General features: G+C 44.6%; 403 protein-coding genes, 6 tRNA genes, 3 rRNA genes and 1 pseudogene (1 of these 413 only partly in view). 188 read left to right on the top strand and 225 right to left on the bottom strand.

Annotation, left to right across the window (positions count from 1 at the left end; all coding sequences use genetic code 11):
* Positions 1-1,630, top strand: the 3' portion of a protein-coding gene (gene rnr, locus AC0VYA_RS19155; RefSeq protein ID WP_475489325.1) for a ribonuclease R. Its footprint begins 617 nt before the window's first position; the window shows 1,630 of its 2,247 coding nt (coding positions 618-2,247); its start codon lies off the left edge, out of view; the stop codon is at positions 1,628-1,630.
* A gap of 117 nt (positions 1,631-1,747) precedes the next feature.
* Here rnr and AC0VYA_RS19160 read toward each other — a convergent pair whose 3' ends face one another.
* The 3 genes from AC0VYA_RS19160 to AC0VYA_RS19170 all read right to left on the bottom strand — a co-directional run bounded on the left by AC0VYA_RS19160 (position 1,748) and on the right by AC0VYA_RS19170 (position 3,226).
* On the bottom strand, positions 1,748-2,383 hold the full coding sequence (locus AC0VYA_RS19160; protein ID WP_475489326.1) for a DUF2238 domain-containing protein: 636 nt from the start codon (positions 2,381-2,383) through the stop codon (positions 1,748-1,750).
* A gap of 69 nt (positions 2,384-2,452) precedes the next feature.
* Positions 2,453-2,920 (bottom strand): hypothetical protein, encoded by a 468-nt coding sequence (locus tag AC0VYA_RS19165; RefSeq protein WP_475489327.1) that lies wholly within the window; start codon positions 2,918-2,920, stop codon positions 2,453-2,455.
* Between the two features lie 51 nt (positions 2,921-2,971).
* Positions 2,972-3,226: an HP1242/YdcH family protein gene (locus AC0VYA_RS19170; protein WP_011576498.1), complete on the bottom strand. Its 255-nt coding sequence runs from the start codon at positions 3,224-3,226 to the stop codon at positions 2,972-2,974.
* A gap of 370 nt (positions 3,227-3,596) precedes the next feature.
* On the opposite strand from AC0VYA_RS19170, the gene AC0VYA_RS19175 reads away from it, so the two are divergent.
* From AC0VYA_RS19175 to AC0VYA_RS19190, 4 genes are all read left to right on the top strand, one after another.
* Positions 3,597-4,100 carry an LEA/WHy family protein gene (locus tag AC0VYA_RS19175; RefSeq protein WP_475489328.1) on the top strand — a complete coding sequence of 168 codons (504 nt, stop codon included), beginning with the start codon at positions 3,597-3,599 and terminating at the stop codon, positions 4,098-4,100.
* A gap of 118 nt (positions 4,101-4,218) precedes the next feature.
* Positions 4,219-4,656, top strand: coding sequence for a cytochrome b562 (locus tag AC0VYA_RS19180; protein ID WP_475489329.1), 438 nt, complete (start codon positions 4,219-4,221; stop codon positions 4,654-4,656).
* Between the two features lie 206 nt (positions 4,657-4,862).
* Positions 4,863-6,374, top strand: a complete 1,512-nt coding sequence (locus AC0VYA_RS19185; protein WP_475489330.1) for an acetyl-CoA hydrolase/transferase family protein — start codon at positions 4,863-4,865, stop codon at positions 6,372-6,374.
* A gap of 167 nt (positions 6,375-6,541) precedes the next feature.
* Entirely contained in the window at positions 6,542-6,793 is a 252-nt protein-coding gene (locus AC0VYA_RS19190) for a hypothetical protein (RefSeq protein WP_475491097.1), read from the top strand.
* Positions 6,794-6,896: 103 nt separating this feature from the next.
* Here AC0VYA_RS19190 and dgt read toward each other — a convergent pair whose 3' ends face one another.
* Positions 6,897-8,345, bottom strand: a complete 1,449-nt coding sequence (dgt, locus tag AC0VYA_RS19195; RefSeq protein ID WP_011576503.1) for a dGTPase — start codon at positions 8,343-8,345, stop codon at positions 6,897-6,899.
* A gap of 156 nt (positions 8,346-8,501) precedes the next feature.
* Positions 8,502-9,314, bottom strand: coding sequence for a hypothetical protein (locus tag AC0VYA_RS19200; protein WP_011576504.1), 813 nt, complete (start codon positions 9,312-9,314; stop codon positions 8,502-8,504).
* A 557-nt stretch (positions 9,315-9,871) separates the two neighbouring features.
* On the opposite strand from AC0VYA_RS19200, the gene AC0VYA_RS19205 reads away from it, so the two are divergent.
* Positions 9,872-12,514, top strand: a complete 2,643-nt coding sequence (locus AC0VYA_RS19205) for a TonB-dependent receptor (RefSeq protein WP_475489331.1) — start codon at positions 9,872-9,874, stop codon at positions 12,512-12,514.
* Between the two features lie 66 nt (positions 12,515-12,580).
* Here AC0VYA_RS19205 and AC0VYA_RS19210 read toward each other — a convergent pair whose 3' ends face one another.
* From AC0VYA_RS19210 to AC0VYA_RS19300, 19 genes are all read right to left on the bottom strand, one after another.
* A complete protein-coding gene (locus AC0VYA_RS19210) occupies positions 12,581-15,580 on the bottom strand; it encodes a tetratricopeptide repeat protein (protein ID WP_475489332.1) in 3,000 nt (999 codons plus the stop codon).
* Positions 15,581-16,102: 522 nt separating this feature from the next.
* Positions 16,103-17,725 carry a putative bifunctional diguanylate cyclase/phosphodiesterase gene (locus AC0VYA_RS19215; protein WP_475489333.1) on the bottom strand — a complete coding sequence of 541 codons (1,623 nt, stop codon included), beginning with the start codon at positions 17,723-17,725 and terminating at the stop codon, positions 16,103-16,105.
* A gap of 255 nt (positions 17,726-17,980) precedes the next feature.
* Entirely contained in the window at positions 17,981-19,369 is a 1,389-nt protein-coding gene (locus AC0VYA_RS19220; RefSeq protein WP_475491098.1) for an efflux transporter outer membrane subunit, read from the bottom strand.
* Between the two features lie 73 nt (positions 19,370-19,442).
* Positions 19,443-22,604 (bottom strand): efflux RND transporter permease subunit, encoded by a 3,162-nt coding sequence (locus tag AC0VYA_RS19225; RefSeq protein WP_475489334.1) that lies wholly within the window; start codon positions 22,602-22,604, stop codon positions 19,443-19,445.
* A 3-nt stretch (positions 22,605-22,607) separates the two neighbouring features.
* Positions 22,608-23,828 carry an efflux RND transporter periplasmic adaptor subunit gene (locus AC0VYA_RS19230; protein WP_475489335.1) on the bottom strand — a complete coding sequence of 407 codons (1,221 nt, stop codon included), beginning with the start codon at positions 23,826-23,828 and terminating at the stop codon, positions 22,608-22,610.
* Between the two features lie 212 nt (positions 23,829-24,040).
* A complete protein-coding gene (locus AC0VYA_RS19235) occupies positions 24,041-24,319 on the bottom strand; it encodes a DUF3325 domain-containing protein (RefSeq protein ID WP_475489336.1) in 279 nt (92 codons plus the stop codon).
* Positions 24,310-25,899, bottom strand: coding sequence for a PepSY-associated TM helix domain-containing protein (locus tag AC0VYA_RS19240; RefSeq protein ID WP_475489337.1), 1,590 nt, complete (start codon positions 25,897-25,899; stop codon positions 24,310-24,312). Before AC0VYA_RS19240 ends, AC0VYA_RS19235 begins: the two co-directional genes overlap by 10 nt.
* Positions 25,896-26,177, bottom strand: a complete 282-nt coding sequence (locus AC0VYA_RS19245) for a hypothetical protein (protein ID WP_473476348.1) — start codon at positions 26,175-26,177, stop codon at positions 25,896-25,898. Before AC0VYA_RS19245 ends, AC0VYA_RS19240 begins: the two co-directional genes overlap by 4 nt.
* Before the next feature lie 22 nt (positions 26,178-26,199).
* The gene (locus AC0VYA_RS19250) at positions 26,200-28,623 is read right to left on the bottom strand and encodes a TonB-dependent receptor (protein WP_475489338.1); all 2,424 of its coding nucleotides are present in this window, start codon (positions 28,621-28,623) and stop codon (positions 26,200-26,202) included.
* Between the two features lie 141 nt (positions 28,624-28,764).
* Complete coding sequence (locus AC0VYA_RS19255; protein WP_475489339.1) at positions 28,765-29,391, bottom strand: methyltransferase family protein; 627 nt, start codon at positions 29,389-29,391, stop codon at positions 28,765-28,767.
* Positions 29,392-29,476: 85 nt separating this feature from the next.
* Positions 29,477-31,303, bottom strand: a complete 1,827-nt coding sequence (locus tag AC0VYA_RS19260) for an Lnb N-terminal periplasmic domain-containing protein (RefSeq protein WP_475489340.1) — start codon at positions 31,301-31,303, stop codon at positions 29,477-29,479.
* Between the two features lie 53 nt (positions 31,304-31,356).
* A complete protein-coding gene (locus AC0VYA_RS19265; protein ID WP_041714108.1) occupies positions 31,357-31,806 on the bottom strand; it encodes a DUF3015 family protein in 450 nt (149 codons plus the stop codon).
* 257 nt (positions 31,807-32,063) lie between these two features.
* The gene (locus tag AC0VYA_RS19270; RefSeq protein WP_475489341.1) at positions 32,064-34,064 is read right to left on the bottom strand and encodes a tyrosine-type recombinase/integrase; all 2,001 of its coding nucleotides are present in this window, start codon (positions 34,062-34,064) and stop codon (positions 32,064-32,066) included.
* 405 nt (positions 34,065-34,469) lie between these two features.
* A complete protein-coding gene (locus tag AC0VYA_RS19275) occupies positions 34,470-35,624 on the bottom strand; it encodes an FAD-dependent oxidoreductase (protein ID WP_475489342.1) in 1,155 nt (384 codons plus the stop codon).
* Positions 35,625-35,907: 283 nt separating this feature from the next.
* Positions 35,908-36,888 carry a lysophospholipase gene (locus AC0VYA_RS19280; protein ID WP_475489343.1) on the bottom strand — a complete coding sequence of 327 codons (981 nt, stop codon included), beginning with the start codon at positions 36,886-36,888 and terminating at the stop codon, positions 35,908-35,910.
* A gap of 110 nt (positions 36,889-36,998) precedes the next feature.
* On the bottom strand, positions 36,999-38,642 hold the full coding sequence (locus tag AC0VYA_RS19285) for an AMP-binding protein (RefSeq protein ID WP_475489344.1): 1,644 nt from the start codon (positions 38,640-38,642) through the stop codon (positions 36,999-37,001).
* A 78-nt stretch (positions 38,643-38,720) separates the two neighbouring features.
* Positions 38,721-39,503 (bottom strand): enoyl-CoA hydratase/isomerase family protein, encoded by a 783-nt coding sequence (locus AC0VYA_RS19290; RefSeq protein ID WP_475489345.1) that lies wholly within the window; start codon positions 39,501-39,503, stop codon positions 38,721-38,723.
* Between the two features lie 258 nt (positions 39,504-39,761).
* On the bottom strand, positions 39,762-40,358 hold the full coding sequence (locus AC0VYA_RS19295; RefSeq protein WP_475489346.1) for a winged helix DNA-binding protein: 597 nt from the start codon (positions 40,356-40,358) through the stop codon (positions 39,762-39,764).
* Positions 40,359-40,360: 2 nt separating this feature from the next.
* Entirely contained in the window at positions 40,361-44,245 is a 3,885-nt protein-coding gene (locus AC0VYA_RS19300) for a hydantoinase B/oxoprolinase family protein (protein ID WP_475489347.1), read from the bottom strand.
* A gap of 217 nt (positions 44,246-44,462) precedes the next feature.
* On the opposite strand from AC0VYA_RS19300, the gene AC0VYA_RS19305 reads away from it, so the two are divergent.
* Entirely contained in the window at positions 44,463-45,689 is a 1,227-nt protein-coding gene (locus AC0VYA_RS19305) for an Nramp family divalent metal transporter (RefSeq protein WP_475489348.1), read from the top strand.
* A gap of 87 nt (positions 45,690-45,776) precedes the next feature.
* Here AC0VYA_RS19305 and AC0VYA_RS19310 read toward each other — a convergent pair whose 3' ends face one another.
* The 4 genes from AC0VYA_RS19310 to AC0VYA_RS19325 form a co-directional block, all read right to left on the bottom strand.
* On the bottom strand, positions 45,777-46,223 hold the full coding sequence (locus tag AC0VYA_RS19310) for a DUF3010 family protein (protein ID WP_475489349.1): 447 nt from the start codon (positions 46,221-46,223) through the stop codon (positions 45,777-45,779).
* Positions 46,224-46,275: 52 nt separating this feature from the next.
* Positions 46,276-47,769 carry a tryptophan halogenase family protein gene (locus AC0VYA_RS19315; RefSeq protein WP_475489350.1) on the bottom strand — a complete coding sequence of 498 codons (1,494 nt, stop codon included), beginning with the start codon at positions 47,767-47,769 and terminating at the stop codon, positions 46,276-46,278.
* 180 nt (positions 47,770-47,949) lie between these two features.
* On the bottom strand, positions 47,950-50,874 hold the full coding sequence (locus AC0VYA_RS19320) for a TonB-dependent receptor (protein WP_011576528.1): 2,925 nt from the start codon (positions 50,872-50,874) through the stop codon (positions 47,950-47,952).
* Between the two features lie 205 nt (positions 50,875-51,079).
* Positions 51,080-52,300: an MFS transporter gene (locus AC0VYA_RS19325; RefSeq protein ID WP_475491099.1), complete on the bottom strand. Its 1,221-nt coding sequence runs from the start codon at positions 52,298-52,300 to the stop codon at positions 51,080-51,082.
* Positions 52,301-52,643: 343 nt separating this feature from the next.
* Here AC0VYA_RS19325 and AC0VYA_RS19330 point away from each other — a divergent pair, with 343 nt between their 5' ends.
* Positions 52,644-54,581: an amylosucrase gene (locus tag AC0VYA_RS19330; protein ID WP_475489351.1), complete on the top strand. Its 1,938-nt coding sequence runs from the start codon at positions 52,644-52,646 to the stop codon at positions 54,579-54,581.
* Between the two features lie 25 nt (positions 54,582-54,606).
* Here the strand turns inward: AC0VYA_RS19330 and AC0VYA_RS19335 are convergent, their stop codons facing one another.
* Positions 54,607-55,581: a LacI family DNA-binding transcriptional regulator gene (locus AC0VYA_RS19335; RefSeq protein WP_011576531.1), complete on the bottom strand. Its 975-nt coding sequence runs from the start codon at positions 55,579-55,581 to the stop codon at positions 54,607-54,609.
* A gap of 512 nt (positions 55,582-56,093) precedes the next feature.
* Here AC0VYA_RS19335 and AC0VYA_RS19340 point away from each other — a divergent pair.
* The 7 genes from AC0VYA_RS19340 (at position 56,094) to AC0VYA_RS19370 (ending at position 62,348) form a co-directional block, all read left to right on the top strand.
* Complete coding sequence (locus AC0VYA_RS19340; RefSeq protein ID WP_475489352.1) at positions 56,094-57,425, top strand: sugar porter family MFS transporter; 1,332 nt, start codon at positions 56,094-56,096, stop codon at positions 57,423-57,425.
* Positions 57,422-59,017 (top strand): glycoside hydrolase family 32 protein, encoded by a 1,596-nt coding sequence (locus AC0VYA_RS19345; protein ID WP_475489353.1) that lies wholly within the window; start codon positions 57,422-57,424, stop codon positions 59,015-59,017. The genes AC0VYA_RS19340 and AC0VYA_RS19345 overlap by 4 nt, the downstream gene beginning before the upstream one ends.
* A gap of 205 nt (positions 59,018-59,222) precedes the next feature.
* Positions 59,223-59,885, top strand: a complete 663-nt coding sequence (locus tag AC0VYA_RS19350) for a glutathione S-transferase family protein (protein WP_041714621.1) — start codon at positions 59,223-59,225, stop codon at positions 59,883-59,885.
* Positions 59,886-59,954: 69 nt separating this feature from the next.
* Positions 59,955-60,149: a zinc ribbon domain-containing protein gene (locus tag AC0VYA_RS19355; protein ID WP_007985042.1), complete on the top strand. Its 195-nt coding sequence runs from the start codon at positions 59,955-59,957 to the stop codon at positions 60,147-60,149.
* A 26-nt stretch (positions 60,150-60,175) separates the two neighbouring features.
* Complete coding sequence (locus AC0VYA_RS19360; protein ID WP_011576535.1) at positions 60,176-60,532, top strand: hypothetical protein; 357 nt, start codon at positions 60,176-60,178, stop codon at positions 60,530-60,532.
* 82 nt (positions 60,533-60,614) lie between these two features.
* Positions 60,615-61,544: a hypothetical protein gene (locus tag AC0VYA_RS19365; protein WP_475489354.1), complete on the top strand. Its 930-nt coding sequence runs from the start codon at positions 60,615-60,617 to the stop codon at positions 61,542-61,544.
* Positions 61,545-61,679: 135 nt separating this feature from the next.
* Positions 61,680-62,348 (top strand): hypothetical protein, encoded by a 669-nt coding sequence (locus AC0VYA_RS19370; RefSeq protein ID WP_475489355.1) that lies wholly within the window; start codon positions 61,680-61,682, stop codon positions 62,346-62,348.
* Between the two features lie 238 nt (positions 62,349-62,586).
* On the opposite strand, the gene AC0VYA_RS19375 is transcribed toward AC0VYA_RS19370, so the two are convergent.
* From AC0VYA_RS19375 to AC0VYA_RS19430, 12 genes are all read right to left on the bottom strand, one after another.
* Positions 62,587-64,761 (bottom strand): AAA family ATPase, encoded by a 2,175-nt coding sequence (locus AC0VYA_RS19375; protein ID WP_475489356.1) that lies wholly within the window; start codon positions 64,759-64,761, stop codon positions 62,587-62,589.
* Positions 64,758-65,198, bottom strand: a complete 441-nt coding sequence (locus AC0VYA_RS19380; RefSeq protein ID WP_475489357.1) for a hypothetical protein — start codon at positions 65,196-65,198, stop codon at positions 64,758-64,760. Before AC0VYA_RS19380 ends, AC0VYA_RS19375 begins: the two co-directional genes overlap by 4 nt.
* A gap of 1 nt (position 65,199) precedes the next feature.
* Positions 65,200-65,763, bottom strand: coding sequence for a recombinase family protein (locus tag AC0VYA_RS19385; protein WP_475489358.1), 564 nt, complete (start codon positions 65,761-65,763; stop codon positions 65,200-65,202).
* A gap of 244 nt (positions 65,764-66,007) precedes the next feature.
* Entirely contained in the window at positions 66,008-66,790 is a 783-nt protein-coding gene (locus AC0VYA_RS19390; protein WP_475489359.1) for a M48 family metallopeptidase, read from the bottom strand.
* Positions 66,791-66,810: 20 nt separating this feature from the next.
* A complete protein-coding gene (locus tag AC0VYA_RS19395) occupies positions 66,811-70,119 on the bottom strand; it encodes a type I restriction endonuclease subunit R (protein ID WP_475489360.1) in 3,309 nt (1,102 codons plus the stop codon).
* Positions 70,119-70,739, bottom strand: a complete 621-nt coding sequence (locus AC0VYA_RS19400; RefSeq protein ID WP_475489361.1) for an SLATT domain-containing protein — start codon at positions 70,737-70,739, stop codon at positions 70,119-70,121. Before AC0VYA_RS19400 ends, AC0VYA_RS19395 begins: the two co-directional genes overlap by 1 nt.
* A 7-nt stretch (positions 70,740-70,746) precedes the next feature.
* Complete coding sequence (locus AC0VYA_RS19405; protein ID WP_475489362.1) at positions 70,747-72,024, bottom strand: SMODS domain-containing nucleotidyltransferase; 1,278 nt, start codon at positions 72,022-72,024, stop codon at positions 70,747-70,749.
* Between the two features lie 89 nt (positions 72,025-72,113).
* Positions 72,114-72,278 (bottom strand): DUF2188 domain-containing protein, encoded by a 165-nt coding sequence (locus tag AC0VYA_RS19410; protein ID WP_475489363.1) that lies wholly within the window; start codon positions 72,276-72,278, stop codon positions 72,114-72,116.
* A complete protein-coding gene (locus AC0VYA_RS19415) occupies positions 72,278-73,537 on the bottom strand; it encodes a restriction endonuclease subunit S (RefSeq protein WP_475489364.1) in 1,260 nt (419 codons plus the stop codon). Before AC0VYA_RS19415 ends, AC0VYA_RS19410 begins: the two co-directional genes overlap by 1 nt.
* Positions 73,527-75,044 carry a type I restriction-modification system subunit M gene (locus AC0VYA_RS19420; RefSeq protein WP_475489365.1) on the bottom strand — a complete coding sequence of 506 codons (1,518 nt, stop codon included), beginning with the start codon at positions 75,042-75,044 and terminating at the stop codon, positions 73,527-73,529. Before AC0VYA_RS19420 ends, AC0VYA_RS19415 begins: the two co-directional genes overlap by 11 nt.
* Positions 75,045-75,071: 27 nt before the next feature.
* On the bottom strand, positions 75,072-75,656 hold the full coding sequence (locus tag AC0VYA_RS19425) for a restriction endonuclease subunit S (protein WP_475489366.1): 585 nt from the start codon (positions 75,654-75,656) through the stop codon (positions 75,072-75,074).
* 179 nt (positions 75,657-75,835) lie between these two features.
* Positions 75,836-76,066, bottom strand: a complete 231-nt coding sequence (locus tag AC0VYA_RS19430; protein ID WP_475489367.1) for a helix-turn-helix domain-containing protein — start codon at positions 76,064-76,066, stop codon at positions 75,836-75,838.
* A 126-nt stretch (positions 76,067-76,192) separates the two neighbouring features.
* Here AC0VYA_RS19430 and AC0VYA_RS19435 point away from each other — a divergent pair, with 126 nt between their 5' ends.
* Genes AC0VYA_RS19435 through AC0VYA_RS19445 form a run of 3 tightly spaced genes read left to right on the top strand, consistent with a single transcriptional unit; the run spans position 76,193 to position 78,726 of the window.
* Positions 76,193-76,723: a hypothetical protein gene (locus AC0VYA_RS19435; protein WP_475489368.1), complete on the top strand. Its 531-nt coding sequence runs from the start codon at positions 76,193-76,195 to the stop codon at positions 76,721-76,723.
* 3 nt (positions 76,724-76,726) lie between these two features.
* A complete protein-coding gene (locus AC0VYA_RS19440; RefSeq protein ID WP_475489369.1) occupies positions 76,727-78,217 on the top strand; it encodes a DEAD/DEAH box helicase in 1,491 nt (496 codons plus the stop codon).
* 14 nt (positions 78,218-78,231) lie between these two features.
* On the top strand, positions 78,232-78,726 hold the full coding sequence (locus AC0VYA_RS19445) for a hypothetical protein (protein WP_475489370.1): 495 nt from the start codon (positions 78,232-78,234) through the stop codon (positions 78,724-78,726).
* 29 nt (positions 78,727-78,755) lie between these two features.
* Here the strand turns inward: AC0VYA_RS19445 and AC0VYA_RS19450 are convergent, their stop codons facing one another.
* The 5 genes from AC0VYA_RS19450 to AC0VYA_RS19470 all read right to left on the bottom strand — a co-directional run bounded on the left by AC0VYA_RS19450 (position 78,756) and on the right by AC0VYA_RS19470 (position 85,937).
* The gene (locus AC0VYA_RS19450; protein ID WP_475489371.1) at positions 78,756-79,253 is read right to left on the bottom strand and encodes a hypothetical protein; all 498 of its coding nucleotides are present in this window, start codon (positions 79,251-79,253) and stop codon (positions 78,756-78,758) included.
* A gap of 2 nt (positions 79,254-79,255) precedes the next feature.
* Positions 79,256-81,472, bottom strand: coding sequence for a hypothetical protein (locus AC0VYA_RS19455; RefSeq protein ID WP_475489372.1), 2,217 nt, complete (start codon positions 81,470-81,472; stop codon positions 79,256-79,258).
* Positions 81,465-83,060 carry a site-specific integrase gene (locus AC0VYA_RS19460; RefSeq protein ID WP_475489373.1) on the bottom strand — a complete coding sequence of 532 codons (1,596 nt, stop codon included), beginning with the start codon at positions 83,058-83,060 and terminating at the stop codon, positions 81,465-81,467. The genes AC0VYA_RS19455 and AC0VYA_RS19460 overlap by 8 nt, the downstream gene beginning before the upstream one ends.
* On the bottom strand, positions 83,047-84,390 hold the full coding sequence (locus AC0VYA_RS19465) for a tyrosine-type recombinase/integrase (RefSeq protein ID WP_475489374.1): 1,344 nt from the start codon (positions 84,388-84,390) through the stop codon (positions 83,047-83,049). The genes AC0VYA_RS19460 and AC0VYA_RS19465 overlap by 14 nt, the downstream gene beginning before the upstream one ends.
* Before the next feature lie 149 nt (positions 84,391-84,539).
* Positions 84,540-85,937 carry a PhoH family protein gene (locus AC0VYA_RS19470; protein ID WP_011576538.1) on the bottom strand — a complete coding sequence of 466 codons (1,398 nt, stop codon included), beginning with the start codon at positions 85,935-85,937 and terminating at the stop codon, positions 84,540-84,542.
* 350 nt (positions 85,938-86,287) lie between these two features.
* Between AC0VYA_RS19470 and rapA the strand changes: the two genes are divergently transcribed.
* The 4 genes from rapA (at position 86,288) to AC0VYA_RS19490 (ending at position 91,327) form a co-directional block, all read left to right on the top strand.
* The gene (rapA, locus tag AC0VYA_RS19475; protein ID WP_475489375.1) at positions 86,288-89,119 is read left to right on the top strand and encodes an RNA polymerase-associated protein RapA; all 2,832 of its coding nucleotides are present in this window, start codon (positions 86,288-86,290) and stop codon (positions 89,117-89,119) included.
* Between the two features lie 14 nt (positions 89,120-89,133).
* Complete coding sequence (gene rluA / locus AC0VYA_RS19480; RefSeq protein ID WP_475489376.1) at positions 89,134-89,790, top strand: bifunctional tRNA pseudouridine(32) synthase/23S rRNA pseudouridine(746) synthase RluA; 657 nt, start codon at positions 89,134-89,136, stop codon at positions 89,788-89,790.
* 69 nt (positions 89,791-89,859) lie between these two features.
* On the top strand, positions 89,860-90,840 hold the full coding sequence (locus AC0VYA_RS19485) for a DUF3530 family protein (protein ID WP_475489377.1): 981 nt from the start codon (positions 89,860-89,862) through the stop codon (positions 90,838-90,840).
* A gap of 154 nt (positions 90,841-90,994) precedes the next feature.
* Positions 90,995-91,327, top strand: a complete 333-nt coding sequence (locus AC0VYA_RS19490; RefSeq protein WP_011576542.1) for a hypothetical protein — start codon at positions 90,995-90,997, stop codon at positions 91,325-91,327.
* A gap of 10 nt (positions 91,328-91,337) precedes the next feature.
* Here AC0VYA_RS19490 and AC0VYA_RS19495 read toward each other — a convergent pair whose 3' ends face one another.
* From AC0VYA_RS19495 to AC0VYA_RS19505, 3 genes are read right to left on the bottom strand one after another with little or no spacing between them, the layout of a single operon-like run.
* A complete protein-coding gene (locus tag AC0VYA_RS19495) occupies positions 91,338-92,591 on the bottom strand; it encodes an AmpG family muropeptide MFS transporter (RefSeq protein WP_011576543.1) in 1,254 nt (417 codons plus the stop codon).
* Positions 92,592-92,637: 46 nt separating this feature from the next.
* Positions 92,638-93,588 carry a GGDEF domain-containing protein gene (locus AC0VYA_RS19500; RefSeq protein ID WP_475489378.1) on the bottom strand — a complete coding sequence of 317 codons (951 nt, stop codon included), beginning with the start codon at positions 93,586-93,588 and terminating at the stop codon, positions 92,638-92,640.
* 11 nt (positions 93,589-93,599) lie between these two features.
* Entirely contained in the window at positions 93,600-94,616 is a 1,017-nt protein-coding gene (locus AC0VYA_RS19505; RefSeq protein WP_475489379.1) for a response regulator, read from the bottom strand.
* 243 nt (positions 94,617-94,859) lie between these two features.
* Between AC0VYA_RS19505 and AC0VYA_RS19510 the strand changes: the two genes are divergently transcribed.
* Complete coding sequence (locus AC0VYA_RS19510; RefSeq protein WP_475489380.1) at positions 94,860-95,711, top strand: thymidylate synthase; 852 nt, start codon at positions 94,860-94,862, stop codon at positions 95,709-95,711.
* 127 nt (positions 95,712-95,838) lie between these two features.
* A complete protein-coding gene (locus AC0VYA_RS19515; RefSeq protein WP_475489381.1) occupies positions 95,839-96,717 on the top strand; it encodes an EamA family transporter in 879 nt (292 codons plus the stop codon).
* Between the two features lie 69 nt (positions 96,718-96,786).
* Here the strand turns inward: AC0VYA_RS19515 and AC0VYA_RS19520 are convergent, their stop codons facing one another.
* On the bottom strand, positions 96,787-98,079 hold the full coding sequence (locus AC0VYA_RS19520) for an outer membrane protein transport protein (RefSeq protein ID WP_475489382.1): 1,293 nt from the start codon (positions 98,077-98,079) through the stop codon (positions 96,787-96,789).
* Between the two features lie 275 nt (positions 98,080-98,354).
* Complete coding sequence (locus AC0VYA_RS19525) at positions 98,355-98,987, bottom strand: CPBP family intramembrane glutamic endopeptidase (RefSeq protein ID WP_041714112.1); 633 nt, start codon at positions 98,985-98,987, stop codon at positions 98,355-98,357.
* 288 nt (positions 98,988-99,275) lie between these two features.
* Here AC0VYA_RS19525 and AC0VYA_RS19530 point away from each other — a divergent pair, with 288 nt between their 5' ends.
* Positions 99,276-99,746 (top strand): Dps family protein, encoded by a 471-nt coding sequence (locus tag AC0VYA_RS19530; protein WP_006994717.1) that lies wholly within the window; start codon positions 99,276-99,278, stop codon positions 99,744-99,746.
* An 89-nt stretch (positions 99,747-99,835) separates the two neighbouring features.
* Here the strand turns inward: AC0VYA_RS19530 and AC0VYA_RS19535 are convergent, their stop codons facing one another.
* From AC0VYA_RS19535 to rppH, 5 genes are all read right to left on the bottom strand, one after another.
* The gene (locus tag AC0VYA_RS19535) at positions 99,836-100,618 is read right to left on the bottom strand and encodes a RhlG family 3-oxoacyl-ACP reductase (protein ID WP_475491100.1); all 783 of its coding nucleotides are present in this window, start codon (positions 100,616-100,618) and stop codon (positions 99,836-99,838) included.
* Between the two features lie 160 nt (positions 100,619-100,778).
* Complete coding sequence (gene lgt / locus AC0VYA_RS19540) at positions 100,779-101,621, bottom strand: prolipoprotein diacylglyceryl transferase (RefSeq protein WP_475489383.1); 843 nt, start codon at positions 101,619-101,621, stop codon at positions 100,779-100,781.
* Between the two features lie 9 nt (positions 101,622-101,630).
* Positions 101,631-102,431, bottom strand: a complete 801-nt coding sequence (locus tag AC0VYA_RS19545; RefSeq protein ID WP_011576553.1) for a sulfite exporter TauE/SafE family protein — start codon at positions 102,429-102,431, stop codon at positions 101,631-101,633.
* A 14-nt stretch (positions 102,432-102,445) separates the two neighbouring features.
* Positions 102,446-104,734 carry a phosphoenolpyruvate--protein phosphotransferase gene (gene ptsP, locus AC0VYA_RS19550; protein WP_475489384.1) on the bottom strand — a complete coding sequence of 763 codons (2,289 nt, stop codon included), beginning with the start codon at positions 104,732-104,734 and terminating at the stop codon, positions 102,446-102,448.
* 9 nt (positions 104,735-104,743) lie between these two features.
* Positions 104,744-105,268, bottom strand: coding sequence for an RNA pyrophosphohydrolase (gene rppH / locus AC0VYA_RS19555; RefSeq protein WP_006994712.1), 525 nt, complete (start codon positions 105,266-105,268; stop codon positions 104,744-104,746).
* Between the two features lie 59 nt (positions 105,269-105,327).
* On the opposite strand from rppH, the gene AC0VYA_RS19560 reads away from it, so the two are divergent.
* Positions 105,328-105,978, top strand: coding sequence for a lysoplasmalogenase (locus tag AC0VYA_RS19560; protein WP_475489385.1), 651 nt, complete (start codon positions 105,328-105,330; stop codon positions 105,976-105,978).
* A complete protein-coding gene (mutH, locus tag AC0VYA_RS19565) occupies positions 105,971-106,657 on the top strand; it encodes a DNA mismatch repair endonuclease MutH (RefSeq protein WP_475489386.1) in 687 nt (228 codons plus the stop codon). Before AC0VYA_RS19560 ends, mutH begins: the two co-directional genes overlap by 8 nt.
* 72 nt (positions 106,658-106,729) lie before the next feature.
* Here the strand turns inward: mutH and AC0VYA_RS19570 are convergent, their stop codons facing one another.
* From AC0VYA_RS19570 to AC0VYA_RS19580, 3 genes are all read right to left on the bottom strand, one after another.
* Complete coding sequence (locus AC0VYA_RS19570) at positions 106,730-108,160, bottom strand: aldehyde dehydrogenase family protein (RefSeq protein ID WP_475489387.1); 1,431 nt, start codon at positions 108,158-108,160, stop codon at positions 106,730-106,732.
* 10 nt (positions 108,161-108,170) lie between these two features.
* Complete coding sequence (locus AC0VYA_RS19575; RefSeq protein ID WP_011576558.1) at positions 108,171-109,811, bottom strand: acetolactate synthase large subunit; 1,641 nt, start codon at positions 109,809-109,811, stop codon at positions 108,171-108,173.
* 160 nt (positions 109,812-109,971) lie between these two features.
* Positions 109,972-111,447, bottom strand: a complete 1,476-nt coding sequence (locus AC0VYA_RS19580; RefSeq protein ID WP_475489388.1) for a CYTH domain-containing protein — start codon at positions 111,445-111,447, stop codon at positions 109,972-109,974.
* A gap of 156 nt (positions 111,448-111,603) precedes the next feature.
* On the opposite strand from AC0VYA_RS19580, the gene AC0VYA_RS19585 reads away from it, so the two are divergent.
* From AC0VYA_RS19585 to rpoS, 13 genes are all read left to right on the top strand, one after another.
* Complete coding sequence (locus AC0VYA_RS19585) at positions 111,604-112,203, top strand: TIGR04211 family SH3 domain-containing protein (RefSeq protein WP_011576560.1); 600 nt, start codon at positions 111,604-111,606, stop codon at positions 112,201-112,203.
* Positions 112,204-112,284: 81 nt separating this feature from the next.
* Positions 112,285-112,926, top strand: a complete 642-nt coding sequence (locus AC0VYA_RS19590) for a LysE family translocator (protein ID WP_011576561.1) — start codon at positions 112,285-112,287, stop codon at positions 112,924-112,926.
* Positions 112,927-112,966: 40 nt separating this feature from the next.
* Positions 112,967-113,470 (top strand): DUF2062 domain-containing protein, encoded by a 504-nt coding sequence (locus AC0VYA_RS19595; protein WP_011576562.1) that lies wholly within the window; start codon positions 112,967-112,969, stop codon positions 113,468-113,470.
* A gap of 1 nt (position 113,471) precedes the next feature.
* Positions 113,472-115,235, top strand: a complete 1,764-nt coding sequence (locus tag AC0VYA_RS19600; RefSeq protein WP_475489389.1) for a TIGR03545 family protein — start codon at positions 113,472-113,474, stop codon at positions 115,233-115,235.
* Between the two features lie 148 nt (positions 115,236-115,383).
* Positions 115,384-115,662, top strand: a complete 279-nt coding sequence (ftsB, locus tag AC0VYA_RS19605) for a cell division protein FtsB (protein WP_011576564.1) — start codon at positions 115,384-115,386, stop codon at positions 115,660-115,662.
* A 6-nt stretch (positions 115,663-115,668) separates the two neighbouring features.
* Positions 115,669-116,364, top strand: a complete 696-nt coding sequence (gene ispD, locus AC0VYA_RS19610) for a 2-C-methyl-D-erythritol 4-phosphate cytidylyltransferase (RefSeq protein ID WP_475489390.1) — start codon at positions 115,669-115,671, stop codon at positions 116,362-116,364.
* Positions 116,361-116,849 (top strand): 2-C-methyl-D-erythritol 2,4-cyclodiphosphate synthase, encoded by a 489-nt coding sequence (ispF, locus tag AC0VYA_RS19615; RefSeq protein WP_475489391.1) that lies wholly within the window; start codon positions 116,361-116,363, stop codon positions 116,847-116,849. The genes ispD and ispF overlap by 4 nt, the downstream gene beginning before the upstream one ends.
* A 4-nt stretch (positions 116,850-116,853) precedes the next feature.
* Complete coding sequence (truD, locus tag AC0VYA_RS19620) at positions 116,854-117,906, top strand: tRNA pseudouridine(13) synthase TruD (RefSeq protein WP_475489392.1); 1,053 nt, start codon at positions 116,854-116,856, stop codon at positions 117,904-117,906.
* Positions 117,903-118,649 (top strand): 5'/3'-nucleotidase SurE, encoded by a 747-nt coding sequence (gene surE / locus AC0VYA_RS19625; RefSeq protein WP_011576568.1) that lies wholly within the window; start codon positions 117,903-117,905, stop codon positions 118,647-118,649. Before truD ends, surE begins: the two co-directional genes overlap by 4 nt.
* 88 nt (positions 118,650-118,737) lie before the next feature.
* Complete coding sequence (locus AC0VYA_RS19630) at positions 118,738-119,376, top strand: protein-L-isoaspartate(D-aspartate) O-methyltransferase (protein WP_011576569.1); 639 nt, start codon at positions 118,738-118,740, stop codon at positions 119,374-119,376.
* A gap of 109 nt (positions 119,377-119,485) precedes the next feature.
* Positions 119,486-120,427, top strand: a complete 942-nt coding sequence (locus AC0VYA_RS19635; RefSeq protein WP_475489393.1) for a polyprenyl-phosphate transporter — start codon at positions 119,486-119,488, stop codon at positions 120,425-120,427.
* A gap of 40 nt (positions 120,428-120,467) precedes the next feature.
* Positions 120,468-121,286 carry a peptidoglycan DD-metalloendopeptidase family protein gene (locus tag AC0VYA_RS19640; RefSeq protein ID WP_011576571.1) on the top strand — a complete coding sequence of 273 codons (819 nt, stop codon included), beginning with the start codon at positions 120,468-120,470 and terminating at the stop codon, positions 121,284-121,286.
* Positions 121,287-121,351: 65 nt separating this feature from the next.
* Entirely contained in the window at positions 121,352-122,335 is a 984-nt protein-coding gene (rpoS, locus tag AC0VYA_RS19645; protein WP_006994694.1) for an RNA polymerase sigma factor RpoS, read from the top strand.
* An 88-nt stretch (positions 122,336-122,423) separates the two neighbouring features.
* Here rpoS and AC0VYA_RS19650 read toward each other — a convergent pair whose 3' ends face one another.
* Positions 122,424-122,834, bottom strand: a complete 411-nt coding sequence (locus AC0VYA_RS19650) for a hypothetical protein (protein WP_475489394.1) — start codon at positions 122,832-122,834, stop codon at positions 122,424-122,426.
* Positions 122,835-123,341: 507 nt separating this feature from the next.
* Between AC0VYA_RS19650 and AC0VYA_RS19655 the strand changes: the two genes are divergently transcribed.
* The gene (locus AC0VYA_RS19655; protein WP_475489395.1) at positions 123,342-124,106 is read left to right on the top strand and encodes a BPSS1780 family membrane protein; all 765 of its coding nucleotides are present in this window, start codon (positions 123,342-123,344) and stop codon (positions 124,104-124,106) included.
* A 169-nt stretch (positions 124,107-124,275) separates the two neighbouring features.
* On the top strand, positions 124,276-124,608 hold the full coding sequence (locus tag AC0VYA_RS19660) for a PBPRA1643 family SWIM/SEC-C metal-binding motif protein (RefSeq protein WP_475489396.1): 333 nt from the start codon (positions 124,276-124,278) through the stop codon (positions 124,606-124,608).
* Between the two features lie 50 nt (positions 124,609-124,658).
* On the opposite strand, the gene AC0VYA_RS19665 is transcribed toward AC0VYA_RS19660, so the two are convergent.
* Entirely contained in the window at positions 124,659-125,411 is a 753-nt protein-coding gene (locus AC0VYA_RS19665) for a PHP domain-containing protein (RefSeq protein WP_473476453.1), read from the bottom strand.
* A gap of 373 nt (positions 125,412-125,784) precedes the next feature.
* Here AC0VYA_RS19665 and AC0VYA_RS19670 point away from each other — a divergent pair, with 373 nt between their 5' ends.
* The 3 genes from AC0VYA_RS19670 (at position 125,785) to AC0VYA_RS19680 (ending at position 127,015) form a co-directional block, all read left to right on the top strand.
* Entirely contained in the window at positions 125,785-126,222 is a 438-nt protein-coding gene (locus AC0VYA_RS19670; RefSeq protein ID WP_011576577.1) for a nucleoside deaminase, read from the top strand.
* A gap of 114 nt (positions 126,223-126,336) precedes the next feature.
* Positions 126,337-126,801 carry a hypothetical protein gene (locus AC0VYA_RS19675; protein WP_475489397.1) on the top strand — a complete coding sequence of 155 codons (465 nt, stop codon included), beginning with the start codon at positions 126,337-126,339 and terminating at the stop codon, positions 126,799-126,801.
* 1 nt (position 126,802) lies between these two features.
* Entirely contained in the window at positions 126,803-127,015 is a 213-nt protein-coding gene (locus tag AC0VYA_RS19680) for a helix-turn-helix transcriptional regulator (RefSeq protein WP_006992993.1), read from the top strand.
* A 149-nt stretch (positions 127,016-127,164) separates the two neighbouring features.
* On the opposite strand, the gene AC0VYA_RS19685 is transcribed toward AC0VYA_RS19680, so the two are convergent.
* Positions 127,165-128,727 (bottom strand): bifunctional GNAT family N-acetyltransferase/carbon-nitrogen hydrolase family protein, encoded by a 1,563-nt coding sequence (locus AC0VYA_RS19685; RefSeq protein WP_011576579.1) that lies wholly within the window; start codon positions 128,725-128,727, stop codon positions 127,165-127,167.
* 538 nt (positions 128,728-129,265) lie between these two features.
* Here AC0VYA_RS19685 and speA point away from each other — a divergent pair.
* Positions 129,266-131,188 carry a biosynthetic arginine decarboxylase gene (speA, locus tag AC0VYA_RS19690; protein WP_041714115.1) on the top strand — a complete coding sequence of 641 codons (1,923 nt, stop codon included), beginning with the start codon at positions 129,266-129,268 and terminating at the stop codon, positions 131,186-131,188.
* A 74-nt stretch (positions 131,189-131,262) separates the two neighbouring features.
* Here the strand turns inward: speA and AC0VYA_RS19695 are convergent, their stop codons facing one another.
* Entirely contained in the window at positions 131,263-132,402 is a 1,140-nt protein-coding gene (locus AC0VYA_RS19695) for a serine hydrolase domain-containing protein (RefSeq protein WP_041714116.1), read from the bottom strand.
* Positions 132,403-132,704: 302 nt separating this feature from the next.
* Here AC0VYA_RS19695 and AC0VYA_RS19700 point away from each other — a divergent pair, with 302 nt between their 5' ends.
* From AC0VYA_RS19700 to AC0VYA_RS19710, 3 genes are read left to right on the top strand one after another with little or no spacing between them, the layout of a single operon-like run.
* Entirely contained in the window at positions 132,705-134,078 is a 1,374-nt protein-coding gene (locus AC0VYA_RS19700; RefSeq protein WP_475489398.1) for a DNA-3-methyladenine glycosylase 2 family protein, read from the top strand.
* Complete coding sequence (locus AC0VYA_RS19705) at positions 134,078-134,581, top strand: methylated-DNA--[protein]-cysteine S-methyltransferase (RefSeq protein WP_475489399.1); 504 nt, start codon at positions 134,078-134,080, stop codon at positions 134,579-134,581. Before AC0VYA_RS19700 ends, AC0VYA_RS19705 begins: the two co-directional genes overlap by 1 nt.
* Positions 134,582-134,599: 18 nt before the next feature.
* Entirely contained in the window at positions 134,600-135,502 is a 903-nt protein-coding gene (locus tag AC0VYA_RS19710; protein WP_475489400.1) for a DMT family transporter, read from the top strand.
* A gap of 88 nt (positions 135,503-135,590) precedes the next feature.
* Here the strand turns inward: AC0VYA_RS19710 and AC0VYA_RS19715 are convergent, their stop codons facing one another.
* The gene (locus AC0VYA_RS19715) at positions 135,591-137,015 is read right to left on the bottom strand and encodes a sensor domain-containing diguanylate cyclase (RefSeq protein WP_475489401.1); all 1,425 of its coding nucleotides are present in this window, start codon (positions 137,013-137,015) and stop codon (positions 135,591-135,593) included.
* 389 nt (positions 137,016-137,404) lie between these two features.
* Between AC0VYA_RS19715 and glmU the strand changes: the two genes are divergently transcribed.
* From glmU to glmS, 3 genes are all read left to right on the top strand, one after another.
* Positions 137,405-138,766, top strand: a complete 1,362-nt coding sequence (gene glmU / locus AC0VYA_RS19720) for a bifunctional UDP-N-acetylglucosamine diphosphorylase/glucosamine-1-phosphate N-acetyltransferase GlmU (RefSeq protein WP_475489402.1) — start codon at positions 137,405-137,407, stop codon at positions 138,764-138,766.
* Between the two features lie 123 nt (positions 138,767-138,889).
* Positions 138,890-139,669, top strand: a complete 780-nt coding sequence (locus AC0VYA_RS19725; RefSeq protein WP_041714623.1) for a DeoR/GlpR family DNA-binding transcription regulator — start codon at positions 138,890-138,892, stop codon at positions 139,667-139,669.
* A gap of 3 nt (positions 139,670-139,672) precedes the next feature.
* On the top strand, positions 139,673-141,505 hold the full coding sequence (glmS, locus tag AC0VYA_RS19730) for a glutamine--fructose-6-phosphate transaminase (isomerizing) (protein ID WP_475489403.1): 1,833 nt from the start codon (positions 139,673-139,675) through the stop codon (positions 141,503-141,505).
* Between the two features lie 324 nt (positions 141,506-141,829).
* Here the strand turns inward: glmS and AC0VYA_RS19735 are convergent, their stop codons facing one another.
* The 10 genes from AC0VYA_RS19735 to AC0VYA_RS19780 all read right to left on the bottom strand — a co-directional run bounded on the left by AC0VYA_RS19735 (position 141,830) and on the right by AC0VYA_RS19780 (position 149,898).
* On the bottom strand, positions 141,830-142,201 hold the full coding sequence (locus AC0VYA_RS19735; protein WP_475489404.1) for a porin: 372 nt from the start codon (positions 142,199-142,201) through the stop codon (positions 141,830-141,832).
* Positions 142,150-142,902, bottom strand: a complete 753-nt coding sequence (locus AC0VYA_RS19740) for a porin (protein WP_475489405.1) — start codon at positions 142,900-142,902, stop codon at positions 142,150-142,152. Before AC0VYA_RS19740 ends, AC0VYA_RS19735 begins: the two co-directional genes overlap by 52 nt.
* A gap of 19 nt (positions 142,903-142,921) precedes the next feature.
* Positions 142,922-143,908, bottom strand: coding sequence for an aldo/keto reductase (locus tag AC0VYA_RS19745; protein ID WP_011576590.1), 987 nt, complete (start codon positions 143,906-143,908; stop codon positions 142,922-142,924).
* Between the two features lie 28 nt (positions 143,909-143,936).
* A complete protein-coding gene (locus AC0VYA_RS19750) occupies positions 143,937-144,875 on the bottom strand; it encodes a Gfo/Idh/MocA family oxidoreductase (protein WP_011576591.1) in 939 nt (312 codons plus the stop codon).
* 9 nt (positions 144,876-144,884) lie between these two features.
* Positions 144,885-145,724 (bottom strand): class III extradiol dioxygenase subunit beta, encoded by an 840-nt coding sequence (locus AC0VYA_RS19755; protein WP_011576592.1) that lies wholly within the window; start codon positions 145,722-145,724, stop codon positions 144,885-144,887.
* On the bottom strand, positions 145,724-146,110 hold the full coding sequence (ligA, locus tag AC0VYA_RS19760; protein ID WP_011576593.1) for a protocatechuate 4,5-dioxygenase subunit alpha: 387 nt from the start codon (positions 146,108-146,110) through the stop codon (positions 145,724-145,726). Before ligA ends, AC0VYA_RS19755 begins: the two co-directional genes overlap by 1 nt.
* A 9-nt stretch (positions 146,111-146,119) precedes the next feature.
* Entirely contained in the window at positions 146,120-147,028 is a 909-nt protein-coding gene (locus AC0VYA_RS19765) for an amidohydrolase family protein (RefSeq protein WP_011576594.1), read from the bottom strand.
* Positions 147,025-148,044: an amidohydrolase family protein gene (locus AC0VYA_RS19770; protein ID WP_475489406.1), complete on the bottom strand. Its 1,020-nt coding sequence runs from the start codon at positions 148,042-148,044 to the stop codon at positions 147,025-147,027. The genes AC0VYA_RS19765 and AC0VYA_RS19770 overlap by 4 nt, the downstream gene beginning before the upstream one ends.
* A gap of 67 nt (positions 148,045-148,111) precedes the next feature.
* Positions 148,112-149,209 (bottom strand): 4-oxalomesaconate tautomerase, encoded by a 1,098-nt coding sequence (locus AC0VYA_RS19775; protein WP_475489407.1) that lies wholly within the window; start codon positions 149,207-149,209, stop codon positions 148,112-148,114.
* Positions 149,210-149,211: 2 nt separating this feature from the next.
* On the bottom strand, positions 149,212-149,898 hold the full coding sequence (locus AC0VYA_RS19780; protein ID WP_011576597.1) for a 4-carboxy-4-hydroxy-2-oxoadipate aldolase/oxaloacetate decarboxylase: 687 nt from the start codon (positions 149,896-149,898) through the stop codon (positions 149,212-149,214).
* Positions 149,899-150,026: 128 nt separating this feature from the next.
* Between AC0VYA_RS19780 and AC0VYA_RS19785 the strand changes: the two genes are divergently transcribed.
* On the top strand, positions 150,027-151,229 hold the full coding sequence (locus AC0VYA_RS19785) for a LysR family transcriptional regulator (protein ID WP_475489408.1): 1,203 nt from the start codon (positions 150,027-150,029) through the stop codon (positions 151,227-151,229).
* A gap of 13 nt (positions 151,230-151,242) precedes the next feature.
* Here AC0VYA_RS19785 and AC0VYA_RS19790 read toward each other — a convergent pair whose 3' ends face one another.
* Positions 151,243-152,124, bottom strand: coding sequence for a helix-turn-helix domain-containing protein (locus tag AC0VYA_RS19790; RefSeq protein ID WP_272995845.1), 882 nt, complete (start codon positions 152,122-152,124; stop codon positions 151,243-151,245).
* A 140-nt stretch (positions 152,125-152,264) separates the two neighbouring features.
* On the opposite strand from AC0VYA_RS19790, the gene pobA reads away from it, so the two are divergent.
* Positions 152,265-153,479: a 4-hydroxybenzoate 3-monooxygenase gene (pobA, locus tag AC0VYA_RS19795; protein ID WP_475489409.1), complete on the top strand. Its 1,215-nt coding sequence runs from the start codon at positions 152,265-152,267 to the stop codon at positions 153,477-153,479.
* 660 nt (positions 153,480-154,139) lie between these two features.
* On the opposite strand, the gene AC0VYA_RS19800 is transcribed toward pobA, so the two are convergent.
* Together AC0VYA_RS19800 and AC0VYA_RS19805 are read right to left on the bottom strand one after the other, a co-directional pair.
* Positions 154,140-154,742 carry a Tll0287-like domain-containing protein gene (locus tag AC0VYA_RS19800; protein WP_475489410.1) on the bottom strand — a complete coding sequence of 201 codons (603 nt, stop codon included), beginning with the start codon at positions 154,740-154,742 and terminating at the stop codon, positions 154,140-154,142.
* 265 nt (positions 154,743-155,007) lie between these two features.
* Entirely contained in the window at positions 155,008-155,727 is a 720-nt protein-coding gene (locus tag AC0VYA_RS19805; protein WP_475489411.1) for a PaaX family transcriptional regulator C-terminal domain-containing protein, read from the bottom strand.
* 425 nt (positions 155,728-156,152) lie between these two features.
* On the opposite strand from AC0VYA_RS19805, the gene AC0VYA_RS19810 reads away from it, so the two are divergent.
* From AC0VYA_RS19810 to AC0VYA_RS19820, 3 genes are all read left to right on the top strand, one after another.
* The gene (locus AC0VYA_RS19810) at positions 156,153-157,799 is read left to right on the top strand and encodes an isovaleryl-CoA dehydrogenase (RefSeq protein WP_475489412.1); all 1,647 of its coding nucleotides are present in this window, start codon (positions 156,153-156,155) and stop codon (positions 157,797-157,799) included.
* A 269-nt stretch (positions 157,800-158,068) separates the two neighbouring features.
* Entirely contained in the window at positions 158,069-158,782 is a 714-nt protein-coding gene (locus AC0VYA_RS19815) for a DUF445 family protein (RefSeq protein WP_475489413.1), read from the top strand.
* 611 nt (positions 158,783-159,393) lie between these two features.
* Positions 159,394-161,913, top strand: coding sequence for a response regulator (locus tag AC0VYA_RS19820; RefSeq protein WP_475489414.1), 2,520 nt, complete (start codon positions 159,394-159,396; stop codon positions 161,911-161,913).
* 69 nt (positions 161,914-161,982) lie between these two features.
* On the opposite strand, the gene AC0VYA_RS19825 is transcribed toward AC0VYA_RS19820, so the two are convergent.
* Positions 161,983-162,876 carry a LysR family transcriptional regulator gene (locus AC0VYA_RS19825; protein ID WP_011576623.1) on the bottom strand — a complete coding sequence of 298 codons (894 nt, stop codon included), beginning with the start codon at positions 162,874-162,876 and terminating at the stop codon, positions 161,983-161,985.
* Positions 162,877-163,003: 127 nt separating this feature from the next.
* Positions 163,004-163,768, bottom strand: a complete 765-nt coding sequence (locus AC0VYA_RS19830; protein WP_475489415.1) for an MBL fold metallo-hydrolase — start codon at positions 163,766-163,768, stop codon at positions 163,004-163,006.
* A gap of 249 nt (positions 163,769-164,017) precedes the next feature.
* On the opposite strand from AC0VYA_RS19830, the gene yjjX reads away from it, so the two are divergent.
* Positions 164,018-164,614 (top strand): inosine/xanthosine triphosphatase, encoded by a 597-nt coding sequence (gene yjjX / locus AC0VYA_RS19835; RefSeq protein WP_475489416.1) that lies wholly within the window; start codon positions 164,018-164,020, stop codon positions 164,612-164,614.
* A 52-nt stretch (positions 164,615-164,666) separates the two neighbouring features.
* Here yjjX and pdsS read toward each other — a convergent pair whose 3' ends face one another.
* Together pdsS and pdsR are read right to left on the bottom strand one after the other, a co-directional pair.
* Positions 164,667-166,904: a proteobacterial dedicated sortase system histidine kinase gene (gene pdsS, locus AC0VYA_RS19840; RefSeq protein WP_475489417.1), complete on the bottom strand. Its 2,238-nt coding sequence runs from the start codon at positions 166,902-166,904 to the stop codon at positions 164,667-164,669.
* 5 nt (positions 166,905-166,909) lie between these two features.
* Positions 166,910-167,611, bottom strand: coding sequence for a proteobacterial dedicated sortase system response regulator (gene pdsR / locus AC0VYA_RS19845; RefSeq protein ID WP_473476539.1), 702 nt, complete (start codon positions 167,609-167,611; stop codon positions 166,910-166,912).
* 243 nt (positions 167,612-167,854) lie between these two features.
* Between pdsR and pdsO the strand changes: the two genes are divergently transcribed.
* The 5 genes from pdsO to AC0VYA_RS19870 all read left to right on the top strand — a co-directional run bounded on the left by pdsO (position 167,855) and on the right by AC0VYA_RS19870 (position 174,044).
* Complete coding sequence (gene pdsO / locus AC0VYA_RS19850) at positions 167,855-168,679, top strand: sortase-associated OmpA-like protein PdsO (RefSeq protein ID WP_475489418.1); 825 nt, start codon at positions 167,855-167,857, stop codon at positions 168,677-168,679.
* A 20-nt stretch (positions 168,680-168,699) separates the two neighbouring features.
* The gene (locus AC0VYA_RS19855) at positions 168,700-171,093 is read left to right on the top strand and encodes a marine proteobacterial sortase target protein (RefSeq protein ID WP_475489419.1); all 2,394 of its coding nucleotides are present in this window, start codon (positions 168,700-168,702) and stop codon (positions 171,091-171,093) included.
* Positions 171,090-171,806: a class GN sortase gene (locus AC0VYA_RS19860; RefSeq protein ID WP_475491101.1), complete on the top strand. Its 717-nt coding sequence runs from the start codon at positions 171,090-171,092 to the stop codon at positions 171,804-171,806. Before AC0VYA_RS19855 ends, AC0VYA_RS19860 begins: the two co-directional genes overlap by 4 nt.
* 211 nt (positions 171,807-172,017) lie before the next feature.
* Positions 172,018-172,479, top strand: coding sequence for a hypothetical protein (locus tag AC0VYA_RS19865; RefSeq protein WP_475489420.1), 462 nt, complete (start codon positions 172,018-172,020; stop codon positions 172,477-172,479).
* A gap of 131 nt (positions 172,480-172,610) precedes the next feature.
* Positions 172,611-174,044 carry an alpha/beta hydrolase gene (locus AC0VYA_RS19870; RefSeq protein ID WP_475489421.1) on the top strand — a complete coding sequence of 478 codons (1,434 nt, stop codon included), beginning with the start codon at positions 172,611-172,613 and terminating at the stop codon, positions 174,042-174,044.
* Positions 174,045-174,074: 30 nt separating this feature from the next.
* On the opposite strand, the gene AC0VYA_RS19875 is transcribed toward AC0VYA_RS19870, so the two are convergent.
* On the bottom strand, positions 174,075-174,665 hold the full coding sequence (locus tag AC0VYA_RS19875; protein ID WP_011576633.1) for a carboxymuconolactone decarboxylase family protein: 591 nt from the start codon (positions 174,663-174,665) through the stop codon (positions 174,075-174,077).
* 276 nt (positions 174,666-174,941) lie between these two features.
* Between AC0VYA_RS19875 and AC0VYA_RS19880 the strand changes: the two genes are divergently transcribed.
* The 3 genes from AC0VYA_RS19880 to trmB are packed head-to-tail and all read left to right on the top strand — an operon-like array spanning position 174,942 to position 177,356.
* Positions 174,942-175,901, top strand: a complete 960-nt coding sequence (locus AC0VYA_RS19880; RefSeq protein ID WP_475489422.1) for an ABC transporter ATP-binding protein — start codon at positions 174,942-174,944, stop codon at positions 175,899-175,901.
* Entirely contained in the window at positions 175,894-176,664 is a 771-nt protein-coding gene (locus tag AC0VYA_RS19885) for an ABC transporter permease (RefSeq protein ID WP_475489423.1), read from the top strand. The genes AC0VYA_RS19880 and AC0VYA_RS19885 overlap by 8 nt, the downstream gene beginning before the upstream one ends.
* 14 nt (positions 176,665-176,678) lie before the next feature.
* Positions 176,679-177,356 (top strand): tRNA (guanine(46)-N(7))-methyltransferase TrmB, encoded by a 678-nt coding sequence (gene trmB, locus AC0VYA_RS19890; RefSeq protein ID WP_475489424.1) that lies wholly within the window; start codon positions 176,679-176,681, stop codon positions 177,354-177,356.
* 45 nt (positions 177,357-177,401) lie between these two features.
* Here trmB and AC0VYA_RS19895 read toward each other — a convergent pair whose 3' ends face one another.
* The gene (locus AC0VYA_RS19895; protein ID WP_232283264.1) at positions 177,402-178,115 is read right to left on the bottom strand and encodes an EAL domain-containing protein; all 714 of its coding nucleotides are present in this window, start codon (positions 178,113-178,115) and stop codon (positions 177,402-177,404) included.
* Positions 178,116-178,347: 232 nt separating this feature from the next.
* Between AC0VYA_RS19895 and panP the strand changes: the two genes are divergently transcribed.
* Positions 178,348-179,958: a pyridoxal-dependent aspartate 1-decarboxylase PanP gene (gene panP, locus AC0VYA_RS19900; protein WP_475489425.1), complete on the top strand. Its 1,611-nt coding sequence runs from the start codon at positions 178,348-178,350 to the stop codon at positions 179,956-179,958.
* An 81-nt stretch (positions 179,959-180,039) separates the two neighbouring features.
* Here the strand turns inward: panP and panC are convergent, their stop codons facing one another.
* The 7 genes from panC to sfsA form a co-directional block, all read right to left on the bottom strand.
* Positions 180,040-180,891: a pantoate--beta-alanine ligase gene (panC, locus tag AC0VYA_RS19905; RefSeq protein WP_473476557.1), complete on the bottom strand. Its 852-nt coding sequence runs from the start codon at positions 180,889-180,891 to the stop codon at positions 180,040-180,042.
* A gap of 7 nt (positions 180,892-180,898) precedes the next feature.
* Positions 180,899-181,696, bottom strand: a complete 798-nt coding sequence (gene panB / locus AC0VYA_RS19910; RefSeq protein WP_011576639.1) for a 3-methyl-2-oxobutanoate hydroxymethyltransferase — start codon at positions 181,694-181,696, stop codon at positions 180,899-180,901.
* Between the two features lie 86 nt (positions 181,697-181,782).
* On the bottom strand, positions 181,783-182,271 hold the full coding sequence (gene folK, locus AC0VYA_RS19915) for a 2-amino-4-hydroxy-6-hydroxymethyldihydropteridine diphosphokinase (RefSeq protein WP_475489426.1): 489 nt from the start codon (positions 182,269-182,271) through the stop codon (positions 181,783-181,785).
* On the bottom strand, positions 182,268-183,572 hold the full coding sequence (gene pcnB / locus AC0VYA_RS19920; protein WP_475491102.1) for a polynucleotide adenylyltransferase PcnB: 1,305 nt from the start codon (positions 183,570-183,572) through the stop codon (positions 182,268-182,270). Before pcnB ends, folK begins: the two co-directional genes overlap by 4 nt.
* A 150-nt stretch (positions 183,573-183,722) precedes the next feature.
* Positions 183,723-184,640 (bottom strand): tRNA glutamyl-Q(34) synthetase GluQRS, encoded by a 918-nt coding sequence (gene gluQRS / locus AC0VYA_RS19925; protein ID WP_475489427.1) that lies wholly within the window; start codon positions 184,638-184,640, stop codon positions 183,723-183,725.
* 64 nt (positions 184,641-184,704) lie between these two features.
* Positions 184,705-185,154: an RNA polymerase-binding protein DksA gene (gene dksA / locus AC0VYA_RS19930; RefSeq protein ID WP_011576643.1), complete on the bottom strand. Its 450-nt coding sequence runs from the start codon at positions 185,152-185,154 to the stop codon at positions 184,705-184,707.
* A gap of 166 nt (positions 185,155-185,320) precedes the next feature.
* Complete coding sequence (sfsA, locus tag AC0VYA_RS19935; protein ID WP_473476564.1) at positions 185,321-186,025, bottom strand: DNA/RNA nuclease SfsA; 705 nt, start codon at positions 186,023-186,025, stop codon at positions 185,321-185,323.
* 67 nt (positions 186,026-186,092) lie between these two features.
* On the opposite strand from sfsA, the gene pepB reads away from it, so the two are divergent.
* A complete protein-coding gene (gene pepB, locus AC0VYA_RS19940; RefSeq protein WP_475489428.1) occupies positions 186,093-187,376 on the top strand; it encodes an aminopeptidase PepB in 1,284 nt (427 codons plus the stop codon).
* A 99-nt stretch (positions 187,377-187,475) separates the two neighbouring features.
* On the opposite strand, the gene AC0VYA_RS19945 is transcribed toward pepB, so the two are convergent.
* Positions 187,476-187,658, bottom strand: a complete 183-nt coding sequence (locus AC0VYA_RS19945) for a hypothetical protein (RefSeq protein WP_011576646.1) — start codon at positions 187,656-187,658, stop codon at positions 187,476-187,478.
* A gap of 229 nt (positions 187,659-187,887) precedes the next feature.
* Between AC0VYA_RS19945 and AC0VYA_RS19950 the strand changes: the two genes are divergently transcribed.
* Positions 187,888-188,478 carry a YhgN family NAAT transporter gene (locus AC0VYA_RS19950; RefSeq protein ID WP_006992952.1) on the top strand — a complete coding sequence of 197 codons (591 nt, stop codon included), beginning with the start codon at positions 187,888-187,890 and terminating at the stop codon, positions 188,476-188,478.
* Positions 188,479-188,500: 22 nt separating this feature from the next.
* Positions 188,501-189,091, top strand: a complete 591-nt coding sequence (locus AC0VYA_RS19955; protein ID WP_475489429.1) for a YjaG family protein — start codon at positions 188,501-188,503, stop codon at positions 189,089-189,091.
* A 46-nt stretch (positions 189,092-189,137) separates the two neighbouring features.
* Here the strand turns inward: AC0VYA_RS19955 and rsmD are convergent, their stop codons facing one another.
* Entirely contained in the window at positions 189,138-189,722 is a 585-nt protein-coding gene (gene rsmD / locus AC0VYA_RS19960) for a 16S rRNA (guanine(966)-N(2))-methyltransferase RsmD (protein WP_475489430.1), read from the bottom strand.
* Positions 189,723-189,806: 84 nt separating this feature from the next.
* Here rsmD and ftsY point away from each other — a divergent pair, with 84 nt between their 5' ends.
* The 3 genes from ftsY to ftsX all read left to right on the top strand — a co-directional run bounded on the left by ftsY (position 189,807) and on the right by ftsX (position 193,061).
* Entirely contained in the window at positions 189,807-191,264 is a 1,458-nt protein-coding gene (ftsY, locus tag AC0VYA_RS19965) for a signal recognition particle-docking protein FtsY (protein WP_475489431.1), read from the top strand.
* Between the two features lie 71 nt (positions 191,265-191,335).
* Positions 191,336-192,010, top strand: a complete 675-nt coding sequence (ftsE, locus tag AC0VYA_RS19970) for a cell division ATP-binding protein FtsE (RefSeq protein WP_475489432.1) — start codon at positions 191,336-191,338, stop codon at positions 192,008-192,010.
* Between the two features lie 70 nt (positions 192,011-192,080).
* Positions 192,081-193,061, top strand: a complete 981-nt coding sequence (gene ftsX / locus AC0VYA_RS19975; RefSeq protein ID WP_011576651.1) for a permease-like cell division protein FtsX — start codon at positions 192,081-192,083, stop codon at positions 193,059-193,061.
* Between the two features lie 70 nt (positions 193,062-193,131).
* On the opposite strand, the gene AC0VYA_RS19980 is transcribed toward ftsX, so the two are convergent.
* The gene (locus tag AC0VYA_RS19980; protein WP_473476578.1) at positions 193,132-194,373 is read right to left on the bottom strand and encodes an EAL domain-containing protein; all 1,242 of its coding nucleotides are present in this window, start codon (positions 194,371-194,373) and stop codon (positions 193,132-193,134) included.
* Positions 194,374-194,904: 531 nt separating this feature from the next.
* Here AC0VYA_RS19980 and rpoH point away from each other — a divergent pair.
* Positions 194,905-195,756, top strand: coding sequence for an RNA polymerase sigma factor RpoH (gene rpoH, locus AC0VYA_RS19985; protein WP_041714636.1), 852 nt, complete (start codon positions 194,905-194,907; stop codon positions 195,754-195,756).
* 83 nt (positions 195,757-195,839) lie between these two features.
* Here rpoH and AC0VYA_RS19990 read toward each other — a convergent pair whose 3' ends face one another.
* From AC0VYA_RS19990 to pip, 3 genes are all read right to left on the bottom strand, one after another.
* Positions 195,840-196,766: a bifunctional GNAT family N-acetyltransferase/hotdog fold thioesterase gene (locus AC0VYA_RS19990; protein ID WP_475489433.1), complete on the bottom strand. Its 927-nt coding sequence runs from the start codon at positions 196,764-196,766 to the stop codon at positions 195,840-195,842.
* A 95-nt stretch (positions 196,767-196,861) separates the two neighbouring features.
* Positions 196,862-197,299: a D-aminoacyl-tRNA deacylase gene (gene dtd / locus AC0VYA_RS19995; protein ID WP_475489434.1), complete on the bottom strand. Its 438-nt coding sequence runs from the start codon at positions 197,297-197,299 to the stop codon at positions 196,862-196,864.
* On the bottom strand, positions 197,296-198,264 hold the full coding sequence (pip, locus tag AC0VYA_RS20000) for a prolyl aminopeptidase (protein ID WP_475489435.1): 969 nt from the start codon (positions 198,262-198,264) through the stop codon (positions 197,296-197,298). Before pip ends, dtd begins: the two co-directional genes overlap by 4 nt.
* Before the next feature lie 94 nt (positions 198,265-198,358).
* On the opposite strand from pip, the gene AC0VYA_RS20005 reads away from it, so the two are divergent.
* Complete coding sequence (locus AC0VYA_RS20005) at positions 198,359-198,586, top strand: hypothetical protein (RefSeq protein WP_006992940.1); 228 nt, start codon at positions 198,359-198,361, stop codon at positions 198,584-198,586.
* A 20-nt stretch (positions 198,587-198,606) separates the two neighbouring features.
* Positions 198,607-199,245 carry a DUF2959 family protein gene (locus tag AC0VYA_RS20010; protein WP_033185494.1) on the top strand — a complete coding sequence of 213 codons (639 nt, stop codon included), beginning with the start codon at positions 198,607-198,609 and terminating at the stop codon, positions 199,243-199,245.
* A gap of 13 nt (positions 199,246-199,258) precedes the next feature.
* Here the strand turns inward: AC0VYA_RS20010 and AC0VYA_RS20015 are convergent, their stop codons facing one another.
* Both AC0VYA_RS20015 and metF read right to left on the bottom strand, forming a co-directional pair.
* Positions 199,259-200,161: a virulence factor BrkB family protein gene (locus tag AC0VYA_RS20015; protein WP_475489436.1), complete on the bottom strand. Its 903-nt coding sequence runs from the start codon at positions 200,159-200,161 to the stop codon at positions 199,259-199,261.
* A gap of 36 nt (positions 200,162-200,197) precedes the next feature.
* The gene (gene metF / locus AC0VYA_RS20020) at positions 200,198-201,082 is read right to left on the bottom strand and encodes a methylenetetrahydrofolate reductase (protein WP_011576659.1); all 885 of its coding nucleotides are present in this window, start codon (positions 201,080-201,082) and stop codon (positions 200,198-200,200) included.
* A 147-nt stretch (positions 201,083-201,229) separates the two neighbouring features.
* On the opposite strand from metF, the gene metJ reads away from it, so the two are divergent.
* The gene (gene metJ / locus AC0VYA_RS20025) at positions 201,230-201,553 is read left to right on the top strand and encodes a met regulon transcriptional regulator MetJ (protein WP_006992936.1); all 324 of its coding nucleotides are present in this window, start codon (positions 201,230-201,232) and stop codon (positions 201,551-201,553) included.
* Between the two features lie 104 nt (positions 201,554-201,657).
* On the opposite strand, the gene AC0VYA_RS20030 is transcribed toward metJ, so the two are convergent.
* Together AC0VYA_RS20030 and AC0VYA_RS20035 are read right to left on the bottom strand one after the other, a co-directional pair.
* Positions 201,658-202,323, bottom strand: coding sequence for a glutathione S-transferase N-terminal domain-containing protein (locus tag AC0VYA_RS20030; protein ID WP_473476589.1), 666 nt, complete (start codon positions 202,321-202,323; stop codon positions 201,658-201,660).
* A gap of 157 nt (positions 202,324-202,480) precedes the next feature.
* A complete protein-coding gene (locus AC0VYA_RS20035) occupies positions 202,481-202,807 on the bottom strand; it encodes a c-type cytochrome (protein WP_011576661.1) in 327 nt (108 codons plus the stop codon).
* A gap of 66 nt (positions 202,808-202,873) precedes the next feature.
* On the opposite strand from AC0VYA_RS20035, the gene AC0VYA_RS20040 reads away from it, so the two are divergent.
* From AC0VYA_RS20040 to AC0VYA_RS20055, 4 genes are all read left to right on the top strand, one after another.
* On the top strand, positions 202,874-204,316 hold the full coding sequence (locus tag AC0VYA_RS20040) for a protein adenylyltransferase SelO (protein WP_475489437.1): 1,443 nt from the start codon (positions 202,874-202,876) through the stop codon (positions 204,314-204,316).
* Between the two features lie 167 nt (positions 204,317-204,483).
* Entirely contained in the window at positions 204,484-207,342 is a 2,859-nt protein-coding gene (locus AC0VYA_RS20045) for an EAL domain-containing protein (RefSeq protein WP_475489438.1), read from the top strand.
* Positions 207,343-207,430: 88 nt separating this feature from the next.
* Positions 207,431-208,045, top strand: a complete 615-nt coding sequence (ribA, locus tag AC0VYA_RS20050) for a GTP cyclohydrolase II (protein ID WP_011576664.1) — start codon at positions 207,431-207,433, stop codon at positions 208,043-208,045.
* A gap of 172 nt (positions 208,046-208,217) precedes the next feature.
* Positions 208,218-209,546: a DUF3300 domain-containing protein gene (locus AC0VYA_RS20055; protein WP_475489439.1), complete on the top strand. Its 1,329-nt coding sequence runs from the start codon at positions 208,218-208,220 to the stop codon at positions 209,544-209,546.
* A gap of 102 nt (positions 209,547-209,648) precedes the next feature.
* Here the strand turns inward: AC0VYA_RS20055 and AC0VYA_RS20060 are convergent, their stop codons facing one another.
* Entirely contained in the window at positions 209,649-209,969 is a 321-nt protein-coding gene (locus AC0VYA_RS20060) for a DUF3718 domain-containing protein (RefSeq protein ID WP_006992928.1), read from the bottom strand.
* Positions 209,970-210,486: 517 nt separating this feature from the next.
* Between AC0VYA_RS20060 and AC0VYA_RS20065 the strand changes: the two genes are divergently transcribed.
* Together AC0VYA_RS20065 and AC0VYA_RS20070 are read left to right on the top strand one after the other, a co-directional pair.
* Positions 210,487-211,539 (top strand): agmatine deiminase family protein, encoded by a 1,053-nt coding sequence (locus tag AC0VYA_RS20065; protein WP_475489440.1) that lies wholly within the window; start codon positions 210,487-210,489, stop codon positions 211,537-211,539.
* Complete coding sequence (locus tag AC0VYA_RS20070; RefSeq protein WP_475489441.1) at positions 211,536-212,444, top strand: carbon-nitrogen hydrolase; 909 nt, start codon at positions 211,536-211,538, stop codon at positions 212,442-212,444. Before AC0VYA_RS20065 ends, AC0VYA_RS20070 begins: the two co-directional genes overlap by 4 nt.
* A gap of 125 nt (positions 212,445-212,569) precedes the next feature.
* Here the strand turns inward: AC0VYA_RS20070 and AC0VYA_RS20075 are convergent, their stop codons facing one another.
* Positions 212,570-213,586 carry a serine/threonine dehydratase gene (locus AC0VYA_RS20075; RefSeq protein ID WP_475489442.1) on the bottom strand — a complete coding sequence of 339 codons (1,017 nt, stop codon included), beginning with the start codon at positions 213,584-213,586 and terminating at the stop codon, positions 212,570-212,572.
* 121 nt (positions 213,587-213,707) lie between these two features.
* Between AC0VYA_RS20075 and AC0VYA_RS20080 the strand changes: the two genes are divergently transcribed.
* Entirely contained in the window at positions 213,708-214,082 is a 375-nt protein-coding gene (locus AC0VYA_RS20080) for a PH domain-containing protein (RefSeq protein WP_473476605.1), read from the top strand.
* 91 nt (positions 214,083-214,173) lie between these two features.
* On the opposite strand, the gene AC0VYA_RS20085 is transcribed toward AC0VYA_RS20080, so the two are convergent.
* Positions 214,174-216,381, bottom strand: a complete 2,208-nt coding sequence (locus AC0VYA_RS20085; RefSeq protein ID WP_475489443.1) for a S9 family peptidase — start codon at positions 216,379-216,381, stop codon at positions 214,174-214,176.
* Between the two features lie 63 nt (positions 216,382-216,444).
* Here AC0VYA_RS20085 and AC0VYA_RS20090 point away from each other — a divergent pair, with 63 nt between their 5' ends.
* The 3 genes from AC0VYA_RS20090 to AC0VYA_RS20100 all read left to right on the top strand — a co-directional run bounded on the left by AC0VYA_RS20090 (position 216,445) and on the right by AC0VYA_RS20100 (position 218,421).
* Complete coding sequence (locus AC0VYA_RS20090) at positions 216,445-217,095, top strand: NAD(P)H-binding protein (protein WP_475489444.1); 651 nt, start codon at positions 216,445-216,447, stop codon at positions 217,093-217,095.
* A 43-nt stretch (positions 217,096-217,138) separates the two neighbouring features.
* Positions 217,139-217,930: a tRNA1(Val) (adenine(37)-N6)-methyltransferase gene (locus tag AC0VYA_RS20095; protein ID WP_475489445.1), complete on the top strand. Its 792-nt coding sequence runs from the start codon at positions 217,139-217,141 to the stop codon at positions 217,928-217,930.
* 113 nt (positions 217,931-218,043) lie between these two features.
* The gene (locus AC0VYA_RS20100; protein WP_475489446.1) at positions 218,044-218,421 is read left to right on the top strand and encodes a hypothetical protein; all 378 of its coding nucleotides are present in this window, start codon (positions 218,044-218,046) and stop codon (positions 218,419-218,421) included.
* Positions 218,422-218,497: 76 nt separating this feature from the next.
* Here the strand turns inward: AC0VYA_RS20100 and queG are convergent, their stop codons facing one another.
* Complete coding sequence (gene queG, locus AC0VYA_RS20105) at positions 218,498-219,691, bottom strand: tRNA epoxyqueuosine(34) reductase QueG (protein WP_475489447.1); 1,194 nt, start codon at positions 219,689-219,691, stop codon at positions 218,498-218,500.
* On the opposite strand from queG, the gene AC0VYA_RS20110 reads away from it, so the two are divergent.
* From AC0VYA_RS20110 to hflC, 9 genes are all read left to right on the top strand, one after another.
* A complete protein-coding gene (locus AC0VYA_RS20110; protein ID WP_475489448.1) occupies positions 219,679-221,214 on the top strand; it encodes an NAD(P)H-hydrate dehydratase in 1,536 nt (511 codons plus the stop codon). The genes queG and AC0VYA_RS20110 overlap by 13 nt on opposite strands.
* Complete coding sequence (gene tsaE / locus AC0VYA_RS20115) at positions 221,211-221,672, top strand: tRNA (adenosine(37)-N6)-threonylcarbamoyltransferase complex ATPase subunit type 1 TsaE (RefSeq protein ID WP_006994039.1); 462 nt, start codon at positions 221,211-221,213, stop codon at positions 221,670-221,672. The genes AC0VYA_RS20110 and tsaE overlap by 4 nt, the downstream gene beginning before the upstream one ends.
* Positions 221,669-223,006: an N-acetylmuramoyl-L-alanine amidase gene (locus AC0VYA_RS20120; RefSeq protein WP_475489449.1), complete on the top strand. Its 1,338-nt coding sequence runs from the start codon at positions 221,669-221,671 to the stop codon at positions 223,004-223,006. Before tsaE ends, AC0VYA_RS20120 begins: the two co-directional genes overlap by 4 nt.
* Positions 223,007-223,055: 49 nt before the next feature.
* Positions 223,056-224,969, top strand: coding sequence for a DNA mismatch repair endonuclease MutL (mutL, locus tag AC0VYA_RS20125; protein WP_475489450.1), 1,914 nt, complete (start codon positions 223,056-223,058; stop codon positions 224,967-224,969).
* On the top strand, positions 224,953-225,900 hold the full coding sequence (gene miaA, locus AC0VYA_RS20130) for a tRNA (adenosine(37)-N6)-dimethylallyltransferase MiaA (RefSeq protein ID WP_475489451.1): 948 nt from the start codon (positions 224,953-224,955) through the stop codon (positions 225,898-225,900). The genes mutL and miaA overlap by 17 nt, the downstream gene beginning before the upstream one ends.
* A 79-nt stretch (positions 225,901-225,979) precedes the next feature.
* The gene (hfq, locus tag AC0VYA_RS20135; protein ID WP_006994043.1) at positions 225,980-226,231 is read left to right on the top strand and encodes an RNA chaperone Hfq; all 252 of its coding nucleotides are present in this window, start codon (positions 225,980-225,982) and stop codon (positions 226,229-226,231) included.
* A gap of 25 nt (positions 226,232-226,256) precedes the next feature.
* Complete coding sequence (hflX, locus tag AC0VYA_RS20140) at positions 226,257-227,555, top strand: ribosome rescue GTPase HflX (protein WP_475489452.1); 1,299 nt, start codon at positions 226,257-226,259, stop codon at positions 227,553-227,555.
* A 63-nt stretch (positions 227,556-227,618) separates the two neighbouring features.
* Positions 227,619-228,767: an FtsH protease activity modulator HflK gene (gene hflK / locus AC0VYA_RS20145; RefSeq protein WP_475489453.1), complete on the top strand. Its 1,149-nt coding sequence runs from the start codon at positions 227,619-227,621 to the stop codon at positions 228,765-228,767.
* 3 nt (positions 228,768-228,770) lie between these two features.
* A complete protein-coding gene (gene hflC, locus AC0VYA_RS20150; RefSeq protein WP_033185239.1) occupies positions 228,771-229,655 on the top strand; it encodes a protease modulator HflC in 885 nt (294 codons plus the stop codon).
* A gap of 357 nt (positions 229,656-230,012) precedes the next feature.
* Here the strand turns inward: hflC and AC0VYA_RS20155 are convergent, their stop codons facing one another.
* The 7 genes from AC0VYA_RS20155 to AC0VYA_RS20185 all read right to left on the bottom strand — a co-directional run bounded on the left by AC0VYA_RS20155 (position 230,013) and on the right by AC0VYA_RS20185 (position 237,118).
* Complete coding sequence (locus tag AC0VYA_RS20155) at positions 230,013-230,444, bottom strand: DUF3859 domain-containing protein (protein ID WP_475489454.1); 432 nt, start codon at positions 230,442-230,444, stop codon at positions 230,013-230,015.
* 53 nt (positions 230,445-230,497) lie between these two features.
* A complete protein-coding gene (locus AC0VYA_RS20160; RefSeq protein ID WP_473476630.1) occupies positions 230,498-231,157 on the bottom strand; it encodes a glutathione S-transferase N-terminal domain-containing protein in 660 nt (219 codons plus the stop codon).
* Between the two features lie 12 nt (positions 231,158-231,169).
* Positions 231,170-231,778 (bottom strand): glutathione S-transferase family protein, encoded by a 609-nt coding sequence (locus tag AC0VYA_RS20165; RefSeq protein WP_475489455.1) that lies wholly within the window; start codon positions 231,776-231,778, stop codon positions 231,170-231,172.
* A gap of 48 nt (positions 231,779-231,826) precedes the next feature.
* Positions 231,827-233,722, bottom strand: a complete 1,896-nt coding sequence (locus AC0VYA_RS20170; protein WP_475489456.1) for an ABC transporter substrate-binding protein — start codon at positions 233,720-233,722, stop codon at positions 231,827-231,829.
* 193 nt (positions 233,723-233,915) lie between these two features.
* On the bottom strand, positions 233,916-234,335 hold the full coding sequence (locus AC0VYA_RS20175) for a DUF4112 domain-containing protein (protein WP_473476639.1): 420 nt from the start codon (positions 234,333-234,335) through the stop codon (positions 233,916-233,918).
* Positions 234,335-235,417 carry a ferrochelatase gene (gene hemH / locus AC0VYA_RS20180; protein WP_473476641.1) on the bottom strand — a complete coding sequence of 361 codons (1,083 nt, stop codon included), beginning with the start codon at positions 235,415-235,417 and terminating at the stop codon, positions 234,335-234,337. Before hemH ends, AC0VYA_RS20175 begins: the two co-directional genes overlap by 1 nt.
* A 102-nt stretch (positions 235,418-235,519) precedes the next feature.
* Positions 235,520-237,118, bottom strand: coding sequence for an AbgT family transporter (locus AC0VYA_RS20185; RefSeq protein WP_011576689.1), 1,599 nt, complete (start codon positions 237,116-237,118; stop codon positions 235,520-235,522).
* Between the two features lie 221 nt (positions 237,119-237,339).
* Between AC0VYA_RS20185 and AC0VYA_RS20190 the strand changes: the two genes are divergently transcribed.
* Genes AC0VYA_RS20190 through AC0VYA_RS20205 form a run of 4 tightly spaced genes read left to right on the top strand, consistent with a single transcriptional unit; the run spans position 237,340 to position 242,313 of the window.
* Complete coding sequence (locus tag AC0VYA_RS20190) at positions 237,340-237,873, top strand: hypothetical protein (protein ID WP_475489457.1); 534 nt, start codon at positions 237,340-237,342, stop codon at positions 237,871-237,873.
* A gap of 8 nt (positions 237,874-237,881) precedes the next feature.
* Positions 237,882-239,639 carry an OmpA family protein gene (locus AC0VYA_RS20195; protein ID WP_475489458.1) on the top strand — a complete coding sequence of 586 codons (1,758 nt, stop codon included), beginning with the start codon at positions 237,882-237,884 and terminating at the stop codon, positions 239,637-239,639.
* Between the two features lie 17 nt (positions 239,640-239,656).
* Entirely contained in the window at positions 239,657-240,160 is a 504-nt protein-coding gene (locus AC0VYA_RS20200) for a Rab family GTPase (protein ID WP_011576692.1), read from the top strand.
* Positions 240,157-242,313, top strand: coding sequence for a putative bifunctional diguanylate cyclase/phosphodiesterase (locus AC0VYA_RS20205; protein ID WP_475489459.1), 2,157 nt, complete (start codon positions 240,157-240,159; stop codon positions 242,311-242,313). The genes AC0VYA_RS20200 and AC0VYA_RS20205 overlap by 4 nt, the downstream gene beginning before the upstream one ends.
* On the opposite strand, the gene AC0VYA_RS20210 is transcribed toward AC0VYA_RS20205, so the two are convergent.
* The 25 genes from AC0VYA_RS20210 to AC0VYA_RS20330 all read right to left on the bottom strand — a co-directional run bounded on the left by AC0VYA_RS20210 (position 242,270) and on the right by AC0VYA_RS20330 (position 267,362).
* On the bottom strand, positions 242,270-243,454 hold the full coding sequence (locus AC0VYA_RS20210) for an acyl-CoA dehydrogenase (protein ID WP_475489460.1): 1,185 nt from the start codon (positions 243,452-243,454) through the stop codon (positions 242,270-242,272). The genes AC0VYA_RS20205 and AC0VYA_RS20210 overlap by 44 nt on opposite strands.
* 64 nt (positions 243,455-243,518) lie before the next feature.
* On the bottom strand, positions 243,519-244,571 hold the full coding sequence (locus AC0VYA_RS20215) for an aldo/keto reductase (RefSeq protein WP_475489461.1): 1,053 nt from the start codon (positions 244,569-244,571) through the stop codon (positions 243,519-243,521).
* Positions 244,572-244,624: 53 nt separating this feature from the next.
* A complete protein-coding gene (locus tag AC0VYA_RS20220) occupies positions 244,625-245,050 on the bottom strand; it encodes a hypothetical protein (RefSeq protein WP_475489462.1) in 426 nt (141 codons plus the stop codon).
* A gap of 1,022 nt (positions 245,051-246,072) precedes the next feature.
* Entirely contained in the window at positions 246,073-247,257 is a 1,185-nt protein-coding gene (gene tuf / locus AC0VYA_RS20225) for an elongation factor Tu (RefSeq protein WP_011573501.1), read from the bottom strand.
* Between the two features lie 63 nt (positions 247,258-247,320).
* Positions 247,321-247,396, bottom strand: a tRNA-Thr gene (locus AC0VYA_RS20230).
* 6 nt (positions 247,397-247,402) lie between these two features.
* A tRNA-Gly gene (locus tag AC0VYA_RS20235) sits at positions 247,403-247,477 on the bottom strand.
* 38 nt (positions 247,478-247,515) lie between these two features.
* A tRNA-Tyr gene (locus AC0VYA_RS20240) sits at positions 247,516-247,600 on the bottom strand.
* A gap of 7 nt (positions 247,601-247,607) precedes the next feature.
* Positions 247,608-247,683: transfer RNA gene (locus AC0VYA_RS20245), tRNA-Thr, on the bottom strand.
* Between the two features lie 159 nt (positions 247,684-247,842).
* Positions 247,843-248,583, bottom strand: coding sequence for a type III pantothenate kinase (locus tag AC0VYA_RS20250; RefSeq protein WP_475489463.1), 741 nt, complete (start codon positions 248,581-248,583; stop codon positions 247,843-247,845).
* On the bottom strand, positions 248,567-249,553 hold the full coding sequence (gene birA, locus AC0VYA_RS20255) for a bifunctional biotin--[acetyl-CoA-carboxylase] ligase/biotin operon repressor BirA (RefSeq protein ID WP_475489464.1): 987 nt from the start codon (positions 249,551-249,553) through the stop codon (positions 248,567-248,569). The genes AC0VYA_RS20250 and birA overlap by 17 nt, the downstream gene beginning before the upstream one ends.
* Complete coding sequence (murB, locus tag AC0VYA_RS20260; protein WP_475489465.1) at positions 249,550-250,548, bottom strand: UDP-N-acetylmuramate dehydrogenase; 999 nt, start codon at positions 250,546-250,548, stop codon at positions 249,550-249,552. The genes birA and murB overlap by 4 nt, the downstream gene beginning before the upstream one ends.
* 86 nt (positions 250,549-250,634) lie before the next feature.
* Positions 250,635-252,761, bottom strand: coding sequence for a GumC family protein (locus AC0VYA_RS20265; RefSeq protein WP_475489466.1), 2,127 nt, complete (start codon positions 252,759-252,761; stop codon positions 250,635-250,637).
* Positions 252,762-252,763: 2 nt separating this feature from the next.
* Complete coding sequence (locus tag AC0VYA_RS20270; RefSeq protein ID WP_475489467.1) at positions 252,764-253,279, bottom strand: polysaccharide biosynthesis/export family protein; 516 nt, start codon at positions 253,277-253,279, stop codon at positions 252,764-252,766.
* 72 nt (positions 253,280-253,351) lie between these two features.
* Entirely contained in the window at positions 253,352-255,199 is a 1,848-nt protein-coding gene (locus tag AC0VYA_RS20275; RefSeq protein ID WP_475489468.1) for a polysaccharide biosynthesis protein, read from the bottom strand.
* Positions 255,196-256,374 (bottom strand): DegT/DnrJ/EryC1/StrS family aminotransferase, encoded by a 1,179-nt coding sequence (locus AC0VYA_RS20280; RefSeq protein ID WP_475489469.1) that lies wholly within the window; start codon positions 256,372-256,374, stop codon positions 255,196-255,198. Before AC0VYA_RS20280 ends, AC0VYA_RS20275 begins: the two co-directional genes overlap by 4 nt.
* Positions 256,375-256,401: 27 nt before the next feature.
* Entirely contained in the window at positions 256,402-257,037 is a 636-nt protein-coding gene (locus AC0VYA_RS20285) for a NeuD/PglB/VioB family sugar acetyltransferase (RefSeq protein ID WP_473476670.1), read from the bottom strand.
* The gene (locus AC0VYA_RS20290) at positions 257,027-257,647 is read right to left on the bottom strand and encodes a sugar transferase (RefSeq protein WP_475489470.1); all 621 of its coding nucleotides are present in this window, start codon (positions 257,645-257,647) and stop codon (positions 257,027-257,029) included. Before AC0VYA_RS20290 ends, AC0VYA_RS20285 begins: the two co-directional genes overlap by 11 nt.
* A complete protein-coding gene (locus tag AC0VYA_RS20295; protein WP_475489471.1) occupies positions 257,640-258,824 on the bottom strand; it encodes a glycosyltransferase in 1,185 nt (394 codons plus the stop codon). The genes AC0VYA_RS20290 and AC0VYA_RS20295 overlap by 8 nt, the downstream gene beginning before the upstream one ends.
* Complete coding sequence (locus AC0VYA_RS20300) at positions 258,821-259,993, bottom strand: glycosyltransferase (RefSeq protein WP_475489472.1); 1,173 nt, start codon at positions 259,991-259,993, stop codon at positions 258,821-258,823. The genes AC0VYA_RS20295 and AC0VYA_RS20300 overlap by 4 nt, the downstream gene beginning before the upstream one ends.
* A gap of 5 nt (positions 259,994-259,998) precedes the next feature.
* A complete protein-coding gene (wzy, locus tag AC0VYA_RS20305) occupies positions 259,999-261,357 on the bottom strand; it encodes an O-antigen polysaccharide polymerase Wzy (protein ID WP_475489473.1) in 1,359 nt (452 codons plus the stop codon).
* Positions 261,341-262,438 (bottom strand): glycosyltransferase, encoded by a 1,098-nt coding sequence (locus tag AC0VYA_RS20310; RefSeq protein WP_475489474.1) that lies wholly within the window; start codon positions 262,436-262,438, stop codon positions 261,341-261,343. Before AC0VYA_RS20310 ends, wzy begins: the two co-directional genes overlap by 17 nt.
* Complete coding sequence (locus AC0VYA_RS20315; protein WP_475489475.1) at positions 262,431-263,693, bottom strand: lipopolysaccharide biosynthesis protein; 1,263 nt, start codon at positions 263,691-263,693, stop codon at positions 262,431-262,433. Before AC0VYA_RS20315 ends, AC0VYA_RS20310 begins: the two co-directional genes overlap by 8 nt.
* Before the next feature lie 419 nt (positions 263,694-264,112).
* The gene (locus AC0VYA_RS20320) at positions 264,113-264,847 is read right to left on the bottom strand and encodes a hypothetical protein (RefSeq protein WP_475489476.1); all 735 of its coding nucleotides are present in this window, start codon (positions 264,845-264,847) and stop codon (positions 264,113-264,115) included.
* Positions 264,848-265,086: 239 nt separating this feature from the next.
* Positions 265,087-266,682 (bottom strand): SulP family inorganic anion transporter, encoded by a 1,596-nt coding sequence (locus tag AC0VYA_RS20325; protein WP_473476686.1) that lies wholly within the window; start codon positions 266,680-266,682, stop codon positions 265,087-265,089.
* A gap of 23 nt (positions 266,683-266,705) precedes the next feature.
* Entirely contained in the window at positions 266,706-267,362 is a 657-nt protein-coding gene (locus AC0VYA_RS20330) for a carbonic anhydrase (RefSeq protein ID WP_011576712.1), read from the bottom strand.
* 138 nt (positions 267,363-267,500) lie between these two features.
* On the opposite strand from AC0VYA_RS20330, the gene AC0VYA_RS20335 reads away from it, so the two are divergent.
* Positions 267,501-268,445 carry a hydrogen peroxide-inducible genes activator gene (locus tag AC0VYA_RS20335; protein WP_475489477.1) on the top strand — a complete coding sequence of 315 codons (945 nt, stop codon included), beginning with the start codon at positions 267,501-267,503 and terminating at the stop codon, positions 268,443-268,445.
* Between the two features lie 122 nt (positions 268,446-268,567).
* Positions 268,568-268,762, top strand: a complete 195-nt coding sequence (locus tag AC0VYA_RS20340; protein ID WP_475489478.1) for a hypothetical protein — start codon at positions 268,568-268,570, stop codon at positions 268,760-268,762.
* Positions 268,763-269,661: 899 nt separating this feature from the next.
* Here AC0VYA_RS20340 and rrf read toward each other — a convergent pair.
* The 5 genes from rrf to AC0VYA_RS20365 all read right to left on the bottom strand — a co-directional run bounded on the left by rrf (position 269,662) and on the right by AC0VYA_RS20365 (position 275,008).
* Positions 269,662-269,777 (bottom strand): 5S ribosomal RNA (rrf, locus tag AC0VYA_RS20345).
* Between the two features lie 161 nt (positions 269,778-269,938).
* Positions 269,939-272,823 (bottom strand): 23S ribosomal RNA (locus AC0VYA_RS20350).
* Positions 272,824-273,202: 379 nt separating this feature from the next.
* A tRNA-Ile gene (locus tag AC0VYA_RS20355) sits at positions 273,203-273,279 on the bottom strand.
* Positions 273,280-273,297: 18 nt separating this feature from the next.
* Positions 273,298-273,373: transfer RNA gene (locus AC0VYA_RS20360), tRNA-Ala, on the bottom strand.
* Between the two features lie 102 nt (positions 273,374-273,475).
* Positions 273,476-275,008 (bottom strand): 16S ribosomal RNA (locus AC0VYA_RS20365).
* The 16S, 23S and 5S rRNA genes sit together here with 2 tRNA genes alongside, the layout of an rRNA operon.
* A 136-nt stretch (positions 275,009-275,144) precedes the next feature.
* On the opposite strand from AC0VYA_RS20365, the gene AC0VYA_RS20370 reads away from it, so the two are divergent.
* Complete coding sequence (locus AC0VYA_RS20370; protein WP_475489479.1) at positions 275,145-275,435, top strand: hypothetical protein; 291 nt, start codon at positions 275,145-275,147, stop codon at positions 275,433-275,435.
* 149 nt (positions 275,436-275,584) lie between these two features.
* Entirely contained in the window at positions 275,585-276,040 is a 456-nt protein-coding gene (locus AC0VYA_RS20375; RefSeq protein ID WP_475489480.1) for an RNA recognition motif domain-containing protein, read from the top strand.
* Positions 276,041-276,123: 83 nt separating this feature from the next.
* On the opposite strand, the gene AC0VYA_RS20380 is transcribed toward AC0VYA_RS20375, so the two are convergent.
* From AC0VYA_RS20380 to AC0VYA_RS20395, 4 genes are all read right to left on the bottom strand, one after another.
* The gene (locus tag AC0VYA_RS20380) at positions 276,124-277,314 is read right to left on the bottom strand and encodes an amino acid aminotransferase (RefSeq protein WP_475489481.1); all 1,191 of its coding nucleotides are present in this window, start codon (positions 277,312-277,314) and stop codon (positions 276,124-276,126) included.
* An 83-nt stretch (positions 277,315-277,397) separates the two neighbouring features.
* Positions 277,398-278,165, bottom strand: coding sequence for an NRDE family protein (locus AC0VYA_RS20385; protein WP_475489482.1), 768 nt, complete (start codon positions 278,163-278,165; stop codon positions 277,398-277,400).
* Positions 278,166-278,190: 25 nt separating this feature from the next.
* Entirely contained in the window at positions 278,191-279,177 is a 987-nt protein-coding gene (locus AC0VYA_RS20390) for an FHA domain-containing protein (protein ID WP_475489483.1), read from the bottom strand.
* Positions 279,168-280,424 (bottom strand): S1 family peptidase, encoded by a 1,257-nt coding sequence (locus AC0VYA_RS20395; protein WP_041714128.1) that lies wholly within the window; start codon positions 280,422-280,424, stop codon positions 279,168-279,170. The genes AC0VYA_RS20390 and AC0VYA_RS20395 overlap by 10 nt, the downstream gene beginning before the upstream one ends.
* A gap of 125 nt (positions 280,425-280,549) precedes the next feature.
* On the opposite strand from AC0VYA_RS20395, the gene AC0VYA_RS20400 reads away from it, so the two are divergent.
* Positions 280,550-281,182 (top strand): lysophospholipid acyltransferase family protein, encoded by a 633-nt coding sequence (locus AC0VYA_RS20400; protein WP_475489484.1) that lies wholly within the window; start codon positions 280,550-280,552, stop codon positions 281,180-281,182.
* Positions 281,179-282,420 carry a cystathionine gamma-synthase family protein gene (locus AC0VYA_RS20405; RefSeq protein ID WP_475489485.1) on the top strand — a complete coding sequence of 414 codons (1,242 nt, stop codon included), beginning with the start codon at positions 281,179-281,181 and terminating at the stop codon, positions 282,418-282,420. Before AC0VYA_RS20400 ends, AC0VYA_RS20405 begins: the two co-directional genes overlap by 4 nt.
* A 92-nt stretch (positions 282,421-282,512) precedes the next feature.
* On the opposite strand, the gene AC0VYA_RS20410 is transcribed toward AC0VYA_RS20405, so the two are convergent.
* Together AC0VYA_RS20410 and AC0VYA_RS20415 are read right to left on the bottom strand one after the other, a co-directional pair.
* On the bottom strand, positions 282,513-282,908 hold the full coding sequence (locus tag AC0VYA_RS20410; RefSeq protein ID WP_011576720.1) for an OsmC family protein: 396 nt from the start codon (positions 282,906-282,908) through the stop codon (positions 282,513-282,515).
* A 35-nt stretch (positions 282,909-282,943) separates the two neighbouring features.
* On the bottom strand, positions 282,944-283,777 hold the full coding sequence (locus tag AC0VYA_RS20415; RefSeq protein ID WP_475489486.1) for a CvfB family protein: 834 nt from the start codon (positions 283,775-283,777) through the stop codon (positions 282,944-282,946).
* 172 nt (positions 283,778-283,949) lie between these two features.
* Here AC0VYA_RS20415 and AC0VYA_RS20420 point away from each other — a divergent pair, with 172 nt between their 5' ends.
* Together AC0VYA_RS20420 and alr are read left to right on the top strand one after the other, a co-directional pair.
* Positions 283,950-284,807 (top strand): D-amino acid aminotransferase, encoded by an 858-nt coding sequence (locus AC0VYA_RS20420; protein WP_011576722.1) that lies wholly within the window; start codon positions 283,950-283,952, stop codon positions 284,805-284,807.
* Positions 284,808-284,816: 9 nt separating this feature from the next.
* Positions 284,817-285,944: an alanine racemase gene (gene alr / locus AC0VYA_RS20425; RefSeq protein WP_475489487.1), complete on the top strand. Its 1,128-nt coding sequence runs from the start codon at positions 284,817-284,819 to the stop codon at positions 285,942-285,944.
* Between the two features lie 14 nt (positions 285,945-285,958).
* Here alr and cmoB read toward each other — a convergent pair whose 3' ends face one another.
* Together cmoB and cmoA are read right to left on the bottom strand one after the other, a co-directional pair.
* Positions 285,959-286,930 carry a tRNA 5-methoxyuridine(34)/uridine 5-oxyacetic acid(34) synthase CmoB gene (gene cmoB / locus AC0VYA_RS20430; RefSeq protein WP_475489488.1) on the bottom strand — a complete coding sequence of 324 codons (972 nt, stop codon included), beginning with the start codon at positions 286,928-286,930 and terminating at the stop codon, positions 285,959-285,961.
* A 35-nt stretch (positions 286,931-286,965) separates the two neighbouring features.
* Positions 286,966-287,697, bottom strand: coding sequence for a carboxy-S-adenosyl-L-methionine synthase CmoA (gene cmoA, locus AC0VYA_RS20435; RefSeq protein ID WP_475489489.1), 732 nt, complete (start codon positions 287,695-287,697; stop codon positions 286,966-286,968).
* Between the two features lie 271 nt (positions 287,698-287,968).
* Here cmoA and AC0VYA_RS20440 point away from each other — a divergent pair, with 271 nt between their 5' ends.
* Positions 287,969-288,607, top strand: a complete 639-nt coding sequence (locus AC0VYA_RS20440) for a LuxR C-terminal-related transcriptional regulator (RefSeq protein WP_006991697.1) — start codon at positions 287,969-287,971, stop codon at positions 288,605-288,607.
* A gap of 76 nt (positions 288,608-288,683) precedes the next feature.
* On the opposite strand, the gene AC0VYA_RS20445 is transcribed toward AC0VYA_RS20440, so the two are convergent.
* Complete coding sequence (locus tag AC0VYA_RS20445) at positions 288,684-290,117, bottom strand: DUF5610 domain-containing protein (RefSeq protein ID WP_475489490.1); 1,434 nt, start codon at positions 290,115-290,117, stop codon at positions 288,684-288,686.
* Positions 290,118-290,265: 148 nt separating this feature from the next.
* Between AC0VYA_RS20445 and trmA the strand changes: the two genes are divergently transcribed.
* Entirely contained in the window at positions 290,266-291,363 is a 1,098-nt protein-coding gene (gene trmA / locus AC0VYA_RS20450) for a tRNA (uridine(54)-C5)-methyltransferase TrmA (protein WP_475489491.1), read from the top strand.
* Here trmA and fabR read toward each other — a convergent pair.
* Positions 291,360-291,959, bottom strand: coding sequence for an HTH-type transcriptional repressor FabR (fabR, locus tag AC0VYA_RS20455; RefSeq protein WP_006991694.1), 600 nt, complete (start codon positions 291,957-291,959; stop codon positions 291,360-291,362). The two genes, trmA and fabR, sit on opposite strands and share 4 nt — an antisense overlap.
* 159 nt (positions 291,960-292,118) lie before the next feature.
* Here fabR and AC0VYA_RS20460 point away from each other — a divergent pair, with 159 nt between their 5' ends.
* A complete protein-coding gene (locus AC0VYA_RS20460; protein WP_475489492.1) occupies positions 292,119-293,246 on the top strand; it encodes an acyl-CoA desaturase in 1,128 nt (375 codons plus the stop codon).
* 188 nt (positions 293,247-293,434) lie between these two features.
* Here the strand turns inward: AC0VYA_RS20460 and AC0VYA_RS20465 are convergent, their stop codons facing one another.
* A complete protein-coding gene (locus AC0VYA_RS20465; protein ID WP_033184843.1) occupies positions 293,435-293,761 on the bottom strand; it encodes a hypothetical protein in 327 nt (108 codons plus the stop codon).
* 178 nt (positions 293,762-293,939) lie between these two features.
* Between AC0VYA_RS20465 and AC0VYA_RS20470 the strand changes: the two genes are divergently transcribed.
* On the top strand, positions 293,940-294,449 hold the full coding sequence (locus AC0VYA_RS20470; protein WP_475489493.1) for a uracil-DNA glycosylase family protein: 510 nt from the start codon (positions 293,940-293,942) through the stop codon (positions 294,447-294,449).
* A 3-nt stretch (positions 294,450-294,452) separates the two neighbouring features.
* On the opposite strand, the gene AC0VYA_RS20475 is transcribed toward AC0VYA_RS20470, so the two are convergent.
* Complete coding sequence (locus AC0VYA_RS20475; protein WP_475489494.1) at positions 294,453-296,693, bottom strand: bifunctional diguanylate cyclase/phosphodiesterase; 2,241 nt, start codon at positions 296,691-296,693, stop codon at positions 294,453-294,455.
* A 177-nt stretch (positions 296,694-296,870) separates the two neighbouring features.
* Between AC0VYA_RS20475 and AC0VYA_RS20480 the strand changes: the two genes are divergently transcribed.
* Positions 296,871-297,770 (top strand): TIGR03899 family protein, encoded by a 900-nt coding sequence (locus AC0VYA_RS20480; RefSeq protein WP_475489495.1) that lies wholly within the window; start codon positions 296,871-296,873, stop codon positions 297,768-297,770.
* Here AC0VYA_RS20480 and AC0VYA_RS20485 read toward each other — a convergent pair.
* From AC0VYA_RS20485 to pspA, 9 genes and pseudogenes are all read right to left on the bottom strand, one after another.
* Positions 297,767-298,537 carry a phosphoadenylyl-sulfate reductase gene (locus AC0VYA_RS20485; protein WP_011576733.1) on the bottom strand — a complete coding sequence of 257 codons (771 nt, stop codon included), beginning with the start codon at positions 298,535-298,537 and terminating at the stop codon, positions 297,767-297,769. The genes AC0VYA_RS20480 and AC0VYA_RS20485 overlap by 4 nt on opposite strands.
* Positions 298,530-300,239: an assimilatory sulfite reductase (NADPH) hemoprotein subunit gene (gene cysI / locus AC0VYA_RS20490; RefSeq protein WP_475489496.1), complete on the bottom strand. Its 1,710-nt coding sequence runs from the start codon at positions 300,237-300,239 to the stop codon at positions 298,530-298,532. Before cysI ends, AC0VYA_RS20485 begins: the two co-directional genes overlap by 8 nt.
* Positions 300,239-302,071, bottom strand: coding sequence for an assimilatory sulfite reductase (NADPH) flavoprotein subunit (locus AC0VYA_RS20495; RefSeq protein ID WP_475489497.1), 1,833 nt, complete (start codon positions 302,069-302,071; stop codon positions 300,239-300,241). Before AC0VYA_RS20495 ends, cysI begins: the two co-directional genes overlap by 1 nt.
* 131 nt (positions 302,072-302,202) lie before the next feature.
* The gene (locus tag AC0VYA_RS20500; RefSeq protein ID WP_475489498.1) at positions 302,203-302,961 is read right to left on the bottom strand and encodes a TIGR04219 family outer membrane beta-barrel protein; all 759 of its coding nucleotides are present in this window, start codon (positions 302,959-302,961) and stop codon (positions 302,203-302,205) included.
* 3 nt (positions 302,962-302,964) lie between these two features.
* On the bottom strand, positions 302,965-303,954 hold the full coding sequence (locus tag AC0VYA_RS20505; protein WP_475489499.1) for a DUF2333 family protein: 990 nt from the start codon (positions 303,952-303,954) through the stop codon (positions 302,965-302,967).
* Between the two features lie 9 nt (positions 303,955-303,963).
* The gene (locus tag AC0VYA_RS20510) at positions 303,964-304,407 is read right to left on the bottom strand and encodes a copper chaperone PCu(A)C (protein ID WP_475489500.1); all 444 of its coding nucleotides are present in this window, start codon (positions 304,405-304,407) and stop codon (positions 303,964-303,966) included.
* A 115-nt stretch (positions 304,408-304,522) separates the two neighbouring features.
* Positions 304,523-304,981, bottom strand: a complete 459-nt coding sequence (locus tag AC0VYA_RS20515) for a hypothetical protein (protein ID WP_232283266.1) — start codon at positions 304,979-304,981, stop codon at positions 304,523-304,525.
* Positions 304,933-305,067, bottom strand: a pseudogene (locus AC0VYA_RS20520) (PspC domain-containing protein); the annotation flags it as partial. The gene AC0VYA_RS20515 and the pseudogene AC0VYA_RS20520, both read right to left, overlap by 49 nt.
* Positions 305,068-305,142: 75 nt before the next feature.
* Positions 305,143-305,802: a phage shock protein PspA gene (gene pspA, locus AC0VYA_RS20525; RefSeq protein WP_475489501.1), complete on the bottom strand. Its 660-nt coding sequence runs from the start codon at positions 305,800-305,802 to the stop codon at positions 305,143-305,145.
* Positions 305,803-306,153: 351 nt separating this feature from the next.
* Between pspA and AC0VYA_RS20530 the strand changes: the two genes are divergently transcribed.
* The 5 genes from AC0VYA_RS20530 to AC0VYA_RS20550 are packed head-to-tail and all read left to right on the top strand — an operon-like array spanning position 306,154 to position 310,249.
* Complete coding sequence (locus AC0VYA_RS20530) at positions 306,154-306,447, top strand: hypothetical protein (RefSeq protein ID WP_011576741.1); 294 nt, start codon at positions 306,154-306,156, stop codon at positions 306,445-306,447.
* A gap of 4 nt (positions 306,448-306,451) precedes the next feature.
* Positions 306,452-307,147 carry an SDR family NAD(P)-dependent oxidoreductase gene (locus AC0VYA_RS20535; protein WP_475489502.1) on the top strand — a complete coding sequence of 232 codons (696 nt, stop codon included), beginning with the start codon at positions 306,452-306,454 and terminating at the stop codon, positions 307,145-307,147.
* A complete protein-coding gene (locus AC0VYA_RS20540; RefSeq protein ID WP_475489503.1) occupies positions 307,144-308,487 on the top strand; it encodes an ANL family adenylate-forming protein in 1,344 nt (447 codons plus the stop codon). The genes AC0VYA_RS20535 and AC0VYA_RS20540 overlap by 4 nt, the downstream gene beginning before the upstream one ends.
* A gap of 47 nt (positions 308,488-308,534) precedes the next feature.
* Entirely contained in the window at positions 308,535-309,179 is a 645-nt protein-coding gene (locus AC0VYA_RS20545; RefSeq protein WP_475489504.1) for an acyltransferase, read from the top strand.
* Between the two features lie 17 nt (positions 309,180-309,196).
* Positions 309,197-310,249, top strand: coding sequence for an acyltransferase family protein (locus AC0VYA_RS20550; protein WP_011576745.1), 1,053 nt, complete (start codon positions 309,197-309,199; stop codon positions 310,247-310,249).
* A 20-nt stretch (positions 310,250-310,269) separates the two neighbouring features.
* Here the strand turns inward: AC0VYA_RS20550 and AC0VYA_RS20555 are convergent, their stop codons facing one another.
* The 4 genes from AC0VYA_RS20555 to AC0VYA_RS20570 all read right to left on the bottom strand — a co-directional run bounded on the left by AC0VYA_RS20555 (position 310,270) and on the right by AC0VYA_RS20570 (position 312,719).
* Positions 310,270-310,428, bottom strand: coding sequence for a hypothetical protein (locus tag AC0VYA_RS20555; RefSeq protein WP_475489505.1), 159 nt, complete (start codon positions 310,426-310,428; stop codon positions 310,270-310,272).
* Between the two features lie 10 nt (positions 310,429-310,438).
* Positions 310,439-310,717, bottom strand: coding sequence for a hypothetical protein (locus AC0VYA_RS20560; RefSeq protein ID WP_475489506.1), 279 nt, complete (start codon positions 310,715-310,717; stop codon positions 310,439-310,441).
* A gap of 214 nt (positions 310,718-310,931) precedes the next feature.
* Positions 310,932-311,969, bottom strand: a complete 1,038-nt coding sequence (gene dusA, locus AC0VYA_RS20565; RefSeq protein ID WP_473476750.1) for a tRNA dihydrouridine(20/20a) synthase DusA — start codon at positions 311,967-311,969, stop codon at positions 310,932-310,934.
* A gap of 204 nt (positions 311,970-312,173) precedes the next feature.
* Positions 312,174-312,719 (bottom strand): carboxymuconolactone decarboxylase family protein, encoded by a 546-nt coding sequence (locus AC0VYA_RS20570; protein ID WP_475489507.1) that lies wholly within the window; start codon positions 312,717-312,719, stop codon positions 312,174-312,176.
* A 300-nt stretch (positions 312,720-313,019) separates the two neighbouring features.
* Here AC0VYA_RS20570 and AC0VYA_RS20575 point away from each other — a divergent pair, with 300 nt between their 5' ends.
* The 5 genes from AC0VYA_RS20575 to AC0VYA_RS20595 all read left to right on the top strand — a co-directional run bounded on the left by AC0VYA_RS20575 (position 313,020) and on the right by AC0VYA_RS20595 (position 317,492).
* Positions 313,020-313,574, top strand: coding sequence for a pyridoxamine 5'-phosphate oxidase family protein (locus AC0VYA_RS20575; RefSeq protein ID WP_475489508.1), 555 nt, complete (start codon positions 313,020-313,022; stop codon positions 313,572-313,574).
* A gap of 182 nt (positions 313,575-313,756) precedes the next feature.
* A complete protein-coding gene (locus AC0VYA_RS20580) occupies positions 313,757-314,332 on the top strand; it encodes an HNH endonuclease (protein ID WP_011576750.1) in 576 nt (191 codons plus the stop codon).
* Between the two features lie 112 nt (positions 314,333-314,444).
* Positions 314,445-315,347, top strand: coding sequence for an acyltransferase (locus tag AC0VYA_RS20585; RefSeq protein ID WP_011576751.1), 903 nt, complete (start codon positions 314,445-314,447; stop codon positions 315,345-315,347).
* 3 nt (positions 315,348-315,350) lie between these two features.
* Positions 315,351-316,247 carry an acyltransferase gene (locus AC0VYA_RS20590; protein WP_475489509.1) on the top strand — a complete coding sequence of 299 codons (897 nt, stop codon included), beginning with the start codon at positions 315,351-315,353 and terminating at the stop codon, positions 316,245-316,247.
* On the top strand, positions 316,248-317,492 hold the full coding sequence (locus tag AC0VYA_RS20595; protein WP_011576753.1) for a mechanosensitive ion channel family protein: 1,245 nt from the start codon (positions 316,248-316,250) through the stop codon (positions 317,490-317,492).
* A gap of 56 nt (positions 317,493-317,548) precedes the next feature.
* Here AC0VYA_RS20595 and AC0VYA_RS20600 read toward each other — a convergent pair whose 3' ends face one another.
* A complete protein-coding gene (locus AC0VYA_RS20600) occupies positions 317,549-317,749 on the bottom strand; it encodes a hypothetical protein (RefSeq protein WP_041714132.1) in 201 nt (66 codons plus the stop codon).
* 284 nt (positions 317,750-318,033) lie between these two features.
* Here AC0VYA_RS20600 and AC0VYA_RS20605 point away from each other — a divergent pair, with 284 nt between their 5' ends.
* The gene (locus AC0VYA_RS20605) at positions 318,034-318,813 is read left to right on the top strand and encodes a DUF2884 family protein (RefSeq protein ID WP_475489510.1); all 780 of its coding nucleotides are present in this window, start codon (positions 318,034-318,036) and stop codon (positions 318,811-318,813) included.
* 86 nt (positions 318,814-318,899) lie between these two features.
* The gene (locus AC0VYA_RS20610; RefSeq protein ID WP_475489511.1) at positions 318,900-319,751 is read left to right on the top strand and encodes a sugar nucleotide-binding protein; all 852 of its coding nucleotides are present in this window, start codon (positions 318,900-318,902) and stop codon (positions 319,749-319,751) included.
* Between the two features lie 68 nt (positions 319,752-319,819).
* On the opposite strand, the gene AC0VYA_RS20615 is transcribed toward AC0VYA_RS20610, so the two are convergent.
* The 3 genes from AC0VYA_RS20615 to AC0VYA_RS20625 all read right to left on the bottom strand — a co-directional run bounded on the left by AC0VYA_RS20615 (position 319,820) and on the right by AC0VYA_RS20625 (position 322,565).
* Positions 319,820-321,241, bottom strand: a complete 1,422-nt coding sequence (locus tag AC0VYA_RS20615; RefSeq protein ID WP_475489512.1) for a sodium-dependent transporter — start codon at positions 321,239-321,241, stop codon at positions 319,820-319,822.
* Between the two features lie 140 nt (positions 321,242-321,381).
* The gene (locus AC0VYA_RS20620) at positions 321,382-322,143 is read right to left on the bottom strand and encodes an SDR family NAD(P)-dependent oxidoreductase (RefSeq protein WP_475489513.1); all 762 of its coding nucleotides are present in this window, start codon (positions 322,141-322,143) and stop codon (positions 321,382-321,384) included.
* On the bottom strand, positions 322,140-322,565 hold the full coding sequence (locus tag AC0VYA_RS20625; protein WP_475489514.1) for a thiol-disulfide oxidoreductase DCC family protein: 426 nt from the start codon (positions 322,563-322,565) through the stop codon (positions 322,140-322,142). The genes AC0VYA_RS20620 and AC0VYA_RS20625 overlap by 4 nt, the downstream gene beginning before the upstream one ends.
* 168 nt (positions 322,566-322,733) lie before the next feature.
* Between AC0VYA_RS20625 and msrA the strand changes: the two genes are divergently transcribed.
* Positions 322,734-323,276 carry a peptide-methionine (S)-S-oxide reductase MsrA gene (gene msrA / locus AC0VYA_RS20630; protein WP_011576759.1) on the top strand — a complete coding sequence of 181 codons (543 nt, stop codon included), beginning with the start codon at positions 322,734-322,736 and terminating at the stop codon, positions 323,274-323,276.
* Here the strand turns inward: msrA and AC0VYA_RS20635 are convergent.
* Together AC0VYA_RS20635 and lacZ are read right to left on the bottom strand one after the other, a co-directional pair.
* Positions 323,273-324,442, bottom strand: a complete 1,170-nt coding sequence (locus tag AC0VYA_RS20635) for a hypothetical protein (protein WP_475489515.1) — start codon at positions 324,440-324,442, stop codon at positions 323,273-323,275. The two genes, msrA and AC0VYA_RS20635, sit on opposite strands and share 4 nt — an antisense overlap.
* Before the next feature lie 143 nt (positions 324,443-324,585).
* Positions 324,586-327,723, bottom strand: coding sequence for a beta-galactosidase, LacZ type (gene lacZ / locus AC0VYA_RS20640; protein WP_475489516.1), 3,138 nt, complete (start codon positions 327,721-327,723; stop codon positions 324,586-324,588).
* A 291-nt stretch (positions 327,724-328,014) separates the two neighbouring features.
* Between lacZ and AC0VYA_RS20645 the strand changes: the two genes are divergently transcribed.
* The 4 genes from AC0VYA_RS20645 to AC0VYA_RS20660 all read left to right on the top strand — a co-directional run bounded on the left by AC0VYA_RS20645 (position 328,015) and on the right by AC0VYA_RS20660 (position 330,738).
* Positions 328,015-328,476, top strand: a complete 462-nt coding sequence (locus tag AC0VYA_RS20645; protein ID WP_011576762.1) for a nuclear transport factor 2 family protein — start codon at positions 328,015-328,017, stop codon at positions 328,474-328,476.
* A 112-nt stretch (positions 328,477-328,588) separates the two neighbouring features.
* Positions 328,589-329,137: a flavodoxin FldB gene (gene fldB, locus AC0VYA_RS20650; protein WP_473476777.1), complete on the top strand. Its 549-nt coding sequence runs from the start codon at positions 328,589-328,591 to the stop codon at positions 329,135-329,137.
* Complete coding sequence (locus AC0VYA_RS20655) at positions 329,134-329,934, top strand: CLCA_X family protein (protein WP_011576764.1); 801 nt, start codon at positions 329,134-329,136, stop codon at positions 329,932-329,934. Before fldB ends, AC0VYA_RS20655 begins: the two co-directional genes overlap by 4 nt.
* A 396-nt stretch (positions 329,935-330,330) precedes the next feature.
* Entirely contained in the window at positions 330,331-330,738 is a 408-nt protein-coding gene (locus AC0VYA_RS20660) for an ExbD/TolR family protein (RefSeq protein WP_011576765.1), read from the top strand.
* 160 nt (positions 330,739-330,898) lie between these two features.
* Here AC0VYA_RS20660 and rraA read toward each other — a convergent pair whose 3' ends face one another.
* Positions 330,899-331,384, bottom strand: coding sequence for a ribonuclease E activity regulator RraA (gene rraA / locus AC0VYA_RS20665; RefSeq protein ID WP_006991623.1), 486 nt, complete (start codon positions 331,382-331,384; stop codon positions 330,899-330,901).
* Between the two features lie 206 nt (positions 331,385-331,590).
* On the opposite strand from rraA, the gene AC0VYA_RS20670 reads away from it, so the two are divergent.
* From AC0VYA_RS20670 to AC0VYA_RS20705, 8 genes are all read left to right on the top strand, one after another.
* Positions 331,591-332,100 (top strand): phosphatase PAP2 family protein, encoded by a 510-nt coding sequence (locus AC0VYA_RS20670; RefSeq protein ID WP_011576766.1) that lies wholly within the window; start codon positions 331,591-331,593, stop codon positions 332,098-332,100.
* Positions 332,101-332,183: 83 nt separating this feature from the next.
* Entirely contained in the window at positions 332,184-333,260 is a 1,077-nt protein-coding gene (locus AC0VYA_RS20675) for an MJ1255/VC2487 family glycosyltransferase (RefSeq protein WP_475489517.1), read from the top strand.
* A gap of 162 nt (positions 333,261-333,422) precedes the next feature.
* A complete protein-coding gene (gene lptM, locus AC0VYA_RS20680) occupies positions 333,423-333,593 on the top strand; it encodes an LPS translocon maturation chaperone LptM (RefSeq protein WP_475489518.1) in 171 nt (56 codons plus the stop codon).
* Position 333,594: 1 nt separating this feature from the next.
* Positions 333,595-334,842, top strand: coding sequence for a diaminopimelate decarboxylase (gene lysA, locus AC0VYA_RS20685; protein ID WP_011576768.1), 1,248 nt, complete (start codon positions 333,595-333,597; stop codon positions 334,840-334,842).
* Positions 334,843-335,028: 186 nt separating this feature from the next.
* Entirely contained in the window at positions 335,029-335,859 is an 831-nt protein-coding gene (dapF, locus tag AC0VYA_RS20690) for a diaminopimelate epimerase (protein ID WP_006991618.1), read from the top strand.
* The gene (locus tag AC0VYA_RS20695; protein WP_475489519.1) at positions 335,856-336,554 is read left to right on the top strand and encodes a DUF484 family protein; all 699 of its coding nucleotides are present in this window, start codon (positions 335,856-335,858) and stop codon (positions 336,552-336,554) included. The genes dapF and AC0VYA_RS20695 overlap by 4 nt, the downstream gene beginning before the upstream one ends.
* A gap of 15 nt (positions 336,555-336,569) precedes the next feature.
* Entirely contained in the window at positions 336,570-337,466 is an 897-nt protein-coding gene (locus AC0VYA_RS20700; protein WP_475489520.1) for a tyrosine recombinase XerC, read from the top strand.
* 47 nt (positions 337,467-337,513) lie between these two features.
* Complete coding sequence (locus AC0VYA_RS20705; protein WP_475489521.1) at positions 337,514-338,230, top strand: HAD-IA family hydrolase; 717 nt, start codon at positions 337,514-337,516, stop codon at positions 338,228-338,230.
* Positions 338,231-338,307: 77 nt separating this feature from the next.
* Here the strand turns inward: AC0VYA_RS20705 and cysE are convergent, their stop codons facing one another.
* The gene (gene cysE / locus AC0VYA_RS20710; RefSeq protein ID WP_011576772.1) at positions 338,308-339,087 is read right to left on the bottom strand and encodes a serine O-acetyltransferase; all 780 of its coding nucleotides are present in this window, start codon (positions 339,085-339,087) and stop codon (positions 338,308-338,310) included.
* Positions 339,088-339,235: 148 nt separating this feature from the next.
* On the opposite strand from cysE, the gene uvrD reads away from it, so the two are divergent.
* Positions 339,236-341,410, top strand: a complete 2,175-nt coding sequence (uvrD, locus tag AC0VYA_RS20715; RefSeq protein ID WP_475489522.1) for a DNA helicase II — start codon at positions 339,236-339,238, stop codon at positions 341,408-341,410.
* 89 nt (positions 341,411-341,499) lie between these two features.
* Positions 341,500-342,756: a GGDEF domain-containing response regulator gene (locus AC0VYA_RS20720; RefSeq protein ID WP_475489523.1), complete on the top strand. Its 1,257-nt coding sequence runs from the start codon at positions 341,500-341,502 to the stop codon at positions 342,754-342,756.
* A 19-nt stretch (positions 342,757-342,775) separates the two neighbouring features.
* Here the strand turns inward: AC0VYA_RS20720 and rarD are convergent, their stop codons facing one another.
* Complete coding sequence (gene rarD / locus AC0VYA_RS20725; RefSeq protein ID WP_475489524.1) at positions 342,776-343,696, bottom strand: EamA family transporter RarD; 921 nt, start codon at positions 343,694-343,696, stop codon at positions 342,776-342,778.
* A 157-nt stretch (positions 343,697-343,853) separates the two neighbouring features.
* On the opposite strand from rarD, the gene AC0VYA_RS20730 reads away from it, so the two are divergent.
* The 3 genes from AC0VYA_RS20730 (at position 343,854) to AC0VYA_RS20740 (ending at position 346,008) form a co-directional block, all read left to right on the top strand.
* On the top strand, positions 343,854-344,111 hold the full coding sequence (locus tag AC0VYA_RS20730) for a hypothetical protein (protein WP_475489525.1): 258 nt from the start codon (positions 343,854-343,856) through the stop codon (positions 344,109-344,111).
* A 387-nt stretch (positions 344,112-344,498) separates the two neighbouring features.
* Positions 344,499-345,071 (top strand): YqaA family protein, encoded by a 573-nt coding sequence (locus AC0VYA_RS20735; protein ID WP_011576777.1) that lies wholly within the window; start codon positions 344,499-344,501, stop codon positions 345,069-345,071.
* A gap of 13 nt (positions 345,072-345,084) precedes the next feature.
* Positions 345,085-346,008, top strand: a complete 924-nt coding sequence (locus AC0VYA_RS20740) for a formate/nitrite transporter family protein (RefSeq protein WP_473476805.1) — start codon at positions 345,085-345,087, stop codon at positions 346,006-346,008.
* An 87-nt stretch (positions 346,009-346,095) separates the two neighbouring features.
* On the opposite strand, the gene AC0VYA_RS20745 is transcribed toward AC0VYA_RS20740, so the two are convergent.
* A complete protein-coding gene (locus tag AC0VYA_RS20745) occupies positions 346,096-346,491 on the bottom strand; it encodes a DUF2177 family protein (RefSeq protein ID WP_475489526.1) in 396 nt (131 codons plus the stop codon).
* Between the two features lie 382 nt (positions 346,492-346,873).
* On the opposite strand from AC0VYA_RS20745, the gene AC0VYA_RS20750 reads away from it, so the two are divergent.
* From AC0VYA_RS20750 to AC0VYA_RS20775, 6 genes are all read left to right on the top strand, one after another.
* Positions 346,874-347,314: a hemerythrin domain-containing protein gene (locus tag AC0VYA_RS20750; protein ID WP_475489527.1), complete on the top strand. Its 441-nt coding sequence runs from the start codon at positions 346,874-346,876 to the stop codon at positions 347,312-347,314.
* Between the two features lie 79 nt (positions 347,315-347,393).
* Positions 347,394-347,924: a peroxiredoxin-like family protein gene (locus tag AC0VYA_RS20755; protein WP_475489528.1), complete on the top strand. Its 531-nt coding sequence runs from the start codon at positions 347,394-347,396 to the stop codon at positions 347,922-347,924.
* Between the two features lie 243 nt (positions 347,925-348,167).
* Complete coding sequence (locus tag AC0VYA_RS20760; RefSeq protein WP_475489529.1) at positions 348,168-349,790, top strand: diacylglycerol kinase family protein; 1,623 nt, start codon at positions 348,168-348,170, stop codon at positions 349,788-349,790.
* 404 nt (positions 349,791-350,194) lie between these two features.
* The gene (locus tag AC0VYA_RS20765; RefSeq protein WP_475489530.1) at positions 350,195-350,740 is read left to right on the top strand and encodes a CC0125/CC1285 family lipoprotein; all 546 of its coding nucleotides are present in this window, start codon (positions 350,195-350,197) and stop codon (positions 350,738-350,740) included.
* A gap of 99 nt (positions 350,741-350,839) precedes the next feature.
* Positions 350,840-351,889 (top strand): mechanosensitive ion channel family protein, encoded by a 1,050-nt coding sequence (locus AC0VYA_RS20770; RefSeq protein ID WP_475489531.1) that lies wholly within the window; start codon positions 350,840-350,842, stop codon positions 351,887-351,889.
* A 433-nt stretch (positions 351,890-352,322) separates the two neighbouring features.
* Positions 352,323-352,766 (top strand): ferritin-like domain-containing protein, encoded by a 444-nt coding sequence (locus AC0VYA_RS20775; protein WP_011576785.1) that lies wholly within the window; start codon positions 352,323-352,325, stop codon positions 352,764-352,766.
* Positions 352,767-353,002: 236 nt separating this feature from the next.
* Here the strand turns inward: AC0VYA_RS20775 and AC0VYA_RS20780 are convergent, their stop codons facing one another.
* The 7 genes from AC0VYA_RS20780 to AC0VYA_RS20810 form a co-directional block, all read right to left on the bottom strand.
* Positions 353,003-353,302, bottom strand: coding sequence for a hypothetical protein (locus AC0VYA_RS20780; protein WP_011576786.1), 300 nt, complete (start codon positions 353,300-353,302; stop codon positions 353,003-353,005).
* Positions 353,299-353,490 (bottom strand): hypothetical protein, encoded by a 192-nt coding sequence (locus AC0VYA_RS20785; RefSeq protein ID WP_475489532.1) that lies wholly within the window; start codon positions 353,488-353,490, stop codon positions 353,299-353,301. Before AC0VYA_RS20785 ends, AC0VYA_RS20780 begins: the two co-directional genes overlap by 4 nt.
* The gene (locus tag AC0VYA_RS20790; protein ID WP_475489533.1) at positions 353,487-356,057 is read right to left on the bottom strand and encodes a hypothetical protein; all 2,571 of its coding nucleotides are present in this window, start codon (positions 356,055-356,057) and stop codon (positions 353,487-353,489) included. The genes AC0VYA_RS20785 and AC0VYA_RS20790 overlap by 4 nt, the downstream gene beginning before the upstream one ends.
* Positions 356,058-356,059: 2 nt before the next feature.
* Positions 356,060-357,139, bottom strand: coding sequence for a hypothetical protein (locus AC0VYA_RS20795; protein WP_475489534.1), 1,080 nt, complete (start codon positions 357,137-357,139; stop codon positions 356,060-356,062).
* Positions 357,140-357,475: 336 nt separating this feature from the next.
* Positions 357,476-357,892 (bottom strand): MAPEG family protein, encoded by a 417-nt coding sequence (locus tag AC0VYA_RS20800; RefSeq protein WP_475489535.1) that lies wholly within the window; start codon positions 357,890-357,892, stop codon positions 357,476-357,478.
* Between the two features lie 321 nt (positions 357,893-358,213).
* Positions 358,214-359,581 (bottom strand): TrkH family potassium uptake protein, encoded by a 1,368-nt coding sequence (locus AC0VYA_RS20805; protein ID WP_475489536.1) that lies wholly within the window; start codon positions 359,579-359,581, stop codon positions 358,214-358,216.
* A complete protein-coding gene (locus AC0VYA_RS20810) occupies positions 359,578-360,237 on the bottom strand; it encodes a potassium channel family protein (RefSeq protein WP_475489537.1) in 660 nt (219 codons plus the stop codon). Before AC0VYA_RS20810 ends, AC0VYA_RS20805 begins: the two co-directional genes overlap by 4 nt.
* Before the next feature lie 471 nt (positions 360,238-360,708).
* Between AC0VYA_RS20810 and AC0VYA_RS20815 the strand changes: the two genes are divergently transcribed.
* The gene (locus AC0VYA_RS20815) at positions 360,709-362,658 is read left to right on the top strand and encodes an adenine deaminase (RefSeq protein ID WP_475489538.1); all 1,950 of its coding nucleotides are present in this window, start codon (positions 360,709-360,711) and stop codon (positions 362,656-362,658) included.
* Here AC0VYA_RS20815 and AC0VYA_RS20820 read toward each other — a convergent pair.
* Complete coding sequence (locus AC0VYA_RS20820) at positions 362,648-362,791, bottom strand: hypothetical protein (protein WP_475489539.1); 144 nt, start codon at positions 362,789-362,791, stop codon at positions 362,648-362,650. The genes AC0VYA_RS20815 and AC0VYA_RS20820 overlap by 11 nt on opposite strands.
* Between AC0VYA_RS20820 and AC0VYA_RS20825 the strand changes: the two genes are divergently transcribed.
* Positions 362,790-363,857, top strand: coding sequence for a HupE/UreJ family protein (locus tag AC0VYA_RS20825; protein WP_475489540.1), 1,068 nt, complete (start codon positions 362,790-362,792; stop codon positions 363,855-363,857). The two genes, AC0VYA_RS20820 and AC0VYA_RS20825, sit on opposite strands and share 2 nt — an antisense overlap.
* Before the next feature lie 30 nt (positions 363,858-363,887).
* Here AC0VYA_RS20825 and AC0VYA_RS20830 read toward each other — a convergent pair whose 3' ends face one another.
* On the bottom strand, positions 363,888-364,142 hold the full coding sequence (locus tag AC0VYA_RS20830; protein WP_475489541.1) for a hypothetical protein: 255 nt from the start codon (positions 364,140-364,142) through the stop codon (positions 363,888-363,890).
* Between the two features lie 540 nt (positions 364,143-364,682).
* On the opposite strand from AC0VYA_RS20830, the gene AC0VYA_RS20835 reads away from it, so the two are divergent.
* Genes AC0VYA_RS20835 through AC0VYA_RS20845 form a run of 3 tightly spaced genes read left to right on the top strand, consistent with a single transcriptional unit; the run spans position 364,683 to position 369,951 of the window.
* On the top strand, positions 364,683-365,660 hold the full coding sequence (locus AC0VYA_RS20835; protein WP_475489542.1) for an NUDIX domain-containing protein: 978 nt from the start codon (positions 364,683-364,685) through the stop codon (positions 365,658-365,660).
* Position 365,661: 1 nt separating this feature from the next.
* Complete coding sequence (locus AC0VYA_RS20840; protein ID WP_475489543.1) at positions 365,662-368,979, top strand: DUF3427 domain-containing protein; 3,318 nt, start codon at positions 365,662-365,664, stop codon at positions 368,977-368,979.
* Positions 368,980-369,039: 60 nt separating this feature from the next.
* Positions 369,040-369,951: a hypothetical protein gene (locus AC0VYA_RS20845; protein WP_475489544.1), complete on the top strand. Its 912-nt coding sequence runs from the start codon at positions 369,040-369,042 to the stop codon at positions 369,949-369,951.
* Between the two features lie 49 nt (positions 369,952-370,000).
* On the opposite strand, the gene AC0VYA_RS20850 is transcribed toward AC0VYA_RS20845, so the two are convergent.
* Positions 370,001-370,762: a sulfite exporter TauE/SafE family protein gene (locus tag AC0VYA_RS20850; protein WP_475489545.1), complete on the bottom strand. Its 762-nt coding sequence runs from the start codon at positions 370,760-370,762 to the stop codon at positions 370,001-370,003.
* 444 nt (positions 370,763-371,206) lie between these two features.
* Between AC0VYA_RS20850 and AC0VYA_RS20855 the strand changes: the two genes are divergently transcribed.
* The 8 genes from AC0VYA_RS20855 to AC0VYA_RS20890 all read left to right on the top strand — a co-directional run bounded on the left by AC0VYA_RS20855 (position 371,207) and on the right by AC0VYA_RS20890 (position 378,298).
* On the top strand, positions 371,207-372,403 hold the full coding sequence (locus AC0VYA_RS20855; protein ID WP_475489546.1) for a hypothetical protein: 1,197 nt from the start codon (positions 371,207-371,209) through the stop codon (positions 372,401-372,403).
* The gene (locus AC0VYA_RS20860; protein WP_475489547.1) at positions 372,403-372,822 is read left to right on the top strand and encodes a hypothetical protein; all 420 of its coding nucleotides are present in this window, start codon (positions 372,403-372,405) and stop codon (positions 372,820-372,822) included. The genes AC0VYA_RS20855 and AC0VYA_RS20860 overlap by 1 nt, the downstream gene beginning before the upstream one ends.
* A 206-nt stretch (positions 372,823-373,028) precedes the next feature.
* The gene (locus tag AC0VYA_RS20865) at positions 373,029-374,228 is read left to right on the top strand and encodes a porin (protein WP_473476853.1); all 1,200 of its coding nucleotides are present in this window, start codon (positions 373,029-373,031) and stop codon (positions 374,226-374,228) included.
* Positions 374,228-374,647, top strand: coding sequence for a hypothetical protein (locus AC0VYA_RS20870; protein ID WP_475489548.1), 420 nt, complete (start codon positions 374,228-374,230; stop codon positions 374,645-374,647). Before AC0VYA_RS20865 ends, AC0VYA_RS20870 begins: the two co-directional genes overlap by 1 nt.
* 265 nt (positions 374,648-374,912) lie before the next feature.
* Positions 374,913-376,112, top strand: coding sequence for a hypothetical protein (locus AC0VYA_RS20875; protein WP_475489549.1), 1,200 nt, complete (start codon positions 374,913-374,915; stop codon positions 376,110-376,112).
* Entirely contained in the window at positions 376,109-376,537 is a 429-nt protein-coding gene (locus AC0VYA_RS20880; protein ID WP_475489550.1) for a hypothetical protein, read from the top strand. The genes AC0VYA_RS20875 and AC0VYA_RS20880 overlap by 4 nt, the downstream gene beginning before the upstream one ends.
* A 145-nt stretch (positions 376,538-376,682) precedes the next feature.
* Complete coding sequence (locus AC0VYA_RS20885; protein WP_475489551.1) at positions 376,683-377,882, top strand: hypothetical protein; 1,200 nt, start codon at positions 376,683-376,685, stop codon at positions 377,880-377,882.
* On the top strand, positions 377,882-378,298 hold the full coding sequence (locus tag AC0VYA_RS20890; protein WP_475489552.1) for a hypothetical protein: 417 nt from the start codon (positions 377,882-377,884) through the stop codon (positions 378,296-378,298). Before AC0VYA_RS20885 ends, AC0VYA_RS20890 begins: the two co-directional genes overlap by 1 nt.
* Before the next feature lie 25 nt (positions 378,299-378,323).
* Here the strand turns inward: AC0VYA_RS20890 and AC0VYA_RS20895 are convergent, their stop codons facing one another.
* Positions 378,324-380,369: a putative bifunctional diguanylate cyclase/phosphodiesterase gene (locus AC0VYA_RS20895; RefSeq protein ID WP_475489553.1), complete on the bottom strand. Its 2,046-nt coding sequence runs from the start codon at positions 380,367-380,369 to the stop codon at positions 378,324-378,326.
* A gap of 644 nt (positions 380,370-381,013) precedes the next feature.
* Here AC0VYA_RS20895 and AC0VYA_RS20900 point away from each other — a divergent pair.
* The 7 genes from AC0VYA_RS20900 to AC0VYA_RS20930 all read left to right on the top strand — a co-directional run bounded on the left by AC0VYA_RS20900 (position 381,014) and on the right by AC0VYA_RS20930 (position 388,609).
* Positions 381,014-382,429, top strand: a complete 1,416-nt coding sequence (locus AC0VYA_RS20900; RefSeq protein ID WP_475491103.1) for a hypothetical protein — start codon at positions 381,014-381,016, stop codon at positions 382,427-382,429.
* 98 nt (positions 382,430-382,527) lie between these two features.
* Complete coding sequence (locus AC0VYA_RS20905) at positions 382,528-383,853, top strand: ABC transporter substrate-binding protein (RefSeq protein WP_475489554.1); 1,326 nt, start codon at positions 382,528-382,530, stop codon at positions 383,851-383,853.
* A gap of 68 nt (positions 383,854-383,921) precedes the next feature.
* Complete coding sequence (locus AC0VYA_RS20910) at positions 383,922-384,794, top strand: carbohydrate ABC transporter permease (RefSeq protein ID WP_011576811.1); 873 nt, start codon at positions 383,922-383,924, stop codon at positions 384,792-384,794.
* A 2-nt stretch (positions 384,795-384,796) separates the two neighbouring features.
* The gene (locus AC0VYA_RS20915) at positions 384,797-385,627 is read left to right on the top strand and encodes a carbohydrate ABC transporter permease (RefSeq protein WP_011576812.1); all 831 of its coding nucleotides are present in this window, start codon (positions 384,797-384,799) and stop codon (positions 385,625-385,627) included.
* Between the two features lie 10 nt (positions 385,628-385,637).
* Positions 385,638-386,654 carry an ABC transporter ATP-binding protein gene (locus tag AC0VYA_RS20920; RefSeq protein WP_475489555.1) on the top strand — a complete coding sequence of 339 codons (1,017 nt, stop codon included), beginning with the start codon at positions 385,638-385,640 and terminating at the stop codon, positions 386,652-386,654.
* Between the two features lie 279 nt (positions 386,655-386,933).
* Positions 386,934-387,647: an HAD family hydrolase gene (locus AC0VYA_RS20925; RefSeq protein ID WP_475489556.1), complete on the top strand. Its 714-nt coding sequence runs from the start codon at positions 386,934-386,936 to the stop codon at positions 387,645-387,647.
* Positions 387,648-387,649: 2 nt separating this feature from the next.
* Positions 387,650-388,609: a sugar-binding transcriptional regulator gene (locus AC0VYA_RS20930; RefSeq protein ID WP_475489557.1), complete on the top strand. Its 960-nt coding sequence runs from the start codon at positions 387,650-387,652 to the stop codon at positions 388,607-388,609.
* Between the two features lie 100 nt (positions 388,610-388,709).
* On the opposite strand, the gene AC0VYA_RS20935 is transcribed toward AC0VYA_RS20930, so the two are convergent.
* On the bottom strand, positions 388,710-389,672 hold the full coding sequence (locus AC0VYA_RS20935; RefSeq protein WP_475489558.1) for a carbohydrate kinase family protein: 963 nt from the start codon (positions 389,670-389,672) through the stop codon (positions 388,710-388,712).
* A 598-nt stretch (positions 389,673-390,270) separates the two neighbouring features.
* Positions 390,271-390,885, bottom strand: coding sequence for a TetR/AcrR family transcriptional regulator (locus AC0VYA_RS20940; protein ID WP_011576817.1), 615 nt, complete (start codon positions 390,883-390,885; stop codon positions 390,271-390,273).
* Positions 390,886-391,303: 418 nt separating this feature from the next.
* Here AC0VYA_RS20940 and AC0VYA_RS20945 point away from each other — a divergent pair, with 418 nt between their 5' ends.
* Genes AC0VYA_RS20945 through AC0VYA_RS20955 form a run of 3 tightly spaced genes read left to right on the top strand, consistent with a single transcriptional unit; the run spans position 391,304 to position 397,114 of the window.
* Entirely contained in the window at positions 391,304-392,551 is a 1,248-nt protein-coding gene (locus AC0VYA_RS20945; RefSeq protein ID WP_475489559.1) for an efflux RND transporter periplasmic adaptor subunit, read from the top strand.
* An 8-nt stretch (positions 392,552-392,559) separates the two neighbouring features.
* Entirely contained in the window at positions 392,560-395,739 is a 3,180-nt protein-coding gene (locus AC0VYA_RS20950) for an efflux RND transporter permease subunit (RefSeq protein ID WP_475491104.1), read from the top strand.
* Positions 395,732-397,114 (top strand): efflux transporter outer membrane subunit, encoded by a 1,383-nt coding sequence (locus AC0VYA_RS20955; protein WP_475489560.1) that lies wholly within the window; start codon positions 395,732-395,734, stop codon positions 397,112-397,114. Before AC0VYA_RS20950 ends, AC0VYA_RS20955 begins: the two co-directional genes overlap by 8 nt.
* A 258-nt stretch (positions 397,115-397,372) precedes the next feature.
* On the opposite strand, the gene AC0VYA_RS20960 is transcribed toward AC0VYA_RS20955, so the two are convergent.
* A complete protein-coding gene (locus tag AC0VYA_RS20960) occupies positions 397,373-397,918 on the bottom strand; it encodes a TetR/AcrR family transcriptional regulator (RefSeq protein WP_475489561.1) in 546 nt (181 codons plus the stop codon).
* Positions 397,919-398,319: 401 nt separating this feature from the next.
* Between AC0VYA_RS20960 and AC0VYA_RS20965 the strand changes: the two genes are divergently transcribed.
* Together AC0VYA_RS20965 and AC0VYA_RS20970 are read left to right on the top strand one after the other, a co-directional pair.
* Positions 398,320-398,940, top strand: coding sequence for a glutathione S-transferase family protein (locus AC0VYA_RS20965; RefSeq protein WP_475489562.1), 621 nt, complete (start codon positions 398,320-398,322; stop codon positions 398,938-398,940).
* A gap of 44 nt (positions 398,941-398,984) precedes the next feature.
* Positions 398,985-399,692, top strand: a complete 708-nt coding sequence (locus AC0VYA_RS20970; RefSeq protein WP_475489563.1) for a cupin domain-containing protein — start codon at positions 398,985-398,987, stop codon at positions 399,690-399,692.
* Between the two features lie 164 nt (positions 399,693-399,856).
* Here AC0VYA_RS20970 and AC0VYA_RS20975 read toward each other — a convergent pair whose 3' ends face one another.
* Positions 399,857-400,102 (bottom strand): hypothetical protein, encoded by a 246-nt coding sequence (locus AC0VYA_RS20975; RefSeq protein ID WP_475489564.1) that lies wholly within the window; start codon positions 400,100-400,102, stop codon positions 399,857-399,859.
* Between the two features lie 473 nt (positions 400,103-400,575).
* The gene (locus AC0VYA_RS20980) at positions 400,576-401,076 is read right to left on the bottom strand and encodes a hypothetical protein (RefSeq protein WP_475489565.1); all 501 of its coding nucleotides are present in this window, start codon (positions 401,074-401,076) and stop codon (positions 400,576-400,578) included.
* Positions 401,077-401,244: 168 nt separating this feature from the next.
* On the opposite strand from AC0VYA_RS20980, the gene AC0VYA_RS20985 reads away from it, so the two are divergent.
* Positions 401,245-401,436 carry a hypothetical protein gene (locus AC0VYA_RS20985; protein WP_475489566.1) on the top strand — a complete coding sequence of 64 codons (192 nt, stop codon included), beginning with the start codon at positions 401,245-401,247 and terminating at the stop codon, positions 401,434-401,436.
* Between the two features lie 42 nt (positions 401,437-401,478).
* Positions 401,479-402,462, top strand: a complete 984-nt coding sequence (locus AC0VYA_RS20990; RefSeq protein WP_475489567.1) for a transposase — start codon at positions 401,479-401,481, stop codon at positions 402,460-402,462.
* Between the two features lie 425 nt (positions 402,463-402,887).
* Here the strand turns inward: AC0VYA_RS20990 and AC0VYA_RS20995 are convergent, their stop codons facing one another.
* The 10 genes from AC0VYA_RS20995 to AC0VYA_RS21040 form a co-directional block, all read right to left on the bottom strand.
* Positions 402,888-403,454: a BON domain-containing protein gene (locus AC0VYA_RS20995; protein ID WP_011576827.1), complete on the bottom strand. Its 567-nt coding sequence runs from the start codon at positions 403,452-403,454 to the stop codon at positions 402,888-402,890.
* Positions 403,455-403,824: 370 nt separating this feature from the next.
* Positions 403,825-404,646 (bottom strand): 2,5-didehydrogluconate reductase DkgB, encoded by an 822-nt coding sequence (gene dkgB / locus AC0VYA_RS21000; protein WP_475489568.1) that lies wholly within the window; start codon positions 404,644-404,646, stop codon positions 403,825-403,827.
* Between the two features lie 222 nt (positions 404,647-404,868).
* Entirely contained in the window at positions 404,869-406,224 is a 1,356-nt protein-coding gene (locus AC0VYA_RS21005; RefSeq protein ID WP_475489569.1) for a DUF2254 domain-containing protein, read from the bottom strand.
* 105 nt (positions 406,225-406,329) lie between these two features.
* Positions 406,330-406,509 (bottom strand): hypothetical protein, encoded by a 180-nt coding sequence (locus tag AC0VYA_RS21010; RefSeq protein ID WP_041714140.1) that lies wholly within the window; start codon positions 406,507-406,509, stop codon positions 406,330-406,332.
* Positions 406,510-406,686: 177 nt separating this feature from the next.
* Complete coding sequence (locus tag AC0VYA_RS21015) at positions 406,687-406,881, bottom strand: hypothetical protein (RefSeq protein WP_006991545.1); 195 nt, start codon at positions 406,879-406,881, stop codon at positions 406,687-406,689.
* A 46-nt stretch (positions 406,882-406,927) separates the two neighbouring features.
* Positions 406,928-407,104: a DUF1328 domain-containing protein gene (locus AC0VYA_RS21020; RefSeq protein WP_006991544.1), complete on the bottom strand. Its 177-nt coding sequence runs from the start codon at positions 407,102-407,104 to the stop codon at positions 406,928-406,930.
* Between the two features lie 217 nt (positions 407,105-407,321).
* Positions 407,322-408,299, bottom strand: coding sequence for an endonuclease/exonuclease/phosphatase family protein (locus tag AC0VYA_RS21025; protein ID WP_475489570.1), 978 nt, complete (start codon positions 408,297-408,299; stop codon positions 407,322-407,324).
* A gap of 61 nt (positions 408,300-408,360) precedes the next feature.
* The gene (locus tag AC0VYA_RS21030) at positions 408,361-409,491 is read right to left on the bottom strand and encodes a DUF748 domain-containing protein (protein ID WP_475489571.1); all 1,131 of its coding nucleotides are present in this window, start codon (positions 409,489-409,491) and stop codon (positions 408,361-408,363) included.
* A gap of 121 nt (positions 409,492-409,612) precedes the next feature.
* Entirely contained in the window at positions 409,613-409,771 is a 159-nt protein-coding gene (locus AC0VYA_RS21035; protein WP_011576832.1) for a YqaE/Pmp3 family membrane protein, read from the bottom strand.
* A 121-nt stretch (positions 409,772-409,892) separates the two neighbouring features.
* Positions 409,893-410,855: a YihY/virulence factor BrkB family protein gene (locus AC0VYA_RS21040; protein ID WP_475489572.1), complete on the bottom strand. Its 963-nt coding sequence runs from the start codon at positions 410,853-410,855 to the stop codon at positions 409,893-409,895.
* A gap of 110 nt (positions 410,856-410,965) precedes the next feature.
* Here AC0VYA_RS21040 and AC0VYA_RS21045 point away from each other — a divergent pair, with 110 nt between their 5' ends.
* Positions 410,966-412,120, top strand: a complete 1,155-nt coding sequence (locus AC0VYA_RS21045) for a mechanosensitive ion channel family protein (RefSeq protein WP_475489573.1) — start codon at positions 410,966-410,968, stop codon at positions 412,118-412,120.
* 22 nt (positions 412,121-412,142) lie between these two features.
* Here the strand turns inward: AC0VYA_RS21045 and AC0VYA_RS21050 are convergent, their stop codons facing one another.
* The 5 genes from AC0VYA_RS21050 to putP form a co-directional block, all read right to left on the bottom strand.
* Complete coding sequence (locus tag AC0VYA_RS21050; RefSeq protein WP_475491105.1) at positions 412,143-413,276, bottom strand: MFS transporter; 1,134 nt, start codon at positions 413,274-413,276, stop codon at positions 412,143-412,145.
* Between the two features lie 118 nt (positions 413,277-413,394).
* Positions 413,395-414,813 (bottom strand): Na+/H+ antiporter NhaA, encoded by a 1,419-nt coding sequence (nhaA, locus tag AC0VYA_RS21055; protein WP_473476924.1) that lies wholly within the window; start codon positions 414,811-414,813, stop codon positions 413,395-413,397.
* Positions 414,814-415,080: 267 nt separating this feature from the next.
* The gene (locus tag AC0VYA_RS21060) at positions 415,081-416,322 is read right to left on the bottom strand and encodes a glutamate-5-semialdehyde dehydrogenase (protein WP_011576837.1); all 1,242 of its coding nucleotides are present in this window, start codon (positions 416,320-416,322) and stop codon (positions 415,081-415,083) included.
* A gap of 2 nt (positions 416,323-416,324) precedes the next feature.
* Complete coding sequence (proB, locus tag AC0VYA_RS21065; protein WP_006991535.1) at positions 416,325-417,431, bottom strand: glutamate 5-kinase; 1,107 nt, start codon at positions 417,429-417,431, stop codon at positions 416,325-416,327.
* 11 nt (positions 417,432-417,442) lie between these two features.
* Complete coding sequence (putP, locus tag AC0VYA_RS21070) at positions 417,443-418,936, bottom strand: sodium/proline symporter PutP (RefSeq protein ID WP_011576838.1); 1,494 nt, start codon at positions 418,934-418,936, stop codon at positions 417,443-417,445.
* A 491-nt stretch (positions 418,937-419,427) separates the two neighbouring features.
* On the opposite strand from putP, the gene AC0VYA_RS21075 reads away from it, so the two are divergent.
* Positions 419,428-419,952 carry a MarR family winged helix-turn-helix transcriptional regulator gene (locus AC0VYA_RS21075; protein ID WP_475489574.1) on the top strand — a complete coding sequence of 175 codons (525 nt, stop codon included), beginning with the start codon at positions 419,428-419,430 and terminating at the stop codon, positions 419,950-419,952.
* Positions 419,953-419,974: 22 nt separating this feature from the next.
* On the opposite strand, the gene AC0VYA_RS21080 is transcribed toward AC0VYA_RS21075, so the two are convergent.
* Positions 419,975-420,547: a YSC84-related protein gene (locus tag AC0VYA_RS21080; RefSeq protein WP_473476935.1), complete on the bottom strand. Its 573-nt coding sequence runs from the start codon at positions 420,545-420,547 to the stop codon at positions 419,975-419,977.
* 386 nt (positions 420,548-420,933) lie between these two features.
* Here AC0VYA_RS21080 and AC0VYA_RS21085 point away from each other — a divergent pair, with 386 nt between their 5' ends.
* Positions 420,934-421,824: an MlaA family lipoprotein gene (locus AC0VYA_RS21085; RefSeq protein ID WP_473481385.1), complete on the top strand. Its 891-nt coding sequence runs from the start codon at positions 420,934-420,936 to the stop codon at positions 421,822-421,824.
* A gap of 7 nt (positions 421,825-421,831) precedes the next feature.
* Positions 421,832-424,255: an efflux RND transporter permease subunit gene (locus AC0VYA_RS21090; protein WP_475489575.1), complete on the top strand. Its 2,424-nt coding sequence runs from the start codon at positions 421,832-421,834 to the stop codon at positions 424,253-424,255.
* Between the two features lie 646 nt (positions 424,256-424,901).
* On the opposite strand, the gene AC0VYA_RS21095 is transcribed toward AC0VYA_RS21090, so the two are convergent.
* From AC0VYA_RS21095 to pbp4b, 9 genes are all read right to left on the bottom strand, one after another.
* Positions 424,902-426,890 (bottom strand): response regulator, encoded by a 1,989-nt coding sequence (locus AC0VYA_RS21095; protein WP_475489576.1) that lies wholly within the window; start codon positions 426,888-426,890, stop codon positions 424,902-424,904.
* A 15-nt stretch (positions 426,891-426,905) separates the two neighbouring features.
* The gene (locus tag AC0VYA_RS21100; protein WP_011576844.1) at positions 426,906-427,364 is read right to left on the bottom strand and encodes a response regulator; all 459 of its coding nucleotides are present in this window, start codon (positions 427,362-427,364) and stop codon (positions 426,906-426,908) included.
* Position 427,365: 1 nt separating this feature from the next.
* The gene (locus AC0VYA_RS21105; RefSeq protein ID WP_475489577.1) at positions 427,366-428,847 is read right to left on the bottom strand and encodes a sensor histidine kinase; all 1,482 of its coding nucleotides are present in this window, start codon (positions 428,845-428,847) and stop codon (positions 427,366-427,368) included.
* Between the two features lie 52 nt (positions 428,848-428,899).
* Entirely contained in the window at positions 428,900-429,133 is a 234-nt protein-coding gene (locus AC0VYA_RS21110) for a histidine kinase (RefSeq protein ID WP_475489578.1), read from the bottom strand.
* A 3-nt stretch (positions 429,134-429,136) separates the two neighbouring features.
* Positions 429,137-430,468, bottom strand: a complete 1,332-nt coding sequence (locus tag AC0VYA_RS21115; RefSeq protein ID WP_475489579.1) for a sigma-54-dependent transcriptional regulator — start codon at positions 430,466-430,468, stop codon at positions 429,137-429,139.
* Between the two features lie 402 nt (positions 430,469-430,870).
* The gene (locus AC0VYA_RS21120) at positions 430,871-432,061 is read right to left on the bottom strand and encodes a peptidase C39 family protein (RefSeq protein WP_475489580.1); all 1,191 of its coding nucleotides are present in this window, start codon (positions 432,059-432,061) and stop codon (positions 430,871-430,873) included.
* Position 432,062: 1 nt separating this feature from the next.
* Positions 432,063-433,529, bottom strand: coding sequence for a RimK family protein (locus AC0VYA_RS21125; RefSeq protein WP_475489581.1), 1,467 nt, complete (start codon positions 433,527-433,529; stop codon positions 432,063-432,065).
* 263 nt (positions 433,530-433,792) lie between these two features.
* Positions 433,793-435,427 (bottom strand): serine hydrolase domain-containing protein, encoded by a 1,635-nt coding sequence (locus AC0VYA_RS21130; protein WP_475489582.1) that lies wholly within the window; start codon positions 435,425-435,427, stop codon positions 433,793-433,795.
* A 100-nt stretch (positions 435,428-435,527) separates the two neighbouring features.
* A complete protein-coding gene (gene pbp4b / locus AC0VYA_RS21135) occupies positions 435,528-437,984 on the bottom strand; it encodes a penicillin binding protein PBP4B (protein WP_475489583.1) in 2,457 nt (818 codons plus the stop codon).
* Positions 437,985-438,473: 489 nt separating this feature from the next.
* Between pbp4b and AC0VYA_RS21140 the strand changes: the two genes are divergently transcribed.
* The 5 genes from AC0VYA_RS21140 to AC0VYA_RS21160 all read left to right on the top strand — a co-directional run bounded on the left by AC0VYA_RS21140 (position 438,474) and on the right by AC0VYA_RS21160 (position 448,367).
* Entirely contained in the window at positions 438,474-441,500 is a 3,027-nt protein-coding gene (locus AC0VYA_RS21140) for a TonB-dependent receptor (RefSeq protein ID WP_475489584.1), read from the top strand.
* 145 nt (positions 441,501-441,645) lie between these two features.
* Positions 441,646-443,547, top strand: coding sequence for a glycoside hydrolase family 3 protein (locus tag AC0VYA_RS21145; protein WP_475489585.1), 1,902 nt, complete (start codon positions 441,646-441,648; stop codon positions 443,545-443,547).
* 123 nt (positions 443,548-443,670) lie between these two features.
* Positions 443,671-444,072 carry an NUDIX hydrolase gene (locus AC0VYA_RS21150; protein ID WP_475489586.1) on the top strand — a complete coding sequence of 134 codons (402 nt, stop codon included), beginning with the start codon at positions 443,671-443,673 and terminating at the stop codon, positions 444,070-444,072.
* Between the two features lie 244 nt (positions 444,073-444,316).
* On the top strand, positions 444,317-445,165 hold the full coding sequence (locus AC0VYA_RS21155) for a MurR/RpiR family transcriptional regulator (protein ID WP_006991515.1): 849 nt from the start codon (positions 444,317-444,319) through the stop codon (positions 445,163-445,165).
* A 358-nt stretch (positions 445,166-445,523) separates the two neighbouring features.
* Positions 445,524-448,367, top strand: coding sequence for a TonB-dependent receptor domain-containing protein (locus AC0VYA_RS21160; RefSeq protein ID WP_475489587.1), 2,844 nt, complete (start codon positions 445,524-445,526; stop codon positions 448,365-448,367).
* 172 nt (positions 448,368-448,539) lie between these two features.
* On the opposite strand, the gene AC0VYA_RS21165 is transcribed toward AC0VYA_RS21160, so the two are convergent.
* The 7 genes from AC0VYA_RS21165 to AC0VYA_RS21195 all read right to left on the bottom strand — a co-directional run bounded on the left by AC0VYA_RS21165 (position 448,540) and on the right by AC0VYA_RS21195 (position 456,396).
* Positions 448,540-449,058 carry a PepSY domain-containing protein gene (locus AC0VYA_RS21165; RefSeq protein WP_475489588.1) on the bottom strand — a complete coding sequence of 173 codons (519 nt, stop codon included), beginning with the start codon at positions 449,056-449,058 and terminating at the stop codon, positions 448,540-448,542.
* Between the two features lie 162 nt (positions 449,059-449,220).
* On the bottom strand, positions 449,221-450,396 hold the full coding sequence (locus AC0VYA_RS21170; protein ID WP_475489589.1) for an exo-beta-N-acetylmuramidase NamZ family protein: 1,176 nt from the start codon (positions 450,394-450,396) through the stop codon (positions 449,221-449,223).
* Positions 450,393-451,316 (bottom strand): N-acetylmuramic acid 6-phosphate etherase, encoded by a 924-nt coding sequence (gene murQ, locus AC0VYA_RS21175; protein WP_011576858.1) that lies wholly within the window; start codon positions 451,314-451,316, stop codon positions 450,393-450,395. Before murQ ends, AC0VYA_RS21170 begins: the two co-directional genes overlap by 4 nt.
* A 17-nt stretch (positions 451,317-451,333) precedes the next feature.
* Positions 451,334-452,221, bottom strand: a complete 888-nt coding sequence (locus AC0VYA_RS21180; RefSeq protein WP_011576859.1) for a glucosamine kinase nucleotide-binding domain-containing protein — start codon at positions 452,219-452,221, stop codon at positions 451,334-451,336.
* Positions 452,218-453,798, bottom strand: coding sequence for a sodium:solute symporter (locus AC0VYA_RS21185; RefSeq protein WP_475489590.1), 1,581 nt, complete (start codon positions 453,796-453,798; stop codon positions 452,218-452,220). The genes AC0VYA_RS21180 and AC0VYA_RS21185 overlap by 4 nt, the downstream gene beginning before the upstream one ends.
* 6 nt (positions 453,799-453,804) lie before the next feature.
* Positions 453,805-455,217 carry an SH3 domain-containing protein gene (locus AC0VYA_RS21190; RefSeq protein WP_475489591.1) on the bottom strand — a complete coding sequence of 471 codons (1,413 nt, stop codon included), beginning with the start codon at positions 455,215-455,217 and terminating at the stop codon, positions 453,805-453,807.
* A gap of 12 nt (positions 455,218-455,229) precedes the next feature.
* A complete protein-coding gene (locus AC0VYA_RS21195; RefSeq protein WP_475489592.1) occupies positions 455,230-456,396 on the bottom strand; it encodes a DUF819 family protein in 1,167 nt (388 codons plus the stop codon).
* Positions 456,397-456,551: 155 nt separating this feature from the next.
* Here AC0VYA_RS21195 and nagB-II point away from each other — a divergent pair, with 155 nt between their 5' ends.
* The 3 genes from nagB-II to AC0VYA_RS21210 are packed head-to-tail and all read left to right on the top strand — an operon-like array spanning position 456,552 to position 460,024.
* Positions 456,552-457,535, top strand: a complete 984-nt coding sequence (nagB-II, locus tag AC0VYA_RS21200) for a glucosamine-6-phosphate deaminase NagB-II (protein WP_475491106.1) — start codon at positions 456,552-456,554, stop codon at positions 457,533-457,535.
* A gap of 1 nt (position 457,536) precedes the next feature.
* Complete coding sequence (gene nagA, locus AC0VYA_RS21205; protein WP_475489593.1) at positions 457,537-458,667, top strand: N-acetylglucosamine-6-phosphate deacetylase; 1,131 nt, start codon at positions 457,537-457,539, stop codon at positions 458,665-458,667.
* Positions 458,668-458,683: 16 nt separating this feature from the next.
* Positions 458,684-460,024, top strand: coding sequence for a sugar MFS transporter (locus tag AC0VYA_RS21210; RefSeq protein WP_475489594.1), 1,341 nt, complete (start codon positions 458,684-458,686; stop codon positions 460,022-460,024).
* A gap of 52 nt (positions 460,025-460,076) precedes the next feature.
* Here the strand turns inward: AC0VYA_RS21210 and AC0VYA_RS21215 are convergent, their stop codons facing one another.
* The gene (locus tag AC0VYA_RS21215) at positions 460,077-461,150 is read right to left on the bottom strand and encodes a S66 peptidase family protein (RefSeq protein ID WP_475489595.1); all 1,074 of its coding nucleotides are present in this window, start codon (positions 461,148-461,150) and stop codon (positions 460,077-460,079) included.
* Between the last annotated feature and the right edge of the window lie 223 nt (positions 461,151-461,373).

Raw genomic sequence — 461,373 nt, forward strand, 5'->3', positions numbered from 1 at the left:
TGAAATTACTGAAGTATTAGGCAATGCAACCGATGCTGGCATAGAAAGCACATTGGCGCTTTATCGCCACGGTATTTCTGACCAGTGGGATAAAACATTGCTCGACAAGGCAAATACACATGGCACGCGAGTATCACAAGCGGACAAAGCACAGCGCACAGATTATCGCAGTTTGCCGTTTGTCACTATCGATGGGGCTGATGCGAAGGACTTTGATGACGCCGTTTTTTGTGAGAAAACTCAAGCAGGAAATTGGCGCTTATTGGTAGCAATAGCTGATGTGTCGCATTATGTATTACCCAATGACGCGTTGGATATTGAAGCGCAAGCGCGCGCCACATCGATTTATCTGCCAGATCAAGTTGTCCCTATGCTGCCCGAGGCATTGTCTAACGGCTTGTGCTCGTTGAATCCGCATGAAGACCGCTTGGTGATGATGTGTGAGATGACTATCAACGCAACAGGGCTCGTTACTCAAGCAGCTTTTAGCGAAGGCGTGATTCAATCTCATGCACGACTAACCTACAATCAAGCGAATGCGCTCGTCACTCAGCCAAACACTAAGCTTGGCAAAACCACCGCCGCTTCTAGCCCAGCCATCGTTCCCCATGTTAAGGATTTACATGCTCTTTTTCAGGTGCTAATTAAGCAGCGTAAGCAACGCGGTGCGATTGATTTTGAAACGCGAGAACTTGCACTCAAGCTGAACAAACACAAAAATATTGCGAGTATTTCTCCCGTAAAGCGAAATGACGCTCACCGCATGATTGAAGAATTTATGTTATGCGCGAATGTCGCTACGGCACAATTTTTACAACGTCATAAAATTCCTAGTTTATTTAGAGTGCACTTAGGTCCACAGCAAAAGAAACTCACGGCATTACGTGCATTTTTGTCTGAGAAAGGCTTAACCCTTGGCGGCGGAGATAGCCCAAGCCCGCATCATTACAATGATTTGTTGAAAAAAGTGAACCACAGGGCTGATGCCAAACTTATTCAAATGTTGTTATTACGCACGCAAAGCCAAGCGGAATACTCCCCCGAGAATCAAGGGCACTTTGGTTTAGCCTATGAGGCGTATGCACATTTCACCTCGCCCATAAGACGCTACCCAGATTTGTTAACCCATCGCGCGATAAGAGCAACGCTACGAAGCAATAAATTCGCTAATGACGCCAGCAAGTCTGAATCCGGTTTCAAACGGTTATTGCGTCAATTAAAGCTCAACGTATCAATCGGTAAGGCTGTGCCGAATAATGCATACCCCTACACGGCTGAAGAGGTAGCGCTTTTAAGTCACCATTGTTCTGGGCAATCGCGTTTAGCTGATACGGTTAGCCGAGAAGTCGAAAGTGCACTTATGTGTAAATACATGCAACCTTTCATCGGTGACACTTTTGGTGCCTCTATATCAGGAATGAATAATGCTGGTTTGTTTGTGACGCTTGAAAATACAGGAGCAGAAGGTTTAGTCAGTATGATGAGTCTACCAGGCGAGACATATACGTTTGATGCCCAAAAACAGCAAGTCACCAACGGACAGAACACTCACCGCATAGGCGATCATTTAACGGTCGTGTTAAAAAGTGTTGATATACGCGCTCGAAAAATGAGCTTTGAACTGGCATAAAGCAGGTGGTTATCCCTTAACTACAGTAAAGCCTAAGGTCGATAAATACTAACTCCAGTAAATAATTAACCACTCAGCGACAGCTTATTGGAGTTGGTATTAACTGTTTTTTACTCGCTATGGCGCTTTGACGTTCGGCTGGCGGAATAACCTAAATAGATAGAAAAACAAAGCGGCTATGCACGACCCAACAAACGCAATACCCATATCTTTTTGCGCATCCCATATGTCTCCCTGCGTGCCCAAATAGGAATCTCCCTCTGCAGGGAAGAAAATGTCGGCAACCAGCCACTCTAAAATTTCATAAAGGGCACTGACTGAAAGTATAAGAGTGATGGGCAAAAAGAAGGCAATTCGCGGTGGGTATTTTATCCATACTGAAAAGCACTCTTTCATGGGATAGTAGAGCAAAAGGCCGAAGCTAAAATGAACGAGACGATCATATTGGTTTCTAGGCGAATGAAAAATATCTTGAAAATAAAACCCTAAAGGGTTCTCGGCATAAGTATATTTTGAACCATATACATGCAAGCATAAAAACACACAGAGTAAAAAATAACTCACAATACTGAACTTGTATTTTCTGTAGGTAATGATTAAGAATAGCAGCGAAATAACCGTCAGCGTATTTTCAATAAGCCAATTTGCAACGTCGGTGGTACCAATGATTGAATTAGTCCATACGGCGATAAACACCAATATGAGCAGCAGCAACCAACCCAAATCTGTTGTTTTATTGCCGCCGTTTACCATTTATCTTCCACACCCTTATCCACTTGAGCTCAGTGCTTAACCCAACCCGTTAGTTGACAAAAAAACCTGTTATCTGTTGATCTTGTGGCAGTTCGTGCACCCGCCTGACACTTTCCCTGCGGCAAAATAACGAGGTTGCTCTAACGATGCGGCAATTCTGGCTTCGTCTATTTGGCTGACGAAACCTTGCATATAGTCTTGCATAAACGGGTGATTGGCACCCATGTCACCTGCTTTTAAATTCGACGCTATTTTGCTCATATTGCCTAGCGCCTTGAGCACCTTTTCCCGTTGCAATTCAGGCGCACTTTCAGCCCCTGCACTCGGCATATCGAGAGCGACTTCGAGCAAAGCCATCTGCGCTGCGAGACGATGCATATCAGAACTCAAATCCGCTTTCTCAGTATATTTGAATTCTGGCGGGTAGGTCACTTTGCGCAGGTTCGAGTTGAATTGACTACTACACCCTACCAACGCAATAGTACATATCATAAAGACGCTGACTAGTTTACTTAATGTCACTGATAATCGTTTCATTGGCATAGCTTCTTCATAGGGGTAGCTTCCTTATTCAACTCGACGTTTCAACTACAGCGCTTGCTCTGTTTTTTGGATGATATTCAGCAATTCATCTTTGAGATGAACACGTTTTACTTTGAGTGACTCAATATAGTCATCTTTCACTGGGGTATTTCGACTTTCCAGATCATGTACTTCGCTTTCCAGTGCATGATATGCAGTGAATAACTTAGCAAAATGACTGTCATTCATTTTAAGGTGACGAATGGTGTGATGATGCTCAGGAAGATCTTTTACCAATGAGTGTTTCTCAAGTTCTTGCATAAATATCCTAGGTTGTTAAAGCTTAATCCCATATTAGCCAGATGCTTGTTAAACATATTGATCCTCATCATTTTTCAGCCTGATATACATTAAGAGCAACAGGCTTATCATGTCATTTCTAAACACTGAACCTTAATGTATCTTTTGTTAGAAGTGACCGCCTGACGTGAATGGTCAGCTATATAAGCGGGGATACTGGTAAGCGAATCGCCCACCCTATGCACAATGAGTTCAACTAAGCTGTGTTTAATTAAGCTGTGCATAACTGAGCGACGCATTAGTAAGCGGCGCATAATATTTGACTCCCCTACCCACTGCGGCGATGATGTGCCTTCTTCTAAAAATGGGGTTTAAAAGGAGCTTCTAGAATATGCAGCCAAACCTTCAAGGACGTGCAGTGGTACTTACACGGCATATCGTCAAGCTAATATTCATCACCATGATGCTGTCATCTTGCGCCACCCTTACCCCTGATTTTGAGAAGCCTGAATTGCAGTTAACCAACTTGAGTATGCTGCCGGCTCAGGGGCTAGAGCAGCGATTTCGTCTGACGTTTCGAGTGACCAATCCGAATAATATCTCTTTCCCGGTAGACGGCATGAACTTTAAACTGAGTTTGCGTGGTTTGCAGGTTGCTACAGGTGTGAGTGATAAAAAGTTTGTACTTGAGCCTTTAAGCGACAATACCTTTGATGTTGACGTAAGCGCTAGCCTATTCAATTCCGGTCGGGTAATACTTGATATTATGAATTCTAAGCCTCAAGCATTGGCCTACGAGATCAACGCTAAAATATTCACTAGCAAGGGATTATGGGGAAACATTCCTGTTACCCGCAGCGGAGTTATTCCTTTTGGCTTAACCCAGCCCCAGTAAATCAATCTGGTACCTGATAGGTTTACACTTACCGCTCACTTTCAATTCCTTTTAAGTCAAAACTAAAGCCCTGCCCATCTGTGCTAGACTGCGCTCGATTTTATTTTATTGAGTAGAAATGATGATGTTAAAGCACCTAAGCCTAACGCTATTCGTTTTGTGTGGCCCTTTGTTGCTGGCCAAACAAGCGGTTGCCCAAGAGCCCATAAAAGCAGTTACGCAGAGCAAAGATGTAGAAGCAACAATGAAGTCGATGTCTTTGAACTACAAGCAAGCTATGCGCGCAACTGAGTCAGACTCCATGCTCGGCAACGTGAGTGAACTACAACGCTTAGTGGCATCAGTACAATTAGTTGAATTTGATAAAAAACGCCAAGCCATTTTGCAGCAAGGCTTGAGTGAGGTGCAGTCACAGCTGAGCCTGGTTCATAACAGTTTGACACACAACGATATCACGGCTGCCAAAGCTCAATTGGAAAAAGTGGCAGAACTGAGAAAGCGTTATCATAAAGAGCGAAGCCCCAATATCTGGCAACTCATTTTCGGCAGTGAATAACGATTTACATTGGCTAGCATTCATCAACTTAACTCAATAAGAATTAAAATTTAACCTTAATTAAACACATGGAAAACATAGTGTTATCAAAAATTACCAACCGTTACATTTTACAGCTCATCTAAGACCCAGGTCTTATATCCACTTCTTTTTACGTCAGTAAAGTACGAATTAACTATCGTTTTATGCTGTTTTTAGGAGTGCGCATGTTGCCTTTATCACGTGTTGAGTGTCCCATTTTACGCAAAAAAATCATGTCGGCTGAAGAAGCTGTTTCTTTTATCGAAGACCAGCAAACCATCGGCATGAGTGGTTTTACCGGCGCTGGCTACCCCAAGTCGATCCCCGCTTCGTTGGCAGAAAAAGCCAAAGCATTGCACAGCAACGGCCAGCCCTTCAAAATTAACTTGTGGACGGGTGCATCTACTGCGCCTGAACTTGACGGTGTACTCGCAGCCGTAGACGGCATCAATATGCGGCTACCCTATCAATCTGATCCTATTTGCCGTCAACAAATTAACGACGGCATAATGGATTACGTTGATATTCATTTATCTGAAGTATCTCAGTACGCTTGGTCAGGCTTTTTAGGCAAGATGGATGTCGCCGTTATTGAAGTTGCCGGCATATTAGCAGATGGGCGGATTGTTCCTTCATCTTCGGTTGGCAATAATAAAACCTGGGTCGAGCAAGCAGATAAGGTGATTTTAGAGGTCAACACTCAGCAAAACATGAAGTTAGAAGGAATGCACGATATATACTATGGCACAGCGTTACCACCACACCGCAAGCCTATTGATTTGAATTCTCCGTCTGACCGCATTGGCGAAAAGTACTTGTCGATCCCTGTGGAAAAAATTGTCGCCATCGTTGAAACTTCAGCACCAGATCGTAATAGTCCTTTTACCCCGCCGGATAAGGTCTCGAACCAAATCGCTGAACACATTCTTGATTTCTTCTCCCATGAGATTAAAAAAGGTCGCCTACCCAAGGAGTTACTTCCTATTCAATCGGGTGTGGGCAATATCCCAAATGCGGTGTTGAGTGGACTAGAGCAAGGCGGTTATCGCAATTTAACCGCCTACACTGAAGTTATTCAAGATGGCATGCTAGGAATGCTGAAATCTGGTTCATTGTCTGTGGTGTCCGCCACGGCATTTTCACTTAGCCCCCAGGCACTGGATGAATTTAATGACAATATCGACTTCTATCGCGACAAAATTATCCTAAGGCAACAAGACATTAGTAACCACCCTGAAATCGCTAGGCGACTCGGTATTATCGCCATGAATGGTTTAATCGAAGCAGACATATATGGCAATGTGAATTCGACGCATGTAATGGGTTCACGCATTATGAACGGTATTGGCGGGTCGGGGGATTTTGCGCGTAATGGTTACTTATCGATATTTATGACGCCCTCTACCGCCAAAGGCGGGGCAATTTCTGCCATTGTGCCTATGGTATCCCATGTTGATCATACTGAGCATGATGTGAAAGTCATTGTGACCGAGCAAGGCCTTGCCGATTTGAGGGGCTTGTCGCCAAGACAACGGGCGAAAGTCGTCATTGAAAAATGTGCTCACCCGCAGTTTAAAGACCGACTGAATGATTATTATGAGCGGGCCTGTGCGACAAAACGCGGTATGCACACTCCGCATAATTTAGATGAGGCATTAAGCTGGCATCATAACTTTGAAACGAAAGGCCAAATGTAACGAATACACCAGGCATTTGATTTTAGTATTTCAAATTTTTGCGAAGTGGTTAATTTATTTATTGGCATTGATTTTATTCATTAGGTACTAGCGTGTTTGTTTATCTTATTGCTGGCAATATACTGTCGGCAATAGGCTTAACCATATTCACAAAACGTAAGATATTAATGGCAAAACCAAATTCAAAAGCCCCCAGTAAAAGCGTCGATATTTTTTGTGCTGGCTGTCAGCAGCAACTTTTTCGCTATAAAAAGGGCGGTAAAGGGGCCTTAGTAAAATGCTTTAAAGAGAGAATAAGCAAAGATTTCACCAGCGTTGAAGGGACATGCCCCAAGTGTGAAACCATTTTTGCCAGAGATACGTTAGTACGTGGCACACCCGCACTGAAAATAATCGGCGGTAAGGTGCGCTTCAAATAAACTGCGCGTTACTTAGACTTCGCTCCAAAAGATTGTGTTTTACCTAAGCTTGGTTATATCCTAGCTATAAAACAGATAGCAAGGATACAACCCGCCGCGGTGCTCAATCCACCACCATGAGTGCGCGGTACTCATCATACGCATATTGGTCTGTCATGCCGCTAATATAGTCTTGTAACAATCGGCAACGGTAGTAAAACTCTAGCTCCTCACTGGCATCATGATGGATGGCGTGCAAATAGGCTCGCAAATGCTTACCTGGCAGCTTTTTCACTAACCTTTTCGCTAACAGTGGTGCGTCTTTTTCTTGCTGATATACCCTAGAAAATTGTGCTTTCGTCAGCCTCAATAGTGGCTGATAGCAATCAAGCAAACCACTAATGATTTTGTAACCTTGCAACTCCCTTGCTTCAACCTCTTTGTTGCAAAACGCGTACTTCAGAGCGACTTTTTTAAATGCTTCAGATAGCGCATGGGCTGTACTTCTATCTTCTAACAGCGCTTGATTAAACGACCCATGAAATATGCCGTCGATATTATTGATAAAGCGTTCAACAGCATGAGTCACTAAGGGGTGAAGTACGCCCACTCTTAAAGAAATAAAGAACTGACTGTCTTTTGATATATCATCCGCCTGCGCGGCTTTATAGGCTTTTGAGGTTAAACTTTGCATGGTATTTTTGCTGGTATCCAAGCCGAATTCAGTCAGCAGTAACAGAAATTCTTCACACAAAGACGCTTGCAACTGTTCAATACCCAAGATGCCTTTTTCAACGGCATCTTCAAGGTCAGCGATACAGTAGGAGATATCATCGGCAGCTTCCATGATGTATGACGCAGGGTGACGATGCCCAACCTTTATGCCTAAGGTGTCACACAGGGTTTCGACATACTCTTTTTCACTGAAATAAAAGCCGACCTTTTTTTGTAAATAGCCAAGCTTATCGCTTTTATCAGGTTTTACATCAGTACCGCAGCGGGTGTATTTGAGTATGCCTGCCACTTGACTAAAAGTGAGATTCAATTGTAATAGCGAGTGTATAAGCCTTATCGCTTGAGCGTTACCTTCAAAGTTGCAAATGTCTCGTTGTAAGGCCGGATTGAACGTGAATTCACCGTCGCTGTTTGTGGGAAATGAATCTTTCAGCTTGAGAGCAAACCAGTCATTAATTGCCTGCTCACCGAAATGGCCGAACGGCGGGTTGCCTATGTCGTGCATGAGACACGCCATTTCCACCACGCTTTCTAAATGTCGTTCGAATTCAGATAGGTTGTATTCCGCCTGCTTAGCGCTATCTAATTTATTGAATATGCTCTGAACAATAAATCGCCCAACTTGCTGCACTTCTAATGAATGAGTCAGCCGGCTTCTCACCGCGGCGTTTCGTTCTAGGGGGAATACTTGGGTCTTCTGCTGCAACCTGCGCACCGCTGCCGAATTGATAATACGCCCGCGATCACTTTCAAAATCGAACAGAATCGATTTGATGGACTCTCTGTTTCTCGTATTGTGAAGTCGATGACTCGTTAGCTTTTTAGAAAAATCAATCATGGATACGTCTTGCAGTATTAATGTTCATCGACAATACAACAGTGGTTCACTACATGACACTTTTTTACACGAAATAAAACAACGGCTTAGGCCCAACTTAATTCAAACTAATGCTTTGCAGGTACCCTAAAAAATACGCCCCGTGAACTAACTACCTTACGCCTTACTGGACTGAAGATATCGCAAGCGAAATTTCTGCACCCGTTTATCAAATTTGTGCACTATCCGACCAATGCGCCCGCTGTACACGTGAATAAGCTCAACATTTCTAGCCATTAACACCGCACTTAAATATTTCTCATGCAAAATGGCGACACTTTTATTTCGAATAACGTCGTTATCACTTGAATGAGCACGATACCAGCCTTTTCCTGTTGGCCTGAGCCAACTATTGATATGTTCTTGCATGGGAGTATCGACAACGGTTTGATCAAAATAAATCGATTCGTCAGTGACTTCTTTCACTGCGGTGCACAGCCGTGTATTGAGAAAAACCAGCGCTTGGAACGCAGTATAATCCAACACGAAAAAGTAAGATGAAATCCATTTAGATAAGGGTAACTTATCCACTTTATATTCTATATTACGGCTATCAACCCGCCCTAAAATGAATCCCTTTTGGCGCTTTGCAGCCTGTTTCGATTTTAAATTATACAGCCATGCTGTTAAGGGAGAAAAATAGTGGTTTTTGTCGAAGGTGTCATTTGCGAAGCAAAATAGATCGCCATCTTGCAAGGTATAATTCTCTTCTAAATATTGCTTACCAGCTTGCCAGCCAGAGAACTCAAAATAGCGGTTATCCCCAGGAATAAATTCAATATTATTTAACGATGAGCTATGTATCTGCTCGCCATTATTGATGACCAGAATTTTGGCTTTTGTTCCGCTTGAGGTGAGAAACCGATGGAGACGTAATAGCGATTTTTCTAAATTAACGGGGTCATATATCAAGAAAAGGCAATATATCATGTGTCACTAACTTCGTTAATGGGTTTGAGGTAGTGCTGCTCTACTGTACATCTAATGGCTAAGTAAGGTTATTTGCTTTGCTGATCATTAATCAGAAAAGAAATAACAACAGCTTGCTGTGATGCCTAAATAATTCACAATGTCTGTTCAAATGTCGCCTGAACATCCGTGTTTGGCATATTTATAGCGCCATAATGACACATTAATCTGCGCCTGTTGAGAGGCAGAGCAACCAGATGATTGATTGAAGAGCAAAGACCCTCACACACAAACGTCACGCAGCCCAATAAAATTGGAACGTTAACTATATCAATGGGTAAGTTAAACACTCATAAAAAATATTCATGTTTAATGTGTCAAATCATGACAGGTAAAAATCGATTGGCGATGCTATTTTTCGACAACTATAGTTGCTCTATCCCCATGATTATAAAGCGGGGTTTCCAATAAAAACGATAACGAAATACTGGTCAGCAAATCTCTAGTTGTGCACCTGTTAACCAGAAAAAATGTTCACCAAACATGGATAAAATCGACGAACAAAAGGACACGCACATATGGATAAAACTAACACCTGCCAGTTTAAAAAGAACCCCATCGCACTCTTAATTTCGCTCACCTTGGGTTTTCCCATTCCCATCGTTAGCGCACAAGAAATCGAAGAAGAAGTAGAAACACTTCGCCTAGAAACCATAACTGTTGAAGCGCAAAAGCGTCGTCAAAGTATGCAGACGGTGCCTGTTTCAGTTAGCGCCTTTTCCGGTAAGCAACTTAACCAAGCTGTGCTCAAAGATATTTTTGATGTCGCTAGTATGGTGCCTGCCTCCTCTGCGTTTCAAACCCAGAATGTGACCAACACCAGCTTCTCGATACGCGGTATAGGCACCTCGTCACAAAATTTTGGTTTGGACCCATCGGTGGGGCTTTACGTTGATGGTATTTATCGCGCGCGCCAAAGCTCTATGGTCAACAATTTAGTGGATATTGAAGCTGTGGAAGTTCTTCGCGGCCCTCAAGGGACACTGTTTGGAAAAAATACGCCTTCAGGCGCAATACTGATCCGTTCTGTTGCACCAAGCCACGATGGCGCGAATAATTTTATCGAAGGTACAGTCGGAAATTACGGTTTAATTAATTATTCCGCTGCGGCGTCCCTGTCTGCGATTGACAATGTACTGGCATTGCGCGTGACAGGTTTTGGTAGTCAACGTGATGGTTTCGTTAGCGAAGTCAACTCAGGAAGTGACGTCCTAAATGATCGAGACCGCTGGGGTGCGAGACTTCAAGCCTTATATACCCCAAGTGACGATGTCACTCTGCGCATTATTGCTGATTATGCAAAAATTGATGAAATTTGCTGCGCCGCCCCAGTACAAGTCAGTAATGCTCAAGCCACTGGTATAGAGGGTAAATTTGGCACTGACAGTCTCCTATCTCAAGCGCCGTTTAATGCCACTATATTTGATGGCAGTGACTTTTTTGATCACAAAGTCGCGCTGTCATTCTTACCTGAGTCACAGGTAGAAGATAGCGGGTTGTCAGCTGAGTTAAATTGGAATATCAATGAGCAATTTACCTTGGTGTCTATTTCCGCTTATCGTAATTTCGACTCCTATGACAACATAGACAGTGACTTTACGGATGCTCATTTGTTTGGTACCCGAAATGACTCACAGCAAAATTCGTTCTCCCAAGAATTACGAATTGATTACACTAGTGACCACGTCACAGGGATACTCGGTGCTTACTATTTTAGGCAAGACTTGGATCTCGATTACAGCTTGTACACGGGCGAACAATTCAATGACTTTTTTCTGGCAGGCTTCGCACAAGGAGCATTTAATGATCTGCTCGCTGGCATTGATGCCTTGAGCATTGCAACCAATGGCCTTGTTGCAGCGTCGGCATCACCCGCCCCTGCATCGACCAGCTTTGATCACCGCGCAGATCAAAAACATGAAAGCTACGCTATTTTTGGTCAAATCGACTACCAACTTTCCGAAACGCTCACCCTAACCACAGGTTTACGTTATACCGATGAAAGTAAAGATCTCTCGACTATTTTTAGTGAAGTGTTACCCGCAGACTCGGTTTTTCCAACCTTCTTTACCTCGGTTGGTGATCCAGCAGCCCCTGAGTCAATTGTGCCTGGGTCACTACTTTACGGTGCAGGTTTAGCCGGTAACGTCTTGGCGGGCATTCAAGCCAATACGATTGATATTACAACGGCTAACGGCCAGGCAGCACTGGCTGCTCTGGCCCCGTTTCAAACGCTGGGTTGGGGGTTCAATCCTCTTGGCGCCATTACCGCTGCTCGCTCAGATATTTCTGATACCTTAGATGATGACCAAATAACCGGCACGCTGAAACTCAGCTACACCCCAAATAGAGACACGCTCATATATGTTTCATACGGTACTGGTTATAAGTCTGGGGGGACCAACACTGATCGAATTACAGAAGGTTTCGACCCTATATTCGCTGCTGAAAAATCCAGATCGCTGGAAATTGGTATTAAGAAAGACTTTCCGGAACAAGATCTTAGGGTTAACGCCGCAGTACACTCAACCAACGTTGATGACATTCAAGCGAATACATTTACCGGCACAGGTTTTAATCTACAAAATGCAGGGGATTACAAAACCTCTGGTTTAGAAGTAGAGCTAACGTGGCTGCCAACAGATACCATTGAAGTCGGTTTTGTGTATGCCAGAGTCAACGCGGAGTATGACAACTTTATGCGCGGCAATTGTTGGATAGCCTACACGTGGCACACAGGTATTACCGATCCTGGGCAGGAAATTTCGGAATCGGGTGCGCCAAATCCTTATTGCGATCGCTCTGGTGACCGCCCAACTGGCGAGCCAGAAGACTATGCCATGTTAAGAGTGAAAAAAGATTTCACCATTAGTGATGGCGTCGATGCCCATATCGTAGCTGAATACTCTTACACGGGGGATGTCGTTTTAGATGGCAGTAATGACCCGTTCGCCGTGCAAGACTCATACAACTTGCTTAACTTGCGTTTCTTTATGAATTTCGCGAAATACGATATGGATTTGGTTTTCTGGGGTCGCAATGTGTTGGATGAAGAATATATTAACCATGTGAATTTTAATACGCCTCTGCAAGAGGGTAAATTTAACGCTTATATTTCTGATCCTGCTACATTTGGCATCACACTGAGAAAGCGCTTTTAAGGACAATATCTAATACCGTTCCATGGTAATTGGTATGAGCAAAGAAACCGGTAAATGCCGGTTTTTTTATTGCCAACGGGCATCCCTAGCATTGTCTATATTACTGCGCATGGCGCTAACGAATGGGTGGTCTTTGTTATAAATTGCTAATCCCGTGGCTAACGCCAATTCATAATATTCAATCGCCTTTTTAAACTCTGCTTTCGCGTACCATGCGCTACCAAGGTTGCTTCGCGTCGCGGCCACATTCGGATGATTTTCGCCCAGGGTTTGTACGTAGATCGACAGCGCCTTCTCATAATACGCGATAGCTTTTTCGTACTGCCCTTTTGCTTGCCAGCAACTGGCTAAACTGTTCTGGCGGATCGCGACTGACGGATGGTTTTCCCCCAACACGCGGATCCCGCTTTTCAGTGCTAATTCATAGTAGCTAATCGCTTTGTCATATTGCTTAAGTGCTTTAAAAACGCTCCCTAGATTACTGCGCCTTTTGGCCACTGCTGGGTGATCTTCACCAAAGTGTTTAATCCCCCCTTGTAGTGCTAACTCATAATATTGTATCGCTTTGTCGTAGTCTCCCAACGATTCCCAAGCACTGCCTAGATTACTTTGTCTGATGGCCACCGCAGGGTGGTCTTGACCAAAGGTGTTGATCCCACTGTTAAGTGCCAATTGATAGTATTTAATCGCCTTTTCATGTTGTCCCTTCGCTGACCACAAACTGCCTAAATTACTCCACCTTATAGCTACCGACGGATGGTCTTCTTTGAAGGTTGCAATACCGCTACTAAGGGCCAATTCGTAATATTCTATTGCTCGGTCGTATTGGCCTTTTCCCTTAAATATTCTGCCCAAACTACTGCGTATCTCGGCAACATCTGGGTGCTCTTCCCCCAAGCTTTTAATCGTGCTAGCCAAGGCCAGCTCATATAAGCCTAAGGCTTTGTCGTACTGGCCCTTAGCCAGCCAGAGACTGCCCATATGGCTTTGCGTTGTAGCCACGACAGGATGCTGTTTACCGAGCGATTGCTGCCCCCCTATTAAGGCCAGTTGATAGTATTCATTGGCCTTATCAAACTGCCCTTGTGCTTGCCATGCACTGCCTAATTGATTGTATGTTTTAGCGACTTCTGGGTGTGCGTTGCCGTATTTTTTAAGCGTGTGTTGCAGGGCCAATTCGTAATATTCAATTGCCTTGTCATAATCACCTTGAATTTGCCACAGGCTTCCTAAAAGCCTGCGCGTAACGGCGACGTTAGGGTGGTTATCTCCAAAGGTTTTTGTATCACTGGCAAGCGCCGAGGCATAAAACTCCATTGCTTTGTCGTACTGACCTTTCTCCTGCCACACACTGCCAAGCTGCCTGCGCGTATCAGCCACTTCGGGATGACCCTCAGTAAAAGTTAACAAGCTACTGCTAAGAGCAAGTTGATAGTACTTGATAGCCTTATCGTATCGACCTTTAGCTTGCCAAAGACCGCCTAACAGGCGATGTGTAACGGCCACATCTGGGTGCCCGTCACCAAAGGTTTTTATATCACTGGTTAACGCCAACTCGAAAAACCCTAAGGCTTTGTCGTATTGCCCTTTCTCCTGCCAAACCCGGCCGAGCTGACGCCGAGTTTTGGCCACGCTTGGGTGACTCTCACCAAATTTGAGCAGATGGCTCTGATAGGCTAAATCATAAAAGCCGATTGCCTTGTCATATTGCCCCTTTGCCTCCCATAGGCTGCCAAGTAGTGCATGGGTTAACGCCACATTTGGGTGATCTTCACCAAATGTATTTATCTCGCTTTCTAACGCTTGCTCATAGTAATTTTGCGACTTCGTGTATTGGCCTTTGGCTTGCCATACGCTCCCTAGTTGACGATAAATACTGGCAACTTCTGGATGGCTGGTGCTAAAAATCGCCAAACTACTGGTAAGCGCGAGCTCATACAGTTTTGTTGCTTCATCAAACTGACCTCTGGCTTGTAAAAGACTGCCCAAACGCTTGCGCGTGTCCGCAACACTAGGATGGTCACCTCCGAACGTCTTAATGTCACTCGCCAACGCTTGTTTGTAATACACCAACGATTTGTCGTATTGACCCTTTTTATGCCACGCGCTGCCCAATTGCCTGCGCGTGCTAGCAACGTCAGGGTGGCTTTCACCAAAGATTAGTATGTTGATTTGCAGCGCTTTTTCATATTGCTCGATCGCTTTGGTATATTGACCTTTGGCTTCCCAAGCGCTACCTAAACTGTTCAGCATCACCGCTACAAAAGGGTGGTCTTTTCCAACTGAATTTAAACTGCTTGTTAAGGCAAGCGTGTAGTATTCAATCGCTTTACCGTACTGCCCTTGAATTTGCCAAACATTACCCAGCTTATTGCGTCTAGTAGCCACAGTAGGATGATTTTCACCCAGTTGACGTATGCCACTTTCTAAGGCTAATTCGTAAAGCGCTACCGCCTTTTTATACTGTCCTTTTGCTTCCCATGCACTGCCTAGATTACTGCGCCGAATTGCCACCGAGAGGTGGTCGTCTCCCAAAGTGGCAATGCCGTTTTCCAGTGCCTGCGTGTAATATCGAATAGCCTCGTCGTAGGCGCCTTTAGCTTGAAATACTAACCCGATATTGCTTCTTAACGTTGCAATAAAAGCGGAGTCCTTGTGCAAGTTTTTAACGCTACTGGCCAGCGCTAATTCATAGTACTCGAGGGCTTTATCGTATTGCCCTTTGGCATACCAAACTAATCCCAAATTGCTACGCACAGAAGCGATTTCCTGATGCCCATCACCGTAGTTTTCTATGCTGCTAGCAAGTGCCAACTGATAATAAGAGATTGCCTTGTCGTATTGACCTTTTGCTTTGTACGCGAGCGCTAGATTATTGTGTGCTGTCGCCACATTAGGATGTGCTTCGCCAAAGTGATTAATGTCATCTTCAAGAGCTTGCCGAAAAGCTTCTATCGCTTTGTCATATTCGCCTTTACTGTACCAAGACGCCCCTAACTGGCTGTATGTCATCGTGCTAGTGGTCTGGCTGTTTTGACCGTTGGCAGTGATGAGGATTGCTGGCAAAAAAACAACAATGAGGAAAAGAAGTATTTTATTTAAAAAGTGTGCTGCGTAACCTGATGATGTCTTTGTTTGGCGGGGCTGCTTAACAAAGGATTTAAAGTGACAGTGATGTTTTCCGTTCATACGCACTCAACTACCCAGTTCGAATCTAACCAATATTGAGATCAAATGATAATTAGCTGACACGATGAAAGTGGAGTGATGAACCTTGCTTACCTAACTTTATTTGGTCAGTTTATATCGTCGTTTTTTTGAGTTCTTCAAGAAAGAAAAGATTCAATATACGAGGTATAAGAAACACAGCATCCTAGCTCTTCACTTTATAGTAGTAAGTCTGAGTTAAATGTCTATCAATCAGCGCGATTAGTCAGCTTGTCATACCAATCACTTCTCATTTTTCAGTAGGTTAGTGCCTTATCACTGTTGGAATAACCAGGTTTCATGCTCGGCCTAAATAGATAAGAGAATATTATTACACCTAATTACATGGTGAGTATTTCAGCTGATGTTGACCGTTATATCTTATTGAGTAATGGGCCTATGTGATTCAGCAAATTGAATGAAAGATTTTATTTTTAATGGCTTGCTGTAATAGTAACCTTGGGCGTGATCACAGCCCAAAGATTTAAGAAGCTGACCGGTTTGAGCATCCTCCACCCCCTCAGCAACAATGTTACAGCCTAAATGTTTCGCCAGATAAATTGTTGACTTAACGATTGCCAAATCATCTTCACTTTTTAGAATATTACTCACAAAAGAGCGGTCTATTTTTATCTGATTCACAGGTAGGTCGCGCAATAACGCTAAGGAAGAATAGCCTGTGCCAAAGTCATCAATACTAAAGGCCAACCCTGTGTTTGCAATCTGTGCCATGGTAGTTTTGACCCTAGCGACATCTGTCATCATCGCGCTTTCTGTGACTTCTAGCATCAGAGCATGCTTACTCCAATCGCATTGACTGAATATCGAGTTAATATTATCCACCAAGTGAGGACTTTGCAGGTCCTTAACAGACAAGTTGAGGTGCACGCATAAGCTCAATTTTGATTGATTGAATAACTGAATATCTTCTTTGACGATATTCATCACCCATTGGGTTATTTGGGTTATCAGCAGGCTTTGTTCTGCGATTTTAATGAATTTATCTGGCGCAATATAACTTCCATCTAATTGAGGCCAGCGAATTAACGCCTCAGCCCCATTCACGCTGCCATCGGATAAGTCGATAATAGGTTGATACCAAAGTTCAAACTCTTCCAAAGCAACAGCTTGCTTTAAACGCGTCGCAATACTTAAGTTATCAGCGGCACCCGTTTCAAATGCTGATGAATAATGGCTAAACGAGCTGGTGTTTTTCTTACATTCATACAAGGCCAAATTCGCTTGGCCAAGCAGTATTTCGGCAGAACGGCCAAGCTCAGGAAACCCCGTACCTCCAATACATGCGCTAACACTTAGCTCGTAGCTTTCTATCTCGAAATTTTCGTCCATAGTGCTGTGAATCAATCGTGCGATATCATCGATTCTGTTTGCTGATTCATTTTCCTTTTGGCTTGTATTTTCGTTTACCATTGCTGTCGATACTATGGCAAATTCATCCCCCCCTAAACGATACAAAGTACACGTATTTGGCAGAGTTTGGCCAATTTTTAGTCCAACCTGACAAAGCAGTACATCACCGAAATAATGGCCTAACGCATCGTTAATTTGCTTGAACCGATTTAAGTCGAGGATCAATAAGTCAAATTGTTCTTCATTTGCAATAAGCGCCTGCATGTCTTGCATCAAATACGCTCGATTCGCCAAACCCGTTAGGGGATCGTGTAACAAATTACTGCGTTCTTGGGCGGCAAGTTGATTTAATTTCACCATGCTTTTTAAGCTAAGACGTGTCACTAGAAATACAAAAAAACCACCCGCCATCATGATCGCTGAGACAATCACATCCGCGGTATTAATCGTCATTTTTTGCACGAAATAATAAAAAACGCCAAAGTAACCGAATACAAAAAATACGACCAGGCTGCGCAGCACTAGCCATCCTAAATTGCTATCCGTTTTGTAGATGTGATTAACAGGGCGAACACTGATTAGCAGAAACACGCATCCACAAGCAATCATCAACACAGAGAAAAGATACAACACTGCTGGTTCCTAGTAGCGAAATGGCATTGAGACGAGTTGGCGATTAGATTCACCGAATGACGCGCTTATTAGCGCGTCTTATATCAGAGTAATGTAGTCGATATTTAAGTAAAAAATATAAATAAATTTAAAAAATTAGAATATTTAATTCGTCTTAATCGCCAAATTCGAGTTGTTAACCTCCCCGAATTCAGCAAAAAAGACTGGGGTCACCGTCATACTTTGCCACACCAAGCTAGATTAAGCCTATTTACTTTAAGGATTATAATCCGCGTTATTGGCCACAACATCAGCGTTGCCAGTATCAGCTAAGCCACCACCTAATACGCGATATAGAGTAACCCTGTTGACGAGATCTGTTTGGCGAGTACTAATCAATGTTTGACTCGCACTGTACATAGTACGCTGCGCCTCTAGTGCATTTTGGAAACTGTCCACGCCACCTTTATACCGCGCAAGTGATAAGTCATAGCTGCGTGTTGCTGCTGCAACCAATGCCTCTTGTGCATCGAGTTGTTCCTGAATGGTCGCATTGCGCGCTAAGGCATCAGCCACTTCTGAAAACGCACTTTGAATCGTATATTCATAAGCCGCTAAGAATTTCTGTTTTTGAGCCTGGGTAAACGCCAATTGGGCATCGTTCGCACCGCCAGTGAAAATAGGAATGTTCAAACTCGGCGCCAATGTCCAGATTGAGCTTGCGCCACCACTGAAGATATCCGCTAACACCGAGCTTGCTAACCCACCTGTAGCTGTTAACGATAAAGACGGGAAAAATGCGGCTCTAGCGGCACCGATATCTGCATTTGCTGATTTCAAATCGTGCTCTGCTGAAAGTACATCGGGTCGTTGTAATAACACATCAGACGATAGCCCAGCTGGAACATCACTCACGAAATCGGCATCATCCGGTAACGCACTGGGCAACACTGTGGCATCAATTTGCTGACCAACCAATAAGCGCAAAGCATTGATATCTTGTTCTACTTGGGTGTTGAAACTGGCAATATCAGAGCGAGCTGTATGATATACGGTCTGTGCACTGGCCAAATCAATCTTAGAATCAACTCCTAACTCCAAGCGTTTTTGGGTGATCTCCATTGTTTTTTGCGCGTTGGCCGCTGTTTCTTTTGCAAGGCTGAGCAAACTGCTGTCAGATGCAAGCGTCAACCAAGCATTGGCCACTTCCCCAATTAAGGCAATCTGTGCTGCCTTAGCGGTTTCAGCACTGGCTAAGTAACTTTGCATATCCGCTTCGCTCAAGCTGCGGTTTTTACCGAATAAGTCAATCTCGTAACCACTCAGACCCGCTTCTGCCTGATACAAGGTTGAAATGTCGCCATCAGATGATTTCGCTCGTGTACCACTTAATCCTGCAGTTATCTGCGGGTATAGATCTGCTTTTTGAATACGATAGGTAGCACGAGCTGATTCAACGTCAGCCAAAGTTTCACGTAAACTTCTGTTGCTGCTAAGCGCCAGCTCTATCACTTGGGTTAAGCGAGGCTCGTGAATAAATTGCCTCCAAGGTAACTCAGCCGCTTTTTGCGATGTTAACCCTGACGTTTGCTCCAGTGTTTTGCTTTGCTGTTGCGCCCAATCGCTCGCTATGGGTAATTCCGAGCGTTCGTAGTCTGGTGCCATCGAGCTACACCCTGCCAATGCGATGGCACACACCACTGATAATAATGCTGGGCGTATAGTGCCAGAGGTTAACTTAATCACGGGCATTCTCCATTTTTTTAGTCTCATCATGATAAACAGGGCGTCTTTTTGAGAAGATCCCGCGAATGATCACAAAGAATAAAGGGACAAAGAAAATCCCGAAAATCGTCGCCGTAAGCGTGCCGCCTAAAATACCGGTACCGATTGAAATTCGACTGTTCGCGCCAGCACCAGATGAAATTGCCAACGGCAAAATACCAAACATAAAGGCCAGCGAAGTCATGATGATCGGGCGTAAGCGAAGCTTAGCGGCTTCAACAGCAGAACCTACTAACGACATACCTTTTTGATAAGACGCTTCAGCAAACTCAACTATGAGTATGGCGTTTTTAGAGGCCAACCCTATGGTGGTCAACAAGGCCACTTGAAAGTAAATATCGTTTTCAAGCCCGCGCAGGGTTGAAGCCAGCGCAGCACCCACCACCCCAAGTGGAATAACCAATATGACTGATAAAGGCACAGACCAGCTTTCATAGAGTGCAGCAAGGGCTAAGAACACCACCAAAATCGATATCGCATATAACATAGTGGACTGACCGCTTGAGAGCTTTTCTTGATAAGACAAACCACTCCAAGCGAAGCTTAACTTCCCTTGTCCCACTTCTTGAACTAGTCGCTCTAATTCAGTCATTGCCTGACCTGAGCTTACGCCGCTGGCGGCTGAGCCTTGTATTTGATACGAAGCAATACCGTTAAAACGTGACAAACTTTGTGGTGCACTAGACCAAGACGAAGTGCTAAAGGCTGAAAATGACGTCATAGTGGTTTCACCATCCGCGTTTTGCCCTCGCACATACCAGTCATTCAAATCTTCTGGTTTAGAGCGGTACTGCGCATCACTTTCGATATACACCTTTTTCACTCGGCCATCATCGATAAAATCATTTACGTAGGAGCCCGCCCACGCAGCAGTCAAGGTGTTAGACACATCCGCCAGCGATAATCCAAGGGACGTCGCTTTGCCGTAATCTATGTCTATTTTTAGTTGAGGGGTGTTACTCAGTGCCCCTTCGCGCACCCCCATCAGCAGCTCACTTTGCCTTGCAGCGGCCATGAATTGGTCTTTCAAGGTCGTGAGTTCATCTCGACTTGTGCCAGGAGCCGCCTGCAATTCAAAGGTAAAACCATTACTTTGTCCTAAGCCTTGAATAACAGGCTGCGACAAAGCAAATATACTTGCGTCACGTATTGTGGATAGATTCTTATTCATGCGCCCAATCAGCGCATCAGCACTTTGGTCGTCTTCAGTTCTATCATCCCATGGCGTTAACGACACAAAGCCCATGCCGGCATTTTGGCCACTACCGGAGAAGTTAAAACCAGAAATACTAAAGACCCGTTGAATGTCCTCAGACTCATTTTCAAGCAAGTATTGCTCTACCTGCTCAGAGACATCCCGCGTTCTGGATATTGATGCGCCAACTGGCATATTCACTTGAAACATTATGCTGCCTTGGTCCTCTTGGGGTAAGAATCCTGTCGGCATACGTACCACTAATAACCCTAACACCACGATAATAACGCCATACCCTAATACCCAGCGCACTTTACGGGTAATTATTTTCCCTACCTGGCTGGTATACGACGCCGTTAACTTGTCGAACATACGATTGAAGCGCGCAAAGAAGCCTTTACCTTTAGAACTATGTTCTTTATGAGTCAGGAAACTGGCACACAATGTGGGGCTCAAGGTCAAGGCCACAATTACTGACAGGGTCATAGATGACACTATCGCGATGGAGAATTGCTTGTAAATGACCCCTGTTGAGCCGCCAAAAAAGGCCATGGGTAAGAATACCGCTGACAATACCACCGCGATCCCAATCAAAGCACCGCTAATTTCAGACATAGATTCGATGGTCGCATCTCGGGGCGAAAGGTTTTTCTCACGCATTAGGCGCTCAACGTTTTCCACCACCACTATGGCATCATCTACCAGCAAGCCAATAGAGAGCACAATACCAAACATGGTTAAGGTGTTAATTGAAAAGCCAAACGCCGCTAACACGCCAAACGTGCCCAATAACACCACCGGCACTGCAATGGCGGGGATCAACGTGGCGCGCCAGTTTTGTAGGAACAACCACATTACCAGTACCACCAATACCACGGCTTCGGCCAATGTTTGCACCACTTCACTGATAGAGATTTTTATGAAATCCGTACTGTCCCGGGGAAAAGTAACCTCATACCCTTCAGGTAAATTAAGAGCAAGTTCGGCAACTTTGTCTTTGACGCGTGTGGCGGTATCAAGTGCATTCGCACCGGGTGTTAGCATTACAGCGATACCTGATGCTGGGTGACCGTTTAAGCGCGGTATAGCATCGTAACTTTCACTGCCAATCTCAACACGTGCTACGTCACCTAAGCGCACACTGGCGCCACTGGCATCTGATTTTAAAATAATATCGCGAAACTGGTCAGGCGTTTCTAACATTGATTGCGCAGTTACCGTGGCGTTTAGCTCTTGATTATCAAGGGATGGGACTGCGCCAATTTTACCCGCGGGCACTTGTATGTTTTGCGCTGCAAGTGCAGTGGTAATATCCGAGGGCATCAATTCATAGGCAGCCAATTTAGTTGGGTCTAGCCAGATACGCATGGCGTACTGTGAGCCAAATACACGGGTGTCTCCTACGCCATCTATTCGTGCCAGCGAATCTTCCATACTGGAAGAAATATAATCAGAGATATCAAACGCTGAGGCTTTGTCGGTGGTGTCGTATACCGCTGTAACCAACAAGAAATCTGTATTGGACTTGGTTACTGTTACCCCTTGAGACTGCACCGATTCGGGCAAGCGCGAGGTCACTTGTTGTACCTTATTCTGTACCTGAACTTGGGCAAAATCAGCATCTGTGCCCTCTTCAAACGTGACATTTACTGACGCAGAGCCATCAGATGTACTCGAAGATGAGAAATATAGCAGCCCATCTAATCCTGTTAATTGCTGCTCTAAAATTTGCGTCACACTGTTTTCAACAGTTTCAGCATCCGCCCCAGTGTAAGTCGTACTTACCGAAATCACGGGGGGGGCTACAGTAGGATATTGTGCAATAGGCAGCGACATAATCGACGCGATACCCGTAAGCATGATGATAATCGATATAACCCAGGCAAAAACTGGGCGGTCAATAAAGAAACGTGCAAACATGTTTTACACGCCCCCTTTTACAGCAGAAGGTGCAGAAGACGGCGCAGCGGACGAATTTCCTGATTGAGCTGCAACAGCAACCATCTTACCGTTACTTTGCATTTGCACTTCTACCGTTTTCACTTCACTGCCGGGGCCAACCTTGCTTGAGCCTTCTACCAATAGTTTGTCACCCGCCTTCAAACCTGAGCTGATAAACCATTTGTTACCAACTGCACTGATGGTTTCCACCACGCGCGACTGTACCTTGTTGTCCTCGTCAATGACGTAAGCATAAGCTTCACCTGCTGGGTTATGGTAAACACCTTGCTGGGGCACGAGAATAGCGTTGTCGTCAACCGCTTCATTAACGCGAGTACGCACAAACATACCTGGCAATAACACACCGTCAGGGTTAGGGAATTCAGCTCTTAGCGTCACGGCACCTGTTGAAGCATCAACCGCTACTTCTTGCATTTTCAGCTGGCCTTTTAGCTCGTATTCACTGCCATCTTCAAGAAGCAGAGAAACATCCGTAGAGCCTTTTTTAATATCTGCTTTGGCTAACAATTGACGTAATTTCAAGATCTCTGTACTGCTTTTGATCATGTCCACATAAATGGGGTCTAATGTACGAATTGTCGACAAGGCCGTCGTTTGTGATGCCGTGACCAATGATCCAGGGGTAACATTTGAAATACCAATCCGTCCTGAGATGGGTGCTTTTACTTTGCTAAACTCAAGGTTGATGCGCGCTGTTTCTAAAGCAGCTTCAAAACGTTCAATATCGGCTTTTGCTTCTAAATACGTTGCATGAGCATCGTCTGCATCTTGTTGCGACACACCTTCAAATTTCAAAAGGTCAGCGAAACGCTGATCTTTGAGCTTGGCGGTTGCAACGGTTGCTTTAGCACTGTTTAAATTTGCCTTAGCTTCATTGACGGCAGCTTGAAAGGTCGCAGGCTCGATTTGGTACAGAACGTCACCTTCTTCTACGAACTCGCCCTCAGTAAATAGGCGCTCTTGCATAATACCGCCAACCTGTGGACGCACTTCAGCCGTCAACGAGGCCACCACTCTACCTTGCATTTGGGTGTCAATTTTATACTCGGTAGGGGTCACGGTGAGATAAGCAACTTCAGTGACACGCCCAGCCTGAGGCTGGGGCTGAGTTGTTTCTTGCTGGCATCCACTTAGCAAGACAGAGGCTAATAACAGTCCCCCAATACACGTTAAGTATTTCATGGTAAAGCGTTCCTCGTGATAAATTAAAAACGTGAGGCAAAAGACAAACGTTCCATCGATGGATAACCATTGAATGTCGTCATTGCCTATAATGGCCAAAATAATAACAAACAGAGGGTTAAGGTAGGGTTAACCTACACCAATGAAACGCCCTAAGTGGCAGGAAATACAGGGCCTAGAGCAGGGTTAAATGTAAGTAAGTATGTAAAACGTTAATGCGCTACACGTTTTGCTAAATAGGCATGTAATAAAGCAGTTAAGAGTACATTAAGCGACAGATAGGCCAGCCAATTTACTACATTAATAGGAAGATTGTTTTGGGTGACAAATACCCAGCTAAATGAGCAAAGCATACTCACCCACCCTAGAGCTGACAGTCGATATTTCCCGTGTTTTTTAATTTTTTTCACCCACACAGGCTTCGCATGTTTGTCCATATCGAATGACAAGCACAGCAATGAAAATAACTGTAAAGCAAAGGCTAACAACATGTTTTCTGACCTAAGGTGGTTGCACTTAAACGCGTCTTTGCACGTAACCAACATGCTGTTCTAAGTGAAATAGCGCCACAGGTAAGTGTGCACAAACAAAACCCTATGTAGATGATATTGCCATTCATTAAGGCTTCAAGTAAGCGCGTATGCTCTTGGTACACATCGACCAAAGGCAATAACAAGCACAAGAAAGCGATGGTAAACAGTTGCTCCTCCCACGCCCTTCGTGAGTCGCGTATTAAACTGTGTAGCAAGCACCCCAACCAGCCCCAAAGAAAAACCTGTACCTCAAGGGCGGCTCGATTTTCGATAGCAATAGGAATGAGCCGATTACCAAGAAAATAGGCAATGATAGCTAACGGCAGTCCGCAGAGCGTGGCAATATTGAGCCGCTCGACGATGGTATGCCCAGTATGACGTGTTTTTATCTTGGCTAGACGCTTGTTTAGCCAAATGACCAAACCAGTGCCAATAAGCGCAGTAGATAGAAGACCGAGCAGGAATAATAGCCAGCGCAAACCAATGCCTGCAAAGTGCGCTTCATGCAGACCGAAAAATACTCTTCGTACACTGGCCGCGGTGCTGACCGGCGGGTAGCCGGTTAAAGCATGACCGGTGAGGGCTGAAAAAACCAAGCGCTCAGTCTGATAAGACAGAGTATGTTCATTAACGCGCTGAACAATGACTCGGCCATTTTCGTTATAAGGTTGCTCAAAGGTAATGACGTCAATTTGATGTTGCCCAGCCCATTGTTGATTCACCTGGGCTTGTATCGCTGAAAAATCTCGCAATGGCTGAAAACTTGTCCCCTGCTTAGAAGAGGAAGTTAATGACGACTGTGACCCAGATGCGGATGACACTGGGGCTGTTCGAACAGCAGAAACTGGACTTAAACCAGGGCTAAGCGCACGGCTGAGCTGCCTTTCACCACCAGCGTAATGCTCTGCGGCCCAAGGCATGTACATGATCACATATATCATGATACCGCTGGCGCAAATCATAATGCAAAAGGGTATTGTGACAATCCCCGCAAGAGCATGAAAATCCGTTAAGGTCTTTTGCAACTTGTTAGTACGCAAGGTGAAAAAATCGCGAAAGAAGCGTCTGTGGGTAAAAATGCCACTGAACACGGCCACCAACATGAACATAGCCGCAACACCCGCTATGTAACGGCCGCCATAGCCTCGTAGATGCAGCGTATAGTGAAATACTCGAAAGAAGTTACCCCCAGCAGTTTCTCGAGGGGAAATGACAGATCCAACTTGCGCGCCTAAATCCAGGCTATGTCTATCACGCCCTTCGCTCCATTGTATGCTCCACTTCTGATTGCGTTCATTCGGCAAATAGATTCGCCATCTGTCGGCGTTTTCGCCTTTGTCGTGCAACATTGTCAGTGAACGATTAATGGTATTTTTACTGGTCGCAACGTGCTGCAGTTCAGGCTGCATCCACTGGGTTATTTCCGGATTAAAGTAACTTAAGGTACCCGTTAAAAAAATGGTAAATAACAGCCAACCTAAGACTAAACCAGAGTATGTATGTAGCCATATCATCGACTTTCTAAAATCAGGCTTCATACATCACCTAGGGCGTATATGATGACGCCGCACACACTTAATATTAAACACACATCGCGGCACAGTAAGACACTACTCTTGCGACAAAAACTGATGATAATCAACGCAAAATAAAACAAGTAGCTCAGCATAGTGCTAACCATTACCGCTTCATTTTTGTCACATAGGTGACTCAACACTAACAGGGGCACACACGCAAAACTAAAGGCCACTGAAGCAAGGTAGCCGCCAATAATGGCGACTATCATGCGAAGTGACACATCCAGTTGATGTTTCATCAGTAGGGTCGCAACCAGTCTGTTAGAAACGATATGATGCGGTTAATTTGGCGTTGCGACTTTCACCTGGTAAACCACCTAAGTACAGAGCCTTACTGTAGTAAGTTTCGTCGGTAAGATTGTTTAGGTTAAGCTGAATGTTCCACTTCTCGCCGACGTAAGTTACTGCACCACCCAATACGGCGTAGGCGTCAACAATCGCATAGTTAATACCAAATGCAGATGCCGCAATTGAGCGTTCATCTTCATAATTCACCCCAATGCTGAATTTGACTGGATAAGAAAGACCGTCAAACTGGTGGCTGTAACTTGTCCATAGACTGGCAAATTTTTGTGCAATCCCCTTGGTTTGTTCTTCTACTTGGCTTAATGCATGACTGCCGGGGTTAGTAACTGCATCTTGATAGGTTGCGTTAAAATTCATCGACCACTGGTCATTCAGCATTAGGTTGACGTCTAACTCGACACCTTGTGTTTCATCACGTTCGTCATAATAATATTCAGGTACGTCAATGTTATAAAAGGCATCTTCTGGATCATCTTCGAAAAGCGGGTTCGAATAACGTAGGTTAGTTCTACTGGTTTTAAACCAGACTAAGGATGCTAATAGTTCTTCATCAAAGGCCGTAAACCTTGTGCCTAAATCAAAGGATTCAGATTCTGAGTCAGGACGGTCGTCATCTCCCGTCAAGCTACCTAACACACTGTAAGCAGTGCGACCTTTAGATTGATTCACGAAAGCGGCAAATTGCTCAGTTACCTTGTAGTTCAGCCCCACATTGTAGGTAAAACCATTATCGTCGGCATCAAATTCAGGATTGCCATCACTGAATTGGTTTTGGTATGTCTGCTTGATACCACTGTAGGCGCCACCTACTCGCGCTGTCAGTGAGTTTGTAATATATAAAACCTCTTGTAGGCTCAATCCCCAAGCTTTTGCTGACTTGTCATATTTGCTGCGAAGCGACGGGTTATAATCATCAAACTCACCAGTAGGCCAATTAGGTTCACGTATATCTAATATATACGGTACGGGATCGCTGCGAGTATCGTCTGCATCCCAAATTGAATATTGGGTATACGTCATATCACGATATTCGTAATTAGCGCTTATTAAGTGTTCACCACGTAAACTGCCTGCACTCCAAGTTTTCGATATATCAGCGAAATATTGCCACGTCGATTCCTCAGCAGAGATATTACGGTACTCTTGGCGGCGCGCAGCAAACGGGTACAGCACATCATCAATGATCAACGGCGCTCTCGGGTCAAGATTAATCACCCCGCTTCGGTTGTGATAAATATAGTTATAGGCAGAGGTTTGACGAATATAGTCAGTAGTGTAATTCCTATATTGAAATTGATGGGTTAGACGCCAATTGTTAGCAAACTCCAAATCTTGACGCACCTTTAACCTAAGCTCTTCGCCCTCATTAGGAGTCGACATTGGCGAAATTAATCCTGTATCACCAAGGTCAATTGGCTGCCAGCCGTCCGTTGCACTAAGAGAATCAGCAAGAGTCTGGCGTTGCTCTTCCGTTAGCTGTACGCCACCGTCAGCAACGTCGCCATTGGCTAGATCGTCAGCGGTAATGCTACCTGAGTCGGAGTCGATTAAACTCAAATCGATCAAACGTACAGGATGGCCAATCGAGTCAATCTGCACAGCATCATCGATGTACGCCGCTGAGAAAAGCACCGAGTTATCGGCAGAAAATTCATGACTCAATGACGCGTATAACTCGCTACGTTCTGAGCTTAACCCGCGATAACCATCCGATGTTTCATAGTTTGCCACTAAGCGGTAAGCCGTATCTTTTGCTAAGCCTCCGGTTGCGTCAAACATCACACCGTAGTTGTCCCACTGACCAACGACAAAGCGCATTTCATAGGCTTCTTTTTGTTGTGGCTTTTTCTCAATCAGGTTGATCACGCCACCAGCAGCACCCATGCCGTAAAGACCGGTTGCAGGGCCTTTGAGTACCTCAATGCTTTCAACATTGGTCATGGTACGCGTTGGGTTGTAGCTGTTTTCTAAATCTGCACCACCATACATTCCATCATAGGCATAATTAACACCTAAACCGCGAATGGCAAGGTTATCGCCCACACCGTAGTTATTACCATCTTGAGATAAACCACTGACATTTCGCAGCGCTTCTTGCAAGGTAGTACCCGCTTGCTCGTTGATTAAGAGCTTATCAACCACTACGACTGCTGCAGGTGTTTGCATCAAACTCATATTCGATTTAGTCGCTGTGCCTGAGTCCATAATCAACTGGTTATGTTTACCGTAAACAGTGATCTTTTCTACATCGCTAACTGTCACTGCAGCCTTATTATCCGAAGCACTGGTTTCGTTCGCTAAGGTAGGAATAGAAGCGGCGGTCAATATGGTGGCAACAGCCGTTGATATTGGCCAGTGGTGTGTGCTTTTGGAATACATGGTGGGCCCTAATAAATGATGACAACTTCAAAGGCCGCGAATGGTAATTAATATCATTTAGATTAGCAATATTTAGTTACCAATTAACGCTATTTTGATACTTTATGATTATTTAATTTACCCGTTATGGCGCATCTGTTGCTAAAGCCAGCGCCTAACGTTGAGTAAATAGTCGGTGTATGCCACAGGATAGGCTTGAGACAAATGCGCTTCTTCAACTCGGATTTGTCGGACCAATGAAAGTACGCCAACGAGCAGGCAAATTAGCGAAAAAACACTGGGCAGAGCCAGAAAAAAACCTAATTGAGCCACCGCAATAGCAGTAAACATAGGATTGCGTGAAAAGCGAAAGAACCCCCGTGTAAGGAGTGTTCTAGGTCCTGTTGGGTCAACACCTGAGCGCCAATATTCGCCCATGCTCAAATGCACTATAATGGTTACAGTAAATCCAAGGGTCAGTAAAATATTGCCTGTCAGTAACACGCAAGGGACAAGCAAAAATGAGAATATGCCTAAGTAGTAATCAAGTGCGGGAAAACCCCACCTGAATAAGCAAACCATCCAAATAATGACTCGAAATAAACGAAAAAGTGTGTGATTCCACCAAGAAGTGCAAAACCGCTCTCCCGCAAACACTTGTTCGTTACCGCTTTTGTACTTTGCTACGGTGATCTTTACGGCATAAAAAAGTGCGACAAAGGTAAAGAAAACGGCAAGATAATCTCGCGTAAACTCAATTAGTATCAACGCCTGTCCAGATATTGCCATACATGCTTACACACTAAAAAATAGACTAAAGTGACAATGGTAAAGACCTATGCAGGAGGAAGCGAGCACTCATTTGTTGTCTAGCTTAGAAATACCAACTGCCGCTTAAGGAAAGCTCTGTATTGTTATGATGACTGATACCGAAACGAATATCGGTTGTCTTGGATGCAAACGTACTGACCTCACAGGTACTTTTTATTCTTTTGCGATAAGCATTGCTGTCTATGCGGATCGGAAACACGATTTTACACAAGCCTTTGTACGCATCCGTTTGCCATAGAACACCCAAGGTCGGTAATATCATAAAGCGTGTATCCAGTGAGTCAGGTGTTTGCATTCTGCCAACGGCCAATGCATAAAGCGTAGTATCCCCCATCGCAATTCCTTTACCGAAGCCACTTTCTAGGAAAAATTCATTGCTGACATCTGCTGGCCCTAAATAGTCACGTTCGTTACCCAAGCGCAGCTGCCACGCAATGCCTATATCATCAGGTAAACCAGTCGCACCGGTGTCGACCGTTTCTATATTTAGCAAATCGAGTTTACTCAGCGCCAAATTGTCATCCGTTAAACGTACTGACAGCGCCGCCATTGATAATGCTGAGTTTGGTAAAATACCACCGCCACGGGCTAGCATGTCGTAGTAAGCAGGGCGAAACATAATCTCTGCGAAGCCTTCGTGGCCATTATTGTGCCCTAATGTAGTTCGCACCGTCGTGGGGTTCTGTCCTGTGTGCGGCAATACTTCAGTATGTGTGCTCCACTGCACTTTTTTGGCTGGTAAAACGATACGTGCCCGCTGAACATTCCTTTTAAGTGACTGCAGTTTGATATCATCTTTATTTAATTCTAGGCTGAAATTGACATAGTCGAGCAAAACGTCGAGTAACATCAGCTGTTGTTTCAATGACAAGGCTTCAAGATAATTTTGGACTTCCACCAGCGTGCCTGCGTTATTAACAATGTCGCTTAGTGTCTCCTGCATCGTCACATCTAATTCAGCAAAATGTTGTCTGAACCGAGCTTGGCGAGAAAGAGTGTGCTCTACCTTTTGCACGGCGGGGTGACCTGAAATCGTTGTGGCTTGCTCAAGAGCCGAAAATACGCTGATGGGTAATACGAAAGGCCGCCTATTTGATATCAAGTCTTGCTCTAATACTAGCTCAAGCATTTTGGCAATATGATAAGCGCAATTGCGGTGGGTAAAATAATATCGATACTCTGTGAAAAGCAACTCCCAAGCATGGGCAATCAATATTGTCTTTTCGTCAGACGTTAAGTTTAAGGTATATTGCCAAAGGTCACGCATTTCAACTTCGGCGTAGTTAATATTGTAGCGGTAATAGTGGTTGCTGCTGTACTTGGCGTCATATCCCCCCACTAACCCCTTTAAGATATAAGCTACTGGGTTTTCGTTATCAGGTACTTTCGCACCAAAATTCAAGCTATTGCTCAATAAATCTACTGAGAACGCTTCACTTTTCAATTTAAACAACAAGTGACCATAAAATGAGGCTGGATTACCCAGGTAACCATCGGCGTAAACAATACTCACCTGCTGCTTCGAGAGATCTCCTTGCCACTGTTTAAAATTGTCACACAAAGAAGGTACATGAACTACATCATAGCCCAAGGAACGCAAGTAATGTGCTCTGGCTGGATAGCGGCATACTCGCTCATCGAATATTCTGTTAGATGGCGTTAATAGCGCTAAGCTGGCCACAAATTCGGCCTCGGGGTTATTTTTCCCCTGAGTACTTAGGAAAAAATCAGCGTTCTTTATTTCACTAATATGGCTGCTTGCAGAATAGTGAACGAGTTTCTGCCACGTACGCGATTGCCAAGGCTCTTGGGCGTTTACGCTAACGGTAAAAAAAAGGCAAAAAGTTAAAATAGATAAGGCAAGTTTCATGGGGCACTTTGAAACGGGCATCTAGGATACCCGTTAACGAGGATGAATATGATTTAGCTAGCTGAACAAGCCGTTTCTGCAATATTGAACAATTGTTCTGCTTTCGCTGAATCACTTGCCACACTTGATAATACGTTCGTCGCTACTTCTGAACGAATTTCGCTCGCAGCAGTAGCATCACAGCTCATCATTGTCATCATTGCGGTCAAATGAGCGCCTTCACCTTGAACTATTTCATCTTCAAGTTGGCTATACGTTTCATTTATGAACATAGCAGTCTTGGTGCGCGCACCATCACAGCTGTCTTCTGATGCACTCGCAGACGTCACCGCGGTTGTCCCTAGATCCCAAATGATGTTTGAAATAGCGGCAGCTACACCGTTTTCAGGGAATATCATCGCGCCAATACCACATTGTTGCCAAGGGTTGAGCTTCTCTTCATCGGCTTGAACTGATGTAGTAGTTAGTAATAAAAGTGCTGCGGCACCAATAATTTTTTTCATTTTACTGTTTCCATTTTTTATAGTTATTTTCCTCGCGCGAGCGATACTTACATGTTTGTTACAAGTGAGCAACGCTTTCATCGCACAAGGGCTACAACAGCATATTTAATAAGCAATTCAGATAATTAGGTAACAAATAACAACTAAAAAAGAAAAGTGGTAACCTACCTAACGCAAATATTACGCGACAGGGATTTGCGCAGGGGGCGGGCATCATGCCAATCATTGTTGCTTTGCATAGCACTTAAATAGCATATTCAAAAGTAGGGAAACATCGTATTTGCTTGCTCGATATCCACTGATTTGCCGTGGCGATTGACGGTCCGGTATTTCCCTAACTCGGCTGGTTTGAGATAGCCAGCAAGTTGCTCTAAATCGTTTAATCGAACCCCTTGGCTGACCAAGTACGTTAAATAGGTATGCCTTAATACCTCACCAGAGAGCTGTTCTGGGTAAGGTAGCTCAGCATCATGCGCGGCGTTGATAATGAGTTGATTAAAATCTTCAATTGAAAGCGGGTTTAACCATAATAAATCATCTTCCTTTAGCCCTTCGCAAAGCTGTTCAAGGACAGTGATTAATTGACCAGCGAGTGGTATTTGCCGCGCATATGCACCCGTTATATTCAGCTTCGTTTTACCTACCATGCAATCAGCTTTGGTAATTTGGCGCAGTTCAGTGGCATTGACACCGCTTAACATTAAACCGATAACGGCCTTAGCTTGCTTATTTGCAACCCCGTACAAGGCCTGACACTCGTCGGTGGTGAGTAAACGGATGTTTTCTTGCTGGGGTTGATGACTCTCTTGCGGCTGATGACTCTGATGCTCGCCTAGGCGCAACGCTTGTGCCTTGGCCTCTAACTGCGCCTGATGAGCCCCCTGCAATTCAGCATAAGACTGGCCGCGTTGCTCACCGGGCAAAACCACAAAATTGCTGCTGCCTAAATTGGGTGAACTCCTACGCACAATAAAGCTAAATAATAATAATGCCGCTATAGCACATACAATGGCGGCAATGATGCTGATTAAAGTGTCTTGCCAATAGTTAGGACCCACAGGAAACTCTGGAGTAAAGGGCGGTTCGAGTATGCTTATTTTGGCATCAAACGGCTTAGATACTTCTTGTTCAACCAGCTGATTATTTACCGTTTTCGCCTGTAATTGTAAGTCTTTGAGGGCATCATCTAACCGTCGATACTCAGCTAATTTTTGATTAAATTGCTGCGCTTGATTTTGAAAGTCTGCTAATTGCGCTTGCAAACGCTTCACTTTGCCCACTGAAGCGGCTAAATTTCGCTGAGAATCCTGCAAGTATAAAAGCTGGCTGTCGGCTATTTGGTTTGCTAGCTCTTCTTTCAAGGCTTTCGCCTTTTGTTGTTTGGCTACTACCTCAGGATCACGTTGCAGGTATTGCTGTGTGTATTGCTCTGACAGTGCTGACAGCTCCGCCTCTAGCGCTTGCAGTACAGCTCGGTTCGCATCGATACTTGGGCGATCCGTGGGGCGCTCAACTTGCTGACCACTTGCCAATGACGCGTTAAGACTGTCTAGCTCTGCTAGCGCCTGCGCTTTTTGCGCTTCAGCCTCGTCTAAAGAATTGCTCAATCCTTTGATTTTATTAGGAATAATATTTTCATTACGCTCTAAAGAGATAATATTATTGGCCTCAGAAAACGCCTCTACTACGTGCTTCTGTTCAGTGATTTTTTGCTCTAATACCGCCAATTGCTGTTGGTACTGCCGCTCTTCGTCAGAGCCGTTACTCAGTTTTTCTCGCTCTAATAATGAGGTATACAACGACAACCATTGTTGTAAAACATCCTCAAGCAAATCAGGAGTCGGCCCTGTAGTTTGCAAGGTGATTATCTTGCCTGTTTCACTGGCCGTTGCGCTAAGCATATTTCGTAACTGCTGAACATTAAGATCAATTAAATGGTCTTCTCGCAGCTTAGTTGATAACGCCTGTAAAGTGCTGTTGCTGGTTAAACGTTTCTGGTTAAGGCTAAGTTGCTGCTGGGCTATATAATCAAGCTCTTCAGCATTTTGCGAGGTGTAAGCAAAATGCATAATCGCCTGACTTTGATACTCAGGCGCTCTGGTCCAAATAAAGAGATTGGCCAAGAGCATCACACAAAGAAACGTACCTACGAGTACTTGCCATCGCTTGGTTTGGATTTTTTGTTGCTCTTGCGCAGCGATAGGGTCGTAACCACCGTTTAGCATATTGGGAATATAATCAACTTTGTTAAAGGGCATTGCACGATTCCATTTAGCGCTGATACGAAGAAGAAATAGAAAAAATAGCGGATCTTAGGATAAAACGTATCAACTTACTGCCTATCATATTAAGTCTAACTAGGTTTACCGCTGATTAAAACATGACGCAAGACTCAGCCACTACTAAAAAATTAATTCGCTTGAATTTTAATCGATATGACCGTGACTTATAAGAGATCTGGTGCGGGCTTTAGGCAATGTGCAGCAGGTTTTGGGTGGTGAATCGTGCATTGTGGGTAAACTAATATCAGCGTGCTATCACGACAACGGTCCGTCAGCGCGCAGTAAGAAAACCAACTTGGCGCGCTGACTTGTTCAGTGCTTTTCCCGCTATATTGGGTGTGTTAAGACTATATTGAGTGCGTTAAGACTTTATTGAGTGCATTAAGATTTAGACAACCCGGCAAAAAACGCTTGGCTCTCAGTTAAAATACGCTCTGTTTCTTGCGGCTCAGGTTGCGTCGACCAATCGCCTGGTTTGAAAGTACCGCCTAAGATCATGTAGTCATTTCGCGAAAACATATACAGCGGGCCCTTGCCACTGCCACCGCCTACAGTAAGAAAATCTACAGCGGGGTCTGGTGGGAGCAATATCAACTGGCCTTTTGCAGGGGTAATCCCTTCATCACCGAACAAGGCACGTGAACCTAAACCAGTGCAATTGAATACAACGGGCTCTTGTAACCCATGTATTTCGTCTTGGTCTTTAAAGTCACGGATCACAAATACACCACCAGCAGCTCTGACGTCTTGAATCAAGCGACGTAAGAAAGTCCCAGTCTCCACCAGCATGGTTGCCGACACAGTACAGTAATTTGTAGTAAAGGGATGCTCACCAGGGCCATAAGTCTGTCGATAGGGGTAAAACTGACTAAATGGACTATCCGCCGTCGGGAGGGTGTCGCTTGCAGTATATAACTCTGTCCATTTTATCGCGTAGTCGTCGCCGACCATACGAGCAAAGGTTTCATGGGATATTTGCGCTGCAAGTTGCAATTGCAATTTAAATGCAGCCGAAGATACCATCGGGTCATGCACGCTGAAAGGGCCCCATTCACCACCTGCGACTTGCGATGTGGTGTGCCGTGCCATTTCTTTGGTATAAATGGTTACGCTCCAGCCTGCTTCTTGCAATAATCTGGCTGTGGTGAGCCCCATAACACCGCCACCAATGATGGCTGCTTTTTTACTCTTAGCGTTACCCACGTAAGTGTTTTTGACTTCACTGACCGCTAATGCAGAAGAGCCCCAAGATAGGGTAACGCCACCGCCACCATGTCCATAATTGTGCACCAGGGTTTTATCACCGAAAGGTTCGCTTGTAACCACAAAGCCTTCGGCTCTGTAAGGTCTATGGCCAACAATTTCAGTGATAATATTATTGGCAGATATTCTCGGTGCCACCATGGGTTTTCGAGAGAATGGACGCTCAAAGCCTTTGTTTGCCGGTGTTTGCGTACAACCGGTTAGCGAAGCAGCGACCGCTCCAGCCCCCAGACCTTGTAAAAAATGTCTACGCTTAAGTGCTCGGTGCAACATGTATTCCTCTCAGTTTTTTGTCTTTTTCGCACCAGCGCCCACCGCAAATTAATGCATGGGATGGCAAGAAATACTGGCTTAAGCCACCCTAAGCAAAGTGCCTGCCAAAAACCAAAGACGATTGAAAGTTGTTCGTGGTAAAGCTAAGACGTAAGAACTGCTCACTTTTAGCGTAAAGCAATCATTACCGCACCTTAGCGCTAAGAAGCAGGAAGCAGGAAGCAGGAAGCAGGAAGCAGGAAGCAGGAAGCTAGGATTGAAAAGCGACGGAAGTATTAATGCGTTAGTTTAAGACGCTTTTTGCCCATTGAATAAAGTCGGCGGTGACTTGATCGCGATTGGTTTCGCTTAACAATTCGTGACGTCCGTCTTGGTAGAATTGATGTGTGACCTGGGTTAACCCCTGTTTTTGATAGGCGTTTAGTAATCGCTGAGCGCCTTTGCCTTTTTCACCGACGGGATCATCAGTGCCTGAAAACACATAAATCGGCAGAGTCTTATCTATTTTTTTGAGGGCGTGGCCAGACGCTATCGTGCCTAATGCGGTAAACATATCGTTCCAAGTTTGGGTAGAACATTCAAAACCACACTGAGGGTCAGCGATATATTTGTCGACTTCAGCCTCATCTCTAGAGAGCCAGTCAAATTCAGTCCGATTGGGTTTAAACGCTTTATTGTATGCACCAAATACCCTGCTCAAAATGACGGGGCTATGCCCAGTAGCCCCTAACCTGCGCCGCTCAAATCGCGCTAACATCTGGCCCACCTTAAGCAATGCGCCCACCGGCCCATTGGTTGCCGATAGGGCCGCGGCAGAAATCGTATCACCATAACGCGCCATATAATCTTGGGTCATAAATGAGCCCATGGAATGACCGAGTAAGATAATCGGAGTATTTGGTAGGCGCCGTTGAATGTGTTGATTAACCACGGCTAAATCATTCACCGCTTTATGCCAACCGTCTTCATCCGCCATGTGCCCCAGTTCGCGATCCTTTAAAACTGAACGGCCATGCCCTCGGTGATCGTTCGCTATCACAGCGAAACCTGCTTCATTCAGCGCCAACGCAAACCGCTCGTATCGCAGGGCATGTTCACTCATACCGTGAGCAATGTGTATCACTGCACGCACGTTACTGACAGGCTCACTGTCTGCAGGCTCGCTTCCTGCAGCCTCAGCACTGGCAGCCGAAACGCCAGTGGGCAGCCACTGATAACAACTCAGTGGCAGACCATCACTACCAGTAACGCTAAATGTTTGCATTGTCTCTCCAGAAAAGCCTTACATTGCGACGCCTTAAAGGTGTTAAGGCGACGATACTTTGTAGGCCTAGTGGGCTAAGTCAAAAAACATAGTCCAACGTTCAACAGCCCCTAGTGCAAGTCTTCTTCCCATAGTATGCCCTCACCACGATCTTCATCAAATAACCAACTATAGTGGCGCTCTACATCACTGCGCTTAACCTTAGTGGTGGCTGTCAGTAAATCGTTCTCTACTGTCCAACCATGGCTACACACCATAATGAAATCGAGTTTTTGATGACTTTCTAACTGACTGTTCACTTTCGCTAGCGTGTCTTGCAGAGATTTAATCACTTCACTTGATTTACGCTTGCACGACTGATTAAGCACCACCATGGCCACTGGTTGTTTTTGTCCTGCTCCAAGCACACACGCTTGCTCCACATTTAAGTTAGCAAAAAGCAGGCTTTCAATAGGCACTGGCATCACATACTTGCCTTTTGCTGTCTTAAACTGCTCTTTAATGCGCCCCGTGATTTTGTAGGCACCTGTCTCTGTAATGGTCGCCACATCGCCCGTTCTAAACCAACCGTCAACGAAGTTCTCTGCTGTGGCTTCTGGGTCGTTATAGTATTCGTTAAACACCAAATCACCGCGGATCAGAATTTCACTGTCAGGAGAGAGGGTCATTTCAATATTGGGCATAGGTTTGCCAATTGTGCCCAAGTCTTCATGACTAAAAGGCATATTGCCGCTGGCAAGACCTGTAGTTTCCGTCATACCCCACCCTTCGTTGATTGGAATACCCAAACGGTGATACCAGGCCAAAACAGATTCAGACATAGGCGCAGCACCTGAGCCAAAGGTACGGGCCTTGTGTAACCCGAGTTTTTTGCGAATTTTACTGGCGACCAATTTGCCAATAATTGGCAATTTGAGCATTTTATCTAGCTTTTCAGCGCCTACTTGGCTGATGACCTGAGCCTGAAATACCGACCATAAGCGTGGCACCGACGAGAACCCTGTAGGGCTCGCGTGCTGAATATCAGCCACGAATGTTTGTAGGTTTTCAGTAAAATACACCTCGACTTTACAGCGCACAAATACCGCCACTAAGCTGCGCTCGGTAATATGCGCCAAAGGCAAATAACTGATTGAGCGATCACCGTCTCTAATCTCAAAGAGCTTGATGACGTTGTCCGCTGCAGAAGAGAAGTTTTTATGACTCAATACCACCCCTTTTGGCAAAGACGTGGTGCCCGACGTGTAAGAAATCGTCGCCAAATCGTCGTGACTTGGCAGATATGGATCCTCAATAGGTTCAAATGCTGTTAGCCAATCATTCCACTTTTCATGGCATTCAACCGTGGGGTAAGGAAAAGATATACTCAATAACGTACTAGGAATCGCCGCTTTGGCTGCATCGAGATTATCCAACTTTCCCACGAATATCGCTTTTGCGCCGCTGTGATTAATCACGTGCTCGATAATATTCACCCCTGCGGTGGCATAAATCGGCACACTGACCATCCCCGCCATAGCAATGGCGAAGTCAGCGATGATCCATTCAGCGCAGTTTTTCGACATAATGACAATACGATCGCCTTTTTCGAAACCTTGAGCGCGCAAGCCTTGAGCAATGCGCTTGGCCTGCTCAGTCACTTCGGCCCATGTGTAGGTATGCCATTGGCGGTCGATTGGTTGATGGAACATGGGCTTATCAGGGTGCGCTTCGTTACCTGCAAATAAGCTATGCAGTACCGTTGTATTGTCCATTAACTACTCCTATATCAATAATTTAGAACCTACGGCGCATTACCCAAAATATGCCGCCACGTCCTCATGTTAGTACGACTACCGACCGGTGAATTTCGCTTTACGCTTAGCTAAAAATGCACTACTGCCCTCTTTGGCATCTTCACTGTTGGCACATATTTTTTGTAATTTGGCTTCATGGTCAAACGTATCACTCAAGTTACTTTGCGTAGCAACATGTAACGCCTCTTTAGCGTAACGCAATGCTAATGGCGCTTTAGTACTGAGTTCGTTAGCCAGTGCCATAGCTTCATCCAGTAGTGCAGCGTTTGGTACAACACGATTACACAGTCCTAGTTGCAGGCACTCCGTTGCACTTAATTTGGTACCCAGCGCGATCAGCTCATAAGCGCGTTTGCGCCCCACCGTTTGCGCAAGATGCCAAGTAGCGCCACCATCAGGTATTAAACCAATGGCGCTAAAAGCTTGATAAATATAGGCATTCTCGGCCATGATAGTTAAATCGCATGCCATTGCGAACGCGCTACCAATGCCTGCAGCTGCGCCATTGACGGCGCTAATCCAAGGTTTTGGTGCCTGCGTTATCGCCATCAACGCGGGTTTATATTCTTGTATCAAGCCCTGCTCTACATCTAGCTCATCAGGCATGACTTCATTTAAATCGGCGCCTGCACTGAAGGCTCTGCCTTCCCCCATCAGCACCACAGCTCGTATGCTATCGTCGGCATTGACCTTGTTCGCGGCTTCACGAAAGGATTTACGCTGACTATCATCAAAAGCATTTAGTTTATCGGGGCGATTAAAGCAAATGACGGCAACGCTGCCGTGGATAGAAGTGGTGACAGATAAGGCTTCGGACACAATATTTGCTCTCTACTCGAAATGGCTGGTTTAGTATCTTCACAGCGCCTCCCTATCGTTACCGCGGAAGAACGCGGTGGATAGGGATGGCACGAATGACATGAACCATGCCACCAAGTTAGCAAAAAGGTAAATTGAATCTAGCTATGGAGGACCATATTCAGATGTTATAGAAGTGTTAATATGCTACCAAGAAAGAGTTTAACCGCATTTTTGAGCCGTCTTTCATCCTAAATACGGCTTAATCTATACATGCTGTTACAAAGATGCCGCTGCGCGCGATGCTTGGTCGTATAAACCTGACATTGAACGCAATGTGGACGCCAGTTTAGCTAATTCTTGTTGGTCGATATCGAGCATACCTAGCCCATCAAGTAAACATCGCTCACGAACGCGACCATACTCCTCACAAGCCAGTTTCCCCTTGTCAGACGTGGCGTAAAAAATCTCTTTACCACGCTTAGTGCCGATGACTAACTCAAGCTTTAGCAACTTTTTAAGCGCGTAATTCACTGTGTGGGTATCAATAATATTCAGCATAAAGGCTATGTCGTTCAAACGCTTTTCGCGCCCTCGATGATTGATATTGTGCAGTATCAAAATATCTAGCACCGCCAACTCACCAATTCCGGCTGCATTAGCGCAGCGCACCATCCACTGTGAAAACGCGTTGTACACCACCGTCATACCATATTCGACTTCAGATAATGGCCAATTTCCATCACTGGCCAAATGCTCAGAGGAGACGATTTTTCTCTGATTATCCGTGCTTTGGGTATCAGAGCGCTCGACGTCAGTTCGTTCGCGATCAGTGACTTCAGCTGTGCCCTTAGTCGTTTTATCCTTATCGCTCATCGTTACTCTCCTTGCCCAGTGGTATCTATCTTTTTACCTTGCGTCTTTTTGTCTGCTCTCTTTTTGGCTTCTCTCTTTTTGTCTTCTATCTTTTCGTCTACCGTTTTTTTATCAGTCGTTTTATCAAACACGCTGCCAAACCCGCCGCCAGTAGGCGTTTGAATAACCACCACATCATTTACTTGTACTTGGGTTTCACCGTTGCCGGTCAAATCTAACCATTTCTGGCCGTTACGCTCAATCCAGTTATGCCCAAGTTCACCTGAATCCCCCCCATTAACACCGGCTAGCGGGACTTCCCGATGGCCAGACAATATTGCGCAGTGCATCTGCGCTAAAAAGCGAATGCGTCTTTCGATACCGTCACCCGCATCCCATTGGCCTTTGCCGCCCGAACCTCTGCGTACGATAAACTTGTCCAACAATACGGGGTAACGAGACTCTAGAATCTCAGGATCCGTCAAGCGTGAGTTTGTCATGTGGGTATGCACTGCCGCTGCGCCATCAAATCCAGGACCAGCAGGGGCGCCAGAGCAAATGGTTTCATAATATTGATACTTCGCATTACCGAACGTCAGGTTATTCATAGTGCCTTGGCTCATGCCGAGCACACCCAAAGCCCCGAACAATGCGTTAGTCGCCGCTTGGCTGACTTCCACGTTACCGGCAACCACGGCCGCGGGGTAAACGGGGTTAAGCATTGACCCCTCTGGCACAATAATGCTGAGTGGACGCATGCAGCCTGCGTTTAACGGAATGTCACTGTCGACCAGGCAGCGAAATACGTAAAGCACAACGGCTTGCGTAATCGCCCCAGGCGCATTGAAATTATTCGGCTGCTGGGGGCTCGTGCCAGTAAAATCGATGCTGGCACTGCGATTAGCGTGATCCACTGCTACTTTCACGCAAATATGTAAGCCGCCATCCATTTCGTAGCGGTACTCGCCGCCTTGCAGAGTGTCTATGGTGCGCCTTACGCTTTCTTCAGCATTATCCATAATATGTTGGGTGTAGGTGTTCACTACACCCAAGGTGTGTTCATCGACTAATTTAAGTAACTCTTGATAACCTCGGCGATTAGCGCCGATTTGAGCCTGTAAGTCGGCCACATTCTGGTTGAAATTACGTACCGGATAAGTCGCACCTTGCATCAATGCTTGCAGCTCGTCATGCAAAAAGCGCCCCTTTGAGACCAACTTCATGCACGGGATCACCACGCCTTCTTCAATAATAGTTTTAGCCTTCGGTGACATAGAGCCTGGTGCGATACCACCTATATCTGCGTGATGCGCGCGGCTGGCCACAAAGAACATTACGTTTTCTTTCTGCTGATCAAAGATAGGGGTGATCACCGTCACATCAGGTAAGTGAGAGCCGCCGTTGAAAGGATCGTTGTGAATAAACACATCACCTACTTCAATACTCAGGCCGCTCTGAATAAGCACTTTCACCGTGGCATCCATCGACCCCAAATGCACCGGAATATGTGGCGCATTAGCAATTAGCTGACCCTGCACGTCAAACACGGCGCAGGAAAAGTCCAATCGCTCCTTGATGTTGACCGAAGATGACGTATTGCGCAGCACTATACCCATTTGCTCCGCTATCGACATAAACTGGTTATTGAAGATTTCCACCAGCACAGGATCGCTTTTCTCATGACTAACCGCTGGTGTATTTTGAGTGTCGCTGTTTTCCAAGGCGTCGACTGCACTCTTTTTCAACACCAAATGCTTGTGCTCGGTCATGCTTGCAAGCCAATTTGGCTCCACAATAACGGTGCCATTGTCCTCTATAATAATCGCCGGGCCTTGCACTTGATGACCTGGCAGCAACTCAGCTAGCGAATAAATAGGCGTGTTGTGCCACGCTCCTCCTGAAAATACTTGGGTCGTGTGCTGGGCATCAGGCACGGCTGATTCAGCAAGAGGATAAACAGGCTCATCAATATATTGCCCCCCACCCGCAGACTCAATAGAGATAGACTCAACGATGATGGCTTTATCAGGGGAAATAAAGCCATATTGAGCTGCGTGTTGAGCTTCGAAGTCTTGCTGCATTTGATCAATAGTGGCTTGGCTTATTGGCAGAGTCGTATCGGTGCCCTGATAACGTAAAAATACCGTGGCGCTATGGCTTTGCTCGGCATCATCAATTCCTTGATCTTTAAGCTCCTTACTGGTGTGCGCTTTTAAACGAGCAAAGGCAGCATTGAGCGCCTCAAGGCCACTGGGATCCATCACTTTTTGAAAGGTTTCCGTGCGTTGACTGCGGATATCCGCCAGCCCCATACCATAAGCCGACAAAATACTGGCAAAAGGATGAATAAAGATAGTTTGCATGCCCAAGCGGTCTGCTACTAAACACGCATGCTGGCCGCCTGCGCCGCCAAAACAGGTTAAGGCGTATTGCTGCACGTCGTAGCCACGCTCAATGGAAATTTTCTTGATCGCCTGGGCCATATGTTCAATGGCTATGGTCAAAAAGCCTTCAGCCACATGTTCTGGGCTGCTTTGCGTGCTTTGTTGTTGGGCAATCTCTGCAAAGGCAGCTTTAACGGCCGCATCATCAATAGCTTGGTTGTGCTGGGGCCCAAATAATTTAGGGAAGAAGCGCGGGTCAACTTTGCCCAAGCACACGTTGGCATCGGTCACGGTTAACGGCCCGCCATTTCGATAAGACATGGGGCCAGGAAATGCACCCGCTGATTCCGGCCCTACGCGAAAGCGTTGCTCATCAACGTGTAATATTGAACCACCGCCTGCGGCTACCGTATGCACGCTCATCATGGGTACACTCATGCGCACACCAGCCACTTGGGTTTCAAAGGCGCGTTCAAAATCCCCTGCACAATGAGAGACATCTGTAGAGGTGCCGCCCATATCAAAACCGATGATTTTATTAAAACCGGCTAATTCGCTAGTGCGCACGGCCCCGATAATGCCACCAGCTGGGCCAGATAAAATCGCGTCCCGGCCCTGAAATTTACTCGCTGCGGTTAAACCGCCGGATGAGCGCATAAACTGCAGGCGCTTGCTATCACTACTCACCGATTTTGCTTCAACCATAGCAGTGCTTTCATCGGTACCAGTACTTGTTTTTGAACTTGTGTCTGCGCCTGTCTCAGCGCCAATTGCTGCCCCAACTCGTTGCACATAACGACGTAAAATAGGCGATAAATAGGCATCAACCACTGTGGTATCGCCTCTTGGTACAATACGCACCATGGGGCTTACATCGTGACTGGTACTGATTTGGCTAAAACCAATTTCTTTGGCAATCGTCGCAATTCGTAATTCATGCTCGGGAAATTTATACGCATGCATTAATACTATGGCGACCGAACGAAACCCTGCCTCATAGCGCTGCTGAAGTTCTTGGCGCACAGTCTCCTCGCATAGTGCGACTAGCTCGTTTCCCTGATCGTCGAAACGCTCAGACACTTCGATAACGTCTTGATACAACACTTCAGGTTTTTCAATGTTTAAGGCGAAGGTTTTTGGACGCACTTGATAGCCTATTTCGAGCACATCCCGTAAACCTGCAGTGATAATAAGCACAGTGGGCTCGCCCTTGCGCTCTAGCAACGCATTGGTAGCCACGGTTGTGCCCATTTTCACGCTGCTAATTAATTGATTCGGGATAGGCGCAGTGGCCTCAACATTTAGAAAATCACGAATACCTTGCAAAGCAGCGTCTTCGTAGGCCGTTGGATTTTCAGACAGCAGCTTTCTCGTTAGAAACTGACCTTGGGGTGTTTTCGCTACGATGTCAGTGAAAGTACCGCCCCTGTCGATCCAAAAATCCCAGCGCTTGGCGTCTGAGCCATTTGTATCAGATGAAGAATGAAGGTTAGGTATCGATTGCTCACTGGCAGTGCGCGTCATATTTTTTAATTCCTTTGCGAAACGAAGTAGAAATGTACTTAACGTCAATCTAACCACACAATGATAATTTATCAATATTTTGTAGATATATTGTTGATAAGGGTTTTTTATGTTGCTAAGTTGACACAGCAACAAAGCTAATGGGTAAGCTCGTCTACCATTGAAAATGCTTAATTTAATTAGATTCGCTGAAGCGAGCACATAGGAAATACCTGATATGCCGTCATTAAATTTTTTTAAGAATGTCGGGCCCGGCGCCTTAGTCGCCGCTGCCTTTATAGGCCCGGGCACGGTCACTGTGTGCACATTAGCCGGAGCGAATTTTGGATATACCTTGTTGTGGGCATTACTGTTCGCCACTGTCTCAACCATTATTTTCCAAGAAATGTCTGGGCGCTTGGGCACCATAGCGCAAAAGGGACTGGGTGAAGCGCTACGCGATAGCTTGCAATATTCGATGTGGAAATGGCCTCTGTTTGCCCTGATTGCCATGGCGCTTTACGGTGGCAATGCCGCATACGAGGCGGGCAATTTATCCGGGGCGGCGCTTGGAGTGAGTGCGATATTGGATGAGCCAAACGACACTGTGTTTACTTGGACCATCGTTCTTATCACGCTTGTCGCAGCGTTAGTACTTTGGCGAGGCAGTTACAAACAGGTAGAGCGCTTGCTTATGGTGTTAGTGCTTTTTATGGGCGTGGCATTTATCAGCACGTTTATTGTCAGCCAGCCTGATTTTGGCGCCTTTTTCCATGGTATGTTCACCCCGACCCTGCCGGATGATAGTTTAATTACTGTGGTCGCCTTAATCGGCACGACCGTTGTGCCATACAACTTATTTTTACACGCCTCTGCAGCAAAGGCGCGCTGGCAAGGTGAAGCGGATTTGCCTGCTGCCCGCGCTGATTCAGTGGTCTCTATCGGTTTAGGTGGCTTGGTGGCAATGTTCATAGTATCTACGGCCGCTGCGAGTTTATTCTCTCGCGGTTTAGGGGCGAATAGTGCAGCGGATATGGCGATTCAGCTGGAGCCTTTGTTTGGCAGCTTTTCTAAGTATCTATTGGGTGCTGGATTATTAGCTGCGGGCCTAAGCAGTTCACTGACCGCCCCATTGGCTACAGCCTATGCCATCACCGAAATCGTTAACCCAAACGCCAAAATGAAAGAAAAAATATTTCGCGGTATCAGCTTAAGCGTGCTGGCAGTGGGAATGATCTTTGCGCTAAGTGGGGCTAAACCAATCAATATTATTATTGGGGCTCAGTTTGCCAATGGTTTATTGCTCCCCATCATTGCTGCCTTCTTACTTTACACCATGAATAACAAGGCACTTTTGGGCAAATACACCAATGGCATTGTGGCCAATAGTTTGGGCGTAATCGTATTTTTAGTGTCGCTGGGGTTAGGCGTACGCTTGGTTCTAAAATCACTGTCTGTGATGTGATAACGACATGCGTATAGCGCGCTATCTTACGTGCACAAAAAAAGGCGCTAAGCGCCTTTTTTAAAAACTAAATGATATAGCAACAAGTTACTCGTCTTTCGGGGCGTACTTGTCTTTCATCAAATAAGCAAACGCGGTATTAAACGCAGTTTCTTGAAATACTTTTAGGCCAGTCTCAGCATACGGGATATGTACAGGGTTACGTCGTAAAGATTCTTTGATATCCGTGGGTGACATGATCACCACGTCTAAATCAGAGATAAGTTCAATCGCCGCTTCCAGTTTGAAACCCACAGCACCACCAGCAAATTTGCCTTTCATGGGGCGCTGGCGAATAACCACTTTGTCCACTTGGTAATCAGCCATTAGCTTGGCGAAGGTCTGCTGAAAATAGCGCAAATCACTGGCGCTATTAATGTTGGTTAATGTGAGTCGACGGCTACGAAAATCCGGCAGTTGGAACACCTCATCCGCCAAAGACAACAAACACACATTTACATCATTACTGTTTAATTCAACACCACAAACTTTCATATATCACCCAACTTATTAAGACCGGCGCAGTATAACCCAAAATTAAGGCTCGTTAACCCTGTTTGGTATAACGCGCTAAAAATTCATCATGAGATAACATTTGCCCTAAGGGCTGTTGTTTGGCTGTTTGTATTTTCTGCATGACTGCGAGTAATTCTTTTTTGCTAGGTACGTTAGCCGCGGGGTGATACCCCTGAGGCTCAATGCCTTGACCTAGCATGACTTGTAACCAAGAAGCATCTCTAAATATATCGAGAGGCTCGTTAAAGATAGCCCCTGAACTTTTGAATAGAGCGATTTTTTGTTTTAACCGCTCTGGTATGGGCATTTCCCGCCTGTCTTTCCAAAAATCTGAATCATTTCGTTCATTTACATGATAATGCAAAATAATAAAGTCAGCGATAGTGGCAAATTCGGCCTTGGACTCTTCATTGTAGGCATCGATCACACTTTGCTCGATCGTCTCGTTCGGAAACATTTTTAATAATCGCACAATAGCAGATTGAATAAGGTGAATACTGGTAGATTCTAATGGCTCTAAAAAGCCACTTGAGAGACCAACTGAGACAACATTTTTGTGCCATTGCTGAGTTGTTCTTCCGGTTTGAAACTGTATTTTGCGTGCTTCATCCAAGGGTTTGCTGTCTAAATTACTCATCAAGGTTTGATGGGCATCTTCATCGGATAAATACGACGAACTGTATACAATGCCGTTGCCGTTTCTGTGCGTTAGCGGAATACGCCACTGCCAACCTGACGCATGGGCAATACTGCGGGTGTAAGGTAAGGTGCGCTCAAAGCGTTCGCTGGGTACAGCTAATGCCGTATCCGCTGGTAAATAGTCTCTCCAGCTTTCAAATTCGCCCCCCATTGCTCCTTTGATTAGCAAGCCTCTTTGGCCGGTGCAATCAATAAATAAATCGCCCTCTATTTGTTGGCCGCTATGTAGCTGCAAGCCGGTAATGAAACCCGACTGCTCGTCACGCTGCACATGCTCTATTTTCCCTTCTATTCGGGTTACCCCCGCCTTTTCGGATAGTTTGCGCAAGTACTGACCATACAAACCAGAGTCAAAATGATAGGCATATTGCATTTCGTATACTGGGTTTTGAGTATTGATTTTATTGAATTTTTGCTGTTCACAGCACAGATAATTTAAATCGAAATCCCACAGAGGTGTTGTCATGCCTGCTTGCTTGGCGCGCAGCCAATAATGTTGAAAACTGCAAAACCCCATGTTCGTACCTGGCGCACCAAACGTATGGTAATAGCTCTCATCTTTGACCCGCCAGTTTTCGAATTTTATCGCCAGCTTGATTGTCGCTTTCGTTTCTCGTAAAAACTCTTTTTCGTCTAAACCTAGATAAGTGTTAAATGTGTGTATGGGAGGAATTGTCGCTTCGCCAACCCCTATGATGCCAATCTCTTCGGATTCAACTAATACAACCTCCACCTGCTCTTTTAAAACCTTACTGAGCATGGCAGCGGTCATCCAACCTGCCGTACCACCACCTGCTATGACTACTTTGCGTATTGGCGCTGCCATATTCCACACCCTATAAATTTACAGTGACTTATCATACCATTCCACGTTAATAAGTGATCACTCAGCGAGAGTTTAAAAGGATTGGTATCATACTCATGTTTATGCATTAAATGCACAATCTGACGCATAAAAAAGGCCCCAACAGTTAGCAAACTGAGGGGCCGAGTAGCAGTGTTTTAATTAATAAAACGCGTAGTTAACGTTAACCATATAAGATGGGCCAAATTGACGACGAGCCGTTACGATACCGTTGGTATCGACTGTTTCCTCATCCACGTCAGTCAAGTTGGTGCCTTGCAATGAAACACGTAGCCCCTTGAGATAATCAATATCAGAGTTTTCGAAGTCATAGCTAATTTGTGCATCGACTAGGGTTACGCCGTTACGCTGGGCCGTTTCAATTTTATTTGAGCCACCACGTTGGTACGTAGAGTAATCAGAGCGATCGGTACCGGCGACACGTATTTCAAAACCGTCCATGGCATAGTAGGCAGTCAAGGAATAAGTGCGATCAGATTGACCAACAAGCGGTGAACCATCATCTAGTTCTGCATCAATGAAAATAGCCGATGCCGCAACACCAAAGCCATCTAGGCTGTCACTGAAAATGTTGAATGGTACGTTACCTGTCAATTCAATACCCTTTACTTCTCCTTTGAGGCCATCTTCAAAGAATGAATAGGTGCCGTAATCAGGCGGAGTGATTAAATCGCCTTCATTGTAGAAAACCCCGGCAGGATCATGTTCACCCGTGAACACAGCTAATCTGTCGTGGAAACCAGGAATGTAGTAATCAGCACCGTCGTTTGTTTCGTCGTTTCTGAAGTTAATCAGTGAGCTATCACCACTGCTTTCTTGGGTTAGATTAACAAGATCTTTATAGAAAAGAACTGCTGATAAGTACCCTTCATCTTCGAAGTAATGCTCGAACGACAAATCAAAGTTGTTGGATTCTAGTGGGCGCAACTCAGGGTTACCAGCAAATTTGGACCAAGGTGAACCATAGTCGTTGACCGCCTCAATTGTGTTAGGAATAGCGATAAGCGTAATGTTTTGGTCAAACTTCACGAAGCTTGACGCTTTCATTTGATCTATGCGCGCTCGGCTAATCGCTTTGTTCGCAGCAAAACGAACAAATTGATTGTCACCAACCTCCACACTGACGTTTAAGCTAGGCAGTACATGGCTGTATTCATCTCCCCCAGAAACAACGCATGATTCATCAATTTGTTGATCGTTATCGTCGTCACACACTGCAAAGTTAGCCCCAACAATACCGTTATAACCGGTAGAGGACTGATCCGTTTGTACGTATTGCAGACCCACGTTACCCATTACCGGGAAGTCAGCAATCTCGGTATTAAAATCGACTTTCGCGTAAATAGTGGTAACTTCTTCCTCTACTACATAGGTGTCGCCTAAACGGTCTGGTTCAAGTAAACCTGCATCATTATATTGATACTCACCATCGTTGTATGGAGCAAAACCGTCGTATGCAACAACTTCACCTAAGCCAGCCCACGTTAAGTCGGCTAATCCGTTGTACACATATTGAGAAGGAATGGCATCAGAGAAAGGATATGAAGAGGCCGTTACGAAAAAGCCTTTGTTGTCTTTGCTCTTATAGCGGTCGCTGTAATTAATACCCGCGGTGACGGTATGGAAAATATCGCCGTCGAGTAAGCCAACCACTTCAAACTTGTAGGTGGTTAACTCTTCTTCGAAATCAGCATAATTTAAAAAGCCATCTTGGGCTTGAACATAACTGTATGGGTCACCATTAGCCATCAATTCTGTTGTTGCAAAATTATCTGCTAGGTTTTTCAAACCGCCGCCCCAAGCTTGCGGCCCAGTTAATTGAAGAGCGCTTGGGTCTGAGAATGCCTCTAAGCCCGTCGAACCGGTAAAGTAGATGCCGTCTTGGCTCATCTCGAATTCACGTGTACCAAATTGAGATGGGTCAGTAGCGTCTAATGCACCATTACGAGCAAGGCCAGAATATGACTCCCCTTGTAGGTCGCGCTTTGTTGATTCACTTCTTGCTACATCAAGTTTAACCGACCAGTTGTCGTTTACGTGATATTCCACGTTTAAACCATAAACAGATAAATCCCCGTCTTTCTGCTTAGGATTGTTAATCAATACAGAGTTTGCGTTAATCTGCGTACCTGTGGTGTTGAAGCCTGTACCTGTTACGTTTGTGGCTTCAAAAGGTTCTACAAAACCGCGAATAATACCTGAGTCAGAGAAGCTGATATCCAACGCATCAATAACGATATTTAAGCTATCATTAGGTTGGAACTGCAACACGGCAGAAACAGTGTCACGGTCGAGCACTTGGCTTTGCACATTAGTATCCAAGCCAGATGGTAATATATGGCCATCTTCATTAGGTGGGTTGTATCCCCACACACCAAATTTACGCTGGTTATTAGGTGATTCAGTGGTCGCCAATGCCACCGCTAAACCAATAGTATCGTCGGCAAATTTTTCAACGAATGATAGTGATAAACGATGGCCTTTATTATCAAATTCAGGGTTGTCTGAGTCACGGCCAGCAAGCTCATAAACACCATTAACCGTTAAGGTTTCTTGAGCTTGAAGAGGACGCACAGTTTGTAAATCAACTGTACCGCCAATGCCTTGCACCATTAACGCCGCATCTGTTGTTTTATAAACGGTAGCACCTGTCATGATCTCTGACGGATACAAGTCGTATTCTACACCGCGGTTGTCGCCAATGCCGATTAACTCGCGGCCATTTAATGAGGTACCAGTGAAATCTTCTTTAAAACCACGGATAGAGATACCAGAGGTACGCCCACCGACTCTTTCACCAGACATACCCGGCAAACGCGCTAATGACTCTGCGATAGAGGAGTCTGGTAATTTACCAATGTCCTCAGCTGAAATGGCTTCTACGATTGAAGTATTCTCCATCTTTACCGCTTGAGCGCGGATAAGCGAACCTCGAATACCTGAGACTGAGATGACTTCTACATCCTCAGCTTGCGCAGCTTCCTGTGCAAAAGAGACGTTGGAATACATAGCCGTTGAGACAGCGATAGACAACAAGGCTGGTTTAAAAAAGTGTGTGTTCTTCATGTGTTACCCCATTATTTTGTTTTACAACGCACTCAATCAAAGCATGGTTGAATAGACGCTGTAATACGGTTAAAAGCCGACCAGCTCGCTGGTTGCCTAATATTTGTTGAACTTTTAATACCACATCGAAATTCGATGCTTATTTATTACCAAGCGATAAAGCGGCTCAGTTTTCTAAATAACGTTTCACTTAGCTGCAATATGGCTATGGCTTAGCGCCATATTCTGCTTCTTCGACCGTGGCTAAACGGCCTTCCGTTGGATTGAAAATGAAGTTGAGTAATAAGCCGATAAACAATATGCAGGAAAAACCTGTTGCAACGATAAACCCGTATTTTGCGTCCCCTCCGTTAGCATCACTAACCATGCCCATAATGAAAGGCCCAGCAGCAGCACCGGCAGCAGTAAAAAACAAGATGACGCCCGCAACGGTGCCATGTTCGTTTTTAGCAAAACAACAAATTCCTTTTGAATTGAAGGTTGGATAAATTACCGACATGAAAATACCGGTCAGAGGAAAAAGATACAAAGCGACGCTCTTACCACCCACCAAGCCGCCCATGAAGCACAGGGTGATCGCCAGGCTAAATAACATCAACACTAGGGCCCAGTTAAAGTGCTGCATCATCCAAATGCCCACAAACCGGCCGACGGCTCGCAGTGAAAAGAATACAGACACTGCATACACAGCAAGCATTTTTTCGGGACCGCTGGTATAACAAGAAAATGCATCTGAGATATTGACCGCGTCACATACTAGGTAACTTGGCATCCAAACGTAGATGGCGCTCTCAGCGGCGACATACAAAAAGGCTCCGATAGAAAACCCCATAGCGTACGGGTTTTTAAGCAATTTCAGACTACTCATGAAATTAACCGGCTTGTGGGTTTTGGCAGTAGGCACATGCTCCGGATAATCGACTTTCCACGCCATTAAAATAAGCAAAGTACACAAGCCACCAGCAAGAACATAAAGTAATTTCCAGTCAACTCCTTCTCGGACCATCCAGGCAACAATCAGCGGCCCAATAATCGCCCCAACACCGAAAAACGCTTCAGCGCCGTTCATGGTGCCAGTGTGCTCTTTTGTAGAGCGAGAAATATCGCCAATAAGTGCCAAGGCTGCTGTTTTGAAAACACCAACCGCTAAGCCAGACAGAGTAATGAGACCTAAAATAAATTCGAAGCTATTACCGACTAGAAATAAGTAACACGATAAAGCAAATAAGGACAAACCCAATATGATGGTTCTCTTTCTGCCAAACTTGTCAGCCAAGAAACCCAAAAACAACCCCGAGAATGCGATACCAATCATGAACAACGAATGCATCAAACTCGCCTCTGTATTTGAGACGTCAAATTCTCGTTTTACTTCTTTAATGATCTCTCCCACCGAGTCAGACGTCATAGCAAACATCATGAACATCAAGTAGGTGAGCCAGCGAATAAGCGAAGCATTGCTTGAATTTGAAACATTTTTCACTGCTTATTTCCTTTAAAGTAAAACGTTTGCCTCTAGAGACACGCTTGTGAATAAGTCGCCAATATGCTTTTACCTTAGCCCATTAACAATAAATAACCGCAAATGTTAACGTTGATTAGTAAACAACAACTTAATCGTTTAAGATAATGTAAAACGAAATTAACAAATAAATTTAATTTTGTAAACACCCTGTAAAAAATAAAGCGAAAATCATTTACACTGGGTGACAAACGTACTATTAATCACATAACATTTTAACTTAATCGTTTTAGACAGTTTGAGTACCATGGATATAAAACTTGAAAGTAAACGCACCTTAACGCGTATTTTAGACGGCTTAGATTTAAGCGCTATGCCCAAACATGACCAAGCTATATTTATCAGCCGAATGGATGAGCAGTTTCCTCGACTATTCTCGCTACTCATTGATATATACGGTCACAGGTATGATTTTTTCTACTACCTGCAACAGCTTACACAAACCTTGGCCAACGGCTTTAGTAAGCGTTCGAAGGCGCAAAAGGCAAAAGATCGAGCTAGATTGGCCGATCCTCATTGGTATCAAGATGAAAAGATGTTGGGTATGGCGTGTTATGTAGACTTGTTCGCGGGCGACCTTAAAGGGCTCAAACAGAAGATCCCTTACTTAGTTGAGACCGGCATCACGTATTTGCATTTAATGCCTCTATACGATTCTCCCGAGGGAGATAGTGATGGTGGCTATGCCGTATCAGATTATCGAAAGGTCAATAAGTCACTTGGCACAAATAACGATCTTGAAGCATTATCGATAGCACTCGCGGATGCCGGCATCAGCCTCGTATTGGATTTTGTGTTTAATCACACCTCGGATGAACATAAATGGGCTGTCGCGGCCAAGTCAGGAGACGAACACTTCCAAGAATACTATTATATGTTTGATGACAAACGTATTCCTGACGAGTATGAGCAACATCTCAGAGAAATATTTCCTCAAGTTCGTCGGGGCAATTTCAGTTGGAATTCAGATGCCCATAAGTGGGTTTGGACGACATTCAACAATTTTCAATGGGATCTGAACTACACTAACCCCGCTGTATTTAATGCCATCACTGACGAAATGCTCTACCTAGCCAATCTTGGTTGCGAAGCGCTGCGCTTAGATGCGTTAGCATTTATCTGGAAAGAAATGGGTACCAACTGTGAGAATCAAGATAAAGCGCACAGCTTGATCCAAGCATTCAATAGTTGTTTGCAAATCGCTGCTCCTGCAGTGGTCTTTAAGTCTGAAGCCATAGTACATCCTGATGAAGTCTTGAAGTACATCGACAAACAAGAATGCCAGCTGTCCTACAACCCCTTACTTATGGCACTTATCTGGAACACGCTAGCCACCAGAGACACGCATTTATTGACTGAATCTATGCAGAAAAGCTTTGAAATATCCCCTGACTGCGCCTGGGTGAATTATGTTCGTTGCCATGACGATATTGGCTGGACATTTGACGATGCGGTAGCCCAACAACAAGGCGTAAACGGTTATGACCATCGTCGCTTCCTAAATCAATTCTACACCGGGCGCTTCGATGGCACGTTTGCCACGGGCGTTGCCTTTGGCGAAAACCCCAGCAACGGTGACTGCCGTGTTTGCGGCTCTTTGGCTTCGCTTGCCGGGTTGGAGCAAGGCCTACAAAAAAATAACGATACACTGATTAACCATGCTATCGCTAGAATACTATTGGTTCACAGCATTATCTTAAGCATCGGTGGCATTCCGCTTATTTATTCTGGGGATGAGTTGGCCTTACTGAATGATTACAGCTACGAACAAGACGAAAGCAAAAAACACGATGAGCGTTGGGTGCAAAGAATTGCCGTGACGGACGCGGACATTCAAGCCAGTAAGAAAAAAGACACACCGCAAAATCGGGTGACTAATGGTTTGCAAAACCTCATAGCGTTGCGTAAACGCCACAACGTATTTGGTCAAGCCGCCACGGGTATTATCAATACTCATCAAAGCGCACTATTCGCCTATCAACGCTCAGCAAAAGATGGCACCAGATTGTTAGCTATTTGCAATTTCAGCGAGCATAAGCAACAGATATCAAGTACTACTCTGGGTTTAGGTAGTGGTGATGTTTGGCACGATTTGCTTTCTGAGGTACGGGTTTCTCCGGCCCCCCAAGAGCTTGAACTTGCACCTTATCAGGTGATGTGGCTACTTAATGCTCAACCCGTTTAATAGAACTGAGCAGCGAGTTGCTAACTTATGCGCAACTCGCTCTAATCACAAGTCGCGTTTCAAGTACGACGCTGTCATTGTGATCTTTGTCGAGGAGTAAACGGGTAGCGACCCTGCCCTTTTCTAAGCTTTGCTGACACACAGTGGTGAGACCAGGCTTACTTCGGTTCGCCTCAGGTATATCGTCAAAACCAGTCACTTGCACTTGTTCTGGTATTGCAATATTCAACTCATTAGCCACTCTTAGCACGCCGAGCGCAATAACATCACTCATGCATAAAATGACCTCAGGTAACGGGCTAAGGGTCAGCGCTTCCTTGGCAGCTATTTCTGCCATCTCTGGGGTATTTAGAGGAATGTGCCAAATTTGACTAGGGGAAATGGTGAGTTGCTTCTCATCAAATGCACGCAAATACCCCTTTAATCGACTGCGAGAGATTTCTTTTGATTTAACATGCATATCTTGGTCAGTGAGGCGACAGATACGTTGTGAATCCACCAAACGCAAACCTAATACAGCCACGTTTTTTGGTTCATTAATTAAAGCATGATTCGCCACGATGAACGCGCCATCTTCATTGTTAATATTGACAGATTCAGCTTCGTGGGTTTCAAAGTCTACAGCAATAATTGGCTTACCAGAGCGTTTCACTCGGGCAAAAATATCGCCACTGGGTGTGCCATAAAAAATGAAGCCATCAGGCAACGACTCAGCACTGCTGTGCTCTAGCCCGTCTGATTCACTGGAGAGCAATAAGAGTTGTTTTTTGTTTTCACCCAACACCTCCGCAACCCCCTGTAGCAACTGACTGGCGACCGGATCTGACAGGCTATAACTAATGGAATCAGCAAGTACAACAGCAATGACATCTGACCGGCCTTTACGCAATGAGCGAGCAGCAAAGTTAGGGCCGTGATAACCCAGTTCCGCTGACTCGCGAAGGATGCGCTCCCGCAATTTAGCGGATAACTGATCCGGGCGATTAAACGCGTTAGACACAGTCGCGGTAGATACCCCGAGTTGCTGTGATACTTGTTTCAGATTAAGTTTTTTTTTGATGATTTTACCCTTAAGAGCATAGCGTTATTTCAGTTGATGCAGATGAATAAAAAGTCCAAACGAGGCAAAGGCGGTCTCTTCTTTCTAGTATTTACTTCAGGCTCCATGCCAATAAACCCATCCTGGAGCCTATGGCGCGCTACAAAATAACCAATTTCAATCCATTAATGAACATATTTAATAAACTCATTTAATGAACAAGGCTATGAAAATCACAACGACGAAGTCCAGACCATAGCGTGTTATTTAGTTGTTATAAAATATTTACAATAAAAAGACAGCGGGTTACTATAAATCAATCTTAAACGTTTAAGATGCTATTCTGGCTGACTTCAAATACTTGAGCAAGGGCTGTGTACCTTGGATGTCAGCGACAGTGAGAGAGAATTTTCAAATAGCATGATAAACGCAGTAAACGTTAGCTTAGGCAATCAAAGATAGAGGGACGTACAGTGAATAAAATCACGTTTTGGGCAATGACGGTCGCCGTCGCAGGGTTTCTGTTTGGGTTCGACACCGCGGTAATTTCTGGTGCAGATAAGCCAATTCAAACCTTATGGAATACGTCACCACTCTTCCACGGTTTGTTTATCATGTCGGCAGCATTATGGGGGACAGTAATAGGCGCACTAGGCGGTAACTATCCCTGCGATAAATACGGTCGCAAACCCACCCTAGTAGCTATTGGTATATTGTATTTAGTCTCTGCCTTGGGTTCTGCCCTTGCTACAGACCCATACACCTTTGCGATATTACGCTTTATTGGCGGCATTGGGGTGGGCATTTCGTCTATTGCGGTACCCGCTTATATTTCTGAAATAGCACCGGCATCTCATCGAGGCCGCTTGGTCGCGATTTATCAATTTCAAATTGTGTTTGGTATTTTAATTGCCTTTCTTTCTAACTTCGTTCTGTCTGGTCTATTAGACTTTGATTGGCGCATGATGCTTGGTGTGGAAGCCATACCCGCGTTGGCTTACTTGCTGTTGATATTGAAAGCCCCTGAAAGTCCTCGTTGGTTAATTTTGCATGGAAACGATTCGGTTAAAGCCCAGCAAGTCCTTATATCACTGGGTGAAACGAACAGTGAAAGCATTGTTAATGAGGTTGTTAATGAGAATCAACATAAACGTTCAGGACGTTTATTTAGCACCTCATATCGTTTTCCTATTGTGTTGGCGTTCTTGCTTGCGGCGTTTAATCAATTATCAGGCATCAATTTTATTATTTACTACGCGCCCAGAGTTTTTGAGCTAGCCGGGCTAGATACAAGCGCCTCGCTGCTGTCGGGCACAGGGATTGGTGTGATAAACCTACTTTTTACCTTTGTTGGGATTTACTTGATTGATCGAGTAGGCCGAAAAACACTTATGTATGCAGGCTCGTTAGGTTACATCATGTCACTTGCAGTGGTGACGTGGGCGTTTTATTCAGAGCAAGGCGGGATGATGGTTGTGTTTTTCGTATTTACCTTTATTGCCTCCCATGCAATTGGTCAGGGCGCCGTAATCTGGGTATTTATTGCTGAAATATTTCCCAACAAGGTACGCTCAAAAGGACAGTCACTTGGCAGTGGTACGCACTGGATTTTTGCAGCCTTAATCACCCTGTTTATGCCATATTTTCTATCAGAATATGCTCCAAGTACTGTATTCGCGTTTTTCACTTTTATGATGGTTCTACAACTCATATTTGTATTTATATTAATGCCTGAAACGAAGGGGAAATCCCTAGAAGCACTTTCAGCGATACTCACTAAGTCAACAAAGGAGAGTCAACAATGAAGACGGTTATGTTAGGCCTAATGGCTAGCGTATTACTCGGATGTTCAGGCCAGTCATCCACAAATCCAGCATCTGAACGTGTCAATTCGGATAGCAGTATGCAAAGTAACGAAAAACACCGACCAAACTTTCATTTTACGCCCCCCGCCAACTGGATGAACGACCCGAATGGCATGGTGTATTACGCGGGCGAATATCACTTATTTTACCAGTACCACCCGGGGTCAACTATTTGGGGCCCCATGCACTGGGGACATGCGGTTAGCAAAGACATGCTGAATTGGCAGCACCTTCCAGTTGCATTATATCCAGATGAATTAGGCACTATTTTTTCAGGTAGCGTAGTGGTTGACTGGGAAAACACATCCGGATTGGGCACAAAAGACAACCCTCCCATGGTTGCGCTATTCACCTACCATGATGTTGCAGGAGAACAAGCAGGAACGCTCGACTTTCAAACCCAAGGGCTAGCGTATAGTGTGGACAAAGGCAGAACATGGACCAAATATAGCCAAAATCCAGTGATGAAAAACCCTGGTTTAAAGGATTACCGTGACCCGAAAGTATCTTGGTACGCCCCACAGAAAAAGTGGATTATGGCATTGGCGCAAGGGGATAATATAGGCTTTCACTCATCGAAAAATCTGATCGACTGGCAAGTTGAAAGTACATTTGGCGAAAAAATAGGAGCCCATGGCGGCGTATGGGAATGCCCTGATTTGTTGGAGATGACAGTTGCCAGTACGGGTGAGACAAAGCACGTATTACTGGTGAGCTTAGTCCCAGGGGCACCCAACGGAGGTTCAGGTACCCAATATTTTGTGGGTGACTTTGACGGGAGTAAATTCACCGTTGATCCTGAATTCTCTGAGCGTTTAGAGCAAAAAGAAGCTATATGGCTTGATTACGGCACAGACAACTATGCCGGCGTCACATTCTCTAATGTGCCAGATACGGACGGGCGCACGTTATTTATGGGTTGGATGAACAACTGGCTTTACGCAAGAGACGTCCCTACCGAAGCATGGCGTGGCAGTATGACAACTCCGCGTAACCTAGTGTTACAAGAGACGGCACAAGGCCCACTTCTTTTCTCTCAGCCCATCACTGAACTTCACAATATAAGCCATCAAGTCGCACAGCTTAATAATGTTGAAGTAAGCAGCGACACTGATTTATCTGCATTACTCGGTCCAATAGAGGAATCGCACCGCGTCACTATGAAGGTGAAAAGGCAAGGCGCGAATACATTGTCGTTAGATTACAAAAATAACGACGAACTGCTTTCAATACGCCTTGATGTAAACGCCGGTACTGTAACGATCGATCGTGCAAAATCTGGTGAGACAGAATTTGAAGAACATTTTGCCAACCAACAAGCGGGTGTAATTCGTGCCGGATTAGACACCTACTCGTTCGATATCATTTATGACAAGGCATCAATCGAACTGTTCGTTAATGACGGAGAGTTGTCGATGACAGCGCTTGCTTTCCCGTCAACGCCGTACAATGAAATTACGTTTTCAGCCGATGGACAAGCCTTAATCGAGCACATCAGTCTGGACAACCTCACGGCGCAACAAGCCAAGTAGCGCTGAATATTTGATCAAACCCACATACGTTGACACCTCACTATGTGGGTTTATTCAGGTCTTTACTGACCATTGACTTCGACTTAGCAGCCGCTTCAACATTATACCCCCTCCTTTGCTTATACTCTTCTATAAAGAAAATAACATTGCTCCTTGCTAGGAGGTGAAGCAAGCTAGAGACTCATACGCAACAATGAGAATACGCATGCTTAAATTATATGGATTCGACGTCAGTAACTACTTCAATATGATCAAATTGGCCCTTGCCCACAAAGAATTAGATTACGAAGTGGTTACCGTTTACCCCAACCAAGAGCCTGAATTTTTAGCCAAAAGCCCCATGGGTAAAGTCCCTGCGCTAGAAACTGAAGACGGCATCATTGTTGAAACCAATATCATTTTGGAATATCTCGATGCTAAGTATCCTGATAAACCGCTCTACCCAGCAGATCCTTTCGCTCAAGCCAGAGTAAAGGAGTTGGTCAAATTTATAGAGCTATATTTAGAGCTACCTGCCCGCCGCTGTCACCCTGAAGCCTTTTTTGGTGGCAAAGTCAGCGATGAAACACGCAAAGAAGTGAAGCGCGCCCTTTTCAGAGGCATGACCGGTTTAAACAGACTTGCCTCTTTCTCGCCTTATGTGGCAGGTGATGAATTTAGCGCTGCGGATATTATGTTCTTATACAGCGTGGACTTAGCCTCTGGTGTCGCTTACAAATTGTTCGACATTGATTTATTGGATGGCTCACAAGGCGCTAAGAACCTAATGGCTAAACTGAACGAATTACCCGAAGTGCAGAAAATTGCGGCAGACCGCAAAGTCGCAAATAAAGCGTTTGTGGAATATGTAACAAGTTTTCAAAAATAAAGCGTGATAAACGGTAGGAAGATTACCCAATCTTCCTTTACCATATAAGGCTCATATAGGAGTACAACGATGAGCCTTACATCAAATGCCGAATTCAGCTGTCCATACTGCATGGAAATCAATGATATAGAAATTGATCAAGACAACGATGTTAATCAACAGCAAATCGTAGATTGTCAGGTGTGTTGTAGTCCTATAGAAATCCTCATTACCCAAGACAGTGATAACGACTTCATTATTCACGCCCGAACCGACAGCGAATAGCCTGTTTTTTAATACGGAGTTCTACTTTGATTGATATTTTCCATGCGTCAGACTCTTTACGACGTAAATTACACACCATAGACAATGAACGCGACTTGATGCAGCTCGTCATGAAAAATTTGAGTCAGTATCGATTCGCGACTCGTGTCGAGCATAGCGAATTGGATATCGCGTTTGCCGCCTCTGGCGGGCCTAGCCATTTTGCTAATGGTGACGCAACTGATATCTCTTGCACACCTGTTGTGAGCCGTCCGACACAATTCAATGACATTTTACTTGAGCGTCAAACAGGGTATATCAACCTCTCAACCCCAGCGGGTTTTATCCCTTTAGTTGACGCAGTAGAGCGTAATGGCTTCTTGCATAAAAAACTTCTTAGCTAGGAAGTTTACTGCGCGCGCACGTAAAAGCGGTTTAGCCAACCGCTTTGTGGCTAGGCATGTAAAATGCCTATTGGCCTTTTTCATGTCGATAACCGTGTTATCTGTCAGTCCTATTCACTTTGCCCACGGCGAGCAAATAAGCTTTAGTAAAAACACCCTCGAAAACGATATCCAATTGAGCTACAAATGGCGCGATAAGGACCAAGAGAAACATCAGTTTTCGTTCACTTTGCCCCTAGACGACATCAACACTTCGCATCACAAACGCTTTGTACCTGAGCAGGTCACTCGCTATCAGCAAATTGCCATGCTTAAAGAGCGCAACAAAATGGACGCCAAAGAAGCACGCATTGACATAAAGCGCATAGGGGAAACGCTGCAGATCAGTGTGAGAAGTCGCTCTGAAGAATCAGCAAAAAAGTATCAAAAACAATTGCTGCAAGTAAAGGATGACGCATTCGAGCAATATTTAACAGATCACTACTATGCGCGGTTCAGTGATTACCTTAGTCAGGAGGGCATCAAACCGGACCATTTGCGTTACATCAAGGAAAATCAGGAAGTACTAAAGCCATTTGCCGAAGCTATGTATGCTGAAGCGTCTGAACGCGGAGATACGCGGGCGTTTTTGAACTTACTGTTAGGTTGGTTACAGAGTATTCCTTATGATGATTTAGAAAGCCGCGTTTCTTCCAATGGCGCTGGGTTTTCGCCCCCGTTAACGTTACTAAGTCATAATCGTGGCGACTGCGACAGCAAATCTGTGTTGATGGCGAGCGTGATACGCGCTCTGTTTCCAAAAATCGAGTTAGTGATGCTGTACTTACCCAACCATGCGTTATTAGGCATAGGTGTTCCCGCTAAAAAGGATGAAAGAAGCATGCAAATAAACGATGAGGCATATTTATTAATGGAGCCAACGGGCCCAGCGCTATTTTCGTTAAATGAAACCGCCCCAAGTAGCCAGCGCTTTCTCGATATGGGTATGTATAGTTATGAGGTCATTCCCTAGGCTTATGCTGACGCTAATACGATAAATCCCGATGTTTACATGAATAACCTAACATTTGATAATTGCCATGTGCTTAGCTGCATCTGTGGGTTATATCTAACCTGCATCACTATGTTAATAAATGAGTAAGCCTTTATGACCCCATACGATATCGCTCTTTTGATCCATATTTTACTTTTTTGCTACTGGCTGGGCGGTGACGTCGGGGTTTTTTACTCGAGTCAATTTGTCGTCGACAGCAAACTCAGCAGAGAAACGCGTCTGACTGCGGCCAAAATCATGCTTGGCTGCGATTTAATCCCTAAAATATGTATGAGTTTGATGCTCACGGTGGGGGGCATACTTGCTCATTACTTAGGCATCAAGCATGAACTTTGGCAGTTAATAGGAATCATTTTGCTTGGTCCCTTATGGCTGAGCATGGTGTTAGTGCTGCACTACAAGCACAACGCTAACTATATTCCCTTGCTAACCAAAATGGATTACTTGTTTCGTTGGGCCATGATTGCGGCATTAGTGACCTCAAGCATATACGCCTATAACACAGGGCGTTTAGCTGACAACCCCTGGATAATCGTTAAGTTACTGGGTTTCGCGTTTTTAATTTTTTGCGGGCTAATGATACGTATCAATCTAAAAGAGTTCTCAATTACCTACGCTAAAATGTTGCAAGACTCCCACGATGATGCTGACAATCTGCAAATGGTTCGTAGCCTTAGAAGGGTTAAACCTTGGGTGGTCACAATATGGCTAGTGCTTATATTTGAGGCTTACGTAGGAATAGCAAAACCCTTTATGGGTTAACACCAATCCTGCCAATCTCAAGCGTAAAAAAACCGCCGATTGACTGGCGGTTTTGCTTGTTCAGTGACTGAATTTTTCTAGAGGTATTATCTAAAACAAAATATATAAATTCAGGGGCAGTACAGAAAAAAAATCTTAATTAACCATAGACTTAACCAAATGACCCTTATTCATTTTTAAACATTAAGAAATAAAAATGTAGATTAATCGCGGTGTTTTCTACTGATTACGGTTAATTTTAAACATTTTTCAACATTTCTGCCAAAGCGGTTTTACGAGTATCAACTGCACCTTGTTTGTTAACACAATAATGAAAATCCGTTTCCTTGCCAATAATATGTACTTTATCTTCTGCTCTTGTTACAGCCGTATACAGCCAACTACGATCAAGTAATATTCCTAGTTCAAGCAAAACTATCACATTCGGAGCTTGTGACCCCTGCAATTTATGCAAGGTTAAACAATATGCAAGATCGATATATTCAAATAATTGCCAATCCACTTCTAACAAGCGTTTATTACCTTTTTCATCAAGGTCTTCAAGTTCAACTACACAAGCATATTCATCAGTAGATTCAACACTCTTTAAAACCCCCAGCGTACCATTCTGAACATCGTGTTTATAACTGGTTAGGGTAATGACAATCGGGTCTCTTTCCCTGAAGTCATAACTTCCTTTGGTAATTGGCATATCCGTAAGGTCGAGAATCTTGCCATTCGGGTTTGCAACACCTTGCAGCATGATATTTGCTTTTCTTACCGTATCATTGGTAGGAGCGACTATCATGGCGTTGTCATACTCAGTGTAGGTAGTTACAGCGTCTTGCAAAATGTCGCCTATTGATTCTTGGAACGTAATATCTGCGGTAATTAACGACTCTGGCATTATGCCTTGCCGTATAGCATTGGAATATCCAGGCACGCTACTGTCTGTTCCCTGTCGTTTTATAACATCCAGCTCCACATGTTTTATTACACCACTTTTAATGACATCATTTAAAACAAATCCCGCATTAATTGGGGGAAGCTGATAAGGGTCACCAACTAACAAGATCCGAGTCTTATCAGAAAACAAAGTAACCAAACGCCACATGGTATATGCATCCAACATGGAAGCTTCATCTACTAGCAATACAGCCTTATCTTCATCAAGGTCTGATTCGCGCAAAAGTTTTGCAATAGTTTTCGTTTCAAAACCGATTGACTGTTGTAGTCTACGAGCTGCCTTTCCTGATAACGCTACTGGGTATACCGTATAGCCTAGCTTTTTATAAGCATCGACAATAAGCTTCGTGGTAAATGTCTTACCTGTTCCAGCACCACCAGTGAGTGCAAACACATTGCTGAGTAAAGCTGTCCTTACTGCACGTTCTTGAGCTTTTTCTAACGTCCATCCATCAGGTATTGAAGACGCATAAGCCTCTTCCAAATTACTTTGCCACGTCTGCTGTATCTTAGAAAGTTTACCGAGCCGTTTAGAAATGGTTTTCTCAAATATATAATTGCCAGAAACGAAATATTGGTTGTCTTGTTTAACAAAGCCTAAGATATCACCATCTAGTTCACATGCCTTTGCAACTAGCAGCTTGTCATTATTCAACAATCTAGAGACACATGATTTAATATCTTGCCAATCTGCGACGGTATTACCCTGATCACTCCATAGTCTCAATGCTTGTTCAACGATGGCTGCCAGTCTGATTTCATCATCCCGTTTAATTCCGAAATGCTTTTGGGCAATAGCGTCTACCTTGTGAAATCGCATTCCCAGTGAAAACAATCGGTATGGATTCTGTGTAATAAAATTGATTGCATCCTGATCGGCGAGTCTAAAAAGTTGGCGCTGTATAGGTGCTTCTATTTCCCACTTAACGAACTGCGCTGAGTGCTTTAAATTTGAATACTCTTTATAGCCCTCCCATAGCCCATGCACGGCTTTGTCGCTCAGCAGAACTTCCCTGACTACTTGAAAGTTGGTTTTTGATTGGTCTTTTTCGTATGGCGTATATTTATCGCATTCTAGAATGTCGAATATATCACTTCGAAACTCTAACCAAAGTAGCTGAGCGCTAACCTTACCGATACCTTCGAATGCTTTTTCAGAGCTTAAAAAGGCTACAAAGCCAGCACCGTTATCTGGCATCACACATTTCAGTGTAGGCTCCATAAATCGCCAAACATCGACATAACCGTCCGAGCTTACTTGCTGCTGTCTAATACTGAAGTTTTGTTCTTTGAGGATTTTCCATTGTTGACCGACTTTTGGATTAATATTCAGCTTATTTTGCGTGGTCAGAATCTCGATACGGTGCCCACCTGCTTTTTGATTAACAAAAACAGCCCCCAATCGTACATTATCTGGGCGGTATTGATATATTCTGGTGATCCTTACCAGATAAGCGCTACTCTTCATTTCCACAAGCCCATTTCTATCAATACATCTTTAAACTCTGATAGTTTGGCAACTTCAGCAACTAGTTTTGCATTTTCATTTTGTAGTCTGCGGTTTGTTCTTTTAAGGTCACGCACTTTGACGCTGTCCTTTATGTCTTCTTCAGTATCTCTGGGTGCATCTATTACTTCTTTATCGAGAGGCAAGTTAGTCTTGCGTTGCTGGTATACACCTAAGGTAGCAAGTTCTTGTTTAAGGTCTTGCAACATATTAAAAAGCTTTTCATTTCTGGCTTTCTTAAATGCTTCGGAACCAAAACCAAGCTCATCAGCAATTTTCTTCGGGCTTAACGTATCACCATGCCAATAATCCAACCAATTAGGCGACTCTTTAGATTTCATTTCAGCCACCCAACCGAGGAATAAGTCTCTGTTACGTTGACCTCTTTCTTTACTCATCTTAACCGCCCTCCACGATGCGTCTTATCGTAGTCCTGCTAACACCATACTCCTTTGAGAGTTGATTCTGAGATTTTTGCATTGATTTTACTAACTTGCGGATCTTTTCCCTGTCTGTGTCAGGAATCGTCTTGGGCCTACCCATATGCTTGCCCTGAGCAATAGCCCGTTCACGGCCTTCAGTGGTATTTTTGATGATCAGGCTTTTGTTCAGCTCAGCAAAAACAGCAATAACATGAAGAACAGCTTTCCCGAATGGTGAATCATCTGCGCTATTAATAACCCCATCGAGCGTTGTGAGAGCTGCACCTTTTGCATGGATACCATCTATTGCAGTCATAATCCCTTTTAGGCTTCTTCCCAAACGATCAAGCTTTGTAACGCATACAACATCACCTTCACGGATGTAATCGAAAAGATCGTCAAGTTTTTTTGCATTATCCAAAGAGTTACCGCCTTGCTTACCAGAGAATATCTTCTCGCAACCATGACGCTCTAATGCATCAACTTGAGCTTCAAGGTCTTGCTCTTGCGTGCTAACTCTTGCATACCCTATTAACGACATCTTCAGCCCCTTTACATGAACCTAAGTTATAACTTTAGTACACAATATAGTCAGCATGAACTTTATATGTCAAAAACATTTAAGTGCATTCACATAAGTAGGTAAATGTATTAAGTTCATAAATATTGCTAATTGACTAATGCACTTTGATTATGTGGTATGAAGAGTGTCCCGCAGTAATTGAATATTAATAAATCCTTAAATCATTAGCTCTCTATCACTGTTTGATTCAATTTCAACAATATCACTCATTCAAATACAGCTCCGCCATGTCATCTAGCTTTGCTTTAACTTCTTTCCAGTTAGGCATCACTTGCGTCAATAAGCGCCAAAATCTATCGCTGTGGTTATGCTCGGCAATGTGGCAAAGCTCGTGCAAAATTACGTAATCAATGCATTCTTTTGGGGCTTTAACAAGGTGAGGGTTTAGCATCAAGTTTCCTTTAGTTGAGCAGCTTCCCCATTGTTTAGTCATCGCCATGATACGAAATGAAGGCAGTCCATCTACCCATGAAGCTTTAGGCAATATTGCTTGTAACCTTTCATGAAAAATGGCTTTGGCTCGGTGGATGTACCATTTATCTAAAAGTGCTTTAATTTTAACTACCCGATCATCACACTCTTTTTTGAGGGTGACGGTTAATTGGCCTCGGTGAAGCTTCACATTTGGCACTTGTTCAGCGTCAATAATCACCTTTAAAACATAGCGTCTACCAAGATAAAACTGTGTTTCCCCGCTAACGTATTGTCGTGGCATTACATACTCATGTTGAGCCGAAAACTCACAAATGCTTTCCCAGATCCATCGAGCACGTTTTAGCATAGCCTCTCGAATTGAGTCAGGTGTCTCATCATGCGGAACTGTGGCAACTACACGTTGGTCAGGGTGCACTTTAATGATGACTTTTCGTGCCTTAGGCTTGGCATCATTTTTTTCTAAGGTACGACGAATAATGTCATAGTTAATAACCTCGTCACCGTACATGAACACGCCTTGTTCTTGTGTTGTTTTTTTAATTTCACTCATTTAAAACAGCAGCTTCATTATCATTGACGAGAAAGCCCCAATCGCGTGATTTTAAGCACTTCTTCAATAAGCTTTTGTGCATTCTCAATACCAAAGTCTGCAAATAGCATAGGGAGTAGCTTTACGCTGATAGCGTTTTCAATTTCACTTGGGTTGATTGAAAACTCTGCTACAGCGGTCTTAACTACTTCGTCAATATCGAAGGCATATTTCACAAGTTTATCTTCATCAATATCACTGCCAGTGTGGGCGTCTTTTTCGAATAATTGTTTAAACAACCCGAAATAAGCCTGCGCATGTTTGTTCTGTTTGCTATCAACATCAATAAATACGCTTGGCATACCATCAACCTTGCGCCCTTTAACTTCCTGCTCAAAGTCGGCAAATAGCATGTATTGCTTTACGGGCGCATCAAACATAGCCTTGGTTTCATCTATCGCTTTTTTGAGTAAGTTTGAGAAATATTCTTGTGCATAAGGATCATCAGCCAAATCCTGCTCGATCATTTTAGTGATACGGCCTGTGATCTTATCCGTTTGGTTTCGAGCTTCGTCGTCAGTTAGATCTTCAGGTTTCACATCTTTGCCCAAATTACCAACGAGGTATGCACCATCAGGCTCTTTTACATCAATGCCTGCAATATGCTTGTCTAACAACTGGCGCACGTCTTCAGCATATTCGTCATAATCTACGGTTTCGTTAGCATCTTCACGTACCTGCTTACGCAAGTTAACAAACATTTTCAGCGTTTCTTTGTAGTGGTCGCGTTTGTTATCAAAACTTTTATCATCGAAGAAAGTTGCCGATTGTAAAGCTACTTTCATACAGTTAGAAAAGGCAGTTAAAGCGGTATAAAACTCATCACGCTTTTTTAGGTTTTTATCTAAAAGCTGGCCTTTAACATCCTCAATCTTAGGTGCAAGTGCTTGCCGTAAAGCGGCATGATCTTTCTTATTAGCAACACCGTCAAAAATAGCCCACAGATCGTTGTATAACCCAGGTAGCTTTTTATATTCGGTATCCATTCGGTTATATAAACCTTTAAGATCATCAACATCAAAGCCATTTTGATTACGCTCAGCAAGTTCTTGATACTTCTCAATCGTCATATCAAGCTCTTTCAAAATTCCACGATAATCGATTAAGTAGCCGAATTGCTTTTTACTGTGTAAGCGGTTTACACGAGCAATAGCCTGTATCAAATTGTGCTCTTTTAACGGCTTGTCGATATACAACACTGTATTCTTAGGCTCATCAAACCCTGTAAGGAGTTTATCTACGACAATCATGATGTCGGGGCCATCATCTCGGCCATAATCTTTGATTATTGCCTTGGTGTATTCTTTTTCGTCTTGTCCATAAGTTTCGGCAACATTGTTCTTCCACCAGTTTTGAACAATGTCTTTACTTTCTTGATCAACTGCTTGATGGCCCTCACGCGTATCAGGAGAAGACATTGCAACAACTGATGTTACTTTGCCTATTTTATCTAAAAGTTCCTTATAGCGAATTGCAGAGGCTTTAGAGTCACATGCTAGCTGGCCTTTTAAACCTTGCTGCTTGAAGTTTTGGAAATGATCTGAAATATCATGTGCAATTAGCTCAATTCGGCCTTCTGTTTGATAAATCTGACCTTTCTGAGAAAACTTCTTCTTTAAATCTGTTTTTTGCTTTTCAGTGAGCTTTTCAGTAATGCGGTCAAACCAGGCATCAATGGCTTTGTCATTCACATTGAGATCTGCAATACGCTCTTCATAAAGAAGCGGTGTTACCGTTTTATCTTCAACCGCTTGCTGCATGGTATACGAGTGGATAATAGAGCCAAATTTGTTTTCAGTTTTATCGTCTTTTAATAACGGCGTACCAGTGAAAGCAATAAACGCTGCTTTTGGTAAGGTTTGTAACATTCGAATATTGTTTTCACCGTTTTGGCTACGGTGACCTTCATCAACCAAAACCAATATATTGGGGCTATTGTTATAGCACTCTCTATATTTGATTGCAGAACCAAACTTATTAATGATTGAGAAGATGACCCGCTCATTACCTTTACCAATTTGTTCCGCTAAGCGTTTGCCCGACGTTGCCATTGCATCTTTTTTATCACGCTCAGTGAGTACACCACCTGAGGCAAAAGTGCGGCTTAACTGATCTTCAAGATCAACTCGGTCAGTGACAATAATCACGCGACATTGTGAAAGCTCTCGCAACCAAATCAGTGCTTTTGATAAGAACACCATAGTAAACGATTTACCACTTCCTGTGGTGTGCCAAATTACACCGCCATTACGTGCACCTGGGCGCTCACCAGTTTCTTCGAAGCTGGTAATGCGCTCTATCAATGCTTTAATACCAAATACCTGCTGATAACGCGCTACAATCTTGCCAGCTTTTTGATCAAACAAAGTGTACAAACGGGCCATCTCTAGAAGGCGATCTGGTCTCAGTAAACTAATAATTAGTCTGTCTTGATCTGTTACAGCGAGGTCACCTCCTGCCAGTAAAGTTAAATACTCGTCTTTGGCAGCGGCAAGTCGGTGGCTGAAAATCGCATCTAGCTGCTCAGTGCTTAAGCCTGCATTTTTTAACCGAATAAACTCGGCTTCAATGATTTTTTCTTCCTTCCATTTCGCCCAAAACTTTTCAGGCGTGCCGCAGGTAGCGTACAAACCGTCATGTCCATTCACTGCAAGCAGTAATTGGCTATAAGCAAAAAGGTGTGGTATTTCTTTTTGGCCTTGGTTACGGATTTGTTGTGAAATAGCTTCGCTTAAAGTAGATTTCCCTTCAGTTGAAGAGTCAGGGCGCTTCGCCTCAATCACTACCCAAGGCAAACCATTAACAAAGCAAACAATATCAGGAATACGGTTTCCTGTACCTTCACTGTTTTGTACTACCATTTCTTCAGTAAAGTGAAAAAAGTTATTGGAAGGTGTTTGCCAATCGATAAGCTGAATGGTTGGTGATGCTTTCTTACCATCAATAAACTCAGTTACTCCAACTCCATACGTCAAGGCATTGTAGAGCTTCTCATTCGCACCTTTTAAGCCTTCATTCATTGCAGGGCTGAGGTCATGCATAATCTTATCGATGGCAGCATTTGATAACTTATGCTCTTTGCCTGCAAACGGGAACGTTTGTTTACTCAAAAACTCACGTATAACAGGCAACAGCATAACTTGGCTAGTTGATTTTCCCGCTAGTTGATTGCCTCTTACTTCTTCACAACCATTAGGAGGTATAAATGAGTAACCAAGCTTACTCAGTAGAGTAAGCGCCGGAATTTTAGAACTGAACTCTTCTTTAAAATTAGCTGTAGGGTTTTCCATTAGTTATTCACCATATCGTTATCTTTTAGCGCATCACAAATTGACGGAATAACATCTACCGCTTGAAACAAAGAAACAGCTATAGCCAAGAAAAGTGAAAACCATAAAGATAAAGGAACTTTATCTCTCCAGAAACTAAATGTTTTGTGTTGTTCTATCCAGCCTATTTGTTGCTCCCAAAAGAATTTATAATGCGCCAACCAAGAGGCAAATAAAACATGGCTAGACATGCAGTTTTGGTTAAATCGATTCTCAACGTCTTTTAGGCTGTTTGAAATGTCTGAATTATTTGTCGAGTCATCATTAACTTGAGAAGCTAGGTGCTTAAGCTCATTAAACAAACCAGTAAGTGCTATGCCTTTTGTTTCGTAGTTTGATTTGTCTTTGTTATTCAGGCTAATGTACATGCCTATTATGCCAAGCACTAATAGGGTGCTTGATGTTAATTTTGTTGATAATTCAGCATAAACTAAAGCATAGATACCGAAGGCTATTGAGATAAAGCTAATAACACCTGGTAGCTTCTCGATCATGTCAAAGCTAGCAAAGTGAAGTTTTGCTGTATAGCCGATGTTGTATCCAGTTTCAGCAATGTATTTTAATAGATCATTCTTTTCCATAATTCCCTCACTGAATAGGTACTTTAATTCTGTCTTTGGCTACCACCACACCATTTTGAATAGCGAAGCATTCAACTATATGTTCACCTTTAAATGTGGTTGTTTCTCTTCTTTTTCTAAATCCATCATCTTTAAATATTTGTCCTCGAACACAATCTCTTCGCTCCGCTTCATCACCTCGGTTTAATGCTTTCCATTTAATGATGTATTCGCCAGGAACATTAATCTGGTCAACCATAAAATCTAATCTTTTATTAGGTAACAGAGGAATTCGGCTTGCGAGCATTTGGGTAAGAAAATTTGACCTAAAACCATTTTGAGATACTTCGCATTCAATTTTTAGTGAGTAGCGAATATCAATTGGATGTAAGTCCTCAATAAACTGCTCTGTATTTCTAAAGTCTCTGAGTGACTTACTTTTTTGTACTGTTTGAGCTGCTGGAAAGTTCCTACCAAAAACCTTTTTCCACTTGTTATTAACAGAATCTTGTTCTCCCGCTTTTATTGCGTCTAAGCACAAATCATAAGCATCTTGAGCAGCGCTTTGGAATTTGTCTTTAACTTTTACTTGTTGGCGGCTGCCTAGTGCAAGGTAGTAATCCTTGTCAGGCTCATTTGCTAAATATTTGAAGAAATCTCGGCACATCCAATCATAATAGGTATAGCTTTTATCATCGTAATCAGTAGTCGAGTTGAGAAAATTGTGAGCAAGGGTGTCTATTAATAACCCGCCCATACCAATACCATGTTTATTTTTCCATGCTCTTGCCATCTTACAAAGTTTGCGCAAATTATTATTTTTTTGATCAACAAAATCCTTCATAGCCTCTATTTCTTCGCGAGGCTTAGTGATCTTCCAACTTCCGCCATTATGAGTGTCGGGGTACTTGAAGCTTCTGTCATCTTGTTCAAAAACAGGCTGAACCTCGACCATAAAATTGGTATAGATAACCTGAACAACTAATCGATCTACCTTTACTTCAGTGTTCGGGTATCGGGCTTTAATAGCCTCTTTGGTGTCTTTCAAAAGTTTTGACTGGTCGTTTTTATAATCATTCCACTTTGTACTCGGCATGACATAAAGCATGTCCAAATCAGAAATGCCCTTAATTCCTGTCCACCGACCATATGAGCCAACTTGCAGCGTATTAGCCGTTTTAGATTCCGTATCTCTAAACTTTTTGTTTAATGCACTGGTTACTTCGCCATACCTTAAGCTGATGGTTGAGGCATTATCAACTTGTAGGTTGCTAAGAAAACCTTTGAACATTTCTGATATAGTCATTTGTATCCTTACTTCTTATCCGTTGGCGGGTGTGGGTCGTTACCATAGCTGTTACCATAGCTGTTACCAGCTAGGATTTTACCGTTACGTTAGTGTACTTTGGTATCTGACTGCTGATTTTTAGCAATATCTTCCGCTAAAGTAATCCCTTCTTTTTGAGTGCTAGTTACCTTTGTGGCGTTACTATTGTCTGCGCCTTTAACCGCCCAACCATCAGGGTGTTTCACTACATGCTGGTTTTTTCCTCTGCTCATTATGCGGCTTCCTCATCAATTTTTACTCTGCGCTTACCTGTTAACAACTGCTGCATTAACGCTTTTTTCTCTTGCTTTAAATCGGCTAGTTGTTGCTCCAAAAGCTCTATTTCTTTGTCTGCATTTGTTAATACAGTGCTGATTTTTTGCTGCTCCAAAAGGTTAGGGATTCTAAGGTGAATACCCTTAAAATCTTTAAGAATGATTCGGGGGACACCTGAACCTGAAGTAAGAGCCTTTCCAACAAAAAACCTAATAGATTCCTGTGAAAAATATTGAGCAATGAAATAAGGTGAAATTTTGTTTAGCTTTGGTCTTAACAAAGCAATGGAGGATAAAATCACGCCTTGAATTTCCTCTTTGATAACAAAACAGTATTTTAAAATAGAGCCATCTTTCGCTATCAAAATATCATTAATTTCAGGCTTACAGTTTTGTTTTTCTAAGGCTTTAAAGTCATCCTCGTTGATATGTCGAGCTGTATTTTCAGCGAATCCTGTTGGTCTCATATCTTTCACTGAAAACATAGGGTAACCAACTTCAACACTTTTTGGACTATGGTGAGCGCCATCTGTAACTTTTGTGCAGACGTCACCTAGCTTAACTTCTTCCCACTCTCCATCAAATTGCTTGCCTGAATCATCAAGTAGACGCTTTTTGCCTGTCAGCAGTTGTTGCATCAGCGCTTTTTTCTGCTGCTTGCTGTTGTCGATTAGGCGCTCAGTGGCGCTTATCGCTTTATCCCAAACTGATATAATTTTGGCGATTTTATCTTCTTCTTCTTTGGAAGAAGCTGTCATCAGCGGTAACTCAGATAGAATTGCGGTGTTCATGTTGGGCATAGTTTGTCCAACAGCGTTCTGTTCAAGCCACCGTTTTACCGCATTCTTTTGTAAGAAGTAGGACAAGAATAAGGATGAATGCTCTGAGTTTGGTGTTGCTTTTAAGCACCCTGTTCCACATATTCCAATTTCATCACCTACTTCAATCAGCGCAAATCGACTAACATCACCACGTCGGCTAAATAAAATATCTCCGCTCTTTAAAAAGTGCTTTGATAAATCAGCAGCTCTATTAGCAGGTATTTTTGCAGCCGACTTGTAATCAGCTCTTTGACTAATCAAGTCCTTCGGCATTAAAACAGGTATGCCCTTTTCAGTGTATTCATGTGCATGTAACTGACTTCCAAAGGGGCCAGTCTGTAGATTACCTGAACATACTTCCCCTAAAGAGGTCAATTTCCAGCCATTAGGCACCATAACCCAACTCCTTTAAGTAGTTTTCCATTTCAACTTCAAGTGTTTTTAGCTCACTCTGTAACTGAACACGCTCATTGCGCACCGCCACTAAATCAATCTCAGCTTCTTCTTCAAATGTGTCTACATAACGAGGAATATTAAGGTTAAAGTCGTTTTCTTTAATTTCACCAAGGCTTGCTAAATAAGCATATTTATCAACAGTTTCACGAGCTTTGTAGGTATCGATAATTTTCTGAATATTGTCTTCAGTTAGCTGGTTTTGATTTTTACCTGACTTAAACTCACGACTGGCATCGATGAACATTACATTGTTATCGGTTTTATGCTTTTTGAAGATAAGAATCGCCGCTGGAATGCCCGTACCGAAGAATAATTTTTCAGGTAAACCTATTACGGCATCTAGTAGGTTCTCTTCTATAAGTTGTGTACGGATTTTACCTTCAGATGAAGCGCGGAATAGTACGCCATGAGGCACTACCACGCCCATACGTCCTGATTCTGGCTTCAATGTTTCTATCATGTGACTGATAAACGCGTAGTCACCTTTGGTTTTAGGTGGCACACCACGGCGGAAGCGGCCAAACTCGTCATTTGCAGCACCTTCAAAACCCCATTTATCGAGTGAGAATGGAGGGTTTGCAGTAACAATATCGAAGTGAAGTAAACCTGTACCCTCTCTGTCTAAAAGCATAGGGTGGCGAATGGTATCGCCCCATTCAATACGGTGGTTATCTTCACCATGTAGGAACATGTTCATTTTAGCGAGTGCCCAAGTAGAGCCAATAGCTTCTTGACCGTATAGTGCGTACTTTTTAGAACCTGAGTTCTTACGTACCATAGCGCCACACTTCATTAATAGTGAGCCTGATCCACAAGCTGGATCGCAGATTTCATCCCCTTCTTTTGGCTCTAATATTACTGCTAGTAAGTCTGATACCTCCGGTGGTGTATAAAATTCACCTGCTGACTTACCGCTACTTGCGGCAAAGTGCTTAATTAGGTATTCGTAGGCATTACCAATGATATCGAGAGAGCCTACACGACTTGGGCGTAAGTTAAGAATATCTTTACCAAAGTCTTCTAACAGGTGACGTAGAATGTCGTTCTTTTGTTTCTCTTGGCCTAATTTGTCGGTGTTAAAGCTAATATCTTGGAACACATTTTTTAGCTTAGTGCCGTTCGCTTCTTCTATGGCATGTAGTGCTTGGTCAATACGTTGGCCGTTACCTGCGTCATGACGTTTCTCGTATAGATCCCAAAAGCTAGCACCTGTAGGTAATACAAAGCGTTGCTTTGCCATCATTGCGTGAATTAGTTCAGGGTTGTCTCCATATTGCTCTACAAGCTTGTCATATTCATCTTGGTATACATCAGAGATGTACTTTAAGAACAACATGGTTAAGATGAAATCTTTGTAAATAGAAGGGTCTACCGTGCCTCTAAATGTATCGCAGGCATTCCATACCGCCTTATTAATTGCGTCTTGGTTAATTTGTGTTGTTACCATCTTTTGAGTCCTTAATTTTAATGCTGTTTAGCCCTGACTATCAGAGCCTAATAATTCTTTAGCGATGCCTTGCATCTGTTTTGTTCTATTCTCAATTAGAGCACTTAGCACACGTTTTTCTTGTTTAACTTTGACATCAAACCCAACGATAGCCTGTTGTTTTTCGAGATTAGGAATAACAAGTGGAGTTGCTTCTAATACTGCTCGTCTAATGCTCGTTTGTGCGCTTCCTTCAGCAGAATTAGCAAAGTACCTCTGGGCACCATCTTGGTTTAACTGCCAAGCTACAAATTCAGGTAGTACTGATTTGTCAGATACTTGAATTAAAAAATAATGTGGTGCGCAAACTGTTGGTTTATCAATCTCGTCAACAAAACCTGCTAAGTTACGACCACCACGAGCCGCAAACAGCACATCGCCTTTTTGTAAACAGTTAGGTGTTTTACGCCCTGTAATATTTGTGCGAATGAGTTGATGCCACTTAATGATCCCATCGTTATCAATATCCCTGATCTGCACCGCATAAGCGTTACCTTCCTTGTCTTCAGTTATCTTTCCCCTAAAAGGGTGGCCTGCTTTCACAATCGCAATATCAGATAATGTTTTATTCATATTTAATTGCACCATATAAATGATGCATTAAATATAGTGAGAGATAGTTATTTAATCAATGCTTATTTTGCATCTTTTAAATGGTGCAGTTTAGACTATTATGAAGGTTAAGGGTTATGGAGGTATATTTTTATTAAAGTGGGTATATCTTGATTTTACATGTGGAATAAATAAGAGATTTAAAGTGCGCTTGTGTCGTCAACTTCCGGTATTAACTCAATCAAATTACATTCAAGTGCTTTTGCGATACGACATAACTTATTAACAGTTACGTTTACAGTACCGTTTTCAACTCGGCTTAAATAGCTCTGATCTAAGCCAGATTTAAATGATAATTCGGCTTGGCTTTTGTCTCTGAATACTCTCATCATCTTGATATTTTTACCTAATTTTCTCGCAAAATCGTCCATTGGATTTTCTCAGACACAAAAGACTAAATATCCCACATTGCGTTGGTTCACACGATTGCATATAATCCTATTTAATGTATATATGCATATTTGAGGTATTTTTATTATAATTTTTGAGGTTTATGCATGGAAAAATTCGAACTAGACAAAACTGTCATCCAAATTTTGTCTATGCCCAACGTCAATCACTTCACTGCAACTGAAATAAGAACTGCATATATTGCAATTAAGCAGGATACTGAACTTAACCCAACAGTATCCCGTCGTTTCGTTTACGAGGAACTTTTAAAATTAACTAGAAGGGGCTGGTTAATAAGAAGCACAACGAAGAAGAAAGGGCTTACTCATTACACCAAAAGCGACTTGTTTGATCACGCTGTTTTAAAAGAAATGGTAGCGGCAATGCAGTACGGTGAGACACATGCAAGTACACCTATCAGTTACTCTCAAATGCTTGCTCAGCGGTTGAATCAATACAACTCTGCGCTATTAGAAGGCTTAGGAGCGGTAAAAGAGTATGTCGCTTTGAAAGACATATACCCTGAGCGACTTAACGATTTAAAGGGACGTTACATGGCAGTTCAGGAAAACAACCATATCTTAAAAGGGAGAGTTTCAGTTCTAAACGAACTTATTAAATCAACAAAAGAGAACTAAACAATGAAACTGAGAAATTGGCAGTCAGAGTGCATAAACTCTGCAATTTCTAAATACAAATCAAAAAAGCATTTTTTAGCCCTAGCTACTCCAGGTGCTGGCAAAACCGTTATGGCATCAGTATTAGCTAAATTACTGTATGACCAAGGTGATATCCATCTTGTACTTTGCTTTTCTCCCTCTTCAATTGTCGCACTTGATTTTAGTGGTGCATTAAGCGAACAATTCGAAGCCCATTTTGACGGTACTATTGGCGCACTGGGCAATTCATTCACTTATCAGGCATTGGGCACACTAGATAATAAGGTCTGGCGCTTGTTTGAAAAGTATCGCGTGTTTGTGATCTTTGATGAGATCCATCATTGTGCTGGTTCAAATATAAAAGATGCTAACGCTTGGGGTAAGCCGATCATAACAACGATTAAAGAAAAAGCAGCTTACACAATCGCACTAACTGGCACACCGTGGCGCTCCGATGCACTACCTATCGCGCTGGCAGAATACTGTAATGAGTCAGGGCACATACAATGTGATTATGTATATGGCTTAAAACAAGCGATTGCCGACAATGTATGCCGCATACCTCAAGTAGTCGCACTAGATAATGATCAAATTACAGTTGTTGATGGTGATGAAACAAGCCACTTCACTAGCTTTATAGATCTGCTATCACAATCAATTATTCCATATTCTGAGATTGTTACTAACACGAGCGTGATAGAGCAACTATTAATCCACTCTAATCACAAGCTAAATGAGCTTCGCTGTGCCAACAAAGAAGCAGGTGGGTTAATTGTTGCCTCATCGATTGCTCATGCTTGGCAAATACAGCTAATTTTGAAGCAGACTATTGGAGAAAGTGCTGTTGTTGTCACGAGTGATGAGGGCAACGGAAATGATCTCATCAGATCTTTCAGACATAACCAACATAAGTGGATCATCAGTGTTGGAATGATATCAGAAGGCACCAACATTCCACGACTTCAGGTCTGCTGTTACCTTTCAAATGTGAAAACAGAAATGAACTACCGTCAAGTTATGGGTCGTTTACTGCGTATTACTGATTCACCAAACCAACAGGCAATTCTATTTATGCCTGCAGAGCCAAAGCTTGTTGAGTATGCTTATCGCGTGGCGCAAGACATTCCTGATGAATTAGCAAAAGTAAAATTCGCTCAAATGGATGAAGAGATCATCACTGAAGCTCCTGTGCTAAGTAAAAGCGACGGTATTATTGATCGTGGCAACAGTCATACAGTTATTAGTGGTATTAAACCAACTATCAGCATTGATGATACAACATTTAATTTTGATGATAGCCTACCTCCTTTTAGTGATATAGCACCAAGTGAAATAGCCATTTCAACGGATAAAATCATGGAGATCTTTGGTCAGTTTAATCACAAAGAGCTTGAAATTGATGGATTCGAACAACTGTTCATCTCAGAGCAATCAATGAAGAAGCTTAGTCAGTATAGTTCAGAAGCATTTTAAAAAATGGAGTTGTTATGATTCATAGACCACACGGTTGGGTGATTTTAAAATTTACCAATGAAAATGATGTATTTTTTCAAATCTTTGCGAGCTGGCGAGGTGGCTATTTAGATAGAGATTCATGGCGACTTAGCTCCGGCCCTAAAGAACCTCATGTTTTATCTGATTGCGGGAGTTATTGGGTTTGGGGGCAAGAGTCAGGATCTTGTTATCACCTGTCTCTACATGGTGAAGATGGATATACACATTATACAGCTCAAATCTTAGCAAAGATTATTATTATTCAGTCTGATGAAAAGAATATACTAATAGAAAAAGTGAAGCTGTTTTCGTTATTTAAAATATGTATTTGTCACATAACGAAGCAGAGTGTTGCAAATGGGTTGAGATGGCTCCCTCAACAGCAGGGGCAGGGGCATCTGCTACGCAGAGCGAGGAATAAACTGATGGAAAACACTTCGTGTTTACACACAGTTTATCTCTTCTTGTCCACGGCTGTCAGTCGCTAGGCCAATAATTCTTTTTTTGATTATTCTTATTAATTCCTGTTTTTGGCAGGCAACCCACTATCAATCGTCGCAGCGAGTTTGTTCAAATCGACGTTATCCATCTTTTGAAGGTTGTGTTGCCATCGAGCAAATCTTTCGAGCAATATGTCGTTTTGGCTAGCTAGCCTTTTGTTTTCAGAATTAAGTTTTTCATTTTCGTTTTCAAGTTTTTCGATCAGCTTTATCAGCTCAGCAATTGTCGCATCATCATTACTCAAATTTGCCAATAGATGACTCAGTTTATCTGAACTTACAAAAAGCGATTTCGCCTCTTCGATAGCAACTAACTTCTTGTTTCTCTTCTCTTTTTTCTTTAAATCGAATGCGTGCTTGATCTCGTCGTGATGTAAGTATGTATGACGCGATGGTGGGCGCTTCAGACCTAATTCCACTTGTAGCTTTTCTGACAATAAGTCATAGGTCAACTTGCCGTTCCACCCATCGATTATTGCCAATATCGTTTCTCTGTTGTCTATTACAAAAGCCACCTTTATTCCTCCATATCAGATAGTGCCAGCGCTGTTAGGTCGAAGGTCGGAATGACATTTTGTTCACCGATATTTAGCGAGCGTTTAACAGGCGAGGGATCTAGCTCGTCTGGAATCCTAACAGGCGCTCCATCAGGTCTATTAGGGTCTTCAAGTATAGTAATAATGGTTTTTATCTTAGTAAGTTTAAATCCTGTTGAGGTTACCCACCTATCTGCGCCAAATACATTATCTCCCGATTTAGCTATCGCATCCTCTAGCTGCTCCCCATATAGCTTCTCTAGGTTTTTCAGCTCTTCAAGTGTATTTGGTAGTCCCTTAAGACAAACATGATCGCTACAGACCACACAATCGCCATTTTTAACGCAGGGGCTTTCTGCGTAGTTGTGAACACAGAAACCTACTCCTGTAAACTGTGCAACCCCCTCTCTCTTTACCCCCAATGAGTTAAGTGAAACAGGCAATCCCAAGTCATGCAGTACGATTGGAGGTGGTGGGTTTTCAGAGGTGTGGGACGCGAGCAACTGATTAGCTTGCGCAACAGTCATCACTCCTTCATTTGTAGAGACGTGACCGATACGTTTGGTCAACCGAGACTTTTGCTCCTGAGTTCTTCCATCATAAGTCTTGTTTTGCTTCACATCAGCTCGACCTGACCACTTCGCAATAAGCCAATCTTCCTCTCCAGCTAACATTAATTTCGTGTTTAGCCAATGCCGGAATTGGTGGGTAGTTAAAACCAATGGCGTTCCATCTTCATCGGTGATCCCTAGTTCCTCAAAGATTGTTTCCATGCCCTCAGACTTCCTACCAAAGGCGTTAGAGAAAGAACCGTGAGTCGCACGCACCCAAGAAAACAATCTGGTATTATAGTCCTTATGAAACTCATTTTCTCTAATGAACGTAAGACTATCCCAGGCTTTGATGTCACCACATACATTTGGAAAAGTCGTATTTTTATACCGTTCGTCAACAACAACACGAAGGTCATGCAGGCAGGGTACTTTAATGTAAGCCCCCGACCGCTTATGGGTAAATCTGTTTACCACTTCATTGTCTGACGTTAAAGTTCCCCTCTTTAACAACTCCTTTCTCCAGTCGGATACGTTGTTAAGATTGCTAATTAAATTGTTCCATACTTTACTGCTGATATGCACCCAGTTGATTGGGTTACCCTTCGGATCGATTCCTGTTGCTAGACCGATTGCATTTGCGAACTGGTCATACGTTAGCGGTTTGTCTTGAGGTAAATTATCAGGTGTAATGCTCTGGTCGTGGGGCATATACACACCTGGATTTTCGTGAGCAAATTTAGCCGCCGCCCTAGCTGGTGCTGATATTTCAACAAGTCTTTTAAATGCTTGCTGGACAACATTCTCTAGTTGTTTCGGTATCCATTTTCTAACTGGGTCGCCACCTTTAGCGGGCTGCCACATCAAGTACCATCGCCCTTTGTCGCTCTTTTGGAGTGAATTAACTGTCAGCCCACTTAGTTCAGCCGCCCTACTTGGCTGACACATTAGCATGACCATAATGCTTGTGTAGAATTTTTGTCGTGGCGTTGTCGCACGACGAAATGCCTCCGCGACTTGCATCATTTGATAATCAGACGGGCATTTTTCCATCCGCAAATTTCGAGACTCATCGTCCAGCTTGTTCCATCTATTGGTTGAATGAAAAGGATTTTTCCAGCTTTGGAGATCCAATTTAAACCGCTTTTCTTTAATGAATTGCAGCACTCTTTCTATTGAATCACCGCAAGTACGGCGGGCAGTATCTGCACGATAATGTTTTGCAATTAATTCTTCAGCACGATTAATCACAGTGTTATTAATATCCATGATATCGATTGTGGGCTTATTATTTTGTTCGGCGTTTTCCGCTAGCGCTTGATATAACCAGGTAAAGCCTTTATGAAAACCGATAGACCTCTTGGGGTTTATCGATTGCTGATAGCACACATAGGCTTTAGCAAAATCAGCAAATTGAGGTGAAAAAGGAGTATGTTTACCTCCACCAATAAATACACCAAAAACAAAGCTAATCTTTTTTCCTGTGTGCGTTTCGATTGACCATCTATCACATTCCCAACCTTTTTTACCATCATGTTCCTGGTCAACAAACCACGTCAGATTATTCTTGGCGAATGCGATAAAGCCATCGTAATTCCGTCTACAGTCCAGTTTGTGTCTCGGATTGAAAGTCAATATATTAGACATCAAACGCGCCCTCTTTAGTTAATTCCTCCTTACGCTCTTCACAGCGCTGAATCACTATTTTAATTGCATCGATACTCCTATTCTGACCTTGCATTACGAACTCACTGGCACCGAGTTTTCGTTTGTAGTCACGTTCTGCCAGGATACTTTCCAATACTTTTTCATGATTAGCATTAAGCCAAGGTTGAAACTTATTGCATGTATAACAATGGATCGCCCCACTTGCGCAGAACCCAAATTCACCGCAGTTTCCAACTGTTTCGGTGTCATTATTGATACGACTTCTTGGATCGTTGGCACGAATAGCATCCTTCTCACTGTCTATGAGAGTGCCGGAAAATGCCTGGGCAAGCGGCACGAGACTCGAAGCAAGCGCTTCATCAATCCTATCTGCTATTTCCTCTTTAAATTCAGTATAGACTCCAACGTACGCTGTACTTGCATGGGCTAACTCCTCGGCAATAGCGATGTCGCTCGCACCTTGTATAGCCATGTTGGTTGCATGGGTATAGCGGAATCGACGTGGGTTAATGTGCAAGTCACCAGGTTGACCATCAATTATGATTCGCGACGTTTTCAACGGACATAAGCGTGCAAGACGCCTCATCATACTAGTAACTTCGCTACTTCTCTTGCAGTATAAGTCTGGGGTAATGCACTGTTTTCGGAGGAAATCCTCAAAGCTATTGCAATCCGATAGTGCTGACTTATGGATGAATAATGGGATTGTTTGACGATGTTCAGTGTCGAGCTGCACGCTAAAGTGCTCCTCAACCTTTTTAATACTGAGCTTAGCTTGCGCTGTCAACACCAACACCAAGTCTTCACTAACATCCTCTTTCAAGCTAAATGAACCTCTGAACGGCTCTTTACGCTTTTTGGCATTAGGCAATTTCAGATCAAAGTGAGCCATATCATCTTCAGTTCGTGTAACTAAATCCCCACAATACAGGTGTGTGAGCTGTACAGGCCGCGCCCCCGTTTGCTGCAAAACCATGATGAACGCATAGTCGGTCAGTGAAATTAACTTTTCGGTGTACGCATCCACATACCAATTAATAAAAGCGACTTGCTCATCAAAGTTATACGCACCGCTGTAAGGACAACCGACAGCGACGGCCTTACCTGTTTCGTTGCCTGAAAGTTTAAGGGAGTTGAGTAAATCTACAGCCTTCTTGTCTACTCCCTTGATACCTTTGTCATGCCAATCTAGCAAGAACGAACGTATGTAGCCTAACTTGTACTCTGTTTTCTTAGTCAGAGTTGCTTTGAAATTTATTATATGTGCTTCGCCTAACTTTATAGTTACGCCAGTGTCGAACAGATTTCTAGAAAAGTTAAAAAGTTGGTGTGCATATGAAGATGAAAACTCAGAAGCATAATCCGCCAAGGCCAGTTTGAAATTATTTTCAAACTTTGGATCTAAACTCAGCGAAGCTAACAGTTTAAAGTTGACTGATTTGTTAGCATCTAACTGCCAGACGTCATCGTGAATATCAAACTCATAATTAGCTTTACTTAATCGCTTATCTGACTTTTGTTTGGCTTTTCCTGTCCCAGTAATCTTTCTTACATTAGCAACCATCATTCCCCCTTTCAGCCTTGTGCTTCAACTTCGAATGCATCTTTTGGCGTATCTCGTTAGCTTGTTTTCTTGCTGTTCTTTTCAGATAAATGCGACCTGACTCAAGTGATGAATGCCCATTCAACTCCGCTCGAATCTCAAGCTCTCGCTGCTCAGTAATCATATTTTCGTGGGAGTATTGCTTAGCTTCTTCATGCCACCCAGCCTGCTCTAGGCGCTTCACCTCTGCCCTGACCGTTTTTCTCTCTTCATCGATACGTGCTGATAGTTGGTCATTGAAGAAGTGTCGGTAGCTGTGCGGTGTGATCCCCCAGAAGCGTTCGGGGTTGACTGACTTAATTCGATTAAATAGGGCGTTTACTGTATGTTGTACGATGGGTTGCCCAGACTCATAGCTTCCCTTTTTGCTCTTGTGTCCTACGAAAATGAATGGATGGGTTTTAGCAACCTTAGTTTGGCCGCGATATTGCTTAATGTAGATATGAATTAGTTCCCGTAACTCTTTTGAAATAGGGATGCCTCTTCCAAGCGTCTTCGGCGTTGGCTCTTTTATGCGCGGATCGTCCTTGCTGTCATGTCGTCGCTCAATCATAAGCCTAGGGTCACTTAAATCAGAGCCGATGTCACCAATTCGAAGGGCTAATAACTCACTACGGCGCAATCCCGTCTCATATAGCGTTTGGACGATTAGATAGTTGCGGAATCTAACATCCAGATCTTTAAACGGATTGTACTTCGAATACGGTCTTGCCACTGAGACGAAATCTTCAAAAGCATCATCGGTGATACCCGTTTTATCCAACTTTGCCTTATTCAACCTGCCTTTCGGTAACCCACTTTTGAAACGCTTCTTCATCTGTTCTAACTCATCAAGCAGGCTCGCCGCAGACGGTTTACTTTTGACCCGTTCTTGCCCAATGAAATGCAAAAACTCAGCAATGTGCGCAATACGGGCGATGTACTGTGTTTCCCCTATTGTGGGCTTATCTGTTGTTTTAGATAGGTGAAATTGCCCTATATCAACCACATTAATTGCAGGCTTCTCTGTAAAGGCTTTCACTTGATAGGTGCAGTGCTCTCTCAGGTCATTAATATCATCACGACTTGGTACTTTACCGCTATATATTTCCTCCAGAAGATTCCTGTCGTTAATTGCTTCCCAAAGCTTTAGATGCTTAATATCATTAAGGTACTGCTCTATTGTTGTTGCAGCGTGATTCATTCTAAGTTTCTGCGTAACAAAGTGCGTTACCCAGAAGTCAGGAACACCATCATCCCCTAACAAGAAAACATAGCGTTCCCCACTTTTAAATTTCTTGACTGAAATTCCCATAGCCCACTAACTTTTAAACATTTTATTTTGTTAAAAATTAATATAGCCAACCTCGACAGTTTTTCAACATTCATTTCAAAAGAAACAAAAAAGACTATGAAAAACATGACATTACAATCAAAATTCTACATTTTTAAATTTATTGTACCCTAGAGCTGTTCTTCTGCGAACTCTGCTAAGCGACTACGTACTACTCCGTCTAAGTTAATCGTGGCACTACCTGAGAAGTTTTTAAACTTCTCAACTATGTAGGTCAAACCAGAGGTGACCGCGCTTAAATAGTTGCTGTCTATTTGCGCTAAGTTACCACTGCAAATGAGCTTAGTGCCCTCTCCGCAACGGGTGATAATGGTTTTAAGCTGTGAGGCTGTTAAGTTTTGCGATTCATCTAAAATAACAATGGCGTTTTGGATGCTTCGCCCACGCATAAAGTTAACCGATTTAAACTGAATATTGGCTTTTTCCATGATGTAACTCATGGAGCCTTTGACGTTTTCATCATTCTTGTGTAGCACTTCTAAAGAGTCCGTAATGGCCGCTAACCAGGGGGCCATTTTTTCCTCTTCCGTGCCTGGTAAAAAGCCTATAGATTCCGCTATCTCCGGTGTGCTGCGAGTAACAATGATCTTATCATACATGTTCTTCTCAACTACCATTTCAAGGGCGGCGGCCAGTGCCAGCAAGGTTTTACCGCTACCTGCAGGCCCAGTTAAGATCACCAAATCTATATGTGGGTCCAGCAAAGAGTGAAACGCCATGGCTTGGCCGATATTCTTTGGGGTAATTCCCCACGCTCGTCGGCCCATTAAGCGCTCGTAGCCCAAATCGAGTACGTCAATTTCTGTTTCTGACACGGATTCAACCAAACCTGCGAAGTGTTCAGTATCATCCAGTAAATACTCGTTCACATAGGCCTCTGGCAAGACCTCTCGGGCGAGAGTGTGAATGGTATCACGACCTTCTGAACGGCTATCTACTGCGGTAACTTCGTTCCAGAAATCCCCATTAAAACGATGAAAACCTTTAGATAAATATTTGATATCACTAACTAATTGATCCGTTCGGTAGTCTTCAACATGAGCTAAACCTGCTCCTTTAGCTTTTAAGCGCATGTTGATATCTTTTGTCACCAAGGTAACAAGCCTAGGGCTACATTGCCCCTGTAGATGCAGTGCAGTGTTAATAATACGATTGTCGTTTTCATCACTGGTGAACACGTGCTGATCCGCTGGCAATGCGTGGTCGACAAAGATCGACAAACTGCCTGTTGGCGCATTATCACCTACGCCAATTCCTTGCATGCTAACGCCTGCCATTAACTGCTCTGGTGTGGCGTCGTGAAGTAAGTCTTCCATTGCGCGAATGGACACTCGAGCATCACGGGCGACATCTTTTTTGCTGTCTTTGATGTAATCGAGCTCTTCGAGGACAGTCATTGGGACGACTACGTCATGCTCTTTGAAAGATAGAAATGCGAGGGGTTCGTGTAGGAGGATATTGGTATCGAGTACGTAAATTCTTGTGTCTAACGCTTTTTTTTCTGGCATTCGTCACTCCATTTGAATAAAAGGCACTGCAAAACAAATCACCCATAAACAGCCAATCAGGTATATCACTCAGCTGCTATTGGCCATCTGTTAGTGAAACAATAAACCACTTTTGTTCCTTATTCATCTACTTTTATTATATGGCGTTTATGCCATCACTTAGTTTAAAACCCGCCCGCAGGAACATAGATTATTAGGAATGGGCTTGGGTTAACGACTTTTATGCACAATATGTTTATATCAAGGTGGATTGACCTCCATCCCTAGGCACTATTGGTATACAATGCGCGCCGAAATTATTCCGCCTGCATCAAAAGTTCAGTTATGCATACACTGTTGGGAGACACTCTATGGCGCAAAAACACTCATTCGCACTTGGTCAACGTTGGTTAAGCGATACCCAAACAGAACTCGGCTTAGGGACTGTGGTATCCGTTGATAATCGCGCTGTCAGTTTGTTATTCCCTGCCACGGGAGACAGTCGAGTGTATGCCAAGCAAAGTGCTCCACTAACCCGCATTACATTTGGTGAGGGCGACAATATTACCAGCCACGAAGGTTGGGATATGAAGATCACTAACGTTAGTGAACATAACGAAATGTTGACCTATACCGGTATTCGCCATGACACCGAAGAAGAAGTGTTGTTGAAAGAAACTTTTATTGATCATCATTTTCAGCTAAACCAGCCAGAAAAACGCTTGTTTGCAGGACAATTTGACCACCCCAAGTGGTTTGATTTACGCGAGCAATGTTTGAATCACCAATATAGCCACAGTACGTCATCATTATTGGGCTTTGTGGGGGCCCGGGTTGACTTGATCCCTCACCAATTGCACATAGCAGCAGAAGTGGGCCGTCGTTTTGCACCTCGAGTGTTACTTGCTGATGAAGTAGGTCTAGGTAAAACCATTGAAGCTGCGTTGATTATCCATCAGCAATTGCTTACTGCCCGTGCTGAGCGCGTGTTAATTGTAGTGCCTTCAAGCTTGGTGCATCAATGGTTGGTCGAGATGCTGCGCCGGGTGAACCTCGCGTTTTCCATTTTCGATGAAGAGCGCTGCAGCGCCATGGCTGGTGAAAGTGGTAACCCGTTCGAATCTGAGCAGCTGATTATTTGTAGTTTAGACTTTTTAACCCACAACAGCAGCTATTACGAGTTAGCCATGCAAGCTCCATGGGATTTAATGGTGGTTGATGAAGCCCATCACCTGATTTGGAGTGAAGGCCAGCCGTCTCAAGAGTACCAAGTAGTGCAAGGTTTAGCCCAAGTCACCAAAGGGGTGTTACTGTTAACCGCCACGCCTGACCAACTTGGCCATGAAAGTCACTTTGCACGGCTGCGCTTGCTCGACCCAGCTCGCTTTCACGATTACCACAGCTTCGTAAAAGAAGAGCAGCAATACAGTACTTTAGCTCAAGCTATTTCTCCTTTGATGTCAGGTGATGCCTTAAGCGCGGATAACATTGCCGCTATTGAAGCCTTCGCTAAAGACGAAGATCTAGGTGACATCAATGCTATGTCTGCTAGGCAAAAAACGCAGTTACTACATAATTTACTCGACAGACACGGTACAGGCCGTTTGCTTTTCAGAAACAGCCGCGCTGGCGTTAGTGGCTTCCCTGATCGTAAATTGTATAGCTACAGCCTAGAACAGCCAGAAGAGTATATTGCCGCTCAAGATGAAGATCCAACCAACTTGTCGTTGCATTTAACACCAGAGCGCAACCCAGATATGGTCAACAGCTGGTTCAATATCGACCCAAGAGTGGACTGGTTTATTGATAAACTACAAGAGCTTAAAGGCGAGAAAGTTCTCACTATTTGTGCCAACGCAGGGACCGCATTGCAGTTAGCTGAAGTACTGCGGGTAAAAGCCGGTACTCGGGCAACAGTGTTCCATGAAGGCATGGGCATAGTAGAGCGCGACAAAGCCGCAAACTACTTTGCACAAACCGAAGAAGGCGCGCAGGTGTTAATTTGCAGTGAAATCGGCAGTGAAGGGCGTAACTTTCAATTTGCTCACCACTTGGTGTTATTTGATTTACCCCAAGTACCAGATTTGCTTGAGCAGCGTATCGGTCGTCTTGATCGTATCGGTCAAACCCACGATGTGTGCATTCATGTGCCTTATTTTGATATGAGCGCCCAACAAGTACTACTTGACTGGTATCACCAGGGTCTGAATGCGTTTGAGCATACTTGCCCTACAGGCATGACGGTGTACGAGGAAACCCAAGAGTTACTGCATAGCTGCTTGATGTTCCCAACCGACTTTGCAGCGAGCGAGAACTTAATTAACCAAACCGCAAGTTTGCACAGACAACTCAAAGAGCGGTTAGAACAAGGGCGTGACAAACTGCTTGAGCTTAACTCGTCAGGTAAAGGCCGAGTGGAAAAGCTGCAAAAAGAAATACTCGCCGCAGAAGACTCACCCACCCTTGAGCTGTTTATGACACGCTTATTTGACACCCTTGGCCTTGCCCAAGAGGATAAAGACGAAAGTTGTTATATCCTTCGGCCCACTGAAACCATGGTAGCGACCTTACCCGGCCTAGATGAAGAAGGCATGACCATTACCTACGAACGCACCACCGCGACCCGTTTGGAGCATGTGAACTTCTTTAGCTGGGACCACCCCATGGTGCAACATGCCATGGAGACCGTCACTACAGAGATCACAGGTAAGAGCTCGGTAGCATTGGGAGAGGATAAATCCTTACCCGCTGGCGCATACTGGCTAGAGTGCTTGTTTGTGTTATCGGGTAAAGCTGAAAAATCATTGCAACTTGATCGCTTCTTGCCCCCCACGCCTATAAAAATTTGTGTTGATACCACTAACAGTGTGGTTGAAAAACAATTTACTAAGCTGGACAAAGTACGCGGTAAAATGGGTAATCAATTGATTAAAGCGTTGACGCCTCAATTAACCAAAGCTTTAGCTGTAGCGCAAAGTCAAGGTGAAGCCGACGCGGAAAAAGTCCGCAAGCAGTGTCAAAAGCAAATGAAATCCTTGCTGGGCGGTGAGCTAAAACGTATGCAAAGCTTACAGAAAGTGAACCCGTCAATTCGCGATGAAGAAATTGCTCACCTGCAGCAACAAATCGACGACTTGAAACTGGTTATTAGCGAAGCACGGGTGAATCTTGAAGCCATTAGACTGATAGTGAACAACCCCTAGGAAGAACCGAGTTTATGGCCATAGTCAATTATGCGCCGCCCACGCGGCCATATTTACAGATTGTGTTTAAGGATGAATATGTGTTGGTACTCAATAAACCAAGTGGTTTATTGACTGTACCGGGCAAGGCCCTAGAGCATAAAGACAGCTTAGAATTGCGGGTGCAGCGGGTTTATCCTACTGCCCGTATTGTTCATCGTTTAGACATGGCCACATCAGGTTTATTAGTCATGGCCCTTGATAAAGACACTCATCGTCAACTATCAAAGCAGTTTGAACTGCGTCAAACACGTAAAACCTATATCGCCAGAGTATTTGGTCAAGTCAATGGCGAAAGGGGTAGTGTCGATTTGCCGCTAATATGTGATTGGCCTAACAGGCCTAAACAAATGGTCTGTCAGCAAAGAGGCAAACCGTCATTAACTCATTGGCGCGTTTTAGAGCGAAATGACGACACGACGCGAATGGAATTAACGCCAGTAACAGGGCGCTCCCATCAACTAAGAGTACACATGTTGAGCTTAGGGCATCCTATCTTAGGGGATCGTCTGTATGCTCACTCTGCCGCGTTGGCCATGGCTAACAGGCTAAAATTGCACGCTCAAACCTTGGGTTTTACCCACCCTGCGACGAACGCGTCAGTGGATTTTCACGCCCCAGTTCCTTTTTAATGTCGCCTTTACTAAAGTTCCTCTATTTCGCGCCCGATAACAGGCTATGGCGAGGGAAATTTGGTTTCTATGAACATCTCATTTTTTAACAGATCCAAGATATTTTTGGATGACATCTGCATACCTGCCCTTCACGCTTTCATGCACAACGTTGCGTTAGGTTGCATGCTGCTTGTACCAAGCATGACAAGCGCCAGCACCCTGACAGATGTACAACGTCAATTGTTCCCCGACAAGGCTAAAATTCTACAAGCGAATAACAAGCCTACGGTAATCATTGAGTCACAAAACACCACATCCAACTTAAATGGCGTCGCCATATTAGTTGGCGAAACAGGCCGCCCTCCTTCGAGTCAGCAAAACTTAGCCATGCTTACCCAATATCTCAATGATTTAGGTTGGGTGACTATGCAAATAACGCCGCCAACAATTGGGTTTGAGCCCGATTTGGCCGATGAAAAAACGACCGCACCAGATTCTCAATCTCAAGAGTCGGCGACTGACGAATCGCAAGATAATACAGCAAATGATGAAACCGAGGCCGCGCAGGAAACGCCTACCCCAGCTAATAGCTCACCTGCATCCCCTCAGTATCAGTTACACCAGATAAGCAATGGACACTTCTTGCAACATGAACAAGAGCTACGGGGATTGATGCAGGCGGCAATGGCTAGGGCTCAGAGTTACTCTGGTTTTAGACTCATTATCGCCCAAGGCACTAGCGCCGCTTGGTTGATAAAGATATATGCTGAAAAACAAATTCCCAGCCCTGATGCCCTAGTGACAATCAGTCCTTTTTGGCCCCAGCGCAACTTGAATGCGCTCATTGCGAATTACACAGCAGTGACAGAAATGCCATTACTCGATATTTATAGTCCTCAAGATAATAATTGGAGTTTAATGAGTGCAACTCAACGCGGAATTGATGCCAGCAAACATCTAAAACTGGACTATCGACAGCGACAACTCACCAACACATTTAACACCTTTTCAGACAGCGCGTTTGTGAGTAAAGAAATATACGGCTGGTTGCATTATTTAGGCTGGTGAGGCGAGAAATACATTGTAGTACTCGGATAAAACATTCTTTATTTCAAAAAGATAGCTTAAATCTGCCGCATTTTTTGGGTAAAGACCAAACATAATCACTATAAAACACTATACTTTTGTCTAGTTCGACTTATTGATACGAGGGTATTAGGCAGTGATAAGTGTACAAAAGTTTTTAAATGTTAAGTCTCAGCAACTCGCATATTTTGTTCGAGCCTTCTGGAACAACCGCATAGTTTACAAAGAATTAGACTTGTATTTCTGGGATACGATGGAGGAATGGTCTCAAGTCAGCCATTTAGCGGATCAACCAAGTTCGCAGCAGGAGCGCGTGTTTTGGTATGTGCTTCACCAGTTACATTTTTGGCCAGAAAAAACCTTACGAGAAGACTCCAATTTACGCAGTGATTTAGACTTATGCGTTAACTTCTTAGAAAGCGAAGATGAGTATCCATTTCCTTATGAATATTTAGGCTCACGACCTTAACGGATTACCGTTATGGTTGTGTTTCCTCGCTTTTAATTGCATTCCATGGTGCTATTTTTAGCAGCATTAACATTCCTGGAATAGCGCACACAAAACAGATAATAAAAAACTGGGTGTAACCCACCGCTTCGATAACATAACCTGTCGTGGCGCTTACAAATGTGCGTGGCACCGCCGCAATACTTGAAAACAAAGCGAACTGTGTAGCAGTAAAATGGCGATTAGTCGATTTAGCCATAAACGCGATAAGCGCTACGGAGCCCAGCCCAACGCCAAAATATTCAAAGCCACTAGCAATCGCCAACACAAGATGGTTATACCCCACCATGGATAACATGACGTAACCCAAAATAGATATCAATTGAAACACGCCAAACACCCACAAGCTTCGATTGATACCCAGTTTGATCATGGCTACCCCCCCAAGAATTGTCCCCGCTGTTGCTCCAATAGTTTTGGCTATTTTCGCAATTGAGCCTATTTCTACCGTGGAAAACCCCATATCTAGAAAGAATGGCGTTTCTAGGGCGGTGGCCATACTGTCGCCTAGTTTATAAAACATGATAAACAGTAAGATAAGTACCGCTTGCTGCCAACCTTGACGCTGAAAAAACTCCACAAAAGGCTCTACCACCGCTGAGCGCAGTGTCTGTGGTTCGTCCCCTGCTTTGGATGTTTCGTTAATCATTAGCGTGGTCACTAGACCGACCAACATAAATACAGCAATGCTCATATGCGCCACTGACCAAGGATAGAAGCCCGCTAAAATCATCGCTAACGAACCGGGTACAAATGAAGAGATGCGATACGCCTGAGCATAAAAGCCGTTCCCAGCTCCCAATTCATCGTCCGGTAGTAATTCTCGGCGATAGGCATCAATAACAATATCTTGGCTGGCGCTGAAAAAAGCGATAGCCGCGACAATCACTATAATATGGCTGATGTCTGTTGCAGGGTCATAAAAAGACAACATACTCATCAACACAATCAGCGCCACTTGGGTAATGAACATCCAGCCTCGTCGCCTGCCGAGCATAGGTACCACGAAGCGGTCCATGACTGGGGACCAGATAAATTTCCAAGTGTAAGGAAACAGGACGAGATTAATCAAGCCGATAGTAGACAAATCAATGTCAGCTGAGCGAAGCCAAGCTGGCACAAATTGAATCAATAAATAAAGGGGAAGACCGGAGGAAAAACCAGTGCAAATACAAATAAGCATGCGCTTATTTAACAACGCCTGGCGTAACGTTTTATTATTCATAACAACTAGATATTCTTTTAATTATACTCTGACTTAAGCGTTTACTTTAAGCAATAATCACCCGATTACGGCCGCTAATTTTCGCTTGATATAGGGCTTTATCAGCACTTTCTAGCCACTGTATATGTTGTTCAAATACAGGGGAAAATTGCGCTATTCCTAGGCTGACTGTAAAGGAAATAGTCTGTTGTTCATACTCAATTTTGAGATTTTCCACAGTCTCTCTGATACGTTGAGCAAGAACCATGACATTTTGTGAGGCAGTATCGGGTAATAAAATTGTAAATTCTTCACCGCCATAACGGCCACAGATATCTGTTTCTCTTGTAACATCCTCGATCAGCTTTGCGAGTTGGCGTATCACTTCATCGCCCGCAGGGTGACCATAGTTATCATTGATTTTTTTAAAATTATCTATGTCTAACATGATGACTGACGACTGACTCGGCTTACGCAAATTTCGTTTAAATTCGCGACTAAATTGCTCTTCCCAATAGCGGCGGTTAAAAATGCCTGTTAGACCATCTATTCGGCTTAATCGCTGCAACTCACTGTTGAGTTCATCAACTGCCTGCTTACTTACAGCCTGATCGGTTACGTCATACACCACGATACACACTTGTTCTACTTGCCCCGATAAAGAGGCCAATGGAAATATGGTGATGTTTTGGTACATAAACTTAGAGGGTGAAGTAATAGGTCGATTAGCCCCAAACCGAAAAAGAAAAGGGCGCTGTTCCCAGATAACAAAAACCGGGCTTTTCATGGAAAAAACAGGTTCGACCTTGGCCCTTAGCCAAGTTTCGTCGATTTCAGGAAAGTGCGTAAATAGAGATGTACCTCGGATCGTACTCGGCGCGATATTGCTGTGGTTCTCCATAAACAAGTTCCACACCATTACCAGAAATTCCCTGTCAACCACCACTATGCCTACTTCAATGGAGCCAAGTAAATCGTGCTTCCAATGCATTTCAGCTAACTCTTTCATATCTTGCACTGATGCAACTCCTATTGGGTAACCGTAACAAGTTTTGCGTAAACCAATTCCATTGCATTGCCAGGAAACAGCAACAACAAATCAAACTGAATATCGTGGGATTTAATCGCATAGGCTATTTCAATTGCGAGAATTTTATCCCAGCGCTGATGATTGCTCTCAAGCACTTGGTCAATGTCACAATGGCGCCCTAAAATTATCGGATGATTGTGACTAAAGGTGACATGTAGTTGTTCTGACAATGCATTGATGCAGGCGCCCACAATAATATTGGAGATATCCATCAGCACTTCTAACTCGGATTCTTCTTCAGTGCTATTATGTTTGTAGTTCAACAACTTGCCCATATTTGCGATGTTGGCATCATTGAAAATCACCAATGCTTCACCGTTAATTCCAGCGCCGATAAAGCCATGGGAAACAGCAGATATGCTGTCGCTAGTTTTCACGTCAGACATCGCCATGTGTAATTCGTTGTTAGTAATTAGATTTACATTAGGGATAGGCAGTTGAATAAACTCCCCAAGCAGCTTAGCAACATTCTCGCCGGCTCTTCCCATAGCTACGTTTGCCATTTCACGGTAGGCGTCAAGCTCTGCGCCCTGACTATGTGGCTCAACAATAGCAACTTTTTCAGAACGCCCCTTACAGGTCATGTCACCTGAATACACACCATACTGGCGTAGAATTTCGCCCAACTTTTGATTATCGATAGGCTTGGGAATAAAAGCTATAGCACCAAGGCCCAGCATTTTTTTATGAGCTTCAGGTTGAACATCTCCCGAGACTACGATCACCAGAGTAGGCAGGTCCTGCTGTTTTACGACCTGCATAGTCTGATAACCATCCATTACCGGCATGTTCAAATCGAGAAACATGACGTCAGCTTGTCCTTGCTTGATGGCACTGAGCGCTTCTTTACCATTTTCGGCAAAGTAAATGTCCACATCCCAACCATCTGGTATCGCACGAGCCATTTGACGGCGAGCAAAACCGGAGTCATCACAAATAAGGACTGACATTGTCATATAGATATTTATTCCATTGTTAGAACGGGAATCGAGGAAAACGCATGAATCATCATCTTTTACGCCTTGGAGCACGACACTAAGATATGAATTTTAGAGTGAATAAATACAATCCACAAGGCGACATCAGTCGTATAAAGGCTCCCGAAAAACAGATACTGAGTTATTATTTTTCGTTAAAAAAGTCCTCACATTTCTGATAATATCCCCCTAGCATTTCAAATAAAGTAGCCGTTAAATAAAATGAAGCAATATCTCGATCTGTGCCAACGTATAGTTGACGATGGCAAATGGGTGAATAACGAAAGAACCGGTAAAAAATGCCTTACCGTTATCAACGCAGATCTCACCTACAACGTGGGTAACGGTGAATTCCCTTTAGTGACTACGCGCAAGAGTTTTTATAAATCAGCCATTGCGGAAATGATTGGCTATATTCGTGGCTATGACAATGCCGCCGACTTCCGCAAAATAGGAACGTCAACCTGGGATGCAAATGCGAACCAGAACCAAGCTTGGTTAGACAACCCTCATCGCAAAGGCGAAGACGATTGCGGATTAATTTACGGCAAAATTGGGCGTAATTTTCCCAAGCCTGATGGTGGAAGCATCGACCTACTCGCTAAAATTATTCATGACTTAAAAAATGGCATTGATGACAGAGGCGAAATATTCACTTTTTATCATCCCGGTGCATTTTACATGGGCTGCCTTCGCCCTTGCATGTACAGTCATCATTTTTCCTTGCTTGATGATACTTTGTATTTAAACAGCACACAGCGCAGTTGTGATGTGCCCCTTGGGCTAAATTTCAATATGGTTCAGGTTTACTTCTTGCTGGCGATTGTGGCGCAGATCACCGGTAAAAAAGCGGGTATGGCGTACCACAAAATAGTCAACGCCCATATCTACGAAGACCAATTAGAGTTGATGCGTGACGTGCAGTTGAAGCGAGAACCTCTAGGTATGCCTAAATTGATCATCAACCCAGACATTAAGTCATTAGAAGACTTAGAAACGTGGGTCACTATGGATGACTTTAGCATTGAGGGTTATGCTCACCATCCAGCAATTAAATACCCGTTTTCAGTATAAAGATATTAACCTACTCATGTGGCGCTAGCTCTTTTTGCTGGCGTCCTGTGCTTCGATTCATCCTCAATTGAGATGAGTTGATTACCGTGAACTCGGCATTGCCCGTGCAAAACTTAAAGGCGATAACATGAGTTTGTGGATCCCGTTTACCGTGATGGCTGCGTTCATGCAATCATGGCGAAATGCATTTCAAAAGCGCCTCAGTGCTGACGTAGACACGTTAGGTGTCACCCTTGCTCGCTTTATTCTTGCCGTCCCCATGGCTGCCCTCTACGCATATATCCTTTTCTCTATTGAGGATAGCACCGTCCCACAAATGAATGCCAAGTTCTATCTCGCCATAGTACTAGCTGCTATATCGCAAATTTTTGCTACCGCGTTAATGGTCAAACTTTTCCGCTTACGAAATTATGCAATGGGTGTGGGGTTAGCCAAGAGCGAGGCCGTCATTGCTGCCATTTTAGGTGCGCTGCTTTTTGCTGCCCCTTTGTCAGCAATGGCTTGGTGTGGCGTAATAATAGGCGGCATTGCCGTATGGTTAATGAGTGTGCCTAAAGGTATGCGGGATATCTCTTGGCCTACACTGCTTATCGGCTTAGCCAGCGGACTATGCTTTGCGTTGACCACCTTATGGGTACGAGAAGCAAGCCTAATGACGCAGCTACCGTTTTTACAAAGCGCAGCATATGTCTTATTTTGGGTTTTGCTGATACAAACCCTCATTCTATTGCTTTGGCTACTCATTCGTAGCCCACAAACTTTGCGCGCCTTGTGCCTAAAGCCTAAATTGGTTTTTATCATCAGTTTTTGTAGCTTTGTCGGCTCAATTGGCTGGTTCACCGCTATGAGTTTAGAAACCGTAGCCTTGGTTAAAACCCTAGGCCAGATTGAGATATTCTTTACCTTACTGATATCTGCGAAATGGTTTAAGGAGCGATTACAGCGTTCTGACAAGTGGGGCCTTGGGTTAATTCTAGTTGGTGCAGTGCTTGTCATACTCGCCTAACGAAAAAGCCGGTAGGGAATAAATTCCAAACCGGCTTTTATCAACATTAGCGAATGCTAAAACAGCATATTAGAATGCATAGTTATACTGGGCAGACACGATAAACGCATGCCCTTCACTATTGAATTCCCATTCACCACCAGCATCATCTTCTTCAGTGAAGGTCCGGTCTTGGCCGCGAATGATACTCACCCCCAAATCAATAGATGAGTTGTCATCAAGTAAATAGTTTGCGCCCGCACTTATCCATAGACGATTGGTGTCAGGAATAGAGATCGACAACAACTGAGAGTCAGTTGGGGTTTCATCGTAAGCAATACCAGCTCGTAACATCACTTTTGCGTTCAACTGGTAATCCGCACCAATGGCGTAACGGAAACTATTTGAAAAGTTCTCTTCCTTTTCAAAAACTGGCTCATCCTGGCTAGGGACATACGCCTCTAAACGCTCGAAGCTGCTCCAGTTTGTCCACAACACGCTGTAGTGCACACCCCATTTATCATCTAACTGGTGACTACCTGAAAACTCCGCGATTGCTGGCAGTTCTAAATCCACGCTTCCAGGTTGAACAGCACCTGATTGGCCATTGTCAAACACCCCAGGAATAAGTGGTAAGTCGTTGCTATAAGTCCCGTCAAAGGTAATGTCGACCTTACTGCGATAATGAAAACCAAAGCGCGAATTTTCATCAAAATCGTAGGCTACGCCTAGGTTATAGCCAAAACCGAAGTCATCGCCTTCCAAATCAAGTCCCGTCGTGCTCGATGGAATAACTAATCCTTGGGCAGATAGAGCATTACTTAAATCGCCTAAATGACGAGTAATAGTGGCATCGGCGTACACAACATTCAGCCCACCAGCAACAGTCAACTGTTCGTTTATCTTATATGACAAGCTTGTATTAAAATTAACCGTTAGGATTTCGGTCTTGCCCGCCAACTGGCCTGCGGCGTAATCTTCGGCGAAGTCAGTTGCTAAACCAAAGTTTGAGAACAAACCAAAGCCTAATGCAAACTTGTCATCAAGCGGCATGACATAATAAGTTGCAGGTACAAATGCCTCGGGAGCAATGCTGTCGTCATTCAATGCATCAGCGCTGGAATAATCTGGCGCACTCTCGCCCGTCAAGCTCACATCTGGAACAATATAAGTACCCACTACCGATAACTGACTCTCGCTAAATTGCGACATTAAAGCGGGATTGCGCGCCACAACTGAAGCATTTTCGGCGATCGCTGCATCACCCGCGAAAGCGCGCCCAAGTCCTGATGCGCTGTGCTCAGACAATTGAAAAGCCGCCGCCATGGTATTTAAAGATAAGGTGCTTAAACCCACCGCCAAAAGAATTTTATTTACGTTCATAGGATCTCATTACGAATCAACTCATCTCACTTTAGGTATTCGGTGAGAGAGGCAAAAAATTAGGATGCGGATGATATAGCGTTTGTTAAGAAAATGTCAGTATTAGTCGATAAAATACTTGTTCTTTGCGGTAAAATCGTACAAAAGCCATATACAGCATTTTAAAAAGTTTATTTATTAACGCAGAATGAGCATTTTACAAACAGATTATTAACAACGCGTAGTGATGGCGCAACATGCGCGGGTTTACCCTCATTGCTATCAAGCCAGCAGAGTTAGATGTTTTGGGTAAGCAAAAAGACACCAACGCCCAGCGTAAACAAATAAGATCCCCAAAGAGAATGTTCTATTACGACCACCAAAGTAGACCGGGACTGCATATAGCGATAACCGAATAATGCTCCGCCAATACAAGACAGGCCCACTGCAATCCAGTTCCCGTACACGACGTGAGCCAGTGAAAAGCTCGCGGTACTGAGCGCCCATCGGGTGTTTTTTGACGGAATGATCCGTTTGTATCGATGAAAAAAGAAGGTTCTAAAAATGAGCTCTTGAGGAATCACTGAAACGATAGGGTAAATCGCTAACGTAATAAGCCAAAACTGCATGTCTTCTCTGGGTAACTTGAACAAAATGTGCGGCGCAAAATAATAGACAACACACGCCAAAACGATGGCTGCAGGTATGAATACCTTTAACGTAGCCCCTAGATGTCGCCAAAAATCATCGGTGTGCCACAAGCGGAAACGCTTGAAATTAACGTCCTTCCACAGTAAAAGTAAGCAATAACCGCCCATTAAAATGAGTAATGGCATTAACCAAGTATCGTAGTCAGAGACAAGAAACAGAATTAACAGTGGGGTACATAAAAACAAGACGGTCAGCTCAGACCAACGTAACAATTGCATATATAAGCTCCTAGATGGTTTATTATACAATTAGTGACGATTATTTGTTCATGAAAATGTCATATAAATCGGTTAACCATTGGTATAATTTATAACCTTTACACATGCTCCCTATATAAAGACCCATGCGGGCAGTTCACTTTTTAGCGCAATATTTTTAGCGCTATATTTTTTGCACTATTTTTCTGCATTGCCCCTTGTAAACAGGAGCTTAACGACGCATATAATTAGGGTATTCAGAATTTTTAAATTACCGTTCCTTTTATTTTTGAACCTAGGGAGTTAGGCATGACAACGATCGATATTGGTATCAATGAAACAAACAGAATAAAAATTGCTGATGGACTAAAGGCTTTATTAGCGGATTCTTACACTCTGTATTTACAAACTCATAATTTTCACTGGAACGTCACAGGCCCTCAGTTTCGCGAGCTACATTTGATGTTCGAAGAGCAATACACAGAATTAGCAACAGCTGTCGATGATATCGCCGAGCGTATTCGTACACTGGATGTCGCAGCCCCTGGCACATATAAAGAATTTGCCAAGCTAAGCTCTATTAAAGAAGTGGATGGTGTACCTGAAGCATCAGAGATGATTGATTTACTCACTAAAGGTCATGAGCAAGTCGTGAGAACGTCTCGTGAAGTATTGAAGCTGGCTCAAGATGCTGAAGACGAATCAACAGCCGCCCTAGTGTCTGATCGCATGCGAATTCATGAGAAAACATCTTGGATGTTACGCGCGACTCGTAAGTAATATTAGCAAAACGGAGTTGCGTCTTTAGCACTCACGCATTTAATAAAAAGGGCTAGGTTACTAGCCCTTTTTATTGTCAGCTTGATTGGTTAATTGACTAACGTTGTGCCTCCGTCTACGGGCAGTATTTGTCCCGTCATGAAGCCACCCGCTTTGCTTGCTAACATCAAAGCGACACCAGCAATATCAGATGCTTCGCCCCAGCGACGCATAGGTATAGACTGGAGTTCTTCTTCGAACGCTTCTTTATCTTCACTCAGAAATTCGGTCATCTTTGAATAGAAACGACCAGGTGCGATGGCGTTTACTCGAATATGTTTATCAACTAATTCTTTGGCTAAAACCCGGGTTAGCTGATGAATTGCAGATTTAGAAACAGCATAGCTGTAATTATCAAGCCCGTTGCCTACAATCCCCGCGATAGAGCCGATATTAATCACGGCAGACGTACTGTCCTTGCTCGCATTCTTTTCAAGCAATGGCGTTAACGCTTGGGTTAAAAAGAATGGGCTTTTCACGTTTAAATCCATCACCTTGTCCCAGCCCTTTTCAGGGAATTGGCCAAATGGTGCCCCCCAAGCCGTGCCCGCATTGTTCACCAACACATCAATATGCTGCTCGCGTTCATTTAGCTGCTTGACCAAATCCATCACACCTTCGCTGGTTGCAACATCACCCACGAGTGCCACACAATCGCCAAATTGTCTAAGCTCTTCGGCGGCATCTAAACACGCCTGTGCTTTACGCGCAGTAATATACACCCGTTTAGCACCTGCTTCTAAAAAGCCCTGCGCCATAAAAGCCCCCAAACCCCGTGAGCCACCGGTGACTACGCATACCTTGCCTTGCATTGAAAATAAATTATCTAACATCATTCTCTCCTGAACAGAAATCGACCATCGATGATTTAGACTAACAAGAAGCAGCTGGGCAGATTATTTTTTGAGGTGATAATTAAGTATAGGTTTAACACTGTAGGCTCTGTGGCCAAAAGAACTGGCTCACAGAGTGCGAGCCAGTAAATAGAAATAATTAAGCTTTAGCGGCTTTAGATGACTTAGGTACCCCAGTCTCTGCCATTTTATTCCGGCGCACAGCCCACAACATCAGCGCAATTCCACCTATGATCATAGGCGCTGATAATATTTGCCCCTGTGAAATTCCCAGAGAGAATGCCCCTTCGTACAAACCTATGTGCTGGTCCGGCTCTCGGAAGAACTCCACAAAAAACCGAAAGCTGCCGTACCCTAATAAGAATAAACCACTTACCGCGCCAATAGGCCGAGGCTTGCGGGAATAAAGCCATAGTATTAAGAACAAAACGACGCCTTCAAGAGCGAATTCGTACAATTGTGAAGGGTGGCGGGGTAAGGGCCCGGCTCCAGGGAAAATAACGCCCCAGGACACATCCGTAGTACGCCCCCATAGCTCGGCATTGATGAAGTTACCGATACGCCCAGCCCCTAAACCAATGGGCACTAAGGGCGCGATAAAATCACCCACTTGTAAAAAAGTACATTTTGCTTTTCGCGAGAACCACCAAAGTGCAGCAATAACACCCAACAAGCCGCCATGGAAAGACATGCCCCCAGTCCAAATTTTAAATAAATATAAGGGATCAGAGAGGAATAACTCGAATTGATAAAAGAGTACGTAGCCAATTCGCCCTCCTAAAATAACGCCTAAAAAGCCCCAGAATAATAAATCGCTTAGTTGCTCTTTTGTCCAATTAGTGCGTGATAAACGCACGCCAGCCAACCAAAACGCAGCGGCAAATCCCACCAAATACATTAAGCCGTACCAGCGCAAGCTTAAGGGCCCAATACTAAAGATGATTGGGTCTATTTGTGGAAATGTAAAATAACTACTTACCATGTTGAATTTTTATCCTAATAACATTCGTAGACTAACAATGACTAAAAAGCCGGCAAAAATTTTCTTTAAAAGTTTCGTGTCCAAGGAGCGGCCTAATTTCGCCCCTATGTTGGCAGTAAACACTGACGTCAACACTATCCCAAAGGTGGCGGGCAAATAAATGAAGCCCACAGACCACTGGGGTAAATGTTCGTTATTCCAGCCTGCAACGATAAAACTGGCGGAGCCAAACAACGCGATGACTAAGCCACTAAATGCAGCACAACCAATTGCTGCTCGCACATCAACCCGACACCACAATAACGCGGGCACCATGATAGCACCCCCACCGATTCCCATAACTGAGGAAATGCAACCAGTTATGACACCAATCAATAGCAACAGTTGTTTCGTCACGTCTCGTTTCGCATTTTTGTTGCCCAAGAACACCATTTGCACTGCAATAAGCAGCACCAAGGTGGCAAATAACGTTTTTAATGATTGTGCTGAAATGACGGTAGCAAACTGAGGGCCGATTATCGCTCCTACTGAAATACCCAAGCCTGTCCAAAGCAAATAGAACTGGCGCAAGTTACCTAACTTATAGTGTGCTCTTGATGAAGAAATAGCAGTTAACACGATAGTAGACAAGGACGTAGCAATCGCCATTGGCATGGCAACTTTTAACGGTAGGTGTACGTATTCGGTAAGCAGATACAGTAAAGAAGGCACGATAATGAGCCCTCCGCCTATGCCCAACAGCCCAGCGAATAAGCCAACGAACGCACCTAATAAGGTACATACCAAGAATATAAGTAATGCAGGATCCACTTTTATTACTCCCGCTAAATACCCGCGCGGATCAAGCCGCCAAGACCAATCGATTCAAGATAAAGGTTTACCCGTTCGCGCACGTCTTTCGGGTCGCTCATGGTTAACACTTCATTAAGTAATGCTTTCGCATCATTCAAATTAGCGCTGCGGGCAACCCATTTTATTTTGAGTAAGCTATGACTGTTCATACTTAGTTTTCGGTATCCCATCGCCATTAATAGGATTGTTCCGCCAGGCTCCCCGGCCAATTCACCACATAAAGTAATGGGTACGTTTAAGTCGTTGGCTTGCTGCGCAATATTGTACAGCGCTGCTAACACAGCCGGATGATAGCTATCATACAGCTCAGAAACCCGCGCATTATTTCTATCGACTGCCAGCAAATACTGGGTTAAATCATTGCTGCCTACTGAAAAGAAGTCGACAATTTTTGCTAACTGAGGCAGTTGATAAATAACCGCCGGCACTTCAAGCATCACACCAATTTTAGGATGATACAGCGTACCATCTTGAACTTTCGCCTCTTCTTGCACTTCAAAAAAGGCCTGACTTATTAACCTCTTGGCTTCTAGCACTTCACTTACCGATGTGATCATAGGCAACATAATTTGCAAGTTTTGCAACCCGATACTGGCGCGTAACATGGCGCGAATTTGCACCAAAAACACCTCTGGATGGTCAAGTGTTAAGCGGATACCTCGCCAGCCCAGAAAAGGGTTTTCCTCAGTCATAGGGAAATACGGCAAAGGCTTGTCACCGCCTACATCTAACGTACGCATGGTGAAAGGTTTGTCTGGCTCAGCGCTTAACATTGCTCTATAAAGTTCAACTTGCTCTTTTTCGGTAGGGAAACGCTGACGCATCATAAACGGAATTTCAGTACGAAATAGCCCCACACCATCGGCGTAACTAGAGTAGGTATTTTCGATATCGGCCGACAGCCCTGCATTTACCAATAGGCTCAGCAAGCAATTATCTTTCGTTACGGCTGGCAGGTCGTCTTGTGCAAGAATTTTATCACTTAACAGCTTTTCTTCATGTATAAGCTGCTGGAATTCTCGTTCAATGGTCTGATTAGGCGAAACAATAATCCCGCCGGTGTAACCATCCAGTAAAATGTCTTTGTTATCGAGTAGGGATAGTGGAACACCTGTCACCCCCATAACCGCGGGAACACCCAATGCTCTAGCCATTATTGCTGCATGAGAGTTACTAGAGCCACGAATCGAAATCAGGCCGCAGAGCTTACCTTTAGGGAACTCAGCAAGCATGGTCGCCGTCAGCTCTTCTGCTACCAAAATACATTTTACTGGCAGCTCTTCGCGCGTTAAACGGCTGGTATCAAGATTAAGGAGATTCGCTAAAATGCGATTGGAAAGATCTTCTACATCCACTGCGCGTTCACGCATATAGGCATCGCTCATGCCTTGGAACTGAGTGATATAGTTTTCAACCACCATTTTTAAAGACGTTGCAGCATCCCATCCAAGTGTTATTTTCTGCTCTACTTCACGGCCTAAGCTGTTCGCATCCAGTAGATGGTGGTAAAGGGTGAAAATAGCTTGCACGTCATCGGGCACCTCTCCTTGAATTCGCTGAGATAAGACCTCAACTTGCTCCCGAGTTTGCATAACCGCAGAGCGATAATTCTGTATTTGGGTTTCCCGATCGCCACTGCGTTTTGGTACGTGGTTGCGTAGATTAACCAGTAAATTTTGTACCACGCCAACCCCGGCCGCTAAACCCGAAGAGCCCGGCACCCCCTTGACACTTTTGATCTCATTTTGTTCAGGGTGGTCATCGCTCAAGCTAAATCGGCCACGGGCTTCAGCATTAACAATTTCAACGGCCAACTGCATTGCGAGTGTCACTAGGAACGCTTCTTCATCTTGGCTAAAAAGACGCTTTCGTTGCTGTTGTAGTGTCAGCACGCCCAATACTTTTCGTTGATGAATAATAGGCGCACCTAAAAAGGCGTGATATTGCTCTTCTTGTACTTCAGGATAATGTTTAAATCTGGGGTGGGTTTGCGCATTACTAATGTTGATTGGCTCTTCGCGCTGGCCAATCAAGCCTATCAGCCCTTCAGAAAACCCTATCGATACATTTCCAATAGCAGATTTCGCCAGGCCTTCTGTGGCTCGCAGCGTAAAGTGCTGCTTTTCGTAGTTGGCTAAATATATGCTGACAGAGTCGACCTTGATGGCCTCTTTAAGACTCTTTGCCACACCGCTAAGCGCATCATCTAGGACGGGAGTTTGATTGACCTCTTTAACGATGCGTTTTAGCTTGGTTAACATATTAACCCTTTAGTTTTTGCGTCTACGTTTACTTCTTTGGCCTTGGGCCGGTTTACTGCTCAGTGCCATTGCCGTAGGCGCAAACTCTTTCATTGCTCTGCGGTACACTTCACGTTTGAAAGACACCACATTACGTACTGGATACCAAAAACTAACCCAGCGCCAGTCATCAAATTCAGGATGACCAGATTGCAGCAAATCAACGTCTTGCTCTTTGCAGGTCAGTTGTAACAAAAACCATTTTTGCTTTTGCCCAATACAAACAGGTGCGCTGCCCTGACGGATCAAGCGCTTTGGTAATTTGTATCGCAACCAATTTTTGGTTACCGCTAAAATTTTTACGTGTTCTGGTTTTAGGCCAACTTCCTCATAAAGTTCGCGGTACATGGTTTGTTCAGCAGTTTCACCTTCATCGATTCCGCCTTGCGGAAACTGCCAAGAATGTTGACCATAGCGGCGGGCCCAAAAGACCTGACCTAAGCTATTGCAAATCACTATGCCAACGTTGGCGCGGAATCCTTCGGCATCAATCACTTAGACTCCCGAGAATTCAATTCTTTTATTGATTGGCATTCTTCCATAAACTACTGACTATGCATAGAATAATCACAACAATTTACTGGCTCTTAGCCCTAAGCTACATAACAAGTACGCTGACAACGACCTATTCGTGGAGCTTCCTACATAAAGCGGCCCCGATATTACTGCTAAGCGTCATCGCGGGAAAACAAACAGATTTGCCAGCAAGATGGTGGTTAATAGCGGGCATATTGTCCAGCACCGCGGGCGATATGCTACTTGCCTTGCCTCTCAAGCACAGTTTCATACTGGGCCTTAGTGCATTTGCCTTAGCACACATTTTATACTCGATATTCTTGTTTCGTTGGCGAAACCTTGACCGTCTAAATTTCCTCACCGTCAGTTTATTTTCGGCGTATTTAGTGGCCATGCTATTTCTGCTGCTACCTGCGGTCGGCTCGCTTCAACTGCCGGTAATGGGCTATTTTGTTGTCATAAGTGTAATGTTTATCAGTGCGCTTGCAGCGAATACGCAGGGATATGCATTACGCTTAGGCGCATTGTTGTTTGTGGTATCTGATAGTTTATTGGCCATTAATGCCTTTATCACGCCGTTACCTTTGCAAAGCGTACTTGTCATGAGTACCTATTACGCGGCGCAATTTTTTATCGTGAAGGGCTGCATTCAATTCGTAAAAGTGCCAAGGGGGAACGAGTTTGTCTAATAATCCATCACAAATTAAAGCCCCACCAAACAGTATTGACGAATTGCTTGAACGCGCTGGATCACTGGCAGGGCTGACCTTAGGCGAGTTAGCACAAAGCAAGAATATTCGTGTTCCCAACGATTTTAAGCGTGAAAAAGGCTGGAGTGGTCAGCTACTTGAGCTGGCTCTAGGTGCCGAAGCGGGCTCAAAAGCGCAGCAAGATTTTGCCAATATCGGCGTTGAACTCAAAACTATCCCCATTGACGTAAACGGGTATCCTCTTGAAACGACTTATGTTTGTTATGCGCATTTAGTTGATGTGGCAGGTATTCACTGGGCCACCAGTAGCGTGCGCAATAAGCTAAATAAAGTCTTGTGGGTTCCCATAGATGGCAGGCGCGACATCCCCCCAAGCGAGCGCGTTATAGGCACACCATTTTTATGGTCCTTACAAGGTCAACAAGAAGCGTATTTGCGCCAAGATTGGGAGGAAATAATGGACATGATTGCCATGGGGGACATTGAAAAGGTGACCGCGCGCTATGGTGAATATATGCAGTTACGCCCTAAAGCCGCGAACGGCAGCGTCTTAACCGATGCTATAGGGAAAAATGGCCAAATCATTCAAACCCGCCCTAGAGGATTCTATTTAAGAAAAGAATTCACCCGTAAAATTTTACATGACTACTTCTCGTGACAATCCCCTAAATGTAAAGCGTTCAGGTACGAAAAAGGCGTCGAAAGACGCCTTTATAACTCGTAATCCGTGCTACTGAGGGGTTCTGAGTACCATCAAACGTATTTCAGTCATGTCGTCCATGGCATAGGTAATACCTTCACGTCCTAGCCCTGACTCCTTCACGCCGCCATAGGGCATGTTATCCACACGCCAGCTTGGCACATCCCCAATCACCACGCCGCCAACATCTAACTCATCCCACGCTTTGTGCGCCTTGTAGATGTCACGTGTGAAAATACCGGCTTGTAAACCAAACTGGCTGTTGTTCACTTCTTTTAATGCTTCATCAAAATCACTGAACGAACTAATGATAGATACAGGACCAAATGCTTCCTCTGAATTAACCGTTGCATCGTGCGCCACGCCTTCAAGCAAAGTAGCTTGCAACATAGCACCATCGCGTTCACCGCCGGCCAATACGGTCGCGCCATTTTTCACCGCTTCTTGGATCCAATCATCTAAACGCTCAGCTTCAGATTCAGAAATCATAGGCCCGATGAAGGTATCTTCATCAAGGGGATCGCCGTGAACCAAATTAGCCACTTTTTCCGTATAGCGCTGCTTAAACTCGCCATACAGTTTTTCATGCACCAATATACGTTGCACGCTGATACAGCTTTGCCCTGACTGATAATAGGCACCAAAAATAATGCGTTCGATGGCATCGTCAAGGTCTGTGTCTTCATCGACCACGCAAGCAGCATTACCGCCTAGTTCCAAAATGACGGGCTTTTTACCGGCTTTAGCTTTTAGCTCCCACCCCACTTGAGGTGAACCGGTAAAGCTAAGCAATTTAAAGCGCTCGTCGGTAGTAAATAAGTCAGCGCCGTCACGGCTGCACGGTAGTATCGAAAACGCCCCTTCTGGTAAATCCGTTTCCGCTAAAATTTCACCTATGATAATGGCCCCAAGAGGTGTACGGCTCGCTGGTTTCATCACAAAAGCACACCCTACTGCTAGCGCAGGGGCTATTTTATGCGCCGCTAAATTCAACGGAAAGTTAAACGGCGAGATAAACGAGCATGGCCCAATCGGCACATGTTTATACTGGCCTTGGTAACCTTTCGCTCGAGGGGTGATTTCTAGATTAAGCACTTCACCTTTCATGCGCACTGATTCTTCGGCGGCAATTCTAAAGGTATCGATTAACCGAGTCACTTCACCGCGGGCATCTTTAATTGGCTTACCCGCTTCAATACACAAGGCATGCGCCAGTTCATCAAAGCGCTCTTCAAAACGTTTAACGCAGTGATTTAAAATAGCCTGACGCTCATAAGGCGCCATCTTGTTTAGTAGGGGCTGAGCTTTCTCGGCGGCATCTATTGCCTTATCAATCACCTCAGCATCAGCCAATGCAGCATACGTGGCTACCTCGCCCGTGTACTTATTGGTGATTTTCAGATCGCGATTGGCATACACCGCTTTGCTCGCAAGATAATAGGGATATTCTTTCGCTAACATTCTGTATTCCTTATAGTTGTTGACTACGTTCACGAAGAGTTTCGTTCAACGTTTGGTCATTAAGGCTATAATCGACGGGCACATCAATGACATGCACGCCAGGCTCAGATAAACATGATTTCACCAACGGTAATATTTGATCCGCCGCTTCTACTCTCCAGCCTTTCGCACCGTAGCTTTCTGCATATTTCACAAAATCAGGGTTGCCATAATCCAAACCGTAGTTAGCAAACTGCATGTTGGCTTGCTTCCACTTGATCATGCCATAAGCGTCATCTCTTAGAATGATGACGACTATGTGCAAATTCAACCGTACGGCCGTTTCTAACTCTTGGCTGTTCATCATAAATCCGCCGTCACCACACACTGTCAGCACAGGTTTATCAGGATGAACCATTTTCGCTGCCATCGCTGAGGGCAGCCCTGCGCCCATTGTGGCCAAAGCGTTATCAAGCAGTAAGGTGTTGGTCAGTGCCGCGGGGTAGTTGCGCGCAAACCAGATTTTGTACACGCCGTTATCCAGAGTGACGATGCCATCACGTGGCATGGCTTCGCGGATGTCTTTAACAAACCGTTCGGGTAAAACAGGGAAACGATCGTCATTTTCGCTTTCTGCTTTATGATCGAGATACGCCTGATGCACTTTTTTGAAGAAGCTAAACTCCCAGTTACTTTGCTGCTGAATTTGCTCTTTTATTTGCCAAATACTGTTAGCAATATCACCCACTACTTCTAACTGCGGGAAATACACAGGGTCAACCGCAGCGGGCTCAAAGTTAATATGAATCACTTCACGGCCACCGTGCTGCATAAAAAACGGCGGTTTTTCAACGACATCGTGGCCAACGTTGATAATTAAGTCTGAACTATCGATCACTCGATGTACAAAATCGCCAGAGGAAAGCGCTGTGTTACCCATAAACAATTCATGTGATTCATCTAACACGCCTTTACCCATTTGGGTAGTGACATAAGGAATACCGGTTTTTTCGACGAATTCTTTGAGCATTTTAGAGGTGAGTTTGCGGTTTGCTGCCGCGCCAATAAGCAATAATGGAGAGCGTGCGCCCTCTATCATTTCAATTGCCTTATTAATCGCTTTGTATTCAGCGATGGGGCGGCGAGAAATGCTAGGTTTAAGTAACTGAGCTTGGGTGGTTTCTGCCGCAATATCTTCTGGTAATTCGATATGCGTTGCACCAGGGCGTTCTTCATGAGCAAGACGAAATGCTTCACGCACCACAGATGGAATGCGATCACCACTGACCACCTGTGTGGTGTACTTAGTAATCGAACGCATCATGTCCACAACATCAATGACCTGAAAGCGCCCCTGCTTGCTGGTTTTCACCGGTTTTTGGCCAGTGATCATCAACATGGGCATTGCACCTAATTGAGCGTATGCACCGGGAGTCACCAAGTTAGTTGCGCCGGGGCCAAGTGTCGATAAACACACACCCACTTTCCCGGTTAATCGACCATAGGTGGCCGCCATAAAACCTGCGCCTTGCTCATGGCGGGTTAAGATTAATTTGATGTCTGAGTCTCGTAACGATTCAAGCAAATCTAAGTTTTCTTCACCTGGGATACCAAAAATATACTCAACACCTTCTGCCTCTAGGGCTTTAACAAATAAATCTGACGCTTTCATTTCATCTCCGCTTTGCTATTGAACGCACTCAGTACGTAGGTAATCATCTTAATCAATCACATCTTGCTAGTGCACGTGACACACACGAACGCCTTTAAAACACATAGCATGACAGTGTTCAAAAAAGATTAAAGTTCTAAAAACCGATTACTTAAATCGATTAATTATTAGCGCACCATGCCGTTAATTCTGCTTTCACATTAGGCTCAACTGATAACAGGTGACACTCGAGTAAAATATTCAGCGCATCGCGCATGCTTTTATCGTCTTCACCGCGTAGCACGCCCCAAGGATTGCTGCTCCCCTGGTGTGCGTCATACGCATTTATTGCATCTAAGGCACCCCATATGACCTTGCATGCTGCAAGTTTATTGCGCTTGGATGGTAATCCTATGTCCTTCGCGCTCATTGTGTCGTGAATAAGTTGCGGCATTGTCACTTTTCTGGCTGCATCATCCTGACGTGCAGGTGAGTCTTTTCGTATTGCATTCTCACTCGTTGCAGTCAAACACAGCGCTCCTAGCGACAATTGCACGTGCATACTATGTGGTTTAGCTAACACAGAACGTAATCTAGTTAGCACGTTAGCAGTTTTATTGAATTCGGCCAGTTTACAATTAACCTGTCCGTGATAAGGGGCCTTATGCTGAGTCAGAAAATCGCTGGTGTGCAAATGCATAGCATCAAGCATCAAATCTGCTTCTTGGTATTGCACAGATAAAGTATCAAGCTTGCCCTGCAATGTTTGAACGACTGATGATGCCAATAAGCCAGCAGAGCCACTGTCAGCAATTATCGCCTGTGACTCAAACGCGTGCTGGTATATAGCTAAAATCTCCTGCACTAGAATGATTCCTGCGCGCATGTTACGCCAGTCATTCACGCGTTGGCTTTGATAAAACGCAGCTTCTCCTTGCTGCCATACCTCAAGTGCTTGCTCAAGCATTGATACCCCATGTTGGATGGGGGAGTATTCTAATGAAGTACTAAAATAAGGCGCTGGCGTATAAGTTGGCTCTGCAAGGTTGTCTGCTAGGCGATAGCCTCTAGCCGCTTTAGAGTGCAGGCCTACACGTAAGGGGGTTATATCAACAAGCTGCTGGGCCAGTTCAAAAAGCTCACTGGGTTCGCCTTGTTTAAGCTCGAGCTCGATTTCACAGATATCGACAGTCCTGCCATTCGCTGAAATAGCCCCTTGGTCAAACACTAATTCCACTTGTGTGCCGCTACTAAGCGTAATGAGATACGTGTGGCGCATAAAATCCGTTGAGAACATCAAGTAAAGGTCATCTTCCAAGACTCTCAGATCAATAGATTGTGGCCAGATATCCTCATCAAACAAGGCTAATTGCAGAACAGGACTGGGCAACGAGACATTATATTCAGGGCGTTGATGCATACCCGCGATAACACGTCCTTTGGTTTTCACCGTTTGCTCATACTCGCCGTTATGCCCCCGAATCCGAAGACCGATATCATGCTTGCGCAAAGTGCGCTGCGGGGTTTCGAAGTAGTCATTACGCAGTTGCTTCTGAGCTAAAACCGTGTAATTTAGTTGGCTTTGCGTCAACCAAGATAAAATATCTTGCTGTGCGCTTGGTGTTGCAAGCAACTTTAATTCAATTTCTAGGTCCATAGTGACTGTCATTTAATTTTAAAAAAGTACCTTACCTTTCCCTTTTATGCAGTACAACGGTGAACGGGAGGTATAAGACTAATCAGGTTCACCTATTGCCTTTCCTATAGCTAGGCCATAAGATCGAGCCAGACATTCAGAGACTATATATTTATTATGCTAAAGCGATTTTTGTTCAGTGTTACCTGCGCCTTATTTTTGTTGCCTTCCATACAGGCAAGTGCTCAACAATCTCAGGGCGAAACCCAGTATATTTCAGACGATTTATTCACTTTTTTACATTCAGGTCCAGGTAGAAACTACCGTATTCTAGGCTCAGTTGTGGCGGGCTCTGAAGTCACAGTGTTACAAACAGACAGTGACAGTAATTATGTAGAGATCGTCGATGATAAAGACCGGACAGGTTGGGTCGACGGTGAATTTGTTAGTCCTCAAAAAAGTTTGCGTGAACTCGTCCCTGGCTTGCAGCAACAACTTGCCGATGCCACACAGAGCAATAACGCTCAACAAGATGAGAACGACAGTTTACGACAGCAATTTTCTGAGTTGCAGTCGCAAAATGACAGACTGACGAAACAACTTAAAACCTTGGAACAGCAAAACGCTGATTTTAGTCAGAAATTGGATGCGGCCGACCAAACTGAAAAAATGCAGTGGTTTACCCGTGGCGGTATCGTGGCGCTTATCAGCTTAATTCTAGGGGTTATAGTCGCTTATTTGCCCAAGAAACGACGCAAAAGTGATACTTGGATGTAGTTTATAATCAGCTAATGGAAGCCGCCAATGGGCGGCTTTTTTGCGTTATACCGAATAGAGTACCCATATAAGGAATTCGTCATGCCCTCCGCGGACATATTGCTCTCTTTTGCCCTTGCTGCATTGTTACTCAGCCTTTCTCCTGGGCCGTCTAATTTGTACATAATGGCGCGCAGCATTAGCCAAGGGCATGTTGCGGGTATCGCGGCTGCAGGCGGAATGGCGGTTGGCTCGCTGGTATATGTGTTAGCAACGGCTTTTGGCCTAGCGGCAATCTTTATCTATTTTCCTCTGGCATTTATGCTATTGAAACTAGCTGGAGCTGCCTACTTGCTTTACTTAGGCTGGGTTTATTTGTTCAGCACTAAGCACAGTGATGAAAGCAAACCTAGAGTAACCATCATGACTATTCCACGCATTTTTATGCAAAGCATCATCGTCGAATTGACTAATCCTAAAACCGCATTGTTTTTCATCGCGTTTTTACCACAATTTATTCAACACGATGCTGGCTCAGTCATTTTGCAGTTTGCCATATTAGGTGGCATGTACGCACTTATCGCTTTTATGTGTGACATTTGCGTGGCAATGCTAGCTGGCAAGTTGGGCTCGTGGCTTAACCAGCATCCCGCATTCGAGGTATGGCAGAACCGTCTTAGTGGTGGGCTCCTTTTATCGTTAGGAAGTTATATTGCGATAGATGAACTACTAATACGGGACTAACTTCATGACTACACTGAATTTTTAATATAAGGACTTACTAATGCAACTTTTAGCAAAATTACTGAAAGCCCTAAACTCGGACGATAGTCCTTGGCAGTTGGCTTTTGGCGTCATGTTAGGAATGATAATGGGGCTCACTCCATTCTTAGGCTTACACAGCATCATTATTTTATTCATTGTACTTTTTCTAAGAGTTAACCTTAGTACTTTCTTACTCGCTTATGCGCTGTTTTCCGGGCTTACATTAATGCTCAACCCTATGATGGCAAGTATCGGCGAATCCCTACTGACCTCAGCTAATTTAACCTCCATGTGGACCAGCTTATATAACTCCACATTTGGTCAACTGACCCAGTTTTACCACACACTTACCTTGGGAAGCTTATTGTTCAGTCTAATTTTAGCGCCGTTCATTTTGGTTATCAGTAAGATGTTAGTCGTGCAATATCGCGTGCGTTTCATGCAATGGGTGAACAAACTAAAACTGGTGCAGTTCCTCAAAAGCAGTCGTATATACCAAATTTATCAGACGCTAGGAGAATAACATGCAGAAACTTATTCGTTGGCCTGGGCTTATCGCCTTCTTTGTTGTCACCGGCCTTATTGCTGCCATTCTCATAGTATTCCTCGATTTGTGGATAAAACTTGCAGCCATCAAGAGCTTGGAATCAACCACCGGGGCAGAAGTTAATATTGCTCAAGTGAGTCATACCTTCTCACCATTTGGCGTGAGCCTCACGGGGGTTCAATTAACGGATCCGGCTACGCCTAGCCAGAATCAAGTCCAGGCAGATGAAATCACCGCACAAATCGAGCTAGCACCCTTACTTCTGCGCAAGGTTGTCATCGATGATTTAACGGTCAGTGGGGTGCAGTTTGCACAACCTAGGGACTCAGAAGGGGCCGTGTATCGCACCGCCAAGGCGGCGATTAAGGAAGAGCTACAAGAAGCATTCGATCCTAAAAATTTACCCAGTGTCGATGAAATACTGGCGAAGTCGCCTTTGAAAACCACGAAAGCAGTGGAAGAAACTCAAGCCGCTTATAAAAAGCACAGCGAAATATTGAAACAAAAGTATGCACAACTTCCAAGCAAAGACGCGTTAGAAAACTACAAAAAGCGCGTTGAAGTCATTACCGATACGGACTATAAAAACCCCCTTGAATTAGCGAAAGCCAAAGAAGAGTTTGATGCTTTGCGAGCAGAGATTAAAGCGGACAAAGCTAAGATCACCGAGTTTAAAGATGCTGTAAGTGATGCAAAAAACGATATGGCTCCGCGCCTTGCTGAACTCAAGGCAGCCCCAGGTGACGATTACGCTCAGTTGCAAGGGTTAATTGCCGGCGATGAGGGCGCGATTAAAGACGTTACCACTATGGTGTTTGGCGAAAAGGCTGGTGAATTCAGTCAATATGTATTGAGCGCCTATGATTTAGCCGCTCCAATGTTAGCAAAAAGCAAAGAAGAACAAGCCGAAGAAGAAGCCTACAATGGTCGCTGGGTGGCATTCGATGATACCGCTGCATTACCTGATTTTTTAGTCCGAAATGCGGATGTATCTGTTACTTGGCGCAATGAAAGTGTGCTCAGCGTGTGGCACGATATCACCAATGAGCATGACAAGATTGGTCGCCCTACTACCTTCAAAGTGGACTCAAGCGCAAGTTCGTTATGGCAATCACTGAAGTTAAATGGTGATTTCTGGCTAAATGAGGCTGGAGTAAAGGCCAATCAAGATTGGAATTTGCGTGGCTTAGCGTTATCAGATGTTTCACTGTTAAACCAAGAAAAGCTCTCTTCCACCTTGCTTGAAGGTTTGCTATCAAGCTCAGGCAAAGCCAGCATTGATAAAAACGTTATTTCAGGTACTGGCAATGCGGCATTAAGTCAGTTGGATTTATCTGCCACTGGCACTAACAACCTAACAAACGTTATCGCTGAAACCTTGTCAGGCTTAAACAATTTAACAATTAACGCTGATATCGGCGGTATTCTTGGCGATATGGATCTCAGCTTTAGTTCTGATTTAGACAAACAATTGGCCAAGGTCATGCTCAATAACTTAACGGGCGACCAAAGCAGCAAACTGGGGGAGCTTAAACAGAAACTCAACGCCAAAATTGAAGGCCCCTTAGGCGCAACCGATTCAGAAATGAGCCAGTGGCTGGATTGGGAAAAACTCGCAGATGGTGACTTAAGCAGTATGCAAAGCATGCTTGATAGTAAGTTGAACAGCGTGGTTGATAAGAAAAAAGAAGAGCTAACAGACAAGCTAAAAGATAAGTTAAAAGGAAAGCTGTTTAACTAAGCTGATGAATTAGTTGAATAAAAGCCCTTAAGGCTTAGCTGAGCGGCTAACCTTAGGGGCTTATACTAGCCGCGATGAAAAAACCTCGGCATAATACGCGCTGAACCGTTATACCCTAACAACTAAACCATAGAAGGAGCTAAGCATAATGAAAGTAGTCCCCATACTCCTTTTCGTTCTGTTGGCTGCGCTGCAATATCGCTTATGGTTTGGTAAAAACAGTATTCCAGAGTACGTCGCCATGGAAAAATCGGTGGCAGAGCAAGCCGAGCAAAACACTGAGCTATTGCAGCGTAATAATTTGCTCAAAGCTGACATTCAAGACCTAAAAGTAGGCCTGGAGGCGGTTGAAGAGCGAGCAAGAAACGAACTTGGCCTCATTAAGCAAGGCGAAACCTTCTATCGAATACTCCCAAGCGAAGAATAGAAAACTATGTCAACTGCTCCCCTGTACACCGTTGTTGTGCCCGCTGCAGGAATAGGTCAACGTATGCAAGCCGACAGGCCCAAACAATATTTGACCATAGCCGGTAAGACCATTTTGGAGCACACCCTAGAGAACCTGTACGCTCACCCTCAAATTGAACAAATCATTGTCGCGATAAACCCATTAGATCAATACTTTGACAGCTTGCCCATTGCTAGCAAAACCTGGGTAAAGCGGGTTGATGGTGGCGGTGAACGCGCAGACTCAGTTTTAGCAGGCCTAAACAGCATTCAAAACGCTGATTGGGTACTCGTGCATGATGCCGCGCGCCCTTGCCTCGCCCAAGACGACTTAAGCAAACTTTTGGCCACAGCCGAGCATTCAGAGCATGGCGCGATCCTCGCCTGCCGAGTGCGAGACACGATGAAACGCGGAAATTCGTCGCACGATATATTGCACACTGAGAGCCGTGACAATCTATGGCACGCTTTAACACCGCAGTTTTTTCCTTTAGATGCGCTGCGTAGCGCTTTGGGTCAAGCAATGGCTCAAGGCATAGAAATTACCGATGAAGCCTCTGCCATAGAATGGGTGCAAGGTAAGGTACATTTAGTTGAAGGGCGAAGCAGTAACATTAAAGTTACCCAACCAGAGGACTTACATTTGGCCGAATTTTATCTACAACACAAGGCAACTTTATGAATTTACGTATAGGTCACGGTTACGACGTGCATAAATTTGGTGATAGCGGCCCCATCACGATTTGCGGTGTGAAGATTGATTACGAGCAAGGCTTACTGGCTCATTCTGACGGAGACGTCGCCCTACACGCGCTATGTGATGCACTATTGGGCGCGTTAGCCTTAGGCGATATTGGTGGTCACTTCCCCGATACTGATGCACAGTTTAAAGGTGCAGATAGCCGTGCATTATTACGCCACGTAATGACGCTCGTTAATGAGCATGGTTACGAGATAGGCAACCTTGATTTAACCATAGTCGCTCAAGCGCCCAAAATGGCGCCGCATATTCAAGCTATGCGTGAAAACATCCGCCAAGACGTAAACGCGCAATTAAACCAAGTGAATGTAAAAGCCACTACCACTGAAAAGCTTGGCTTTGCCGGGCGAAAAGAAGGGATCGCGTGCTATGCGGTGGTGCTATTGAACAAAAGCGTAGCGGCGTAATTGAATGCAAATTAACCATTGGCGGTACCTAAGTAGCAAGCCCGAATCAACTGGCATATTCAAACAGCAACCTGATGATTTTGTGGTGCAAGAAATTCTCGGTTATGAGCCTGTCGGGGAAGGCGAACATATTTATCTGTGGGTACGAAAAGAAGGTTTAAATACCGCTTATTTGGCGGAGCAGATCGCCAAGTTTGCTCAGCTACCACTGCGCGCGGTTACCTACGCTGGGCGCAAAGACAAACACTCAGTTAGCGAGCAATGGTTTGGTGTGCACAAACCCGGTAAAGCAGAATATGATTGGTCGGCGCTGAATGTACCGGGTGCCACCGTACTCAAAGCTATTCGTCACAATAAAAAGCTGCGAACTGGTGTATTAAAAGGTAATAAGTTTACTATTTTGATGCGCGACGTTACCCCCAGCGACGACTTAGCACAACGCATTGCGCAAGTGAGCCTGTCAGGTGCCCCTAATTACTATGGCCCCCAAAGATTTGGTGATAGCCGCTATGATCCCAAGGGCAGTAATTTGGTGCTTGCTGAAAAAATGATTAACGGTGAAGTTATTCGCAACCGTAATAAGCGCTCAATGGCTATCTCGGCATTACGTTCTTGGTTATTTAACGAGGTACTGAGCGAACGTATCAATGCAGGGGATTTTGCCCAGCCCTTAGAAGGCGATGTAATGTCTTTAGCGGGCAACGCAAGCTATTTTGTTAGCGATGATATCGACGATACCATCAAGCAACGCTTAGCCACACGAGACATAACCATATCTGCACCTTTGTGGGGTAAAGGCGAGCTTGCGTCCACCGGCTCAGCATTAGCATTTGAAAAAAGCGTTGTCATGAAACACCCCAAGATAACGCAAACGTTAGCCAGTCTAGGCTTGGAGCAAGAAAGACGTCCTATTGTTTTATACCCAAGCAACCTGACATGGGCGTGGGAGCAAAATAATCTGCGCATTGCGTTTGAATTACCCGCCGGCACATTTGCCACGTCAGTTTTGCGAGAAATTTTAAATGTCGAATCTGTCGATACGGGGGCCAGCGAATGAGAATTTTACTCAGTAACGATGATGGCGTTTTTGCTCAAGGCTTAGCTGAGTTATATAAGGAGCTAAAAGAAGACCATGAAATTACGGTCATTGCCCCTGATCGTAACTGCAGCGGCGCAAGCAATGCATTATCGCTTCAGCAACCTTTGCGTATGGAACAAATGCAAAGTGGTTTTTATGCGGTCAATGGTACTCCCTCAGATTGCGTGCATGTTGGTGTGAATAGCTTTTTACAGCAGGACCCGGAGTTAGTTATCTCTGGTATCAATCATGGTGCTAATTTGGGTGACGACGTTATTTATTCTGGTACGGTAGCCGCCGCCACTGAAGGAAGGTACATGGGGTTGCCCGCCATTGCGGTATCGCTATGCGCCCACACCAGTGATAACTTTGTTAGCGCAGCGAAATTTGTGCGCCGTATAGTTACCCACTTGCAAGCACATCCCTTGCCAGCGGACCAAATTTTAAACGTTAATATTCCTGATTTACCCTATGGCGAGATAAAAGGCATAAAAGTAACCCGCCAAGGAAGACGCCACAGAGCAAAGACGATGATAAAGGACACCGACCCAAGAGGGAAAACCATCTTTTGGTATGGCCCTGTGGGCGAAGAACAAGATGCAGGGCCAGGGACTGACTTTCACGCCATAAGTGAAGGCTTTTGCTCTGTCACTCCCTTATCAGTAGATATGACCGCTCATCAATCTCTTGAAGATGTGCGACAATGGATTACAAAAATATAATGATTAGAAACAGCATGATGAGGGTTTATCGTCATTATCGCTGTTCAGCATTTGGTATTAATCACACACACATTGGATAGACAGTTACATGAGAGTTTCTTCACGCAAAGGGGAAAGCCTAGCCCATCTGTTAAAACAAGAAGGCATAGTCAATGCTTCAGTCCTAAATGCGGTGGCTTGTACGCCCAGAGAATTATTTTTGCCTGACGCGTTACGCCATAAAGCATATCAAAATACCGCTTTACCGATTGGTCAAGGTCAAACCATTTCTCAGCCTTATATTGTAGCGAAAATGACAGAGTTATTGTTGGCCTCAAGCAATGCACCAAAGGCGGTACTGGAAATTGGCACTGGCTCAGGTTATCAAACCGCTATTTTGGCTCAGCTGTTTGATAAAGTGTTCAGTGTTGAGCGCATCAAAAGTTTGCAATTTCAAGCTAAACGCAGAATGAACCAATTGGATTTACATAATGTCTCTATGAAGCACGGTGACGGTTGGCAAGGTTGGTCTAGTAAAGGGCCGTTTGATGCCATTATCGTGACCGCAGCGGCAAGCCAAGTACCTGCTAAATTGGTTGAACAACTGAATGATGGTGGTCGGCTTATTATCCCTGTAGGGGAACAAAGCCAGCAACTACATTGCATTACTCGCGTGGGTGAAGGGTTTAACGAACAGATAATTGAAGCGGTACGCTTTGTGCCTCTTGTAGCGGGTGACATTATTTGATTGCCTTCGTATTTAGCAAGTGGCTTAACTCGTAGCGTTATGTAAAGAATAACTCGCTGCCTAAAAACTGAATTAATGACTGAGCAACCTCAGGGATAGACAAAAAATAATGCAAAATAAACGATCATGGCGAGACCATCTGGCCTTAGCCGCAAAAGGAATGGTAATGGGTGCAGCAGATGCAGTACCTGGCGTATCTGGTGGCACAATTGCATTTATCACGGGTATTTACGAAGAGCTCATTTACTCGTTAAAGCAATGCGGGCCAGAGGCGTTAAACGTTCTTTTTCGTCAAGGCTTTGCTGCGATGTGGAAGCATATTAATGGCGCTTTTTTACTGACGTTACTCATGGGCATTATGCTAAGCATCTTCACCATATCACGGTTGGTCTTATACTGGCTTGATGCCTACCCAGTGATGTTGTGGTCTTTCTTCTTTGGCTTAATATTGGCAGCAATTTGGTCCCTAATACGGCATATTGAATCTTGGGATGTAAAAACTATCGCTTTCTTTGTCATGGGCACGCTTGCCGCGTATCTAATTACAATGATCCCCCCTAGTGCGATTGAACCGACTAAGTTATTTATCTTTTTATCCGGAATGCTTGCCATTTGCGCCATGATTTTACCCGGTATTTCAGGCAGCTTTATTTTGCTTTTACTGGGTATGTATACGCATATTCTAACTGCGGTGAAAGACCTCGATATAGTGACATTGGCTCTGTTTGCCATCGGTTGCGTATTTGGGTTATTAAGCTTTTCTCGCGTATTGAACTGGATGTTTAATTCCCATAAAACACTCACGTTAGCGCTACTGGGCGGTTTTATGTTGGGTTCGCTGAACAAAGTATGGCCCTGGAAGCTGACTATAGAATCAACAGTAAACAGTCACGGTAAAACGATCCCCTTAGTGCAAGAAAATATATTACCCGGCACATTCGAGGTGTTAACAAGTCAGCCTTCTTATCTATGGTATGCCATCGCATTGAGTCTATTCGGTGCTGGCGCAGTATTACTTTTAGAAAAAGTAGGCTCTGCCCCTCGGGAATAAGCTTGTTAACCTTACTTATCCACGTTGGCTGTATCAACAGATGAAAAAATCGTCTGGTTTGCTTATTTTTTCTTTTTGCATTTGTCTTGCGGCTTGTTCAAGTCGCAAGGCGCCTGCGCCTATTGTTGAGATTTATCAAGGCAAAACCTTTCGGGATGTTAAAAAGTCGTCTTATAATGCTCATTCTTACACAGTGGAAAAGGGCGATACGCTCTACACCATTTCCTGGAAAAGTGGACAAGATTATCGAGATATTGCAAAATTAAACGGTATTCGACCTCCGTATAATATCTTCCCAGGCCAACGTTTAACGCTCAAAAAATCATCAGGGTCAATAGTTAAAAGGTCTAACAATGGCACTGGTCTGAGTTCAAATTCAAAATCAAATCAAGTAGTTGACCCCCCAAAAAAGCAGGCGTATGGTAAATCTAACGCCACTGTTACAAAAGAGGTAACTACCTCTTCCGGCAGTGAGTTTCCAAGTAAAATCGCAGCATGGCTATGGCCAACTAAAAACACCGTTACACGTGGTTTTTCTAACACAGAACACGGCAATAAAGGCTTAGATTTTAACGGAAACTTAGGTTCACCTATTTTGGCGACCGCTGCTGGCAAAGTTGTTTACACAGGGGATGCCCTGCGTGGATATGGAAAGCTCGTTATAGTGAAACACTCAGATTCATTTTTGAGTGCTTATGCCCATAACGATAGTATTCTAGTGAAAGAGCAACAGTGGGTTAGAGCAGGTCAAAAAATTGCGACTATGGGAAAAAGTGGTTCCGACACAGTTAAACTTCATTTTGAAGTGCGCTACAAGGGCCAGTCTATAGACCCGCTACGCTATCTGCCTAAACGATAATAACAATAAATAATTATAAAACTATCAGGAGATGTTTAGGAATTAGTATTAGCTAAGGAGTCACCATGAGTCATCAAAATAGCGCTACCATAGAGTTAGATTTAGTCGACGACATTGAAGAAGCCGTAGAAAAAGAATTAGTAAAGGCAGAGAAAGATTCTGAAGATAAATTTAAAGATATCGTCTCTAGCAAAGAAGCCCCTAGTAAAAATCTCGATGCCACCCAATTATATTTAGGCGAAATAGGCTTTTCCCCCCTGCTGTCTGCAGAAGAAGAAGTGTATTTTTCGCGCCGAGCCCTAAAAGGCGATGAAGCCTCACGACAACGTATGATCGTCAGTAACTTACGATTAGTGGTAAAGATCGCGCGACGTTATAACAACAGAGGTTTGGCCTTACTTGACTTAGTCGAAGAAGGTAATCTCGGCCTTATCCGCGCAGTTGAAAAGTTTGATCCTGAACGAGGATTTCGTTTTTCTACCTATGCGACGTGGTGGATACGCCAGACGATTGAACGGGCTATTATGAATCAAACCCGCACAATTCGCTTACCTATACATGTCGTAAAAGAACTTAACGTATACCTTCGTACCTCACGCGAATTGGCGCAGAAGTTAGATCATGAACCCACAGCAGAGGAAATAGCTGAGGCGGTTCAAAAACCCGTTGCAGATGTCACTAAGATGCTGCGTTTAAATGAGCGTATTACCTCGGTCGATACACCCATCGGCAGTGAGAACGACAACGTTTTACTGGATATCATTGCTGACGATAACGGTCACGATCCTGAAGAAGATTTGCAGGACAAAAACGTCAAATTAAGTATCGTTGGCTGGTTAGAAGATTTAAATCCTAAACAAAGAGAAGTATTAGCCAGACGATTTGGGCTGTTAGGGTACGAACCTTCAACGCTAGAGGATGTGGGTGTAGAAATAGGGTTAACACGTGAGCGAGTTCGCCAAATTCAGGTAGAAGCTCTGCGAAGACTCAAGGATATGCTTGGTCACAAGGGATTAAGCTTGGAATCATTGTTTAATCAATTAGCTTAAAAAAATATGCTCCTAAACAAAAAATGCCGCTCTATTAAGAAGCGGCATTTTTTACGCGATATGCCCGAGTTAAACGGGAGGCGCGAAATTAGCAGTCGGTGTCGTCTGCATTCATTTTAGATTTAGCATCTTCACAAGTGTCTTCCATTGCATTAACTGCATCAGTTTTCATCTCACTTGCTTTGTCTTTGCCTTTTTCCATCCACTCAGACGCTTTTTCCTTGCTATCTTCGTAGGCTTCAGAAGAGGCGTCTTTCGCGTCTTCGTAAGCGTCAGAGGCCTCTTCCTTAGCATCTTCATAAGCATCAGATGCTGTATCTTTAGCTTCTTCGTAAGCGTCTTTAGATTTCTCGCCAGCGGCTTCCATTTTCTCTTTGCTGGTTTGTACAGCTGAGTCCATCTTATCACCTGTTGTCGCTTCCTTCTTCTCGCTACAAGCTGCAAGAGATAATGACGCAACAAAGATCACCATAGCTGTTTTGGTAAATGTATTTTTCATTCTAGTTCCTTATATTTACGCTGCTCGAAAATTCAAGCGATTTAGTATGACTCTTACTAGGGTGCTCACGATGAACGTGATTAACCCTAAGTAACAAACTACCTTTACAAGACCGTGCACGACTCCTTCTAACATAGCTACATTTCGCAATGTTACTAGTGCGGTCAAAGCACATACTATGATGACGAAGAAATACATGGTTGTCTCCTGTAATTTTTAGCAAACAATTTATTAACTGAAAAGTGAAAACTGCAAGCCGCTTTTCCTGTTACCTCATCGCTACTTAGTTTATCTATATTCACTTCAATGCTAGTTTCATGCCAGAACATAAGATATTGAAAAGTAGAAGGTATTAAGCGTTATAGGATGCTAATGATGTGTAAATGTGGGATATTGGCAACACAGAGTTACACATACAGCTACATTACATCTTGTTCTTATGAAGCCACTTTGACAGGATATACAACCCATGTTTAAACGCCTTACTCAACTAAGAGAATTTTTTCTATGCAAACCTCTCCTTCATCACACGATGGCTCAACGTACCGCTTAGTTTTCCCCAAAGTATGTAAAGCTAAGGATGTTATTTCATGGTTACGTGAAGGAAAACATCAATTCAAGCGAAACCCCGGCGCTTGGGTTACCTGTATTTTGATTTGGTTTGTTTTTTCCTTGGTAATGTCGGTCATCCCTATTGTAGGACAAATAGCGGGCGGGTTATTAAATTACGTGTTCATTGCGGGGCTTATGCTTGGTTGTTATGAAGCCAGTCAAGGCAAAGAATTTACGAGTCAATATATGTTTGCGGGCTTTAAACACAATCTTTCTAAATTAGTTGGGTTAGGTTTTGTGAGCATGGTGCTTTCAGGCCTTATTATGTGGATAACGTTGGGAGACATGTATCTTGCCATGCTCAGTGGGGACGTAGATACGCTACCTGCTGATTTTGACGTTAATAGTTTGGCTATCTCTGTTTTAATCGCGACCTTACTGCTCATTCCATTGATGATGGGTCTGTGGTTTGCTCCGGTACTGATTATTCGCCATGATTTATCTGTGTTTGCAGCACTAAGACTCAGCTTCGTCGCCTGCTTCTTAAACACCCTACCCTTTTTCTGGTACGGGCTAATTTTAATTCCGATGTTTCTTTTTGGTATGTTTACCCTTGGTTTAGGTTTACTTATTGTCCTACCGGTAATTTTAGTGAGTATATACGCGTCTTATGTCCAAATCTTCCTAGAGCCTATCAGTGGTGCTTCATTGGACGACTAATAAAAATATTGAATAGTATTTTTGAATTATCAGACGGCTCACAAAAGAGCCGTTTTTACTTTTGAAACCTTTTGTACCGTCATACCCGTCCCAGTAAAATAATTAATAGGGACTTGCGGGAAAGCCTGCTAGTATCTGCGCCCTTTTTTTAACGCGTCAAGGAACAAACATGTCTAAGTTTTTCTTCAAAGGCCGAATAGATCCCCGGGAAAAGTACCAGAGATTTGGCTACAACACTCAGCGAAAAACCAAGGTGGGCAGTGAAAATGCACCGCTACGCATCTCGGTGCAGACCCACGAAAGAGAAGTCGAGCTAAAATCTGTTCTAGCTGAGCATAATCTGCATGCTGAAATCACCGTAGATGCTGATAAGCCTGAAAATACGATTCAACTCGATACCTTACTCAAATTGCCAGGTACACAGACGTTCGTTAAAACCCCAAATAGAAACGACCCCTGCACCTGCGGAAGCGGTAAAAAATATAAAAAATGTTGTGGCTAAGCGAAGCCGCTATGTCATCATTTAGCTGATCACAGGCAACGGTCAGCGAATCACAGTGCGCCTAACCAATCCTGCAACTCGGTGGCAACAGACTTATTATGCTGGGCCAAAAACGCCACAAAGTGATGTGCGTCGCGATTCACAATTCGCTCTAGGGGAAAACCAACTTCCTCAGCACACGCGCTACTTGAAGCATCATTCCCAATATCGTATGCCACATGTGCATCACTTGAAAACACCACCTTCCAATCGAGCTGGTCTGTCATCTCAAGTACCTGTTTGCAAATAGGGCCGCTGCCAGAACGCGAGCCTTTAAATGAGCTGTTATTCACTTCTAAAACCACATTGTTATCTTTTGCGGCTCGGATCACTTCACCTATATCAATGGGAAAGTTAGGGTTCCCAGGATGGCCAATAATCTGTATGTCACCCGTTTCTATAGTGGTTATCATGGCTTGCGTATTTTGCGCTTTCCCTGCTGGCGTAAAAACGGGCTCATGGAAACTCGCGATGGCAAAATCGAGAAAGGGATGAAGACCGTTTGGAATATCATGGCCACCATTGACCGGCATAATATTCGCTTCGATTGCGCGTAATATCGCAACGCCATCGACAAAACGCGGCAGAACATGGCGGTTACCGAAATGCCACGGATGAGGAGAGTCAGGCATCGACGGGCCATGTTCAGTGAGTGAGAACATTTGCATCCCTTTAAGTTTGGCCTGCACAGCGTACTCATGCACAGTGCTATACGCATGTGTGCTGGCGACCGTATGCGAGTGCGTATCAACCAATAACGTCATTTTTTCCTCCTGAGTTTTAATTTATGATAGCGGCTATCAATGACATTTTTCTTAAAATATCTAAAGAAAATGGCAACATGGTTATGCCTATTGGATCTCCCAATGGTGATATCTGAAAGTCACATTGAGGCGAAACCATAATCCTCAATTGGCAGACTATATTACCATAGCGACTTAATTTGCTTATGCTTGAAGCGTGTCTAGATATTTCCGCTCGCTTATGCTTTGTGACAGGGCTAGCTTGAGACTAATGAAGTAACCTGCTTACTGGCGCACGTGATAAAACGAAGAAATATCAACGAGCAGCGGAATGTTTTTAAGCTATTTAATCACCCCTTTTTATAACACTATTCACATTATCACAGAGGTTCTCATGGACAAATTTATGCAAGCGGCGATTGACGAAGCAAAATTGGGCTTAGCAGAAGGCGGGATCCCCATTGGTTCAGTACTTGTACACAATAATAAAATTATTGGTCGAGGTCACAACAAGCGCGTGCAAAGTGGCAGCCCAATATTGCACGGTGAGATGGATGCGCTTGAAAATGCGGGGCGCCAACCAGCACGCGTTTATAAAGAATCGACGCTCTACACCACATTATCACCTTGCAGCATGTGCAGCGGCACTATTCTACTTTACGGTATCCCAAAAGTAGTGATTGGAGAAAATCAAACGTTTATGGGCGAAGAGTCTCTTTTGACCTCCCGCGGGGTGAACACTCAGGTACTGCATAATCAGGAATGCATCAGCCTGATGAATGATTTCATTCGAGATAAGCCCGAACTGTGGAATGAAGATATTGGCGAATGAGCCCCCGAAAAGCCCCATCAAGAACAGAAAAAACAACTCTAAGTTAAAAATATTTTACACAAAGTTTAATTTAACATATATTCTATCCCCTACAATGTTACAAGGTGAGCGGATATGTCATATACAGAGAAAAGCATTTGGGCATCGCTGATATCTACAGTATGTATTTTTGGTTATTATTTTATCAGTGTTTTGAGCCTAGGCTCGATGCCCTCAGAGCAGGCAAACAGTGCTGCGGTTCAGCTATTATTTCAAGCGGTTGTCACCACAGTAGTAGTAGAAATTATTCTGCATAGTGTCATTGCGATATGTAACTCAAGCGATGCGCAACAGCCTGCTGATGAACGAGATAAATTGTACAAAATGAGAGCGAACAGCGTTGGCTATCGCATACTTATTTTGGGTGTTATGTTGACCTTAGGTCATATATTATTAGGATCGTTTATTCCTGAATTTAAAAGCCAAAATGCAGTCGCTACTTTTCCGCTTTTAAGCGCATACATTTTATTTTTCAGTTTTATTATTTCCGAAGTGGCACGCTATTCGAGCCAAGTATTTTTCTATAGAAAAGGTGCCTAAAGTGGCAAATGTTCCAATCAAAAATAAGATCCGAGAGTTACGTTTTTTTGCTGATGAAATGACCCAAAAAGAGTTGGCAGAATTGGTCGGGGTGACCCGCCAAACGATCATGGCAATAGAAAAAAGTAAGTATTCACCAACCTTAGAGGTTGCCTTCAAAATTGCCGAAGTATTTGGTCAGTCGCTAGAAGAAGTTTTTCAATACGAAGGGTAAAAAAGCAAAGGTTAGTGTGCACTAATCTTTGCTTAAGCCATTTATAACGAAGCGTTCTTTTTATCTAACTGACAGCAAGAGAGTAACCTTATTCTGTGCTGCCAGTTTAACTAACGAGAGTACATTAATCAAAGTTAGTTAACGCTTACTTACTTCGGACCCTTCCACTTAACTTCATATAAGTCTCGGCGGCGATCTAAGTAGTTTCTCACAGACCCTTCATTTTTAAGTTGTTTTAACTTATCAAAATCTAAGTCAACGATCAGCGTCATTTCAGTATTCGGCGTCGTTTCTGACACTATTGCATCATGGGGAAATGCGAAATCCGATGGGGAAAACACAGCGGTTTGACCGTATTGAATGTCCACGTTATCAACCTTAGGAAGGTTACCCACACTGCCAGCAATTGCTACGTAACATTCGTTTTCTATCGCCCTAGCTTGAGAGCAACGACGTACACGCAGGTAGCCATTTTTGGTGTCAGTCCAAAACGGAACGAATAAGATTTGAATATCTTGCTCTGCCAATAAACGGCCCAATTCAGGGAACTCAACATCGTAACAAATCAGTATGCCGACTTTACCAAAATCAGTATCGAATGCTTGTAATTGATTCCCCCCTTGCATGATCCAATCTTTTTTCTCATGTGGTGTCGGATGCAATTTATATTGGCTTTCAACACGTCCATCTCGGTGGCAAAAATAGCTCACATTATACAGTTCATTTTCTTCGATAACCGGCACCGACCCGGCAATAACATTTATGTTATACGAGACAGCTAAACGTGAAATTTCGGTGAGGATTTCATCCGTGTAAGTGGCTAAATTCCAAATCGCATCGATAGATGTATCAGCCTGCTTAATCCCCATTAATGGTGCGTTAAAAAATTCAGGGAAAAGTGCGACGTCACATTTGTAATCTGACAAGGCATCCACGAAATATTCAACTTGCTGGAGCAACTCTGGCACATCATTGAAATAACGCATTTGCCATTGAATACATCCGATACGCGCTGAGTTGCGCTGGCTACCCAACAACTCAGGCTCTTCAGGGTCATAGTAAATATTGTGCCATTGAAGCAGCGTAGCGTAACCACGAGACGCTTTATCCTCAGGGAAATACGCTTTAAGCAATTGTTTTACTTCGAAGCCATTGGACAATTGGAAGGTTAAAATTGGATCATGGATGTCTTTTGATTTGACTAACTCAACATATTCATATGGTGACATCTGCGCTGCATACTTGGTGTAGTTAGGGATCCGCCCACCAGCCACAATCGATTTTAAGTTTAGATTCCGGCACACTTCTTTGCGTGCTTCATACAAGCGTCGCCCTAATCGCAAGCCTCGATACTCAGGAGACACAAAAAGGTCTACGCCATAAAGCACATCACCCTTTGGATCGTGGGTAGACATATATGCGTCACCGGTAATGTCTTCATAGGTATGTTTATCACCAAATTTATCGTAATCGATTATCACTGAAATGGCGGCAGCGACAACCTTGCCTTTATCTTCAATACAGATTTGCCCTTCAGGAAAAACATTCAACTGCGATTGAAAATTTTTCAAAGGCCAGGCCCCACCAACTTGAGAATAGACGATGTCCATAAGCTCTTTTACGTCGGCATAATCATCTATGGTTAAATGGCGCAATTCCAAAATATGTTCTGGATCATCCATCGAGGGAGTTGAGCAATTATTGTCGTGCATAAGCGTACCGAGAGGCTCCGTTATAATAGGGATTGGTCACGAGATACAACCTGTACCAGCATGGAGGTTTCGTCAAGCAATGTTTATCATCTAGCGGCAATTCGAGACATCTGTTTTACCCACTCTTCAACTATTCTTGACCCAATGGGTCGAGTAGTTGAATAAACTGACGTTGCATTACATGACGAAGCAAATATTGAGGACAGCAATTAGTGAGCCATCCCGCGGTATTGCGCTCTTTTGGCTAACCTAATTCAACTTATTGGTTAATAACTTGCATTAGCTTGGCTAATAGGCTCGTTAACTTGGCCAAAGTCATGTGTATATGCGTGTGAAGATAGCGCAGAAAATAATGGTTTTATCCTACTTCACAGCGTAGTTTGTATGCTTCTATCACCTACTTAGTCAGCGACGAGTAAAGTGGTTATTCCTTGAGCGATTGAAGTTTTTAATAAAGTGTCTTCAGTGTCATAGCGTTGAAGAAATTTGTTCACTATAATGCGCGACTTTACAGTCCCGCAACTAGGTATTAATGGTAATGGCAGAGCAAGCAGATTGGACAATCGACGATGCGGAGCGCGTATATGGCGTTAAACGTTGGGGTGCTGGTTACTTCGAAATCGGATCAAACGGCAATCTTAAGATCACTCCAGATCTTTCAAATAAAAATATGCGTATCGACTTCCAATCCGTCATCGAAGAAATTAAAGAAGAAGGCATTCAATTTCCCGTTGTTGTGCGCTTTCACGATATTTTACGCTCTCAGGTTGCGTGCTTAAATCAAACCTTTATCAACACCATCGAAGAAGCCCAGTATCAGGGCAAGTACATGGGTGTTTATCCGGTTAAAGTAAACCAGATGCGCGAAGTGGTCGAAGAAATAGTAGACGCTGGCGCTCCGTTTAACTATGGCCTAGAAGCAGGCTCTAAAGCCGAGCTTATTACGGTTATGGCTTACAATACCAATATCGACTCGTTGACGATCTTAAACGGATACAAAGACGCCGAGTTTATGCGTCTAGCGTTGTTAGGTCGCAAACTTGGCCGCAAGATGATAGTGGTAATTGAGAAATACTCAGAGCTAAGCCTGCTTGTGAACGCCGCTAAACAATTAGATGTGATGCCTATCATTGGCCTTCGATCAAAAATGACTGTAAAAGGCCGTGGCAAATGGGAAAGTTCAGGCGGTGACCGTGCTAAATTCGGCCTCACTACCAGCGAAATGATTTGCGCCGCTCGCTATCTAGAAAGCGAGGGCATGGGCGAATGTTTGAAATTACTGCATTTCCATATTGGTAGCCAATTAACTGACATCCGCGCAGTCAAAGAGGCCATCAGTGAAGGCGGTCGTATTTACGCAGAATTACACCGCATGGGCTTTAAATTAGAGTACGTTGATGTGGGCGGCGGTTTAGGTATCGATTACGACGGCAGCAAATCAACTAATGACTCATCACGTAACTACACCATGGAAGAATACGTAGCCGATGTCGTTTACGGTATGCGTGAAGTGTGTGACTTAGAAGGCGTTCCTCACCCTACGCTTGTTAGCGAAAGTGGCCGTGCTATTACCGCTCACCATAGCTGCGTTGTGGCGCAAGTTGTTGGTGAAATTCGCGCAAATAGCGCCGAGCTTCCCACAGATAAATTGCCCAACGATCACGTTTTATTGAATAACATTCGCGAATTGGCTGAAAGTGTTGACTCGCAAGACAACCTTCAAGAAATTTTCAACGATGCATCTCAATGGAAAGAGCACGCAATTAACGCATTTAAACTGCGCGTTATTTCATTAGAAGAATTAGGCAAAATTGAAACTTTGTATTGGCAGATTATGGTCAAATTGCAGCATCGCCTGAAAGATGCTGAGTTTGTACCAGAAGAATTACAAGAACTTGACTACAACTTGTCGTCACAATACTTGTGTAATTTCTCTGTTTTCCAATCCGCAGCGGACACGTGGGCGATAGACCAAGTATTACCGGTCGTACCCATTGCTCGCATGAACGAGAAACCCACCGTGAATTGTTCACTCGTCGACATCACCTGTGATAGTGACGGTAAGCTTGACCAATTCGTGGTTGAGCACGGTATCTCAGACGTGCTGCCGATGCCGCCGCTTAAAAAAGGGGAAGAGTATTACTTAGGGTTGTTCCTCACCGGCGCATATCAAGATGTAATGGGCGATATGCATAATTTGTTCGGCCGGTTGAACGAAGTGCATATTTTTGGTGATGATGATGACCCAGAAGACTTCTACATTGAAGAAATGGTTAAAGGCTCATCTGTACAAGACGTATTATCTATTATGCAGTACAACCCAGATGCAATGGCCCAATCGGTTAAACGTATGATTGACCAGCATATTTCAAGTGGCGCAATGAAGCCTCGCGAAGCGGTAAAATGGACTGACTTTTACGAAGATTGCCTAAAAGGTTATACCTATTTAAAAACCAATTAAGCATTTGCTAAATCACTAAAAAAGCCCAGTCTTGTCTTTCAATTCTGGGCTTTTTTATTACATTTAAGAACCAATTATGGGGCCGCGCTGATTAATTTTTGCTGGGCATCATAATGTTCAAAATAACTGGCCCAAAAATCAGCCGTAAAATCATTGATCAAATTTGATTCTGCATTCATGAGCATGAAATAGCCCACTTTTTGATCCGGCGCGAACGCAACCGCTGCGCGATAACCTTTGACCCAGCCACCGTGGTAATTCAATTTATGCCCATCAAAGTCGTATACACGCCAACCTAAACCATAATGCGCGTCTTTCAAGTAACGTTGCCATAAGCGGCGGTGCATTTCGCGTTTGGTTTTGACTCGAGGTTGTGTCACTTGGTCAATAATTTGCGGCCCAATCACATTAGGTTGTTCGCCAAGCAGCGCCCCAACCCACTTAACCATATCAGCTCCGCTAGCGTTCACCCCTGCGGCGGGTGAAAAGCGATAGTAGTCTTCGTTAACCTTCACACTGCGCCATTTATTTTTCGCGATCGCTACATGAGGTTTGGCCCATGAATTCGACGCTTGTAAGCCTTCACGCCCTACACTGGCACCTTTCATATTTAACGGACGCAATACTTCAGCTTCTAATTGTTGTCCGTACGACGTGTTATTTTCTTGAAAATACTCTTCGATAACCCCAAACAGGGTATTTTGGTAGGTGTAGCATTCACCCGGCGTACATAAAGGCTTTAAATCGGTCAGCATGCTAAGTACTCGTTTGACCGGGTAGTTTGCTTCAATGAGATTGTCATACGCATTAGGCGAGAACCCACTCGATTGACCAACAATATGACTGAGCTGTAAGTTTTTGCTGTTATCAAAACTGTATTCGTTGGTCATTTTTTTCACAGGGGTTTGCCAACTTAATTTATCCTCATCGACCATTTTTGCCATTAAAATAGAGGTAAATGTTTTCGACACTGACGCTAAGCGAAAAACCGTTTGCGGAGAGATAGCCGTACCGTTATTGGCTGTTTTGCCCGACACCACCATCTTGGCTGGCTTGCCCTCTTCTACAAAAGCGAACAAATAACCTGGTACGCGCTGCTTAGCCGTTTTAGCTTTCACTCGACTAGCAAAGTCGTCGAGCCATTCCTCACCCATGGCTTGCGAGCAAACTAAGTTTGAAAAAACGAGGCTTATCAATAAGAAAGACTTAAACACGTGAAAACAGCCACTCCAAAATATCGGTTATCAAGATTACATTCCTTTTCTACGCGCAGAAAACGGCCGCGTATTATCTGCTTTATTCCCTATCAAATTCAACAAGCAATTACGAAAGCCGAAACTGCCAGAGCGGAATCTGAATACTGCTAGCGCTGCATACTGCTTTCGCAAAACTTTGCCGGGTTAACTTTTGCGAGCTAATCAAAGAACAACAATTTTGCTTTGAGTTCCGTTTTCGACGCATAATAGCCACTCACCGGATTACCATTAGTCCATGGCTTAACACATTCGGTTCCCTCATGCTGACGATACAAGATTATCAACAAGCGAGACTTACCCGCGATCCTCGTTTCGATGGGCGTTTTTTTATTGCGGTCAAATCGACAGGGATTTTTTGCCGGCCGATTTGCCCAGCAAAGCTACCACATGAAGAAAACGTCGAATACTACACCTTAGCACAGCAGGCCATGCTTGCGGGATATCGCCCCTGTTTACGCTGTCGTCCAGACAGTGCGCCGCATTCCCACGCATGGAACGGAGTTGATACTACAGTCAACCGAGCGCTACGGATACTTGGCGAAAACCTACACCTAAGTATGACCGCAATTGCAGAAAAACTCGGTATAAGCGACCGCTATTTACGCCAACTTTTTATTCAACACATTGGTCTTAGCCCGAAACAATATCAAGTCTATGAACAAATTCTGTTTGCCAAACAATTATTGCAGCACACCCAATTGCCTATCGAACATGTTGCGGATGCCGCGGGCTTTAAAGACGCCAGACGCTTACAATATAATATGCAACGCGTCATGCACCGTACTCCAAAGGAATTACGTATAAAACCCAGTAACCTGATTCAACCTATCGTTATTCCTTTAGCCTACCGCCCGCCGTACAACTGGCCCCACTTGCGTGACTTTCTGGCGCGCCGAGCAATATCAGGTAGCGAATGGGTGAGCCAAGATAGTTACGCACGTAATTTTACCTTCGGAACCAGCAAAGGTTATTTTCAGGCCCAGCATCAACCAGATAAATACCGCTTTCTCGTTACCTTAGCAATTGATGATTTGCGGCAACTCAAGCACTGTTTGAGTAACGTTCGGCGCATATTGGATGTTGATGCGGATAGCGCGACGATTGACAACAGAATCGAATTAAGTGGCCTCCCTGCGCAAGCCATTACCCCTGGTATTCGCATTCCCGGTATATGGAATACCTTTGAAGCTGGGTGCAGAGCTATTCTTGGTCAGCAAATATCAGTGACCGCGGCTATTAATCTTGTCACTAAGCTCGTGGCAACGCTCGGAGAGCCTGTTCTTGATGATCAGGCGCCAGTGCCTGAACTTAATCGTTATTTTCCGGCGCCTGATGCAGTTGCAAACAGTGACCTCAGTTTTTTAGGCATGCCCAACAGTCGTCGTGAGACCCTGCGCCGTTTTGCTGCTTTTTATGCTCAGCACCCTGATACTCCACCCGATGATTGGTTATCAATTAAAGGCATTGGTCCATGGACAGTTGCTTATGCTAATTTGCGAGGGCTATCCCAAGCGGATATTTGGCTTAACTCAGATTTAGTCATCAAAAAACAGTTACTTTTACATGACATAGATGCTGACAAAGTCAGCCCTTGGCGTAGTTATTTAACATTTACTTTATGGAGTCTCGCGTAATGGAAAGCCGTACATTGTTTACACCGCTGTGTACCTATTTACCCACGCCATGTGGCCTACTAAAAATAAGCGCGAGTAATGACGCTATCATCGCTATTACCTTTGTAGAGCATCCAGATACAGCTGCCACCAGCAATGCGTTATTGAAGCACGCGAGACAGCAACTCAAAGAATATTTTGACCGCGACCGTGAAGCGTTTGATTTGCCCCTAGCCCCCATAGGTACTGATTTTCAGAAAAATGTTTGGCAACAGTTACGCGCCATACCTTATGGTGTTACGTGTAGCTATGGCGATATAGCAAAGCAATTAAACAACCCTAACGCCGTGCGAGCGGTGGGCAGCGCTAATGGCAAGAATCCTATCTCGATTATCGTGCCTTGCCATAGAGTGATTGGAGCCAACGGCACACTGACGGGATACGCCGGCGGTTTAACACGCAAAGCCACGTTACTGAGTCTAGAGAACCCACAATTCAACGCATCACCAGCAAAAATTAGCTGAATAGTACAGGGAGGTTAAATGCAATTACGCGATTTTATCGAGCTAGTCTTGCTTGCAAGCATTTGGGGGGCCGCATTTATTTTCACTCGCACCGCCACGCCTGAATTTGGTCCAATAAGCTTAATCACCATGCGAGCAAGTATTGCCAGCCTCATTTTGCTGCCATTTGTGTGCAATCGCGTCGCAATCAGACAAATAACCGAGCATTGGCGCGGTATTTTAATAGTCGGGTTAACCAATACTGCCATACCATTTTGTTTATTTAGCTACAGTTTATTACACATAGGAGCTGGATATGCTTCTGTGATGAACGCTACAGCCCCTATGTTCGGGGCAATGATTGGCTGGTTGTGGTTAAAGCAGCGCATACCTAGCATTGCAGTACTGGGGTTGTTGATTGGTTTTCTTGGGGTGGCAGTGCTTAGTGCAGCGCAGGCCGCCGCATTTGACGGCATTTCCATTTTGCCCACTTTAGCGACTTTAGTTGCCACCGCCCTATACGGCTATGCTGGCTGCTTTACTAAGCAACACCTCAGCGCAGTGGGTCCAATGGCGCTAGCCGCAGGCAGTTTGTTTGCAGCAACACTGTGTCTGTTACCACTGAATATTTGGTTAATGCCTAGCACGCTTCCTTCGCCAAGCAGTTGGGTTGATGCCATTGCTCTTGGTGCACTTTGCACTGCATTAGCTTATTTGATGTACTTCAGATTAATCGCCAAAGTCGGCCCAAGCAATGCCCTAACCGTGGCTTACCTAATTCCAGCCTTCGGTATTCTGTGGGGGATTGTCCTATTAAATGAGACCTTAACACCTTCGATGTGGGTAGGCGTGATATTAGTGATATGCGGTGTGTTACTCGTCACCGGAGTGGCAAGCCGCGTGATAGCAAAACGTAGGTTAAAAGCCAAACCTGCGGTGTAATGCCTTATTGGCTATGCAAACTAAAATATATCTGCATAGCCATATATAACGCACCAGGCACTCAACCTTGCAATGCAAGTTTGAAGAATTAATGCTCCTCAATCAATTGCAGGCGCACCACGTTTCGTCCTTCCCGCTTAGCGGCAAAAAGCGCATCGTCGGCAGCGGCAATCACTTCATTTATGGCCCGAGGTATAGCCGTAAACGACACACCAAAACTGGCCGTCATTTGAATAGACATGCTACCTGTTGTTATCGTCATATTGGCTAGGCGATTACGTACGGTTTCTGCTACATCTACCGCCTCATGAGGGCCGGTATTGGGCAGTAGCAACAAGAACTCTTCACCACCCCATCGCCCAATAATATCTTGCTCTCTAAGCTCTAACTGCAACATTGACGCGATTTGGCGTAACACAATATCCCCAGCCTTACGCCCATGGGTTTCATTCACAGATTTAAAATTATCGAGATTAATAAGCACCAAGCTGACAGAAGATTTTTCGTACATCAAGCCATCGAACTTAAGGGACATGCTAGCGCGATTGGGCAATTCAGTTAACACGTCTATTTGACGGGTCTTTTGCATGTCTTTTTTGAAGTAATACAACAGGTTATATATGATCAAAAATAGACCAAAAATAAGCACCAACAAGGTCACTATACTGAAAATAAAGCCTCGGCTTATCTCTGTTTGACGCGACTCAAGAGGCGTCATTAAATACAGCGTCCAATCAAAAGGTTGAATATTTAATTCAGCGATTAAGAAATCATAGCCGTTTATTTTAACCAATAAATTATTAAGCGAGCCCGCTTGCTCCTCTTCCGACAAATCTTTAAACCAAGGCAATTCCGTTAAATTGGTAAACTTTGAATTAGCCGCGACTAATTTAGGATCAGACGACAAGGTGATGTTTCTGTCTTGGTCCGCAAAGATAAAATCATAACCATAGGTTTCTTTGTAACGCGCGAAAATATCCAAAAAGCTTCTTAGGCTTTTACCTACACCGAAAAACCCAAGAAAATTCTGATCTTCATCAAAGACTTTTAAATCGATATAAAAGTGAGTGTCTTCCCACTTACCAATATCGGCTATTTCATTCTGAGCTGACTCTTTATATTTAAAATACCAACTCACGTCCCCTTCAACCAATTCCGTGATTGTGCCATCGGAATAGTATTGGCGACGACTCTTTTCACTGGCGATAAAGAAATTCATTCCAAATTCACGGTGCAAGCGTTTAAGGCTAGCAAACACCGCGTCTTCATCAACGCTCTGTGCGCCCATGAGATCTTGCAATTCCTTTGCTTTAACAAGGGTTTCAGAAATATGCAGCGGCTTCATTAGTTGCTGCACAATGAGCTCTACGGCTGGAGAATGAGACTGCTGCTGAGCACGGCTTTGCTCCGCGACGATTTTAGACACGCTAAAGTGCACCAAAGTAACGATGGATACAACCACAACGACGAAGAGCAGCAAAATACTGCGATGTAATGTTCGAAAGATATTCACAAACTACCCTGTATAAAATAAACCAAAAAACTGCTTATCAGCCTGCCCTGTTATTCATTAACTGTAGCATTACTGATTATTTGTTCACGTTAAACTAAACACATGTGTTTAACCAACTAAATTAAAAATTGACAACACATTTATGCAGTAAAACACATCTATTACCATATAACCTATCGGTCAAAGCAAAAAGGTAGGTAAAGTTACCCCAATGAGAACACTATACGCAAGCATCAAAAGTAAACCCATTGTACTTTGGTTGCAAAATCTTAGTTTGGTTCGTTAACCAATAAAAAAGATACGTCTTGAAGCCTAACAGAGATCAAGCGCTGGTAGTTTTTGCTTGCATCAGTAAAATACCTTGGAATTTAAATGACTCAGGATACTAAATGGCATTTTCAGTGGTAATACTCGCAGCAGGTAAGGGAACTCGCATGAAGTCTTCCATGCCGAAGGTTTTACACCCTATTGGCGCAAAACCTATGGTGCAGCGCATCATTGACACCGTACATCAATTAGGTGCCGCTTCTATCAATTTAGTATACGGCCATCAGGCAGAGCAACTACAACAAGCTTTGGGCCACAATGCGCTCAATTGGTGCTTACAAGCAGAACAGTTGGGCACTGGCCACGCTGTGCAGCAAGCGGTGCCACATATTTCTGATGATGAAGATGTGCTTATTCTTGTTGGCGATGCTCCCCTTATCAAAGCCAATACCCTGCATAATTTGTTGCAAGTAAAAAACAATGCCGATGTCGCATTACTGACTGTCAACGTTGCTGACCCAACAGGCATGGGGCGTATTATTCGCCAAGGCGACAATGTTACCGCGATTGTTGAGCATAAAGATGCCAGCGACGCCCAGCGTCAAATCTGTGAAATAAACACAGGTATGATGGTACTTAATGGCAAAGATTTAAAGCGCTGGCTTGCGAATTTAAATAGCAACAATGCCCAAGGTGAATTCTACCTTACCGATGTCATTGAAATGGCAGCCAATAAAGGAAAAGTCATTAAAGCGGCTCAGCCAAACAGTGAAATTGAGGTCGAAGGCATCAATAACCGCAAGCAATTGGCCGCTATCGAGCGCGCATTTCAATTTGAACAAGCTCAAGAGCTGATGATGCAAGGTGTTAGTTTACTTGACCCCCACCGTTTTGACTTGAGGGGCGACATCATAGTGGGCCAAGACATCAGCATAGACGTGAATGTGGTTATCGAAGGCACCGTCAAAATTGGCTCCAATGTCACTATAGGCCCCAACTGCATACTTAAAGACTGTGAAATTGCAGATGGCGCGACTATCGAAGCCAACAGCATGCTCGATCAAGCCATAGTTGGTGAAAACTGCTCGGTTGGCCCATACGCACGCTTACGCGCAGGTGCGGTGATGCACGAAAATGCACGCGTTGGCAACTTTGTCGAGATGAAAAAAACCACACTAGGCAAAGGCTCAAAAGCCAATCATTTAACTTACTTAGGTGATACTACCGTTGGAATAGGCGCCAACATCGGTGCAGGTACCATCACCTGTAACTACGATGGTGTAAACAAGTCTAAAACCATTATTGGCGACGGCGCATTTATTGGTTCTAACAGTGCCTTAGTTGCCCCTGTTCAGATTGGTAATATGGCTACCGTTGGTGCGGGCTCGGTGGTAACGAAAACGGTCGCCGATCAAGAATTAGCGATTGCTCGAGCAAAACAGCGAAACGTCAGTGGTTGGCAACGTCCTACAAAGCCAGAATAAATGTTGAAGGTAGAATAAGTGAAACCTCCGACCCCCTTGGAGGTTTTTTTGTATCTAACACCTTAGTATAAGATGCAAAAGAAAGGCTTTATCTTTCATTTCGAAACATATATATTTCGAAATATGCAAAAACGAAACACACAACAACGACGTCGAGCGATTGTCGACCGTCTTCACTCACATCGCGAAGTGATGGTGGATGAACTGGCGAAGCTTTTCTCTACCTCAGAGGTCACTATCCGTAAAGATCTCACTGAGCTTGAAAACAACGGTCTTTTATTGCGCAAATTTGGCGGAGCAGTGCCGCTGCCGCAAGACTCCTCTGAATTATCCAGTGAAAAATTGTCTGCGCGTAAAATAGCGATTGCGAAAGCCGCCGCCACCTTAATTAAAGATCATAACCGCATCATCATTGATAGTGGCAGCACCACAGCGGCCCTAATTCCTGAGCTGGCAAGTAAGCTAGGTTTGGTCGTCATGACAAACTCACTGCATGTAGCCAATTCACTGCTGGAAACCGAAAACGAGCCAAAGGTGTTGATGACAGGTGGCACGTGGGATCCTCAATCACATGCATTTCAAGGCAAAATGGCTGAACAAGTGCTGCGTGCATACAATTTCGACCAGGCCTTTATCGGCGCAGCAGGTCTCGATTTACAAAAGGGCTCAACCACGTTCAACGAATTGACCCAACTAACCCAAGTCATGGCTGAAGTCTCTAGCGAGGTCGTGGTCATGGCTGAATCAGAAAAACTACAACGAAAAATACCTAATGTTGAATTGCCTTGGCAGGCGATATCGGTACTGGTTACCGATGACTTAATTGCTCAAAGCGATAAACAACATATTGAACAACAGGGCGTGAAGGTTATTTGCGCAACAACTAAGTCATTTGGAGCATAACGTATGTGTGGGATTGTTGGCGCAATAGCCGAACGTAACGTAGTAGAAATTTTACTTGAAGGGCTAAAACGCCTTGAATATCGCGGATACGATTCTGCTGGTGTTGCCTTACTCGATAACGAGGGTAACTTAACCCGCACTCGTCGCATTGGTAAAGTAAAAGAGCTGGCCGACGCCTTACATAACAATCCAGCCAAAGGCAGTGTAGGTATTGCCCACACGCGCTGGGCTACTCATGGCGGAGTGACCGAAGCCAATGCTCACCCGCATTTTTCAAGTGAGCGCATTGCGGTCGTGCACAACGGTATCATCGAAAACTACCAACACCTGCGTGCTGAACTATCAGCCAAAGGCTATGGTTTCACGTCTGACACTGACACCGAATCCATTGCGCATCAGGTACATTATGAACTAGATCAGGGGGTAGATTTACTGCAAGCGGTGCAAATGGCTGTGAGTAAATTTGATGGGGCATATGGCACGGTTATTGTTGATAAGCACGATCCAGAGCGCATGATTGTTGCCCGTTCAGGTAGCCCACTCGTGATTGGTTTTGGTATCGGTGAAAACTTTATCGCCTCAGACCAAATGGCATTGCTGCCTGTAACTCGTCGCTTTATGTACCTTGAAGAAGGCGATGTAGCCCAAGTGACCCGCACCAGTGTCACCGTGTACGATCAAAGCGGTCAAGTCGTCGAGCGCGATATTGTTGAATCAGATGTAGAACACGATGCTGGCGATAAAGCAGGCTATCGCCATTACATGCTTAAAGAAATTCATGAGCAGCCTTCAGTCGTGCGCAACTGTTTACAGGGCCGTTTGGGTGAACATGACATCAGCCCGAATATTTTTGGTCAAGATGCGGACGAAGTGCTTGCCAACATCAAGCACGTACAAATTGTTGCCTGTGGTACCAGCTACCACTCAGGCATGACCGCCAAATATTGGTTAGAAGAATACGCCAATGTGTCATGTAACGTTGAAATCGCTTCTGAGTTTCGCTACCGCAAATCATTCGTTCACCCCAACAGCTTGCTAGTCACCATTTCTCAGTCAGGTGAAACGGCTGATACCCTAGCCGCTTTGCGCCTAGCAAAAAGCTTAGGCTACACCTCAAGCTTAACCATATGTAACGTGCCAGGCTCATCACTTGTGCGTGAATCTGACCTCGCTTTTATGACCCTTGCAGGGGCAGAAATCGGCGTGGCGTCGACCAAAGCATTTACCACCCAGTTAACCGGTTTCTTAATGTTGACGTTAGCATTAGGCAAACATAACGGCATGACAGAGGCCGATCACAAAGCCATTGTTGATGGTTTACATAGCTTGCCAAGCAAACTGGAAGAAACCCTAAGCCTCACCCAAGGCATCAAGGATTTAGCCGAAGAGTTCGCCGACAAACACCACAGCTTATTCCTAGGTCGTGGCGATCAATACCCGATCGCTATGGAAGGCGCGCTTAAGCTCAAAGAAATTTCCTACATTCACGCAGAAGCCTACGCATCTGGCGAATTAAAGCATGGTCCACTTGCTTTAATCGATGATGAAATGCCGGTCATCGTAGTCGCTCCCAATAATGAGCTGTTAGAAAAGCTAAAATCAAACGTAGAAGAAGTGCGTGCCCGCGGCGGCATCATGTATGTATTCGCCGATAAAGAAGCCCACTTTAAGAGCGACAAAACCATGCGCGTGATCAACGTACCACACTGTGAAGCGGCCATCGCCCCAATTATCTACACCCTGCCATTACAGCTACTGTCCTACTACGTAGCGATTATCAAAGGCACAGATGTAGACCAACCTCGAAACCTCGCGAAAAGTGTCACGGTCGAATAAGCCATTGATTTAAAAATGTTTATTTGTGCGTTCTAATTAAAGTTTGAAACCGGCTCGAATGAGCTGGTTTCAACGCAGTCCGACAAAATACTTTGATTTTGTCCTTTTTAAAAAGACTGTTTAGGTAGAAGTTGTCAGTATGAAATCACTATCGTCAGTGACGATGTCATTGCTGAATATTTCATTACATCAATTTCCAAAAATCTTCATTTTTACGAATTTAGTTGATTTAGTGGTACTAAACACAGATGAGCAGCTTGGTAAATGAACCTTTCCCAGACTCATTTGACAGATTCGAACAGTGTGAACTTCGCGCTAAAAAAGTCAATAGTGGTATTGTACTCGCAGTGAAATTGCCTCTCCAGATTTACGCTGCGCACCATCCTCTGTAATGCGTGCCTTAATAAAGTTAACCATGAACTTAAGGTCATTTTTTACAACGTAATTGAGTCCAATCGATATTGTATTAACTTGGTCATTTTCTTCCACCAGCGCCATCTGACTATATCGCATTGTCACTTCCCAATGGCTGCTATCGATCCCTCCAAGAATGCCTTCTTCAAATTTTCTGTTTTTCCCAGATAAGCTATAAGCCATAAGACTATACCCCCCCTGATACAGATATTCGCTGCCATCAACTGCACTTACTGTTGATGTTTGCCATTCCGTAATGTTGAGAAAGCCATTGTTTGCCACATAAACTCGAAGCCGGTCTGTGAGACAGAATCCGCTACAATCTTGCGACTTTTGATGATTGGATCAGCACTACCGACCTCCACTTTTCTATTTATGCTATATGTATCGCCGTGCATACGGCGTTGGCTGGATGCGATCCCTACATGTATCAAGCCATTGTCTGTGTGCCAAGGTGTCCATGCCAGTCTCCCCGTGACCGACTCACCGTTGTCAGCATCGTTTTTCTGGAAATAACCTAATTGCCAACTTAATTCTCCGCGACTACCAGCAAAGTTAACACCATACGAAAGACCGGGCGAAATCACTGTGGTCGCCATAGCCCGCTCAATCATAATAAAGTTTCTGGCCCCCATTAGCCTTTCAAATCCAAAACCCTCCTTCTGCCTTCCTATGGTGATATTGGCGATGTCCCAACCTGTGTATTTAATAAAGGCGGCTTTAACATCGAGGTCTTGTGTAAGTTCAACAGAGTAGTTCGCACTTAAGCTTTTCGATAATTGAGAAGCAAGTGCCAAACGAACACGTCGCAATTCTAAATGACTATTAGCTGCGTTTGCCACATCGACAAAATTTGCATCAAAGTGGTCATAATCGACCATTAAATGCCCACCTAACTGAACGCCTATGGGCTGCTGAGCTATGCTTGTGAAACTAACAATCGCTAGAAAAGCGCAAAAGACGCGCAATTGGGGCGTGCTCATTCTTTGGTCTCGGTGTTACTTAGAACTCTTCTGTGTCTATTTCAAGCTGAGTGTTAGCAGGATACCGAGGGCCACTGATATTTTGATGATCGAATAGTTGAGCTAATTTTTCTATCTGAAAATGTGAAAGTGATATATCAGACGCTGCGATGTTGTCCCGTAAATGTGAAATCTGCGTGGTACCTGGTATGGGAAGTATGTGATCGCTTTGATGCAGTAACCAGGCAAGGCTCAATTGTGCCATGCTGCAGTTCAGCTCTGTACTCATCGAACGAAGTTCAGTCAACAAGGGTAGATTCTGTTGCATATGATAAGCCTGAAATCGAGGCATGTTTTTGCGTATATCACCGTCCACCAATGCGTTTATGTCAGTTACCTTTCCACTAAGAAACCCACGAGCCAATGGTGAAAATGCCACGAATGCCGTGCCAAGTTCGACGCAGGTATCGAGTACAGAAATTTCTGCGTTTCTGCTCCACAACGAATATTCGGTTTGAAGCGCAGCAATGGGGTGAACAGCGTGGGCTTTCCGCAAGGTTTTCGATGATACCTCGCTGAGCCCAACCGCTCTTATTTTGCCCTCGTCAACCATGCGAGATAGCTCGCCAACACTGTCTTCAATAGGAACGCTTTTGTCCCAGCGATGCAAATAGTACAAGTCTATAACATCAGTTTGTAGGCTAGTCAGTGACGTCTCTAGGGTTTGACGCAATGTCTCAGGGCGACCATCGATAACGCGCTTACCGCTAACACCAGTCATGCCACATTTGCTCGCTAGAAAGAGGTTCTTTCGATGTGGCTTAAGCAATTTTCCTAACAAAATTTCGTTTTTGCCAAAGCCGTATAACGCCGCGGTATCGAAATGAGTTATGCCACATTCTAGGGCTTCAGCGACAACCCGGGCCGCTTCCGACTCGCTTAATGGGTGCCCATAGGCATGGCTTAAATTCATGCACCCTAAACCAACGTCTGATACCTGTTGTTGCGCAATAATACGTTGCTTCACTTTTATCCCCTGATATTAACTTACCTTGTTATACAAGTTGCTGTTCAAGATCGTGCAGAACTTTATAGCAAGCCAGTACTTGACCAATGCTCGAGTTGGGTTCTCGATTTTCTTTAATAGCAGTAAAGAATTCCCTGTCCTGTAGCTCTATACCATTCATTGACACAGCGACATTCGACACATCTATTTTGTTCTCTTTGCCGTCAAATAAGTCATCATAACGTGCGATATAAGTGCCATTGTCACAGATGTAGCGAAAGAAAGTACCAAGAGGACCATCGTTATTAAATGACAATGACAAGGTGCAAATAGCACCATTTTCCGCTTGTAACTGAATTGACATATCCAATGCAATCCCCAGTTCAGGGTGAATCGGCCCCTGCACTGCGTTGGCTTTAACTATTTTACTGCCCGCTTGATAAGCAAATAAATCAACTGTGTGGGCAGCATGGTGCCACAATAAATGGTCAGTCCATGAACGAGCTTCCCCCTTCGCATTAATATTTTTACGACGGAAGAAATAAGTTTGCACGTCCATCTGTTGAATATTCAGTTCGCCAGCCGTGATGCGCTGATTAACCCATTGGTGAGAGGGGTTAAAGCGTCGCGTATGACCGACCATACAGACCTTGCCTGTCTCTTCCTGTACTTTAACTACCGCTTGAGAATCCGCCCACGAGTCCGCTAAAGGGATTTCAACCTGTACGTGTTTGCCAGCTTGCATACATTGAATTGATTGCTCAGCATGTTGCTGGGTCGGTGTACATAAAATAACGGCGTCAGCGTCGATTTTCAGCGCTTCGGCTAAATCTGTAAAAATGTGTGGGATGCCATATTCATCCGCCACTTTTTGTGTTTTTTCAGCGGAACGTCCGACTAAGGCGACCACTTCAACATCGTTAATATTCTTAATGCCATCTAAGTGTTTAATTCCAAAAGCGCCAGGGCCTACAATTATTACTTTCATTATTCACTCCTAATCATTTTCTAAAACGAGATGGCCGACAGCGGTGTTTGACGCAGGTACATGGTAAAAACGCTTTTTAAGTTTTACCTTGTCGTTCAATGCTCCGCGCATCACTAGCCACATGACCAACTCAACACCTTCAGAACCCGCTTGATTCAAATAATCAAAATGCGGCATCTCGGATAAGTTGTCGCTATCGTCAACAATACGATCCAAGAAGGCATTATCAAATTCTTGATTAATCAAGCCTGCTCGAGGGCCTTGCAACTGATGGCTCATGCCACCCGTGCCCCAGATTTGTACATTTACATCTTCATCGAAACTTTCAACCGCATTACGAATGGCTTTACCTAAGGCATAACATCGTTTACCCGATGGTGCTGGATACAACACCACGTTAACGGCCAGCGGTATCACCTTACATGGCCAAGCCTCGGGCTGACCAAACATCAATGATAGTGGCACCGTTAAGCCGTGATCCACATCCATCTTATTCACTATGGTTAAGTCGAAATCTTGCTGAATCACAGATTGGGCAATATGTGCTGCAAGTTCAGGGTAACCAACAACATCAGGCACAGGCCGTGGCCCCCATCCTTCATCGGCAGGGGAAAACGACGGTGCGCAGCCTAACGCAAAAGTTGGAATAATATTCATGTCAAACGCAGAGGCATGGTCGTTATAAACCAAAATCACTACGTCGGGTTTCTCTTGCTTAATCCATTCTTTAGCAAAATCGTATCCGGCAAACAAAGGCTGCCAATAAGGTTCAGTTGTTTTGCCATTATCGATGGCAGCACCTATAGCGGGCACGTGTGAAGTAGCCACACCAGCTGTAATCTTAGCCATTATTTATCTCCTTCGAACATGTTGCCTTCGGGGGCGCGCCCACCATCAAGCATCATTTGTGCATAATCAGGTTGACTCATGCCTGTCATGGTAGCCGCTGCAAACTGAAAACTAAGCCCATCGCTGGAGAATATTTTAGCCAGGAAATAGATATTCCCGCCGCTTGCCATCATGCGGTTGTAATCACGAGAAAGAACACCTTGCTTTTGTTCTTCTGTCATATCCCATTTATCTAAATAAGCACGCTCGTCTGCTTTGAATAAAGCCCGATTTTCAGCTTTCATTAACGACATACAAAATTGATTTAGGTGATAACCACGCCGCCCCATTTCCGCATCAAATACGGTAGTACCAGGGATTTTTTGATAAGGCTTATCTAAAGACATTTTTATTCCTTAAGATTTAATGCTCTGTTCAGGCCAGTAAAGGCGCATTGGGTTACTGATAAGCAACTTCTGTTGCAATTCAGTTGTCGGGGCAATAAGCGGAATAATGTCGACTAATTGACCATCATCAGGCATGTGCGTTTTCATATTTGGATGCGGCCAATCAGTCCCCCACAATACGCGCTGTGAAAACTGCTCCACTACGGTGCGGGCGAATGGGATAACATCCATATAATGCTTTGATGGTCCGGCAACTGATATACGCTCTGGACAACTAACCTTTGACCAAAAATTTTCGTTTTCACGCATCAATTTTAGAAACAACGAAAATTCAGGACCATCCAGAGGCTTAGTAACGTCAGGTCGTCCCATATGATCGACTACCACAGTAGTTGGTAAACTCGTAAAGAAGTCATAAAGCTCTGGCAGTTCCTGACCTTCAAAATAAATAACAATGTGCCAATTTAGCTCCTTAATTCTCGCAGCAATGCGCTTTAAGGAATCAAAAGGTAAAGCATCAACTAAACGCTTAACAAAGTTAAATCGCACGCCTCTTACGCCGGCTTGGTGAAGTGCGTCGAGTTCTGTATCTGTCACGTCTTCCGAAACAGTGGCCACACCTCTAGCTAGACCATTGGAAGCCAGCAGTGCATCGACGAGTGCTCTATTGTCTGCCCCGTGGCACGTCGCTTGGACGACTACGTTACGACTAAAACCCAAGTAGTCTCGTAATGCCCATAATTGTTTTTTGGACGCATCGCAAGGGGTGTATTTGCGCTGAGGAGCAAACGGAAATTCAGCACCAGGACCAAATACATGGCAATGGGCATCCACCGCGCCATTAGGCACAACAAATTTTGGTTTGGAGGGGGACGGATGCCAATCTAGCCAATCAGCATCTTTGTTAAATGCGCTCATAACCCCATGCCTTTTAATTTTCTATCTAGACCTGGATAAACCCGACGCGCATTGCCCGAATATATTTTACTACGCTCTGTATCCGTCAAATTTAGACTGTCCACATAGCGCTTTGTATCGTCGAAATAGTGGCCCGTTTCGGGGTCTATTCCACGCACCGCACCAATCATTTCAGATCCAAAAAGTATGTTTTCAATATCGATAACGTTAAACAGCAAATCGATACCGGGCTGATGATAAACACAGGTATCAAAATACACATTTTTCATTACATGCTCACGCAGTGGTGGTTGTTTCATCATATCCGCCAAACCACGATAGCGCCCCCAGTGATAAGGTACTGCCCCGCCGCCATGTGGAATAATGAAACGTAAATTAGGAAAGTCTTTAAACAAATTTCCTTCTAAAAACTGCATGAAAGCCGTGGTATCGGCGTTCATGTAGTGGGCACCCGTAGCATGAAAATTAGGGTTGCACGAGCCTGACACGTGGATCATGGCCGGCACATCTAGCTCAACCATTTTTTCGTAGAAGGGATACCAACTAGCGTCGGTTAATGGTGCCGAATTCCAGTGTCCACCCGAAGGGTCGGGATTTAGGTTACAACCAACAAAACCTTTTTCTTTTACGCAGCGCTCTAACTCTTCAATTGAGTTTTTAATCGGCACACCGATCGATTGGGGTAACTGGCACACGCCAATGAAACGCTCTGGGTATAACTCGACAACCCTAGCTATCAAATCGTTGCAGGCACTAGTCCATTGTTTCGATACGGCTTCATCGCCCACATGATGAGCCATTGCTGAGGCACGTGGAGAAAAAATCGTCATATCAAGACCACGTTCATCTAGTAATTTTATTTGATTTTTTTCAATGCTCTCGCGAATTTCATCATCGCTAATATGTGGGACTTCCGGTAGGGCTGCACCTTCCTGATAAGCCTTGATCTGCGCTTGGCGAAACAACTGTAAAGGCTCTGGCGCGGTAGTATAGTGGCCATGGCAATCGATGATCATATTTCTCTCCTCAATTCTGCGGGTCTAAAGTGTCTGAGCTAAAAACAACATGTTTTAATCAGCCAGATTATTGGCTTGGTAGCATAGCTTCGCCGCGCATCAACAATCGAGCTGTGCGTAAAAGCGCTGCCCGTTGCACGGTAAACTCGGTAATACTGACACTGCCCACCACTTCCATTTCAACAGTAAACTGCCCAGTGGGATGCTCAATTTCAATGCTAATCGTGCCGTCGTCAAATGTTTGTTGAATCAAATCACTGGCCACGGTGCCCTCTAAAACACAGGCAGTAGCAACACTTACCGAACCTAAAACACCTATCGCTTCATGTACTCGATGTGGGATAAAGGTCCGGGTATTCAAAACCCCGCCTTTCAAGGCTGGGGATATCAGAGACATTTTGGGTACGGTTTTCTTGCTCACATCGCCCAGATTCATTAATTTACCAGCTTCAAGCCTAATGGCCTCAATCCTGTCTTTAAGTGATTGATTCGCCTCTAATTCAGTGGGGGTTTCGGCCCCACTCAAATCAAATGACTCTGCGTTTAGCAGTACCACAGGCATCCCATTATCAATACATGTGACGGGAAAATCTAAAATGACATCCTGGGCGTTCCCAGTAGGGAAAAGTGTTCCGCAGCTTGAGCCTGCAATGTCTAAAAAATCAATTAAGACTGGTGCTGCAGTACCCGGTACGCCGTCGATCGCAGCTTCGCCTGAGTAATTAACGATACCGTGCGCAGTGTCAACTCGCGTCACCGCATTAGCCCCAGTATTGAGCATATGAATGCGCACATCGGTGTAGGGTTCAGAGGCTGTAAGCAGTTTCTTTTCAATGGCGAAAGGGCCAACACCTGCGAGTAAATTCCCACAGTTTTGCGTGTCACTGACTTGTGCTTTATCCACAGACACTTGTAAAAACAAGTAATCAACATCAGCGTCATCACGGCTTGATTGACTCACAATAGCCACTTTACTCGTCAACGGATGTGCGCCGCCTAAACCGTCGATTTGGCGTTCATCGGGGGACCCCATTAATCTTAGCAACACGTCATCACGCTCAATGGGATCAGCTGGCAAGTCCTCTGCCAGAAAATATAATCCCTTAGAGGTGCCGCCACGCATGATGTAACACGGAATTGCTTTTTGAAGATGTGTTTCAGACATGCTTATTGCTCGTTGTACTTAACGTAAACCAAGCCTTTAGCTGCAAGTCGCTCGCGCATATTGTAAATATCAAGCCCTAGCTCGCCGTTTTCAAAACGGACACGCTTAGATTCTTCATTTTCCATGCGTTGCTCTACTTTGGTTTGCACATTATCAGCTTCTTCGAGCGCTACGACCACAACACCGTCTTCGTCTGCCACTATCATGTCACCTGGGCGAATATAAGCACCTGCACACATGACGGGTACGTTAACGTTGGCAATAGTTTCTTTCACACAACCTTGTGAGAATATCGATTTTGACCACACCGGAAAATTCATTGCCGTTAAGGTAGCGGTATCACGCACCCCTCCTTCAATGATCAACCCGAGTACACCGCGCGCTTTAAGTGAAGTAGCCAGTAAATCACCAAAAAAACCATCCACACTTGGACTTGTCGGTTTGACCACTAACACATCACCCGGTTGACATTGTTCAACCGCAACATGGATCATCCAATTGTCTCCTGGCGCCACTTCGCAAGTCACTGCTGGGCCTGCTACTTTAGCGGGTTTGTAAATCGGACGCATATAGTCAGCAAGTAAACCTTTACGACCTTGTGCTTCATGCACGGTGGCGACTTCAAACCCTTGGTATTTAGCCACGAGAGCTTTATCAGGACGAGGAGTATCAGTTACACAGATTGCCATGGCTTCACCTATTAAAATAAAATTGCGAAATGAGTATGGCGTACAGTTCGTTAAAAAACTGTTTAAAAAGATGACACTCACCATTAGTTTTTTCTATAATGAATAAAAAACAAGCTAGTTAAATAGATATGAAATTTAATCTTAGGCATTTGCTTTGCGCGTTAGAAATAAAGAACTCAGGCACCATTAGTGCAGCAGCAAAACAGATTCATTTAACCCAATCTGCGCTAACTCAGGGTATTAATAAACTTGAAGCAACTCTTGGACTAACACTTTTCAGTCGTACTAACTCAGGTATGTATTGTACCGAAAACGGTGCTCGCTTCTTAAACCGAGCAGATCGCGCTTTCAAGCATTTACAGTATGCAGGCGCTATGTTGTTTAACGCTGATAAGCCGAAAATGCACTCCTTTGTGCGCTCAGTCAGTAGCCGGCAGCTAAAAGCCCTCATTACCATCACTGAATTACAAAGCTATACTGCTGCGGCTATACAGATGGGATTAACTCAGCCGACCCTGCACCGCTCTATTAAAGATTTAGAAACCCTATGTGAGCAGTGCTTATTCCAGCGCTCTCCCACCGGAGTAGAGCCCACATGGCGAGCTCGTCAGCTAACACGTTATGCGAGCTTATTTTTCGCTGAACTATCTCAAGGTCTTGAAGAAATTGGCGAGGTTAACGGTCGCATGAATGGTTCAATTCGCATTGGCAGCCTCCCCTTGGCCCGCACTGAAATTGTGCCTCGCTGTGTTCTGCAATTACTAGATGAATTTCCGCTAGCGCAGGTCAGTATCATTGATGGGCCTTATGAAGAACAAGTCAATTACCTATTGCATGGCCAGTTACACGTGATCGTCGGTGCGTTACGATATCCCCTCCCCCATAATGATATAAAGCAACATAAACTATTTGATGATCCCTTGAGTTTGGTGGTTAAAGCGGGCCACAAATTTGCAAAGCGTGCAACCTTGTCAAACACAGAATTGCAAAGCCTGAAATGGGTGGTACCAGGAAAAGGTGTACCTGCTCGCTTAGTATTTGATGAATTGTTTAACAGCCGAGGCTTAGTGCCCCCCGAGCAAGTAATAGAGTGTAGCGCCATGGTCGCCATACGTGGATTACTGCTCAACAGTGAAAGAGCCGCCTTATTGCCAGCCAGACAAGTCGACGTCGAAGTTAAAAATGGTTTATTGGCGGTATGCCCTATGCCATTGGCAGACACAAACCGCGAAATAGGCTTGAGTATGCGGAAAAATTGGCAAGCGACTCATATTCAACGTCGGTTCTTAGAAATCATTGAATCTCACTATGAACAAACCGCTACGGTTTGATGAGATAAGCCATCTATGAGATCACACTGGTTTTACGGTACATTCCAGCACTCATACCCACACCTAATTTAAAAAATCGACTGAAATAGCCAGGCTCTTTGTAACCCAAAGTATATGCTATTTCCTCGACACTCTGACGCGTATATATCAGCCGTCGTTTCGCTTCGCTAATTAACCTTTGATGAATAATTGATTTAGGTGATTCATTTAGTTGCCCTTGACATAATCGATTAAGGGTCGACACAGAGACATGCAGTTGTTTGGCGTAATCTTGTACTGATAGATGCTTTGTATAGTTCTGTTCGATTAAGTGCCGAAACGCCAGTAAAACCTTTGACTCCCGTCCGCTTGAGCCTGCACTCACCGCTTGCAAATGTTGTTGTCGTTTAACGGTGAGTAATATCATTTGTACCAGTCGATTGATTGCTAATCCCTGCTCAGCTTCTGCGCTAACCAGTTCATCTTTGAGCAATTTAATATAAGTCATGAAGCGCTCAATTTGCTGCCTGTCACGAAACTCAATCACCGAAGGCACCCATAAAAGTTCTGGTAAAGTCGATTGAGGGTCGGCATCGCAAGTCCCCTCTAATGCATCTTGGTTTAGCGATACGACATAGCCCTGAATATTCGGTTCAAATACGAAGCCATGCACCACACCAGCAGGGATTAAAACCAACCAGTTTCCGCTTAGCTCATATCGTTTATCATCAAGTTGGACAACCCATGAGTCATCAAAAGTACAAATTATTTGGGTGAGTTTGTCATGTCTGTGAGGCTCAATTTCCCATCCTAACCCACGGCTTCGAAAAGCAATGTCCTCTACATGAGCCAAACCAACATCCTTACGAATAAAGGATTCACCATATAAATCATAAAAAGGAATACTTGCCGACATATCTATTAATCATAATTTAACGTGTAATGACATTAAATTAACATGACGCAAAAGTACAATAATATGCAACAGAGTTGAATTATAAAATTTGTTTAACTATTCGATGATTAAGTCACTGAGTTAGTCAAAGAGTGAACATAATGCAGACCGTTAAAACAAAAGTCGCCATTATCGGTGCAGGACCATCAGGATTATTATTAGGCCAACTTTTGGCGAAACAGGGGATCGACAACATCATCGTTGAACGCGTATCGGGTGAGTACGTGCTAGGCCGTATACGCGCCGGGATTTTGGAACAAGGCTTAGTGGATTTGCTGAGAGAAGCAAACGTCAATGAGCGAATGGATGGTGAAGGGCATGTGCACGATGGATTTGAAATTAGTTACTATGGCACCCCTTATCGAATTGATTTAAACAAGCTCACGGATGGTAAAACCGTCATGTGTTATGGACAAACCGAGGTCACTCGTGACCTCATGCAAGCCCGAGAAACGAAAGCATTAACCACATACTACAGCGCCAGCGATGTTTCCTTACACGATATCGAAAGTGCTCATCCAACAGTTACCTTTAGCCAAGATGGTGTTAATTACACACTAGAATGCGATTATATTGCTGGTTGCGATGGTTTTCATGGCGTCTCCCGCAAAAGTATCCCAGAGGAAAAGCGTAACGAATTTGAACGGGTATATCCCTTTGGCTGGTTAGGCTTACTTAGCGACACTCCGCCTGTCAGCGATGAGCTAATCTATTGCAAAACGGAACGTGGATTCGCCCTGGCCAGTATGCGTTCATCGTCACGCTCTCGCTATTACCTACAAGTACCCTTAACTGACAAAGTTGAGCAGTGGAGTGATGAAAGGTTTTGGGATGAGTTGAGAAAACGCTTGCCTCAAGAAGCAGCGAATAATCTTATTACCGGGCCAAGCCTCGAAAAGAGTATTGCCCCGTTACGCAGCTTTGTGTGTGAGCCGATGCAGCTAGGTAAGCTATTTTTGGTTGGTGATGCAGCACATATTGTGCCCCCAACGGGTGCAAAAGGACTAAATTTAGCAGCGTCAGATGTATCGACCTTATACCGTTTGCTAACAAAAGAGTACAACGAAGGTGCAACTAATGCTTCCCAACAATATTCAGAAATAGCCTTGCGCCGAGTCTGGCACGCCGAACGTTTCTCGTGGTGGATGAGCAATATGCTTCATGAATTTACTGATTGTGGCGGCGATGCTAATAACATGGACAATAAAACATTTGAGCGCTTTATGGCATCTGAGCTGGACTTCTACCTGTCACATGAAGAAGGTCAACAGGTGATCGCAACTCAGTACGTTGGCATGCCATATTCCGACGTATAAAGCTGGTTTTCAATAATTACCCTACTAGCCTGTTAACGCTAAAACCGACAGGCTAGTTTTCAAACGAAGTAAATAACACTCGTTTGACACCGCGCCCATCACCGCTCAAAGCCACATCAAATTGCACGTGTGCATTACTCTTTATCTCAGCACTCTTGATCAGCCAAAAGACCACTTTTCTTATCAATATTCGTCTTCTGTTAAAATATAATATTTGCATACTAGGGTCCCTTAGAAAAACCATGTTCAACAGGGACTGTTCAAAAATAGTATCGCTTGTAGGGCGCGTTATTCTATAACCGGCGGAAAAACACCACTCAGAATGTTAAGTAGTAGTGCCAATGCATTGGCTACACTCCACCCATTCCAGTTAATAATTGCGCTCTTATAATTCATCCAGCGGATGGTGAACAAGGCGTGGATGCACAAGAATGATGGTTCTGTAACTGACACACAACCGCTTTCCTATTTTCCACCAGTTGAAACCCTCGCGTAAGTGCGCCTTCATCTCATATTTTTGTTCTTTAACCAACTGCTTGTAACTCATGCTGGTACTCTTTTTGTTAAGCGACTTATGAATACCACCAACAGGTAATTGTTCGTCTATCCCCAATTAACCATGAGTGCTGCAAATATTATCTGAATTCAGTCATGATAATCTCACTCCACCTTTTTCAACGTGAATGCGCCGCGAATATCTCCCATGGTGAAACCCAGTGCTTCATCATAAGGGTACAACGCATCAATTTTTTCTTTCACACTGGGCGCTACGCTGTTGCCATGACAATTTAAACACAGCCCGCCGGTTGGAATGGCTTTCATATAGCGAAAAACCATTTTCCCTTTTTCTTGTATCGTTGAAAAGGTATCGATATTGGCTACCGGCTCGCCCGCTTCTTTACGTTGCTCAAAGCGTTGTAGATTGGCTAACTCCCAGTTGTCAGGACTATTGAGTACATTGCGGGGTTTTAATGGGGTACGTTGAACCTTCCAGCCTGACTGCGCTGCAAGCCGAGATGAGATAGCAGGGGCTTCAATATGACACGCATCCAGCGCATTAATTAATCCGCCCTGTTCAATGGCGGCAGACAGCGTGCTTTTGAGCGTTTCACTGAATTCTTTAATCAGTAAACGCGCTTCTTTTACCTCACTCTCTCGAGCCGATGCCTCAGCGTTAACGGTGCTTGCATTAACAGTGAACCCGCTGAGGCAAATCGGCAATGCAAGGATAAAGGTAGGGATAAACTTGATTAATGTCGTCATGTGATTTCCTTTTACTATGAGCCAAAGCTTAATATCATGTTCGCGAAGCGTCGTGACCGGATTGTGGCGTGACCGGATAGTGGCGTGACCGAATAATGGTGTAACCGGTAAATAGCGTGACCGGACAATAGGCTGACAGCCCATAAATGCCCTTATGAGATGAACGCACCCATTGAGCTTAGCTAAAAATATCTCTCCCCATTTGATTTAGAACAATTTGTTTGTGCCTGTACAGTCTCATAAGCTTTGCTACTGTAAATAATATTTACTGGCCCAAAAACCGAAACCAAATACGTTCACCCACTTCATCATACTCACGCACTTTGTTTCTAAATCGCTGACGAAGTGTCACATCAATAAGCGGTGCAGGAAGCAGCGGATCAAATACAAGTTGCTGCAGTGCGTTGTCACCCACTAAATAAGTCTCTTTAGCTGCCTCATCTAATGCTAGTGTGGTCAGACGATTCAAAGAATCCTCTAGCTTCTGCAAACCTTGACGATAGCCGGCTTCAAGGGCGTTCGCATCCCACAGGGTTTTCGCTTTTTGTTGCAAGTCTGATGCAAAGTCGCTGGCGCGAAATACAGGAGCAGTGGGCTCTAATCCGAGATCCAGTAGCCTCGAACGCACAGAATCAGGCCCTTGCGCAAAATTACTTGGCCGTACATACAGATCGTTTATAAGCTGCTGCATGCCCATCATGTGCAATGCTCGCTGGCGTATTCGCAAAGCACTGCGATTGGTTTTTCCTAAACCGTTGGTTGTGGCGACAACCCAATCACCTTGCCAATCACATAAGCTGGATTCTGCTTCTCGCCACGCGTTGACGTGTGCGGCTAACTGCTGACCTTTCAAACCAAGCTGATAATCGCCTCGCTCGACGATTTTTAGTAAATGATTAGACACTAACCTAGTGAGTGTGACGCGAATATTGTTTTCAGAAATACCAAACAACGCTCCCACCCGAACTGCATTAGCGGCATTCATTTTTACGTTGCCCCTAGAGCCAATTAAATTCAATAAAAGTGATCTAGGCCTGGTTTTTATTGGCTTTGTGGGTTTCGATTGAGGCAACATAAATGCACAGCACTCTGATTATTCTGGATACAAGTAAATTCAAGGTTTAGTTAATAATTTAAGCTTTCACTTCTATGTAAAAGCCGATCAAAACGGATGACTAAACGCCGACGAGTGAGCGCACAGGTTAATACGCAATCGGCTCGAAAACAATTTTACTCTTCGAAATGAATCGCTTGTGAGTGATTCTAAGATACAGTCATAAATGCCCATTAACATTCGGAAAAACATATGTATTTAGCCCACCATAAACGAGATCAAACAAACATTACAATTATTGACACATTAAAACAATATATGTAATTTTGTATTATTCTCATACACTGGAAAGCGCTATGTCAGATTTTGATCTCTATGCGACTCACACGGTTGAAAACCAGCCTCAGGTACTTTCACCTTATAATCTTTGGTCTGCTGATCGAATGTTGATGCATGCGGTGCAGCAGAACCACAGTGACTTACCTACAAATACATTAACGGACTTTGGCAATATTGCCGGTGACCAGCTCATGAATGCTGGCGAGTTAGCCAATAAAAACAAACCACAATTTCAGCCATTCGATGGCTATGGGCGCAGAATTGACAACGTTGAGTTTCACCCGGCTTATCACGAATTAATGGGCGAGGCGATGGCTGCCCAAGTACATGCTTATTCATGGAAAAACGAATATACATCAGGTTCACATGTGATTAGGGCTGCTTTGCTATTTATGCACAGCCAAGCGGATGCGGGGACTACTTGCCCACTCACCATGACCCATGCAGGTGTGGCTGCCCTGAAAAATGCGCCGGATTTGCCACACTACTGGACAGATAAAGTCATCAGTGGCGAATATGACCCTCGCTCAATACCAGCAAGTCAAAAGCGTGGTATCACCTTGGGCATGGGTATGACAGAAAAACAAGGCGGCTCTGATGTACGGCGTAATACCACTCGCGCAGACATTCAAGCTGACGGAAGCTACCGAATCACTGGGCATAAGTTTTTCTTTTCGGCGCCCATGTGCGATGCCCACCTAATTTTAGCGCAGAGTACAAAAGGCTTAAGTTGCTTTCTGCTACCTCGCATTTTAGAAGACGGCTCGCTAAATCACGTCAGAATTCAGCGTTTAAAGGACAAATTAGGGGATTGGAGCAATGCTTCCTCAGAGGTCGAGTTTCAAGGTGCTACTGCCTATCTAGTAGGGGAAGAAGGCCGAGGCGTGCCCGTTATTATTGATATGGTATCCCTTACTCGCCTTGACTGCATGATTGGCTCAACGTCTTTAATGCGCCAAGCATTAATGCAAGCGCTGCATCACACTCAGCACCGAGAGGCCTTTGGCGCAAAACTTATAGACCAACCATTGATGAAAAACGTACTGGCGGATTTGACCTTAGAAGTCGCCGCCAGTTTAGCCTTAACCATGCGCGTTGCTCGCGCCGTTGATTTGGCTAACACCAATCAACACGAGGCGCACCTTTCACGCATTGCCACTGCCATTGGAAAATATTGGATCTGCAAACGTACTCCCGTCTTTGTAAATGAAGCGCAAGAATGTTTAGGCGGTATTGGCTATGTGGAAGAAAACATTCTGCCGCGTTTATATCGCCAAGCGCCGTTGAACTCGATATGGGAGGGCAGCGCCAATGTACAATGTCTCGATGTGCTTCGGGCGCTACGCAAAGAGCCTGAGGCCATTAATGCGCTGTTTGCTGAGTTGCAAAGGGCCGCGGGCAAAAATAACGCTTATGATTGCCATCTCAAAACCCTTAAAGCAGCCTTCGATGATCAAGACACCCTTGAAATACGCAGTCGTTTAGTGGTGGAACAAATGGCACTTGCACTGCAAGGTGCCTTGCTTTTAACTGCGAATGACAAAGACATGGCTGAGGCATTTTGCTCAGCGCGATTGGACAAACAGCAGGGACTAGCATTCGGTACGCTTCCCGCTAGCGTGCCTTTTGATGAAATCATACAGCGGGGCATTCTCGAAAATTAAACGGTTATATTGGACGACCACATACCGAGAAATGGCGGCGGTTTTCAGCACGACGAGGTCACTTTCCCCAGTTGAAAGTTGCTGAGAGGGCAAACGCCGTCCGCTCATTTCCTAACTACGTTTGTTCTAACTTATCTTTGCCAACCAATGAAGTTCATTCGTTAGCAAATCCTGTTGTCACCCTACCCGCTACCCTGCTAGCATAGCGCCAATTTGTGACAACAGCGCTTGTCCGCACGTTGTTTACACCCATTTATTAAGGAGCGATTTTGAACAAAAGTATCCTAACCAATGTAGTTGCCCTGTTGTTACTTATTCTGGGTTTGGTGTTAGAAAATCTGATTATTACTACTGTCGGTATCTTTGCTTTGTCTGGTGCAATCACCAATTGGCTGGCGATACACATGTTGTTTGAAAAAGTGCCGCTTTTATACGGTTCAGGTGTTATTCCGTCACGTTTTGAAGAGTTTAAAGCAGGAATACGAGAACTGATGATGACGCAGTTTTTCACTGAGCAAAACATTGCACGCTTCCTAAACAGTGATAATCAGCAACTTAAGATTGATTTAGCCCCAGTGTTAGAAAAGGTCGATTTAGAGCCTACGTTTGACTCATTGGTCGAAGTTATTAATGCGTCTTCATTTGGCAGTATGCTAGGTATGTTCGGTGGCGCAGAAGCCCTTACTCCGCTGAAACAGCCCTTTGTGGAGAAAATGAAAACCTCCCTGATTGAAATAAGCCAAGATGAGCGTTTTCTAGAGACGTTAAGCAATCAGTTTGAACAGCCAAATGTGATGCATGACGTGCAACAGAAAATTGAATCGATTGTTGAGCAGCGCTTAGATGAACTTACCCCTAAAATGGTCAAAGATATTATTCAAGCCATGATCAAGAAACATTTAGGTTGGTTGGTTGTATGGGGTGGTGTTTTTGGTGGCCTCATAGGGCTAGTGGGCTTGCTCGCGATGAATCTAGCTGCTTAGAGCACTGAAATATGTATAACCTTCCGTAAAGCTCTAGCCCTGCATATCTTGCGGGCGCTTTATGGAAGGCTTTTTGAACAACTTAAACAACTCCTATTGGGTGCTCTTTATGAAGACACGCTTTAAGGATATTTTTAAACGCTTTTTCTCGAAAGCCCATTTTTCGAAAATACTCATGTTTTCATTTCGCCCTTGCTATTAATGCTCTCTAAGCTGTTCATCAGAGCACATCGACCGCTCCCCCCATTCCATATGGGAGGCAGACACAGACATATCAAACACCTTGCCTCATATTCGTATAGTATTTTACATTAACCCTCAAATGCACTTGCAAACAATTCTCATTTAGATTAAATTGATCCTGCCTGTTTGATACTGAGTTTCACTGGTCCTGGCTTGGTGTCACATTTGTGGCAGATATTTCAAAATGAAATATCTGCCATTTTCTCTTATCTCCTTTCTAAAAAGTGTCAATAGGGCACTAATTACAAATATTTGAGCTGCAAATATTGAAATTTAGTCATCCGAGGAGTACGGTGCAGAGTGTGGTATTTAGTGGCAAATGAATTGCCCATACCTGCCTCAAGAAGCACTTAAACGGATGACATGGAATGAAGTATCTTGCTAGTGGTAAAATGGCTAATGTCGTTTTTTGGTTAACCTTCGTGGTGGGTAGTGCCATCGGACTATTGCTGTTCAATCAAGGGGTATCGTCTTACCGTACCCAAGAGCTGAACCATGCTCAACAGCACTTACAGCAATTTGTCGCCCGATATGATGTGGCCCTGCAACAAACCGTTGAACGCAGTAATAAATTGGCTGATGCGGTACATCTCAATAGCCCCTTAAAAACAGCCCAACTAAGTCAATTTATTCGTTTGGTTTATCCCAAAGCCAATGATGTCGCGGAAATTTACCTGTTTAGCAATAATGCTGCCCTGCCGCGCTTTCACTATTCTCCCAATACCGGACTCAGTCAGCTCGTTGACGAATTAGCTCCCTATATTCAACCTTACCTTAAGGCCGCAGGTAAACTGGGGACAACCCAAATTTCGCCTATCATCAACGCACATAATTCAGCGGTTAAAGCACCAATAATTGTTGTGGTAAATCCTATCGCTGAAGAAGAGACAGCTCAAACAGCAGCAACTTTTTTGATCACCGTTCATCAAGTGGCATCCCTGACAGGTGCGCTGCCTAAAGAAGCGGGTCGTGAAAACTTCGCCTATATTTTGGCCGATCACGAGCAAAACTACTATGTGTTCCCTGATAACAAAATGTTCGACAGTACGCCTAGTATTGATGCAAAACGTACTGACATTCCAGACTTAAATGTACCGCTTAATATACTTGGCAATCAGTGGCAGCTCTGGGTATATCCGCCAACACAACATGTTAAACCGATTGATTTTATTTATTACGTGTATTTGACTTTATCTATCGTCGGTAGCTTTATGGCCGGTTTTTTATTGCGCTATGCATTACAACAACACAGGGGACTTTACCTACATCTCCTGCGACAATCACGGGAAGTAAAACGCGTTACTCATTCCCTAAAAGACACTGAAATAGCGTTAGCAGCCAGTGAAAAAACGGCAGCCTGGGCAGTCAGCGGTCGAACGCAATTCATGAACACATTGAGCCATCAAATCCGCACTCCTGTAAATGGTATTTTAGGTATGACCGATTTGTGCATGCAAACTGAGTTAAGCCTAAAGCAACAAGACTACCTACGTAAAATTACTGCTTCGGCTGAACACCTTAATTCAGTATTGGGGGATTTATCTGATTTCGCGTTGTTGGAATCTGGCGAACTACAACTTGCTGAACAGCCGTTCTCATTGCATGAAATTGTAGATAGTTTGTACGCCATGTTGTCTAAAGAGGCACAAGATAAAGGGTTAGTGTTTAATATTACGTTGCCCCACACCGTGCACTGCGATCTCATTGGAGATCGCAGACGATTAAGCGAAATTATGCTGAATCTATGCGCTAATGCTATTGAGCAAACTAGCAGTGGCCATATTCATTTAGTCATCAGCACAGACAACCAACAAACAGACCAAGACTCACTCACACATGAGAGTGACTATACGTTAAACATCATGGTTACTGATACAGGGGCTGGCATTAGTCAAGAAGATATCAACCAACTCTTTAGCCAGGGTCAACCGTTAAAGCAGAATCACAATGCTGGTGGCAGACTAGGCTTAACCATAAGCCAACAATTGTGCCAGTTGATGGGCGGTGAAATTGTTGTATCGAGTCAGCTTGGCATCGGCAGCTGTTTTACTGCCAGCGTTAAGTTGAAACTCAATAACCTGATCATTACCTCACCAGAAGAAGTCATGCAGCTATCGACGCCGCAACGCATCGTCGTCATCGATGACAACCCTATTTCTTTAACCATGTTAGAACATGCACTCACTACGATGGGCGCCGAAGTAGCGACCTTTCAATTTGCCAGTGATGCGCTTGAGGCCTTAATAGAGAATGAGCAACCTGACATTATTTTACTTGATTGGGTGATGCCACAAATAGGCGGCTTAGCATTTCTATCTCGATTACAACAATCAAAAGTACAGATCACCAGCCGAATACTGGTCTTAACCGCCTACGATGCAAAAAGTATTTCGCGCATGACGCAGCAATTTGCAGTTGAGCGTATTTTGAGTAAACCCTGTCGTAATGAAGAGCTGTTTCACATCATTGAAAAGACGGAAATGATAGCGAGCGATGAAGACGAGAGCCCATTAGATGGATTAACCGTGCTAGTCGCCGAAGACAATATGATTAACCAAGAGATCATTAGTGAACTTCTGCAACAGGAAGGGGCTGAAGTGCTTCTTTCGAACGATGGTCAACACTGCATAGATGAGCTCAAACGCGCAGAAAAAGTGGATATTGTATTGATGGATATCAACATGCCCGTCATGAACGGCCTTGCTGCGTTAAAAGTGATCCGCGGGGAATTAGGCATGGCCGATTTACCGATTGTTGCTCTTACGGCCAATATATTCGAGCAAGATAAACAACAGTACATACATGCTGGAATGAACGAACATCTAGGTAAGCCTTACGACCGAGACCAAATTGTTCAGTGTATCTTGCGCCTCACTCAAAAAGCATAGTTAATTTATTGAACCGACTATTATTCTAATCCACGTTAATAAGTGAGCACTTATTAACGTGGATCCGTACTAGATTAAATGGTCGGTTTTTTTAGCAATGTCAATAAAGGTGTTCTGGTATTCAGGACGAGTTTCACCGGCCCTAAACCCTAAGTGAATATTTTTAAAAATTCCTTTTTTACCCAATCTAACAGGCACAATGGGTAAATCTTTTTGATGCTGTTCCACCAGCCATTTGGGTAGTGCCGAAACCCCTCGCCCTGCACTGACCATTTGCAACATAATTTCTGTTGTTTCAATGGTTCTATGTCGCTTAACGCTAGCGCCTGCTGGGGTCAGAAATTGGCTAAATATGTCCAAACGACTTGCCTCTACTGGGTAGGTAATTAGCACGTCATCACTAAGATCCTGTGGCTGCACCCACGACTGCCCCGCAACAGGGTGAGATTCAGGCACAACTAATACGTGCTCGTATTCAAATACCGGTAAGTACTCTAAACCTTTTTGAAATAATGGGTCTGGGGTGACCAGCATATCAATATCGTAACCCAGCAACGCCCCTAACCCACCGAATTGAAACGCTTGGCGTACATCAACGTCCACGTCAGGATATTGCTGCAAAAATGGGGAGACGACTTTCAATAACCACTGATAACAAGGGTGGCATTCCATACCGATGCGCAGTGCGCCGCGTTGACCTTGAGCAATCTGCTGGATCACTTGTTCACTGTGTTCAAATTGCGGTAACACTCGATTGGCTAAATTGAGTAACCCTTGCCCTGCTTGAGTTAAGCGCAAGCGACGACCGTCTTTTTGCCACACAGGCGCACCTAAGTGGCCTTCTAGCTTTTTAATACCGTGACTCAAAGCAGATTGCGTCAAATGCAGGGCATTGGCGGCTTCGGTTAACGTGCCATGTTTGTCAACAGCGTGGATAATGGCTAAATGATGGCGCTCCAGCATAAGGGTAAAACCTATGAGTAAAATTCATCTAATACTAGAAATATACCACTAATTTTACTTGAGCCGGTCTAACTTTGGTGAACAAATGTTAGATACCTAAAGCCAGTACTCATGACTAGAATAACCTTTACGTTCGTGCTGATTTCTTCAAACCTAACGCCCGCCTGCCTCTTGCTTTAATCACTCGCCAAGGCGTTTGCGGCCCCCTAGGTAGACTGGCCTGTAAATGCTGGTAATCAGCATCGTTCAATTGCACTTCACCGCCGTGAGCGAGCAAAATAGATTTTGGCCGCATTGCCATGAGCCGATCAATTGAGTTGCCGTACACTTCAGGGAAAAACACTGGAAAAGGCGGAATAAAACGACTCTTCACTTTAACCACCAAATCAGCCACGTACATGCGCTGACTTGGCATATGCATAACTGATAAATCACGGTCTGTATGCCCTGGAGTTTCATACACACACCATTCATCAAAGCCCGGTATCGTCTGCTTATCAATAAGTTTGATGTCTGGTTTAAGCGTTTTGGCGTACCACATACTTCTGCGTTCACGCCCCATTCGGTTGGCGACCCAACGTGCAAGCATTAAATCGGTGACGAACATAAGCCAACCTGTTATGCCTTTGTACCAAGAGTGCTCAACGTCACTAGAGATGATTGTGCAACCAACCAGTTTTCTTAACGCGTGCGCTGCACCAGCGTGATCCGGATGCATATGAGTAACCACTACCGCTTTTAAATCACTAAAAGGACGGTTCAATTCTTCAGTAATAAAATCTCGTAGGGTGTCGACGTCGGCACGGGTACAGCCGTCCAGCAACATAAGTCGGTCTGGGTATTCGACTAAATATATTGACTGAATATAACCCTGTAAATGATGTAACTTCATAACTCTAACTGCTCTTTTAGCTTTATATTGCGCGGTAACTAGCATACTGGTCATGCCAGTAAAATCGAACTTTTTGTTGTAAATAGTTAAGTCAAATAAAAAGATATAAACTCAGTTTCACAAGGGCTGCATAGAGTGTACGACCCACTTCCGACTGCGCATATCAGAGAATATTTCATCCCCAGTGTAGAATCTTCAGCCATTTTACTGTGCTACCCTTCTCCTCTTTGTACAATATGTACGTTTATCATGACGTTTATCCTCGTCTGTTCTAGGGAAGCTACCTTGCATCAATCTCAAAGACCTACAACGCTGCACGTAGTCGTCGGCTCTAAAAATCCAGTGAAAGTCAACGCCGCAAAAAACGCTATCAGTATGCTTTACCCTGAACATGAAATAACGTGCGAAGGCGTGCATGCCCCCTCTGGCGTAGCTGAACAGCCCATGACCAGTGAAGAAACTCGCATAGGTGCTATTAATCGGGTCAATTATTGTCAAGCCAATGCAAAAGCAGATTTTTATGTGGCGATGGAAGGCGGCGTCGATAAATTCGAATACGGCCCAGCTACGTTTGCTTATATCGTTATCGCTAACCACCAGCGCAAGTCTATTGGCCGGGGCGCGATTATGCCTATTCCTGAATCTGTTTATCAAGCCTTAGCCAGTGGTGAAGAACTAGGCCCATTAATGGATAAGCTATTTAACACCACAAACGTGAAACAAAAAGGTGGGGCGATAGGGTTGCTGACCAACGGAAATGCCACCCGAGAAGGCAATTATACTCATGCAATGGTGTTGGCAATGGCGCCATTTTTACACCCTGAACTGTATCCTGTTAAAAATTGATAACAGCTATGGGCAATAGCGTGTCTTGGCAAATAATAGACAACTTGTTTCTTTAAAAAAGCAAAGACACCCGCACACCCAGATGCTCACCCGTTTCTAAAGTGCGGTTTTCTATCTGAATATCACCACCGTGAAATTGTGCGATGGCTTTGGCAATAAATAGCCCCAACCCAAGGTGCGGCTGAGATGTAGCCTGCTCAGGGCGTACCGATACCATGGAATCAAATAGCTTACCCTCCATATCATTCGGTAACGATGGGCCGTCATTTTCTATAGTAAGTAAATGCTTACTTGCATGTTGTCTGAGCTTAATAGCAACAAGGGAATTCTCAGGACTAAACTCAAGTGCGTTGGCGATGATCTTATCCAGCATTTGGCCAAATAAATCACCTGAGCCGAGCAGCAGCACATCCCCCGCCTCGTTTGCATAGGCAAACTTATGACTAGCGTAGGTCATTCGATAACCTTCAACATAGCCGCTGAGCAAGGCGTTTACAGCAAACTCTTCTCGCTCGTCACTTTGTACTGCCTGCTCCAATCTGGTTGCTTCACTCATGTTATTCAAAATAGTGCTGAGGCGTTTAATCCCAAGTTGCGCCCGTTCGATGTACTGGGCGTCTTCATCTGTCTGTTGACTCAGTTGCAGGTTTTCCAAGGACGATTTCACTATTGCCACAGGGGTGCGCAACTCATGGGATAAACGGGCTGACATATTTTGCAAATAAGCGTTGTACTGCCCAAGTTTGCCCAGCACGATATTAAACGTATTTGCCAAATCACCGATTTCATCTCCCGCGGTGGCACTGGGAATTGTGCCAATGATTTTACCGTGCTGGTCAATCGCCGCTTCTGTTTGATTTCTAAGCTTACGGATGCGAAACGACATCCTAGAGGCGAATAAAAAAAGCGCCAAGGTCCCTAACCCCATCACGGCTAATATCACATGAAATAGTTTTTCGAGAGCGAGGTTTCTTAGCGTGCGAATACCGTTGGTGGTTTGCTCAACGACCACAGCCCCCATCACATTCTCATCTATGAAAATGGGGTGCGCCGCCGACAGAATAACCGCTTTGTTATCTGGGCTTAAGCGCCATAAAGAGGCCGGTGCCCCCATTAGCGCTTGATTAATATCTTGTCCTTGCAACGCATACGCATCTTGTAGGTCATCAATAAAATCCGCTGGGGGCTTGGTCAGAATTTGATAGTACAGGGGTAATAACCATTTCTGCTCTATGCTTTGCCACCAGCTAGCTTGCTGATCCTTGTTTGATGAATAAGCGCTGCTGCTTAAACCAACCGATTTATGAATATTGCCAGAGCGAGCCAGTACCCGTTTGTGTTTATCAATGACCCATACCCTTGCGTTTGAGTATTTTAACCCTTTGAGAATGTTCTCTATCTCCGGCGATGGCACCAATACCGTGCCAAGGGTATCGCTCTTGTTCGGGTTGGCGGTACCTATGCGATAGCGTATTTCCCGAGTTTGTGGGTCGTCAACATCCGTAATGGCAAAGGCGATCTTGCTGCTCATCATGGCCAAAGGGAATCGCAGTTCTATGTTGTAGCCCTTAGCAGTGTTTAACCATCGGCCTTGAATTTGCGTTTCAAGTGAAACAGGGCGCATAGAGTCCACAGATTCAGATAGCAAATACGCGTTAACCCAGCCTGCCTCTTGCGGTGCCACAACATAGCGTTTAAAGCTACCGTCAGGGCCGGTCATGGCTATTTGCAGATAGTCATTGCGGTCCACCCGCAGACTGTTTTTAGCCCTTAGCAATACCCTCTCATCGGTGACTTCGAACATGGCGTATAGGTACTCACCAAATTGCCCCACCATATGCCGGAAATGCAAACTGCTGGGCTGATAATCGTCGCTGTCATTAAGGTAATCAAGTAGATGCGCTCGCCCATACTCAAGGCTTAAATGCTGATAATCCAACCAATCATCTAGCTTGCCATCTAAGCGGATTGGGTCGTAAATTTTATGGGCGTATAAGTCAGTCCCAGGTTTTACATCGGTCAGGTAAGCGCTTTGGGTATCAAATAAAGCGGGCCGCTCATGCAAGGCGGTCGCAACTGCACGCGCAGTACCAACCATGGTTTGCTCTTGCCCAATACGTAGATAGCTTTCTAGCTCCCACACGTATTGATACCCAAGCCAAGGAATGGCAAACAAAAATATCGACAAAGCGAGTAATTTTAAGCGTATACCAAAGCGAAATCGAAACCGTCCCTTGTTGTAAACATGATTCACTTTGCGACTTTTAGCTAGACTGGTAGAGCGACTCATCAAGGTTAATGGCTCATGCCATTTTTCCAGCGATAACCCATGCCATAAACCGTTTCGATACGATCAAACTGGCTGTCGACTTGCTGGAATTTCTTGCGAATACGTTTGATGTGCGACGTAATAGTACTGTCGTCTACCACCATTTTTGACTCATCCATCAACTGCTGGCGGCTTTTAACATGCCCTGCATACTTGGCAATGGCGTGTAGCATCCAAAATTCAGTCACTGTTAGCTCAATGCCTTGTGTTTGCCAACTGACGGTCATGCGCTTGCTGTCGATACTTAATTCACCAGTCTGTATTACGTCCTCTGACAATTGGGGTTGATTCAACAGCGCCACACGGCGAAACAAGGCAGCGATGCGCGCCAACAAATGAGGCAAACTAATGTCTTTTGTTAGGTAGTCGTCTGCCCCCATGCGCAAACCGCAAATGGTGTCGTAATCGTTATCTCTGGCAGTGAAGAAAATGATCGGCAAGGTTTTGGATAAACTGCGTAATTGCTGGCAAACCATAAAGCCGCCATCGATCTCGTCCTGTAATCCAATATCAATGATCGCCAAGTCAGGCAGGCGCTGAGCAAAACCTTGCTCAGCCTGCCGGCGATTGGCGTAACAGATAACCTCGTATCCTTGTTTTTTGAGGGCTGCGGTATAGTTTTCTCGAATAGCGAGATCGTCTTCCACTAGCGCAATACGTTGAGACATAACCACACTCATATTATTCAGTGACGCACTTTACTCGGCGACTGCACTTTAATAGGTCGCCGCTTTATTTGGTGACGTCACTATATCCTAAAAATCAGACATTTTGCTGACATCAGTAAATTTCCATTTTTTCGCCACAATTGCCCCAAAGATTGCCATTTTTCACCCATTAAATCGCCGCAAATTCGCTGTGTAATAGTGCAATCAAAAACGCCAACCTTCAAAAAAAGTAAAGGAACTATCATGAAATATAGCGCAATTGCACTTACCCTCGCACTGCTCATCAACCACGCTGTTGCCCCACTAACTTACGCGCAAACAACGCCACATGCCCAAACCACGAAGGAGAAATCTGCCCAGTCAAACACCCAGAATGATCTCGTTGGCTTTGGCTCAGGCGCATTATTAGGCACTGCAGTCGGTGGGCCAGTAGGCGGCGTGATTGGCGGTATAATGGGCCTGTTTATTTCAAATGATATAAACAACGACAATGCATTAGCCCAAGCTCAGTCTGGACTGAGGCAAAAAGAGCAGCAGTTGGTTGCCTTACGCCTGGCTCAGCAGCGTATGTATCAGCAAGAAAAGCCCGACAATCACACCGCACTCACCGCGAGCTTAGAGAGCCATAACGTTACAGCGCATCACGGCACAGAGCAGCAAAGCACAGAACAAACGACTGAGTCGTACTCTATAACGCCAATTGAAACGAACATTCAATTTCGCACCGGCTCTCATGCTGTTGAATCCCATTATCACAGGCAGTTAGATTTAATTGCTGCGCTTGTGCGTCAGTCCCCCGATCTACAAATAACCTTAGCGGGCTACGCCGACGAGCGCGGCAGTTCTCATTATAACCAAGCGCTTTCTCAGCAAAGGGCTATCAGCGTTAAACGTTACTTAACAAAGCAGCACGTGCCTGGCGCGCAATTGCACACTGAGTCTTTTGGCGAGTCCGCCGTGGCGAGTGATAAAAGCGAGCCAGAGAGTTGGTTTTTCGCCCGTAAGGTCACGTTATCTATCCAGCCCGCGTCTCATTCATCGCTTATGGCTGCTTCGCCACGTAAATAGACCTAAACCGGAGAACAGGAATGTCCCTATTACTTAAATTCAGCGGGCTGCTGTTGATTGTTAGCACCATAGGCGTGTTGCACAGCGCCGCTTCTCAATACCTTATTCAGCCCGACGTTGAGGAAAGCAAAATGCAAAACGAACAACATAAGGCCAGTTTTAATGGCCGTATTAGTCGCCCACAAACCCGGGACGACAGTGCTCCCATCGTGTATGTCGACTCTATTAATGACGTCGCCCAAGGCAGTCTATTTTACTTACGTGACGCTTCAGAAGCACGCTCGCGCGCGAACGTAAATGAAAGCAAAATGAGCGATCCCCCTAGTGCAAACAACAATGATGATCCCAGTCAACTTCATCAAAAACGCCGTTATCAGCTTAGTCCGCTGTTAAGTACCGATGTAAAAATCGACATCACAGGCATGATAGCCAGAACCAAGGTTACTCAGCGTTTTCATAACCCTAGTCAAGATTGGGTAAATGGAATTTACGCCTTTCCTTTACCTGAAAATGCCGCCGTCGATCATCTCGATATGCACATAGGTGAGCGGAGAATCAAAGGCAAAATCATGCCCAAAGCACAAGCCAAGGCGCATTTCGAGCAAGCTAAAACTCAAGGTAGAAAAGCCAGCTTAATTGAACAACATCGCCCCAACCTTTTCACTAATACTATTGCCAACATTGGCCCAAATGAATCCGTCAGCATCACGATTGAATATCAACAGGTGGTTGGGTTTGACGAACAAACATTCAATTTGCGCTTTCCCATGACAATAACACCGCGTTACTCACCCAATAATGCGACTAACAAGAGTACAGTCGCCACGGTCAATACTCAGGGATGGGGGCAAAGCGTGACAGCAATAAGCCAGCAAGTAAAAACAGCTGATGAGCCGGCCAACCCGATTCGCATCAGCGTTGAGCTAGACAGTGGCTTTGCACTGACCGCTGACGACATTACTAGCGAACATCACCCTATCAACATCAGCCAACAAGGAGAGAAAAACAGTGGCTATCACATTGAATTGGCTCAAGAGCATATCGCCAACCAAGACTTCGCTCTAACGTGGCAACCCGCCTCAAGCGATGCTCCCAGTGCAGCACACTTTAGCGAAACCCAAGGCAAGTATCGTTATGGGCTAGTGATGCTTACTCCACCTGTGCAAGATGCATATCATTCCACTGGCGGAGCCGTCGCCCAACAGATGCCCTCAAGAGAAGTGGTGTTCTTACTCGATACCTCAGGCTCTATGGCGGGGGAATCGATTGTGCAAGCTAAGCGCGCTGTAGACTTTGCCTTAACGCAGCTGCGCCCAGAAGATAACGTCAATATTATTCAATTTAATGACGCCCCCCAAGCGTTATGGAAACGTGCCATGCCCGCTACAGCCAAACATATTCAGCGCGCACGAAATTGGGTGGCCAGCTTACACGCAGATGGCGGCACTGAAATGGCCCCCGCGCTAACATTAGCGTTAAACAAACCTTCACTCCATAGGGATGATAGCGATTTACTTGGCTCCCACAAGCTTCGCCAAGTGGTCTTTATCACCGATGGCAGTGTGAGCAATGAAGATGCCTTAATGAGCCTGATTGAAAGTAAGTTGGCGGACAACCGATTGTTTACTATCGGCATTGGTTCGGCGCCCAACAGTTATTTTATGACCCAGGCCGCACAAGCTGGCCGGGGCACCTTTACCTACATTGGCGACATTCAACAGGTACAACACAAGATGACGGCATTGTTTAACAAACTGACTCGCCCTGTGATGCAAGATATACATATTGAATTTGCCCGAGAGACCGAGTTTTACCCCAGTGTTATTCCTGACTTATATGCCGCCCAACCTTTGGTTATTCATTACCGAGTGCCGGTGACACACCTTGAAAATGGCATGCAACTGCAACAACCCGACAATGCACTCAAGGTGACGGGTTGGCAGTCAGCACGAGCAGTATCAAGCAAACCTTGGTCAATCCGCATGCCCCTGAGCCCCACAACCAAACGCGCCGGCTTAGGCGTTGCTTGGGCGAGAGAGAAAATCACACAACTCAGTCATACCTTGCGCCGAGAACGCGACAGCGAAATGCGCCCAATGATGCGTAAAAAATGGCAAGACGGCATTACAAATATTGCCCTTGAGCATCATATTGTAAGCCAGTTCACTAGCCTTATTGCCGTGGATGAAAAGCCGCCTACCCCCCAGGACGTTAAACCAGAGCACGAGAACAGCAAAAACACACCCATTAACCACAACGCGCCTGTTGGGTTTGCTATGGCGAGGTCACAAATGACTGGGTTACAAAGGGTTGGCCAATTGCCGCAAACGGCCACCAATGCACCGCTGCATATCACCTTAGGGCTGCTACTTTTGGGAATTGCATTGTGCGCGCGCCAAAAACGGTTGTCATGATTTCAGGCGCTGAACTAGGCACGAACGTGCGCGATAACGAGGCAAAGTGGGCTGTGTGGTTTAGCCGAGATAGTGTAAAAAGTGCTCTGTTAGGCCCGATCTGGCTCACATGCTTAGTTGGCGGCGGGCTATTGGTTTCAAACGGTGCGTACGTGTGGGCGAAGGCACAATTTGCGCAAGTGCTTATCGCCAGCGCTTGGAAACATAGCGTTCATGCCGCTGAAGCTAACATCCCTTCCCATAGCGCTAATCAAACACTCGAAGCGCAAGCCATAAAAACTAAACCTTGGCCATGGGCTGATACCTATCCTGTGGCCAAACTAACGTTACCGAGTAAGTCATTAGGCTCGTTATCGGGAGAGCCCTTATACGTTTTAGCAGGGGCATCAGGGCGTACAATGGCATTTGGGCCTGGGCATATGAGTGCGACTCCACTCCCATTTGAGGGCGGCAATAGTGTCATCACGGGTCACAGAGATACTCACTTCGCCGCCCTGCAATACCTGAACAAGGGAGATTCCATAGACGTGCAAACTCTCGAGGCGCAAGGGCAGTACCGTGTCACATCGACCTTCATTGTGCATCAAAGCCAAACTCACATCATCGAGTCACAAGGTGTAGACCAACTCACATTAATCACCTGCTACCCGTTTAACGCAATGATACCCAACCCGACGATGCGCTATGTGGTCAGTGCCGAACGCGTGCGATAACCAGCGATTGCCGTTCGGTTGTTTTAGGCGGCAAAAGCCTTCCTAAGAACGCCCTATCACTGAGGGCAAAAGTAGCCCTTGGCTTGTATATTGGTCTGATTTTTTTGGCTTATTTATTGCAATTTGAGATTGATTACGTAGTCAAATTTAACGCTCGGCCAATCTTGTGGCCTAAGCGCTCGTTTGCGCTTTATTTTCAGCAGAGGATGTTATGTATATAAATAGCCCTGATCAAGTCAGTCGTATTTACCAAATGAGCGATACCGCTACTTCGGTCGCTACAGATTTGAATGCGGCCAATGAAAATCAAACAATAGATAAGGTAACGCTCAGTGACGCAGGGTTAAATGCCGAGAGTAAATTACAGGAGATCGCCGCCAAGTATAATCCAAACAATATGTCTTATAATGAACTGGTCAGCATGGGTACAGAACTGCTCGAACATGGATTAATAACGTCCCAAGAGAGCTTAGCCTTAATGGCTCCCCCTAGTCGAAATTTTGACCCCGATGAGAAATACGACACCATCGCCCTAGCCAAGCAGTCAGCGGCGTCTGATCAGTCCCTAGGCACAATCCATAGCAAAGACGCAAAACTAAGAGCGAGCGTGCTTGAAATGTTGCAAACGATACAAGACTTGTCAGGCAATAGCAGCCAAAATAGAGAAGCTTGAGTACCACCATATGGCCTCTTCTCTAAACCGTAATATGGAATTTGAAGTGGGTTTAGGGTAATTTGCGCCGCTGTATATCACTTACCAACACATTTTACTCACTACCATTATGGGGTTAGGCAAGGAAAAGCATGAAGCTCGCTATCTTATTTATTTTTATTCTTCATTGCGCCAATGCTGTGGCGAGCGGTATTTACAGCGAAGTCCCCGCATCTATCGATTCAAATGCGCGTTATGTTTTTTATTCTCACGGTTTGATTGTCGAAGGCGTTGACACAACGCCAGAACATCCGTCTTGGGGCCCTTATGATTTCCCTGCAATACTTAAGACCTTTTCAACGCTAGACGCCTTCATTATAGCTGAGCACAGGGCGAAAAATACTGACCCTTTTGAGCATGCCAAGAAACTCCAACATCAAGTTCAGTACTTAATGAAAAAGGGCGTATCTCCCAGTAATATAACGCTAGTGGGGTTTTCTCGCGGCGGTTTTATCACCGCTATCACCTCAAGCTACCTAGCTAATAGTGATATTAATTATGTGATTTTAGCTGCTTGCACCAGCAGCCTTGCCACTCATAATGATGTGACTTTACAGGGTAATATCCTCTCAATTTATGAGACTTCAGATACCGTTGGCTCCTGTAAAAACGTCATACCGCGCAGTGGTCATAAGGTGACGTCATTTGAAGAAGTTTCAATTTCTACAGGGCTAGAACATGGCGCTTTCTACCGGCCACATAACGCGTGGGTTGAACCACTTAAAAAATGGTTAAACAAAGCACCCGAAAAAGCGGCTTATAGCGTCCCCAGAAGTGAGGTAGTTGAACTGGAAGAGCCTATATCAAAAAGAGTTTATCCGCTTTTCATCAAGCTTCCTCGCTCTTACCGCACCAATAAAAGTAAGCATTATCCAGTGATCTATCTCACTGACGCACCCTACAGTTTCCCACTGGTCTCTGGCGCCACTCGATTCCCCATGAACAGTGGCACAATGGAAGAAGCAATCATTGTAGCCATTTCATACGCTAAAGGGTCGAAAGGCGCATCAAGCAGAATCAGAGACTTTACCCCTGCAAAAGCCAGCGATTGGAAACTAGAAACAGGCGGCGCAAAAGCCCACTTGACCTTTATTCAAGACATAGTGTTTCCATATATCGAGTCAAATTACCGCGCCCATGATGAACACAGAACATATGTAGGCAACTCCCTTGGCGGACTATTTGGCGCTTATGTGTTATCTACGGCCCCAGAAACATTCTCAGCGTATGTGCTAGGCAGCCCTTCCGTATGGTTCAATAATGACTACTTACTGTCGCTGGCGATGCAAAGCCCGGAGCATAAAACCAAGGTGTATCTTAGCGTCGGCAACCTAGAGTCGCCAGAATTCGGTGAGCGTAAAGACATGGTGAAGGGCGCTCAATTGCTCGCTGAAAAAATAACGGCTGGCGCATCAGAGAATGTAAAACTCAATTTTAAGATTATTGATGGCGCCACACACGCTACCGCATTTCCAACCACGTCCATACAAGGGCTCGACTGGATATACGGCAAGCATGAGTTTTAGCCCTCAATTAAGCGCGATTATTTAGCACTTCTACACGTGTTTGCCGCCTGTCCAGCCGCCTTGGGCGAGCACGTCTTCACCTAGCGCTTTGGGCGTAGCTTCTAAATCTGTGGCCATGGAATCATTCCAGCGGTTTAGAAAGCCATATAAGCAAATAGCGCCTAGAATTTCGACGATTTCATCTTCTTCCCAGTAGGCTCGCATGCGTGCCATAAGTGGCTCATCCACCGCGTTCGGCACTGAACCTGCGGCAAGGGCATAATCAAGGGCCACGCGCTCTGCATCTGAATAAAGTGGGCTGGTTTGGTATTCCCACACTGCGGCGACCTTTTCATCAGAAATACCGTGAATTTTAGCGGCTATTAAGGAGTGCGCTTCACAGTATTGGCAACCTGCAGCTCGGCTTGAAAAGTGTGCCAATAGACGTTTGAAACCTAAATCAACCGTGCCGTCTTTTGCCATCACCGCTTTGGTTAACACCCCAAAACCGCGTACGATGTCTGGTCGGCGCTGCATCGTTAGCAAACTATTGGGTACAAAACCTAAAATTTGTTCAAAGATTGCGAAGTCTTCCGCTAATTCAGGTGTGGTTTCTTTGGGTAAAGGCTGCATATGGGCCATGGATTTTCCTCTCTTGTTATAGTTGGTATATTAATTTCGATGTGCGCATTGCTGCTTATATACACCGAACTTCTTTTGGGGGCTAACAAACTAAAAACCTTACATTTTATTCAGTGCCCATCATGTTCTATTCAGTCATCGCCATGGTATAATGCATACTTTTCGGTGTGAGTACATCCAGCCAACAACTTTGTGCTTTTTCATTTTGTCTCTCTAAGTTGGCAGTCATCGTTAAAACAGATTATCCAACATCCTGAAAATCACGCGGAATAAAGCATGAATGCATTGAATATCAAAGGGCTAACCAAAGTATATAAAGGTGGAACCCGAGCCCTTAATGGGATTAACTTAGCAGTCAAACAGGGGGATTTCTTCGCCCTACTCGGTCCAAACGGCGCTGGCAAATCAACCACAATTGGGATTATCAGTTCTCTGGTGAATAAAACCAGTGGCAGTGCAGACATTTTTGAATACTCGCTAGATACACAACCCGTTGAAGCCAAATCTTGCATTGGCTTGGTGCCACAAGAATTCAATTTTAACCAGTTTGAAACGTTGACCCAGATCGTGGTTAATCAGGCGGGTTATTACGGTGTACCGCGCAATGTCGCCAAAGAGCGTGCCGAAAAATACCTTAAGCAATTGGACTTATGGGAAAAGCGTCACCAGCCAGCGCGCAATTTATCCGGTGGTATGAAGCGTCGCCTGATGATCGCGCGGGCCTTAATGCACGAACCTAGAATGTTAATTTTAGATGAGCCTACCGCAGGGGTGGACATCGAAATACGCCGCTCAATGTGGACTTTCCTAAAAGAGATTAACGAGCAAGGGATCACCATCATACTGACCACTCACTACCTTGAAGAAGCCGAAATGTTGTGCCGCAACATCGCGATTATCGATAAGGGCGTGATTGTACAAAACACCAGTATGAAATCATTGCTTGCCACCTTAAATATTGAAACATTCATTTTTGATTTAGCAGGTGAGCATCAGAATATTGCACTATCGGGCTTTGAATATCGTTTATTGGATGCCCACACGTTAGAAGTGGATGTGGCCAAAGAAGAGAGTTTAAACAACGTTTTTGAGCAGCTATCAAGCCAGCAAATACAAGTATTGAGCATGCGCAATAAGTCGAATCGCTTGGAAGAATTGTTTGTACGCTTGGTTGAATCAGGCCGTGCGGAGCTAGCGAATAATGAACAAAAAAAGAAGGAGTTAGCGAATGGGTAATCGCACCATGATTGCGCTGCAAACACTGTGGATAAAAGAGTGCACTCGCTTCTTGCGTATTTGGATACAAACGCTTGTGCCACCAGCGATTACGATGTCCTTGTACTTTGTGATATTCGGTAACTTAATTGGCAGTCGCATCGGCCAAATGGGCGGCTTTAGCTACATGGAGTTTATTGTACCTGGGCTGATTATGATGGCAGTGATCACCAATTCATATTCAAATGTATCCTCCTCTTTTTACAGTGCTAAGTTTCAGCACAACATTGAAGAATTGTTAGTGGCGCCCATTCCAAACTGGGTGATCATAGCGGGTTTTGTGGGCGGCGGGGTCGCACGGGCGATACTCATTGGTATTATCGTGACATGTGTATCCATGTTGTTTGTCGATATAAGCCTGCACAGTATTCCCATTATTATCATTACCTTGCTATTAACGTCGATTTTGTTTGCTACCGCAGGCTTAATTAACGCCATATTTGCTAAGTCGTTCGATGATATCAGCGTGGTACCTACCTTCGTGTTGACGCCATTGACCTACTTAGGCGGGGTGTTTTATTCGTTAACATTGTTGCCTGAATTCTGGCAATGGGTCAGTAAAATTAACCCTATCGTGTACATGGTGAATGGCTTTCGCTATGGGTTTTTAGGGGTGTCTGACGTGGATTACGTGTATTCATTGGGTTTGTTAGTGGTATTTAATGTGGTGTTGCTAGGTTTTGCGTATTCACTGATTAATCGCGGCGTTGGCATTAGAAGCTAGGTGAAATAACAAACGTGAGTCATAACTATTCTGCGCCCGAAGGCAATTCTCGGCATATCGATAGCAATCAAACTGGGGTGCATGAAAAGCTCCCAGATTTGGTTGCTCGTCACTTGCAACACGCCAGCCAGCGCCCATTGACGGAACATACCTTACAAGCATTTTCCCAAGCGCAAGACTGGCTAGATGATTGGCAAGGGCCGCTGATTTTAGATGCATGCTGTGGTGTAGGCGAAAGCACCGGACACATTGCCAATCAGCACCCAGAGGCCAAAGTCATAGGGGTCGACAAGTCAGCGCTGCGCGTGGGCAAACATGAGCATTACAGTCTAAAGCAGGATAATGCCTTGATACTCAGAGCGGATCTAAATGACTTCTGGCGTTTGGCGGTGAAAGCCGAATGGCGTTTGAGTAAACACTTTTTGCTCTACCCTAATCCTTATCCTAAAGCAGCGCATGTGCAAAGACGTTGGCACGGCAGCCCAGCATTTGCAGAAATCGTTAAATTGGGCGGGCAACTTGAAGTGCGTAGCAACTGGCAAATTTACATTCAGGAATTTGCTTTGGCCCTTGAACTAGCAGGGTTTAGCGCAGACATGAAGCAATATAACCATGCGCAAGCTATCACCCCATTTGAACGCAAATATTGGGCTAGCGGCCAACACAGTTGGCAAGTGATTAGCCAGTTGTAATCGCGGTTTGATGCACAGTTGTCATTGCAATTTATCTAACGCTCTTTAGTGTGCTTGCGCCTTCGGTTGGCTGAAATAAAAGCCTTGGGCGTAACGCACATTAAGATGTTTAAGCAGGTTTAATTGTTCTTCACTTTCAAGGTGTTGAGCGACTAAATCAATATTTTTACGTCGCCCCTGTTCGCACAGTGCCTTGATCACGGTTTGTGCTTTTTCATTTTTGGCTAGGTCTGCCAACACTGGGCCTGAAATTTTCACCCCACTGATCGGTAAAGCGAGTAAATGCTCTACCTGACCTACATCTGGCTCTAGGTTATCAACAAACAAGCTCAAGCCCAGCTTTTTGCATAAAAAGGAAAATGTTTCAAAGGTATCTGTGTCTGCCAACACGTTTTGCGCTGTCACTTCTAATGCCACCCGCTGAGGATTGGGGTAGCTCTGAGCTTGATTGCTTAAAAACCGGTGAATGCCCTCGTCTTGCATATCGGCTAGGCTAATATTGATATTCCACGGGATGTCACGCTCACGAAAATATTGCGCACTGCGATTAAAAATCGTTTCGGTCAATTGAGAGCGACTCTCCTGACGGTCAACCAAGTACAGGAACTCGGTAGGAATAAACGGGTGCTCACCTAAGGTAATTAAACGGGCTAAGCATTCGTAGCGCCAAACCTGATTAGTGGATAAATCCATAATCGGTTGGAAGAAGGGCACGACATTGTCGAGGTTAAAGCTTTCTGTGACTTGAGATACTTTCATAATAGACAGCATTTTTTCTTTATACTATAGCAAGTTAGCGCCCTAAGGCTAGGGTGGATTGAGCAACTTTTATACACATTTTTACTTATTTCTGTTTGCCACATATTCTGTTACGTAAAAAGAGTCCTTAAAAAGCGACTTTCCCTTCTTATAAACGCGGTGTTTATGTTGGTCTAGGTGAAAAATTAATGTAAAGTTCGCGACCTGAAAGTTTTCATATGAGGTGTCAAGAGTGGCCGTAGCTGAAGTCAGTTTAGAGCATTTGTTTAGAGTGTTTACCATGCCCGAAGGTAAAGATTCTAAATTGGCTCAAATTGAGCAGCATCTGTCAGATAACTTGGCTGATTTTTTGTCTCAACACGTGGTGACCAAGGTCACGTCACTTGAGCAAATTGAACAAAGTTTCGCTGAATTTAATGTGCCTGAACACCCAGAGTTTGTCTCGGAGCACGCCGCTAATTTACTCGAGAAGTTAGTCGCTAATTCTGTTAACACCTATTCGCCAACGTTTATCGGGCACATGACCTCTGCCTTACCTTATTTTCATTTATCGTTAGCTAAATTATTAGTTGGCTTAAATCAAAATTTGGTCAAAATCGAAACCTCTAAAGCCTTTACGCCTTTGGAGCGTCAAGTATTGGGCATGATGCATGAACTGGTGTATGCCCAGAAAAGTGACTTTTATAACACCTATCTACATAACGCTAATCACGCACTTGGGGCATTTTGCTCTGGCGGCACGATAGCGAACGTAACCGCCTTGTGGGTTGCACGCAACAAAGCCTTAGCCGCCGATGGTGTATTTAAAGGGGTTGCCCGTGAAGGCTTAGCGGCAGGTTTAGCTCATTATGGCTATAAGAAAATGGCAATTTTGTCATCTCGCCGCGGTCATTACTCTCTGTCAAAATCTGTAGACATACTCGGGTTAGGCCGTGAACAGCTCATCACGCTAGACTGCCCTACACAGCGTTTGTCACCTGAAAAGGCACTGGCCTTCGGTAAAGAATACGCAGAACAAGGCAATAAAATTCTTAGCATAGTTGGCGTTGCCGGCACCACAGAAACAGGCCATGTAGATCCACTAGATGAACTGGCTGACGTTGCCCAAGAGTTAGGTTGCCACTTTCATGTGGACGCGGCCTGGGGCGGTGCTACGTTATTCTCAAGCACCCATAGAAAGATCCTTAAGGGTATTGAACGCGCAGATTCAGTTACCATAGATGCGCACAAGCAAATGTATGTGCCTATGGGCGCGGGTATGGTGTTGTTTAAAGATCCTAACGACAGCAATGCGGTACGCCACCATGCAAACTACATACTACGAGCTGGTTCAAAAGACTTGGGTGCCACGACATTGGAAGGCTCGCGTAACGGTATGGCCATGATGGTATATGCGTCATTGCATATATTTGGTCGCCAAGGTTACGAATTGTTGATTGATCAAAGTATCGAGAAAGCGAAAGTTTTCGCTCGAATGATCCAGTCTCACCCGGATTTCGAGTTGATTACGCACCCTACTTTGTCGTTACTTACTTATCGAGTGAATCCCCAAGAGGTGCAGCAACGGGTCAAAGCCGACTCTTCGTTAAACGTAAAATTTAATGAAAAACTCGATAAACTCACCGTATATGTACAAAAGCAGCAACGTGAGGCGGGTAAGTCTTTTGTGTCGCGTACCCGCTTACAGACTCAAACTTACGGCGATCAAACCATGACAGTGTTTCGTGTGGTATTAGCAAATCCGTTAACCACTGAAAATGATTTACAAAACATCCTGGATGAGCAAATCGCGATTGCCAGCAAAAGCCAAAACTGGGCTGAGTTAACCGAAAAGGTAATCTAGTTGGCTTTGTCGGACCCCACTAAAAAGGCCGTTAGTTCACACTAACGGCCTTTTTGCTAATGAAGGTGACAGTAATGGCTGTTAGGCCAACGAAACCTGCAAATTGTCGATTAAGCGGGTACGGCCTAAAAAAGCGGCTGCCAAGATAACGACGTTAGTTTCTTCATGCCCAGGCTGTAAAAGCGTATCGGCTGAACGAATTTCAATGTAATCGATACTAAAGCCCGCTTCGGCAAGCTGCTCACAGCACTCACTGGTAATACGTGAAAAATCACGACGACCCGATTCAATCTTTTGCTGCATCTCTTGTAAGCGCGTATACAAAGTGGGGGCAAGCGCACGCTGCTCAGCATTTAAATACTGGTTACGCGAGCTCATGGCCAAACCATCAGTTTCGCGAGTAGTCTTTACACCATGCACGGTTAGGTTCATCGACAGGTCGGTGACCATGGCTTTAATGACTTGTAGTTGCTGAAAGTCTTTTTCACCAAAGAACGCCATATTCGGCTGAACCATATTGAACAGCTTACACACTATCGTTGCCACACCGCGGAAATGCCCAGGACGACTCGCACCGCAAATCATATAGGAAATACCCGGCACTTCTACGAACGTTTGCTGCTCCAAGCCACGAGAGTAAATATCCTTCACTTGCGGAGTAAAGAGTACATCTACCCCCATCTCGCTAAGCACATTACGATCGTTCTCTAATGTGCGCGGGTACGCTTCTAAATCTTCATCTGGTCCGAATTGTAATGGGTTAACAAAGATCGATACCACCACAATATCAGCCTTTAATTTAGCTTCTTTAACCAAATTAAGGTGACCTTGATGTAAGTTGCCCATGGTGGGAACAAAAGCTATCACTTTGGAATCTGCCTGCCAGCTGCGGCGCACATCGCGCAAGCTAGCAATATTACTGATCACTCGCATACTTGACTCACTTACTGAAACTATGGGCTTCAGACGGGAAAGAACCATCTTTCACTTCTTCTATATACTGACTCACCGCTGTGCGCATATCGCCAGTCTCTTGAAGGTAGTTTTTTGAAAATTTCGGCATGTAATTGGCGCTGATACCAAACATGTCGTGCATCACTAAAATTTGTCCGTCGGTTTCTGGACCCGCGCCAATTCCTATAACCGGAATATCAACTGCCTGAGATATCGCACCTGCCAGTTCTGTCGGTACGCACTCAAGTACCAACAACTGTATACCCGCCGCAGCCATTTCTTTGGCCTGTTCGAGCATTTGCTCTGCTTGCAGATCATCGCGGCCTTGTACCTTAAAGCCCCCGAAAACGTGTACTGACTGAGGTGTTAAGCCTAAATGACCGCAAACAGGGACACCACGCTCATTTAAACCTTGAATGCTCTCAAGTAACCAGCGACCGCCTTCAAGTTTGACCATACTTGCACCAGCAGCCATTAGCTTTGCCGCGTTCAAGTAGGTTTGCTCTGGGGTGGAATAAGACATAAACGGCATATCTGCGATAACAAATGCGCGCTCAACGCCTTTACGCACAGCCCGAGTGTGATAGGCCACATCATCAATGCTGACGCCTAATGTATCGTCACAGCCTTGCAAAACCATGCCCAACGAGTCACCAATCAGCAGTACGTCTATCCCTTGCTCATCAAACAATTTTGAGAAGCTCGCATCATATGCGGTAAGCGCACTAATTTTTTCGCTTTGTTGCTTCATTTTCAACAACGTGGAAGTTGTGACTTTTTTCATTTTGAATCACTCCAGTACGATGAACACTAAATAGAGCTTGAGTAAATCAGGCACTATACGGATTTTTTAGCGGATTTCTATCACACTCACTTATAGGGTAATTTTTCCAACCCATTGAGGGGGCAGTTAATGAGCAATTCGGTCAATTTAGGGCCGTTTGGTAGTTGTAATTCGGGGGCAATTTCATGCAAAGGATACAAAACGAACTCTCGCTCTTTCATACCGTAATGTGGCACAGTAAGTTCAACTGAATCAATAATTTGAGTACCAAAAATAAGAATATCTAAATCTAAAGTACGCGGCCCCCAACGCTCTGCTTTACGCACACGACCATGCTCAAGCTCAATTTTTTGTAAGCAATGGAGAAATTCGACAGCTTGCATTTTTGTTTGCACTTCAACCACCGCATTAACATAGCTAGGTTGGTCTTGTGGTCCCATAGGGCGACTGATATACAAGCTCGAGGTGGCCGATATATGTGAAGCAGGCAATAACTCAATTGCCCGTAATGCTTGGCTTATTTGTTGTTGAGGCTGGGCCAAATTGCTCCCTAGCCCAACATAAACTTGGCTCATTGGGCGGCTTTCTTCTTGCCTCTGTAGCGGCTTCTGCGCTTAGGTGCACCGCCGCCTTCTTTCTCGCGTAGCGTTTTTAACATCCCTTGGCGCTGCTCAGGGTTAACGTTTTGAAAATCTGTCCACCACTGAGCTAACGAGAGTAGCTCACCGCCTTCGATCTGCCCACGAATAAGCAAGAAATCATAGGCAGCCCTAAATTTAGGGTGTTCAAGCATTTGAAACGCTCTGCGTCCGTATCGCTTTGGAAGACGTTGTTGCAACTGCCAAATTTCGCGCACTGTGATGGTAAAACGTTTGGGGATCATAATGCGTTGAATTTGACGGTGCAGAACATCGCTCAAGGCTAAATTAAACGCGTCAAAGTGGTTTAGGCCACCTTCCACCATATGTTGCTGACAACGCTCTTCTAATGGATACCATAACAAGGCTGCAAAAATGAACGCTGGGGTCACTTTCATATCCGAGTTAATACGGTTATCCGTATTCATCAGCACTTGCTCAATAAACGCAAGTTCACGACTATTTTGCGATTTTAGTAAAGGGGTGAGCTGAGGGAACAACTGTTCAAATAAACCGAATTCGTTGAGTAACTTGTAGGTTTCTAGTCCTTGGCCCGATAACAGTAGCTTTAGTACTTCTTCAAACAAACGCGCTGGAGGAATATTCGCCATTAATGGAGCGAGTTCGTACATCGGCTTGGCGGTTTCAGGGCTTATTTTCATACCCAATTTCACAGCAAAACGCACCGCACGTAACATACGCACCGGATCTTCACGGTAACGAGTAGCAGGGTCGCCAATCATAGTGATTTGACGCTTTTTAACTGCTTCCATGCCGTTGGCAAAATCATGAATACTGTAATCAGCGATGTTGTAATACATCGCATTAACGGTGAAGTCACGACGCTCTGCGTCTTCTTCTATGCTGCCAAACACGTTGTCACGAAGTAACTGGCCATGATCGCTTTGCTTGCTCAAATTCTGCTCTTTGGCATTTTCGTCTTCAACAGGGTGATGACCACGAAAAGTGGCAACTTCGATAACTTCTCGACCAAACACCACGTGCGCTAAACGAAACCGACGGCCAATTAGGCGGCAGTTTCTGAACAATTCTTTGACCTGTTCAGGGGTCGCGTCTGTAGTGACGTCAAAATCTTTGGGTTTTTTACCCAATAGAATATCGCGCACACAGCCGCCAACTAAAAAAGCTTGATAACCGTTATTATGCAGACGGTACAGCACCTTTAGCGCGTTATCGCTAATGTCACTGCGGGATACCGGATGTTCAGCACGGGGAATAATGTTGGCAACAAGAGTGGTTTTAGCTGTGCTCGGCGTACTTTTAAACGCCTCTTTAACCTTGTTGATTACGCGAGAAATAATAAGTTCAGCTCCAATATAAAGGATTACCCAAAACAGGTTTTTTAACGCGTGGGATCATAACCTGTCTTACGCGTCAATTCTATTGTCAAACGCACTCGCATCGTTTGCGATAAGTGCTATGTGCCAGTTGTTCAGTGCGAATTCTAAAATATCGTTCACCGTGGCATTATTCAGCGCCCTAGGAACCGGCAAACCTAAGACCTCCAGAGCCCTGCATAAATTGCTGTTAGCAACAGCATCATTCAACCCTGGGGCATGGTTTTGCTTACTCAGTTTTTGACCGTTATCTCCCATCACAAGTGGTAAATGCAGGTATGCGGGGGCTAGTTGGTCAAACAATTGATATAAAGCTAGCTGATATGCGGTAGAGGGCAGAATATCAGCACCTCGCACTACTTCGGTCACGCCAGCGTATATATCATCCACGACCACAGCTAGTTGATAGGCATATAACCCATCTTTACGGCGCAAAATAAAATCATCACAGGCACCTTTTGCAAACGAAACCGCCCCTAATGCTAAATCTTGAATATGCTGCCCCCCCAAGGTATTCCTCAGGACAGTGGCACATTCATTTTTTGCCAAGGCTAATTGCGCGCAGGGGCAAGATTGCCCTTTAGGGTTGGCGAGTCGTTGCTTTCTATTACATTGGCAACAATAACTATGACCATTTGCCTGCAGCCAATTGAGTGCTTGCTCATATCGCTCGTGGCTGTCATGTTGATAAGTCACTTCGTCGTCCCATAACAGCCCGTGACGAACGAGTGACTCTTTTATGAGATCATCTGCACCAACAAGCGCTCGTGGGGGATCAATATCTTCTATGCGTAGTAACCATTTCCCGTCCATTTGCCGCGCACGTATATAACTGCCTAAAGCGGCCACGAGGGAACCTAAATGCAATGGTCCAGAGGGGGATGGCGCAAATCGACCTACATAAGAGGTATCTTGGTTAAGGCGCTGTGCAACGAAAGGTAAATTCATTAACCTAAGTAATGTGTAAACATAAAAAAAGCTGCATTGAGCAGCTTTTCTTTATTTATCAGTATTAACCTTGTAGCTGCTTTTCTTTAATTTCAGCTAGGGTCTTACAATCGATACACATATCAGCGGTAGGACGGGCTTCTAAACGCCTAACACCAATTTCGATACCACAGGTATCACAGAAGCCAAAATCGTCTTCTTCGATACGCTTAAGGGTTTTCTCGATTTTTTTGATCAATTTGCGCTCACGGTCACGGGTTCTAAGTTCAATACTGAACTCTTCTTCCTGTGCTGCCCGATCGACTGGGTCAGGGAAGTTAGCCGCTTCGTCTTGCATATGATGCACGGTACGATCTACTTCTTGGCGTAATTGGTCGCGCCATGCTTTTAGCAACAAACGGAAATGCTCCATTTGTTTTTCATTCATGTATTCCTCGCCTGCTTTCTCCTGATAGGGAGTAAGACCAGCTAGGGCTAATAATCCGAGTGTTTTATTCGTATTTCCTGTTGGCATCAGCCAATTCTCCTTAACTACGAGCACAGGACGGTTTTGTGCAAGCGGGTATGTATAACAGAAAGAAATACCGCTGGCAATTCCACGCACTGACCTGCTATTCATGCTAAAAACCAAATTCCGACGGGCAATATGGCGATGTCGGCGAAAAAAGCAACTTATATTTTCATACAATCATGGGTAGTCGTTGATTTAGCGTAATATTTTGTTCGTTAATCGCACACGAGTAAGCTAACACTTCTACCCCAACGTCAACAGCATGCTTAAACATTTGCGCATATTTTGGATCAATATGTTCTGCAATTTTAACGCTTTGAATGCCACTGTGCTGCACACAAAAGAGTAAAACAGCGCGATACCCCTGTTCGACCATAGCGGCAAGCTCACGCAAATGCTTTTGACCGCGTACCGTTTTCGCGTCCGGAAAGTACCCCTGCCCCTCTTCCAATAAGGTCACCGATTTGACTTCAACATAGCAATCTTTCTTATCGCTACTACTTAGAAGAAAATCAATTCTGCTGTTTTCATGCCCAAAACGCACTTCAGGACGAACGGTTTCATATCCCTGCAACTCTTGAATAGCGTGTGTTGCCAATGCCTCTGCAACTATTTTGTTTGCGTTATTGGTATTGATGCCAATCCAATGGCCTTGATGCGTTACTCCTAACTCCCAAGTATAGCCCAGTTTGCGCTTAGGGTTATTACTTGGGGAGAGCCAAACCTGCATCCCGGGTTCAGCACATCCGGTCATTGCTCCGGTGTTAGGACAGTGCGCAACGACCTCTTCACCGTTTAACAACGTAACGTCGGTTAAAAATCGTTTGTAACGTTTAACCAATATCCCTTCAATCAAACTGTTATAAAATTGCATTCATCACCATACTGTTTATCGTTACAAAGTTGTTATGATATCGGCTTACTTTTCTTAGGAGTGTTTTATGTCTCGACTTTCTATCCAACTGTCTAACGCGCCAGCACCTGCCCACTGGGGTAAAAACGCTGTACTCTCGTTCGACAATGAAAGCGCTACAATCCATTTATTATCAGATGATCCTCAAAACCGAACCATTCGCCGGGCAGCGCGCATTTTAGACGGTTTAAATTTAGATTTCGTGACTTTATGCGGTAAGTGGCATATCGAACAGCAATGGGCGTTTGCTTACAGTTTCACGAACACCAAAAAACAACACCATATTCAATGGGTTGATGACGAGAATAGCGACACGCTAACGCAGCGCTACCAAGCCTTGGTTTTTACCCGTAATCAAACAAATGCCACCCCTGAAGACCTCTCCCCTGAAAAGCTAGCGAGCACCAGTGTTGAGTGGCTAACCAGCCTAAGTCCAAGTCACGTCACTGCAAAACAATGGGTGGGCGAAGAACTTGTCGAGCAACAATGGCATGGTTTGTACAATGTTGGCCGAGGTAGCCAGCGCCCGCCGGTCATGCTTGAAGTAGATTTCAACCCTACTGACGATCCTCTTGCGCCTGTTAGTGCTGCGTTGGTTGGCAAAGGCATCACCTTTGACAGCGGCGGTTATAGCATTAAAAGCAGTGAAGGTATGCTGCAAATGAAATGTGATATGGGCGGGGCGGCTATGGTAACAGGCGGCTTAGGCTTAGCGATTATGCAAGGTCTAAACAAACGAGTGAAACTATATTTGTGCTGTGCTGAGAACCTTATAAGCGGTCACGCTTATAAATTAGGCGACATCATCACCTATAAAAATGGCACGACAGTAGAAATCGTCAATACCGATGCAGAAGGTCGATTAGTGCTAGCTGACGGTCTGATGGCAGCCAGTGAAACTCAGGCCCCCTTGATTATTGATGCTGCAACCTTAACCGGTGCTGCAAGTGCTGCGTTAGGTCGTGATTACAATGCGCTATTTGCCTTGGATAAAAACTTGATGCAACGCGTGCTAGGTTACGCCAGTGAGGAAAATGAACCCGCTTGGCCTTTGCCTCTTGAGCTATGGCATCAAGAAAAGTGTCCATCAAATTATGCAGATACTGCCAATAGCCGTGCACAAAAAGGGGGTGGCGCGGGCGGCGCATCAAACGCGGCGGGATTTTTGTCTCGGTTTGTGGGTAATAAGGGACAAGGTTGGTTACATATGGATTTAGCCGCCGCATTTAATGACAGCGCTGATGCTTACACACCCGCTGGCGCGTCTGGCTTGGGTATTAGAACCATAGCCAAAGCACTATTGTCTGAATAATCGCCCTTATTTTTAGACTTTATTAGCAGATGCAAAACAGACTTAGGTACGCTGGTCGTACCTAAGGTTACTGAAATAGCACTTTAGATATCAAGACGTTCACAGCCCACCTAAGCGCTCAGCCAACACTTTGTATTTCTCTACGTCGGCAGAATTAAACAGCGGTTTTCCCTGTTCGTCTTTATCAACGGCAATCAACAAACTTTCACGCTCTAGCCGCTCAACACGTATCACTTCGACGCCCAAAAAATTCGCTACTTCATCCACTGTCATCACACTCATTTTTTGATCCTTCTTTCAATTAAAACGCCAAATACTGGCATGGGTACTTCTCGTTAGCAAAGTTCTGTTAGTCAACCATAGCAAAGAATTTACCCTTGAGCTGTTGATCTTTGGCAACTTAAAATAATAAAAATAGATAAATCTTTCAATCAGATGGGCTGAGCAGCATAGTTGTTATACACTTGCGCTATCACCCCTTTGTGAAATTACCTACCAATAGAGTAGCATTATGGATACTTGGTCTGCGGCCATTACATTATTTTTGATTATGGACCCACTTGGTAACCTTCCTGTGTTCATGTCTGTGCTAAAAACGATTGAGCCCAAGCGACGCCGTATCGTTTTGATCCGCGAATTGATTTTTTCGCTGTTGATCATGTTGGGATTTTTATTCAGCGGTCAGGCTGTATTAGATTTTCTAAGCGTCAAACAAGAAACGGTGAGCATCGCTGGTGGTATTATTTTATTTTTGATTGCCTTGAAAATGATATTCCCTCAACCAGGTGGGGTAACAGGACTGCCTGCAGGTGAAGAGCCTTTTATTGTCCCTTTAGCCATTCCTATGGTCGCTGGACCGTCCATTCTCGCAGCCTTAATTTTGTTGGCCAATCAAGATCACAGCCGCATGCTGGATTGGTCTTTAGCACTTTTAGCTGCTTGGTCCGTCAGTGCGGTGATATTGATGTTTTCGAGTGTATTCCATCGCGTATTGGGCGAGCGCGGACTTATCGCTATTGAGCGTTTGATGGGCATGATCTTAATTATGATTTCAATTCAAATGCTGCTAGATGGCATCGGAAAATTCTATTCGCTGGTGTAATCGGCGAATCAAAGAGGTAAAAATGAAAGACAATAAACTAACTATTTTCCAACAAGTTAGAGATTTAGAAACGTGGCAATCTGTTGCTTTCTCAGCAGCATTACTAGAACGCATGCTACCCAACTACCAGCTTTTTTGCGAAGCCACTGAATTTGCCGACCCAAGTCCATACCGCAACAGTTTGAACGTGATTTGGGAATGGCTCGCTCACCCCAAAACCAAAATCAATTTTGCCGCACAACTTGAAAAAGTTGAAGCAAGCGTGCCTGACCCAAACGATTACGACAGTATTGGGGTATATCCTGCCATTGATACCGCTATGTCAATGTCAGCGCTTATTCTGCTATTGATGGAAGAAGACCTGCAAGGCGCCGTTGTGGTCAGCAAACTTGCTCAAGGCACGGTAGAAGCTTTTGTCGAAGCAACTTCTGAAACAGAAATAAGTGTCGAAGAGATAAAGCAACACCCACTGATGCAATGGGAAATTGAAATCCAACAAGAATTACTCACGTTTTTGGCCAACAGCCCAAAAAATGGCGATACCTGTAAAGCCCTTAAAGACATCTCCATTGGTGAGGGCATGAGTAATATCGGCATTGATATTACCCCATAGTAGGTTCTTTAAGATTGTAAATGCCCCAACGAAATTATCTGAAGCACTAGCCTTGATACAGTCTCGCGGTAACTTGGCTAGTCTGATTTTCTTTCAATAAGCGCCAACTAGGCGGCACTTTGTACTGAGCATTTTGCGTTTCGCATTCGATATAAACCAAGCCCTCTTTGGCCAACAAACTGTTCTGCTCGATACCATCGATCGCTTTAGGAATTAAGCTTTTGTTAAAAGGCGGGTCTAAAAAAATCAAATCAAATTTGTCGTTTAGCTGATTCAGGTAACCTAGGGAATCGCCGCAGAGCACCTGTGCACTTTCTTTAGATGCTTTGAGCGTGTCGAGATTTTGCTGCAAACTTCTAGCGACTTTTTTGTCTAACTCAATAAACGTCACACGCTTGGCATACCGAGAAAGCGCTTCGAAACCTAGGCCACCGCTGCCTGCAAATGCATCTAAGCAATGACTGTCTTGGGTATGCGCCATTAGCCAGTTGAATAATGTTTCTTTGTTTCTGTCTGTTGTGGGGCGCAGCCCTTGAACATCCATGACAGGCAATTTTCGCCCGCGCCATTGCCCGCTGATAATACGAATTGCACCATTGGTGGCTTGAGTCTTTTTTACGTCTCGCTTCATTTATAGTAGGAATGTTATCATTGCTGCAAAGATACGTAAGTGTACTCAATTAATTCAACGATTTTCCAAGGATTTCTATCTAATATGTCCAAGTTTTTCGGTTGGCTCAAAAAAGACAAGCCTAAGTCAGAGCCACAAAATCCCCCAAAGAGCACACCAGAAGAAGCCCAAGAGGCACAATCACAAATCGACGATAACAGCGATGAGCGCCTTCTTGAGCAAGCGGATGAGCACGCAAAACTGCAAAAAATTGATGAGCTCGCTGCCTCCGAAGTGGAAAGCCCTTCTCACGGGCAACCTGCAGTGGAAGTTGAGCGTACCTTGGAAGAGCGTGCTAATACTGAGCACGACCAAAACATTATTCAAGTTGAAACCCCAGCCTCGGTTATTGATGCCAGTGAAGACGCTATCACCAGCAACGTGGAGCCTGTGTCAGTTGCTGCATCAACTGAACCGTCTGAAGTATTTGAGGCCACGACAGAAATGTCTGAGGCAGAGCTTCAACCTGTTGTTGAACATGAGCTAGCATCCCAGCCTGAGCTGGTGCCAGAGTCAAAGGCGAAGCCTGAAGAAGAACCTGAAAAACCTGTCAAAATGGGGCTGTTCGCCAAGTTAAGACAAAGTCTCTCACGTACGAAAGAAAACCTCGGCAGCGGCTTTATTAGCCTGTTTCGCGGTAAAGCCATCGATGATGATTTATTCGAAGAATTAGAAACTCAATTGTTGGTCGCCGATGTAGGAATCGATACCACCAGCAAAATTATCTCTAGGCTAACAGACGGCGCTAAACGCAATCAGCTAAAAGATGGTGAGGCGTTGTATCAATTGCTGAAACAGCAAATGAGCAACATATTACAAGAAGTTAGCCAGCCCCTTGAACCGAAAAGCGAAGATGGCCCGTTTGTTATCTTAATGGTGGGAGTAAACGGCGTAGGTAAAACAACCACCATCGGTAAAATGGCGAAACAGTTCCAATCTCAAGGTAAAAAAGTCATGTTGGCTGCCGGTGATACATTCAGAGCCGCAGCAGTTGAACAACTGCAAGTATGGGGTGAGCGTAATAACATTCCTGTGATAGCGCAGAAAACCGGTTCAGACAGCGCATCTGTTATTTACGATGCATTAGAATCTGCCAAAGCGCGTAATGTGGATGTGCTAATCGCCGATACCGCGGGGCGATTACAAAATAAAGATCACTTGATGGAAGAGCTGAAAAAAGTGGTACGGGTGATGCGCAAAATAAACCCAAATGCGCCCCATGAAGTTATGCTGACACTCGATGCGGCCACAGGCCAGAATGCCGTCAGCCAAACCAAGTTATTCAACCAAGCGGTTGGACTAACTGGAATCACATTAACCAAGCTAGATGGCACCGCAAAAGGTGGGGTGATTTTTGCTTTAGCGGATCAATTTAAAATCCCTATTCGTTATATCGGTGTAGGTGAAGGCATCGACGATTTACGTCCGTTTGCCAGTGACGAATTTGTTGAGGCACTCTTCGCTGAAAACGGCGTTGAAAATAGCGCTGAAAGCACGACCTAAAACGAGACTTAAGCAGAGTTTGCAATAACAAACGATGCCGCTAACAGCCTGATTAAGCGAAGAGTGATTCAATGATCAAATTTCAGCAAGTAAGTAAAACCTACCCTGGCGGGCAACAAGCGCTGCGCAAGGTAGACTTTCATGTAGAGCCCGGAGAAATGGCGTTCTTAACGGGTCATTCAGGTGCCGGTAAAAGTACTTTGCTGAAATTAATCAGTTTGATGGAACGCCCCACTGTGGGTCAGGTATTAATTAATGGGCATGACTTAAATAATATTAGTCGTCGCCAAATTGCCTATATTCGTCGTGACATAGGCATGATTTTTCAAAGCCATCAACTATTGATGGACAAAAGTGTATTCGACAACGTCGCACTGCCACTCATTATTGAGGGTTATTCACACAAAGAAACCACCAAACGAGTGCATGCAGCGCTTGAAATGGTTGGCCTTAGAGACAAAGCAAAAAATCTTCCCATTATGCTATCAGGCGGTGAGCAACAGCGCGTAGGCATTGCTCGCGCAGTTGTGAATAAGCCGCCACTATTGTTGGCTGATGAGCCCACGGGTAATTTGGATCCGAAGTTGTCCATGGAAATTATTCGATTGTTTGAAGACTTTAACCAGGCGGGCGTATCCGTGTTTATCGCAACCCACGACTTGGGTTTGATCGCGCGCATGAAATATCGAACTCTGACCCTCAAAAATGGGCAAATGATCACCGATGGTCTATCCCAAGATTTTTAACAAAAACGCAGAAACAACAACAGTCTGGTTCTGTAATGGCTAGCGACACATGCATAAGTGAGTTTGAAGAATGAGTTTATTATTTAAAGGGCGAGCCCAGGGCGCCCAGCTAAGTCAGGTTTCTATCATTCAACGCATTCAAATGTTTTTTCTCAGTCATGTTCGCCAAGCATTAGGCAGTTTGGGGGAATTGTGGCGCTCTGGCGCGGCTTCACTGATGACCATAGGCGTGTTGGGGTTGAGCATCACACTGCCTAGCACCTTATATATCCTAGTGAAAAATATTGAACAGGTGAGTTCGGGGTGGGATCAAGCCTCTGAAATATCCTTATTTCTAAAAGCTGAAACATCAAAACAACACATAGACCAACTTCTGACCCGTATAAATTCTTGGCCTGAAGTGAGTAAGGTGACTTACATCCCTGCGGATGACGCGCTAAATGAGTTTAAAGCGTTGTCAGGATTCGGCGATGCTATCGCGTATTTAGATAAAAACCCATTACCACCAGTTGTGCTTGTGGCGCCTAGCGAGAAACATGCTGGCCCTGTAGCGGCGCGTCTGTTGCTTGATAAGCTGCGCAAAGAGCGCGAAGTCGACATAGGAAAACTGGATCTAGAGTGGTTACAGCGCTTAGATGCACTCTTAACAGTAGCCAAAGAGTTAGTGACGATCATTGCGCTACTGCTATTTTTGGCAGTTATTTTGATTATTGGTAATACCATCAGGCTCAACATTCTAAGCAAAAAAGATGAAATACTAGTGATGAAATTAGTGGGTGCAACCGATGCCTTTATTCAACGCCCCTTTATGTACACTGGCTTCTGGTATGGTTTATTAGGCGGCCTATTAGCGTGGTTTACGGTAGTTGGCTTATTGTGGTGGATGAGCGCCAGCGTTGAGGCAGTGAGCGCCCTCTATCAAAAGCAATTCAATATTACCGGTGTCGACTTCAGCACCTTGCTTATTATGCTGTCAACTTCTGTGCTGCTAGGGCTAGTTGGCTCGATGATTTCAGTAAAACGACATGTGAGTGCTATCGAGCCAAAGTGAAGCTGTCTTAGGCGTACTAGAGAGGTCTCACCCACTGCGTTTAGTACGAATACCTTCTATCGGCCAGCGTTTAAGCTCTTGATTCTGGAAAGTGTGGTGAAACAGACTGACGTAGACCGTTCCCCCACATAATGGCTTCATTGAACATACTGTGCAGACGTTTCTGGTCAATTTTCAATAACCCAGCGATACGTATCACTTTCAACCAATTCGCACTTTCAAACGCCCTCGCCAGAACTAAATAAATAGACAAGTCGTTCTGGCCACCGCTTAGAGCAAATTTCACTTCATCATCAATGGGTAACTGATTCAGCAGTGTGCCCATATCTTGGTCTAGTATTGCATCAAGCAAAGAGAACAAGCCAACCAAAAAGCCCACTGGTGGGTTATCCCCTTTTTTGGCTTCTCGGGCAACTAAGTCGCAAAATTTCGCCCTTACAAGCGACAAGTGCAGCAACTCAATCGGCTTATCATCATTTAGATTGGCCAACGCTAACAGGGCCACGAACTTCTTAAGCTCGACTTCACCCATATAAGTTATTGCGTGGCGCAATGACGTGATCCTGTAGCGCTTATTCACCATAGGGTTGTTGACAAAGCGCAACAACATATAAGACAAGCCAACATCATGCTCAATAACAGAATTCACACGCTCGATGTCAAAGGTTTCGCTAGAGCTGACACCCATAAGTTCCACTAACGTTAACTTAGAGGTGGGTAAATTTTGTTGCTTAATCGCCTCGGGCTTAGCGAAAAAGTAACCTTGGAAGTAATCAAACCCCATATCTCGATATATTTCGAAATCTTGCTGGCTATCAATCTGTTCAGCCACCAACTTTACATTGGCATCTAATAACCTGGGCATACTCTTCGCCACACCATCGTAATCGCTTTGCATCACATTCACTTTAACGATGTCAACAAATGGCAGAAAATCATTCCATTTGGGATCCAAGTTATGATCGTCCAAAGCGATAGTAAAACCTGAGCTCTTCACTTGCTGGCAGACTTCTAGCAAGGTGTCGTGTGGCAATACAGCATCGGATAATTCAACAACGACGTTGGAGGGATCTAGAACAGAGGGTAAACCATTGATTAAGGTTTCTTTTTGAAAGTTAATAAATGATTTTTTATTGCAAGAGATCTCGTCTAATCCGAGGGTAAGATAATGCTTAGCAATCAGCTTTTCGGTACGTTCGTCTCTTGCCGTATCTGGATAGCAGTTGTTCTTACCGTCACGAAAGAGTAACTCGTAGGCAAACACATCACGTTGGCGATCTAAGATAGGCTGGCGAGCAATAAAGGCGAACATTTACATCCCTATGAAATCGTTTGAGTAAGGTCATTAAGCTTAAAGACGCAACGCACGGGAAGCGCTGCAAATAAATTTTTAGTACGTAGATGTACTTTCGTCTTTTTTGTTGAACAAAGTCAGACTAACAGACAAAATTAAACCTTGTAAATAAGACAAATCGTTGTTTTTACATCCATAAAAAAAATAAGATCAATTTTGCTCGTGATACGTGAAGAACTTCCAGCATATGTAATAGAATATTAATATTGCAAAGATAGTGCTTGCGTACAATGGTAACTGTTATTATGGTGGCATCATTCGTTGTTCATGATATTCGAGCAACCCCCAAAAGTAGCGCTTTAATAACTTTTCAATTGATCTCGATCAACTAGAGCTTATATTTGTATAATATCTTACTGATAGATCAGCCGCTACATGAAATTTTTTCGCGTTTGAGTGGTCTATTACAGCAAATGTAAAACTCAATGCGGTTCTTGGTTGGCAAAGTCATTGCATGGTTCCAAGGACACAATGTTACACGAGGTGATTATGACAACAGATATGCGTGCACTAACATTAACCGTTCCACAGACCGGTAGCATCGAAACTTACGTGCAAGCTGTTAGCAGCATTAATATGCTCACAGCCGAAGAAGAACGTGGTCTAGCAGAACGTTTACAACAGGAAGACGACTTATTAGCGGCAAGAAAGCTAATCATGTCACACCTACGTTTCGTCGTGCATATTGCAAAATCTTATTCTGGTTACGGACTTCCTCAAGCCGATTTGATTCAAGAAGGTAACATCGGTTTGATGAAAGCGGTTAGACGCTTTGACCCTACTGTAGGGGTCAGATTGGTGTCGTTCGCTGTACATTGGATTAAAGCTGAAATTCATGAATTTGTGTTGCGTAACTGGCGCATAGTGAAAGTTGCCACCACAAAGGCACAACGTAAGCTTTTCTTTAATCTACGTAAAAATAAAAAGCGTTTAGGTTGGTTTACTCATGCAGAAGTGCAGAAGGTGGCAAGTGACCTGGGTGTAAGCGAAAAAGAAGTATTACAAATGGAAGCTCGTATGAGCAGCCATGATCAAGCTTTTGATTTATCTGCAGATGATGATGAAAGCGGAAGCTTCGCGCCGGTACAGTTTTTAGAAGACAAAAGCGCAGATGTTGAAACTGACGTTGTTAACGCAGATTGGGACGCAACGGCTTCACAGAAGCTATATTCAGCGATTAAAACCCTTGATGAGCGTAGCCAGCATATCATTCAGACGCGCTGGTTAAGTGACGACAAAACAACGCTACAAGATTTAGCAGATAAATACCAAGTATCTGCCGAGCGTGTTCGTCAAATCGAAAAGAACGCCATGAAAAAATTACAGAGCGCTATGGCATAACTCAGTAATTCAGACACAAAAAAGCGCGTTATAAACGCGCTTTTTTATTGCCTAAAAAACAATCACTGCTTATCTATTGCAAACTACGCGCTTTCGGCGTCTTGTTCTTCAGTCTCAGGGGGTAAAATCCAATAAACTCCCTTAAACTCGGCAACGGCAGTGTCCCCATCAAGAATATCGACTTGTAATTTAATTTGGCATTTCTTGTCTTTCGCTAATGGCTCGAACTTGCCGCTCAGACTTTCGATGTGACATAAGGCTCTTGGCTGCATAGTGATGGGTTTGTGATAGTGAATATTACCATCTCCTAACACTATCTCTCCTGCAAGATTCTTCTCCTTTAATTGCAAAAAAATCATGCCCCAACCTGTCAAAGTGGCTAAGGAAAAAATACTGCCGGCGAACATAGTCCCGTGCAAATTGATATTTTTATTTAGCGAAGCTCGATTCTCTAATGTTTTACCAGAATACTGGTACAGCTTGATCCCCATCTGCTCGCTAATAGGGATAGTATCGTGCCATGTATCTTGTAACTCTTTACACCATTTTGGGTGCAACAAAATCGTGTTGTGGGCCAACAGACGCTTGACCATTTGTTGGCGTTTTAACTTCCCTAACTCAGTCGAGGCTTCTTTTTCCACTTCAAAGCCACAACTCTCGAAAAACGGAGTAGAAAGCTCTCGGCTATTAGTGACGATGCGAACTGCGCCTTCTTGTCGCGCTACCGCTTCAAGTGAAGACATGATCATTTTGGCTAAGCCACGCCCCTGTGCATCGTTGGCGACAGCTATATGGCGGACCTGAGCTTCCTCAGCGCTGTTCATATGTATCCGCCCAATGGCGATCACTTCACCTTTATTATTACGGATCATGCGATGTTCACTGACTTGCTCGTATTCGTCTTTTTCAGAGCCTTGAGGATAATTCCAAGGCTTTCGCAGCATTAACCAGCGAAATTCAAAATATGCTGCAAACTCCGCATCTGTTTCTGGGGTTTCAATCTTATACATTATTATGCATTTATCCTTATGGAGATATCGATAACCTGGGGCCAAATTATATCAGCCAGTCCACCATTAGATATTATTCACTGCTTGGTAGCAAATCAGACGTTTAAGGAAAACGTCACGGGGCCATCATTTATTAATCTAACTTGCATATCTGCACCGAATTTACCTGACTCGCAGAGTATTTCACTGCTTCTCCCTAGTTCAACAAAGTAATTATACAAAGACTCGCCCAATTCTGGCGATGCACCTTGAGAAAACCCAGGCCGATTTCCTTTGTTTGTCTGCGCCACCAAAGTGAACTGAGAGACCACAAGTAATCCGCCGCCGACTTGCTGAAGATTCAGGTTCATTTTACTGTCTGGATCGCTAAAAATGCGGTAATTCAACACGCGCTGAAACAGTTTTTTGGCCTTTTCCTCGTTGTCATCTTTTTCCACTCCAAGCAGCAGCAAAATCCCTTGATTAATCTCTCCAATGACCTCATTGCCAACACAGACACTGGCTTCGCTGACTCGTTGAATCAAACCAATCATTCCTGCTCCTTAATAAAATCAGCCATAGCGGTCGAAGCCAAACAAAGAGCGGCAGTAATTTTGGGTTCATTGGCGCTGTGGCCAGACTCGGGCACTATGGTAAGCTGACTTGCAGACCAAGCTTCGTTAAGTAAATAGGCACCTTGTATTTTGCACACACAGTCATAGCGACCATGAATGAGAGTTGCCGGTATATGACTGATTTTGTGTATATTTTTTAATATGTAATTTGGCTCAATAAAACAAAGATGCTTTATGTAATGGCACTCTAAAATAGCCAAACTAATGCCCCTGTGTACATCCGGGACCAACTCATCTTCATGTAATTTACAGTGCAACTTACTGATCCTGGCTTCCCACAAACACCATGCTTTAATGGCTGCCATTTTGTGCACTTCATCGCTACCAGTAAACAGTTCATAGTACGCGTCAACTAACGACGTCGTAAGGGACTTATCTGCCACAGGGAGGATGAAATCTTGATAGTAGTCTGGGAACAGCTGCGCAGCTCCGCCTTTTTTATCTAGGTACCAATCGAAATCTTCTTCTCGCGCCAGGAAACTGCCTCTTAAGATCAGCCCTTTCACCGTTTCAGGATGCTCAATGGCAGCAAGTAGTGCCAACGTTGCCCCCCAAGAACCACCAAATAAGATCCACTGCTGGACACCCAGGTGCTTTCTGATCTGGGTAATATCACTTAGTAAATATTGGGTAGTATTGTTCTTTATGCTACCGAATGGAGTGGATTGCCCGCTTCCCCTTTGGTCAAAGCCAATAATCCAGTACTTATCGGGATCGAAGAAGCGACGATAATTAGCAAACAGTCCTGCCCCTGGCCCCCCGTGTAGAAACAGCACAGGTATTCCTTTTGGGTTACCACTTTGTTCCAGATATAACGAATGATCGTCGCTAACCGCTAGCATTTCGCTGAAAAACGGTTTAATTGCAGGATAGAGTTTACTCATATAGGCAGCCACTTTGACATTATTTCTTCCAACCGATTACAGTAGTTTGTTAAAGTGTATCAACAATAATGAATTAATAACTTAGGGGCAACAAATGGCAGGACAAGGTTCAGGTGGAAATGTAATTGCAGCAATATGTAACTTGTTTTTTCCAGGATTGGGGCAATTAGTTCAAGGACGGATACTAGCAGCAATCATATTTTTTGTTCTGGTATGGACTAATTACGCCCTAGCAGCCACAGGTATTCTGTTTTTTATGGCAGTGTTCGGCTTCATCTTCCAAGTATGGTCGATTATTGATGCCGCTAAATACCGTGGTTAATTAACACTAAAGAGGTTTCGATGAAGAAAATAATACCAACAGTCTTTTTATTCACCCTGCTAACAGGTTGCCAAAGCGCCTATTATGCAGCATGGGAAAAAGTCGGCGTTGAAAAGCGCGATATCATGGTTGACCGCGTTGAAGATGCAAAAGAATCGCAGGAAGACGCCCAACAACAATTTAGCGATGCACTAGAACAATTTACCCATTTAATGAATTACGACGGTGGTGAACTGCAAGACGTATACGAAGAGTTAAAAGACCAGTACGAAGAAAGTAACCAAGCGGCAGCAGAAGTGACTAAGCGCATTAATAAAGTAGAGAGCGTAGCTGATGCGTTATTTGACGAGTGGGAAACTGAATTAGATAAGTATACTAATGACGGTTTACGCCGTGAAAGTGCGAGCAAGCTTAAAGATACCCAGCGCCGCTATGCCAGCCTGGTTAAAAGCATGCGCAAAGCAGAGGCAAAAATGGATCCTGTTTTATCTGCACTACAAGACAACGTGCTGTATCTAAAACATAACTTGAATGCGACTGCAATCGGCGCCTTACAAAGTGAGTTTAACGGCGTTAAAAATGACATCAATCAGCTTATTGCTGAAATGAATAACGCCATCAAAGAATCAAATGCGTTTATCTCCAGTATGCGAGATTAATTAGCATTAAATCCTACGCAGGCGATTGGGGGGCATCCTCATCGACCTGCGTAAAATTCTCTTTAGATTCTTCGTGAAAAAACACTTCAATCACATGGGTTAGTTCCGCCCCAAGCAACACCACTATCCACGACAAGTAAACCCAAACGAATAAAATAGGAATAACGGCCATAGCGCCGTAAATCATTTGATAAGACGGAAAGTGCGTTATGTAAAACGAGAATCCTTTCTTTGATAACTCAAACAGTAGCGCCCCCATGAACGCACCAACGAGGGCATGGCGAGGATTAATCCGCTTATTAGGGACAATCATATACAGAATAAAGAAAGCGCAGACGGACGCGATAAAAGGCACAATTTTGAGCATGGCGGTGGTTGCGCCCATGGTGTAGGCTTCAGCCGAATTAGCAAAAGCAACCAAATAAGAACTCATGATGACGCTTAGGCCAATTAACAAGGGGCCTAGCGTGAGGATCATCCAATAAATCGCAAACGTAAAAATGATCGGCCGCTCGCTTTTCGCCTGCCAAATGCGGTTCAAGGTTTTATCTATATTCGAGATGAGCAATAAGGCTACCACCACCAAAGATAAAATCCCGATCGCACCCATTTTTGATGCGTTACCCACGAACTCAGCGACGTAGCCTTGAATTTGGTCCCCAGAAGTCGGAATAAAATTACCGAAGATCAGGGCTTCGATATCTCCTCGCACCTCAGAAAAAGCAGGAAAGGCCGACAATATGGTGAAGAACACCATGATAAATGGCACTAGAGATAATAAGGATACATAGGCTAAATGCCCTGCTGACACCGTGATCCCATCTCGTTGGCAATGGTTTACAAACATACGAACAAAAATATTCGCTTTAGGTAACCAGCTCCTTAATACATCCGACCAAATAACCTTGGACTCCATACTTTTCCTTTATTCCAGGCTGAGAATTCAATCCTCTTAGTCTGCTCTAACGCCTAACATATGGCAAATAGCATAACTCAATTCACAGCGATTCAGAGTATAGAAATGAAAATCACGAATGCCTTCTTTTGCTAAGACTTTGACCATGTCCATGGCAATGCTAGCGCCCATTAAGTTACGAGTAGTTTGGTCGTCCTTATCTAGGCCGTCATACATTTTGTGCAGCCAGTTCGGTACGTGTACGTTGGTAAAGCCTGCAAAACGCTGCAGGGTTTGATAGTTCGTCACAGGCAAAATACCCGGTACGATATCCATCTCAATACCCGCTGCTGCTGCCCTGTCCCTGAAGCGTAAAAACACTTCAGCATCGAAAAAGAACTGGCTAATTGCTTGGTTCGCGCCTGCATCGGCTTTGCGTTTTAGGTTTAATAAGTCAAATTGACTGTTCGGCGCTTCAGGGTGTTTCTCTGGGTATGCTGCAACGGCGATGTCAAAATCAGCCACATCACGCAGTAATGCCACTAAATCAGACGCGTAAGATACATGCTCGGTATAGCCTTCGGGTAAATCACCACGCAAAGCTACAATTTTCCGAATACCACTGGCCCAATAATCTTTGGCGATTTGCTTTAATTCGTCACGGCTAGCATCTACGCATGTTAGGTGCGGCGCAGCGGCAATCCCTGTTTCGCTCTGAATACGTTTTACGATTTCGTGGGTACGATCACGCTCACCGCTATTTGCACCGTAAGTCACAGACATGTATTTAGGCTTTAACGGCGCTAAGCGCTCCACCGATTTCCATAGTGTCTTTTCCATCGTTTCGGTTTTAGGTGGAAAAAATTCAAATGATACATTGATCCCTTTCACTTCTGACAGTGACTGGTTGAGGGCATCGATACCTTGTGCATAAGAGACCATGAAAAGCTCCGTGATTATCTGGACGTTTAGACGTCTAAACTAAACTTTGTACGTAAAGCCGTCAAGATGTTTAGCAGTCTATCGTTGACCTTTATTCGTTTATGGTTAGAATTTCCCCTTATAAGAAAGAAAAAAAGCGAGTAAACGATGGCTAAAACGACAAAATGGAATGGGAAATACATTCATCCCTACGCCGAGCATGGGAAAAAGAGCGAGCAAGTGAAAAAAGTCACCGTCTCTATTCCTTTAAAAGTGCTCAAGGTGTTAACAGATGAACGTACACGTCGCCAGGTGAATAACCTGCGTCATGCAACGAACTCAGAGTTGTTGTGTGAAGCATTTTTACATGCCTTCACTGGGCAGCCATTGCCGAATGACAACGACTTACAAAAAGATAATGACAATCGTATCCCCAGCGATGCATTGCGCATCATGCAAGAAATGGGCATCGATATCGATTCAGAAGAATAGCCCTAGTCTGTTGGGCTACTCAACTAGGTCTAATCACTTAGACCTCGCCATCAAAACACCCTAAATAACCCGCTCAAGCCGCACTTGTCAAAGAAAGTCAGTATTTAAGCGTAGTCGTACTGGCCCCCGCGGGACAAACCTTGTTGATAAGCCGGGCGTGCATGAATACGTTTTACGAAGGCAGCAATATTAGGGTATTCTCCCGGCACATTGCGTGAGGCCATCGCTTCTAGCGGAAAACTCATCTGTATATCTGCCCCAGATAACGCATCACCAGCGAACCACTCATTATCCGCTAAATATTGTTCAACAAACTTAAGGTTAGCGACCAAATTCAACCCGTAGTACCCGTCCATGACTTTATCGGCAATTTTATTGGCGATGATTTTGACAAAAAACGGTTTAGCGTTTTGTCTGACTTTATCAAATACCAACTTGGCAACCATGGGAGGCATCAGGGTTCCTTCGGCGAAATGTAGCCAATAGGTATATTGACGGTACGCTTCTGTACCTGGCTCAGGTATTAAGGCTTTATCAGGGTATTTACGCGCTAAATAGTCGATAATCGCCCCCGACTCTGCCACAGTCACTTCATCATCGGTGATAACGGGTGACTTACCTAACTGGTGCACCTTCTTTAATGACTCAGGCGCCAAATTCGTTTGGCTATCTCTTTGATAACGCTGAATGTCATATTCCACACCCAACTCTTCTAACATCCATAAAATGCGTTGAGAGCGAGAGTTATTAAGATGATGAAGTGTGAGCATGAGGTACCTTATTTTAATATATTTGATTGAGAGTAACTTACGCGCAAAGTCGCAAACTGGCTCATCAAAAATATTAATATATCTCTATTAATGCAAAAAGGCAGAAGTTATCTTCAGCCTTTAAGGTATTTACGCATTGATGTGTGCGGGGTAGCGGTTATTTTCCTGACGGATCTAAGCTCGCGTAATATGCGGCTAAATTTTCTATGTCAGCATCACTCAAACCTGCAACCATAGGTGCCATCACCATATTTTTACGCTCACCTGCGCGAAACGCCTTTAACTGGATTGCCAAGTATTGTTCTTTCTGGCCAGCCAAGTTTGGATACATGGGAATTTGCGAAATTCCATTCGCACCGTGACATGCCATGCAGGTCGCTGATTTAGATTTACCCGCCGCAATGTCGCCAGCGAAAACGTTAGTTGATAACATGGCGATTGTTGAAATACTCGCCACAACACATGCTTTTGAGATTAGATTCATAATTGGTCCTTAAGATAACGTCGGTTTACGTAAACCATTCTACGAGTAATAAAATAGAGGCAGACAATGAATTTAGATCATTCATATGCAACGCATTTAGGTGATTTAGGCGCCTTAACTAAGCCTTTGCGTGTGGCAAACCCTCAACTTGTTGAGGTTAACCACACCTTACGCGACGCACTGCAACTACCAGCATCATGGTTTACGCAATCTAGCATAATGTCGATGCTTTTTGGCAATACAAGTTCATTTACGACACATTCTTTTGCACAAAAGTACGGTGGTCATCAGTTTGGTGGATGGAATCCAGACTTAGGTGATGGACGTGGTGTATTGCTTGGAGAAGCGAAAGACAAATTCGGAAAATCATGGGATTTGCATCTTAAAGGCGCTGGCCCTACGCCCTATTCACGCTTCGCGGACGGGCGAGCTGTATTGCGCTCAACGCTGCGCGAATACCTCGCAAGTGAAGCATTGCACCATGTGGGTATTCCTACCTCAAGGGCACTTTGCTTAATTACCAGTGACGAACCCGTGTACCGAGAAAAACAAGAAAAAGCCGCTATGATGATCCGAGTCAGCCAGAGTCATATTCGCTTCGGCCATTTTGAATACTTTTATCACAACGGTGAACTGGACAAACTCATGCGGTTATTTGACTACTGCTTTGAACATCATTTTTCTGCATGTTTGCACAGTGAATCCCCCCATTTAGCCATGCTAGAAAAAATAGTCACGGATACCGCTACCCTAATTGCAAAATGGCAAGCATACGGTTTTAACCATGGCGTAATGAATACTGACAATATGTCGATTCACGGGATTACCTTCGATTTTGGCCCTTATGCTTTTTTAGATGATTTTAATCCTAAATTTGTCTGTAACCATTCTGATCATCGAGGGCGATATGCATTTGAGCAACAGCCTAGCGTGGGTTTGTGGAACCTAAATGCCCTTGCGCACGCATTCACCCCCTACTTGAGTGTCGAACAAATCAAGGGAGCACTAAGTCAATATGAACCAAGCTTAATGGCTGAGTTTTCACAACTTATGCGCCAAAAGCTTGGGCTGTACGAAAATACCCAAAACACCGCCGAACTAGTGAACCGTTGGCTCGACCTAATTTATCAAGACAAGCGTGATTACCACATTAGCTTTCGATTATTGTGCGAAGTTGATGAACACAGTGAAAATCAGCCACTTGTTGATCACTTCATGCAACGCGACACGGCTAAAACTTGGTTAGAACATTATCAACACGCACTGATTACTCAAGGTGTGAAGAGGCAAGAACGCCAAGCAAACATGCGCAATATTAACCCCGAATATGTACTGCGGAACTACCAAGCACAACTGGCAATTGATGCGGCACAAAACGGAGATTTTTCACGTTTTAGAAAGTTATTACATGTGCTGCAACACCCATTTGATAGCAAACCAGAGTATGCCGAATTTGCTAAACCACCCCCTAACTGGGGTAAACACATGGAAATATCATGCAGCAGTTAATCCTTATGTATAAGAATAAACTCTTTGTTGAAAGGGAATATCCGATGTTAGGCTACGCTTCATATTACAACTCGAGGTTGCACACCGTGCCTGCAGCCAACTTTGCTCTGGTTTCTTAAACTGTGAAAATGCGCCGCTCATCTTACTTTACTTCCTCGCTGTGCCTTATGTTGCTGCTTATCATGCAACTTGGGCTGGTGCTTAAGGCGCAAACCACGCAAACCAGCGTTAATATTAATGACTCAACGCCTTCCGTTAATTTAATCACCTCTAGCCATTGGCTTGTAGCCGATAATAAAGTGCAGCTGTCTGACGTGCAGGAACTGAAAACGTGGCGTGATACCTTCTCTCCGCAACCTCTGAATGATAATCAAAGCCTATGGGGCAGAGTTACCCTGAGCACTGATAGTAATCATCGACCTTTTTTTATCAGTATTGATAATCCACGTATCGACGCGTTGGATATCTACGTGTTAGATGAAAGAGACAGGATCATTAACTCATATCGCCTAGGTACAACACGACCTCATGATAACCGCCCTTTTGAGCATAGGTTATTCGTGGTTCCGGTAGATATTCCTTATGCTCAGCCGCGAAACATCTATATTAAGATCCGCGATGAAGGCCCGCTGGTGTTCGCTTTTGATGTAAAATCAGAGACAGCACTGATTCAAAAAGAACAACGAAACAGCACGATTTTCTCCTTGTTCAGCGGCGCATTGACCATGATGGTGCTGTACTTTTTGATCACCTATACGTTATTGCGCAGCCCGGTGCGCTTTTGGTTTTCGGTAGCCAGTACGGCTTATTTACTGCTGTTTTTAAATAGCCAAGGTGTGGTGAGTCATGTCACTGGTTTCAATCAATACATAGACAACCTAAGCACTATTCTGTGTGCCCTGTTGCTGTTTTCATTAGCGAAAATAACCTTCACTATATTTCGCCCACTGCCTACCTACTACCGCTATTTCCTATATGCCATGGGTTGGTTAAGTGCTGCATCGGCGTTTGTACTTAATAGCTACCAACAGATTTTATTGGTGTCTGGCGCTTCTATATCATCCATTGTGGTTATCGCCGTGTTAGCGATATTTTATCGTTACAAAGGACACACCATCAGTAATCGCGTGTTTGCTTTGGGTTTAACGCTTATTAGCCTGACGACGGTGGCACACATTGGACTTTATCTGAACTGGGTGGCTTTTCCCGAACAACTGTCACTCACGCTTAGCACGTTAATCGTTATCGGTATTGTATTGATTGCCGTTGCCATCGCCGCCCATGAAAAAGTCATCGCATTTAGGCATTACAACGAGCAACAAACTTCGATTCGCGCCTTGCAACAGTTCGTCGATATGTTTGAAGAAGCCCCAGAAGGGCGCTTTATCTCCAGCCTCGATGGTCAATTGTTACGCGCTAATCTAGCCATGGCGAAGATATTTGGCTATGAAGACGTAGCGCAAATGAAAGCCCACTTGCCCACAATGTCTGCCTTGTATGCAGAGCCAAATGAACGAGAGCTGCTGCTAGGTGAACTCCATAAAAACCAATCCACGTTAAGTAAAGAATTACGCGGTAGAACACGGCAAAATCAGGATCTTTGGCTATCTGTGTCTGCTCAATTAAGCAAAAATGGCGACACTGATGAAAAACTAATTTGTGGCTCAGTAGTAGACATTAGCGCGCGAAAGTCTGACCACCAAAGCATTGAGTACATGGCCAGCCACGATACGTTAACCGGCTTTTATCAGCGCCAAGCATTCGAGAAAAGCCTACATGAAGCGATACTCTTCGCTAAACAGCAGCAAGAAGAATTGACCTTATTGCACGTAAACATTGATCAATTTAAAGCGATCAACGATACACATGGCCATAAAGCCGGCGATGCGGTACTTAGGCAGCTTTCGCAGTTAATGAAAAAGATTGTCAGCGATGATGGCATGATAGGTCGCTTAGGCGGAGATGAATTTGGTATTTTACTGGTTGGCAATAATGCCCAGAACAGTTTTATGCTCGCCAATAAACTATTGAATGCCGTACAAGTACATGAGTTTACATGGGAAGAACGCCCTTTGACCCTTGGGGTCAGCATTGGCCAAGTACCATGGAATGACACAATATCAAGCTCAGAGCAGCTGCTCAGTATGGCCGATTCGGCCTGTTATATGGCGAAAAAGCACGGCCGGAACCGACTTCACACTTACTCCTCAACAGACAAGCAAATTGCCAAATACGAATCTCAATTGAGTTGGCTACCCCGTATACAACACGCACTGAGCCACAACGGTTTTGAACTTCATTGCCAACCGTATATGCCAATGACCTCTATTGCTAAGGGGCACCACTACGAAATATTGTTGCGCTTAGTGGATGAACACGACCAGCGCATACTGCCCAGTGAATTCTTACCCGCAGCTGAGCGCTATAACCTCAGTGCCAAAATTGACCGTTGGGTTATCGACACATACTTTGCTTGGTTAGCACAAAACCCGCAGCACAAAGCAGATCTAATGCGTTGTAATATCAACTTAAGTGGCCATTCCCTGGGGGAACAGGATCTTAAACTGTTTATTTTGAGCGCATTTGAGAAATACCAAGTACCTCACAATAAGATTTGTTTCGAGATAACGGAAAGCATGGCTATCTTAAAACTCGACGAAACCATTGAGTTTATTGATACATTCAAAGCGCTTGGCTGCACATTCGCCCTAGATGACTTTGGCAGCGGCTTTTCATCATACAATTACCTAAAAAATCTCCCTGTGGACCAAGTCAAAATTGACGGCGAATTCGTCAAAAATATTCTTATTGATCCCGTGGATATGGCAATGGTTAATTCCATCAAAGACATCGCCAGCGCGATGAAAATACAAACCGTAGCGGAATATGTAGAATCAAAAGAGATCATGGTGGAATTAGGTAAAATTGGCGTTGATTTTGTTCAAGGATTTGGCGTGAACAAACCCATCTCGCTAAGCACGATGACAGACCAGAACAGTGTCTTTAATTCAGAAGCGGGGCTGTAGAGGCACTTGTATTTAAATATTCCGCACCCATATTTTCATCCAGTGTGACAGCCCATTAAATAACTTTTACAAGTCAGCAAGCAAAATTATGAAACAACATCAGAAGTACGAATTCGTGAGCTCAGCCTCCCTTCCCACGCGCTGGGGCCAGTTCACCATACACGGGTTCGTTGAAACCGCTACCGAACAAGAACATGTCGCCTTAACTTTCGGACAATGGCAATCTGGTGATGTGGTACCCATGAGAATTCATTCTGAATGCTTAACCGGAGACGCATTATTCAGTACCCGTTGTGACTGCGGCGCACAGTTAGAAAAGGCGCTACAAAATATTGTAGAGCAAGGCAAAGGTGTGCTGCTTTATTTACGTCAAGAAGGGCGTGGCATTGGCTTGTTAAACAAAATTCGAGCGTATAATTTGCAAGACCAAGGCTTAGATACGGTTGAAGCAAACGAGCATTTAGGCTTTGACGCTGACTTGCGAGAATACGATATGTGCAAGTTAATGCTTGATACCCTCAATGTGCAACGGGTGAATTTGATGACCAATAATCCTAAAAAGCGTAAAGCGCTAGAAGCGATGGGCATTGAAGTGGTCAGCCGCACGCCAATTGACCACGGCATTACAGATGACAACCGCCATTATATTCGCACTAAAACGGAAAAATTGGGCCATGTGTTTGACCCGCACCTACTCAAGTAATCATTATTGTTAGGCCGTTTACGCGGCCTTAACTTTTCCGGCACTGGCACCCGCAAGATATAATTCACTCACTTAAGCCTCGATTCAGTTTAGATTAAGCCTTAATCGCCCACACTACAGTCACCGTATACCCTTTACCTATCGTGTAAAGGTAAAACAACTGAGGTGTCCTATGGGCAGAAACACTAAGTACATCATCATTTATGTAGCTGCCATAAGCCTGTTGGTTAGCGTCGCGCTGCAATTGGCCCATGCAGAAACTCAAGCTGAACCAACTGTCGAGCTACATCAAGCAAAATTAGACCAAATGTTGGCTCCTATCGCCTTGTACCCAGATTCTTTGTTATCCCATATCTTGATTGGAGCAACGTATCCCCTCGAAGTAGTGCAAGCCGCTCGCTGGCGTGAAGAGCACGCTAACCTGTCAGAACAACAAGCACTGGATCTTGCCGAACAACAGGATTGGGATCCTAGCGTCATTGCCTTGACTCCCTTTACTGAATTGCTTGAACGTATGAGCAAAGACCTGAACTGGCTGCAAGATTTAGGCGATGCATTTTTAGCGAATGAAGCGCAAGTGTTAGAAAGCGTGCAAACACTGCGAAGCCGGGCGTATGCCAAAGGGAATTTGCAAGACAACCAATACCAAAATGTTGAACGTGAGCAAGATAAAATAGTGATCCACAGTGTTGAACGTGAAACCGTTTACGTGCCTTACTATGACACTCGCGTGGTATATGGTGATTGGTGGTGGACCGTCCACCAGCCCATTTTTTGGCGCTCGCCTCGTCATTACACCTATCACTCAGGATTTCATTGGAGTCCGCGATTTCATATCAGCGCTGGGTTCTTCTTCGGTGGTTTTCACTGGCGTAATAATTACGTGGTGATCAATAACGACTATCGTTACCGCCGTTCGAATCACAGATATACCTATAGTAAAGTGCGCAACTACCCAAGATGGCAACATAATAATCACCACAGACGCACAGTAAAATACCATCGTGGGTATAACGGTACCCATAAGCGCGCCGTTACCAGCCGTAACGTTGAAATGCAGAAAAGTCGTATACATAGGGATAAGGTCGTCTCGCGCTTGAAGCGCCAACCAAGCGCCCGCAATCATGGGCAGTATAAGCGAGAGCAGAATGCTCATCGCAAACAGAACACGCATTTTAAGCAAAGCAAACAAAGTAACGGCAAGACGGTTTCAAAACGTTTATCTCAAGCAAACGGGCAGTCTTACAAAAGTGAACAAGGTAGGCAAAAGGTAGAGCAGGTAAGAACAAAGCCTCAGCGTGCGATAAAAAGTCAGCGCATTCAGCGTCAAAGTGCCGACAGAAACAACAGTAAAAACCGTTACGTTTCTAAGCCAGCGAAAGCCGTCAAAAGGGCATCACAAAACAAGCAGTACAGAACACCATCTAGGGTGACGAAACAGTCAATTAGACAGACTAAGACACATTCAGGGAAGTTTAATGCAAGAAGGGTAGAACCTTAGAAGAAATATAGTACAGCGCGTAGCTCTTTAGGAGAAAAAGAAGCTAAAATAGCCTGCTGGGCAGGCTATTTGCCTATGCTGAATGAGGTATCGAGCGACCTCTTACGCATTGTTTTTGGTCTTTAGGTAAGCACTAACTTGTGATGCTTCACGCTGTTCTGAGAATTGAATCAAATCAACACCGTTACACTTCATGCCTTCAGCCGATACAAGCTTGCGAAGAACATCGTTAGAGCTTGCCGCAACTTGACCCACTTTGCTACGTAGGCTGCGCTTAAGCATACCAAGATCATCATTTACTACTGCTTTACAGAAGCTTGAGTATTCGCTGTCACCTGCGAAACGCACTTTACTACTAGATTCCATACCAGCGCTTGCATTAAAGGCTGTCAACGCGACGAGAGATATAAGTACTTTTTTCATTGTGTGCTCCAAATATTGGTTAGCTATTTAAGTGTTCAGCAGGTTCTGCCTGCCACTGAAATATCCATGAATTTGATGATCATGTCTGTGGTTTTATTGTACGAAAGTAGTAAAAAGCATGTAAAACAGGGGGTTACACAAAAATAACATTTGTAACTGATTGAATTTAAATAATATTTTTTATTTATATATACTCATAATTGAAATGAATATTCCTATTTATTCCAAAAACATCTGTTTAAAACTGAAAGTCACGTCAGCTAAAAAACAGAAACAGCACAAAATTTAACCATTTTTTAGATTTTCAGCCTTAATGGCACGTTAAAACGTTGTTAAATTACAAAATATGTAGGTTTTATTACAGAATTTTATCGGGTAATTTTTATGTGGATTGAGACAAGCGCATTACATTGATAACAAATTTAGCGCTAAACAGGCAAAATTCACAAGACCCGCCTGATGGTTATCATTATACTCCGCGAATATTGAGCAACTTTAATGTGTGACGGTAAATTTTATGCGATTACTCCCTGAATGGGCGCCTCAAGAAGCCATTATTCTCGCGTGGCCTGACCAAAAAACAGATTGGCAACCTTGGCTTGTAGACGTTCGCCAAGTCTATTTGACGATTATGGCTAACCTTAACCAAGCTGGTACTGGTGTCATACTGCTTATTCGCGACCAAGAAATCCCTGCCTTTAAAACCTTGAGCCAAGATTTTAAACAGCCCATTGATCGCGTGCTATTAGTACGCGCCGATTATAACGACACTTGGGTACGAGATTATGGCTTTTTAACCTGCCATAGTTCAGGTGGCATGCAGCCTATCGAGTTCAACTTTAACGGCTGGGGCAATAAATTCGACGCTAACAAAGACAATCAGATAAACCAGCAAGTGTTAGCAGGCTTATGCCGTTTACCGTTGCAGAGTTTCGATATTGTCGCTGAAGGCGGTGCGCTAGAAATAGACGATGCAGGTGTGTTGCTCTCTACTGAGTTTTGTTTATCGAACCCTGAGCGTAATGGTGACATGACGATGTCTCAATATCGCGGGGCATTCAAAGTCGCCTTAGGCGCGAAGAGTGTGCATATATTCCAACAAGGGCATTTAGAAGGTGATGACACAGACGGCCACATTGACACCCTAGTTCGGTTTACCCCTCACGATGGCCTAGTCGTGCAGTCAGCATTTAATGTACCCGATGACACTCACTATGCCGGCTTAGCAGCCCTGGTCGACGAGTGCAAAGCTGCTATGCCCGAACATCAAATCTTCGAACTCCCCTTGCCCCAAGTGTTTAACCAGCAAGGCGAACGCTTGCCTGCTTCTTATGCCAACTACTTGATAAATAATAAACAGATCTTATGTCCTGTATATCAGCAGCCACAAGACCAACTTGCCATGGATATAATGGCAAAGGCTTATCCTGAATATACAATCGTGCCAATAAATTGCTTACCCTTGGTTCAGCAATTCGGCAGCTTGCATTGTATTAGTATGCAAGTTCCGGTGAGTACATTAACGTTCGACATTAGCAAGAAACTAGCAACAGGAGTCAGTCAGTTATGAGCCGCACCCCACAAACCGCCAAAACCCTAAAGGTAGGAGTCGTTCAACAAGCGGTTGCCAATAATGACAAGCAACTCAGCTGGCAGCGTAGCGCTGAACAAGTCACAAAACTCGCCGAACAAGGTTGCGAATTAGTTATGCTACAAGAATTGCACAGCACCTTGTATTTCTGTCAGCAAGAAAACACAGACTTTTTTGATTTAGCGGAACCCATTCCAGGTCCCGCAACGGACTACTTTTCCGAGCTAGCCGCCAAGTTAGATATTGTGTTAATTACGTCTTTGTTTGAAAAACGTGGCTCAGGTTTATACCACAACACCGCAGTGGTGTTCGATCGCCAATTAGGCATGGTCGGCAAATATCGCAAGATGCACATTCCTGATGACCCAGGTTTCTACGAAAAGTTTTACTTCACCCCTGGCGACATGGGCTTTGAGCCAATCCAAACCAGTGTGGGTAAATTGGGCGTACTAGTATGTTGGGATCAATGGTATCCAGAAGCAGCTCGTTTGATGGCCATGCGCGGCGCAGATATGTTGTTCTATCCTACTGCAATTGGTTGGGATCCAGCTGACACAGTAGACGAGCAACAAAGACAATTCGGTGCCTGGCAAACCATTCAGCGCTCTCACGCAGTGGCGAATTCAGTGCCTGTGGTAGTGGCAAACCGCACAGGCTTTGAAGCATCGCCAGTAGAAGGTGACAATGGCATTCAGTTTTGGGGGCAAAGTTTTATTGCAGGCCCACAAGGAGAGATCCTCACCCAAGCCGATGCTGACAGCGAACAAAACTTGATGGTTGAATTAGATTTAGCCCGCACAGAACAAGTGAAGCGCATTTGGCCATACTTCCGCGATCGTCGTATCGACGCCTACGAAGATATGACTAAGCGCTGGCGCGACTGAAGACCCTAGTACTCACTAGATAACAGCTAATTAGCATAGCGCATAAAATAAAGCCCCACTGACTAGGTCATTAGGGCTTTTTTAATGGGCAAATTCAAAAAGAATGTAGACGGAACTAAGAGAAGCTACATTACTGAGGCTAGCGGCACACTGGGTAAACTTGGTTGATTGATTAAATGGTCTTGTTGCCAAATCTGCTGCATTTTTTGTGCATCGATATTTCCCCCAGACAAAATCACCACCACTTTTTGCGGTGCGCTTTGCTTGGCCAAATAGTTGACCACACCATGCATACTCATGGCGCTTGTGGGCTCAACATGCAACTTTAATAAATGCTGTAGCCACTGCGTCCAGTAGGCGATTTGCGTTTCATCCACCTCGTAAAAACCGTCTAGCTGTTGTATTAGTGGATAGGTATGTTCGCCTACCGCTGGCGTTGCGGCGCCATCCGCGAGTGTTTTAGCCGGTGCTATTAAGCGCTGAATACTGCCCAAGCGCAAAGATTGCGCTGCATCGTTACCCGCCAGTGGCTCACTCGCGATGACTTTAGTTTGTGGGCTTAACGCGCGTGCGGCTAGCATGCTACCTGAGGCTAAACCACCTCCGCCACAAGGCATGAATATGCCATTCACGTCAGCGGTTTGCTCTAGAATTTCAGCCGTTACTGTACCCTGCCCCGCAATGACATCCGGGTGGTTAAAAGGCGGGATCCACAACGTGCCGGGCTCATTTGCTGCTTGTGCTACTGCATTGTCCGCTTCATCTCGTAAGGGGAATAAGCGCAACTCAGCCCCGTAAGCGCGAGTGGCAGCGGCTTTAATTTTTGAGATGTTTTGTGCGCTAAATATAGTCGCAGGAATATCAAACAAAGATGCAGCATAAGCCACCGCTTGGGCGTGATTGCCCGAACTGCTGGCTACCACTCGTTTAATGGGAACACCTTTCTCTTTCGCATGCAGCAGGGTATTCAATGCGCCGCGCAACTTAAAAGCACCAGTGCGCTGTAAGCATTCAGTTTTGAACAAAACCTCGTGCCCCAGCCAACGATTGAGTAATGCAGATGTCATCAGTTCACTCGTACGCACATAACGCGAGATACGTAATCTAGCCGAACTGATATCAGCAAAGTTCACACTAGGCATGTAATAACAACTCCTTGATAAATAAAGCCGATAAATACTTTAGCATGAGCAAACACCCGTTATTAGTTCTCTTTTTGCACAAAATCGGTTTTACTAAGCAAAATCTAAAAAGGAGAACAACATGGGATTACTTGACGCCATCATGGGCAACGCATCTGAAATCGATGTCAGTGATGTGAGCGAAGAACTAGCACCGATTATCGGTGCCACAGAAGAGGTTCAGCAAGTGTTTAAAGTGGTACGCGATATGTACGTATTCACCAATAAGCGCTTGTTGCTGATTGACAAACAAGGCTTGACCGGCCGCAAGGTGGATTATCATTCCATCCCTTATCGAGCCATCACCCAATTTAAAATTGAAACCGCCGGGCATTTTGATTTAGACGCCGAGCTGAAAATTTGGGTGTCGGGGCAAGACCAGCCAATTGAAAAAGAACTTAAGAAAGACACAGTGGTTGGCATTCAGCAAACCCTAGCGACACACATGTTTGCTTAACGGACGCCTCATTTGAGCAAGTACGAAAAAGGCGACTGAACAGTCGCCTTTTTACGTTTCAATATTCATTTATACTTGAATATTAATGCTATTACTTCATATCGAAATGACGATTAAAGAAGTTAGTAATTGTGTGAAACAAATGAATACCTGTTTGCTTGCCACGTATACTGTGTTTCTTGCCTGGGTAATCCATGCTTTCAAACGGGATAGCCAAATCTTGTAAATGTTTATATAGCTTGGTGCTGTTAGTAAACAATACGTTATCGTCTGCCATGCCATGGTAAATCATCAAATCACCGGTCAGATTCTTTGCATAAGGGAAAACAGAAGAAGCGATGTAAGCATCTTCATCTTCTTTTGGGTTACCCATGTAACGCTCGGTGTAATGGGTATCGTATAACCCCCAGTCTGTAACGGGCGCACCAGCAACACCGGCTTTAAAGTATTCACCGGCTTTAAACATGCTCATCAGTGACATATAACCGCCGTAACTGTGGCCATAAATACCAATACGTTCTGGGTCGACATAAGGCAATTTACGCAAGAATTTTACCCCCGCTATTTGGTCATCTACTTCTGTGCTGCCCATTTTCTTATAGAGGGGATCTTCAAAGCCTTTACCGCGGTAGTTCGAGCCGCGATTGTCCACTGAAAACACCACATAGCCTTTATTTGCCCAGTACTGCATTAGCAAGCCACGATTGCCACCCCAGCTATTTGTCACCACTTGTGCATGAGGGCCACCGTATACGTAAACAATAACAGGGTGTTTACCTTGAATTTTTTTCGGTGTGTACAAACGATAATAAAGCTCTGCGCCATCTTCAGTAACAAAGCTATCGAGCGTTGGCTCAACCCAATCCCTTTGCAATGCCGCTAATGGGTGACCTGCTTTAATCGCATTTTCACTTAACCAAGCTAAGTGCTTACCATCGGCCTGATGCAAGCTGACCTGCCACGGCGTATTAGCTGTCGAGAATTTATCCACATAAACAGAAGCATCGTCGCTGAAGCTAGGCGCGTGGGTACCTCTGCGTTGGCTTATTTTTTTGATATCGCCACCAGCAATAGCGACTGAGTAAATGTGTTGCTCAAGAGGCGTGTCAGCGCGGCCAGTAAAATACACTAGGCCTTGCTTTTCATTAATGGCTTCAATTTCATCCACCACCCAGTCGCCTTTCGTCAACTGACGTACCAAGGTGCCGTCAGTTTTATATAGGTAAAGGTGTTTATATCCGCTTTTCTCTGATGCCCAAATAAAATGCTTATGGTCATTTAAAAAGTGCAGGTCATCATTTAAATTAACCCAAGTGTTGCTGGACTCTGTCAGCAATACGCTTTGCTTGGCTGTTTTGCTGTCAAACGCGCGTAGCTCAAGAGCTTGTTGGTTACGGCTTTGCCATTGGTAGGTTAACGTTTGGCTGTCTTTCATCCAATTTACCCGAGCAAGGTAAATGTCTTGTTCTTTACCTAGGTCAACCCATTGGGTGTCGCCGCTAGCAAGATCTTTTATCGCAAGCTTTACCGTAACATTCGGCGTACCCGCACTTGGGTAACGCTGATTGATCATTTTAATAGAGTCCGCGTAAATTTCGCTACGAGTAATTTCGTCAACCGGCGACTCATCCACTTGAGTAAAAGCGATTTTGCTTTCATCTGGTGACCACCAGTAGCCTGTCATGCGGCCCATTTCTTCCTGAGCGACAAACTCCGCCATGGCATTTTTGATTGGACCTTTGCCATCGAACGTTAGCTGGGTTTCTACTTGAGTCTTGATATCTTTGATGAACAGATTTTGCTCACGTACATAAGAGATAAAGTTCGCTTTGGGTGAAAAACGAATATCAGTTTCAAATGCGTCTGTGTCCAAAATCTTTTGCGCTTTGTCATCCCCTAAACGGAAATAGTAGGCATCTCCCGCTAACGGAAACAACAAAGCCTTGCCATCGTCTGACCAAAAGTAATTCACTATGCCTGAGCCACTAAGACGCATGCGCTCACGGCGAGCTTTTTCCTCATCAGATAAGGTTTCAGGGCCGCTATGTAAGTCGTCTGAGTTGAACAACATTTGGGTTTTCCCCGTCGCAATGTTGTATTCCCACAGGTCGTAACGCTCGTAATCTGTGGTTTTCCCCTGTAAAAAGGTCACGCGCTTGCCGTCTGGGGAGACTTTAACGCTATTCGGTGAGCTGCCTTCTAAGGCGGGAGAGTCAAAAATGCGTTCTATCGTTAGATTTTCAGTTGCCATTGCCGGTACCACCAGTGAACATAACAAGATCCAAATGAGATTTTTCATTATTATCAGTATCCTTTAACCATAAGCTGCGTATTGTAATGACTTGATCCGCATAGGTAAAACATGAAGAACAGAAATACGGCACTCGTTTTAGGCGCAACAGGTTTAGTAGGTAAAGCTTTAGTGACGCAACTACTCGTAGATTCGCGTTATGGCAAAGTAACGTGTCTGGTACGAAAGCCGCTGAAACACAGTGACTATCCCGACCCAAAGGGCATATTAGAGCCCATCGTTATCAACTTCGATGCACTGCAAGACTACCAAGGGTATTTTAACGCTGACCATATTTACGTGTGCCTAGGAACCACTATTAAGCAAGCGAAAAGCAAAGCCGCCTTTCGTAAAGTCGATTTTGAGTACGTGCACATTGCAGCGCAGCTTGCCCGGGCACAAAAAGCACAAAGCTTTGTGTGGATATCTTCGGTGGGAGCCAACGCCAAAAGTAAGAGCTTTTATTTACGCGTGAAGGGTGAATTAGAAAACGCCATATTGAACCTGTCAGGTTTACAGCAACCCAGTGCAGTGCGCCCATCACTATTGGTTGGGGAACGCTCAGAAACACGCTTCGCCGAGCGCATAGGAATTGTATTTGCCAAACTTATTTCTCCATTGTTGTTTGGTCGTTGGGCGAAATATAAGCCTGTGAGCGCAAGGCAAGTGGCCGCGCATATGATAACCCTGCAAGACTTCTTCCCTAAAGGGAGGGCTGAATGAGCTCTAAAACACGTTTTGAAAACAGCGCTAAAAAGGACGTTCAATGAAGCGCCAAGGGTTTCAATTTAAACAGTTCTTTATTGAGCACCAAGATTGCGCCATGAAAGTCGGCACCGACAGCATCATGCTCGGCAGTTGGGTGACGGGGGGTGATTTAATAAATGCCTCAGAGACACAAAGATTCCTAGACATAGGAACGGGTAGCGGCTTGTTAGCTATTATGCTGGCCCAAAAAAGCAGTGAACAAACCCATATTAGCGGAATTGATATCGATAAGGATGCTATTGGTCAGGCCACACGCAATATGGCCAACAGCCCTTGGTCGCATAGACTCGATGCGCAGCAAGCCAGTGTGCAATCATTCACACAAAACCGTGATAACCCCAAATTTGCCCTTATCATCAGCAATCCACCGTATTTTAACAGCCCGATTCTAACGCATGATAAACACGCCCAGAAACGCGTGGCCGCGAGGCAAACCAGTGAGCTAACACATCACACGCTACTCAATAATGTGATGCGATTGCTTGCCCCCTCAGGTGTGTTTTACTGTGTTTTACCCAGCGACGTTAGCCAAGCATTTATTGAATTGGCAGACCCGTTAGGGTTAAGTTTAATAAAGCAGTTAACGGTGTTTTCTAAACCCGATACAAATGCCCTTCGAGAACTACTTGCCTTTCGCTTTAATGACCCTTCCTGTATACGCGACACCATTAGTCGTGCCCTTACTACCCCTGAGCCACCGACCCGTGACACCTTGACTATTTATACACAAAGTCACCAATATTCAGACCAATATAAAGCACTTTGCAAAGACTATTACTTAAATTTTTAGTTAGAGCTTGCGCATAAATGCGACAAAAAACGCTAGATAGTTGAGTGAAAATTACCTAATGTGAAGATAAGCGAACGAAAAAGAGTCCGTTTGCTTATCTTCAGGAGGTTACTATGCGTGCTGTACCGCTACCAAACTCCGTTTCATCTTTGACTGACCGCTTACACGTGTTGGAGTTTCATTGGCATGGCGTCGGTCTGCAAATTCCTAAATTTGCCTTGTATGCTTGTGTGCCCAACCCGACTTTCACCTGCTTCGTACAACGTCATCACAGGCAAATTGCCATCATGGAATTTGGCCGCTACACCTTGCCTATTCTGGATCCACTTGAAGACGACTTAGAAGACCACGCTAACTTCGTGGCCATTGTCAGTGTGGCCAGAGGGAATCGCTTTGGTTTGTATGGATTTCCCACCGACAGTGAAGGGTATGAGTTCACTCTGCCCATGGATCACGAAAGTGTTCCTAGGATTGTCCAGTATTTCATCTGATGATGAGTGACTAACGAACGGTTATTCGGAATAGATATGGCATTTCATATGCGAGAACATCGTGTATGCGAACGTGTTAAGCGTCTCGTGCCAAGCCTTTCTCGATGCTGCGAATTAACCGCTGATTTAAGCGTTTTTCTTGCGGGGCCAATAACGAATCGTCTCGAGGCGTAATATCGTCGATGGCCACGACTGAGATGCCTTGTGCTTTTTTTAGGTCCTGCTCATTTAGCGCCCAGCGAGCATGCTCTTTCACCAAATCTGTACCGTGAGCAGCTAACGCTGTGATTGCCTCATAGGTATGCGTTGAATAAGGTGCATTGCCTAAGGCAATCGAGATATTGCGTTGCCAACGTTCATGCCCTATGCGACGAATAGCGGACCCTTCGGTATTTTTTAAAAACGTGCTCTCGTCCCACATCGCCAACTCGGCTAATGTTCTACCTTGTAAAACGTCTCTGGGGTGAAAATCAGTTTCATTGGTAATTTTCGCGTAGCGATTCCACGGGCAAATCAGTTGGCAATCATCACAACCATAAATGCGATTGCCCAAGGCACGGCGAAACGCTTTTGGGATAGCCCCTTTTAATTCTATGGTTAAGTAGGAAATACAGCGTTTAGCATCTACTACATAAGGTGCGACGATCGCCTGGGTAGGGCAAATGGTAATACACGCATTGCAGCTGCCGCATTGTTCTTCAACTGGCTCATCAACCGGTAGCGGAATATCGATAAACAACTCCCCTAAGAAAAACCATGACCCGCCTTGTTGATTCAACGTAAGCGAGTGCTTACCCGTCCAGCCGATACCGGCTTTTTCCGCCAGCGCATGTTCTAGCACAGGGGCGGAGTCTACGAACGGCCTAAAATTAGCGGTTGTACATTCTGTGCGAATTTTTTCGCCCAGTTTTTTCAATCTATTACGCAATAATTTGTGGTAGTCACGGCCCAATGCGTAACGGCTTATATAAGCTGACTCTTTATTTTTTAACGTGTGAGCAAATTTGGCATCTGGGGGTAAGTAATCCATACGCACGCTAATAACGCGCAGGGTACCGGGCAACAACTCAGCTGGCCTCGCGCGCTTCATGCCATGCTCAGCCATAAAGTTCATTTGCCCATGATAGCCACTGTCCAACCACGATTGCAGCTTGTCTTCATGAGTAGATAAATCAATATCAGCAATACCAACTTGTTGAAAGCCTAGCGCTTCGCCCCAAGCCTTGATATTTTGGGCTAATTGATGGAGATCATATTGTGCAAAAGACATTAACAACCTTGACGGAAAATTGGGCGCCGAGCAGTTTATCACAGAAAGTTTTTCTCGCGCAGCAGGTACGTCAACAGGAAAAAGCCGCCGCGGCAGCCAGCGGCTATCAGATGTACGCGTTAATGCAGCGTGCGGGGCAAGGTGTATTCCGCCATCTCAAAGTCATCTTTCCCTATGTGCATAATTTACTAGTAGTAGTAGGTGCCGGCAACAATGCGGGTGACGGCTATGTGGTTGCCACCTTGGCTAAATTTTTTGGCTGGCAAGTGACAGTGGCCGCCCTTGTTCCGGATAAACCACTGCACGGTGATGCCTATACTGCGCAGCAGACTTGGTTATCAGAAGGCGGAGAGATTATTCCATGGCGAGATGCAGATTTTTCAATTTATGACGTTGTCGTCGATGGCATTCTCGGCACAGGATTAAATGGCCAAGTTAGAGATGACGCCCTTGATCTCATCAATGCTGTCAACGCGTCGAACCTGCCAATATTGAGCATTGATATACCTTCAGGGCTAAATTCTGATACGGGCGTTCCACTTGGTGCCTGCGTACAAGCCGATTGTACCGTCACGGTAGTTGCCCTAAAAGCGGGCTTGCTGACAGGACAAGGCAAATCATATTGCGGCAAGCTCATCTATGATGATTTAGATATAGCAGATGCTTTCAATGCGATTGCCACGCCTCATGCTTACTTGGTCAATTATGCCCACTTACCCACACTGAATAAACGTGAAGCCAATGCCCACAAAGGCCACTTTGGCCGTTTGCTGACGCTGGGTGCCAATACAGGCATGCCAGGCTCGTTACGTTTGACGAGTGAAGCTGCGCTTCGCACAGGCGCAGCGCTAGTGCGAGCTTATTGCCATAGCGACAGCCGATTGCCTATCTCCATGGGTCGCCCAGAGTTAATGTTAGCCAGCGACCAACTTTCATCACAACTTGATTGGTCTTCCTGCATCGCTATGGGACCAGGTTTAGGCACTGACGAATGGGCTGTGTCGTTATTTAATGAGGTAATGAACCATTTACATTCGACGCAAAAACCCTGCGTTATTGACGCCGATGGACTCAATTTGCTGGCAGACGGTAGTGCTTCACACCAAAGCGCGTTGTCAAAAGAGCGCAGTGTGATCACCCCTCACCCAGGAGAAGCAGCGCGTTTGCTGGGTAGCAGCGTTGCCGAAATCGAGCAAGACCGTATAAAAGCAGCCCAGGCACTGGCGAACAAATATAATACCGTAGCGGTACTTAAAGGAGCTGGCAGCATCATTAGCAATGGTGAACAAAGCTGGATTTGCACTGACGGCAATCCTGGTATGGCAACCGCCGGGATGGGCGATACACTCACGGGGATAATTGCTGGGCTTCTTGCCCAAAAGATGACGGCCACGCAAGCGTCTTTATATGGGGTATGTTTGCACGCAAATGCTGCGGATAACGTTGCCCACCAATATGGTCAACGTGGTATGCTTGCCAGCGATCTTTTTGAACCTTTACGAATATTAGTTAATCCCACATGAAGCATTCTTTTTATTTAGCGGATGAGCAGGCCACAACTGAATTAGCTGGGCAGCTTGCCAATCTCTGCAGCCGCGCTACGGTCATTTATCTGGAAGGAGATCTCGGTGCAGGGAAAACCTCTTTTTGCCGCGGTTTTATTCACGCTTTAGGCTACAAAGGGCGAGTTAAAAGCCCCACCTATACACTGGTGGAGCCATACGAAATAAATGACTGGCGCATATTTCACTTTGACTTATATCGTCTATCTGATCCTGAAGAGCTAGAATTTATCGGGATCCGTGATTATTTTGACGACGACTGCATATGCTTAATCGAATGGGCAGATAAAGGCGAAGGCCTCTTGGCAGCGGCAGATTTACACATTAGTATTGAATTTATTGAAAATAGTCGCTCGTTAACTGTGCAAGCAAATAACGAATATGGACAAACACTACTGAGCGAATTGGCCCAAAAATGAAGTATCTTTGGCAAAAAATAACAGCGGGAATTTTCAGCATTATGCTGCTCTTGGTCGTTCCTGCTAGTTTCGCCAAAAATGCCATTGATAGTGTCCGAATTTGGCCCTCACCCGGCAGCACTCGGATCGTATTTGATCTTGAAGACACACCTGAATATAGCTATTTCACCTTAGGTAACCCTGATCGCTTAGTCATTGATTTGGCGGACACTGAGAAAAATTTCGACTTTGCTAAACTCGCGAATAAGAGCCCTTTAGTTAAAAAAGTTCGCTATAGCTCAGCCAAAGAAAAAGGCAGCATACGGGTTGTCATTGAGTTAAAGAAAAAGCTCGAAAGCACGCTATTTGCCTTGCCACCGACCGAGCCCTATCGAAATCGTTTAGTAATAGATTTAGATGATAAAAACGCCCCTCAAACTGCCCCTACTGTTGTCAAACACAATAATTCTCAACAATCACGTGACATTGTGATCGTGTTAGATGCAGGCCATGGCGGTGAAGACCCTGGGTCTATTGGCCGCGGCGGCACATTTGAAAAAAATATCACCCTGAATGTCGCCCAGCGCTTAGCCAAACTGATCGATGCCGAACCCGGAATGAAAGCGGTTATGACGCGCTCAGGCGATTATTATATTTCCCCTAATAAACGCCCCGACATCGCCCGCAAGCACAAAGCAGACTTGCTGATATCAATACACGCCGACGCCTTTACTACACCTCAACCGCGAGGGGCTTCGGTGTGGGTATTATCTATGCGCCGCGCTAATTCAGAGTTAGGCCGTTGGATGGAAAAATCAGAACGCCACTCTGAGCTACTTGGAGGGGCTGCAGAGGTCATTCAAGACACCGCAAGCGAGCGCTACTTAACACAAGCCTTGCTAGATATGTCTATGGATCACTCTCTCACCACCAGTTACGATTTAAGCCGTAAGGTCATAGGCAAGTTGCGGGGCATCACCAGAATGCACAAAAAAATCCCCCAAGCGGCTAGCTTAGCGGTATTAACCGCGCCTGATATTCCGTCCATTTTGGTCGAAACGGGTTTTATCTCAAACCCAAGCGAAGAGAAGAATTTGAATTGGTCCAAATTCCGTCAGCAACTGGCCGATTCAATCTTTACCGCGGTGAAAACCCACTTTTTAGACTCCCCGCCTGATGATTCATTGTGGGCAAAACAGAAACGCCATAATCGTACTCACAGAGTGCGCAGCGGCGAAAGCCTATCGTTACTTGCCCAGCGCTACAATGTAGACGTAGGTGATATTAAAGCCGCGAATAACTTAAGCTCCGATGTAGTACGCATAGGACAAGTGCTGACTATTCCTCGCACTTAGTCCGTTATACAATAACGCCACAGCTCAATTATCTTTTTAAGGTCTTTTTTTGTCAGCCACCAGTGCAACGATACGTATTTTACCCGCTCAACTTGCTAACCAAATCGCCGCAGGTGAAGTGGTGGAAAGACCTGCGTCTGTTGTTAAAGAATTAGTTGAAAACAGTCTCGACTCTGGGGCCAGTCAAATTGATATCGAAATAGACAAAGGTGGGCATAAGCGCATTTGTATTCGCGACAATGGCGGTGGTATCGAAAAAGACCAGCTGGCACTTGCTTTAAGTCGCCACGCCACCAGTAAAATTAACTCCCTAGACGACTTAGAGCACATTCACAGTTTGGGCTTTCGCGGAGAAGCTTTAGCCAGTATTAGCTCAGTGGCACGCTTAACATTGACCTCAAAACCCATAAATCAGCCACAGGCATGGCAAGCCCACGCAGAAGGACGCGACATGCAGGTGCAATTAAACCCTGTGGCTCATCCTGATGGAAGTAGTGTTGAGGTGATTGATTTATTCTTTAACACCCCTGCTCGGCGTAAATTTTTACGGGCTGAAAAAACTGAGTTCAATCATATTGATGAGGTCATCAGGCGTATTTCGTTAAGTCGCTTCGATGTGAGCTTTAGCTTAAAGCACAATGGTAAATTACTGCGCAAATACCCTGCGCTTACTGAGCAAACCGATCACCTTAAACGCTTAGGGGCGATTTGTAATAAGGATTTTGCCAATACGGCCATCGCTTTAGACAGCCACTATCAAGATATGGAATTAACCGGCTGGATAGCCCCACCTGATGCAACGACCCAGCAATCCGATGTGCAGTATTTCTACGTAAACGGTCGCATGATGCGCGATAAGTTGATTAACCACGCCATTCGCCAAGCGTTTGAAGGCGTTATCAGCCCTGATTCATCGCCAAATTACGTGCTGTACTTAAACATTGCGCACCACGAAGTGGATGTAAATGTGCACCCAGCCAAACATGAAGTACGCTTTCATCAAGCTCGTTTAGTCCATGATTTTATCTTTCGTGCGCTTGCTGATGGCATCCATCAATACTTTAGCAACACACCAGCGCAATCTGGGCCCAGCCAGTTGGCAGAGGTGGCGCTGCAACACGACTACATTGCCCCTCTTCAATCGGCCCAGCAATCATCTACCGGTGTTGCTGAAGGGGAGCCTGCTTCCCAGATGCATTCTTCATCGCCAGATTATTCGTCGGCCCTAAGTAGCGAGTCATTAACGTCTGACAACCACCCACTCAAAAATACAGCTGGGCGCGCTCAAGTTCTTGGCTCTGGCTCTGGCTCTGGCTCTGGCTCTGGCTCTGGCTCTGGCTCTGGCAATAGTTTATCGGCACAGGCGGTAAAAGGTTACCAACAACTCATGAGCACCCAGCATGTGCTTAACAGTGACGTGACACACTCCGCCCAGAATGAGCACTTATGCGTGCCGGTGGACGAAGAAAGACTATTGGTGCTGTTTGAAGCTCAGCACTATGTGTTAACCATCCGCGCCCTTGTGGCGGCGCACATCAGTACCACCTTTGATACAGATAACTGTGTGTCACAACCATTGCTGATGCCAGTTTCAATTGTCGCTGACCAGCCCGCACTTCAGCGAGCACAAGCCATGTATGAAGCGCTACTGAATAACCGTGTAGAAATCGGTTGGAGTCAAAAGCGCGTTATCTTGAAAAAGGTACCATCTGGAATGCGCCATCTACCTTGGGCAAACATACTGCCCGAGTTACTTGATAAAGCCGTTTCAGATGAAAACGAGGTTAAAACACATTTATTTAATTGCATCGCATTGCATTCACCAAAACTTACCCCACTTCAGATGCATGAAACGTGGACAGCACTCATTGCTTACCCACGTACGTTTGAAACTTTGATGAATACAGCGGTGTTATTACCGCTGGCAACTTTAGTAAGCGCCCATATTGAATCAACACACTGACAATCAACAGCTTCCACCTGCTATTTTACTCATGGGGCCTACGGCTTCCGGTAAAACCGCACTGGCCATTGAGCTTTGTCAGGCCCTTCCCTGTGAAATAATCAGTGTTGATTCAGCGTTAATTTATAAAGGGATGGATATTGGTACCGCCAAGCCCACGGCCGAAGAGCTTGCTCAAGCCCCCCATCGACTCATCGACATACTCGACCCAGTACAAAGTTATTCTGTGGCTGAATTTAGACGCGATGCTTTAGCAGCCATGCAAGATATTACTCAGCGCGGACGTATTCCATTGCTGGTGGGTGGCACCATGATGTATTACAAGGCATTAACCGACGGTTTATCCACTTTACCTCAAGCAGATCCACTGGTCAGAGCAGAAATTGAAAAGCAAGCCGAGAAAAATGGCTGGCAAGCGCTACATCAGGAATTACAAGGCATAGACCCGGTTTCAGCACAGCGCATTCACCCTAATGATCCTCAGCGTTTGAGCCGTGCTTTAGAGATTTATCGCATCAGTGGTAAATCTATGACCGAATTAAGTTTGAATAAACAACCTTCGGCCCCATATCAATTTTCACAATTTGCTATAGCACCATCAGACAGACATATTTTGCACGATAGAATCGCACAACGCTTTGATATTATGCTGAATTCTGGTTTTGAAGATGAAGTTATAAAATTAAAATCTCGAGCAGATTTACATTTAGATTTACCGTCTATGCGCTGTGTGGGTTATCGACAAATGTGGCAGTATTTAGACGGTGAAAATAGTTACCAAGAAATGCGCGAAAAAGGCTTGGCAGCCACCAGACAACTGGCTAAACGCCAACTAACGTGGTTACGCAGTTGGCAAAACCTACATTGGTTAGATACCTTTTCAAAAGACAATTTGACTAATGTGATGAAACTCAGCAGAATTCGTACGTGAGCCGCGAGCTATACAGCCTTTTTAAATTCTGTATACTGGGCAAAAAGGCGAGTTTGATAATAAAAAGAAAGGATAGATGATGGCTAAAGGGCAGTCTTTACAAGACCCATTTTTAAATGCGCTACGCAAAGAGCGTATTCCTGTATCAATTTATCTTGTCAACGGGATTAAATTGCAGGGTCAAGTTGAGTCATTTGACCAATTTGTCATTTTGCTAAAAAACACCGTCAGCCAAATGGTATATAAGCATGCAATTTCTACCGTCGTTCCTTCACGGGCGTTACCGGTTGCTGCTACTAATCCTCATGCGGATGCTGACGAGAACCAATAGTTAGTGAAGGTCCCAGGAGAACGGCTTGTTTGACCGTTATGAAGCAGGCGAACAGGCTGTATTAGTACATATAGATTTTTCTGATGACAACAGCAAAGAAGATCTACTAGAACTTCAGTTGTTGGCCACATCTGCGGGAGTAAGCGCGGTTGATGTCGTTACTGGCAGCCGTAATGCTCCTCATACGCGCTATTTTGTCGGCAGTGGCAAAGCAGAAGAAATAGCGAACACCGTTAGAGCATCTGAAGCTGATGTGGTTATTTTTAATCACAGCTTATCGCCCTCTCAAGAACGTAACTTAGAGCAATTATGTAAATGCCGTGTGCTGGATCGCACCGGATTGATTTTAGATATTTTTGCGCAACGTGCACGTACCCACGAAGGTAAGTTACAAGTAGAGCTCGCCCAACTTAAACATATTTCTACACGTCTTATCCGCGGCTGGACTCACCTTGAGCGTCAAAAAGGCGGGATAGGCTTGCGTGGTCCAGGCGAAACACAATTAGAAACCGACAGACGTTTGCTGCGTGCGCGTATTAAAAGTATTCAGGGGCGGTTACGCAAAGTACAAAAACAGCGTGAACAAGGCAGGCGCGCGCGAGTGCGGGCTGAAATCCCGACCCTAGCGCTTGTGGGTTATACCAATGCCGGTAAGTCGACCTTGTTCAATACGATCACTCAGTCTGAGGTATACGCAGCGGATCAACTATTTGCCACGTTAGACCCAACATTGAGACGAATTGAGTTACAGGACGTTGGCCCAGCAATATTGGCTGACACGGTTGGATTTATTCGCCATCTTCCTCATGATTTGGTCGCCGCTTTCAAGGCAACACTTCAAGAAACGCAGCAGGCAGATTTATTACTCCACGTGGTTGACTATTCCGATGACCAATTTCGTGAGAATATCGATCAGGTTAATGAGGTATTGGATGAGATTGACTCTGACGAAATACCCCAATTAATGATTTGTAACAAGATTGATCGCATGGACGGCGTTGAGCCACGGATCGATCGAGATGAAAACGGCGTACCAACTCGTGTCTGGATGTCGGCACAGCAAGGCTTAGGAACTGAATTATTGTTCGAAGCACTGAGCGATTGCCTAGCACAGAATATGGTGCGGCATCAGTTACGCATTCCGCCGCAAGAAGGTAAACTACGAGGTGATTTGTTTAATTTAAACTGCATCTCTGAAGAATCTTATGCCGATAATGGTGACTGGTTAGTAGAGATACATATGCCTCTTGCAGATTGGCAGCGTTTGGCAAAACACTCTGATGCTGATTTAGCAGCCCTTATTGTGAAAAGCACTGAAGCATAGCGGTTATCCGGTACGTAGAATTTATAAACAGAATATATATGATTAACTATTTGGAGAGTAAAGATGGCTTGGAATGAGCCCGGTGGTAACAATAACGATCCGTGGAAGAACCGCGGTGGTCGCGATCAAGGTCCACCTGATTTAGACGAAGTATTTAAAAATATTTTAAATAAATTTGGAAAGTTCGGTGGTGGCAAAGGCGGCTCTTCTGACGGCAAAGGCTTCGGTTTGGGTCTTGGTTTGGTTGTTGGCCTTTTAGTTATCGTTTGGTTCATCAGTGGTTTTTACACCATACGTGAAGCTGAGCGCGGTGTGGTATTGCGTTTCGGTGAGTTCAGCCACTTTGTTGAGCCTGGTCTACGCTGGAAACCGACGTTCGTTGATAATGTGCTACCCGTTGACGTGCAAACGGTACGTTCACTGCCTTCTTCCGGCTCTATGCTGACCGAAGATGAAAACGTGGTGCGGGTAGAGATGGAAGTACAATACCGTATTCTTGAACCGTATAAGTACAGCTTCTCGGTGACTAGCCCAGAAACAAGCTTGAGCCAAGCGTTTGACAGTGCCATTCGCTACGTAGTGGGTCATTCAAAAATGGATGACATCCTCACCAGCGGCCGTGAAGTGGCACGTCAAAATGTACGTGACGAACTTCAAGCAATTTTAGAACCCTACGATATGGGGATCTCAATAGTTGATATGAACTTTAAAGATGCCCGCCCTCCAGAAGAGGTGAAAGCCGCATTTGATGACGCTATTGCCGCCCAAGAAGATGAGCAACGCTTTATCAATGAAGCAGAAGCTTATTCTCGTGAAATCGAGCCTCGTGCTCGTGGTCAAGTCAATCGTATGGCTGAAGAAGCGCAAGCATATAAAGAGCAATCTATCCTGCAGGCGCAAGGTGAAGTTGCACGATTCGAAGAGTTGCTTCCTCAATATAAAGCAGCCCCTGAAGTGACGCGTAGCCGTATTTACTTGGAAACGTTGGAAGAAGTGTACGCTAACACCAGCAAAATCATGGTAGACACCAAAGGTAGTGGCAACATGCTTTATCTACCACTAGACAAAATCCTGGAAAAACAAGCCTCCAGCACATCGCCATCAACAAACCGTAGAACGCTAGAAGGTTTACGTAATCAAGATCCAGTATCAAATAGTGGCTCACAAGATAATGGCATTCGTAGTGGCAGTTCACGTAGTGGGAGAAACTAAGCGATGAAAAATTTCTTAATCGTCATCATTATCGCACTAGGTGCATTGGTCCTTAGCTCACTGTTTGTCGTGGACGAAGGTGAAAAGGCCATCGTGATTCAATTTGGTAAAGTTCAACGTGATAGCGACAGCGGTGAAACCGTGGTTTTCGAGCCCGGCTTACACTTTAAGCTACCGCTAATTGACCGCGTTGTAACCCTAGACGCACGTATTCAAACATTGGATGAAGTAGCTGACCGTTTCGTTACGTCAGAGAAAAAGGACTTAATCGTTGATTTATACGTCAAATGGAAAATCAAAGACTTTGCTAAATACTACTTGGCAACAGGTGGCTTTAAAGACAACGCTGAAATCCTTTTACAACAAAAAGTAAACAACGGACTACGTTCTGAATTTGGTACTCGTACCATTTCGCAAATCGTATCTGGTGAGCGCTCAGAGTTGATGGACGAAGCGATGGCGCAAGCATCAGATAGCTCAGATGAACTCGGTATCGAAATTGTTGACGTACGTGTTAAGCAAATCAACTTACCGCTGGAAGTACGTAACTACATTTTCCAACGTATGCGTACTGAACGTGACGCGGTTGCCCGTGAGCATCGCTCTGAAGGTAAAGAGAAAGCTGAATTCATCAAAGCAAATATGGACGCAAAAGTGACCGTAATGCTTGCTGACGCAGAACGTAACGCCCGTAAATTACGTGGTGAAGGGGATGCAAAAGCCGCTGAAATTTACGCTAAAACCTATACCAAAGACGCTGAGTTTTATAACTTCCTACGTAGTATGGATGCATACAAGAACAGCTTCAGCAACAAGCAAGACGTCATCGTGCTTGAGCCTGACAGTGACTTCTTTAAGTACATGAAGAACGAAACAGGCAAAAATTGATCTTGTTTATAAGAGCTGTGTAGAAGGCTCTTTGAAAAGAACGTGAAAAGCGCCAATTTGGCGCTTTTTTTATGCTTGTTTTTTATGTCCTGCGGACAACTATCGCCTTTGCCCAAGGCGTACAGCTTTGCTGCTTACTTATTGTGGTGCCTTATATCCGAAAACGTAACCGAAGAAGAAAATCGTGCTATATCAAGCGGCTGTCACATTCACCTAAACAATTGGCCGTAAAAGGGCGAATTAACTATGCGCAAACAGCGAATTAGGACAATGCTCCATCGTCTAGAAAAAAAGTGAGGTCTATAGGAGGGAATCTCAGAAATACTCTCTGGGTAAATACGGCTTTATTTTTCTTCTTCAATACCCCCGACGTTTCCAGAATTGAATTTCGCCATCACCGTGTTCTATTAGTACGCTGAAGGTTTTTTCTGCTAATACTTTGCCATTTAGTTCTATCACCATTCGCCAGTCTCCCACTTTATTTTCTATAGGCGGCCAGATGGTGTCCCCTAGATAGAAGTCCCAGTCGTTGTTGTCTACGTACACCTCGCCTTGGAACGGGGGCATGATGTTTCCTTTGTCGTCAGGAATATCTGGATGATAAATCCAGTACGTAAGCTTTTTGCCCTTGGCTTTTTTACAGTTAATAATAAAACCGAATTCTATATCCAGTTCGGCTGGAATGTCCGTGGTGAAGGTTTTTATCTTGGGCAAGGCTTTGTCATGTTCATCCCAGTGCTTGTATATGCCATAACTGGTGATATCAAAAGACGAGCGTAATTTAGACATTACGCTGTCCCTCGTGCTTTCTTTGATATAAGCATTGTTCTACGTCAGAGGAATTACCGAGTGACAATGGTTTGTGCCCCTTTGACCAAATTTTCTTTGTCAATTTTATCCGGTACTTGGGTGCCTTTACGGGCCAATGGTCTGGCTTCGATGCTGTTCTTCCAACGTACTAAATTATCCAGGCCTGAAATATCGATGCCTGACCATTCGTACGTGCGTACCCAGCACCAATTTGCCATATCGGCAATGCTGTAATCCCCTGCGAGGAATTCATGCTTCGCTAATTGTCCGTCTAATACTTCGAACAGACGTCGGCCTTCTTTTTGGTAACGCTCGATAGCCGGTTGAATTTTTTCAGGGAAATAACGATAAAACACGTTGGCTTGACCCATCATTGGCCCTACCCCGCCCATTTGAAACATTAACCACTGGATAACTTGCGAACGGCCTTTGGCATCTCTGGGGATGAACTGCCCCGTTTTTTCAGCTAAATACAGCATGATCGCGCCGGACTCGAACACGGCGAAATGATCTTCGTCTTTGTCCACCAGCACCGGGATTCTTCCATTGGGGTTACGTGCTAGGAATGCAGGAGTTTTCTGTTCTTGCTCCATTAAGTTGATGTTGTGCACTTGGTAAGGCAACTGCATTTCTTCAAGTGCGACAGAAGCTTTCCAGCCATTAGGAGTAGACGAGGTATACAAATCAAACATGAAGTATCCTTTTTATGCTTTAGCGGCTGGGCGTGCGTTAACGGCATCGTACCAACGTTGTAAGTGTGTTTGCTCTGGTGAAATCCGCACATTAACGACTCGACCGAAATCGATTGAACATACCGCTGTGATATCCGCAATACTGAATCTATCGCCCGCGATAAATTCATGCTCAGCTAACCGATTGTTTAAAATGTCGAGAAACTTAGCGGCGTCTTGCCCGGCGACTTTTCCATACTCAGGCACAGGCGTCATACGATCTTTGAAATATCCCGTAGAGTGTTGAAAACACATGCCGATTTGCATGAAAAGGCCGAATTCACACTGGCGCTGCCACATGTCGATTTGTGCTTTTTCTAATGGCGTGCTGCCCATTAGGGGGCTTCCTGGATGCAGCTCTTCGAAGTAGCGACAAATTGAGACAGATTCATAGATGCACGTGCCGTCGTCTAGTTCCAGCACAGGCACTTTAGCCATGGGATTACGGGCGCGCATAGCAGGGCTTAAATTTTCACCGCCTTGTATGTCGACTTGAACGTACTCCATGGGAAGGTTTTTTTCGGCCAGAAAAAAACGCACTCGACGGGGCGTAGGTGCGGTTTGCGTTTCGTATATTTTCATTTCACGGCTCCAGTGTCAGTTGCTGCACTGGGCAATGAACACATGTAATCAGTTATGCTGTAACCAATATCGGTTTTTCAGCGTTTGGTATTGCTCAGTTTTTTTATATTCTTTTAGTGCACTGTCAATCAAAGGAATTAATTCCTTATGTTTATTATGCACATAGTGATAAAGGGGTACAGTAATAATTGTTCTGTAGGAGCTGTTACTGATGAGCAATTTGTTGTCGATAATCTCGCTGGCACCGAGCACCATTAACCCTTGTTCATTGTCATTGAACGCACGAAATAAGGTCTCGACCGTATCGTACTTTTTGAGCTTAACCTGGTTCTCGTTGGCCCAGTTATTAACGACCAATAAATCATTAATAACGGATACTTCACTCGCTTTTGGCAGGCTAGTGGCACACATATCGAGATCTTTACATACCAAGTAAAACGATACATTGGCTAAAGGTTCCGGAATTTGCTGCAAAGAAGGAGCAAGATGTTTGTAACCGTCAACTCGGATTAACTCTCCATCCCCGCCAAATCGATAAGCGTTAAGTGACGCTTCAAGGGAGCCAAACCGCGTGACTGATATGCCATAGCCCAATTGCTGATAAATATCTTGCATCAAGTTTGAGGCAAAAAATGACTCTTTCAATCCAGTGACTGAAGCAAAATATAGTTGAGGAAGTTCAGCGGCTTGCGCATAAGTATTCATCTCATAATCGACATGAGTGCGCTTCAATATTCCCTCACGCAAGGGGGCTGAGTTATCTTCGTAAATACTTTTAGCGATACTTCTCGCAGCATTTTTCGCAATATCATCCTTGGCTTCACGATCAAAAAACTGCACCAATGTACTTGAGTTTGCTAGTGAATTGGCCGCAGTCTTAACTCGGTCGCTGGGCAAATCTTGAGTAAATTGAGTATTTACCACAGGCAGTGAATCAAACCCCATGGCCATTTCTTTGTTATTAGCCAACAGAAATCGTAGCAATGGCGCCAAGTGAGCCTTGTTTTTAGCTGAGCGGGGCACCACCCATATCTCCAACGGAGCGACCTCGGCTTGGTTCATTTGATTAGCCTTAGGGAACGAGAAAAAGCCGATATCTTTGTTCCGCATGGGGTCGATAGTCCCTTCTGCAAATTGTCCCATTAACGTCATTGCTGCTTGCTTAGCTTCGACTACTTTCATTACTTGTTGCCAAGTCCAGTGGCGCTGCGGCGCAAAAAACCATTCCTTTGAAAGTAACTGCTCAAATTGTTTTAAAAACGTTTCTGTCGTTGGGCCTGCCAATGCTTGCCCATCAATGACTTGCTGACGAAATTCGAGTCCGCCGGCGTCTAATGACAAATAATCTAACCACGCAAGGGCGGGCCAGCCTTCTTGCACTGCTTGGACCAATGGATTTGCACCTTGCTCTTTTATGCGCTGGCAAAGGGCTATGAATTCTTCCCAGTTATTGGGTGGTTTTACGTTGAGTTCCTGAAAAACGGCTTTGTTATAGTAAAAACCCCAGCCGTATTGTGCGATTGGAAGCGCGTAAGTTGCAGCGTCTTCATTGGAAACGCTTTGCTGCGTGACACTGTGCAATACCGCGGGTTGAATAGACCTTTGTAACTCTTTCCTTGGCAGTAAAGAGTCTATTGGCTGTATCACATCTTGTGCAATCAGCGAGCGAAGGCGCTCTCCTGCCTGCCAATAGAGTAAGTCGAATTCACCCGTTTCAAGCCACCGAGGTAATAAGCGTTTGAATTCTTTATCGCTAAAGAAGGTTACCTTGACATCGTATTGGCTAGATTGGGATGAAAAGTCGTTGAACGCCCCGCGGTATATATCACTTTGACGTTCGTTTGTGGTCAAAACCGCTACAGACAGTACCTGCTGTGCTTGAGCAATCGCCGAAAAGCTAAGAAAGAATAAAACTCCCCATAGGATGTTAATGATGTTACTCATATAAATACATGTCCAGCTCAAGCAAGTTGTAAAGGGCTTCAAAGATATACAGCGCCGCGCTGCTAATTCATCCCTACAAAACCGCAAATAATACTTACTAATGCTAAATACTTTAACCGATTTTGCACATTAGACAAAAGACGATTTTTTACACTACAAAAGCGGTTTAACGCTAACTTTAGTCGTATTTACATCAGTTTGACTCGTTCTCCCAGCGACTTAGGTGCTCAGCAGCTTGGGATTTAAGTGTCTGATGATGGGTTTGAACCCACCAGTTTTCTAACAGGCGGATATTCTTGCGGTTCGCTTTATAAAAGATATCACTAATATCCCCAACAAATGGAATTAAACCAATCAGGAAATCGAAGATGGCATTGCGCACCATGGCTATACGAAGTGTTTTGGGCGCACCCATTTGCCCAGCCAAATGAATAATGTGTGCAGACATCGCCGCAGTTGCTAAATCCCCCATACCAGGTACGAGTCCTAAAATACTGTCTAAGCCGAAACGGATTTTAGTGAAGGGTATGCCCACAGCAGTATCAAGCAAATGTGCCATTTTTTGTGCTTTACGTAAGGCGGCTGGCGCTTTAAGTGTTTGTGGGGTAGTCATTATTTATCACTCCCCATGGCGGTGGCTAAGTCAGCGCTTAATTGACTGTTTCGGTCTGGGCACTCCCAGCCCCCTAGGTTCTTTTCAATCAAGCTCTCAAGCGCGGCAATGTGTTGTGGCTGGGCATTGAGCGCAGCGATGTATTCGTAGCGCTGCCCACCAGCTTCCAGAAAATAGTCTCTGTTCTCAATGCCGATTTCCTCAATCGTTTCTAAACAATCAGCGGAGAAACCAGGGCAAATCATTTGCACTGACTTGACACCCTGCTCTGGCAAAGACTTAAGGGTATGATCGGTATAAGGTTGCAACCACTCTTCTCGACCAAAGCGAGATTGAAACGTCACCATATACTCATGTTTACCAAGACCAAGCTTTTCCGCCACTAAACGCGAGGTTTTATAACACTCACAGTGGTACGGGTCGCCAGCGGTCAGATACCGTTTTGGGATCCCATGATAGGTAAATATGAGTTTATCGGCTCGTCCATGAGTGGCCCAGTGTTCGGTAATGCTGCCTGCTACTGCGTCGATATAAGGCGTAAAATCATGATAGTGACTGATGAACCTAACGTCTGGTATCCAACGAGTTTTGCGCAATACCTCGCCCAAGGCATCAAAAGTCGAACCATTCGTTGCCCCGCTATACTGAGGATAAAGCGGCAGCACCAGCAATTGACGCACCCCCTTTTCAAGCATGTTCTGAGTGACTGATTCAATCGACGGCGAACCATAGCGCATAGCAAAATCTACCACTACTTTGTCGCCGTACTTTTGCTGCATACTTGTGGCAAGCGCATTGGTTTGATCTTGCGTATGAAACATAAGCGGCGAGCCGCGATCGGTCCATACAGTGCTATAAGCATGGGCCGATCGCTTAGGCCGAATGTTTAGGATCACTAAGTTAAGAATCATCCACCAAATTAGTTTAGGCACTTCAACCACTCTTGGGTCTGATAAAAACTCGCGCAAATAGCGTTTCAAAGCGCCTTTTTCGGGCGCTTCTGGTGTACCTAAATTAGTGATCAGTACACCAATTTTATCAGCCTGCTTATGGGTAAACGTTTCATTAGAACGGTATTTCATTTCTTCACTCTACTTGTGTTAAAGACGTCAATGCATCAAGTACGTTGCAAGCACCAAATTAGACTTAATGCGCTGTAATTATTACCGCGACATAAATGCCACTTACCCAGTGTAATAAGTCTCTGCCCCAGGCCCTACCGGCATGCCTAAAAGAAATACCCACACATAAAATAACAAGGTCCAACCCACCATGAATACAAGACTGTAAGGCAACATGGTGGCAATTAACGTACCCATGCCTAAGTCTTTTTTATACTGAGCGGCGATAGCTAATATCAACCCAAAGTAACTCATCATGGGTGAAATCACATTCGTCACTGAATCTCCTATCCGGTACGCCGCTTGAATTACCTCTGGAGCAAAACCCACCAGCATCAACATGGGAACGAAAATAGGAGCAGTAACCGCCCATTGGGCCGAAGCACTGCCAAGGGACAAGTTCACCATGCCACACATCAAGATAAAGAAGATAAATACGCCAGGGCCGTCAAGGCCAATCGTTTGAATTAACTCAGCACCTTTGACGGCAAGTACAGTCCCCAAATTTGTCCAATTGAAGAAAGCCACAAACTGCGCGGCAAAAAATACTAAGGTGATGTACAGCCCCATCGCTCCCATACTTTTAGACATCGCATTGATGACGTCTTTATCATTATTCATGGTACCAGCGATTTTCCCATACACGAATCCAGGCACAGCAAAGGTAATAAAAATAAAAGCAACAATCCCTTTTAAAAATGGCGAGCCAGCAACGGCACCAGTTTCAGGGTGTCTTAAAATGCCATTTTCTGGAACTATGGTCAGCGCTAACACACCACACAGTAGCGCAAAACTTACACCCGCCCAGCGCAACGCTTTTTTCTCTAAGGCTGTTGGTGCACTCATTTCTTGTTTGCCCAACTCGATTGAGGCTTCACTTGGGTCGTACTGGCCCAAACGCGGCTCTACGATTTTCTCTGTTACAAATGCCCCTAGGCCCGCCACTAAGAAAGTACTGATAAACATAAAGTACCAATTCACTTCTGGGCCCACCACATAATCTTGATCAATCATATGGGCTGCCGCTTCAGTGATACCTGACAAGAGGGGGTCGACCGTACCGAGTAATAGATTGGCGCTATAACCACCAGACACACCAGCAAATGCAGCCGCAAGGCCAGCAAGAGGGTGACGCCCCAAAGAATGAAATATCATTGCCGCCAGCGGTATCAACACCACATAACCCAACTCTGAAGCCGTGTTTGACAAAATACCCGCCAGTACAATAACCACGGTTACCATGCGCTTAGAGGCATTCATGACCATGGCACGCATTGCGGTTGACAATAAGCCTGAATGTTCAGCAACGGACACACCTAACAAGGCCACTAACACCGTTCCTAACGGGGCAAAGCCTGTGAAGTTGGTGACTAAATGAGTGACTATTCTTTGCAAACCTTCTGCGTTAAGCAGCGATACCACTTGTATCATGCCATCCGGTGCACGCCCTTTCGCATCAAGCGGGCGAGGGTCGACTACACTGACGTCAAAGTAGCCTAAAACACCACTGATAATGACAATCGCTGTAGCAAGTAAAGCGAACAATGTAATAGGGTGTGGCAGTAGATTTCCAAGCCATTCTACTGTTGCGAGAAACCTCGAAAACCACCCTGTCGGGTTCTCTTGGCTTGTTTGTTTTTTCTGATCGTTAGCGTCTTGCAAACCGACTCCTTAATTATTCTTATCTGCTTTCACAGTTACACGCATATAGTACCTAATTCGCTAAACAAACGTTAGAGTTCAGGCAAAGGCAGTCATTTACTGTTGTTTTATTAGCCACAACGTCTACTTTTTGATAAAAAAGTGTTTGTATATCAGACAGAACGCTTTATTGTTGTATAAAAAATTAGACTTTTTATTGTTGCTGCCACAAGGAAATTCAGATGACAAATAAGCAGTCCCAAGACAAAACTGATAAGCAAAATCCTACAACTGAATTAGCGCAACTTCGGCAAATCGTTTTTGGTGATGCTCAACAGGACTTAGAGCAAAAAATCGACCAGTTAGGACAAAGCTTACAAGCCCAGCTAAAACACCTAGAACAACAAACCTCCCGTCAATTTTCGCAACTTCAAGCTGCTTTAGAAAAGCATGTTCATCAGTTGGAAGATAAACTCCTCAACGCGGATAAAGACCAAGATGCCAAAGCAAGCGAGTTGTTCACACTGAACAGGAATCTCTCTAGTGAATTGGAAATGGCAGAGGCAGCCAACAAGCAAGAAACAGATGAAATACATAAGCGTATCGATCACGACTTAGCGACATTGTCGAATAAGTTCTCTGAGCAACTCAAACAAGCTTTGGCTCAGCTTACTCAAGTCTCAAATGAGCTCAATGCCAGCAAAACAGATCGCAAAACCTTGGCTAAATTACTGTCTACTGTAGCTTCAAACTTAGAAACTGGCGATGATGAGTAACCTTTATCATGTCGACTCAGGGAAGTAGTAACGAGTCTGAACACGACCCGCAACTTCAAGAGCTGCGGAGAATTCTGTTTGGTAGAGATAATCAACACATCACCCAAGCCCTTCGTCAAAATGCTAGAACGATTGTCAGTGAGGTCTTTTCAGAAGCCTTCAAAGATCGCCAAGACAAAGACGGCAGTGTAAAAAAAGTGATGGCGCCGTTAGTCGACAAATCAGTTGAGTATTCTGTATCCAATCGTAAAGAGCAATTTGTCGGTTACCTGTACCCCATAGTTGGCAGTGTAGTAAGAAAATCCGTTACGGCATTTTTGACCGAGTTTATCGAACGAACCAATCAACTACTTGAAAACAGTCTAACTATCAAAGGGCTCACATGGCGCTTCCAAGCTCGACAAGCAGGGATCCCCTACGCCACTTATATTGCCAGTCAAACATTTAACTACCGTGTAGAGCAGGTCTTTTTAATCCATAGGGAAACTGGTTTACTGCTTAATACCCTTGCCTACAATCAGCAATCGTCTGCTGATGCAGACTTGATATCGTCCATGCTAACGGCCATTAATGATTTCGTTTCAGACTCCTTCAGGCCAAATAAAGACGGTCAAGAGCAAGGCTTAGATATTGTCAAAACCGACGATTTCACCTTAGTTCTCAAAGCAGGACCAAGTGCCATTTTAGTTGCTGCGGTAACGGGAAATATGCCGCAAAAAGTAGCGAACCAATTACAGCAAACGATTGAAGAAATTCACACGCTATATGAGCCTCAGTTGAGGGAATTCAAGGGCGATGCGTCGACCTTTGCCGATTGCGACCAACAACTTGCTGACTGCTTGGTCTCTGAGTTAAAAGACAGCGAGAAAGCAAAAGAGTCAAAACCTTGGATGGCTTGGGGGATATTACTTTTTATCGCGATAGGGGCTGGCTATTACAGTTACAAACTGTGGCAAATACAAAACTACGTACAGAAAATATCTAGTATCAATCAAGAGGCTGGGATCATGCTCGTACAGGCCCAACGGAACGGCATTAAAGACATATCAATAGATATACTGCGAGACCCTAACGCCGAAAAAATCAACAATTGGTTGGCTGAGCAAAATATTCCACAGGAGATGGTGCGTGTGACTGAAAAGCCTTATCTGTCTCTTGAAGAGCCCATCATGCAAAGTCGCCTTAGTAACGTATTGGTGCAATATCCGAGCTTAACTTTAGCGAACAATTCAATCAGTGGTGAGCTTGATCAACAGCAGTATTTTGACTTACGAAATCGTGTTCAGCAGTTGCCGGGGATGCTGGATAGCGAGAGTGTGCTAGGGCAAATTAGTGTTACCGACCCACTCACGCTACAAATGGATGACGTTGAGAGCATCCAGACGCTTATCGACCTCAAAATTAACCAATTTAACGGTGCTTCGATTGAGTTTGCCATCAATAGCTCACAACTGACACCTGAAGCGAAAGATGGTATCTGCACTGTCGCAGAGATTGGTAAAACACTATTGAATCTTGCCAAGCAAACGGAGCAAGAAATGAGCTTCATCGTTATTGGCGCCAGTGACGCACAAGGTTCACGGTCCTATAATGAAGTGTTGAGCATCAAACGTGCCCAGACAGTAAAAAATGCATTGCAGATGCGTGGGATCCCAGCCGATAAGTTAAATGCTATCGGTATTGGCATTGTTGACGTGCCCGCAGCAGGCAATGGTGCTCGTAAGGTGCTGTTTAATGTTATAAAAACTCATGCCACACAGCCGTAATGGACAGCTAGACAATTATGATCCAAAAAAAAATATGTGTACTCGGTGCCTCTGGAGTGGGGAAAACTAGCCTCATAAAACAATACGTTGAGGGTATTTTTTCTGAAAAATACCTCACTTCCATTGGCGTCAAGATAGACAAGAAGCAAGTCCAATGCGAAAGCAACACAGTTCAGTTCATGCTGTGGGACATTGAAGGAATCGACCGCTATTGCGGCTTTCAGCCTAAGTATCTCAGAGGCGCAGCCGCTATCATCATTGTGGTCGATCATACGCGCTCGCAATCACTGATTGAAGGCATAGAAATCTACAATTTAGCAAAAGACGTCGCCAACATACCGGCCATTTTGGCCATTAACAAAGCGGATTTAAGTACTGCGTGGCATTGGGAAGAAGATGAGTTAGCAGAGTTATCAAGCCCGTTCAGTCATACATTCCGGACAAGCGCGAAGACGGGAGACAATGTAGAGCTTCTATTTTCAACGTTGGCTCAACAGTTACTAAGTGAGGCTGAACAATGAAATTATCTCTTTTGAAAGCACTTGGAATTATTGATTGTTGTATTTTTAAACGTATCGACGCACAACATTTCGAAACCGTTTACGCAGAAAATGCATGGATAGATTTACTGCTTCCAGGTGCAAGAGATAACGAAGCATTCACCACACCTACTGACAGCCCCTTTTTAGACGATTTTTTGATGCAAGCAGAAGAGTTTTGGGAGTACGCTGATTATGGAAAAATTGAATCAGGCATTTGGAACGAAGAAATAGAAGATAACGAGCTTAAGCTCAATGCCTACGCGAGCATGGACAAGGGCGATTGCTATATCGTAATTCATAACGTGATTGAGCAATTTCAGCAGCGCCAACAAACACTCCAATCAGCCCGTGAACTCCTCCTGTCAAATGATAAAATTGTCGCCCAGCAAGAATATGTTCATCAACGTTTGGATGACATGCTGAATCAGTCTTCTGATCTAAAAAGCATTCAGCAACCGATCAATGAAGTGATCGAAAAAACCGATATAGGGGTCGCAATATTATCACCCAATTTGCAACCTATAAGCCAAAACCCTGCTTTATACAGTCTCTTTGATACTCATATAACGCAGCCAGAAACCCAGCCTTATGAAATTATTTTGCAGCTATTCGAGAAGCAATACCCCGAGTTTGAAAGAGTCATTAGTACAGGCAGCCGCTGGAGCGGCGAGCTATTTTGGTTAAAACCACCGGGCACTGGCAAATGGATTAAGTTATCCATTTACCCAGTAAAAGCCGACTTTCAACAAATTACCCACTGGGTGTTTATGCTAAGTGACATTTCTCAGGTGAAGCATCTTCTGCAGAATAATGAGAAGCTAACCTATTATGATGCCCTGACCGATATTCCGAATCGCCAATATTTTTGGATGCAATTGGAGCAGTCAGTTAATAATGCAATGCCTTTCTATGTCCTGTATTTGGACATAAAAAACTTTAAGCGTATTAATGAAATTCACGGTCACTCCCGAGGTGACCAAATTATTAAAGAATTGGTTGAGCGCATTACGCCGCATATTAGCGAAGGTGACATGTTTGCCCGTATCGGCGGAGGCGAGTTTGCGATTATTAGGCAAAAAACTGTTACTGAACAGCAATGTATTGATCTTGGTCACAAGCTGATTGACGCCGCTGTTCAGCCTTTCTTTTTGCCTAACGGAACACATTGTGAAATCGGTTTAAACATTGGTGCTGCTAGCTTCCCCCGAGACGCTGATGACGCTGAAACCTTGATGAAGTTTGCTGATCTTGCGGTTTTCAACGCTAAAAAAGCCTCTAAAAGCAGCGTTCAATTTTATTCTCAAGAATTGAAAGAAGCCTCTCAGCGCATCATTGAATTAGAGAACGCTTTGCAAAGCGCCATCACTAATCATGAGTTCGAGCTATTTTTGCAACCTATGTTAGACCTAACAAGCGGCACCATTCTAAAAGCAGAAGCATTGCTACGCTGGAACCGTTTAGACGGCGAGCGCATCGGGCCTGATGAGTTTATCCCGATTGCAGAGCAAACGGGTCTCATTGTGCCTATTGGTAAATGGGTGATCTCTCGGGCATGTGAAATGATAAGCACCCTAAACCATAGGGGTTACAGCTGTAAGTTATCCGTGAATTTGTCGCCTCGGCAAATCAGCGATCGCCATTTATTAGAGTTTATTCGAGGCTCGATCCAGAACAGTCATATCCTGCCGAATCAATTGGAGCTAGAGTTAACAGAAGGTGTATTAGTTGATAATTACGACAAGGTGCAGTACTTACTGACCGAGGTAAGAAAACTCGGTGTCAGCGTGTCGATAGATGATTTTGGCACTGGCTATAGTTCACTTTCCTATCTTAAAAAGCTGCCTATTGATCATATAAAAATTGATCGCTCATTCGTGCAGGATTTGGTTAGTGACGAAAACGACAAAGCCATTATTTTAGCGATTATCGCCATGGCCCATAGCTTGAAGTTGAATGTTATTGCCGAAGGTGTTGAAACTGAGCTGCAACGTAACTTTTTGCAGCTCAATCACTGTAATCTTGCCCAGGGCTATTTGTTCAGCCGCCCGTTACCCTTTGCCCAATTTTGTGAGTACCTAAGTACCAGCCCTACGCAAAAGCTGATAACCCCGTCTGCGCCCTTCCCAGAATAAGCGCATGCACATCGTGAGTCCCCTCGTAGGTATTCACCGCTTCAAGGTTGAGTACATGGCGAATAATGTGAAACTCATCAGAAATGCCATTAGCCCCGTGCATATCTCTTGACGTACGTGCAATATCCAAGGCCTTACCACACGAGTTGCGTTTGATTAATGAAATCGCTTCAGGGGGTAAGGCGTTTGTGTCCATTAACCGGCCAGCCTGCAAGCACGCCAATAGACCAATTGATATTTCTGTTTGCATATCAGCCAGCTTTTTTTGTATCAGTTGGTTGGCCGCCAATGGGCGCGAGAATTGCTCTCTGTTCAAACAATATTGCCTTGCTTGATGCCAACAGAATTCAGCTGCTCCTAAACTGCCCCACGCAATGCCATATCGTGCCTTATTTAGGCAGCTGAACGGCCCTTTGAGGCCTTCCACGTCTGGCAAGATGTTCTCAACGGGAACAAACACATCCTGCATCACAACCTCACCGGTCACAGACGCCCTCAATGAAAACTTACCTTCTATTTTTGGTGCACTCAAACCCTGCATATTTTTCTCTAATATGAAGCCCCGGATCGCGCCATTGAGCTTGCCCCAAATGACAAACACATCAGCGATCGGTGAGTTAGTGATCCACATTTTACTGCCATTGAGACAATATCCACCATCGACCTCCTTAGCTTGCGTCAACATACTTGCGGGATCAGAACCAGAATTCGGCTCAGTCAAACCAAAGCAGCCCACCCATTCACCGCTAGCTAGTTTTGGCAGATAGCGCTGCTTCTGCGCTTCGCTACCAAAAGCATAGATAGGAAACATCACCAAAGAAGATTGCACGCTCATGGCACTACGATAACCGCTGTCGACTCGCTCGACTTCTCTGGCTATCAAGCCATAACTCACATGGTTTACCTCAGCGCAGCCGTATTTTTGAGGCAAAGTACTTCCTAGCAAACCCAACTCACCCATTTCATACATGATGTCACGATCGAAGTGTTCCCCACGATTACCATGTAATATTCTGGGCATGAGTTTTTGCTGGCAGTACTCATGCGCTGTATCTGCAATCAGCTTTTCGTCTTCATGCAGAAGTGAGTTCAGCGCAAGCGGATCTTGCCAGTTAAAAATAGGGGTCGCTTGTCTGCTCATAGTACCTCGTTAATTTTTGCTTATTAAAAGCCATGTCGCTAGCGCTGCGGGATGTTTACAACGACTAGAAGGGCGCAGGGTATTGCCTAAGGACATCGCTGGTATCCTTTAATGCTTGTTCATTTAAAGGCTTGGCGAAGGCTGCAATGTTTTCTTTTAACTGAGACATACTCGTTGCACCAATGATGGTTGATGTAATACCTTCCACATTGTCACACCAAGCTAAGGCCAATTCACAGGGGGTTAAGCCATGGGCTTTGGCCACCTCAACATAACCACGAATAGCGGCTTCTGTACCTTTGGTGTCTCTGAAAATACCGTTGCGTTGTTCGAACGTCCAACGGCTGCCTTCAGGGCGCTGGTTATTTAAATATTTACCACTTAGTGCGCCTCCTGCCAAAGGTGACCAAGGCAAATACGCTATATCTTCTGCCACGCAACTTTCAATCAGGTATGGCCAATCTTTAGCGTGTAATAAACTAAATTCATTTTGCATGGAAACCATGCGCGGCAAATCGTGTTCTTTGCTTAAATTCAGGTACTGCTGCAAGCCCCATGGCGTTTCATTTGAAAGGCCACAATAGCGGATTTTTCCTTGTTTAACACAGGTGTTGAGTGCTTCTAGAATAGCGAGCATCTGCGCGGTTTCAGCGGCTCTGTCTGTATCAGCAAACCGTACGCGACCCACAGCATGTTTAGCAAAATGTGGAGAGATACGATTCGGCCAATGCAACTGATAAAGGTCAATATAATCAGTGTTTAAGCGCTTTAAGGATGCATCAACAGCTTGAACAACTGACTCCGCAGATATTTTGCTACCGCTACGAATATAACTCAGACCTGGGCCAACAATTTTAGACGCTAAAATAATGTCCTTACGCTTCGATGGATTACGCTTTAACCAATCCCCGATGATCATTTCTGTATGACCGTACTTGTCTCCTGATGGCGGCACAGGATACAGCTCGGCGGTATCAATAAAATTTACACCTTGAGATAGCGCATATTCAATCTGCTCATCTGCATCTTGTTGGGTGTTTTGTACACCCCATGTCATTGATCCTAAGCACACGCGAGAAACGGATAGGCCACTGCGACCTAACGCTGAATAATTCATCTAAATTCCTTATTTGGTTTTCACATTTGCCATGACATGGCATTTCAAAGCAGTCAGCAATGAGTACTTTCATTATCTATCATAACTAGTGAACCACCATACCTATTTAATGGATACGCTCCCGCATAAATATCGTACAGACGGTCTGATTTGTAATGAGCTTTTATTGCTGCTTCAAGTTTACTAATGGTACTTCTAGATTGTGATTGCTTACAGAAATGCAAGCAAGTTTCTTGCTCGATTAATTCAAATCGCTCTCCAAAATCACTGAAATCTTTACCTATCATTTGTAGGTTATCATCTAAGCCGACAACAGAGCCAACGAGCTGTTGGTCTTCATCTATATAAGCGAAAGGAGGTACCGCAGGGACGCCAACGCGCAGAGTAATATTTTGCTGGGTGGCTTTTGCCAATATGATAAGTGATAGCAAGCTTAAAAAGAGAACTACCATTACCTGCTTTATCATCACGTCTGCCACTTAGTGTTACTTATCGGATAATACTTAACACCGCTTCAAAGTACAGGCAAATTATCAATCTGTAAGGCGCGAATTTCTACATTTAACTTTATGACAAACACCAAAAAGGATGAAATCAGTTTATTTAGGCGCATTGCGCCGCCTGATTGAACGGGCACACAGGATTGTGTGCACTGGACCGAGCTACCATGGACGGGTTAAACCCCGTTTTGGATAGACATAAAAAAAGGCCACCTAAGTGACCTTTTTTTCAAATCAATTTGCTAGTAATTAAGCAATGATTTTTGCAACAACGCCTGCACCTACTGTGCGGCCACGTTACTCCGGGCATCCTGCCCTACGCCCTACGGACCATGCTTCGCATGTTCAAAATCGTTCCCGACGATTTTGTCACGGAATAATCCGCTTGGAGCCACACTATACGTGCAGGCACAAAAAAGGCTGCATTTAGCAGCCTTTCTTCAAATCAATTTGCTAGCTATTAAGCAATGATTTTTGCAACAACGCCTTCATCTACTGTGCGGCCACGTTACTCCGGGCATCCTGCCCTACGCCCTACGGGCCATGCTTCGCATGTTCAAAATCGTTCCCGACGATTTTGTCACGGAATAATCCGCTTGGATCCACGCAATACGTGCAGGCACAAAAAAGGCTGCATTTAGCAGCCTTTCTTCAAATCAATTTGCTAGCTATTAAGCAATGATTTTTGTAACAACGCCTGCACCTACTGTGCGGCCACCTTACTCCGGGCATCCTGCCCTACGCCCTACGGGCCATGCTTCGCATGTTCAAAATCGTTCCCGACGATTTTGTCACGGAATAATCCGCTTGAAGCCGCACAATACGTGCAGGCACAAAAAAGGGTGAAACCGGAGGTTTTCTGGCGCACTGCGCCAGCCGGTTGAACGACCGATACGGATATCGGGCTGGCCGCATCACCAGGGACGGGTTAAACCCCGTTTTGTCTGGACATAAAAAAAGGCCACCGAAGTGACCTTTCTTTCAAATCAATTTGCTAGCTATTAAGCAATGATTTTTGCAACAACGCCTGCACCTACTGTGCGGCCACCTTCACGGATTGCGAAGCGTAAACCTTCGTCCATCGCGATAGGAGCAATCAATTCAACTACGAATTTCAAGTTGTCACCAGGCATTACCATTTCTACGCCTTCAGGAAGCTCTACAGCACCTGTTACGTCAGTTGTACGGAAGTAGAACTGTGGACGGTAACCTTTGAAGAATGGAGTATGACGGCCACCTTCGTCTTTGCTTAGTACGTATACTTCAGCTTCGAATTGAGTGTGTGGGTTGATTGAACCAGGCTTAGCTAGTACTTGACCACGCTCAACATCTTCACGCTTAGTACCACGAAGCAATGCACCGATGTTCTCACCAGCACGACCTTCGTCAAGCAATTTACGGAACATTTCAACACCAGTTACCGTTGAAGTCGTTGTATCTTTCATACCAACGATTTCTACTGCATCACCTGTGTTTACGATACCACGCTCAACACGACCTGTTACAACCGTACCACGACCTGAAATTGAGAATACATCTTCAATTGGAAGTAGGAAAGGCTTGTCGATGTCACGCTCTGGCTCTGGGATGTAGCTATCAAGGGCTTCTGCAAGCTCAATGATTTTTGCTTCCCATTGCTCTTCGCCTTCTAGGGCTTTAAGCGCTGAACCTTGGATTACTGGTAAGTCGTCGCCAGGGAATTCGTATTCTGAAAGCAATTCACGTACTTCCATCTCTACCAATTCTAACAATTCTTCGTCGTCAACCATGTCACATTTGTTCATGAAAACAACCATGAAAGGTACGCCAACCTGACGGCCTAACAAGATGTGCTCACGTGTTTGTGGCATAGGACCATCGGTCGCTGCTACTACTAGAATCGCGCCATCCATTTGAGCAGCACCAGTGATCATGTTTTTTACATAATCGGCGTGTCCAGGACAGTCAACGTGTGCGTAGTGACGAGTAGGTGTATCGTATTCAACGTGAGACGTTGAAATTGTGATACCACGCTCGCGCTCTTCAGGAGCGTTATCGATTTGATCGAATGCAGATGCTGCGCCACCGTACGTTTTTGCTAGTACAGTAGTAATTGCTGCTGTTAGAGTGGTTTTACCGTGGTCAACGTGGCCGATTGTACCGACGTTTACATGCGGTTTAGTGCGTTCAAACTTTGCTTTTGCCATTGTCTATTCCCCAGCAAATTGTGATAAGAAATTGTGTTTACTTTTTGAACTGGGGAGAGAAAGTGGTGCTGATAGGCAGATTCGAACTGCCGACCTCACCCTTACCAAGGGTGCGCTCTACCAACTGAGCCATATCAGCACTGATTGGAGCGGACAGAGGGAATCGAACCCTCATCATCAGCTTGGAAGGCTGAGGTAATAGCCTTTATACGATGTCCGCACATCACATTCTCTCTAGCCACTTCACTTTTGAAAAAGTGGTGGAGGGGGCAGGATTCGAACCTGCGAAGGCTGAGCCGTCAGATTTACAGTCTGATCCCGTTGACCGCTTGGGTACCCCTCCAGATTGATGGTGCCGACTACCGGAGTCGAACTGGTGACCTACTGATTACAAGTCAGTTGCTCTACCAACTGAGCTAAGTCGGCACGTCATCAAGTGGGTGCGGATATTAGAGCAACATTTCCGATCACGCAAGAGGCAATTATTAAAAAATTACTTTTTTTGTATCGTTTGGCTAAAATTGCAGCTAATTTGCCTTTATAAGGCCTTTTTGTTTGTTTTTACAGCAGATAAATAAGCGATATTTAGGTAAATAAATATTCGAGTAAGCCCAATAAAACTAAATTTTTATGAAAATAGTAATGTTTAGGTGCGTTTTTTTTGATTAGCTCTTGGCCACCACCTGTGATGATCACTGTATATTCGCTTTTTCTCTCACGCATTTTTTGTTCAGCGGCGTAAATAAATCCATTTACGGCTGCGGCACACCCCATATTCACACAATCGACTGTTTGCTCACCTAGGGTTAAATCATTTGGAAAGTCATCGTTGGCGAACACCAATTCAGTATTTTTAATCAGGCTATCGCGCATTAAGCTAAAACCAGGGGCAATCCAGCCACCTAGATGTTGATGCCCAATCACTACATCGCAGGTATTTGCGGTGCCTAAGTCAATAACACAATACGCATCTGTGTTACTTATTCGCCGCCCTGCAATTATCGCTAGCCATCGGTCCACCCCTAATGTCGAAAAATTGCGATATGCACACCGCATCGAAAAAGCCTGAGCTTGGGATTTAGCTAAGGTCAGAGGCACATGAAGCTCGGCGCACAGCGATTCCAGTAATTTGACTTGTTGACCCTGACCGACGGCTGCAGCAACGACCCGCTGACTTGCTCTAATCTGCTCGCGAAGTTTGCTCACCTCATTGCACCGAGTGACAATAAGCGGCTGCTCAAATACCCGCTCACTGATTTTGACGTGCGCGCTTTTAATAAAGCTGTTGCCTATATCTAATAAAAGCGCGTTAGCTTGCTCTGACACTTATTTCTCCACCACTGTACGCTTGAATGCCGTCTTCTTGCTCTAATAAAAGTGCCCCGGTTTTATCAATACCTTTACAAATGCCATGCACGGTTTTGTTACCGATTATTAAATAAACGGGTTTATCCTGGTACACGTTTCTGTTTCGCCACTTTTCAAGGAAAGGCTCTAGCCCAGCTTGGCTAAAGAGGTCAGCACAGCGGGTAAGTTCATCTATTAGCAGCGCACTGACTCGATTACGATCAAAGCCGTCTGGGTTTAGAGTGGCTAAATCAATCCAAGGTTGGTCTATGCGCTCACTGCCCATATCAAGTGACATATTAAGTCCAACACCGATGATGCAATCACAGGCGCTGCCCATTTGCCCTTCCACTTCAATTAATACCCCCGCTAATTTTTTGCCTTGGGCGTAAATATCGTTAGGCCATTTCAACTGCACATCTTGGTAGCCTGCGGTTTCTAATGCTTGAGTGATGGCCACGCCGACTGCCAAGCTCAAACCTCCAATCGATTGATAACCACCAGCAAACTGCCAAAACTGCGATAAATACAAACTCGCTCCATAAGGGGAAACCCACGTGCGACCTCGCCTTCCCCTCCCTGCGGTTTGCGCTTCCGCCAAGCACACATCACCATTATGTAAGGACCCAATACGCTCCTTTAGGTATTGATTAGTGGAGTCGACCACGTTTAACAGCGTTAGTTGAGTAGGAGCAAAGTGCTCACAATGTTTGCTGATTAACGCTTCATCAAGCAACTGAATTGGCTCCGCGAGTCGATATCCTTTACCCGTGACGCTAAAAATGTTTAATCCAAGTTCTGTGAGAGATTTTATATATTTAGATACCGCCGCTCTGGATATGCCAAGCTGCTCTCCCAACAATTCCCCTGAGCAGAACTGCCCATTTGCCAATGCCTGGACTATATGATTACGAAAGATATCTGACTGTTTGCTCGTGCCCTGCTTCATAATAAAACCCTTCCCTTGGCGCCAATAAGTTGTACTTCGTGCTCTAAGTCAATACTGTACTGCTCTGCAACAGCATTTTTAATCCGCCTAGCTAGCGACAAAAGTTGCTCGCCTGTGCCTTGCTCGGCATTTGTTAATACGAGCGCTTGTTTGGGATGACAACGAATCCCGCCTTCAAACTGCCCTTTAAAACCTAGCTGATCGATTAGCCATGCGGCGGGTATTTTTACTGCCCTAGTATCTAAGGGATAGAAAGGCATTGATGGGAACTGCTGGTGCAATGCTGCAAGGTTATCGCAACTGATAATGGGATTTTTAAAGAAACTACCAGCATTGCCCAATACACTAGGATCGGGCAATTTTGCTTGGCGTACTTCTACTACCTTGTTAAATATGTCCTGTGCACTTGGGGCATGTAAAGCAGCTAATTCACCATAAGTAACAACGGGCTGCCACGCTTTTGGCAATAAGAAGGTTACCCCCACAATCATGGCCTTTTGCCATAGAGCATGCTTGAAAATACTGTCTCGATAACCAAACTCGCAATCTTTTGCTGCAATACTGTGAACTTGATTCGTCTTCAAGTCGATATATTTAACAGATTGAATAAAGCGCTCAACTTCAACACCGTAAGCACCAATATTCTGAATTGGTGCTGCGCCGACAGTACCTGGGATAAGTGCTAAATTTTCAAATCCATACATGGTGTGTTTCAGGCAATAAACGACCAGTTCATGCCAACTTTCCCCCGCGGCTGCCTTAATGATGTAGTGCGATTCATCCTCTTGCACACTAATTCCCTTAAGCGCTACTTCTGCCACCGTACCCTGATAATCAGCCACAAAGGCGGTATTGCTGCCCTGTCCTAACAGGTAAAAGGGCTGTTCTTGGTGTTGAGCGATAAAGGTGTGTGCACTGTGCACACTTTTAATACTGACAAAGTCAGTACAGTGTGCGGGTAACCTAAAGGTGTGGAGCTGTTGCAGAGATTTCAATATAACAACCGATTGACGATTTTGCGCTATTTTAGCCAAGGGCGAGCAAAAAACAAAGGCGTGATCCAGTTCGCTAATTTATGCCACTAGCGTATGCCAAAAGCACGTTTTAGCCGGCTAACAAGACCTTGCCGCTTATTCATGTTCGAACGCAAGTCTTTTACTCGATTAAACACCACGCCTAGTAAAGGCAATTCGGCTTCGTGGACTCTTTGCAAGGCTAATAATAAATCGGCCCCCTCATTCCTTTCCGCGTCACAAACAATAATGACACCATCGACAAACTTACCGACAGCGATTGCATCGCTGACAGTGTTAATTGGCGGAGTTTCTATTACCACGCGCTCATAATACCCTCTTAGTTTACGTAAAAATGCCTCAAATCGGGGTTTAGAGATGTAGGCTAATGGATCTGGCGGTAGAGGGCCACTGGGCATTAACATCAATGGACTACTGTGAACGGCATGAATACATTTGCTGAAGCTACTTTTATTCCCCAAAAAGCTGGTGAGCCCCGGTAAATTAGCATCAATGTCAAACATTTCAGCAATTTTAGGCTTTCGTAAGTCCACATCAATTAACAAGGTTTTTTCCATCCTGCTGAATGAATCAGCCAAGCTGGTCGATATTTCACTTTTGCCGTCTCGCTCGCCAATGCTTGTTACTGCAATAACCGCATTTTTATGCTGATTATTTTTTACCAGCAGTCCAGTACGTAATGAGCGTATAGCTTCGAAATATTGATAATTGCGCTCCCCCTCTGAATGCATTGACAGTGCAAATGGTTTACCTTTATTGGCTTTGGTCTGCTTAATTCTTGGCACCATACTCAAAATGGGCACATCCAAGTTGGATAACATACTTTTGAAACGCGTATATTTGTCACTGATCAAGTGCAAAATAAGCCAAAAGCCAAAACTAAATACACATGAAAATATAACTGACAGTGCGATACCCATAACCACTTTTGGCTTAGCGGGAAACGTTGGCTCCGATGCGGAGTCGACAATGGCAAAGTCATCGCCGTCATCTAGATCTTTTAGAATTTCAGTTTCTTGCAAGCGCGACAGAAACATTTCATATAAATGCTGTGTTGACTCGATTTCACGCTGCATGCGAGATATCTGCATGGAATGCTTACCTAAATTGGCGTGGCGCTCTTTGGTTTTTTGAATTTGCGCGAGTATGTCGCGTTGCCGCGTTCTGAGTGTTTCATTGCTATTGCGTAAACCGTTAACCAATTGGTTTATCAGCATAGTAAATTCAGTATCAATCGCCTCTAGCCCTGCTTTTGCGGCAATATATTTAGGGTGTTTGTGTAAATACCGTTTCGTTACCCCTTCCATGAGTAATTGCTGTTGCCCTCGGCGAATACGCAAATCACGGATGAGAGCGTTGTTTTGAATAGCGGGTATCTGCAAATAATCTTGTTGCCCTCCCGAGATAGTCGCTAATTGCACCATACTGCCTTGTGATTCAGCGACCGCTCTATCAATATGAATTTTCTGAGAAATAAGACCTGCAATTTCACTTTTTGCCAGGTCCACCTGGCTCTCTACATCAACCAATTCATTATCGCGCAAGAACGTCAGTAGCCTTTCTTCTGACTGACTTAAACTGGTTTTTAATTCATTTAATTGGTCATTTAACCATTGGGATTTCGAGTCTGCTTTTTGACGATTGATAAGCGCGTAATAAGCGAAAAAGGCCGGCCCTATGTGATTAGCAATCTCAGCGGCACTGCTGGGTGTTAACGACTCAACCGTAATCTTCAACATATCAGTATTGCTTAGTTTTGAAACGCTGAATTGTTCAAGTAACTTGGTAGTCGCATAGTCTTTCTCTGAGACGTAGCCGCCGTCGGTCGACTGTTGATATTCATGCAAATTGTACAGAGCCAAATCATCCACAACAGTTTGCACGAATTGGCGAGAGCGCATGAATTCAATGTAGGTATCTTGGCGAGTGTCTTCACCACTGGTAATGGCAGATAGGCTTGAGGGTAAGGTCAATCCACTGTCTTTGGCGCTCAATAACAGGATGCTGCTGGCAACGTAAATTTTTGGTAGATGGATGACGTAGTAAGCACCTAACGATGCCAGCAGCCCAGCAGTGATGATGATTCGAAACTTTTTACGCCACAAGAAAGTCAAGATATCGAAGATATCTAATGAACGTTCCTGCTTTAAGGTAAAGTCTCGATTGGCATCCATGGTTAAAATAGGCTTTCTTCGATAATAATAATGTCACCTGGGTGCACCATTTGCTCTGCTTGTATGGGGATACGTTTTTTATCTGCGCCGCGGATAATGAACCATTTACTTTTAGACGCTCGCTCTTTAAGGCCACCCGCAACAGCAATTGCTTCATCAATACTGAGGTCAAACTGAAAATCGTAAGCACCCACGTTTTTTACCGCTCCTTTGATAAAGAAAGGGCGAAAACGCTCGATTACCACATTCACATTTGGCTCAACAAGGTAACCATCGAGGTAGGCAGCCTCTATTTCAGTGGCGAGTTGACTGGCGGTTTTACCGATGGCATTTACCATTCCGATAAAAGGCATACGTATGTCACCCGTTTTATCAATGCGCACACGTTGATTCAGATCTGGCTCACCATAAATATTAATCACGATAACGTCTCCAGTGCCCATGAAAAACGTACTTTGCTGAGCCTGCGAGAGCGTTGAGATACACAGCATGATTATGAATAAAATACGTATTCGCAAAAATCTAGGCCTTAGCAGTGAGATAATGAGCACATCCTGATTGTATCGACCATAGAACCGCATCCATGACAATTAATGCGCCGCTGGCGCATAAGCAAGTGGCGCATCAATTAAGATTTCCTTCGCTTTAGCTTCATTTTGCTGGGTCAACTCATAATTCAACTCGTCTAGCAGCATCACTACTTCCTCGAAAGGCAATTTACTCTCATCGGCGCCCATAATTCTGGGGTGCTTTGTAGTGGTATCAGCATCGTCAATTAGTAACTCTTCATAGAGCTTCTCACCTGGTCGTAAACCGGAAAATTTAAGCTCTATATTTCCATCTGGCTGCGTTTCAGTCTTCAACGTATGTCCCATCAAATGCGCCATTTTTTGCGCTAAATCGACTATTTTCACTGGGTCGCCCATATCCAACACAAACACTTCGCCTTTTTTGCCCATTGCCCCAGCTTGGATCACCAGTTGAGCGGCTTCTGGAATGGTCATAAAAAAGCGAATAATATCCGGGTGGGTAACGGTGATAGGACCGCCTGCTTGTATCTGCCGAGTGAATAAGGGCACAACCGAGCCTGATGAGCCAAGGACATTACCGAATCTGACAATGGCGAACTGAGTGGAAGACTCGAGATCGGCAATACCTTGTACGATCAATTCCGCAAAGCGCTTAGTGGCGCCCATTACATTGGTGGGGCGCACCGCTTTGTCCGTTGAAATCAGTACAAATTTTTCCACATCAAACTCTATGGCTGCTAGCGCTACATTCGCGGTGCCAAATACGTTGTTACGCAGCCCAGCCAAAGGATTCGACTCCACCATAGGCACATGTTTATACGCTGCCGCGTGGTAGATAGTTTGTATTTTATGGGCGTCAATGGCGCTTCGTAGTATTTCGTTGTCTTGAATACTGGCCAAAATAGGAACAATCTTAATATCAGGGTAAAGCTTAGAAAGCTCATCTTCAATTTGGTATAAGTTGAATTCTGATAACTCAAATAATATTAAAGACTCGGGGTTAGACATAGCGATTTGTCGGCACAGTTCACTGCCAATAGACCCCCCAGCCCCCGTCACCATAACCCGCTTGCGACGGATATTGGTATCCAGTAACTCAACGATCGGTGGCACAGGCTCGCGTCCCAGCAGTTCTTCAATCTTGATTTCCCGCAGCTCATCGATTTTTCGTTTGCCCGACAAAATATCTTGAATATTTGGGATACTCAACAGCTCAATGGCAAAGGGTTCTAACTCGGCGATAAGCTCTTTTCGGCGCCCATGGGATGAGTTATTTACGGCTAGCAACATCTTGTTGACGCCATACTTTCGAACCAGCTCGGGGATATCTTCTCGAGCAAACACCTGCAACCCCATCACCTGCTTCCCTTGAAAAAGCTTCTTGTCATCGACAAATGCAACGGGCAACAAGTCATTACCAGTACGCAGCGTTTGGGCTAAAGAGCGCCCTGCTTGAGAGGCGCCGAAGATAATACATTTTTCACGAATTTTATAATTTTGTGTTTGAACAGTGGTTTGTATCAGCAACCGTGGAGCGACAATTAAGAACATCGCCAAGGTCAAATAGATGAAAGGTACCGTGGTGGGAACAAAAGCCTGAAAGGCATAGCGCGCCGCAAATAAATACAAGGCGGATAAACTCAGCGCGATAAAAATAAGGTAAATCGCGCGTAAGTCGATGTAACGTACCATTTGTTGATAATGGCCGAAAAACGTCATAAGACTCAAGGCGAAAATACAATTCAAAATGATGACCAACCACTCACTTGCAGCAAAATGCCAGTCTTCGATACCGATTCGTAACCAATATGCCACCAAAATACTTGCAAACAATGCGCCTAAGTCCCATCCAACAGACAGTGAAAATTTAGCTCGAGAGCTCAGTGAAAACAGCCTATCGAGTTTCATGATTGGGCAGCCTCGTCCATCACATGCTCAATGGCTTGGCAAGTGCGCGAAATCTCATCGTCGGTTAATGTGGGATGCACTAAAAACATTAACGAGTTCTGGCCCAAAGTGACTGCATTGACTAAAGGCTGTGCTGGGCGATACCCTGAATCATCAAAGGCCTTTTCTAGATAAACTTCTGAGCAGGAGCCGGAGAAACACGGCACATTGAGCTTGTTAATTGCATCGATAATACGATCACGGCTCCACTCGGGTTTGAGACTTTCAGGGCGCACGTACACATAGCACTTATAAAACGCGTGTTCGATGTACGCGGGAATTTGCGGAACATACAAGGCATCAGACTTTCCGGCGATTGCAAAAATTTGTTTAGCGTACGCTTGGCGCTGCTGCATCCAAGTTGGCATTTTTTTCAGTTGTTGTAAGCCAACAGCCCCCTGAATTTCAGTCATTCGCCAGTTAGTACCAAAGCTTTCATGTAACCAACGAAAGCCAAGTTGATGCTCTTTTTCATATACCGCTGACCAAGATTTGCCATGATCTTTAAATGCCCAGACTTTTTCCCAGAGTGACTTATTGTTGGTCGTTACCATGCCACCTTCACCGGCCGTCGTCATGATTTTATCCTGACAAAAAGACCACGCGCCGATATCACCGATACTGCCTACCGGCTTGCCTTTGTAGGTCGCGCCGTGCGCTTGCGCGCAGTCTTCTACCACATAGAGGTTATGCTCATTCGCTAAGGCTAAAATATCGTCCATTTCGCAAGGCCAACCAGCCAGATGTACACACAGAATAGCTTTGGTGTTGCGAGTAATTTTCTGACGTATGGTCTCGGCGCTGATATTTTGAGAGTCAAGCTCTATATCTGCGAAAACAGGCACTAAACCGGCCAAAACAATGGATGAAATAGACGCAATAAACGTGCGTGAGGTAACAATGACTTCGCTGTCTTTTGGCATATCCAGCGCCTGCCATGCTAAATCTAATGCGACGGTCCCATTTGCCACTGCGACCGCATATTCACAATGAGTATAATGCGCAAATGCTTTCTCAAATTCTCTGCACTGCTGCCCCGTCCAGTAATTTACCTTATTAGAGTCAAGGACTGACAACACCGCTGACTTCTCAGCTTCATCGTAGTTCGGCCAAGGGGAAAAAGGTCCGTTTAACATAGTGTTACCTCGCATCATCTAAGATGCTTAATTATTATTATTAATTTTCTTAGCTGGACTACCAGCTACAACCGTGTGGTCAGAAACATTTGAAAGCACAGTGGAGCCGGCTCCCACTATACTGCGTTGGCCAATAGTGCAACCTTGAATAACAGCACTACCGATGCCGATAAAACTTTGCTCATCTACAGTCACATTGCCCGCCAGCCGTGAGCCAGGGGCAACATGCACGAAGTCGCCTAACACGCAGTCGTGGTCAATACTGGCCGCTGTATTAATAATGCACCCTTGACCTACTTTACTGGCGATATTGACTGTCGCATTGGCGCAGATAAGCGAACCCAAGCCAATTTCACTGTGCCGGCTGACGTGCGCACTTGGGTGTACCAGCGTGGCAAAAGAGCAATGCTGCGCTAGCAATTCGGCCGTTACTTTCGCACGGATGGCATTATTGCCAATGGCCACAAAAAATAACGTATCGCTTGCCACATATTTCGCGGCGTCATCCGCATGCCCTACCACGTTCCAGTGGGCATTCGCTTGCTGCTGCGGGTAGGCTTGATCTAGAAAGCGGATATCGCTAAATCGGCGGCTCACTTCAGCGCAGTCCGCCGCGACTTTGCCATGACCGCTTGCTCCTATAATAATGAGTTTATTGATCATGTTGCTCGCCCCTAGTATTTCCAGAGCCAGTAAATTTGGCCATGGTAACGTGCCCATCTTGTTCTATATCAGCCCTTTGTAGGACCTTAAGAATGGTTAAAAATAGAATTTTAATATCCAGTGCAACACTGCGATTTTGCACGTACCACACATCGAGTGTGAACTTATCTTCCCAAGACAAATTATTACGCCCATTGACCTGCGCCCAACCAGTAATGCCTGGACGCACGTCATGGCGACGCTTTTGCTCTGCATTATAGAGCGGTAAATATTCAACGAGCAGTGGCCGAGGGCCGACCAAACTCATGTCCCCACGAAGTACATTTAGTAATCCGGGGAGCTCATCTAAACTGCTACGGCGCAAAAATCGTCCGAACGACGTTAACCTGACTTCATCGGGTAACAATTGGCCATTCGTATCGGTTTCATTGGTCATGCTGCGAAATTTAATCATATTGAACACACGATCGTTGCGCCCGGGTCGTGGTTGCCTAAAGAACACAGGGCCGCCTAAAAGTACACGCACGAGTAAAGCAGTGATCAGAATAACAGGCCAAAGCAGCAGTAAAGCCATGCACACCAGCAGTACATCTAGCCATCGTTTAAGCATTTCGGTCGCCCCGCTCAGGCAATACCACAGGCTCAGTTCTTTGAGACAATACTTGTTGATAAAACTCAGTGATCTGCTTAGCGTTAAGCTGCACATTCATAATATTAGCGACACGAATACTGGCATTTGCAATCAGCCTTTTTCGCTCCTCAGGGTGCTCAATGGCCTGTATTATTTTCTGTGCAAGCCGTTCAGGTGCTTTTGCTGGTGCCATATAACCAGTAACGCCATCTTCAACTAAATCAGGAAAGCCACCAACATTTGAAGTCAGCGTTGCTACCCCAGCGTACATTGACTCTACTGCACCGCCGACGTTTTCAGAATGCGAGGGATGAACCGCTAAATCAAATTGCGGATACAGCTTAGGCACATCGTTTCGTGAGCCCATGAATACGCAGCCATCAGGAGTTTGCTGGTGTGCATACTGTTGCACTTGCGTGAAGTATTTGTCAGCACCTGCCCATGGTCCACCAACAAATAGGCATTTCACATTCGGATAACGCTTTCGAACAATGGCGATAGCATCAATTAAGTCTTCATGCCCTTTTAACCCACGTTTTTGCCCAAGGTACGCTTTAGGTCCGTAAAAATAAGCCACCATCCCTACTATAAAGGTATCTTGTGCCAACCCTAATTGAGATGCGAGGTTGTCATTCGCTGGCGAGGTAAATGAAAAATCATCCGCATTGACACCGTAATACGCTAATCCTACCCGTTGTGAATCAATGCCGTATGACTTATAGGCATTTTTTGTCCAAAGGCAGGATGCCAACCAATAGTCATCACTATTGGCAGTGGCTAACTCGGCTTGGCGAAAGCCCCAATGCTCAAGGTGCAACGGCCCCGGTACATGAAAAATACGCGGAATAGCGTAGCCTCGAAGCGCTAAACGCATCAGTAGCGTAGTAGCGACAAAGTGACTATGAATGATATCAGGCTTAACCTCCTCGACTATTTGGCGCAGTTTTTTAGCCCTTGCGATATTTTTCCATGGCTGTTTAAGCACTATCGAAGGATCGAATATATGCACCACGACCCCAGCGTCTTTATAACGCCCAACCATCGGTCCCTCTGGTAAAACAAGGTGTACCTCAATACCTAGCTTTACCAACTCGGAAGTTTGCCGTAAGGCCCAACTAGCGCCCACTGCAGTTTTTAATAAATGCAGAACTTTCATGAGTAATTAGACTTTAAATCAAAATATGACTGATAAAAGTCCCCCCGTCTTTTAGCTAATAATTCCATTTCATAACGTCTTGCACGTTCCAAATTCCGCTGAGAAGCTTGAGACATTGATTCTGGCGATGATAGTAATCCTTGAATCTTTTCAGCTAGTTGCGACCAGTTGTTATTTTCAACCAAAGAGGTGTTGTCGAGTAACTCGGGGATCCCACCGACATTTGAGGCGATGCAAGGCAGGCCACGAGCCATTGCTTCAATTAAGGCTCTTGGTAAGCCTTCAGTGCGAGATGGCATCACAAAGGCATCTGCATTATCCAAATATTGAATAACGTCGGCATGCCCCACTTCGCCGGCAAAATGTATGAGTTCGCTACATTTGAGCTTTTCCGCCAAAGCTTGCATTTCTTGCAAAAAAATCCCGCCACCTAGCATAGTGACGTTATAGGTCAGCCCCTGCTTTTTAAGATGCGAAATAGCGTGGATGAGAAGGTCGGGCCCTTTGTACATTTGCGAAAAAGAACCCACGAAAACTAACTGTTTTCCTGGAGTATTAAACACCCTCGCTTGGGTGACATAACTAGCAGCTGGTAATTCTATATCCGAACAGCCAACACTTAGCGCCCCATTTGATACTGGGTAGCGACGTTGCAAGTATTCCTTCGTCACATAGCAAGCGGCAAGTGAGTTTTTTGCCATATACCTGAGGCCAATGTAGCTAACCCAACCTAAGATTTTGTCTAATGGGCCATTTGTTATACCAGCATTGAATACGTCAAGAGGGTCACCAACGACTTCTAATGCAAACCCTTGTTTGGCAGCGGTTCCAAAGCTCGCTAACATTGCTGACTGAGAGGGTACTCGATAGATAACAGCTCTTTGAGGGGTGACAACAGCGTTAATTGTCATTCGAATTTTGCGAAAGTTTCTTAGTAACCCGGCAAAACCTACATAATAGGGTAGCCCTACAAAGGTAACGTCAAGCCCACTGGATAAGTGCCAACTTTGCTGAGGAGCGTCAACATTTTGAATACGTGCAACTACAATCACTTTTTTGAACGTAGCTAAGTATCTCTGCCAAAAATGATATAAAAACGCGCTGCTCGTCCAAACCTTTTGATCAGGTGTTCGATAAAAACGAAACTCACAAGTCACCACTACTTCCATTATTATTATTCTTTTCTTTTGTGGGCTAAAAACATAAAAAACATTGCAAATGCACAGCCAAATATTATCTGCACTGGTACATGAGCGAAACTATTTCTAATCATGATAAATAGCGGCGCCAAGCCAACACCAATCAATATATCAGTTTTAGTACTAGAGGGCATATTGTCTAACTTGGCCATCAAACCGCCAAACAAGAAGAATATAATCAGTACCCCTTTTTCGCCAAAATTGAGATAGGCTTCCGCTACGGGTGAAAAGCCGATCGGTCCAGCCACTTTGATGACTTTGACATTTAGAAGCCGATCATCATCTTCAGCTTTTACTCTATCCAATTGCGGAATAACGAGTGCAAGTTGCCTTTCAATAGGCGCCCAGTAACTTGCACCAAGTAATAGATCATCTCCTTTTTCACGCCAGCTAATCACTTCTTGTACGGCCCGTAAACTTGAGCCCATTTCTGCAACAGCGTTTAGAGGATTAAAATCCGCACCTCCTTCATAACTTCCTGAGACACGAGCGTTCTTAACAATACCTGCTGCAACTAAAAATACGACAATCATTGCTAGCAACAAAAAACCATTCATTACACGACCTTTTCTGCCTAACATGCATGCTGTTACGGCACTGGGGAACATGACTTCACCACGTAAGCCCAGTTTGAATGCGAACAAGGCCCATACACCGAAAAAGGCAAAATATAGATAACCAAACGCTTTGTCATGCGCCACTGCCACTAAAACTAAGGCCAAAGATATGAACACATAAATGTAAGTGAAGATAATTCCAACCAGTGGGTTGCTGTCTACCACCCGAAGATAAGCGCCATATGAATATATCGCCCCTGTTGCGATAGCGACGAGAAAAAACAGAACAATAAAAACAACTAATATGCCCCCACCGATATGATACAAACGACGGTTATACTCTTCGTCCCCTGGGCTAACATTTTGCTCAGTTCTAACCACCTTAGAAAACACCATTGCGCCAATGCCAAACCCCAAAAAAGCTAGATTTATCATATGAATGGCATTTTCAGTTTGGTTACTATTGAACCAGAAACTAATTTGATAAAGCGTATCGTGATCGGTAATCAAGTTAACTGAGTTAACTAATATTAAGCCTCCGTGAAAAATTCCAAAGACAATGAAATATATATAGCAAATAGACCAAATACCTTTAGGCAAAGTATTTGCCAAAATGATTGACACTAACAACCATGTAAAAGTGGTAAAAGACTCCAACTCGGCCCGAGGTGTCTCAAAAACGTCAATGTACCCAGCGAACACAAACACGCTGCCCATGGCGAGAACCCAAATCCCGACTATTTTTTTAATTAATCCCGTATCAAGCGTAAAGTGCATGCAGTTGTTTAACGTTGTTATCTAACTGGAACATACTACTTTTAAAGGTCTGTCGTCCTACCTCGTGATCCACAGGTTGTGACAACAACTGTGTAACCTGCTGCGCCCAGCTCTTATCGCTTTGTGCTAACGGGAAGTAATGCACCACATCAAGCTGCTGTGCGATCTCTAGTACTCCCGGGATGTCTGATGCTAAAACAGGAACACCTAAACTAGCCGCTTCTAATACCGCACCTGGCAATCCCTCCCATTTCGACGGAAAAAGCATTATGTCTGCGTGCTTCATAAATGGTAATACTTGAGCTTTTTCGCCTAAATAAAAAATGCGCTCGTCTACGTTATTTAAAGCACTCATTCTTTGTAGTTGCTGTTTTATCTCTGGGTCTTCTTTTCCTATCAAGACTAGAACGGCGTCATTATTTTTTTGGCAGTATTCGCAAAAAATTTCGACTAACCGAGGATGATTTTTTTGCTCATGCATCCGAGACACATTGATAATAATTTTATTATCAGCGCTGATACCTAAATCATCCTGCCAAAAATTATCTCGGTGCACGACATTATGCTGCTCAAAGCCGTTATAGATCACTTTAAAACGGCCATCTGCTCTCCAGTCAACATGCCAGAATGCATCTAACGTTGCTTCACATACACCAGCAATATAGTGCGAGAAAGTCAGCAGTAATCTCCTAAGAAGCTTGTCCCTTATACGCCTTAATACACTTGGATTCTCTACATCATGAGTACTTCTAAAATGTGCAACGCGCCTTTTTATTCCGCCTAACCACGAGATGAACAATATAACCCCCGAGACGAGTGAAACATGAGAATGCACAACGTCATACTTTCCCGCTTTTAAAATAGACATGAACTGAAAAAAGAAAGAGAGACTTAAAGGGCAATAGTGAACCTTGCTACCTCGTTCAGTAATTTCTTGGTCAAGTACACCTTTCTGACCACTTAGCACTAGGAACTCGTATTCAACGCCCAGCTTGCGCATTTTTTCTAGCGTAGATAAGGTCCTAAGCTCAGCACCGCCACGATTCATAATGCCAAACACGTGCAATACTTTTTTAGTCATGAGTTTTTCCCTTTATTCTCACGTTTCTCCAAAAGAAAAAACCGAACAAAACGCATTCTATGCAGGTAGCGAATACCATTGCTTTTGCCGCCCCTAATGAGCCGTATTCGGGCACCCAAAATAAGCAGGCGATTAATACGCATAGAGTACCAACCGCATAAATATATGTTTGCGTATGAAATTGTTTTAGTGCGTTCATTGCGGTACCAATGAATATATAGATATATCGAATTGCAGCGGCGACCAACACCCAAGTTAGCTCCTCAGATAAAAGAGCTATTTCAGGGTTATAAAATAATTCGAGGAAAAACTCACCAGCAACCAACGCCACGATCACACCAGATACACCGATGGCGGCCCCAATAAGGCACATCTTAAATGTAAGGTTAATGAGTCCTTTCCCGTTTCCTTGCTTCGCAAAAACTGCAAGTCGAGGTGAGCTCGCTTGCGATACACTGTGAATGAGAAGACCTCCTGCAATAAGAAAGTAGCTCACGGCAGCAAACTTCCCTGCAGCCTCTACGCCCGAATATTTCTCTATCACAAAATTGGGTATGTAGACGAATAAAGCACCGACCACAAGAGATAAACTCAGGGTGTAATACTTTTTCAGAATACGTAGCGGGGTGCGCATTGCATATTGCACCGATAAAAGCGAAATCCAATTGGTACTTACGGTTTCGCTTCTTCGTCGAAGGTTTGTGAAAACCACTGTATCGACAACGCTAAATATAACCGTTGTCGCTACCCAACCGCTCACCATTAAAATGGCAGAGTCGCTTAGCAGCGCGATAATTATAACGACGGAGATACTGAGCACTGAGCGCCCACATTGTGAAAAGGTCGCTGTATCGAACCGACCAGTTCGATGGTAATAAGCATAAAATAATTCGCACCAACTATCGCACCACTTATATATTCCGATTAGTAACAGTAGCAAAAAGGGCACATTATCAAAAAAGCTAATCCCTAAGAGTATTGAAAGTGTCAAACCGATAGAGCTAAGTAATAACCTAGTGCCTAAATACTGCTCGAGGCTATATTCGTTATCGACATCTACAACTATGAGGGTGCGTAATTTTAGGCTAGACAATAAGAAAACGGGGGAGACGATAGATAGAGCAAGTACAAATTGCCCTAAGAATGCGGCATCGTAAACTTTGGCAATCACCACTAACAGCAACCAATTCGTTAGCGAGAACGACAAATTAGCTAAAAGCGTTAGGCTCGAATTTTTTGCCAAACTGGATGACATACGACTACTGATATTTTTCTTCTTATTATTATTTTTCCATCATGCTCGAATAGCGAATTCAAAGCAAATCTACTTAAGTAGTATAGACATGTGCTTATATGTAAGTTTGGTCGCCAACTAAGTGTCGAATATCGATCTCTAAAAGCTGCAATTTACTTTGCTATAGAGCGTAATTTTCGCAGACTTGTAAGGCGTTAAAACCATTCCACGTTAATGAGCTACAGCTTATTAATTGGATTAGTATAAAAGAAAGGTGACCATAAACTTCTTAATCAAATGAGATGACTGTTCGTTCAAACCGCTACTTTTGGTAAACGTTGTTAAAAACGACGTGGTACGCGGTAGATTAACGTTAATTTGATCTACTAGAGGAAACACAGTGAGGCTTACAATATCATGGTATTCGGGCTATTTAGCACTTAAAAATACGTACTTAACTGCCATCGTTGACTGAAAAATTTAGCTCTCACGTTTCTCGTCAACAATATTAGCAATCCACTCAACCCAAGAAAGAGTGAAGATGTAGTTGGCGCAGATGCTTCATTGATAGGCAGTAATTTAGGCTGAGCGCTAAGGTTGGGCTCACTCTTGACTAAGAAAAAACCGAAATAGTTGAAATCGCCATTAGCGTACTTGCTTTCATAGTCTAAGCTATAACCCACGTTGAACTCAGTGCTGTAGAGGTTGGCACTACCACTGCCGTTTTTGAATGTGCCGCCCATTCTTAATACATTCTCGCTGTCTGAATATAATCCGTAAGAATATTGCTGATAGCTTCGGTTTACGCCCGATATTGAACCAAATAAACCTTGCCATATTTCTGCGTTGTTAAAGCAGACACTCGTATTTGAACACTCTTGTTCAAACTTGTTTCTTTCACCCAACGAACCACTTATGTTGATTGTTGAGAAAGCAGTCACTAGTAACTCTTCAACAATATTAAAGCTTGGCAGCTCCCATCCTTCATAAAGCGAACTAACAGTGTCGTAATGCCTGCCTGCGGTCAGAGTTAAGTCTAACCAAACAATGCCAGATGATTCATCTTTCACCGCCAACTCGTCACCAGCGTTGAAAGCATCCCATTGAATTAATCCAGCTTGAGCTTGGCCAATAGACAAATAAAGGCAAAGTGCTATTAAGGTGATAGTTTTCATTGGTATTAGACTTTTTTTATTATTGTACAGATATAATACACTTACAAAAAACAGAGGCGTTACTAAACTTTAGTCGTAACTATATGAAATACATATGTATAATATACTAACCGGACAAGTATATTGCATTAAATGCTCTAAATATGTGGGTTATAAAATGAAAAAAGCCGCCTCGAAGGAGACGGCTAGGATGATCAATTTATAAGCATATTTAACGCTTTATTGACCATTTATCGAGGCTATTTTTCAATCGCTTTGAGCGCAGTATTAAGTGCATCAATTAAGGTATCACTTTCGAAGTCAGCAAGGGTACTACCATTAATTGCAATTAACACCTCTTTGACCTCCTCATTCATACCGCAAATATACAGTAATTTACCCGCAGCATGACTATCTGATGCGATAGTGTCCACAGCCATCGCCGCAGATACGTCCATTGCCGGCACTCTAGAGAAGTCGAGTATTAGAACTTCAGACCCAGGTTCGACATGCTGACGAACGTGATGCCCTAAGTCAGCAGCAGCGCCAAAGCTTAATGGGCCAGAGAAGTTGAACACATTGACTCTGCCATGCCCTTCTTCCAGCAACGCTTTTTCTTCTGGCTTGTTAGACGCTTCAGGCAATGCGCGTAATTCAGTAATTTGAATCTGTGCTATCTGGCGTACATACGCTAGCGCAGCGAGTACAACACCGACCCCAACAGCCGTTATTAGGTCAACAAAGACTGTCAAACCCAGTACTAATATCATTAATGCGAAATCCCAACGCGGACCGTTGTGTGCGCGCTTGATGTAACGCCAATCAATGATATCCAGACCTACTTTCACCAAAATACCTGCTAATACAGCGTGAGGTATATTAGCTGCAAGTGGGCTCAACCCTAGTACCACAGCAAGAAGGACTAGCGCATGTACCATGCCCGATATCTTTGTTTTACCTCCTGAGCGTATATTTACTACCGTGCGCATGGTAGCGCCAGCACCTGCAATACCACCAAACAAGCCAGCAATCGTATTACCAATACCTTGGCCAATTAGCTCTTTGCTACTGTCATGGCGTGTACGCGTCATGTTGTCAGCCACCAAAGACGTCAACAAACTATCAATCGCGCCTAGTACGGCAAGAATAAACGCGGCTTCCAGCACTAGCCAAAAATGGCTTTGCTCGAAAACCGGCAGGTGTAAACTAGGAAGTCCACTTGGTATAGCACCTAGAACAGGTACACTGGCTACTGCTAAACTCACAAGCGTGCCAATGATCAACGCGGCAAGTGCGCCAGGCAAATACTTACCTAATTTAGCTGGCCAGTAATACGCTATAGCCAGTGTAAGGCCACCCAGTGCTAGCGTGACAAAATTGGTGTTGGCAAGCGCATGCGGCAAGTATGATAATGCTCCTAATGTGCCACCAGGAGGCTCATGACCAAGTAAACGACCGAACTGTAAAATGATAATGATCGCACCGATACCTGACATAAAACCAGATATCACTGGGTAAGGTACCAAGCGAATATATTGACCTACACCTAAGAACCCAAATAGCACCTGTAAAACACCGGCCAACATCACCGCAGTAAATATAAGCTCAACATTACCAGACAAGCTTGCAAATAGTCCTGCAAGCACAACAATCATCGGCCCTGTAGGGCCAGAAATTTGTGAAGGTGTACCTCCAAATAGGGCCGCAAAGAAACCCACTGCGATAGCGCCGTACAAGCCTGCCAAAGGACCTAATCCTGAAGCAACACCTAGCGCTAAAGCCAACGGTAAAGCAACGATACCGGCGGTGATACCACCCGTAACGTCACCTCGTAAATTTGATAAATCGAATTTCATCTATTTAAATATCCTGCAGTTTACTAAAGACCAATGGCCGATTTAAACGCTGTTTCGCTAGCGTAACATTCAACCATAGGCTTGAAGCTTTCTGATTTATTGTCGTAACAGAGGACTTCTCCCGTTTCGATACTATATACCCACCCGTGAATTTGCACTTCCTTACACGCTAGTCGCCCTGCAACAGAGGGGTGTGTCTTAAGATGTTGTATCTGCAACAAGACGTTTTCTTTGGTGACTTCGTCGAGATGTTCACTGCCCACGCTGCCATGCTTGTGTTTAACGACTTCAGTTGCACCACGGCAATGACCCAACCACTCTTTTACATGTGGCAATTCATCTAATGCTTCTGGCGCTAAAGCCCCCTTCATCGCCCCGCAGTCTGTGTGACCACAAATAACAATATGCTCAACGCCCAATGCAGCCACAGCAAATTCAATTGAGGCGGTCATGCCACCAGTTTGATTGCTGTGAGGGGGGACTACATTACCCGCATTTCTGCAGATAAATAAATCCCCGGGACCTGTTTGCGTGACCATGTTCGGGTCAATACGTGAATCAGAGCAAGTAATGAATAAAACTTCTGGATTTTGACTCGTCGCTAGTTTCTGAAAGACTTCTTTATTTTTTGGAAAAACATCACGTTGAAACTTCGCTACACCTGAGATCACATGATCCATAACCAACTCCTAATGTTAAAATGCGGTAAAACCCGTTATCACAATATATACAGACCATATTGCCTGATAGCTTTATAGAAAAATATACAGGCTCGTGATAGCCTATTTCTATCAAAGACACATTTGGACATCCTGATTATGCCGAATTCTCATCTACAGCCTTCCTTGAAACAGTTGAAATACTTTGTCGCAGTCGCCCACACACTGAATTTTAGACGAGCGTCTTATCAATTGCATATCAGCCAACCCACATTGACGAATCAGATCGTTAAGCTTGAAGAAAGTTTAGGGCTAACCCTGTTTGAACGATCTCGAAATGGCACTATGCTCTCGCCTGATGGTCGTGAGTTGTTGAATCACGCAGAGCATATTCTGCAAATTATGACAGAGTTCCAAAGTGTTGCTAGAGAGCTCGCTCAAGGTCCCAAAACGACCTTCAAACTAGGCATTCCTCCCACTTTAGGGCCTTATTTATTACCCTTCGTGTTACCGCAATTGCATCAGCTATACGACAAATTAAAATTCTATGTAAGAGAATCAGCCCCTAGCGAATTGCACACAGGTTTATATAAGGGGGATTACGACTTAATTATTTCTCCCCTTGCAGGCATGCCAAACGACTTCATCGTGGAGCCTTTATTTACAGAGCCGCTAAAACTAGTTCTTTCGAGTGAGCACCCCATGAGCAAGGATGTACTTATTGAACCCAAGCATCTGCGAGGACAGAGGATCTTAACGCTTGAAGATAAACATCACTTTCATCATCAGGTATTAGATATTTGCAATGAATTGGGTGCCGAGCTTCAACGTGATTATGAAGGAACCAGTCTAGATACCCTAAGGCAAATGGTGGTTATGGGTATGGGGGCAGCTTTTCTACCGGGTTTGTATGTGCACTCAGAAATGCACGTACCTGAATCACTTCACGTATGTGAAATAAAAAACAAGCCTATTTTACGCCAACACGCCCTCGCTTGGCGAAACACTTCACCGTCACGAGTGTTCTTTCGAGAACTTGCTGATCGTTTCAGACGGATCATAAAAGCCCGACTGAGCCACGTGGTTGAGGTTCATACTCTCTGACATACATACTTTCAGACGAATTGAAAAACGGGCTTTGATGCTTTCTGTACGAAAATCTCGTCCCTCGCGAATTTGTTTCCCCGCATCAAGTGATCTGCAACGCTGATTGCACAGTGCAGTTGTTGGAATACAATTGGCGCAACGCGGTTGGCGCATCGGATGCCGTGCATGGGGGTGAAGACGGAGGCTTTTGCGAAGCGCAGCTTTGCCCGACTGAACGACACGCCATGAATGGCGTGGCTGGTGCGCAACACCAGGGATGGGTTGTTCTTCAGCTCTCATGCAAAGCACTAGAGTCGAATGCCCTTGATGGGTGAAAACGGGGCTCTGTGGAGCTCCGCTCCAGCCGTTTGAACAACCGACATGGATGTCAGGCTGGCCGGCTCCACATGGACGTGTGTCACCTAGACGTCTAATTCGTTAACAAGCTTTAAAATGCGATTTCTACTAAAGTTGATTTTCCTATCGCGCAGAAACGATAAAAGCCACCCGATTAAGGTGGCTTCATTCTAAATGGGAATCTGGGTAAGGCTGGTATCTTTAGTTGCACAGCAACGTCCAGCCGCACGACACGCCAAGGAAGGCGTGGCTGGGTGATCTTCATCATGGACGTGTCTATACCGTATTTGATACTTCCCTGGAGGTTTATTGCTGAGTCGCTTTGCACGAAGCGCATATACGAAAAAGCCCTGACCGTTTTTTGGTCAGGGCTTTTCGTGTAATGGGCGTCTGGCGGTATCTTCCGCCAACCGCGCTGTCTCGCAACAGGTTGTTGCAGCTCACGCTTCTCGCAACCGTCGCATGGGGGTGAAAGCGGGGCTTTTAGGAGCGTAGTTCCTGCCGCTTGAACGGGCAGCATGGATGCTGCACTGGAGGTAGCCCCATGGATGGGTGGCAACGAGTAGCTTAGTATGTGCTTAACTATTGCATGGGATGCCCCGCATCACATTCGAGGGATTTGGTTTCTTTGTGTGTAGGTAGTTTTGCGCGACAGCGCTTAAGGGAAAGGGCTATCCGATGATGCCGTATCAACCTTGCATTACTTTATTCTGCACATGCAAAAAAGGGCTACCTCGGTCGCCGCGCGATTGAGGATAGTCATTTCTTTATTGGGAGTCTGGCAGTGTCTTCCGCCAATATCGATTGTCTTTGGTATTTTCTGTGTCGCAGAAACGAAAAAAGCCACCCGATATAGGTGGCTTCATTCTAAATGGGAGTCTGGCAGTGTGCTACTCTCGCATGGGGAAACCCCATACTACCATCGCCGCTAATGCGTTTCACTTCTGAGTTCGAGATGGGATCAGGTGGGGCCGCATCGCTATGGCCGCCAGACATAAACTGTTATCTATCAAGCCGTAGCTTAATAAATCAATATGTAAAAGCTGATGCCGTTCCCTTGCAGGTCTGGCTGTAATCATCGCTAAATCTCTTTAGTCTTACTCTTGATTAAATACTTGTCATACAAACAACATCCAAAGTCATTTGGGCGTTGTATGGTTAAGCCTCACGGGCAATTAGTACAGGTTAGCTTAACGCCTTGCAACGCTTCCACATCCTGCCTATCAACGTCGTAGTCTTCAACAACCCTTTAGGACAGTTAAACTGCCAGGGATGACTCATCTTGGGGCTCGCTTCCCGCTTAGATGCTTTCAGCGGTTATCGATTCCGAACGTAGCTACCGGGCAATGCTTTTGGCAAAACAACCCGAACACCAGCGGTTCGTCCACTCCGGTCCTCTCGTACTAGGAGCAGCTCCCCTCAATCATCCAACGCCCACACCAGATAGGGACCGAACTGTCTCACGACGTTCTAAACCCAGCTCGCGTACCACTTTAAATGGCGAACAGCCATACCCTTGGGACCGACTTCAGCCCCAGGATGTGATGAGCCGACATCGAGGTGCCAAACACCGCCGTCGATATGAACTCTTGGGCGGTATCAGCCTGTTATCCCCGGAGTACCTTTTATCCGTTGAGCGATGGCCCTTCCATACAGAACCACCGGATCACTATGACCTACTTTCGTACCTGCTCGACGTGTCTGTCTCGCAGTTAAGCTGGCTTATGCCATTGCACTAACCTCCTGATGTCCGACCAGGATTAGCCAACCTTCGTGCTCCTCCGTTACTCTTTGGGAGGAGACCGCCCCAGTCAAACTACCCACCAGGCACTGTCCGCATTCCCGATAAGGGAACAACGTTAGAACATCAAACGTACAAGGGTGGTATTTCAAGGTTGACTCCACGCAAACTGGCGTTCACGCTTCGAAGTCTCCCACCTATCCTACACATGTAGGGTCAATGTTCAGTGCCAAGCTATAGTAAAGGTTCACGGGGTCTTTCCGTCTAGGTGCGGGTACACAGCATCTTCACTGCGATTTCAATTTCACTGAGTCTCGGGTGGAGACAGCGTGGCCATGGTTACACCATTCGTGCAGGTCGGAACTTACCCGACAAGGAATTTCGCTACCTTAGGACCGTTATAGTTACGGCCGCCGTTTACCGGGGCTTCGATCAAGAGCTTCGCTTGCGCTAACCCCATCAATTAACCTTCCGGCACCGGGCAGGTGTCACACCGTATACGTCATCTTTCGATTTAGCACAGTGCTGTGTTTTTAATAAACAGTCCCAGCCACCTTTTCACTGCGGCCCCCATTCGCTCATGAAGCAAGTTCAATCACAAACAGGGGCGTACCTTCTCCCGAAGTTACGGTACGATTTTGCCGAGTTCCTTCACCCGAGTTCTCTCAAGCGCCTTAGTATTCTCTACCTGACCACCTGTGTCGGTTTGGGGTACGGTTCGATATATCATAAGTTTAGAGGCTTTTCCTGGAAGCAGGGTATTTGCAACTTCAATTCCGTAGAATCTCGTCTCGTGTCTCAGGCATGTAGAATCCCGGATTTACCTAAGATTCAACCCTACACACTTTCACATAGACAACCAACGCTATGCTTGCATAACCTTCTCCGTCCCCCCATCACTGATATACCAAGTACGGAAATATTAATCCGTTTCCCATCGACTACGCATTTCTGCCTCGCCTTAGGGGCCGACTTACCCTGCCCTGATTAGCATGGGACAGGAAACCTTGGTCTTCCGGCGTGCGGGTTTTTCACCCGCATTATCGTTACTCATGTCAGCATTCGCACTTGTGATATGTCCAGCAAACCTCTCAGTTCACCTTCAGCCACTTACACAACGCTCCCCTACCACGCAAAGTAAACTTTGCGTCCGCAGCTTCGGTATATTGCTTAGCCCCGTTACATCTTCCGCGCAGGCCGACTCGACTAGTGAGCTATTACGCTTTCTTTAAAGGGTGGCTGCTTCTAAGCCAACCTCCTAGCTGTCTTAGCCTTCCCACATCGTTTCCCACTTAGCAATAATTTTGGGACCTTAGCTGGCGGTCTGGGTTGTTTCCCTCTTCACGACGGACGTTAGCACCCGCCGTGTGTCTCCCGGATAGTACTCACTGGTATTCGGAGTTTGCAAAGGGTTGGTAAGTCGGGATGACCCCCTAGCCTTAACAGTGCTCTACCCCCAGTGGTATTCGTCCGAGGCGCTACCTAAATAGCTTTCGGGGAGAACCAGCTATCTCCCGGTTTGATTGGCCTTTCACCCCCAGCCACAAGTCATCCGCTAACTTTTCAACGTTAGTCGGTTCGGTCCTCCAGTTGATGTTACTCAACCTTCAACCTGCCCATGGCTAGATCACCGGGTTTCGGGTCTATACCTTGCAACTAAAACGCGCAGTTAACACTCGCTTTCGCTACGGCTCCCCTATTCGGTTAACCTTGCTACAAAATATAAGTCGCTGACCCATTATACAAAAGGTACGCAGTCACAGAACAAGTCTGCTCCCACTGCTTGTACGTATACGGTTTCAGGTTCTATTTCACTCCCCTCACAGGGGTTCTTTTCGCCTTTCCCTCACGGTACTAGTTCACTATCGGTCAGTTAGGAGTATTTAGCCTTGGAGGATGGTCCCCCCATGTTCAGTCAAGATAACACGTGTCCCGACCTACTCGATTTCACTTAAAATTCGCGTTCGTGTACAGGGCTATCACCTTGTATCGCTGTGCTTTCCAACACCTTCCACTCGCTCATAATTAGCTTAAGGGCTAATCCCCGTTCGCTCGCCGCTACTAGGGGAATCTCGGTTGATTTCTTTTCCTAAGGGTACTTAGATGTTTCAGTTCCCCTCGTTTGCCTCATACAGCTATGTATTCACTGCATGATACCGCCGAAGCGGTGGGTTTCCCCATTCGGACATTTGTGGATCAAAGCATTTTGTCGGCTCCCCACAACTTTTCGCAGACTTACACGTCCTTCATCGCCTCTAACTGCCTAGGCATCCACCGTATACGCTTAGTCACTTAACCATACAACCCCAAATAACCTTTAATATTTGACGTATAGACGTTACTCATAACCGAAGTTATCAGTATATCTACTCTGCATGCGTGACAAGTATTCATTTTCAAATCAGATAGAGTAAGCTCTTAAAGCGTTCTCTTAGTTTTGATTACTTTTATCAGCTTTCCATATTGTTAAAGAACAGGTGTTTGCGTTTGCACGCATTCACGTAGGGTTTAAAAAACCCTAATCAATAGATACTGAATCAGTACACATTGATTAAGGCTAATCTTTTCTACTAAAACCGAGTTTGCACATCCACTGCAATCTTTTCTAATCAAGGCATGTAGTGAGGACGTTTAGCCTGCTAAACGACGAACTACATAACGCAGAGTAGGAAAGATTTGGTAGGCTTGGGCAGACTTGAACTGCCGACCTCACCCTTATCAGGGGTGCGCTCTAACCAGCTGAGCTACAAGCCTATTATTGCGCAAGCAATTTGGTGGAGCTAAGCAGGATCGAACTGCTGACCTCCTGCGTGCAAGGCAGGCGCTCTCCCAGCTGAGCTATAGCCCCTCTTAAATCGACATCAGTCTTTTTAAAGAGTCTCTCGGTTCTTCTTTACTAACAACAAAACAATCTGTGTGAACACTCAGCCTGATGAGGCCGACCTAATAGTAAGGAGGTGATCCAACCCCAGGTTCCCCTAGGGTTACCTTGTTACGACTTCACCCCAGTCATGAATCACAAAGTGGTAACCGTCCTCCCGAAGGTTAAACTAGCTACTTCTTTTGCAACCCACTCCCATGGTGTGACGGGCGGTGTGTACAAGGCCCGGGAACGTATTCACCGCAACATTCTGATTTGCGATTACTAGCGATTCCGACTTCATGGAGTCGAGTTGCAGACTCCAATCCGGACTACGACGAGCTTTAAGGGATCCGCTTACTCTCGCAAGTTTGCTTCCCTCTGTACTCGCCATTGTAGCACGTGTGTAGCCCTACTCGTAAGGGCCATGATGACTTGACGTCGTCCCCACCTTCCTCCGGTTTGTCACCGGCAGTCTCCTTAGAGTGCCCAACTTAAGGCTGGCAACTAAGGACAGGGGTTGCGCTCGTTGCGGGACTTAACCCAACATCTCACGACACGAGCTGACGACAGCCATGCAGCACCTGTATCTAGATTCCCGAAGGCACCAATTCATCTCTGAAAAGTTTCTAGTATGTCAAGAGTAGGTAAGGTTCTTCGCGTTGCATCGAATTAAACCACATGCTCCACCGCTTGTGCGGGCCCCCGTCAATTCATTTGAGTTTTAACCTTGCGGCCGTACTCCCCAGGCGGTCTACTTATCGCGTTAGCTTCGCTACTCACGGATTAAATCCACAAACAGCTAGTAGACAGCGTTTACGGTGTGGACTACCAGGGTATCTAATCCTGTTCGCTACCCACACTTTCGCACATGAGCGTCAGTTACTGACCAGGGAGTCGCCTTCGCCACTGATGTTCCTCCAGATATCTACGCATTTCACCGCTACACCTGGAATTCCACTCCCCTCTCCAAAACTCTAGCCTGCCAGTTCTAAATGCAATTCCCAGGTTGAGCCCAGGGCTTTCACATCTAGCTTAACAAACCGCCTGCGTGCGCTTTACGCCCAGTAATTCCGATTAACGCTCGGACCCTCCGTATTACCGCGGCTGCTGGCACGGAGTTAGCCGGTCCTTCTTCTGTTGCTAACGTCACAGCTAACGGGTATTAACCGTTAACCTTTCCTCACAACTGAAAGTGCTTTACAACCCGAAGGCCTTCTTCACACACGCGGCATGGCTGCATCAGGGTTTCCCCCATTGTGCAATATTCCCCACTGCTGCCTCCCGTAGGAGTCTGGACCGTGTCTCAGTTCCAGTGTGGCTGATCTTCCTCTCAGAACAGCTAGAGATCGTCGCCTTGGTGAGCCTTTACCTCACCAACAAGCTAATCTCGCTTAGGCTACTCTTTGCGCGGGAGCCGGAGCCCCCTTTGGTCCGAAGACGTTATGCGGTATTAGCTATCGTTTCCAATAGTTATCCCCCACACAAAGGCATATTCCTAAGTATTACTCACCCGTCCGCCACTCGTCATCTTCTAGCAAGCTAGAAATGTTACCGTTCGACTTGCATGTGTTAGGCCTGCCGCCAGCGTTCAATCTGAGCCATGATCAAACTCTTCAATTAAATATTTATCGAACATGAATTTTTTTGGTAGACACTCATCAAGTGAGTGCCCACACAGATTGTCTTGTTATTAATTGTTAAAGAACAGTGCTACCAAAGTAGCGTGCTTCCTTGGAAGCGGCTTAAGATGCTGTCCGTGGACCCTCTTAAGCGGGAGGCGTATAATACGCTCTCAAGTTTCGATGTCAAGGCGTTATTTTTATTTAATTTCAAATCAATTTTTGACGTAAATCACAAACTGAAAAACCAAACTAAACTGCCTTACATCACGCTGATTAGAGGCTTTATAAAAGTCTTAAATCACCTGGTTAAAACCAGTATCGGTGCAGCTGTTTTAGCGGCTGTCCCGAAGCGAGAGGCGCATTATAGAGATCCCTTTTTTGATCGCAAGTGTTTATTTCAAAAAAATGTTCAACTGCTGATTTAACAAACGAACTGACTAACTTTAGGCCTATATGATGGTATTTAACTCTATATGGATAAATGTAAAGGCTTATTAGTTGGCGATTTTGTAATAAATGGTTAACATAGCTAAGCCTTATATTCTTACAAACACACAATCTTTTAGGTAGATACATGAACTCACCCACTATAATAAATATAATTCTTTCCGTCGTTCTTGCTGTTGCAGGCTATTTACTACTACCTGTCATGGCGGCTAACCTTGATCCTAGCCTCGCGCTAGCTATTGGTTTATTGCTTGGCGGTATTCTCGTCCCCATCATTGGTAGCCAATTTTCTGGTACTTCTTCTGTTGCACAACAGGTCGATGAAGAAAATAGTAAAACACTATATGTTGGCAACTTGCCTTATCGTGCAAATGAACAAGCTGTTCAACAACATTTTGAATTGCAAGGACAGGTTCACTCCGTTCGTTTGATGAAAGATCGCCGCACAGGTAAACGCAAGGGCTATGGTTTTGTAGAGATGACAGCTGCTGGTGCTGAGAAAGCGATTCAAAACTTGAATGATTCTGAGTTTCAAGAAAGAACGTTGAAAGTACGCATGGCTAAAGACAAAGTCGAAGAATAAGCCACTGCTATAATACGTAGATAATAAAAAAGCCGATGCATGCATCGGCTTTTTTGTGTTTTAACGTAACTGACTATCGATAATTATAGTACTGATACTAATGCAGTGGCTAATGCGTCAACGTTACCTTTACTGATACCTGCAATATTCACTCGGCTTGAATCAACGAAATAAACACTATGTTTATTACGCATCTCTTGAACTTGCTCAGGAGTAATACACAAATAAGAGAACATGCCCTTTTGTTGATTCACAAAACTAAAGTCTCTCTGGGCACCTTTCTCTTTGAGCTTGTCTACCAATAAGCCACGTAGTGTTTTCATTCGCGTGCGCATTGCTTCTACTTCTGCTTGCCATTCTGTGCGCAAAGGTTCGTCGCTCAATATGATATCAACTAGTGCCCCACCATATGAAGGTGGCATAGAGTATATACCACGAGCAATTGACTGAATTTGAGTTTGAATCGCTTTACGCGTTTGTGTGTTGGCCGTAATCATCGCAGCTAAACCTACACGCTCTCTATATAAACCGAAGTTTTTAGAACATGAAGCGGCGATTATCACTTCTGGTAAATTTTCGACTAGTAAACGAAGTCCATAAGCATCTTGCTCAAGACCATCGCCGAATCCCTGATAGGCAACATCTACAAATGGGATGAAACCGGTTTTTTGTGCGAGCTCTAATACCGTTTTCCATTGCTCTGGTGTTAAGTCGGCACCCGTTGGGTTGTGACAGCATCCATGTAATAACACTACATCACCTGACTTCACTTGCGCTAATGTTTCGACCATGCCGTCAAAATTGATGCTCGCATCCGCTTTATTGAAGTAGGGGTAAGTCTCAATTTTAAGGCCAGCATTACCAATGAGCGGAATATGGTTTGCCCAAGTTGGATCGCTTACCCAAACAGTGAGTTCACTGTCACAGCGTTTGATAAGCTCAGCCAGAATACGCAGTGCACCACAACCACCAGGCGCTTGAACCGCTGCTACGCGATCTTCAAGCATCACCTTGCTGCCCTTGCCTAGTAACAATTGCAGCATACCGTCAATATACCCTGGCACCCCTTGAGGTGTGATATAGGTTTTAGAGTCCTCTTTGGCTAGTAATATCTGCTGAGCCTTTGCTACAGAAGATAAAATAGGTGTATGCCCTTGTTCGTCCTTATAAACGCCTACGCCCAAGTCAATTTTCAGTGGATTAGGGTCCGCTTTATATGCAGTTGATAATCCCAAAATAGGATCGGCGGGTAACTGGGGCAATACTTCAAACATGATGTTCCTCTAAATTTATGTTGGATAGGCTAAACGGCAGACATTATGCCACCGACTGATGATTTTTCGAACTTAAAATACTGCTAATTTATATCGAAATGATAGCTATTTTCAGCAATACATTGAGCCTCATGATTAAAGGTTCGTTCTTGCCATGATACACGCTGCTGCTTATCCACTAAAAGTAGCGTGGATGAACGAGTGCCATACTCTGGGCTTTGTATAAAAATCGAGGATAACTTACGCTCCCATTCGATAGGTACACCGGTTTGCGGCAATATATCATCCTGGGCTTTGGTCTGGTTTTTAAGTAAAGCAAATAAGCTTTCAACTTCTAACGTATGAGGGTTTTGGCAATATTCGGTTAACTGTGCCATGCCATGTAAAGTTTTCGGCCAAGGGGTGTTTAATTTTGCGTTAGATAAGCCGTAAACTCCCGTTGTTAATTTCTCAGATTGAAGCGTATGGTTGTTAAATACATATAAGTTATTCCAATCACCATATAATAAATTAAAGCCATTATAGTTCTCGGCATCCGCTAACATCTTGGATAGGTAAGCGTCGCTTCTAGGGGAGTGTTGCAAATACTGGCTAACCAATTCCCCCCTACTCACTGCATTAGCTAGATTACGCTTGGGATCGCGAATATTGGTTAGTGCTGCAAGTTTACCTTGGGTGTTAATACCCATCCAAGTGCCACCAGCACGCAGATCTTTTCCAGCTAGAGTGTTCGGCTGCTCTTCCCAAAAACACGACTCGCGTGTTGGTCGCTCAAAGAACTCATCCCGATTCGCTGCAACAATAAGAGGATAATCAGGGTGCTGATTTACAGCAATAAATAAAATACACATAAAAATATACTACTTGTTTGATGTGCTAATCATTGGCGCTTTGCTCAGCAACGCCTTCACGTTCGATACGTTCATCAAGTTCCGTAAACAAGGTCCGTGAATTTTCAACGAATGTCGTCACATCTGATGCTGGGCGCAGCTGATAGATAGGTGGCAACATGATACTGTTGTAATCAGGCTTAGCGCTAAAGTCGCTGCTACCTAACATACCTATACTGACCACTGGTACTACTATTACTAAGGTCATCATTGAACCCACGAGATTGCGCCGTGTATTGGTTTGGTGAAAAGCGAAAAACAAAGACAACCAAATAAAACCAAACAACACCAGTGAATACACAATTAGCTCTACCCATATCAATGCTTCAGGCGCATTGAAGTTGAAAGAAAGTAATTTTCCTAACAAATATAAGCCGTAAAATATAAACAATGTAAGCCAGAGAATAGAAAACTGACTCACTACTCTGCTTTCTTTGTTAAAAACCTTGCCCATTACAGCGAAGGCGATAGGCCAAGCACTTAACAAAGCCATTTGCCCCATCTCTTTAGGTAACATGTCAAATACATTGTAGGCTTCAACGCTATTGGTGAACTCAAACACCATCGACAACACTAAATAAGCTAACGTAAGCAAAATCGCCACTACACTACTGGACAACCAATTCAAACTCTCTTCTAATTGGCTCAATGGTAAAGCGGCTGACACTGGCTGATTCGTATTGACGACTTTTAAGCGTGTACGACCCAGTTTTAAAATATCGTTACCGTGTAGTTTACCGCTCGCCATTGACTGCTTATTTACCAACGTGCCGTTTATCGTTTGGCAATCTTCAAAGAAGATAGATTGATCTTGGCTATCTTGCGTAATGCGCACGTGCTCGGCACTAATATAAGGGTCTTCCAAACGCAAATCACAATGATGATCACGACCCACCAAAATCTCTGACTTATTAAATTTAAAGTATTTTAATGTCTGGTCTTTACGTGAAAGCAACTCAAGCACTATTGCCATGCTATTGCTCCCACAAATTGCTTAGTAAACCGCGTAGCCGATTCCTGACTCACCCCAGCTAGGGTAAAGTGGCTTATCAACCCTTGAGACTCGTGGTTCAATGTGGCTCCTATATATAAAACATCGTATAAATGTGCGAATTCTTTATATGCCCTTAAACATAAAATACTTTTGGTTTTAACATCGTGGGTATTAGCTACAATATCCTGTTTGCATTGATAGTTGCTCACATCATTTTTGCTAGCTTGATTACCCGCACCAGCACCTGAAATGCTGCCACTAAAGAAGTCATAAAAGCGGTGTGCACCAAATTCGCCACTTTCAAGCCATTCAAACTCTATTTCTATACCGCCAGTACGAAGACCGCCATGAAGGAATATTTCTTCATCTAGACTGCATCTATTTTCTACTGACAAATATAACGCTTCTTGATCCGCACTGTTTGAATCTCCCCAACAAGAAAGTAATGCGCCTTCTAGGGTGGGTATTTTCGCGCCGCCTAATTCATTTGATTTCCATACACCCCGTTCAAGGCGTTCAAACAAACGTTGTTGATTCACCATTAGCTGAGAGGCAATAACCTTCTTGTAATCGTCTGGCGCTAACGGGGTGAAATCGTCTGCGTCAATTAATGTGTGGATTTTAGTCAAGGGCACTAGAAAGCCGATTTGGTTACCCGCTGTTGCGACATTGACACCAACAACTTGGCCTTCAGGGTTCACAACAGGACCGCCGCTCATGCCTGGGTTAATCGAGCCAGTGAAATGAATACGCTGATAGAAACTGTTCTTTTTAATGCCATTAAAGGTACCTGGTACCACAATCATGCCTAAGTCATGCGGGTTACCAAGTGAGTATATGCTGCTACCCTGCTCGGGTAATGATGCAGATAATGAGAAGAAACCCGCGCTGCTACTTCCACTTTTGACCTGCACTAACGCAAGATCATTAACCACATCAATGTTAACCAGCGACAAATCACCAACAGAGCCATCAGCAGCGAGATACTCAATACGATATTTTTCAGGAAAATAAACGAATTCAGAGACAACGTGGTAATTCGTTACCAGCACACCTGAGTCATTTATTTGAAACCCAGAGCCAATTGAAGACTTGTTACCTGAACCCAATTCAATAATTCGAATTTGATATAGTGCACTTTGGTAATGGCTAAAAAGATTTTGCGCCGTCTGCTGAGCAAAGCCCATTGCGCTGTATAAGGCCAGCGCGAAAAACATATATCTCAAAATTCTATATTCCTTTTTTATTATATCTTGGAGCCGCAGGAGTGCATAAGTAGGATTGGCACTCGACAATGCCGATGACATGACGGATCATTCATCTAGTGTAAAGTGGTACAGCTAAGAAAGAAATGGCTAGCAAATTAAATACTCCTGAGTTAAGTGAAGATTTACCGCGCATTGGTAACGCCTTTAGTTGTTCGATCGGCAGAGCAACACTTAAACTTATGGGTTGGCAATTTAGTGGTGAATTTCCCAAACACAAAAAGATGATAATCGCCGTGGCTCCACATACTTCGAACTGGGATTTCGTGATCGGAATAGCCGTAGCGTTTACACTAAAGCTTAAAATTACTTTCTTCGCGAAAAGCAGCTTATTTATTCCACCATTTTCGGTGTTACTCCGTCGCTGGGGTGGGCTACCTATAAAGCGCCAAAAAGCACATGGCATGGTAGAACAAATGTCGGAAGAAGCTCGCCAAGCAGATAACATGATTCTGTGCCTCGCCCCTGAAGGGACGCGCGGTAAACGCGAAAATTGGAAAACAGGCTTTTTACACATCGCTTATAAAGCTGACATGCCCGTGTTCTTAGTCGCATTTGATTATAAGAAAAAGCGAATTGAATTAGGCCCTGTGCTAACAATAAGTGAAAATATACCATTAGAACTACAACGCATTTATCAGCATTATCACACTGTGCATGCTAAATTCCCTGATAAAGTAGCGACCAACTTAACGCCCCCAAGCGGAGACAAAGATTGAAAGACAAAGGTTTTACCACCCGTTTAGTACACGCAGATAGAGTAATCAATAAACCGCAAAACGGAGCGGTGCATCAAGCAACAAATAATTCCGTTTTGTTTGCATTTGATAACGCGCAAGACCTAGTCGATGTATTTCAAGGCAAAGCAGCAGGTCACGTATATTCACGCTCATCCTCTGCATCAAGTGTGTCATTGCAAAATATTCTTAATGAATTAGAAGGTGGCGTGGGTGCCATTACCTTTTCTACGGGAATGGCAGCCATCAGTGCAACGTTTTTAAGTTTGCTTCGCGCTGGCGACCACATCATTATGAGCCAATTTTTGTTTGGCAATACCAGCAGCCTTGCCAGCACATTACAAGGACTGGGTATAGAGATCAGCTTCGTTGACGCAACAGATGTGCAAAACGTGATTGCAGCTATAAAGCCAAATACCAAATTAGTGTATGCCGAAACCATAGCCAACCCTGCCACCCAAGTATCTGATTTAAGTGCCATAGGTCAGTTATGTAACGAACAAAAATTGCTGTTTATCGTTGATAACACCATGACGCCTGCCAATATTTTTGATCCCAAAAGCGTCAAGGCTTCACTGACTATCGCTTCATTAACTAAGTATGTATCAGGTCACGGTAATGTGCTGGGCGGTGTCGTTGTTGACACTGGTTTATTCGACTGGAGTGGGTTTAACAACATATTACCTATTTACCGCACAGCGGATACCCAGCAATGGGGACTGACGCAAATTAAGAAACGCGGCCTTAGAGACATGGGGGCAACGTTATCTCCTGATGCGGCCCACAGCATATCCATAGGGCTTGAAACGCTGGCTTTGAGGGTAGAGAGAATTTGCCAAAATGCGCTGCGTCTGGCGACGTACTTACATGGTCATGAACACGTTCAGCACGTTTACTATCCGGGTATAGCGGACCACCCACAACATTATATAGCGCGAGAGCTATTCACAGGTTATGGGGGAATAGTCAGTATCGACCTAGCTGAGCATATCGACCCGCTCGCATTTTTAAATGAGCTTAAGTTAGTGTTGTGCGCAACACATTTAGGGGACACCCGTACATTAGGTTTACCCGTCGCCCAAACTATTTACTTTGAGAACACAGCCGAGCAAAGAGCCGATATGGGTATTAATGATAATATGCTGCGTTTTTCGATTGGTATTGAAGATGTAGACGATATTGTTGCGGACTTCGAACAAGCCTTTACCGCACTGGTGTAAATCGTCTCAGCTGACTTTATTGGTGAGATGAATAAATGACGAGTTGAACATAGCGACCTTGTTCAACTCGTTTACGGTACTCGGATTTCTAACTAGGGCTGTATACTAAAACTGGTCGTGATCTTAACTTTTCCTTCTAACATCAACATGACTGAGCAGTATTTTTCAGCTGACAGTTGAACGGCACGTTGAATGTGCTTCTCACTTAGGTTTTCGCCACTGACAACATAATGGGCATGAATCTCAGTAAACACTCTTGGGGCTTCATCTGCTCGCTGAGCATCGAGTTGACATTCGCAGCCGGTAATCCCTTGGCGTGATTTTTTAAGAATTTCTACTACATCAATAGATGAGCACGCGCCAACGGCCAATAATACGGCTTCCATAGGGGTCGCCTGACTGCCATCACCGTCCATTTCGATGGTTTTTCCTGTGTCAGTTTCACCAACGAATTTCATATCTGACTGCCAACTAACGGTCGCTTTCATTTTTTACTCCACTGCAAATAACTACTGCTTACATTCTATTTAATTAAGGTGATTTTGCTCTTATCAAGCAATATGCGTTTTTGCTTGTATAAAGCGCCTAGCGCCTTCTTGTATACATTTTTACTGACATTGAAGCGCTTTGATATTTCTTGCGCTGAGCTTTTATCCGTTAAGATTGATATACCGCCATGGGCCTCGAGATCGTCAATAATTTGTTCTGCCAAATCTTTGCGTGCGCCATCATCGTGAAATTGAAAACACAGATCAATTTTGTTGTCCTCACGGATACGTTTAATAAACCCTTTAGTGCGCTCACCCATACGCAAAGGTTTAAACACTTCATCTTTGAATATCAAACCTAGGTGACTGCCATTTATCACCGCTTTGTATCCCATATCAGTGCGGCCACAAATCAATAAATCGACTTCTTGCTTAGGCGCAAAGTTCTGACCTTCTTCAAATAAAAAGTCACGTAAACGCGTGGAAGCAGCAACCTTCCCTGTTTCATCATCAAAATACACAAATACTACGTAAGACACGCCCTCTGCCATCGGGAAGTCTTGCTCGCTATAGGGCACCAGAATGTCTTTATCGATACCCCAATCTAAAAACGCACCTACATTATTTACACTCACCACCTTTAAGAAGGCACATTCATCTACTTCAGCCAAAGGTGTTTGCGTGGTGGCGATCAAGCGACTGTCGCTATCGTGATAAATAAAGACGTGGCAGGTATCACCAATCTTACAATCTTCGGCAGCAAACTTAGTGGGGAGCAGAACCTCACCATCGTCTCCACCATCAAGGTAAAATCCGAAGGGTACCTGTTTAATTACGTTTAATGAGTTGAACTTACCAATTTGCAGCATAAAACCTGTCTGTGTTGAGCAATAGAAGCGAACCTTATTGTACCTGATATGAAGGATATTCACGGTAAAAATTCAAATTTGCTAACAAAGTAGCTTAATTCATTATAAAAATTCGTGGCATAATCCGCATTCAACAGCCCTTCTTCCAATGCTATTTTTTTGAGTCTTAACTATGAGCATCGTATTTTTAAATGGGGAATATCTCCCCCAAGAACAAGCTAAAATTTCACCTATGGACCGCGGGTTCTTATTCGGCGACGGCATTTATGAAGTGGTACCTACCTATCAAGGTGAAGCTGTTGGCTTTATGCCTCATATTGAACGTATGCAATCGGGTTTGGCGTCTATCGGCATTCAACTTGATTACACAGTAGAAGACTGGCAAGAAATCATTCACACGTTGATCGCAAAGAACGAGACCGGTAACCGCGGAATTTATCTTCATGTTAGTCGCGGCACTGACACCAAACGAGCTCATGCATATCCGACAGGCGTCGAACCAACGGTATTTGCCTTTTCATTCGAGATACCGCCTGCGCCGACACCAGACAAAGAAGGTGTAAAAGCGTTCAATGTTACCAGCAGTGAAGATTTGCGCTGGAAGCGATGCAATATTAAATCGACCTCGTTACTCGGCAATGTTATGCATTATCAACAAAGCCAAGATCTTGGTATGCAAGAAACCATACTGTTTAATCAACAACAGGAACTTACCGAAGCAAGCTCATGCAACGTATTTATGGTCAAAAATAACGTGATCGCTACTCCCGCTTTGGATAACCAACTGCTACCAGGTGTTACTAGAAAGTTGCTGTTAGCCATTTTACGTGAGCACAGCTCATTTAAGGTTGAAGAACGTGTTATCACGATGGACGAGGTACGTGATGCGGATGAATTATGGCTGACCAGCTCGTCCAAAGAAGTGGCTCCTATTGTAACGCTTGATGGTACTCCGGTGGGTAACGGTTCTGTCGGTGATGTATGGTTGCAAGCACAAGCCTTGTTTAGCCAATATAAATATCAATATTAAAGGCCGTTAATGCCACGCCCTATTTCGATTACGGTAGATCTGGATGCTATCCGTCAAAACTTCGCATATGCAAATGCTCTGGGTGTTAACGCCTTAGAAAGTTCCATCAACGACCGTCAGAGCAATACTCTTGCGGTCATCAAAGCTGATGCCTACGGCCACGGCGCAGTAGCAACAGCGCGCGCTCTTGATGGCCAAGCCGCTCTGCTTGCGGTGTCGAGTATTGAAGAAGCCGTAAGTTTGCGCCAACACCATATAAAGACGCCCATTTTATTGCTTGAAGGCTGCTTTTGTCCTAGTGAATTGAGTGTTGTAAATGAATTAAACCTACAAATTGTTATTCACAACCAAAAGCAAATTGAAGATCTGCTGGCCCAAGTATTAACGAAGCCCATAAAAGTATGGTTGAAAGTTGATACTGGTATGCATCGCCTAGGCATACCTGTCTCAGATGCATTGAAGGCTTATACTCAACTCGCATCCAGTAAGAATGTGTGCTCGGTTATGCTTATGACGCACTTTGCTACATCTGATCACCCCGATCACCCTTTACTGCTGAGTCAAATACAGTCAATACAAAAGCTTGCTGAAAAAGTATCGGCGGAGCCGTCATACGCAGGTTGTAGCTTAGCCAATTCAGCTGCCCTACTTGCTACACCGAAAAGCATCAGCACTTGGAACCGCCCAGGGATCATGCTGTATGGTATTAGTCCCTTCAACCAAAGTGATATCAACGTTCTACCACTCATTCCGGCGATGACTTTTAGCTCAAAAGTGATTGCATTGAGACACGTCGCGACTGGCGAGTCAGTAGGGTACGGCGCAATATGGACAGCGAAGCGACCAAGCATTATCGCCACTGTGGCGGCAGGTTATGGTGATGGTTACCCTCGAACGGCTAAATCTGGCACCCCTATTATGGTCAATGGCCAGATAGCGCCGTTAGCGGGTCGTGTTTCGATGGACATGTTGTGCGTTGACGTCACTCAATTAACCGATATAAGTGAAGGCAGCCCAGTCGAGCTTTGGGGCAAGAATATACCGGTTAATGACGTGGCCGCTTGGGCGGATACGTTAGGCTATGAATTAGTCACCCGAATGCCAACGCGCGCCAAACGGGTATTTATTAACGAGTAAATTGAGCGCATATGCTATCGCTCAGCCACAACAACGGCGCGCAAGGGCGCAGGATAGCCTTCAATGGTTTTTGAGTGATCATTCGGGTCAAGAAAATCAACCAAAGATTGACTGTCCATCCACTGCGTTGCGCGCTGCTCTTCAATCGTGGTTTTTGCTAAATCTACCACGCGCACATTTTTGAAGCCCAGTCGTTTCATCCATAAACACAAGGCATCTGTACTAGGCAAAAACCATACGTTGCGCATTTGAGCGTACCTGTCCCCGGCCATCAATACAGTATTTTCATCTCCCTCAACAACAAGTGTCTCGAGAATGAGCTCGCCACCGGGTCGCAACTGATTTTTTAGCTGTTGTAAAAAATCGAGTGGACTTTTTCGGTGATACAGTACCCCCATTGAAAAAACCGTATCAAAGGCATTTTTTTCAGGTAGCTGCTCAACACCTACGGGCAATAAATGAATGCGTGAGTCGGGGTTAAAATGCTTAATGGCTTGGAACTGCATCAAAAATAACTGAGAAGGGTCCGCGCCCACCACCATTTTGGCGTTTTCTCCTAGCATACGCCACATGTGGTAGCCACTGCCGCAACCAACATCAAGAACATAACGATTTTCTAACGACTGTATATGCGGTTGTACTCTTTCCCATTTCCAGTCGGACCGCCACTCTGTATCAATATGAATACCATGAATATGAAATGGCCCTTTACGCCATGGCATAAACTGCTTAAGTAAGCCTATAATTTGCTTCTGCGTATACTCGTTTATCTCGCTTTGCAGCCCAAATTCAACCCTCTCTTTGAGCTCAATTTCACTAGGATGAGTCTGAGGCAGCTTGCCAAGCAGCTTTACCCACTTGTTGAAATCACCGTGTAGCTGCTCTTTTTGCCAGGTAGAAATTTGCCCGGGAAGGAGCTCTAACCAAGCACTTAGCGGGGAGTCGGCAATTTCTTTATAAAACTGGTTGAACCAAGGGACTGACATGAACGGCGCCTGTAAAGTAAATAAATAAAAAAATGTTAGCTTTTGATCGCGACAATGGAGGCAAAGTTAAAACACTGAAACCACAATACGACATCGTCAAAACCAGCATTTTGTAGTCTGGTTTGATGCGCCTCAAACGTTTCAGCCCGCAAAATGTTTTCAATTGATTCACGCTTTTGACTTATCTCTAGCTCGCTATAACCATTGCGTCTTTTAAACTCATGATGAAGGTCAATTAGTAACTCATTCCCTTGCTCTGATGCGTGGCGAAGCTTCTCTGAAAGTATGAAAACTCCACCCGGTGCTAAGCCATCGTATATACTCTGAATAATCTGATCACGCTGAGTGGGGTCGATAAATTGCAATGTGAAGTTCATTACCACACTTGATGCGTTTTCGATGTGGATATTTTGTAAATCATCGCAAATCACCTCTATGGGAGTATTCGCTTTATACGCTTTTACGTGCCGGGCACACCGTTGAGCCATAGCTTCAGAGTTATCCACTGCAATGATACTACAGTTATCAGCCACTACGTATTTTGCCGCTGCTAAGCTAACTGCGCCGAGGGAGCAACCGAGATCGTATATATTGGAATTGTTTGTAGCGTAGCGTCCAGCCAATTGCCCAATTGCATCGACGATGGTGTTATAACCCGGCACAGAGCGCTGGATCATATCTGGAAAAACCTCTGCTACGGTATCATCGAAGCGGAAATCACTTACCTGTTGAGGTTGTGAATAAATGGCGTCTTTGCTTGATTGCATGTAATTGATAATGATTGTGGAAAATTAGCGTAATTCTACCCGCAGCCACTAAACCACGCAATTCTCTTGTCTATTTGCACCATGGATTAAGAGGATCGTAAAAATTTTTCTGATATAAACAAACTGCATGAGGTATTTGTTACATCATACTTACGCCTTCTGATAGAATGTGTCACATAAATTGCAGGGAAGTTAATTAATCCCTTCATTAATCAAGACTAAAGTATTAGTCTTGTTACTTAATATTGAATTATTTATTGAAGGCAAATAAATGGCAAAGTTTTTAATTGCAGATGATCATCCGCTATTTCGCGAAGCTTTAGTGGGTGCACTAAGTCCACTGTTTGAAGATATTGAGATTTTGCAATCCGACTCGCTCGACTCTACATTAATGACGCTCCATGAAAACCCAGATATCGATTTAATATTACTCGATCTGCACATGCCTGGATGTGAGAATTTCTATGGTTTAATTCGAGTCACTCAGGATTATCCTGAAATTCCTGTCGCAGTAGTCTCGGCTAGTGACTCTATTGAAGTTGTTTCGTACGTGATGAGCTTCGGCGCAAAAGGGTTTGTACCTAAGTCCAGCCCTACTTTGATGATTGCTGATGCCTTGAAAACAATCATGAGCGGTGAAATTTGGTTAACTGAAGAGTTAAAAGCACAGATTGCCCAAATTGACGGTGAAGAACTCAACTTAGCGCAACGAATTGCAGAATTAACGCCTAAGCAATTTCAGGTGTTAAAGCTAATCCATGATGGTTTATTAAATAAACAAATTGCTCACGAATTAAATGTCACTGAAGCGACCGTTAAAGCGCATATCAGTGCAGTATTTAGAAAGCTAGAAGTTAATACTCGAACTCAAGCAGTATTGCTGCTTAAAAAGTTAAATTTAGAAGATTAGTCCCCACCTCTAAATAACGTTAGTCACCTTTAGTGACTAACGTTATCTTGTTCCGAACTTTTATCGCTCCAGCGAGTTATTCACTCTGGTTAGTTCCTGAGAAGTTTAACGGTAAACCATTCAATAGCTTTTGATTAAAACTATGAAAACGTTGAATTGCAGAAATTAAATCTGGTGTGTGAACATCGCCCATTTGATTAATCAATCCATTAATCAAATCGTCATACTGTTCACCGCTTTCAAGCTTTTGCCTCGATTGCTCAAAAACATCCAACATTTTATCTAGATAATGCGCGACCGGTTTAACCGTCTTATTAGGGTCTCCTCTAGGGTCATCTTCACTGAAATGAGAAACCGATTCATACGCCTGAATAGATTGGGTTTGCTCTTGTCTAGTTAATTGTAAAGCAAAACCGGTTAGCTCTTTTTCATCATATCCCAGCTTTAATGCTTGATTGAATGCTGACTCAATATCACCGTTGAAGAATTCATCAGCTAAATCGCTGGCGTCAGCAACCAATGTACCTATCGCCTTTAATTCGTCTTCGTCTAACTCCCCCTGCACAGTGAAAGACAGTGCATTACTGCTAATGTGCTCATAGCGTTGCGTTGAGGTGACTTTAGCTGTCACGTTGTTACTTGCATCATCGCTTTCTTGTAGTGAAGATTGCGTTACGCCCATTTGCTCAGCGCTATCAAGGCTCGGCTCATCAGCCACGTCGTTTTCGGCTATATCTTGTGCATTGTTTACCGATTGAGGTTTCGATGGCTCTACTGGCTGCTGAAACACTTGTTCTTCTTCAACTTTTACCAGCGACTTTTGGTTTAACTCAAAGCTTTCCAAGTCTTCAAAGCGAATGTTAACTTCGTCACCATCCAACGTACGAATACGTAACTCACCCGTGTCACGGCGTTGATAGTTCACTTGATTCTCCAACGAAACGTTAGACGTGCCGACATCGCTCGCTTCTTGAGTTTCTGAGAAAATCGAATCTCTTAGCTTTTGCAATCCCGTATCTATTAATTCTTGGCTTCGGCTAATCCCATTTTTGATGTCATCATTCATCACTCCGACGAGATCTTTTTCAGCCATGCCAATGCCTTTTAATACCCCCGAACGAGCTTGCTCAAAAAGAGCATTCAAAGCATCGTCGTCAGCGCCTTTTCCTTGAGCATTTTTGATTGCACCACCTACAAAATTCAACACATTGCGAGCGACCTCTTCAAAGTCGAATAAACTTTTATTCGTCTCTTCCTCGTCAGCTTGCTGGGGTACTCTAAGCTGAAGTTTGCTTGCCCCAACCGATACACTGTGGTTCATGGAATTAGTTAATACTTGGCCTGCAAAAAAACTATGAGATGATAATGCGCCGCTCAAGGACGCCTTATCACCCGCCAGTGTGCTTGCTTGCTCAAGACCTGAATCACGCAATTGGTTCTGAAAGCTATTTGCCTCCCCCAAGTGCGCCGGCTTTTCACGCATGAAAGCCTTAATTTCATTAATATTCATTTGTGCCACCTCACTTTCCTCAACTAGGTTATCGGCCGCATGCTGGCTAAATTTAGTACAATTCATCGCAATCAAAAACTAATATTGCACAAGCGCTGAAAACACTTACAATCCCGCGCTCGTTAATAACATCATCTGGAGAATTGCCGTGCGCCCAACCGAAATTAACCCTGCGGACTATGAACAACAACTCGCTCAAAAAGTTAATAGCGTGCAACAGGCTTTCAAAACATTTTCGATGCCAGCATTAGAGGCGTTTTCATCAGCACCTCTGAATTATAGGATGCGTGCGGAATTCAGGATGTGGCACGACGGAGATAACTTAGATCATGTCATGTTTGACCAATCAACAAAGCAAAAGTATGCAGTAAATCAGTTTCCCCCTGCCAGTATCGTTATCAATGAAGTGATGATGAAGTTATTATCATTAGTAAAAAAGAACGAAGTATTACGTAGAAAGTTATTCCAAATCGATTATCTGAGTACCCTAACCAATGAAATATTAGTCACCTTGGTGTATCACAAACCTTTAGAAGATGAGTGGCTAAAAGAAGCAAAAGCATTGCGCGCATTGTTAAGAGATGAATTTAAAATCGACATAATTGGCCGCGCGAAAAAGCAAAAAGTGCTGTTAGACAAAGATTATGTGCTAGAAACGCTACCAGTGAATGATCGACTGTATACGTTTAAACAAATTGAAAATAGCTTCACGCAACCAAATGCTGGGGTAAACAGCAAAATGCTTGAGTGGGCGTTAGATGTTACTCAAGATTGCCAAGGCGATTTACTCGAATTGTATTGTGGTGCAGGGAATTTCAGTCTTCCTCTGGCACAAAATTTTCGACAAGTATTAGCAACCGAAATATCTAAATCTTCGGTTGCTGCTGCGCAAGATAATATCCGTTTAAACAACATAGAAAACGTGACGATCTTAAGGATGTCGAGCGAAGAATTTGTGCAAGCACTAAACAATGAACGCAGCTTTAGGCGTTTAGAAGGTATCAATTTGCAGGATTACGATTGCCAAACAGTCTTAGTGGATCCCCCACGCTCTGGCCTTGATGATGACACGCTAGACATGATCAAAGCGTATCAAAACATTGTGTATATTTCGTGTAATCCTGAGACACTCAATAATAATTTGGCAGTATTGAGCGAAACACATAATGTAGTTCGATTTGCTCTTTTTGATCAATTTCCATATACACATCATGTGGAATCAGGAGTTTACTTGCAAAAGCGCTAAACGCCGGCGGCCTCTTTCGCCCCATTAGCGATAAATCGCAACTGCAACTTAACGCGCTGAGCCAACACTGCTTGTTGTTCAGCGCCTGAATCCAACGCTTCTGCGCCCGCACTAAAAACAAGTTTAACCATAGCTTCTGCTTGTAAGTTCGCATACTGATAGGGCAACCCTGTTGTGCTCATAGTGTAATCTGTTAGCTCAACAATAAAGTGCTGAATTTCCCGTAATACAGCGGCACGAAATGCCAAAGACGTTCCGGTATGCTCACGAAGCAGCAACCGGAAAACATTGCTATGGGCGCAAATGAACTCCATAAACGTATCCACCGACGTGTTTATCACTCCCCCACCTGAGGCAATCCGCAATCGAGCCTGACGCATCAACTGCCTTAAGTTTAAGCCAGCTTCATCGACTAATGTTAAACCAAGCTCGTCAATGTCTTTGAAATGTCGATAAAATGAGGTCGGTGCGATGCCAGCGGCGCGAGCTACTTCACGCAAGCTGATACTAGACAAACTTCTTTGCTCGTCCAGTAAACTAAAAGCTGCATCTATAATGGTTCGTCTCGTCTTAAGCTTTTGTTCTTGACGACTCACGTTACGCCCCTTTTGAATATTAATTCCTTTATATTATCCATATTTAACGCGAATCAGCACGAAGTAATAAGGTTCAATACAAGAAATAGCTTGCTAAATACGCGTTTGCTAGATAAATTAGCGTACAAGTGTAAGCTGAATAAAGTACTGCTTTTTGTAATGGAAAAACCCCGTTTAATTCTCACTAATGTTTTAGTCTTTGTGATTACTGGACTAGTCGCACTCCTTCTTGTGCCTTACGTTGCTCTAACCCAAGGGTTTGATGGCGCAGAGATCGCTGCGTGTATTATTCTTATTTACTTCTCAGGGATGTCTATCACCGCTGGGTACCACAGGCTGTGGGCGCATAAAGCCTATGAAGCGAATACCTTTGTCAGAGTCGTACTGGCTATTGGCGGAGCAATGGCCCTTCAAAACAGCATATTACATTGGGTTTCTGATCACAGGATCCACCACAGGCATGTGGACGACAACGATAAAGACCCGTATTCGGCCAAGCGTGGCTTTTGGTATTCACACATGGGTTGGATGCTTCGCGAATATCAGATACACCGCTATTCTGATTATAGTAATTGTAAAGACCTTCAAAAAGACAAGGTCGTTGTATGGCAGCATAAGTACTACCTTCCCATCATGCTTATTTCTAACTTTGGCATTCCAATGGCATTAGGTTGGTTGAATGGTGATGTGCTTGGTATGGTGTTGCTTGCTGGTTTTTTCCGCCTAGTGGTTGTCCATCATGTGACGTTTTTTATTAATTCTCTTGCCCATATTTGGGGACGTCAACCTTATACAGATAAAAATACAGCCCGCGATAATGACATTTTAGCTTTTTTCACTTTTGGTGAGGGGTACCATAATTACCACCACATATTTGAATATGATTACCGCAATGGCATTAAATGGTGGCAGTTTGATCCAACTAAATGGCTAATACGAGGGCTGTCGTTTATAGGCTGGACCAAAAACTTACGCCGCTGCCCAGAAGAACGCATTGAGAAAGCGAAGATGGCGATGCAATTGCAGCGCGCACAGCAGAAGTTATCTGTGCTTCCAAATGCCGATGAGATATTACATAGTTTACAGCAGGAATATGATGCAATCTTGCATAAAATGGGCGAAATGTACGCCACTAAAAAACGCTTAATGGAAATTCGCAAACATAAATTGAAGCGTAATTACGAGAAACTAGAACTAGATTTTAAATACCGCGAACTCAAATACAATTTAGAGTTACGAAAGCAAAAATGGCTGCAGCTGTATCAAGTAAAATACCAAATGGCTTAGTATTCTAAAGCTCCCACAAGGGGGCTTTTTTGTATGATAGATAAAGTGGTTTCATAAGAAGTGAAATAACTGAAGTATTAAAAATTGACTTAGCCAAACAGTAAGTTAAGGGCTAAAAATAACCGTTCAATGTGAGCTTATCCCTACATTGAACGATTCAGGTATTTGGTTAACCTAGCACAGCCTTATTACTCAGCGACGTTGAGCACTAATAACTCTGACTCAGCTAATGCATCTTTGTGGGCAATGACATTGATACGCATGTCTTTTTCAAAAAATTGGATTGTCGCGATTGCATTGGCATCTTGCACTTGCGTTTTTTGAGTGATGTCTGACTGCATTTCACGAAACTTAACATTTTGTTGAATTTTGCTAGCGATACATGAACCGTCAATAGCAAATGTGGTAGATTCCATGCAGTCAAATAATCTGTTGTTCTGAGTTTCAGCTTGTGCTGATGCCGCACCGAATGCGCTTAAAATGCCGACAATGATAAATGATTTGATTCTTAACATAATGATTTCCTCGATAAATCGCTTAACAAAGCGCTAAGCATCGCAATCCAACGTGGAAACAAATCGACTCTCAAACCACAGGATTATGACAATAATATGACAGAACTGTATTTTTTGGAAGGAAAATTAAATCACCGACTTTGACGACGCTAAAAAATGCCAAGTATGTAAAGCACATTTGCCCCTGAGTCCTCGCCCAATCATTCAAGGAAATCAGCGCTCAAAGATACTTATCGTAGGTCAGGCTCCTGGTATCAAAGCACACGAAACGAACAAGCCTTGGAATGATGCTTCGGGCGAACGCTTGAGGAAATGGCTGAATCTAGACGTTCAGCAGTTTTACAATCCAGACAATATTGCAATTCTGCCGATGGCATTTTGTTATCCTGGAAAAGCGTCAAGTGGTGACAAGCCGCCGCGTAAAGAATGCGCGCCCCTTTGGCATGAGCGCCTCATAAACTCCATGCAAATCAAACATGTTTTATTGATTGGTCAATATGCTCAAAACTATTACTTACAGGATAAGCGATCGTTGACGGAGAGAGTAAAAGATTGGCAGGCGTACCAACCAAGGTTTTTCGTTTTGCCCCATCCGTCTCCACGGAATAACATATGGTTGAAGAAAAACCCTTGGTTTGAGCAGCAAGTAGTATCAGCGATGCAGCATGCCATCGCTAAGATTATCTAGTATCTACAGGGATTGGCCTCTTTTGCGTTGCCCCATAAATGTCAGCAATTCACTAAAAGGCATTGGTTTAGCATACATAAAGCCTTGGGCTTCATCACAACCAAGCTTGAGTAAATAGTTGGCTTGCTCTGGCTTTTCAATACCTTCAGCAATCGTCCTCAGACCGAGTTTTGTCCCAAGTGTGACGATGGTTTCAGCAATAAAGGCCGATTTGTTGGGGCTTATTTCACTAACAAACGCTCGGTCAACTTTCAAGCGATCAAGCGGTAGCTGTTGTAAATAACTCATTGACGAAAAGCCTGTACCAAAATCATCAAGGGCTACCTTAACGCCAAACTCTTTGAGTTCATTCAGTGCTTCAACCACCAATTGGGGTTCATCCATCACAATGCTTTCAGTGATTTCTAACTCTATGTAATCAGGCTCTAAATCATTGTTTATAATTGCTTTTTTAACCAAGTTTATAAACGCAGGATCACGAAATTGAGGCATAGATATATTGACTGCCATGCGCAAGCCTTTGAATCCTGCTTCTGTTAGCAAACGCAGCTTTTCACATGACTCTTGCATAACCCACGCACCAATATCTATGATTAAGCCCGAGTATTCTGCCAGTGGTACAAATACCGCGGGAGAGACGAATCCCCCATCAGAAGAAGGCCAACGAAGTAGCGCTTCCATACCAATGATGTCTTGAGTCACTAAGTCAATTTGCGGCTGATACCACAATTGCAATTTTCGCTCAGCGAAGTCTGTACGCAACTGACGGATCATCTCTAAGCGCCACGTCGTTTGCTCTTCCATTTCTGGGGCATAATACTCAAAATTCGTTTTTAGACTTTTTTTCGACCTATTTAACGCTATGTTGGCGTGCTTGAGTATATTGATACCCGTATTTTTTTTACCATTAAACCGACAAAAGCCAAATGCCGCGCTCAGCGGTAGCATATGGTCGCCAGCTTCAAATGCATTATTAAACAACCCCTGAAGCGCAGCAGGATTGACTTCTCGCTCTGTACCGACAACGGCGAATACGTCCGAGCCGATTCGCCCCAGCGCTGCCGCTGTCGGAAAAGTGGATTCAATACGTTGAGCTAAGGCCAATAAGGTGTCGTTACCAGTATCCTGGCCTAGACCGTCATTGATATCGGCGAAATGATTAATATCAATCAAAGCAACTACATCATTAGCGTGCTCTGAATCATTACTGATATCGTCTAGGCGGTTAATAAATTCGATTCTATTTGGCAGCTTGGTTAGCCAATCTTTAAACGCGGCAGTGTGTAGTTGATGGAATAAATTAACATTTTCGTAACCCACTGAAATGCTTGCTAAAAATACCTCGATCAGCTGCTCATAGGCTTCCGATATTTGTCGACCAATTTTTAAGAACACAGCTGCATCATATTCAGAGCTTTTCAAATAAAGCACGGTAAAGTTATCGCCGTATATGTGATGCTGTTGTTGAAGGCACTGATTAACCGATTGCACTATCTTTTCATCGTGCAGGTTATCAATTTTTTTATTGATATAACTTGCGAACTCTCCTGCAGCACCCAATACATAGACCGCATTTTCATCTTTATCGATAACGGATCCAGCTCTGGCACATACAACCCCTGAGGAGTCCAAACCAATAAGCGAGCTTATTTGGGTCACCACACCTTCACAAAATCGATTGACTGAGTGCTCTTCGAGTAAATTTGCGGCCGAATGGATGATTTTTTCTAAACCAATACGACTTTGATTGATCGTTAGAATCTGTTGATATGAACGTAACGAGGCAATAATGGTTGTGACAAGTTTGCTACGCGTTAACTCTGTTTTCGTCTTGTAGTCATTGATGTCGTATTCTTTGATTACACTTTCTTCAGGAGCATAACCCGGTTGCCCTGTACGCAAAATGATTCTGGGCTCTGTCAACTTCAGTTCATTTCGCATAGTTTGGGCCACTTGCAGGCCTGCGTCGTCCGTTTCCATAACGACATCAAGCAAAATAATCGCTAAAGTAGAGCCTAGAGACTGTATAATCTCAAGGGCTTCTGCCTTGGAATAGGCGTGATAAAAGGTCAAGTTTCGGTCATTAAGCACTAAATCAGAAAGGGCCAACCGTGTTACCGAGTGGATTTCCTCATCGTCATCAACCACCAATATATTCCAGCTTCCTGCGAATTCAGTGTTGTCAGCCGTGTTCTCCTCAGAGAGAAAAATCAGCTCATCATTCTCATATTCCATTGGACACATTTAATTTACATTTCTCTTGAGTTTACCTGACCACTACAGCAGTATTTCTTAAGTTTAGCTAAATCCTGACTAAATCAAAATTAGTTCGCTCAATATATTACCAGACGCCATGCTACTAGGAACAAGCATACTATGGTAAATAATATTTACTAGATAAGATATTTGTATAAATACCCTATGAAAATAGACAACCAACATACACCGTCCCCGGCGCCCATTGAAAAGGTCAAAAGTAAGCCCTCGACTCAGGTGAACCCTAACGCTGAGACCCCAGACAAGGGGCCTCAAGATGTTAAGGGCACTGCGGCACGGATGACACAATGGTTTGCACAAATTGGTGTATCCCTGCCTTATCAAGGTATGCGTGCCAATAGCATAGAAACCAGAGTACAAAGGCGGCAGAAAATAGCAGCCCAACGTAAGCTAAGTAATATAGAAAGTGTGCTCGAAAAGGCGCTAAAATACTGTATTGAGGAAGGGGAGAATGAGCGTCTCGACCCCGATTGGTTTTATAACTTTGCCAATATGGCAGAGGAAATACATTCGCCGGCCATGCAGGAATTATGGGGAAAAATTTTTGCAGTAGAAACAAACCGCCCAGGCAGTTTCTCGCTTCGCACACTGCTCATTTTAAAACAATTAACACAAAAAGATGCCCAGACATTTCGCCGCGCAGTCGCTTTGTCGAGTAGACGAAAAGGTGACACAACACCTAAATTACTCACAGGGTTTTATCAGCAGCCTTCCATACTCGCTATGTTTAGGTTGCGCAAAGAGCAACAACTCAATCTTGCGACCTTTGGCCTTAGCTATCCCGATTTGCTCTCTTTGATGGATTTAGGGCTGATACACCAAACTGAAATAGAATCAGGTGAATGGCCAGTTAATTCAGTGGTGGAATGGAGGAGTAATGGCCAAGTTTTCCAATTGAGCGCAAGAAAACCTGGTACCACTTTAAAGTATTATAAGTTTACCACCTCAGGGGCGGAACTTTTTACTTTGGTGGGAGTTAACAAGCAAGCAAACTATATAGAAGCGTTGAAACATATTTTGCTCAACGCATTTGTCGTCGACTAAATACCATCACCATCACCAAATTCATGTAGGCCGCACTCACGTTTCAAGCCAAAGAAGCGAGTATCTTTCTCGTCCATTCCTTCTTGCAAGGAGCGTGTAGTGTGCCAATCGCCGATCGAAACATAGCCCTGCTCCCATAACGGATGGTAGGGCATGTCATGCTCTTTTAAGTAATAGTGAACATCTTTATTACTCCAATCCAGGATAGGATAGACTTTCACTTGTCGCGTCAACTTTTGCAATATTGATAGCGATTCACGCATTTCCGACTGACTGCGGCGCAATCCAGCGAACCACGTTTTTACATCTAGCTCAGCAAGCGCTTGCTGCATGGGTTGCACTTTATTCAGCTTATTGTACTGCTCAATGCCGTCGGCACCGTTTTCCCACAATTTGCCAAAGCGTGCTTCTTGCCACGCGCCTGACATAGGCGCTCGGTACACTTGCAGGTTAAGGTTCAAACGCTCAGTTAGCTCATCAATAAATTGATAGGTTTCAGGAAATAGGTAGCCTGTATCCGTCAATACCACTGGAATATCAGGAAATTGCTGAGTCAACATATGTAACATTACTGCAGCTTGAGCACCGAAACTTGAAGACAACATAAAAGTTGGCTCCAGATTTTCCAGTGCCCAGGTCACGCGCTGAACCGCACTTTTCGCTTCCAACTGCTGGTTCAGCTCTTCTAACGAAACCTGCGTTAAAATCTTAGGTGTACCGTCGTTTGGCTCGGCATTTTGCGACGACTGCAACGTTACATTACGCATAAAAATCCTCAGCGGAATTCACCACTTCTGCGATAACACCTGTGCGAATAACAAAGTCACCAAATGATTCATCACTTTGAGCTTCTTTTGCCCACTGGCCGATCAATACATCTAGCTCGTCCATGATTTGCTGCTCACCGATGTTCTCTTTGTACATTTTCGGAATTCTTGTGCCCTGACGGTTTCCGCCTAAGTGCAAATTGTATTTGCCCGGCCCTTTACCCACTAAACCGATTTCAGCCAGCATGGAACGTCCACAACCATTCGGGCAGCCAGTAACGCGGTAAATTATGCTCTTTTGCGCAATTTCGTGTTTCGCTAATATGCCCTCTAACTGAGTAACGGCTTCAGGCAAATAGCGCTCAGCCTCTGCCATTGCCAAAGGACAAGTAGGCAAAGCAACGCAAGCCATGGAATCTTTGCGCTGAGCTGACAAGTCATCTTCGATCAAACCATGACCTCTGGCTATTTCTTCCACTTTCGCTTTGTTTTGTTCGCTGACGCCCGCCACAATTAGGTTTTGATTAGCGGTTAAACGGAAATCACCATCGTGTATCTTGGCGATTTCAGCACAGCCTGTTTTCAAAGGCTTACCTGGGTAATCTAAAATTCGGCCATTTTCAATAAATAGGGTTAAATGATGCTTACCGTCAATACCTTCAACCCAACCAATGCGGTCTCCACGCTCAGTAAACTCATATGCCTGACTTTCACCAAACGTTACGCCTGAACGCTTTTCGACTTCGGCTTTAAAGTTTTCTACCCCTACTCGTTCAAGGGTATATTTGGTTTTTGCGTTTTTACGGTTAACTCGGTTACCCCAGTCACGCTGCGTGCTGACAACGGCTTCAGCAATCGCTAAGGTGTCTTCCACTTTAATAAAACCAAAGTCGCTTGCCTTACGAGGGAATGTAGCATGGTCGCCGTGGGTCATAGCAAGACCACCACCGACTAGCACATTAAACCCGACTAACTTTCCGTCTTTAGAAATGGCAATGAAGTTAAGATCGTTAGCGTGCACATCCACATCGTTTAAAGGAGGAATGGCCACTGTTGTCTTAAATTTACGCGGCAAGTAGTTGGCGCCCAAAATCGGTTCGTGATCTGTGGTTTCTTTTTTCTCGCCATCAAGCCATATTTCCGCGTAAGCACGCGTTTTAGGCAGTAAATGTTCACTGATTTTAGTGGCCCACTCATAGGCTTCTTGATGCACAGCCGACTCAATAGGATTCGAGGTACACAACACATTTCGATTAACATCACCAGCAGTGGCAATTGAATCAATACCGACTTGGTTAAGCGTTTGATGCATCAATTTGATATTGGGTTTAAGTACACCGTGAAATTGAAATGTTTGGCGCGTCGTTAAACGAATACTGCCGTAGAGTGATTTTTCTTCGGCGAATTTATCAATTGCTAACCATTGCTGAGGCTTAATAATGCCTCCTGGCAAACGCGCACGTAACATAACATTTTGTAATGGCTCAAGCTTTTGCTTAGCGCGTTCGGCGCGCAAGTCACGATCGTCTTGTTGATACATACCGTGAAAACGAATTAACTGGAAATTGTCACCCACAAATGCACCGGTTAAATCATCTTTTAAATCTTCAGCAATAGTGCCACGTAAAAAATTGCTTTCGCCTTTAAGGCGTTCGTTGTCGGCAAGCTTGCCCTCTACAACGAATTTATTGTCTGTCGTCATTAATAAACGTCCTTCTGATAACGTTTTGCTCTGCGCAATGCAGTTAAATATTCTTCGGCAGCTTCAGCACTCTTAGCACCGTGCTTTTGTACGATTTCGACCAGTGCGGCATGCACGTCTTTAGCCATATGATTCGCATCACCGCACACATAAAAATGCGCACCCTGTTCAAGCCATGCAAATACTTCTGCGCCTTGCTCTAATAATCGATGCTGAACATATATTTTATCTTCTTGATCGCGTGAAAACGCCAAGCTGACTTTACTGAGCACGCCGTCTTTTACGAAACGCTGCCACTCTGTTTGATATAAAAAGTCTTGGGTGTAATTTGGGTTGCCAAAGAACAACCAGTTTTTACCCTCAGCTTCTTGCGCCTCACGTTCTTGCATAAATGCTCTAAAAGGGGCTATGCCGGTGCCTGGCCCAACCATGATGACAGGGGTATCTGAACTTTCAGGCAAACGGAAGTTGTCATTCTTTTCAACAAAAACTTGTACTTCACCGCCTTCTTCTAAGCGCTGAGCGAGGTAACTTGACGCGCCGCCTTGATGAATCTGGCCATGTGCATCGTATTCAACTAATGCCACTGTTAAATGCACCTCGTCTTCTACTTCAGCTTGGCTCGAAGCAATAGAATAGAGACGCGGAGTCATACCCCGCAGCATATCAACTAACGCTTGAGCATCTACTTTTGCTGGATATTGGCGCACAATATCAATAATTTGACGTTCGCCTAGGAAAGCCCGTAAGCCTGCTTTGTCTTCGAGTAAGGCATTCAATTCAGGATTATTCGCAATCTCAGCATACGCGGTCACAAATGACGGATAGCTCTGGGTTAACTCACGCTTTTCAATCAGTGCATCACGCAGGACAATAGCTTCACCGCTTAAGGTAACTTCCGCCTCACCTTCAACGCCAAGCAAGCTAAGTAACTCGTCTACCATGCTAGGGTCATTTTTGAACCAAACACCTAATGCATCACCTGGGCGATATTGAATGCCTGAGTCTTCAAGTGAAATTTCAATGTGCCTGATGTCTTTGACTGAATCACGGCCAGTTACTTTTTGGCTTTCTAACAAACTCGCTGTAAAAGGGTTTTTCTTAGAATACTGAGCCGTGGCCACTGACAGGCTGGGCTTACCAACATGAGGCATGGCTACCACATGTGAATTGCTTTTAGCTTTCAGCTCATCTTGAACTTTATTTAAAACTTGTTCACCCCAGGCTTGCGCAGCGTCATCGTAATCCACATCACAGTCAACGCGATCGGCAATACGCTTGGCACCTAATTCATCAAGCTTTTTGTCAAAGTCTTTGGCGGTCTGGCAGAAAAATTCATAGCTGCTGTCTCCTAGGCCTAAAACTGAGAAGCTCAAATTTGGTAATTTAGGGGCTTTTTTACTTGAAAGAAAATCATGCAACTCAATGGCATCATCTGGCGCATCCCCTTCACCGTGGGTGCTAACAATGACCACGACATGTGATTCATTCTTCAGTTGTTTCGCTTTGTAGTCAGCCATATTGACCAACTTGGCTGGAATGCCTGCTGCATCGAGCTTGGCTTTGTAGCCTTGGGCCAATGCCTTAGCGTTACCCGTTTGAGAGCCGTAAAGAATGGTAATGAATTTATCCGCACCCGCTGCCTCGCCAACTGCTGGGTTTACTTGAGGGATCGTTGCACCGACCTGAGTCTGAGCTAGCCCAGCCAGATAACCACTTAACCAACCTAATTGAGATGGCGTGAGTGACGGCGTCAATTGATTAAGCTGCGCCCATTGGGTATCACTTAATGCGGTAGTAGAACCTAAATTTTGCTGTGTATTTGATGACATAATATCGCTAACCTCGAATGCTATGGCACTAGGTTAGCGATCTATTTTCATAACCGGAAAGAATAAATACTAATTTTTTATTACTTAATGGACTGAACGAAAAGTCAACAAATCGCTACAGCCAAAATAGTTTAAAAATGTACTTCAACGCCAACAAACGCGCCACTGAATTCAAAGTCGGTATAAATACCGTCTAAGTCATCTAATTCCATCTTTAACTGGCGATAGCCAAGCTGTACTGTAGCGTCAATAGCGATATTATCGAGCAAACCGTAAGTGATCGCCGCTTGATAATCTGAAATGGTGTTATCGTCGAACGCTAAAAAACTTCCTTCTACATATGCACCCAATCCTGTAAATGGTACACCTACAGCAACGCGAGAATAAAGCATTGGCACAAATCCAGAGAAGTCTTGTGAGGCATTCTGTGTTGCATCACCTTGTTCTTCTACATAAATATCGCCGTCAACATGCTTAGCGTTGATACCTAAGTCAAAACTTATTAGGTCATTATCGAACAACTCATAATAAGCAATGTAATCAGTGCTGATTAAATCAAGTGAAGTATTGACCGTGGTGTTCGCTGAAAACAACTCTGAACCATAGGTCATGCTAGAAGACAGCACGGTTTCCCCATTGGTATCTAGCCCTGTACGTTGTAATTTAATATTTGGTACGAATGGCACAGGGTGCTCAAGCGCAACATAAAAGCTGCCCTTGGTTTCATCTTCAAAATTAAAATCAACGTTATTATTGCTATCAGAAAACCCACCGGTTGTCTCCATATCCCATGCTTGCGCTCCCGCATATACGCCTAAAAGAGTGTCGGCTTGGCTCGAAAAACTTGAAAAGGCCAATACCAGTGCACCAGCACAGAGTGATTTGTTCATTCGTTATCCTTGATTTAGTAGTTCTGAAAGTTCAATTAGAGCAGCATTCGCGCGGGAAATATAGTTCGCCATCACCAACGAGTGATTTGCTAGCATGCCAAAGCCACTGCCATTTAAGATCATGGGGCTGAAAATAGACTCTTGGGTAGATTCAAGCTCACGAATAATCTGCTGGACGCTGACTCGCGCATTCTTCTTGTCTAATACATCTGCGAAATCAACTTCAACCGCTTTTAAAAAATGAATTAATGCCCAACTTGCGCCGCGCGCCTCATAGAAATTGTTGTCTAACTGAAACCAGCTTGTTTGCTCACGCAGTTCTTCAGCAGGGATAGCTCCTCCTGTACTACTGTCACCCGCAAAGCTTGTATCAAGCCTGTCCTGCCCTACGCTGACACTTAATTTTTGTGACAAGTTGCCTAGTCTTTTTTCAACTTGTTTTACCCAATCACGCAAGTTATCGGCGCGCGCATAAAATTGTGCCGTACCCTGGCGGCTAGTAGATAAACTTGCGCGGTACTGATACAGCTTATCGATAGCATCTTGATATTGAGATTCAGCAGAAGGTAAAAGCCAACTGCGGTGATCAATATTTAGTTTTGGCTGTGCATCGGTCAAAAATGGATTTTCGCTAGATTGTGATTGAGAGCGGCTAATATCTTTACGCATGGATAAAGCCAAGTCTCGCGTCATCTCTAACGCGCCAAACTCCCAACTTGGCATGTTGTCCATAAACAATCCTGGCGGCATAACATCATTGGACAAGTATCCACCAGATTTATTCAACAGGGTCTCTGTTACGGTAATCAAGCTAGTCGTCAAGGTATATCCGGGGACTAGTTTTTCGTTATGTTGCTGGGCGTATTCTTGAGCGGTTTGCTTAGGATCAAACGTGGCAGGTTCAAAGCTCCAATAAATCGCAATGAGCCAAAAAATTAAAAACAGTATTGCTGCAATACTCAGCAACCATTTTGGGGTTAGGTACTTTTGCATGCTCACCTCCTAGTGATGACGATGTTGGTTGGGTGATACGACAACTGCGTTAAAATTGATCTGCTGACCGTCCTTTGTGATTAACGCTAAGGGTACGATTTGCTCTTTTTTCAAAGGCTGCTTCAAGCCGAAGATCATCATGTGTAGGCCTCCGGGCGCAAACTTAACTGTTTTTCCGGCAGGAATAATAACAGCATCTTGTTTCTCCATACGCATGACTTCACCTTGCATAATGTGATTATGCAGTTCTATTTTTTTAGCAATCTCGGCTGAACCACCGACTAAAGATATATCCTGGTCACTGGTATTGGATACGGTAAAATAAGCAGATGTATTAGGTACGCTCGGCGGTAACAATCTTATCGTGGCATCAGAAATTTCTACTTCGGCAAAGGCAGCATTCGCTAAAAAAATCAGAACCATAGCCGTTAATTTTACTATATTCACTGGCATCTACTCTTCCGTTTAAGTGAAAACAGAATTATTCAGTAAATTTCAACAAGATGCTACCCATTCCAGTAGATGGGCGTCCATGTCCCACGTTTATACGGGAAAGATTAACCGAGAATCACGAATAACTATCGTTGCTTTTTTTATCTTTTAGTAACCATATTATGATGATTGCACCTAGCAATATTGGCCAGATACTACTCAAACCTGCAAATATCAGTGCGCCCAATATAGCAAATACGGTGAAGCCAATAGCGGCAACAACACTGAGCGCAACAGCAAATCCAATCATCACTAATACAACCCCCACAATCACTAACAAAATTAACGACGTTACCGGCTCTACAAAATCACTGTCGAGTTGCAGACGAATATCGAGCAAATCTGATGCTGCATATCCAAGGCTGTAAGTTATCAAGATAGCAATTAACACTGCCAGCGCTAGGTTCTTGAGTACATTCATGGGCGTGTAGGCAATAAAAGTACTGCCATACCATATGCAACGGCTGTGGGAACCGGTAGCAACAGCAGGCTCAAAATTGCTGCAATACGTATTGCCCAGCGCGGCTGATCCCAATGTTTTGCTAATCCTGCGCACACACCTGAAATTTTAGCGTGTAATGCATCTCTGTGAAGCCTGTTTATATTTATGTAATCTCTCATGTCATTCTCCAAATTTGAGGTGAGCAACTTTCCGTTTCTGCTTACACCTCTAACTACTCAATCGGTTCTCTGTGCTTATGCGACTTTTTTTCGCAGCTCAGCAAGCTGTTTTTCTATTTCTTCGCTTGCTTCTAATTCGGCTAATTCAGCATTCAGGCTTTTTGTTTCACTGACCAAGTCAAAGGCATCAACTTGCGCTTCTAGGTCATCGATACGGCGCTCGTATTGATCAAACTTCACGATAGCGGTGTCGACTTTGTTATATGCATCTGAATGTCTTAGCTTTAAGCGTGAACTTTGAGTACGTTGTCTTATCAGTAAAGTTTTTTGTTTCGCTTTAGCTTCACTTAGCTTGTCATTTAACTGGCTACTATCACTTTGTAGTTTATTAATAGACTCTTGAACTTCGTTTAGTTGTTCGTGCAGACTATCTAAAGCCTGATCTACTCGCTGTTTTTCACCTAGCGCTGCTCGGGCAAGATCTTCACGCTCTTTTTGTAAAGCGATCTGTGCTTTGTTCTGCCAATTCGCACTTTCAATTTCAAGTTTACTGATACGACGCTCAATCTGCTTCCTATCAGCCAACACCGTCGCGGCAACGGAACGTACCTCAACTAATGTATCCTGCATCTCTAAAATGAGGTGCTTAATCATTTTTTCCGGATCTTCAGCCTTATCCAATAATGCATTAATGTTTGATTGCACGATATCTGACATTCTTGAAAGTAAACCCATAATAAATCTCCACTTGGTTAGGTTTATTGGTTGTACGTGTTATGCAACCAACCGTTATCTATTTACTAGCCTGTTACAAGTGTTGTGCCACATGAAGAATAAGACTTAACCTTATGAAATTTATAGCTTATTTATTCTTGTAACAATCGAGTAGGATCCTACCTTTGATAACAAGTGGTTATTTTGACCAATGAGTTAGTGAGATTAACGATTGTGAAACACGTTATTTTTCTAAAAGAGGGCTATTTAGAGTTTGCAGATTGATATTTTTTGAGCGTATGATAATCATCTACAGCACGATTTTTAAGCAGGACTGCTAATTATTATCATCAATAACCAAGGAAGAACTGTATGACCCACGATGAAATTCAATCACTCATTTTTGCAGCACTTGAACTCACAAATCAATCTCGCGAAGACGACGCGCAAGTCCCCATATCACCCGACACGCCTCTTTTTGGTAAGCAAGGTCACTTGGACTCTATGGGGCTAGTCGCATTGCTCATCGATATAGAAGACATGTTGCTCGACCAAGATATTCAAGTGTCTTTAAGTGACGAACGCGCCATGTCGGCCGCCAATAGTCCTTTTAAAAACGTCAGTTCTCTCGTTGATCATATCGACAAACTTTTATCAGGGAAATAACCCGATGCAACACATACTTGTTACTGGTGCGAGTCGTGGCCTTGGGTTATCAATGGTTGAACATTTATTAGCGCAAGGGAATATCGTATTTGGATGCGCTCGTGGTGAGAGCACTTTTTCACACAAAAATTATCATCACTTTAAAGCGGACGTTTCGAACGAAGAAGACGTCAGCAACTTATTTATTCAGATAAGAAAGTCATTTAAGTACATCGACGTGTTGATTAATAACGCGGGAGTCGCACGAATGAACGCGTTCGCCCTGACTCCTGTTAAAAATATGCGCGAGACCATAGACGTGAATTATGCGGGTACTTTTATGTGCTGCCAAAAAGCAATCCGTCTACTCAGAAAATCAGCAAACCCTCGTATCGTCAATATGAGTACCGTCGCAGTGCCGATGAACCTAGAGGGAGAAGCGGCTTATGCTGCGTCTAAAAGTGCGGTGGAATCCTTAACACGTGTACTCGCCAAAGAGCTAAGCAGCTTCAATATAACCTGCAACGCAATCGGACCTTCGCCAATAGCCACAGACTTAATACGCGGCGTGGGTGAAGAAAAAATAGCACGCTTAGTCGAGCAACAAGCGATACAGAAAATGGCGCAGCCGGAAGATGTACTCAACTTAATCGACTTTTTCATCAAGCCACAGAGTAAAATGATTACAGGTCAGATAATTTATCTAGGAGGGATATCATGACAGTACAATTTTTATTGGACAAAATGGCAGAACTCGAAAACCAACAAGCCGTCGCAGTTGGCAGCAATGTTATTACATATGCAGAGTTACTAACCAAATATCATGCTTGGCTCAAGTGGATAAAAGAAGAACAAATACAGCCCGGAGCGGTCGTTAGTATCAAGTCGGACTATAGCGCTGATAGTATTTCTCTATTTTTGGCATTGACGCATAATCGCAATATTATTGTGCCGCTATCGAATGACTCAAAGGCCCATTTTGATACCTTCTGTGATATTGCTCAAAATCAGTACGATATCATCCTCGGCAATGGCCCTGTTACGTTAGTTAGAACCAATAATCAACCAAACCACGAGCTATACCAGGTTCTGCACAAAAGAAATCAACCCGGTTTGGTATTATTCTCCTCAGGCTCAACCGGAAAAAGCAAAGCAATATTTCACGATTTATCACAGCTCCTCAATAAGTTTACCGTACCGCGGAAAATGATGCGCACACTGGCCTTTTTGCAATTTGATCATATTGGAGGGGTGAATACGTTACTTTATACCTTGGCAAATGGCGGTACGGCAGTGGTGCCTGCTAAACGAACCCCAGAATCCGTGTGTGAAGCCATCGATACTCATCAAGTGGAAGTGTTGCCTACTTCGCCTACCTTTATTAATTTATTGTTGCTCTCTGGCGCGGCAGATGACGCTGACCTTAGCTCACTTAAACTGATTACTTACGGCACTGAAACCATGCCTGATAGTACGCTCGCAGCAATTACCGCAAGATTTCCTGAGACGAAGCTACTGCAAACCTATGGTCTGTCCGAAGTCGGTATTCTGCGCTCTAAATCGAGAGATTCGAAATCCCTGTGGGTCAAAGTGGGCGGTGCTGAATTTGAGACCAAAATCCTAGACGGGCGTCTTTGGATAAAATCAGAATCCGCCATGCTAGGCTATCTTAATGCCCCCTCTCCTTTTGATGAAGACGGCTTTTTAGACACTGGCGACCAAGTTGAGCAAGATGGTGAGTGGATAAAAATATTGGGCCGGCAGAGTGAAATCATTAACGTAGGCGGTGAGAAGGTCTATCCCGCCGAAGTCGAAAGTGTCGTTTTGGAAATGGATGGCGTAGAGGACGCCGCCGTGTATTCTATTCCTCACGCGATAACAGGAATGCTCGTCGCTATCGAGGTGAAGCTGAGCACTGAAGAAACATTATCAGAATTTAAAGTCAGAATGCGCAAATATTGCTCTGCTAGCTTACAGCAATACAAAATCCCTAGAAAAATAACTCTAATTGATAACTATACTCACAATGCACGCTTTAAAAGGATGCGTAAACGATCGTAATAATTGATATTCAATGACGATATTACGACCCAACAAGGATATTGACCATGTATAGCACTATCAAATTAATCATAAATCGTATTTGCCAACTTATTGTTTTACCTCTGGCTATCACTTGCTGGTTAGAAACCAAATTAAGCCAGCGTTCTGAAGCCGTTTTTGCGTTTTGGACGCACATCGTTTCAATATTACCTGGACTGCCAGGCGTATTTTTACGAAGAGCATTCTATTCACTGACCTTAGAAAAATGTTCTCTTAATAGTCACATTGGTTTTGGCACTATTTTCGCTCATCGAGGCACCATCGTAGAAGACAATGTCTATACTGGAATTTATTGTTCAATAGGCTCTGCATATTTAAAAAAGAACTGCTTAATCGGCAGTCATGCCAGTTTGTTAAGCGGAAACACCCAACACCAGCGTAACGAAGAAAATGGTGAATGGATGCCATTTTCTAAAGACAACATCAATCGAATAGAAATCGCAGAAAATGTCTGGGTAGGCGAAGGCGCCATTATACTCGCCAATATAGGAAGAGGCTCTTTGGTAGCCGCCGGTGCTGTCGTTAATACCAATGTAAAAGCAAATATTATTGTTGCAGGCAATCCTGCAAGGTTTGTTAAAAGCTTCACCCAGACTTCAACAGTTGAGACCCCCTCTGCGACAGTAGAAAATTCCGTTTTGAAGCCATGATGTTAGGAAAGTAAAAGATGAAACGCTGTGATTTTGTAGACTGGATGAAAGCAGTAGGCATGTTCCTCATTGTGTTCGGACACTTTTTTGGCGACCCGTTTAATCAATTTACCCAACCGATCCTGCCTAAACAGTTAGGTGTCGCTATGTTTGTTTTCATCATGGGCTGGGGTTTAGGCAAGGTAACGAAAGACAAATTATCGGTTAGCTACAGTCGCTTATTTCCTATGTTCTTTTGGGGAATTATCATTGCGGTGTTCATTAGTGGAATTAGCCTACTGGCTATAGACAACCCTTCGATAAGTAATTACTCGCCTTTTGTTTTTGGGGTAAATGTCATTTTTGATGGTTTCCCAGCGAACCCGACGACGTGGTTTATTGGCACGTATTTTCATATAATTTTGCTTTGGGCGATTCTTTTTCATCGCATTCACGTCACCCCTCAAATACTTTTTTGTAGCCTGCTGATAGAAATCATTATTCGCAGCTATTTTATCGGTAACGAAACCATTTTTATTGCGTACATGACGGTCCCAAATTGGCTTACGCTATTTTTGCTAGGTATGTATATGTGTCAGCGAAAAGATCAACCTAACTCGAAAGGATTAACAGTGATCGGCGTGATTTGGGCAGTATTTCTGGTTTCATGGGCGCTTGTTTTAAACGAGTTTAACGTGACCCAAAGGTTTCCTTTCAAAAATATCGAAATTATCTCGCATTCAGTAAATGCAGTGCTTACCTCTGTCGCCGTCTCAGTCGTATATCTAGCCAATACCTTATTTAGTATTGCTGTATTCAGTCGTATTAAGGCCGGTCGGATAGTGCGATTCTTCTCGCGTAATACCATTATTGTTTTTATAGGTCATATGCCGCTTTACTTCGTTCTTGAACCTATTGTCCGGCTCGTATTTCCCAGTGGTTGGCCAAAACGATTGTGTATTGTTCTTATCATGTACATCGGACTATCTTGGCTGTCTGAATTACTACACAAATGGATAAAAGTGGACTCTATTAAAAAGTGGGGATGGGAAAAAATAACGCAGTTTGTGCCAAAGCTGGCTAAACCTTAAAATCTCTACAGCGATCAATACTACAAAGAGTGACCGCTGTTTATGCTTGAGCTATTAAGGCTAGAAGGTGTACCTACGTTTTCCTGCAACGATACGATGACGGAAAACAAAATAGCACCCGCGATGTACGCGACAACTGGTGCAAATAAGAGCGTGATAAGAGTGTTATGGTCGAACATAATCATCTCCTTATTCTGCTTGGTTTTTATCTTCTTCATCTACATTTAAATCAGTAATAGTGATTTTGCTTGCATATACAGGCTCATTACTATTAATACTAAACATGTTGCTAGCTGTCAGTACTGCTTCTTGAATACCATACTGAAGTTCAGTTTTAGTTGTCTCTATGGTTTTCACCATCATACCGCTAACAAATTGCTCTAAGTTCACTTCGGCTGCTGATGCATGTGAGCTAAATACAAAGGTAGACGTTAAGGCGATCGCTGCGATAGTTGATTTAGTAAACATAATATTTCCTCTTTTCGTTAAATAATTAAGTGTTTTGATTTTTTTTGAACACTTTAGTTAAGTCGAGTGAAATATTGCGAGAGTTGTGCCAAGTGCAAAATATTTTATAAGAAATTGATTTATAAAGATTAATTTAAAAATCAATGTGATCATGAAAACCAAAATAGGTTAAAAATGCAACAGGTTAGTAAAAACCACCACTTAAGTGGTTAAATTAGCTAACCCTACTATCTTGATACGCTTTAGCGGTGGCGCGCGCTTCTTCAACCGCTGCCAATGCGTTAATAAGTAGTTCTGGGCCGACCTGCAAACCATTCTTACTTTGCCCAGTGCCATGCTGGCTCAAATAACGTCGCCAAATACGCCCCCCAGGTTGACCTTGAAATAAACCCAACATATGACGAGCTATATTCCATGCTCGCGCACCACTTGCCATCTGAGCTTCAACATAAGGCAGCATAGCGTGTACTATCTCTTCTCGGCTTGGTACTGGGCGGTCATCTTGATAAAAAAGCTTGTCCACGTCAGCCAGAATATAAGGATTACTGTAGACCTCACGCCCTATCATTACACCGTCAAGCTTCTCTAGATGCATGGCTGCATCATCCAGCGTTTTCACTCCACCATTGAGACTCAGGTTTAACTGTGGAAACTCTTCTTTTAGCGCATAAACGCGGTCATACATCAAAGGAGGAATATCACGATTCTCTTTTGGGCTGAGACCTTTCAACCAAGCTTTACGAGCATGCACCGTGAATATGTCGCACCCAGCATCAGCAACAATCTGAATAAAATCGGTTAAGTCTTTGTATTCGTCCATATCATCAATTCCAATACGGGATTTCACCGTAACAGGGATATCGACTTCTTTTTGCATCGCCTGAATACAAGCCGCTACGGTTTCGGGTTCTGCCATCAAGCATGCGCCGAAACGCCCATTTTGTACTCTATCAGATGGGCAACCAACATTAATATTGACTTCGTCATAGCCCCGCTCTTGGGCCAGGACGGCACAACGCGCCATATCCACCGGATCAGACCCGCCTAACTGCAGTGCAACAGGGTGCTCAGCGTCGTTGAAAGCAAGGTAATCTCCTTTACCAAAGATAATAGCCCCCGTGGTAACCATCTCTGTATATAGCAGGGAATGTTTGGAAATTTGACGCAAAAAATATCGACAATGCTTATCGGTCCAATCAAGCATTGGCGCGACAGAGATGGTGCGGTTGAGGGGTACAGACGGATTATTCACTGAAAACCTTTGATAGTTAAAATTTTTTAATAACAACCAGTCACTGGTAATTATCAATATGCCCCTTCGAGACTGAGAGCATAAATAAGCAGCGAATTATAGCATTGGTGCGCGCGTCGATAAACGTCAGGTTGATGATCGTGAAAAGGCCGCTTATTCAACGGCCCTTGATGACGTGAACTAAGTCAGTGTAAATGCTTTTATTTACTTCCAAGCAAACTTTTTAAACGGCTCATCAACGGGTGTATTCGCTACATGGTTAGTGTAGTTACTCATCACTTTTTGCGACAAACCTAGAATGATTTCAAGCAGTTGTCTTTGCCCGTAACCAGCTGCAAAGAAATTTTGTATTACATCATCAGACACTGCACCGCGCTCGCGCACCATAGCTAGCGTTGTATCGTGTAACACTTGTAGTTTTTCGGTTGGCATAGCTTCTCTATTACGCAGTGCTTCTGTTAGCTCAGCTGACACTTTCATTGAATTGGCAATTGCGGTGTGAGCGGGTACACAATAAGTACAATTGTGCTCAACGTTAATCGTTTGCCATACAACCGTTAGCTCTTCAGCGTCGAATGAAGAATCCATGAATAACTTATGAAGCACTTGGTAACCTTCAAGCAATCCTGGCGCTTCGGCCATCACAGCATGCAAGTTAGGGATCATGCCATTGGTCTTTAGTGACTTTTCTAGAATCGACTTACTTTTTTCTGGCGCTGTTTCTACTGTGTGGAAGGTAAAATCTGTCATCGAATGTTCTCCAGATATTAGGATTGATGTGGTGACTTTTCTAAGTCAGTGAAAGCAATGTATATCATCATGAACGATCGTTCAAGTTAAATATGAACGACTGTTCAAAAATAGCTAAACTGCTACGTCCATCGTCGAAATAGCATCATCGAATACTTGTCCTACTTGCTGGCGCTAGTATTGTTCACCTAAGGTGTTCGAGTCGTAAATATTCAATCAGATTGTGAGTATCCAGTTGTGCTATGGTCGGGTTACTCGGTTCGAACCTATTTCACATCACTCAATAAATGAGGAGCGTTAATGGAGCATCATTCACCCTGGCACGCCATATTTTATCAGTCGCTGTCAGCGCATGAAAAAATACCAGCGAGTCGCTACTTACAGCTTGCCACGGTTGATAACCAAGGCAACCCACGTTGTCGTACCTTGGTTTTTAGAGGCTTAAACCAAGATAAAAATCAGTTGTATCTGCACACAGATAATCGAAGCGAGAAAATGTCGCAACTTGAGATACAAAAACATGTAGAAGCGTGTTGGTACTTTAGCGAAACCCGAGAACAGTTTCGCTTCAGCGGTCACATAGAGTGTATCGGCCAAAGCGAAAAGTCAGAAACGACGAGCGGTTCGCCAAAAGCCCAGCATTTACGTCTTGCGCATTGGCAAAAGCTGAGTGACGCGCTACGAGAAAGTTATGGGCCAAACTATGATATTGCCCAGCCTGATGAGAATTTTGTTTTGCTGATCCTGCACATCACCCGAGTGGATTATTTACGCCTTGCTCCCCTGCCTCACTTACGTGTTATTTACCACCTTGACGCTAGCGAAAATTGGCTAGCAGAGACTGCTGTACCGTAAAAACGACCTGCCAAAGTTGAGCAAGCATGTTTCAAAGGGATTAGTCAAAAAATCAACAATTAATGACAGTTGGTCAAAATAAGTACACAGTAGAGCTGTAGGATAGATTTCTATGGGTTAACGCTGCCCATATAGGGTTACCCAGTAAAATCTATTATCTCTACCTTTAGCGAGGCAAGTGTATGTTGGTATTAAGATTGAACAAATCTGGCCTACCTCAGGCATGGATCACTTTAGAAGAAGCGGCTAAGTACTATACCCAAGATCGCGTTTTATTTGAGTTAGGTGATAGCAAGCGAGTGCTGCGCGGTGGCTGGAATAAGCATGGCCTGCAGAGCCGCTTAACCTTGTCTTCAATTATTGGCTGCGACGGAAAAGTCACCCCTCCTTCCGGTAAGGTGCCCCTGAATAATCGCTACTTATTTCGCCGAGACAATAACTTGTGCATGTACTGCGGACAAAAATTTCGTATACCTGAACTCACCCGTGATCACATTATTCCTCGCTCAAAAGGCGGTCGTGACATTTGGACCAATTGCGCTTCAGCCTGTAATCGCTGTAATTGTTTCAAGGCGGATCGTACCCCAGAAGAGGCCGGGCTTTCTCTTATCGCCGTGCCCTTTACACCAAATATATATGAGCGATTCTACCTGATGAACCGACGCATTCTGACCGACCAAATGGCTTTTCTGGGCAGTCACTTTTCAAAAAACCGCGCATGGGAAACGACAGATAACAGCGAAATAGCGCTTATTTAGCCAGACTTAAGGCACAAATTAAGCAAAATAGTGATACTTCACTATTAGGTTACTTCTACTTTAGTTTACACTACTCCTTTGTTTGATATTGCGTTGGGTTGGAGTAAAGGTTGTGACGTTGTTGTTTGGCAATTTGATGGGTGTCCTGTCGGTTATTTTGTATTTTATCAACACAGTATTTTGGGTTATTCCCATTGTATTACTGTCATTTCTAAAGCTGATCCCAATCAGAATATGGCGCACTGGGCTTTCTTATCTGCTCGATGGTTGTGCCACATCTTGGATCACAATCAACAATGTTAACCAAAACATATTCAGTCGTACCAAAGTCGAAGTGTCCGGTGTTGAAACCCTTACTCGAAATGACTGGTACCTAGTCATAGCGAACCATCAGTCATGGGTGGATATTCTCATTCTGCAAAGGGTATTCAACCGAAAAATCCCGTTTCTTAAATTCTTTTTGAAGCAAGAATTAATCTGGGTACCCTTTCTAGGGATTGCTTGGTGGGCGCTCGATTTTCCCTTTATGCGTCGTTACACCAAATCATTTCTAGCGAAAAACCCTCACCTTAAAGGGAAAGATCTAGAAACCACACAAAAAGCCTGTGAAAAATTTCGCACTAAGCCTGTCAGTATCATGAACTTCGTTGAAGGCACACGCTTCACCCCACAGAAATACCAGCGCCAGTCTCCCTCGTTTCAACATTTATTGAAGCCAAAAGCGGGTGGAATGGCATTCGTGTTAAGCGCTATGGGCAGCCAACTACACAAACTGTTAGACGTCACTATTTACTACCCCCAAGGCATCCCAACGTTTTGGGACTTTGTGAGCGGCAAGGTTAAAACCATCAAGGTTCACGTTTCAGTTACCCCTATAAGCGACTTATTGCAAAGTGACGCGTTCGCACAAGACTATTTTGACAATCCCGCGCAACGCGTCATATTTCAGCGCTGGCTTAACAGTGTGTGGATAGAAAAAGACAAGCGAATCGAACAATTATCGACGGAGCAGTAAAGGATGTTTTCTATACTGCGCGGAATGCTTGTTTTTCCGCTTCACCTTAGCCTGCAGCTTATTAATTTATCTTTCTGGGCGATACTGATCATCTGCTTAGGACTGCTCAAATTTATTTTACCATTTGCATTCATATCACGCGCTTTTAATCCTGTGCTCGATTTCATGTTATGCGCCTTTGGCGTTATCAGTGTGCGCCTAATCCGCTTATTCAATCCTGTACAATTCGATGTCCAAATCGACGGAGAGCTAAGTAAAGAGCATTGGTATTTAATGATGCCAAATCACTTAAGTTGGCTAGATATTATCTTACTGGTCGACTTCGCCGCGGACAAAATCCCTGCACCTAAATTTTTCCTGAAGAAAGAGTTAATTTGGTTACCTTTTGTCGGCTTAGGCGCGTGGGCGTTAGACATGCCCTTTATGCAAAGATACAGTCGAGAATTTGTGGAGAAAAACCCGCACCTAAAAGGCAAAGACATTCAAACGACTAAGCGTTCATGTGAGAAATTCAGAAGCTGCCCCACCACTGTGATTAATTTTGTAGAGGGCAGTCGCTTTACTCAACAAAAGCACCTGTACCGAAAAAGTCCTTTCACCCATCTGTTACCGCCAAAAGCCGGAGGGATCGCTTTTACTCTTGCCGCTATGGGGGAGTTATTTACCGGGATTTTAGATGTCACGCTTATGTACCCGGATAATCTCCAAAAGCCCATGCTCGACATGCTCACCGGGCGCCTAGGAAGAGTAATACTTCGCGTAACTGTTGCTCCCGTACAAGCAGACATTATCGGCGACTACTTCAATGATGAAGACTTTAAGCAAGGTTTTCAAACCTGGTTGAATGCACGATGGACGCACAAAGACACACAAATAAACCTGTTATCTGGAGGTAAGTAAGTGGAGAGAAGCGCGCAATTAAGTGAATACATCATTCAAGGTTATCAATATCTTGGCCTTTCTGTGAAAAACGATGGTGCGATATTTGCGATTACCGCAGTCACACTGTTGATGTGTTTAGCTTGGCTCAGTTTCAGATTAGTACGTATAGCCTTAACAGGTCGGTTAACGCGCTTGGTTTTCAACAGCAAAAATACTATTGACGATGAGCTTCACGAACACGGTGTGTTCAGACGTATCGCCCATATCGTACCAGCCATGGTGATTTACTTATGCAGCAGCATGTTGGTAGAAGATCCCATTCTGTTTTCTGCGTTACAAAAAATCGCTATTATTTATATGCTTATTGCAGCCGTAGCGGCGAGCAGTGCATTACTTAACACAGTCGAAGACATATACAACGCCTCTGAATTAGCAAAGCGAGCTCCTGTTACCGGTTTTATTCAGGTAGGTAAGTTGTTCGTGGTTATTGTTGCCGGTTTGCTTATTATCTCTAACTTGCTGGATAAGTCACCGCTATTACTGCTTTCCGGTTTAGGTGCTGTCACCGCGATCCTGTTGCTGTTATTCAAAGACACCATTTTAGGCTTTGTAGCGGGTATTCAGATTGCGGCCAACCGCATGGTAAATAACGGAGACTGGGTAGAACTGCCTAAATATGGTGCTGACGGAACGGTTTTACAGGTCGGCCTCACTACAGTAAAGGTACAAAACTGGGACAAGACGATTTCCACCGTCCCGACTTACAGTTTGATAACAGATTCAATGAAGAACTGGCGCGGCATGTCAGAGTCTGCAGGTCGCAGGATCAAACGCTCCATATACATAGACGTAAACAGCATTAAATTTTGCGATCAAGAAATGCTCGACGACTTCCGTAAAATTCGCTACATCAATCAGTATATAGAAAAGAAACGTGCCGAATTAGACGCCTATAATCAAGAGCAAAAAATTGATATTCAAGACTTATTAAACAGCCGCCGTTTAACCAACATAGGTACCTTGCGCGCTTATTTGGTTTCCTACTTACGCCATCACCCTAGCGTTAATCAGGATATGACATTAATGGTGCGTCAATTGCCGCCCACTGAATTAGGTTTACCACTAGAGATATATTGCTTTAGCGCTAACAAAGATTGGATAGCCTACGAAGGTATTCAAGGGGATATATTTGATCATGCCCTGGCGATGCTGCCAGTCTTTGGATTAAGAGCCTATCAGCGTATAAGTGATAGGCCTCACTAAGTTTTCGTGTTTACCTAAGTTGACCTTAGGTATCAATCTACATTGACTGTAGGTAATTAACCTACGGTCAATGCGTATAAGAATAGTAAGAACAACACCACACCAGATACACCGAAAAAACCATATTCAACACGTGATTTCATCACATCACCTTGGTCAACTGGCTGGGCAATAAAGCCCATAATAATGCTGGTAACACCCAATACAAACGCCACCAAACCAAAACCAAACAAGATTGCATCAGTCCAATTACCCATTACTCTTCCTCAAAATAATAAAATCAATCTAAAAGCCCACACCAATAATGGCGGAATTATATACCAAATTACGACAGAAAACATAGGCTGGTGAAATTGCCTAACTATTAGTGTTTTCACTTATAAAATAACAAATGCCAAGCAAGTAAGAGTTCGGTGAATTACATAACTAATTGTTTAAATTAGTATTTTATAAATTGGCGTGGCCTTTGCTGTATCGATGCCAAGAAGGATGCTAATCAATCCATTTAAAAAAGCCGAATGTAAATAAAAGGAATAAAGCGATGCGTAATCTTATTTTTTGTACAGCAATGTTGGTTGGTGGCAGTGCGGTTGCTGCAGAGCAACAGTGTGATGTTGAGTTTAACGGTGGTTTACAGTTAGAAAACCAAGTGCTGACATTAACCACTGAGCAAGAAAATACGATAGTCATCAATCAAAGCAAGCAGCTTTATGTCAATGGCACGCAAACCCACCTTTCTGACGACCAACAACAACAGTTGGACGAATTTTACGACGGCATTGCATCCGCCGTTCCCATGGCCGCCAATATCGCATCAGATGCTATCGAGCTCGCAAGTTACGCCCTTAACGAGACATTCACCCAGTTACTCGGTGAGAACAACTCCGTTGTAGCGGACATTACCGCACAACTCAACGCGCTAAAGCATGAACTCGACCAAAGCTTTTATGCCGATGATGGTTCAGTACGTTTAAATTCAGCCCACTTTAACGATGGCCAGTTTTTAAGCGAGGGGTTTGAAGAAAAGTTTGAGCAAGCGATAGAAACCATTGTTGCCCACTCGATAGGCCAAATCATGATCACAATTGGCAGTGAGTTGATGTTCAATGGTGGCGATGTCGATGACTTTGAGCAACGCATGGAAAGTTTTGCACACAATATCGAGAACAAGTTTGATAAAGATGGTGAAGCATTAGAAGCTCGCACCGAGATACTTTGTGCGAGTTTAGCCAACATCGACCGCTTGGAAGAAAAACTGCAAAATGAAGTACCGCAACTTGCAGACATGGACGTACTTCAGGTAAGAGGCTACGCAATGTAAATTTACCAAATTGGTATATATTTCGAGACGAATTCGTATAGGCTAGGCCGCAAAGGCAAACACAAAAACGAAGAACAAAGAGCACTATGAAAATAACCATTTTTGGTGGCGGTTGGCTAGGCCAGCCGCTCGCTGTCGCGCTAAGCAAAAATTCTGAAAATGCCAACGAAACTGCTCCTGAGGTTCAAGTTACCTGTCGCAGCGAAGCATCCATGGCAACCATCCGCGCCCAAGGTCTTCAAGCCCGTCAGTTTATTCTAGGCGGCTCTTTACAAGATAAAGCTGCCGGCAGCCCTCTACTGCATAGTGATATAGTCGTAATAAACATTCCTCCTGGGCGCAGAAATCTAGCGAACAATCCAAAAGCCAGCGAACAGTTTGTCAGCGACATGTCTACCCTCATCCGTCAAACCTGCATTGAACAAAGCGCTAAGCTTATTTTCATTAGCACCAGTGCTGTTTACGGCGATGTTGAAGGGGAAATAACGGAAAACAGCCAGCTAAACCCGAGTACTGAATCGGCGCGCGCCCATTGCGCGATAGAGCAATTTATACAACAAAACATACCTCAAGCCGCGACTATATTACGCCTAGCAGGATTGGTTGGCCCAAAACGGCATCCAGCCAAGTTTTTAGCGGGTAAATTAGATTTAAGCGGAGCAAGCCAAGTAGTAAATCTGGTCCATCAGCAGGACGTGATCCACGCTATTGAGCACATCATTAATCGTGAGATATGGGGAGAGATACTGCATCTGTCAGCGCAAGCACACCCCACCCGAAAAGAGTATTACAGCTGGGCTTCAAAGCAGCTAGCGCTAACACCACCGGTGTTTTCAGAGGAACAAAAAGCATGCTCAGGAAAGCGACTCAACCCAGAATATACTCTGCGAAAACTCGATATGCAGCTGAACTATCCTAGTCCTTACGACATGCTATAACACTCGCAATCGGCGAGTGCTATAGCTTTTAAAGAGTGAAATATTGAGTACGTGTTTGGCTGCCTTGCTTAACCGATTAACGCATTGCCAAAATATTTAAGCGCCACGGTATTAATAAAGACCAAGAGCAGAATAACCGGAATAAAGGTACCCAAAGAAAAGTTAACGTATTTTTCGAACCAGCTATTGGCGAATTGTGGCGCACCTAAATCTAACTCAGTGTTCAAGTTACTTTTCTTCCAGCGGTAAATTACAAACAGGCACACTAACAGACCATTAAACGGCAATATCGTGTCGTAGAACACATCAATGATCACATCAAACACAGATTTAGTTTGGCCTGCGTAGGTCAGAAACTCTGTGAAGAAAGTAGAAATACCGAAAGACGTGGCGGCTGCAATCGACATCACCACAAGTAATCCGCCTAAGATCGCCAGTGACTTTTTACGGCTATAGCCTTTATCTTCCATCAAGGCTGAAACCGGCACTTCAAAAATAGAGACCAAAGACGTAATTGCAGCAAAAAACACTAACAGGAAAAACAAGCTAGCGACAATGCTCGCGCCTGCGTAGCCAATAGTGCCTTGTAAGGCCAAGAAGATTTTCGGTAAGAAAGTAAAAATCATGCCCACGGATGAATCGCTTAGACTTTGTGTATCGGTATTGGGATTAAATGAAAACACAGCCGGTAAAATCAATAAACCAGCAATAAACGCCACTGCGGTATCCATTAAAGCAACAAGCTTTGCAGAGCCCGGCACGTCGGCGTGTTTATCAAGATATGAGCCGTACGTCAGCATTATCCCCATCCCCAGCGATAGCGAAAAGAACGCTTGAGATAAAGCAGCACTGACCACAGCAGCATCAATTTTGTTGAAGTCAGGGATAAGGTAGTACTTCACTCCCTCAAATGCGTTGTCTAGGGTTAAAACAAAGACCACCAAGCCAATTAGCATCACAAACAAAGTCGGCATCATTAACTTAGCGGCTTTCTCAATGCCCTGTTTCACCCCACCCTGTAAGATCATGTACACAATAATCAGCACACCGATCATGTAGTAAAACAGCTCGTAGCCGTTAATGAAGACCCCGAAAGTGCTAGGGTCAGCCAATACATCAAGGTTACCCAATAGACACTGCACCAAATAGCCGAAAATCCACACCGTGAGTACCAAGTAGAATATGGCAATCATAAAAGGAGTAATCGTGGCTAGCCAGCCTGCTATCTTCCAGTGACGCTGTCCGCCCGATAATACATTGTATGCCCCAAGCGGATCTTTGCGGCTAGCTCGGCCTACCGACATCTCGGCTAACATCACAGGTAAACAAATAAATGCGACGAAAATGGCGTACATTAGCAAAAAAGCACCACCACCGTTTTTTGTTGCCGCAACCGGAAAACCAACCATATTTCCGATACCAACTGCAGAGCCTGCAGCCGCGAGAATAAAACCTAAACGAGAGCCAAACTGTTCGCGAGGTGCGCCCATAAAGACATCCTTTATTGTTGTTATATGTTTTTATAATAATGCACGGATGTTAACAGCAGATAATTGAAAAGTCTTCGCTCAGATGTATTCGCAAAACGTCTGAGGTGCACAAAATATTTACAAGTAGGTAATTGCCCTGCTCACCACGGGATCTCTTTGCCGTCCCAATCGATGAAATAAGGGCCTCTATCTGGTTGAACAGTAGATAAATGCATCAACAAGCGAGATACGCTGAATTCGCTGGTGAACAGTTTTTCCGGTTTAACGTTGCTTTGAAAAGGCTTAGATAAGGGCGTGTCGACCGTTCCGGGGTGATAACAGACCAGCGTGACATTTTTAGCACGCCGTTGATATTCTACCTGAGCAGTTTTGATCAACATATTAAGCGCTGCTTTACTCGCGCGATAACCGTACCAGCCACCTAAGTTATTATCTTCAATACTGCCTACCCGCGCGCTGAAAAAACTCACATCGACAGGCAACGAACCTCTAAATAAAGGTAAAAGGTATCGTAACCACAGTGCAGGAAGCACTGTGTTTGTGGCAAAATACGCACTTAATGTATCGGCTGATAGCTCTTCTAATCGTTTCTCTGGGTGCAGGCTAACATCGTTATCACTCACGCCATGTAGCACCCCGCTACAACAAATAACTCGCGTAAACTGTCCTTGCTGTGCAAGACCGTGACAAAAATCAGCCACCACTGACTCTTTGGTGTAATCGAGCTGGATTAATTTGGCACCTTTCACAAAATGTGAAATATCAGCATCGGGCTTTTGAGTTATCTGACGCGAAACACCGTACACGGTGTCGTATTTACCTGACGCCAGTAATTGTCTGAAGACCTCACGGCCCAGTCCGCCCGACGCACCAATAACCAACGCATTGCATCTTTCTGTCATTTATCTTCGCCTTTACCCTTTAAATCGTCTCTCATAGTTGCCGGAACAGTACAGGTCTCGCACCGCTTCTTACCGGTAAGCAGATAGGAGATAGTGTACCGATGACGGGCAAAGAATGCGTAGAACCCATCAGCAAACCAGCGAATAATCGGCCAGCGCATCCAGCCATACAACCAACCTTTGCCAACCGTATCCCATGCCAGATAAGTTGCATCTAGTCCTGTCACCATTTCGCCATTCATTTTTTGTACATGAATACGAGCATTCAAATCATGCCAGTTTACGTTTGGATAGTCCTTGGAAAAACTCGCCATCTGTATGTCTACAAACTGAATATTATGCCCTTCGTCATAAGCTTTTAGCTTATTCATTTCGGCTAAGCACAAAGGACAAAAGCCATCATAGAAAATACGAATTGCCATGCTCACCTCTACAATTAATAATTACCTGTGGGCTATGTTTTGCCATGCATACGTTCTATTACGCGCGCCGTAAAAAAATAGTTTACTCAGTAGACCTTGAACACGCAGAACAATGTAACCACATTAATGATTAATAAAGATGATCTACAAAATTAAGTGAGATAAGTCATGGCGAACATTCAACAAGCTACATTAGGCGGCGGCTGTTTCTGGTGTTTAGAATCAGCATTTAATACAGTCGAGGGCGTTGAACTGGCAGTCAGTGCCTACGCTGGAGGCCAAAGCCAGAACCCGACCTATGAGTCTGTATGTAGTGGCGAAACCGGCCATGCCGAAGTGGTGCGTGTCAATTTTGATGCTGACAAATTAAGCTATCGTGAAGTGTTAGAAATTTTCTTCGCTTTGCATAACCCTACACAACTAAATCGCCAAGGTAATGATGTGGGTACTCAGTATCGCAGCGCAATTTTCTATCATGATGAGCAACAAAAACAGGCAGCAGAACAAATATTGCAAGAGATTAGCGACGAGAAAATTTGGCCCGACCCAGTTGTGACCGAAGTTATCGAGCTAAATAACTATCACCAAGCAGAAGATTATCATCAAGATTACTTCAGCAATAATCCGCAAAATCAGTATTGCAATATGGTGGTTGCCCCCAAACTCGCGAAATTTAAGAAAACATTCGCCAGCCGCTTAAAAAGCGTTTAGTGGGCTTCCCTGCCTTGGGTAAACCATGCATCTTGAATGGGTAGACTAAACAGTAAAGGCGCCATCTTTTCGAATTTGGCGCTATTTTGGTCACAGCTTATATTGTTTAAATACACCTTCTTCCAAGGGTCATTCACCATCCACAATGTTTCGTCAATGATGGCCAATCCCTCGATTGAACCATTATCCATAGGCTCCCACGGCGGGCATTTTTCGTCAGGCTGCGCCACTGGCGCATAAAAGCCTAGGTCTATGATCAGCGTTTCGAGTTGACCTGCAGGATCGACTAACCAGAGCTGCTCATCGTTTCGCGCTGCAGCAAATAAATATTCCTTGCCTTCGCGCTCATATATCGCCAGTGCATTGATAGGGTGATTACCGTGTTTAAAGAGAGGCAGTTTAACCTGAGTATCTTCGACAGCGATAAACCCCTCTTGCAGCCAAGTTTCGGCAGTAATCCTTGTAGTAAAGATACGTGCCTGACCCGCGGCATCTTTTTCAAGGCCGAAATACAGTTGTCCATCGCGGCTAAGTGCTAAGCCTTCAATGCCGTCATTAGGAAAATTACCCAAATTAAACGAAGTGGCAAACGTTAAAGGTCGAGCATGGGTCATTGTCACTGAGTTATCGTCTTGTACTTTTAGGCGAATAAGCACAAAGGGATATTTCACCGAGCCTGAATCACCAAATTGTGCGGCGCATTTCCCACTAAGCCCCTTGTGATCACTGGCATCTTCGGTAATGGTTAAAAACACGCCTGACTCATCAGGAACCGCCACCAGCGCTTCTAAATCAGGATTCCCCTGAATATAGGCGGCAAAGCAACTGTCTTTTAAATTGTCACTTAACGAAAACGCCATCGTGTCGGGTGCAAGCTGAGCCGTTTCCGGCGAAATAACATGCAATTGCATACGCTGTGATACATCTGCACTTCTATCGCTTAACGAGATGAGTTTGTCATTCCATACCGTTAAGCCAGAAGTTTGCGGATCAAGCATGACGTCCCCATTGACCTCAGTGATCCATTGCCCTTTTACGGTCATGGTTCCACCGGCGATCCCAGCATTTTTACCTTGTACAACAGGCGTCACATCTGGGGCCTGCTGTATTTGATCACAGCCGGCCAACATCATTATGACCAGGCCCAAAACCATACGCTTAAGCATTATGCACATTCCGAATTCACCATTTTGCTATGTTTTATAAGTAGATAAAGGGTCTCGGTCAATAGTTCTCATAATAAAAACAAGTGATTGGTTGAAAATCAGCCAACATGCTGATCTCGTTCAATCTGAACTAGCTTTGTCTTTTATGCTCGACACGGCTTCATGATAAATCCATAGTGATAATCACGCCATGGCAAAGTGTATTTAAACAATGGCGCAGTTCCCCAAGAATCAGTACCTGCCACACCACGCTGTTTGTAATCAATATTGATAAACAGGCGATCGTGTTTTGTAAGTTCATGTGGGTGCAAACCGCGCTTGTCGAATTGATCATATTCGTGCACGTCATACCGTTGTGCGCCAAAACCGATTTGCGGTAATCCATCAAAGGTCAAACCTAGTCCATTGTCATTACTGAAGGTCACGCTACGCACATCACTGCGATAACCATTTTCTTGCGGCCGAACATAAGGGAAATACAATTCATCAACCGATTTAGCGTAGCGCCCTACAAAAGCCGAAGTCTTGCGGTCCCAATAGTTTTCGTGCGGGCCGCGTCCAAACCAACTTACTTGGTCGAACTGGCTAGGCATTTGTAGCAAACTTCCTATTCGCGGCAAGGCACTGTGAAATTGATGAGGTGCAGCATAAAGCCAAATATCAAAGGTGACACAGCCATCAGCATCAATGGTGTATTTGCTTAAATAACGGCTTTGTACGTCTGTTAAATAGTGCTCTGTGGAAACCTCAATAGCCTGAATTTGCCCTTGATCATTCTTTAGTGATTGCCAATTAAATGCGCTTAATTCGATATGTTGCCCGCCGTACTGCCAATCTTTGGCTTTCTCAGGAAAGCCTTCACCAAAGTCATTGTCCGTAGGCGCTCGCCAAAATTCAGGGCGGATTGCTTCAAGCAACATTGATTCGTTTTGCAATTGGTAGGCACATAACAGCCCTGTTGCTAAATCAAATTGAATCGAGAAATCATCTCCGCTGCATTGCAGTTGGGCATCAGTTTCATTAGTCCTGAAAGTATCGTGCTTTGCACAAGCTTCTTTTGTGATGTCTTGTGATTTATGCACAGCTTCAGATAAATGCGTCAAGGGGATTTGACTGCGTGCCACAGTAAACCCAGCAGGGATCATGTCGTTGCCAAACCGACTAACAAACTCAAAGTTAGCGAAGTACTCAGCACCCGCTGTTGGTTTTACAGCCACACTCAAAGAAAGCTCACGAGTGGACTGTGCTGGAATCTCCAATTCCTCAATCACCCCACTTCGGACAACATGGCCGTTTTCCTCGATGCGCCAATGCAGCGAGACGTCAGATAAATCAGTAAAGTAGCGCTTATTTTTAACGGCGATGGTGTGCTTTTTGAAATCAACCCGCTCAACATTCATGTGCTGATAAACCGCTTGAACTTCAAATGCATGAGGGTTAGGAGTTCTGTCTGCCGCCATCACCCCATTAGCACTGAAGTTACCATCGTGATACATACCCGGCTCTTCCATGTCACCACCGTATCCCCAGTACGGCGCGCCGTCTTCTGACGTCAGTGCAAAGGTTTGGTCTACCCAATCCCATATAAATCCCCCTTGCAAAAGAGGATAGTGCTCAATCACCCGCCAATAATCAGCTAAGTTGCCCATGGAGTTACCCATAGCGTGCTCGTACTCGCATAAAATGAGCGGGCGGGTTTCGCCGAGCTCCGCGTAGTGCTCAAGCACAGGGATGGGCGCATACATCTGGCTATACATATCTGTATGGCGACGCAATTGGGCTTGCTCTGACATCACGGGCATGCTGGTTTTGGTTTTCAGCCAATCATATAATGCTTCCATATTCGGCCCATCGCCCGTTTCATTGCCGATTGACCAAATAACAATACTCGGGTGATTCTTGTCTCGCTCGTACATATTGGAGACTCGATCAAGATACGCGCCTTTCCAGTTAGGCATGTTACCCATATGGTCTTTAGGCTCGTACGATATCGCTTGGTTCGCTGCGCCTATGCCATGGGACTCAATATTGGCTTCATCCACCAGATACATTCCATATTCGTCCGCCAGCGCATACCAATAAGGATCATTTGGGTAATGAGAAGTTCGTACCGCATTAATATTAAACTGCTTGAGCAGCTGCATATCTCGGCGCATGGAATCGCGACTTATCACGTGTCCCTTAACAGGGTCGTGATCATGGCGGTTAACCCCTTTGAATAGCACGGGCTGACCGTTGATCAACACATTGCCATTTTTCAACTCACTAGTTCGAAAACCAACGCGGGAGTATATGTACTGCAAAGGTTCACGCTTTTCGTTAAGCAAGGTCAGTTTTAGTTGATATAAGTGCGGTGTTTCGGCGCTCCACTTGGCCACATTTTTTATCGTACCGGTCAAAAGCAAGTCAGTACATTGTGACTCCCAATTCGCTAATGTAACGGTTTGCTCAAAAACGGGAGTCAAATCAGAGTCAAATAAGTGCGCCTGTAACTGATAGTCTTTTCCCGCACTTTCTTGGCCCCCTACATGCGAATGAATATTGACTGCTAATGAAAACTCCCCATGCAGGTATTGGTTATCAAGGGTGCTCAAAGCATGAAAGTCGCGTATGCGTACCTTAGGCGTACTATATACATACACGTCACGCTCAATGCCCGATAAACGCCACATATCTTGTAATTCTAGATAAGTACCGTCAGACCAGCGATACACCTCGAGCGCAATCACGTTATCACCCGCTTGCACGTACTGGGTAATATCAAATTCTGCAGGGGTTTTAGAATCTTGTGAATAACCGACTTTATGGCCATTTACCCAAATATAAAACGCCGATTTCACTGCCCCTAAATAGACGAAAACGTGCTTATCTTGCCAATTATCAGGCAAGGCAAAGTGACGCCGATAAGAGCCTACTGGGTTATTGTCCTCAGGCACATCACCTGCAATCGGGTGCTTAGCGAAATCCACCGCTGTATTGATGTAGTTCGCCGCACCATAGCCCAACAACTGCCAATTACCCGGGACGGCTATTTTATCCCACTGACTGGAGTCAAATTCAGGAGTGTAAAAATCTAATGGTCGCAAGTTTGGTGCCTTCACCCAATGAAAATCCCATTCACCATTAAGACTCAAATAGTCTTGAGACATAAACGGCGAATCTACGTACCCCTGTGAGTCATCTGAAAAGCCATAAAATGAGCTACGCGCTGGCTCTTTGTTAATGGCGAATACTTCGGGGTTTTGCCAATCAGGCACAGTAGAAGATTGAGGATATGTCATAAAAGCGGCTCCAATATCAAACGCTCAAAAATAGTTACTTAACGGAAATTCAAAAAACTGTGTTATCAGCGCATTCATGGGTATGCCTCGGTAGTTGAAGCTGCGCGTATAGGCATGCCCTAACAATACATCACCCAACAGAATAAAATCATATTAATACTACATATTAAACATTACATTAACGACCCTTTTGCGCAATTAAATCGCCTTGCTCCACATCTTGCTCTAGAAGGTCAAACAGTGAAATACTGCGACTCAGTCTTTAGCGAAGTTCCTTTGAGGGCGATCAATATGAAATCTAGAATACGCAAGATAACCTCTTTATTCGTCTCCGGCATTGTCCTAGTTTCTTGTCTCAGCGTGTTTACCGCGCAAACCATCGCACAACAACAGTCAGCTAACATTGACCGCATCGCTAGTTTTATGGCTGCTTACAATGAGCATGATATAGATGGCATGCTGTTGAATATGAAAGACGATGTAAAATGGCTGGGTGTGGCTAACAACCAGCTAGTCGTAGAGACAGCAGATAAAAAGCAATTGCAGCAGGCGATGTTGGCGCATTTTGAGGCACAACCAAATGCCCGCTCACGCATTAAGAACAGCATAGAATTAGGTAACACCGTGGCGGTCGTAGAAGAAGCATTTATTGTTCGCGGTGAAATAACAACCTCTCAATGCGCTATGTCTATTTATCAATTAGCCGATGGCTTGATTGCAAGTATCACCTATTATGCAGCGGCTGAGTGTTAAAACCCCCCCAGTTAAAGCAGTAAAAGTGCATGAAGAAAGTTCATCAAGCCTAGACCATTGCACGGCAAACAAGGACAATAGCGCAACTTAATAGCGGCATTAAAAGGTACCCATGTCAGATACGGCGTTTAAAATTGGTTTATTTTACGGTTCAACTACTTGCTACACCGAAATGGCCGCAGAGAAAATTCAAACCGCATTTAACCGGTTGTTTGATGCTCATGTAGTGGATATTTTCAATATAAAAGAGGTACCGCTTAGCCAAGCAGAACAGTTCGATGTGCTGATTTTTGGAATTTCCACATGGGATTTTGGGGAACTACAAGAAGACTGGGAATCCTGCTGGCAAGACATCAGTCAACTTAACCTTGAAAACAAAACAGTGGCTTTGTTTGGCCTAGGTGATCAGCTTGGTTATGCCCAGTGGTTCCAAGATGCCCTTGGTATGCTTCACGATGAGCTCATTATACTAGGCTGCAAAATGATCGGTTATTGGCCAAATGAAGGCTATGAATTCACTGAATCGAAAGGATTAACCGAAGATGGCTCACATTTTGTTGGGTTATCCCTAGATGATGAAAACCAGTACGATAAAACTGAGCAGCGTATCGATAGCTGGGCAGAACAATTACTACTAGAACTGGATAACGACGATCAGTGATCCCCACAGCTGGCCAATCAAGACTGCATCGACCGTATTATCGCAATGGTGATGAACATCGAGGCGGCGCCGACGTCAGCTTCCAAGACATCGTAAAAATCTTCGGTTTTCGCACCGTAAATATTGGCAAATGGGTCACCCCGGAAGAACAGCAAATCGCCGCTAACCTATTTTTTGATGCCTTTTGCGACTTAATGGATATTTTGCAGGTGCCAGAGTCGGTTATTTCATTAAATGGCACCTTGTCATTAGCGTTTGGTACGGGCGGGCGAAAACACAGTTGCGCCCATTATGAGTCACAAACTAAACGCCTTGCATTAGCCAAAAATGCAGGTGGCGGGTCCTTGGCTCACGAATGGTTTCACGCTTTCGACCATTATATTTGCGACAAACTTTTTGTTGTTTGTCAGCCGCATAATTTTGCCTCGGAACTGTGGTTAGATGATCATGAGATGCATCCCCACCCGCTCAACAAAAAGCTGAGCCTGTGCTTCGAGAGTATTTTTTTATCGCCTGATAAAGAAGAGCCTAATCAATATGTACTGGCCAGCGCCCTAGTGGATAAAGAAATGAAATTGTATTATTTCGCTCGCCCTCAAGAATTAGCGGCGCGAGCATTTGAAGCGATCATCCAAGATCATGGCATACGTAACGCATTCCTAGTGCAAGGCACCAAGAAGAGTCCAGAAGCACTGTTGGGGGTGTACCCTAAGGACCAACATCGTCAAAACGTGCAGGATCATTTCTTAGATTACTTTGTTTATCTCGGTCAGGCGCTAGAGAATAAAAGTACTTAGCAGTCAATGTTATGATTTCCTCAAGCGCTCAAAAAATGCACTAGGTTTGCAAAACATAGCGTTCTACGATACAAATAGTGCGCGTGCCGAAAAATGATCTGCGAGATCCTCAGGTTGATCTGAGTCACTCTTATCTTGGTTTTGGTCGTGGGAATATGTCAATAAAGAGAGCAAACGGTTTTTTGAATAAACAGTTTGTTGTATGAAAAACGCCATTCACCTCTTTTGGTTTGTCACCTGATGAATCTTTAAGGGTGTTTTTTATACCGCTAATGTGAAAAACAATACAATTTCGTTAATACAATTGCATAAATTTATGTAATTAGTGGATGCTCTCAACTAAAAGTGCCTTTATACTAGGCGAATTCAATTTCAACAATTTGGCGACAAGTACAGATGAAAAGAAAGAAGCACGGCTCTTCTGATGACGAAGCAGCAATAGATATGACCCCCATGTTGGACATCGTGTTCATCATGTTGATTTTCTTCATTGTTACCACCTCTTTCGTAAAAGAAAAAGGTTTAGATGTTTTGCGTCCAAAAGACTCAAATTCACCGCCGCCGAAAACGAATGTTAAATCTCTAGCTATCCGCGTTAACGAAGATGGCACTATCATGATGAACAGTCGTGAAGTGGATATCCGCCGTATCGTAGCGAACATTCAAAGCTTCTTAGCTGAGAACAACACAGATTCTGCTGCTGTTCAAGCTCACCCTAAAGCGAAGCACGGTGTTGTAACTGAAGTCATTAACCAAGCTAAAGAAGCTGGCATCGCCAACGTTTCTGTTTTAGTAGGTAAGTAACTTATTCGTTACTAACGACTGCATCAAATACGAAAAAAGCCATCATATGATGGCTTTTTTTATGTCTGTTGCTTTTTAAACTTGCAGTTAATACCAACGCCATTAAATAATTAGCCACTTAGCGAAAATTTAAAGGAATTGGTATAAGACCGCTCAGAGCTTACTCGACGTCTAAAGGTTCAGGGGAGAGAATAATCCCTGTGCGGTCGGCATACACATGATCTTCTGGCAAAAACGTCACGCCACCAAAATTCACCGCAACATCAACTTCACCCACGCCTTGGTCGTCAGCACTGACCGGTATAGAGGCGATAGCATGCACACCCACGTTAATCTCTTCTAAATCATCGACCTCGCGCACACTGCCATAACAAATAATACCTTCCCAGCCGTTATCTAAAGCGATTTGCGCTGCGGCAGAATCTATTAACGCTCGGCGCATAGAGCCACCGCCGTCGATTAGCAATACTTTTCCTAGCCCAGGCTTTTCCAGCGCTTTGAGAATAACGCCTTTGTCTTCGAAACATTTGATGGTGGTAATTTCACCTCCAAAAGAAGCGCGGCCACCAAAGCTAACAAACATGGGTTCTACCACATCAACACTGTCAGCAAATAAATCACATAATGCAGACGTATTATATTCCATTGCTAATCCCCTTCAGACGAATTACCACCAGTATACTGCTAGGTAGTGGCAATGCTACCACTAATCAAGCTTTTACACGGTTTTTTGATGAAACCTAGTACGGGAAATTTATTTCATAAACTGTTCTTTAATCTGTCACCTAAGCTTCACACAGAAAAAATAACATCATCAACACTGAATAGAATGCGAGTTGATGGAGTGTCACGATGAAAACACTGACTCAGACAGATACCCAGCTTTTTCATTGGCTTTTTGGACTGACCGCTAAGCGTGACTGTCGCTGGATCATCTGGATGTCTCGCACTGGTGACGGTCACCTGTATCTCATCTTAGGCTTATTCCTTTGGTTATTTGAAGCAGAGCATGGTGCATTGTTTCTATACAGCGCATTACTCGCTTACAGCCTTGAATTGCCAGTGTATTTAATTTTGAAAAAATTCCTACGCCGACAACGTCCCTGCGACTTATTGCAGAATTTCAGCGCCCATATTACCCCATCCGACAAATTCAGCTTACCCTCGGGTCATACAGCAGCCGCATTTTTAATGGCATCGTTGATCGCCAGTTTTTATCCATCCATGCTGATTTTGGTTTATTGCTGGGCGAGCATCATTGGTTTATCTCGCGTGTTATTAGGTGTTCATTATCCCAGTGATATTCTAGCTGGCGCCGCATTAGGCCTAAGCATGTCTTATTTTAGTTTGTCTTTACTATAAATAGCCCTTACTTGAAGAATTTACTTTGACTAAAGGTTTACCTTAACCAAAACACTTGTCTTAACCTAAGAGAGTACTCACCTTTGAAGATATTGTACGGTGTACAAGGCACCGGTAATGGACACACTACGCGCGCCCGAGTCATGGCAAAAGCCTTCAATCAGCGCAGCGATATTCAAGTCGACTACCTATTTTCTGGTCGAGACAAAGACAAATACTTTGATATGGACGTCTTCGGCGACTTTGCCAGTTATCGCGGCTTAACGTTTGAAACCAAGGGTGGAAAAATCAGTAAAACTGCGACTTTCAAATCAGCCAAGTTGCGTGAATTACACCAAGACATCAAGAGCATTCGCGCTAAGGATTACGATTTAGTGATCAATGATTTTGAGCCAATTAGCGCATGGGCGGCCAAACTCAATAACATCCCGTCTATATCTATCAGTCATCAGGCGGCATTCATGCACTCCGTGCCTCAACAGCCAGGCACCCTGTTCGACAAATTCATCACCCGCCACTTTGCCCCCACCGATTTGCACCTAGGTGTGCACTGGTATCATTTTGGCCATCCGATCATGCCGCCTTTCATTGAAGCAGACGACAGCCAATCGCCACCTTCGCGCACCTATTTGGTGTATTTGCCCTTTGAAGAAATAGACGACATTAATGCTTTGCTTGACCCTTTCTCAGAGCATGATTTTATCTGCTTTCACCCTAAAATAGAGCAAGACAAACACCTAGGGAATATTCAGTGGCGCCGCCCATCTAAAGTCGATTTTGTGCGTATTTTACAAAGCTGCTCAGGGGTGATAGCTAACGCGGGTTTCGAACTGGCCAGTGAATGTCTCCATTTCGGCAAGAAACTGTTGATCAAACCTCTTAGCGGTCAATTTGAACAACTATCCAATGCCAAAACCCTAGAACAACTCGGTTTAGCTCAAAGCATGCCGACGCTTGACAGCGACATCGTAGAGGAATGGTTAATTAAGCCTGCTATCGAGCGTATCGCCTACCCGCAAAACCCCGATATTCTTATTGATTGGTTGGTCAAACGTGACTGGCAAGCCGTTAACACGTTGTGCGAACAACTCTGGAGTAAAGTACGCTTCCCCCAGTCAGTCCTCACTCAGTTAGATAAACTGCCAAAAGCCAGTCGCTAACCTCACAAGACATGGTCGATCACACGGTTTTTTCACAGCAGTGGGGCAGATTAGCTTTGGTTAAAATGAATATAGAATATAACGCTTAAAGCACTGTTAACACGTTGCATTTTACGCTGGGAGTGCCATCATACGCGGCTACACTATCAGTTGAGGCCTGAGATGCGACGTAAAACTACTTTTTTGTTAGCGCTGATAAGCGCGTTTACTCTGTTAACGCTGCAAGGCTGTGGGCAAAAGAAACCCTTGACCCTGCCAGAAAAACCACAACAGAATACGTCATCTCAGACAACCCCTACCCCATCTCAAGATTCCCAAGAAGGTAAGCAGTAATATGGATTTTTTTGGCTACAACAATAAAAAACTCTATGCAGAAGATGTATCGCTGCACGACATAGCCCAAACTCACGGCACCCCATGTTATGTTTATTCAAAAGCGACAATAGAGCGTCACTGGTTAGCATTTGATAAAGCCGCTGGTGCCCACCCACATTTGGTCTGCTATGCAGTGAAAGCCAACTCAAATTTAGGCGTGTTAAGCGTACTTGCTAAGCTCGGCTCTGGCTTTGATATTGTATCCGGTGGCGAACTTTTACGCGTACTTAAAGCGGGCGGTGACCCAACCAAAGTGGTGTTCTCAGGTGTGGGCAAAACGCCTGAAGAGATTGCATTAGGCTTACAGCACAACATCAAGTGTTTTAATGTTGAATCCCCTGCAGAGCTAGAGCGCATCAGTCAAGTGGCTGTTGCTGAAAACAAAATTGCACCGATTTCAATCCGCGTGAACCCAGATGTTGACGCGAAAACCCATCCATATATTTCTACCGGCTTGAAAGCCAATAAGTTCGGTATTGAGCGTGAGCAAGCAGTAGAAGTGTATCGCCACGCTGCGTCCTTACCGAATCTTGAGATCAAAGGAATAGATTGCCACATAGGCTCGCAATTAACTGAAATTGCGCCCTTTGTTGATGCCCTAGATAAACTGTTGGTTCTTATTGATGAGCTTGCCGAAAATGGCATTACATTGGCGCATTTAGATGTAGGCGGTGGCTTAGGCGTAACGTATAAAGATGAAACGCCTCCTCATCCTGATGAGTACACCCAAGCAATCGCGCAGCGCATGCAAGGGCGTGAAGATTTACAGCTCATCTTTGAACCGGGCCGCGCCATTATGGCCAATGCCGGTGTGCTACTGACCAAGGTTGAGTTCTTAAAACAAGGGGCTGAAAAGAACTTTGCGATCGTTGATGCCGCTATGAACGATTTAATTCGCCCGGCATTATACTCAGCTTGGCAAAGCATCATTCCACTTGATACGTCTTTGACGCGTGACAGTGCGGTTTATGATGTTGTTGGGCCCATTTGCGAGACAGGCGATTTCATTGGAAAAGAGCGTGAATTGGCGATCGATGCGGGCGATTACCTCGCGGTACGCAGCGCGGGTGCTTATGGGTTTGTCATGGCGTCCAATTACAACAGTCGCTGTAAGGCCGCTGAAATCATGGTCGACAAAGACCAGGTAATGGTTGTTCGTGAACGAGAAACCCTTGAAGACTTGTGGCGTGGTGAAAGCGTACTGTAAAAGTATCGCACTACCTATAGCGTTACCTATTGCACATTAGAATGCACTGTAAGTTGCATCGTCCCTTAGCCAAGACGATGCAAACCCATAGTCAGCCGTGCTTTGAAATGATATAACCATCATTATAGGTACTTGATACAAGGGCGATCGTCGTCTTATTAAGTGATTTTTACGTAAGTGGCAAACATGCAAGTTCAGTTTTCAAAGATGCACGGTTTAGGCAATGACTTTGTCGTTATCGACAACGTAACCCAAAACGTTTTTTTCAGTAAAGAAAAAATTTCCCAGTTGGCGGATCGCAATTTCGGTATCGGCTTCGACCAATTATTGGTCGTAGAGCCTCCGTACGACCCGGAACAAGACTTTCATTATCGTATTTTTAACTCCGACGGCTCTGAGGTTTCCCAGTGCGGCAACGGTGCTCGTTGTTTCGCTCGCTTTGTTAAGATGAAAGGCCTAACCAACCGCAACAAAATCGTGGTAAGCACCAAGGCTGGTCGCATCGTGTTATATCATGAGCGTGACGGGCAAATTACCGTCAACATGGGCGAGCCTATTTTTGAACCGGCTAAAATCCCGTTAAAGGCCAACAAGCAAGAAAACATTTATATCATCCGCGAGAACGACCACACCTTCTTTTGCGGTGCAGTTTCCATGGGTAACCCCCATTGTGTATTATTAGTGGATGATGTCGAAACCGCTGATGTAGAAGGCATAGGTAAAACGTTAGTTGCCCACGAACGCTTTCCTGAGGGTGCCAACATCGGATTTATGCAGATTTTAAACAGCGGTCATATTAAGCTTCGTGTTTATGAGCGCGGCGTGGGTGAAACCCTCGCGTGTGGTAGCGGCGCGTGTGCAGCCGTCGCCGTAGGGCAAATGCAGAAAAAGTTAAACAAGGAAGTCACTGTCGATTTACCAGGTGGTACCTTGAAAATTCGTTGGCAAGGGCCAGGGTCAATCTTAAAAATGACAGGGACAGCGGAACATGTCTTTGATGGAAATATCACGTTATGAATGAAGCATCTGGTCAGCAAAAAAGTCCATTAGACGACACCGCTTCCTTTGCTGAACCGGATGGGTTAACTGAACAGCAGGTGGCTATCTATCTTGCCAAGCACCCTGAGTTTTTCGTTAAACACCCAGCGTTACTTGAGCAACTGCAATTGCCCCATGCCCAAAAAGGCAGTGTCTCTCTGGTCGAGCGCCAAAGTGAACAGCTACGCCAAAAAGTACGCTTACTCAATTCCAAACTGACTCAGCTGATCAGCATCGCTAAACAAAACGAAGCCATATACCGTATTTATGCCGATCTAAACCTACGCGTATTGAAATGCTCTGACATAAGTTCAGTGCAATATGTGCTCGAAGACGTGATGCAAGAGCAGTTAAATCTTTCATCTGTCGCTTTGAAACCTTACAAGGGTGCCTTTGCATTACCAGAAATTCAGCGCAAATTATTTGCCGAAAAGCGCTTTAAAGACGAGGCGTTTTTCTTCGGCCGCTTGAGCGAGCACGAAAAAAAGCTGTTATTTAATGACCAACAAGCTGAATCTGTTGCCTTATTGCGCTTAGGTGAAAACGGCGAGCTGGGTATTTTAGCCATTGGCAGCAACGATCCTGGGCACTTTAACCCTGACATGGACACCTTGCTTATCACTCAGTTACAACAGTTTTTAAGCATTCTACTGCCTAAGTTACTGGCTTACTGACATCCAGGCTGACGAATGAGCGAACAGCCAAGTCTGCAACCCTTACTCGGCAAGTACTTTGATTATCTTAAGTACGAACGTAATCTGGCCGCTAAATCCATTGAAAATTATCAGCGTCAACTCGCCAGCATCTGCCAAGCCCTCACCATTACCGCATGGCCACAGCTAACAGTCGATCATGTGCGCCAAGTGCTGAATCAGGCTCGTCGTCAAGGGTTGAGCCCACGTAGTATCGCCCTTCGACTATCTGCACTGCGTGGCTACTGTGCTTATTTGGTTGAGCTCGAAGTGTTATCTAGTAACCCAGCCAAGGCGGTACAAGCGCCTAAACAAGGCAGTCCATTACCTAAACAGCTTAATGTAGATGAAATGCATCAGCTGCTAGACTTCGATGATGACTCTCTCCTTGGGGTTCGAGATAAAGCCATGCTCGAGCTGACCTACAGCTGCGGCTTACGTTTAGCTGAGCTGGCCGATTTAAACCTGAAAAGCCTACAAGACGATGGCCAATTAAGGGTGATGGGTAAAGGCAGTAAAGAGCGCATACTGCCCGTTGGTAAAACGGCGTTAAAATGCCTTGGCGAATGGTTGAAAGTGCGCGGTGTTTTAGCTGACGGTGATGAGCCGGCATTGTTTTTAAGCAAACACAGAAGGCGTATCAGTCATAGGCAAATTGCGAAACGGATGCAGTTGTGGGCCAAGCAGCAGCATTTAGATCAAGATATCAACCCACACAAATTACGCCATTCATTCGCCACCCACATTTTAGAATCAAGCGGTGATTTACGCGGAGTGCAAGAACTACTCGGCCATGCGAATTTATCCACTACGCAAGTGTATACCCATCTGAACTTTCAGCATTTGGCTAGCGTATACGATACAGCGCACCCCAGAGCCAAGCGTCGAAAATAGCATTTCGGCGGATCATTAATGCAAGAAAAGAGGACAGAATCGACAACATGATTTATTACCGTAATATCGGCCAAATTAAGGCCATGACGTTCGATCTCGATGACACCCTTTACGACAATTACCCTTACATCATCCGCGCTGAACACGCCTTGATTGAGTTTTTGGGTAGCTTTGCAGATGACCCATCCCACAGCCATCCAGCCTATTGGCGTGACCATAGACGCGCCACATTAAAACAAAAGCCTGAGCTTCACAGTGACATGGGCATGTTGCGCCGAGAAGTGCTTACCAGCGGCATTCAAGCATTCGGTCACAGCGGCCATGCGCTTAAGAGCGCGGTGGATGAAGCCTTCGACTTTTTCTATTTTGAACGCAGCAATTTTCAAGTGAGTAGTGAAGTCACTGATATCCTGAGTAAGCTAGGGGAGCGCTGGCCGTTAGTCGCTATCACCAATGGCAATGTAAACTTAGAGCAAATCGGTATCGCGGATTACTTTCAAAAGAGCTTTCATGCCAGTTTAGCGTTTCCCATGAAGCCCAACAGCGCTATGTTCGATGCAGCTAAGAAGCTGTTAAACCTGCCCGGTGAATCCATATTGCATGTGGGGGATAACCTAGAAAAGGACGTTTTAGGTGCCAAGAAAGCCGGATTCATGAGTGCCTGGTATGCAGATAATCGCCCGATGTCACTTAATAACGAAGACGTTACCGTGTTACCGGATATTCAACTGAAACATTTAAGCGAGCTGTGCGATATAAACTAAGCTCTGGGTCAACACAATACTCGCTCGATAACGGCAACGCCTTATCAGGCGAGTTGCCGATTAATCTTTTAGCTAAACTAATCTTCTAAAACGTTCTGGCGCATAGTTTGACAGGGATTTTGGCAACTTGGCTTGCCCACAATTTTAGCTGGCACACCTGCAACCGTAACGTGTGATGGCACATCCGCTAATACCACACTACCAGCGCCGACCTTAGCACCTGGGCCAATTTCAATATTACCTAATATTTTGGCACCCGCGCCTATCATCACCCCATGGCGCACTTTAGGATGCCTGTCGCCAACTTCATTCCCTGTACCGCCAAGGGTTACAGATTGCATAATCGATACGTTATCTTCAATCACCGCCGTTTCACCGACAACGATACCCGTGGCATGATCAAACATCACGCCTTGCCCAATATATGCCGCAGGATGAATATCCACAGACAACACTTCAGAGCTGCGACTTTGAATAAACAACGCCAATTCATGGCGGCCCATTAACCACAACATATGCGCAAAACGATGCACCTGAATGGCATGAAACCCTTTAAAGTAAAGCAGCACGGTTAAATACGATTTCACCGCAGGGTCGCGCTCAAAGGTTGCTTCAATATCAAACACAGTCGCCTCTACTAACAAGGGCTGGTCGCGATAAGCTTGGTCAAGCATGGTGCGTAAAGCCTTAGCCGACATCACTTTATCGGATAACTTATTGGACAAAATAAAGCTCAGCGCACCTGCGAAGTCATCTTGCTTTAAAATGCATTCATCTACATAAGTGGCAAGCAAGGGTTCTTTTTCAGTCATCACCTGTGCTTCATTACGAAGCGTTTGCCAAAAATTATTGTCCACGAGTATCCACCTTATGTCTGCATCAGTCGGCAGTGTAATCAGTTGTTATTTTAAAGCCTAATAATGACTAAGAACAAATTCATTAATTGTATAAAAACACAGTATAACTGTTATAATGCGTTCATAATTCTACAGCATTTTTTCCCCCATGGATGTATCTCGACTCTTAGAACAACTCAATGATAAACAACGTGATGCAGTTGCCTCGCCTGCTGCTGACATGCTTATTCTGGCCGGCGCTGGCAGCGGTAAGACCCGAGTGTTGGTGCATCGCATTGCCTGGTTAATGGAAGTAGAAGGCATTGCCCCTTGGGGTATTCTCGCCGTTACTTTTACCAACAAGGCCGCTCGTGAAATGCGCGGGCGTATCGAAGAGTTGCAAGGCAGTGCACTAAGCAATATGTGGATAGGCACCTTTCACGGTATCGCTCACAGACTATTGCGCACCCATTACGCTGAAGCTAAGTTACCCGAAAACTTCCAAATACTCGATTCAGACGACCAATATCGCCTAGTGCGCCGTGTCATCAAGAGTATGAACCTAGACGAAAAGCAATGGGCGCCGAAACACGTTCAGTGGTACATCAATGGCAATAAAGACGAAGGTTTAAGACCTGAGCACATAGATACTCACGGTGACTATAATCAGAAAAAGTTATGTGAAATTTATCAGGTTTACCAGCAAACCTGCGAACGAGCTGGCTTGGTAGATTTCGCCGAGTTATTACTACGCGCCCATCAACTATGGGTAGAAAATCCTGAGCTACTTAAACATTATCAAACCCGCTTTCGCGCAGTGCTTGTGGACGAGTTTCAAGACACTAACAACATCCAATACGCTTGGCTGCGCCTATTAGCCGCGCCTACCAACAATATGATTATTGTTGGTGATGACGACCAATCAATTTATGGTTGGCGCGGGGCAAATGTGCAGAATATTCAACACTTCTTGCGTGATTACCCTCAAGCAAAAACCATACGCTTAGAGCAGAACTATCGCTCCACGGGCAATATATTAAAAGCGGCCAATGCCGTCATCGATAATAACCAAGGCCGTTTAGGCAAAGAGTTATGGACCGACGGTGTAGACGGCGAACCTATTTCTTTGTATGCCGGTTTTAACGAGTTAGATGAAGCACGCTTTGCGGTATCGCGCATAAAAGACTGGCAGACCCAAGGTTATGCCCTCAGCGATTGCGCTATTTTGTATCGCAACAACGCCCAATCACGCGTACTGGAAGAAGCGTTATTGCAAGAGTCTGTGGCCTATCGCATATACGGTGGCTTGCGATTCTTCGAGCGTCAGGAAATCCGTGATGCTTTAGGTTATCTGCGTATTATCAACCAACAAATTGACGATGCCGCATTTGAGCGCGTCGTGAATACCCCTACGCGTGGCATTGGTGATAAAACCTTGTCTCAGGTGCGTGAGCAAGCCAGAGAGCATGACTTGTCTATGTGGCAAGCAAGCTTACAGCTACTGCGTGAAAAACGCTTGTCAGGCCGTGCAGCCAATGCGCTACAAGCCTTCGTGGATTTAGTCTTAAAACTGCAAAAAGACACCACGGATTTACCCTTAGAGCAACACGCTGATCACGTCATCAAAAATTCTGGTTTGTACGCCATGTACAAAGCAGAGAAAGGCGAAAAAGCCCAAGCACGTATCGAAAACTTAGAAGAACTCGTGACCGCGTGTAAGCAATTTGCGCCCCCAGAAGAAGCTGAAAACATGAGTCCCATGTCAGCGTTTCTTGCCCATGCTTCGCTTGAAGCTGGTGACGCCCAGGCAGATAAGCATCAAGATGCCGTGCAGATGATGACCATACACACAGCCAAAGGGCTAGAATTCCCTATGGTATTGTTAGTGGGTGTGGAAGAGGGCATGTTCCCCAGCCAAATGAGCAATGACGAACCCGGCAAAATAGAGGAAGAGCGCCGCCTTTGCTACGTGGGCATGACTCGCGCAATGCAAAAACTCTATCTCACCTACGCTGAAAGTCGTCGTGTTTATGGCCAAGACAAATACCATACGCCATCTCGCTTTATCAAAGAAATACCCACAGAATTTATTGAAGAAGTTCGCCTGCGCACCAAAGCGACGGTGTCACGCCCAATGCAAAGTCGTTTTCAGACTTCTGCAAGTCATACCGCGTTTGACTCTACGGGCTTTAAACTCGGGGAGCGAGTGACTCATCGTAAATTCGGGGAAGGCACTGTGCTTAACTACGAAGGCAGTGGCGAGCACGCCAGAGTGCAGGTGAATTTTGATAATGTTGGCAGTAAATGGTTAGTGCTGTCATTTGCAAAACTAGATAAAATTTAACGCCTTAAGTTTACCCTTTCTGCGAGGTGCTATAAGGTAGCGATACATTTAAGTGCTCCTTAGTATCAGCGGAAAGGTAAAATGGCTTTATGCGCCCAAAAGTCTTGATAATTGACGATAACGAACAAAGCGTAGACGTCATTGCCAGCTTGATACTCAAAGCACAGTTAACCCCAGTTAAAGCGACTAGCCTGACTGCGGCGCAACATATATTCTCGCACTCGGCACCTGAAGATTTTTTATGTGCCATCGTTGATTATCGCCTGCCAGACGCCCCCATCGGTCAAGCGATTGACTTCACCCTAGCCTCATTTCTACCGACCATAGTGACCACCGAATTCTTAGATCCAGAAACCAGAGCCGGTATCCTGAATAAAAACGTCATTGATTATATTTTGAAAGAAAACGAGCAGGTCTATGAGTATTTAAGCGTGTTGCTCAGCCGTTTGCACAAGAATAAGAGTGAAGGTGTATTAGTTGTCGATAACGCAAGAGTCAGCCGTCAGCGCAGCATTTCGCTGTTACAGCGCCACAACTTTATGACGCATGAGGCTATAACCGGCCAACAAGGTCTTGAGGCGCTCACTCGCTACAGCCATATAAAGTTAGTGATTGTTGCTAATAAATTGCCTGACATGACCGGCATTGCACTGCTCAATGAAATTCGTAAGCGCGCCTCAAAAGACGATATCGCGGTAATAGGCTTGTCAGATCACAGTGACACCGGGGTTTCAGCTCGGTTTATTAAAAGCGGAGCCAACGATTATCTTGCCCAGCCCTATGGCCAAGAAGAATTCTTATGCCGGATCATGCAAAACATCGAATATATCGAAAACATTGAGCTGATACGTAGGGCTGCCAATTCTGATTTTCTCACTGGCTTACCGAATCGGCGACACTTCTTCGAACGGGCCGCAGCGGCGACCCAGCTCGTACCGAAATGCCAAACTTTGGCACTCATTGACATCGACCTATTCAAATCAGTGAACGATACCTATGGCCATGATTGCGGTGATTACACCTTACGAGAAATCGCCAAACTGGTTTCATCAACATTTGCGCCGCACATTCCTGCACGCTTTGGCGGCGAAGAGTTTTGTGTGTTTTTACCAAATGTTGATCTGCCAAGCGCTGTACAACTCTTCGAATCGTTTCGTGAGGCATTAGCCCAGCTCACCTTCAAATTTGAAGGCAAAACGTTTCACTGCACTGTGAGTATTGGGCTAACAGCCATCGCTACAGGTGGGGTTAATAGTATGCTGCGAAAAGCGGATGAATACCTCTACCAAGCCAAGGCTGGCGGTCGCAACCAAGTGGTACACGACCCCGTAGAAGAAGTAGTTTAACTTTCCGCTAAGTGGTTAATCATTTATTGGCATTGGTATTAGGCTGCTTTAACGCTTTTCTGACCTTACGATACTGGCGCAATGAATCATAACTAAACAAGCCCAGTGCCAACCATACAAAAGCAAACATCACGATTTTGTTGTCATCTAACGGCTCACCGTAGACCACCGCCGCCAATACAAACATCAAACTTGGGCCAATATATTGAAAAAAGCCTAATGTCGAAAACATGATGCGTTTAGCCGCTGCGGTAAAACACAATAAAGGCGCTGTGGTCACGATACCGGCGCAAATCAGAGTAATGTTGAGTGCCATGTCATTGGTCACCATGTTGCTGTATTCACCGGCGAACCAAATCCAATATGTAATCGCAGGAAGCAGTAAAAACACACTTTCAATAAGCAAGCCTGGCAATGAATCCACCGCGACCTGTTTGCGCAGTAAACCATAGATACCAAATGTGCCAGCGAGTGCAAGAGCCACCCAAGGTAACTGCCCGTAACCGATGATAAAATACACCACACCTGAGAGCGCTAACCCAACCGCGACTTTTTGCAAACGGCGCAAGCGTTCGCCCAAAAACAAGCGACCAAGAAACACGTTCAACAATGGGTTGATGTAATAGCCTAAACTGGCATCAAGCAGGTGGTTATTGTTAATCGCCCAGATAAAGATAAACCAGTTGGCGGCCAGTAATACCCCTGAAATTAAGAGGACCTGCATCACCTTAGGGTTAAGGATCGCCTGCTTGACTTTGTTCGCTTTGCCGGTAACGACTACAAGCAACGTGAGTACAATCACCGACCAGATAATGCGATGCATCAATATTTCCATCGCTGGCACTTGGCCTAGCAACTTGAAATACATTGGGGCAATTCCCCACATGGTATATGCCGCTATCGCAAATAAGACGCCCGATTTCACCGCTTTATCATTCATTTCAAGCCCCTTTATCTATCAAGCGCAGGAGTGTGAATTAACTGCCCTGTAAAAGCAACGGGCGCTGTTAGGCTTGCCTACGATTTTTTGTATACACTGAAATAATTCATACCAATTCCGGTCTTGTTTTATCAATAAAATCCATAAGGTAACGCAAGTGATAAACAGAAATATTGGGCTATTAAATCAACTTTTTAACCCTACTTTGGTAAAGCGCTCCGTTTTCACGGCATTAATCGTTGGCGCAATATTAAATGTGATCAACCAGTACGATCGCATATTTGGTCAAGCATCCATTCTGTGGGGGAATTTAATCTTAACGTTTATCGTGCCTTACTTTGTCTCGTCTATTTCCGGTATGTTAACCCTACGCCAGTTCGCAAAGCAGCACGCCTCAAAACCCACATCAGAGTAACCTCACGTTAAAGTTACGGCTCTGCTCTGACTGTTCTCGTTATCGGCGATGGCCATCGGCTTTGGCTTTAGCTGTGGCTTAAGGCAAGGGTAAGTAAATATTGCAAAAAATCCGCCTAAATCAGCTCATAGTGGGTAAATTTTTGCTGTTTTAGCCAATATCATGGCATTCCATTTACGAGTCAATGCGCACAATCCCATGCACTTTCTTGGCGTGAAACACCTTATGCTATAAGGCTTAACGCAATATTCGCTGAAGGACTTGGCTAATGCGCCCGTCGCTCACTCATGCCGCGCCGTCCTTTGGTATACATCCTGCAAAGTAGGTCTACTTGTTTCATTTCCCCACGTGGATCCACTCAACCTCAAGGTGTAAGACAGGACGCAAATGGTCGCTTACTTCAAAAGCAAAACAAAACAGTTCATTGAATCTAAAAACATGTATGCGGTGTTAGTCATGGCTTCATTTTTAGAATCTATTATCGTGCCGATCCCGCTAGAAGCCGTGCTCATTCCATTGATGCAGGCCAAGCGTGAGAAAATTTGGTTGCTGGCAACGCTTGCCACTGTGGGCTGCATCTTCGGGGCGGTCATTGGCTACGGTGTTGGGTATTTCCTTTTCGACCAATTCGCTGAACAAATTGCCAGTTGGTTTTCTGATCCTCAGCAATTAGAGAACGTAAAAGCGCAGATGCAACAGCAGGGTTTTTGGTACGTATTGTCCATCGGTATCATTCCCGTGCCATTTCAGATTGCGATGCTAGCCGCTGGCGCAGTGAAATATCCCATCGGCATGTTTCTATTAGCCACTTTAATTGCACGGTCGCTACGCTATTTCGGATTAGCCTTGTTAGTGAAGCTAACGGGTAACCACGCTGAGGCGTTGTTTAAAAAATATAAGCTCCCCACAGCCATTGGCTTAACCATATTGGTCGCCGTTATTTGGTGGATAAAACACTAGCAAGGAAAAACACATGTCAGATGACTTAGAGCACGGCGAGCACGATCACGAAGCCCGCATCGTTTCCACCTCAGGAGACCTCTTGTTTAACGAAAGCGCTAAAGAGCGAACCAAAGAGCGTACTCGTGAAAGCCAAGAATATGCTTCCGTCATAGTGAAGCGTGTCGATGAAACGTTCCGCCACCCAGACGACATACTTGAAAAAGCCATCGATGAAGGCGTTGAGCAATTAGCTCGGCCCGCCATGTCACTATTTATGTCTGCACTGGCCGCTGGCATGATTATTTGTTTTACCGTATTGGCAGTAGGTGTTATGACCACCATAGTGGGCGATCTCTCTACGGGGTTTAACCGTGTTTTGGTCGCCTTGGTGTATCCGCTGGGTTTCGTAATGTGTATTTTGAGCCGTACTCAGCTTTTTACAGAACACACAGCGACAGCTTTCTACCCAATATTGGACAGACGCATCAAAATTGTTCGTATGTTCCGCTTATGGGGGATTGTTATCGCGGGGAACATGTTGGGCGGTGTAATAAGCGCAGGCTTACTCGCCGTGAGCGATGAAGTGATTCACGCCAGCGAAGGCTACTTCATTATCGCTGAGCATATTTTGTCCTATTCCCCCCTTACACTGTTAACCAGCGCCACCCTTGCTGGTTGGTTAATGGCCTTAGGCGCATGGACAATACTGTCAACGCATTCCACCACCAGCCAAATATTGTGTATTTATATTGTGACTTTCATCATCGGGCTAGGTGGCTTACATCACTCTATCGCTGGCTCAGTAGAGCTACTCGTGGGCTATTTCACGTCTGATCAATTGTCGTTGCTTGAGATGCTCAAAGCGCTCTCTGTTGTGTTGTTAGGCAATGCGATTGGCGGCTCGGTATTCGTTGCATTACTGAACTACAGCCACATACGTAAGCTAAATAAATAACCGCTGAACCGCGACAGTATTCACTGTCGCGGTGACTTGGCCGCCATCACGTAGCACTCACTATTTTTCACTCACCCTTGGTTAGACTCAGCGTCGCGCTAAGCACCAGCCACAATAACTGCTTAAGCTGGTTACCACTGTCCCCCAAGCCCAATCCTGCAAGCTGATGCCCAACGGCCAGCCCGCTAATAAAGCGTAATTCGTCATATTATACGCACCATAAGCCGCTGCACCGAGTACCGCACCAGCCGCAAGTACATGACGTCCATGGCCAGTATCCTTGCGCGGTAGAACAACCAAATACACGATGGCCATGCAGTACAGGCTATAAAATACCACCCAAGGCCAAACGTGCACATCTTCTCGCATAAGCCCTTGCATCGCCTGTATGTAGCTATTTTTAGCTACCAAGCCTAGCCATATCGCATCTAATAACAAAAACCCCAGTAACGAACCTATGTACGCCTTAACCGCTTGTTTCATATTCCCTCCTCATTGACCGCAATTATTGACACGAGCTATTCACTCTTTGATTGGTGCTCTTACAAAACCTTTCGCGTGTGGCCACTGTCACGCTCTACAGTGCGCATAAACCGCTAGCAGCTAACCACTTACAGCTATTACGAAATACGCCCAGAATCGATTCATTGCGACATAAAAGCGCGCCAGCAACGCACACCAAAGACACAGAAATAACTACTGCTAACGTGTAACTTTTACCACGTTAGGCTCTGTTAAAATACGAGTCTCCCAGATAAATCTTATGATTTTCAATTAATTACAAAGTTAACCCTGTTGGTACAAAGCTCGCAAGGAAGAACATTAAGTAAACGAACAACGAAGCAAAATTAAAAGGAATAAGATAATGAAAATTTTCGAAGCATTGCGTAAAGATCATGACGTTCAACGCGACTTAATGGACAAACTACTTAACACGTCAGGTAAAAGCGACGAACGTATTCATGCATTTAAAGCCCTAAAAGATGCACTAGAGAGTCACGCATTAGCCGAAGAGCGTTATTTTTATGCGCCCCTGATGGAATCAGACGACATGGCGGATCAGTCTCGTCATGCCATCGCTGAGCACCATGAAATTGATGAGCTGATCGAGAAACTTGAAGACACAGACATGAGCACCTCAGCATGGTTGGCGCACATGAAAAGTCTTCAGCATTTGGTATTGCACCATTTGGATGACGAAGAGCAGCAGTTCTTCCAAATGGCCGGCAAAGTGCTGAATGAAACGCAAAAGAGTCGTTTGGCCAACAGTTACCGCGAAGAAATGCGCGAACAGCAATCTGCCTAGGTAGATAACTGCATTGCGATGGAGCGCAATGCACAGCTGCTCATCCCATCTCATTAACCAATCCTTAAGGAGGACGACAATGAATTCTGAAAAACTCACCCCAGGCGTCACTTTCCCTGAAATTCAGGTACTAGACACCGAAGGCGATACCCAAAGCTTAGTCAGTCAAACTGATGCCGAGCATTGGACTATGGTTGTGGTTTATCGCGGAGTGCACTGCCCAATTTGCAGTAAGTACCTCACCCAACTGCAAGAAATGCGCTCTCAATTTCAAGACATTAAAGTTGATATCGTGGCCGTGTCCGCTGATTCGGTTGAGCAACTTAACACCAAGCTTGACGATGTATCGGTCGAATTCCCGGTATATGCAGGTTTGACCAAAGAGCACATGAGCGCACTCGGGTTGTACCTATCACAGCCGACTTCTGAGGCTGAAACCGACCACGACTTCCCTGAGCCTGGCTTATTTGTTGTTAACGGCGACAACAAGGTACAAGTGTTAGAGATTGCTAACAGCCCATTTGTTCGCCCAGACCTGAATATGTTGGTCTCGGGTTTAGGCTATACGCGCAAGAACGACTACCCAATCCGAGGGACTAAATCGTTCTAAACTAGACCATGTTTATGTGCCAATAACGACCTATGCTACTTTCCTTAAACGCACTTTGCTTTCAACGTAGCAAGGTGCGTGTTTAAGTCGAGTAGCATCTTTGTATCACAGCGCATCTAACCTACAGCCTATGCTAGCGTGGGAATAGTAAGGGGAATCGACACTACGACTTGTCACCGCGAAAATCAAAGCGCGTGGCGCGACAATAGCTGGTCGTAGCCATTTATATAGAGGATTAGCATCATGTTTATCGTTAAGTATTATTTAGCAGGTGCGCTGGCTGCACTAGCCTTGGCATACTTCAGCCCAACTCTATTTGTCAGCGTTCCTCTGGTTTGGATAAGCCTATCTCTGCTTGCTGTGGGGGCTGCATACTTATTACAAAAGCCAGCCATTTTTAGAAAGAAGCAAGACGGTTCAATTCCCTTTTATGTGCGCTGGTTATTTATACCTTTTCTTCTTGGCGTTCAGCTCTACAACAGTTGGGCGCGTAAAAACGACAAAGTGCCCGCCATTCAAAAAATAGATGATGATTTATTTTTAGCGTGCCGCTTATTTCCAAGCGATGTTGCTTACCTTCAAGAGCTCAACGTCAAAGCTATTTTAGATGTTACCGCCGAATTTGACGGACTAGATTGGACAGCCACTTCAGAAGACTTAGCCTATTTAAATGTTCCTGTGCTTGACCATCAAAGCCCTTCGGAAGAGGATTTAGTCAGCGCAGTAAACTGGATTGAGAATCATCGTCGCGCGGGACGCGGTGTGGTTGTACATTGCGCCCTAGGTCGTGGCCGCTCGGTATTAGTAATGGCTGCGTATTTGCTGAGTAAAGACCGCACATTAAGCGTACGCCAAGCCATTGAAAAGATTCAAGATGTGCGTGAAACCGCGCGTCTCAACTCCCACCAGCTTAGGGCGCTTTGCAAAATTTTTGATAAAGGTGTGCTCACGCCCAAAGCCCCAACATGGTTAATTGCAAACCCAGTATCCGGTGCCGGTAAATGGCCCGAAAATCGTGAATTTATCGTACAAAGACTCAGTGCGTCCATGCAGCTAAAAGTGGTAGAAACCTCACCAGACATTAGCGCCTATGACCTAGCACAACAAGCCATTGAAGCTGGCGCCACGACTGTGATTGCGTGTGGTGGCGACGGTACATTAACCGAGGTCGCATCGGCTGTGGTGAATACTCAAACCCAATTTGCCATTATCCCCATGGGAACGGCAAACGCCTTAGCCCACGCGTTATTTGGCAGCAAAACCAAAGTCATGCCGGTAGAGGTCGCTTGTGAGCATATTGAAAATGGCATAGCGACCAAAATTGATACCGCTAGCTGTAACGATAAACTTGCGTTGCTGGTGACCGCCGTCGGCTTTGAACAGAAAATGATTGAAAACGCAGACCGTGGGGAGAAAAACGAAGGCGGCCAAATGGCTTATATCAAAGCCCTGTGGGAAGCCGTTAATGTGAATGAATCTTTGCAGCTTGACGTTACCATCGATGACGCCCCCACACAGCAGCTGTCAGTGTGTAGTTTAGTGGTGGCCAATGCTGCGCCATTTACCACGGTATTAGCCCAAGGTGGCGGCGAACCGAATGTGCGAGATGGCTTCTTGGATTTAACCTGGTTACCCGGTGATGCCACATTCGGGGATCATATGTTCAGTTTGTCTGAATTAATTGCTCCGGACTTATTTAACTCAGTAGAAGAGAAAAGCGTGCGTCACCAGCGCATCACAAAAATTCATATCAAGGGCGCCGGCCCGCTTAACTATGTAATTGACGGTGAAACCTATCAAGACGATGAATTATTCATCGAGGTAAACCCGGCATCACTGAGTATGCTTATCGCCCCTGAGCCCTAGCCTTAGCCTTAGTCACCAGTAATAGACTTGGTTAGGGGGATTAGTAACGAAACGTTCTCGTTCTATTAATTCTTATACCACAGCCCGGGCGCTAAGCTAGGTGCAAGTGCGAGTACAAGTACAAGTACAAACACAAACACAAACTTTCGCGGTAGAGTGAAAAAGGGAAAGCCAGCGCTTTCCCTTTGTCATTTAGGCTTATCCATTTCCCCTGTCAGAGCAAAGCCCACCGTGCGCACTTTTTACGCTTCAACCAGTAAATGTTGCTACCCATAAATATCACCATAGCCTACACCCCTTATTTTTAAAGGGTTGCGACATTGGCATCAGTATTGAATTAAGCCATACATATAACATTAAGAATGCTGACACATTATCAGCCAAACCCTTAAAGAGTATGCCTTATGAATATACTGCCTGATTACATTTTACTAAAGCCAACGCTGACCTTATGCATGATTTGCCTATGCTTATTTGGCTGTAGTTCAGTCACCCCGACTCAATATCAGGCAGCGATGCAAAACGGAGACGAAGGCTACAGCCATATTCAATTAAGTGAAAATCAATATCGCGTCGTCTTCAAAGGCAACAAAAATACTGACGAAGAAGAAGCCACCAATTTCGCCCTACTTCACGCCGCTGAGCTCACCAGCGCAAATGGTTACAGCTGGTTCACTATTGTAGACAGCGATACTGACATCGAAACCAAAGATGTCACCCGTGTAGGACCAAGCACAACAAAGCCCATGCAAGGTGAAACCACCTGCGGTTTATTAGGCTGTGCCACGCCTTCTTCACCAAACTATGCTGGCGGCGAAGTCACCACCAAACAAGTGAAAGAAAACATCATGTCGTCGCTACTTATCACTATGGGCAAAGGCGAGCCTGAAACACCATTAACCGTATTTGACGCCCAGAAGTTAGCTCAAAACCTACGACCGGCTCATTAGAATTACTGCTGCTGCACTGTCTTACATCCACAGTGCGTTCCCTTTGCGAGTACCTTGTGGTACTCGCTTTTTTCTTTTAACCCACCCTAGGATCAACTCATGGAATTCAAAGCGCTCGGCGATTTCTCCTCTTTGATAAATGACAAGCTTCAAAGCTGGTTAGAACAAACCATCGCACACCTACCTAATTTTGTGGTCGCGATTGTGATCACCATTGTTTTCTCAATACTCGCCAGAGTACTCAGTAAAATGCTTAGGAAGGGTTTACACCGAGCATTGGAATCCCGGCAAATTGCCGATCTCCTCGCGTCGATATTTAAAGCCATTGTGATGTGTACGGGCTTATTTATCGCCCTGGAGTTTTTAGGTCTTTCCGGCACCGTAACCTCACTTCTAGCCGGTGCAGGCATTGTGGGCTTAGCCATCGGCTTTGCGTTCCAAGACATGACAGAAAACCTGATTGCAGGTATTGCAATGGGAATTAGAAAACCCTTTGAATTAGGCGATGTAGTGCAAGCAGAGGGCGTGTTTGGCAACGTACGCGCCATTAATTTGCGTAACACGATCGTCGAAACCTTTTTTGGCCAAATCGAAGTTATCCCTAACAAAATCTTGTTTCGCAATATACTCACTAACTACTCCACGCTGGGTGTTCGCAGGCTAGAGATCCCGGTTGGCATCTCTTATGGCGACGACCCCGCAGCAGCGGCAAAATTACTCACTGATAAAATTAACGAATGTGACTTCGTCATTAAAAAAGAAGAAACCGCCGTTTACGTAGAGAGCTTTGGCGATAGCAGTATTAATATGCTGGTGTGGTTTTGGATAGACTACCCAGGCGATACCGGTTTTATGGTGGCACGCCATGAGGCAGTTATTTTGATCAAGAAAACCTTAGAAGAAGCCGACTTCCTTATTCCCTTCCCTATTCGTACCTTGGACTTTGGTGCAAAAGGCGGTGAAAAACTCGATTCGATGCTGGCGAGTCAGCAGAATATGACCAAGGGCAACGCAGCTAACAAAGGTAATGAGGGCAATGAAAACGGCGAAAGTACGCAGGCAAATTCAAAGCAACAAACCTTTGATAAAAACGCCTCTTCCAAAGCAGATGCGCCATCCGATAATGATGGGCAAAGCGCGCAAAATTAAGCACTAGTCACATACAACGCAAGGCTCTCTATCAATCAAAGGCACGTTAGCATAACGCTAAAGTGTCTTTTTCATTTCAGGGTCGTAAACACGCCTCAGCACGCCGAACACTCTAAAATTTAAGCAGTTAACACTCAAGCAGTAAAAGCAAATACACGAGTACTTTATTCAACCGTAAATGCAATCTTTACTTGGTATAAAAACAATACCTAAAAATTGCTTAACCCTTCGCACTAAAGCACGCAACACCCATTCAAAAACAACCTATAAAGCACTGATTTTAAACAATAAAAAATAAATTCAATATATTTTAGCCTTAACGTAAAAAGCACTGCGACGTGGTATGGGCGTTGCAACATAAACATAGAGAGTAACAAGGTGGCGCAAAACTAATTTTGTGGTCACAAAACGTTAATTCATAAAGGAGTATTCTATGTCTAATCCAAATCATGTTGAAAAAGTTTCCTCTATTATCAAAGTACTAAACGGCGGCATCGAGTTCTATTCAGACGCCACAGAGAAAGTGGAATCTCAGAGTATCAAAACTGTTTTCCAGCAAATGATTAATGACAAGCAAGCTGCCATCACTACCTTGCAGCCCTTCGCCGTAGCTGAAAATGGCGACTACGAAGACGACAGCGCGGTCGCTGTAGATATTAGAAATATGTACACCAAAGTCATCAGCTCACTCACTTCTAACAGTGACCACACATTCGTGAGTCAACTTGAAGAAGTGGAAGACAAAATACTTGCTGAGCTGCGCGAGGCGCTTAAAGAAGACCAACCTGCAGCATGTACCATGGCGCTAAATAAAGTATTAACTGATATGAAGCGTAACCATGATCAGATGCGCGCTTTACAGAAAAGCACCGCTTAAAACATCATCCTTGCTGTTTTAAATTAGCAATAATGCAAATACCCCAGCATCCTTGATGCTGGGGTATTTTTATGGCTGCTATTTGTGGTCTGCAGTAGTGTGAAAATCCACGTGAAAATTCACGCGACCGTCCTCCCGAAAGCACACGCGCCCGCCCAACCGAAAGCACACCCGAAAGTCCTCACAACTGATTGCCGTTCTGAACCAGCTCTCTCGCCCTGTGGTTAGTTTTCGTCTTAGCCTTTACTTTGGGCATCCACCTTTAACAGCGCCAGCATCAGTTCGCGTTCTTTGGGTGACAGTGAATCCAACGTCTTTTTGATGTTGCTGCGATAGCGTTTCAGCGTGACTTCATCACCCGCGATAGCCGCGTCGAGTGTTTGCTCGTACTTGCTTAATAATGAGCTGAGTTTCGCGGTGTTTTCCATGTTCGCGCTGTGAGCGGTGTACGCTAAGTACATAGCACCGCACAAGGCGATGAATGTCATTACGTCGAACTTGAATGAGATAAAAGGGGCTTTGGTTTGCTCGGTCATTTTTGTTGTTCCATCGTCAATGATATTTTCAATTTAAGTACTTCAACCTGCTGAGCAGCTTTGCCCAGGGCTTGGCTTTCTTGGTAATATAAATATTGCATGCCTGCAAACATCGCTATCATCAATACCAGCAGTATCAAGTTGTCTGCTATCCATTCTTTTACGAAACCCGTAACCTTACTTTTCATATTTTGGCCTTACAATTCGGTAGTTCTTCATAGGCAATATGATTGCTTTCAATTGATTTACTGATCATCTGCGCGGTCACCGTGCCCAGCACAAAACAGCGGTACTTTTTGCTGCGCTCAAGCTCTAGCAAAATTAAGTTACTCTGGCCTTTCTCATTTAAGTTATTTAGCAATGCCAGCGTACTTGGCGTATTGTTCAGGTACGTAGCCATGTTACGCTCTAAGCGTTGCATCAAGGTTTCTTTTGCTACATCCCCTTGGGCCAACTGCAACCAATATGATGGGTCGTCCACATTTGAAATATATTCCAGCGCCAACGCCTGCCAATCCGGCTGATAAAACAATCGCTGCTCGGCCAGCAGGCCGATGTCGGTGCCTTGCATAAAGTTAGGCATGCGTACTTCTGCCACTTTTTTATCTTCTAAACGCACACCTAAATAAGCGCCCACGTTCATGTCTTGCTTTAAAACGGTGATATTGCTGTTAAACGGCGAAGTCACCTCCCCTAAACCCAACATGTCAGGGGTAAAATCTAAAATGGAATAGGCAAAGTTATCGTAGGCGCGCAGTGAAAATTCACTTGGCTCTGGTAGCGCTATCGGTTGCCCGTTTTCATCACGCGGTCGTTTTTGATGCACCACGCGTGCTACGGCATTGACCACGTCTAAATCTCGATAGGTTTTGAAAATACCATTCTCTAAATCCAGTACATAACCAAAACCAACAGTGAAGGTTTTATCGAAGGTATCCACATCGCTAAATTCATTAGCAAACGCGACCATCATGCCGTGATACGAATTCTCGCCCATCACCGATTTACCCACAGGCATGCCGAACGCAAATACGCCTAGCCCCATGGCTACCACGAAATACACTTTACTGCGCGCCCACAAATACATGCCCAGCTTGATAAACAACAAGAAGATCGCCACCAAGCTTGCCGCTATACTCACCGGCGGGATCACCGCTAATTTCACCGCGTCTTTACCCAGCTGAAACATACTACCACCGGGTGAAAATGCCGCCGTCGCTGCGGTCGATGTCACCATCTGAATAAACGAAATATTGTCTTGGCTATCCAGCCACATCTTCTTGTAACGGCTTTCGGCAATGCTAGGGGTAAAGCTTTCCATGTAATACGGGCCGAGTATGACTTTGGCCATCACTTCTACTTCGTACAAACGGGCGAAGTCGACTCTATCTAAGTTTTTCTCTGGCACGCCACCAAACTTCGAACTGTTTTGATAGTTCTCCCACAGTGCTTGCGCTCGGCCTTGATATTTTTGGGTGATACTTTGGCGCAGCGCACGCATGTCTTGCATGTTCCAGTTTTGGGGTACATGCACATCATTTTCTTTAAATAAGGCAATCGCCAAATTCGTGGCGACCTGTGACTGGGTGTATTGCTCGTACTCCATGTCCTCAGAAATCCCATACGCACGGTACAAATACGCACGGCGTCCTCGGGTAAACATACCCATCAACTGATATTTGGATTTAAGCAATTTGGTTAAATTCGCGTCATCCGCTGTAAGGTAAACCCCGAATCGCTCACCCGATTCAAACGTCAAGTTAGTCAAATACTTAGCGAACTCGGCTTTATAAAACTGACGACATTCACGGTCACACTTCGAGCTTTGGTACTTATTCCGCAAATCCCGATATACGCCCACAATGGTCTCGTTCTCGGCGTAATCTTTTCGAAAGTCATCCGCTTTTAATAATTCATCTGAAAAGAGGCGCCAGTGCTGATTGATCCGCTCATTAGCTTTATTTAATAGCTCGGTACGCTCTTGCTCAATCAGGGCGTAATTATTCTCACGTCGACTTGCTTGGGCGTATTCCTGTGTGGCTTTGTTGTATTTGCTCCACTCGGTTTTATACACACCATCAAACTCACGAATACGCGGTAACGCTTCTTTACTGAAGGCCTCTTCTTGGCGATTTTGTAAAAACACATCCGCCATGTTCTGCAGGTTAGACTCAATTAAGTGATTAAACCCACCTGAGAAAAACGCCAAAGACGGAATAAGCGCCACCACCAAATCTTTACGCTGGGGATCACTGACTATTTCATCAAATTCAGGGAAGCCCTCAATCGTTACCGACTCAGCCAAATACGCCTCTTTGTATACAATCGCCCGCACGGCACTGAGCTTCTTCTCGTTTGAGGTGCCATCCACGGTGGCATCAATCGCGATACGCAAAAATGGAATAATCAACGCCCACAGCAACACAAAGGCGACCGGTCTAAACAGCCACTTACCTTGTTTGCTAATAGCATGTTCGTCGCCGGTCTGTGCGGTGCGCTTCGCCCCACCTAAAAAATTGAACACATGCCCGGGTACAAACGAGATAATACCCAGCGCCAAACCAAAGCCTGACAGCGTGCGGCCAAACAATTCTAAACGTTCAGCGGTAAGGTGGTGCTCACCAAATACATCCTGAAGTGGCTTAGCGTACATATCAATTAGCAGTAAATTGAGTGACAATTCAAGGCATACGTACACCACGAATAATCCAAGTAACACCAGTATTTTCATCTGACCAGAGAGCTTACGTAACATGACTAACCCTGCTTTCTCATGGTGGCTTTTCGGCGTTTAAAGTCTGCGCTAACGTCTTGCTTTCTGTCTTCACAATACTTGTACAAAGGATCACTAGGGCTTAGGCGACTGCAGCGGCTGCTCGCCTGCAATTTTTGATAAGTAGCGTACTTCAACACATCACCGTTTATAGTGAGGTACTTGCCCGTACTAAACAGCTTTTGTTGCTTGCTTAATTGATTAAAATCCGCGTTGCTCGGTAACACGCTCACTACGCTGGGTAAGTCTGTGGTTTTTGATTTTGGGTTGAATTTTTTGCTTGGGGGCGGCACAAAGTTATGCGCTTGCATACACGCCATAAGGGGCTGGCTGCTGGTGGCAAACGCCGCCAACTCGGCATTAGCGCTAGTATTGATAGCAAAAAAGGTACGATCTTGCGCCGCACTGGTGCTTAAGGTATCCCCTAGGTACCAGTGTTTGGCCGTGGCGTGCTCAAGCACGGCCTTAAATCCAGCTTGCTCTACTTGCTTAGCCAATGCGTTTTTGACCACAAATCGCGTACGCTTTACCGGCAATAGGCTTTGCACCGAGGCCAGCAACTCCCTCAACGCCTTGGCGCTAATATCCGGCTGGGGGCGAATAATAAACATGTCACTTGTCGTCACCCGTGGCATTAGCACGTTGGCCAACAAACTCAGCTCAAACGCATTAGTAAACTGGGTAAAGTCATTATCTGAACTGACCACCTTCCAACTGCCGTTCACCAATGCTACATCAAGGTAGAAACCCGCGAACAAATCTTGATGCCGACCAACATAGCCCGGCAAGTTGGTGCTCGTAATACGATACAGCATGTCAGCTTCGCACATGCTCTTCATCACAGGTAATACCTCGCCGTTATCGGCAACGAGTAAGTTTCGATTGAGTAACGCCGACTGAAGAGCAGCATATTGAGGTTGTGAACTACCATGAGCCGGAAAGGCACTGCTTACCGCTATCGCATTCGAGTACGCCTCAGGTCGTTTATCAACCGCACAACCAGACACAATTAAAACCGAACAAAGACCAAGCACAAATAGCAGAGAGGATTGACGCGAAATCACCAAAAATTCCATTTTTATCGATATTTGCGAATAAACTATAACACTTAAAAATGTATTGCAAATCAAAGTGTTAAATAGCCATTGGTGAATTTTTGGGGTTTTAGGGAAGAATAAATGGCTAGGAGTATGCCAAATACAGCGGGCTGATATCAATGATATCAGCCTTGATATTAAGTATGTAAATCAATCACTAGGTATGAAGTTTTGCAAGGCCCGGTCGAAAAGAGCGGCCGAAGAGCCCAAGGCGCTCAAAGACGGGCGCATTTCTCGAAGACCTTGCTTGTTATCGGCATTAACTTGGGTGACATGCAAACGAGCCACGACCAAGGGCTGTCGCTAAATGAGTCTTAACCCTAACAAGACCAACATCACCACATTTGCCAACAGGCCAATCAAGAAGAAGTAAGTACGTGGGCTTGGGTTTTTCTCTGTCGAAATCACGTAGTACAACACCATATGCACTACCCTAGCGGCTAGATACACCCACACACAAACGGCAAATACTGGGCTTTGTAAATTAAGAGTAAACGCGAAAAGCACCGTGCCGACAAATAGGGCGCTGTTCTCTAAGGTGTTTTGGAAAGTACGATGCGCTCTGAACACAAAACTGTCGTGAGATAAGTTTTCATCTATCTTCCCAGGTATCGCATTTGGCTGCTTAGCCTTACTAAACGTCGCGACCGCCCACTGCACTAGTAGCATCACTAAATATAAATAGAACGCCGTGTAAACCGAATAGGCCAGATCAATCATTGTCATTTACCGTTTTCACATGAATAAGTATCTCAGTAAGCAAGCTTGATGCCCAACCTAAGCTATTGATATAAAAGTAATAAGTTTTTTATGAGATGAGGTAAATGTAACTGGTACAGAGTGATTTATAAGAATTACCATTCGTAAGTTTACTAAAAAACACCAGTTGAGAGGCAGATTCTAAGCAAAAATACAACGCCCTTAACATGGGTGTCCTGATAATTCCTTTTTGAGCATTCACAGATGAAGTAACAAAAAACAAGTCATCAGTAATGGCGTGTGAATCTTTTCAGATGAACAAAAAATATAGGGCTCTTACCTTTAACCTACCTGAATTTCAGCATCTGCGTACTGCACTTTGCGCGGCTTAGGTGTCGCGATAAAGTACGCAAAGCTTAATGGCCCTACACGCCCGACTATCATCATAAAAATAATGACAATTTCGCCAGTGTCACTAAGTTGACCAGTTAAACCTCGAGACAATCCTACCGTACTGAGTGCCGAAACCACCTCAAACACAATATCTAGAAACGGGGCATTTTCAATCGCTGTAAGAATAAATATGCTGATGAAGATCATACCAATAGAAATGATCGCTAACGAAAGCGCTTTAAGCACCTGCACCTGAGGTATAGTGCGATTAAGCAAAGTCACCTGCGTACGACGACGTAAAAAAGTATAAGTTGTCATAATCAATACGATAAATGTACCCAGCTTTAACCCACTTGCCGTACTTAAAGATCCTCCCCCAATAAACATCAGTAAAATAGTTAACGTTGTGCTCGCGTCAGTTAAATTTTCGATAGGTAGGGTATTAAAACCCGCAGTACGAGGTGTTACTGCTTGAAACCAGGCCGTTAAAGCTTGTTCGGCCACGGGCAATGTGCCCAAAGTGGCGGGATTATTTGCCTCTAGCAACCAAATTAGAAAAAAGGCAACTAGGTTGATGGTTAGTGTGGCCAACAACACGATACGCGTATTCACACTCAATTTGCGCCAGCGTTTATTCGTTTTGATATCAATCAATACAGCGAATCCGATACCTCCAATTATAAACAAGGCAGTAATAATCATATTGACCGAAACACTCGCCGAGTAGGCCGACAAACTGTCACTCCGTAAAGCAAAACCCGCGTTATTAAAGGCCGATAAAGTGTAAAAGAACGCTTGATAAGCTGACTCTCTCAGTCCGTATTCCTCAAGCCAAACGAGGGTTAATAATACAAAGCCCACCAGCTCAATCACAAACGAGTAACACAAAACAAATTTGGCCGTTTGCACGACCTTTTCCATACTCGTTTGATCAAGTGCTTCTTTCATCAATATCTGCTGACTTAGGCCTAGGCGTGCGCCCAAACTGATAGCCGCCACGACGGCAAATGTCATAAACCCCAGTCCACCGGCCTGTATCAAGCCAGCAATAACTATCTGGCCGAATGTGGTGAAGTGTGTCCCCGTGTCCAGTACCACCAAGCCTGTTACAGTAACAGCCGAGGTCGCCGTGAAAAGGGCTTTGATAAAGGGGGTTTGAACGGTCGACGCTATAGGTAGCATTAACAACCCTGCACCAACAAAAATCAGTAGAATAAAGCCTAGAAAAAGTACAGCAGGAGGGCTTAACTGGATATGAAGCTTCGATTGGCGTTTTGCTAACTTGTAGGGTTTAACATTCGGATCCCAAGGCTTCATTTAGCATAGAACTCAGGCGCTATCTTTTTCAACGCAGCCAAAGAGCCACTTAATATGAGTGAATCTTTCACGGCTAATTGAAAGTCACCATCTATGTGTTTGATGATAGTGCTATTGCGGCGCACCAACATAGGCTCAATGTCTTTGCCGGCTTTACTAAGTAGTTTTTTAACCGACATATCTGGATGGTGTGATTTGATTTCAACCTCAACAATAAACAAGCCATTACCAATGGGCATGTACTGGTTCATCATAGGGTAATTAAGCGACTGAGCGACACGCACGCCAATTTCTTCTTCAGGGTGAATAATCCGAGACACACCCAACTTAGTCAGAATAATATGATGAGGTTTAGTCGTCGCCTTTACCCAAATCTCTTTTACGTTAAGTGATTTAAGTAATAGAACACATAAAATACTAGCTTCAAGGCTCTCACCAATAGCAACCAGCACCGCATCACAGGAGCCGATATCCAACTCTTTCAGTGAGCTCTCATCAGTGGCATCAGCAATGGCCGATACCGTCAATTGCTCAGATACCGTATTCACCAACTTAGAGTCTGAATCGACGCCGATAACTGAGTTCCCTAGACGCATCAACTCTATTGACGCCGCCAACCCAAAACGACCTAACCCGATAACTGCAAACTGACTCATGTAGTGCTCTAACATGTAGTATTTTATTGGCGGGGAATGTTAATACAATCCAAAGCTAAAACCAAACAGCTTTCCCCTTAACTGGCATTTTCAACGACACGGATTCATTTATATCAACAGTCAGTATTTAATCCATAGGGTGAGCCAAGAAACCTCTCTTTTATTTTCGCGGACAAAAGCGACGAACAAAGCTAAGCGTTAGCAACCGTTAATGTTGTAAATCCTTAATCCCAATAATACCTGGGGTCTCTAGAGACTATGTATTAGCTATAGTGCATTAAGATGGGTGTCTTGCTTTCTTTTGCCTTAATTTAGTGCAAATCCCCTGACCTCATTCAAACTAGTCAGGGTCATCAAGGCGCTAATTCCCTAGGCTTACGCGAACCTGTCCAAATAGTCAACTTCTGGCATCTATGGTGCATATTCGCCACCTCAGCCCGTTGTTAGTGCGTTTTAATTCAGGAGATAACCGTGACACCTACTATTCGTTTGGTTTTTACCGCGAGCCTCTTCGGCTTAGGCAGTTTGTTGTTCACCGCGTGCTCCCCTTCAACGCCCCCCAATAAAACAGCGAACGAAACACAGGATAAAACCCAAAGTGATATTGAATTCAGCCCTGAAATTAAAACCCGTCAATTTCTAACCCAAGTAGCACTAGGGCGCGAGCCAGCAGATTTGCTCATCAGCAACACCACTCTGTTAAACGTATTCACCCAAGAATGGATACCCAAGCAAGATATTGTTATTGCCAAAGGCCGCATTGCTTGGGTTGGCGATACCGGCACATGGCAAGGCCAAGTAACAGAGCAATTTGATGCTAACGGACAATGGGCCGTGCCTGGCTTTGGCGAGTCACATAAACACATTGAAAGTTCTTATTTAACCCCTGAATACGAAGCCGCCTTGGTCATTCCCCAAGGGAACACATGGACAGTAGAAGGCTCCCATGAGGTGTCGAATGTCATTGGCACCCGCAACGTCGACTTTTGGCTAGCCGCCGAGCAAGCAGGCAGCCCGTTAAAAATATTCCCGGCCATTGGCTCAGCCACACCGCCTACCGTTTATGAATCAGGCGGTGGCTATTATGGCTATCAAGAAATGAGTGACTTTATGCAGCAAGACTTGCGCGTGGTTGCTTTAGGTGAAGTCATGGACTGGTCAGCGATTATCAATGCCGATAACGGTGGTCACCAACGTATTTGGGAGATGATCCAAGCTACCTACGATAACCGCGGCGTAGTAGAAGGCCACGGTATGAACCTAACCTCGCAAACTGATATCAGCGCCTTTGCCGCCGCTGGTTTAGCCTCTGACCATGAAGTCAGGCTAGCCGAAGAAGGCATTGAAAAGCTGCGCCGGGGTATATTTTTAGAAGTGAAACACGCCGCATTCGATACTTTGCTCCCCAAACTGCTCGAAATGAACCTACAAGATTGGAGTAATGTATCCGTCACCACTGACGATAGAGATGTGTTCGCCACCTTGCAACTCGGCTCGATGGATTACAACATTCGCAACGTTATTCAGCGCGGCGTTCCCACCGAAATTGCCTACCAACTCGGTAGCTACAACACAGCGCGCCACTTTAATATCGACCATTTAGTAGGCTCAATCGCCCCCGGTCGCTATGCCGATATCGTGTTACTGAGCAATCCAGAAACCGTGGCAATTGAACGAGTGTATGCCAATGGCCTATTAGCAGGCATTAAGGATGAATACCAACTGCCTATCGCTGACATTGATTACCCACAATGGCTAACCGAAACCATGAATGTGGGCCGCGCCTTAACCCCAGAAGACTTCGCTATTCACGCCCCTCAAGGCAAAGAAAGCGTGCAAGCTGCGGTGTTGCAGCCTTTCTGGTTTAAGCCTGATTTCATCACCAAAACCCTGCCCGTTTCGGCGCAAGGTACAATAGATGCAGATACCGCCAATAACCTTATAAAAGTGGCGGTGGTAGACCGCTACCACGGCACCGCCGCAGTATCTAAAATGATTTGGCAAAATGCTGGCCCTAAAACGCCTAACTCAGCACTCGCTAGCTCTCAATCACACGACTTACATAATATATGGAGTGTCGGCAATAACGACGCAGCCATGGCACTGGCCGCCAATACCGTCGCCAACCTTGGCGGAGGTTGGGCACTGGTAAAAGAAGGCAAAGTCGTGGCCACGGTAAAATTGGACATTGCCGGTTTGATGACCTCAAGGCCAGTCACCGAAGTCGCAGCAGAAATGGAGCACCTACAACAACAAGCCGACAACATGCAATGGATTGGCATGCCCGGCTTGCCCGAGCGTATGCGCTTTGCATTTTTAACTGCCGCACCGTGGAAGTGGCAGCTCGTCGCCCCTTACGAAGGTAATCCAGGCGGCTTAGTGAACGTCACGACTGGCGAAACCCACCCCGTTATTTGGTGATGATGCAGCGCAACACACCCAGCAACCCTGCACTTTGCCAGCTAAAAGGGCTAAACGGGAAAGCAGGGCTAATAATACTTTTGTTGTTAGCAGCCCTAGTTGCGCCAACGGCGGAGGCGCATTTACTCAACATGACCCGCGTCACCTTAAGCCAAATTGACGAGCACAATGCATCCCTTGAGGTTACAGTCGATCTAACCAAAGAAACCGGCAGCAGTGAAGCCTACTACCAATTATCCCGCAGCACAGCGCCGTTAAACGCCCCCAATATTCGCGCTTTGGCGCAAAAGTTAATCTCCGCGAGTGATATCACCCTTGGCGAACAACCGCTGAATTGGCAACTCACCCAAATAGACTTACCTAGCGACCTATCACAAGATGAATTTATGTCTGATCTCAGCTGGCCTATGACCCAGTTTGTATTTACTGCAACTCTACCCAGCGCACCAAAGGGCTCAGCGGCGCAGCTACGCGCCAAATTCACTGGCAAGTTTAGTTTTGAAGAGCCCATCGCTATCAGTATCACACAAGTATCAAGCGGCCGAAGCCTAAACCGCTGGCTGGTGCGCGACCAACAAAGCCCAACGTTCGCCTTACACCCAGAAAATCTAAAACCACACCAACGCATCCAGCAAAGTGAAAACGACAGCGAATGGCTACATTATGTGTGGCAAGGCATTATTCATATTATCCCCCAAGGATGGGACCACGCCCTATTCGTACTCGGTTTATTTTTGGGGATCACCCAAGTACGTTACCTGCTGATTTGGATCACCGGCTTTACCATTGCCCACACGGTAACACTTGGCTTAGCGGCGTTTGGGGCTATCGCGATCCCGGCGAGTATCATCGAGCCTATCATCGCTTTATCAATACTTTGGGTCGCGGTTGAAAACATATTTTGGCGACCCAGCCCGTGGTGGCGACTCATCATCGTTATCCTATTCGGGCTAATACACGGCCTAGGATTCGCCTCCGCTTTAAGCCAACTCGGGCTCCCCTCACAAGGTCTAGTGTTAGCCCTCGTCAGCTTCAATATTGGTGTTGAACTCACTCAATTGGCGATCATACTTGTCGCATTTATATTACTCGCAAGATGGCGCAATCATCCAAACTGGCAACGCTTGATAGTCGCACCCGGCTCCGCAGCGATTGCGCTGATCGCAGGTATTATTCTGTGCCAGCGTGTCTTGGGTTGAGGTTGTTTTTGTATACATTGAAGTATGAAGCTACTCCACTGGTCTTAATTGGCCTGTCTTATCATTCCATCTAGCGTTGAATGTGTTCAGTTCTCGCTTGCGAATTTTCGAGCAAGCGACAAACACCTTCATGTCGCCGCTGTTGTACAAGCACTGAGGTGATTCTTTAAAGTATTGCTGCCACGCCAATTTTTTCTTCCCTTCAAAATTAACGTAATTGGAAACTTGTACATTCATTGCCTTGGGATAGCTTTTTTGGCGATAGTTGTTTGATGATTTATACATTGAAGTCTGACCGTTATTAGTAAAGTAACTCGAGCTAGCATTACTGCTAGCTGACTTGTCACTCTTATCAACACGCAAACAGGCTAAAATTCGTTTTTAGCCTCGCGATGTCGTTCCCTTCTTCTCTCCGTCACTTTTTCTTTGAGTTGCTCATTCCAGTAATCAGCTCGCTCTTTCTCGTAATCACATTTTGCATTTACGCTAGCGCTCGCAACAAAAAAAGCGATCAAAATTAGTATTCTCACTCAAATACATCCTGTAAAACAACATTGAGAGCATCGATTATGTCAGAGCATTAGAGTCAGCATTAATGTTCATCACGGTAAATTAAGTATGCAATTGAGACGATTGGTATATCTCTAGAATAGTTTGAATATTAGTAAATTTTAAGCGCAACTTTCCTCTCGTAGTGGAGTAGCAAACCATTTTTTGAATCCACTTAGTAAGTGTGAAAATTATTGAACTCATTGTATTAGCAACAAAAAATGAAATAAGTTAACCTGGAGGAAAGAAATTAAAGTTAAGGACAACGGTTTTTTCATGCCATCTACTATTGAAGTTTCTGCCGGAATAATAGTTAAAAATAACAGAGTTCTTGCCGCACGCAGGAAGCCGGGGCTTCATCTGGCTGGTCTGTGGGAATTCCCGGGGGGAAAAGTCGAGCCAAACGAAACTACTGAAAGCTGCTTAGTTAGAGAACTCAAAGAAGAATTCGGAATAGATACACGTATTGTTAACTACGTAGGCGATAATTATCATTCTTACGGAAGTAAAACTATTCACCTTATGGCTTATCAAGTAGAGCATGTAAGTGGTCAAATACAACTCAACGATCATGACCAAATTAAGTGGCTTTCAATTGTTGAATTAGATTTTCTCGATTGGGCGGAGGCTGATATCCCACTTGTCCAAGCGTACAAATCAATCGTTAGTCTTACTGAGTATTACGAGCAATTTGCTCAGCCCTATGCCAATGAAACCCAAGATATAGACGTAAGTAATTTATATTCAAATTTCCTCAATTTACTTCCTGCAAACGCGCATATATTGGATTTAGGTTGTGGAGCAGGGCGTGACTCTGCCAACTTCATAGATTTAGGTTTTATCGTAACGGCTGTTGATGGAAGTCCTAGCCTAGCGGAAATTGCAGAAAAACGTATAAACCAACCGGTACAGGTCAAGCTATTTCAAGATCTTGATTTTCATAACCTATTTGATGGAGTATGGGCATGCGCTAGTTTGCTGCACTGCCCCAAAACCCAAATATCAAATGTATTAACTAACGTTCATCGTTCACTTGTGAACCACGGAATTCTATATGCCTCCTTCAAACACGGAGATAGCGAATCTACCGATTCTAAAGGGCGCTTCTTTAATAACTACACAACCTCCAACTTGGTATCTCTAATTGAAAACCACGATGGTTTTGAGGTCATCGAGTGTTGGGAAGAAACAAAACCACTTCGAAGTTCAGTTCAAGTCTGGGTAAATATTTTATGTCGTAAGGTTGAGGCTTGATATGAGCGCATTTCCAGATAGGCATATCACCGTAGGGGGGAATGACCCTTTCCTACCAAGCTTATTGCAAGCGATTAATTATGCTTCCTCTATTAGTATTGCAGCTGCATTTATTCGCCAATCTGGTTTGAACCTAATCTTTTCAGCGTTAGAGGATGCACTCTTGCGTGGTTCGGACGTGCGGGTCTTAACCGGTGACTACATGGGGATTACTGAACCAAGAGCGCTGCGTCAGTTAACATTACTTCAATCCCGTGGCGCTCAAATTAAGGTTTTTGAATCTAAAGCAAAACAAAGCTTTCATATGAAAGCCTACATTTTTTTGGAAAATACTAATACTCCAGATATTGAAGGTTGTGCCTTTGTAGGCTCGAGTAATATATCAAAATCGGCCTTACAAGATGGACTCGAGTGGAACCTCAGTATTGCTCTAAGCGCTGAACCTGCGAAGTTTAAGGCGGTTCAAATGCAATATGAAAATCTATTCGTTGAACCTCGCTGCGTACAATTAAGTCATGATTGGATTGATAAATATGAAGACCGGATCCCGAAAACACTCCCAGTCAAATTGATCGCTGATTCTGAGAATGAAGAATTTGAGGCGACTCCAGAACCAAATTTAATTCAGCTACAAGCTTTAACTGCTCTTCACGAAACAAGAGCAAATGGATACCAACGTGGTTTGGTCGTAATGGCTACTGGAACGGGTAAAACTTGGTTATCAGCATTCGACGCTCAACAGATAAGTGCAAAACGAATTTTGTTTGTTGCACATCGAGAAGAAATATTAGATCAAGCTGAGAAAACATTTAATAAAATGTTCCCAAATCGGAGAATTGGCCGATACTCTGGAACGTCCAAAGAAAAAAACGTCGATCTATTGTTTGCGTCAATTCAAACCCTAGGTAAAAAGCAGCATTTGCAAGTATTTCTCCCAGATGATTTTGATTATATTGTTATCGACGAATTCCATCATGCTTCTGCGAATAGCTACCAGAAATTACTGTCATATTTTACCCCTCACTTTATGCTCGGGTTAACCGCAACTCCTGAGCGAACGGACCAGTCAGATATATACTCACTTTGCGATGATAATCTTGTATTTGAATACGATTTATTTAAAGGAATTGAATCCGAAGTTCTATGTCCATTCGATTATAGAGGCATTAAAGATATTGTTGATTACAAAGAAATCAGCTGGCGCAATGGGAAGTTTGATCCAGAACAACTTGAGAACAAATTAGCTACTACCGGCCGTGCAAAACACAGTTTAAAATATTGGAAAAAACACAAACAGAGTAGAACGCTAGGTTTTTGTATTTCGACTAAGCATGCCGACTTTATGGCCGCCTACTTCATACAAAATGGTGTGAAAGCTGTTTCGGTGCACAGTAACTCTAAAATGCCTAGAAATGTCGCACTCGACCAGCTTAAAGCTGGTGTGATAGATATAATTTTTTCAGTTGATTTATTTAATGAGGGAGTAGACCTCCCTTCAATTGATACCGTAATGATGTTACGCCCTACCGATTCAAAAATTATTTTTTTACAGCAATTAGGAAGGGGATTACGTAAATCTAACGAAACAAATAAAGAACATTTAGTTATTTTAGATTTCATCGGGAACCACATCAGTTTTTTCCGAAAAATTGACTCACTTTTCAAATTAGGGAGCACAAACGATGCTCGAAAAGCATTTATTTCCACTTTGAAGAGTGGCGCATTACAGTTACCAAGAGGCTGCTTTGTTAACATAGAGCTATCCGCGATAGACGTTTTACAGCAATTAATAGATAACAATTTTGACACTCAAATTGATGTATACCTAGGCCTTAAAGAATCCTTAGGCAGAAGGCCATCTTTATCTGAGTTTTACCATGCAGGCGGAGCTGTTGATCGTGTGCGCAATGAGCACGGGAGCTGGTTTGCATTTGTTCAACACCAAGAAGACTTGACGCATACTGAGGGGCTTATTTTCAGTAGCCTTCAACCATTCCTATTGGAAGTAGAAACAACTAGACTAACCAAATCATTTAAGCTTGTTCTACTTGAAGCAATGCTCGAGTTAGAAGGTTTTACGAATCCAACGCCATTGGATTCTTTGGCTGTACGCTCATTCCAGATATTTAAACGTCACCCTCTTTTGCAAGTAGATATCCCAGATGAATTCAGGAATAAAACTGAAATTGATGGGGTTAAGTGGGCGCGTTACTGGAGAAATAACCCAGTAAACGCTTGGATCGGAGGGAATAGTAATTCCACCGTATCCTTTTTCGCAGTTGAAGATAACGAATTCCAAACATTATTTGAAATAGCTGCAAATACGCAGGCTGTGTTTTCAGTAATGATACAAGAACTAGTGAATTATCGTTTCCTACAGTACGAGCAACGCTTGAGTGCTAAGACACAAGCGTCTGAGAGAAGTGCTCCAAATATATTTGAGCTCGACGTATCTTCGCAACAATCGATTCCCTATTTTACTGATTTAAAAATTGCGTGCGGTCACTTTAAAAGTAGCGAGCACGAAATTATTGAAACCGTTGATGTGCCTGAATCATATGGTAAGTTAGATCCCACTAAGCATTTCGTAGCGAATGCGACTGGCGACTCAATGAATGGTGGAAAACACCCGATTAAGCACGGGGATTTACTGTTACTGGAACTCTTTAGTCCCGAACACGCTGGCAGCATAAGTGGAAAAACAGTTGCAATTGAACGTTATGACATGACAGGTGACGATCAGTATTTATTAAGAAACATATCTAAATCAAGCGATCAACAATATCAGCTTATTGCTCAAAACCCAGATTATGAGCCCATGGCTGCAAATGAGGAAATGAAGCCATTAGCGTTCCTTAAATCAGTAATTGACCCTGCCGATATATTTATTCACCGTGAGTTTATGCGCCAAAGTATTCCTCCCATATTTGGTTTAGAATTCAACAAAGGCTTATGGGAAGCAGGCCATATAAGACCTAAAGGGTGTGAGGAACAATTTTTATTGGTCACACTCAATAAACAAGGTAAAGCAGCTGAACACCAATACCATGACTATTTTGTCGATCCATCAACGTTCCATTGGCAAAGTCAAGGCCGTACCCGCAGTGAAAGCACTAAAGGTCTTGCAATCCAAAGGCACTCGAACGTTCATCTTTTTGTTAGAAAAAATAAACTAACAGCAGGGACCGCATCACCATTTTATTATCTTGGTAAATTAGATTATCAAACGCATCAAGGTGAGGCCCCCATGAATGTAACTTGGAAGCTTCACAAGCCTTTACCATCTAAATTGTTTGATTATTTCCAACTAGGTGGGTAAGAAACTGTATAAAGAATACTAATCTCAGGATTTTCAGTACGTTAAAGGAGTAACAACACTGTGACTTATCTTATGTTTTATCTTTTGATTGGGATATTTTCTGCTTTGGTTTTTGCCGGGTTTTGGTGGTTTTACAAAGACAGGGTGGAACGCCCTGCGTCACCGAGCCTCATGTTGTTGCGGGCCGGTACTTATATTCTTGTTTGGCCTGTGCTGTATTGGAAGTGGTTTAAAAGCGCAGACAAAACGCGCTTTATCACGCTACCTGAGTTTGTGATGCCTCAGCCAAGACCGGTTGACCCTGACATAGTGAAAAACAGCGCCCGCAATGCCCCACTTGAAGCCCAGAGGGCACATCAAGAATGGCTTACGTTCGTAGATGCACTGCCCCAGTGTGGCTCGCATATCATGTACAAGGGCACAGATATTTACGGTGAAAGACTTGATGGGCGCTTTATTTTTGAAATGGCTGATTTGTTACCTGTGGTTTTTGATAGGCTAAACCCTAAGCCGGTTTCCTTGGATACCAGCGTCAGCGACAGCGATGACGAGAGCGTTAATCTCAGTGATGAAGATAGTCAGCAAGACAGCAGCGAATCGAGCGATTACGATAACGCGAATGACAGCGATGATACTATCTCTTGGGTGAACACGCCTAGGCTCCCAAACACCCAAGAGCACTATATTCATCGCTGGCTGCGCACCTACGACCCCACCCTTTTTGTGTGTAATGTGGTGCCCACTTCTTTTGATCGTTTTGAGTATATCGCCAGTGACATGATTGAAGCAGGTAAAGGGCAAGTGCATTGTAAACTCTGCGACACCGTTTATGCGGCAAGTGACATAAAAACCGGCGATGGTGGCCAAGGTGGCCAAGGTGGCTGGATATTGGGCGAGCTACATTGCCCCAAAGATCACTTATTAGCAAGGCGCAAAAAAATCCATTTCATGCGCGCGCGCTCTAGTAAGTGATGAGCTCAGGCTAGCGACACAGCTGAGTACTTGGCGTAATCGTCTTTCACTATGATAAAAACAATACCTGTACCGCTTGCCACATCAGGTTTATGGATAACACAGATAGCACAATTTGCACCAAGCGCTGAAACTTCGCGGCGGGTATTTTATGCAGTAATTTTAGGCCCAACCATGTGCCTACAGCACCTGCGGCGATCATAGCCACAACCAAGGGCAACCATTGCCAAAATGCGAAGCCTGCCACACCGTAAACGAGTGCTTTTAGGGTGTGTTGCATGGTCATGCTGGATGAGAACGTGGCCGTAAAACGCATTTTGTCGTAGCCTTTGGTATGCAGATAGCTGCCGACTAATGGCCCGCTTGCGCCCACAAACATAGATAAAAACGTAGTGACAAGCCCGGCCATTGCTTTGCCAAATGGGCTGGACTCTTTAATGCTGGGTTTTTTGCCCCACAATAGAAATAGCACGAACACGCCTACGACTAACTTCATCCAATCGAGCGGTAAATCACTGACCACAAATGACGCCATCAATGCGCCCAAAAGCCCACCTGCAGCAAAATACTTCAGCATATTGATGTCAATAAAACGGTAGGTAAGCAACATGCGATTGGCGTTCGAGCCAAGTTGCACCAGCCCATGAACCGGAATAACCGCGGCCATTGGCATAAAAGACGCCATAGCCACCAGCATCAATAGCCCGCCACCTGCTCCCATCGCGGCGGTTAAAAATGAGGTGAAACCCGCAAGAATAATTAAAAATAAGGAGAGCGCTGGGCTGACCAGCTCACTGCTAAAAAGCTCCATGTGGTTTTGCTTACAACTGACGAATTTGGGCTATAGCCTATCTTGAATCGCTGACAAGCAACAGATGTGGGCAAAAAACGTTATGAGTAATTCGCATTTATCAGTCGGGGAGTCTCAAGGTTCCACACACCGTTTTTCTGACATCAGCTGTATCCCAGACTAGTACTTTAGGCTAATGCAGCATGTATTAACGCTTATGAACTCTATCACTGTGCCGATATAAATAATTGAAAATAAAAGCTTCTTCACGCCGTGCCAGCCTTAACGATGGGGAAATATTATCAACGTAGTGAAAGTGTCGATTTAACCACTCATCTCACTAAGTAAAAGGCGTTGACGCAGCTCATTTTTTCTCTCAAAAGAGTTTGACACTAGGCGATGCTCTAGTACTTTTACTATAAAGATGTTTCATTTCACAACCTTAATGAGCTAATTACCTGCTTCATGAAAACAGCTAACACATTCGTATTACTTATTTCATTATTGCTCCCCAGCGTTGCACATTACGCCGAAGCCGAAGAAGAAGATAAACTGCAGTTCTCTGGTTTTACTCGGGTGGTTTTAGGTTATTTAGACGACAAAGACGCTGAGTATGTTGGGTATGACAACAGTGTTAGCTTAGATCAGCAATCACTGATTGGGCTACAAGCAGATTACACCTTTAACGATCAACTATCCCTTACTGGCCAAGTCATTGGCCACACGGGTGAGCAACGCGCCTCAGGGCTAGAGTGGCTTTACCTAACCTACACCCCCAGCAAAGCGTTGCGCATTAAGCTGGGCAAACAGCGTATTCCCTTTTTTAACTACAGTGATAGTTTAGATGTTGGCTTTGCCTACCCTTGGCTGACCTTGCCCCAGCAGTTTTACGACACCGCTTTCTTTTCAACTTTCGAAGGTGTGCTGGCGAACTATGAATACTCTTTTGCTCAGTGGGTTATGAATTTTGAAGGGTACTGGGGGCGTTATGATGACAAAATATATTTAGCAAGTGGTGAAATTGATACCCAAGTGACTGGGTTGTACGGCTTTAATACAAGTGCGGCATATAACGGTTGGACGTTTCGAGCGGCCTACAACGAAGGCAATGCCAACCTCACTCTACCTGGTGCGGCGCAGTTTGTTGAAGTGCTGAATCAATTTGGCTTTACCCAAAGTGCTGAAACCCTCAACCCAGATGGCTTGATACGCTTTTATCAATTAAGTGCCAACTACGAGAACCTAGATTATTTTGTACGCAGTGAAGTAGCGAAAATGGTGGGTGAAAGTGGCCCTGTTCCTGATATCGACAGTTTTTATATTTCTGCTGGCTACAATTTTTATCCTTATACCATTTACATTTCTTACAGTGAACGCGACGTATATTATGACCACCCAGCGAATGAAATTCCGTACGGCATTTCCCCCGATTTAGACGTACTCGCCGCCACATATGAATCTGTGCTTGCGGGCTTTCCTGATGATAAAAGCCAAGGAACAAAAATCGGTCTTCGTTGGGACTTTCGTTACAATGTCGCTTTGAAAGGCGAGATGACTTATGTACATGCTGATAAAGTCAGTAACGACTTTGCATTAAAAGATTTAGGCAACTTTGATGGCAGCGCAATCTTGTATCAGTTTGGTGTGGAGTGGGTATTTTAATGAGAAAATTCCTCGCTCTATTTGTCACATGCGCGCTGGTGTTGACCCCCTCATTGAAGGCCGCTGAAGCGATTATTGTGGTGGCCAATACCTCAGATAAGTCCTTGCAGCTGAATCGTCTACAAGTACGCAACCTTTTTATGGGTGGCGCTTTACCTTATGACTTAGATGCCATCGCTTTGCCGCCGGAAAACCAAACGCGCGTTTTGTTTAATACCAAGGTGGTAGGCCTTACAGAATCACGTATTCAATCCTATTGGGCACAAATGCGCTTTACCGGACGTAAAAAAGCACCAAGAGAATTTAGCAACGAGCAGTCAATGTTAGAATATCTAATCAATAATGCTGGTGCTGTAGGCTATTTGCCTGAAGGGATATCAGTGCCTAATGAGTTGACTGTTTTGTACACGGTTCGGTAAATTGTCATACGCATATCTAAAAGGAGTAACCTTGATAGATTATTGCGTGCATTATCAATGCAATGCGGGATTGAAAATGATTTAATGGAAGGCGATTTAAAAAACGAACTAAAGCAGTATCTTAGTGTTTTCGTTGGCGTTTTTCGTATTTAAAATACCCAAAGTGCAAAACAGTATAAAAATTTTAATGTAAGAGTAACCACCATATGGATATTGTTGTATTGCGTGCTTTAGTGGTCTGTCTTTCATTTACCCTGAGTACTTCTTTGGCCAACGCAGCCACGCCAAACCCGCTAGAATTTTCTGGTTTTGCCCGAGTGATAATGGGCTACCTTGATGATGAGAATGCTGAGTATGTAGGCTATGACAACAGCCTCAGTATCGACCAGCAATCACTTTTGGGGTTACAAGCAGACTATAGGCTGAGTGAAGAAATAGCATTTACCGGGCAAGTCGTTGGCTATACAGATGATCAGCGCTCCTCAGGATTAGAATGGCTCTACCTCACATACTCCCCCAATAGCGCCTTACAAGTTAAACTTGGCCGACAACGCATACCTTTTTTTAATCACAGCGACAGTCTCGATGTGGGCTTTGCTTATCCTTGGTTAACCCTTCCGCAACAAGTTTACGACACGGCTTTCTTCTCTACTTTCGACGGTGTTTTAGCTAATTATCAATTTACCTTGAATGATTGGCAGATTAACTATGAGGGCTATTGGGGCAGGTTTGATGATGAAATACGTTTAGATAGCCAGGATTTAGACACCCAAGTGATCGGGCTTTTTGGCGTTAACGCCAGTGTGAGCTATAGAAACTTCAACTTACGTGCTTCGTATGGTCAAGGAGACATCGATATAGAGCAGGACGAGGCTACCCAATTCGCTCAATTACTTCGTCAATTCGGATTTACAAACAATGCTGACTGGTTAAACGCAAACGGGTTGCTGCAATTCTATCAACTCAGCGCTAATTACGAGGATCTAGATTATTTTTTACGCAGTGAAGTTACCAAAATGACTGGCGCTGGGGGGCTGTTCGCTGATATTGATAGCTTTTATATCTCTGCGGGTTATAACTTTTACCCCTATACGGTATATATCTCGTATGGGAGAAAAGACTTACACTTCGAGCATCTAGCCAACGAGATCCCGTTTGGCGTATCACCTGAGCTAGATTTACTAGCAGCAACTTATCTCGGCATCTTAGATCTCTTCCCAGACGATGAGTCTAAGGGAACAAAAATAGGAATTCGATGGGATTGGCAGTATAACGTGGCACTCAAGGCTGAAATGACCTTTGTTGAAGCTAATGACGCCATCAGTAATGACTACGCCGTTAGGGATTTAGGTGGCTTCGACGGTCATGCTGTTCTCTATCAGTTTGGACTAGAGTGGGTATTTTAGTGAAAAAGTATTTTGCTAGCCTTGTCCTATGGTACTTCGTGTTTTCAACGGCTACCCACGCTGCTCAGTCCGTGATGGTAGTAGCAAACACTGGCGACCAATCCATTCAACTTAACCGTCAGCAAGTGCGAAGCTTGTTTATGGGCGGCGTCATACCCTATCAATTAAAAGCGGTGGCGCTACCACCAGAAAATCATACCCGAGTACTGTTTAACACTAAGATAATCGGTCTAACTGAATCTCGAATTCAATCTTACTGGGCGCAAATGCGTTTTACGGGACGCAAACGCGCCCCTAGGGAATTTGACAACGAAACCTCGATGCTGCAATTCCTTTTACGCAATGTTGGCGCGACAGGGTACCTGCCTGCTGGCATGGATGTTCCGGAACAATTAACGGTAATTTATACTATTCCCTAGCGGTGGTTATTAACTGAGCTTGCAATTGAGTACACCTTTCATATCAAGATGGTACTTATCCCTTAGTCACTTTATTGAAGTGTCATAAAACCCCGGTCAACTAAAGCTTTATCAAAATTTGCAGTTAATAATGACACAACAATAAATTTGTCATCCTTTTGTATACTAGCTTTTCAAGCAAATTTATTTGATTCTTAACTCGTCTATAGTACTTTGTTTATTAGGTACTTTATTTAACCTTAAATAGTAAAGGTCTTAGTTGAATATGCCCTGGCGATTATGGAATTTTGTATTGGTGTGCGGCTTGGCTTTACTTTGTAACGCCCATCCAATTTACGCGGAGACCTCAGATAAACTGCAATTTTCCGGCTTTGCCAGAGTTGTTTTGGGGTATTTAGATGATAAAGATGCGGAATACCTCAACTACGATAATTCCGTCAGTATTGATAATGAAAGCCTAATCGGGTTGCAAGCCGATTATCAGATGATGGATAGCCTGGCAATAACTGGACAACTGATAGGGCACAGCGGCGAACAAAGAGATTCAGGTATTGAATGGCTATATTTAACTTACGCTCCTACAAATACCCTCAAACTCAAGCTAGGTCGCCAGCGCACTCCCTTTCTAAATTACAGTGATGTCATAGATGTAGGATACGCCTACCCTTGGGCGACATTGCCCCAACAAACCTACCCCCGTCACTTTTTTTCCAACTTTGATGGGGTGATGGCAAGCTACGAGATACCAAGCACCTTGTTTGTGATGAACATTGAAGGTTATTGGGGGTACTTCAAAGACAAAGTCGTCGTTTCTGAGCGCGAAATGGAAGCAAAAACGACAGGATTTCATGGATTAATTAGCCATATTAGCTTTAAAAACTGGACCCTAAGGGGGTCTTATCACCAAGGTACGACAAGCGTAACGTTAGATGATGTAACCCAATTTAGCGGCTTACTCAATCAACTGGGCTTCAGTCAGAGCGCTGATAGTTTGGCCACAACTGGGGTAACAGAGGTATTTCAATTCAGCGCTAATTACGAAACAGTAGATTACTTTGTTCGAGGAGAGCTGAATCGGATCAAGGCGGACTTTATTTTTGTGCCCGATACAGATGGGTATTTTCTTTCTACTGGGTACAATTACTTTCCGTTTTCATCTTATATTTCGTACTCGAAGAACACCACTGATTACGAGCAACCCGCCAGTGACATTCCGACTGGCCTTAGTCCAATATTAGATGGACTGTCTTATAACTATTTGAATATATTTGAACAGCTACCTGTTAACAGTTCTGAAGCGTATACCCTAGGTACGCGCTGGGATATTCAGCCAGGCTTAGCATTAAAAGGGGAAGTTAGTTTAATAAAAGGGGCTGACAATGAAAGCGCATTTTTTGATATTAAAAATACCGCGTTTGACCGAGAAGCGTTGTTGTATTTAATTGCGCTGGAGTGGGTATTTTGATTAAAATTCTACTCATTATTGTTGGTTTTATTAGTTTAAGTGGACGTATTTGTTTTGCCAATAACGCGATTACGGTTGTTGCCAACACACAAGACCGGGGCATACTGTTGAGTCGCCATGAAGTGCGTAATTTATTTATGGGTACACCTCTTGGTTATGATTTTATTGCCATAACGTTGCCACCAGAGAACCAAACTCGTGTCATATTCAACACCAAAGTTATCGGCCTAACGGAGTCGCGTATTCAGTCGTATTGGGCACAGATGCGCTTTACTGGTCGTAAAGCCGAACCGAAAGAGGTCCGTGATGAAAGATTGATGCTGGAGTATATTAAACGCAACGTAGGCTCAGTTGGTTATTTGCCAGCGAATATCTCACTACCAGACGGATTGACTGTGCTGTATACTATTTTCGAGAAAAATTAATCCCTAGTGACGGTAAATATTGCGCTCTACGTTTTTTCGAAAAACCACTATGAGCATTTGCATTTGATACATCAATGCCTTTGACACCGCACCGCCATGAAGTATTTCGGCGCCGTTAAGCTAACGATAAGAACATTAAATACACATGATTTTTAAGCTTCTTCATTTTCTATTGTTAATTACCGTTGCATTTGGCGGGTTGACTACTTTTGCCTATGCAGACGAGGATGATATACAGTTATCTGGTTTTGCTCGGGTCGTGGCAGGATATTTAGATGATGAACATGCTGAATTTAATGGTTATGAAAACAAAATCAGTTTAGGCCAGCAATCCCTTATTGGCTTACAAGCTGATTATCAGATTATCGACAAGCTTTCAGCAACTGCACAAGTGATTGGGCGTACAGGTGATGACAACGATTCAGGTATTGAGTGGCTTTATTTAACTTACGCGCCAACCAGAGCTTTGCAATTCAAATTAGGACGTCAACGCACTCCTATATTTAGCTACAGTGATTTTTCAGATGTGGGCTTCGCATACAATTGGGTGTCACTTCCGCAGCAAGTCTATCGTCAGTTTTTATTCCCTAACTTCGACGGTCTTCATGGACAGTACGAATATGTAGCAAGCAATATCTCATATGGAGTAGAGGCGTATATAGGCGGAATAGAGCAAGACTTTAAGACGCTCGGACAAACTCTTGAAACAGACATAGATAACTTACGCGGCATAGTAGGCACAGTGGGGTATGGAGGTTGGACGTTTAGAGCCTCATACCACAGAGGCCATGCGGATGTTATCCAAGAAGATATAAAAAATTTAAGCGATACATTACGGACCATTGGATTTATCAATAGTGCTGACTCTCTATCAATGAAGGGCGTAGGTAGATTTTATCAGTTGAGTGCTTTTTACGAAAATGTCGATTATTTCTTCAAAACTGAATTGGTCAAGCTAAGAACAGTAGACCTGTTTCTTGCCCCTAAAACAAATGGTTATTTTGTGTCTGGGGGGGTTAACTTCTATCCGTTTGTCGCTTATGTTTCTTTCTCTCGTGATACAAATCGCTACAGTCAGTCTATTTCTGAAATACCAATAGGGGTTAATGCGCAACTTGACCAATTGGCTTTTGGTTATCAGCAGGTTACGAGTCAAACTGGCAGCAACAGCACCGTAAGTTATACAGCAGGAATCCGTTGGGATTGGAAGGATAATTTATCCCTCAAGGCAGAAACCACAATGCTCAAAGAAAGAGATGGGTTTGAAGGGCTCTTCACTAGTAGAGACAGCTCCTTTGATGGGAAGGCCATGTTGTACCAGTTAGCCTTAGAGTGGGTGTTCTGATGAAGACCTTATTATTCTCTTTATTTTTAAGTACCCTTCTCGGGTTTCAAGCCAGCGCCAACACGTCACTAGTGGTAGTGGGTAATACCAACAATAAAGAAATACAGTTAAATCGCCAACAAGTACGCAATTTGTTTATGGGCGGCGCGCTACCTTATGAGTTAGAAGCGGTTGCATTACCACCTGAGAACCAAACTCGCGTCCTATTTAATACTAAAGTAGTTGGTTTAACGGAATCTCGTATTCAATCTTACTGGGCACAGATGCGCTTCACAGGCCGCAAGAGAGAACCTAGAGTAATGGACACAGAGCACGCTATTCTCGAATATATTAAAACTCATCCAGGTGCAGTGGGTTATTTACCAGCGGGAGTGTCTATACCTGACGAACTAACCGTACTTTACAGCGCACATTAAATATTAAAGGGTAGACAGCAAAAAATTAGACGCTAAGCATTTCAAGTAAGCTTTTGGGTTTGGAAAATAGGTATCCCTGCAATTGATGACAGCCGTTTTCAATTAGAAATTCAGCTTGCTCTCTGGTTTCCACACCCTCGGCGCATATTTTCAAATTCAATTGCTTAGCCATCTCAATGATAGTTTTGGTGACTAAGGTACTGCGCTTCGACATGTTTAAGTTATCCACAAACTGCTTATCTATTTTCAATGTATTCAGCTCGATTTGGGTCAAGTAACCCAATGAAGAATACCCTGCCCCAAAGTCATCCAGTGCAATGGAACAACCCATTTCACGTAGCTGGGTAAGAAAATGGTTTGCGACATCGAAGTTTTCTAAATAGGCAGATTCCGTCACTTCAAATTCAATACTGGCATTGTCAACGTTATACCGGGTGAACATACCACGGATATATTCAACGAGAGCCGTATTTTTGATGTCATGGGCCGACAGATTGATTGACACCACAATCTCATTTTTATGCAATGCATGGACTTGCTGTAGCTCTTGGCAGACCCGTTTAATCACCCACTTTGTAATAGATAAAATTTTGCCGCTTTGCTCGGCAATGGGTATAAATTCGGCTGGAGATACAAACCCCAGTTCATCGCTTTTCCAACGTATCAATGCTTCATAACCGACTATATTTTCGTCTGCGTCCACTTTGCCTTGATAGTGAATGCTGAATTCATTGAATTTAATCGCGTTAGCAATAGAGTTAGCAATCAACAAACGCCGTTTATTGTCCTCCATCATTTCTGGCACAAACACGGTGTGCGTGCTGCGACCGGCTAATTTAGAGCGGTACATGGCGATGTCAGCATTACTGACAAATTCACTGACATTAAAATTTGAATCACTTGCACGAGCAATACCAATGCTTACACCCACTTGCACTTCCCACGATTGAATTTCAAAAGGCATATTGAGCCCGCTGACTAAGCGCTCTGAAATTTCATACAACTCCAAATCATTGGGTTCGTTGTGCAATAAAATAAGAAATTCATCCCCGCCTAAACGAGAGATTAAGTCACCGTCGCGTAAAATGCTCTTGGTCCGACGGCATACTTCCATCAATACTAGGTCACCAATTTCGTGCCCAAACGAGTCATTTACTCCTTTAAACCCATCTAAATCAAAGTACATCAAAACGAGATTACGCTCATCTCGCTTAGCTTTCGCTAACTCTAACCTTAGTGTTTCCATGAAGAATTGGCGATTCGGCAAACCTGTCAAGCCATCGAAATTTGCCAAGCGCTCCATGGCTTTTTGTTGTTCTTTAAGCTGTTCGGTATATTTGGCGTTCTTTTGCGTTTCAGCGTTGATGGTCTCCATCATGCTATTAATATCGCGGCTCAGCTCTGCAACCTCTTGCTTTCCGCGTGTGTCTATTCGCAGTGAATAATCGTGAGTATCTTGAATTTTTTTCGCAACGCGAGAGAGGCGGCTTAATGGGAGAAATAGTTGACGCTGAATGAATAACGAGCCCACGATGGCCACAAAGAGTACTAAGAACACGAGTGGTAGTACACGTTTAAGCAGAGTCAGTTTACTGCTATATAAGGGACCTGATGAGTCATTAACGATAAGTAGGTGACCCAGCGGTAAACGCGCATCACCTACAAGCTTTAAAGCAATGAGCTCACCGTCTTTGACGTTGACGCCATGGGGTTGAAGCCTAAGCTCGTTGGTGTTTATCGCAGAATTAAGCTCTTCAGGCACAGACATAGAACCAAAATAAACATTAATACGTTGCCAATTCTTATCGAACACAACAGCATATTTAACATGTTCATAGCGGTCTAATCGTAACAAAGTCGTTGTGACTTCAAAGATATCAGGATCAGAGGCTATAAGAGGCACAAGATCACTGGCTAAATTTTCTGATAGCCCATCAAGATCCGCTCGTGTTGCTTCCAGATATAACTGTTCGTACTCCTCGACGGAGGATGCGACAACGGCAGCACACACTATCACGATCGCTACCACAGTGAGCATGGTCGTTGTGTTCTTGATTGTTCTAAACAGCATCTATCAATCCTTTATTACCGCATCACTACTACTGGTAGACAATCGGCTAGTCATTTTAGCGTTCAAATACAAAAAGCAAAATTTGTGCATTGAGAACGTTAAACCCTGATCTCAACTTTAACTAAACAATACTGATTTTTGCAAAGTTTTTATATTAAACAATTGGTTAAGTTTTATCCTAAACATTGTAGTCGACTCATTAAAGTCAACACTTGTCGAGTATCAAGATACGCGCATTGTGTAGCGAATTCTCTTACGGATTTCGCTCTATCCTCACAGCGAGCACGTCTTCAATTCACGCCATCAGAAACAATATTTCCTCCCGTCGTCCCTCGAACTACGTGATAACACTGAAACGAACAAACATTTAGGCAACATTTTTTACATTACTAACTTATTGAATTGCTGAGCTAAGTTACAAACACCAAGCAATTGTGAACATTTTGTAAGCAAAAACAATTGACGATGTTAACGCGATCTGGGTATATGCCCGACATACGGGCATATACCCAATACAGGCATTTAGAGCAGTTAGAGAGCTTATGCTCTAGCTTGTGTTAATGGTTAACGGTTGTATCGACGTTAGATGATTTCGATTCGAGATCTTTGAACCACACATTAATGACTATCACTAGGACAAAATGATGTTAAAAAATAGACAAACAACATTCGTTTCAACCGTAGCCAAACGCGCTATCAACGCATCTAACTCAAAGACCTGTCATAAACCTTCTGCATCCGTATTTAATAAACTTGGTGTAATTGCAGCAGCGGTTATGGCCGCTTCAATACCTGCCCAGGTTAACGCTGCTACATTTCTTGATGGCTTAGTAGATGTAAATTTTTTAGCCATGCAAAATTATCAATCAATTCAGGCTAAAGACGGGGCCTTTCGCCCAGTAGACGAAGAGCAATCAGCTGGATTTGGCCGTATCAGAGCCAACTTGATGTTTAAGTTTCACATTAACGAGTACATCACCGCTGATATCGATATTGCCGAAGAGCCGAATGACTTTGGTAACAATGGCGACCGAGACTTCTCGTTTCACAATGACTATGCAGGTATCGAGTTTGACGTATTTGGGTTAACAGAATACAAACGTGAAAACGCTGACCTAACACTTCGCTTAGGTAACATTGGCGGCTCACCCTTTCAGTTTAAAGGCTTTCAGGATGGGGCAGACAACCAAGGCAATGCACTTATTGGTAACTGGATGACCGACTATGCCACCGCAGAAAACGGTGCCCAATTGCGCTACAACGAGCGATTCGATAGCGGTATTCTTCGTGCCTATAACGTCACGGGTCACATTACGACCTCAAGCTTTGGTGAGGCTTTCCAAGAAGATCGTGGCTTTAACTATTTACTACAAGGTACATTAGAGTTAACTGGCGGTTTCAAAGTCGGTTTAAACTTCTTACAAGCCAATCAAGGCGACCAACTACGTTTCGAAAATGGTGTTGCCAGCCTTGACGGACTCACCACCACAAACTATCGCTTCGGTGACGGAGAAAACTACAACTTCTCTGCTTCTCCTAGCAGTGAGCGCGATACTCACGTCGGTATTATGCCTGGCCTTGACCAAACAACCATTCAACTAAACTTAGCTTATCAACCGAACGCAGATACCAGCGTTATTTTGATGCTAGGGCAATCGAGCGATGATTATACCTTTGCAGATACACAAGGTAACGCTGTTGCCGGTATTACTTATTTCGGCACTGATGGCGTAGTCGACCCTGAGGGAACGACTTTTGATTCCAACAGAGTCATAAAAGGTGAGTCATCTGTTGAGTATTGGACGGTCGAAGCGCAGCACTACATTATTCCAGGTAAATTCTATCTTGCTGCCCGTTATGGAGAAGCCGAAAACACCTCTGATTTAATCGCCCAAACTGATAACACAGTTGAACGTTTGCAAGTTGCCGCGGGTTATTGGTTTAACGATAGAACCCTATTGAAAGTTGAATATGTTGACCAAGACGAAGGCATCAACTCTGGCGGTCAAATTGGCGCAGGTTTTGACGGCGTCACGTCTGAAATTTCAGTTAAGTTTTAAGTTATAGCAGGCTACCGCCGGCCTCTTGAACTTCACTAAGTGAGAAGTTGAAAACAACGCTTAGTGAGTCACTCACAAAAACATAAGGGGAATGCCCGATGTTGAAAAAAATAACGATAGCAAGTTGCGCCGCGCTTGGCATGAGCGTAGCTCTAACCGTCAGTACCTCAGCAAACGCCGAAACCATCACAATCGCAACCGTTAACAACGGCGATATGATCACCATGAAAGAGCTCAGCACAGATTTTGAAGCTAAGCACCCAGACATCGATCTTAAATGCGTCACGCTTGAAGAGAACATTCTGCGCCAACGCGTTACGACAGATGTGGCCACCAAAGGTGGGCAATACGATGTGATGACGATCGGTACGTACGAAGTGCCGATTTGGGGTAAGCAAGGCTGGCTCACTGAGTTAGATGGCTTAGGCCCAAATTACGATGAGGAAGACCTGTTACCTGCAATCAGAAGTGGTTTATCCCTAAATAATAAGCTTTATGCAGCCCCCTTTTACGGTGAAAGCTCTATGGTGATGTACCGCAAAGACTTGCTCGAAAAAGCAGGCCTTGAAATGCCAACCAAGCCAAGCTGGAAGTTTATTCGTCAAGCGGCCAAAGCCATGACAGACAGTGACTCAGGTGTTTATGGTATTTGTTTACGCGGTAAAGCGGGCTGGGGCGAGAACACAGCGCTTATCACAGCCATGTCGAACTCGTTTGGCGCTCGCTGGTTTGATGAAAACTGGAAGCCGCAATTCAATACTCAAGAGTGGAAAGACACCCTGCAATATTATGTTGATGTGATGGAAGAGTCGGGCCCTCCAGGTGCATCATCAAACGGCTTTAACGAAAACCTCGCGTTATTCCAAACAGGTAAATGTGGTATGTGGATTGATGCCACAGTAGCAGGTGCATTTGTCACTAATAAGAAAGATTCTGAAGTCGCTGACAAAGTCGGTTTTGCTATGGCACCGGACATGGACCTTGGCAAACGCGGGAACTGGCTATGGGCATGGACATTAGCAGTACCGTCAAGCAGCAAAAAAGCCGATGCAGCGCAAAAGTTCATTAGTTGGGCAACGTCAAAAGACTACTCTGCCCTGGTAGCAAAAGAAAAAGGCTGGGCTGCTGTACCACCAGGCACACGCACCTCATTGTATGAGAACCCTAACTACATGGAAGCTGCCCCTTTTGCTGAAATTACTCTGGCCTCAATCGAATCGGTTGACCCGAAAAACCCTACGGTCAAGCCCGTACCTTATGTAGGTGTGCAGTTTGTCGCCATCCCGGAGTTTCAAGGTATAGGCACCGCAGTTGGTCAGCAATTTTCTGCCGCATTGGCAGGCAAGATGACAGTTGATCAAGCGCTGGCTAACGCTCAACGACTCGTTGAACGCGCCATGCGCAAGGCTCGCTACCCAAAATAGCGTTTTGCTTGGGGTAGGCGCAATGTGCTGTGCTTACCCCCTTTTTAATTCAGTAATGGGACTCAGTTATGGCGACTACACATTCACGTACGCTTGCACAGATCATGCTTTTTCCATCGGTAGTATTGCTACTAGCGTGGATGATAGTACCGCTGTGCATGACCCTGTATTTCTCGTTTTTAGATTACAACCTACTTAGCCCAGGAACAGAGGAATTCATTGGTTTTCTTAACTATGAGTTTTTCCTGACTGATCCGGCTTTCTTTGCATCATTCTTTAACACCCTGCTACTCGTTGGCGGTGTGTTGCTTATCACGATTTGTGGCGGCATCGGCTTGGCCATCTTGTTAGACCAAGCTATTTGGGGCCGAAATTACGTGCGCATTATGGTATTGGCACCATTCTTTGTGATGCCCACGGTGTCAGCTCTAGTATGGAAAAATATGCTCATGAACCCGGTTAACGGTTTGTTTGCTCACTTTGCAACGCTCATTGGCGTTGACCCGGTGGATTTCTTCGCTCAAGTACCTTTGCTATCCATTATTATTATTGTGTCTTGGCAATGGTTGCCCTTCGCGGCGCTGATTTTATTGACCGCCATTCAATCATTAGACAGAGAACAACTAGAAGCGGCCGACCTTGATGGTGCAGGCCCATTCAGTAAGTTCTTCTACATTGTGCTACCCCACTTATCCCGTGCGGTTACCGCAGTGATCTTGATTGAAACCATTTTCTTACTGTCAATTTTCGCCGAAATATTGGTCACTACCAGCGGCGGCCCTGGGTACGAATCAACCAACATTACGTATCTTATTTACACCCAATCCTTGTTGCAGTTTGACGTCGGTGGCGGCTCAGCAGGCGGAATAATCGCCGTTATTATCGCCAATATCGTGGCTATCTTCCTTATGCGCCTCATCGGCAAGAACTTAGAGGGTTAATCATGGCTATTAACAGCAGCGGTAAATCAAAGTTTATTTATACCCTACTTGCGTGGACGATAAGCGCAGCGATCTTCTTTCCGATTTTCTGGACACTATTAACCAGCTTCAAAACGGAAGCAGAGGCCATATCGGCTAACCCTAGTTTGTTTATGTTCGACTGGACGCTCGAAAATTACGAGGATGTGCTAGCACGCTCTCCCTATTTCGATCACTTCTGGAATTCAGTGGTTATCTCAGTAGGTTCAAGCTTAATTGGCTTGCTGATCGCCATCCCTGCGGCGTGGTCTATGGCATTTGTACAATCAAAGCGCACCAAGAATCTATTAATGTGGATGCTCTCGACCAAAATGTTGCCCCCTGTAGGTGTGTTGATCCCGATTTATTTGTTGTTCCGTGATTTCGACTTACTGGACACTAAATTGGGCTTGGTCATTGTGATGACCCTGATCAACCTACCGATTATGGTATGGATGCTTTATACCTACTTCCGTGAAATTCCGAACGAAATACTCGAAGCATCACGTATGGACGGCGCCAGTATTAGTGCAGAAATATTCCACGTATTGCTGCCTATCGCACTGCCGGGAATTGCGTCAACGTTACTACTTAACGTGATCCTTGCGTGGAACGAAGCATTCTGGACACTGATTTTAACCGCAGCAAACGCAGCGCCACTCACCGCGTTTATTGCCAGCTACTCGAGCCCAGAGGGCTTATTTTACGCCAAACTATCAGCGGCCTCAGCGATGGCAATCGCACCGATATTGATACTTGGTTGGTTTAGCCAAAAACAACTCGTACGCGGATTAACCTTCGGCGCGGTGAAATAGGAGAATTATCATGGGCAGTATTACATTAGAACAAGTGACCAAAAGCTTCGACGAAGTAAATGTTATCAAACCACTGGATTTAGAAATCAGAGACGGCGAGTTTATTGTGTTTGTTGGGCCATCTGGTTGTGGTAAATCGACGTTACTACGCATGATCGCAGGTTTAGAAGACACCACCAGTGGCAATATCGATATTGATGGTCAAGATGCTACAAGCACGCCCCCTGCTAAGCGTGGCCTAGCCATGGTGTTTCAATCTTATGCGTTATACCCGCACATGTCGGTACGCAACAACATCGCGTTTCCTTTAAAACGCGCCAAAGTACCGCCTGCAGAAATCGAACAAAAGATTGCCTCAGCGGCCAAAATATTAAATTTAGGTGATTACCTAGACCGTAAACCAGGTCAACTTTCTGGTGGTCAGCGCCAACGTGTGGCAATTGGTCGCGCCATTGTGCGCCAGCCATCTGCATTCTTGTTTGATGAGCCATTATCAAACCTTGATGCTTCGTTACGGGTCAACATGCGTTTAGAAATTTCAGAGCTGCATAAAAGCCTGAAAACCACCATGATTTACGTGACCCATGATCAGGTTGAAGCCATGACTATGGCTGACAGAATTGCGGTATTTAATGCGGGTATTATCGAACAAGTCGGTACGCCACTAGAGCTTTATCAACATCCGGTGAATCGTTTTGTGGCAGGCTTTATTGGCTCACCAAAAATGAATTTTATTGAGTTGAAGCAAGCCAAGGAAGACGGCGCAACATGTTTAGGCGTTCGCCCTGAGCACTTTCAGATTACAGCAGATGCCGGGATTTGGTCAGGTAAAGTCGGCGTTGTTGAACACTTAGGTTCGGAAACCTTCTTACATGTGCAGGTTGATGGCGTAGGTACATTAACCGTTAAAGCTAATGGAGACTGCCCATTAAGCTATGGTGATGATATTTCACTTAGTGCCGATCAAAGCAAGATACTGCGCTTCAATGACCAAGGGATCACCTTGCCAAGCAAGGGAAATCAATAACAGCCATTTCAAACTATATGCGGCTATCAATGCACTAGTGCATCGATAGCCAACGGCCGCTAATTACCGACAAAAGAAAGGGCCGTTATGAGCATCTTTTTTTGGCAAAATTTTTATACGCAGGCAATAACTCAATCCAAGTTTAAATGATATTTGCGTGTATATTCATTTACTTAATGAGCAATTGCTGCAAAATGGGCAGAGCTGCGAGAAGTAGCTGCCCACTAAAAAAACAGTTAAATAGACGTTAATAGCGAATTAACGACAACGGTAATAATAATGGACGTAAAACAAGCATTGCCCGAATTATCTGACATACAATTGGTTATTTTCGATTGTGATGGCGTATTGATTGATAGTGAAGGATTAAGTAAGCGCGAACTACTGATTCTACTGAGCACTCTAGGTGTGGATATCACTGATCACTACTTTGAAACCCATTTTCTTGGGCATAGTTTCGAACACGTCACGGCTAAAATATACCAAGACTTTAATGTCGCTTTGCCTGTTACTTTTCGCCCTGAATATCAAAAAGCATTGATCGCAGCATTTACTGCCGAACTACAACCGACGTCAGGCTTAACAGACATACTTGATACCCTAGCGGTCCCGCGCTGCATTGCCACGAGTAGTTCACCAACTCGTGTGGGGCATGCCATGTCGGTTACTGGGTTAGGTCGCTACTTTGCACCGCATATTTTCACAGCTTCACAAGTGGAAAACGGTAAACCGGCGCCAGACCTGTTCTTATACGCTGCCAATAAAATGGGTGTTGATGCCCAGCATTGCTTAGTGATTGAAGACTCACCCGCAGGTGTGCAAGCAGCAAAAGCGGCTAACATGCATGTGATCCGGTTTGCCGGCGCCAGTCATATGGAGCCTTGGCGCAGAGCGAAAGCTCCCCTGACCGACGATGTTACCACCATTGCACAGTGGCAGGACCTTTACACACTTGCTCCTGCATTAACTACTCATAAAGAAATCGAGAGGTAACCGTGGTTAAGCTTTCCAACGCCGAAAACAGACGATTAGATGATGCCGCTCGCGCAGGCTGGATGTACTACGTTGCCGGAAATACCCAAGATGAAATAGCCAAAAAGCTAGGGGTATCACGTCAATCGGCCCAGCGCATGGTTGCCTTATCCGTTAGCGAAAAGCTAGTCAAAGTCAGACTCGATCACCCCATTGCTAAGTGCATGGATTTAGCCGATAAAATTGCCAGCCGCTTTGGTTTAGAATCCTGCGAAGTGGTGCCGAGCGATCCTAGTGACCCCTCATCAACCGTGGGTTTAGCGCAGGCAGGCGCGAACGAGATTGAACGTCACTTAAAATCTGAACAGCCAAAAACATTGGCCATGGGCACTGGGAGAGTGCTTCGAGCATGCGTTGATGAATTAGCGCCTTTAAATTGTCCCGACCATAGGGTTGTGGCGCTATTGGGTAATATGGCATCAGATGGTTCTGCCTCCCCTTATGATGTAGTAGTTCGTATGGCTGAGCGAGTGAACGCCAAGCATTACCCCATGCCATTACCTGTATTACCTGAAACCGTTAAAGCAAAAAATCAGTTACATGCCATGCCGCACATCGCGCAAAACATGCAACTGGCTCAGCAGGCTGACGTAACCTTTGTTGGCGTAGGCAATTTAGGCGCGAATTCACCGCTACATCTCGACGGTTTTGTGACTCCAAAGGAGTTAGATGAGTTGCAAGCGGGCGGCGCTGTGGGTGAAATGATCAGCTGGGTATTTGATAAAAACGGCAAATTACTCGACTGCGCTATCAACCAACGTGTGGCGAGTACGCCGCTTATTGTCGGCTCTGAAAAATTAGTATTTGCGTTGGCAGCAGGGGAAGAAAAAGTATACTCCATTTTAGGTGCGTTACGCTCAAAGCTAGTGAATTCGCTGATCACTAACGAATATACCGCCGAGCGCTTACTCAGTATCGATTAAAGCTTGGCTTGCCAGCAGCGCTCACAGCTAATAACGCGGACACGAAAAAAGGGACCATTTGGTCCCTTTTTGATGTTTGATACCTTAAAACTAAGGTTGATTACTTCTTTTTGACCACAAACGTCATTGCGTTCACTTCAGGTAAAGTCGGTAATGCCGTCATCGCACCAATTTTGGCGCACACTAAGCCACTGACCTTACCAGCGAATTCGATAAACCCTTTAAATTCGTCTTGATAGAAATTTTGGTTTTGAGCGCTGTTAGCCATTTGAAACAAAATCGCGCCAATAAACGAGTCACCTGCCCCCGTGGTATCAACCGCGTTGATTTCATACGCCGGCACAATATACTGCTGGCCGTTTTGTGAAATTAGGCAACCCTCTGGGCCAAGAGTAACCAACACTACTTTCACACCTAGGTCATGAAAATGTTGGCACCCTGCTGCCATATCGTCTTGTTGTGATAATAAAACTAACTCTTCATCACTGACTTTGACCATGTCTGCCAAGGCGAAGTAGGTATTGCAGATTTCTCTAAATTCGGCATCACGGCCGCGCCATAAATCCACGCGGTAATTTGGATCGAAACAAATAACATTGCCGTTTTTCTTACCTTGCTGAGCTAAGCGTAAATAGCTATCCCCTAGCTCACCGCCCAGCAGCGCTGTGGCTGAACCGAGGTGTAATATTGAATCATCTAACAGAGTGTTAATAGTTGAATCATCAAGGCTAAGTTGTTCATCAGCACCGCGATTAAACGCGAATTCGCGCTCGCCGTTATCCCCTAATGACACAAACGCCAGAGTCGTGGATGAAGATAAAGAAGCCACTTGGTCAGTATTAACGCCATACCCTTTTACTTCGTTAATTAAAAACTCACCGAATGGGTCATTGCCTACAGAGCCGACCAAAACAGCATCGCCACCTAACTTCCCAATACAGGCAGCCACATTGGCCGGTGCCCCACCGGATTTTTTCACGTAATTAACGCCGTTCACCAAACCTTTGTTGGTATCTGTACACACAAAATCGATGAGCATTTCACCAATGCAAACTATCTTCATAACTTTCTTCCGTATAAAAATCGTAAAAAATTGATTTGACGAGAAACGTCTTAAGGGACTTCGAACGTGTCGGTATTACACCCTTTTGCATATTAGCTGCACTTGTTTCGCTTAAATAAATTCATTAGCGAAAAATCACCAATGACACTCAGCAAAACGTGTTCGTTTTTCGTGGCCTGAACTGACTGTGATTATACCTACAAGCTAAAGCAATTAACATCTTTGCAGCCCTTTGTTTCTGTATAAATCAACATAATTTATATGATAAAAAAACGGGCTAGATTTGAGATAAACTAACCAACTAATATCGAATATGAATGCATCATGTAATAACCTAACTTTTAGCCGAAGTTAGCTGCATAATATCCAATTTTAATCGATTTTAAGCACATCAATTATATTCACTAAGATTAGCGCAAGCATCACTAAGAGTTGAAGCGGTGACAAAAGAGGCTCTGCCTATTCGAAGAAGTAGAATAGGCAGATAAATACGGACAGCGAACTGTGCTAGTGAGTTACACGTTGTGAATTACACGTTGTGAATTACACGTTGTGAATTACGCGTTGTGAATTGAACATGGCGGATGATGAGTGAAGACTATGAATTGCGCGGAAAACTCTTTAACGCCATGTGGGCAACTTCCACTAATTGCTCTTCAGTTGCCCCGCTGCTTGCCTGAATAGCAATGCCATTAATAACGGTACATAAATAACGAGCCAATGCTTCTGAATCTTCATCCTTTGATAAGTCACCTTGGTTTTTGGCCAGTTCGAAACGGTCACGTACTTCTGATTCACTTTGTTGACGGCGGCTAATGAGTACTTCCTTGACGCCTGCTGCCGCTTCACTACATGCCAAAGCGCCTTGTACCATGACACAACCCTGTGGATGAGATGTATCAGACATACTTTGCGCTGCACCTAGCAACATAAACTTAGCGACGTCATAGGCTGTAGCTTGCTCTAAAGCGGGTTTGAAAAAACCACAAGGGCGGCTTTCATAAAATTCGATAGCCTTTAAAAATAGCTGTTCTTTATTGCCGAAGGCAGAATACAAACTGGGTTTGTTGATCCCCATAGCGCTGGTTAAATCAGACAGAGAGGCACCGTCATATCCTTTGGTCCAAAATACGTCTAACGCTTTTTCAAGCGCGGCCTGCATGTCAAAAGCTCTAGGTCTTCCTACAGTGGCGGTACAACTAACAGCACTCATTTTTTAGCTCCTGATGTAAATATGGTCACATAGTAAACAGGTAAGTAACCCTTGTCTACATAGGGTTATATACCCTTTAGTACAATACAAGTAGCCCGCATGATGTGCAGGATTAGGCAAGATTACTGAAGTTTTCGACATTCAGATAACACGTTTGCCTGCGTATTATGTACCGTGTGGTTAGGCACTCTAGTCTACACAAAGTTCAAGTCTCATTGCTTTTCTCAAGTACATGACTGCGCGTTATCCGCGGCCTATAAAAAACTGATATTAAATAGAATCAAAATAACTTACCACTCGGTACAAAAATAGATTGACTAAATACCGTTCATCTATATTCTTACCGACCAGTACATAAATAACAACGTTTATTAAGAACAACATTTTGAACCAGGTTAAATCAAAGGAAATAAATCTTATGAGCACAAAACACGCTTTTAAAAGTTGGCTACTTGGCGGGATCGCCAGCGTTGTGTTGGTTGCTTGTGGCAACCCAGACGAATCAAACCAACCTGCGGCCCCAATTGCACCGCAAGTGAGTGTGGCCCAAGTCGTCAATGAACGTATTACCGAGTGGGACGAATTCACCGGTCGCTTACAAGCACCGCAAACGGTCACCCTAATGCCACGTGTATCTGGTTACATTGAAAACGTATTGTTTGAAGAAGGTGCCGTTGTTGCCAAGGGTGACGTTTTATTTCAAATCGATGCACGCCCTTTTAAAGCCGAAGTTGATCGCTTAAAAGCAGAATTACAAAGTGCAAAAAGCGCTGCGATTCAAGCGCAAAATGATTTCGACCGCGCCAAGACACTTAGCGAACAACGCGCCGTTTCTATCGAAATATTAGATGGACGCTTAGCACGTAAACAGCAAACTGCTGCCACGGTTGCCTCGGTATCTGCTGCATTAGAACGCGCCGAGTTAGATTTATCTTACACCCAAGTCACTGCGCCAATCGCTGGCCGCGTGTCTTACGCACTCATCACCGAAGGTAACTTTGTCAACGCAGGGCAAAGCCAGCTTACGAGCTTGGTTTCAATGGATAAAATGTATGCCTACTTTGATGTAGACGAGCAAACTTACTTAAAGTACGCCCAATTAGCAGAATCAGGCCAACGCTCTGATACCCGCGATGCAACAGGTAATCCCGTTTACATGGCACTTGCCAACGGTGCGAACTTTTCTCACACCGGCAATATCGATTTTGTTGATAACGCCGTCAACCAGCAGACCGGTACTATTCGTATTCGCGCCACCTTTGCCAATGATGATCATTCTTTACTACCAGGCTTGTTCGCTCGGGTAAAACTGACGGGTAGCAATTCATATCAGGGAATTTTGATCGATGAAAAGGCCATTGGTACCGATCTCAATAGAAAGTTTGTGCTACTCGTCAACCAAGACAACGTATTGGAATACCGTAACGTGGTATTGGGCGAAAAAATCAACGGTTTACGCATAGTGGCTGATGGCTTGTCGCCTGCAGACACCATAGTCGTCAACGGGTTACAGCGCGTTCGTCCCAGCATGAAAATTCAACCGAAAATCGTCGATATGACCTCACAAGAAGCCCTGACTGCTTTACGTCAGCAACAGAAATTACTTGACCAAACCAGCAATGAATTGACTGCTCAAGCAGACAATGATTCAGCTGAACGCGGTTAAGGGAGGCAATCATGTTTTCGCAGTTTTTTATACGCCGCCCCATATTTGCGGCCGTTATCTCGCTGATTTTCTTTATCGTAGGGGCCATTTCTGTTTGGCAACTGCCAATAACAGAATATCCGGAAGTGGTTCCCCCGACTGTGGTCGTGACCGCTAACTACCCAGGTGCAAATCCAAAAGTGATTGCCGAGACAGTGGCATCACCTCTTGAGCAGGAAATTAACGGTGTGGAGAACATGTTGTACATGTCTTCTCAGGCCACCTCTGATGGCACTATGACACTCACCATTACATTTGCCATTGGTAGCGATGTAGACTTGGCGCAAACTCAAGTGCAAAGCCGTGTTGAACGTGCCAAGCCGCGCCTTCCTGAGGAGGTACAACGCCTAGGTGTTGTGACCGAAAAATCATCACCAGATTTAACCATGGTGGTACATTTAACCTCTCCTGATGAACGCTACGACATGTTGTATTTGTCTAACTACGCGGTGCTGAACGTCAAAGACGAGCTCGCTCGCATTAACGGCGTTGGCCAAGTGCGCGTATTCGGTGCTGGCGATTACAGCATGCGTGTATGGCTAGACCCAAATAAAGTGGCTGCATTGGGCTTGTCTCCAGCGAATATTGTGGCGGCTATTCGTGAGCAAAACCAACAAGCTGCTGCTGGGAGCTTAGGTGCTCAGCCTAGTGGCGACAGCGACTTTCAACTGTTAATTAATGTTAAAGGTCGCTTGACGGATGTAGAAGAATTTGAGGACATCATTGTTAAAGTGGGCGAGCAAGGCCAAATTAGCCGCTTAAAGGATGTTGCACGCGTTGAACTTGGCGCATCAACTTATGCCCTTCGCTCTATGCTCGATAATAAAGACGCTGCCGCCATGCCTGTCTTTCAAGCATCGGGCTCTAACGCGATCCAGATCTCTGATGATGTACGTAGCAAAATGACGGAGCTATCCAAATCCTTCCCTGAAGGTTTGAGTTACGACATTGTTTATGACCCAACCGTATTTGTGCGAGGCTCAATTGAAGCCGTGGTTAAAACCTTGTTCGAAGCCCTACTATTAGTGGTATTGGTTGTGGTGCTGTTCTTACAAACGTGGCGCGCCTCGATCATTCCTTTGGTCGCAGTTCCTGTATCTCTGGTTGGCACCTTTGCCTTCATGCATCTGTTAGGCTTTTCACTTAATGCCTTATCGTTATTCGGCTTGGTACTCGCCATCGGTATTGTAGTAGATGACGCCATCGTGGTGGTTGAAAACGTTGAGCGCAACATCGCAGATGGCTTATCCCCCATCGCTGCAACCCAAAAAGCCATGAAAGAAGTTACTGGCCCTATCGTAGCTACCACCTTGGTTCTAGCGGCGGTATTTATTCCAACGGCATTTATGTCAGGCCTAACGGGGCAGTTTTACAAGCAGTTCGCCCTGACCATTACTATTTCAACCTTTATCTCGGCGATTAACTCGCTAACGCTAAGCCCTGCGTTATCAGCCTTATTGCTTAAAAGTCATGACAGCAAGAAAGATGCCCTGACCCGAAGCATGGACAAACTGCTCGGCGGCTGGTTATTTAACCCATTTAACCGCTTCTTCACTCGTTTATCAGACGGCTACGGCTGGGTCGTTAAAAAAGTTCTGCGCTTTGGTGTTCTGGTTGGTGTGATTTATATCGGCTTGGTTAGCTTAACCGGTTTGCAATTCGCCACCACGCCTACGGGCTACGTACCCGGCCAAGACAAACAATATCTAGTGGCATTTGCCCAGTTACCTGATGCAGCCTCGCTTGATCGCACAGAAGAAGTCATTAAAGAAATGTCTCGCATTGCGCTTGAGCAACCCGGAGTGGCCAACTCAGTTGCCTTCCCTGGTTTGAGCATTAATGGCTTCACCAACAGCACCAACAGCGGTATCGTTTTTACTCCTCTTGATGACTTTGCGGATCGCACAGACCCGTCATTGTCAGCAGGTGCCATTGCAGCAGCGCTCAATCAGAAGTTTGCCGCCATTGAAGATGCATACATTGCTATTTTCCCGCCGCCGCCGGTACAGGGCTTAGGCACCATCGGTGGTTTTAGGCTGCAAATTCAAGATCGCGCCAATTATGGTTATGACGAGCTGTACAAAGTCACCATGCAGGTAATGCAAAAAGCGTGGGCGACGCCTGAACTAGCCGGAGTGTTCTCTAGCTATCAAATCAACGTGCCTCAGCTTGATGTAGACATTGATCGCACCAAGGCTAAGCAGCAGTCTGTTTCGCTTGATGAGCTATTTACTACTTTGCAAGGTTACATGGGCTCGGTATACGCCAATGACTTCAACCAGTTTGGGCGTACTTATCAAGTCAATGTGCAAGCGGATGAGCAATTCAGACAAACGCCTGAGCAAATTGCCCAGCTCAAGGTACGTAACAATAAAGGTGACATGGTACCCATCGGCTCGTTTATTAACGTGAACAATACAGCTGGCCCTGACCGCGTGATGCACTACAACGGCTTTACCACCGCTGAGATTAATGGCGGCGCAGCACCAGGCTTTAGCTCAGGTGAAGCACAAGCTGCGATTGAAAAAATCTTAGCGCAAACCTTGCCCAACGGCATGACGTACGAGTGGACAGAATTAACCTATCAACAAATATTGGCGGGCAATGCAGGCATGTATATCTTCCCGTTGATAATCCTGTTGGTATTCATGGTGTTAGCTGCTCAGTACGAGAGCCTAAGCTTACCTTTGGCGATCATTTTGATCATCCCGATGACGTTACTATCAGCATTAAGCGGCGTACTTATCGCCGGGGGCGACAACAATATATTCACCCAAATTGGCTTTATTGTGCTGGTAGGACTGGCAACCAAAAACGCCATTTTAATTGTTGAGTTCGCCAAAGAATTGCAAGACGAAGGGAGAACCGCTTATGAGGCAATCCTTGAAGCTGGCCGCTTACGGTTGCGTCCGATATTGATGACCTCTATCGCATTCATTATGGGGGTAGTGCCAATGGTGTTCTCAAGTGGCGCAGGCTCTGAGATGCGCCAAGCCATGGGCGTTGCTGTGTTCTCAGGCATGATCGGGGTCACCGTGTTTGGACTACTTCTTACCCCATTATTTTACTACGTGCTCGCTAGAAGAGGCGAGCGTCAATCTAAAAACGCCCTAGTAAACACCGCCAAACAGGAGGCTGACCATGGGTAACATGTTAAAAATAGGCACACTCGCAGGGCTTATCGTTGCCCTTAGTGCCTGCGCAGTAGGCCCGGATTATCAGGCGCCTAATAAAGTTAACGATATCGAGCTTACAGGTACGTATGAGCAAGCGGAAAAGCTAACTAACTGGTGGCAAGCCTTCGGTGACGAAGATCTAAATCATTTAATTGATGAAGCGCTTAAAGAAAACCGGACGCTGTTTCAGGCTCAAGCCAACGTGTTGCGTGCATATGCAATATTTCGTGGTAGCCAGAACGACTTATTGCCAATGGGTACGTTAGACGCAGGTTATTCAGCCTCAAAAAACCAGACAATGCTTGAGTCTGACGACGATACTATTTTACGTGGCTACAACACGGGAGCTAACCTCACTTGGGACGTCGATTTGTTTGGCAAGGTGCGACGCGCCGTTGAGGCATCATTGGCCGACGCGGAACAAGCCGACATTTTGTGGCATGACGCCCAATTACAAATTATCAGCCAAGTAGCCGCTAGCTACGGTGACTATCGCGGTGCGCAATTTCGCTTGAAAGTGGCCGAGCAAAACTTAGCGAACTTACGCCAAACCCGCACCATTGTAAAAGCACGTTATCAAGCTGGGTTTGCCTCTGAGTTAGAAATGGCGCGTATTAATGCCCAAGTTTTCGAAGTTGAAGCCACAGTACCGCAAATGCGTACCCTGCTCGCCCGTGCAGATGCGACTTTGTCAGCATTACTGGCTAAAAAGCCCGGTGAGTTAGTGCTGAATGCGCAGCCAGAGTTACCGCAGCTATCGCAACCTGTCGCGTTAGTTCCTGGTGAAAACTACCTGCGTTACCGTGCTGATGTGGCAAGCTCTGAGCGCGCATTAGCGGCCAGTACTGCACGCATTGGTGTGGCCACCGCAGATTTGTACCCGAACGTATCGGTCAGCGGCTTCTTGGGCTTTTTGTCTGGCCCGGGCTTAACCTTAGGCGGTGATACTAAAAGCTGGAGCGTCGCCCCTACAATCAGTTGGCAAGCAGCTGATTTGGCTTCGGTCAAGGCGCGTATTCGTCAGGCTAATGCCAGCACTGATATCGCCTTAGCGCAGTTCGAGCAGCAAGTGTTTGATGCCCTAGCCGATATGCAGTTTTCACTGCAAAGCTATAACTTTAGCCGCCAGCAAGAGCAAAGTACGCATCACCAATGGCAGGCAAGTGAAAAGGCCATGACTATAGCACGTCAACGCTTTGAAGCAGGAAGCGGAGAGTTTCTTGAATTATTAGAAGCTCAACGCGATGCCCTACAGAGCAGAGATCAACTTGCCTTGCTTGAACAACAAAGTTTCAATCGGTTAGTCGATGTATACCGTGCATTCGGTGGTGGTATCAGCGTTATTTAAGCGTGAAAACTACAATTGCTGTGAGACAAGTCAACGTAATGACAAAAGCCGGATATGGATCCGGCGTTTATGCGTGCGCTCTGCCTCGCCTGAAACGCGATAGCTTACGCGGCTTATTCTTTAGCAAAGGCATTTTGCTTGCGGTTTAACGCCCTTAAAAGGCTTGTCAGCATTAGTATTAGCAACGCCAATTGCAAAATATTTTATCGTGTTTCGCAATAACTCCCAGTAAGGGGAAGAACGTGTAAGTAAAGGATGTTAGCGTGCAGCCAATAGACCAGCACTAGCCGTGGCGAAAATTTCAGTATCGTTCATGGCTTTGCTGACCAACATGGCTCCTTCTAGTAAAGACAAGGTAGCAATCGCTTGGCCCTTAGCGGTTTGCTCGCTCGTGCCGTCTGCTTGCTGGTAGGCTTGGGTTAGCCAGGTAATATTTCGCTCGAAGAATCGCTGCGTTTGCGCTTTCACCTTTTCAGGTAGGCCGTCGGTTTCAGCGCCGAGTAAGCCACAAAGGCACATTTTTTTGTCTTCAGTTAGCGCGCACTGAAATTGCTGCAAATACACTTCAATAGGTTTTTTACCCTCAGCAATTAACACTTCTGGCGCACCTAAATGGGTTAAGAAGTTATCTGTATATTGGCGCGCCAATTCAGCGCCTAAATCCGCTTTGGTCGGGAAGTGATAATGCACACTTGAGCTTTTAATGCCGATTTCGTCGGCCAATTCACGAAAGCTAAAGTTGTTGTAACCACCGGTTCTTACCTTAGCTTCAGCGGCCTTAAGTAAAAGTTGTTTCTTGCTCATAAGCGCTCCTGTTTGGCATATTATCTATCAGTAGATACATGGGTACAAGTCGCTAAATACTAATTGAGCTGGTGCCGCCCTATCATCTGTTTAGTACCGTTCTGAGGGTATCCCCCTTAAACTCTTCAGAAGAATAGCAGGTTAACCCCATCCACAAAAAATTGTAAGCAATTGAATTAATAAGATAAAAACTCTAAACCTAGAGCGTTTCGTGTTTTTTGCAGAGCAAAGTAAACCCTAAAGTCGTTGACAAGAGTTAGCTCAATCACTATAACTACCTACCAGTAGGTAGATTGATGCAATTAGTGCTACCAAAATGAATAGCATCAGTCTCACTAGCCCAAGATCACCGAAAGTGATTAAGCCTTTAACAAACTGTACTAAACAACAAAGAGATAGCCATGATCATATATGACGTTGAGAACTTCCCTAACCCGCTTCGCGTACGTATCGCATTAGCTGAGAAAAACGCCCTTGATAGCGTGACTTTTAAACCAGTGGACTTGATGAATGCTGAGCACAGAAGTGCAGCCTTTTTACGCAAAAACCCCTTTGCCGGTGTACCCGTGCTCGAACTAGACGACGGCACTTATCTCTCTGAATCCCCAGCGATCACTGAATACATTGATCATCATTTTGCTGGCCCTTCATTGACCGGTGAAACCCCCAAAGAGCGTGCAGTCATCAGCATGATGCAGCGCCGCGCTGAAACCCAAGTGCTTGACGCTATTGCCACTTACTTTCATCATGCAACCGACGGTTTAGGCCCTGAGTTAGAAACGTATCAAAATAGTGATTGGGGTCAAAAACAGCATGCAGGTGCATTAGCAGGTTTAGCTTATTTTGACAGTGTATTGGCCGAGCATAGTTATGTAGCGGGTGAGGCATTTACTGTAGCCGACATTACCCTGTGGTGTGGCTTGGTATTCGGTGGTTTCTGTGATGTCGGTATTCCTGCCAACTTAACGCACTTGCAAGCATGGCGCGACCGAGTTGCTAAACGCCCGAGTATTGCAGCTTAATACGCCAGAAACGATATGATTGATACATCAATAGGAGCCTATATATGAATATTAATTCCGATTTTAGCCAGCGTGTCGTTGTTCACAGCCAAAAGCAACCTTGGGTAGCATCACCGATGCCAGGGGTTGACCGTAGGCCGCTTGATCGCGTTGGTGATGAAGTCGCTCGGGCAACCACTATAGTGCGCTATGCACCAGGCAGTGAATTTTCGCCTCATGTGCATACCGGCGGCGAAGAATTCATCGTGCTTGAGGGCGTGTTTCAAGATCAGCATGGTGACTTTCCTGCAGGCTCCTATATTCGCAACCCGCCTCAATCGTCACATAAACCTGGCTCTGATGAAGGCTGCGTAATTTTTGTAAAGCTATGGCAATTCAACCCAGATGACAGGTTACACGTGAACGTACCTGCCAGAGCAGATGACGCTGCATCATCATTTGAATTTAACCCGCCCGCGACAGGTGTAATAAGTAAAATACTCTATCGTGATGAGTATGAAGTCGTCAGCGTATATGAATTAGCGCCCAACGGTGTGCTTGAGCTTGAAGCCAGCAAAGGCCTTGAGGCCCTAGTGCTTACAGGCGAAATTAGCGAAGGCGGCGACACCCTAGAAAAGCACAGCTGGCTGCGCCTGCCCATAGGGAGTCAATTCAAAGCTAAAGCCGGTCGATCCGGCGCAAGGGTATGGATAAAAACCCAGCATCTGCCGTTTGTAGGCGAGCAAATAGCGCGTGTTCAAAACGCTAAATAGTAATGACTGGCAGGTTTGCAGGACCGTTACAGGCTTAGATGGTTGCAGGGTTTGCAACTGCAGGGTTGATTGCACGTGTGAGAGAAAATAAAAGAGAAGAAAGAAGTAGGGCTAGAGTGAGCGTGACACCGACTCTGCCCATCTTGCCCATTCTGTTAGCGAACTCAGTCTTTCGAAGAACCAAACAGAAAATCAAACCAAATCGATGCTGTATCGTTGCGATCTTTCTGATGGCGCGCCTTTGCTCGGGTGTCGATACAAGAATCAAAGGTTGAATCTAAGACTCTACCTTTATCAGCACCTCGTTTATCAACAACATCCCAACAATCAGCGATATCTTTCGAATCACTCGTAACACTGCAACCCGTAAGCACAACTGAAAGAAGGCTGATTAATAATACATATTTCACGGTTAATCCTTTAAAGCTCAATACAGGCAAAGCAAACGAAAGCGTTATGTTAGTCACTTGCTGTTCACTCGGTTTTTTACTGTTATTTTTTAATTGTCTTTGCAGGAGCAGTGAGTTGTTCCATCGTTATTTTTCCACTCTGAATAGCCGATTTTGTCACATCGACTTCGAATAAGATTGCACTGCCCTTTGCTATGACCAAGGTTGATCCCCCCGCCATAAAATATCGCCTCTTCTACAACTTGTTGTTTGAAAGGAAGCGTTGAGCAACTCCCTAAAGTAAACGATATCAATAAGATGAATAATTTTACTATCTGCATAAACTACCTTGTATGAAAAATGCTCCGATCAGCCGAAGGTTTCTAATTTAATAATCAATTTCAGCACTTTTGCTCTGCTATTACATCTTAATTTTAAACTGCCGTATTCTGTGCTGATTACACCACTCTTGCTGCACTACACCTACCGGTTTCCTAAAACTGGTAACCAACTTGAAGGAAGCCACCAAACTTTGACTCAACGCTTGCATTAGTCGCGTGAAATGAAACGCCAAATGTTGCCCCTCTTCGATTTATGCCATTCATAAAATAGGTATAGCTGATACCCGCTCCATAGATATTATCGTCATGGTAATACACCTCTATTCCTTCGGTCGTCGATGCTCTACTAAAATATGACTCTCGCCCTACTAAGCCAGCATAGACGCCAAAACCATGCTTATTGGAATCGAAGTCAAATAAGTCTGTCTTAATCCAACCTGCTCCAAACCCACAAGTTGAACCGAGACGAGAGCTATATTCCACACAGCCGACAGAAATATATTTCAAATCATTTTCAGACAGTAACGACAGATTGGCCCCGATACCTGTGTATATCGAACCTATACCTATGCCAATTGAAAAGTCTTTATCTTGGGTTTCTTCTGCGAAGCAATTTAACGATATAAAAGGAATAAGCAGCGCTAATTTTTTCAAAATATGTCCTTATGCTTTGAGAGTGGTAACGGGAGAAAGACTCCGTTTCATCAAATACAGGTATGAATATTTAGAGCTCCTACCTCTCGTTCGATGAGGTGTTTTAGCATGAGATGCAATGCATTGCACAGGTTAAATTAATTACCACCAAAAGGCATAGCTACGAGAATGACGATATGTTTCAATCACTTGCTATCTAACGATAACAGTAATCAAGACACCCATGATAACAGTAATCAAGACACCCATGATAACAGTAATCAAGACACCCATGATAACAGTAATCAAGACACCCATGAAACAGTAATCAAGACAGTAATCAAGACACCCATGATAAAAATGGTCAATTTTCAGGGCTGAACTACACTTAATTTGTGTTTTATTCTGTCAGGTAGATGGATTATGCCTCAACCTCGAAAAAGCCAAATCAGTTTAATCGATACCCCTTATTACCATTGTGTTTCCCGGTGTGTGCGGCGTTCTTTCTTGTGCGGAGTCGATGCGCATTCTGGGCAAAGTTACGAGCATCGCCGAGGCTGGGTTGAAGCGCGTTTATTGTTTTTGTCTACGGTATTCGCCATCGACATTTGTGCTTATGCGGTTATGAATAATCACACGCACGTGGTGCTTTGTGTAGATAAAGCCTTGGCCGATAACTGGGATAACGATGAAGTGTTGAGGCGCTATCACAAGCTGCACAAAGGCACATTGCTGACTCAGAAGTTCATGAACGGCGATACGCTGAGCCAAGGCGAGCTAATCACCTTTGATGAAACCGTTGAAACCTATCGGCAACGTTTATACGACATAAGCTGGTTTATGCGTGACTTGAATGAATATATTGCTCGCGAAGCCAATAAAGAGGATGGCTGCACTGGTCGTTTCTGGGAGGGTCGATTTAAATCACAAGCACTACTAGATGAGAGTGCAGTATTAGCGTGTATGGCCTATGTAGATTTAAACCCCATTCGTTCAAAAATGGCAAAAACACCCGAAACGTCAAAGCACACCAGTATTAAAAAACGTACTCAGGCGGTTAAAAATAAACGAGAGCAACCGAGTGCTTTAATGCCGTTTGTAGGTAATCCTCATGAAGAAATGCCTCGAGGCATCGCGTATTCGCTAAAAGACTATTGTGAATTGGTAGACACGACAGGCCGCTGCATTCGAGATGATAAGGCCGGTCATATCGATAACACTAACAGCCCTATTCTACAAAGATTAGGCTTAGATGCTGCTCAATGGCTAACCTTAACCACTGAGTTCGAAAAACACTTCTGCTACGCAGCCGGTGCGGAGCAAATGATGAATGCATTTAAACGCCATACCCATCATCAACGTCTGCGAGGAATGACCAAAGCAAAAGAGTTGTTAAGGCGCGCATAAACCTGGCCTGACCAAATTCACACGATACGCAACATCTTGTGCCTCTTGCATGTCCGTAAAAGACTGTTTTTTTCCCTTCTCTATCTTCGCAGTCAAATCTCCCAATAAAGTCCCCAGCCACCCAGGTTAAAAGAGGGAGTGCTTAGCTGTAAGTTAATTCTTGCTAGCCAAAAAAACAAAGACGATTTTGCAAGAATTTAACATGGATGTCCTTGTAAAACTGGCCATTCACGTCCTCAAGTAACCCCATGCTTCGCCGCCACAAGTGCCGCTGTTTAACATGGGTGTCTATATAAAAACTCTAAGCCGCTCAGTTTTTGATTCAAATATTAAGAAAGCTAATTAATATTTGTAGACCATCATAAACTCTAGGCAAAAAAACACCCGCCGAAGCGGGTGTTCTATTTAGCTTTGTAACACTAGTTCTATGCGTTGCCGCCTTGCTCTGTGGTTTTCAGCATATCAACAACGGTTTTTACGTCGTTGGTATTCTCAGCAATCTTGATCGCCAACTGGCGCTCTGCGTCTGTATCAACCGTGCCAGAAAGGGTCACTTCACCCATTTTTGATTCGACTTCAATTTCCAAGCCGCTCACTTCTGATTCAAACATTAAACGGGTTTTTACTACCGTTTCAATTTTCGCATCGTTAAGAGTCTGCATGACTTCGCCGTCTTGCTCTTCATCTAACTCTTGAATAACCGTCAACTGATTATCGACATCGGTTACACCATCAAGTGACATAACGAGCTCTGACGCTAGCGCTTTGTCGACTTCGCGGTCAACTTTACCTGTTAGGGTGACTTTGCCGTTTTTAACATCTGTATTGATGTCAAACGAGTCAAGGTTGCCATTAAGCATTAATGTGGTTTCGGCTTTACCGTCAATCCAAGCGTCGCCCGCTGTATCTTTCCAAGTATTCTCTGCATTCGCAGCTAGAGAGGCTGTACCAAGTGTGGCGGCTACTAATACTGAAATGATTGAATTTTTCATAAATATCTCCTTTTTAAGATTCGAAGTAATTAATGCTAATTCAATGCCAACCAATTAAATCGTTGATTTCAAATAACTTTACTCCATCTCAATCACATTTTCACACCATCACTCGTGAAATTTATTACCAGAGACTTGTAAATAATTCTTTAATAATACTGAGACTTTCTGACCAATTTCACTTGAGGGTTGAAGGTTGAAGGTTGAGTAAGCATTAAAACGTAAAATGGCCCTACTACACACATGAAAACGCCTCTAACTCAAAAGAGGCAGAGGCGTTTTTTATTTTTCGCTGAACGATTAATGATTTACAGGGGCTGGTACAAATCAACCTCAGGTTAAGACTTTCGTGAGCACGTAATAGGTATCTTTACCAGTCTGGTGCGAAATCAGGGTCAACAATACGTTCTTGAGGTTCAATGCCATCGATTTTTTCGATTTCTTCGGCAGTTAACATCATTTGCTTAGCCGTGAGATTGTCACGCATGTGGTTCACATTGGTGGATGAAGGGATCGCCACGATTTTCTTATGACTTAACCACGCTAATGCGACCGCGGATGGTGTTGTATCGTGGGCACTGGCGATGTCATTCAGTATGTCATTTTCCATCACTTTACCCACACCTAAGGGCATGTATGCGGTTACTTGAATGTTGTTGCGTTGGCAGTATGCCACCAGCTCTTTGTTTTGAAAGTTAGGATGTACCTCGATTTGATTGGTCAGAATATGATCTTTACCTAAAATCGACAGGGCTTCATCAAGCTGGCTTTGGGTGAAATTGGACACACCGATATGTCTCGTCAGACCGCGCTCTTTACACGCCTTTAGTTCCTTAAGATATTCTGCCATCGATACCTTGTTGTCCGGTGACGGCCAGTGAATGAGCAGTAAGTCAACATAATCGGTATTGAGCTGAGTCAGACTATTTTGCACGCTCGTTATAAATTTATCGGCACTGAGGTTATCAAACCACACTTTAGTCGTGACGAAGAGCTCACCTCTAGAGATTTTAGAGGCGGAAATAGCATCACCCACTTCAGCTTCATTTTCATAAGCTTGTGCGGTATCAATATGACGGTAACCCACATCAAGCGCGTTCTCTACCGCCAGTTTGGCATCATCCCCTTTAAGGCGGTATGTGCCGAATCCTGGAGTCGGTATTGTTGGCGTAGCGAATGTTGATGAATTCATAAATCAGTCCTTCTGTTGGAGCGCTGACTTTGAGCAAGACAACGCGGTGAACATGTGAACTAACCTATTCGAATACCATGCCAAAAAGTAACCAGTTGATATGTATAGAATAAACAAGAAGGGAAGTGAGATAGAGCAGATTAACGTGAAATATTTTCAACGCTGTTTGCAGCCGTTACTGACTGCCTGTCACTACGCTTTGCTGATCGTTGCAAGACTCTGTTAGCTGCTGTCACTGTCTAGGTGGCGCTTTATATCATCTAGGCGGCGCTTTATATCCAACCAGTCATGCTCAGCTAATTGTGAGCTACTCTGTATTTGTTCAATCATAGCGGCCTGTTGGCGAACGAACTGTTTATGCTCGGGGCTCCGGCTAAAACGCAAAATACTGCTTAAGCCTTCCAGTAAACGAATGGTGACTGCTAGGCTGTCTTTCGAATATTGGCGGATCTGATTAAACGCCGCTTCACCCAACCCAGTGAAAGCCACGGGCTTGCATTGAAGTCGAGTTATGCCTTGGTCGTCCTCGTAGATAGTTGGCGGAAAGGGTTTGTCGGTGAGTGTGCACAACACAGCGCTAAGCTTGTCTACCACGGTTACAGCTGAATACGGGTCGTTAATACCGGGTGATAAGGCGCGAACGGCAATCTCAACCAATTGACGGATTGCAAACTCCACGTCCTGTACTGGGGTGCGATGAGAGCCTAAACGCACCAATTCGGTAATCTTGCTAGGTTGGCAAGAAAGCGTAGCACCATTAAAATAAGCGATGGCGATCACAGAGCCTCGCATTACAAAGTCCCCTGGCATGTAATGTACGCTCAGCGCCATATCACTGTTTTCACTCAAGGCTCGTAGCTGGTCTATGTCCAAGGTTTGTACATATCCGCTGCTCGTCGATCGAATAGCTTGGCTATTAGGGTAAATCTGGTCGAAATCTGGTGCTGTATCGACACGCTGTTCTGCAATCGTATCAGCCTCGTCTGGCTCTTCAATTTTCGGGAATAAGCGTTCAATAATGTCGTTAAGTTCGCGATAGACGTTATCAATGACGTTATCTGCCTGAATTGCGCTAGCTACGTGATGAATGAAATAAATCAACACCCCTACTCCAACGATTGCGAGTAACACGGAGGTGAGAATGCTGATGCCAGGCACGAATTCTTGTTGCTCAAAAGACTTGGTGGCCTGAATAATCAGTAAACAATAAATAAACGTAGACAGGAAGAAGCCCAAAACGCATTGGGTACCCGTGTCCATCATAAAATTACGAATAAGCCGAGGGCCGAACTGTGAAGAAGCTAAGGTCAGCGCCACAACCGTGATGGAAAACGCGATACTAGTGACCGTTATCATGGCAGTAGCTATGGTGGTTAATAAAGCTCGGGCTGATTCGGGAGTGGTCTGATAAAAATCAGCGAGTATATCTAGCTCACTGTCAGCGCCGAAACGATCGAAAGCGAGGCCTGCCTGGGATAAGCCAATGGCAATAAGCGCCATAATTGATGGCACAAACCAAAAGCTGGTACGGATGGTTTCCCATAGCGTGATGATCCGTGTGTTCATATGTACTGACATCCAGTGTGTACCTATTGTGATAAGAGATTACTTAGTGCGGACCAGAGCCACCGTTATAAAACTCATGCGACTGTGGGTGCTCTGGCTACACTCAAACGCCAGCGGTTAGTGGTTGTTTGTATTTTTCTTTTTTGCTGCGACCATTGCTGCACCTAAGGCTACGACCACGAAAAGCCCAAATGCGATAAAAAACGTAGTAAGAAAACCGCCGCTCATGGCACCCGACAAAGCAACGATGGCACCGACCGCAATAATTAAAAATACGATAGTGATTTGCATCAACATTTTGCACACTCCTAGGCTGATGTAGCCTGTGGTTGAACAACCTCTGTCGCGCCTTCGCCAATTGAGCTTCACATTTAGGTGTGACGTTTGGTGAGGTCGTTGTATTAGTATAAGCATTAAAAAAGGGGTGCAAGCACCCCTTTTCATTAAATCAATTTGTTCGTCTACCTGAGTAGATTAACAATCGTTGTCTTCAGCGCCTGCGCCTTCTTTTACATCTTCACACGCATCTTCGATTGCGTTGCCTGTGTCAGTCATCATTTCGTCGACTTTCTCACCTGCATTCTCAGCATTGTTGTCATTACACGCTGTCACCAAAGTAAGTGAACTGAAGACCATGGCTAAAAGAGTAAATTTTTTAAGTAAGTTCATAATGAATCTCCGTATCGTTAGTTATAAGTAAATGTGTTTTGTATATCTAGACTTTAGGGCCTTTACCGCGAATAGCGTTTGCTACCAACGATAGTACCAATAGCACTAGAAATACAAAGAAAATGATTTTTGCAATTCCTGCAGCCGTTCCAGCTATACCGCCGAAACCCATTACACCAGCTAAGATTGCGATAATTAAAAACGTTAATGCCCAACCTAACATAGTAATCTCCTTAGTATTCAATACTGTATTCGAATCTGAATGTCGAATGAGTTAATGCGCTAATCGTGCCACACTAATAAAAAGTCTTAACAAACTGATTTATAAGCACTTTTAAACTGACGTTAAAAAAGAAATCATTTGATATGTAACTAAAAGTTGAAATATTTACAATTCGAAAAGGAACAAGTTTCCGAACTTGAACTCGCCTCTGAGGGTTTTATTTGAGGCAGAGTTCGGTCAGCAGCGGAAAGTGATCAGAGCCTATTTCTGGTAAACGCGACAAATTCACCAGCTCAAAGTCGTCACTGTGAAAAACATGGTCTAAAGGCCAGCGCGCTAAAACATGCTGCGCATGAAATGTGTTGAAGGCCCCTCGACCAATGCGCGGGTCGCACATACCACTTACGCGCAAAAATGCTTGCGTGGTGGGTGACCATGCCACGTCGTTTAGATCTCCGCTGACGATCACTGGTAAAGCAGTTTCGCTATCGGTGCTAGCTATTTCCTTAGCCAGGCCAAGTAACTCTCTGTCTCGTTCAGTGGCTTCTTCATTTTCTGTTGGGCTTGGAGGTGCTGGATGCACAAAGTGGCAACGTATTTTCTCGCCGCTTTCTAAAGTCGCAATGCAGTGCACTGAGGGCACGCCTTTTTCTACTCGCTCAGCGGTTTTAATGTCACTCAGAGGCAAGCGGCTAAACACATGCATGCCGTAAAGGTTTTCTAGCGGGAAATTCACCCGATAGGGGTAATCATCATGTAGTGGTGACAAAGCATCTTGCCACCACTGATTAGTTTCAAGCGTGACTAAGATATGTGGCTTTTCTTGATCCACCAGCTTGAGAAGCTTTGGGGCATCATGATTTGTCATTAATACGTTTGAATTAATGATCTTAATACTGCGCTTCGGATCCGCAGAGTCATTCATTGGGACCATGGGTTGCACAATTGGCGTGTAGGGCAAAATCCAATGAATTTGATAAGCCAGCGCAACAAAATTCGTCACCAGCATACCAGCCATATATGACAGGTTTTGGTGATAGAAGCCGCCGATCACCAGCAGGTTAATAATCAGCAACACCGCTATTTGTAATCTGGGAAATTCCCAGACGCGTACAATCCAGTGATCACTGGGTAAAAGTGGCAGGAACGTTAGCAGTACTAAAAAACTGGTTGAAATTATCAAGGTTGTAAACATCTTCGCTCTCGGTTTTAGTCATTGGCTATCAGTAGAACCAGGTTGTTTTTAACCTAGACATTCAGGTTGTAGTGTAAGCAAACAGTCGCTTGGGTAAATCTTTTTGTGTTGTTGATGCAGGTAGAGACACAACTTTATCAACTTTGATATCAAGTGACTTAATGAATGCATTTTTAATAATAGCCCCTATTGCAGGCCAAAGCGGGGTTTGAATATCATCTATCTTGCCCTCTAAAGGCACACGAGTGGCAATAAGGTCTTTCTTACCGCCCTCAAACAGCTCAGCGATACCGCCAGTGGCGGCCTCAAACAACCACTGAAATGGGTTGTCGCCATCTTTAACTACGTCTTCTTGCCAGTCAAACACCGATAAATCATACACCCCAGCCTTTACGTAGCCGCTAACATCCCCCTGCTTGGAAGCAAACTCCATTGCAAAATCAATTTGCCCTGCTTCTAAGTCAAAGGGTGAATAAAAGCTGATGAGGTGGTCGATGTGTTTAACCGGTAAACGCTGCATTTCCACATCTACATTAAAAGTCGGCTTGGCCGCGTAAGGATCGTAAGAGCCCGAAACCGCTAATGGGCAGACCCCAGCAATTTCTGCATCTAGCGCGAGGTGTGTTACCAATGAGCCAGAACGCTGCTTACTGTTCGTTAAGTTGGTAATTTGGCCATGTACATCCGTGATTTCGGTCAAGGTCTTGCGCTTGGCACTTATGGTCTCAAACATGAGGCGACCGTCAATAATATCAATCCGGTCAATGGAAAAGGGCACTAGGCGATTTGCTAGTGTTATCCAAGTTTGCTCGTTTTGCACATCTTGATTAATTTTTTCCTCTTGCTGTACATCATCTGCGTAGTAGAACTGGGGTTTTAGAAAAGTCATTTCAGAGACGATGTTGCCGCGAAGCAGCGCAGACCAAAGCACAGAAATATCGAGTTGCTGAATACTAATTAATGGCTCTTGTAAGTCACCATCCACTAGATTGAGTTCGATATTTTCAACTTGATAAGCGCCGCGGTAGAGTGCGATATCCACGTCACCCACTTGACCGCTTAGCCCTGGGGTGGTCCTGATTGCATAATTTACCCCTTTTTGCACTGCGTAAGGGGCAACCAGCCTTAGCGCGACTAAGATGACCGCTAAGCTGATTAGGGTTATCGCAGTTTTACGCCGACGATGTGCCATTTTCCGCTCCGAGATACAAAGTATTCACCCGCTGGACGCGGGTGATTAGGATTAATTGGGGTAGAATTTACACACCTAAGGGGCATTTTTACAGCTTGCCTTCTTAGGTCATGTAGATGGTTTAACGTCTAGCGATAATCCAAACCGCATGAATGATACCTGGGATGTAGCCCAACAACGTCAACAGTATGTTCAACCAGAACGCGCCGCCTAGGCCTACTTGAAGGAACACACCTAGAGGTGGTAGTAAAATAGCAATCAGTATTCTTATTAAATCCATAATAACGCTCCTGTTTCATCAATATGCTTGTGGTTAAAAGTAAATAACGTGTACTTAATGATTAAGTAGGCAATTAGCGTTCCTACTTTCTAAAAGTAGCAAATATAAATTGTGTATAGCGCTAATCTTCTTTTTCTTTCAAATCATCTGGGCGAGTATCCGCAACATGAGCCCCTCTGTTACCTTGGGCTTTGTCATGACCGTGGGTACTGTCTTTTTCAGTCTGATGCTCCATGGCAGCATTAAACTCTGCCCCCAGTAAAATGATATAGGCCGTTAGATAGAACCACATTAACAGGACCACTACACTGCCAAGAGAGCCATACATTTTGTCGTATTGGCCAAACTGCCCAAGATAGAATGAAAACGCGAATGAAAAGGCAACCCACAATGTGCTGGCCAATAAAGACCCGGGGGTGACCCAGCGCCACTTAGCGGTGCTTCGGTGAGGGCCGTAGCGATAAAAAGCGGAAAGCGCCAAATTAAATACCAGTGCTAAGAAAGGCCAAGTTAGCCACTGCACCAGTACGCTGGCGTAATGATGCAGGCCCACATACGAGAATAAAATGGGCAACACCGCAATGGTAAAAAGCGCAGCTACAAGTAACATGACTGCGCTGGCAGTTAATAATACACGCATCACGAGCATCATTAAAAAGCCACGATTTTGGCTTTGCCCATAGGTGATATTGCATGCGGTTACCATCGCTTGGGCGCCCTTACTCGCACTCCACACCGCAAATAGAGTACTGAACACCACCCTCGTACTTAATGCAGTATTTGATTTGCTCATGATGCGTTCAACTTGCTGCGAAATAATTTGCCGACCTTGGTCCGGCACGACCCCTATAAGTTGGTTCAAATGCTGTTGCAGTTCATCCGGCGAGACCAGCAAGCCATATATCGATATAAAAGCCACCAATAATGGAAATACTGCCAGCAAGAAATAGAAACCGACCCCTGCGGCAATCAAAGATAGGTTGTCATCGAGCATTTTTTTCACGGTACGACGTAAAATATCCCACCATCCAGAAAATGGAATTTGACTTGGGCTGGTTGCTGTTTCTCCACGATTAATGCTCACGGGCATATCCTTTAGTTATTTTGTACACTGAAATCGGCGTGGCACCTATCTTGCCTCACACTTAATTCGAACTTCATGCTCTATGCGCATTAGAAACTGTCAGGTGGCATATGCACTTAATTATTCGCTCTTGTAAAAACGCCGTTGTTGTTATGTCATTATTATTGACCTATGCCATATTCGTGCCCGCCGTCTTCGCTCAGGAAAATACAACTGAAGAGCCTCTAATGACGCAGCCGTTGGATGTATGGGCAGATGTCACTCATTTGTGGCACAACGTTGTGATGGCGTTACCTATGCTCACGCTGGGGTTGGTATTCTTTATTATTTGTTATGCCCTCGCGAGGCCCGTATCTACTTTGCTTGTAAGGCCTATCGGATACGTAAGTCAGAGTGAATTGATTAGGCTTGTGACGCGGCGCACTATCAGCCTGCTAATTATTTTACTTGGTCTGTATGTATTCTTAAGATTTGCAGGCTTAAGTGAATTTGCTATCGCGATTGTCAGCGGCACGGGAGTCATGGGCTTAATTCTTGGGTTCGCGTTTCGTGATATCGCGGAGAACTTTATTTCGAGTTTGCTGCTAAGCGTGCAAAAGCCCTTTAAAATTGACGATGTCATTGAGGTACAGGGGCAGTTAGGGATTGTAAAGCAAGTAACAGCAAGGGCGACGACTTTAGTCGACTTCGATGGTAATCACATTCAAATTCCCAATGCGACTATTTATAAAAATATTATACGTAATCTCACTGCCAACCCGAAAATGCGAGGCAAGTTCACTATCGGTATTGGATATGACTCCAGTATTTTGGAGGCTCAACAATTGGCCACAAAGGTGCTTAGCTCGCAACCTACCATTTTACAAGACCCCGAGCCTCAAGTATTGGTGGACGAATTAGGCTCATCTACGGTGAACCTAAAGGTCTATTTTTGGATCGATGCTCAGCAATATAGCCTGCTTAAAGTGTCTTCAATGTTAATGCGCTTAATCATGCGCGAATTTGAAAGAAACAATATCAGTATGCCAGACGATGCGCGTGAGATAATCTTCCCTCAAGGTGTGCCAGTTCATCAAATATCATCACAGGAGAGTGGCTTGACTGATGAACCTCAAGCCTTACGCTCTTTGCCCGTTAACAAAGAAGCCATTGAGCAAGATAGCGATCCCATCGAGCATCAAGATGATTTAAGCAGCGACACCCATGACATACGCGAGCAAGCAAAGCAGGCTCGTGATCCAGAGCAAGGGCAAAACATTCTTTGAGCGAGTCGCGAAATCGCTCGCGCTACTTCTCTTTTTTAAGCCAGTAGCTTTGAGCAAGACCAAGGATCAAAAAGCCTGTCATCAAAGCAATAATGTGTTCATTTATCATCGGGTAAACCACAGCATAAAAACCGCCAAAAGCGAGCAACACATAACCGACAACCGTATTGGCGGTCGCAACATATTGGGTGCGGGTATCGCCGTTGGCAATATCCAGCAAGTAGGTTTTGCGCGCCGTTCTAACTCCTGCGTATCCCACCGAGAGCAAAAAGAATAAACCAACGTTGAGCCAAAGCGAACCCAGCTGGTAGCAAAAATAGAACACTCCGCCTGCTACCACACATATCACACTGGCAATACGTATAGTCAGCACTGCACTTTTGTCTGACCATGAACCCCAGACATAGGAAGATAAAAACGCGGCTAATGAGCTGGCCGCGATAAAATACGGTAGTTGAAAAGTATCGTCTTGACTTGTGGTGATGCTAACGAAGAATGGGGCTATTAAAGCGCTATGCAGCAATAAACAACGGCTAATGATTAAGTGTACTAATGCAGCGTCCCCCTTCAAGGTTTGCAAAAAAGAGTCCCCGCCGCGATCACTTTCTGACTTGACCTCAGCGTTTAACGCCAACGATAAGGGTAGCGTTGCGATAAACAATATGCTGGCGAACCCCACGATAAACAGCAACCAAACTTGTTCAAACTGCTCTTTACCTAGAATGAGTGCCCCGGCGCTGAGCAAAGACAACAAGCCAGAAATTCCGCTGGCTATCCCTACTAATTTGCCCCGGCGACCCTTTTCGATTAACACGCCCTCCATATCTTTCATGGTCAACGAACATAGAGCACGCCCCAGACTGAGTATCACCAACAAAATGAGAATAGCGGAGCCAGCGTAAAAAGCATCTAACATCGCCACTGTCGGCACCATGCCCAGTATCGCCAATGCTTGCACCAGCACACCCACACGCCATACGCGTTGGCGTTTAACGTAGCGTTCGATTCGATGCTTTAGCGGCCACTGGGGAATAAGTGAGCCAGATTCTCGAATGGGGACTAACAGAGAAATCATCCAACTCGGTGCACCTATGCTAGTGAGCACCCAAGGTAAGGTAGTTTTAGCGGATATGAGAATATCCGCCAGTTTGGTCATTGTCGATATAACAACCAAGCGCAAAAAGGCGTTAACATTGCTGTTCTGACTCAAAGTTGAACCCTTGATAGGCGAATAACAGTAAGCTCAGTATGTTTAGAACCTTTTTTAAGATCAACTACTCTTGGTCAGTCTGCGGCAGGCCTGCCTTGTTATGCCGCTCGTCTTTAGGCTCTTCGTGCACTTTATGCTTTATCATTAGAAATAAAGTCGTACCGATTATGGCTGCTATGACGGAGCCGGCCAAGATACCCAATTTGGCTTGCGCCAATAATTCAGGATGACCAGCAAAGCCCAGTGATGCAATAAATAATGACATAGTGAAGCCCACCCCGGCTAAGCATGCCAGTGCGAAAACATGTCCAAATGCTAACCCATTAGGCAAGCGAGAGAAGCCACTTTTAACAGCTATCCAAGCAAACACACTAATGCCAATCACTTTCCCTAGTACCATAGCGCTGGCAACCCCAATAAAGACCACCGAGTCGAATATTTTGCTGAGGTCATCAGGTAGTGCCACCCCTGCGTTAATAAACGCAAAAATGGGCAGAATGATCAAGCTGACAGGCCGATTTAGCACATGCCCCCAGCGTTGTATTGGTGTGGTTGTCATGGCGGCAATATCTTGAGCTTGCTCTACTAATTCATGCTGATCTTGCTGCTCTAGAATGGATTTATCCTTGCGGTCATTTTTTTCAAAACGATTTAATACACTACGCATATTTGTAGCGAACCAAGTACTTTGCGCGTAAGGCTTTGTAGGGACAGCTAGCGCAGCCAAAATACCTGCTGCGGTTGCATGTACACCTGATTGCAACACAAACCACCACAGCAGAATGCCCCCAACGAGGTAGAAAATAGGCCGACGAAAACCGAGTACATTCAACGCGAACAGGCCGCCTAACGTCAGGCCCGCATACATGAGGGAGGTTAGGTGTATGTTTTCAGTGTAAAACAAGCCAATGACGGCTACTGCGCCCATGTCATCTACAATCGCTAAAGCTGACAAGGTTACCGCTGCCGAGCGCGGTGCTTTACTGCCAAGTAATGCCAGAATGCCCAATGCAAAGGCAGTATCAGTGGCCATGGGTATTCCCCAACCACGCAACGCTTCGTCCACTCCGGTTAGCGCAACCCCGGCGTAAATGCCAGCGGGGAGTAACATACCGCCAATTGCCATGGCGATAACAAGACTTGAGTCACGAAAATCTTTTAGATCCCCCACCAAGCATTCGTACTTGATCTCTAAGCCAAGCAAGAAGAAGAACAACACCATTAAGCCGTCATTCACCCATGTATGCAGGGAATGACTAATGGCGAAATCCCCCAAGGAGATACTAAACGCCATATGGCTTATTTCTTCATAGGCTTCATGCCACTGTGAGTTAGCAATCACCATGGCGGCAATAGCGGCTAGCAGTAAAGTGATACTGGCAGTCGCTTGGCTTTTAAAAAACTGCTCGAACGAGCAAATGAAGTGATTAAACTTTCGCTCTAAGGGGGCCAGTTCGCGATCTTTGTCTTGCAGCTGATTCATGGTCGTCACTCTTGTGTTGGCATAAGCCATAAGTGAGTGTGGTCACTAAGAGCAGCGCTCAATGAAAACCATACGTGGGTTATCAAATAAACATACAAAAATGGAGTTAACACTTGCGTGTTAACTCCATTGAATAGTCTTAATCGATTGCTGTTTAGCATGCCTCGGCACTCAAAATTCAATGAATACCGAGTGACAATGCAGGAACCTAGCCAACCTCAGGTGAGGCACTCAAGGGGCTTATTTCCTAAACCGAAAAGGAAGTTTTTAGGCGCGAACTTGACCAGTGCCACTGACTAAGTATTTCTCAGCCGTCAATGACTCAAGCCCCATTGGCCCATAAGCATGTAACTTAGTCGTTGCTATGCCTATTTCAGCACCAAGCCCTAGCTCACTGCCATCTGAGAAGCGAGAAGATGCATTTACCATGACTACTGACGCATCAACACTGCGCTGAAAACGCTTGGCCGTTATCTCATTAGCAGTACAGATAACCTCTGTGTGGTGGCTGCCGAAGCGGGTTATGTGTTCAAATGCTGCGTCTAAGTCATCGACGATGCCTACCGCAATTTCGAGATCCAGGTATTCTTCACCGAACTCATCATCTTGAATGACCTTGGCGTTATCAAAATAGCTTGCTGCTTGCGCGCTTGCGTTAATTTTGACCTCTTTACTGTGTAAGGCAGCTGCAGCCAGTGGTAAGAATTGCTCAGCAATGTCTTTGTGCACAATCAGACCTTCAAGTGCATTACATACGCCTGTGCGATGTGTCTTACCGTTTACCAACAAATCGATGGCAGTTTGTAAATCTGCGTCTTTGTCTATGTAAAGATGACACACACCTTTGAAATGTTGAATAACCGGTATTTTACTGTTGTCGGTCACGTGGCGGATTAAACCTTCACCACCGCGCGGAATAATCACATCGATATAGTCACTTTGCTGCATCAATTCCATCATCAGTTCACGGTCAGGATCAGGTACAACTGTGATAAGTTCAACGGGTAAGCTGTGCTTTTGCAACACATCTTGTAAAATTGCGGCAATTGCTTTGCTACTGCCTAGGGCTTCTTTACCACCACGTAAAATAACGCCGTTACCAGATTTAAAACACAAAGCGCCTGCGTCTGCTGTTACATTCGGACGTGCTTCATAAATCATGCATACCACGCCTAGTGGAATACGCATTTTGCTGATTTTCAAGCCGTTAGGGCGCTCGCCAATGATCCGCTCTTGTCCTGCAGGGTCTGGTAAAGAGACGATGGTTTCAATGCCTGCGGCCATACTTTCTACGCGCTCTTCATTTAAGGTGAGGCGGTCGATCATAGCGGCGCCTAAGCCGTCTTTTTCGGCTTGCGCTAAATCCATCTTATTGGCCGCGTATATAACGTCTGCGTTAGTACGCAATGCATCCGCCATGTCCTGTAAAACTTGGTTTTTGGTTTTTTCGTCTAATACTGCCAGTACTTTTGCCGCTTTCGCTGCCTTTTGTGCTAATTCTTTAATCATGCTTATTGTTTCTCCAATACAGCGATATTCTTTTTCGAGATGATAGGACCTGTTCTATTTTGGAATTCATCGGCAAATTCACGATCATCCTGGTCCGCAATGAAACTCAACAAACAACTGCTGTAGTTCGAACGCGCTTTCGCTATGCGCGTCCCGTCATCTTTCCTCAATAAAATGGTGTCTCCCACTGAGAAATTACCGTTTACTTCGACAATCTCATCACTGGTGAGTTGTTCACCCTCTAATGCAAAAGTGGTGTCAAAGTCGTTATCGACTACCACTTCACCTTGTTCTGACGCGGTATGCGTCATCCAATGCACATTTTCCTGCATGGGTTTGGCGTAAGGCCTAAAGTGCGTGCCCGGGTTTTTGCCCTCAAGTAAGGTATTGAAGGTGGTCGCCTTGAATCCATTGACAATGAAGGTGTCGATACCATGAGAAGTGGCTTTTTCAGCTGCTTCGATTTTGGTTTTCATTCCACCTGTTCCCACAGCACTCGTTGCGCCGCCGCCCATGGCAAAAATGCGGCTGTCAATTGTTGTGACTTCAGGTAGTAATACCGCATCATCATGGGTATTGGGGTTTTTGTCATACAATCCGTCGACGTCTGAGCAAATGATAAGTGCATCAGCATCAGCTGAGGCTGCTACCATGGCTGACAAGTTATCGTTGTCGCCCACTTTTAAGTCATCCGTGGTGACGGTGTCGTTTTCGTTAATAATCGGCAGTACACCGTTATTTAAAAGCGTAAACGTTGTCTCACGAATACTCACGTAACGCTCACGGTCACGTAGGTCACCATGGGTTAATAGAATTTGTGCCGTTGGGAAGTCAAACAGTCTGTCCCACGTGGCCATCATTTCAGTTTGACCGGCTGCGGCCATGGCTTTTTTCAAAGCGATATCGACATTGTCCGTTTCGGGGAACAAATGCGAACCTGCTGCCACTGACCCTGATGATACCAGTACAACCTGAACGCCATTGGCTCTTAGGCGCACAATAAATTGCGCGATACTGAGCAAGTAATGACTGCTACACCCTTTACGGTGTGGCGCTATTAGCGCGCTGCCTACTTTTATTACAACGCGTTTCCATTGTGAAAGATCCATTGAATGTTTCCTTAATTTGAATGTTGTTTGGCTAAAACCTGATTGGTTTCGTCGAACATAGCCGCTGTGGCTTTACTTGGTTTTTCACCAAACTGACTCACCAGCCAGATAACAGCAGCACTTACAATAAAGCCTGGGACAATTTCGTACATCACGCTGGAAAGCGTTTGTCCGTTGGGTAGCAGTGGCACATAAATCCAAACCAACACGGTTACAGCACCGGATACGATGCCTGCTACAGCAGCTTTGTGGGTTAAATTTGCTTTGTACAAGCAAAACAACACTAACGGTCCGAATGCGGCGCCAAAGCCGGCCCACGCATTGCTGACCAATGATAAAATACTATTGTTACTATCCAGTGATAGTAACAAGGCGACGATTGCTACACCTGCAACGCCATAGCGTCCCATTTTTACGGTTTGCTCATCGCTGACTTCATTGCCCGCTTTGAGGCGGTAGATGTCTTCGGTCAAAGAACTGGCTGATACCAGCAATTGCGAAGAAATGGTGCTCATGATAGCCGCTAAAATCGCAGCTAATAGGAAGCCACTGATCAACGGGTGAAATAGCAATTCTGAGAAAATAATGAAGATAGTTTCAGGGTCATCCACTGCTAAGTTAAATTTATTAGCATACGCAACGCCAACCAAGCCAGTAGACAGTGCGCCTGTAATAGTGACCGTCATCCAACTCATGCCAATATTACGTGCCGTTTTAACCGCAGGCACCGAGCGAATAGCCATGAATCGCACAATAATATGCGGCTGACCAAAATACCCCAATCCCCACGCTAAACTAGACACCAAACCAAGAGCGGTTATATCACTCATCGACTGAGTGAATGTCGGGATCGACTGATACGCAAAGTCGAGCATTTCGTTACTACTGGTAAAATGTTGGTATGCAACAATGGGCACTAAAGCCAAAGCAACGAACATAATACAGCCCTGAACAAAATCGGTTAGCGATACCGCCAAGAAGCCCCCCAGCAAAGTGTAAGACACCACAACGCCTAAGGTAATAAATAGCCCAAGTTGGTAATCTAAACCGAAAGCAGATTCAAATAACTTGCCCCCAGCAACCAAGCCCGCAGAGGTATAGAGTGTGAAAAACATCACAATGATCACTGCAGAAATGATTCGGATACTACTTGTCTTATTGTTGAAGCGCTTGGCGAAAAACTCAGGAATAGTCAGAGCGTCATTGGCAACCTCGGTGTAAACCCGTAATTTCGGGGCAACCAAAATATAGTTAGCCAGCGCGCCGACTAACAAGCCAATAGCAATAAACATGCTATCAAACCCGCTAACGAACATGGCTCCAGGAAGCCCCATAAGCATCCAGCCACTCATGTCTGATGCCCCTGCAGAAAGTGCAGTGACTTGAGGGCTGACTTGGCGGCCACCTAAGATATAGCCAGACATATCACTAGTCGAACGGCGATAAGCGAACACACCTATCCCCAGCATAGCGATAAAATATACTGCTAAAGAAATGTAACTCATATTGTATTAATTAATGGCTTGTGGAAGTTTGGCTTTTTGTGCGAGCGCGAGATTGGTTGTGGGTAGCAAGAACGAGAAGAGAAGCGCAGGTTAATAACCAAAAGCTCGTTTTATGAAAAATAGCGTTTATAAATAAAGTGGCAGGTTTAGTAAGCGTACTACCGATCGCTTTAAGCGTATTCATTTTGTCTCCGTGATAAATGATGAGTTGTGCACTGATAATTACAGGTCAATTAATTAGTACACGAAGCATTATGCTCAATTACTGTCCAAAGATCAAATATAAATCCGGATCTAGCTGAGTCAAAAGATAACCCAAGCCCTGAAAAACGTCATAAATTGAGTAAGTTAGATCGCTGCTAGCATAGATACCTTCAACCCTAGAGCAAGATCAGCCCTTTACACTTTTTCACTCGAGAAAAAGTGCTTTAGGTTGCATTCAAGGGAAAATTTGCTAGGGTTCGCCGTTAATGACTAAGCAGGTACCCATAATGAAAAAATACGATGAGTTATTAGTGTCGCTAAGACGCGTAATAAGGGCAATTGACCTTTACTCCAAGAAGCTCAGTAAAGAGTCTGGGTTAACCAGCCCCCAGCTTATCGTCATGCAAGAAATTGCCAATAACGATGACGTTATGGTCAAAGATATTGCTAATCACATTAACCTTAGTTCAGCGACTGTCACTAGCATACTCGACAGACTAGAAGCTCGAGGTTACGTGGTGCGAGAACGTTCACAAATTGATAAGCGCAAAGTAGGTGTACGTTTAACCGAGTCGGGTTCAACTGCGTTTAAAAATGCTCCCACTTTATTGCAAGAGCATTTCATTAATCGCTTCGAGTCGTTAGATGAGTGGGAGCAAACCCAACTAGTATCAACGATGCAACGCATCGCTAAAATGATGGATGCTGAAGCGCTCGACGCCGCACCATTGTTGCAAGTTGGGCAGATTCACACATTGACTACCACAGTCGAAGCAACGACTACGCAAACTAGCGCCGGTACAAATAAATAACGTTGGCGCTGGTTAGTTCAACTTAGTTAAGTTCGTTGTCTTTCCAGTACTTAGTACCCTTTACCGTCGCCTGTAAAGACAATCCACTCTCCGTTAACTGATAAATAGTGATGTTATCTACGGTCACTTCTCCGCCTTTAGCTACACCTTTATCGCCGGCCTTGGCGGCAGCATCAGCTTGGGCACCAAACGCCCAACCTTCCTCAACAAACCGTGACATGACTGCTTCGTTATGGAAAACAAAAACGGCGCGAAAGTCTTTAACACCAGCGCCTAGACCTAGCCCCACCTCTGCCATTTTCATATAGGTTTTCTGGCCGGTTTGATTGTCCGTTACCACGCCATAACCGCCGCCAAAACTCGCTAGAATAAGATTCACGTTCGCGTTGTCGAATACCGCATAGCCAGGAGCGCTATTTATTTGGGAACGCACACTAGGCTTTAATGCAAACAACTCTGTTAACACCTTATCGTTCATGGTTTGAACAGCCTGACGCTTTTGAGTGACAGTTGCTTGTGTTGTAGTAGAGCAACCACCGACAAATAGAAGTGAAACCGCGGCCACAAGGCCAAAAAGTATTGATTTGTACTGCATAAGTTATCCTTAGGGAGCGAATGTAAATTTCTTTTGCCTCTCTGCAAGTACTAAACCATATGGCTTAACCGCATGATATATAAACGTTAATTAAATATAAGAAGCAAAGACAGTAGTGAACGTTAGGTCTCTGTAACCCAAATTCTGTTAAATCGGTAACTTTGTCATATTCAGTCGGTATAATTTTCCCACAGAATTGACAGATACACAGAGAAATTCAAATAAGTTAATACAATTCAGAAGCTTAGAGATGGAATGAATTTTGTATCCCATTACCCACCCTATTGCGTAAAAGCCCATAAATAATCAATAACACAGCGGATTTTTTACTCAATCTTGTTTACTTCTAGAGGAATTACAGTTTGCGCTCACATTATTTTTGTAACATGCCCATTGTAGGCGCGGTGCTAAGCGCTGCATTATTCCTCAGTGCTTGTAGCTCTCATTCACCAGAGCAAAGCGAGAACCAAGTTCAAGAAACAAACGAGACCCAAAGTGAGCTGGTTATTAATAGCTCTCATGGTTCACAAACCATCGAGCCTACTGTGGTAAGTTATCCCGCTGAAAAGAGTGTTCAGGGGGTTAGTTTTAGCGAGAACGCAGCGTTTGAAGATCCGTTAGAGTTTATCAACCGTCCCATCTTTGCCTTTAATGATAAATTGTTTGAGTACGTTCTAATTCCAGCGGCAAAAGGTTACACAAAGGTCGTTCCCGATCCTGTACGAAATAGTGTGGGCAATTTTTTTAGTAATATACGTGAACCGCTCAACGCGCTGAATCAGCTCTTTCAAGGGGATGTAGGCGACAGTGGTAAGAGCGTTGGTCGCTTTTTGATTAACTCTACCGTCGGCATATTAGGGCTCTTTGACCCAGCGACATCTTGGTTCGAAATTAATGAGAAAGTGTCGACCATCAATGACACATTGGTCAACTATGACGTGGGATACGGCAGTTACTTAGTACTCCCTGTATTAGGCCAATCCGACTTGCGAAACGGCTTTTCTACTATCACTGAATCTGTATTCCATCCCATTCAATATGCTACCGAAAACCCCGAGACTCTATACATCCAAGCATATGGAGGGTTTCACGCATTCGCCCCAGAAGCTCCCACCTACGAGCAGCTACGCAGTGAAACAGACGATCCCTATGTATTCTTCCGTAATTTGTATATGCAAAGCATGCTTCGCGATCAACAGTACCCAGAATTACAAAATGGCGCTGCAGTAGAACCGACTGGCGTAGCGGATGATGCGCCAGCATCACCGCAGGAGTAAGCAAGTAATGAGTGCCTTTTTAGCCAATTTTATTATTCGCCACGCCAAGCTTATTCTTGTTGTTTTTATATTGGCCGGTACTTTAGCCGCTTGGTCTGCGCAGCAATTTAAAATTGATGCATCTGCCGATACTCTGCTGATCAAAAACAATAAGATGTTCGTTGAGACTCAGGTGGTAAACGAAAGATTCTCTCCTCAAGAATTTATTTTGGTCGCATACAAACCAAAGAATCACGCCTTGTTTAGCCAACAAACGTTTAATGATATTCAACAAATATCCAGTGAGTTTAAAGACTTACCCAGAGTCGGCGGCGTTACTAATATTCTGAATGTCCCTCTTCTTTCACTGTCGAATGAACTGGACCCAAACTTAAAGCCAGAACAGCTTACATGGCAAGCCAATCGGTATTCGCCAGATAGAATGCGACAGGTCTTTACTGATCACCCATTATTTACGGACCTTTTGGTGAATCAAGACCAAACTGCCACCGCCATGCAGATCGTGTTTAAGCCCAACGAAGAGCTACTGGATATACAGAGTCAAATTATTGCGATCCAAAAGGGCATTCTACAGGGCGAGAACACCGAGCTAAGCGAAGAAGACGAGCAGAAAATTGAAGCCTTGAAAGCGAAGGCGCAACCCATTGAGGAACAACTCAAACTCACTCGTCAGCAAGAGATAAAGCAGATCTATCAGATCATAGAACCGTTTAAAGACGACGCCGATCTATTCTTAGGTGGAGCCTATGTACTCGGCCAGCAAATGATTGACATCATACAAAGCGATTTACTGTTATTCGGCAGTGCTATCGGCTTGGCGATATGTCTCATACTGTTTGTATTGTTTAGAAAAATACGTTGGGTTGTTTTGCCACTTCTCTGCTGCGGTTTGAGTGTATTACTGACCGTCGGGTTATTCGGTGTGTTAGATTTTAGAGCCACAGTCATTTCATCAAACTTTATTGCACTGCAGCTCATACTCACGCTGGCCGTAGTCGTGCATCTCATCGTCGAGTTTAGACAATTAGAAGCAGCAGATACTGAATCGAATCAGCAAGACCTGCTACGTCAAACGTTTATCAATAAATTCAAACCCTGCCTATATGCAGGTATTACCACCAGCGTAGGTTTTGCTTCTTTACTCTTTAGTGGCATTCAGCCCGTAGTGAGTTTTGGCTGGATGATGATAGTAGCAATGGGAGTGTCTATCAGCGCAAGTTTAATCCTGTTTCCTGCGGTACTGGCATCATTTACGCGCAAGGGTGACAGCCACGAAGGCCGCCTGAGTCAGTGGTTGGTATCAGGACTTAGCGCCTTTAGTTTGAAGCGCCCCACTTTCATTGTATTAACCACCCTCGTTATAGGCGGCGGAGCAATTTTTGGGGTGCTAAAATTAGATGTCGAGAACAGCTTCCTAAATTATTTTAAAGAATCCACGCAAGTACGTACGGAGTTGGAGTTTATTGACAAAGAATTCGGTGGGTCAACACCTTTGGATTTGATTTACACCATCCCTGTAGACGAGCGTCGCGATGATTTGGTCATGAGTGCTAAGACAGTGCAGACCCTACAAAAAATTCAGCATGTGATGCGCCAGTATGAAGCCACTGGCAATATTACCTCAGTGGTTAACTTCACCGAGTTAGCAAAAAAGGTTAATCAAGGTAAGCCACTGACCGAGTACGAGTTAACTGTTATTTACACATTACTGGATGATTCTCTCACCGAGCAGCTGCTTGGCGCCTACTTTAACCCTGAAAATCAACAATTGCGTATTAGCGCACGTATTCAAGACAGCACAGAGAACTTTAACCGTGCAGAGTTTTTGCAGACCCTTCGTGACGACTTAGACATGTTAGAAATAGCGCCTGACAGCTACAGCCTGACGAATTTATTTGTACTGTATCAAGATATTTTACAACGGTTGTTTACCTCCCAGATTATGACGCTAGGCTTAGTCTTTGGAGCATTAACACTAGTGCTACTAGTAATATTTCGCTCATTTAAAGTCGCCATTATCGCGGTTATTCCAAACATACTGACGACTTTGGTCATCTTGGGAGTGATGGGATGGCTAGCCATCCCCCTGGACTTAATGACCATCACCATCTCAGCCATTGCTATGGGGATCGCGGTAGATGACACAATCCATTTTGTGCACCGCTACCTAGAAGAGTTGAATAAAGAGTCTAATGACAGCCAGCAGGCCGTTCAAAATACATTCAAGTCTGTCGGTTTTGCATTGATTTATACGACGACGATTATCGCTGTAGGTTTTTCGTTGCTTAGTTTCTCCGACTTTGTGCCAAGCATTCTCTTTGGATTATTAACCTGCTTAGCCATGCTATTGGCGTTTATAACCGACACCACCTTACTGCCCGTGCTACTTAAAAAATTCGTCAAGCCTAAACCTGCTTTGGCAGGCTCTTAATGCTGTTATGGATTTGCTGCAGTGAGTAAAGGCTACTTTGGTGTCGCATTTCTTCACTATTTGATGCACAAAAAACAAACAACAAATTGAAAAACCTTTAAAATTCAGCAACTAATATATTTGGCGCAAGGTTTGCCTGTATTTCATTTATATATCGCTCTAGTTTGCGGCAGCGAACGTGCCAAGCACTGGCACGATACAAATTGTAGAATTAGCCTGAATGCTAGCTTTGCTATACAGCGCTAATTCACTACCCCTTTCGTTGGGGCCGTGCGTTAAACACACTCGATACTGCTACTATCTGTGGCCCCAACGGATTCACTCACCGAGCTAACCTCGTTTATCGGTTATCGGTTATCATCCAGCGAAAAACGCAACGGTGACACACCTGTTAAACCAATTTCCCCCCTTCAATGCGCCTCCTAATCACAGAGCCTTTAGAATAGAGCCCATGAAGCGCCTTGAGCATAAGGCCATTAATGAAGAGTACGTGATTTGTGGTGACGGGCCTGCCATCTGGATCGCGGCGTATTCGCTCACCATGTGATTTTTTATTGGGGAGTATTAAGAAGTAAGTATTGAGGAGTATAAAGGAGTCGTGTAGAAGCTAAATTGAAAGGTATAAGGGCTCTCGACTAAGGTGGAGCTAGTCTTCCACCAAATCGCTTAGCACTTTTTTATTGATGGGTTTTAGAATAAATTTCGTAATATCGGCATCTGCCATACTCTGTGCATCGGGCTCTTCGCCACTCAATAACACCAATTCTAATTGAGGAGATGTTTTATGAATCTCTTTGGCCAAATTTAACCCACTGGCATCTGGCAAATTTAAATCCATCAACACTTTGCTCCAATCATTACGCTGATTGAATACGTCCATACATTCTTGGCCTGAATGGGCAACATGTACATCTACACCTAAACTTTCTAACAATAGAGCCGTAATATCAGCGGCATCCACATCGTCCTCAACCAGCAAGAAATGTTGCCTTTCGGAACTTTCATCCTGCTGTGAGGCATCGTTGTCATACGCATCGGTAGTTTCGACTTGAATGGGCTCACTAACCGCTGTCAGGTGTGCATCGAGCACCTTCAGTAACGCATCATGGTTGATTGGTTTTTCAAGAACGTTAGTAAAACCCTGTGAAATTAATTGGTCACGCACACCTTTCATAGTGGCTGCGGTCATGGCCACCACTGGGGAATGGATGCCACTGGAGCGAATTTGCTTAATGGCTTCTGAGCCATTCATCACAGGCATGTGAATATCAATCAAGACCAAGTCGTATGGGTCGCCGTCATTGATTGCATCAGTGACTTTATCTAACGCTTCTAATCCGTTTCGCCCATATTCCACTTTCAGGCCAGAATTTTGCACCATATGCCCTACCAACATGCGAATGTCATTTACATCATCTACGACTAGCACACGCCCCTCGTAATTGAGCGTTTTCACTTCTTTCGCCGTTGATGGTTTGGCATCGAAACTCAGTAACTCGTGTGGAGAGCGCTTAGTGTCACCTGTTTGAATAAAAGCCGTGAAGCAGCTTCCTTCGCCAAAGGTAGAATGCAAGCTAACTTCTCCGCCCATCTTAGCGACTAACTCATTACATATTGCAAGGCCTAGCCCGCTTCCGCCTTGCCGTCTTGAGACTACATCAGCAACCTGCTCAAATGGTTTAAACACACTATTGAGTTGATTTGCAGGGATACCGATGCCGGTATCAGTCACAGAAAAGTGTAAAAATTCACAACCGGGTTTGTCTTCACACCACAGACGTAAGGTGACGCTGCCTTGCTCTGTAAACTTGATGGCATTACTTATCAGGTTAATCAACACTTGGCGAAAACGGGTCGCGTCGGTGGTAATTTTCAATGGTAGAGGGGTATCTGAAATGACGGAAAGGGTCAGACCTTTATCTGTCGCAGGTATATTCATCAGGGCGTAAACATCAGCAATTAAAGCATCTAAATTGACTTCACTGAGATTAAGCTCAAGCTTATCGGCGGCTATTTTAGACAAGTCGAGCATGTTATTAAGCAGACTTAATAAATGCTTACTATTGTTCAATACAATCGACAACTCGGACTGAGCAGATTGACCGATTTTAGAGTCCATCAACAATTCGGTGTAACCTAAAATCGACGTTAGCGGCGTACGTAGCTCATGGCTTAAGTGCGCTAAAAACCTGTCTTTAGAGCGGTTTTCGGCTTCTGCTTTTAATCTGTCGACACGTTCTTTTTCAATCTCTCGCCGCGCCAGAGCGTAGCGGATAGCCCGTGCAAAGCGACTACTACTCAATTCGCTTTTGATAATATAGTCAACCGCGCCTGCATCCAGCGCAGCCATATCGACTTCTTCATCCGCTTGGCCTGTGAGCATAATAATAGGTGACGTAAACCCAGCTTCAATTGCTAGTTTTAACACTGTTAGACCATTTTCGGCCCCAAGCTGGTAGTCCAACAAACAGATATCGTGCTGGTTTTCAGCCATTTTTGCTAACGCATCATGCTGATTTGTGACCCAATCAATTTCAAACTCAAGCGTGCTGAGTTGCTCGATATAATCTCGCGCTAATATGTAATCATCTTCATCGTCTTCGACGAGTAGTAAGCGAGAGATTGAGTTTGACATGCGTGTTGGCTGACCTTAATTGTTGCTGGTAGGTAATTCTACGAACTCAACCCAGTACTTACCTAGCGCACTCATCAGAGCGACCAAGCCTTCAAAAGTGACTGGCTTGGTGATGTAGGAAGCAGCTCCTAAGTCGTAGCCTTTCACCATGTCTTCTTCTTGGGCTGACGTGGTTAAAATAACGATAGGAATACTGCGCAAATTTGGATCGAGTTTAATTTGCTCGAGCGCTTCGCGACCATCCATTCGAGGCATGTTCAAATCAAGTAAAATTAACCCTGGTCTTGGGGCGGCGTCAGCTTCGCTGTATTTACCTTCTTTGCGCAAATACTCTAGTAGCTGTACACCGTCTTCCACGCAGTGCAATTCATTTAGTACGCGACTTTCGCGCAAGGCGTCTTGTGCGAGCAGACGATCGTCTTCATCGTCATCTGCCATTAATATTACGATTGGTTTAGCTTTTGTAAAAGGCACTCTACTCTCCCATATATTTGTTAACAACGGCGTCAATCGGCAAGGTAATGGTAAACTCAGCCCCTTCATCTGGACTACTTAGCGCTGTGATGGTACCACCATGACGCTCAACAATGCGGCGACACACCGCCAAACCAATTCCCGTTCCTTTGTACGCTGTGCGACCATGAAGTCGCTGAAAAGGTGAAAATATTTTATCCGCATAGGTTTGCTCAAAACCGATGCCATTATCTTTGATCGTCACAATGCAACTTGGCACATCAACATGTTGAAGTTCATCACGCAAGTCTTTTTGCTCAACTGATACAGTGATCACAGGTGCAACGTCCGTTTTGTGAAACTTTAATCCGTTCGATAATACGTTAAGAAACAACTGATACATCTGACTAGGGTCTGCGCACACTTTTGGTAATGGAGCGACGTCGATTTGCGCACCTGTCTCAGCAATGGCAATTTCTAAGTCGTTTAAGACTTCATCTAGGACACTGTTTAATTCAACCTCAACAAACTCTTTTCCACGTGTGGTAATTCTGGAAAACTCTAGCAGGTCGTTAATTAAAGTCGACATTCGAAAAGCTGCTGTGGTCATTCGCTTAATGTAATCGACACCGCGCTCGTCCAATTGGTCTTTATAAATAGTGGTCAGGCGATCGCTGAAGGCTTGAATTTTTCGCAAAGGCTCTTGTAAGTCATGGGAAGCGACAAACGCAAAATCTTCTAACTCTCGGTTACTCCGGCTGAGTTCCTCTGAGTAGACGGTTAACTCTTGAGTGCGCAGATCGACCTTCTCCTGCAATGACTCATTCTGCTCTTCAAGGTCGTCTTGATAGCGATTGCTAATTCGTAAATTAATGCGAGCCATTAAAAACATGCCGATAACCAACAAACCGCTAGTGATAGCCGATACCCCAAAGTTGACTTTGGCGTCGCGCTGTATTCTCTTTAACTGAGTGTACAGTGCTTGCCTATGCTGATATTCACTGTCGATTAACTGCTGCATAGATTTACGGATTTCACGGTAAAGATCACGCCCTCGGTTGGTCATAATCTGCCTAAGTGCCGACTTCTCTCGATCTTCTAAGGCTAAATCCACTGTGGAGGTGAGCTCTGTTATTTTCTCATTTACGAGTATTAGCAGTTCGTCAATACGCTCTTTTTGCCCCGCTACACCTGACTTGATGTTTTTGACTAACGCAATTTTCTCATCAAGGGTCTGCAATTCAGCATGATAAGGGTTGAGGTATTCTTCATACTCGGTTAATAGATACCCACGCTGGCCTGATTCGGCGACCACTACGGACAAATGCAGGCTTTCAAGGCGTACAATAATATTGCTGGTTTTATCTAAATCGGTTTGCACGGTAGAAAGCTGATTAACCGTGTTTAATGCAATGGATAGATTTGTCCCTATGATGCCCACCACTATGATGGAAATAATGATCCAAGTCGCAGTGGTATTACCAAATAGGCGTTTAACGTGCATGATCGTCCTTTAAATATGAGCTGTTTGTGCTTTATTCGAAACAGGTGAAAAATTAAGACTCGGCACCTGAGCGTGAATGCTCAGCCAGCTTTTGTAACGCCGCGCTGCTGTCTAGACAGGCGACAAGGATCTTATCCAAGGCAGCAATTGCCTTTTCCTTGGGCATGTCATTTTCCAACACAAGTTTAACCATTTCAGCTTGCATAGAGATGCGATTCAATGGATTACGCACATCGTGTATCAAAGAGTTTGTTGTGACGGGCTGCGCGCCTTGTGTTGGTTGCATGATTTATCCCTGAGCTTGGTTTTCCCAAGCATTTAAACGGTTATATAAAGTCTTGGTGCTGATGCCAAGCATTTCAGCGGCTAGGGTTTTGTTGCCTTCTACCTTTTCCAATGTCACCCGGATCAGTTCTTTTTCAACATCATCAATCGTTTGCCCAGCGGTAACCTGATTGGTCGACGTTTGGTTTTTAGCAAACGGGGACTCAAAGTTTTTAGGCAAAGTGACTTCTGTACCTGTAGGGTCACTCATGATGAATGCTCTGTGGATAGCGTGACGTAATTCACGAATGTTACCTGGCCAGCCATACGCTTTTAATTGATCCAATTGCGCATTCTGCCACGCAAAATTTGTGTCATTTTCTGCATTTAATTGCTCGATAAAAGCAGTGGCCAAGAGTGGAATATCCGCCAGACGTTCACGCAGTGGCGGGATCGTGATGGGGAATACAGCTAAGCGGAAGTAAATGTCTTCGCGCAACACCTTGCTTTGGGCTATTTCTTCAACTGTGCGGTTGGTGGCTGAAATCACCCGGCAATCAACTGGCGTGTCTTTTACCGCGCCGACTCGGGTAACGCGTTTACTTTCTAACACGCGCAGCAAGTTAGGTTGCATTTCTAATGGCATTTCCGTTATCTCATCAAGAAACAAAGAGCCTTGTTGGGCTTGCTCAAATACACCAATTTTACGCCCTACGGCGCCAGTAAATGAACCTTTCTCATGACCAAATAGCTCGCTACCAATGAGCTCTCGGGATAATGCGCCACAGTTGGTTGCCACAAGGGGCCCTTCAACATCACTTGCAGTATGGATAGCGTGGGCGACGACTTCTTTACCGACGCCACTTTCGCCCATTAGCATGACATTGGCATTGGTTTTACCCACCCGCTCAATCATTTCATAGAGTTCTTGCATAGGAGCAGACTCGCCCACCAAACAACCAAAGTGTTTAGTGATAGAAGATGATTTAGCTTTTTTCACAGCTTTGGTTTTGCCTGATAACACAAGTTCCAAATCTTCACGCTGTAACGGTTTAACAAGATAGTTAACGTTAGGCCCGCACATACCGGAAATGATGCTTTTCACCGATGGGTGTCCAGTGATCAAGGTCACAAATGGGACTTTGTCCTGAGTATTTAATTTGTCTATTAAATGCAACGCACTACCGTCTGGTAACATGAAGTCGAGCAATATATGGTCGAAGCGCTGAAACTCGGTACAGTTGTAAGCTTCTTCTAAATTATTAGCTATTTCGACGTCATGGCCTAAAAACTCGATAATATTACTCGCTACGTCGGTAAATTCCTTATCATCATCGACCAATAATATTTGAGACACGTTGATTCCTTCTTGTTGGGTATTTGTAATCCTATCTTTAGCTTTCGTTATTTTTGCGGCCTAATGACCGAGTTAATTCGCTAAAGGATTGACAAAAACTGTAGAGTAAACTGATTGCTTACCCTCATGTGTAACTAGCCGTATTTGCTTAATAGGGACTATATCACAGTCATACTTTGTGTATGGGAGGGATCACGAGCCAACTCAGGTTAATTTTACAACTGTTAACCTAAGCAATCCTCAGACCAAATAAGCAGACCTTAACTAATTAAGTGCTGTACGATTTTTTTACTGCCTTGGTTCACCCTCAATCATGGCAATTGAAAGGACAAAAAAAAGCTTATTTGTAAAAAAGAAGGCCTACACTTAGCAGACCTTTAATGATAACAAATTGTTTTTAAACTATTTTTTGGTAATCAACAATGCTGTACGCAATTTGCTCTTACCAAACGCAGACATGCTGAAAAAGTCTTCCCGCGCAATGGGAATATGCTGACAATCCATCGGTTGCGGGTGCAGATCATCAGGATCTGGGTCGTGTAGGTATAAACAATCTTCATCTATGTGTGTAACTGTTACCCAGTGCGGTATTTTTTTCCCATCTAGCTGATAGGTACTAATTAAACTAATGACCGCTGCCCCTTTAGAGAGCCCTTTTTGCAAGGCTTTCACATCAGGATCGGTATATATAATTTTAATCCCTTGAGCTTCAGCTCGTTGTAAAAATTGCCTATCCACCGCTTGCATGATGTACTTTTTGTGCTCACTGCGCACACCATCAATAAATAATGGCGCCTTGGTATTCACATAAGCCGTTACCTCGAACCCCAAAGAATGTGCGGCTAACGCCAATCCTATTGGATGGCAGCCACCATGACCTGAGGTCATGAAAATCGTTGTTGCTTGACGCCAAATGTCCAACTCCAATGATTGCGACATATCCAATTTGCCATTCAAATTGGCCATAGCCATCATCAAAGACGACGGGCCACAGGTAAACTCCGTGGTTTGCTGATACCAGGGGTACTCAGGCAAGGTTTGCAAAGATAGACTTTGGCGAATCGGTTTTTGCATTCGCAGCGCATCTATCAAGCCTTCATAGTAATTGGCGTACGTACCAAAACTACGGTAACCCAAGCTTTCGTATAACTTAATCGCACCCATGTTATTCGTTGCTACTTCAAGGCGCATAAACAGTTTGTCTTGCTCAAGGGTTTGCTGCTCAAGGGCCAATAGTAGTTTTTTACCCACCCCCATACCTTGCGCAATAATGCTCACCGCAATGGAGTATAAGCGTGCTAAGCGCGTGCCTTTACGCATGATCACCAGACCATAAGCCAATACGTTTTCGCCATCCGTTGCGACCATAAAAACTCTGTGGCTGTCAGTCGCCTTAAGCCAATGCATAAACCGGCGCTGGCTCAAACGGTCAGATTGAAAACTGGCATTTTCTAATTCCACCAGCTGGGCAATGTCATTCACACGTGCATTACGAATGCTCACAGTGTTGACACTACTCAGCGTGGGGTTATTGTCCTCAGCCACTGCGTTTTCAGATGACGATTGTTGCTGTAATTTGTGTCCCAGGGACATCTTATTTGCCTCGTAACTCAAGACGGTTAGCGAATTCTTGCATCACCAACATGTATAGCTCTTTACCTAAGTACAAATCTTCCACTTTCGACTCTAAGCTTGGGTTGTCATTCACTTCAATCACGTAAACCTGATTGTTGACTTGTTTGATGTCTACACCGTATAAACCTTTACCCACAATGGCGCTGGCTTTTACCGCTGCATCGAGCACCGGTTTAGGCACTTCAAACGTGGGCAAGGTTTCAAAGTCACCAGAGAAGTGTTTCTTCGAGCTATGGTTGTAAATTTGCCAATGGTTACGCGCCATAAAGTAACGGCAAGCGTAAATTGCACGGCCGTTTAGCACACCGATACGCCAATCGTAGTCTGTGTACACGAACTCTTGGATCAGCACTAAGGCTGACTGGCGTAACATTTCAACCAACTTAAGTTTTAGCTCAACCAAGTTTTCAACTTTAAACACGCCAATCGAGAACGAGCTTTCAGGCAGTTTTAGCACCATAGGGTAGTTAAACTCAGCTTCTAGCAGCTCACAGGTTTGGTCGCTCGAGTTAGACACAAAACGACTCTTCGGTGACGGCACTTTGTTGTAGCTAAACGCATCATGCAAAAACACCTTGTTGCAGCAACGCAAAATAGAGGTTGCATCATCAATCACTTCTAACCCTTCTTGCTCACCTTTGCGGGCAAGTTGGTAGGTGTGATGGTTTATCGCGGTCGTTTCACGAATAAACAATGCATCGAATTGACTGATCATGGGCCCTTGTTTGGCGGTGATCACCTCTGCATTAATACCTACCTGCTCTGCTGCTTTCACAAAGTTTTGGATTGCCTTGCTGTCGCTAGGCGCGGTTTTCTCTTCTGGGTTTACCAGAATAGCCATGTCCCAACGGAAACGTTTTTTGTTGCTACGGCTACGCCAATACTTCTGAGTAAAATGCTCCAAACGCTCAGCAAATAGCGGCCACAAGCTTGAATCAATCTCACGGATACCCAAGGCTTTTGGCTGTACGCTCAAGCCTTTCTCGTCGCGGCTAAAAGTGAGCCGCAAAATAGGCGCAGGAAAGCGTTCAAACACGTGTTTGGCAATACGTTTGTGGCGCTCATTTTGCGACCAGCCGAAAAACACTAAAATTTCTTGGGGTAACTCATCGTCAATATGAGCGTATAAGTCCGTGCTCATATATTTAGGCACTGGGGTCAGCACATTGCTTTGGTCAGTCAGTGATTCACTCAAATCATTAATGGTGTTTACGCTTGGTAACACCTTGTGTTGACGTGCTTCAGCCAACAGTGAGCAGTAGTAACCCTGACTCAAATATTTATCTGTGTCACATAGGTTAATAATACGGGTTTTGGGCTCGCCTACTTTAGGGTAGTCGGCAAGGTACTGGGCGAAATCAATAACGCTCGCGTCCAGCTCGGGGAAGCCTTCGGCATTATCCACAACAACAATCGTTTTAAACATTTTACAGCGCTCCAAATAGCAATTTGACTTGTATTTAGGACACGCCATCAACGTAACAAGCCAAGCAAAATCAATTAGAAAATTAACAGCTCATGCTTGCCACATCAGTAGGATGGTCTGGGCAATGATATTGGAGCGGAATATAGGCTTTACGTAGATTAAATCAACATTTTTTTGCGAAAAAGTGATATTTATTTTTGTGTTAAAATGGGCGTTTAATAACGCCCAAGCATTAATGATAAAAAACGATGTAAATCAGTTGCTTACTCAATCATTTTATACAGAGTAAGATCTTGAAAATCATAGCTAAAATCAATATTAGCATGCACAGGAATAAGCTTCATAAAGGTTATGGCATTGTTTTGGTCACGGTAGAGCTTGGCGTACACATCCGCCTCTAGGCTTCTGTCATCCCAGCGCACCAGAAAACGGTCATTTTCATCACTTTTGTATACCCCCCCCACAAGCTTTACCACTCTTTTTGAGCGTAACTGAATACGGCCGTCTTTTTGCTCTAAAAAGAAATTCCCAAGCCAATCATCACGATAAGCACCTAACGCTGCATTTAGGGAGCCGGCAGTCACAGCAACAAGTTGCTGTGCTTTTTGAGCGGTTTTGTTATTCGCCATATAGTTACTTACTGCCTTGTTGTTTGACGGCGATAACTTGGGGGCAAACACTTTTAGCCAATCTGTTTCGTTGTCGCCTAAATAGGGTTTCATTAAGGTATACATGAGTGCACTTCGCCCCGGACTGGATTGCTGGTTCGTCAGCACCACTATGCCCAAATCAAGTTCTGGAAAGAAACTTACGTAGGAATACATACCCGCCAAGCTGCCACTGTGATGCACTCGCAACTTCCCGTCTACGTCATTTAAGCGCCAACCTAAGCCGTAGGCACTAAAGTGACTATGGTTATGGCGCTTATCCGTACTTGAAACCGGCATGATCGTTTTTGGCGACCACATCTGTTGGTGCTGGGTGGTTGAGAACAGTTGTTTTCCATCTGCTGTTTTACCTTGATTAAGCTGCACTTGAGCCCAAATCAGCATGTCGTCTAGACTGCATTGAATACCACCAGCGGCGCCTGATACATTCGGTTTACTGGTATCAACATCACGCACTATGGTCGCTAGTCTATTATCCACCATGCCATGCGGGGTTGCCGCCAATGCTTGCTGCGCTTGAGGTACGTGACCCGCGTAGCAATGCTGCATGCCTAGGGGCGCAAAAATACGTTTTTCAATAAATTGCTCCCAAGGCTGACCACTTGCTGCAGCGACCACTTCGCCTGCGACGATATACAGCAAGTTGTCATAGGCGTAGTCAGCACGAAACTGCCCTGTGGGTTTTAGAAAACGCAGATTATGCACCACTTCTTGGCGGCTAAAACTGGAAGGCTCTGGCCACAGCATTAAATCTCCTGCCCCTAGGCCTAACCCGCTTCGATGGGTCAGCAAATCCGTAATGCTAAAATGGGCGCTTATCCAAGGGTCATGTAACTGAAAGTCAGGCAGATGCTTTACCACTGGGTCATCCCAGCTTAGTTTGCCCTCATCAACCAATATCGCTAGCGCGGCCGCGGTAAAGGCTTTGGTATTTGAAGCAATTTTAAATAGGCTTTGTGCATCCACAGGCTCATTGCTGTGAATATTCTTCATACCATAGCTTTGCTTGAGCACCACGTTACCGTTTTTGATCACGCCAACCGCCACACCTGGAATATGTAACCTCTCCATGATTTTGCTGATCTGCATGTCTATTTTTGATGTGTTTACGATCGGCTGATGACGCTCATTTTGCTTCACTTGTGCTCCTGTCGTCGTTGCCCATATCACGCTACCCAAACACAAACATGAGATAATGAGATTAATGCTGTTGCGACCGCTGTAAATCATAGTGTTGCTTGCCTTAAATGCATGTTAGGGCTTTACCCTTGCGTTTTGTCTTTGGGAGCAATGCTTCAGCCTTAGCCTTTGAAGCAAGGCTGCCCAGCGTTTATTTACTGTCTAGAATTGCTTCGTACACCAAACTAATCACACTGCCGTACTTGCCGGTTTCAAACGTTTTACCTGCAAATTCGACATGGCCGCTTTCGTCTTCTTGCACTTTTGAGTGCCGTGCATTGGTGAGCAAGAAAATAGCCAAGTCATATTTGGGGTCAATCACTGATACGGTGCCTGTCCAGCCCGTATGACCATAAGCCTGAGCACTAGCGTAAGGACCGAAATGCCATTTGCTTTGGCCATGGCCTGCTCGGCGCCAGCCAAGTCCATAACTGTCGTTACGCTCTTCTGGCTTAATAAACTGCTGTAATACTGCTTCATCAAAGATTTGAGTTTTGCCGTAGCCACCACCGTTCAATAACAACTGCCCCAGCACGGCTAAATCGTCTACGGTAGAAAACAACCCTGCATGACCTGCTACACCGCCAAGTGAATAAAAGGCTTTTTCATCATGCACTTCACCCTGCAACACATACTCGCGCATATTATCGAAGTTGACACGGCCACCCCGGCTATTGCCTCGTATTTCGGTGGCGGCAAATTCACCTTTTGCTCGGCCTTTTAATAGCGGGTTAAATAAGGTATTGCTCAACCCCAATGGTTGATAAATCTGATGCTCGACGTAGGCATCTAGTCCCATTCCCGTAATACGCTCAACCAACATGCCCAGTAACATATAGTCAGTGTCACTGTATACCGCTTTAACATTGCGCCCCATGGCAAATGGCACACGGTTTAGCAGTAACTGATCCGTTCGCTGTGGGTTCTGGGAATACAAGCTCTTACTGACGCCATTTTCAGGCGTAAAAAACCGCACTTGAGGGGCGTAACCAGCGGTATGGGTGAGTAGATCGCGCACTAAACGCGTTTCTCGCCCGCCACCTTTATAGTCTGGCATGTAGCGCTGAATAGGCGCATTGACGTCTAATTTGCCTGCGCTTACCAGCTTCATCAAGGCCAAGTTGGTAGCAAACATTTTTGTGTTCGAAGCAATATCAAAAAGCGTATCGACCTGCATTTTCTGCGGCTCGGGGAGCAATTCTCCACCATCAGCGTATTGTCGCGCATCACCGTATGCGGTTCGTTTTACGATTTCCCCGTCCTTTACCACCAACAATACCGCACCGGGGAATCCGTTATTGATATCTCGCTGAATAAGTGCATCGACTTGTGCAAAACGATTGTGCTGAGACGTGCTGGTGTCCATTAGGATAGGTGACGGAATAGTCACTTTGAGCTCGCTGCCCTCAGGTAAAATATTCTCTACGCGCAAGGTGTTAGTGCCGTCTTTGGTACGACGCTTCAAGCTATACTGGTACCGTTCGTCTGGCGCAAAGGGTTGCGCTATATTGAGTTTTTGCCCATTAACGTAGATATCAGCTTGCTCTGCACCTTGACTATTAATCTGAATCTCACCCCGCCCCTGGTACGCTTTAAAACGTTCACGGTCGTTTACCCATTGCCGAGTACTGCGTTCCTGCATGGGGAATACTTCATCCACTTGCCCCTGCTTTATTGCCATCGGCTCTGTTGACTCAGCCACTTGCTCGTCAATGTAGCGGGCCATCAATTTTTTGGCTTTTTTAGGGAAGTATTTATCGAGTAAAGCAAACACAGCGGCGGCGGTTTTACTGTCTGCTTTACCGGTCACTTGCCAGGGTAAGAAGTGCATCTGAAAGGCACTGATCACATTGCTTGTTTGTTCATCACGTATGCCCGTTTCCAGCACATTGTAGCCATAGGCACGTAAAGCACTTTGTATTAGACCAATATTCGGTTGGTACTGATTAAAACGCTGCCAATAGGCTTCAAAAGTCTCGTTTTCATACCAAGCACCTATCCCAGCTTGGTACAGCTCAAACCAAGGAAATCTTGGGCCTGGATCGTTTTTACGCGACGGGGCGATATCGGAATGCCCCACCACTTTAGTAGGCGATATGTCTGGATTACGGGCCAGTATTTGTTGGCTTAAGGCAATTAATAGCTCGATTTGCTTCGGGTCGTAATCGGGAAATACGCATAAGCGGTTCTCGCCGTGCTCAGAGGTTGTATTGGCCTCTTTGTCAAAGTGGCATTCAGGCACATTGACTATTTCGATGCCTATGGATGAATCATTTAATTCGCTGCGCCCTTGCCACACACTGTTACCAGCATGCCAAGCACGCTTGTCTTCATCTACCAACTTGAGAATTTCTAACGAGTCTTTAGGATAACTGGGATCATTAGATTCAGGGATAAGATAATGAGCACTCAATCCGCCTTCATCCACCAATGCGTGAACCGATTTTTGATAATCAATAGCGGTAAAATGCATCACTAGAAACTTTACCCGATGGCTAAAGTTTTTTGAGTGCATTTCACTAATCGGTAGGGTCGCACAACTGACGATGGCTACCGTTAATAAGCATATCAAGACAGATCGCTGCCAACTCGTAATACGTTTTTTCATAACACTGAGGATATCCCGTTGCCTGTGAATCTTCCAGATCACTATTTATACTCAAAAACACTTACTTTTGAATAATTAATTACAGATATAATAAATAATTTGAATAATAATTCCATAACTTAATGTACAGATTATCAACACTGCTCAGCAGACACGCAATCCACAGGCTAACCTTCGAAATTTTCTGTATTTCAGCAGATGTGTTTTTCGATCGAGCTAACTTCTACGATCCAGTAAAGGACTAAAAAGGTAATAAAACATACCTTTAGACCTTAGTGCGCTCCCCATTTACTGGCAGTTTGTGGATTTAAAGCACTCACCTTAAAGATAAATTATTACTAAAAAAGCAACAATAAAGAACATATTATTCTTGACGATATCAAATATTGTTTGTTAAATGCTCAGACAACAATAATAAAAACTACTTAATGAAGGCTTATGAGTCGTCGTCCTCAAATAAAAAAGCACAAGCAACAAATAGGTGAACACATGGCAACACAATCTAGAAATTTCATACAACAACGGATTTACCGTGCCATGCAAGGTGCATGGAACAATCGCGCAACCACTCTCTCAGCTGTACTACTAGCAAGCTCTCTAGCTGGCGCACCCGCCGCTATGGCACAACAAGCTGGTGGCATTAAAGGTAAGGTTGAAACGCAAGCGACTGATATTTCGGTAAACGATGTCACTGTCACCGCATCAAGTAACGTGATGCCAAAACCTAGAACAGTTAAAACAAAAGCGGATGGTAGCTATGTTTTACCGGCTCTTAAGCCTGGTAAATACACCCTGACCTTCACCTCTGCCGATGGCACGGTTCGTCAAACCCAAGTCGACGTATTGTTAGACCAAACATCTAACGTTGATGTGGCATTTGAAGCAGCACCTGCTGATAGCACCGAAGTGATTCAAATTGTCGGCTCTCGCATCAGCCGTGAAGGAGACTCTTCATTAACTAATTCTTTGGGCGAAGACGTTTTATCTCGCGTACCTACTGGTCAAGATTATCGCTCTTTATTGGCCATTATTCCTGGTGTGCAGTATTCAGAAAATGCCACACTTGGCCCATCAGCAGGTGGTTCAGGTCGAGATAACAAATATGGTTTTGACGGGGTAGACGTATCATTACCCATGTACGGTAACCTTGCATCTGAACCATCGACCCAAGACGTTGCCTATGTATCGATTGACCGTGGGGGCGCAAAAGCAATCGGCTTCAATCGTGCCGGCGGCCTTTCAATTAATACCTTATCTAAATCAGGTACTAACGAGTTTCATGCCAGCGTAGAGTATCGTATCGAGCCTGCAAGCTTATCCGCCGATCGTGATACAACAGAAAGTACCACATCAACTTTTGAAGAAGACAAAACGTGGATGAGTGCCAATGTTAGCGGCGCATTGATTGAGGATGAATTGTATTTTTATGGTTCATACTTTGGCCCTGAGATAACACGCGATAATAAAGAAACGGCGTACGGACCTACCAAGCAATACGAAAGTGACCGTGATGAATATTTCGGTAAATTGACCTGGGCGCCTACCGAAGATGTATTGTTAAACGTCAGCTACAGAACCTCTGATAAAGACGTTGTCGGTGACTCAGTCGACTCTAAAGCGACTGATTCAACATCCGAGGGTAGCTCAGTATCGCAAGATATTTTCACCATTGATGGTTCATATATAATTGATGACTATACGACGCTAACCTTCCAATACAGTGATTTTAAGAACGAGAACTCTAGCCGTCCTGACACCATTTTTTCAGGTGTTATCCCAACTATTGGAGGCTCTCTTGATTTGAATAACCTTGATCAGCAAGGTTTGTTCTTTGTTCCGACGATTAGAACTGACGAAGGTTTTGATGCAGAAACAGCTCAAGTACTTATCGATGCTTATGGCTATATCGATGATGCTGGCGTATTAACGGGTGGCGGTAATATTGGTGGCGCTTCACTTATTAATAACCAAGATTTCTCTCGTAAGAGCTTTGAAGTCGCTCTTGACCACGAAATGGAGCTAGGCAATACCGTTCACAATATTCATATTGGTGGACAGTGGAAAGAAAGCGAAGAAGTGCTTACTCGACTGTCAAATGGTTGGGGCGCAATCAGCTATAACGGCGGGTTGGGTGTAGATACCGACTTTGAAACAGACGAAGCTATCTATTACAGCGCAACAGTATACTCCAACAGTTTAAATGGTGAAGAAAACTTAAATCCGCTAACGTCAACGTCCGAAATCATCAACATTGAAGTGAACGATACCATTGAGCACGGTGACTTCACTTACAACGTTGGTTTCTTGTTCAGCAACGATACTTTGTACGGACAAGGCCTAAGAGAAAACTCTGCGAATGCATCAGGTTACGAAGTCGCTCCTGGCAACAAGTACAAAATGTATGAGCTTGATTTTATGGACATGATCCAACCTAGACTTGGGATCACTTGGGCCTATAACGGTCGCGATACCGTGTTTGCTAACTTTGCGAGTTATAATCCAGATACCACCTCTTTAGCCCGCGCGGCCTCATGGGATCGTAACAATCAATCAACCCAAAAGGTTTACTTTGATGCGGATGGTGCGTTTATTGGTAATACCGAAGCAAACGGTTCATCTGGTAAATTGTTCCAAGATGACATGGATGCACGTCGCACGGACGAGATCACTATTGGTATGACGAAATACATATCAAACGAATTCTTCGTTCGCACCCATTTACGTCAACGCAAAGCGCTTCATGCGTGGGAAGATCAACCGAATAACGCCCGCACCTATGGCGATTACGGCCCGTTTGGTGGCGTACCTGAACACTTGCGCGATAAAGGCTTGTTTATTCCTGATTTAGCGGAGCAATATTCCAGCATGGGACTGTCTGCAAGTGATGGTAGCTATGTTATTGCTGAACTAGATGGCGCTGAAAACACCTACTACGAGTGGAGCATCGAAGGTGATTACACCGGCGACAACTACTACTTGAACGTGTCTTATGTATGGAGCCATTACTACGGTAACTACGACCAAGACATTACCAGTACAGCGTCTGACGGTAACTTGTTTGTTGGCTCATCTAACTTAGGTGATGGTCGCGGCCGCATGTTGTGGGATGGCAAGTCAGGTACCTTAAATGGTGACCGTCCTCATGTATTAAAAGCATTGGGTTACTACACAACAGATTGGAACGCTGACATCGGTTTTAACTTTGTCTTCCAATCTGGCGATGTTTGGGAAGAGTGGGACGGTGGCGCTTATGGTTATTCAAGCTCAACTATTCGTTACTCTGAACCTGCTGGCAGCCGTCGTGAATCAAGCCATTGGCAGTTAGACTTAAACTACGCCCAAGCCTTCAATATCACCGAAGACTTAGAGCTTCAGTTTAAGGCCGATGTGTTTAACGTTTTCGACAGACAGACGGGTTATAACTATCAACCCATTCTTTCTAGCGCCACCTTTGGTGAGGCACGAAACTTAATTAACCCTCGCCGTGTTCAACTTTCGGTTAGCCTAAACTACTAACCCAGCTTAGCGACTTACCTTAGCGAATACAGGTAGTTGTTTGTTTATCCCCGCTTCTGGCGGGGATTTTTTTATTTTCTTCACGCGTTATTTTATTGCGGTACAACTAAGTACCGCCATATATTTTTATTTTCAGGAGTGAGTCATGGGCTTTAGGCCGTTGCGTTTGTGTTTTGTCGTTTTCTTCGTTATCGCTTGTATTTCATGCACAAGCAAACCATCAATCGATCCTAAAATTGAAGCCTTAGTTGCGCAAAAACTGATGCTCGATATTCGCTATTTCTGTGATGAAAACGAGCTTGATGCAACCACACAGCGCTGCACTACACCTGTCACCACGTTACCCGATGACCTTAAAGAAATGATTGCTGACACAGGTGTAGGCGGCATAATCTTGTTTGCCAATAACTTGGTCGACACAGAACAAATGCTTCGCCTGAATCGTGACTTACAAGCAGCCTCAGCCAGTGGCGGGCACTCTCCACTGCTTATCTCTATCGATCAAGAAGGCGGGCGCGTGGTCCGCATCCCGCAAAATATTAGTACTGCATTTAGCGGCAATATGGCCATTGGTGCCACTTACGCCGAACACGGAACGCACTTTGCCACGCTTAGCGGTGATGTGATTGCTAAAGAGTTAGCCGTACTGGGTTTTAACGTTAATTTTGCTCCTTCAGTTGATGTAAACGTCAATCCAGAAAACCCAGTGATAAACGTGCGCTCATTCGGGGAAGACCCACAAGTGGTGGCTGAACTGGGGTTAGCTCAAATGCAAGCAATGCAACAAAACGGCATTATTGCTGCGCTGAAACACTTTCCTGGGCACGGGGATACCAACACCGATAGTCACTCGGGCTTACCCTTGGTTGAACATGACTTACACAAAATAAAAGCGGTAGATTTAGCGCCATTTCAATACGCCATTGATAATGGCGATCCGGGCATGATCATGACGGCACATATTCAATACCCAGCCCTTGATAGCTCAACATTTACCGCCACTGACGGCAGCAAGACAATACTACCGGCTACCATGTCTCGAGCAATTTTAACCGACTTGCTCAGAGACCAAATGGGCTTTCGGGGCGTGATCATCACAGATGCGTTAGATATGGCCGCCATCGCCCATTTTTATGAGCCTACCCAAGCGGTATTGCAAACATTCAAGGCGGGTACTGACATCGCACTAATGCCACTGGCTATTCGCACTGCACAGGACATTCCTAAGCTTAAAAAAATGATTGCTGATCTAGCTTATGCCGTTCAAATTGGCGACGTAACGTTAGCTGAAATAGAGGCGTCAGTAGCGCGTATTCAAACCTTAAAACAAAGTTATATTCCGTCTAATACTGCCCAGTTGTCCCCAGCCAAAGCACTCGCTCGGGCGCAAAGTATATTGGCTGCGCCTGCTCATCTACAAATAGAGCAAGACTTAGCGGATAACGCCATTGTGGCAATTAAAAATCAGCAAGCATGGCCGATAAGCCAATCCACTAAGCGCATTCATCTCGTCATGCCAGACAAGAGTAAATGCATGGCCATGACAACTGCACTAACTGATGCACTTAACACATTTGACCCACGGCCTGAGCTGACAATGAGCTGTGCCAGCTTAGTGAGCGAGCCAACAGATAACCTTCTTGCCCTACAGCGTGACGCACAATTAGTGATTTACACCGATATTACCCCGCAGCAAAGCTTGGTTGAAATGGGGGGAATGGACGACATTACTGATTGGCGCTCAAGACCGAATAAAGAAGCGTTGGATGCCAAGCTTCTCACCTTGCTAAAAGACATTAAACCCCATCAAAAATCGCTTATGGTGAGTATGCGCACCCCTTATGCAGTTACCCAGTACGCAGATTATCTGGATGGCATTTTGGCGACCTTTGCTTATAACACCCAAATTACTGAGCAATTAGATGAAAACGGAGCAGCCCATGCCCACTACGAAGGTCCTATTTATCGCGCTTTGGCCAATATTCTGTTCGGTAATCAACAGCCATCGGGATCGCTGCCAGTTAGCATTGGTAAGATTCAGCATTAACTAAATGAAATTTTCTGCCCTTAGCACTGTCTTGATGATGGATTGTGGTATTTTATGTGAAACGTGAACTGCGACCGAGCTTAAATAATATCCTTTTAACAGCAGATAAATTGAGGGATGTGTATGGCGTTTAACGATACATTTCGCATCAGCAGCCATGGCGTTATTTTCAATGAAACAGGACAAGTTTTATTGCTAAAGGCCACTTATGGTCATTGTGCTTGGGGTTTACCTGGTGGTGCTCTTGAGCCTGGTGAAACCATTCATCAAGCTTTGCTGCGAGAGTGCCAAGAAGAATTAGGTGTGCAGGTGGAAGTTGAGTACCTTTCTGGAGTGTATTTTCATAGTGCATATAACTCTCAGGCCTGCATTTTTAAAGTTCACCTGGGGAAACAGGCCATAAGTCTAAGTGACGAGCACAGTGAATACCGTTATTTTGATCTTAATTCACTGTCAAAAATACAGAAGCAGCGCGTCGAACAATGCGCCGCGTATAACGGTCAAGTGGTCAGTGATGCGTTTTGAACTTTGTGTATCAAAATCGAAATTTTAGCTAGGCTTTTGATTGCTTAACGCAATGGAATAATGTGCAAAATACAAACAATTTTAAATTATACTACGCTAAAAGAGTTTGAATAAATTATCGATTTATCTTTGCCGAACATCGGCACTAGCGGTAAGCTAATTGCTCATAAATTCACAATTTTTTACGCGTAAATTGTTAAAATTACGGTAAACTAAATAATAAATTATTACTCAGAGTTGCTTAATGTCTACTTTCACAAAAATAAAAGCCATTAAAGATACCCTTTCTAATAGCGAATTAAAGCTCGCTAAATTTGTACTTAGTTCATCGAATGCAGTAAGGGATCTGTCATCTCAAGAACTCGCGAATGTCGTTGGCGTCAGTCAATCTAGTGTGGTGAAATTCGCCCAAAAGCTTGGATACAAAGGGTATCCAGCGTTCAAGCTAGGGGTAATAGACGCATTAAATTCAACTGCGAGTGAGGGCAATCTACACGGTAAAATCACCCTCAATGACAGCTTCAAACAAGTGTCAGAAAAGCTACTTAGCAGCAAAGTCGCAGTATTAACCGAGACTAAAAACCTTAATGAAGAAGCCGCGTTTCACCAAGCTGTGGAATTACTCAAATCAGCTAAGCGCATTTTGATTTGTGGCTTAGGTGGTTCAGCTCTGGTAGGGAAAGACTTCTCTTATAAACTTCAAAAACTTGGCATGTTAGCCATTGAAGAGCCTGATATGCACGCCCAATTAGCCTTTGCTGCTACCTTGTCTGAAAACGATTTGGTGTTTGCCATCAGCGAATCCGGCAGTACCCGTGAAATTGTCAATGTAGTGAAACAGGCCAAGCAAAACAGCTGTAAAGTGATCACGGTAACTCGCTATGGCGCAACGCCGGTATCTGATCTTGCAGATATCAAACTATATTCAGTAGCAGAAGAAGAGTCAGCGCGTTTGTCATCGATAATGGCCCGTACTGCTCAAGAGTTTATTATCGACATATTGTTTATTGCGATCACTCAATCATCAAGACAAGGTCGCCAGTTACTTGAGAAAACGAACTCAGTGGTCAGTGACTTTAGGCAATCTTCTTAACATTCCACCTTAGTACTCGCTCTTTTGGCGTTAAATAGCCGTAATGAAGGCTGTTTTAACGCTAATCTGCTTTATTGCAAAATTTTTCAGCTTAACTTACTGATGGTATTAGAAATCTTTAGCACCACTAAATTTTCGTACGAATCGACAGCGCTCAAACTTTAGCCTTTTCGCTCATTTACCCACCTTGAAACGTTCAAATAAAAGCCAATGTAAATAGTTATTAACACTGTTTAACAAAGTTTTTACGATATATTTGTTTGAAATAACAGCTAATGCCCCATACAATTCGCCGCAATCTGCACTTATAGCAGATAGATTCTTTATCTTTCCTATAATTACCTTCTCAGGGACACATATGCATAAAATTACTCAAGCCGTAAAGCTAGCGCTTTTAGGCGGCTCAATAGTTATGACAAACAGCGCGTTGGCACAACAGAGCGACGATGCAGCGAACTCAGTAGAAAAAATCCAAATCACAGGCTCTCGTATTCTTCGTGAAGGCGCTATCGCACCTTCACCTGTGACAGTACTTAGCGGCGAAAGTTTGCTAAATACTGGTGCGATGAATATCGGTGAAGCACTAAATGAGCTACCCGCATTAGCAAGTACTTACTCTTTATCAAACTCAGGTCAATTCATCGGCACCGCCGGTTTGAGCCTTCTTGATTTGCGCGGAATGGGCACTGAACGCACCCTAGTATTGGTCAATGGCAAGCGCCACGTAGCGAGCAGTGCAGGTACCTCTTCGGTTGATACCAACACCATTCCTACCAGCTGGATTGAGCGCGTTGAAATCATCACAGGCGGTGCATCAGCGGTTTACGGTGCAGATGCGGTAACGGGTGTGGTTAACTTTATTCTTAAAGACAAGATTGAAGGCTTACAAGTTAGCGCAACCAAAGGCTATGCTGACAACCACGATTACAGCAACGACAAGTATTCATTCTCTTACGGCACTAACTTCAATGATGATCGCGGTAATATCGCCTTCTCAGTGGAGCACAGCAGCCAAGAAAGCTTGAACGCCTTAGATAACCCATGGACATCTACTTCTTTTCGCAATCTAGCTAACACCGCGCAAAATGATGACAATAGAGATTCTTTAGATGTCCCTGACGATATCTACACACCTAATGCGGGCATCTATGCGTTAAGCAATGCTGGTACCTTTGCCATTGGCGATGATTACTATTCATTTAACCCTAATGGTTCAGTACGCGACGTATACTTAGGTGATAACGTAGACGGCATAGCATGTGAAAACTGTGATTTTATTAATTTGAATCAGTTCAGCGAGCTTCAGCCTGAGTTTGACCGCACCAACTATAACCTTAAATTGAGCTACGACGTAACCGACAACATCCGTGGTTATGTTGAAGGTAAGTACGCACGTACTCGCTCGACTAATGTTGGTCAGCCTGCGTTTTTCTTCTTTGAAAGCGAGGCAGATGCCATCACTATCCAAAACGATAACCCGTATGCAGGAGATGACTTGCTAGCCCTTATGGGTGCAAATAATCTGACTAAAATTACTATCGACCGGATGTTGACTGATGTTGGCCGTCGTACAGAAGATGACGAACGTGAAACCACTGCGTTTGTGGCTGGTCTTGAAGGTTACATCAACGATGATTGGGGTTTTGAAACCTATATCACGCGTGGTGAAACCAAGCTTGAGCGTGCCAACAAGAATAACCTTGTACTGGCCAACTTCTATAATGCAGTAGATGCGGTTGAAGCTGACGACGGCTCAATTGTATGTCGTGATGCGGCAGCTCAAGCAGCAGGCTGTGTACCATTAAACCTACTAGGTGACGGCGCGCCAAGCGAAGCTGCACGTAACTACGTTAACACGACCTCTGTTGGCAACAGCACCATTACGCAAACGGTTGTCGGCGGCTCAGTCAACAACTCTGGTATTTATGAATTACCAGCGGGCTATGTGGGTTTTGCCGCGGGTATTGAATACCGCAAAGAAGAAAGCGAAATTGAAGAGCCAGACAACGCTGAAGGTACGTTCTTCAACGTATTAGGCGAAGATAAAGGCGACTTCGATGTTAAAGAAGCCTACGTAGAGTTTTCAGCGCCTTTGCTAACCGACCTACCAGGTATTCAAGATCTGAACTTTGAAACCGCTCTGCGTATTGCTGACTACAGCACTATCGGTAATGCAAAAAGCTGGAAGCTTGGTCTAGACTGGCAAGTGTATGAAGACTTACGCGTTCGAGCGACCCACTCCTCAGCCCTACGCGCACCTAACATCAGTGAACTGTACGGTGAAGCGAGCCAAACGTTTTTCAGTATCGACGATCCTTGTAAAACGTCTGAGCTAGGTCAATTGGCTGACGCTTCAACGCGCACATCAAACTGTGCAGCTCTGGGTGTACCTGCTGACTTCGATTCAGATTACGACCAAGCCAGAATCGAAGGCGAGCAAGGCGGTAACATTAACCTTCGCGCTGAAGAATCAAAAAGTACTACAGTCGGCGTGGTTTATCAGCCGGCTTACCTTGAAGGTTTTGTGGCCACCGTTGATTACTGGAAAATTGAATTGACTGACGCTATTTCTTCAGTTGATTCGCAAACCATTCTTGATCGCTGCGTTGATAACACGAGCGGCGTCAGCAATGATTACTGCTCGCTTATTACCCGTGATGCAAGTGGTGAAATATCACAAATTAGAAGCTTCTCCCTTAACCTTTCAGGTCAAGATGCATCGGGTGTGGATTTCGAACTTGGCTATGACTTTGATGCGCTTGGCGGTTCATTCAAAACTAACCTAATTGGTACGTACCTGATTGAGCGTAAAGAGTATCCGTTCCAAGAAGATACGTCTGATTTTGTTGAATATGCTGGTACTGCAGGTGAATCAGAGTGGCAAGGTATGTTAAGCATGAGCTACATGGTTGATGCATGGCAAGCTGGTATTAAAACCCGTTATCTAGAGCGTGTGAGCATCTTTGACAACCAAGAGCTCGCGGTTAACCCTAACCGTAGCTCCCTGATGGAATATGGCTCGTACGCGATTTCAGACGTCACTGTAGGCTACGCATTTGAAAACGGTATATCACTGACTGTTGGCGTAGACAACGTATTCAACCGTGACCTTCCATTTGGAACGACTGGCACAGGCGAAAAGACTGGTGCATATGAAAACATCGGTCGCTTCGGTTACATAACACTGTCATACGCGATGTAACATCTATATTGATTACTTTCGTTGCAGTTGCTTTTATCAAGGGCGGTTTTAGTAGCCTAAAAGCATTATTCGGTAGAAGCACGACTCGGTACAAACGGTATTGAGTAACGCAAAAGTCACCTAACAAAAAGGCCTCAATTGAGGCCTTTTTTATGAATTCAAACTCAAATATTTACGAACCAAATATCACCACAAGCAAAGCAAACAAAAAACCACCTGCCGCTATTTTCATTCCATTTTTGAATAATTTCGCTTTTGGCATAAACATCAAAAAAGCGGAGACAACAAAAAACAGCAACACTACACCAAAGGTAATGTTTAAAATAAACAAAGGGCTGTTTGTAGTGGCCTTGTGCAGACTGACAAGTTTGGCTAGTACCTTGGGATAATCTTTTTTAGTGACAACCGCCTCACCCGTGGCTTTTTGATAGGCGCCGTAGTTAAAACGAATTTCTTGTTCATCTTCAGCCTGAATTTTAAACCCTTTCAGATGAAGAGCCTCTTCTAGCGCCTTAGAGCTCAGTTGAGTGTCTAGTTCATGCACCGTGGTGTATTCGTATTTCATAAAATCTGTGCTACGAAATATGAGCAATATTCCACTGACTGCATACACCGTCATGATACCCGCAAGGAAAAACCCCATCCATCTATGATACTGCCTAAAGGTATTGTGAAACTTTGCTGATGCCATACTGCCCTCTGTTATGTGTGAACGTTATATCGTGCTTTAAGTGAAAAAAGCTGTATTTAACCACAGAGATTTAGATATGTCTGATGTCTTTACCTAAGTTTGCTTTTGAGCCGCGCAGACACGAAGCACAGTTGCTTACTTGAGCGCTAATGAATAAATATATTAAGGGTAGAGCAAGTAGGGCTGACGTTGTTTTTTGAAGTTGGCCAATCCTGCTTGCCAACTTCGTTTAATTTCAGCAGCGCTTTGGCCTGCTTCTATGGCGTTACGCAGTGAATCCGTACCGGCCAACTTATCCATAAAATCAGCTCGGTCAAATAAGTGCATACCACGGCTAGAAAATTGCTGCTGTGCTTTTACCAGCCAAGTTAAATTAAGGCCTCGCCCAGGGCTTTCTCGCAAATCTATCCCCTGTAAAGCCTTCCCTTCTAACTTGGGGTGCAGCGCGCTACCAGGGCGCGATTCTGGGCTGAACGCAAATTCGCCTAACTCAATATCGTCAAACCCTAACACCTGAAATGGAAAGTCAGTACCGCGGCCGACACTAATAGGCGTAGCCTCAAAAAAACACAGACTTGGGTATAAACCAATCGCTTGGTCATTGGGTAAATTCGGGCTCGGGGCAACAGGTAGTGAGTAGTGCATATTACGGGAGTAATTAGCGACTGGAATGGTGACCAAATCTAGCGATTGCGCTTGGTTTATCCAGCCTTCGCCTTTGATCATACGTGCGAGTTCAGCTACCGTCATACCATGTAGAACGGGGATAGGATGCATGCCCACAAACGAGCGGTATTTAGGCTCGAGTATTGGCCCATCGACGAAACGCCCATTAGGGTTGGGGCGGTCTAGTACCATAAACTGAATACCCGCCTCTGCTGCGGCTTCCATCATGTAGTGCATCGAACTGATGTAAGTATAAAAACGCACGCCCACGTCTTGAATATCAAATATCACCACATCAAGTTGTTGCAACATTTCCACTGGCGGCTTTTTAAATTTGCCGTAGATAGAAGTGATAGGAATGCCAGTTTTTGCATCTATTTCGCTGTTTACGTGCGCTCCTGCATCATGATCACCACGAAAACCGTGTTCAGGCGCGAAGATTCGCGCGACGTTGACTGACTCATCAAGCAAATAATCCGCTAAGTGCCTGTTGCCCACCATGGAGGTTTGATTTACTACTAAGCCTACACGTTTACCTTTTAGTTGCGGCAGATATACTTCTGAGCGCTGGGCAGCAACTTTGATGGCCTCAGGACTACCCTTTTCTACCTGAGAAGAAGTCACACATGCACTTAGCAATAAGGTAAATAGCGCTAAGTAGATGAGCCTCATGACTCACCTTGCGACATGGCATGGCGCAAAAAACCCTGCTTCTGAGCGAGTTTTTCGCGAGCCTGTTGCACATCAACACCTGTAAGTATCATTAAAATCGCCACTTTGACTTCTTTATTCGCGTGATCAAGGGCTTCATATGCGGTTTGCTCTTCGCAGTCAGTAGCTTGCATCACAATACGTACCGCTCGTGCATACAACTTTTGATTACTGGCGTTAAGATCCACCATTAGGTTTTGATAAGTCTTACCAATGCGGATCATGCTGGCCGTGCTAAGCATATTAAGTATGAGTTTCTGGGCAGTGCCTGATTTTAAGCGTGTAGAGCCGGTCAGGACTTCAGGGCCCACTTGGGCACAAATATCAATATCTGCTATCTGACCGATGACAGAGTTAGGGCTGCAATTTACTGCAATAGTTGTTGCTTTACACTGCTTGGCGTACTCTAAACCTGCAGCCACATAAGGCGTACGGCCACTGGCAGCAATACCCACCAATGTATCTTTATCACTAAAATTAAGGGCTTTTAAGTCAGCTACGCCCATTGCTCGGTCATCTTCTGCACCTTCAACGGCGTGTATCACTGCTTTTTCGCCTCCCGCGATCAAGCCGATAACCATCCCCTCTGGCACGCTAAAGGTTGGCATACACTCTACCGCATCGAGTATGCCTAAGCGCCCGCTCGTACCGGCGCCCATATAAACCAAACGACCACCTCGGTTAAAGCTTGATACAATAGCTTCCACTCCAGAGGTAATATCCGCCATTGCTGCGCTCACCGCAGCAGCAACTTTATGATCTTCCTGATTGATTTTTTCTAAAATCGCTAGAGTGGGCAAAGTGTCTATGTCGAGCGTATCTATGTTGCGCCCTTCAGAAGCGATGCTATTTAATTCACTGAGCAAATTTACTTGAGTCATAAATTGATTATGTTCGTTTAGTTAGTGGATGAAGGCGAGCACAATTGCTTTGCCAACAAACAAGCGCCATCAAGAGAGTTTCCCTTACTTGGCACAATTAAATTGCGATAAGTCGCACTTAGCAGTCCTTGGCTCGGTTCAGCCAGACCACCCATGAGCACCAAGGGTAAATCACTTGAGCCGCAGGTACGCTTGATTAATTTTTCGATCATGGTGGCATGGGCAGTGAGTACTTCTAACGCCACCACACACTCTTCTTTTAGGTTGAAAACATGTGGCGCAAGCGCTGCGAAATCAGCTGGTTTCGCCATCGCTAACCATTGCAAGATTGAATGGCGACTGTAACCAATTTGGCTGGCCACAAACAAACTTAACGTGCTTTTCGCTACCCCATTCAAGTCCATTTCCAACAGCAACTTTTGAACCGCTAAGTAGCCAAGTTTCGCACCGCCACCTTCATCACCGATACAAAAGCCCCACCCGCCTATCATCTTTTCGTTGCGGTTATGATCCATACGCATACCAACCGACCCTGTCCCGAGTGCTACAACAGCCACTGGATGGCCAGCATTAGCGCCGTACAAGGAGGTCTTGGCGTCAGACACCACACTTAATTTGGCAAATTTGAAGGCTAAATCACGCTCTAATTTAACCACCAAGGATTTATCCCCGGCACCGGCGACACCAAACACAGCCGATACCTGCTCGGCGCTGCAGTCCGCCTGCTCTAATAATTGCCTGCAAGCATCTGTAATACTGGCTAACGCCAAGGAGTAATCATTGCTCAGAGACGTTGCCCCAGCATTCACTTGCCACTGCATTGAGGTTTGTAAGTCAACGAGCCGGGCAACTGTTTTTGTGCCCCCGCCGTCTAAGCCAAGTATGAATTGAATTGAATGGTTCATGCTTCCTGTCCCTGAAATTGCGATTCGCTGCTGCCTTTGCCTGATAAACACACTAGGCTTGCGACCAATGTGGCGATACAAAGTTGCCAAGTAAATCCAATGTGCACTACCCAGTCTTGTGGTAAGTACAGCGTCATAATATATGGCTGAAATAAAAGCGTTGTCATAAAGCCACAAATGAGCGCCGCTAACACGCTTTGAGGGCTACCGCGCTTAGTGAAGATGGCGGTGAAATACACACCTAATAAGCCACTGTACGAGAACACCATGACACCCAAAGCAAACTGTAAAAGTGGTGTGTCAGTATATTGTTGCCAATAAAAGCATAAGCAGGCCATAGCGCCTAGTGCTGCAGCCACCAACCCCATAGCCACGCGCCCAGCGCTGACAAAATGCATGTCACTGTGGCGATTACCTTTCTTCTTTTGCCAAGGTGCGTAAATATCTTGCACCAACACTGACGCCATAGAATTCAACCCTGAATTAAGTGTCGATAGCGCTGCAGCAATGATGCCAACGGTTACTAACGCTTTCACGCCAGCAGGAATATGATTGAGTACGTAGTACATGAAAATAGTGACTGGCTCACCTTCAAAGGTCGGTAAAACCTCGCCTGCAGCACCGCTATGCATCAAATCTGGGCGCTGGTAATAAACATATAGCAACAAGCCAATAACAATGAAAAGCAGCATAATCGGAATCACCATAACAATGGAATACAGCATGGCTTTACTGCCTTCTTTGGCATTTTTACACGTTAGCACGCGCTGGGTCATGTCTTGGTCAAGACCAAATGCGGCGATATTTAGCAACACAAAACCAGTAAACACTGACCAGATGTTAAACACGCCCGAGGGGCTGAAATCCCAATCAAATTTGAATAATGCCAGCTTCGATGCTTGACCAGCTCCTGGCTCGGCAAGCACCGCCATGATGCTGGACATATCACTGGGGATCGCCGCCAGCAAACAATAAATCACCGCTACCGCTGCCCCCACATACACGCAACACTGAATTACATCACTGTATATCACTGTTTTGATGCCGCCATACACTGTGTACATCAGACCTGCAACGGTCAAAATACAGGTTGCAGCCACTACATGTGATGCTTCAATGTCGGCAAACAAAATCATCGATACGGCAATCGCTGCCATGTACAAACGAGCCCCGCTGGCGAATATACGGCCACATAAATACATCAAACCTGCTTGTTTCTTCGCTGTGGGGCCAAAGCGTACTTCAAGCAGTTCGTATACGGTGTACACATTAAATTTATAAAACTTAGGAATAAGAAAAGTGGCAACAAAGAACGCCGCCACAAACGCGCCTAAGTTAGTCGCTAAATAAGACAAATCACCGCGGTAACCCTGGTCGGGGCCGCCTAAAAATGTGGCTGCTGATTGCGAAGTGGCGAGCACAGATATGGCCACCGCCCATACAGGCATAGTGTTACCACCACGAAAGTAATCTTGGCTGTTTGCTGAGCGGCGATTAAAAAACCAACCTGAGCCCAGTAGCAACAAACCATAAGCAACAAAAACTAACCAATCTAAACCAGAATACTGTGCGCTCATTAATGCTTACCGTATACGCTTAATGTTGTAGAGACGATCCACATAGCTGTTTTTCTCCGACAGGCGAAGGGGTAACAAAGGCGTGACGGACACACCGTTTAAGGTGCCTTTGTAGAGCTTTTTATGCTCATCAAAATACGCCAAGCCTTTTACGTCATGGATCACAAACGGCTGGCCCTGCTCATCGCCTAAATAGAGCATCACGTGGCCAGGAATATAAAGTAAGTCGCCTATTTCTAAATCTTCAATGGCCGCTAGTTTATCTGCCATAGGGGATTGCTTGGAAAACCGGTTATCAATACCGAAGTCTGTTCCACCCTGGTCACCAGAGTTGCGTGGCATTAAAATGCCGAACGAGCGGTAAATTTCTCCCACAAACCCTGTGCAGTCACGGCCGTTATAATCATGCCCCCAACCATAACGTTCACCTAAAAACTTGAAGGCTTGGCGAATAACGTTCGCTTTGGTGTATGCCATGTACCCCAAATGCACGTCTTGGCTTCGCCCGATAAGGGCTTTTTGTAAGCTCAACTTCCCTTGCGGTGTACGAGTGGGTAACCAAACCACGTAATTGGCATAAGGGTTTTGGGCGTATAACGCGGTTGGCACTTCATTTTTGCTAACTAAAGGCAAACGTACACTCATGTCCAGTTGTTGCTCAGACACCGCTGGCATGTCAGGCACGTATTGAGTGAACACCTTGGCTCCGGTAATTACAACGAAATCGCTTTCATCTTTAAATTCAGCAACTTGCTGTTTAGTACCAAGGGCAAAATTTTCGACTCTTGTCCAAGCGAGGTAATTAAACCCTTGCACCAATGCCCACTGTTTATCTTTGCTGTAGGTTAGGATCGCAACTGCGTCCCCTGGAAACAAAGCGCTTTCTTGAAAACGGTCAAGGTCCACATCCATCCCTGAGTTCAGCACTCTGTCATCGGTTGGAAAGGTACGCAGTGCTGCGCGCTTTACCATTAAGCCAAATCCCACTTTGTGACCATTCGGTGCTGGGGCAAAAGTCATATTGTCTTGATAAAGCTCATAATCTTGAGCACTTAACTGGCGTCCACCAACAAAGTAGCGCGCACTTTTGGGCACTTTGCTGATGCTGTGAATTTTCGCTGTGAGTTGTTTGTCAGTAAGTGAATCTGGGCTACTGAGGGGATCGCTAACAAAACGGTTATGCTCAATTAACCCTTGGTTATGTGCATTGATCTGTTCTTGGGTCATGACTAGCTGTTCAGGACTTTTTAGCTTCTGCACCCAGTGATCAGGGTGCAACTGAGCTTGTGTTACATTCATCACATCAGTTCCCCAGTTTTTTTGCAGGTCTTTGGTAGAATGCTGTAGAGCACTGGCAGGCAATGCAGTTGCACTTAAAGCGCACGCCAATAACAGCCCGATTGATAAAATACGTTTCATATTGTTCTCCGTTTACGCTGCGCTTAGCCATGCTAACGCTCGCCCTACCAATAAGCCGCCGCCGGTGCCAACGATGTAACCCAACATGGCCATTAACACGCCCACAGGGATTAATGCTCGAGAATAAGCAGCAGCAAGTATGGGAGCAGATGCCACGCCGCCAATATTGGCCAACGATGCGATACCGCAGGTGAATAAATCTAGTTTGAACAGCTTAGCCACCAGTAGCATAAGCCCACCATGAACAGCCAAAATAAATAAGCCAAGCAAGATATATATAGGCGCTTGGGTTAATTCGTTGAAATTAGCACGCGAAGCAATCAAGCCAATAATGAGATACAGCATGAGGGATGATAACTCTTTCCCCCCCCACATTTTGCTGATGGGAGTGATTGCACAAATAACACCCAAAACGGTGACCAACATCACAGTCCATGCGGTTTTAGTAAAAAACTCTGTCACAGGCAAAGCAGCAGCAAGATGCTGACATAGGATAGACACCAACATTGCCCCAGACAGCAAAACCAACATAGAGGTGGTTTTATTGCCTGTGTATTCCTGTTGTTTACTGGCTAAATTGGCACTGACTTCTGCTAAGGCTTTACCATCAGCTTTAGTCCAATGATTGAAGCGATTCGCGAGGGGAACTAACGCCAACAGAAACATGACCCACATGGCGTAATCAATTGAGTCAATTAGCAAGGTGTAACCCATACTGGAATCAGGCACATTAAGCGCCGCTTGCACCGCAGCCATATTACCTGTGCCGCCCATCCAACTGCCGCTTAGCGCCGCTAGCGTTTTCCACGCATCTGGGGCTAAAAAGCCTTTAAATAGCGCAAAACCAATGACAAATGCACAACCAATGCTGATCGCTGCGGCAAAAAATGCCAACAGCATCTTGCCGCCCAAGCGTTTAATTTGACGTAAATCAGCGTCCAGCAACATTAAGAAGATCATAGCCGGAAGAATATTTGCCTTAAGGGAAGAATACGCCTGATTGATCTCTGCTGTTTTACTCCATAAACCCAGCGTAGACATCATCATGACTGTGAAATACAGCAATACGATGGCGGGTAGATAATGGAATAACTTCCAACGGGTTTTCTCTTCTACTAGGGCTAGTCCCCCCGCGATAAAGAGTAAAACACTGATGTATGCAAAGGCAGTCGTGATCATAAAAAAAGTGGTTAGTTTGCAGTAACCAAACAGTACCCAGTTGCAGACTATTTGTAAATAACTATTATAAAATATAGAAAAATAAAGAATAATTTATTATTCTAAATCCACTGTACACTTTATCAACATAAAAGGGGTTCCCATTGAGTAGCTTCATGGCGCAAGAAACGGCGCAAACACCATCTGTTATACGTCAGCAACTCATTCGTAACACCGAGCAGTGTGAAACACTCGTCAGCCAAATAAAAGCGAGAAAACCCAGTTATGTGTTAATGATTGGCCGTGGTTCATCTGATCACGCAGGTGTTTTCGCTAAATACTTATTAGAAACTGAGCTAGGCATACCCGTTATGGCGTCTGCCCCTTCGGTGTTCGGTATTTACCATAAATCGGTCAATCACCAAAGCGCCTTAGTGATTGCCATTTCCCAGTCTGGCCGCAGCCCTGATATTGTGAATCAAGTGAAATCAGCCAAAGCCAGTGGCGCTATGTGTTTGGCGTTGGTAAACGACGAACAGTCTCCCCTAGCCCAAGCAGCTGATTATGTATTGCCCATGGGGGCGGGGTTAGAGCAATCGGTTGCCGCAACCAAAAGCTACTTAGCCAGTTTGAGTGCATTACTGCAATTGTGCGCCTACTGGAATAACAACACCGCGCTACTCGATAGCCTTACTAATCTGCCAGACGCGTTAGAACAGGTACTCGCACAGCCTGCGCAGCTAACGCCTGATTTACTGCACGAGATTCGACATTGCGTCATGTTAGGACGCGGTTTTGGTTACGCTATCAGCCGTGAAATGGCGCTGAAATTAAAGGAAGTTCTGGCGATACACTGTGAAGCTTTCAGCAGCGCCGAGTTTATGCACGGCCCGTCGGCCATGCTTGCCAATCAACTCCATGTCATCGATGTTCAAGTTGAAGATGAAACGACTGACGTGCATAGTAACCAGATACACACCTTCGCCCAACAAGGGGGTCGCGTTGTATCTCTGTCGCACCCTAAGCTTACGCTGCACCCTCGTTGCCTGCCGTTATTGGTGGTATTGCGTTTCTATGTAGACATTGAGCGTATCGCTCAAGCTTATGGTCGAGATCCAGACCGACCTCAGGGCCTTAAAAAAATAACAGAGACCCATTGATATGCAATTTAGATGTGAACGCTTACTGACCTCAAATGGTTGGTTGGATAACCAAACTGTAACCGTCGAACATGACACCATCCAAAATATAACAGCAACATCTTCTAATGACGCCCATTTGGCGTTTTACCCCGATTCAGTGGTACCTGGTTTTATCGATGTACAAGTTAACGGTGGTGGTGGTGTGCTGTTTAATCAGTCACCTACCACAGCAGCTTTAGCCCAGATGAGCCAAGCTCATCGCAAATTTGGTACCACAGGGTTAATGCCAACATTGATCACGGATGAACTGCCTGTCATGCAACACGCAGCACAGATTATGGCTGAGGCCATTGACCAACATGTGGCTGGGATCCTTGGGGTGCATTTTGAAGGACCACACTTAAGCAAACCGAAAAAAGGCGTGCATGATGAAGCCTTTATTCGCCCCATCACTGATGATGAGTTAGCCCTTTATTTACGTAAAGACATGGGAAAGGTGATTGTTACCCTCGCACCGGAAAATGTTAGCCCTGACGTGATTACACAATTGAGCCAGCATGGGGTGAAAGTGTGCCTAGGCCACTCTAACGCTGATGCAGAAACCGTACTCAAGGCAATTGAAGCTGGCGCAGATGGGTTCACTCACTTATTCAACGCTATGTCAGCCATGCTGTCACGCGCACCTGGCATGGTAGGGGTGGCGCTAAATACACCAGATACCTATGCGGGCTTAATTCTAGATCATTACCACATTGACCCAATTTGCAGTGAAATAGCGATTAAAATCAAAGGGAAAGAAAGAATGATGCTGGTTACCGATGCCATGGGATTAATCGGCACTGACGATGACAGCTTTATGTTCGGTACACAGAAAATCACGCGCGTTGGCAATAAACTAACCACAGATAACGGTACGCTAGCAGGCTCCCATTTAGACATGCTTAGCGCGATCAAAAATGCGGTGCGCGATTTACATATTCCTCTTGAAGACGCCATCACAATGGCCAGTACCACACCTGCTCAGTATCTGGGTTTACAAGACACCCATGGCGTTATTGCCAAAGGCAAAAAAGCGGACTTTGTGGTACTAGATGATGCGCTAAATATCACGGCATTATGCCAATCAGGGCAATTCATTTCACAATCATAAGAATAAGGGACAACCCATGACACTCACTACTTCTGCGCCGCGCTCAAGCGTTATGCCCATGTGCATTATTGCACTGCTGTTTTTCATATTTGGCTTTGTAACTTGGTTAAACGGCGCACTGATCCCTTTTTTACAAGTGGTGTGTCAGCTCTCTGAAACTCAAGCCTTGATGATTGCATCGTGCTTTTACTTTGCCTATGTGGTGATGGCGTTGCCCATGGCTATGATATTGGAAAAGGTCGGTTATCAGTCATCCATGGTATTGGGGTTAAGCATTATCGCCCTTGGCTTGCTCGGTTTTATCCCTGCGGCGCTACTGCAAGAATTTTGGATCTTCCTGGTGGCGCAGTTCGTTATTGGCAGCGGCTTAACCATCTTACAAACCGCTGCTAACCCCTACGTGGTCAATGTTGGGCCAACCAAAAGTGCAGCTGCGCGTATTGCGATTATGGGCTTACTCAATAAAGGCGCAGGTATCCTAGCGCCCCTTCTTTTCACCGCGTGGGTGTTAGGCGGTTTTAGTGACATTAACCTTGCAACTATCAATCAAATGCCTGTAGAGCAGCAGCAACTGCAAATCGAAAGTATGGCGCATCAATTGATTACCCCATATGTGGGCATGGCCATTGCCCTGTTGGTATTAGCCGGCGGTTTGTCACGAATTTCACTGCCTGATTTGGCTTTATTAGAGTCTTCTGTCAATGATGAGGCAGACGTGTTTGACGATAGCGCTCGTCATCAAACTAAAAGCGTAATTTGGCAATTTCCACAGCTTGTACTTGGGGCGGTCGCGCTGTTCTTTTATGTGGGGGTAGAAGTTATTGCCGGCGACACAATTGGTTTATACGGTGCAAGCATAGGGGTGGCTAATGCCACCACGCTCACGTCATACACCATGGGATTTATGGTGCTAGGTTACTTGCTTGGCTTGGTGTGCATACCACGCTTTGTATCACAAGCCAATGCCCTGCGCATCAGTGCCATTAGCGGTTTGGTCATTACCGTTTTATTGCTGTTCTCGTCAAATGAGCAAACCATGCTAGCGCAATTACTTTGGGGATGGACCGGGATCGCCGTCATTCCAAACAGCGTCGCGTTAATTGCCCTACTGGGCTTGGCCAATGCCATGGTGTGGCCAACGCTATGGCCTTTAGCCCTGGCTGATTTGGGGCGTTTTACCCCAAAAGGCTCTGCGATTTTAATCATGGGTATTGCTGGGGGCGCGCTGATGCCAATTATCTATGGGCAATTGGCTCAAGCGAGTAATAGCCAACAAGCTTATTGGATACTATTACCAGGTTATTTAATGATAGGTTTTTACGCATTTTATGGTCACAAAATGCGTAGTTGGTCGTAAGTAACGGCGTTTATTAGGAGTTATGCCGCAAAATAGATGGTTAAACGCGGTGTTAAAGCACCGCGCTTTCATCTAGCGTTAATTGTTGCTTGCTTGCATCAAGTGTTGCCATAGCGCCAACAGGTACGGTCGCCATATCTTTAATGTGACCAATCATCACACCACTTAGCACGGGCACATTCAAGTCACCTAAACGGTCCTTTAGAACATGTTCAACGCTAAAGGACGGGCCGCTGCTCGGCTGACAATCGGTACATTTGCCAAACACTATACCTACTACCTTGTCCAATCTACCTGCCAGTTTAAGGTGGGTTAGCATACCGTCGATCCGGTAGGGCGCTTCCTCTACGTCTTCTAAGAATAGGATTTTGCCTGCGTAATCTGGCTCATAAGGGCTACCCACTAACTTCACCATAAGCGACAGATTGCCACCAATTAATACGCCCGATGCCTGCCCCTCGGTAACGGTTGTAAGACGGTTGTCTTTCTCGGCTTGACCTTCGGCGGGTTCAAACACCGGCGGTGTGGCCAGTGGCATACTCTTCACAGGATTGAACAACACGCTTTTGAATTCACCTAAGGTGTACTCAGTAAAGCTCTGTTTCGCAATAGGTCCGTGAAAGGTCATGATGCCGCTTCGAGTGTAAATCGCATTAAGCAGCGCAGTGACATCGCTATACCCGAGGAATACCTTGGGGTTTTGGCGGATGAGGTCATAATCTAAATAAGGCAAAATTCGTGGCGAGCCATAGCCACCACGTAAGCAAAAAATAGCGTCTACGGTATTATCAGCAAACATGCTATTTACGTCGTTCGCTCTGTCTTTATCGGTACCCGCTAAATAAGCGGTGCGATCAAACAAATGAGTGGCCGTTTTCACCTTGAAACCAAAAGAGCGAATAATATCCATGGCGAAGTAGATTTCTTGGTCTTCCCAAGTATTGCTGCTTGGAGCAATGAGCCCAATGGTCTGGCCTGCCTTTAAGCGCTTGGGTTTGCGAATTTTCACTGAGCGCTCACCAGCATCAGCCAAAGATACGGCATTTACTGATGTAAGCGGAATCAACGCGCTCGCCATCGCAGAAGTAATAAAGGCTTTGAGTAACGTTCGTCGGACTATCATCATATTTCTCGCTTTTTTGTTTAACTTAGCAAATAAGTGACTGAGCAAAAAGAAGTAATTATTACAATTTAAAGAAAAATTAGGAATATTGTAGTCACGAGTGTTTGGTAGATCCCTCCTGTGCAGTATGTAAAGACTACAATTTTCACTCGCTCAACCGCGTATTTAGCCATCAATACCCGCCTAAAAAGCAAAAAATATCAATATGTTATAGGTTATCATCTAA

This window comes from Paraglaciecola sp. QJM3NY_14, from assembly GCF_056173245.1.

Excerpts from the sequence above, each read along its gene's own strand:
- AC0VYA_RS19160 (WP_475489326.1), bottom strand. The coding sequence starts at position 2,383 with ATGGTAAACGGCGGCAATAAAACAACAGATTTGGGTTGGTTGCTGCTG.
- AC0VYA_RS19165 (WP_475489327.1), bottom strand. The coding sequence starts at position 2,920 with ATGAAACGATTATCAGTGACATTAAGTAAACTAGTCAGCGTCTTTATG.
- AC0VYA_RS19170 (WP_011576498.1), bottom strand. The coding sequence starts at position 3,226 with ATGCAAGAACTTGAGAAACACTCATTGGTAAAAGATCTTCCTGAGCAT.
- AC0VYA_RS19175 (WP_475489328.1), top strand. The coding sequence starts at position 3,597 with ATGCAGCCAAACCTTCAAGGACGTGCAGTGGTACTTACACGGCATATC.
- AC0VYA_RS19180 (WP_475489329.1), top strand. The coding sequence starts at position 4,219 with ATGATGATGTTAAAGCACCTAAGCCTAACGCTATTCGTTTTGTGTGGC.
- AC0VYA_RS19185 (WP_475489330.1), top strand. The coding sequence starts at position 4,863 with ATGTTGCCTTTATCACGTGTTGAGTGTCCCATTTTACGCAAAAAAATC.
- AC0VYA_RS19190 (WP_475491097.1), top strand. The coding sequence starts at position 6,542 with ATGGCAAAACCAAATTCAAAAGCCCCCAGTAAAAGCGTCGATATTTTT.
- dgt (WP_011576503.1), bottom strand. The coding sequence starts at position 8,345 with ATGATTGATTTTTCTAAAAAGCTAACGAGTCATCGACTTCACAATACG.
- AC0VYA_RS19200 (WP_011576504.1), bottom strand. The coding sequence starts at position 9,314 with ATGATATATTGCCTTTTCTTGATATATGACCCCGTTAATTTAGAAAAA.
- AC0VYA_RS19205 (WP_475489331.1), top strand. The coding sequence starts at position 9,872 with ATGGATAAAACTAACACCTGCCAGTTTAAAAAGAACCCCATCGCACTC.
- AC0VYA_RS19220 (WP_475491098.1), bottom strand. The coding sequence starts at position 19,369 with ATGGCACCAGACTACGAACGCTCGGAATTACCCATAGCGAGCGATTGG.
- AC0VYA_RS19225 (WP_475489334.1), bottom strand. The coding sequence starts at position 22,604 with ATGTTTGCACGTTTCTTTATTGACCGCCCAGTTTTTGCCTGGGTTATA.
- AC0VYA_RS19230 (WP_475489335.1), bottom strand. The coding sequence starts at position 23,828 with ATGAAATACTTAACGTGTATTGGGGGACTGTTATTAGCCTCTGTCTTG.
- AC0VYA_RS19235 (WP_475489336.1), bottom strand. The coding sequence starts at position 24,319 with ATGTTGTTAGCCTTTGCTTTACAGTTATTTTCATTGCTGTGCTTGTCA.
- AC0VYA_RS19240 (WP_475489337.1), bottom strand. The coding sequence starts at position 25,899 with ATGAAGCCTGATTTTAGAAAGTCGATGATATGGCTACATACATACTCT.
- AC0VYA_RS19245 (WP_473476348.1), bottom strand. The coding sequence starts at position 26,177 with ATGAAACATCAACTGGATGTGTCACTTCGCATGATAGTCGCCATTATT.
- AC0VYA_RS19250 (WP_475489338.1), bottom strand. The coding sequence starts at position 28,623 with ATGTATTCCAAAAGCACACACCACTGGCCAATATCAACGGCTGTTGCC.
- AC0VYA_RS19255 (WP_475489339.1), bottom strand. The coding sequence starts at position 29,391 with ATGGCAATATCTGGACAGGCGTTGATACTAATTGAGTTTACGCGAGAT.
- AC0VYA_RS19260 (WP_475489340.1), bottom strand. The coding sequence starts at position 31,303 with ATGAAACTTGCCTTATCTATTTTAACTTTTTGCCTTTTTTTTACCGTT.
- AC0VYA_RS19265 (WP_041714108.1), bottom strand. The coding sequence starts at position 31,806 with ATGAAAAAAATTATTGGTGCCGCAGCACTTTTATTACTAACTACTACA.
- AC0VYA_RS19270 (WP_475489341.1), bottom strand. The coding sequence starts at position 34,064 with ATGCCCTTTAACAAAGTTGATTATATTCCCAATATGCTAAACGGTGGT.
- AC0VYA_RS19275 (WP_475489342.1), bottom strand. The coding sequence starts at position 35,624 with ATGTTGCACCGAGCACTTAAGCGTAGACATTTTTTACAAGGTCTGGGG.
- AC0VYA_RS19280 (WP_475489343.1), bottom strand. The coding sequence starts at position 36,888 with ATGCAAACATTTAGCGTTACTGGTAGTGATGGTCTGCCACTGAGTTGT.
- AC0VYA_RS19285 (WP_475489344.1), bottom strand. The coding sequence starts at position 38,642 with ATGGACAATACAACGGTACTGCATAGCTTATTTGCAGGTAACGAAGCG.
- AC0VYA_RS19295 (WP_475489346.1), bottom strand. The coding sequence starts at position 40,358 with ATGAGCGATAAGGATAAAACGACTAAGGGCACAGCTGAAGTCACTGAT.
- AC0VYA_RS19300 (WP_475489347.1), bottom strand. The coding sequence starts at position 44,245 with ATGACGCGCACTGCCAGTGAGCAATCGATACCTAACCTTCATTCTTCA.
- AC0VYA_RS19305 (WP_475489348.1), top strand. The coding sequence starts at position 44,463 with ATGCCGTCATTAAATTTTTTTAAGAATGTCGGGCCCGGCGCCTTAGTC.
- AC0VYA_RS19310 (WP_475489349.1), bottom strand. The coding sequence starts at position 46,223 with ATGAAAGTTTGTGGTGTTGAATTAAACAGTAATGATGTAAATGTGTGT.
- AC0VYA_RS19315 (WP_475489350.1), bottom strand. The coding sequence starts at position 47,769 with ATGGCAGCGCCAATACGCAAAGTAGTCATAGCAGGTGGTGGTACGGCA.
- AC0VYA_RS19320 (WP_011576528.1), bottom strand. The coding sequence starts at position 50,874 with ATGAAGAACACACACTTTTTTAAACCAGCCTTGTTGTCTATCGCTGTC.
- AC0VYA_RS19325 (WP_475491099.1), bottom strand. The coding sequence starts at position 52,300 with ATGTTCATGATGTTTGCTATGACGTCTGACTCGGTGGGAGAGATCATT.
- AC0VYA_RS19330 (WP_475489351.1), top strand. The coding sequence starts at position 52,644 with ATGGATATAAAACTTGAAAGTAAACGCACCTTAACGCGTATTTTAGAC.
- AC0VYA_RS19345 (WP_475489353.1), top strand. The coding sequence starts at position 57,422 with ATGAAGACGGTTATGTTAGGCCTAATGGCTAGCGTATTACTCGGATGT.
- AC0VYA_RS19350 (WP_041714621.1), top strand. The coding sequence starts at position 59,223 with ATGCTTAAATTATATGGATTCGACGTCAGTAACTACTTCAATATGATC.
- AC0VYA_RS19355 (WP_007985042.1), top strand. The coding sequence starts at position 59,955 with ATGAGCCTTACATCAAATGCCGAATTCAGCTGTCCATACTGCATGGAA.
- AC0VYA_RS19365 (WP_475489354.1), top strand. The coding sequence starts at position 60,615 with ATGTCGATAACCGTGTTATCTGTCAGTCCTATTCACTTTGCCCACGGC.
- AC0VYA_RS19370 (WP_475489355.1), top strand. The coding sequence starts at position 61,680 with ATGACCCCATACGATATCGCTCTTTTGATCCATATTTTACTTTTTTGC.
- AC0VYA_RS19375 (WP_475489356.1), bottom strand. The coding sequence starts at position 64,761 with ATGAAGAGTAGCGCTTATCTGGTAAGGATCACCAGAATATATCAATAC.
- AC0VYA_RS19380 (WP_475489357.1), bottom strand. The coding sequence starts at position 65,198 with ATGAGTAAAGAAAGAGGTCAACGTAACAGAGACTTATTCCTCGGTTGG.
- AC0VYA_RS19385 (WP_475489358.1), bottom strand. The coding sequence starts at position 65,763 with ATGTCGTTAATAGGGTATGCAAGAGTTAGCACGCAAGAGCAAGACCTT.
- AC0VYA_RS19390 (WP_475489359.1), bottom strand. The coding sequence starts at position 66,790 with ATGAGTGAAATTAAAAAAACAACACAAGAACAAGGCGTGTTCATGTAC.
- AC0VYA_RS19395 (WP_475489360.1), bottom strand. The coding sequence starts at position 70,119 with ATGGAAAACCCTACAGCTAATTTTAAAGAAGAGTTCAGTTCTAAAATT.
- AC0VYA_RS19400 (WP_475489361.1), bottom strand. The coding sequence starts at position 70,739 with ATGGAAAAGAATGATCTATTAAAATACATTGCTGAAACTGGATACAAC.
- AC0VYA_RS19405 (WP_475489362.1), bottom strand. The coding sequence starts at position 72,024 with ATGACTATATCAGAAATGTTCAAAGGTTTTCTTAGCAACCTACAAGTT.
- AC0VYA_RS19410 (WP_475489363.1), bottom strand. The coding sequence starts at position 72,278 with ATGAGCAGAGGAAAAAACCAGCATGTAGTGAAACACCCTGATGGTTGG.
- AC0VYA_RS19415 (WP_475489364.1), bottom strand. The coding sequence starts at position 73,537 with ATGGTGCCTAATGGCTGGAAATTGACCTCTTTAGGGGAAGTATGTTCA.
- AC0VYA_RS19420 (WP_475489365.1), bottom strand. The coding sequence starts at position 75,044 with ATGGTAACAACACAAATTAACCAAGACGCAATTAATAAGGCGGTATGG.
- AC0VYA_RS19425 (WP_475489366.1), bottom strand. The coding sequence starts at position 75,656 with ATGAATAAAACATTATCTGATATTGCGATTGTGAAAGCAGGCCACCCT.
- AC0VYA_RS19430 (WP_475489367.1), bottom strand. The coding sequence starts at position 76,066 with ATGGACGATTTTGCGAGAAAATTAGGTAAAAATATCAAGATGATGAGA.
- AC0VYA_RS19435 (WP_475489368.1), top strand. The coding sequence starts at position 76,193 with ATGGAAAAATTCGAACTAGACAAAACTGTCATCCAAATTTTGTCTATG.
- AC0VYA_RS19440 (WP_475489369.1), top strand. The coding sequence starts at position 76,727 with ATGAAACTGAGAAATTGGCAGTCAGAGTGCATAAACTCTGCAATTTCT.
- AC0VYA_RS19445 (WP_475489370.1), top strand. The coding sequence starts at position 78,232 with ATGATTCATAGACCACACGGTTGGGTGATTTTAAAATTTACCAATGAA.
- AC0VYA_RS19455 (WP_475489372.1), bottom strand. The coding sequence starts at position 81,472 with ATGTCTAATATATTGACTTTCAATCCGAGACACAAACTGGACTGTAGA.
- AC0VYA_RS19460 (WP_475489373.1), bottom strand. The coding sequence starts at position 83,060 with ATGATGGTTGCTAATGTAAGAAAGATTACTGGGACAGGAAAAGCCAAA.
- AC0VYA_RS19465 (WP_475489374.1), bottom strand. The coding sequence starts at position 84,390 with ATGGGAATTTCAGTCAAGAAATTTAAAAGTGGGGAACGCTATGTTTTC.
- AC0VYA_RS19470 (WP_011576538.1), bottom strand. The coding sequence starts at position 85,937 with ATGCCAGAAAAAAAAGCGTTAGACACAAGAATTTACGTACTCGATACC.
- rapA (WP_475489375.1), top strand. The coding sequence starts at position 86,288 with ATGGCGCAAAAACACTCATTCGCACTTGGTCAACGTTGGTTAAGCGAT.
- rluA (WP_475489376.1), top strand. The coding sequence starts at position 89,134 with ATGGCCATAGTCAATTATGCGCCGCCCACGCGGCCATATTTACAGATT.
- AC0VYA_RS19485 (WP_475489377.1), top strand. The coding sequence starts at position 89,860 with ATGAACATCTCATTTTTTAACAGATCCAAGATATTTTTGGATGACATC.
- AC0VYA_RS19495 (WP_011576543.1), bottom strand. The coding sequence starts at position 92,591 with ATGAATAATAAAACGTTACGCCAGGCGTTGTTAAATAAGCGCATGCTT.
- AC0VYA_RS19505 (WP_475489379.1), bottom strand. The coding sequence starts at position 94,616 with ATGACAATGTCAGTCCTTATTTGTGATGACTCCGGTTTTGCTCGCCGT.
- AC0VYA_RS19510 (WP_475489380.1), top strand. The coding sequence starts at position 94,860 with ATGAAGCAATATCTCGATCTGTGCCAACGTATAGTTGACGATGGCAAA.
- AC0VYA_RS19515 (WP_475489381.1), top strand. The coding sequence starts at position 95,839 with ATGAGTTTGTGGATCCCGTTTACCGTGATGGCTGCGTTCATGCAATCA.
- AC0VYA_RS19520 (WP_475489382.1), bottom strand. The coding sequence starts at position 98,079 with ATGAACGTAAATAAAATTCTTTTGGCGGTGGGTTTAAGCACCTTATCT.
- AC0VYA_RS19525 (WP_041714112.1), bottom strand. The coding sequence starts at position 98,987 with ATGCAATTGTTACGTTGGTCTGAGCTGACCGTCTTGTTTTTATGTACC.
- AC0VYA_RS19530 (WP_006994717.1), top strand. The coding sequence starts at position 99,276 with ATGACAACGATCGATATTGGTATCAATGAAACAAACAGAATAAAAATT.
- AC0VYA_RS19535 (WP_475491100.1), bottom strand. The coding sequence starts at position 100,618 with ATGTTAGATAATTTATTTTCAATGCAAGGCAAGGTATGCGTAGTCACC.
- lgt (WP_475489383.1), bottom strand. The coding sequence starts at position 101,621 with ATGGTAAGTAGTTATTTTACATTTCCACAAATAGACCCAATCATCTTT.
- ptsP (WP_475489384.1), bottom strand. The coding sequence starts at position 104,734 with ATGTTAACCAAGCTAAAACGCATCGTTAAAGAGGTCAATCAAACTCCC.
- AC0VYA_RS19560 (WP_475489385.1), top strand. The coding sequence starts at position 105,328 with ATGCATAGAATAATCACAACAATTTACTGGCTCTTAGCCCTAAGCTAC.
- AC0VYA_RS19570 (WP_475489387.1), bottom strand. The coding sequence starts at position 108,160 with ATGTTAGCGAAAGAATATCCCTATTATCTTGCGAGCAAAGCGGTGTAT.
- AC0VYA_RS19575 (WP_011576558.1), bottom strand. The coding sequence starts at position 109,811 with ATGAAAGCGTCAGATTTATTTGTTAAAGCCCTAGAGGCAGAAGGTGTT.
- AC0VYA_RS19580 (WP_475489388.1), bottom strand. The coding sequence starts at position 111,447 with ATGGACCTAGAAATTGAATTAAAGTTGCTTGCAACACCAAGCGCACAG.
- AC0VYA_RS19585 (WP_011576560.1), top strand. The coding sequence starts at position 111,604 with ATGCTAAAGCGATTTTTGTTCAGTGTTACCTGCGCCTTATTTTTGTTG.
- AC0VYA_RS19590 (WP_011576561.1), top strand. The coding sequence starts at position 112,285 with ATGCCCTCCGCGGACATATTGCTCTCTTTTGCCCTTGCTGCATTGTTA.
- AC0VYA_RS19595 (WP_011576562.1), top strand. The coding sequence starts at position 112,967 with ATGCAACTTTTAGCAAAATTACTGAAAGCCCTAAACTCGGACGATAGT.
- AC0VYA_RS19600 (WP_475489389.1), top strand. The coding sequence starts at position 113,472 with ATGCAGAAACTTATTCGTTGGCCTGGGCTTATCGCCTTCTTTGTTGTC.
- ftsB (WP_011576564.1), top strand. The coding sequence starts at position 115,384 with ATGAAAGTAGTCCCCATACTCCTTTTCGTTCTGTTGGCTGCGCTGCAA.
- ispD (WP_475489390.1), top strand. The coding sequence starts at position 115,669 with ATGTCAACTGCTCCCCTGTACACCGTTGTTGTGCCCGCTGCAGGAATA.
- ispF (WP_475489391.1), top strand. The coding sequence starts at position 116,361 with ATGAATTTACGTATAGGTCACGGTTACGACGTGCATAAATTTGGTGAT.
- truD (WP_475489392.1), top strand. The coding sequence starts at position 116,854 with ATGCAAATTAACCATTGGCGGTACCTAAGTAGCAAGCCCGAATCAACT.
- surE (WP_011576568.1), top strand. The coding sequence starts at position 117,903 with ATGAGAATTTTACTCAGTAACGATGATGGCGTTTTTGCTCAAGGCTTA.
- AC0VYA_RS19630 (WP_011576569.1), top strand. The coding sequence starts at position 118,738 with ATGAGAGTTTCTTCACGCAAAGGGGAAAGCCTAGCCCATCTGTTAAAA.
- AC0VYA_RS19635 (WP_475489393.1), top strand. The coding sequence starts at position 119,486 with ATGCAAAATAAACGATCATGGCGAGACCATCTGGCCTTAGCCGCAAAA.
- AC0VYA_RS19640 (WP_011576571.1), top strand. The coding sequence starts at position 120,468 with ATGAAAAAATCGTCTGGTTTGCTTATTTTTTCTTTTTGCATTTGTCTT.
- rpoS (WP_006994694.1), top strand. The coding sequence starts at position 121,352 with ATGAGTCATCAAAATAGCGCTACCATAGAGTTAGATTTAGTCGACGAC.
- AC0VYA_RS19650 (WP_475489394.1), bottom strand. The coding sequence starts at position 122,834 with ATGAAAAATACATTTACCAAAACAGCTATGGTGATCTTTGTTGCGTCA.
- AC0VYA_RS19655 (WP_475489395.1), top strand. The coding sequence starts at position 123,342 with ATGCAAACCTCTCCTTCATCACACGATGGCTCAACGTACCGCTTAGTT.
- AC0VYA_RS19660 (WP_475489396.1), top strand. The coding sequence starts at position 124,276 with ATGTCTAAGTTTTTCTTCAAAGGCCGAATAGATCCCCGGGAAAAGTAC.
- AC0VYA_RS19665 (WP_473476453.1), bottom strand. The coding sequence starts at position 125,411 with ATGACGTTATTGGTTGATACGCACTCGCATACGGTCGCCAGCACACAT.
- AC0VYA_RS19670 (WP_011576577.1), top strand. The coding sequence starts at position 125,785 with ATGGACAAATTTATGCAAGCGGCGATTGACGAAGCAAAATTGGGCTTA.
- AC0VYA_RS19675 (WP_475489397.1), top strand. The coding sequence starts at position 126,337 with ATGTCATATACAGAGAAAAGCATTTGGGCATCGCTGATATCTACAGTA.
- AC0VYA_RS19685 (WP_011576579.1), bottom strand. The coding sequence starts at position 128,727 with ATGCACGACAATAATTGCTCAACTCCCTCGATGGATGATCCAGAACAT.
- speA (WP_041714115.1), top strand. The coding sequence starts at position 129,266 with ATGGCAGAGCAAGCAGATTGGACAATCGACGATGCGGAGCGCGTATAT.
- AC0VYA_RS19700 (WP_475489398.1), top strand. The coding sequence starts at position 132,705 with ATGCTGACGATACAAGATTATCAACAAGCGAGACTTACCCGCGATCCT.
- AC0VYA_RS19705 (WP_475489399.1), top strand. The coding sequence starts at position 134,078 with ATGGAAAGCCGTACATTGTTTACACCGCTGTGTACCTATTTACCCACG.
- AC0VYA_RS19710 (WP_475489400.1), top strand. The coding sequence starts at position 134,600 with ATGCAATTACGCGATTTTATCGAGCTAGTCTTGCTTGCAAGCATTTGG.
- glmU (WP_475489402.1), top strand. The coding sequence starts at position 137,405 with ATGGCATTTTCAGTGGTAATACTCGCAGCAGGTAAGGGAACTCGCATG.
- AC0VYA_RS19725 (WP_041714623.1), top strand. The coding sequence starts at position 138,890 with ATGCAAAAACGAAACACACAACAACGACGTCGAGCGATTGTCGACCGT.
- glmS (WP_475489403.1), top strand. The coding sequence starts at position 139,673 with ATGTGTGGGATTGTTGGCGCAATAGCCGAACGTAACGTAGTAGAAATT.
- AC0VYA_RS19740 (WP_475489405.1), bottom strand. The coding sequence starts at position 142,902 with ATGAGCACGCCCCAATTGCGCGTCTTTTGCGCTTTTCTAGCGATTGTT.
- AC0VYA_RS19750 (WP_011576591.1), bottom strand. The coding sequence starts at position 144,875 with ATGAAAGTAATAATTGTAGGCCCTGGCGCTTTTGGAATTAAACACTTA.
- AC0VYA_RS19755 (WP_011576592.1), bottom strand. The coding sequence starts at position 145,724 with ATGGCTAAGATTACAGCTGGTGTGGCTACTTCACACGTGCCCGCTATA.
- ligA (WP_011576593.1), bottom strand. The coding sequence starts at position 146,110 with ATGTCTTTAGATAAGCCTTATCAAAAAATCCCTGGTACTACCGTATTT.
- AC0VYA_RS19765 (WP_011576594.1), bottom strand. The coding sequence starts at position 147,028 with ATGAGCGCATTTAACAAAGATGCTGATTGGCTAGATTGGCATCCGTCC.
- AC0VYA_RS19770 (WP_475489406.1), bottom strand. The coding sequence starts at position 148,044 with ATGATCATCGATTGCCATGGCCACTATACTACCGCGCCAGAGCCTTTA.
- AC0VYA_RS19775 (WP_475489407.1), bottom strand. The coding sequence starts at position 149,209 with ATGTCTGAAACACATCTTCAAAAAGCAATTCCGTGTTACATCATGCGT.
- AC0VYA_RS19780 (WP_011576597.1), bottom strand. The coding sequence starts at position 149,898 with ATGGCAATCTGTGTAACTGATACTCCTCGTCCTGATAAAGCTCTCGTG.
- AC0VYA_RS19785 (WP_475489408.1), top strand. The coding sequence starts at position 150,027 with ATGAAATTTAATCTTAGGCATTTGCTTTGCGCGTTAGAAATAAAGAAC.
- AC0VYA_RS19790 (WP_272995845.1), bottom strand. The coding sequence starts at position 152,124 with ATGTCGGCAAGTATTCCTTTTTATGATTTATATGGTGAATCCTTTATT.
- pobA (WP_475489409.1), top strand. The coding sequence starts at position 152,265 with ATGCAGACCGTTAAAACAAAAGTCGCCATTATCGGTGCAGGACCATCA.
- AC0VYA_RS19800 (WP_475489410.1), bottom strand. The coding sequence starts at position 154,742 with ATGACGACATTAATCAAGTTTATCCCTACCTTTATCCTTGCATTGCCG.
- AC0VYA_RS19805 (WP_475489411.1), bottom strand. The coding sequence starts at position 155,727 with ATGAATGCCGCTAATGCAGTTCGGGTGGGAGCGTTGTTTGGTATTTCT.
- AC0VYA_RS19810 (WP_475489412.1), top strand. The coding sequence starts at position 156,153 with ATGTCAGATTTTGATCTCTATGCGACTCACACGGTTGAAAACCAGCCT.
- AC0VYA_RS19820 (WP_475489414.1), top strand. The coding sequence starts at position 159,394 with ATGAAGTATCTTGCTAGTGGTAAAATGGCTAATGTCGTTTTTTGGTTA.
- AC0VYA_RS19825 (WP_011576623.1), bottom strand. The coding sequence starts at position 162,876 with ATGCTGGAGCGCCATCATTTAGCCATTATCCACGCTGTTGACAAACAT.
- AC0VYA_RS19830 (WP_475489415.1), bottom strand. The coding sequence starts at position 163,768 with ATGAAGTTACATCATTTACAGGGTTATATTCAGTCAATATATTTAGTC.
- yjjX (WP_475489416.1), top strand. The coding sequence starts at position 164,018 with ATGACGTTTATCCTCGTCTGTTCTAGGGAAGCTACCTTGCATCAATCT.
- pdsS (WP_475489417.1), bottom strand. The coding sequence starts at position 166,904 with ATGAGTCGCTCTACCAGTCTAGCTAAAAGTCGCAAAGTGAATCATGTT.
- pdsR (WP_473476539.1), bottom strand. The coding sequence starts at position 167,611 with ATGTCTCAACGTATTGCGCTAGTGGAAGACGATCTCGCTATTCGAGAA.
- pdsO (WP_475489418.1), top strand. The coding sequence starts at position 167,855 with ATGAAATATAGCGCAATTGCACTTACCCTCGCACTGCTCATCAACCAC.
- AC0VYA_RS19855 (WP_475489419.1), top strand. The coding sequence starts at position 168,700 with ATGTCCCTATTACTTAAATTCAGCGGGCTGCTGTTGATTGTTAGCACC.
- AC0VYA_RS19860 (WP_475491101.1), top strand. The coding sequence starts at position 171,090 with ATGATTTCAGGCGCTGAACTAGGCACGAACGTGCGCGATAACGAGGCA.
- AC0VYA_RS19865 (WP_475489420.1), top strand. The coding sequence starts at position 172,018 with ATGTATATAAATAGCCCTGATCAAGTCAGTCGTATTTACCAAATGAGC.
- AC0VYA_RS19870 (WP_475489421.1), top strand. The coding sequence starts at position 172,611 with ATGAAGCTCGCTATCTTATTTATTTTTATTCTTCATTGCGCCAATGCT.
- AC0VYA_RS19875 (WP_011576633.1), bottom strand. The coding sequence starts at position 174,665 with ATGGCCCATATGCAGCCTTTACCCAAAGAAACCACACCTGAATTAGCG.
- AC0VYA_RS19880 (WP_475489422.1), top strand. The coding sequence starts at position 174,942 with ATGAATGCATTGAATATCAAAGGGCTAACCAAAGTATATAAAGGTGGA.
- AC0VYA_RS19885 (WP_475489423.1), top strand. The coding sequence starts at position 175,894 with ATGGGTAATCGCACCATGATTGCGCTGCAAACACTGTGGATAAAAGAG.
- AC0VYA_RS19895 (WP_232283264.1), bottom strand. The coding sequence starts at position 178,115 with ATGAAAGTATCTCAAGTCACAGAAAGCTTTAACCTCGACAATGTCGTG.
- panC (WP_473476557.1), bottom strand. The coding sequence starts at position 180,891 with ATGCGAGTGATCAGTAATATTGCTAGCTTGCGCGATGTGCGCCGCAGC.
- panB (WP_011576639.1), bottom strand. The coding sequence starts at position 181,696 with ATGAAAAAAGTCACAACTTCCACGTTGTTGAAAATGAAGCAACAAAGC.
- folK (WP_475489426.1), bottom strand. The coding sequence starts at position 182,271 with ATGAGCCAAGTTTATGTTGGGCTAGGGAGCAATTTGGCCCAGCCTCAA.
- gluQRS (WP_475489427.1), bottom strand. The coding sequence starts at position 184,640 with ATGAATTTACCTTTCGTTGCACAGCGCCTTAACCAAGATACCTCTTAT.
- dksA (WP_011576643.1), bottom strand. The coding sequence starts at position 185,154 with ATGCCAACAGGAAATACGAATAAAACACTCGGATTATTAGCCCTAGCT.
- sfsA (WP_473476564.1), bottom strand. The coding sequence starts at position 186,025 with ATGCAATTTTATAACAGTTTGATTGAAGGGATATTGGTTAAACGTTAC.
- pepB (WP_475489428.1), top strand. The coding sequence starts at position 186,093 with ATGTCTCGACTTTCTATCCAACTGTCTAACGCGCCAGCACCTGCCCAC.
- AC0VYA_RS19945 (WP_011576646.1), bottom strand. The coding sequence starts at position 187,658 with ATGAGTGTGATGACAGTGGATGAAGTAGCGAATTTTTTGGGCGTCGAA.
- AC0VYA_RS19950 (WP_006992952.1), top strand. The coding sequence starts at position 187,888 with ATGGATACTTGGTCTGCGGCCATTACATTATTTTTGATTATGGACCCA.
- AC0VYA_RS19955 (WP_475489429.1), top strand. The coding sequence starts at position 188,501 with ATGAAAGACAATAAACTAACTATTTTCCAACAAGTTAGAGATTTAGAA.
- rsmD (WP_475489430.1), bottom strand. The coding sequence starts at position 189,722 with ATGAAGCGAGACGTAAAAAAGACTCAAGCCACCAATGGTGCAATTCGT.
- ftsY (WP_475489431.1), top strand. The coding sequence starts at position 189,807 with ATGTCCAAGTTTTTCGGTTGGCTCAAAAAAGACAAGCCTAAGTCAGAG.
- ftsE (WP_475489432.1), top strand. The coding sequence starts at position 191,336 with ATGATCAAATTTCAGCAAGTAAGTAAAACCTACCCTGGCGGGCAACAA.
- ftsX (WP_011576651.1), top strand. The coding sequence starts at position 192,081 with ATGAGTTTATTATTTAAAGGGCGAGCCCAGGGCGCCCAGCTAAGTCAG.
- AC0VYA_RS19980 (WP_473476578.1), bottom strand. The coding sequence starts at position 194,373 with ATGTTCGCCTTTATTGCTCGCCAGCCTATCTTAGATCGCCAACGTGAT.
- rpoH (WP_041714636.1), top strand. The coding sequence starts at position 194,905 with ATGACAACAGATATGCGTGCACTAACATTAACCGTTCCACAGACCGGT.
- AC0VYA_RS19990 (WP_475489433.1), bottom strand. The coding sequence starts at position 196,766 with ATGTATAAGATTGAAACCCCAGAAACAGATGCGGAGTTTGCAGCATAT.
- dtd (WP_475489434.1), bottom strand. The coding sequence starts at position 197,299 with ATGATTGGTTTGATTCAACGAGTCAGCGAAGCCAGTGTCTGTGTTGGC.
- pip (WP_475489435.1), bottom strand. The coding sequence starts at position 198,264 with ATGAGTAAACTCTATCCTGCAATTAAACCGTTTTTCAGCGAAATGCTA.
- AC0VYA_RS20005 (WP_006992940.1), top strand. The coding sequence starts at position 198,359 with ATGGCAGGACAAGGTTCAGGTGGAAATGTAATTGCAGCAATATGTAAC.
- AC0VYA_RS20010 (WP_033185494.1), top strand. The coding sequence starts at position 198,607 with ATGAAGAAAATAATACCAACAGTCTTTTTATTCACCCTGCTAACAGGT.
- AC0VYA_RS20015 (WP_475489436.1), bottom strand. The coding sequence starts at position 200,161 with ATGGAGTCCAAGGTTATTTGGTCGGATGTATTAAGGAGCTGGTTACCT.
- metF (WP_011576659.1), bottom strand. The coding sequence starts at position 201,082 with ATGGTCTCTTATGCACAAGGTATCGATGCCCTCAACCAGTCACTGTCA.
- metJ (WP_006992936.1), top strand. The coding sequence starts at position 201,230 with ATGGCTAAAACGACAAAATGGAATGGGAAATACATTCATCCCTACGCC.
- AC0VYA_RS20030 (WP_473476589.1), bottom strand. The coding sequence starts at position 202,323 with ATGCTCACACTTCATCATCTTAATAACTCTCGCTCTCAACGCATTTTA.
- AC0VYA_RS20035 (WP_011576661.1), bottom strand. The coding sequence starts at position 202,807 with ATGAATCTAATCTCAAAAGCATGTGTTGTGGCGAGTATTTCAACAATC.
- AC0VYA_RS20040 (WP_475489437.1), top strand. The coding sequence starts at position 202,874 with ATGAATTTAGATCATTCATATGCAACGCATTTAGGTGATTTAGGCGCC.
- AC0VYA_RS20045 (WP_475489438.1), top strand. The coding sequence starts at position 204,484 with ATGTTGCTGCTTATCATGCAACTTGGGCTGGTGCTTAAGGCGCAAACC.
- ribA (WP_011576664.1), top strand. The coding sequence starts at position 207,431 with ATGAAACAACATCAGAAGTACGAATTCGTGAGCTCAGCCTCCCTTCCC.
- AC0VYA_RS20055 (WP_475489439.1), top strand. The coding sequence starts at position 208,218 with ATGGGCAGAAACACTAAGTACATCATCATTTATGTAGCTGCCATAAGC.
- AC0VYA_RS20060 (WP_006992928.1), bottom strand. The coding sequence starts at position 209,969 with ATGAAAAAAGTACTTATATCTCTCGTCGCGTTGACAGCCTTTAATGCA.
- AC0VYA_RS20065 (WP_475489440.1), top strand. The coding sequence starts at position 210,487 with ATGCGATTACTCCCTGAATGGGCGCCTCAAGAAGCCATTATTCTCGCG.
- AC0VYA_RS20070 (WP_475489441.1), top strand. The coding sequence starts at position 211,536 with ATGAGCCGCACCCCACAAACCGCCAAAACCCTAAAGGTAGGAGTCGTT.
- AC0VYA_RS20075 (WP_475489442.1), bottom strand. The coding sequence starts at position 213,586 with ATGCCTAGTGTGAACTTTGCTGATATCAGTTCGGCTAGATTACGTATC.
- AC0VYA_RS20080 (WP_473476605.1), top strand. The coding sequence starts at position 213,708 with ATGGGATTACTTGACGCCATCATGGGCAACGCATCTGAAATCGATGTC.
- AC0VYA_RS20085 (WP_475489443.1), bottom strand. The coding sequence starts at position 216,381 with ATGAAAAATCTCATTTGGATCTTGTTATGTTCACTGGTGGTACCGGCA.
- AC0VYA_RS20090 (WP_475489444.1), top strand. The coding sequence starts at position 216,445 with ATGAAGAACAGAAATACGGCACTCGTTTTAGGCGCAACAGGTTTAGTA.
- AC0VYA_RS20095 (WP_475489445.1), top strand. The coding sequence starts at position 217,139 with ATGAAGCGCCAAGGGTTTCAATTTAAACAGTTCTTTATTGAGCACCAA.
- AC0VYA_RS20100 (WP_475489446.1), top strand. The coding sequence starts at position 218,044 with ATGCGTGCTGTACCGCTACCAAACTCCGTTTCATCTTTGACTGACCGC.
- queG (WP_475489447.1), bottom strand. The coding sequence starts at position 219,691 with ATGTCTTTTGCACAATATGATCTCCATCAATTAGCCCAAAATATCAAG.
- tsaE (WP_006994039.1), top strand. The coding sequence starts at position 221,211 with ATGAAGCATTCTTTTTATTTAGCGGATGAGCAGGCCACAACTGAATTA.
- AC0VYA_RS20120 (WP_475489449.1), top strand. The coding sequence starts at position 221,669 with ATGAAGTATCTTTGGCAAAAAATAACAGCGGGAATTTTCAGCATTATG.
- hfq (WP_006994043.1), top strand. The coding sequence starts at position 225,980 with ATGGCTAAAGGGCAGTCTTTACAAGACCCATTTTTAAATGCGCTACGC.
- hflK (WP_475489453.1), top strand. The coding sequence starts at position 227,619 with ATGGCTTGGAATGAGCCCGGTGGTAACAATAACGATCCGTGGAAGAAC.
- hflC (WP_033185239.1), top strand. The coding sequence starts at position 228,771 with ATGAAAAATTTCTTAATCGTCATCATTATCGCACTAGGTGCATTGGTC.
- AC0VYA_RS20155 (WP_475489454.1), bottom strand. The coding sequence starts at position 230,444 with ATGTCTAAATTACGCTCGTCTTTTGATATCACCAGTTATGGCATATAC.
- AC0VYA_RS20160 (WP_473476630.1), bottom strand. The coding sequence starts at position 231,157 with ATGTTTGATTTGTATACCTCGTCTACTCCTAATGGCTGGAAAGCTTCT.
- AC0VYA_RS20165 (WP_475489455.1), bottom strand. The coding sequence starts at position 231,778 with ATGAAAATATACGAAACGCAAACCGCACCTACGCCCCGTCGAGTGCGT.
- AC0VYA_RS20170 (WP_475489456.1), bottom strand. The coding sequence starts at position 233,722 with ATGAGTAACATCATTAACATCCTATGGGGAGTTTTATTCTTTCTTAGC.
- AC0VYA_RS20175 (WP_473476639.1), bottom strand. The coding sequence starts at position 234,335 with ATGACTACCCCACAAACACTTAAAGCGCCAGCCGCCTTACGTAAAGCA.
- hemH (WP_473476641.1), bottom strand. The coding sequence starts at position 235,417 with ATGAAATACCGTTCTAATGAAACGTTTACCCATAAGCAGGCTGATAAA.
- AC0VYA_RS20190 (WP_475489457.1), top strand. The coding sequence starts at position 237,340 with ATGACAAATAAGCAGTCCCAAGACAAAACTGATAAGCAAAATCCTACA.
- AC0VYA_RS20195 (WP_475489458.1), top strand. The coding sequence starts at position 237,882 with ATGTCGACTCAGGGAAGTAGTAACGAGTCTGAACACGACCCGCAACTT.
- AC0VYA_RS20200 (WP_011576692.1), top strand. The coding sequence starts at position 239,657 with ATGATCCAAAAAAAAATATGTGTACTCGGTGCCTCTGGAGTGGGGAAA.
- AC0VYA_RS20205 (WP_475489459.1), top strand. The coding sequence starts at position 240,157 with ATGAAATTATCTCTTTTGAAAGCACTTGGAATTATTGATTGTTGTATT.
- AC0VYA_RS20210 (WP_475489460.1), bottom strand. The coding sequence starts at position 243,454 with ATGAGCAGACAAGCGACCCCTATTTTTAACTGGCAAGATCCGCTTGCG.
- AC0VYA_RS20215 (WP_475489461.1), bottom strand. The coding sequence starts at position 244,571 with ATGAATTATTCAGCGTTAGGTCGCAGTGGCCTATCCGTTTCTCGCGTG.
- tuf (WP_011573501.1), bottom strand. The coding sequence starts at position 247,257 with ATGGCAAAAGCAAAGTTTGAACGCACTAAACCGCATGTAAACGTCGGT.
- birA (WP_475489464.1), bottom strand. The coding sequence starts at position 249,553 with ATGAAGCAGGGCACGAGCAAACAGTCAGATATCTTTCGTAATCATATA.
- AC0VYA_RS20265 (WP_475489466.1), bottom strand. The coding sequence starts at position 252,761 with ATGGATGCCAATCGAGACTTTACCTTAAAGCAGGAACGTTCATTAGAT.
- AC0VYA_RS20275 (WP_475489468.1), bottom strand. The coding sequence starts at position 255,199 with ATGAAACTCGATAGGCTGTTTTCACTGAGCTCTCGAGCTAAATTTTCA.
- AC0VYA_RS20280 (WP_475489469.1), bottom strand. The coding sequence starts at position 256,374 with ATGTTAAACGGACCTTTTTCCCCTTGGCCGAACTACGATGAAGCTGAG.
- AC0VYA_RS20285 (WP_473476670.1), bottom strand. The coding sequence starts at position 257,037 with ATGATCAATAAACTCATTATTATAGGAGCAAGCGGTCATGGCAAAGTC.
- AC0VYA_RS20290 (WP_475489470.1), bottom strand. The coding sequence starts at position 257,647 with ATGCTTAAACGATGGCTAGATGTACTGCTGGTGTGCATGGCTTTACTG.
- AC0VYA_RS20295 (WP_475489471.1), bottom strand. The coding sequence starts at position 258,824 with ATGAAAGTTCTGCATTTATTAAAAACTGCAGTGGGCGCTAGTTGGGCC.
- AC0VYA_RS20300 (WP_475489472.1), bottom strand. The coding sequence starts at position 259,993 with ATGGAAGTAGTGGTGACTTGTGAGTTTCGTTTTTATCGAACACCTGAT.
- wzy (WP_475489473.1), bottom strand. The coding sequence starts at position 261,357 with ATGCACTTTACGCTTGATACGGGATTAATTAAAAAAATAGTCGGGATT.
- AC0VYA_RS20310 (WP_475489474.1), bottom strand. The coding sequence starts at position 262,438 with ATGACTAAAAAAGTATTGCACGTGTTTGGCATTATGAATCGTGGCGGT.
- AC0VYA_RS20315 (WP_475489475.1), bottom strand. The coding sequence starts at position 263,693 with ATGTCATCCAGTTTGGCAAAAAATTCGAGCCTAACGCTTTTAGCTAAT.
- AC0VYA_RS20320 (WP_475489476.1), bottom strand. The coding sequence starts at position 264,847 with ATGAAAACTATCACCTTAATAGCACTTTGCCTTTATTTGTCTATTGGC.
- AC0VYA_RS20325 (WP_473476686.1), bottom strand. The coding sequence starts at position 266,682 with ATGAAATTCGATTTATCAAATTTACGAGGTGACGTTACGGGTGGTATC.
- AC0VYA_RS20330 (WP_011576712.1), bottom strand. The coding sequence starts at position 267,362 with ATGGATCATGTGATCTCAGGTGTAGCGAAGTTTCAACGTGATGTTTTT.
- AC0VYA_RS20335 (WP_475489477.1), top strand. The coding sequence starts at position 267,501 with ATGCCGAATTCTCATCTACAGCCTTCCTTGAAACAGTTGAAATACTTT.
- AC0VYA_RS20375 (WP_475489480.1), top strand. The coding sequence starts at position 275,585 with ATGAACTCACCCACTATAATAAATATAATTCTTTCCGTCGTTCTTGCT.
- AC0VYA_RS20380 (WP_475489481.1), bottom strand. The coding sequence starts at position 277,314 with ATGTTTGAAGTATTGCCCCAGTTACCCGCCGATCCTATTTTGGGATTA.
- AC0VYA_RS20385 (WP_475489482.1), bottom strand. The coding sequence starts at position 278,165 with ATGTGTATTTTATTTATTGCTGTAAATCAGCACCCTGATTATCCTCTT.
- AC0VYA_RS20390 (WP_475489483.1), bottom strand. The coding sequence starts at position 279,177 with ATGGCAATAGTGCTTGAGTTGCTTTCACGTAAAGACCAGACATTAAAA.
- AC0VYA_RS20400 (WP_475489484.1), top strand. The coding sequence starts at position 280,550 with ATGGCTAGCAAATTAAATACTCCTGAGTTAAGTGAAGATTTACCGCGC.
- AC0VYA_RS20410 (WP_011576720.1), bottom strand. The coding sequence starts at position 282,908 with ATGAAAGCGACCGTTAGTTGGCAGTCAGATATGAAATTCGTTGGTGAA.
- AC0VYA_RS20415 (WP_475489486.1), bottom strand. The coding sequence starts at position 283,777 with ATGCTGCAAATTGGTAAGTTCAACTCATTAAACGTAATTAAACAGGTA.
- AC0VYA_RS20420 (WP_011576722.1), top strand. The coding sequence starts at position 283,950 with ATGAGCATCGTATTTTTAAATGGGGAATATCTCCCCCAAGAACAAGCT.
- alr (WP_475489487.1), top strand. The coding sequence starts at position 284,817 with ATGCCACGCCCTATTTCGATTACGGTAGATCTGGATGCTATCCGTCAA.
- cmoB (WP_475489488.1), bottom strand. The coding sequence starts at position 286,930 with ATGTCAGTCCCTTGGTTCAACCAGTTTTATAAAGAAATTGCCGACTCC.
- cmoA (WP_475489489.1), bottom strand. The coding sequence starts at position 287,697 with ATGCAATCAAGCAAAGACGCCATTTATTCACAACCTCAACAGGTAAGT.
- AC0VYA_RS20440 (WP_006991697.1), top strand. The coding sequence starts at position 287,969 with ATGGCAAAGTTTTTAATTGCAGATGATCATCCGCTATTTCGCGAAGCT.
- AC0VYA_RS20445 (WP_475489490.1), bottom strand. The coding sequence starts at position 290,117 with ATGAATATTAATGAAATTAAGGCTTTCATGCGTGAAAAGCCGGCGCAC.
- AC0VYA_RS20460 (WP_475489492.1), top strand. The coding sequence starts at position 292,119 with ATGGAAAAACCCCGTTTAATTCTCACTAATGTTTTAGTCTTTGTGATT.
- AC0VYA_RS20465 (WP_033184843.1), bottom strand. The coding sequence starts at position 293,761 with ATGTTAAGAATCAAATCATTTATCATTGTCGGCATTTTAAGCGCATTC.
- AC0VYA_RS20475 (WP_475489494.1), bottom strand. The coding sequence starts at position 296,693 with ATGTGTCCAATGGAATATGAGAATGATGAGCTGATTTTTCTCTCTGAG.
- AC0VYA_RS20480 (WP_475489495.1), top strand. The coding sequence starts at position 296,871 with ATGAAAATAGACAACCAACATACACCGTCCCCGGCGCCCATTGAAAAG.
- AC0VYA_RS20485 (WP_011576733.1), bottom strand. The coding sequence starts at position 298,537 with ATGCGTAATGTAACGTTGCAGTCGTCGCAAAATGCCGAGCCAAACGAC.
- cysI (WP_475489496.1), bottom strand. The coding sequence starts at position 300,239 with ATGACGACAGACAATAAATTCGTTGTAGAGGGCAAGCTTGCCGACAAC.
- AC0VYA_RS20495 (WP_475489497.1), bottom strand. The coding sequence starts at position 302,071 with ATGTCATCAAATACACAGCAAAATTTAGGTTCTACTACCGCATTAAGT.
- AC0VYA_RS20500 (WP_475489498.1), bottom strand. The coding sequence starts at position 302,961 with ATGAACAAATCACTCTGTGCTGGTGCACTGGTATTGGCCTTTTCAAGT.
- AC0VYA_RS20505 (WP_475489499.1), bottom strand. The coding sequence starts at position 303,954 with ATGCAAAAGTACCTAACCCCAAAATGGTTGCTGAGTATTGCAGCAATA.
- AC0VYA_RS20510 (WP_475489500.1), bottom strand. The coding sequence starts at position 304,407 with ATGCCAGTGAATATAGTAAAATTAACGGCTATGGTTCTGATTTTTTTA.
- pspA (WP_475489501.1), bottom strand. The coding sequence starts at position 305,802 with ATGGGTTTACTTTCAAGAATGTCAGATATCGTGCAATCAAACATTAAT.
- AC0VYA_RS20530 (WP_011576741.1), top strand. The coding sequence starts at position 306,154 with ATGACCCACGATGAAATTCAATCACTCATTTTTGCAGCACTTGAACTC.
- AC0VYA_RS20535 (WP_475489502.1), top strand. The coding sequence starts at position 306,452 with ATGCAACACATACTTGTTACTGGTGCGAGTCGTGGCCTTGGGTTATCA.
- AC0VYA_RS20540 (WP_475489503.1), top strand. The coding sequence starts at position 307,144 with ATGACAGTACAATTTTTATTGGACAAAATGGCAGAACTCGAAAACCAA.
- AC0VYA_RS20545 (WP_475489504.1), top strand. The coding sequence starts at position 308,535 with ATGTATAGCACTATCAAATTAATCATAAATCGTATTTGCCAACTTATT.
- AC0VYA_RS20550 (WP_011576745.1), top strand. The coding sequence starts at position 309,197 with ATGAAACGCTGTGATTTTGTAGACTGGATGAAAGCAGTAGGCATGTTC.
- AC0VYA_RS20555 (WP_475489505.1), bottom strand. The coding sequence starts at position 310,428 with ATGTTCGACCATAACACTCTTATCACGCTCTTATTTGCACCAGTTGTC.
- AC0VYA_RS20560 (WP_475489506.1), bottom strand. The coding sequence starts at position 310,717 with ATGTTTACTAAATCAACTATCGCAGCGATCGCCTTAACGTCTACCTTT.
- AC0VYA_RS20570 (WP_475489507.1), bottom strand. The coding sequence starts at position 312,719 with ATGACAGATTTTACCTTCCACACAGTAGAAACAGCGCCAGAAAAAAGT.
- AC0VYA_RS20575 (WP_475489508.1), top strand. The coding sequence starts at position 313,020 with ATGGAGCATCATTCACCCTGGCACGCCATATTTTATCAGTCGCTGTCA.
- AC0VYA_RS20580 (WP_011576750.1), top strand. The coding sequence starts at position 313,757 with ATGTTGGTATTAAGATTGAACAAATCTGGCCTACCTCAGGCATGGATC.
- AC0VYA_RS20590 (WP_475489509.1), top strand. The coding sequence starts at position 315,351 with ATGTTTTCTATACTGCGCGGAATGCTTGTTTTTCCGCTTCACCTTAGC.
- AC0VYA_RS20600 (WP_041714132.1), bottom strand. The coding sequence starts at position 317,749 with ATGGGTAATTGGACTGATGCAATCTTGTTTGGTTTTGGTTTGGTGGCG.
- AC0VYA_RS20605 (WP_475489510.1), top strand. The coding sequence starts at position 318,034 with ATGCGTAATCTTATTTTTTGTACAGCAATGTTGGTTGGTGGCAGTGCG.
- AC0VYA_RS20610 (WP_475489511.1), top strand. The coding sequence starts at position 318,900 with ATGAAAATAACCATTTTTGGTGGCGGTTGGCTAGGCCAGCCGCTCGCT.
- AC0VYA_RS20615 (WP_475489512.1), bottom strand. The coding sequence starts at position 321,241 with ATGGGCGCACCTCGCGAACAGTTTGGCTCTCGTTTAGGTTTTATTCTC.
- AC0VYA_RS20620 (WP_475489513.1), bottom strand. The coding sequence starts at position 322,143 with ATGACAGAAAGATGCAATGCGTTGGTTATTGGTGCGTCGGGCGGACTG.
- AC0VYA_RS20625 (WP_475489514.1), bottom strand. The coding sequence starts at position 322,565 with ATGGCAATTCGTATTTTCTATGATGGCTTTTGTCCTTTGTGCTTAGCC.
- msrA (WP_011576759.1), top strand. The coding sequence starts at position 322,734 with ATGGCGAACATTCAACAAGCTACATTAGGCGGCGGCTGTTTCTGGTGT.
- AC0VYA_RS20635 (WP_475489515.1), bottom strand. The coding sequence starts at position 324,442 with ATGCTTAAGCGTATGGTTTTGGGCCTGGTCATAATGATGTTGGCCGGC.
- lacZ (WP_475489516.1), bottom strand. The coding sequence starts at position 327,723 with ATGACATATCCTCAATCTTCTACTGTGCCTGATTGGCAAAACCCCGAA.
- AC0VYA_RS20645 (WP_011576762.1), top strand. The coding sequence starts at position 328,015 with ATGAAATCTAGAATACGCAAGATAACCTCTTTATTCGTCTCCGGCATT.
- fldB (WP_473476777.1), top strand. The coding sequence starts at position 328,589 with ATGTCAGATACGGCGTTTAAAATTGGTTTATTTTACGGTTCAACTACT.
- AC0VYA_RS20660 (WP_011576765.1), top strand. The coding sequence starts at position 330,331 with ATGAAAAGAAAGAAGCACGGCTCTTCTGATGACGAAGCAGCAATAGAT.
- rraA (WP_006991623.1), bottom strand. The coding sequence starts at position 331,384 with ATGGAATATAATACGTCTGCATTATGTGATTTATTTGCTGACAGTGTT.
- AC0VYA_RS20670 (WP_011576766.1), top strand. The coding sequence starts at position 331,591 with ATGAAAACACTGACTCAGACAGATACCCAGCTTTTTCATTGGCTTTTT.
- lptM (WP_475489518.1), top strand. The coding sequence starts at position 333,423 with ATGCGACGTAAAACTACTTTTTTGTTAGCGCTGATAAGCGCGTTTACT.
- lysA (WP_011576768.1), top strand. The coding sequence starts at position 333,595 with ATGGATTTTTTTGGCTACAACAATAAAAAACTCTATGCAGAAGATGTA.
- dapF (WP_006991618.1), top strand. The coding sequence starts at position 335,029 with ATGCAAGTTCAGTTTTCAAAGATGCACGGTTTAGGCAATGACTTTGTC.
- AC0VYA_RS20695 (WP_475489519.1), top strand. The coding sequence starts at position 335,856 with ATGAATGAAGCATCTGGTCAGCAAAAAAGTCCATTAGACGACACCGCT.
- AC0VYA_RS20700 (WP_475489520.1), top strand. The coding sequence starts at position 336,570 with ATGAGCGAACAGCCAAGTCTGCAACCCTTACTCGGCAAGTACTTTGAT.
- AC0VYA_RS20705 (WP_475489521.1), top strand. The coding sequence starts at position 337,514 with ATGATTTATTACCGTAATATCGGCCAAATTAAGGCCATGACGTTCGAT.
- uvrD (WP_475489522.1), top strand. The coding sequence starts at position 339,236 with ATGGATGTATCTCGACTCTTAGAACAACTCAATGATAAACAACGTGAT.
- AC0VYA_RS20720 (WP_475489523.1), top strand. The coding sequence starts at position 341,500 with ATGCGCCCAAAAGTCTTGATAATTGACGATAACGAACAAAGCGTAGAC.
- rarD (WP_475489524.1), bottom strand. The coding sequence starts at position 343,696 with ATGAATGATAAAGCGGTGAAATCGGGCGTCTTATTTGCGATAGCGGCA.
- AC0VYA_RS20735 (WP_011576777.1), top strand. The coding sequence starts at position 344,499 with ATGGTCGCTTACTTCAAAAGCAAAACAAAACAGTTCATTGAATCTAAA.
- AC0VYA_RS20740 (WP_473476805.1), top strand. The coding sequence starts at position 345,085 with ATGTCAGATGACTTAGAGCACGGCGAGCACGATCACGAAGCCCGCATC.
- AC0VYA_RS20745 (WP_475489526.1), bottom strand. The coding sequence starts at position 346,491 with ATGAAACAAGCGGTTAAGGCGTACATAGGTTCGTTACTGGGGTTTTTG.
- AC0VYA_RS20750 (WP_475489527.1), top strand. The coding sequence starts at position 346,874 with ATGAAAATTTTCGAAGCATTGCGTAAAGATCATGACGTTCAACGCGAC.
- AC0VYA_RS20755 (WP_475489528.1), top strand. The coding sequence starts at position 347,394 with ATGAATTCTGAAAAACTCACCCCAGGCGTCACTTTCCCTGAAATTCAG.
- AC0VYA_RS20760 (WP_475489529.1), top strand. The coding sequence starts at position 348,168 with ATGTTTATCGTTAAGTATTATTTAGCAGGTGCGCTGGCTGCACTAGCC.
- AC0VYA_RS20765 (WP_475489530.1), top strand. The coding sequence starts at position 350,195 with ATGAATATACTGCCTGATTACATTTTACTAAAGCCAACGCTGACCTTA.
- AC0VYA_RS20770 (WP_475489531.1), top strand. The coding sequence starts at position 350,840 with ATGGAATTCAAAGCGCTCGGCGATTTCTCCTCTTTGATAAATGACAAG.
- AC0VYA_RS20775 (WP_011576785.1), top strand. The coding sequence starts at position 352,323 with ATGTCTAATCCAAATCATGTTGAAAAAGTTTCCTCTATTATCAAAGTA.
- AC0VYA_RS20780 (WP_011576786.1), bottom strand. The coding sequence starts at position 353,302 with ATGACCGAGCAAACCAAAGCCCCTTTTATCTCATTCAAGTTCGACGTA.
- AC0VYA_RS20785 (WP_475489532.1), bottom strand. The coding sequence starts at position 353,490 with ATGAAAAGTAAGGTTACGGGTTTCGTAAAAGAATGGATAGCAGACAAC.
- AC0VYA_RS20790 (WP_475489533.1), bottom strand. The coding sequence starts at position 356,057 with ATGTTACGTAAGCTCTCTGGTCAGATGAAAATACTGGTGTTACTTGGA.
- AC0VYA_RS20800 (WP_475489535.1), bottom strand. The coding sequence starts at position 357,892 with ATGATTGATCTGGCCTATTCGGTTTACACGGCGTTCTATTTATATTTA.
- AC0VYA_RS20805 (WP_475489536.1), bottom strand. The coding sequence starts at position 359,581 with ATGAAGCCTTGGGATCCGAATGTTAAACCCTACAAGTTAGCAAAACGC.
- AC0VYA_RS20810 (WP_475489537.1), bottom strand. The coding sequence starts at position 360,237 with ATGAGTCAGTTTGCAGTTATCGGGTTAGGTCGTTTTGGGTTGGCGGCG.
- AC0VYA_RS20825 (WP_475489540.1), top strand. The coding sequence starts at position 362,790 with ATGACCCGCGTCACCTTAAGCCAAATTGACGAGCACAATGCATCCCTT.
- AC0VYA_RS20820 (WP_475489539.1), bottom strand. The coding sequence starts at position 362,791 with ATGTTGAGTAAATGCGCCTCCGCCGTTGGCGCAACTAGGGCTGCTAAC.
- AC0VYA_RS20830 (WP_475489541.1), bottom strand. The coding sequence starts at position 364,142 with ATGTATAAATCATCAAACAACTATCGCCAAAAAAGCTATCCCAAGGCA.
- AC0VYA_RS20835 (WP_475489542.1), top strand. The coding sequence starts at position 364,683 with ATGCCATCTACTATTGAAGTTTCTGCCGGAATAATAGTTAAAAATAAC.
- AC0VYA_RS20840 (WP_475489543.1), top strand. The coding sequence starts at position 365,662 with ATGAGCGCATTTCCAGATAGGCATATCACCGTAGGGGGGAATGACCCT.
- AC0VYA_RS20850 (WP_475489545.1), bottom strand. The coding sequence starts at position 370,762 with ATGGAGCTTTTTAGCAGTGAGCTGGTCAGCCCAGCGCTCTCCTTATTT.
- AC0VYA_RS20855 (WP_475489546.1), top strand. The coding sequence starts at position 371,207 with ATGAAAACAGCTAACACATTCGTATTACTTATTTCATTATTGCTCCCC.
- AC0VYA_RS20860 (WP_475489547.1), top strand. The coding sequence starts at position 372,403 with ATGAGAAAATTCCTCGCTCTATTTGTCACATGCGCGCTGGTGTTGACC.
- AC0VYA_RS20865 (WP_473476853.1), top strand. The coding sequence starts at position 373,029 with ATGGATATTGTTGTATTGCGTGCTTTAGTGGTCTGTCTTTCATTTACC.
- AC0VYA_RS20875 (WP_475489549.1), top strand. The coding sequence starts at position 374,913 with ATGCCCTGGCGATTATGGAATTTTGTATTGGTGTGCGGCTTGGCTTTA.
- AC0VYA_RS20885 (WP_475489551.1), top strand. The coding sequence starts at position 376,683 with ATGATTTTTAAGCTTCTTCATTTTCTATTGTTAATTACCGTTGCATTT.
- AC0VYA_RS20890 (WP_475489552.1), top strand. The coding sequence starts at position 377,882 with ATGAAGACCTTATTATTCTCTTTATTTTTAAGTACCCTTCTCGGGTTT.
- AC0VYA_RS20895 (WP_475489553.1), bottom strand. The coding sequence starts at position 380,369 with ATGCTGTTTAGAACAATCAAGAACACAACGACCATGCTCACTGTGGTA.
- AC0VYA_RS20900 (WP_475491103.1), top strand. The coding sequence starts at position 381,014 with ATGTTAAAAAATAGACAAACAACATTCGTTTCAACCGTAGCCAAACGC.
- AC0VYA_RS20905 (WP_475489554.1), top strand. The coding sequence starts at position 382,528 with ATGTTGAAAAAAATAACGATAGCAAGTTGCGCCGCGCTTGGCATGAGC.
- AC0VYA_RS20910 (WP_011576811.1), top strand. The coding sequence starts at position 383,922 with ATGGCGACTACACATTCACGTACGCTTGCACAGATCATGCTTTTTCCA.
- AC0VYA_RS20915 (WP_011576812.1), top strand. The coding sequence starts at position 384,797 with ATGGCTATTAACAGCAGCGGTAAATCAAAGTTTATTTATACCCTACTT.
- AC0VYA_RS20920 (WP_475489555.1), top strand. The coding sequence starts at position 385,638 with ATGGGCAGTATTACATTAGAACAAGTGACCAAAAGCTTCGACGAAGTA.
- AC0VYA_RS20925 (WP_475489556.1), top strand. The coding sequence starts at position 386,934 with ATGGACGTAAAACAAGCATTGCCCGAATTATCTGACATACAATTGGTT.
- AC0VYA_RS20935 (WP_475489558.1), bottom strand. The coding sequence starts at position 389,672 with ATGAAGATAGTTTGCATTGGTGAAATGCTCATCGATTTTGTGTGTACA.
- AC0VYA_RS20940 (WP_011576817.1), bottom strand. The coding sequence starts at position 390,885 with ATGAGTGCTGTTAGTTGTACCGCCACTGTAGGAAGACCTAGAGCTTTT.
- AC0VYA_RS20945 (WP_475489559.1), top strand. The coding sequence starts at position 391,304 with ATGAGCACAAAACACGCTTTTAAAAGTTGGCTACTTGGCGGGATCGCC.
- AC0VYA_RS20955 (WP_475489560.1), top strand. The coding sequence starts at position 395,732 with ATGGGTAACATGTTAAAAATAGGCACACTCGCAGGGCTTATCGTTGCC.
- AC0VYA_RS20960 (WP_475489561.1), bottom strand. The coding sequence starts at position 397,918 with ATGAGCAAGAAACAACTTTTACTTAAGGCCGCTGAAGCTAAGGTAAGA.
- AC0VYA_RS20965 (WP_475489562.1), top strand. The coding sequence starts at position 398,320 with ATGATCATATATGACGTTGAGAACTTCCCTAACCCGCTTCGCGTACGT.
- AC0VYA_RS20970 (WP_475489563.1), top strand. The coding sequence starts at position 398,985 with ATGAATATTAATTCCGATTTTAGCCAGCGTGTCGTTGTTCACAGCCAA.
- AC0VYA_RS20985 (WP_475489566.1), top strand. The coding sequence starts at position 401,245 with ATGACGATATGTTTCAATCACTTGCTATCTAACGATAACAGTAATCAA.
- AC0VYA_RS20990 (WP_475489567.1), top strand. The coding sequence starts at position 401,479 with ATGCCTCAACCTCGAAAAAGCCAAATCAGTTTAATCGATACCCCTTAT.
- AC0VYA_RS20995 (WP_011576827.1), bottom strand. The coding sequence starts at position 403,454 with ATGAAAAATTCAATCATTTCAGTATTAGTAGCCGCCACACTTGGTACA.
- dkgB (WP_475489568.1), bottom strand. The coding sequence starts at position 404,646 with ATGAATTCATCAACATTCGCTACGCCAACAATACCGACTCCAGGATTC.
- AC0VYA_RS21005 (WP_475489569.1), bottom strand. The coding sequence starts at position 406,224 with ATGTCAGTACATATGAACACACGGATCATCACGCTATGGGAAACCATC.
- AC0VYA_RS21010 (WP_041714140.1), bottom strand. The coding sequence starts at position 406,509 with ATGTTGATGCAAATCACTATCGTATTTTTAATTATTGCGGTCGGTGCC.
- AC0VYA_RS21015 (WP_006991545.1), bottom strand. The coding sequence starts at position 406,881 with ATGAACTTACTTAAAAAATTTACTCTTTTAGCCATGGTCTTCAGTTCA.
- AC0VYA_RS21020 (WP_006991544.1), bottom strand. The coding sequence starts at position 407,104 with ATGTTAGGTTGGGCATTAACGTTTTTAATTATCGCAATCTTAGCTGGT.
- AC0VYA_RS21025 (WP_475489570.1), bottom strand. The coding sequence starts at position 408,299 with ATGTTTACAACCTTGATAATTTCAACCAGTTTTTTAGTACTGCTAACG.
- AC0VYA_RS21030 (WP_475489571.1), bottom strand. The coding sequence starts at position 409,491 with ATGGCACATCGTCGGCGTAAAACTGCGATAACCCTAATCAGCTTAGCG.
- AC0VYA_RS21035 (WP_011576832.1), bottom strand. The coding sequence starts at position 409,771 with ATGGATTTAATAAGAATACTGATTGCTATTTTACTACCACCTCTAGGT.
- AC0VYA_RS21045 (WP_475489573.1), top strand. The coding sequence starts at position 410,966 with ATGCACTTAATTATTCGCTCTTGTAAAAACGCCGTTGTTGTTATGTCA.
- AC0VYA_RS21050 (WP_475491105.1), bottom strand. The coding sequence starts at position 413,276 with ATGACCAAACTGGCGGATATTCTCATATCCGCTAAAACTACCTTACCT.
- nhaA (WP_473476924.1), bottom strand. The coding sequence starts at position 414,813 with ATGAATCAGCTGCAAGACAAAGATCGCGAACTGGCCCCCTTAGAGCGA.
- AC0VYA_RS21060 (WP_011576837.1), bottom strand. The coding sequence starts at position 416,322 with ATGATTAAAGAATTAGCACAAAAGGCAGCGAAAGCGGCAAAAGTACTG.
- proB (WP_006991535.1), bottom strand. The coding sequence starts at position 417,431 with ATGGATCTTTCACAATGGAAACGCGTTGTAATAAAAGTAGGCAGCGCG.
- putP (WP_011576838.1), bottom strand. The coding sequence starts at position 418,936 with ATGAGTTACATTTCTTTAGCAGTATATTTTATCGCTATGCTGGGGATA.
- AC0VYA_RS21075 (WP_475489574.1), top strand. The coding sequence starts at position 419,428 with ATGAAAAAATACGATGAGTTATTAGTGTCGCTAAGACGCGTAATAAGG.
- AC0VYA_RS21080 (WP_473476935.1), bottom strand. The coding sequence starts at position 420,547 with ATGCAGTACAAATCAATACTTTTTGGCCTTGTGGCCGCGGTTTCACTT.
- AC0VYA_RS21085 (WP_473481385.1), top strand. The coding sequence starts at position 420,934 with ATGCCCATTGTAGGCGCGGTGCTAAGCGCTGCATTATTCCTCAGTGCT.
- AC0VYA_RS21090 (WP_475489575.1), top strand. The coding sequence starts at position 421,832 with ATGAGTGCCTTTTTAGCCAATTTTATTATTCGCCACGCCAAGCTTATT.
- AC0VYA_RS21095 (WP_475489576.1), bottom strand. The coding sequence starts at position 426,890 with ATGTCAAACTCAATCTCTCGCTTACTACTCGTCGAAGACGATGAAGAT.
- AC0VYA_RS21105 (WP_475489577.1), bottom strand. The coding sequence starts at position 428,847 with ATGCACGTTAAACGCCTATTTGGTAATACCACTGCGACTTGGATCATT.
- AC0VYA_RS21110 (WP_475489578.1), bottom strand. The coding sequence starts at position 429,133 with ATGCAACCAACACAAGGCGCGCAGCCCGTCACAACAAACTCTTTGATA.
- AC0VYA_RS21120 (WP_475489580.1), bottom strand. The coding sequence starts at position 432,061 with ATGTCCCTGGGACACAAATTACAGCAACAATCGTCATCTGAAAACGCA.
- AC0VYA_RS21125 (WP_475489581.1), bottom strand. The coding sequence starts at position 433,529 with ATGTTTAAAACGATTGTTGTTGTGGATAATGCCGAAGGCTTCCCCGAG.
- AC0VYA_RS21130 (WP_475489582.1), bottom strand. The coding sequence starts at position 435,427 with ATGATTTACAGCGGTCGCAACAGCATTAATCTCATTATCTCATGTTTG.
- pbp4b (WP_475489583.1), bottom strand. The coding sequence starts at position 437,984 with ATGAAAAAACGTATTACGAGTTGGCAGCGATCTGTCTTGATATGCTTA.
- AC0VYA_RS21140 (WP_475489584.1), top strand. The coding sequence starts at position 438,474 with ATGGCAACACAATCTAGAAATTTCATACAACAACGGATTTACCGTGCC.
- AC0VYA_RS21145 (WP_475489585.1), top strand. The coding sequence starts at position 441,646 with ATGGGCTTTAGGCCGTTGCGTTTGTGTTTTGTCGTTTTCTTCGTTATC.
- AC0VYA_RS21150 (WP_475489586.1), top strand. The coding sequence starts at position 443,671 with ATGGCGTTTAACGATACATTTCGCATCAGCAGCCATGGCGTTATTTTC.
- AC0VYA_RS21155 (WP_006991515.1), top strand. The coding sequence starts at position 444,317 with ATGTCTACTTTCACAAAAATAAAAGCCATTAAAGATACCCTTTCTAAT.
- AC0VYA_RS21160 (WP_475489587.1), top strand. The coding sequence starts at position 445,524 with ATGCATAAAATTACTCAAGCCGTAAAGCTAGCGCTTTTAGGCGGCTCA.
- AC0VYA_RS21165 (WP_475489588.1), bottom strand. The coding sequence starts at position 449,058 with ATGGCATCAGCAAAGTTTCACAATACCTTTAGGCAGTATCATAGATGG.
- AC0VYA_RS21170 (WP_475489589.1), bottom strand. The coding sequence starts at position 450,396 with ATGAGGCTCATCTACTTAGCGCTATTTACCTTATTGCTAAGTGCATGT.
- murQ (WP_011576858.1), bottom strand. The coding sequence starts at position 451,316 with ATGACTCAAGTAAATTTGCTCAGTGAATTAAATAGCATCGCTTCTGAA.
- AC0VYA_RS21180 (WP_011576859.1), bottom strand. The coding sequence starts at position 452,221 with ATGAACCATTCAATTCAATTCATACTTGGCTTAGACGGCGGGGGCACA.
- AC0VYA_RS21185 (WP_475489590.1), bottom strand. The coding sequence starts at position 453,798 with ATGAGCGCACAGTATTCTGGTTTAGATTGGTTAGTTTTTGTTGCTTAT.
- AC0VYA_RS21190 (WP_475489591.1), bottom strand. The coding sequence starts at position 455,217 with ATGAAACGTATTTTATCAATCGGGCTGTTATTGGCGTGCGCTTTAAGT.
- AC0VYA_RS21195 (WP_475489592.1), bottom strand. The coding sequence starts at position 456,396 with ATGATCACGACTGCCTTTGCATACATCAGTGTTTTACTCTTTATCGCG.
- nagB-II (WP_475491106.1), top strand. The coding sequence starts at position 456,552 with ATGGCGCAAGAAACGGCGCAAACACCATCTGTTATACGTCAGCAACTC.
- nagA (WP_475489593.1), top strand. The coding sequence starts at position 457,537 with ATGCAATTTAGATGTGAACGCTTACTGACCTCAAATGGTTGGTTGGAT.
- AC0VYA_RS21210 (WP_475489594.1), top strand. The coding sequence starts at position 458,684 with ATGACACTCACTACTTCTGCGCCGCGCTCAAGCGTTATGCCCATGTGC.
- AC0VYA_RS21215 (WP_475489595.1), bottom strand. The coding sequence starts at position 461,150 with ATGATGATAGTCCGACGAACGTTACTCAAAGCCTTTATTACTTCTGCG.